This window comes from Thauera sp. GDN1 (assembly GCF_029223545.1).
GTDB lineage: Bacteria > Pseudomonadota > Gammaproteobacteria > Burkholderiales > Rhodocyclaceae > Thauera.
This window is the reverse complement of the sequence record NZ_CP097870.1, coordinates 2305702-2756334: the sequence shown is the minus strand read 5'-3', so window position 1 is coordinate 2756334 and position 450633 is coordinate 2305702. Positions and strand designations below refer to the sequence as shown.

Genomic DNA, 450633 nt, shown 5'->3' with positions numbered 1-450633 from the left:
CTGCCTGAATTCCTCAAGCAGTTTCAATTCGGTCTTGCTCAGCTGGCGCGCGGCCAGCAGGTCCGGGCGTCGCAGCCAGGTGCGCCCCAGCGACTGCTTGAGCCGCCAGCGGCGGATCGCCGCGTGGTTGCCCGACAGCAGCACCTCGGGCACGCGTTCGTTCTCGTACACTTCCGGCCGCGTGTAGTGCGGGCAGTCCAGCAGGCCGTCGGCGAAGGAATCCTCCTGCGCCGAGCCGGCGGTGTTCAGTGCGCCCGGCAACTGGCGCACGATCGCGTCGAGCAGCACCATCGCCGGCAGTTCCCCGCCCGACAGCACGAAGTCGCCGAGCGAGAGCTCCTCGTCGACCTCGCGGTCGATCAGGCGCTGATCCACGCCCTCGTAGCGGCCGCACAGCAGCACCAGGCCCGGTTCGGCCGCCAGTTCCATCACCACCGCCTGGTCCAGCCTGCGCCCCTGGGGCGACAGGTAGATCACGCGACCAGGGCGCCCGGTCGCAGCTTGTTGTGCTGCCCGCGCGGCTGCGATCGACTGCATCAGCGGCTCGGCCAGCATCACCATGCCGGGACCGCCGCCGTAGGGACGGTCATCGACCGTGCGATGCGGATCGCTGGTGAAGTCGCGCGGGCTGTGGAAACCGAGCGCATAGAGCCCGCGATCGATCGCCCGCCGAGTGATGCCACTGCCGGTCAGCGCCGAGAACATCTCCGGGAACAGGGTGATCACGTCGTAGCGACGCAGTCCTCCGCCGATCGCCGGGCTTGCCCCGTCCTGCATGATGCTGTCGCCTGCCGGCGGATTCACCGGCCGTCCACAGTCCTGCGTCACCAGTCTTTCTGCCAGCTCACCCGGATGCGGCGGGCGGGCAGATCCACATCGAGCACATAGGCGGCGACGAAGGGAATCAGTCGTTCGACCGCCTCCTTGCCTTCGCCGTCCTGCACCTGAAGCACGTCGTGGGCACCGGTCGCCAGCAGTCCGCTGACCGTGCCGAGCGCCTCGCCGGCTTCATTGACCACGTCCAGGCCGACCAGGTCGGCCCAGTAGTATTCGTCGCTCTCCGGCTGGGGCAGGGCCTCCCGTGGCGCAGCGATGAAGAAGCCGTCGATGGCTTCGGCTGCGTTGCGGTCGGGCACCTCGGCCAGCGCGGCGACCAGGCTCTTGCCGTGGGGACGGCAGGCCTTGAGCGCGTACTGCTTCCACTGCGCGTCCGGCGCGCTGTCGTCACTGCACAGCCACCAGTGCGACATCTTGCGCCACGACGCCGGATCGTCACCGAAAGGGTGAATCTTGACCCAGCCCTGAACGCCAAAAGGGGCGACGATGCGCCCCAGTACGATCATGCGTCGTTCCGCCGCAGATCGGTGTCGATCAGGCAGCAGCCTTGGCGGCCTGCTTGACCAGACGGGCAACGGTCGGCGACAGCTGGGCGCCGTTCTGCTCCCAGTAGGCCAGACGCTCGGTGTTGACCACCAGGCCCTTTTCGGCGCCGGAGGCGATCGGGTTGTAGTAGCCGACGCGCTCGATGAAGCGGCCGTCGCGGCGATTGCGCGAATCGGCAACGACCATGTTGAAGAACGGGCGCTTTTTGGCGCCACCACGGGCAAGGCGAATGACGACCATCTGATATTCCTGATCGGTGAATGCGGAAAACCGCGGATTATAAGGTAAGGACCGCCGGCGAGCAAGAACTGCCGGCGGTTTTTGCGCGAGGCGGAGGAGCTCCGTCCTCGCGCCCACTCATGCGTCGTCCGCTGTTCAGGACGCGGCGTGGATCGGGTCGGTGACCCCGAGTACGTACATCGCGATCAGGCCCAGGCTGCCGGCGAGGATCAGATAGTACAGCGTCGGCAGGATGGTCTTGCGCAGCGTCGTGCCTTCGCGGCCGAGCAGGCCGACCGTGGCCGAGGCGGCGACCACGTTGTGGATCGCGATCATGTTGCCGGCGGCGGCGCCCACCGACTGCAGCGCAACCATCATCACGCCCGACACCCCGAGCAGGCCGGCGGTGTTGAACTGGAACTGCGACAGCATGAGGTTGGACACGGTGTTCGAGCCGGCGATGTAGGCCCCGAGCGCGCCCACCCAGGGGGCGAAGAAGGGATACACGCCGCCCACGCTGTCGGCCACCAGCTGGGCCATCGCGATCGGCATCGAACTCAGGTCGGCGGCATTGACGCCGGAGTTGATCAGGATGCGGACCATCGGGATGGTGAAGATCAGCACGAAGCCGGCACCGAGCAGGGTCCTGCTCGATTCGCCCACCGCCTTGACCAACTCGCGGCCGTGCATGCGGTGCAGGAAGAAGGTGATGAGGACGACGACCACGAGGATGCCGCCGGGCAGGTAGAGCGGCTCGATGTTGCCGCTCACGCCCTTCTCGCCGAGGATGTCCACCCAGCCGAACTTGATGCCCAGCAGGAAGCTCTTCAGTTCCGGGATCACGCGGGTGGCGACCAGAATGGCGGCGAGCAGCAGGTAGGGCGCCCAGGCCATCGGCGTGGAGATCGGCGTCTTGCCCGCGACCTGGTCGAGCTTCATCTCGATCTTGCCCATCCACTCGGCCGGCCATTCACTGGCCGGCGCGAAGTCCCAGGTCTCCTTCGGCAGCAGGAAGCCCTTCTTGGCCGCGGGCACGACGATGGCGAGGCCGATCAGGGCGCCGATCATCGACGGGAACTCGGGGCCGAGGAAGACGCCGGCGAGCACGTAGGGAATGCCGAAGCTGAACGCGGTGAAGATCGCGAACGGCGCAACCGCCAGGCCGTCGGCCCAGGACTTGTTGCGGCCGAAGAAGCGGGTCATGACCATGACCATGATCAGCGGCATCAGGATGCCGACCAGCGCGTGCACGATGGCGACGCGGCCCGTGATCATCATGAACAAAGTGTCCCAGTCGCTGCCCAGCGTCGCCAACTGCGCGGTGATGCCGCTGCGGTCGAGGCCGGCGCCGACACCGACGATGATCGGCGTGCCGACCGCGCCGAAGGACACCGGCGTCGATTGCACCATCATGCCCAGCACGACCGCGGCCAGCGCCGGGAAGCCGAGCGCGACCAGCAGCGGCGCGGCCACCGCGGCCGGCGTGCCGAAGCCCGATGCGCCCTCGATGAAGCAGCCGAACAGCCAGGCCACGATCAGCGCCTGCACGCGGCGGTCGGGGCTGATGTTGGAGAAGCCGCGGCGGATGGCGGCGATGCCGCCCGAGTGCTTGAGGGTGTTGAGCAGCAGGATCGCGCCGAAGATGATCCACAGGATCGACACGGTCAGGATCAGGCCCTGCAACGTGGAGGCGAGCACGCGGTTGAAGGTCATGCCCCAGGCGTAGAGGCCGATGAGGGCGGTGATCACATAGACCACGGGCATGGCGAGCCGTGCCGGCCAGCGGAAGCCGATCAGCAGCACGCCGGCGAGCACCAGTGGCAGGAATGCCAGCAGTGAGAGCGCGGTTTGATTCATTGTGGAAAGTCTCCTGGTTTCGTTTTGGTCGAAGCGGGTGGGGAAGTGGGCGGCCTGCGTCGCAGGCCGGCTGGTCAAAAAAACGCCCGTACGGTTGGAGGAATGTCCTCGGCCCGCACGGGCGCAGGGAGGGAAGCGGTTTTCGGATCGATCAGCCGCCGACCTTCGCCTTGAACTGCTGGCGATAGCGGTGCAGCAGGGGCTCGGTGTAGCCGCTGGGCTGTGCGCAGCCCTCGAAGATCAGCGCGCGCGCGGCCTGGTACGCCACCGAGTCGTCGAAGTCGGGCGCCATCGGGCGGTACAGCGCATCGCCCGCGTTCTGCCCGTCGACCACCGCGGCCATGCGCTGCAGCGTCGCCTCGACCTGCTCGGCGGTGACCACGCCGTGGCGCAGCCAGTTGGCGATGTGCTGGCTCGAGATGCGCAGCGTCGCGCGGTCTTCCATCAGGCCGATGTCGTTGATGTCGGGCACCTTCGAGCAGCCCACGCCCTGCTCGACCCAGCGCACCACGTAGCCGAGGATGCCCTGGCAGTTGTTGTCGAGTTCCTGCTGGCGCTCGGTCGCGCTCCAGTCGGCCTTGGCCACCACCGGGATGGTCAGCAGATCGTCGAGCAGCGCCTCGGATGCGGCGTTGAGGTCGAGCTTCTCGATCTCCTGCTGCACCGCGGCCACATTGACCTGGTGGTAGTGCAGCGCGTGCAGCGTGGCCGCGGTCGGCGACGGCACCCAGGCGGTGTTGGCGCCGGCCTTCGGGTGCACGATCTTCTGCTCGAGCATCGCCGCCATCAGGTCGGGCATCGCCCACATGCCCTTGCCGATCTGGGCGCGGCCGCGCAGGCCGGCGGCCAGGCCGATCAGCACGTTGCGGCGCTCGTAGGCGGCAATCCACTTGCTGTTCTTGATGTCGCCCTTGCGCATCATCGGGCCGGCCTCCATCGCGGTGTGCATCTCGTCGCCGGTGCGGTCGAGGAAGCCGGTGTTGATGAAGGCCACGCGCGCCGGCGCGGCGGCGATGCAGGCGCGCAGGTTCACGCTGGTGCGGCGCTCCTCGTCCATGATGCCGAGCTTGACGGTGTGCGCGGGCAGGCCGAGCAGCGCTTCGACGCGGGTGAAGAGCTCGTCGGCGAAGGCCACCTCGGCCGGGCCGTGCATCTTGGGCTTGACGATGTAGATCGAGCCCTTGCGCGAGTTGCCGCGGCGCGCGAGGTCGCGCTTGGCGACCAGCGTGGTCACCACCGCGTCCATGATGCCCTCGGGGATCTCCCGGCCCTCGCCCCACAGGATGGCGGGGTTGGTCATCAGGTGGCCGACGTTGCGCACGAACAGCAGCGAACGCCCGTGCAGGGTCAGCGGCTGGCCGTCGGCGCCGGTGTAGGCGCGGTCGGGATTCAGGCGGCGGGTCATCATCCGGCCGCCCTTCTCGAAGCTGTCCTCCAGCGAGCCGTCCATCAGGCCCAGCCAGTTGCGGTACACCACGACCTTGTCGTCGGCATCGACCGCGGCGATCGAGTCCTCGCAGTCCATGATCGTGGACAGCGCCGCTTCCATCAGCAGGTCGTTCACGCCGGCGGCGTCGGTCTTGCCGATCGCACCGTTGCGGTCGATCTGCACCTCGATGTGCAGGCCGTTGTTCTTGAGCAGCACCGCCGAGGGCGCGGCGGCCTCGCCCTGGAAGCCGACGAACTTCTCGGCCTGCTGCAGGCCGGCGGTGGCACCGCTCTTGAGGGTGACCACCAGCTTGCCGGCGGCGACCGCGTAGGCGACCGCGTCCGCGTGCGAGGCGCCGGCCAGCGGCGCGGCCTGGTCGAGCACCTGGCGGCCGAAGGCGATGACGCGCGCGCCGCGCACCGGGTTGTAGCCCTTGGTGAGCTCGGCGCCGTCCTTCTGGGCGATGGCGTCGGTGCCGTAGAGCGCGTCGTAGAGCGAACCCCAGCGCGCGTTGGCGGCGTTGAGCGCATAGCGCGCGTTCATCACCGGCACCACCAGCTGCGGGCCGGCCTGCACCGCCAGTTCGTCGTCGACGTCGGTGGTGGTGGCCTTGGCGTCCGCGGGCACCGGCAGCAGGTAGCCGATCGCGGCGAGGAAGGCCTTGTAGGCGGCCATGTCGGCGACCGGACCGGGGTGGGCGCGGTGCCAGGCGTCGAGCTCGGCCTGGATGCGATCGCGCTCGGCCAGCAGCGCGGCGTTCTTCGGGGCGAGATCATGGACCAGGGCATCGAAGCCCGACCAGAACGCAGCAGCGTCCACGCCGCTGCCCGGCAGGGCTTCTTCTTCGATGAAACGCTTCAGGTTGGCCGCCACGTCGAGGCGGTGGCATTTTTCTCGTTGGCTCATGTGTTGCATCGCTCGTGATTCAGGGAGGGGAGGGGCGTGGGACGTGCCCGGGGTAAGGCCTGCAGCTCAGATCAGCGCATCGACGCCGGTCTGCGCGACCAGCGCATCCTCGTCGGGCTTGACGCCGGAGACGCCGACCGCGCCCACGACCTGGCCGTCGACGACCAGCGGGATGCCGCCGGTCAGCGTGCCGGCGAGCACCGGCGCGGACAGGAAGGCGGTGCGGCCGCCGTTGATCATGTCCTCGTACTGCTTCGATTCGCGCCGGCCGAGGGCGGCGGTGCGCGCCTTCTCGACCGCGATGTAGGCGCCGACCGGCGCGCAGTCGTCGAGGCGCTCGAGGGCGAGCGGGTGGCCGCCGTCATCGACGACGGCGATGGTGACCGCCCAGCCCTTGGCCTGTGCGACGGCGCGGGCGGCGGCGAGGATGCGGGTGACGTCTTGCTGGCAGAGTACGGACTTGGTCTTCATGTGGGTTCTCCTGGTCTTGCGTTGCCACGATCGCCACGAGGGCGCGCGCGGAAAGGGGTTTCAGCGAATGTCGATGACTGGCTTCAGCCCAGCGCCTCGTCCACGATCTCGATCCAGTGGCGGACCGGAGTGCGTCCGGCGCCGTCGAGGTGGGTCTGGCAGCCGATGTTGGCGGTGACGATGAGGTCGGGTTTGCCGCTCTCGAGCGCATCGAGCTTGTTGTCGCGCAGCCGGCGCGACAGTTCGGGCTGGGTCAGCGAATAGGTGCCGGCCGAGCCGCAGCACAGGTGGCTGTCGGGCACGGCGGTGAGCGCGAAGCCGAGCCGGCCGAGCACGCCCTCGACCGCGCCGCCGAGCTTCTGGGCGTGCTGCAGCGTGCACGGACAGTGGAAGGCGAGGCGCTTGTCGGCACGCACGCCCAGTTCCTCCAGCGGCTCCTTGCCCAGCACCTCGACCAGGTCCCTGGCCAGGGCGCTGACGCGGGCGGCCTTGGCGGCATAGGCCGGGTCGTCGCGCAGCATGAAGCCGTATTCCTTGACGAAGGCGCCGCAGCCACTGGCGGTCTGCACGATCGCCTCGGCGCCGGCCTCGATCGCCGGCCACCAGGCGTCGATGTTGCGGCGGGCGCGATCGAGGCCGGTGTCCTGCGCGTTGAGGTGGAAATCCACCGCGCCGCAGCAGCCGGCCTCCGCCGCCGGCACCACGCCGATGCCGAGGCGATCCAGCACGCGGGCGGTCGCGGCGTTGGTGTTGGGCGAAAGCCCGGGCTGCACGCAGCCTTCCAGCATCAGCACCGTGCGCGCATGACGCGGTGCGGGGCGCGGCGCGGCGTGCTTGACGCGGCGCGGCAGCTTGGCGGCGAGCCCTTCCGGCAGCAGCGGACGTACCGCTTCGCCGGCCTGGACCAGGGTCTTGAACAGTGTCGGGCGCGGCACGATGGTGCGCAGCACCGTGCGCTGCGCGACTTCGGCGAACGGGCGCGGCGCCCAGGCCTCGATCGCGGCGCGGCCGATGTCGAGCAGCTTGTGGTACTGCACGCCCGAGGGGCAGGTGGTCTCGCAGTTGCGGCAGGTCAGGCAGCGGTCGAGGTGCAGGCGGGTGCTGGCGCTGACCTCGCCGCCTTCGAGCATCTGCTTCATCAGGTAGATGCGCCCGCGCGGACCGTCGAGCTCGTCGCCGAGCAGCTGGTAGGTCGGGCAGGTGGCGTTGCAGAAGCCGCAGTGCACACAGGTGCGTAGCACGCTTTCGGCCACGTCGGCGCCGGGCAGGGCGCGGGCCTTTTCGCTCAGGTTGGTTTGCATGAGTCGGTCAGTCCGTTCGGGTGGAGGCGGCGAGCCTGCGGCTCAGAGTCCGGCGTACATGCGCCCGGGGTTGAAGATGCCCTGCGGATCGAGCTGGGCCTTGAGCTGGCGGTGATAGCGCATCAGCACCTCGGGCAGCGGCTGGAGCGGGCTGTCGACGGCACCGGGCGTGAAGCAGCTGGCGTGGCCGCCAGCGGCCTGGGCGGCCGCACGGATGGCATCCGCATCGGCATCGGTCTTGAGCCAGCGCTGGGCGCCGCCCCAGTCGATGAGCTGCTTGCCCGCCGGCAGGGCCGGGCGGCTGTCGTTGGCCACCGAGACCCGCCACAGCGGGCGGCGGTCGCGAAAGAAGGCGAGCTGGTGCTCGCGCAGCGCCTGCCAGAAGGCGGGCGGGATCTCCTCGCCGCCGAGGTGCTGGCGCGCCGCGGCGACCGAGCCTTCGCCGCCTTCGAGGCGCAGCATCAGCGCGTCGCCGTCGTGGCAGGCGGCGGTGATCGGCAGCGGTTGCTGCCCCCATTCGGCGAAGCGTTCGAGCGCCCGCTCGGCGTCCATCTCCAGGCGCAGGCTGAGGCTGTTGCGCGGCTTGGGCAGGACCTTGAACGAAACTTCGGTGATCAGGCCGAGGCAGCCGAGGCTGCCCGCCATCAGTCGCGAGACGTCGTAGCCGGCGACGTTCTTCATGACCTCGCCGCCGAAGTGCAGATGCTTGCCCGCACCGGTGATGACGCGGCAGCCGAGCACGAAGTCGCGCACCGAGCCCACCCAGGGCCGGCGCGGCCCGGACAGGCCGGCCGCGACCATGCCGCCGACGGTGGCGCCGGGGCCGAAGTGCGGCGGCTCGCAGGCCAGCATCTGGTCGGCGGCGTCGAGCGCGGCCTCGAGTTCGGCGAGCGGCGTGCCGGCGCGGGCGGTGATCACCAGCTCGGTGGGGTCGTAGCTGACGATGCCGCGGTGGCCGCGGGTGTCGAGCGGTGCGCCCTCGACCGGGCGGCCGTAGAAGGCCTTCGTGCCGCCGCCGTGGATGTGCAGCGGCGTGCGCTCGGCAAGCGCGTGTTGCACGCGGGCGAGCAGTTCGGCGCCGAGGTCGGTGCCGGGGCGGGTGTCGGCCGCGTTCGCGTGCATCAGAAACGCTCCAGTTCGGGGAAGGGCAGCTTGCCGTGGTGGACGTGCATGGCGCCGAACTCGGCGCAGCGGTGCAGGGTGGGGATGTTCTTGCCGGGGTTGAGCAGGCCGTGCGCGTCGAAGGCCGCCTTCACCGCGTGGAAGAAGGTGATCTCGTCGGCGTTGAACTGCACGCACATCTGGTTGATCTTCTCGCGGCCGACGCCGTGCTCGCCGGTGATCGTGCCGCCGACGGCGACGCACAGCTCGAGGATCTTGCCGCCGAGCTCCTCGGCGCGCTCGAGCTCGCCGGGCTGGTTGGCATCGAACAGGATCAGCGGGTGCATGTTGCCGTCGCCGGCGTGGAAGACGTTGGCCACGCGCAGGCCGTAGCGCGCGGAGAGCTCGGCCGTGCCCTTGAGCACCGTCGGCAGGTGGCGGCGCGGGATGGTGCCGTCCATGCAGTAGTAGTCGGGCGACATGCGGCCGACGGCGGGGAAGGCGTTCTTGCGTCCGGCCCAGAACCTGATGCGCTCGGCCTCGTCGCGCGCCAGGCTCACCGCGGTGGCGCCGGCGCGGTCGAGCACCGCGCGCACGCGCTCGATGTCCTCGGCGACGTCGGATTCCACGCCGTCGAGCTCGCACAGCAGGATGGCCTCGGCCTCGACCGGGTAGCCGGCATGGATGAAGTCCTCCGCGGCCAGGATGGCGAGCTTGTCCATCATCTCGAGCCCGCCCGGCACGATGCCGGCGGCGATGATGTCGCCCACCGCGCGCCCGGCCTCGTCCACCGAGTCGAAGCTCGCCATCAGCACGCGCGCGACGCGCGGCTTGGGCAGCAGCTTCACGGTGACCTCGGTGACGACGCCGAGCATGCCCTCGGAGCCGGTAAACAGCGCCAGCAGGTCGAAACCGGGCGCATCGAGCGCGTCGGCGCCGAGCGTCATGCGCTCGCCCTCGATGGTCAGGATCTCGACCTCGAGCAGGTTGTGCACGGTCAGCCCGTACTTCAGGCAATGCACGCCGCCGGCGTTCTCGGCGACGTTGCCGCCGATCGAGCACGCGATCTGCGAGGACGGATCGGGCGCGTAGTAGAGCTCGTGGGGCGCGGCGGCCTGCGAGATGGCGAGGTTGCGCACGCCCGGCTGCACGCGCGCGTAGCGGCCGCGGGGATTGATCTCGAGGATGCGGTTGAACCGCGCCATGACCAGCAGCACCCCCTGCTCCAGCGGCAGCGCGCCGCCCGACAGGCCGGTGCCCGCGCCGCGTGCGACCACCGGCACCTTGCGCTGGTGGCACAGGCGCAGCACCGCCTGCACCTGCTCGATGCGCTCGGGCAGCACGACCAGCAGCGGCGTCGTGCGGTAGGCCGACAGGCCGTCGCACTCGTAGGGCTTGAGGTCTTCCTCGCGGTACAGGATGGTGAGGTCGGGGATGGCCGCCCGCATCTCGGCATTGAAATCCGCGCGATCGACGCGGGTCAGGGCGCCGTCGATGCGTTCGTCGTAGAGGATGTTCATCGCGTTTCGCTGGCTTCGGGCTGGGATGTGGGTACTGCCATGAGCGGAATTGATGCGGCCATGTGCAGGCTCAGGACCGGAATGCTAGAAGCGACGAGGGCGGACGACTAGGGGGTTTGCTAGTGGTCGTACCAGTATTTTTGGATCAGGTCTAACCCTAATCAAGAAAGGTTGCCAGAATAATCAGTTAGATAGGGTGATGCTGTAATACAATCCGACTCATTCCATCCCTCTGGTCCTACCAGTATGAAAACGCCGGTTTCGACTACCGAACCCGTTGTCCAGCGTCGCCAGGTGGCCGACGTCGTCGCCGAGCGCATCGAGCGCCTGATCACGGATGGCGTGCTGAAGGTGGGCCAGGCGCTGCCGTCCGAGCGCAGGCTGTGCGAGAAGCTCGGCTGTTCGCGTTCGGCCCTGCGCGAGGGGCTGCGGGTCTTGCGCGGCCTGGGGGTCATCGAGACCCGTCACGGCCAGGGCTCCTTCGTCGCCCGCCTGTCGGCCGAACGCGACGTGAGTCCGCTGATGCATCTGTTCAGCTCGCAACCGCGCACGCTCTACGACCTGCTCGAGGTGCGCGCGCTGCTCGAGGGCGAGGCCGCGCGCCTGGCTGCCCTGCGCGGCACGACTGCGGATTTCGTCATGATCCGGCGCCGTTACGAGGATCTGGTCGCCCGCCAAGGCAGGGAAGAGCAGACCTCGGCCGAAGAACATGCGCACCTGGATCACGCCTTCCATCGCGCGATCAACGAGGCTTCGCACAACCCGGTGCTGGTGCATACGCTGCAGTCCCTCTCCGACCTGATGCTGAGCAGCGTCTTCGCCTCGGTGAACAACCTCTACCATCGCCCCGCGCACAAGGGCGTCATCGATCGCCAGCACGGCCGCCTGTACCAGGCGGTGATCGACCGTCAGCCCGAGCGCGCCGCGGTGATCGCCGCCGAGCATGTCAACAGCGTGCGCGAGAGCTTCGCCGAGATCGAGCAGGAGGAGCAGCGCCTGGTGCGCGCCACGATGCGGCTGGAAGGCTGGACCTGATCGAGGCGATCTCGCTTCGCGTGGTGCTGCGGTTGGGGCGAGGTCGCGGGAGATGGCGGGTATAATTCGCGCCCCTCGACCGGAATCTCCTCCCAATGCACGAAATCCTCGTCCTGTACTACAGCCACCGCGGGTCGGTGCGCGCGCTCGCCGAGCAGATCGCCGCGGGCATCCACCAGGTGCCGGGCGCGATCGCGCGCGTGCGCACGGTGCCGCGGGTGTCCACCGTGTGCGAGGCGGTGGAGGACGAGATCCCGGCCGACGGCCCGCCCTACGTGGAGCTGCAGGACCTCGAGCAGTGCATCGGCGTGGCCCTGGGCAGCCCGACGCGCTTCGGCAACATGGCGGCACCGGTGAAGTATTTCCTCGATGGCCTCGCCGGGGCCTGGGTCAATGGCGTGCTCGAGGGCAAGCCGGCGTGCGTGTTCACCTCCTCGGCCAGCCAGCATGGCGGGCAGGAGAGCACGCTGCTGAGCATGATGATTCCGCTCTTCCATCACGGCATGGTGGTGCTCGGCCTGCCATTCACCGAGGGTGCGCTCGGGCGCACGCGCTCCGGCGGCACGCCCTACGGCGCCAGCCATGTCGCCGGGCCGGATGGTGCCGCGCTGCTGAGCGAGGACGAGATCGAGCTTGCCCGCGCGCAGGGCAGGCGCCTGGCCGAGCTCGCACTGAAGCTGGTGGGGGCGCGATGAGCGTACAGATGTTGTCGCGGATTTCCAGCGTCGCGCTGCTGGCGCTGATCGCGCTGTGCGTGGTGTGGGAGGGCTGGCTCGCGCCGTTACGCCCGGGCGGCTCGTGGCTGATCCTCAAGGCCCTGCCGCTGCTGCCGGCCGTGTTCGGCGTGCTGCGCGGGCGGCGCTACACCTCGCAGTGGCTGTCGATGCTGTCGCTGCTGTACTTCACCGAGGGCGTGCTGCGCGCGAGCGATCCCGGGCTCACCGGCGTGTTCGCGCTGATCGAGGTCTTGCTCGCGGTGGTCCTTTTCACCAGCACGATGCTGCATGCCCGTGCGACGGCGCCGTCGCGCGCGCAGGACAAAGACTCCCTGTAGGCGCGGTGCACAATGGCTCGCGGGCCCGCGCGGGTTCGCGGCTGCCGCCGCTCCCACAGGAGGGAGCGGGGGCGGGGGCTGAGCGCCCCCCTCTCAGACCTGCGGGTTGAGCCGCTCCGCGCCGGCGTGGAGCTTGTTGAGGGCGTTGAGGTAGGCCTTGGCCGAGGCGACGATGATGTCGGTGTCGGCGCCCTGGCCATCCATCACGCGGCCGTCGCGCGACAGGCGCACGGTGACCTCGCCCTGGGCGTCGGTGCCGGTGGTGATGGCGTTCACCGAATACAGCAGCAGTTCGCTGCCGCTCGTCGCCACCGACTCGATGGCCTTGAAGGCGGCATCCACCGGGCCCGAGCCGTTGGCGCGCGCGTGCTTCTCGGCGCCGCCGATCGACAGCGTGACCTCGGCGACCGGCGTCTCGCCGGTCTCGGAGTGGAAGCGGGTCGACACCAGGCGGTACTGCTCGTGGGCCGGGGTCACGGCCTCGTCGCGCATCAGCGCGGTGAGGTCCTCGTCGAAGATCTCCGACTTGCGGTCGGCGAGTTCCTTGAAGCGGGCGAAGGCCTGGTTCAGGTGCTCCTCGCTCTCGATCTCGATACCCAGTTCCTGCAGGCGGGCGCGGAAGGCGTTGCGGCCGGAGAGCTTGCCCAGCACCAGCTTGTTGGCGCCCCAGCCCACGTCCTCGGCGCGCATGATCTCGTAGGTCTCGCGGTGCTTGAGTACGCCGTCCTGGTGGATGCCGGATTCGTGCGCGAAGGCGTTGGCGCCGACGATGGCCTTGTTGGGCTGCACCGGGTAGCCGGTGATCTGCGACACGAGCTTGGAGGCGGGCACGATCTGGGTGGTGTCGATGCCGGTCTCGACCGGGAAGATGTCGGCGCGGGTGCGCACCGCCATCACGATCTCCTCGAGCGAGGCGTTGCCGGCGCGTTCGCCGAGGCCGTTGATGGTGCATTCCACCTGGCGGGCGCCGGCGCGCACGGCGGCGAGCGAGTTGGCGACCGCGAGGCCGAGGTCGTTGTGGCAGTGCACCGACCACACCACCTTGTCGGAGTTGGGCACGCGCTCGATCAGCGTGCGCACGGTGGCGGCGAACTGCTCGGGCACGTTGTAGCCGACGGTGTCGGGCACGTTGATGGTCTTCGCGCCGGCCTTGATCACCGCCTCGAAGATGCGCACCAGAAAGTCGATCTCGGAGCGGCCGGCGTCCTCGGCGGAGAACTCGACGTCGTCGGTGTACTCGCGCGCCCAGCCGATCGCCTTGACCGCCTGCTCGACGACCTGGTCGGGCGTCATGCGCAGCTTCTTCTCCATGTGGATGGGGCTGGTGGCGATGAAGGTGTGGATGCGGCCGCGGGCGGCGGGGGCGATGGCGTCGCCCGAGCGGCGGATGTCCTTCTCGTTGGCGCGCGCCAGCGAGCACACGGTGGATTCCTTGATCGCCTCGGCGATCGCGCGCACCGCATCGTAGTCGCCGTTGGAGGCGGCGGCGAAGCCGGCCTCGATCACGTCCACCCGCATGCGCTCGAGCTGGCGGGCGATGCGCAGCTTCTCGTCGCGCGTCATCGACGCGCCCGGGCTCTGCTCGCCGTCGCGCAGCGTGGTGTCGAAGATGATCAGCTTGTCTTTCATGGCTTGCTCCCGGGGTCGGTGGAATCGCCCTCGACGGGCGCGGCAGGGCTTTCGCTGCCTTCATAGCAGGTGGGTGCGGCGGGCTGCTCCTGGCGGTGCAGCTTGCGCTTTCGCCAGCGCAGCGCGGCGACCACGTAGCCCGATGCCGCATAGGCGAGGAAGAGGCCGAACAGGATGCCCGGCGGGTAGCTGGAGATCAGCGCGAAAGCCAGCACCAGCGCGATCAGCACGATGAAGGGCACGCTCTTCCTGAGGTTGATGCTCTTGCCGCTCCAGAACAGCACGTTGCTGACCATCGACACGCCGGCGAAGATCGTCAGCACGGCCGCGTACCAGCGCAGCTCGTCGCCGGCGAAGCCGTTGTCGATGCCCACCCACACCATGCCGGCCACCAGCGCAGCGGCGGCCGGGCTGGGCAGGCCCTGGAAGTAGCGCTTGTCGACCACGTCGATGTTGGTGTTGAAGCGCGCCAGGCGCAGCGCCGCCCCGGCGCAGTAGATGAAGGCGGCGATCCAGCCGAACTTGCCGAGGTCCTGCAGCGCCCACTCGTACATGACCAGCGCCGGCGCGGCACCGAAGGACACCATGTCGGACAGCGAGTCGTACTCGGCACCGAACTCGCTCTGGGTGTGGGTCAGGCGGGCGATGCGGCCGTCGAGGCCGTCGAGCACCATGGCGACGAAGATCGCCACCGCAGCGTATTCGAAACGGTCGTTCATCGCCTGCACGATGGCGTAGAAGCCGGCGAACAGCGCCGCGGTCGTGAACAGGTTGGGCAGGATGTAGATGCCGCGGCGACGCTTGTCCATCAGCGGCGGCGGGGTGTATTCGTTGTGGGGCACGTCGGGGATCGCCTCCAAGTTTTCCGAGTGCCCATTCTAGCGCAGGCGGCGCGCGGCGGATTCCCGTCCGCATGCCGATCGGGCCCGCAGCGGACGCAAAAAAGCCGGCGCCGCGGGTGCGGGGCCGGCTTTCGGGCAGAAGTCGAAGTCGATCAGTTCTTCGACTTGTCGACCAGGGCCTTGGCCTTGATCCAGGGCATCATGTCGCGCAGCTGGGCGCCGACCTGCTCGATCGGGTGGGCGGCGTTCAGGCGGCGACGGGCGGTCATGCTCGGGTAGCCGGTGCGGCCCTCGAGGATGAACATCTTGGCGTACTCGCCGGTCTGGATGCGCTTGAGCGCGTTGCGCATGGCTTCGCGCGACTGCTCGTTGATGACCTCGGGGCCGGTCACGTACTCGCCGTACTCGGCGTTGTTCGAGATCGAGTAGTTCATCGTCGCGATGCCGCCTTCGTACATCAGGTCGACGATCAGCTTGAGCTCGTGCAGGCACTCGAAGTAGGCCATCTCGGGCGCGTAGCCGGCTTCGGTCAGGGTCTCGAAGCCCATCTTGACCAGCTCGACGGCGCCGCCGCACAGCACGGCCTGCTCGCCGAAGAGGTCGGTCTCGGTCTCTTCGCGGAAGTTGGTCTCGATCACGCCGCCCTTGGTGCCGCCGTTGGCCGCAGCGTAGGACAGGGCGATGTCGCGGGCCTTGCCCGACTTGTCCTGGTAGACCGCGATCAGCGAGGGCACGCCGCCGCCACGCAGGTATTCGGAACGCACGGTGTGGCCGGGGCCCTTGGGCGCGACCATGACCACGTCGAGGTCCTCGCGCGGCACGACCTGGTTGTAGTGCACGTTGAAGCCGTGGGCGAAGGCGAGCACGGCGCCCTTCTTGATGTTCGGCTCGACGTCGTTCTTGTAGACCTCGGGGATGTTCTCGTCCGGCAGCAGGATCATGACCACGTCGGCGGTCTTGACCGCCTCGGCGATTTCCTTGACGGTCAGGCCGGCGCCTTCGGCCTTGGCCCAGGAGGCGCCGCCCTTGCGCAGCGCGACGGTGACGTTCACGCCGGAGTCGCGCAGGTTCTGCGCATGGGCGTGGCCCTGGGAGCCGTAGCCGACGATGGTGACCTGCTTGCCCTTGATCAGCGAGAGGTCGGCGTCCTTGTCGTAGTAAACCTTCATGTCTTTCCTTTGGTTCGGGATGTGGGGCGGGTGGGGAGGGTTCAGACCTTGAGCACGCGATCGCCGCGGCCGACGCCGCAGACGCCGGAGCGCACGGTTTCGAGGATCAGGGCGGGGTCGATGGCGCCGATGAAGGCGTCCAGCTTGCCCTGGTTGCCGGTCAGCTCGACGACGTAGGAGGCGTCGGTGACGTCGATGATGCGGGCGCGGAAGATGTCGGCGGTGCGCTTGATCTCCTCGCGGTCCTTGCCGGTGGCACGAACCTTGACCAGCATCAGTTCGCGTTCGATGTGCGCGGCCTCGGAGATGTCGACGACCTTGACCACCTCGACCAGCTTGTTCAACTGCTTGGTGATCTGTTCGATGATGTCGTCCGAGCCGGTGGTGACGATGGTCATCCGCGACATCGAGAAATCTTCGGTCGGGGCAACGGTCAGCGATTCGATGTTGTAGCCGCGGGCCGAGAACAGTCCGGACACGCGCGACAGCGCGCCGGATTCGTTTTCGATCAGGAGGGAAATGACGTGACGCATGGTGTTGGGTTCCGCAATCGGTGGGTGGCGATCAGAGGTCTTCGGCCGACAGGATCATCTCGGTGAGACCCTTGCCGCCCTGCACCATCGGATAGACGTTCTCGGTCGCGTCGATCTGGAAGTCGAGGAACACGAGCTCGTTCTTGTAGGTGGTGAAGGCCTCGCGCAGCGCGCCCTCGACGTCGGCCGGGCGGTCGACGCGGATGCCGACGTGGCCGTAGGCTTCGGCCAGCTTGGCGAAGTCGGGCAGCGAATCCATGTAGGACTCGGAGTAGCGGCCGCCGTGGAACAGCTCCTGCCACTGGCGCACCATGCCCAGGTAGCGGTTGTTCAGGTTGCAGATCTTGATCGGCAGGCGGAACTGCTTGCAGGTCGACAGTTCCTGGATGTTCATCTGGATCGAGGCCTCGCCGGTCACGCAGGCCACCGGCATGTCCGGGTTGGCGAGCTTGGCGCCCATCGCGTAGGGCATGCCCACGCCCATGGTGCCCAGGCCGCCGGAGTTGAGCCAGCGCCGCGGCTTGTCGAAGCCGTAGTATTGCGCCGCCCACATCTGGTGCTGGCCGACGTCCGAGGTGATGATGGCGTCGCCGCCGGTCACTTCCCACAGCTTCTGCACCACGAACTGCGGCTTGATGATCTCGTCCGAGTTCTTGAACACCATGCAGCGGCGGCTGCGCCATTCCTCGACCTGCCTCCACCACGCCGCGAGCGCGTCGGGATTGGGACGGGCCTCGCCGGCTTCGAGCTGGCGGATCATTTCCTCGAGCACTTCCCTGACGTCGCCGACGATCGGCACATCGACCTTGACGCGCTTGGAAATCGACGAGGGGTCGATGTCCACGTGGATGATCTTGCGCGGCTCTTCGGCGAAGTGCGCCGGGTTGCCGATCACGCGGTCGTCGAAGCGGGCACCGACGGCGAGCAGCACGTCGGAGTAGTGCATCGCCATGTTGGCTTCGAAGGTGCCGTGCATGCCGGGCATGCCCAGGTACTGGCGGTCGCTCGACGGATAGCCGCCGAGGCCCATCAGGGTGTTGGTGATCGGATAGCCGAGCAGGCGGGTGAGCTTGGTGAGCTGCTCGGCCGCGTTCGCCAGCACCACGCCGCCGCCGGTGTAGATCATCGGGCGCTTGGCCTCGAGCAGCAGCTGCACCGCCTTCTTGATCTGGCCCGAATGGCCCTTGACCACCGGGTTGTACGAGCGCATCGAGATCTCCTTCGGATACTCGAACTCGCACTTGTGCATCGACACGTCCTTCGGGATGTCGACCAGCACCGGACCCGGACGGCCGGTGCGGGCGAGGTAGAAGGCCTTCTTCATCGTCAGCGCGATGTCGCGCACGTCCTTCACCAGGAAGTTGTGCTTGACGCAGGGTCGGGTGATGCCGACGGTGTCCACTTCCTGGAAGGCGTCCTGGCCGATCGCCGCGGTCGGCACCTGGCCGGAGATGATCACCATCGGGATCGAGTCGCAGTAGGCGGTGGCGATGCCGGTGACGGCGTTGGTCGCGCCGGGGCCGGAGGTCACCAGCGCCACGCCGACCTTCTCGGTGCTGCGCGCGAAGCCGTCGGCGGCGTGCACGGCGGCCTGCTCATGGCGCACCAGCACGTGGCGGACCTTGTCCTGCTGGAACAGTGCGTCGTACAGGAAGAGGACCGCGCCACCCGGATAACCGAAGACGTACTCGACCTTTTCTTCCTGCAGGCACCTGATTACAATTTCGGCTCCGGACAGCACCATCGCGAACTCGCTCGTCAATAGGGGTTTGAACAAACGCAGAACGTTACCGGCGGCCGCTGTTTTGGTCAAGGCTGCGCCGGGCGTGCGCGTCGCCGATCCGGCGTCCGCGCCCGGCCGGGCGCGCCCGCGGATTGCCTGCAACTGTCCGGCCTCGTACTCGCGCTCATTGCGCTCATTTTCGCGTGCAGGCGCGCGCGACGTTTCCGGAAGATTCCATGACCCGCAGGGAAAGCAGGGCCGGCGCGGCTCGGCAGGCGCAGGCCGGCAGCATTTCGTCGTCTTCACGGGATGTCGCCGGCACGCCCCGGCCGCTCGCCGAACTCGCGGGCTTGCGCCGCCGGCTGGCATCGATGCTGTACGAGTCGATGCTGCTGCTCGGCGTGCTGGCGCTGACCTTCCTCGTGCCCTACCTGATCCTCGGTCCGGTCGCCGGCTTCACACCTCCGGGCTGGGTGCTGTGGCTGCACGTGTTCGTGGTGTTGGGCGTCTATTTCGTCTGGTACTGGCGGCGCGGCGGGCAGACCCTGGCGATGCAGACCTGGCGGCTGAAGATCGTCGATGCCGCCGACGGGCGGATCGCAGGCCGCGGACGCTGCTGGCTGCGCTATGCGCTGGCCTGGCCCTCGGTGCTGCTGGGCGGCGTCGGCCTGCTGTGGGCCGTGGTCGACCGCGATCGCCAGTTTCTGCACGATCGCCTGGCGGGGACCTGCATCGTGCTGCTGCCGCTGCCGTCCAAGGGCTGACGCGGCTTCCCGACGGCGCGCGCAGGTCCCGGGCTCCGCGCGATGCATTAACATTGCATCGAATATTGCGTCGAATCCGCGCCTGCCGCAGCGGCTGAGCGCGGATCGCGCGGCGTTCCCGCGTTCCCTGACCAGGAGAAGTCGATGGCCGACATGCTGGCCCACGGACCGTATGCCGAGTTCGCGCTGCTGCTGATCATCTCGGCGGTGGCGGGCGCGATCGCGGTCCGCCTGCGCCAGCCGGTGCTGATCGCCTACATCGTGGTCGGCATCCTGGTCGGGCCGGCGGTGTTCGGCCTCGTCAAGGCGCACGACCAGGTCGCGTTGCTCGCCGAGATCGGCGTCACCGTGCTGCTCTTCGTCGTCGGCCTCAAGCTCGATCTCCACCACATCCGCCACATCGGTCCGGTGGCGCTGGCGACCGGGCTGGGGCAGCTCGGCTTCACGATCGTGTTCGGCTTCGTGCTCATCCTACTGATGGGCAAGGGTCTCATGGAGGCGCTCTACGTCGCGGTGGCGCTGACCTTCTCGAGCACGATCATCGTGGTCAAGCTGCTGTCGGACAAGCGCGAGCTCGACTCGCTGCACGGACGTATCGCGGTCGGCTTCCTGATCGTGCAGGACGTCGCCGTCGTGCTGGCGATGATGGCGATGAGCGCGCTGCGCGGCGCCGGCGAAGCGGCGATCGTCGAGGTCGCGGGTTCGCTGATGCTGCGCCTCATCGCGGCCGCGGCGCTGATGTACGTGCTGATGCGCTACGTGCTGCCGCGCCTGGTCGGAGCCATGGCCCGCTCGCAGGAACTGCTGCTGATCTTCGCCATCGCCTGGGGCACCGGCCTGGCCGCGCTCGGCGAATGGGCGGGCTTCAGCAAGGAGGCGGGGGCGTTCATGGCGGGCTTCTCGCTCGCCTCGACCAGCTACCGGGAGGCGATGAATGCGCGCCTCACCGGCATCCGCGACTTCATGCTCCTGTTCTTCTTCATCGATCTCGGCGCCAAGCTCGACTTTTCCACCCTCGGCGGCGAAGTCTGGCCGGCGGTGGTGCTGTCGCTGTTCGTGCTGATCGGCAACCCGCTGATCGTGATGGTGATCATGGGCTACATGGGCTACCGCAAGCGCACCGGCTTCCTCGCCGGCCTCACCGTGGCGCAGATCAGCGAGTTCTCGATCGTGTTCGTGGCCATGGGCATCACCCTGGGTCACGTCGGCGTCGAGGCGCTCGGCCTGACCACCCTGGTCGGCCTGGTGACGATCATGATGTCGACCTACATGATCCTGTTCTCGCAGCCGCTGTACGAGCGCCTCGCGCCGATGCTGAGCGTGTTCGAGCGCAAGCGGCCGTTCCGCGAACTTGCGATGGAGCGCCAGGTCCGTCCGGCAGGACAGCCCGACATCATCATCTTCGGTCTCGGCCGCTATGGGGCGCGCCTGATGCAGCAGTTGCGCGGCGCCGGCATCGAGGTGCTGGGCGTGGACTTCGACCCCGAGACCATTCGCGAGATGCACAAGCTGCGCCAGCCGGTGCGCTACGGCGACGGCGAGGATCCGAACTTCCTCGAGTCGCTGCCGCTCGGCCATGCACGCTGGGCGATCACCACCTTCCCGCAGTGGGAGTCCAACCGCGCCTTCCTCAGCGCACTGAAGGAGGCGGGCTTCGCGGGACGCGTCGCCGGCGTGGTGCGCGACGACCTGCATGCCGAGGCACTGGGTGCAGCCGGTGTCCAGCGTGTGCTCGACCCCTTCAACGACGCGGCGGATTACGCCGCACGCAGCTTCGCCGCCGAAATCGCCTTCGAGGACGTGCACCGTGGCGAAGCAGGTCCGGCCAACGTGCCCGCGACGCCTGCCAAGGAGAAGAAACAATGACGCCCGTCCGCACCATTCTTGCCGCCACCGATCTCTCGCCGCTCGCCCGCCATGCGGTGGTGCGCGCTGCGCTCGTCGCCGCCGAACTGGGCGCGCGGCTGTCGCTGCAGCATGTGGTGAATGTCGGTGCCCTCGACGCCCTGCGCCACCTGATCGACGCCGGTGCCGCCGACCTGCAGCAGAAGCTGCTCGACGAGATGCGCGCGGAGGTGACGATGCTCGCCGGCGAGCTCGAGGCGCGCCAGGGCGTGCAGGCCGAGCTGCACCTGGTGGTCGGCAACGTGCTGACCGAAATCGCGAACCACGCCGATGCGCTCGATGCCGACCTGCTGGTGATGGGCGCGCGCGGCGCCGGATTCATGCGCGAGCTGCTGATCGGCTCGACCACCGAGCGCGTGCTGCGCAAATCGACGCGTCCGCTGCTGGTGGTCAAGCAGATGGCGCACGAACCCTACCGGCGCGTGCTGGTGCCGGTGGATTTCTCGCCGCGATCGCTGGATGCGCTGCGCCTGGTGCAGCGCGTGGCCCCGCAGGCGGAGTACGTGCTGCTGCATGCCTTCGAGGTGCCCTTCGAAGGCAAGCTGCGCTACGCCGGGGTGGAGGAAAGCGCGCTCTCCAGCCTGCGCGTCAATGCGCGCCGTGAGGCCACGGCGAAGCTGAACGAACTCGTCGCCGAGGCCGCCCTGGACGAGAACCGGGTACGCCGCATCGTGGTCCATGGCGAAGCAAGCAGCCAGGTGCTCGATCACGAGCAGGCGCAGGACTGCGACCTGATCGTGATCGGCAAGCGCGGCCAGGGCCTGATCGGCGAGATGCTGCTCGGCAGTGTCACCAAGCACATCCTCGCCCAGTCCACGGGCGACGTGCTGGTAGCGGACCGCGCCGGCGCCTGAGCTTGGCGTACACTCGCGCCCTGGTCGCGCCGCTCCGGCGCAGATGGAGAAAAAATGAAGACTGAACACGCCCCGACGATCCGACGCGCCGACTATCGGCCACTGCCGTGGACGGTGGACACCGTCGACCTGCACTTCCGCCTCGATCCCGAGGCCACGCTGGTCACCAACCGCATGCGCTGCGTGCGCAAGACCGGCGCGGGGGAGGGGCCGATCCGGCTGTGGAGCGAGGCGCTGGAGCGCGTGTCGCTGACGGTCGACGGCGCGGCGCCGGTGGCGATGCGCGAGCAGGATGGAGTGCTCGAGATCGATGCCAGCGGCGATGCGGTGACGGTCGAGGTCGTCACCCGCATCGATCCGCGCGCCAACACCACGCTGTCGGGCCTTTACCTGTCGAACGGCGGCTTCTTCACCCAGTGCGAGGCCGAGGGCTTCCGCCGCATCACCTGCTTCCCCGATCGCCCCGACGTGATGGCGCGCTACACCGTCACCCTCGAGGCCGAGCGCGAGGCCTGCCCGGTGCTGCTGTCCAACGGCAACCTCGTCGACCAGGGCGTGCTGCCCGGGGGCCGCCACTACGCGAAGTGGGAGGACCCGTTCCCCAAGCCTTCGTATCTGTTTGCGCTGGTCGCGGCGAAGCTGGTGGCGCTCGAGCGCCGCGTCACCACCATGTCGGGCCGCGAGGTGCTGCTCCAGGTGTGGGTGGAGGCGGGCAACCTCGATCGCGTCGAGCACGCGATGGATTCGCTGGTGCACGCGATGCGCTGGGACGAGGAGACCTTCGGCCTCGAGCTCGATCTCGACCGTTTCATGATCGTCGCCGTGGCCGACTTCAACATGGGCGCGATGGAGAACAAGGGGCTGAACATCTTCAACACCAAGTTCATCCTCGCCAAGCCCGACACCGCCACCGACCTCGACTACGAGAACGTCGAGAGCGTGGTTGCGCACGAGTACTTCCACAACTGGACCGGCAACCGCGTCACCTGCCGCGACTGGTTCCAGCTCACGCTCAAGGAGGGCCTCACCGTCTTCCGCGACCAGCAGTTCTCCGCCGACATGCTGGCGCGCGCGGCCGGCCCCGAGGGCGCGGCCTCGGCGCGCGCGGTCAAGCGCATCGACGACGTGCGCGTGCTGCGCGCGGCCCAGTTCCCGGAAGATGCCGGGCCGATGGCGCACCCGATCCGTCCCGACAGCTACCAGGAGATCAACAACTTCTACACCGCCACGGTGTACGAGAAGGGCGCCGAGGTCATCCGCATGCTGCACACCCTGCTCGGCCACGAGGGTTTCCGCAACGGCATGGATCTCTACTTCAGCTACCACGACGGCCAGGCGGTGACCTGCGACGACTTCGTCGAGGTGATGTCGGAAGCCAACAACGGCTTCGACCTCGACCAGTTCATGCGCTGGTACGAGCAGGCCGGCACGCCGCGCGTGCGTGCGCAGGGCGAGTGGGATGCGGCCTCCGGAACCTACACGCTGACGCTGGCGCAGTCGACGCCGGCCACGCCCGGCCAGCACGCCAAGCTGCCGCTGGTGATCCCGGTCGCGGTCGGCCTGATCGGCGCGGACGGGCGCGACCGGCCGCTGCAGCTGGAGGGCGAGGCGCAGCCCGGCGCCACCACCCGCGTGCTGCGCGTGGACGAGGCCGAGCAGCGCTTCCGCTTCGTCGGCCTGGAGGCCGAGCCGGTGCCCTCGCTGCTGCGCGGTTTCTCCGCGCCGGTGATCCTCGAGCTCGACGAGGACGACGCGCGCCTGGCCTTCCGCATGGCGCACGACGCCGACCCCTTCAACCGCTGGGACGCCGCGCAGCGCTACGCCGAGCGCGTCGCGCTCGCGCTTGCCGCGGACGCCGACGCCGCGGTGCCCGAGGCCTTCCTCGTCGCCTTCCGCACGCTGCTCGACGATGCCGCGCTCGACCCCGCGTTCCGCGCCCAGGCCTTGGCGCTGCCGGGCGAGGCCTACCTGCTCGAGCGCATGTCGCCGGCCGACCCCGGCGTGCTGCGCGCTGCATTGATCCGCCTGATGCGCGTGCTCGGTGGCACGCTCGCCGCCGACTGGCTGAAGGTCGTCGATGCGATGCAGGTGCCCGGCGAGTACCGCTACCACCCCGGCGATGCCGGCCGTCGCGCGCTCGCCAACCTGGCGCTGCGTTATCTCGCCGCGGCGGGCGATGGCGAGGGCCTGCAGCGCGCCGAGGCGCGCTTCGCCGCTGCCACCAACATGACCGAACGCTTCGGCGCGCTCGCCGCGCTGGTGCAGAGCACGAGCCTGGGGCGCACCGCCGCGCTGCAGGCCTTCCACGACCGCCATCGCGACGACGCCCTCGTGCTCGACAAGTGGTTCGCGCTGCAGGCCGGCGCCTGGCGCTGGGACGACGCGGCTGCGCCGACGCTCGCGGGCGTGCGTGCGCTGCTCGGCGACCCGGCGTTCAGCCTGTCGAATCCGAACAAGGTCTATGCGCTGCTCGGTACCTTCTTCCGCGCCAACCCGGGCGAGTTTCACGCCGCCGACGGCAGCGGGCATGCATTCTGGGCCGAGCAGGTGATCGCGCTCGACGCGAAGAACCCGCAGGTGGCCGCGCGCATGGCACGTGCGCTCGAGAACTGGCGTCACTTCACGCCCGCGCTGCAGGCCAGCATCCGCCCACAGCTCGAACGCGTCCTCGCCGCCCCCGGGCTGTCGCCGGACGTCGCCGAGATCGTCGGCAAGGCCTTGGGCGACTGAGGCGGAGAAGCACCGGCGGCCGGAGCGGTGTGGGAGCGGCGGCAGCCGCGAACGGCTCGCGGCCGGAATCGCGACTTCCGTCGCTCCCACGGGGTGGTGGCCGGGTTCTTGTGGGAGCGGCGGCAGCCGCGAACGGCTCGCGGCCGGAATCGCGACTTCCGTCGCTCCCACGGGGTGGTGGCCGGGTTCTTGTGGGAGCGGCGGCAGCCGCGAAAGGGAGTGCCCCCTCGCGGCCGCCGTTCAGACGACAACGCCGGACGCGACTCCCGTCGGTCCGGCGTTTCCATGCGCACCGCGGCGGCGGCGTCGCCGCAGGCAGGGCCTATTCCGCGGCGAGGTCGCCGGCGATGTAGCTCTCGAGCTGCTTGATCGTCTTTTCCTGCTGGCTGACGATGGACTTGACCATGTCGCCGATGGTGACGATGCCGAGCAGCTTGCCGTCCTCGACCACCGGGATGTGGCGGAAGCGCTTCGCGGTCATGGTGGCCATCAGGTCGTCGGCGGTGCCCGACAGGCCGACGGTGTAGGGCTTGTGCGTCATCAGGTCGCCGACCCTGACGTCACGGGACACCAGGCCCTTGAGCACGACCTTGCGTGCGTAGTCGCGCTCGGTGAAGATCCCCACCAGCTTGTCGTTGTCGGTGACCAGCACGCAGCCGATGTCGAACTGCGCCATCAGCGAAAGCGCGTCGAAGACCGAGTCCGTAGGCCGCACTGCGTGGAAGATGCTGCCTTTCTGCTCGAGGATCTGCTTCACGGTCGTCATCATGGTCCTACTCCCCCTCTTTCGTTGTTGAGATGCGCGCCGCGGAGCGCGGGCGACTTTTATTGTCGAGTCTTCGTTTTGTAACCAGAAGTGCGCGCGGATGCAAGGCCGGGCGTACCCTGATCCGCGTCGGCCTCAGATCTCGAGGTTGTCGATCAGGCGGGTGCGGCCGAGCCGGGCGGCGGCCAGCACCACCAGTGGATCGTCCATGTGCACCGGCGGCTGCAGGTCGGCGCGGCGGCGCACCGCGATGTAGTCGGGCTCCCAGCCGGCGGCGGCGAGTTCGGCCAAGGCGTCGGTCTCGAGCTTGAGCAGGTCGTGGTCGCCGGCGCGCACCGCGTCGCGGATGCGGCTGAGCAGGCGGTAGAGGAGCGGCGCGCGGGCGCGCTCGTCGGCGCTCAGGTAGCCGTTGCGCGAGGACAGCGCCAGGCCGTCCGCGGCGCGCACCGTCTCGCCCGGCTTCACCTCGACCGGCATCGCCATCTCGCGCACCATGTTCGACAGCACCATCAGCTGCTGGTAGTCCTTCTTGCCGAACAGCGCGACGTCGGGCTGCACGATGTTGAGCAGCTTCATGACCACCGTGGCCACGCCGCGGAAATGGCCGGGACGGAACTCGCCCTCGAGGATCGACACCTGCGCCGGTGCGGGATCGACGTGATAGCGCTGCGGCTGCGGATACATGACCGTCTCGTCGGGGGCGAACACGTGCGCCACACCGGCCGCGGCCAGCTTCTCGCAGTCGGCGGCGAAGGTGCGCGGGTAGCGGTCGAAGTCCTCGCCGGCGCCGAACTGCAGGCGGTTGACGAAGATGCTGGCGATGACGCAGTCGGCGTGCTCGCCGGCCTCGCGCATCAGCGTGATGTGGCCCTCGTGGAGATTGCCCATGGTGGGCACGAAGGCGACCTTGCCGGCGCGCGCGCGCGCGGTGCGCAGGCTGTCGATGGTGTCGTGGATCTGCATGGTGGCGGATGTCGTCCGGGGGAATACGGTCCGGGGGGGCTCGCGCCCCTGCGCGCTCGAGCAGGGGCGGCGGAGATCAGTAGCAGTGCTCGGGTGCGGGGAAGCTGCCGTCCTTGACCGCGGCGACGTAGCGCGCCACCGCGTCCTCGATGTTGGCGGCACCGTCCATGAAGTTGCGCACGAAGCGCGCGGTCTTGCCGGGGAAGACGCCGAGCATGTCGTGCAGCACCAGGACCTGCCCGTCGCAGCCCGCGCCGGCGCCGATGCCGATCGTCGCCATGCTCTGCAGGCTGGCGGTGATCTCGGCGGCGAGCGCGGCGGGCACCATCTCCATGACCATCAGCGCGGCGCCGGCCTGCTCCAGCGCATGGGCATCGGCCTTCAGCCGTGCCGCGCCTTCCTCGCTGCGGCCCTGCACACGGTAGCCGCCGAGCTGATGCACCGCCTGCGGCGTGAGACCGATGTGGGCGCACACTGGCACCCCGCGCTCGACGAGGAAGCGCACGGTCCCGGCCATGAACTCACCGCCCTCGACCTTGACCATCTGCGCGCCGGCCGCCATCAGGCGGGCGGCGTTGCGCATCGCCTGCTCCGGGTTTTCGTGGTAGCTGCCGAACGGCATGTCGGTGATGACGAACGGGCGGGCGCCGGCGCGGGCCACGCATTCGGTGTGGTAGGCCATGTGCTCGAGTGTGACCGGCAGCGTCGATTTCTGCCCCTGCAGCACGTTGCCGAGCGAATCGCCGATGAGGATGGCATCGACGCCGGCGCGGCCGAGCAGCGCGGCGAAGCTGGCGTCGTAGGCCGTCAGCATGGCGATCCTGCGGCCCTCGGCGCGCATCTTGCCGAGCTCGAAGAGGGTGACGGGCTTCTGGTCCTGGAGATAGCTCATTCATCGCTCCTGAAGGGAGGGCGCAGTGTTCACCAAACTGGTGCATTGCACAAGTCCATTGCCGCGAATGCGCAACGGGTTTCGGCTAGGTCTTACCCTGCATAACCGAAGAATTCGCGATAGCTGCGCATCTCGCGCAGGCGCTCGAGCAGCAGCTCGAAATCCTCGTCGCGGTCGACCGGATTGAGCTGCCCGGCATCGACGATGAAGAGCGGCGCGGCGTCGTACTGGTAGAAGTAGCGCGTGTAGCGCTCGGCGACCTGGTGCAGGTAGGACTCGGTGATGTGGCGCTCGGCCTCGAGGCCGCGCTTGCGGATGCGCTCCATCAGCGTGTCGGGCCTGGCCTGCAGGTAGATCACCAGGTCGGGCCGCGGCAGGCCGGCCGGATGCACGTTGTCGTGGATGCGGCGGTAGAGCGCGAGCTCGTCCTCGGAGAGGTTCTGCTCGGCGAACAGGCGGTCCTTGTCGAGCAGGAAATCGGACACCACCCGGCGGCCCTCGCCGATCGTGCCCAGCCCCGCGAGCTGGTCGATGCGCTGGAACAGGAAGGAGATCTGGGTCGCCATCGCCCAGCGTTCGGGCTGGTGGTAGAAGCGGGTCAGGAAGGGATTGAATTCGGCCTGCTCGAACAGCGTGTCGGCCTGCAGGCGTTCGGCCAGGCGTCTGGCGAGCGAGGTCTTGCCTGCGCCGATCGGGCCCTCCACGACGATGTAGTGCGCCTTGTCCAGCATGCGTGGCTGCCCCCGGTTCGCTGCTCCGCGCTAGCTGCGGAAGATGAAATAGACCGCACCGAGCATACACAAGGCGGCCCACAGATAGTCAAGCTTGATCGGCTGCTTCATGTACAGCACGACGAAGGGCACGAACACCAGCAGGGTGATCACCTCCTGCATGATCTTGAGCTGGGCGAGGCTCAGTGCCGTCGCGCCGATCCGGTTCGCCGGCACCTGCAGCAGGTATTCGAACAGGGCGATGCCCCAGCTCACCAGCGCGGCCATGTACCAGGCCTTGCCCTGCATGTTCTTGAGGTGGCCGTACCACGCGAAGGTCATGAACACGTTCGACGCGGTGAGCAGCAGTGCGGTCTGCACCCAGACCGGGCTGGCGCCGAGCGTGCTGGTGGCGGACTGGAGCCAGGCGGGCATGGCGATTCAGTCGCGGCGACCGGCCGAGGTGGCGGGCGCGATGCGCTCGATGGCCTGGTCGGCGACCGTCGGCAGCAGCTCGGCGACCTTGCCGATCCCCGGGATCTGCGTGTCCGGCGCGATCTCGGCCAGCGGCAGCAGCGTGAAGGCGCGCAGGTGCATGCGCGGATGCGGTACCTGGAGGCCGGGTTCGTCGATGACGTGCTCGCCGTACAGCAGCAGGTCGAGATCCATGGTGCGTGGCGCCATGTGGAAGGCGCGCGTGCGCCCGCCCTCGTGCTCGATCGCGAGCAGCATGTCGAGCAGGGCGCGCGGGGCCATCGTGGTGTCGAGCGCGATCACGGCGTTGATGTAGTCGGGCTGTCCTTCGACGCCGATCGGCGCGCTGCGGTAGAGCGCGGACTGCGCCACGACACGGGTGCCGGGCAGGGCGTCGAGACGTTCCTGCGCCAGCACGAAGGCTTCGGCCGGGTCGCCGAGGTTGGCGCCGAAGGCGACGAAGGCGCGTATGGCACCGGGCTGGGGAGCGGTCATGGGGTGGGAGGCGGCGTGTCTCGGGCGTCGTCTGCGAAAGTGGCGGGCGCGTCCGTGGCCACCTCGCCCGCTGCGCCGGCGGGCTTGCGCTTGCGCCGGCGGCGCTTCTTGGCGGCCGGTGCGGCCTCGGCAGGCGCCTGGCGGATCAGGGCCTCGCGTTCATCGTGGCCGGCGTGCGCGAAGCGGTCCCACCAGTCGACGATCTCCATCGGGATCTCGCCGGCCTGCGCGCGCAGGCGCAGGAAGTCCCAGCCGGCGCGGTAGCGCGGTTGCTCGATGAGGCGGTAGGGGGTCTTGCCGGTGCGCTTGTCGAAGCGCGGCTGCAGGGCCCAGATGTCCTTGATGTCGCCGGCGATGCGGCGGGTGATCGCGAGCTTGCCGGCCTGCGCATCGAGCACCTCGTCCATGGCCTCGAACAGCGCGGGCTGGCTGTGCTCGCCGGCCGCCTTCTTCTGCTCCCAGGTCTTCAGCACCTCGTGCCACAGCAGGGTCGAGAACAGGAAGCCGGGCGACACCGACTTGTCCTGGCGCACGCGCTCGTCGGTGTTCTCCAGTGCCAGGGTGACGAAGCGCTCGCCCATCGGCTGCTCGAGGATGACGTCGAGCAGCGGCAGCAGGCCGTGGTGCAGGCCTTCGCCGCGCAGCTGCTGCAGGCACTTCAGCGAGTGCCCGGAGAACAGCAGCTTGAGCATCTCGTCGAACAGGCGCGCCGCCGGCACGTTCTCGAGCAGCGGGCCCATCTCGCGGATCGGCTGACGCGCCGCCGGGTCGATGGCCAACCCCAGCTTGGCGGCCAGGCGCACCGCGCGCAGCATGCGCACCGGGTCCTCGCGGTAGCGCGTGCGCGGATCGCCGATCATGCGCAGCGTCTTCTGCTGGATGTCGGCGACGCCGTGGTGGTAGTCGACGATGGTCTCGGTGCCGGGGTCGTAGTACAGCGCGTTGACGGTGAAGTCGCGCCGGGTGGCGTCTTCCTGCTGGTTGCCGAAGACGTTGTCGCGCAGCACGCGGCCGTGCTCGTCGGTGTCGGCGCTCTCGGCGTCCTGGCTGGCGCGGAAGGTGGAGACCTCGATCGTCTCCGGCCCGCTCATCACGTGCACGATCTTGAAGCGGCGGCCGATGATGCGCGAGCGCCGGAAGGCGGCGCGCACTTCCTCGGGCGTGGCGCTGGTGGCGACGTCGTAGTCCTTGGGCGGCTGGCCGATCAGCAGGTCGCGCACCGCGCCGCCGACGACGAAGGCCTTGAAGCCCTTCTCCTGCAGCACCGCGCACACCTTGCGCGCGGCCGGCGACAGCTGCTCGCGGCGGATGCCGTGGCGTTCGACGGGGATGAGGGCGGGTTCGTGGCGTGCGGGGGTGGCCGGGCGCTTGAAGACCTTGCGCAGCAGCTTGCGGATCATCGGGAAAGGAGTCGTGCGTGCATAGGGGCGCAATGATAACCGATCGCCTCGCGCGCCCGGTCATCTGCCTTTGCAGTCGGGTCCGGGCGCCGGCGTGGTTCAGCGCAGCGAGATCACCGGCCAGCCCTTGCCCTGGGCGTGGGCGCGCAGGGTGTCGTCCGGGTCGACCGCGACCGGGTCGGTGACGCGGCCCATCAGCGGCAGGTCGTTGTGCGAATCGCTGTAGAACCAGCTGCGCTCGAAGCCGCCCAGGTGCAGGCCGAGCGACTCCAGCCAGTTGTCGACGCGCTCGATCTTGCCCGCCTTGAACGCCGGCATGCCGCGCGGCTTGCCGGTGAAGGCGCCGCCTTCCTGCGCCGGGACGGTGGCGACCAGGTGGGGGATGCCGAACTCGCGCACGATCGGGCCGGTGACGAAGGCGTTGGTCGCCGTCACCACCGCGACCAGCGCGCCGCTGTCGAGGTGCTCCCGCACCAGCGTGCGCGACTTGGCGGTGATCATCGGCCGCACCGACAGCTCCATGAACTCGCGGTGCCAGGCGTCGAGCTCGGCGCGCGGGTGGCGGGCGAGCGGGGCGAGCTGGAAGTCGAGGAACTCGAAGATGTCGAGGGTGCCGGCCTTGTACTGCTCGTAGAACTGGACGTTCTTGGACTCCTGCACTTCGCGGTCGAGCACGCCCTTGCCGATCAGGAACTGCGCCCAGGCGAAGTCGGAGTCGCCGGCGAGGAGGGTGTTGTCGAGGTCGAAGAGGACGAGATTCACGGTCGGAACTCCATGTTTCGGATCAGATTTCCAGGCCCTGCTGCATCATCTCGCGCAGCAGGGGCAGGGTGATGGGGCGCTTGCGCTCCAGCGAGGCGGCGTCGAGCGCGTCGAGCACGCCGCGCAGGCTGGACAGCTCGCGACGGCCGTGGCGCAGCAGGAAGTCGACGACCTCGTCGGCCAGGCGCAGGCCGCGGCGTTCGGCGAGCGTGGTGAGGATGGCCGCGCGCGAGGCGTCGTCCAGCGGCTGCACCTCGTAGATCAGGCTCTGGCCGATGCGGGTGCGCAGGTCCTCGCGCAGGCGCAGCGCCAGCGGCGCGGCCGGGCCGGACAGCAGCAGCGACTGGCCGTTGCCGCGGGCGCGATTGAAGGCGTTGAAGAGCGCGATCTGCGCTTCGGGCGCGAGCTGGTCGACATCGTCGATCGCGAGCAGGGCGTCGGCGGTCTCGGGCAGGCTGTCGTCGATGTCGGCGGCGGCGAGCAGATGCACCGGCCGGCCGGCCTCGCGCGCCATCGCGGCGGTCGCGCGCAGCAGGTGGCTGCGGCCGCTGCCGGCGCCGCCCCACAGGTAGATGTGACGCGCCGGCAGTTGCGCCGCGGTCGCCGGGTCGGCCAGCAGCGACACCGTCGCCACCAGTTCGGCGTTGGTGCCGGCGACGAAGTTCTCCAGCGTGGGCGGGGCGTCGGGGCGGATGTCGAGGACGAGCTGCTTCATCGTGGCCCCGGGCCCTCGTCGACGGCCGGGCGATCCTTCCCCAGATAGACCGGGCTGGCGAGCCAGGCGCCCAGCACTTCGCGCAGGCCGACCAGCAGCGCCGCGCTCACCGGCAGGGCGACGAGCACGCCGACGAAACCGAACAGCTGGCCGAAGGCCATCAGCGCGAAGATCACCGCGAGCGGATGCAGGCCGATGCGTTCGCCCACCAGGTAGGGGGTGAGGAGGAAGCTCTCCACCAGCTGCCCGAGCCCATAGACGATCGCCACGCCCGCCAGTGGCGGCCAGCCCTGGCCTTGCAGCAGGGCCGCCAGGATGGCGAGGATCAGGCCGCCGCCGAAGCCGACGTAGGGGATGAAGACCAGCAGGCCGGTGAGCACGCCCACCGGCAGCCAGAAATTGAGCCCGGCGAACCACAGCCCGACGCTGTAGAAGACCGCGAGCAGCATCATCACCGACAGCTGTCCGCGCAGGAACTCGGACATCACCGAGTCGATGTCGTTGAGGATGCGCATCGTGCGCGCCAGCCAGGGGCGGGGCACGATGTGTTCGAGCGCGTCGAGGATGCGCGGCCATTCCTGCAGCAGGTAGAACATCACCAGCGGGATCAGGAACAGGTTGGCGACGAAGCCGAGCAGGGCCATGCCGCCGGCCTTCAAGTGGCCGAGCACGATCGGCACGATGTCCTGCGCGTTGGTCCAGTTGTCGGCGACGAACTGGCGGAACTGCGCGGCGTCGAGCTGCAGGTCGATGCCCAGCCGCGTCAGCAGCAGCGGCGAAACCTGCGCGTTGAACATTTCGACCAGGTCGGGCAGCCGCCGCACCAGCAGCACGCCCTCGCGATAGACCATCGGCACCAGGATCAGCGCCAGCGCCACCAGCACCAGGCCGAGCGCGACGATCACCAGCAGCACCGCGATCGCGCGCGGCACGCGCCGTGCCACCATCCAGTTGACCGCCGGATCGCAGATGTAGGCGAACACCGCGGCGATCACGAAGGGGGTGAGGATCGGGCCGAGCAGCCAGAACAGGCCGACGATCGCCAGGCCGGCCGCGGTCCAGGCGAAGGTTTGCAGGCGATCGGCGCGGGGAGCGTTCATTTAAAGTAAAATCGCGGACTTGGCGCGGGGCGAAGAGCCCGCGAAAACTCGTAAATGTAGCCACTTGGCGTTGCGTCCTCAAGACGAGACCGTCGCCACGCGGCGCCAGGCCGGTTTTCCGCACCGTCTTTTCGGCGGCCGGTCATTGCTTTTCCTTGCCTTGTCCTAGCTATTTCCTTGCCTTTCTCCGAGCCCAGAGGAACGATCTTGAGCGCACCCAACTCCTCCAACCAAGCCTCCCTCTCCTACCGCGACGCCGGTGTGGACATCGAAGCCGGCGACGCCCTGGTCGACCGCATCAAGCCCTTCGCCAAGCGCACCATGCGCCCCGAGGTGCTGGGCGGCATCGGCGGCTTCGGCGCACTGTTCGAGCTGTCGAAGAAGTACAAGGAGCCGGTGCTGGTGTCCGGCACCGATGGCGTCGGCACCAAGCTCAAGCTCGCCTTCCAGCTCGACAAGCACGACACCGTCGGCCAGGACCTGGTGGCGATGAGCGTCAACGACATCCTGGTGCAGGGGGCCGAGCCGCTGTTCTTCCTCGACTACTTCGCCTGCGGCAAGCTCGACGTCGACACCGCCGCCGACGTGGTCAAGGGCATCGCCCAGGGCTGCGAGCTGGCCGGTTGTGCGCTGATCGGCGGCGAGACCGCCGAGATGCCGGGCATGTACCCGGCGGGCGAGTACGACCTCGCCGGCTTTGCCGTCGGCGCGGTGGAGAAGGCCGACATCATCGACGGCAGCAAGATCGTGCCGGGCGACGTGGTGCTCGGCCTGGCCTCGAGCGGCGCGCACTCCAACGGCTACTCGCTGATCCGCAAGATCATCGAGGTCGCCAAGCCCGATCTCGACGCCGACTTCCACGGCCGCAAGCTGCGCGACGTGGTCATGGAGCCGACCCGCATCTACGTCAAGCCGCTGCTGGCGCTGATGCAGTCGCAGCCGGGCGTGGTCAAGGGCATGGCCCACATCACCGGCGGCGGGATCACCGAGAACGTGCCGCGCATCCTGCGCGACGAGCTGACCGCCCGCATCGACGCCGCGAGCTGGACCCTGCCGCCGCTGTTCCAGTGGCTGCAGAAGGAAGGCAATGTCGACATGCAGGAGATGTACCGCGTGTTCAACTGCGGCATCGGCATGGCGGTGGTGGTGGCTGAGGGCGACGCCGACGCGGCCGAAGCGGCGCTGAAGGCGGCGGGCGAGACCGTGCATCGGATCGGCCGCATCGACGCGCGCAAGGACGGCGAGGCGCAGACCATCGTCGGCTGAAGTCGGCGCACGGCTTCGTCCCGCCGGCCAGGGTATCCGCCGGCCGACCCGCAGACCCGGCCGCGCGCCGGGTTTGTCGTTGATGGGAGCGCGCACATGATCCATCGCCTCGCCGCCGATGCCGTGCTGCTGCTGCATCTGGGCTTCATCCTGTTCGTGCTGCTCGGCGGCCTGCTCGCCCTGCGCTGGCGCAGGGCACCGTTGCTGCACCTGCCGGCGGCGGGATGGGGCGTGTATGTCGAGCTCAGCGGCAGCCTGTGCCCCCTGACGCCACTGGAGAACCACCTGCGCATCGCCGCCGGGGAGGCGGGCTACGCCGGCGGCTTCATCGAGCATTACCTGCTGGCGCTGATCTATCCTGCCGGGCTCACGCCGGAGATCCAGTACATGCTCGCCGCCATCGCCCTCGGCGTGAATGCGCTCGTCTACGCCTGGGTGTGGTCGGCGCGCCGGCGGCGGTGAGCCGGGGCGTCTGCGACGGACCGGAGCCTGTCCGGCCCGCCCGGATCGGGAGTAGCATGCAGGACACATGCTCCCCACCGTGACCCGGGTCGCGTTTCGGCGCGGTCTGCAGCCGGGTGCGGGCTGAAGCTGAATAGTCCCGGAAGAGGTTTGCGATGGCCGTCAATGCAATCCCCGTCGACCAACGGGTCATCGACATCGACTCGCGGCGCTTCGCCTCGATCGAGAAGGCGCTGGTGGAGCTCGTCACCAACGCCGACGACAGCTACACGCACCTGGAGCAGGGCGGCGAACAGGTGTCCGGCGCCATCCTCGTGCGCTACGAGCGCCACCGGCGCGGCGCGCTGCTGACGGTGACCGACCAGGCCGAAGGCCTGAGCTTCGACAAGGCCTGCGCCATCCTCAGCTACGGCGGTGCCCACAGCCTGCTCGCGCAGGGCCGGGCCGGCGGGCGCGGCTACTTCGGTCGCGGCCTCAAGCAGGCGATCTTCGGCCTCGGCTACGGTTGGCTGGAGACGATCCGTGAAGGTCGGCTGGCGCGCGTCGAGCTTTTCCGCGGCGAGGACGGCGCCTACCTCTACGACGACGGCGGCCATGACCGCGAGGCCACTGCCGCCGACCGCGAGCGTCTCGGCATTGCGCGCGACGGCACCCGGGTGGCGATCGTCATCGACAGCCCGCAGGCCAGCATCTCCCAGTTCGGTGCGCTGGTGCATGCGCTCGCCAACAACATCTATCTGCGCGACGTGCTCGACCGCCGTGAGCTCGAGGTCATGCACCTGAAGGACGGCGTGGAGGTCGAGCGCAGCGGCCGGGTGCGCTTCGAGGAGCCGCCCGCGGTGGTGCTGCTCGGCCCCGAGGCGCCGGGCCAGTTCCAGTACGAGCACAGGAGCTGGCCGTTCACCTTGACGCTGAAGCGCGCGCTGGATGCGGAACTCGTGGCGCGCGGCGACGAGCGCAGCAGCGGCCTGCTGGTGCTGTCGGGCACCGCGGTGCTGGATTGCCAGTTCTTCGACTACGAGAACCAGGTCGGTACCGAGTACCTGTTCGGCACCGTGCGCTGCCCCGCACTGGTCGACAGGCTCGCCGCGGGCGAGGCGGTGATCAGCGACGAGCGCGCCGGACTCAACCCCAAGGCGCCGATCGTCGCCGCCTTCTACCGCGCCGTCAGCCGGATGATCGCGCCCCATGTGCAGGCCGAGCAGGACAAGCTGCGCCACCTCGAGCGCGCCACCACCTCGGGCCGCACCGCGCACATGATCGAGCACCTGCTCGAGCGCATGAACCTGGCCGCGATCCACGACTTCGGCATCGTCCATCCGCCCGTGCCCGCGGATGAAACCGTGAGCGAGGCCGCCTCGGCCGAGGCGCCGCTGCGGTTCACGACGCCGTTCTACTACCGCAGGCCGGATCATCCCTTCCATGTCCGCCTGCTGGTCGATCCGCGGCAGCTCGATGCGGATGCGGTGCTGAACGTCGAGGTCACCGCGAGCGCCGGCCTGCGCATCGAGCCGCCACCCGCGCCGGTCCCGGTCGCCAGTCTCGGCAGTGAGACTGCCGTGAGCTGGACGGTGACCGGCCTGGCAGCGGGCGAGCGCGGCGAAATCGTGGTGCGTGCGGGCGCCTACCTCGCGTGGTGCGAACTCGTCATCGCCGAGCACGCCTCCGGTCACGCCCACCATCCGACGCCACACCCCGGCCGCCCCGGCCGGCACCGTCCGCCCAGGGACCACGGCGAGGCGATGTTCGCCGGCTACGCCTTCCGCTGGCTGGGCAAGGAGGCGGACCGGGCGGTGTACAGCCCCGAGGAGCGCCTGATCCTGATCAACACCGCCGCCCCCACCGTGCAGCTCTACGTCGATGGCCGCGGCAACTTCCGCGACTCGGCGCGCCTGCTGCTGGCGGAGCTGTTCCTCGATGCGATCGCGGACGAGCTGGCGCGCTACCGTATCGCCCGCGCCGGACGGGCCGGGGACGTCGAGGCCTTCCTCGCCGCCAAGCGCGAGATCGTGTGCCGCTACGGCAGCGACATCCACCTGTCGTTCTTGGGGGGCTGAGCGCGGTGATCGAGGCGCGGGGAGCCGGCGTGGCGCGGATGCGCTTGGTGTGGGCCAGCGGCGTGGTCGCCGCGATCTTGTTCATCGGGCTGCTCGGGTATCTCGCGCCGCTGCGCCCCGGCCCGATCGCGTTGCAGTTCGCCTGGCAGCCGCAGACCTTCGGCGCCATCGTCCACCTGTGGCCGCCCGAGGATCTCGTCCGCTACCGCAACCACCTCGCGATCGATGGCGTGCTGCTGCTGGCCTACGCCGCCTTCGGCTGGCTGCTCGCGACCCGCAGCCGCGTCTTCCTCCCGCTCGCGCCCGGTGCGCGGCTGTTCGCGCGCCTGTGCCTGCCGCTGGCCGCGCTGTTCGACGCGGCGGAGAACGCCTTCCACTGGTGGCTGACCGAGGTGCCGCGCTTCGATACGCCCGGCACCTATCTGCTGTCCGCCGCCTGTTCCGCGCTCAAGTGGGCCCTGCTGATCGGCTTCGGCGTGCTCGTGCTGTACGCGCTGGCGCGGGCGGAGGACTGAAGGGGGCGGATCGGGCGGACGCAGGCGATGCGGTGCGCGGCCTCATTCGCCCGCCGCGCCGCAGGCCAGCAGACGGTCCACTGCGGCGTGCATCCGCTTCCAGTGCGAGCCTTCCCAGAACACCCGTCGGCAGCGGTCGCAGGTCGAGAAGCGCTCGTGCCGCGCCCGCACGTCGGGCGGCAGGCGGTGCGCGATCTCGGCCTTGGCGATCGGATGCAGGGGCGTATTGCATTGCAGGCACAGCGAGAACGGTCTCGCGCTGCGGGCGAGGTCGAGGCGCGCGAACAGCTCCGCCGCCTGGCGCTCGGGCTGCAGCGCATGGATATAGCAGCCGTGGGTGAGTTCGCGGCGCTTGAGCAGCTCGCGGTCGCGGGTGAGCACGATGCGGCCCTCGCGCCCGGCGATGGCGACGATCTCGGCGTCGTCGCAGTGGTTGTCGTAGAGGGTGTCGAAGCCGGTCAGGCGCAGCAGGCGCGCGAGTCCGCCGAGGTGGGCGTCGGCGATGAAGCGGGTGACGCGCAGCGGCGTGGCGCGCACGCGCAGCAGCGGGGTGACGTCGAAGGTCTCGAAGCGGGGATAGACAGACACCCGGTCGCCGCGGTGCAGCAGGCGCTCGAAGCCGACCGATTCGCCATTGACCAGCACCAGCTCGACCTCGGTATGCGGCACGCCGAGGGCCTCGATCATGTGCTTGACGGTGGCTGCGCGGGCGCACGGAGCAGCGAACGCGCGCCGCCGGTGATCCGGCGCGAGGAAGTCGTTGAGTTCCTCGTAGAAGCGGAACGTGGCGACGACCGGCTGGGCGTCGGCCCGGGTTCCACCGCCGTGTTCGGGCTCGGGAGTCGGGCGGGGAGTCGAATCGGGCGTCGGGTCGGGGATGGAAGCGGGGTCGGGAACGAGGGGCGGGGTGGGCATCGGCGTCACCTGTCGGGCAATCCGTGACGGATCAAGCATAGCGCGCGCAGCGGCGGGCGACGGCGGCGTGGCCTTGCTGATACGCTCGAGCCCCTCCTTTTCTGCGAGTGTGCGCATGAGCTGGATGCCTGAAGAACGCGCGCTGCTGCTCCGGCTGGCCGAGTCGGGCGTGCTGCGTCGCGAGCAGCTCGCCGGTGCGGGCGCCCGTGCGCCGCTGCGGCCGACGCCGGCCGAATGGCGGAGCGCGCTCGATCATGTGTTCGCGCTCGGTGGGGCGCTGCTGCTGGCTGCTGCCGTGGTGTTCTTCATCGCCTACAACTGGGAGGCGATGCACCGCTTCGCCCGCCTCGGACTGGCGATCGGGGTGCTGGTGGCGTTCTGCGGCGGTGCGCTCCTCGTCCGTCCGGCCGGCGTGGGCTGGCGCGCTGCGCTGTTCGGTGCCTGTGTGGCGAGCGGTGAGGTGCTCGGCTGGTGGGAGAGCGAGTTCCGTGTCGTGGCGGTGGCATTCTCGCTGGTGGCGGGCGTGTCGGCGGCGGTCTACCACCGCGTGCGGCGCGACCTGGCCATCCTCGCGCTCGCGGTCTACGGCGGCATTGCGGTGCTCACCGCCGGGCTGGTGAAGCTGCTGCGGGTGGAGAGCTTCCTGGGCATGAATCTGGTCGGTCTCTTCATCATCGCCGCATCGGCCGGCGCCGGCATGTGGCTGGCGGGCCTGCATCGCCAGGCGGCCGTTGGCGGAGCGGGACGATGAGCGGCCGCAGGCTCCCCGCGGCGGGCGCTATGCAGACCGCGGACGCGCTGCTTGCGGGCGGCTTCCTCGACGAGGCCCAACACGCGCGAGTGATGGTCGATGCCCGCGCGCCCTGGTGGCTGATGCTGCTGCAGACCTTGGCGGCATGGGTGGCGTCGCTGCTGATCCTGTCGTCCTTCATGGTGCCGCTGGCCGTGATCGGCGACAGCGCCCTGGCGCGGGCGCTGGCGGGGGCGGTGTTGTGTGCCGCGGCCATCCTGCTATTTCGCCGCGAACACCTGTTCACCGCGCAGATGGCGCTGGCGTTCTCGCTTGCCGGCCAGGCCCTGCTGGTCTCCGCGAGCGCGCCGGGCTGGGGCGCGTTCTCCGACGACGGGCGGCAATGGGCGGCGGTCGGCGCCGGGGTCGCGGCGGCGATGATGTGGCCGCCGTCGGGCTCCCTGCATCGCAGCCTGTGTGCGCTGCTGCTGGCCTTCCATCTCGGGGCGCTGATCGGCGAGGGCCCTGGCCTGGAGGCCTACGCGGCGTGCCTGGCGGCGGGCGTCGCCATGCTGTGGCTGTCGCGGCCGCGCTGGGCGGGGATGGAGCACGGTGGCCGGGTGGCGGCGCTCGCGCGTGGCGGCACGCTGGCGGCGCTGGCGCTGGCGCTGCCGGTGGTCGTCGGCCTGTCGGGCGAGGACGCCGCGCGCTGGCTGCTCGCGGGCGGAGTGTCCTTCGTGCGCTCGGTGGATGTGCTGTCGATCGGTGCAGGGGCGCGTCGTGCTCTTCGAGCTCGCGCCGATCGATCCGCGTTCGCTGATGCAGGGGGACTACATGGCCCTGCGCTTCGCGATCGATGGTGCGTTGCCGCGTCGGGACGGCGCGAGCGCCGGGCGGCTGCCGCGCTTCGCGTACCTGGATGTGGACGCCGAGGGCCGAGCCCGGCTCGTGGGGGTCGGCGACGAACTGCCGGAGTCCTCCGCGCGGGTGGCGGTGCGCATCCGCATGCGTGACGGCGCACCGAGCGTGGGGCCGAATGCCTTCTTCTTCCAGGAGGGGCAGGCGGACGTGTTCGCTGGCGCGCGCTGGGGCGAGTTGCGCGTGGCGGCCGACGGCACGGCGCTGCTCGCCGACCTGCGTGACGAAAATCTGCAGCGCCTGGGGGCGCCCCGGCGCTAGTGCGTGCTATGAAGGAGAGATGGGGGCGCGATCGGCGATGCACCTGCGCCCCCGATTGCGCGGCGTCACGGCACTGCGCCTGGCCCTTGTATTCCGCCTGCGCGGCGGGCCGATGGCGCCGAAGCCCTCCGAACCTGCCTGTGGAGCACGACCATGAAGATCCGCTCACTGCTGATGACACTGGCCGGCCTGGCGGCGACGGCCGCGGGTGCCCTTGCGCTGACCGCTGCGCCGGTCGCGGCCGATGCCGTCCCCCGACCGATGCTGGGGGTGCAACCCGATGCCTGCGTGTGCTCGCGCGGCGTGAATCTTGGTGGTGAGCGCAGCGTGGCATCGCTGCTGTACAACTGCCAGTGCGGCGCGATGCAATGCGTCGTCCATGCCCAGTCGGGCCAGTTGCAGTGCCGTTGAGTGCGGGCGGGCCCGGGGATACGTCCGGCCGACGGGGCCGTTGCGGAGCGGGGGCGAGCATGACTACCGCCGGCGTCGATCCTGCGACGAATGACCCCTTCGATCTCCGCCGCTTCGTCGAGGCGCAGCGTGGCGGCGTGCATGAGCAGGCCCTCGCCGAGCTGCGCGCGGGGCGCAAGCGTTCGCACTGGATGTGGTTCGTGTTCCCGCAGCTGGCCGGCCTGGGACTGAGTCCGACCGCGCTGCACTACGGCATCCGCGGCCTGGGCGAAGCGCAGGCCTACCTGCGCCATCCGGTGCTGGGGTCCCGGCTGCGCGAATGCGCGCGGGCGCTGCTCGTGCTCGAGGGGGTGTCGGCGGAGGCGATCTTCGGCTACCCGGACGTGCTCAAGCTGAAGTCCTCGATGACCCTGTTCGCCGCGGTGCCGGATGCCGGTCCGGAATTCGCTGCGGTGCTCGCGCGTTACTACGGTGGGGAGCGGGATGAGCGCACGCTGCGCCTGCTCGGCCCCGGTGCGTCCTGAGTACCGGCTACCATCCTCAACCGCCATGACCACCCCGAGGAACCCCAGCATGAAGCCCCGCATCAGCGTCATCACCCTAGGCGTCGACTCGCTCGAGCGTGCGCTCGCCTTCTATCGCGACGGGCTCGGCTGGCCGACCAAGGGCATCGTCGGTCGCGAGTTCGAGCATGGGGCGGTGGTGTTCTTCGACCTGCAGCCCCACCTCAAGCTCGCGCTGTTCGCGCGCACGAGCCTGGCCCACGACGCCGGGGTGGCGGCGGGTGCGGCGAGCGTCGGCGAGTGCGTGCTCAGCCACAACGTCGCGGCACGGCAGGAGGTGGACCAGGTGATGCTGCAGGCGCAGGCGGCCGGGGCGCGCATTCCGCAGCCGGCGCGCGACACCTTCTGGGGCGGCTACGCGGGCTACTTCCAGGACCCGGACGGGCATCTGTGGGAGGTGGCGTGGAACCCGAAATGGCCGCTGCCCGAAGACTGACCGGCAGGGCCGCGCGGCGCGCACGTGCGCTCTCCCGGGGCCGACGCATGCGAATGGCGGTGGCAAGGAACCGGACAGCGGGTGCTTTTGTCCCTAAACTGCTGGCTGCCCGCCGGGCGGCCTCGCGTCCCCGCCGCACGCCCGGTCCGCAGGCCTTCTTCCATCGTCCTTCCACTGATCACCCATGCCTTCGAGTCGTCGTCCCATCGTTGTCCTCAGCCTCATCGGCCTTGCTGCGCTGGCCGGCTACGCCTGGCATGTGAATCGTGCGCCGGATCCATCGCCGGGCGGAACGGCCACGGCGCCGATCAAGTCCGCAGGGGGCGGCGGAAGCGCTGCAGGCGGTGCGCAGGCGGGGCCGGTGGCGGTGGAGACCCATACCGTTGCGACCCGTGCGCTCGCCGACGATGTCAGCGCACTGGGCTCGCTGGTGTCCAACGAATCCGTGGTGCTGCGCCCGGAGGTCTCGGGCCGGATCGAGGCGATCCGTTTCCGCGACGGCGAGACGGTGCGCCGCGGAGCGGTGCTGGTCGAGCTCGACGCCGCGGTCGAGCGCGCCGAACTGCAGCAGGCGCGCGCCAACCTGACCCTGGCCGAATCGAACTTCCGGCGTACGCAGGATCTGTTCGGGCGCAAGTTCGTCAGCCAGAGCAGTCTCGATGACGCACGCGCCAAGCTCGAGGTGGCGCGCGCCGGCCTCGCGCTGGCGCAGGCGCGGCTCGCGCGCATGCAGATTCGCGCGCCCTTCGACGGCGTGGTCGGTATCCGCAGTGTCAGTCCCGGCGACTTCGTCCAGGACGGCGACGCGCTGATCAACCTCGAGGACATCGCCACCCTCAAGCTCGACTTCCGCCTGCCCGAGCTCTACCTCGACCGCGTGCGCCCGGGTCAGGCGCTGGAGCTGTCGAGCGACGTGCTGCCGGGCGAGACCTACACCGCGACGGTGGAGGCGATCGATCCGCTGGTCGATGCCCAGGGCCGCGCGGTGCGCTTGCGCGCCAGCCTGGCCAATCCCGAGATGCGCCTGCGTCCCGGCGTGTTCGCCCGCGTGCGCCTGATCCTGGCCGAGCGCGGCGAGATCCCGGTGGTGCCCGAGGCCGCGCTGGTGCCGGCGCCGGGCAACGTGCAGTTCGTGTATCGGGTGGAGGACGGCAAGGTGCGGCGGGTGGAGGTGAAGACCGGCCAGCGTCGCGATGCGATGGTGGAGGTCGTCGACGGCCTGGTGCCGGGCGCGGTGGTGGTCACCGCCGGCCAGCTCAAGCTGCGCGATGGCGCCGCCGTGAAGACGGCGGCCGAGCCCGCTGGCGTGGCGCGGGCGCACTGAGCCATGGTCCTGTCCGACATCTGCATCCGCCGCCCGGTGTTCGCCACCGTGCTCTCCCTGCTCGTGCTGCTGGTCGGCCTGATGTCCTGGTCGAGGCTCACCGTGCGCGAGTATCCGAACATCGACGAGGCGGTCGTCACCGTCGATACGACCTACCGCGGCGCCAGCGCCGAGATCGTCGAGTCGCAGGTCACCAAGCCGCTGGAGGACTCGCTCGCCGGCATCGAGGGCGTGGACGTGCTGTCCTCGATCAGCCGCCAGGAGCGCAGCCAGATCACCGTGCGCTTCCGAGTCGAACGCAGTGCGGACTCCGCGGCGGCCGACGTGCGCGACCGCGTGTCGCGGGTGCGCCAGCGCCTGCCGGACGACATCGACGAGCCGGTGATCGCCAAGGTCGAGGCCGACGCCAGCCCGATCATCTGGGTGGCGTTCTCGTCCGACCGCCACGCGCCGATGGAGATCAGCGACTTCGCCAACCGCGTCATCAAGCCGCGCATGCAGACCCTGCCCGGCGCGGCCGATGCGCGCCTGTACGGCGACCGCCGCTCGGCGATGCGGGTGTGGCTTGACCGCGATCGGCTGGCCGCCTTCGGTCTCACCGTGCAGGACGTGGAGGATGCGATCCGGCGCCAGAACGTGGAACTGCCCGCCGGCCGCATCGAGAGCCGCGAGCGCGAGTTCGCCGTCGTCGCGCAGACCGACCTCACCCAGCCCGAGCAGTTCGGCGCCATCGTGCTGCGCCAGGGTGACACCGCCGACGCCTATCCGGTGCGCATCCGCGACGTCGGCCGGGTGGAGGTGGCGCCCGAGAGCGAGCGCACCTCGGTGCGCTTCATGGGCCAGCCCTCGGTGTCGATCGGCCTCATCAAGCAGTCGGTCGCCAACCCGCTCGATCTCAAGCGCGGCCTCGACGAGATGTTGCCGCGGCTGCGGGCCGAGCTGCCCGAAGGCATGTCGATGACGATCGCCAACGACACCACGGTGTTCATCGAGCGCTCGATCGAGGCGGTGTTCTCGACGATCTGGGAGGCGGTGCTGCTGGTGGCCGCAGTGTGCCTGTTCTTCCTGCGCAACTGGCGGGCGATGCTGGTGCCGCTGGTGACCATCCCGGTGTCGCTGATCGGCGCGTTCACGCTGATGCTGGTGTTCGGCTTCTCGATCAACACCCTGACCCTGCTCGCGCTGGTGCTGGCGATCGGCCTCGTCGTGGACGACGCGATCGTGGTGCTGGAGAACATCTACCGCCACATCGAGGAGGGCATGGCGCCGCTCGCTGCCGCCTTCAAGGGCGCAAAGGAGATCGGCTTCGCGGTGGTGGCGATGACGATCACGCTGGCCGCGGTGTATGCGCCGGTGGCCTTCATGACCGGGCGCACCGGGAAGCTGTTCACCGAGTTCGCGCTCACGCTCGCCGGGGCGGTGATCGTCTCCGGCTTCGTCGCGCTGACGCTGTCGCCGATGATGTGCTCGAAGCTGCTGCGCCACGAACCGAAGCACGGCCCGATCTACAACGGCATCGAACGCTTCCTGTCGTGGCTCACCGCGGGTTACCGCAGCGTGCTGCAGGCGGCGCTGGGCGCGCGCTGGCTGGTGATGCTGGTGTTCGCGGTTGTGGCGGGGAGCTCGGTGTGGCTGATGGGGCAGTTGAAGACCGAGCTCGCGCCGATCGAGGATCGCGGCCGCGTGGTCGGCATGTTCACCGGGCCGGAGGGTGCGACGCTCGACTACATGTCGCGCTACGCCGCGGAGATCGAGCGCATCTACGCCGCGCTGCCCGAGGTCGATCGCTACCTGGTCATCGCCGGCAACCCGACGGTGTCGCAGGGCATCTCCTTCGTCGGCTTCAGCGACTGGGCGGAGCGGGAGCGCAAGGCCGGCCAGATCGCAGCCGAGCTGCAGCCCAAGCTGCGCGCGGTACCGGGCGTGAATGCCTTCCCGATCATGCCGGCCTCGCTCGGGCAGAGCGTGCGCTCGCGGCCGGTGAGCTTCGTGGTGTCGACCTCGGAGAGCTACGACGAGCTCGCGCGCGTGGCCGACAGCTTCCTCGACGCGATGCGCGACAACCCCGGCTTCCTGTCGCCGGACACCGATCTCAAGCTGACCATGCCGGAGCTGGCGGTGGAGGTGGACCGTGACCGCGCAGCCGACCTCGGTGTCGCGGTGGATGTGATCGGGCGCACGCTGGAGAGCATGCTCGGCGGCCGCCAGGTCACCCGCTACAAGCAGGACGCCGAGCAGTACGACGTGATCGTGCAGGTCGGTGCCGACGAGCGTCGCGATCCGCACGACATCCGCGACATCTACGTGCGCGCGCGCAACGGCGACATGGTGCCGCTGACCAGCGTGGTCAAGGTCAGCGAGCGGGTGGCGCCGCGCGAGCTCAACCACTTCGGCCAGCGCCGTTCGGTGACGATCACCGCCAACCTGGCGCCCGACTATGCGCTCGGCGAGGCCCTGCAGTGGATGGACGACACTGCGGCACGCATCCTGCCGCCGGGCTACAGCACCGACTACGACGGCCAGTCGCGCGAGTTCAAGACCAGCTCGGAGAGCCTGGCGCTGGTGTTCCTGCTCGCGCTCGCCTTCATCTACCTGGTGCTGGCGGCGCAGTTCGAGAGCTTCCGCGATCCCTTCATCATCATGCTGACGGTGCCGCTGTCGATGACCGGCGCGCTCGGCGCGCTGTGGCTGGCGGGCGGCACGCTCAACGTCTATAGCCAGATCGGCCTGGTCACGCTGGTGGGCCTGATCACCAAGCACGGCATCCTGATCGTGGAGTTCGCCAACCAGTTGCGCGAGCAGGGGCGCGATCTGCTCGAGGCGGTGGTGGAGGCGGCGGAACTGCGCCTGCGTCCGATCCTGATGACGACCGGGGCGATGGTGCTGGGTTCGGTCCCGCTCGCGCTGGCGACCGGGGCCGGCGCGGAGAGCCGCCAGCAGATCGGCTGGGTGATCGTGGGGGGCTTGCTGATCGGCACCTTCTTCACGCTGTTCGTGGTGCCTACCGTCTATACCCTGCTCGCGCGCAGGACGCGCACCGCGGAAATGCTGGAGGCGCAGCAGGCAGCGGCTTGATCACGTCCTTGCGGCACAAAAGACTCGCGGCTTCCGCCGCTCCCACGGGGCGCCGAGGCGATCGGCACCCGTGGGAGCGGCGGAAGCCGCGATCATCGGCGTGACGGCTTTCGCCGCCCGTCGTCGCTCAGCTTTCGGTCTCGAGCTTCTTCAGGTAGGCGTAGATCTGGTCCTTGACCGCCAGCTTCTCCTTCTTCATCACCTCGATCTCGAAACCGGTGCCCGGGACCACGTGGGTCTCGATGTTGTGGATCTTCTGGTCGAGTTCGTTGTGCTTGTCGAAGAGCTGGGTGAAGTGGCGGTCGTTGTGCTTGAGACGGGTGATCAGGTCGCGGTATTCGGGAAACATGGGGGAGCTCCTGGAGTCAGGGTTGTGGAAAGCCTGGAAGGATCGGATGCTCGGGTTCAAGGCCAGTCTACTCCCCCCTCTGGTGCGCGGCCAGCGCCGGGGGCAGCGCCGAAGCGGCTATCGCAGCCCATTGCGGGCGGTTCCGCAGGCTGCGAGAAATTGCCCGATTCCGCCCACAAGCAGCGCTGATCGCGACCGCCTCTCCGATCAGCCGAACAGGTAGGGGAAGAGCCGCGCGCGCTCCTCGGCGGTGAGCGCCTTCATGCGTGCGATGTTGCGCTCGGGGATGCCGTCGACGTCGGGATAGTGCTCGATCGCCTTCTCCAGGCTGTCCTCGCGGATGATGTGCAGCAGCGGCCAGGGCGAACGATTGGTGAGGTTGCCCGGATCGTCCGCCTCCGTGTCGGCGAACTGGTACTGCGGGTGGAAGCTCGCCACCTGCAGCTCGCCTTCCCAGCCGAACTGCTCCACCCACAGGTCGACGGCATCGAGGAAGTCGTTGTAGTCGGCGAAGTCCTCGAGCATGTCGGGGATGGCGAGCAGCGTGGTCTCCAGCTCGCCCGCCGGCGCGTCGGCCAGGCGCTCGAGTTCGGCCTGGAGGTCGTCGAGCAGGGCTTCGGGGGTGGTGGCGTGGCTGACCGCGATGCGCACGCGCTTCTCGCGACGCGGACGGGCGGCGAATGGGCAGAGGTCGAGGCCGATGACGACCTCGTCGAGCCACTGCTCGACGTCGGCGATGATCTGTTCATCCATGGGTGGGCTCCTGAGGAAGGGGAATGGCTGGGGGGGCTGCGCGCGAGGCGCGCGTGGCGGTGGGAAGGATCGCGGGCGAGCGGCGCACCGCTCAGCCCGGCGCGTGCAGCTGGCGCAGCGCGGCGCGCAGCACCGCATCGGGCAGGTCGGGGCGCAGGCAGTCGAGCTCGACGAAGCCCGGCCAGGTCTCGCGGAACTGGCGCTGCCAGGTGAGCTGGCGCTTGGCGAGCTGGCGGGTGGCGGCGATGCCCTTGAAGCGCAGCTCGTCGTAGCCGATCTCGCCGTCGAGGTATTCCCAGGCCTGGCGATAGCCGACGCAGCGCATCGAGGGCATCGCCCGATCGAGCCGGTAGCGCGCGCGCAGGCGGCGGACCTCGTCGACGAAGCCGGCGTGCAGCATGGCGTCGAAGCGTTCGGCGATGCGCGCATGCAGCACGCTGCGATCCGCAGGTGCGAGCGCGATCGGCAGCAGGCGGCAGGGCAGGGCGTCGTCCTCCTTCCGTGCGTAGCTCTCGGCGAGCGGACGGCCGGTGAGGCGCACGATCTCGAGCGCGCGCTGGATGCGCTGCGCGTCGCCCGGCTCCAGCCGCGCCGCGGCCTCGGGGTCGAGGCGGGCGAGTTCGGCGTGCAGCCCTGGCCAGCCGCGCACCGCGGCCTCCTCGTCGATGGTGCGGCGCAGTTCCGGATCGGCCGCCGGCAGGTCGGAGAGACCGTCGCGCAGGGCCTTGAAGTACAGCATCGTGCCGCCGGCGAGCAGCGGGATGTTGCCGCGTCCGACGATCTCGCCCATCAGCCGGATGGCGTCGGCGCGGAAACGTGCGGCGGAGTAGCTCTCCTCCGGCGAGACGATGTCGATCAGATGGTGCGGGCACGCCGCCCGCTCCGCGGCCGTCGGCTTGGCGGTACCGATATCCATGTCGCGATACACCAGCGCCGAGTCGACGCTGATGATCTCGATCGGCAAGGCCTGCGCCAGCGCCAGCGCACTCGCGGTCTTGCCGCTGGCGGTGGGGCCGAGCAGCAGCAGGGCGGGAGGGAGATCGGGGCGGGTAGTCAAGCTGCGGTGCGAAGGTGATGTCCCGGGGCGCCAGGAAGCGTCGGGCCGGTCGAGAGCGACGGGAAGGTTCCCGATTATCCCCTACGCGGCGCGTGATGGGGACAATCGCCGTGAGCCTGTTCGACGGGCGGGGCGGCGGCGCAGTGGGCGAGCGGGTATCATTGCGCCCGAAATCGACGGGCCTCCAGGCCCGTCCCCCTTGCACGAGGCTCGTCTTGAAGATCTTTTCCCCGCTTTACGCGCGCGCAATGGCCTGGTCGCGCCATCCGCGCGCGCCGTGGTTCCTCGGTGGACTCAGCTTTGCGGAATCGTCCTTCTTCCCGATTCCACCCGACGTGATGCTGGCGCCGATGAGCCTGGCCAATCCGCAACGTGCGTGGTGGTTCGCGCTGCTGACGACGATCACCTCGGTCGCGGGCGGGCTGTTCGGCTATCTGATCGGTTACTTCGCATTCGACCTGATCGAAGGCTGGCTGCGCGCGAGCAGCTACTGGGGGGCCTACGAGCAGGCGGTGGCCTGGTTCGAAGCCTGGGGATTCTGGGCGATCTTCGTCGCCGGCTTCTCGCCGATTCCCTACAAGGTGTTCACGATCGCGGCTGGCGTGGCGCACATGGCGCTGCTGCCCTTCACGCTGGCCTCGCTGATCGGCCGCGGCGCGCGCTTCTTCCTGGTCGCCGGGCTGATGGCCTGGGGCGGTCCGCGCATGGAGGCGGTGCTGCACAAGTACGTCGATCGCCTGGGCTGGGCGACCGTCGCTGCGGTGGTGATCGGGGTGCTGATCTACCGCGCCTGAGGACGGGCGCGGGGCGTGCCGGCACGCCCGGACTCCGCTTCCGTGGCGGCGTTCGCGCCCGCCGGCCTCACTGGCCGCGCATGAAGAAGCGGTCGAGATCGGCCATGCCGAGCTGGGTCCAGGTCGGGCGACCGTGGTTGCACTGGTCGGCGCGCTCGGTGGCCTCCATGTCGCGCAGCAGCGCGTTCATCTCGGGCAGGGTGAGCTGGCGGTTGGCGCGCACCGCGCCGTGGCAGGCCATGGTGGCGAGGAGCTCGTTGCGGCGGGCGGTGACGACCTCGGTGGCCGGGTATTCGCGCAGTTCCTGCAGCAGCTGCCGCATCAGTTCGGCCACCGGCGCGTTGGCCAGCAGCGCCGGCACGCTGCGCACCGCCAGTTCCTGCGGGCCGGCGGCGCCGACATCGAAACCCATGCCGCAGAGCACCTCGGCGCATTCCTCGGCCGCCGCCATGTCCTTGGCGCTCACCGAGAACACCGCCGGGATCAGCAGGCGCTGTACCGCGGGGCGGCCGTCGAGCACCGTCTTGAGCTTCTCGTAGATGATGCGCTCGTGCGCGGCGCGCATGTCGACGAGCACCAGGCCGGCGGCGTTCTGGGCCAGGATGTAGACCCCGTGCAGCTGGGCCAGTGCGTAGCCGAGCGGCGGGCCGTCGCCCGGATTGTGGCTGGTCGCGGACCAGGATGCGGGCGCCGCGGCGCTGGAAGCTTGCGCCGGGCGGGTCGCCGCGAGCGTCGCGTCGCCACCCTGGGCGGGGCGGGCGCTGGCGGCGAAGTCGAAGTAGGAGCGCGTTGCCGGCTCCATCGCCAGCCGCCCCTGCTGCGGGATGCCGGGCGCCCACGGGCGGGCGGCGGCGGGCGGGGACGCCGTGCCGGGCGTCGGCCAGGGCGCAGCCGCTGGCGCTCCGCCTTCGCTTGCGCCGACGGGCGTGGATGCGGCGCCCTGGGGCAGCCCCTGCTCCCCCCGTCCCGCGCCGCTCTCCGCGAGCACGCGCTTGAGCGCGTGATAGACGAACTGGTGCACCGCGCGCGCCTCGCGGAAGCGTACCTCGATCTTCGCCGGATGCACGTTGACGTCGACCCCGGCGGGGTCGAGTTCGAGGAACAGCACATAGGCCGGATGGCGGCTGCCGTGCAGGATGTCGGCGTAGGCCTCGCGCACCGCGTGGGTCAGCAGCTTGTCGCGCACGAAGCGGCCGTTCACGAAGAAATACTGTGCGTCGCGGCTGGAACGCGAGTACGCCGGCAGCGACGCGAAGCCGGCCAGCCGCAGCGGGCCGGCGTCGGCCTGGACCTCGCGCGCGTGCTGCAGGAAATCGTCGCCCATCAGCGCCGCGACCCGCGCCTCGGCCGGGCCGGCCGGCAGGCGATGGATCACGCGGCCGTTGTGCGCGAGCTGCAGGCCGATGTCGGGGCGCGCGAGCGCGACCCTGCGGAACATGTCGTCGCAGTGGGCGTACTCGGTGCTCTCGGTCTTGAGGAACTTGCGCCGCGCGGGGGTGTTGTAATAGAGGTCGGCGACGTCGACCACGGTGCCCTGGTTCAGCGCCGCCGGGGCCGGGTCGGTGCCGGCCTCGATGCGCCAGGCGTGGCTGGCGCCCTCGGCGCGGCTGGTGATGCTGGTGCGCGCCACCGCGGCGATCGCGGCCAGGGCCTCGCCGCGAAAGCCCATCGTGCCCACGTGCTCGAGATCGTCCAGGGTGGCGATCTTGCTGGTGGCGTGGCGTTCGAGGGCGAGCGCGAGCTCCTCGCGGGCGATGCCGCAGCCGTCGTCGGCCACCCGGATGCGGCGCACGCCGCCCTGCTCGAGCTGGACCTCGATCGCATGTGCGCCGGCATCGACCGCGTTCTCCAGCACCTCCTTGAGCACCGAGGCCGGACGCTCGACGACCTCGCCGGCGGCGATCTGGTTGACCAGCAGGTCGGGCAGGCGATGGATGTGGGGCATGTCGGAGGCGCTCGGCAAAGCGCGCATTATACAAAGGGGTGGCGCCGGGACCGGGCGCGATTCGGCCACGGTCGAGGGGGGCAGGGTGCGAGCGGCCGCCGCCCGCTGTGCCTAGAGCGCCAGCGAATGCCCCTTCGGATGGACCGCGCGATAGCCGCGGCGCCGCTGGTCGCCGCGCTCGCTCCAGGGAGCGGTGCAGCGCGTCAGGTAGTTGAAGTGCAGGGTCGGATTTCCGGGGCCGGCGTGCTGCTCGAGGATCAGGTCGAGTGCGCGCTTGTGCGGGTGGCGGAACAGCGCGCCACTGGTCGACACGAGGTAATGGCGGCAGCGCAGGCGGGCGAGCAGCTCGGTGCTGAGGTTGGCGACGCTGCCGTGGTGGGGCAGCTTGAAGGCGTCGATCGCCAGCCGCGCGCCCGGTTCGGGAACGAGGGTGGCGATCGAGGCGTCGAGCACGGCGGGCCACGCGTCGCCGGCGAGCAGCAGGCGGGCGGTGGGGGCCGCCGCAGGATACTCGAGCAGGAGCGCGATGCTGCTGCCGTTGGCGGCGCTGGTGTCGCCGCCGTAGGGGGCGTCGGCGCCCGGCTCGCCACTGCCGCGGCCCAGGGTGTCCTCCAGCGCTGCACCGAGGTCGCTGTCGTCGTCCTCGGGCAGTTCGTGGCGGTCGGCCATGGCCTCGGCTTCTTCCTGGTCGTCCTCGGCGCCGAGCACGTCGCCGAGGGGGCGCAGGCTGCGGCTGGCGGCGAGCCGGGCGCGCAGCGCGGCGACGTCGCCCGATGCGATGCGGGCGCGGTCGAGCTCCTTCTTCCAGCGGTCCTTCAGGAACAGCAGGCGTTCGTGGTCGGGCGAGAGCAGGGTGAGGCGGCAGTCGCCGGGCAGATCCACCACCGGCAACGCCGTCTGCCTGCGGTCGATGGCGGCCAGCGCGTGCGCGAAGCCGAGATTCCACACCCGGGTGCCGGTGCGGGCCTCGTAGTCGGCGATCAGTACGCCGAGGATCTCGCCCTGCACTGCGCCGAGTGGCTCCCCTGCGGGGTCGGGCACCGCGTTGAGCTGGTCGCGGCCGTTGAACCAGATGCGGTCGAAGCGGCAGTTCAGGGCTTCGGCGTCGAGCAGCAGGCGGATCACGCCTTCGATGTGGTCGGCGTCGACGTGGGTGATCACCAGCAGCTCGAAGTGCCGTTCGACCACCGGCAGGCGCAGGATGCGGTCGCGCAGGCTCGGGTAGGTGTGGGCGGGGCCGCCGTCGATGAGGATGCGATGCACGGCGGTGCTGCTGCCGTACTCGATCCACAGGCAGTCGCCGTGCGCGGCGGGCAGCATCTCGATGCGAAGCATGCGTGGCGTCTCCGTGTTCAGTGGCCCGGGGGCGCGGCCGTCTGGCGGTGCGCGGGCAGGTGCCAGTCGGCGTCGCCCATGGCGACGAGCGCGAGCACCATCAGGAAGCCGTGCGCCAGCATGCGCCGGCGCACGCGTCGCAGCACGCTGCCGAAGTCGGCGTCCGGCGTGTCGATGGCGGCGAGCTCGGCGAGCAGCTCGCGCGCGAGCGGACCGGCGTGGCGACCCAGCACCTTGGCCATCGTGCCGAGCACCAGGCTGGCGTGGAAGTTCTTGAAGTTCCCGGCGAGGCTGCCGTAGCCGGTCTCGGCGACATCGGTGGCGGTCATGCAGCCGAGCAGCAGCACGATCGGACCGGGCTCGATCGCGGCCGGGTTGATCAGGGCCTCGTTGAGCTGCGGGCGGAAGCGCCAGCGCCGGCTCTCGTCGAGCGCCTTGTCGCCGATCTCGAGATAGTCGAGGCCGGCATCGAGGTCGTGATGGGCGAGCAGGATCAGCAGCGGCGGGCTGTCGGTGGCCAGCGCACGCTCCCAGGCGTCCCAGTCCTCGGCGACTCTGGGCGCGGCGACCCAGTGCGCGAGCGCTTCGTTCAGTGCGGCACGCTCTTCCGCCGGCACACGGTCGGTGCTGGCGCACAGCGCGGCATCGAGCGGACGCAGCTCGCGTCGCCGCCAGGCAGGCAGCGACAGGTCGTTCATGTGCGCGCTGTCGAAACGCTCGATGACCTTGCGCACCGCCCAGAAGCCGAGCGGGCAGATCGTCTCGCTCCAGCTTCCGCCACCGGCCGGGCGGGCCGCCCCATCGGCGGCCGCCCCATCGCAGGCCGGGCATCGATTGTCCTCGCCGCTCAGGGCCGCGTGCCAGCCGCTGCACAGGCGCGCCCCCTTCTTCGGGAAACCGCGGTCGTAGACGAACTCGAGCGGGACGTGGCGGCTCTCGTCGCGGTTGATGAGCTGGATGCGGTCGCCCGGGTCGCTGAAGCCCTGTCCGCGCAGGACCTGATAGAGCGCCGCGCCGTGGCGGGCGAGGTTGCCGAAGAGCTCGATCACGTCCGGGTCGTCGACGTCGAGCAGCGCCTCGCCTTCCCGCACTCCCTGCTGGCTGCGGCGGCGCACCAGCGAGGTTTCCTTCAGGAACAGCTGTTCGTTCAGGTAGGTGATGAGGGGGCTGGTGTTGCCGAGGTCGAAGATCCTGCCGCCGCTGCCGTCGAACATCTGCAGGTAGCCGGGCCCGAAGGTGAGGGTGGCGCTGACCGGTGTGCGCTCCTGCAGGCGGATGATCTCGCGCTGGCCGAACTGCACCTCGATCACCGGCTCGGGCAGGCCTTCGTCGGTGCTCCCGGCGGGCAGCACCGGCGCGCTCAGGCGCACGGCCTCGAACACCTTGCCCATGAAGGTGAACACGATGTCGGCCTCGATGCGGTCGAGGTCGGCCGGCACCGCGAAGGCGAGATCGCAATCCTCGCTGCGCGCGCTGCGCCTGGCCGGCAGATGGAGGCGTCCGGCCGGACCGTTGCCGTGGCGGTCGGGCTGGCCTGCGCGCCTGCCGATCCAGCACAGCTCCACCACCAGCTCCAGGCCCTCGGCGGGCAGCGGGTGGTGCGGGATCGGGGCATTGGCGGTCGGGATGCCGGCCTGCGGCAGGCCGATCCAGCAGCGCACGGTGTTGAGCGCGCCGGCGACGAAATGGCCGCGGGGGACATCCTCGTGCAGCAGCAAGGCGCTGACCCGGCGCTGGTCGCGCTCGTCGGTGTCGGCTGCGGCGGGGCGTGGCGGTGTGACGGGCATGGCCGGCCCGCCCGCGGACAGTCCGCGGCCACCCATCCCGCGCGAGCGACCGAGCGCGGCGTCCAGGCCGCGGTCGAGGCCATCCGCTTCTTCCTCGATGTCCGGTCCGCCGTCAGCTGCGGTGCCTGAGTCCTCCGGGCCGGGGGGAGCGGCCCGCGGCAGATCGTCGATCAGTGCCGGGCGCTCGCCACCGCCTGCCGGGCCGGCGCCGCGATGGGGCGAGGCGGCGCGGCCGGCCTGGGCGTCGGCGGCGAGTCCGATCAGGTCCAGCAGGCGCACGCGCAAGCCCGCCGTCAGCCCGGGACGGTCGAGGGCGAGCAGGGCGGGGATGAAGTCGCGCGCCGGCTCGCGCGCGATCATCCAGCCCACCTGCGTATCGTCGAAGCGTGGAGCCGGGTCCTGCAGCTGGCGCGCGGCCAGTTCGGCGGCGCGTTCCGGCGGGTCGAACTCCGCCGGCAGGGACACCGGGCGTGGCGGATGCGCCGGCGCAGGCGGATCGCCCTCGGCGTCGGCGATGCCGGTCGCGGCCCATGCGGTCAGGCGCAGCGCGCGGGCGACCTGGGCGTCGATAGTGCCCGCGGCCTCGTCGCCGTCGACGCGGGCGAGGGCCGCAAGCAGATAGGCGCGCATCGCCTCCGGGATCGGGCGGATGGCGCCGATCTCGGCGTGCGCCTGCCAGGGCGAGCCCCAGAACAGGAAGGGCAGCCCCTCGTCGCTGGCGAAGATCTCGTCCAGCGCGGAGAAATCGCCCAGTCGCGCCAGGCACAGCGACCACCAGAAGCGGGCGTCGTCCGTGCTCGGGCCAGCAGGCCCGGGCAGGTCGGCGGGCACGAGGCCGGCGTCCTCCAGCGCCATCGCGGCGAGCAGGCGGTAGTTGGCGGTGTGGCCGGACGCCAGATCGGCCACCAGGGCGGGGACGCGGCTGGGCTCGGCCACGGCGTCGAGGGCGGCGGCGATCGCGGCCCGGTCGGGTTCGCCGGGATCGGTGGCCAGTTCGCACAGGCGTGCACGGGCCGAGCGCAGCGGCAGCTGGGCGGCGAAGGCGAAGGCCTCCCCGCGCGCGGGCGAGCCGGCCGGTTCCGACTCCACGATCCGCCACACCACGTCCGCGACCGCTCGCCAGGCGCCGTAGTCGAGCGCAAAGCGGCTCGCGGCCCGCAGCGCGGCGAGGCGCACGCGCGGCTCGGGATCGGCGTCGGCGATCCGCAGCAGCGGCTCGACGAGGGCGGGATCGAATTCGTCATCCATGGCGCTCCCTCCTGCAGCAGCGGTCGGGCAGGTGAGTCGTCCGGCGCGCGGCCTTACCGGGGCCGCCGCGACCGATCTGCCACGGCGACCGGTGGGTGAGCCTGCGCGCTCAGCCTTCCAGCAACTCGGGCATGTAGGTCTGCACGCGGTGGCTCAGCAGCGCGCCGGCATGGCGGGTCAGCACGTCGATCTCGGCGCGGGCGAGCTTCTTCAGGTTGGTGCCGATCCCGGACGCGAACACCGCGTCGCCCGCACGCGCCTCGCCTTCCTCGCTGTCGATCGAGAACCACGCCGGCCTGGCGCCGCCGGCCTTGGCGGCGTTGAGCTCCAGGCGCTTGAACTGCAGGCCGCGCACCTGTTCCATCATGATGTCGAGCGCGGCCACCAGCACCGCCGAGCCGGCCTCGGTCGGCCGCTCGTTGAGCTGGAAGGGCTTGCCGGCGTCGCTGACGATGACGTAGTCGAGCGCGTTGCGTGCGCGCAGCAGCGGATTGACGCCGAGGTTGTCATACACGCCGCCGTCGGACAGCGTGACGTAATCGACGCCCGCCGCGGGGTACTCGCTCTGGTCCACGCGCAGCGGCGGGAACACCGGTGGAAACGCCGACGATGCCGCCACCGCCCGGCTGAGCCGGAAGTCGTGCGCGGGCGCAGCGCCCAGCTGCCATTCGCCCATCTCTGCCGGCAGGTTGCCGCCGGTCACGAAGAAGAACATGTTGCCGGTGGCGAGGTTGGTCGCATTCACGTACAGCCGTGGCCCGCCCTTCAGCGAGCCCAGCGAGCGCTTGCCGTAGAGGTCGCGCTCGTAGCTCGCGGCGAGCTTGTCGAGGCGGCTGTGGAAGGGATCGATGACGCCGCCGATCACCGAGGACACCGCGATGGAGGTGTGCGCCAGGTAGCGTTCCAGCCGCTCGAGCGCGTCGTCCTCCTCCCAGTGGCTGGCCAGGAAGGCGCCGGCGATGCTGCCGCCGCTGACGCAGCTCAGCAGGTCGAGCTTCCACAGCAGCCCCATCTCGTGCAGCTTGCGGAACACGCCGAGATGGAAGGCGGCGGCGCGGAAGCCGCCACCCGACAGTGCCAGTCCGATCCGTTTGCTTCGACCGCCGATCTGAATCGCCATGGTCCCCGCTCCTCATGATGACTGCGGCCGAGCGCGCCGCCGTCGAATGCCCATGTCTCCCTCATTGCAATGTAGGAGACAAGGGCGACGGGGGCAAAGGTGGCGCGAAGCGGTCGGGGCACCGACCCGCGGCACGGTGCATCGTGGACTGGGTCGAATATATCAATCTGTGATTTAATGCGCGCCCCGATCATCGGTGACGGTGCATCGTCCCCCCGCTGGCGCTGCGCCGGCCCCTCGCCTTCGGAATCCGTACATGTCGTTCTGGCCTCGCTTCGCGCTCCCCGCCCAGCTCACGGCGGGCCCCCGGGAGATCCTTCTCGGTACCCTCGGGGCCGGGCTCGGCCTGCTGCTGACCGAATGGATCACGCGCCTGATCCTCGGCGACGGCCAGCCCTGGTTCGTGATTCCGATGGGTGCCACGGCGGTGCTGCTGTTCTGCGTGCCCGCGAGCCCGCTCGCCCAGCCCTGGCCCTGTCTCGCCGGCAACACCTTGTCGGCGCTGATCGGAGTGGGTTGCTACCAGCTTCTGGGCGAGACCGGCATGGCGCTCGCGCTGGCGGGGCTGCTGGCGATCGGGTCGATGTTCCTGCTGCGCTGCCTGCATCCGCCGGGCGGGGCGATGGCGCTGACCGCGGTGCTGGGCGGGCCGGCCGTCCATGAACTCGGCTTCGCCTTCGCGCTCGCGCCGGTGATGGTCAACACCGCGGCGATGCTGATGTTCGCCGCGGTATTCAACAACGCGGCCGGACGCCGGTATCCGCATCAGGCGCAGGCCCGGCCGCATCCGCACGCCACCCGCGATCCGCTGCCCAGCGCGCGCATCGGCTTCCGCGCCGACGACCTCGACGCCGCGCTCGCCTCCTTCGGCGAGGTGCTCGACATCGACCGCGAAGACCTGGAGGAGATCATGGTGCGCGCGCAGATGCACGCGCGGCGCCGGCACTGGGGCGCGGTGCGCTGCGGCGACATCATGTCGCGCGACGTGGTCAGTATCGGCCCGCGGGCGACGGTCGGCGAGGCCTGGGCCCTGCTGACGCGGCACCGGATCAAGGCGCTGCCGGTGGTGGAGGGCGGCAACCGGCTGATCGGCATCGTTGCGGTGCGCGACTTCTTCGTGGACCGCAAGGATCCTGGCCTGCCGCCGACGACACGCATGAACACCGCGCGGATGGTCGAGCAGATCATGACCCGGGAGGTGCGCAGCGTGCGTCCGGAACAGCCCCTGGCGGACCTCATCGACGACTTCGCGGACGAGGGCGTTCACCACATGCCGGTGACCGACCACGCGGGCCGCGTCGTCGGCATGATCACCCAGTCGGACGTCGTGGGCGCGCTGTTCGCGGCGGAACCGTCGCGCTGAGCCGCGCGCGTTGCCGCCTGCCGGCGCCGAGGGCGGCTCAGCGCCCGGCCGGTGCCACCTCGTAGGCGGGGATGAAGCCGGCGGGCGGTAGCATCCAGTCCGTCGGATAACGGTCGAGCGTCGCCGGCTCGACCAGCTCCACGCTCGGCCCGATGTAAGCCTCGATCGCCTGTCCCTCCAGTGCGCGCACCCCCTGGCGGATCGCCATGCGGCCCTGCAGCACGGGGAAATCCGTCACCGAGGCGAGGATGCGGCCGCGCTGCATGCCGCTATGGACGCCCGGCGTGACGTAGGAGGCGACGATGCCGAGCCCGTCCTCGCGCTGGCGGCGGCGCAGCTCGGCCACCGCGGCCTCGGCCATCGGCGCGTTGCCGACCAGGTAGTCGAGCTTCGGATGGGCGTCGAGGACCTCCTCGACGAGCTGGCGCTGGATCGAGCGCCCGGTGTCGCCGTGGCGCACGGTCGCGATGCGCACCGCGCTGCCGTCCAGCCCGTCGCGGAAGCCGCGGTCGATGAAACCCACCCAGTCGGCGTCCTGCGGACCGGGGAACCAGGCGATGTCCGCTGCGGCCGTGCCGCCGGGGTGGCGCGCCGCCAGCCAGCGGCCGATCTTCCAGCCGAGCTGGTACCAGGGCACGCCGACCCTGGCGCTGACGACGCCGGCATCGATGTCGTTGACCACGCCCAGCACCGGGTGTTGTGCGCGGTAGGGGGCGAGCAGGTCGTTGAGGCCGGCGAAGCTGACCGTGCCGACCAGCAGCGCGTCGATCGCCGGATCCGTGGTGCAGCTGGCGACGCGTTCGCGCTGGCGTTGCAGATGCTCGTAGCCCCCCGCCTCGAGCACGCGCAGGCCGATGCCGAGCGCGCGCGCCTCCTCGACCATGCCGTAGTTCACCGCCAGCCAGTAGCTGTCCTTCAGATGCGGATACACCGCGCACAGCCGCCACGGGCGCGAGGCCGGAAGCGCGGGCAGGGCGGGGGGCGGACGATCGGCTGCTTCGGTGGCGCGCACATCGCCTGCCCAGCGTTCGATCGGCCAGCGGGTACTGGCATCCGCCGCGTGCAGGGGCGTCACGGGCAGGAGCAGGCCGGCGAGGGCGAGCATGCGCAAGGCGAGCGCGCGCAGGACGACCGTGCGGACGATGCGGTGGAGGCGGGTGGTCTGGCGCGAGGTTTTCCGACCCGGCCGCCGGTAAGATGAAGCCATGTTCCCCCTGTCTGCGGCGTGACGCACCCATGCGCCTTGCCGTCCATACCCGATGAGCGCCCAATCTTACGTGAATCCCGTGCCCCGCCGCCGCTTCGGCCTGCGCGAGCGCCTGCTGCTGGCACTGCTGTTCGGCGCGCTGGCGACGGTGCTGGTGGCGGTGGTCGGCTGGCTCAGCTTCCAGCGCGTGGTCGGCAGCCAGCAGGCGATCATCCGCGACACCCTGCCCGCGGCCGACGCCCTGCATGAGGCCGTGCGCGGCAACGCTCGCCTGGCCGCGCTCGCGCCGCGGCTGGCGCGGGTGGAATCGGCCCCCGAACTCGAACAGCTACGCGCGGTGCTCGACGGCGAATCCGCGCGCATCCGCGAACGCCTGGCGGCGCTGCAGTCGCCACATGTGGAACCGGAACTGCGCAAGCGCCTGCAGGCGACCGGCGAGGCGCTGTCGGTGCGTCTGGATGCCATGGGCGACACCATTGCCGCCCGGCTCGCGCTGCGTGCGGCGCGCACGCGGGCCGCCGAGGCGCTGCGCGAGTCCATCGCAGCGCTCGACGACCTGGCGCGCATGCACACCGAGAACGCCACCGCCCTGCTGCTGACGACGCTGACCAGCCTGCTGCAGCCGCAGCCCGCGGGCGCGCCGCCCGCGCTGTCCGGCGGCGGCGCACGCGAAGCGCGCGACCGCCTGCTGGATCTGGACCTCGACACCCTCGAGCGCATGCACGAGCTCACCCTCACCGTGCATGCCATGGCCTTCCTGGATCGACCGCCTCGACGAACTCGACTCGAGCGCCCGCCTGCAGTCTGCGCGCGCCGATCTCGCCACCCACCTGGCGCTGCTCGACCGCCGCCTGCGCGACATTCCCGACCCGGCGGCGCGCGCGCAGGGACGACAGCTGCACGACGCCATCGCCGGGGCGTTCGCCAGCGACGGCGCGATCGAGCTGCGGCGCAACGAGATCGAGCTGCGCGCCCGCAGCGAGGCGCTGCAGATCGAGGTCGGCAGCCTCACCACCGAGCTCGACGCCCTCGCCGGCGAGCTGATCCATCGCGGCGGCCGCATCCTCGCCGCGGCCGGCTCCGCTGCCGAGCGCAGCGCCACCTCGGGGCTCATCGCCTTCGGCATCATCGCCGCCGCGCTGCTGCTGGTCACCGCGGTGGTGAGCTGGCACGTGCTGCGCCGGCACACGCTGGGCCGCCTGCTGGCGCTGGAGCAGGCCACGCTCGCGCTCGCCGCCGGGCAGCGCGACGTGGTGATCGACACCACCGGGGACGACGAGCTGGCCTCGCTGTCGCGCGCGCTCGAACGCTTCCGCAACGACGCCATCGAGCGCGACCGCCTGGCCGAGGCGCTGCGCGAGCAGCAGCAGGAGCTCGAGAACCAGGTGCTCGCGCGCACTGCCGAGCTGCGTGAGGCCAACATCGCGCTCGCCCACGAGATGGGCGAGCACGCCGCCGCGCGCGCCGCCGCGGAGAAGGCCGACCAGGCCAAGACCGCCTTCCTCGGCACGGTCAGCCACGAGCTGCGCACGCCGATGGCCGGCATCCTCGGCCTGCTCGAGCTGCTCGAGGCCGCGCCGCCGGCGACCGAGCGCGCGCACTACCTGGTGCAGATGCGCTCCGCCGCCACGCTGCTGCTCGAGCTGCTGGAGGACATGCTCGACTTCGCCCGCATCGAGGCCGGCGGCGTGCATCTGGACACGCTGGCGTTCAGCCTGCGCGAGACGGTGGGCGACGTGTTCGCGGTGCAGGGCACGCGTGCCGCAGCGCGCGGGCTGGCGCTGGTTGCGGACGTCGATCCGGGGCTGGCGGACGCGGTGCTCGGCGACCGCCGCAAGCTCAGCCAGATCCTGCTCAACCTCGTCGGCAACGCGATCAAGTTCAGCGACGAGGGCGCGGTGACCGTGCGTGTCGGCCGCAGCGAGCGCCCGGATGCGGTGCGCTTCGCGGTCGAGGATCACGGCATCGGCATCGATCCGGCGCGCCAGGCGGAGGTGTTCGAACCCTTCGTGCAGGTGCGCGACAGCGGCCGCCATCACGCGGGAACGGGGCTCGGGCTGGCCGTGTGCCGGCGCCTGGTCAGGGCCATGGGCGGGGACATCGGGCTCGTCAGCGCGCCCGGGCAGGGCACGACGGTCAGCTTCGAGCTGCTGCTTCCGCCGGCGCCGGCACAGCCCGCGGCGCAACCCGGCGCGGCGGGCGAGGACGCGGCCGCGGCGCTCGCGCCCGGGTACCGGGTGCTGGTGGTGGAGGACGACGAGGTCAATCGCATGGTGGTCGCGCGCTTTCTGGAGGCGCTCGGCCAGCATCCGCTGTGCGTCGTCAACATCCAGGGCGCGCTGCATGTGCTCGGCGCACAGGCGGTCGACATCGCCCTCGTCGACATGAACCTGCCCGATGGCGACGGACGCGAGATGCTGGCGCGCATGCGCGCCTTGCCGCGGCATGCCGACACGCCGGCGGTGCTGATGTCGGCACACGTGCCGGCGCACCGGGTCGATGGCCTGCTCGCCGCCGGCTTCGGTGCCTTCCTGTCGAAGCCGCTCACGCTCGCGCGGCTGCGTGCGGTGCTGGCAGGCCTGCTCGCCGGCGGTTCGTCCGCTGCGGTTGGCGGGGAGAGTGCCGAGGAGTTGGCGGCACGGGCAGCAGCAGGGGCGCTAGGGAAGGCGCTCGACGGCGAGCCGGCGGCGGAAGGCGGAGGGGTGGAGGGCGGAACGGCGGAGCCTGTGCCGTGGGTCGACCGCGACTTCCTGCGCGCAGAGGAAGCGGCGCTCGGCCGCGAGGTGCTCGAGGGCATCGCCGAGGTCTTCCGCACCCAGGGGGAGACCCTGGTCGCTGCGCTGGTGGCCGCGGCCGAGGCGGGCGATGGCGAGCAATGCGCGCGCCTGGCGCACAAGCTGCGCGGCGCCGCGTTCAACCTCGGGCTGCAGCGGCTGGGTGAATGCGCGGCAGGGGTGGAGCAGGAGATCGCGCAGATCGAGGTCGATGGAGTGCTGGTCGATCGCGTGCGTGCGCTGGCGCAGGTGCATGCGCGCACGCTGGATGCGCTCGACGCGGCGCTCGGCCGTGGCGGTTCGGGCGAGGCCTGAGGCCGGCTCGGGCAGACGGCTGCGGCACGCGATCGCGGAGGGCGGACGGTGCGCCGCAGGGCCTCAGCCGCGGGCGCGTTCGGCGTCGACCGCCAGCCGGTAGCCTTCTCCGCGCACCGTGGAGATCAGCGAGTCGGGCTTGTCCGCGCCGTCGAGCTTGGTCCGCAGGCGACGCACCAGCACGTCCACCGTGCGGTCCTGGGGCGACCAGTCGTGGCCGCTGATGGCGCGCGACAGGCGGTCGCGGTTGATCACCTCGCCGGCGTGGCGCACCAGCAGGGCGAGCGCCTCGAACTCGCCGCGCGTCAGCGCGATGTCGGCGCCCTGCGGGTCGCACAGCCGGCGGCGGGGGAGATTCAGCGTCCAGCCTGCGAAGCGGAAGATCTCTTCGTCCTCGTCATGCCGCCCGCCCGTGCGCCGCAGCAGGCTCTTGACCCGCGCCAGCAGTTCGCGCGGATTGAAGGGCTTGGTGACGTAATCGTCCGCGCCCACCTCGAGGCCGACGATCTTGTCGATGTCGTCGTTGCGGCTGGTGAGCAGGATGATGCCGATCGCCGGATCGCGCGCCCGCAGCTCGCGCGCCAGCGACAGGCCGTCCTGCCCGGGCAGGTTGATGTCGAGCAGGACCAGATCGACCGCGGCCTTCTCGAGCTGACGCCAGAACGCCTCGCCGTCCTCCGCCAGCAGCACGCGATAGCCTTCCTGCGAGAAATAGGCTTTCAGGCGCGCCTGGGTGACCAGGTCGTCATCGACGACAAGCAGGCTGGCGGTGTTCGTATCGGGGCTGGGCGACATGCTCGGTCAGATTGAAGGTCGGGGCGCCATTTTAAGGCCTTGCGCGCGAGTTGCAGGCGCTGCTTGCAGGGGCCTTGCCCGGATGAGCTCGCTTGCGCGGGCGAATTTGCCGGCGCCCGAGCGTGGAGTCTGGGCGGTGTTCTTGGCCCGGCAGGTGGCAAACGCGAGGCAGGGGGTAGCAAGTCACATACATCGTGGGGACTTTCGAACATAATCCGGCTCCCGGAAACCATGGGAGCCAGGGCCCATGCGCCGTGAGGCGATCAGACGGACGGGCTCGGGGCGCAGTCCGCTGAGCGACTCGCCGGGTTTCGAGCAAGCTGATGGTCCCATGACAGAAACCATGACAACGCAATCTCACCGGCGCGGCTGATGACCCGGAACTCACTCAATTTGCGGCTGTGGGTCACGATCCTGATTGCCGTGATCCCGCTCCTCGCTTATGTCCTGTTCGAGCATCAGGACCGTCGTGAGCAGGCGATTGCCGACATCGAGGCCACAGTCAGGAGTCGTCTGGCCGACGTGGGCCATCAGGCGCAATCCGCGCGCAAGGCCGTCGAGAGCATCCTGCGGATCATCGCCCAGTCCGATGACCTTCGGAATCTGGATGCCGGCGAGTGTTCGGGCATTGCCGGGCGCATGCTCGGATCTCTGGAGTACTTTGCCAACATCGGCGCGGCCCTTCCCGACGGTACGGTGTTCTGCAGTGCTCGGCCCATGCCGGGTCCGGTGAACGTGGCGGACCGAAATTGGTTCAGACGCGCCATTCAGGATGGAGGATTGTCGCCGGGCGAGTTCGGGCGAGGACTGATCTCGGGTGAGCCGAGGATCCTCTTCGGCTATCAGGTCACCGGGCCAGCAGGCGAAGTGCGTGCCGTGCTTTTCGCCTCGATCACGCTGGACTGGCTTCATCGTGTGATCGAGAGCTTCCGACTGCCTGCCGGTTGGGAAGTCGGTGTGATCAGTACCGACGGGCATGTGCAGGCCCACTACCCGAAGAGGATGCCCTGGGGGGAGCCGGAACCGCCGGCCGCGCTCCTTGCGAACCTGCCATTGGTGGCGGAAAAGGGCGCAGGGGTCCTGCAGGCTCCCGGATCCGATGGTGAGCAACGCCTCTATGGCGTTCTCGCCCCAGGGCAGGCGCTCAGCAGCAATTTCCTGGTCATCGGGGCTCCGCTCGAGCGCTCGATGAATGCGGTCGATCGCCGCCTGCAATTTTCGCTGATCGTGATCGTCGCGATTGCACTGCTCTCCGCCTTGCTGGCGCGGGGCTACGTCTTCCGCCTGATCGAAGTGTGGGCGGAGTCCGTGCGCGACGTCGTCGCCCGCATTGCCGCCGGCCGTCTCGATGCGCGTATCGGCCGGCAGGTCGGGATCGGCGAGCTCGACGAGCTTGCCCGCGGGATCGATCACATGGCTGCGGAGATCGAGCAGCGCAACACGAAGTTGCGGCAGCTGTCCATGGCGATCGAACAGAGCCCGGAATCGGTCGTGATCACCGACACCACGGCGCACATCCTCTACGTCAATGACGCGTTCCTGGCCACGACCGGCTACAGCCCCGAGGAAGTCATCGGTCAGAACCCGCGCGTGCTGAACAAGGGGCTGACGCCGACGGAGACCTACACCGAAATGTGGGCCTGTCTCAGCCGCGGCGAGGTCTGGCGTGGCGAGTTCCGCAACACGCGCAAGGACGGTTCGACCTACCTCGAGCTGGCGACGATCGCGCCGATCAAGGATGAGGCGGGTGTGGTCACCCACTTCGTGGCCGTCAAGGAAGACATCACCGAGCGCAAGGAGTCCGAGGCGCTGCTCCATCGACTCGCCTATTACGACGCGCTCACCGAACTTCCGAACAGGGCGCTGCTTCACGACCGCATCGCGCAGGCCATTCGGAGCACCGGCCGGAGCGAGACTTACGGCCTGCTGATGCTGCTCGACATCGACCGTTTCCAGTCCCTGAACGACACCCTGGGCCACGCGACAGGCGACCGTCTGCTGCGCGCCGTCGCAGAGCGCCTGCGGGCCAGTGTGCGCGAGGACGACACGGTCGCGCGCCATGGCGACGATGACTTCGCGATCCTGGTCGCGTTCGTGGGCAATTCCGAGGAGGAGGCGCTTGCCCGCGCCGAGCAGATCGTGCGCCAGGTGCGGGGCGCGTTGCAGCAGCCCTATCGGCTGGGTGACAGCGACGGCGACATGCATTACGTGACGCTCAGTTGCGGCATCAGTCTGTTCTACGACAAGGAGAGCACGCTCGAGAGCCTGCTCAAGCAGGCGGAGGTCGCGCTGTACCGCGCGAAGCAGGACGGTCGGGGCAATGTCCGCTTCTTCAGTCCGGACATGCAGGCGGTGGCCGACGCGCGCATGCGCATGGAGGCCGGCCTGCACGAAGCGATCGAGGCCGGGGCCTTGCGTGTGTTCTACCAGCCACAGGTCGACCGCGACGGCAGGCTGGTCGGTGCCGAAGCGCTCGTCCGCTGGCCGCTTGCCGATGGGAGCATGGTGTCGCCGGCGGAGTTCATTCCGCTCGCCGAGGACACCGGCTTGATCGTGCCGCTCGGCCTCTGGGTGCTGCGCACTGCGTGTGCGCAGCTCGCGTGCTGGCAGGCGGACGAACGGACTCGGCATCTGACGATCGCGGTCAACGTCAGCCCAAGGCAGTTCCATCAGGCCGATTTCGGCGCCAGCGTGAAGCAGATCGTCATGGCAGAGGGGATCGATCCATCGCGCCTGAAGCTCGAACTCACGGAAAGCGCGATTCTCAACAACCTGGACGATACCGTGGTGCGCATGAACGAGCTCCGCGCGGTCGGCATCCAGTTCGCCCTGGACGATTTCGGTACGGGCTATTCGTCGCTGTCCTATCTGAAGCGCCTGCCGTTCGCCCAGCTCAAGATCGATCAGTCCTTCGTGCGCGACATGACCGAAGACGAAGGCAGTGCCGCCATCGTGCTCGCGATCCTGTCGATGGGGCGTGCGCTCGGTCTCGGGATCGTCGCCGAAGGGGTGGAAACGCCCGCGCAGAGCGAGTTCCTGAGTCGCAACGGCTGTGCCTTCTATCAGGGCTACCGCTTCGGCAGGCCGATGCCGATCGAGGCTTGGGGAGACATGCTGGCCAAGGCCTGAACCAGACGAAGGTTTCCCGGTTCAAGGCGCTCTCCCTGTGGGGACTGCGCCCGTGTGGCGCGGCCGATGTGGAAGCGTATCGGGCGTGGCTTCAGAAGTCGAACGCCTCCCTGTCCCCGGGGCGGGCGAAGCCGCCGACGATCCAGGCGGTCGCGCTTGCGGTGTTGAGGCGGAAATCCGGTGCCACCCGCAGCTGCGCCACCTCGTCGCCGGCGTCGTCGAATGCGCTCAGGGTCGCATAGGGCTCGTAGTCGTCGGGCGTGATGTCGAGGCGGATCTCCCATTGCGCGTCGAGTGCGAACACGGTCAGCGACTTGTGCAGCATGGCGTGCGCCTGCTGGGCGTGGCGCTGCAGGACTTCGGACGCGGTCTTCACCAGCGTGTTGAAGGCCGCCTGGTCGAGCGGCTTGGGGTTCTTCTTGTCGCGGCCCATGGTCCACGGACCCACCAGCGCGGGTTCGGCTTCGCCGTCCTTGAGCATTTCCACCGCCCAGCCGTCGTCGTCCTCGTTCTTGATCACGCGCGCGGTCCAGCCGTCGAGCTGCCACAGGCGATCGGAGCGGAGGACGGCGGGGGCGTCGTCGAGGGCGGGATCAGGGGCGGGGGCAAGGGCGGTCGTGTCGTGCTGTCGGGGCATCGGTGGCGCGGCTTCGAAGAGGGGGATCGAGGATTCTACCGGCAGGGTGTCGGCGCGCGTGTCACCGAGACTGGCGCGGGCGGCGGAACTGGCCATCGTGTCGGGCAGTTCGCACACCGGGGTGTTCAGTGGCAAGGCGAGCGGCGTGGCCACCGGTTCCGCTCGGGGGCTCGTCCATGTGCGGTCGGGTTTGCGGGCTGGCTTGTGACGCGCGGGCGGCGACTCGGGTCGCGCGGCCGGGGCCGCGAACAGGGTCATCTGGTCGTGAGTCATCTTCAGTCTTCCTGAGAGGACTGATATTTTATACAGTTTCACGACGAATGGGTGGAGTGGGTGGAGCGGGTGCGCCCGCCCACTTCATTTACAAGGGCAGCGGCGGACCGGCGGGAGGATCGGGGAGATTCCTCCCGTCGATCCGTCCGGTTCAGGCTCGCGGGGCTTCCACGTTCTGCGTGATCCCGCCTTCTTCGCACGCAAGGTCGCCGAGAAACAGCAGGTCGGCGCGCGCGAAGCCCAGCAGCAGAGCGGCGAGCGCCGGGTAGACATCGAAGCGCGGGCGTGCCTGCTGGCAGCGCGCGACGAAGTGCGGCAGCCAGTCGAGTACGGCCGTGCGCAGGAAGCCGGCCTGGGCAGCGGCGGCTTGGGCGATGTCGTCGCGGGTCGCGTCCTTTTCCGCCAACTCGGCCAGCAAGGCCAGCGGCACGGCGAGGTGGTCGGCGGGTTCGCGGAAGTCGGCCTGGATCGCGAGGTTTCGTTCGGCCAGGAATCCGCGCATGCGCGCCTCGGCGGCGCCGTAGAGCGGCGAGCCGGCGTCCTTGCCTTCGTAGGCCGAGGCGTAGGGCAGGGCGCTGGTCTTGCCGTCGAGCAGGAAGAGCTGGGCGTAATCCGCGGCCAGCTCCAGGCGCGGCAGTTGCTCGGCGCGAAGGGCGGCGAGCGCCGCGTCGAGGCGCTGCACCTCGGCGTCGAGGCCGAGTTCGGCCAGCCCCGCGAAGGGGGCGAAGCCCCCGTCCGCGAAGTGGCTGCGATACAGGTTCTCGGACACTTCCTGCGCATACAGCCGGGAGAACCAGGCGTAGAGCCCGGCGCGCCGGGTGCTCGCGAACCGCCACTCCGCGGGGGAGAGCGCCGCGGCCCCCGCGGCTTGCGCATTCGTCTCCATCACGCCTTCACCTCCCGCCCTTCCGGATCGACCTCGACCGGTCCGCCGAAGGAGGTGACCTTCGGCGGCGTGCCGACGAACTTCTCGATCTGCACCAGGCAGGTGTTGGCGCTGGTGGCTTGCGCCAGGCTGGAGGTGCCGATGTCGAGCGTCAGCGTGTTGGGGTCGCCGTAGGTATCGAGCGCGCCGATCTCCGGTCCGGTCGGTCCGTACCAGGCGCCTTCCTGGATACGCACCACACCGCGCGGGAAGTTGTCCGACACGTGCGCGCCGGCCAGCAACTGGCCGCGGTCGTTGAACACCCGCACCAGGTCGCCATGCTTGATGCCGCGTGCGGCGGCGTCCTCGGGGCCGATGAACACCGGCTCGCGCCCGGCGATGGCGTAGGTCTCGCGCAGCGGCTCGGATTCGCACAGCTGCGAGTGCAGGCGCTTGTCCGGGTGCACCGATTGCAGCCACAGCGGGAAGCGGTCGGAGCCGGGGCCGCCGTGCGAGCGTTCGGTCTTCTCCATCCACACCGGGTGGCCCTTGCAGTCGGCGTAGCCGTAGCGGTCGATCTTGCGGCTGAAGATCTCGATGAAGCCCGACGGCGTGCCGAGCGCGTTGACCTCGGCGTCGTCGCGGAAATCGGCATGGCGCACCCAGGGCTTGCCTTCGGGGAAGAGCACGTAGCCCTTCTTCCAGAACTCGGCGAACGGGGGCATGGCGATGTCCTTGAGGCCGTTCTCCTTGCGGCAGTCCTCGTAGATCTTCTCCACCCACTGCATCTCGTCCATGCCGCGGGTGTATTCGGCGTCGCGGTCGAAGCGCCGGGTGAGGCCGCGGAAGATCTCGAAGTCGGGGCGCGAGTGGAACAGCGGGTCGATGAGCTTTTGCATCGCGATGATGCCGCGGTTGCTGTACGAGCCGTAGCCGTCGAGGTCGTTGCGCTCGAAGGGCGTGCACGCCGGCAGCACGATGTCGGCGAAGCGGCAGGTGGCGGTCCAGTTGTAGTCGATGGCGACCACGGTCTCGAGCTTCTGCCAGGCTTCCTTCATGCGGTTGCGCTGGGGCTGGCGGTGCCACTGGTTGCAGCCGCTGAAGATCGCCATCTTGTAGGGCGGCAGCTTGACCTTGCCGCCGTTGAAGTCGATCTCCTTGCCTGGCTCGAGCAGGGCGTCGATGACGCGCGCGACCGGCACCACGGCGCTGTAGCCCTTGTAGTCGGTGTTGTCGTGCTTGGGCTTGCGGCCGGGGTCGAGGTTGAGCGGGAAGGCGCCGGGCATGGCCGCGCCCGACGAGGACACCCCCACCGAGCTGTAGTGGTGCGCATAGCTGATGCCGCCACCGGGCAGGCCGATCTGGCCGAGCATGGCGGCCAGCACCGCGCCCATCCAGTAGGGCTGCTCGCCGTGCTGCTGGCGCTGCACCGCCCAGCCGAAGATGAGCTGGGTGCGATGCTTGGCCATCAGGCGGGCGAGCTCGCGGATGCGATCGGCGGGCACGCCGCAGATCTTCTCCGCCCATTCGGGCGTCTTCTCGACCTTGTCCTCGGTCTTGCCTTCGAGGTAGGGCAGGAACTGGTCGAAACCCAGCGTGTAGGTGTCGAGGAACTTCTGGTCGTGCAGGCCTTCCTTCACCAGCGTGTGCGCGATGGCGAGCATCAGCGGCACGTCGGTCATCGGGTTGATGTACTGGTGCTCGGCGCCGCCGAGGTAGTTGAGCGTCTTGCTCTTGACCGGGTCGATGCAGATCACCTGGATAGCCTTGTCGGCGACCTTCTGCTTGAGCTGCTCGAAGTAGGCGTAGGACTCGTGGGTTTCGGTGTTCCAGCCCACCTGCAGGTTCTTGACCGGGTCGTTGGCCCAGAACACGACCAGCTTGCTCTCCTGCAGGATCACGTCCCAGGACGTGCCCTGCGAGTAGACCTCGGTCGAGCCCAGCACGTAGGGCAGGATCATCTGTCCGGCGCCGGTCGAGTAGTCGCCGATGGTGCCGACGCTGCGACCGTGCATGCCGACGCCGCGCACCATGTGGTTGCCGCAGCTATGCATCTGGCCGACCGAGCGCCAGCCCACGTTGCCGGTGTGCAGCGCCCACGGGCCGTAGTCCTTCTGGATGCGCTCGAGTTCTTCGTAGAACAGGTCGAGCGCCTCGTCCCAGCTCACCCGCACGAAGCGGTTGTCGCCGCGCTGGCTGGTGTCGCTGAGGTGGCGCTTGCGGTACCAGTCCAGGCGAACCATCGGGTAGCGCACGCGGGACGGGCTGTAGATCATGCCGAGCAGGCCCTTGATCATCTCCGTCGGGTGCTTGTCGTGCTCGAAGGGACGGATGTCGACCACGCGGTCGCCGACCACCTTGGCGCGGATGGCGCCGAAGTGCGAGCCGGAAATCTTCCACGTGGTGATGTCGTCGCCGACCGCCGCCGTCTCGCCGGCCGCCAGCGCGGACCGGCTGGTGAGCAGGCCGGGCGCGACCAGCGCGCTGCCCGACATCGCCGCCATGGCCTTGAGGAAACCTCGCCGAGAGTAGTTCATGGTGTTCAACTCCTGATCAGGGACGCGCGGTCTGCAGGGCGGAATCCGGCGAACCGGCGCCATGCGACTTGCTGAAATCGGACGAATGGGTCTGGAGGTACTTGAGCACCACGCGGGCGGTGTCGTCATCCATGCTGGTGAAGCCGACCATGCCGCCGAACAGGCCCGGCCAGGTGTTGGCGTCGAAGTGCGCTTCCTCGGGCTGGCGGTGGCACACGCTGCAGCTGCCGCTGTAGCTGGCGCGGGCGATCGACCACACCGGTTCGACGCTGTCGAGCACGCTGCCCTTGCGCATCCACGCGGTGGCGGTGACCTGCTGCCATTCGAGACCGGTCATCGGGTCTTCCCTGGTGTCGAGCACCTTCACGAAGCTCGTGTCCTGGGCGACGTCCTTGTCGAAGGTGGCGCTGGTGATGTTGAGTCCGAAGTGGCTGTACCAGACGCGGCCGTAGCCCTTGTTCTTGCGCCACAGCGCCAGTTCCACGCGCTGCGCGTCGCCCTTGGTCTCGAGCACCTTGACCTGGGTGGCGACCTCGACCGAGCCGATGCGCTTGGTCAGGCCTTCGTCGGCGTACAGCTCCTGCGGCACCACCAGGAAGTAATCCTTGCCGGTATCCACGCTCTGCCCGGAGGCGGACGACACCAGGGTGTCGAAGGCCGGGTTGCGCGCGCCCTTCATCTCGGGCAGCTGGTGGGCAATGCCCTTGTGGCAATCGACGCAGCTCTGGTTGCGCTCGGCGGCCTTGCGCATCGCCACTTGCGAGGCCGGCCGCATCTTGTCGAAGTTCATGTCCTTGTAGTCATGACAGGCGCGGCATTCCTTCGAGCCGTTGGCCGAGAAACGGGCCCATTCGCGCTGCGCGAGCACGATGCGGTGCTCCTTGAACTTCTCGCGGGTGCCGATGGTGCCGACCAGATGGCCGAACACCTCACGACTGGCCTGCATCTTGCGGGCGATCTTGTCGGTGAAGTCGTGCGGCACGTGGCAGTCGGGGCAGCGGGCGCGCACGCCCGTGCGGTTGTTCCAGTGCACGGTCTTCTGCAGCTCGGGGAGAAGGTTGTCGTGCATCGTGTGGCAGCTGATGCAGAACTCTTCCTTGTTGGTGGCTTCCATGGCGGTGTTGAAGCCCTGCCAGGCGAGCACGCCGGCGATGAAGCCGCCGGTGACCAGCACGCCGAGGCCGATCCTGACCGATGGCTTGAGGAAGAGGTCCTTGAGGGACCGAAGTAACTTTTTCATGGTGTCGCTCCTGCGTTTTTTTTGATTCCCGGCCTGGCGGGGCTTCCGCGCAGCCTTGCTTCCTGGCTAAGAGGGTCAGGACGGGGGGCCGAAGAACAGGATCTGCAGGAACCACACGATGAAGCCGTAGGCCGCGATCGCCAGCGTCATCGTGACGGGCAGGCCGACGAAGGCGAGCAGCAGGAACCCGGGCCACTCGCTCTTGCGTCCGGGAGCCTCGGCTCCGGAGGGGGCGGAATGCCCGCTTGCTTGATTGTTCACGTCTCAATCTCCGTGTTGACAGACATGCCGAACAGGAAATGCGCATCGGGAGCTCCGCGCGCTACCGCCCAGGCGGCCGGACCAAGATCCGGCCCGGTATCAAAACCACGTCCCTATCATAGGTAAGGCTTGTTAACGCGCGCAGGACTTTTGTGAATGGGGGCGGTACGCGTGTTAATGGCATTAACACGGCGTGTGCCGAGCGCCGGCACGAACGGCTCGAGGTCGCCGTAGTCCTCGCGTCGAGGCTGAGATTTGTCCCCAACAGATGGGGACAGGGGTGTGAGCAGGCTTGTGGATAAGTGAGGCGAGCCCGCGTCGGGTCTGCTTTTGCGGCGCCTGCCTATAGATTAGGCAGGGCGCGGTTTCGCAAAATATCGCCGGTCGCCGGGGGGCGGTTCCGTCAGGCCGAGCTGCGTGTGTGCAGGCGGCGTGAAGTGCATCTCCGAGTTGCGTAATCGAAACTCACCGATCGGGAATGCAACTCGGTCCAGTGTCATTCGTTCTACGATGTGTCTTGCAGATTTCGTCTAAAACAGATACGGTAAATAGATCTTTCAGACTGCGTACAGGCGTACGGACTACTCCTCCCTGGTGCGGTAGGTGCGTCGCTGGCGGTCCTTGCTTGGGGCGTCGGGCAGATGATCTTCTGAGCCGATAGCAGGTTTCGAGCGTCCCGGGCCACATGCTTTACAGGCGAATCCTCCATGAACACCCTATCGATCCTGATGTCGGCTTTCGTGCTCTCGCTCGTCGGTCTAGGTTTCTTCATCTGGTCGCAGCGCAGCCGCCTGTTGAGCCGCAGGGCCGATGGCAGCGAGGTGATCTTCGCCCACGGCGAGATCGGTCATCCGGAAACATTGACGCCGAATCGTGCTTTGGAGGCTGGTGCCGGCACGGTCGACAGCCAGGAACTGCTCGATCGTGCCGCGGCGGATGCCTCGACCGCCCCGGTGGTGTTCTTCTTCTACTGTTGTGCCTTCGTCTGGCTGCTCGTGGCCTCGGCGGCGGGGCTCACCGCCTCGATCAAGCTCCATGCGCCCGACTGGCTGGTTTCGGAGGCCTGGCTCAGCTTCGGCCGCATCCGCACCCTGCACCTCAACGCCGTGGCCTATGGCTGGGCACCGATGGCCGGTCTCGGCACGGCGCTGTTCATCATTCCACGCCTCCTCAAGACCGAGCTCGTCGGCGGCCGCTACGCGGTGCTCGGCGGGGCGATGTGGAACGCGGCGCTGGTGGCCGGGCTGGGCAGCCTCGCCTATGGCGTCAGCGACGGCATGGAGTGGCTCGAGATCCCGTGGCAGATCGACATCCTGTTCGTCGCGGGCGGCGCCCTCGTGGGCCTGCCGCTGATCCTCACCCTGCTCAGGCGCAAGGTCGCCCATCTCTACGTATCGGTCTGGTACATGGGGTGCGCGCTGTTCTGGTTTCCGGTGCTGTTCTTCGTCGCCAATTTCCCCGGCCTCCACCGTGGCGTGGAGGCGGCGACGATGAACTGGTGGTTCGGCCACAACGTCCTCGGACTGTTCTACACGCCGCTCGCGCTGGCCTCGATCTACTACTTCCTGCCCAAGCTGATCGGCCGGCCGATTCAGTCCTACAACCTGTCGCTGGTGGGCTTCTGGGGGCTCGCCTTCTTCTACGGCCAGGTCGGCGGGCACCATCTCGTCGGCGGCCCGGTTCCTGCCTGGCTGGTCACCCTGTCGATCGTGCAGAGCATGATGATGATCCTGCCGGTCGTCGCCTTCACGGTGAACCAGCATCTGACGCTCAAGGGCCACGTCTCCGCGCTGCGCCATTCGCCAACCCTGCAGTTCATCTGCCTGGGCGGACTGATGTACGTGGCGAGCTCGGTGCAGGGCTCCTTCGAGGCGCTGCGAAGCGTCAACGTCATCACCCACTTCACCCACTACACGGTGGCCCACGCCCATCTCGGCCTCTACGGCTTCGTCACGATGGTCTTCTTCGGCGCCATCTATTTCGTCGTGCCACGCGTCACCGGCCGCGACTGGCCCTGGCCGCGGCTCATCAGCCTGCATTTCTGGCTGGCCGCGATCGGCATCGCGATCTATTTCGTGTCCCTGACCATCGGCGGCTGGCTTCAGGGCAGTGCGATGCTCGACGAGAGCCGCGGGTTCATGGAGTCGGTGCAGATCACGCTGCCCTACCTGCAGGGCCGCAGCGTGGGCGGTGCGCTGATGGCGCTCAGCCATGTGGTGTTCGCCGCGCACTTCGTCCGTCTGCTGATCGGCGGCGAGCGCCGCCCGGCGCAATCGTCCGCCTACCTTTCCGCACCGGGAGCGATCTGATGCACAGCGAAACGCGCTTGATCCTCGGCGGCCTGACCACGCTGGCGGTCGCCACGGCCGCCCTGGTCGTGCTGCCCTACGTGACGGTCCGCGACACGCCGCCGGTCGAAGGCCTCAAGCCCTACACCTCGGCCGAACGGCGTGGGCGCACGGAATACATTCAGCATGGATGCATGTATTGCCACTCTCAGCAGCCGCGCGCCCAGGCGTTCGCGCCCGATGCCAAACGCGCCTGGGGGCGGGCCACGGTGGCCGGCGACTATGCCTATGACGACCCGCCCTTGCTCGGCACGATGCGCACCGGCCCGGACCTGATGAACATCGGCGTTCGCCAGCCGAGCGAACAGTGGCATCTGGGTCATCTCTACCAGCCGCGCGCCTATGCGCCGGGCAGCATCATGCCCGCCTATCCCTTCCTGTTCGAGGTTCGCGACAAGGCCGAGGAGGGCGAGACCGTGGTGACCCTGCCGCCCGACTTCGCCCCGGCGGGCAAGGTCGTCGTCGCACGTCCGGAGGCGCTCGATCTGGTGAGCTACCTGAAGTCGCTCGACCGCAGTTATCCGGTCGTCGATCCGGCAAGCGTGAACTGAGCGGAAGAGGACGCAAATGAACAAGCCCGAAATCCTGTCGCAGCAGCGCCGCGAGAACCCCGACCCGGAAGAGGGCCGCACGCCCATCCCCTGGCTCGTCCTCGCGCTCGCGGTGGCGCTTGCCGCGTTCGGTGTCGATTACATCGCCCATTCGAACCTCAACACGCCGGCGACCTGGGGCGACGGCCGCAGCGCGGCCGAGCTCGCGGGCGACAAGCCGGCAGCCGGCGCCAAGGTGGATGGCGGCGCCATCTACAACTCGATGTGCGCCGCCTGCCACCAGGCCACCGGGCTGGGGCTGCCGGGCGTGTTCCCGCCCCTGGCCGGTTCGGAATGGGTGCTCGGCAAACCCGACACGCTCGCCGCCATCCTGCTGCACGGCGTCAGTGGCCCGATCGAGGTCAAGGGCACGGTCTACCAGGGCGCGATGCCCGGGTTCGGCAGCTCGCTGGGAGATGCCGAGATCGCCGCGGTGCTCACCCACATCCGTAGCACCTGGGGCAACGCTGCTGCGGCGATCGACGCCGAGGTCGTGGCCGCGGCGCGGGCCCGCCTCGCGGACCGCAAGCAACCCTTCTCCGGTGGCGAGGAACTCGCCACGCTTCCCTGAACTGACATGACCGCCAACAGCCCGCCCACCCCCTCCGTCACGCGCACATCGGCCGCCTTGACGCGTGACGATCTCCACCGCCTGGTGCATGCCTTCTACGCCGACGTGCGCCGCGACCCCTTGCTGGCCCCGGTGTTCGATGCGGCCATCGGCGAGCACTGGGACACCCATCTCGGACGCATGGTCGAGTTCTGGTCGACGATGATGCTCGACACGCGCACCTTCTCCGGCAGCGTGTACACGACCCACATGCAGCTCAAGGGCGTCGAACCGGAGCACTTCGCACGCTGGATGACGCTGTGGTACCGCCACACTGCGGCCGGGTTCGAGACCACCGCGCGCGCGCGGCTGCGCGAGATCGCCGGGATGATCGGGCGCAGCCTGTTCCTCGGCTTCTTCAGCCGCCCGGCGAAGTTCGTCGCCGATGAAGAGGGACGCGTCATCGTGGAGCGGGGATAGTGCCGGGCGTCCGCGGCAGCGCTGGCGGAGCGCGCGCCCGCGCGCTGGTGGCAACCCTGCTCGCCGCCCTGGGGCTGCTGGTGGGCTTCGTCGCCCTGGTTGGCCAGCTCACCCGCGGCTTCGAATACTGGACCTTCGAGGCGCTGCGTCGCGACGACGCGGCGGGCGCCCGTCTGCTTGCCCGCCCGGTCCGGCTTTCAGGTCCACATGGACCGGCGCCGACGCCCTGGCCGGGACAAGTGGGCGAGGTCTTCCTGGTCGACTTCATCTATACCCGCTGCCCGACCGTATGCAGCGCACTCGGCGCCGAATACACCCGCATGCAGCGCGCACTGCGCGAGCGTTTCGGCGCCGAAAGCCCGATCCGTCTCGTATCGATCGCCTTCGACCGTGCGCACGACTCGCCCGCCGCCTTGCGGGACTACGGCATCACCCACCGGCAGGAACCCGACCTGTGGCAGATCGGCACCCCGATCGATGCGGCGGCGCAGGAGGCGCTGCTGCGCTCCCTCGGCGTGGTCGCGGTGCCGGACGGGATGGGGGGCTTCGTGCATAACGGGGCGATCCACCTGATCGACGCGAGCGGCACCGTGAGGGGCATCTACGATCTCGAGCGGTGGCCGCAGGCGCTCGAGCGGGCGATGGCGCTCGCTGGCGCAGCACACCCATGAATACCAGGGGCCGACGGGCACTGACACGGCTGCTGGCGGCGCTGCCGCTCCTGCTGCTGCTGGCGCCCCTTCGCCAGCTGCTCGAAGGCAGCATGGCGCTGCACATGCTGGTGGAGCTGCCGCTGCTTCTGGCCAGCGGCTGGGCCGCCGGCGCCGTGCTCGCCCACCACCGCCTGCCCGCAGGGCTGCCACGCCTCATCGACGCCAGCGGCGTGCTGGGGCTCGCGTTCGCGAGCTGCGTGGGCGCGCTGTGGATGATCCCCGCGATGCTCGATCTCAGTCTTCTCGACACCGGTGTGCAGTGGGCAAAGTACGGCGCCTGGTGGCTCTCCGGTGTGCTGCTGCGCGCGAGCTGGCGACGAAGCGAACCCGAGATCGCCGCCTTCTTCATCGGCAACATGGCCTGGATGCTGGCCACCGCCGGGCTGTTGTACCAGGACGAAGGACAGCGCCTGTGCGTGAGCTACCTCGTCGATGAACAGGCCATCACCGGGAAGGGGCTGATCGTCCTGGCGCTCGTGCTTGCCGGCCTGGCGCTGCACCGGGTCGTCGCCACGCCGGCGAATCAGCCGGGTGAACGTTTGGCACCCGGTCTGGAAGCGCGCACGAGCGGAATGACCCGCCGCTGAGTGTCTTCGATCCCGAGCAGCGAGGCCGCCACGCTCGGCGCCGCGACCGCGTCGCGCAGCGTCATTCTGTCGAGTTCGAGCATGAAGGCATCAAGCGCGCGGCGCAGCCCGCGGGTGAGGTTGCAGGCCGGCGAGATCGCGCAGCAATCCTCCTTGCCGACCTCGAGGCACTCGACCAGCGAAAAATCGCCTTCGGCGATCCGCACCACCATGCCGATCGAGATCGCGGCGGGGTCGCGCGCCAGGCGCACGCCGCCACTGCGCCCGCGGACGGTCTCGAGCAGGCCGGCCGTGCCCATCTGATGCACGATCTTCATCAGGTGGCTGCGCGAGATGTCGTACGCGGTCGCGATCTCATCGATCGTGGTGAGCGCGCCGCTCTCATGGCGCAGGCTCAGGTACATCAGCACGCGCAGGGTGTAGTCGGTATAGACCGTGAGTTTCATCGATCTTGCGGGTCGGGGAGGCGTCGAGGCAGAGCATAAGCGCCTGCCCCGGGGCTGGCAATCGACTCGCCCAGGCCTGGCCGCGCGATGGCGGTGCGCCGATGGCTCGCGGCTCCGTCAGTTCTGACGATGCCGGTCCCCGGTCACCGATTGCTTGCCGGCAAGTCCGTCCTGATCGCCGCCGCCGGAGCCAGCATCGGCTCTGATTTGTGCCGATCCCGACCCAAAGGGCCGGGGTGTTGCTCTACGGACTTATAGAGCCTGATGTAGAGCGCAGAACGGGAAAAATAAAAAGTCTTTGAAAGTAAATGGTTTTTTCGTATTCATTGGCGGAGAGGGCGGGAGTGGAACCCACGTTGGGATATTATCCAGAACACGCTTTTCAAGCGTAGAAAGCGATAAGAATTTTAAAATAAAACAAGACTCTGTTAATTTGATATCGCTTGGTGGGACACTTAAAAACAGGATGTATCCATGGTAACGATCAGGGCGCGCCGAGCCGCACCGCCACTTCGGCGAGCGGATGTCCCTGGTCAGTCACCTGCTTGACCGCTTCGATCTTGAACTTTTCGGTGAAGCGTTGTTGCGCCTGTTTCGTTTCCATCAACACCTCCATGAAGCCTTATTGTGAGGAAACAGGGTGTCCAGGAAACCTGGGGCGATTCAGACGGTGGGCGACTGCGACGATCACGAATGTCGCCTTGAGGCGCGCATTACCCTGTCCGTGATGACACCACTACGAGGAGCGTTCACGGCTCAGGCGATTTCTGGCGAACGTGCAGAAGCAGACTGGCATCGTCTATTCAGATGACAATCCGTGCTTCCGCCTTAATCCCCGTGGACGATGTCCGCGCCCGAGAGGGGGCGCGATGATGAGCTCAGGTTCGGCGAGCTCCGCCGAAGGCTATGACGAATCGGAGAAAAAAATGGATTATGCGGACAAGGTGGTGTTCGTCACGGGCGCAGCCCAGGGAATGGGCAAGGCAATCTGCCAGCGCTTTGCGGCGTTGGGGGCGAAGGTCGTCGCAGCGGACATCAAGGCCGAAGCGGCAGCCGAAACCGTCGCCGACCTCGGCGATCGTGGGCATGCCGTTGCGTGCAACGTTGCCGATGCGGAGGCGGTCCGGAAGGCCTTTGCGGATGTCGAGACACGTTTCGGGCGCGTGGATGTTGTCATCAATGCCGCGGGGATCGGTGCCGTGGACAGTTTTCCGGACGTTCCCGATGACAACTGGAACAGGGTGATCGGCGTCAATCTGACCGGGACCTTCCTTTGCTGTCGAGAGGGTGTGCGTTTGATGCAGAAGCATGGCGTCAAGGGTGCGATCATCAACATTTCGAGCACGGGGGCCGTCACGGGCGAGGGGCCGGTCCATTACATCGCGACCAAAGCTGGCGTTATGGGGTTGACACGCAGCATCGCGCGCGAAGTGGCTGCGAGTGGGATCCGTGTCAACACTATCGTTCCTGGTGCGACCAACACGGCAATGCTTGCAGGCATCCCCGATGAATGGATGCAGGCGATGATCAAGACGATCCCGCTCGGGCGTGTTGGCGAGCCCGATGACATCGCGCGGGTCGCTACCTTCCTCGCAAGCGAGGATGCTGTCTACATAACCGGCCAGAACCTGGCGGTGAATGGCGGCATGGCCTTCATCTGAAAATGGGGTGCGCGCTGTAGCAGGAAATGGAGCTGCTTCAGGTGCGCATCGATCGGCTCGAACTCATCGCCCAGATCGGCCAGTTCGTTGTAAATCGAGTGCTTTCGCTGGAAATGCGCGATCTCGATGCACAGTCGCTCCGTTCGCGCCTGACATCCTTGCACTCAATTAGAAGCTTGGGCGCCCATCTCCGGTCTGGGCGACGACACGCTGTTACACCACTTCCCGGGACACCGCCCATTATTGCGGCAGGTCAAAGACGATCGCCGCGACTCGGGGGTACAGTCCAATCCTTTGCATCTTGCGGCTGAATGCTTGTTTGCCCAGCCGCAACTTGGTTCTGCCCGTTGCATGCGAAAAGGATGTGACCGAGAGGAAGCCCGTAAGCGTGGATATCTTTGGAAGCGACTTCGAAGACCTGTTCCTGAAATCCGGCCTGACGCTGGCTGAATACGACCGGCTTGTGCGAATGGTCTACGAGGGCACAGCTGACCCGACGCCATGGAGCGGGTTCCTCGAAGTGCTGCGTGAGAGGCTGGACGCCAACTACGTGACCATGATCCTGCGCCCGCCGTCGCCCGAACACCCCTGGCAGGTGGTTTTCGCCGGTGAGGCAAAGCCGGAGATCGCAGAGACCTACAACAGCTTCTTCTACGCGGTCGATCCCTTCGTCAATCTGCCGGTGGGACGGGTAATGACGGTCGAGGAAGTGGTGAATGAAGAGGAGTGGCTGCGCAGCGCAATCTATCAGGAGTTCCTGTCGCCGCTGGCGGTCCGTTACTACCTGGGCGCTGACCTGGGGGATGGGGGCGACCCCTGTTGCCGATTCCGCGTCAGCCGTGCACAGCGCAGCCAGAACTTCGGTGATGCCGAGCGTGCGACCTGTCAGATCCTGCTACCGCACATTCGCTGCGCTGTCAGGCTGCGTAATCAGATCGATGTGACCGAGGCGGAGCGCCAACTGTACGCCGGGACGCTCGAACGGCTCGCCGTGGGGGCGGTGATCCTGGACAAGTGCGGCAAGATCCTGCGCAGCAATGATGCGGCGACGGAGATCCTGCGTCAGCGAGATGGCCTGAGCGTCATCAACGGGCGCCTGCATGCCGCGTTCGGTGGCGAGAACAGAGAACTGCAGGGCATGATCGAGCATGCAGTCAGTGGCGAGACGTCTCCGCGGCCTCATCTTGTCTCGGGCATGTCTCTGACGCGACCGTCGGGGCGCCCCAACCTGGGGGTCGTGATCAAGGCTGCGCCAATGACCGAGTGGTCCGACTCTGCTGAAAGCCCGGCCGTGGTGGTGATCATCCGCGATGTGGAGCAGAAGTCGCAGGCATCCCAGAGCGTGCTGCAGCGGCTCTACGGACTGACTCCCGCCGAGTCCACCCTCGCCCTCAAGCTGCTCGGAGGGATGACCGTGGACGAGGCTTCCGAACAGCTGAGCATCAGCCGGAACACCGCGCGATGCCAGCTGCGCGCGATCTTTGCGAAGACGGGAGTGACGCGGCAGACCGAGCTGGTACGCCTGCTGCTCAGCGGGGTCGCGCCGCTGGCCTGAGAAAGGCTCTGGCAAGCGCCGGGCCGAGTTCAGCGGCGGCCGCTTGCCAGATTCTCGATGCTCATGCTGCGCGGATGCGTGCCATCAGTGCCTGCGCGATCTCGGCGGGCGAGCCCGTGATGAACTCGCAGTTGCCCTGGACCTGAGGCACGACTTGGCGCTGCAGTTCGATCTGCGGCGTCAACGCGGCGGCATCGATGCCGAGGCTGTCGATCGGGACGATTTCCGCATTCATCTTGCGCGCTGCCATCTTCGCCTTGGCCGTGGGAAAGCGCGGGGCACCGAGTTCGTTGCTGACCGTGACCACGGCCGGCAGATTAGCTCGCACGACCTCGTCGCCTTCTGGGGTCGCGCGCGTGACGGTCAGCAGGCCGTCGGCGAAGCTGACGTCCTTGGCGAGCGTCGTGACCGCATGCCGAAGGGTTTCGGCGAGGGCGAGCGGGACCACGCCCTGATCGTCATCGGAGGCCTGGCGACCGCAGAGCACGAGGTCGGCCCCGCCATTGCTGCGGATCCAGGCTGCCAGCACCCTCGCGACGCCAGTGGTGTCCAGGGCGGTGGCGCCCGGGTCTATGGCGACGATCTCGTCGGCACCCAGTGCTGCGCATTGCTTTAGCATCGCCGTCGCATCGCTGCCGATGGTGAGCGCCACGATGCGGCAATCCACGCCTGCGTCGCGCAGCCGCAAGGCTGCCTCGAGCGCCTGCTCGTCATAGCCGTTGATGAGCCGCGGGATGGCGGCGACGTCCGGGTGACGGCCGTCGGCGCTCATCTTGAGGCCGCCTGAAAGGGCGTAGTTGTTGACCGCGGCAGGGTCCAGCACTTCCTTCACGCAAACCACGATTCGCATCATTTACTCCGTTCTGCAAAGTTGTTCGATCGTCCGCCCCGGGTTGGAGACCGGATAAAGGCTTTCCGCGTCGCACCAGACCGCGTCATGGACGAAGCCGTCGGGCTTGCGCGTGAGCGAGCCGAGCAGGTACCAGCGCCATGGATACGGGCCGTAATCGCGGTAGTGTCCGGTCAGGCGGCCGGTGAAGGACTGCCGCCCGGCGAAGTGGGTGCCCTCGATCGGGCGGCCACCGTCGCATTCGGCCTCCAGGTCGTGTACAGCCGGCTCGTATCCGGCGCGGAAGGACGATTCAGGCAGAGAAGCGGTCGAAGACATCGAGTGCCTCCTCGACGATGTCGGAAAGAATCTGGCGTGCCGGCTTCATTTCCTTGACGTAGTGGATACCCTGGCCGGCCGCCTCGGTCATCAGGTCCTTGCGCTGATAGTCCAGCGAGCCCTGGATGTAGTTGGACGACAGGATCATCTGCAGCGGCGGCTTGAGCACGGCGGGTGCGGCGTCGCTCATCCATTCGTCGTGCCATGGGCAGCGCGTCGTGCGCATGGTGTAGCCCGAGATGCAGTTCGAGTACATGGTGTCCTCGGTTTCGGCTTCGAGCAGGCGCTCCTTGAGCGGCATGTTGACGTCCGATTCGCGCGAGGTCAGCCACAGCGAACCCGTCCACACGCCGTCGGCGCCGAGCGCGAGCGCCGCGGCCAGGTGGCGGCCGGTGGTGACGCCACCGGCCGCGATCACCGGGACACCGGTACCGCGCGCCGCGTCCACGACCTGCGGCACGATGGAGAAGGTGCCGATGTTGCCGGTGTGGCCTGCTGCGTCGTAGCCCTGGGCGATGATGACGTCGGTGCCCGCCTCGATCTGGCGCTTGGCCTGCCGGGGCTTGCCGACCAGGCCCCACACCTGCATGCCAAGCTCGTGAGCGCGCTTGAGCAGGAAGGCGGGTGAGCCCAGGCCGGAGGCGAACACCGGCACCCGCTCGTCGAAGATGACCTCGAGCTGGTCGAGCGCACGCTTCTGATCCAGGCCTCCCCAATGGTGAATGTCCGGCGCCACCTTGGGATCTGGGACGTTGTACTTGCGCTTGATCTGTTGCTCGAAATCACGTTGTTCCTGCGGAATCATCGCCAGAAGTTCGTCGACGGTCTTTTCCTCGGGCACCGAGGAGGGCAGGACGAGGTCGATGCCGAAAGGCTTGCCGCCGATGCGTTCGCGGATCCACTTGATGTCTGCCGCGATCTGGTCCGGGGTGTGCAGGGCCTCGCCCAGCACGGCGAAACCACCGGCGTTGATCACCGCGACGGCGACGTCCTTGCAATGGGTGAAGGCGACGACTGGGTATTCGATGCCGAGCTTGTCGCAGAGTTGAGTGTGAAGGGGACTGTCCATGGGTCATTGCCTCCGGGTGCGGTTTCGATACATGTGGCGCAGCGGATGTCGTGCGCCCGTCTTGTCGAGTCGATTCTAAGCAGCCGCTTCGTGCCCGCTCCGGGCTCGCGATATCGAATGTGGCCGCTCCTGTTTCATTGCATGACGCAGCGCGCGCATTCAGCCGAGGGCGCCCCGCTGGCGCAGTTCTGCGACCCGTGCGGCGTCGTAGCCGAGAACCTCGTTCAGCACGGCGGCGGTATGCTCGCCGACGGTCGGCGCCCGTTCGGGGTCGGCTTCCGGCTCGCCGATGAACTTGACCGGGAAGCCGAGCATGTCGGCGCCGTGCCGTTCGTGCGGCAGGACGCGGAAGCGGTCCTTGAACTGGGGGTCGTCCACGATGTTTGCCGGCGTATTGACGGGGGCGATCGGTGTGTTGAACGCCACGCCGAAATCAAGCCATTCCCGGGTCGTGCGCGAGCGGAAGATGTCACGCAGGATGGCCTGAAGCTCGCGATTGCCACGCGCGTGGTCGGCGTATTTCGAGCCCGGCCATTTCTCGAAAAGATCGATGCGGCCGACGCCGGCGCAGAAGTTCTTCCAGAATGCCTGCTCGGATGCCATGAACAGCACATGGCCGTCGGCGCTGTCATAGAGCTGATAGCGGACGCCTTCCTTCATGCCCGCAGTGGCGACCGGGCGGCGCACGTAGTTGTCGGCCTTGTTGCCGGTCACCACGTTCTCGGGGCGCGCATAGGCCATGTGGCTCTCGCTGCGATACCAGTCGAATGCGGCAGCCGCGTCGCTCTGCGCGAGTTCCATGAAGCAGCCTTGGCCGGTTTCGCGCGCGCGGATCACGCCCGCGAGTACGGCGAGCCCGCCGAACAGCGGCGCGGCGTTGATGCCGATGCCGACATGCTCGGGTATGTAGCAGAAGCCTTCCTCGTCGTAGGCCGGCTTCACGACCCCGCTCCAGGTGTCGTAGGCGATTCCGTGCGAGGGCATGTCCTTGTAGGGGCCGGTCATGCCGTAGCCCGACACGGTGCAGAACACGATCTTCGGGTTGATCTGGCGCAGATCCTCGTAGCCGAGTCCGTAGCGGGCCAGCGCGCCGGGCTTGGAAGCCTCGATGACGACGTCGGCGCCGCGCACCAGTTCGCGATAGACCTCGCGGGCGGCTTCGTGCTTGAGGTCGAGCGTGATGCTCTTCTTGCCGCGGTTGAGGTGGTAGTGCATCAGCGAAATCCCCTCGATGATCGGCCACGTCATTTCGCGGATGTAGTCGCCGGAGGGTGATTCGACCTTGATCACGTCGGCGCCCAGGTCGGCGAGGGCGGTGGTGATCGCGGCCGGGCCGAGGATGGAGCTCTCGATCACGCGAAGGCTGGAAAGGGGAGGAGGTGTCTTCATGCTCATCTCTCGTGCTCGTTTGCGGAATTGGGTGAGGCCGGCCGCGGCATTGCGGTCAATCGCGTGCGACATGGCTGGCCCGAGGCGGGGGGCGGAAGACCCTGCCACGCAGCCAAGATAAGAAAAAACCGCAGGGGCCGGGATGGCCGCAAAGTTCTGATTCGGCCTATTCGGGCGCAATTCAGGTCAGTGCCCATGGGAGGCGTTGCTGCGCACGCTTTGCATCGCACAGAATCGGCTCATCGACAGCGACGGCTGGATTTTTCGTTCCAGGCGGATGTCCGGCAGGTTCGCTGTCTTACCAACCCTGGATCGTTCGAGGAGCTGAAATGGCTACGTTGAAAGCGGGTTCGCGACTGAAGAGTGCGGTATGCGATACCGAGGTGATGGTGGTTCGGGCCGCTGCGGACGATGTCCGCCTCGAATGCGGTGGCGCCGGAATGCTTGCGATGGCTGCCGAGAAACCGGCAGGGGCGACGCTGGATGCGGCGCTCGCCCAGGGGACGCTGGTGGGCAAGCGCTATACCGATGCGGCAGAGCGCTTCGAGTTCCTGTGCACCAAGGGCGGCAAGGGCGGCCTGTCGATCGACGGTGAGGCGCTCGTGGTCAAGCAGGCGAAGGCCCTGCCGTCGTCGGACTGAACCGATGAACGTGCTGATGACGCTGGAGATGGCGGCGGAATGCCATCCGGAACGGGTCGCGGTGACCTGTGCTGAGCGCTCGATACGCTACGGCGAGATGCTCGACGCCGCGCGTCGTGCGGGGGCGAAGATTCGTGCGAGCGGTTGCCGTTACGTCGGTTTCCTGGACATCAACAGCATTGCCGCGCCGGTGGCCCTGTATGCGGCGGCCTGCGCAGGGCTGCCATACGTGCCGATGAATTACCGGCTGACGAAGCCGGAGATCCAGGCGCTGCTGGCGCGGATCGCCCCCGCCTGGCTGATTGCCGATCCGGCCCTGCTGGAAGACGTGGAGATCCCGGAGGGTTTCACCGTCGTCGACCGCGAGACCTTCCTTCGCGACGCGCTCGATGCGAACGTGCAGGCGGACGATCCAGTTCCTGCGGAGCCGGACGCGGTCGCGGTGCAGTTGTTCACCAGCGGGACGACGGGGGCGCCCAAGGCGGCTGTCCTGCGCCACGAGAACCTGATGAGCTACATCCTCGGCACCGTGGAGTTCGGCGCGGCGCAGGATGACGATGCCACGCTGGTCGCGGTGCCTCCCTATCACATCGCCGGTATCTCGGCGGTCTTGAGTTCCACGTACGCCTGCCGGCGCATGGTGCAGTTGCCGAATTTCGATGGCAAGGCCTGGCTCGACACCTGTCAGCGGGAGAAGGTGACGAACGCCTTCGTCGTCCCGACGATGCTTGCCCGCGTGATCGAGTACGTCGACACCGCTGGCGTGGATGCTGCGCTGCCGGTGCTTCGCGCGCTCGCCTATGGGGGAGGCAAGATGCCTGCACCGGTGATCGAGCGTGCCATGCAGCTCTGGCCCAAAGTCGATTTCACCAACGCCTATGGTCTCACCGAGACCAGTTCCACCATCGCGCTGCTCGACCCCGAAGGTCACCGCGACGGCTTCTTCAGCGTCGATCCGGAGGTGCGCAAGCGCCTGCACTCCGTGGGGCGCCCGATCGATACGGTCGAGATCGAGATCCGCGATGGCGATGGCAAATCCTTGCCGGCGGGTGAGGTGGGCGACGTATTCGTGCGTGGCGGGCAGGTGTCCGGCGAATACCTGGGCATCGGCAGTCTGCTCGATGCGGACGGCTGGTTCCCGACCCGGGACCGTGGCTATGTCGACAGATACGGCTTTCTCTATCTCGACGGCAGGGCCGACGACGTGATCGTACGCGGTGGCGAGAACATCTCTCCCGGAGAGATCGAGGACGTGCTGCGCCAGCATCCGGCGATCGCCGATGTCGCGGTGGTGGCGGTTCCCGATACGGAATGGGGCGAGACCGTCGGGGCGGCGGTGGTCATGAACGGCGATGCGAAGGTCAGCGAGACCGAACTGCGCGACTGGGTGCGAGCGCGCCTGCGCTCCTCGCGCGTGCCCGCCGTGATCAGCTTCCGTCAGCAGCTGCCCTACAACGAGATGGGCAAGATCCTGCGCAGGGTGCTGCGCGACGAGCTTTCCATCGCGACCTGATCGCTTGCGCGCACATGGATGCCGGACTTGCAGTGCCCTCCAGCTCGATCGCGGGGGCGCTGCTGTCCGGTCGCAGCTTCGCCCTCGCGGGGGAGGGGTATGAGACCCGTTACGCGGCGCATCTGCTCGCGGCGCTCGGTGCCGGCACATGCATCGAACCGGGGCCGGCGGACCTGCATCCGGCGCTGGCCTGGGCGCGCAGTGGGCTGATGTGGCTCACCGGCGCGCCGCGACAGCCTGGAAGGATGCTGCCTTCCCCAGTGGGCGCATGCGCGAACGGTGTGCTGAAGGCGCTTGCGGCGCTGGGGGCGCAACTGCCGCCGGCGTGGCGCCAGGCGGACATCATGCTCGCCCACCGTGCCGCGCTGCTTGGCCTGCGCCGCCAGGGGCGCCGCTCTCCCGGTGGAAGCTGCAGGCTGCTGCAGGCCGCGAATGGCATGCTCGCCGTCAATCTCGCGCGCGCGGAAGACTGGGAGCTTGTGCCTGCATGGATGGGGGGGCGCGAGATCGCCGACTGGGCGCAGCTTGCCTCGGCCGTCGCCGCGCAGACGGTGGAGACGGCGCTCGAGGGCGCGCGGCTGCTCGGCCTGCCGGTCGCCGCCGCGGATGTGCCGCTACGGGACGGCATCCCATGGTGTCGTGTGCAGCCTGTCGGGGTGCGCTCGGACCGTGCACGGCGCCGGCGCGCTCCCCGGGTGGTCGACCTGTCCTCGCTCTGGGCGGGGCCGCTCTGTGCGCAGATCCTGCGCCAGCTGGGTGCCAGCGTGATCAAGGTCGAGAGCACGCGTCGCCCCGATGGCGCCCGCGCCGGCAACGCGGACTTCTTCGACTTGCTCAACGCCGGCAAGACCTGTGTGGCGATCGATTTTTCGTCCGCCGGCGGCGTGGCCCGACTGCGCCGCCTGATCGAGACGGCCGACATCGTCATCGAGGCCTCCCGGCCACGCGCACTGCGCCAGCTCGGCATCGATGCCGAGGGGATGGTCGCCGACAATCCCGGCCTGAGCTGGATCAGCATCACTGGCCATGGTCGTGAGGAACCCGGCGCCGCCTGGGTCGCCTTCGGTGACGACGCTGGTGTGGGCGGCGGATTGTCGTCGGTGCTTGCGCGTGCCACCGGGGAGTGGGTCTTCTGCGGGGATGCGATCGCCGACCCGCTGACCGGCCTGCATGCGGCGCTGGCCGCCTGGTGCGCGCATGCCGTGGGGGGAGGGAGCCTGGTTTCGCTCGCCATGCGTGACGTCGTCGAATGCTGTGCGGCCTGGGAGCAGACGCCCGGCGACGACGCGCTCGATGCACGCATGCGGCACTGGCAGGGCTTGGCGGTCGCGGGCGGGCTGCTCGACTGCAGGCCGCAGCGTCCCATCCTGGCCGGCCCTGCGCGCGCGCACGGCGCTGACAACCCAGCCCTGGACGAGCTGCTCGCATGCTGATCGTCAACGCGAACACGCCGGAGCACGCACACGTCGCGCTCCGCACCGACGGCGAGCACATCGTGGCACTTGCCCCGGACCTTGCCCCCGAGCCGGGCGAGATCGTGTTCGATGCCGCAGGGGGCGCGGTGCTGCCCGGCGTGCATGACCACCACCTGCACCTGCTCGCCTACGCCGCAGCCATCGGCTCGGTGCCTTGCGGGCCACCGCAGGTCGATTGCGCGCAGGCGCTCGCCGGGGCGCTTGCCGAGCGGGCCGCAGGTTCGGAGGGCTGGATCCGTGGCATCGGCTATCACGAATCGGTGGCGGGTGACATCGATCGATACTGGCTGGACCGTGTCCTGCCCGGGCGACCGGTCCGTATCCAGCACCGCAGCGGCCAGCTATGGATCTTCAACTCGCTGGGCCTGCAGCGCCTCGGTGTGGATGAGGCGGGCGGCGGCGACCCGTTCGAGCGCGTCGACGGCGTGCCGACCGGGCGCCTGTACGGCGCCGATCCATGGGTTCGGGAGCGGCTCGGCGCGTCGATGCCGGCGCTGGGGGAAGCGAGCCGGCGACTTGCCCGCCTGGGCATCACGGGCGTAACCGATGCGAGCCCTGGAAATGGCCTGGCCGAGTTTCGCCATTTCGCGGCGGAGCGCGCGGCAGGGCGCTTGCAGCAGAGCGTGTTGATGATGGGCAGTGAAGCGCTCGCTCCGGCCTGGACAGTGCCCGGCCTGTCCGTCGGCGCGACGAAGATCCATCTGCGCGAAGCGGCATTGCCGCCCTTCGACGTCCTGTGCGACCGGATCGAGCGCAGCCACCATGCGGGCCGGTCGGTCGCCGTGCATTGCGTGACGCTCGTCGAGCTCATGCTTGCGGTGACCGCGCTGCAGGCGGCGGGCGTGCGGGCTGGAGACCGTCTGGAGCACGCGGCGCAGGCCAGCATGGAGGCGGTCGATCTGGTCAGGGAGGCGGGCCTGCGCGTGGTCACCCAGCCGAACTTCGTCTTCGAGCGTGGTGATGCCTATCTCGCCTCGCTGCCGGCAGATGAGATGGAAGGGCTCTACCGTGCCGGGAGCTTCGTTGCTGCCGGTGTCGCCGTGGGCGCAGGGTCCGACGCCCCGTATGGAGACCCGGACCCGTGGCGGGCGATTGCGGCGGCACTGGACAGGCGGACGCGTGCGGGGCGCGTGCTCGGCGCGGCCGAACGGCTCGCGCCGGCCACCGTGCTCGATCTCTACTGTTCTGATCCGCTGCGCCCCGGCGGCGCCCGCCGCAGGCTGGAGGCCGGAGGCGTCGCGGACCTGTGTGTGCTGGACCGTCCGCTTGTACAGCTATTTGCGGATGCCGCCGCGGTCGATGTCCGATTGACGGTCGCGCGCGGTCGCATCATCCATTCTGCGTAGCACGCGCCTAGCGGGCCGCAGCCGGCGTGATCTCGTCGATCAGCCCCCAGTCGAGTGCGGTGGCCGCATTGATGCGACGCGCCGAGAGCGCCAGGTACGCCGTGCGCTGCCGGCCGATCCGGCGCGGGATGCTGACGCAGCCGCCTGCGCCGGGAATGAGGCCGAAGCGAATCTCGGGGAGCTGGAAGAAGCTGCCCGGGCTGGCGCTCAGGTGGCGGGCGAAGGCGGGCAACTCGATGCCCGAGCCGATGCAGGCGCCGTGCACGTGAAACCGGGTCGCCGCTGTGCTGCGCAGCAGGGTGGCCGCCGGCAGGCGCAGGCTGCGAACTGCGTGGGCGGTGGCCGGGTCGGCGGCGGTGCCGAACTCCTCGAGCGCCCCACCGGTGCAGAAGCAGGCGCCAAGGCCGCTCACCTCGATCTGCCTGATGCCGTCGTCGATGACCGAAAGCTCGAATGCTTCGACCAGCGCATCGCGCATCTCGATGCTCATTGCGTTGCGGCTGGATGGACGGTTCAGCCGGATTTCCAGCGTGCCGTTGCGGCGTTCGATGAGGAGCGGTGGGCCGTCGTCGGCCGGGATCCGCTGCGGTTCGGGCGGGTTGGCCGCGGACCAGCGGCGAAAGTCCGCGCCGGACTGCAGGGTGGAGTAGGCGAGCGATTCGACCGTGAGTGCCTGTGTGGCGGGCATCTTCTCGGTCGCACGCAGGACCTGCACGAGCGTCATCGCCGCGACGGGCGCCTGGTGGATGTTGTCCAGCAGTGTGCTCAAGCCCTTGTCGTCATCGAGGACGAGATCGCACGCTGCGCCGAGGTCCTGGCGAGCGGCTGGCGAACCACCTACCCCGATGACCGGGCCAGCCTGCGCTGCAAGCCATTGCCTCAGGCGTGGCTGCAGTCCGGCCGTTTCAGCGCTGCAGGCGTCGCTCAGATCGACGAGCAGGCAGGAGGGGGAGTTCAGTGGTGAAATTGCGCTCGCGTAGGCGGACGCGAGGGCAAGCTCCGCGAGTCTTCCTGCGGTGAGAGAAGCACAGCCTGAGGTCGAAGGCATCGAACCCGCTCCGATGGTGGGTTGATCGTGTCAGGCCAGTCTGAATCAGGCGTGGCCGAACAGCCGCCGGAAGAAACCGATGATGCGATCCATCATGACCTTGAACACGACCGCGACCACGTTGATCGAGTCTTCCTTGGCCGGGCGGGGTGCCGGGGTGCTGGTCGACGCCTGTGCGGCGGCCGCGTCCGCGCCCTCGTCCAGCGCTCCGGCCGGCGCCTCGCCGGAGGGCGCTTCCAGGAGATCGCGCACGTTGCCCACGTATTTCTTGATGATTTGCGCAGAAACGCCTTCGATCATGCCGCGACCGACCTGGACGATCTTTCCTGTGAGGTCGACGCTCGATTCACAGTCGATGCGCGTCGAACTGCCCGAGGCGAGCGGCTCCAGCCGGGTAAGGATGGTTCCGCTCACGGTTCCGCCTCCGCGCTCGTTTCCGGCGGCGAGCATCTTGACCACATGCGCGGCTTCATCGCGATCGGCGTAGGTGATAGTGCCCTGGTACTGAGCGCTGACCGCGCCGATCTTGAGCTTGACCGTGCCGATGAACTGGTTCGCATCGACGATTTCCTTGAGGCTGGCACCGGGCATGCAGGCCACCACGTTCTCTGGATCGTTGATGAACGCCCAGACCTTGTCGATGGGTGCGGCGACCTCGAAGCTTTCCTTGATCTCTAGGGCCATGGTGAGCGCCTCTTCCTGTGTCCGATGTTGGGGCCACGTTAACAAGGGGGCGGCGGGCCCGCATCACCCACTTGGATGAAGGAGCGCCGGTCGGGCGCCGCTAGGATTCGCGGCATGACACACGTTTCCTCGACTTGCGAGCGTCTGGCCCTGGGGGCGATGAGCCTCAATGTCCGCCACTGGGGGGTGCCCGATGCGCCGGTGCTCTTCATGCTGCACGGCTGGATGGATTGCTCGATCACCTTCCAGTTCGTCGCCGACAGGCTCGCGAGCACCTTTCACATCATCGCGCCCGATCTTCGCGGCTATGGGCAGAGCACCTGGCTGGGGCGCCCCTATGCCTTCGTCGATCACTACGCCGACCTCGATGTCCTGCTGTCGCACTATGCGCCGCACCGCCCCGTGATGCTTGCCGGGCACAGCATGGGTGCGAACATCGCCTGCAATTACGCGGCGGCCCGCCCCGAGCGCGTCGAGCGTCTCGCGCTGATGGACTTCCTCGGGCGCACGCCTGCGTCCGATATCGGCGCGAGCGACCAGTTGCGCGCCTGGCTGATGGCCGGTGCAGAGGTCCCCGCGGCCCGGTCTTACCCGGATGTCGAGGCCTTCGCAGCCCGGTTGCGCAAGACGAATCCCCGGCTCGATCAGGCCCGAGCGCACTTTCTGGCGCGTCACCTTACCGTAGCGCTTGAAGATGGCAGGGTGGCGATGGCTTGCGACCCCTGGCATCGCCTCCCGGCGCCCTGCGTCTACCACCTGGAAGACTGGTATTCGGCCTGGCGCAAGCTGCGTTCGCCGGTGCTGTTGTTGGTGGCCGACGAAGGCGAGGTGCGCGCGCAGTTCGGAACGAGCGACCCGGAGTATCTCCGACGGCTCGCCTGCTTCGAGCGGGTAAGCGTGGTCGAGGTGTCAGGTAGCGGGCACAACGTCCAGCATGACCGGCCCGAACGGGTTGCAGCCGAGCTGAAGGCCTTTTTCAGCGCCAGCCTCATGCTTAATCCCTATTGATGATGCCCGCGGGCCGCGGACTGCGCAGAATCGTCCGGGCAACGGGGGGCGGCACCTCCGACACGACCTTTTCCGGCTTCTGCATGGAAATCGGATCGACGCTGAACGACGGGCGGCGCGTGCATTGAAGATGCCGCGCCGAAGCCGCACCGCCATCACCACTGGAGCATTCCGATGAAATTCGTCCTGCAGCTCGGCTTCGCCAGCTATCGCCACTACATGGATATTGCCCGCGCGGCCGAAAAGGCGGGATGGGACAGCCTGTCCATGCCCGACAGCCTGTTCTACCCCCAGGCAACCGAATCCGACTACCCGTATGCGGACACGGATGCGATCCGTGGCTACCTGGAGCAGTCGGAGTTCATCGAGCCATTCGTGGCGATGGCCTCCATGGCGGCGGTCACCACGCGCCTGCGCTTCTATCCCGGGGTGCTCAAGGTTCCGGTCCGTCAGCCTCTCATCCTGGCCAAGTCGCTCACCTCGCTTGCGGTGATGTCGGGTGGGCGGATCAGCCTGGGCGCGGGTCTCAGCCCGTGGAAGGAGGACTTCGTCTACAACGGGGTCAACTTCGACAAGCGTGGCGAGATCATGGACGAGTGCCTCGAGATCCTGCGTGCGGCCATGAGCGGCGAGTTCTTCGAGTATCACGGCAGGCACTTCGATTTCGGTCCGCTGCGCATGCGCCCGGTACCAGAGCACCCGGTGCCGATCCTGGTCGGCGGGCACAGCAAGCCGGCCCTGCGTCGCGCCGCGCGCCTCGGTGACGGCTGGGCCTCGGCGAATACCGACCTGGAGACCCTGAGATCGCTGGTTTCGCAGCTCAATGGCTTCCGTGCCGAGTATGGGACGCTCGACCGCGCCGACTACGAGATCCACGGTATCGATTTCAGTGCGAGGACGCTGGACGATTTCCGCCGCCTGCGCGACCTTGGCCTGACGCACGCCGGACTGGTCCCGTGGGACATGAGCTGCGGTCCCGACGACAAGCTCGCCCAGCTCGATGCCATTCGTCGCTTTGGCGACGAGGTGATCGCCCGGATGGATTGATCATGCGAGCCCGGGCCGGTCAGACCGGCTCGAGGCTGCAGAGGCGCAGGCCGGGCTGGCCTTCGAGCGCATTGGCGTCCGCCCCTGCGGTGAGGACGTCGGCGTGCAGCGGTCCATTGCGCAGGCGGGCATGCCCGCCATGACGGCCCTGCATCAAGGCCTGGATTTCGGCGCTGATGGCGAGTGCGACCTCGGCGGGGGTCTCGGCGCCGATGTCCAGCCCGACCGGGCCGAAGATGCTGTCCCGCAGCGCATCGTCGATGCGTGTTCCCCGTGCCGCTGCTTCCTCGATCAGGCGCTGTGCACGGTGGTGTGGCCCGAGCAGTCCGATGAGGCGCGGCCGAACCTGCGCCAGTGCGCAGAACGCCTCGACGTCGCGCGGGAAGTTGTGCGACATCAACAGGACGACGCTGTCGCCGTCGGGTTGCAGGGTGGCCACCGCGTCGCGTGCCGAGCCGATATGGACGGCATCCGCCGCCATGAAACGCTCGCGCACGCCGAACCCGCCGGTTGCAGCAACCACCTGCATGCGCCAGCCGAGTGCGTTGCCGAAGGAGACCAGCGGCACCACGTCGTGGCCAGCCCCGAATATCACGACCTGGAGCGGCGGAGTGAAGATCTCGATGAAGGCGGAGATGCTTCCGTGCGCGGTCTGCTCTGACCAGTCTCCGCCGCAGCCCCGCTCGAGTGCTTGAGCAGCGGCGCGAGCGAGCGCGGTGGCCAGCCATTCCGAGGCGATCCCCGAAGTTCTGGGCGTCTCGCCCTCGATCATCGACACGCGTGCGCCGAGTTGTGCGCTCGCCCCATCCTGGCACGCATACACGGTGGCGATCGCTCCCCGGCGGCGGTGGGTGAGGCAGGCTTGCTGGACACGCATCAGGTGCTCGACGTTTTCGCTGGCGGGCTCGATCAGGACGAGCACCGCACCGTTGCAGCCGAGCGCGAAACCTTCGGCAAGGTCCTCATCCAGCGAGTCGTAAAGCCTGAGGGCGGGGACGCCGTGCGTCATGACGGTGCTTGCCTGCCGGATCACGTCGCGTTCGAGGCAGCCGCCGCTCACCTGCCCCGTCCGCCGGCCGGTCTCGGTGACGAGCATGCGTGCGCCAGGGCGCCGGTAGGCCGAGCCGCGGACTGCGACCACGCTGGCGAGCGCCACAGCCTCGCCTTGGGCGCGTGCATCGTCAAAGGCGTTCGTGATCAGCTGGCGCTCGTTCATTTTCGTTCACCCCGCGTGTGGAGCACCACTCTCGCACACGCCGGCGATCGGCCGCATCACCTCTATGCATTAACAGCGGGTGCGCGGCGGGGCGGTCCGCGATCCCCAGCTCGGCGCTGGAACGGGTCCGTAAATGAATCCCGATTGGCCGCAGGGGAATTTAACTCGATCGGGTGATGCGGCGTCTGCCCGAGCTTGATCAAATGCGGCCATGTCGACGCGGATGGTTGGGCGATGGTCCTGCAATCGTCCGCAGGAGGGGAAACATGAGAGACCTGAAGCCCAAGAGCAAGATCGATTTCTATCTTGAGCGCATGCAGCACCGGGGGTTCACTGCCGAGCAGGTGCTCGAGGGCACGGGGCTGAGGATCGATCGCCTGGACGACCCCCACGGTCGCCCGAAGCCGCCCCAGTATCGCCAGATCATCCTCAACATGCTGTCGCTCACCGGTGATCCGAACCTGGGCATCAGTCTCGGGCAGGAGTTCAAGATCAGCGATCTGGGCATCCTCGGCTATGCCGCGCTCAGTGCGCCAACCCTGAAGGCGTCGCGCGAACTTTATGACCGCTATCGGGATTTGAATGAGCAGCATGTTTTCGCCTCGCGGAACTACATCGCCAACGGGCGGTGGTTCTCCGAGATACAGGACGTTCACCGCCTGACCGATGTACTCCGCTTCGGGATCGAGGAGTTCGTCAGCCAGACCATCGAGCTTGCCTCGTCGCTGACGAATCGCGCCTTTCCCGTGCTGGAGCTCCACCTGACCTATCCGCAGCCTGCGGACATCTCGCGCTACATCCGGCGCTTCAACTGCCCCATCTACTTCAATCAGCCGAGAAACGTGGTGGTTTTCGACATCAACCGGCTTCAGGACCCGATCAGCCTCGCCAACGAGGAGGTGTTCAAGCTGTGCGCACGCAATTGCGAACTGCTTGCGGCCAAGAATCGGGACAAGACGGTACTGGCGGAATCCATCCGCAATTACCTCATGAACAATCCCGGCAATTTCCCGACCCTCGACGAGATGGCCCGGCAGTTGAAGATGGGAGCACGCACGCTGCGCCGCCGCCTGGTCGAGGAAGACATGAGCTACCAGCAGATCCTCGACCAGACCCGGCAGGATCTTGCCGTCCAGTATCTGAAACATACGACGCTGACACCGAAGGAGATCGGCTTTCTGCTCGGCTATAGCAGCGTCAGCAATTTCAGAAGGGCTTTCAAGGGCTGGACGGGCAGGACGCTGTCGGACATGCGCGGTCTCGAAGGCTGATCCGCCGCCTGGTTTCGCATCTCGTGCCGCCTTGCAGGGTGTCCCGAATTGGCATCGCAAAGGCCGCATCCGAAATTCCGGCCCCGCGAGTGCAAGCGCTCGCTTCACTAGACTGGGCGCTGGGCTCATTTCTTCAAACTGGCTGGAGCGCGTCGAATCATGTCAACAAACGATCGGGAAAAGATGGTGAAGCCGGACTACATGTCCGATGCCGACTGGGAAGGGCTCAAGGCTGCGACGGCCTCGCTCGAACGCATCCGCGGCGATGCGAAGGCCGACGTCGAGCGCTATCTCGCCAATCCGGACGGCTGGTCGACCGGCAAGGGGTCACCGTCCGGCCTGCCCACGCTGCTGCTCACCGTGGTCGGTCGCAAATCCGGAGAGAAGCGGACCACGCCCCTGGTCTTTCTCCAGGATGGAGAGAACATGGTGGTGGTGGCCTCGCTTGCGGGTTACGACCAGCATCCGGCCTGGTTCCTCAACGTGACCGCCGATCCGCAGTGCTGGGTTCAGTGCGATCGCAAACGGATGAAGGCGGTCGCCCACCAGGCGAGCGAAGAGGAACGCAAGGCGCTTTGGCCGCGTCTCGTGGCGCTGTTCCCGACCTGGGGCTATTTCCAGTCGCAGACCGATCGTCCGTTCGGGATCGTGGTGCTCGTTCCGACCGGTGAGGCCTGAGGCCGCTCGTAAGGCGGGCATGGATGGCCTCGCCTTCCGTGCCGGGGAAACCGAAGGAGACATCCATGAGCAATGTGAAGTTCGAGCACCTGTTCTCGCCGCTGCAGATCGGTCCGATGCGGGTGCCCAATCGAATTTGTGAAACGACGAACACGATCAACTCGTCGCGCGCCCCAGGGCTGATCGACGAGCACTTCATCGCCCACCACGGCGCGAAGGCCAAGGGGGGCACGGGCTGGATCGGCAGCGAGACGTGGCTGCTGAATCTGCCCTTTCCCGAAGGCGCGCCGGACGAGGTGTCCTTGCGCGGCGGCTTCGGCTGCCGCTTTGCGGCCTATCAGAATCCCGAGTTCATCGAGGGCTGGACGCGCTTCGTGGACGAAATCCACGCCAGCGGTTCGGTCGTGGTGGTCCAGTTGACGCATCTGAACGCCCTGTGGGCACCGTCGCCGGTGCCGGTCGTCGGCGCGCAGGACTACACCCCCCACGTGCTCGGCGATAAGGAGATCGAGTTCCTGATCGAGGGCTACGCCGACGCTGCCGAGGCGGCGATGAAGAGCGGGGCGGACGGGGTGGAGATCCACTGCGCGCACGAGACGGTGGGCTACAGCTTCCTGTCTCCGGTGACGAACCGCCGCACCGACCGGTGGGGCGGGGGGCCGAGGGAGCGCGTCCGTTTCGTGATCGAGGCCTTGCGCCGCGTACGCGCCCGAGTGGGGGACAGGCTTGCCGTCGGTATCCGGATCAACGGGCAGGAGTCGCGTGATGGTGGTTACGACAACCTCGAACTGCGCGAGATGCTCTATTACATCGCGGAGACCGGCCTGCTCGATTTCGTCGACCTCGACGTGGGGCATTGCTGGGGGGCGCCGTCCTACGTGCCCTCGTCCTACCATCCCCATGCCGAATACCGCGAGTTCGGCAAGGCTGCGCGTTCCGACATGTCCGAGCTCGATCGCAAGATCGCCGTCCTGTTCACCGGTCGCATCAACGACCCGGTACTTGCCGAAGAGCTGCTGAAGGGCGGGTTCTGCGACCTGGTGGGGATGGTCAGGGCCGGCATCGCCGATCCCGAGTTCGCCAACAAGGCGCGTGAAGGACGCCTGAGCGAGATCCGCCGCTGCATCGCATGCACGCGCTGCATCGACGAGGCGTCGGAACCGCTGACGATTCCCTACGCACCGACCTGTTCGATCAACCCCGAGATCGGCAACGAGCTGCACTGGCGGGATCACTTCCGCCCCGCGGCGCAGCCGGGGCATGTGGTGGTGGTCGGCGGCGGGGCGGCGGGTTGCGAGGCCGCCAGGATCGCCGCCATGCGCGGCCACAAGGTGACCCTTCTCGAACAGGGCAAGCGCCTCGGCGGCCAGTTGCTGATCGCCGCGCGTGCCCCCGGGCGCGACTCGTTCGAGGACCAGGTCTATTTCGAGGAGAACGCCCTCGAGCGTCTTGGGGTCGAGGTGCGCCTGCAGACCCGCGCCGATGTGGCGATGATCGAGGCGCTCGGTCCCGATGCAGTGGTCGTGGCCACCGGCGCCTTGCCGCGGCGGCCCGACGAGGTGGACGGCATCGATCTGCCGCATGTCGTTCAGGGCTGGGATGTGCTGCTTGGCAAGGTCGAGACCGGAAAGCGCGTGGCGGTCGTGTCCCAGGAGGACTACTACCAGACCCCCTGCGTCGCCGAGTATCTCGCCGCGCAAGGCAGGCAGGTCGAGGTGTTCCACAAGTCGGTCCACCTCGCCACCGAGGTCGCGCGCTACTCCATCGGCATGGTGCTCAAGCGCATGGAGCAGTGCGGGGTGGTGGTCCATCCGAACCGGGTGCTGAAGGCGGTGCGGCCGGACGGGCTCGAGTTCGTGTCGTCCTGGGGCGACCGGACCTACCACGAGCAGGGCTTCGACACCGTGGTGCTGGTGTACGGCGCGATCCAGCAGCCGGCCCTGTACTACCAGTTGCAGGCGGAGGCCGGCATTCCGCGCGTCTTCCTGGCCGGCTCGGCCTGGGTGCCCCGGCGTCTGGCGGAAGCGACCCGCCACGGCGCGGGCGTCGGCATGCTGCTCTGACGCTCCCGCACGGACCAGAGGAAAAGGCCACCGCATCGCGGTGGCCTTTTCCTTTCTTGGGCCGGACTGCGTGTCCGGCCACCGTGCATGTCGGCGCCTGACAAAAAAATACCTGCGCACCCCTTGGGGGACACAGGTCAAAAGGGAGAGAAGGTGCCCCCGGACGATGGCCCGGGGGTGGAACCGCGCAGGCTTACTGTCCGATACGACGCGCCGCTTCGGGACCGAAATCGCGCTCGCTGATCTTGTTCTCGTTCAAGCGGTAGGCGTTCGGTTGTTCGTTGATCAGGTTGAAACCCAGATAGGTTCCCGCGTTCAGGTCGTGGTAGAAGCCCGCGCCAGCCTGCCAGGTGTTCATCTCGTAGGCGTAGAAGTGATTGAGCATCGAGGTCCGCCACATGGCGCCGCGGGCATCGTAGTTGTCGGCCATGACCGGGAACATGGTGTCGGCGTCGATGTACATGACCCGCTTGCCGTACAAGTGGCGGAAGCCCTCCTTCAGCTTGCCCTCGAGCACCCAAACCCGGCGCAGTTCGTAGCGCATGTAGTCGGGTTTGGCGTGTCCCTTCATCAGGAGATCCGAGTACTTGATGTCGGGCGAGTGCACGCGGTAGGCATGGAACGGGATGTAGATCTCCCGCTTGCCGAGGATGTTCCAGTCGTAGCGCTCGGGCGAGCCGTTCCAGATCCGCACCTCGTCGACCGTGATCGAGCCCCCGGTGCCGGGAAAGGACATGTCGAAACCGTAGCCCGGCGACTGGCGGACGCGGCGGGTGCCCGGATCGTAACGCCAGCTCTGGCGCGGCTGCTTCTTGTAGTCGTAGAACTCGACGCCGGTGTTGACCTCGCCGCGGTCGCGCTCGGGAAGCAGGGTTTCGTTCAGGTACCAGGAGGCCGCGCGCTCGCCGACCGGCTCGATCATCCCCGGTTTGTGGCTAGGTCCCATGTTGCGCGATTTGACCCGCCCCCAGTTGATGTTGCCGTTGGCGATGACGTAGGCGTTATCCGAGATCAGCTCCTCGGTGTAGGCGCGGTAGGGGACGGTGATGTTCCAGAGCAACTCGAGGCCATTCTTGGGGAACGGGAACATCACGCCGTTCGTGTATGCATGCACGCCCATGCCGTCGTCGATCAGCTCGGCTTCCGCGGCGTTGCGCTTGGTCGACTCGCACACGGCGTCCGGGTAGCGGAAGTCGCGATGAGTCGGGTACACCGGCATGCGGAAGGTGTCGGGATACTTGGCGAACAGGGCCTTCTGGCCGTCGGAGAGGCGATCGGCATATTGAGTCATGTTCGCGGCGGTGATCTCGAACAGCGGCTTCTCGCCGGCATAGGGGTCGATCGGGTGATTGCCCGTGCCCTTGAAGTCGACGTGCGGCGGCACGCCTAGCCACTTGCCGCTCCATTCCGGGATGCTTCCGTCGGCGTTGCCTGCCTTCTCGGCGCCGATGCAGTTGAGATCCTTGCCGAGGCGTGCGATCTCGTCCGCAGTGGCCTTGGCGTGCACGGTGCCGGCGGCAAGGGGCAGGGCGAGCGCCGCGGCGACCGCGAGGCCGATGAGTCTGGGTTTCATGTTCGATTCCTTGTGTCGGTTCATCGCGGTCAGAAGGTGTATTTCGCGCTCAGCGAGACGTAGTCGCGGTCCGCCATCGTGCGGCCGTTGGCGATGCTCGCCGAGCCGAGGTAGCCGACGTAGGTCAGGCCGACGGTGAAGTTGCCGAGGTATTTGAAGTCGGCACCCAGGGTCAGGCGCTTCTCGTCGCGCCCCATGCCGCTGTAGGCGCTGCCGGCGATATTCTGCGTCCAGATCGCCTTGGTCGACAGGTCCCAGCCGGGGAACACCGCGGGATAGTCGAAGATCGCGCCCAGGCCCATGAGGGTGGAGCCGCGGGTCTGCTCGCCGGTGGCAGTCTTGTACGTGTAGTCGTCGAAGCTGCCGTCGCTGCTGGGGCCGCTGCCGGTGATCGCGAGATCGTCGACGCTGTGGATGCGCTGATGCACGACTTCGCCCATCAGCGTGGTCTGGTGCGCGATCCGCGATGGTCCGAGCATGTAGAGCGCGTTCAGGTTGCCCTGGAAGTAGCTGCCGCGCGCCGGTGCGGCACCGAGCGGGGTCATCACATAAACGGGAGCGTCATCGCGATAGCTCAGCTCGGCGGCCCACTGCACCGCGTCGCCGACCTTCGAGCTCAGGCTCACGCCGGTGAGCTTGATGTCGTCGAAGTAGGCGAGCTTGTAGTACGGCTTGCTGTCCGGCGACGCCTCGCGGCCGAAGCGGGAGAAGGACGAGTAGGTGGTGGTGCCGGTGAAATCGAAGAACATCGCGCCCACGCGGTCGTGGTAGCGGTAGTGGTAGACGCCGAGCTCGGTGGCATCGCTGATCTGGAAGCGCGTGCCGACGCCCCACTGGCCGGAATCGCGCGGCTTGATCTCGCCGGCGAAGTTGACCGCCCTCGGTACGACGACACCGGGCGCCACTTCGACGAAGGTTTGGTCGGGCAAGGAACTGATCACACCAGGAAGCACGCGGTAGAACTCCGCGCCCGGACCGAAGAAGTCCGAGCCGAAGTAGTCGCCCACCGGGTTGAGCCGCGTTTCCTCCCATTTGTATTGGTAGAAGCCGGCCAGGGTCAGCTTGTCGTTGACCGTGAACGAGGCCGACAACTGACCCACCGGCAGATAGCCTTCCTTGGCCTCGGTGCCGGGCACGTTGAACACGGTGGCATCGACCGGCGCCTGACCCTGGCTGATGTTGGGCCAGAACAGGCTCTCGCCCCAGGCCAGCACGTGGCGACCCGCCTTCAGCGACAGGTACTGTTCCTCGCCCACTGCCCAGTTGCCATAGACGTAGGCGTCGAGGATGCGCGACGAGCGGCCGCTGTCGCGGCGCGTGATGGCGGTGAACTCGTCGTGCGGACCGGTCTTGTTGACCGTGCCCGGCGAGTCGTTGTCATTGCTGCCGCGATAGGCGCGGTCGTAGAAGGTGCTCGCGCGCAGCATCGCGCCCAGGTTGTCGTGGCGCAGGCGAAGTTCGCCGAGCACGTTGGTGCGATTGGTGATCAGGCTGCCACGATCGAAATTGCGCGTGCCGTCGTCGTAGTTCAGGTCGTTCAGGAAGGCCTCCGCGGGCTTGCTGAGGCGGCTGGAAAGCGTATGTGACAGCGTCAGCGAATAGGCCAGGGTGGTGTCTTCGCCGAGCTGTATCGTGGGGCCGGCGTGTGCCGGGGATGTCGTGCTCAGGCCAAGCGCCAGCGTGAGTGGCGAAAGGGCGAGCGCCGCCCGCCCTCGGTGTCTCCAGTCCATTCTTCCGGTGGTCATGTCGATCCTCTTTGGTGTTTTCGTCCGGCGTTTTCAGAGTGCAGAGTGCGGCCAGCGAACCGCGGGGAGAGCCTGTCAGCTTGTCACCCCCGATGCATCACCCATTTGGATGATCCTTTTTCACGGCCGTATTTGAGGTCCCAACGGCCGCAATTGAGCCAATCGCCGGGATTTACCGCGGTCGATGATCATTAAACTGGGCTCAACCAGTGTGGGGCGCGGAAAGGGATGCCGACCGTGGTCAGTCGATCGGCCATCGCTTGGTGAGCGTTGCCGCAAGTCCGTCGCCGAGACCCGCATGTTCCGAACCGAACGAGGAATCCGAGATGAATCGTCCCCTCGACGACGTGGTCGTGATCGACCTGACGAGATTGTTCTGTACCGCGTTGAGCGCAGCCTTCCTGGCCGACTTCGGCGCGCGCGTGGTACGCATCGACTCGCTTCCGCTGGCGCCGCATGCGGCGCGGAGCTGGAATCACGAGGCGGATCTGATCCATCGCAACAAGGAGAGCATCGCGCTCGATCTGGCCGGCGACGAGGGCAGGGCGGTGCTGCGCGAACTGGTCGCCAGGGCCGACGTGCTGCTGACCGACTGGAGCGTGCCCGAACTGCGGGCCCTGGGCATCGACCATGACGCTGCCACCGCACTGCGTCCCGACCTGATCTATGGCCGCCTGTCCGGGTTCGGTCCGCTCGGGCCCGACAGCGGGTTGCCGCCGATCGACGAGTTGGCCGCCGCACGTACCGGCATGATGCCGATCCTGCCGCAGCCGGGGCAGCCGCCGGTCCATACGGGGGCCGGGGCCATGCATTCCACCGCAATGCTGGCCTTCGGGATCGTCACGGCCTTGTTCCACCGTGTCGATTCGGGCGAAGGCCAGGCGGTCGATGTATCGCTGTTCGGCGCCAACATGTACGGCGCGGCACTCGACATCCAGGCCTTCCTCGCAATCGGCAAGGGTGACCGCCTGCTCAACCCGATCTCGCGCCTGGACGTCTCGAACCCGATGTCGGGTGCCCTGTACCCGAGCGCCGACGGGCGCTGGGTCACGCTCACCATGCCCGATACCGACCGCTGGTGGCCGATGTTCTCGGCTGCGGTTGGTCTCGCCGCGGACGATCCGCGCTTCGATACGCACGACAAGCGCACCGAGACGAACCGGATCGAGCTGATCCACGCGCTCGAGGCCGCCTTCGCGACACGGCCCGGTGCGCACTGGCGCCAGGTGTTCATGGAGAAGCAGATGTCGGCGGACGTCATCGAGCGCTTCGATTACCCGGCTTCCGATCCGCAGGCCCTGGTGAACCGCTACATCCTCGAGCTCGAGCACCCCAGCTTCGGCGCGGTGAAGAGCCTCGGATTCCCGATTTTCCTGAGCGAAGGCACCGCGCGCCTGGACGCGCTCGCACCCTGCATCGGCCAGCACTCGTCACAGATCCTGCGCGACCTGCTCGGCTATTCGGAAGACGCCGTCCATGCCTGCCGACGCGCCGGCGTGGTGGCATGACGGCAAGCAAAGGAGGCTGACGTGGCACGAGCATTGGAAGGCATGCGCGTCCTCGACCTGACGGTCTGGTTCCAAGGGCCGGTTTCGGCTCAGTATCTGGCCGACTTCGGTGCCGAGGTGATCAAGATCGAACGCCCCCAGGGCGGTGACCAGGCGCGTGGTGTGCGCTCGATCAAGTCGCTCGAGATCGGTGACTGGAACCAGTACTTCCTGGTCATCAATCGCAACAAGAAGAGCGTCGCGCTAGACCTCAAGACCGAGGGGGGCCGCGAGATCATGTACCGCCTGGTGGCCGAATCGGATGTGTTCCTGTCGAATCTCGCGCCCTCCCTGCTCGAGAGCTGGGGCCTGTCGTACGAGAAGCTGAAGTCGGTCAGACCGGACATCATCTACGCCACCAATACCGGCTACGGCCGTCAGGGTGATGTGTCGAAGCCCTCCTTCGACATGACCGTGCAGGCGCTCACCGGGATCATGGCCCGTCTGGGCGAGCCGGGCGAGCCGCCGATCTATCTGGGCATGGGCTCGGGCGACGCCTATGGCGGGATCATGTCCGCGCTGGGCATCGTGCTGGCGCTCTATCAGCGCAAGCGCACCGGACGCGGGCAATGCCTGGATGCTTCTCTGTACGGGGCGCAGCTCTTCCTCGCCGCGCCTTTCCTGCAGTCCTTCCTGGCGGGTAACGAATCCGCGGCGCTGCAGCAATCGCGCAAGCAGGTGGAGAACCCGCTGTGGAACCTGTACCCGACCTCGGGCAAGTGGGTCTATCTGTGCGAGCCGAACGAGGATGCACGCTGGGCCGCGCTGTGCCGTGCCTTCGGTGACGCGCAGCTGGCCGCCGATCCGCGTTTCGCGAGCGCGGCAGGCCGGCGCGAGCACAACGAAGCGCTGATCGAGGTCATCGAGGCGCATGCGCTGCGCCACGACCATGAGGCCCTGATGGACGCGTTCCGCAGGGAAGGGCTGGTGGCGAGTCCGGTCAACAACCTCGCCGACGTCATCCGCGACGAGCAGGCCTGGCGCAACAACTACTTCATGAAGACCTGGTGCGAGGAGGTGCAGCGCGAGGTCGATATCCGTGGATTGCCCATCACCCTGTCGAAGACGCCGGGCGAGGTGCACTGTCTCGGACCGCAGCTCGGCCAGGACACCGAGCTGGTGATGATGGAGCTGCTCGGCTACGAGTGGGACGAGATCGAGACCATGAAGGCGAAGGGTGCAATTCCCTGAGCGTGTCGAACGCAGCGGCGGGCATGAGAACAAGAGAATGGAAGGGCGAGCGATGAGCGTGACTGAGGCAAGCGGCGCAACCGAGTGGAGCGCCTGGGAGCAGGTGGGCGGCGAAGGCCTGGATGACTTCGCCGAGATCATCTACGAGAAGAAGCAGCATCTGCCGAGCGGAGGGCACATTGCCCGCGTATCGCTCAACAAGCCGGACAAGATGAACACGCTCACGCTGGCGACGGTCGATGAGATGTTCCGTGCCTTCTACGATGCCAACCACGACCCGATGGTGGGGGTGATCGTGGTGGCGGGCAAGGGCAAGCACTTCGGCGCCGGCGGGGACGTGGAGTGGGAGCGCTGGGGTCTGCGCGAAGCCTTCTACAACCGTTATCCGCACAACCGCCTGATCCGCCTGTCGCGCAAGCCGGTCATCGCGCAGGTGCAGGGCTACTGCATCGCCGGACACAACCACATGGCCTACTGCTGCGACTTCACCATCGCTGCCGACAACGCGGTGTTCGGCCAGGCCGGCCCGAAGGTGTCTTCGCCAGCGGACGGTTTCTTCGTGCCCTATCTCACCAAGGTGATCGGCGCCAAGAAGGCGCGCGAGATGTGGATGCTGTGCCGCAAGTACAAGGCCGAGCAGGCGCTCGAGATGGGGCTGGTGAACACGGTGGTGGCGCTCGAAGAGCTCGAGACCGAGGTGGATCGCTGGTGCGCCGAGCTGCTCGAGAAGAGTCCCGGCTGCCTGGAGGTGCTCAAGGCCTCGTTCGACCAGGAGATGGAAGGCTATCGGGAATCCTGCGTGACCTCGGCGGCGATGTACCCCGACTGGTTCGATATGCCCGAGGGCAAGGAGGGCGGTGCCGCCTTCCTCGCCAAGCGCAAGCCCGGATTCTGGAAGCTGCGCGAGCGCGAGGCCGGGTTGCGGCAGTCGCTGCTCGACGCCTATCAGAACGAGCATCCATCGGCGGCGGCAGGGGACTGAGCCATGCTGTGTGACAAGGCCTGCATCGTCGGGATTGGCGAAACCCCCTTTTGCCGCAAACCGGGCTCCGGACTGTCGGAGATGGGCATCCAGCTCAAGGCGGCGATGGCGGCGATCGAGGATGCCGGCCTGAAGCCGGCCGACATCGACGGCATCATGCCGTTTCCCAACGTCGGCAAGGCGGAGGCCTTCGCCGCCGAGCTCGGCTGCACCAACCTGCGCTTTGCCGCGACCCTGCACATGGGCGGTGCGGCGCCGGTCGCCTCCCTGCGTGCGGCGGCGATGGCGGTCGCCACCGGAGTGGCCGAGCACGTGCTGGTGCCGGGCGGCTGGAACGGCTATTCGGGTGCCCGGGTGCGCGAGACGGCCGCCAACGACGTCGACTCCATTCCGGGCGGTGCGATCGCGCGCGACTTCTACCTGCCCTTCGGGCTGACCGCGCCGCCGCAGTGGTACGCGCTGATGGCGCGGCGGCACATGTACGAGTTCGGCACCACCGAGGAGCAGCTCGGCGCCGTGGCGATCGCGATGCGCCGCCACGCCCAGCTCAACCCGGCCGCGGTGATGCACGGCAAGCCGCTGGACATGGCGCAGTACCTCGCCTCGCCGATGATCTCGTCGCCCTACCGCCTGTTCGACTGCAGCCTCGAGACCGACGGTGCCGCCGCCTTCATCGTGAGCAGCGCCGAGCGTGCGCGCGACCTTCGGCAGCGCCCGGTATTCATCATGGGCGCGGCGGCGAGCCAGCCCTATCCGGCCGACGAGATCTGCGGCCGCCCGGACTTCCATCGCATCGGGCTCACCACCGCGGCGCCCGAGGCCTTCCGCATGGCGGGTGTCACCCCGCAGGACGTCGATTTCGCGCAGATCTACGACTGCTTCACCTTCGAGGTCATCCAGCAACTCGAGGAAGCCGGGTTCTGCGCGCGCGGCGAGGGCGGCGCCTTCGTCGAGCACGGCGGCATCGAGCTTGGCGGGCGACTGCCCGTGAATACCCATGGCGGCCTGCTGTCGCAGGCCCATGTGCTCGGCATCAGCCACGTCGTCGAGGCGGTGCGCCAGCTGCGCGGCGAGGCCGATGCGCGCCAGGTGCCCGATGCCGAGATCGGCGTGGTGACGGGCTGGGGCGATTTCGGTGATGGCAGCATCGCCATCCTGCGCCGCTGACAATCGGATAGGAGTACGAGATGAGCGAAGTGCCAGCCGGATACGGCAAGCCCCTTCCCGCAGCCACCGGCCTCGCCGGCGAGTTCTACCGATGGTGTGCGCAGGGCGAACTGCGCATCCAGCGTTGCACCGGGTGCGGCCGACATCGGCATGTTCCGCGCGAGATGTGCGCGCATTGCGGATCATCCGAATGGGCGTGGTCGCGCGTGAGCGGACGTGGCAAGGTGTTCTCGTGGACCGAGGTCGTGCGCCCGCTGCACCTGGCCTTTGCGGACGACGCACCCTATGCCCCGGTGATCGTGGAACTCGACGAGGGCGTGCGCCTGCTCACGCGGGTGATCGACCGCGTCCCGGCGGCGCTCGAGATCGGCATGCCGGTGGAACTGGCCCTGACACAGGTGACGGACGGCGTCTGGCTGCCCTTCTTCAGGCGAGCCGGGGATTGAAGGCGGCGGGTTGCCGCACGCTCCGATCGCGGCCCCGCCACACGATGACGACAGGAGACGAGATGGAACTGAATCTGCCCGAAAGTGTGGTTTACGAGAAGCGCGGCCCGATCGCGATCATCACCATGAATCGCCCCGACGCGATGAACTCGCTGACCAAGGAGATGTTGATCGGACTGGAGGCGGCCTTCGACGACTTCGAATCCGACCCGGCGCTGCGCGTCGCGATCTTCACCGGGGCCGGGGACAGGTCGTTCTGCACCGGCCTGGACATGAAGGCCGCGCTGCCCGCCCTCAATGACGGCGATGCGCTCGGCTACGAGGACCCGGCGAAGCGACCCTTCCAGCGCAACTTCAAGCCCATCATCACCGCCGTCAACGGCATGTGCGTGGCGGGCGGGCTGGAGTTCATGCTCGGCACCGACATCCGCATCGCGGTCGACACGGCCAAGTTCGGCCTCGCCGAGGTCCGCTGGGCCGTCGTACCCGCAGGCGGGTCGCACATCCGCCTGCCGCAGCAGATCCCGTGGGCGATCGCGATGGAGCTGCTGCTCACCGGCAACACGATCGACGCGCAACGCGCCTACGAGGTCGGCCTGATCAACAAGGTCGTGCCGGCGGACAAGCTCATGGACGAGGCGCTGGACTATGCGAAGCGCATCTGCGAGAACGGCCCGCTGGCGGTACGCACCGCCAAGGAGATCGCGCTGCGTGCGCTCAACAACGAACCCGCCTTCGTGCTCGAAAAGACGATGTCGGCGCGCGTCTTCGCATCCGAAGATGCGCAGGAAGGTCCGCGCGCCTTCGCCGAGAAGCGCAAGCCCCACTACACCGGACACTGATCATCATCATCAAAGGAGAAGCGAGCATGGCAGAGAAGGACTATTTCGTCGCGATGACCGAGTTCCACTTCATGAACCTGCAGACCATGAGTGAGATCGGCTACTACCCCGGCATGCAGCACTTCCACGACAGCGTCAACGGCGTGCTGCGCGCCTGGGCCGGCCGCGACCTCGACAGCGAGTGGCCGTCGCCGGTTGCGAGCGAGCTGATCAAGCACATGGACCAGGCCAACATCGACGTGGCGTTCTGCCTGCGCGAGCCGATGATGGACATCACCGGCGGCACGGTATCGATGTCCACCAACGGCTTCATGCTGCAGCAGATCGAGCCCTATCCCGGCCGGATGTACCTCGAGGCCAACTGCGGCCCGGTGGTCAAGCGTGGTCTGAAGCATGCGATCTGGGAGCTGGAATACCTGGTCAAGGAGCGCGACGCTCGGCTGTGCAAGGTCTACGCACCCGAGGACGAGGCCGCGCTCAACGATCGCCGCATGTGGCCGTTCTACGAGAAGGCGCAGGAGCTCGGGGTGCCGCTCACCATCCACACCGGCATGAGCTACGTGTGCCCGCAGCCGAGCAGCCGTTGCGCGGTCGGCCAGCTCGACGACATCATGCTCGACTTCCCCGAGCTCAAGGTGATCGCCTACCACGCCGGCTGGCCCGACACCGAGGAGCTGATCGGTCTGTGCGGCAAGCACAAGAACCTGTACATGAGCATCTCCGGGATCATCGGCTGGTACCAGCGCGCGCCCTACCGCGGCTACCACGCGATCGGCACCGCGCTGCAGTGGATGAACTCCGAGAAGATCGTCCTCGGCTTCGACCTGCCGTTCGATGACCTGCAGCGCGTCACCGACTACATCCGCTACTTCGACATGCCGCAGGAGCTGCAGGAGAAGTGGGGCTACGCCCAGCTCACCGAGCAGGACAAGGCCAATATCCTGGGTCTTAACCTCGCCCGACTGACCGGGATCGAGCCGACCAAGCGCGTGCCGAAGGCGGCGTGACGCAGACCAGCCATTATGTCCTCAAGTCCGTCGGCGCATGACGCCGACCGGCTGACCGCGGTCCTGAGGTGGGTCCACATGACCCACCTGGTGGACTTCATGCTCTTCATGCCGCTGGGCCCGCAGCTGTTGCGTGCGCTCGGCATGCCGCTCGCCGCCCTTGGCGAGCTCGTCTTCGCCTACACCGCAAGCGCCGGCATCGCCGGGCTTGCGCTGGGCGCGACGATACATCGCTTCTCCCGGCGAAAGCTCCTGCTGATCGTCTACGCCGGGTTCGCGCTCTCGCTGCTGTTGACCGTGCTGGCGGGTAGTTTCGCCTGGCTGGTCGCCGCGCGCGTGCTGGCCGGTGCCTGCGGGGGCGTGCTCTCCTCGCTGGTGCAGGCCACCGTGGCGGATTTCGTGCCGCTCGAGCGCCGTGCGGCTGCGCTCGGAACCGTGATGACGGGCCATGCCCTGGCCTCGGTGATTGGCGTGCCGCTCGGACTCGCGGTCGCCTCGGCGCTCGACTGGCGGGCGGGATTCGCGCTCCTGCTGCTACTGGTGTGGCCCCTGATGCTGGGCATTCGCCGCCATGTCCCGTGCCTGGATTCGCACCGCCACCCTGCGGTGCCGGCAGGCGGTGCCAGAATGCCCGGCATGCGTGAGCTTGCCGATCTCGCGCCGGCATTCCTGCTCACCTTCGCGATCAGTGCTTCGGCCTACGCGCTGGGGGCCTATTTCGCCCCGTACTGGGTGGGGAACGTGGGTATCAGCGAAGGGCAGCTGCCGCTGGTGTTCCTCGCATCGGGGGCGCTGAGCCTCTACACCTCGCCACGCATCGGCCGGCTCGCCGACCGGCACGGCCGGTTTCGTGTGTTCCTTTGCGCCGTGCTTGCCTCGGTGCCGACGATCGCGCTGGCGAGCCGCAGCGGGCCACTGGCGCTGTGGCTGGCGGTGGTGCTCGGCGCGGCGTTCTTCGTGACCGTTTACGGACGCTGGATTCCCACTCTCGCCCTGCTTTCCGAGTGGCCGCCCCCCGGCCTGCGCGGCGGGTTCATGATGCTAAATGGGGTCGTCACCCAGCTGAGCATGGGCGCCGGCGCACTGTTCGCGGGCTGGTTGATCGTCTTCGACGAGAGCGGCCGCATCAGCGGCTTTGCGCGCCTCGGCGAGATATCGATCGTCGTCTCGCTGAGTGCGGTCGGGATTGCCTGGTGGCTGCACCGGCGCATCGCCGCACGGTGCTGAGGAAGCGCGCGGGGCAATGATGATGCGATGGGGCCCGGCCTGATCGATCGTGATATCTGATCGGCGCGGGCTTGCCGGCGCACGGCCAGTCCTGCCCCGAACGGGCGGGCAGGACCCCTCTCCCCGTAATCCGGCCTGCCAGCCTCAGCCGGCCGGTGCGCGCTCCGCGGCGCGGCGGGCGCGGCGTTCGGCGCGCTGGCGGCGCAGCGTCAGGTGGTCGGCGGCCAGGCCGGAGGTGATGAGGGTGTCGATCTCGCCTTGCACGTAGCCCAGCTCGGCGAGCAGCTCGCGCGTGTGCTCGCCCTGCATGGGCGGGTGCTTGCGAACCTCGACGGGGGTGCCGTAGAAGCGCATCGGGATGCCGGTGACGTCGATGCGGCCGAGCTCGGGGTGTTCGACCGGCACGATCATGCGGTTGTGCAGGATCTGAGGGTCCTTGATCACGTCCTCGACCTCGTTGATCGGGGCGGTGAGCACATCGGCCGCGATCAGCCTGGCGACCAGTTCCTCGCGGTCGAAGCGGCGCGTGTGCTCGGCCATCACTCGATCGAGCTCGTCCTGGTTTGCGAGCCGTGCCTCGATGTCGTGGAAACGCGGATCGGTGTCCCAGTCGGTGCCCAATGCCCGGCACACCTTGGCGAAGAACTTCTCGCCCGGCGTGGTGATCACGACATGCTTGCCGTCGCGCGTCGGATACACGCCGGAGGGCGCGAAGTAGAGGCTGCGGTTGCCGGTGCGCTTCGGGCGGTCGCCGGTCGCGAGGTAGGTGCCGATCGAGCTTGCCTGCGCGTGCATCAGGGCGTCGAGCAGCGAGACTTCGATGCGCTGGCCCTCGCCGGTGAGCGCGCGCGCGCGCAGCGCGGCGAGTGCGGCGTTGCTCACCAGCAAGGAGGTCATCACGTCGACCGCGGGGAAGCCGGTGCGCACCGGCTCGCCGTCGGGCGCGCCGTTCAGGGTCAGGACGCCGGTATAGCCCTGGGCGAGAAAGTCGATGCCCGGGCGGCCGGCATACGGTCCGTCGGCGCCGAACGCAGTGACGCGGATCCAGATGATGTCGGGCCGGTGCTTGCGCACCTGCTCGTAGTCGAGGCCGAGCTTGCTCAGCGCCGGCTCGCGAATGTTGGTGACGACGATGTCGGACGTTGCGGCCAGGCGGGCGAACACGGCCTGCGCTTCGGGCTGCTGAAGGTCCAGCACGATGTCGCGCTTGCTGCGGTTGAGGCTGAGGTAGGGGCCGCGCTCCTCGCCGCGCTTGGGGCCGAGGTGGCGGCTTTCGTCGCCATAGGGGGATTCGACCTTGATCACGTCCGCGCCAAGGTCGCCGAGCAGTGTGGCGCCATAGGGGCCTGCCAGCATGGTGGAGAGGTCGAGTACGCGCAGGCCGGCCAGGGGGCCTGCGGAAAGATCGGATGTGCTCACGTCGAAAATCCTCGTCTAGGGGGTGACCGCGGCATCCTGCGGCAGGGGCAGGCCGGGGGCGCCGTTGGAATGGATTCGGTGGACCATGTCGCGAACGAATGCCTCGTCCTCGCGCAAGGGGCCCAACAGCACCAGGGCCACCGTATCGAAGAGGCCTTCGCAACGTGCGCGCAGGCGCTCGGCGAAGGTGTCGCGGGTCGCGATCACCGCCCACTCGTCCAGCATTTCGTCGGAGATCAGCGCCGGCATCTCCTGCCAGCGCCCGGCGAGCGAAAGCGCATTCAGGCGCAGACCGATGTCTTCCCAGCCATGGTGGGCGAGCACCGGGTGGTAGCTGCGCGTGGCGGCGTAGAAGGCGATCTGCTGGCGTAGCGTGTTGCGCGCGGCCTCGAGTTCCGCCTCGTCGCGCCCGATCGCGAGGAAGGGCGAGCCGATCAGCTCGAAGTCCTCGCGCCTGCGGTCACCGCGCGTGGCACCGGTCTCGATCGCCGGCAGGATCACCTCGCGCGTGTAGCGGAATGTCGCGATCGGGTGCAGGCGTGCGCCCTCGCACAGCTCGCCGGCGAGTCGCGACATGTGGGCGTTGGCGACGGCGAGATGGATCGGGATGTGAGGATGGGCGATCGGTCCCGGGTTGAAGAAGGGCGGCAGCATCGTGAAGCGGTAGTGCGTGCCTTCGAACCAGATCGGTTGCCCGGGATCCTGGAAGCTGGCGAAGATGGCCCGCAGGCAGCGCAGGTACTCGCGCATGCGCGCCACCGGCGAGCCCACCCAGGGAACGCCGTAGCGCTGTTCGTTGTGACGCTTGATCTGCGTGCCCAGTCCGAGCGCGAAGCGCCCGCCCGAGAGTGCCTGCAGGTCCCATGCGGCCTGAGCGGTGGCCATGGGGCTGCGCGGGAAGGCGGTGGCGACGTTGGTGCCGATGCGGACGCGCCGCGTGTGCTCGGCGGCGAGTACCAGCGGCAGGTAGGGGTCGTGTCCCGACTCCGAGGCGTTCAGGCCGTCGAAGCCGAGCGCCTCGATCGCGCGCACACGCGCCGCGATGTGCGCGATGTGCGTGCGTGCCTGCGTGTGTCCGGCGTACTGCTCGCCATCGGGTGCGGCGATGCTGGTTTCAAGCCGCAGTGTCATGTTCGCGCAGCAGCTTCCACAGGCGGTGGGGCGACGCCGGTGTTTCGAGCAGCTCCTTGCCAAGCGGCGCGAGGGCGTCGTTGATGGCACACAGGATGGTCGCCGGCGTGGTGTGGATCGCGCCTTCGCCACAGCCCTTCGCGCCCAGCGGTGCGACCGGCGACGGCGTGACGACGTGATCCTTCCGCGTCATCGGCACTTCGTGGATGGTCGGGATCAGATAGTCGACGAAGGTGCTCACCAGCGGCTGGCAGTCGGCGTCGTAGACGTACTCTTCGTACAATGCCGCGCCGACGCCCTGGGCGACGCCGCCCTGCAGCTGGCCCTCCACGTTGGCCGGGTTGAGGCGCGTGCCGCAGTCGTCGACGATGGCGTAGTCGAGGATGTGGGTGCGGCCGGTTTCGCGATCGATTTCGATCAGTGCGATATGGGTGGCGTTGGCAGCGGTCAGGTAGCTGCGGCAGCGGCCCTGGTCGTCCGGCGCGTTGCGGTTGGGCGAGGCCCATACGTAGGTCGCTTCCGGGCAGGGCTCGACGCCTGCCGGCAGTAGGTCGGTGCGCGACAGCATCAGGCCCGCGATCTCGGCCAGCGACATGGAATGCCCGGGTGCGTCGATGCGGTGCAGGCGGCCGTTGCGCAGCGCCACAGCATCCTCGGGCGCCTGCATCACGTGCGCCGCGACCTTGCACAGGGTCGCCCGGAGCTTTTCGCATGCGCCAAGGGTGGCGCCGGTCACGGCAACGCCCAGGCGACTGCCGCCCTGGCCGAAGTGGGGCAGGGCCACGTCCGAGGGCGTATTCGCGATGCGGACCTGCGCCATGTCGATGCCGAAATAATCGGCTGCGACCTGCGCGGCGACGGTGAACTGCCCCTGTCCCTGGAGGTTGAAGCCCACGGCCACGGTCACGTTGCCGAACAGGTCGACCGCGACCTTCACGCCTTCCGGCACGCCGACGCCGGGGACGCCGACGGTGGCATAGGCGTTCCAGTCGAAGACGCCGGGCTCGACGGTATTGACCACGCCGATGCCGACCAGCCTGCCCTGGGCGCGGGCTTCGGCCTGGCGCGCACGCAGGGCCTTGTAGTCGGCCAGCTCGAGGACGCGATCCAGCACGGCCTCGTAGTTGCCGCTGTCGTATTCGTTGCCGCTGGGCACGGTGTAGGGAAACTGTTCCGGGCGGATGTAGTTGCGCCGGCGCAGCTCGGCCGGGTCGATGCCCAGTTCGCGCGCGGTGCAGTCCATCAGCGACTCGAGCACCAGGTTGTGCGGCGGAGGGCCGTAGCCGCGGTAAGGGTAGGTCGGCGCACGGTTCGTCGCGACCAGGGTCAGATCGTAGCCGGCCGCCTCGATGCGATAGTTGCCGGTGAACGCAGCCAGGGGTTTCGCGGCGGAGATCGTTCCATAGCCCTCGGCGCCCGCGCCCTGGTCGTCCACCAGACGAACACGGAAGCCGGTGACGCTGCCGTCCGCCTTGACCGCGAGCGCGGCGTCGTAATAGCGGTCCCAGGACTGCCCGCCGCCGGCGAGCAGGTATTCCATGCGGTCCTCGATGTACTTGACCGGTCGTCCCTGCGCCTTGCGCGAAAGCAGGGCGGCAATGTCGGTGCCGCGCGGCCCGCCCTTGCCGCCGAAGCCGCCACCCTGCGGGTGGGTGACGATGCGGATGCGGTTTGCCGGCAGGTTCAGCGATGCGGCCCGGCCGATGGCCATGAAGCGGGGTGTCTGGTAGGAGCCGTGGCAGGTGAGGCTGTTGTCGGCGAGGTCCCACTGGCAGATGCAGCCGAAGGTCTCGGTGGGGTTCGCGCCCACGCGGTTCCAGCGGAAGCGCCGGCTCACCACGCGGTCGGCTTCCGCGAACACACGGTCCAGTTCGCCCCAGGTGTAGGTGCGGCTCAACATGACGTTGGTGCCGCGCTCCTCGAAAATGACCGGCGCGCCGGGCGCCATCGCCTGCTCGGGGTTGGCGACGGGCGCCAGCGGCTCGTATTCGATTTCCACCAGTTCGAGCGCGTCCTCGGCCAGGTAGCGGCTGCTCGCCGCGATGGCCACGACCGGCTCGCCGACGAAACGCACCTTGTCTACCGCCATGCAGTAATTGCCCCAGCCTTCCGGGGCGGTGAAGCAGGGGTTGGTCCAGCGCCGCACGTCCTCGCCAGTGAGTACCGCGGCGACGCCTTCGGCGGCACGCGCGGCGTCCACATTGATCGACAGGATGCGGGCATGGGGATGCGGACTGCGCAGGATCGCGCAGTGCAGCATGCCGGGCAGGGAGAGGTTGTCGATGAACTGGACGGTGCCCGACACGAGGGCGGGGTCTTCGACCCGGTTGACCGCCTTCCCGAGGTAGCGGGGGGCGTCGTTCGGCATCTGTTCCGGCAGGGTGGGAATTTCGATGGCCATGGTCTTGTCGCTATGCTGGTTTGCGTTCGCCCCGAGCGTCCGGCTCAGGCAGGGGCGTTCGATTTCATGCGCTGCGCGGCGAGCTTCACCGACTCGAGGATCGACTGATAGCCGGTGCAGCGGCACAGGTTGCCGCCGAGCGCTTCCTTGATCTGTTCGTCGCTCGGATCCGGGATGTCGCGCAGCAGCTCGAGCGTGGTCATCATGAAACCGGGCGTGCAGAAGCCGCACTGCAATCCGTGCCCGTCCACGAAGGCCTGCTGGATGGGGTGAAGGGCGCCGGTGTCGCGGTCGCGAAGGCTTTCGACCGTGGTCACCTCGCTGCCGTCGGCCTGCACCGCCAGGGTGAGGCAGGCGCGTGCGCTGTGCCCGTCGATCAGGACCGTGCAGGCGCCGCAGATTCCGTGCTCGCAGCCCACGTGCGTGCCGCCGAGGTGGAGTTCGTGACGGAGGAAATCGGCGAGCGTCAGGCGGGGCTCCACCTCACGGACGTATGTGGTTTCATTAACCCGGACTTCGATGCGCTGTTTGCTCGCCATGAGTGCTTCCCAGGATCGGTTGGTCAGTGTGCGCGTGCGGCGGCTTCGCCGAGCGCGCGTGCGGTGAGGACGCCGATGAGATGGCGGCGGTAATCGGACGAGGCATGGATGCAGCTCATCGGATCGTCCAACGCCGCGGCGGCGAGCTTGCCCGCGTCCTCGAACGCGATCCGCTGCGCGGGGCGTCCTTCGAGCATCTGCTCGGCCGCAGTCAGGCGGACGGCGGTCGCCTCGACGCCGAAGGCCGCGATGCGCACGTCGCGGCACAGGCCGGCTTCGATGTCGAAGGCGAGGGCCACGCCGGCGAGTGCGAGGTCGCCGTTGCGGCGCGCGAACTCCTGGATCGCCCAGCGGCGTCCGGACGGGAAAGGCGCGAAGCGCACGGCGGTGAGGATATCGGTGGGTTCGAGCGCTGTCGTCATGTAGGTGACGAAGAAGTCCGCTGCCCGGATCCTGCGTGGGCCGTCGGGTCCGATGGCCTCGAACTCGGTGTCGAGCACCAGCGCCACGGCGGGATATTCCGATGCGGGATCGGCATGTGCGAAAGAGCCGCCCACCGATCCCCGGTTGCGGATCTGACGATGCCCGACGAGCTCGGTGGCGGCCTGGAACAGGGGGTGTGCGTCCCTGACCAGGGGCGAATCTGCCGCGGCCTGCTTGCTCGTCATGGCGCCGATCGCGAGCGTGCCGTCGTCTTCCTTGCGGATGTAGTCGAGATCCTCGAGCCGGCGAAGGTCGACCAGGGCTTCGGGTCGGGCCACCCGCAGGGCGAGCATCGGCATCAGGCTCTGGCCGCCGGCGATGATCTTCATGTCGCATCCGTCGGCGTCGAGCCGGGCGAGCAGGTCCACCGCGTCGGGTAGCGAGGAGGGGGCGTAGTACTCGAAGGGTGCCGGTTTCATGGCTTGATCCTTGACGGGGTGCCGGGGCTCGGGCTTGGCGTTGGATGTCCCGAACCATACGGCGCAGGTCGTCCGCGCGCATCACCCATACGTGTGAACGCCGGCGCGGGACGGCGGTGGCTGGCGTCGGCAACCAGGGGCCGCCGGTGGCAAGCAGGACTCAGGCTGGATTCACCGGGTGTCCTTGCACAGGGCATCGGCATGACAATCCTGGTCGACGACGCGTCCGTGCTTGCCCAGGTAGTGCACCGTGATGTTCGGCAAGGTTTCCATCGGAGTGACGATCTCGTAGTGCCGGGTGTAACGCGTGCTCGCGATCTGCCACTGCCCATTCACCTTGCGGTAGCGGTCGCGGTAGAAGGCCGTGCCGGTGGTGAACAGCTTCGCCCGCAGGTTGTAGAAGTTGTCGTGCAGGTACCAGATACCTTCGGCCTCGGTGTCGCTGACGATGGTGATCTCGGGATGGTGGCCGTTGTGCTGCGCGATGACTTGCGAGTTGAAGTTGCGGCTGATCGCCTCGACGTACTGGTCGCGCCCCTCGAGGCGCCACTCGTAATCGCCCCCCACGAAATGAACCTCGACATCCGGGGTCACGAGCGTCTTCATCAGCTCGAGGTCCGCGCTGTCGATCGCTCTGAAGTAGGCGTGCTTGAGGCGCTTGATCGCTTCGATGTCCTGCAGCGCCTGCACCTGTTTCTGCAGCGCTGCCAGCTCGACATGCTGATCCTCGGCCACCGCCGGGGTGCAGGCGAACAGGGCGCAGCATGCCGCGAGCATCCAGCGGGCCTTGGCTTGGGGGGAGATCATCGACGATTCCTTTTGCGGTGGGTTCAGATGCCCCGGTACGCCGGCTTACGGCTCTCGAGGAATGATTGCGTGCCTTCCCTGGCATCGAAAGTCGAGGCCACGATCACGCCCGCGATGCCCTCGTAGTCGAGGATCTGCTCGAGGGTGGCGGTCTGTCCCATCAGCACCATGCGCCGGGCCATGGAGACGGCGACCGTGGCCCGGCTGGCGAGCGTGCGCGCGTATTCGAACGCCGCCTCGAAGCTCTTGCCCTCGGGGACGAGTTCATCGATCAGTCCGAGCGCCTTGCAGTCCTCGGCCTTGAAGACCTTGCCGGACTCGACCATCATCAGCGCGGTCGGCAGCCCGACCACGCGCGGCAGGAACCAGGACAGGCCGCAGTCGGGGGCGACGCCCACGTTGGTGAAGATCGCCGACATCTTGGTGGTGGTATCACCGAAGCGGCGGTCACAGACGATCGCGTAGGCCAGGCCGGCGCCGACCGCGTGTCCTTGGATCGCCGCCACGATGGGCTTGTCGACCGCCACCATCTGTCGGGTCACGTCCATGAAGGGGCCGCCCGGCGTCATGCGCTGGGAGCGCGGAATCGGGCGCGAAGGATCGGAGGTGCCCGGCATCGGGCGGTCGCTTTCGCCGGAAATCCAGTCCACGTCGCCGCCGGCACAGAACGAGCGTCCGGCGCCATGGAGGAGGATGCAGCGCACCTCGTCGTCGTAGCGCAGGCGCCGCAGCAGGGCGGCAAGCTCCTCGACCAGTTCCCAGCTGAGTGCGTTGAGCTTTTCGGGGCGGTTCAGGGTGATGATCCCGACGTTGTCCTCGGTGCGGAATTTCAGGTAGCGCAGATCTTCGGTCATGCATGCGTCCTCGTCAGATTGGCCATCGCCGCCAGGCGTATCGCATTGGCCGTCGTTCGTTCAGCGGAAATTCGGGATGATTTCTTGGTCGTACCACTCGATCCAGTCGAGTGTCTGCTCGATGGAGTCGAAACGTGGCGGCATCACCTGCACCGAGGTCGCGCCGGCCTTCCTCAAGGCCTCGATCTCGCGCAGCACGCTGTCGCGGTCGCTCGAGATCTGGGTCTCGCCGGATTCTGCGTGCGAGTAGTCCTCGACCTTGTACGCGGTCGTGGTGACGAGGATCTCGAAACGGTCTGCCTTGGCCTCGTACGCGGGCAGGCTCTTCATGTAGGCGATGCAGTCGGGCAGATCCTCGCTGGTGACCAGCCACGGGATCCAGCCGTCTCCGTGTTCGGCGGCGCGTCGCATGGCGGGCTTGGAGTTGCCTCCGATGAAGATCGGCGGATGCGGCTTCTGCACCGGCTTGGGCTCGACGGTGATGTCCTTGAAGCGCACGAACTCGCCTTCGAATTCGGGCTTGTCGGAGGTCCAGGCCACCTTCATCGCCGCAAGGTATTCGTCGGTCATCGCGCCGCGCTTGTGGAACGGAATCCCCAGCGCTTCGAACTCCTTTTCCAGATGACCGACCGCGGTGCCGAGGGTGAACCGGCCGCCGGCCAGGAACTCCATCGTGGCGATCTGCTTGGCCAGCATCAGAGGGTGCCGGTAGGGAAGCGGGAGGATGTAGGTGAGCATGTGGATGCGTTCGGTCGCCCCCATCAGGGTTGCCGCGGCGACGATGCTTTCGGCCCAGCGCGGCCCCATGACCTCCTTCATCTCGCTGGGCATCACGATGTGCTCGGGCAGGGTCAGCCAGTTCCAGCTCAGGGAGTCGGCCATGCGCGCGTAGCGCAGGATCTCGGCCCCTCCCGCACGCGGCTCCCAGGGAGCCATCGCGGCCGGATAGGTGTTCAGTGCGGGCGTTGCCAATGCGAACTTCATGGTCGTGTCTCCGTATCGTTTGCGCCCGGACCGCCGGACGGCCGGCGCAGGCTGGGTGCGGCGAGGGTCAGTAGATGACTCGGCTGTCCTTCAGGCGCTGGTACTCGGCGGCCGGCAGCTTCAGGATCTCAAGGAAGGCGTGGTCGTTGTCCTGCCCCATGGCGGGGCCGGGTCGCACCATTGCGGGTGTGCGGCTCATCTTCACGTAGGGGCCGTAGATGGTTTCGCGGAACCCGAGCGGGTGGGTGACCTCGATGAAGGTGCCGCGCGCCCGGTAGTGAGGATCGTCGAGCAGATCCGAGACCCTCAGCACTGGCGTGGCGGCGACGCCCGCGTGCTGGAGACGCTCGGCCAGTGCGTGGGCCTCGAAGTCGCACGTCCAGGCCCCGATCGCGGCGTGGATCTGCCCGATCGCCTGCAGCCGACCGGCCGTCGTCGCCAGCGCAGGATCGCAGGCCCAGTCGGGCCGATCCATGATCTCGATCAGAGCCGTCCACTCGGCGTCGCTGGCGACCGCGATCGCGACCCAGCGATCGTCGCCGCGACAGGGAAAGACCCCGTGGGGCGCCATCGCCGCGCTCGGATGCTCGTTGCCCTTGGGCGCGCCCGACCGACCGTTGAACAGGTAATCCATGTAGGCCGGTCCGACCATCTGCATGACCGCTTCCTGCTGCGAGAAATCGATGTGCTGCCCCTGGCCCGTGCGCCGCCGGTTGTGCAGCGCGGTCAGGATCGCGAAGGCGCCGAAGATGCCCGCGAAGGGGTCGGAATAGGCGTTCTCCACCGGGATCGGTGGGCCGCCCTTGTAGCCCACGAGGCTGTCCAGGCCGGTGAGCGAGGTCAGGCTCAGGCCGTAGGTGCGCACATGCTCGAGCGGGCCGTAGAGGCCGGCGGCGGGCATGGAGAAGAGGACGATGTCCTCCCTGACCGCACGCAGGGTCTCGTAGCCGAAACCCAGCCGCTCCATGACACCAGGGCCGAAGTTCTCGATGACGACGTCCGACTCCGCGATCAGGCGCAGCGCCAGGTCACGGCCTTCGGCGTGCTTCAGGTCGATCGTCACCGAGCCGTTGCCGGCCCAGCAGGCATGGTTCGAGAGGCTGCGATCGGGGCCGGCGATGCCTTCGGCGAAGGGGGGGAGGTTGCGCGTCATGTCGACGCGCGCACGCGACTCGATCTTGAGCACCTCGGCGCCCAGGAAACCGAGCGTCTGGCCGACGACCGGCCCGGCCCATACCCAGCCGAAGTTGATGACGCGGATGCCTTTGAGCGGGAGCTTGTTCGACATGGCTTGATCCTGTGTGCGTACTCAGATGGCGCCGATCGCGCCGAGGTGCTCGACTTCGGCGGCCGTTTTCCCGAGCAGCCCCTCGAAGACCTCCCGGTTGTGCTCGCCGAGCAGCGGTGCCGGCGCATGCGGGCCGCCCGGGCTCGCGGGCAGCTTGAAGGGCGCGCCTAGGCAATGCAGGCGTCCGAGCTCGGGGTGCTCGATGTCGACGAAGTAGTCCCTGGCCTGGAGATGGCGGTGGCGCGCCGCCTCCTCGATGGTGAAGACCGCGGTGACCGGGCAGCCGGCCGCCTGGCACTTCTCCATGATCTCCATCTTGCCGTGCGCCATCAGCCAGTCGCTCATCAGGCCGTAGATGAGGTCGGCGTTCTGCGCGCGGGTGTACATGTCGTCGAACATCTCCAGGCTGGCCCATTCCGGGTCGCCCATGACCTTGCACAGCCCTTTCCACTGGCCCGGCTCGAGGGCGAGCATCCAGACGTGGCCGTCCTTGCATGGCAGGATCGTCGCCGGGGCGCCGAGCGGCATGCCGACGCCGGTGCGTGAGTCCCAGCGTCCGTCCTGCGCCAGCCCGCCGATGTTCTGCCCTCCGACGAATGCCGCCGCGATCGCCTCGGCGCACGACACATCGACCTGCTGGCCGCCGCCGACCAGATCGCGACCCATTACCGCCGCGAGCCCCCAGGCGGCCGCGGCGACCGAGCCGAAGTAGTCGGCGGAGAAGGTGCCGTGCTCGAGCGGCATCTCGCCCGGACGGCCGCAGTAGCGGGCGCTCGCGCCCGACAGGTGGTAGGCGTTGAGATCCTGCCCGTGCCACTCGCTGTAGGGACCGGTCTGGCCGAAGGGCGTGATCGAGATCATCACCAGGTTCGGGTTGATCGCCGCGAGGGTCGGGTAATCGATTCCCCATTCGCGCATCTGCGCCGGCAGGTTGTTCTCGATCAGCACGTCTGCCCGCCTGACCAGGTCCATGAACAACGAGCGCCCTGCGGGCTGGGAGACGTCGCAGGTGACGCCACGCTTGTTCGTGTTGTGAAAGAAGAACAGACCGCTGCGTTCGGTGTGGGGCTGATCGCCCGGGTAGGGGCCGCTGCTGCGTGCGGCATCGCCGTGGCGGGGCTCGATCTTGATGACGTCCGCACCGTAGTCCGCGAACAGGCGAGCGCAATGCGGCGCGGACACGCCCTGGCCGAAGTCAAGGACGAGCAGCCCGGCGAGGGCGCCCGTTCCTTGCGGTTGCTTGCTGTCGTTCATTCGGGATGTCCTCGTTCAGGGTTCGAAGCGGAGCAGCTTTTCGGGGGTGCGGGTGAAGTCACGGACCGTGCCGGCACTGCGCAGTGCGCGTTCGACGGCGCCGTGGTTGTAGGAGTAGCAGCAGCCCTGGGGCATGCCGTCGCCGATTCCGGGGTTGGCCTCGGGCGGGTCGAAGTCATGGCGTCTGCTTTGCGCGACGAAGTAGGCCCGTTGCAGGGCGGTTGCCGCCTCGAGTCCCGGGGCGTCGAACGCGCGTGAGGCCCAGGCGTGGAAGCCGCGCATCATGGGTTTTCCGGCCAGTGCGGGTGGGGAAACCACCTCATGATCCTTGACCGTCCATGCGTGAACGACCTGACCGTTGCAGTGGATCTCCACCCGTGCCGGTGCGTCGACCTGGTCCTCGACGGCCATCAGATAGTCCAGCGCGAGGTCTTCCTGCCTCGCATGCGCAATGGCCAGCGCGGCCATGTCGAACATGTGCGTGCAGTTTTCACCCGGCACCGCGCGGTCGCGCAGCGCCTGCGCGTCGCCGTCGAGCGGGAAGCCGACGATGCGGCGCAGGGGCGTGATCGCCTCGGGGCAGGTGTTGAAGGGGTAGCGGACGGTGTCCACGGTGAGGTCGGTCACCGTCTCGCCATCGTGCGCCAGGCGGACTCGAAAACCGTGATTCCCGTCTTCGAGCTCGACCTTCACGACGCCAGGTTCCCCGCGCACGAAGATCCGTCGGCGGAAAATGCCCTTTCCATAATCGGGATTCGGTTTTGCCATTCGTGCGCTCACTCAGGGATGGGGGCGTCCGTGCTCACACGGTGAAGGGGTCGTCGATGGTCCTGCCCGTACCGTCTAGGATCTCGCCTGCAATCAGCTGCTCGAGATGGCGCGCGTCCCACCAGTTCATCTGCAGCTGCTTGGCACGACGGTAGTAGAGCTGGATGTCGTAATCGAGCGTGAAGCCGATGCCGCCATGGACCTGTTCCGCCATCGCGGTCGTGTCGCGGAAGGCCTTGCACGCGAACAGCTTGGCCATCGGCGCGAGCCGCTCGATCGGCTTGCCGGCGCTGTGCGCCCAGGCCGCCTCCAGCACCAGCGTCTTGGCCCCGTCGACAACCGCACTGGCGTCGGCCATGTAGTGCGCGAGTGCCTGGAAGGCGCCGATCGGCTTGCCGAACTGCTCGCGATCCTTGGCGTACTGAACCGTGATCTCGAGCGCACGCTCGGCACCTCCTGCCGCCCAGGCGGCCAGCAGCACGATGCCCTCGTGCATCGCCGCATCCCAGGCTTTCCAGCCTTCGTTCTCCCGGCCGACGAGGCTGGATTGCGGCACTGCCACCTTGTCGAAGACGAGCTTGTACTGGGTGTCGGAGGCCATGCTCATCTGTTGCGTGTATTCCAGGCCGGGGCTGTCCGCGTCGACGATGAACAGGGAGACCGCATCCTCGGCATCGCCGGTACGGGCCAGGACCAGCAACTTGTGGGCGGCGCGGGCGTGGAATACATGGCGCTTGACGCCGTCGAGCACGTAGCCGTCGCCTTCCTGGCGGGCGCGCATCTGCACCCCGACTGCACCGAAGCCGTTGTCGGGCTCCATCCATGCGGGGACGACGATCGTCTCGCCTGCGGCGATCGCAGGCAGCAGCCTTGCCTGCCAGTCGGCGTCGGCCGAGTGGACCAGTGCGCCGGCGCTCATGACGGTGCTGGAGAAATACGGCCCCGGGGCGAGGAAGCGGCCGAGTTGCTCGTAGATCACCGCGCAGTCGAGCAGGCTCAATCCCATGCCGCCGTACGCCTCGGGGATGCGCATGCCGAGCAGTCCGGTCTCCTGCATCTGCGCCCACAGCGCGGCAGGCAGGCCGATCGGGTCGTTCTCCATCTTGCGCACCACGTCGACGCCGCTGTAGTCCGCGCACAGGTTGTTCGTCATGTCGCGGAGCATGTTCTGCTCGTTGGTAAATTTCAGATCCATGATGACCTCTTTCGATTCCGTGATTGTTCTGGTTGCGGTGAAGCCGCGCTCAGGGCTGCCAGCGCTCGCCCTTGCGGCGCCAGGGGTTGTCGTCGATCGTGGCGGGGAGGGCGACCCGCGCCTTGCCCACCGTCCGCGGCTCGCCGTTCACGCTGATGCTCAGCTCGAGATCCGCCCAGTGGCAGCCGGAGTCGTCTGCTGTCAGTGCCTTGACCTCGCCGCCGAAGCACATCTCGTCGCCGGGGAAGACCGGGGTCTTCATCTGGAAGCTTAGGCGCCCGAGGCGGCCGAAGGGGCCGGTCCAGTCGGTGATGTAGCGTTCGAACCAGGCGGCGTTGTTCGGCGTGTTGATGAAGATGTTGGGCGTGCCATTGCGCTCGACGGCGAAGTCCTTGTCGTGATGCATCGGTCGCCAGTCGCGGCTGGCGAGGGCGCCGAGCACCACGGTCGTTGCCGTCACCCTGTGCTCGAGTGCGGGCAGCTGGTCGCCGACCTTGATGTCGCCGGACAACAGCTTCGGGGCGAGGCTTGCGTTCATTGCGCGGGTCTCCGGTAGCCAAGCAGGGTGTAGGCTTCGGTGCCGACCCATTCACCGTGCTGGTTCGTGGTGCGTACATCGATCGTCCAGAAGCGCCCGGTCCCGAGCCGGGTCTGCTTGACCGGGCCGATCGCGCGCACGATCTGGCAGGTGGTGAGCACGTCGCCCATCCGCACCGGCTCGCCGAAGCTGGCTTCGTTGTTGGCGACCACCGCCTCCGGCAGGTCGAGCAATGCCTTGATGTCGAAATGCGCCTGAAGGGCCTTGCGCTCGCCGGTCGCGCCCGGCGCCCAGTAATGCGGGCGGAACCAGACCGACAGCATCGTCGGCGGCGCGATGCGCCCCCCGGCGATCTGTTGCGCCGCGTCCTCGTCCCAGTAGAGCGGGTTGCCGTTCTCGACGGCGGCGCAGGTGTTGTAGACGTAGCCGATCTCGATCGGAAATTCGGTGCGCTCCTCGTACAGCGGCACACCGATCATGTTCCGGACGGCTTCGGGCAGCGTGTCGTCTTCGTTCATCGGGCTACGCTCCTTGGTGCAGGGCGGGTGGTCGGGTATGGATTCGCGCGCTTCATTCGATGCATCCCTCCGCGCGCAGGGTGGCGATCTCGGTGGCGCTCAACGCCGCGGCTCGCAGGATGTCGTCCGTGTCGGTGTGTGCGCCCGTCCGTATCACATGCTGGGGCGGGGTCCGCTCGCATCCGGCCAGGGTCGGGGCGAGCTGCTCGAATTCGCCGTGTTCCGGATGGACCGCGGTGACGAAGTCGCCGCGTGCACGCAGGTGGGGGTCGGCACAGACTTCGGGCACCGACAGCACCGGGGCGACACAGGTGTCGGCGCCGGCGAGCAGGGCGACCCAATGGTCGCGATCGCCGGTGAGGAAGCGCGCCCGGAATGCCGCGCGCATCTCGGCCTGCACGGCGATGTCGTACTGGCGCTCGGCGAACTGCTCTAGCTCCAGCAGACGGCACAGGTTGCGGAAAAAGTGCCCTTCGATCGCACCGACCGAAATGAACCGCCCGTCCCGGGTGGGGTAAACGCCGTACCAGGCGTACTTCCCGGTCAGCACGCCGGAGCCCGGCTGCGTGTCCTCGCCGGTGGCCAGATACTGATCCAGGTACAGGGACATCAGGTTCAGCATGCCGTCGGTGACCGAGACGTCGAGATATTTCCCGCGGCCGGTGTGCGTACGTTCGAGCAGCGCGGCGACAATGGAAAGCGCCGCGTGCATGCCGCCGCCCGCGCCATCGGCGATGGTTGCGCCCGGCAGTGCCGGCACGCCCTCGGCGTCGGGCGCGGTGCATGCCAGATAGCCGCTGAGCGCCTGATAGTTGATGTCGTGTCCGACCCAGCCGGCATAAGGGCCGTCCTGGCCGTAACCACTGGTGGAGCAGTACACGAGCCGGGGGTTCAGCGCGCACAACTCCTCGTGGCCTACGCCCAGTCGCGCTGCAACCCCGGGGCGATAGCTCTCGATCAACACGTCGGCGAAAGAGGCCAGATGGCGGATCAGGCGGCGGCCCTTGTCCGCCTTGAGGTCGACGCGCATCCTGCGCATGCCCCTGCCTGCGCCATAGGCGTGAAACACGGGGTCCACCTGTTTGGCACCCTTCGCGCTCACCGGCGCCACCTTGATCACCTGCATGCCGAAGTCGGCGAGGATGCGCGAGGCGCGTGCGGCCGGGCCCACGCTTGCCAGGTCGAGCACGATCAGATCCTTCATTGCGGACATGTGCTTCCGCTCCTGGCTCAGAAGTTCTTCGGCAGGCCGAGCTTGCGCTTGGCGATGATGTTCTTCTGCACCTCGGACGAGCCCCCGCCGATGGTGTCGATCACGGTGTAGGTGTAGCAGCTCTCGCCGCGACCACGCAGCGGTGCGTCCTCGGTGCCGAGCGCGAGCTGCGCGCCCGGCCCGACGATGTCCATCGTGGCGTCGGCAATGCGGCGCGACAGCTCGGTGGCGTAGAGCTTGTACTGCGAGGCTTCGTTGGTGGGGGTCTTGTCGCTGTGCAGCGCAGCGTCGACGAACCGGATGCTCAGCACCCGCGCGACCTCGCACTCGGTGGCCAGCTGGGCGATGCGTTGGCGGATGACGGGATCCTCGCGCAGGGGCTTGCCGTCGCGGGTCGCGGTGCGCACGTAGTCGCAGAGGAGTTCCATGCGACCGCGGATCGGCGACAGGGTGAACATGGTGAAGCGTTCGATGTCGAGCGCTTCGGCGATGTACTGGAAACCCTTGTTCAACTCGCCCACGCGGTACTCGTCGGGCACGAACACGTTGTCGAAGAAGACCGCGTTGGTGCGCTCGTTGCCCATCGTGTACATCGGGTGGATGGTCAGCCCCGGATGGTTCATCGGCACCAGGAACAAGGAGATGCCGTGATGCTTGGGGGCATCGGGGTCGGTGCGGGCGCCGACCCAGTACCAGTCGGCGAAGTGTGCCGAGGTGGTGAAGACCTTCTGTCCATTGAGCATCCAGCCGTCGCCGCTGCGCTCCGCCTTCAGGCGCATCGCCGCCGAATCGGAGCCTGCGCTCGGTTCCGAGTAGCCCACCGCGAACTCGACGTCGGCGCTGAGGATCCTGGGCAGGAATTCCTTCTTCAGCTTTTCCGAACCGACCTTGATCAGGGTCTTGCCGATGATGCCGATCCCCTTGCCGATCTGCGGCGCGCCGACCGAGGACAGCTTCTCGTTGAGCAGGAACTCGTAGAACCCCGCGCCATCCTGCCCGCCGCATTCCTTCGGCCAGGTGATGCCCAGCCAGCCTTTCGCCGCGAGCTTCTTCATGAATGCGCGCCGCTCCGGCGTGTCGCACACCTGAGCCATGTTTTCGCGGGTCACGTCCATCACCTTCGGATCGTGATTCTCGGCGAGGAATTGGTCGACCTCGCGCAGGAACGCACGCTCCTGTTCCGAAAATTCAAAGTCCATGTTTGTCCTCTGCGTGATTCTTTCTGGAATAAATACGATGGGCGCGCTCTGCGTCCGATGCCCCTCATGCCGGAATCCATTCTAGCCAGCGTGAAAATCCGCCGTTTCGCGTCCGGGTTTCGGAAATGGCCGGAGTAATGGCAGATGCGGACAGCCCGAATCGCCCTCGCGCGAGCGCGTGTGAGGCCGTCGAATTGGCACTGGCACGGCCTTCCCGCGCGGGTAGCGGGGGAAAAACACCGCTGGCCGAAAATGAAATGGCAAAGGCCCCATCTGACTCGATGAGGCGCAGTGCGTCGTAATTCGCTCCTCTAGACTTCGCTGCAGGTAATGCGGGATCGCGCCGGGATTGCGGCGATCGGCCCCGAATCGAATGGACATGAAGCAAGGAGCGGATGTCATGACGGTCGTTCTGTTTTCCTGGGGTGACAGGATCGAGGGGGGTGCGGTGGAGGCCTTGACGCTTGCCGCGGAGGTCGCGGCTGCGCTTGGCGTCGAGGTGCGCTGGGTGGTGACGCCCGCGCTCGAGCAGGAGGCTGCATCCGCGGCCGCGCTGCATGGCGTGCAGCAGCTCGACGTGATCGCGGCTGCGCCCGGCAGCACGGACGAGCGTGTGTCGGTCATCGCCGGCTACTGCAAGGCGCAGCTGCCCAGGTTGATGCTTTTCAATCAGACCGTCGAGGGACGTGTCGTGGCGGCGCGCGTGGCCGGGCGCCTCGGTCTTCCGGTGCTCGCAAACGTGGTGTCGCTGGCGCCGGACAGCGATGCCCTCAGGGCCGAGGCGAGCGCCTATGGTGGCGACACCCGGGCCGAGTACCTGCTGAAGGCGCCGCGCAACGTCGTGTCCGTGGTGACGACAGCGGTCGTCGCCCGCAAGGTCGACCCGGCCGTCCAGGTGGAAACACGGCGCGTCGAGGTGGAGCCGGTCGGTGGCGGTGCGGCCTTCGAGGTGATCTCCGCGCCGCAGGTTCAGGGTCAGCGCCTCGAGGATGCCGAGATCATCGTCTCGGGTGGGCGCGGTCTGGGCAAGCGCGAGAACTTCGAGTTCGTCAAGGAGATGGCGGATGCGCTCGGCGGGATGTGGGGCGGATCGCGCGCGATCGTGGATGACGGCTGGATCGATTCCTCGCGCCAGGTCGGCCTCACCGGCAAGATCACTCGCCCGGGGCTTTACATCGCACTCGGCATTTCCGGTGCAAGCCAGCACATGGCCGGCTGCTCGGCGGCGAAGACCATCATCGCGATCAACACCGATCCGGACGCCTCGATCTTCCGCTACGCCCGGTATGGCGTCGTCGGGGATTGCGTCGAACTGCTGCCGGAGCTGATCCGCGCGGCGAAGGCCTGAGGAGACCGGCATGAGTGAAGTGCGTGAACCCTGCGTGCCAGGCCTGTTCAGCGAAGAAGGCGGCGCGCGTCTGCTGGGTGCCCGCTGCCGCGGCTGCGGCACCCCGTATTTTCCCGCTCCGGCGCAGTGCCGCAATCCTGACTGCGCTGGCTCCGATCTGGAGGCGCATGGCTTCGGTGGGGGCGGAACGCTGTGGAGCTACTCGGTCGCCAATTTCGCCCCCCCCGCGCCGCACAAGTTCGATGCGCCCTTCCGCCCCTACGTGATCGGCGTGGTCGATCTGGACGAGGGGCTGCGCGTCGTCGGGCAGATGGCCGGAGATGTGGTCGGCATGCGGGTCGGCGCGCGCGTCGAGCTCGTCGTCGATCCGGTTTATCACGAGGATGGGAAGGCATTCACATCCTGGAAGTTCAGGCTGGCCTGAGGGAGCGAACAACATGCAGGAAGTCGTGGTTCTGGGTGTGGGCATGCATCGCTTCGGCAAGACCGGCGATGCCATCGTGGGCAGCAAGTCGGTCACCGAGTTGTGCCGTGCGGCAGTCGATATGGCGCTCAAGGACGCCGGCGTGTCCTGGCGGCAGATTCAGGCCGTGTCGGCGGCGAGTTCGCGGTTTTCCGGCGGCAAGGGCTGGGGCCTGAACGGCAACGACATCGTCGAGGATCTCGGGTGCACCGGCGTTCCGGTGTACAACCTGTCGGCCGGGTGTGCCGCAGGTGGAAACGCCTTCAACGTGGGCTACTCGCTCGTCGCGGGCGGCATCTACGACATGGTGCTGGTCGTCGGCGGCGAGGTGATGCCCAAGGGCATGATCCAGACCTCGGGCGTGGAGGATGTCAATGATCCGGAATTCCTGCGGCAGCGCTGCGTCGGCATGCCGGGGCCATCCTTCTGGGCCACGCTGGCCCGGCGCCGCATGCACGATCACGGCACGACCGAAGAGCAGATGGCCAAGGTGACGGTCAAGGCGCGCAAGTGTGCCGTCGGCAACCCCTTCGCTCGCTTCCAGAAGGAAGTGAGCGTCGAGGAGGTGCTCGCGTCGCCCTACGTCAGCGACCCGTTGCGCCTGTTCGAGATCTGTCCGGTGTCCAACGGGGCGGCCGCGGCGGTGATCTGCTCCGCGGCGATGGCTCGCCGCTTCACCCGCAAGCCGGTCACGGTGGCCACCAGCGCGGTGGCGACGATCGCGTTCGACGATGCGTTGCCGCGCAGCCTCGCCGGGCCGGTGCCGTCCGGGCCGAGCTTTCACACCGAGGCGAAGGCCGCGGTGATGCGTGCGTTCGAGCAGGCCGGCATCGGCCCGCGCGAGATCAGCCTCACCGAGCTCCAGGACAACACCTGCTATTACGAGCTCGCCTTCCCGGAGGAGTGGGGGCTGTGCGAGCCGGGCGAGGCCGAGCGACTGGTGGAAGCGGGAGAAACGGCGCCCGGCGGCCGGATGCCGATCAATCCCTCGGGCGGTTTCGTGTCCTTCGGCGAGGCGACGACCGCGATGGGCGTATTCCAGATCGCCGAGCTGACCTGGCAACTGCGTGGCGAGGCCGGTGCGCGACAGGTGCCGGGCGCGCGCGTTGGCCTGGCTCAGACGAATGGTCTGGGCGGCAACGCCACCGCCGCCATCCTGAAGCGCTGAGTGCATTCACAGGCATTCGGCATTCGAACGCAACCTGAGCGGGGAAGCCCGAGATGAACGCTCCTTCGGTGATCCAATACCTTCTTCTCGCGGTCCTGCTGAGCGCTGCGCTGGTGGCGCTCGCGGTGGGCTTGCGGCGTTACCGCCAGCGCATCGCCCGCGGACGCGAGGCGGCTCCCGGGGGCGCGGGCAGCGCCTTCCTCGGGCGCGAGTTCAATGCGGAGAGTTTCCTCCATCGCGCCCTGCTCACCTCCCGGCTCTGGAAGCGGCCGGTGGCCGGGCTGGCGCATGCGCTGCTGCTCGGTGGTGCGCTGGTCGCGACTCTCGGTCATGCCAGCTTTGCGTTCAGCTTCGTCGGCGTCGACGTATACGCGGGCTGGTTCGGCACGGTGGTGATGCGCTGGGCGCGCGAACTGGCGGGGCTCGCGATGCTCACGGGGGTGGGCTTCTTCCTCCTGCGCCGGCTCGCCCGGCTGCCACGACTGGTCGAGGGTGGGGAGCGCAAGGGCTTCGTCGCCATGGAGCTGCTGTTGCTCGCGACGGTGTTGGCCGGTTTCGTGGCCGAGTCCTTCCGTCTGGCGGGGCTGCAGTCGCCATCCCCCGGCGAGTTCGTCGGCAAGCTCGTCGCTGCGGGCCTGAGCGGCCTGGATGCGGGCACGGTCGCGCGTGGCGATGCGGTGATGTGGTGGTTGCATGGGCTGCTGGGCGTGGGCTTCATCGGCCTGATCGCGTACACGCCGCTGTCGCACATGGCCCTGGGGCCGGCCAACTCGGCGTTTGCGCGCAAGCGCCCCGGCATCCAGCTTGCACCGATCGACTTCGACGCCGACGAGGACGACCTGCGCCTGGGGGCGACGCGGCTCGACGAACTGCCGCGCAAGAGCCTGCTCGACGTCTCCGCCTGCCTGGGCTGCGGCCGTTGCCAGGAGGCCTGTCCGGCGGCGCAGACGGGCAAGGCGCTGTCGCCCAAGAAGATCATGCTCACCTGCGCCGAGTATCTCGAGCAGGGCCGCTTCGACGACCCCGGGCTGATCGACGACATCGGCAGCGAGGCGATCTTCGACTGCACGACCTGCGCCGCCTGTGTCGAGGAGTGCCCGGTCAGCAACAATCCGGCTGAGATCATTCTGGAGTTCCGCCGCAACCTGGTGATGGACCGCTCCGAGATGCCGGACACGCTGGCGATGGCGAACCGCAACCTGGAGTCGCGCGGCCACCCCTTCGCGGGCACTGCTGCCAACCCGGACGACTGGTGCAAGGGGCTGGACGTACCCCTGTTCGAGGCCGGCAAGACCGAATACCTGCTCTGGCTCGGCTGCGCAGTGACCTACGAGGAACGCGCCCAGGAAGTCGCGCGTGCGATGGTGCGCATCCTCGATGCCGCGGGCGTGTCCTGGGGCGTGCTCGGCGAGGCGCGCTGCACCGGGGACCCGGCCAAGATGGCCGGCAACGAGATCCAGTTCGTCGAGATGGCCCAGGACAACATCGAGGCCTTCCACGAGCGCGGCATCCAGAAGGTCATCACCATGTGCGCGCACTGTTTCAACAGCTTCGATCGGTATTACCCGGAGCTGGGCGCGGAGTGGGTGACGGTGCCACATTCGGTGCTGATCGAGCAGTTGATCGCCGAGGGGCGCCTCACGGTGGCGCGCGACGAGGCGAGCAAGATCACCTTCCACGACCCCTGCTACCTTGCGCGTCACAACGACATCGTCGAACAGCCGCGCAAGGTCCTGTCCGCGCTCGGGCAACTGATCGAGATGCCCCGCAACCGGAAGGACAGCATGTGCTGCGGTGCCGGTGGCTGCAACTACTGGAGCGCCGGCAAGAGCGGCAGCGCGCGCATCAACGACGTACGGACCACGGAGGCGCTCGGTACCGGCGCCGACAAGATCGCGACCTCGTGCTCGTTCTGCCTGCTGATGCTGGGCTCGAGCGCGTCCCGCGAAGGACCCGAGCGCAAGGTGTTCGACATCGCCGAACTGGTTGCCGACGCGCTCCCCGGCGCAGGTGGCTGAGCGGAGCTCTGCCTGGCCATGGCCGTCTGGAGGAAAAGAATGGCGGGACGATTGGATGCAAAGGTGGCGTTTGCAGGCGGTGGCGGTGGCGGTTGCGCCCGCGTTGTGCCCACGGCGATTCGAGGAGCGGTGATCCATGCAGACCGATGAACCCTGTGTCGAGCTCGGGGAGAGCGCGATCTTCCAGCCCCTTGAGTTGGGGGCGCTGACGCTTGCCAACCGCATCGTGATGGCGCCGATGACGCGCAACCGGGCCCGGCCCGACGGCGTGCCGGACGCGCTGATGGTCGAATACTATGCCGCTCGTGCCGACGCCGGACTGATCGTGGCCGAGGGGGCGTGGCCCTGTGCCGAAGGTCAGGCTTACTGCCGTCAGCCCGGGATCGCGACCGACGCCCACGTGGCGGGTTGGCGCGGGGTTGTCGATGCGGTGCATGCCCGTGGTGCGCGGATCGTGCTGCAGATCATGCATTCGGGCCGGATCGGCAGCTCGCGCATCAAACCCGAAGGGGTGGAGACGGTCGCTCCTTCGGCCATCCGCGCCCACGGGCAGATCCATACCGACGCGGCCGGGATGCAGGACTTCGACATGCCTCGCGAGATGACGCAGGACGACATCGGGCACGCGATCGATGCCCATCGCATGGCCGCGGTGCGAGCCCGCGCGGCCGGGTTCGATGGCGTGGAACTGCACTGCACGAGCGGCTACCTGCCCATGCAGTTCATGTACTCGGAGACCAACCGTCGTGCGGACGAGTACGGCGGCGATGCGCCGGCACGGGTGCGCTTCGCGGTCGGATGCCTGAAGGCGATGGCGGACGCCGTCGGTGCGAATCGGGTGGGTTTCCGCGTGAATCCGGGCAACACCTTCAACGACGCGCGCGACGAGGATTCGGCCGCCACGCACGAGGCGCTCCTGCGTCAGGCCGCGCCGCTCGGCCTTGCGTATCTGCACGTGATGCGCGCGCCGGTATCGGACATCGACGCCTTCGCGCTCGCGCGCAAGTATTTCCCCGGGCGCCTGATCCTCAACGACGGCTTCGATCCGGAGTCGGCCGAGCGCGCGATCGCCGGTGGTGAAGGCGAAGCGGTCTCGTTCGCACGCCACTTCATCGGCAATCCGGATCTCGTGCGCCGGATGCGCATGGGTCTGCCGCTGGCGAAGTTCGATCGACGGACGCTCTATACGCCGGGCCCCGCGGGCTATACCGATTACCCCGCGGCGGCCTGAGCGACCCATAGGCGGAACATTCTGTAGAGGAGAAAGGACGTGAAGATACTGGTCCCGGTCAAGCGGGTGGTGGACTACAACGTGAAGGTCAGGGTGAAGTCGGACAACTCCGGCGTGGAGTTGTCCGGGGTGAAGATGTCCATCAACCCGTTCGACGAGATCGCGGTGGAGGAGGCGGTACGCCTGCGCGAAGCGGGCAAGGCCACCGAAGTGATCGCGGTCAGCTGCGGGGGGGCCGCATCGCAGGAGACGCTGCGCACGGCGCTCGCCATGGGGGCCGATCGGGCCATCCTGGTCGAGGCCGATGTGGAGCTGCAGCCGCTCGCGGTGGCCAAGTTGCTTAGGGCGGTTGCCGAGCGCGAGCAGCCCCGGATGGTGATCTGCGGCAAGCAGGCGATCGACGACGATGCGAACCAGACCGGTCAGATGCTCGCGGCGCTGCTCGGATGGTCGCAGGCGACCTTCGCTTCGCGTCTGCTGGTCGATGGCGATGCCGGCATCCAGGTCACGCGCGAGGTCGATGGCGGCCTCGAGATGGTTGCGGTGAAGCTTCCTGCAGTGGTGAGTGCGGATCTGCGGCTCAATGAGCCCCGTTACGCAAGCCTGCCGAACATCATGAAGGCCAAGAAGAAGCCGCTGGACATCGTCACCGCGGCGGAGCTCGGGGTCGATGTGACGCCTCGCCTGCGCCACACCCATTACGCCGAGCCGCCCGCACGCAAGGGTGGCGTCAAGGTCGCCGATGTGCCGGAACTGGTCCGGAAGCTGCGTGACGAAGCCAAGGCGATTTGAGGACAGGACATGAGAACACTGGTTATTGCAGAACACGACAAGGCCCGACTCGCTTCCGCGACGCTTGGCGCGATCACTGCGGCGAGCCGGTTTGGCGGGGAGATCGACGTGCTGGTGGCGGGGGACGCATGCGATGCGGTGGCCGCACACGCGTCGACGGTGCAGTCCGTGACGCGCGTGCTGAAGGCCGAAGCATCGCATTACGGGGACGGCACGGCCGAGAACATCGCGGCCCTCGTGCACCGGCTTGCGAGTGGTGGCGCCTATCGGGCGGTGCTTGCGGGCGCCTCGAGTTTCGGGAAGGACCTGACGCCCCGTGTCGCCGCCCTGCTCGACTTGGCACCGGTTTCGGAAGTCATCGCGATCGAGGCCCCAGGCCGCTACCGGCGGCCGATTCACGCGGGCAACGTCATCGTCACCGTCGAGTCCGACCAGGCGGTCGACGTGTTGACGGTGCGTGGTACGGCGTTCGATGCGGCGGCCGAGGGCGTCGGATCGGGCGCGGTCGAGCGGATCGAGGCGGCCGACGATCAGGGGCTTGCGCGCGTGACCGGACGCGAGATCAGCAAGTCGGAGCGCCCCGAGCTTGGTTCGGCCGCGATCGTGGTGTCCGGCGGTCGTGGCCTCGGTAGCGGCGAGAACTACCAGCGTTTGCTCGAGCCGCTCGCCGACACGCTCGGGGCTGCTCTGGGCGCCTCGCGTGCCGCGGTTGACGCGGGCTTCGTACCCAATGACTATCAGGTTGGCCAGACGGGCAAGATCGTTGCACCGGCCCTCTACATCGCGGTCGGCATTTCCGGGGCCATCCAGCACCTGGCCGGCATGAAGGATTCCAAGGTGATCGTGGCGATCAACAAGGATCCCGAGGCGCCAATTTTCCAGGTGGCTGATTACGGACTGGTCGGCGACCTCTTCGAGGCCGTTCCGGCGCTCGCCGGGCAACTGGCCGCGCGTTGAGCGCGTGCGGAGGACTCGCCCCTGCGAGGCCTTCCTGCCGCCAACGCACGGAACGGCGTGTGCGGCAGGACTCGTGAGATCAGCTCGATGATCCCCGGCAGAACATCGACCGGGTTGCAGCGCAGGGCGGAGAAGGGGCGATCCACCAGGGGCTGCGGGGGCAGGGCCCCGGCGGCGCCGACGCCGGGAGAACGCGCATGAAGCAGGGCATTCTGCTTGCCGCCGGCAACGGGCGGCGATTCGATCCTTCAGGCCTGACGGACAAGCTGCTGCAGCCGCTCCACGACGGGCGCCCGGTGCTTTGGCACAGTGCGTTCAATCTGTGCAGCGCGCTCGGCACCTGCATCGCAGTGATCAGGCCGGGGCAGGATGCGCGCAGGGCAATTCTGGAAAGCGCAGGCTGCAGCGTTCTCGTGGCAAGGGCGGCCGAGGCCGGCATGGGCGAGACGATCGCCGCGGCGGTGCGCGAGACCGCCCAGGCGCAGGGCTGGTTGATCGCCCTCGGTGACATGCCCTGGATCCCGCCGGCGCTGATCCGGCGCGTCGCTCGGGCTGTGGTGGCGCCTGCCGGCGTTGCCGCGCCTTGGCATGGCGGGAAAAGGGGGCATCCGGTTGCCTTCGGGGCGGACTGGTACGCTGCACTGACCGGGCTCAAAGGCGACGCAGGCGCGCGGGATGTGCTCCAGCAGGCGTCGATAGACCGCGTGGAGCCGGCTCCCGCGGGTGTGCTTCGTGATGTGGACGTGCCTGGGGACCTGCCCGGCGGGTGGGCGGAATAGGCCTGATCTCAGTGCGGATCTTTCCGGTCGCGTGCGCCACGCGCTGCCCTGTCGGTTAGACAGAGCGGCCTTCGGGCGTGGACGGCTCCGGATCAGCGAGGCGCTGTGGCGCTCCTTGCTGAGGCGGCTGCCCGCCTGCGAAGACGAAGCGCAAGCAGTAGCGCGAAGCCGATCATCGTGGTGAGCAGGTAGCCCACATTGGTGAGCGCCGTTTCCAGGCCGTCCCGACTGGCTTGATGAAGCAGCGATTGCGCTTCCACTCCATGCGCTGCGACACGTGCGCTCAGATCCGTGGGCAGGATCTGGCTGCGGGATCCGGCGAACCGGGTCAGCGCATCGATCGTTTGTGGATCCAGTCCGGCCGATGCGCCGTGCTGTTGCAGCGAGGCACGCGTCTGATGGGCGAGCGTCGCACCGAACACGGCGAGCGCGAGCGATGAGCCGGTGGGGCTGCCGAGGTCACGGAACATGCTGAACAGCCCGGTGCCCGCTCCCATCTTCTGGGGCGGAACCGCACTGAAGGCCATCTTCATGATCGATGGCGTGTTGGCACCCATGCTGAAGCCGAGCACACAGGTGATCGTGATCACCACCCAGAGCGGCGTATCCACCTTGATGCCGACGAACAGCAGTGCGCCCGCGAGGCTTCCGGTGAGGGCAAGAATCGAGATCGTCCGCGGTTCGAAGCGATCGATCAGGCGTCCGGCCAGTGGCGCACTGAGCAAGCCGCTGCCGTACAGGAACAGGGTGACGAAACCGAACTGCGCTGCCGAGCCGCCGGGGCGGTTGTTGATGAAGAAGGCAAGTGAATACAGGACGCCGCTGAAGAACAGCATGTGCAGCCAGTAGATTGCCGAGGGCAGCGCGAAGGCCGGGCGGGACAGGATGGCCGCGTCCACCACGGGTGTGACCGTGCGTCGGCTTTGCTTCCACAGCATGATCAGGCTGGTGCAGCCGATCACGACGATTCCCCAGGTGATCGGTGAGCGGGCACCGAAGTTGCTGGCCCAGGTCGGCAGGGACAGCAGCGAGGCGATCGTGGCGAACAACAGCATCGCGCCCGGATAGTCGAAGGTGCCCTCCTTGTGCTCGGAGCGGATCTCCGGGACCAGCATGCGGACAGGCAGCAGTCCGGCGAGCGCGAGAGCGCCGCTGATCCAGTAGACGCTCGGCCAGCCGAGGCGGTCGATCAGCAGGCCGCCGAGCAGTCCACCGGAGGCGGCACCGAAGGTCATCGTGAAGGTCAGCAAGCCCAGAGCGGTGCCGCGCCGCTGCTCCGGGAAGAGATGGGTCACATAGGCGAACACGCCCGGCAGGATGCAGGCCACGCCGAAGCCCTGCGCGAAACGTGCGGCGAGGAAGGTGGCAAAATTGGGCGCCCAGGCGGCGGCGAACTCGGACAGCGCGAAGATCAGCAATCCGCCCGTAAGCACCTTCCTACGGCCATGCTGGTCGCCGAATCGGCCCATGATGGGGGCGAAAACGGTGAGCGCGAGGAAATAGAGGACGAGGATCAGCGCCGCGAGGCTTACAGGGATGCCGAAGTGACGTGTGACGCTGGGCAGGGCCGGCGCCTGGAATGCGGCAGCCTCTATCGTGACGAAGGTGCCGAACAACAGGGCTATGAAGATGCCCCAGGGATTCCGAGCTTCCATCGATGATGCTCCGGGTCGGATGTTGGTCTGCGCTGCGGTGGTCGCAGCGCGATGAGGGCGGAGCGGCTCATCGGAGGGCGAGCGCGGGCTCGCTCGCGGGGCTTCAATGTGCGCCGCTAAAAAAGGGGGGCTTCCGCCGGCTGAGGTGACGTCTGCCCCGGCATCCCTCTCCGTGGCCGGAATCCCGGGGCACGGATCAGCGTAGCGACTGATTGATCGCCTGCAGTGCCTGCGTGCCCGGGCACAGCTCGGCTTCGCCGAGCTGGTTGAGCGGGCGCTCGATGGTGTTGAGATGGGCATGGAGTTCGTCCGCGCCCGGATCGACATAGAGCAGGCCGGTCACGATCTCGCCCAGCGCATGTCGCTCCTGCAGGTAGTTCATGGCGGCGATGCGATCGGTCGGGTCGTAGTCCACCCCGAGCTTGCGCAGCAGCAGGACCGAGCCGTCGTGCTGGACAACGCGTCGCAGGCCTCCGGGCGGGTAGGAGGTCTCGATAGGCGCATGGGGCAGCATGACCTCGATGCGGTTGACCGCCTCGTTGTGTTCGCGCACGAAATCGTAGCTTCGGGTCGAGCCCGTGTGGTTGTTGAAGGTCACGCAGGGGCTGATGATGTCGATGAAGGCTGCCCCACGGTGGCGCAGCGCGCCCTTGATGAGCGGCACCAGCTGCTCCTTGTCGCCGGAGAAGCTGCGCCCGACGTAGCTGGCGCCCAGTTGCAGCGCCAGCGCGACGAGATCGATCGGATTGTCCGCGTTCACGACCCCGCGCCTGTTGGCCGAGCCCTTGTCCGCCGTGGCCGAGAACTGGCCCTTGGTGAGGCCGTAGACGCCGTTGTTCTCGACCAGATAGGTCATGTTCACGCCGCGCCGCATCGCATGTGCGAACTGACCCAGGCCGATCGAGGCCGAATCGCCGTCGCCCGATACGCCGAGGTAGAGCAGGCTGCGGTTCGCGAGTGCCGCACCGGTGAGCACGGAAGGCATGCGACCGTGGACGCTGTTGAAACCATGCGAGTTGCCAAGGAAGTAGTCCGGGGTTTTCGACGAGCAGCCGATGCCCGACAGCTTGGCGACGCGGTGCGGTTCGATGTCGAGATCGAAGCAGGCTTGTACGATCGCTGCACTGATCGAGTCGTGACCGCAGCCGGCGCACAGCGTGGACACCGCACCTTCGTAGTCGCGCCGCGTATGGCCGATGGCGTTGCGTGGCTGCTTGGCGCGCAGGAGCGCGGGCTTGGGAAGATAGGTCATTGGATGGCCTCGAGTTGCGCAGCGTTCTTTGCAGAGGATGTCGAGTGCGAGGGCGTGCCGAGTTCGGCCGCAATCCGGCCCGCGATGAAGCGAGCGGTGATCGGCGTGCCGTCGTAGTGGAGCACGCGGCTCAGCTTCGCGGGGGCAATCTCGCCGTCCTCGATCAGCAGGCTGCGCAGCTGTCCGCTTTCGTTCTGCTCGATGACGAAAACCTTCTCGTGCGCGTGGACGAAGTCCATGACCTCGTCGCCGAAGGGAAAGGCCCGCACACGCAGGCTATCGACATGGAAGCCTTCGGCGGCGAGCAGGGCGATCGCCTCGTCCATCGCGGGCGAGGTGGATCCATAGCAGATCGCGCCGATGCGGGTTTCCTGCGCCGCAGGCTGGATGATGGCGGGCGGTACCAGCGTCCTGGCGGTGTCGAACTTCCGCCGTAACCGTTCCATGTTGTAGACGTAATCGCTGCCCGCCTCGCTGTACTTGGCGAACGGGTTGCGCGTGGTGCCGCGGGTGAAATAGGCGCCCCGTGTCGGATGGGCGCCGGGCAGGGTGCGGTAGGGGATGCCGTCGCCATCCACGTCGAGATAGCGCCCGAATTGCATGCCGGCTTCCAGCTCGTCGTGGCCCAGCACTTTGCCGCGGTCGTAGCGTCGCTCATCGTTCCAGGCGAAGGGCGCGCACAGGCGCTCGTTCATGCCGATGTCCAGATCCAGCAGCACGAACACCGGTGTCTGCAGGCGCTCTGCAAGATCGAAGGCCAGGGCCCCGAACTCGAAGCACTCGTTCGGGTCGGCCGGAAGCAAGAGCACATGACGGGTATCGCCATGGGATGCATGGGCGCAGGCGAGCAGGTCGGACTGCTGGGTGCGGGTCGGCATGCCGGTCGAGGGGCCGCCGCGCTGGACATCGAACAGCACGGCCGGGATCTCGGCGAAGTAGGCGAGCCCCAGAAACTCCTGCATCAGCGACACCCCCGGTCCGGAGGTCGCCGTGAATGCGCGCGAGCCATTCCAGCCGGCGCCGATCACCATCCCGATCGCGGACAGCTCGTCCTCCGCCTGCACGATCGCGTAGCGGGCCTGCCCGCTGTCGGGGTCGGTGCGGAACTTGCGGCAGTACGTGCCGAAAGCCTCGATCACCGAGGTCGAGGGGGTGATCGGATACCACGCTGCGACGGTCGCACCACCATACAGCGCGCCCAGGCCGCAGGCGCTGTTGCCGTCGATGAAGATCCGGTCGCCGACCGCATCGGCACGCACCACGCGCATCTCGAGCGGGCAGCCGAAGTGGGTGAAGGCGTATTCGCGACCGATACGGAGGGCCCTCTGGTTGCTCTCGATGAGCTTGCTCTTGCCGCGGTAGAGCTCGGCGAGCAGGCCTCCGGTCACTTCCGGGTCGATCCCGAGCAGGGCGGTGAGTGCGCCGACGTACATGATGTTGCGCATCAGCTGGCGCTGGCGCGTGTCCTCGAAGGCCTCGTTGCAGAGCGCGGTCAGGGGGATGCCGAACGGCCGGATATCGGCGCGGAACTGGTTCGCGTGGAGTCGACGGGTCGAGTCGTACAGCAGGCAGCCCCCGGGCTCGAGCTCCGCGAGGTCACGGTCCCAGGTCTGCGGGTTCATCGCCACCATCATGTCGCAGCCGCCACGGCGGCCGAGCCAGCCCTGCTCGGAGACCCGCAGCTCGTACCACGTGGGCATGCCCTGGATGTTCGATGGGAAGATGTTTCGCGGCGACACCGGCACGCCCATGCGGATGATGCTGCGCGCGAACAGCTCGTTTGCCGAAGCCGACCCGGAGCCGTTGATGTTCGCGAACTTTATGACGAAGTCGTTGATCTGGCGTTTGCTGTTCATGCTGTCATGGCCTCGGCATTGGCACGGTTGTCATTGAGGACGAACTTCTGCATGTCCCACGCACCGGTCGGACAGCGTTCGGCGCACATGCCGCAGTGCAGGCAGACATTCTCGTCCTTGACCATCACACGTCCGGTCTTGAGCCCGGTGGCGATGTAGAGCGCCTGGTCCGGGTTGGAAGCAGGCGACTTGAGACGGGCGCGCAGGCCGATGTCGTCGCCTTCGCCGTCCTGGGTGAACGTGATGCACTCAGCCGGACAGATGTCGACACAGGCGTCGCATTCGATGCATGCAGGGGGCGTGAAGACGGTTGCGACGTCACAGTTCAGGCAGCGCTCGGCCTCGCTGCACGCGAGCACCGGATCGAAGCCGAACTCGAATTCGAGCCTGAGGTTCTTCAAGGTCTCCGACAACTCGACCGTCGGCACCTTGTGGCGCGCATCCTCGGAGATGCGGTTGCTGTAGCTCCAGGCGTGAATGCCCATCTTCTGGCTGGTCAGGGTGGCCCTCGGAGCAGGCCGCTCGGCCACCGGCAGCCCGGAGCAGAAACGGTCGATCGAGATCGCCGCTTCATGGCCCTGCGCGACGGCCGTGATGATGTTCTTCGGGCCGAGTGCCGCATCGCCGCCAAAGAACACCTCCGGCCGGGTCGACTGCAGGGTGCCGCGGTCGAGCACGGGCATGCCCCAATCGTCGAAGTCGATGCCGATGTCGCGCTCGATCCACGGGAAGCTGTTCTCCTGGCCGATCGCCACCAGGACCTCGTCGCACGCCACATGCTCCGCAGCTTCCCCGGTCGGCACCAGCGAACGCCGGCCGCTCGCGTCGTATTCGGCGCGAACCTTCCCGAATAGCATTCCGGTGAGCCGGCCCTGTTCCTGGGTGAAGGCGAGCGGCACCATCATGTTGCGGATCGTGATGCCTTCGTGCATCGCCTCCTCGCGCTCCCAGGGCGATGCCTTCATCTCTTCGAAGGCGCTGCGCACGATCACGTGCACCTCTTCGGCGCCCAGGCGGCGGGCGGTCCGGCTGCAGTCCATCGCGGTATTGCCGCCACCGAGCACGATCACCCTGCGCGCCGCCCGTTCGACGTGACCGAAGGCGACATTCGACAGCCAGTCGATGCCCACGTGGATGTGTGCCGCCGCCTCGCTGCGGCCAGGCAGGTCGATGTCGCGGCCGCGTGGGGCACCGGTGCCGACGAACACCGCATCCCAGCCTTCGGTGAGCAGCGCCTCGAGGCTGCGGACCCAGCTGTTGGTGCGGAACGCCACGCCAAGCGCTTCGATATGGCCGCACTCCTCATCGATTACCGATGCGGGCAGCCGAAACGCCGGAATCTCGCTGCGCATCATGCCGCCCGCGCGCTGGCTGCCATCGAACACGGTCACGGCATAGCCGCGCAGGGCCAGGTCCCGGGCCACGGTCATGGAGGCCGGACCGGCGCCGACACAGGCGATGCGCCGGCCGTTGCGCAGCGCCGGCGGCTTGGGCAGATGCTCGCGGATATCGCCCTTCAGGTCTGCGGCAACGCGCTTGAGCCGGCAGATTGCCACCGGCTGGCCGTCCACTCGGCCACGCCGGCAGGCGGGCTCGCAGGGGCGGTCGCAGACGCGACCCAGGATCCCCGGGAAGACGTTCGAGCGCCAGTTGACGAGATAGGCCTCGGCGTGGGCTCCCGCCGCCACCAGACGGACGTATTCGGGCACCGGCGTATGGGCCGGGCAGGCCCATTGGCAATCGACCACCTTGCGCAGGTAGTCCGGAGTAAGCGTGCTTGGTTTCACTGGATCCTCTGGCTGTCAGATTGCGGCGACGGTGAGCGCGGCGGTGTCCGGCGCTCGATCCGCCTGTTCTTCATCGACGTGCCCATAGACCGTCGTGCGTCGCCGCAGGGGGCGGCCTGCCGCGGCGGCGATGGCGCGCAGATCCTCATCATTCATCAACTGGCCGTTGGCTCCGCCCGCGGCGCGGGTGATCGACTCGTACATCAGCGTGCCGCCGAGGTCGTTGGCACCGGCGCGCAGGCACAGGGTGGCCCCTTCGCTGCCCATCTTCACCCACGAGGTCTGGACGTTGGGCAGCAGCGAGCCGAACACGAGGCGCGGGACCGCATGCATCAGAATCGCCTCGCGCAGGCTCGGACCGGAACGCGCCTTGCCCTTGTGCCACAGCGGGGACTCCATATGCACGAAGGGCAGCGGGACGAACTCGGTGAAGCCACCGGTCTCGGCCTGGAGGGCCCGAAGTTGGAGCAGGTGGCGGGACCAGTGCAGCGGCGTGTCCACGTGCCCGAACATGATGGTTGCCGTCGTGCGTATGCCGCTGAGGTGTGCGGCGCGCATCACGTCCAGCCACTCGGCGGTGTCGAGCTTGTCCGGGCAGATGAGCGCACGCACTTCGTCGTCGAGGACCTCGGCGGCCGTCCCCGGCAGGGAGCCGAGCCCGGCCTCGCGCAGACGACCGAGGTACGCGTCTACCGGCAGGCCAAGGCTGCGCGCGCCGTGCAGGATCTCCAGTGGCGAGAACGCATGAATGTGCATCCCCGGGATCGCGGACTTCACCGCACGGGTCAGTTCGAGATAGGTGTGGCCGTCGTAGTGCGGGTGGATACCGCCCTGCATGCACACCTCGCGGGCGCCGCGCTCCCAGGCTTCGTGCGCGCGGTCGACCACCGCATCCGCGTCGAGCTTGTAGGCCGGACCGCGCAGGGTGCTTGCGGCGTGGCTCTTGGCGAAGGCGCAGAATCCGCAGCGATGCTTGCAGATGTTCGTGTAGTTGATGTTGCAGTTGCGCACATAAGTCACGCTTTCGCCCGCAAGCCGGGCGCGCATCGTGTCGGCCGCCTGCACGATGGCCGCGAAATCCTCGTCGCGGGCGACGAACAGACGCGCGATGGCGGCTTCGTCCAGTGTTTCGCCTTCCGTTGCCCGGCGCAGGGTCGCGGCGACCTCGGCGCTCGGCCGTGCCCGAGGGGAGCGGGTGGCCAGGCTTCGTATCGACGCGCTGGGCGGCATCCGGGTGCCGGCGATCCAGTCGTCCTCGCGCACCCAGCCTTGCGCATCCGTGCTGCGCAGCACGGATGCACGGATTTCGCCCTCGGTCCATCGTGCTGCCCGGCGTGCGAAGGACGGTGCCAGCGCCAGGCGTTCGACGAGCAGGCGATCACAGCGACGCGTCTCGGCGTCCAGGCGCTCGAGTTCGGGCCAGGCGGCCTCGGGATTGACATGGTCGATCGTGACCGGGGAGATGCCGCCCCAGTCGTTCACGCCCGCATCGATCAAGGTGCGCAGTTCTCCCGAGCGCAGGTTTGGCGGAGCCTGGATGGACATATTTGGGCCGAACACCATGCGCGCCATCGCGATCGTCCACGCGTGCTCCTCCAGCGTGGGCTCGGGCGCGGAGGCCATCGGCGTGCGCGGCTTGGCGCGGAAGTTCTGCACGATGATTTCCTGAAGGTGACCATGGCGCTCGTGGATGGCGCGCAGTGCGAGCAGGGCATCGACGCGCTCCATGGGCGTCTCGCCGATGCCGATGAGCAGGCCGCTCGTCATCGCCACGCCGGCCGCGCCCGCGGCTTCCAGCGTGGCGAGGCGCGCCTCGGGCTGCTTGTCCGGGCAGTTCCAGTGGGCCTGCCCGCGCAGGCCAAGACGTTCGGCGGTGGTCTCCAGCATGATGCCCATCGATGCGGCGCGAGGGCGGAGCATGCGGAACTCGGCCGCCTCGAGGTTGCCCGCATTGATGTGCGGCAGCAGGCCGGTTTCCCGAAACACGCGCTCGGCGAGGGCCGCCACGTATTCCACGGTGCTGGCATGCCCCATTGCCCCGAGGGCTTCACGTGCTGACCGGTAGCGCAACTCGGGCTTCTCGCCGAGTGTGAACAAGGCCTCCCGGCATCCGGCAGCGGCGCCCGCGCGTGCGATCCCGAGCACTTCGTCGGGGCTCAGGAAGGGGCTCGGAACCGCCTTGGGCGAGGTCGCGAAGGTGCAGTAGGCACAGACGTTCCGGCACAGGCGGGTGACCGGGATGAAGACCTTGCGGGAATGTCCCACCAGGCGTCCGTGGCCCTCCAGGGTCAGGGCGACGGCGCAATCGGACAGGGCTTGCGGCGAGGCATGCGCCGCAAGCTTGCGGATCTGTCCGTCGCTCAGCCGTGCTCCGCCGCGTGCAAGGGCGAGAAGTGTTTCGGGCTTGCTGTCCATCGCGTCGTACTCCAGGGCGAGAGGAGCGGCTCGAGAGGGCCGCCTCGGGTGTCGAGGTAGTGCTGCAGGTCTGCGGGCTCATCGATGTCGACGGCGAAGCCGCGCGGGGTGTTGACGATCGGCTCGAGCCCGCGCATGCGCGCCTCCGCAAGGTGCTGCCTGAAGCTGGAGGTGCCAAAATGAAAATTGAAGGTGCCCGGGGGGGACAGGAAGATCGCGTTGGTACCCGAACCGTGATGGTCCGGCGCGAGCGCGAGCCCCGTCTTGCGGCCATGGCACACGAAGCTGTCCACCTCTGGCGGGCTGAGCCAGGGGAGGTCGGCATGCAGCACGAGCACTTCGGTCGCACCGCAGGCGGTCAGCGTGTTGCGACCTTCGTCCAGGGCCTGATTGAGCCCGGTTCCACGGTCCCTGAGTGCGTGCACACCTTGCGGCAGTATTTCCGGAACCGGTGTGATCACTGCGATCTGATCGATCTCGCTCGCGGTGTCGAGCGTCTCCAGCACGTGCTCGAACATCGTGATGATCAGGTGCTCGCGCTGTCGGCGCGTCAGCGTGCCGCCAAGCCGGCTCTTTCCCAGATGCGGAGGCTTAAGCGCGAGAAGTGCCCAGCAGCTCATGATTTTCTTCCCCCTTCTCTGTTCGAGCGGGCGCGGGCTAAATGGAGGGGCTGGCCACGCCGCCCTCGGGGAGATCCTGAAGCGCAGCAAGGCTGACCTGCGATGCCATGGCGGGCCTCAGTCTGCGGCAGCGGAACGATCGAGCTGACCTGTGATGCGGATGCCTGCGCCATCCACCCTGTAGGTCTTGTTGAGGAAGATGAGGATCGAGGTCAGCGCCTCGGCTGCGGCGGAGTTGGCCAGCACGCCGGCGTGCAGGCCGCGCAGGCCCGCGCAGTCGGCCAGGGCCACGGCGACCGCGCGCGCTTCCTTGTCATCGCCGAAGACCAGGACGTCGCACTCCACCTCCTGGTCGGTGGCGAGCTTGTGGGCCGCGACGTTATGGAAGGCGGAAACGAGCCGCACCGTCTCGCCGACCAGTTGTTGGGCGCGCTGGGCGGCGCTGCCCTCGGCGGGCAACTGCACGCGCGCAACCTTGGGCGGCATGAGCGGGACGGTGGTGTCGATCAGGATCTTGCCGGCCAGGGCGGGGCGGATCTCCTCGAGAACGGCCGCCTGGGAGGAAAAAGGCACGGTCGCCACGACGATGTCGGCGGCGCGGGCTGCCTCCAGGTTCGAGGCCGAAAGGATTCTGGTGTCGAGTCCCGCGCTCAGTCGCGCGGCGGCTTCCCGTGCCTTCTCCGCGGTGCGTGAGCCGATGATCACCGTTTTGCCCGCTTTGGCCCAGCGCCTTGCAAGTGCAGCGCCGAGGTTACCCGTTCCGCCGACCACGGCGATTGTCTGCTCCATGTCCTGCTCCCTTCCTGGATTCAAGTGTGGTCAGGGCAAACGGCCGAAATGCGGCCTGAGGCACTGCATTCGCCCTGTGGTGCCGTGCATTCACTTTAAGGAGGGGGTGCGCATCAGGCATCGCCTGATTGGATTATGGATGCGAGTCAAATGTGGACAGATGCGCTGATCGGGAGCGCAGCGGTCAGCGCGGGGAGGGAAGTCCTGCGCTTCCCGAGCTTTCGATCCGCATGACTCGGGCGTCGGACCCGGGTGCAGGGCTCAGGTGCGGGGAAGATGCCGACCAGTGCGATAGAGGAGGATCATCGCGCCCAAGGAGGTTGCGCAGCCGAGGAGCAAGGCGTGGCGCAGCGCTTCGATGCCGAGGTGGGGGTACAGGAGGTCACTCAGGGTGCCGATCAGCACAGGGCCGAAGCCGACGCCGAACAGCGTGCTGAGCAGGGTCTGGAGGGCGATCGCGACGGCGCGGATGCGCGGATTGGTGAGCGTGGTCAGCAGGGCGAACGACGGGCCGAGCCACCACACGGAAAAGAAGCCATTCACGGCGCACCAGAGCATGGCCTCGGGCACCGGGATCCCGGCCATTTCCAGCCAGATGTCACTCGGCCAGAAGAGATAGATGGCCAGCGACAGCAGACCGATCGTATGGCCCAGGATCGGGACGCTCAACCGCCAGCGCGCACCGCGCGAGCCGAGACGATCGCTCAGCCAGCCGGCGAACATCACGCCTACGCCAGCACTTATTCCGCCCACGAGCCCGGTAAGCAGGCCGGCATGTTGCAGTGCTAGGCCATAGGAGCGCACCAGGAAGGTCGCGTTCCACATGCCGAAGGCGGTCCCGCCCAGCGTTGCCGTGGCGCTTGCCAGGACCAGGTAACGCACCGCCTTTTCGGACCACAGAGTCCTGAGCGTCGAGCGAATGTCCAGTGGATGAGGATGGTGGGAAACCGCATCCCAGCGACCGCGTCGGGGTTCGCGGCCCAGGGTCAGCACCAGGGCGCCGATCAGCAGCGCGGGAGCTCCGGCCGCGATGAAGCTCATGCGCCAGCCCCAGGCATCGACCATCCAGGCGCCGAGGCTGAGCGCGATGATGGCGGCGAAGGTCGGAGCTGCAGTGAAGAGGCTGATGGCAAAGGCGCGCCGTTGCGGCGGATAGAGATCAGCGATCAGCGACAGGGCGGCCGGCGCCGCAGGCGCCTCGGCGGCCGCGACCGCCATGCGCGCCAGCACCAGCAGCAGGAAGCTGCCGGTGAAGCCGCACAGGATGGTGGCGATGCCCCAGAGCGCACAGGACGCCGCGACCACGCCGATCCGCGGCAGGCGGTCGGCGAGACGCCCGGCCGGAAGGCCGAGCACGGCGAACACCGCGGCGAAGGCGAGGCCGGAGATCAGACCCATCGAGGTGTCGCTGGCGCCGAACTCGTGCTTGATCGGCTCGATCATCACGGCCACGATCTGGCGGCCGACGAAGTTGTCGGCGTACATCATGGCCAGCAGAAGCAGCAGGCCATGGTTGCGCCACGGCGACATGGTCGCGGGTGTGGCCATGGCCTCGGTCGTCATGTTCAGGCCTGCGCCGCCTGCCGTGCGCGGGCCAGATTGAGCGCCGTATCCTCGATCATGTCTTCCTGGCCGCCGACCATGCCGCGGCGGCCCATCTCGACCAGGATCTCGCGCGCGGGCACGCCGTACTTCTTCTCGGCGCGCTTGGCGAACAGCAGGAAGGAGCCATACACGCCGGCGTAGCCGAGCGTGAGCGCGTCGCGGTCGATGCGGATCGGGAAGTCCATGATCGGCACGACCAGGTCCTCGGCCACGTCCTGGATCTTGAACACATCCACGCCGGTCTCGATGCCCATCAGGTCGCACACCGCGATGAAGACTTCCAGCGGCGTGTTGCCGGCCCCTGCACCCAGACCGGCCGCGGCGGCGTCGATCCGGGTGGCGCCCACTTCGAGGGCGGCCAGGCTGTTGGCCACGCCCATCGCCAGGTTGTGGTGGCCGTGGAAGCCGAGCTCGGTCTCGGGCTTCAGGGCCTCGCGCACCGCCGCCAGGCGCGCCTTGACCGTGTCGGGCAGCAGGTGGCCGGCCGAGTCGGTGACGTATATGCAGTTGGCGCCGTAGCTCTCCATCAGCCTGGCCTGCTTGACCAGGCCTTCGGGGCTGTTCATGTGCGCCATCATCAGGAAGCCCACGGTGTCCATGCCGAGCTTGCGCGCCATGCCGATGTGCTGCTCGGAGACGTCCGCCTCGGTGCAGTGGGTGGCCACACGGATGGTGGACACGCCCAGCTCGTGCGCCATCTTCAGGTGATCGACGGTGCCGATGCCCGGCAGCAGCAGCGCCGAGACCTTGGCCTGCTTCATCAGCGGGATCACGGTGCCGAGGTATTCCTCGTCGCTGTGCGCCGGGAAGCCGTAGTTCACCGAGCTGCCGCCCAGCCCGTCGCCGTGGGTGACCTCGATCAGCGGCACGCCCGCCTCGTCCAGGCCGCAGGCGATGGTCTTCATCTGCTCGAGCGTCATCAGGTGGCGCTTGGGGTGCATGCCGTCCCGCAGGGTCATGTCGTGGACGGTGATCTTCTTGCCGCGAAGTTCCATGTTCATCTCCTTCGTCTGGTCGCCGCTCAGGCCACCATCGTGGCGCGGTTGGATTCGAGTTTCAGGCGCCCGGCGAGGATCTCCTCGGCGAACATCTCGGCGGTGCGCGCACCGGCCGCGGTCATGATGTCGAGGTTGCCGGCGTACTTGGGCAGGTAATCGCCCAGGCCTTCGACTTCCAGGAAGACCGAGACGCGGTTGCCGTCGAACACGGGACCGTTCACGAGCCGATAGCCGGGCACGTACTTCTGCACTTCCTTGATCATGGCGTGGATCGATTCGGTGATCGCCGCCTGGTCGGGCTCGGTCTCGGTGAGGCAGTGCACCGTGTCGCGCATGATCAGCGGGGGCTCGGCCGGGTTGAGGATGATGATGGCCTTGCCCTTCTTCGCACCGCCCACCTTCTCGACCGCGCCGGCGGTGGTGCGGGTGAATTCGTCGATGTTCTTGCGCGTGCCCGGGCCGGCACTCTTGGAGGACACGGTGGCGACGATCTCGCCGTAGGCCACCGGCTGCACGCGCGAGACCGCAGCGACCATCGGGATCGTGGCCTGGCCGCCGCAGGTGACCATGTTGACGTTCATCTCGCCCTTGCCGACGTGCTCCACCAGATTGACCGGCGGCACGCAGAACGGGCCGATCGCCGCGGGGGTGAGGTCGATCATCAGCACGCCCAGTTCATTGAGCTTGCGACTGTTCTCGGCATGGACGTAGGCCGAGGTGGCATCGAAGGCGATCTGCACGCCGTCGGCCAGCACGTGCGGCAGCAGGCCGTCGACGCCCTCGGCGGTGGTCTTGAGGCCCAGCTCACGCGCACGCGCCAGGCCTTCCGAGCTGGCGTCGATGCCGACCATCCACACCGGCTCGAGCACGGGGCTACGCTTCAACTTGTACAGCAGGTCGGTGCCGATGTTGCCGGGGCCGATCAGCGCGCATTTGATCTTGTTCATGGATTCGTCTCTAAGAGTAGGGGGCGTTGCGGTCCGTCTCGATCCGGGCGGGCGGACGGGTGCAGGCGACACGGGGACGAGAGAGGGATATGCCGCGGCGCACCTGCAAGCGGGGAAATCAGGCAAAGGCAACCGAACAGCGGCCGAGTCCCTCGATTTCCATGTCGAAGCGGTCTCCGGCACGGGCCGGGAGTAGCGGCGCCAGGGAGCCGGACAGGATCAGCTCACCGACGCGGAAGGGGATGCCGAAGCGACCGAGGGTGTTGGCGAGCCAGGCCACCGCTTCGGCCGGATGGCCCTGGACCGCCGAGCCCAGGCCTTCGCCGGCAGGTTCGCCGTTGCGGGTCATGCGCATGCGCACGGCTGCGAGGTCCAGTCCGGTCGGGTCGGTGTGCTGCTCGCCGATCACGAACACGCCGCACGAGGCGTTGTCGGCGACCGTGTCCTGGATCCGGATCTTCCAGTCGTCGATGCGGGAATCGACGATCTCGAAGCAGGGCGCAACCCAGGCGGTGGCGGCGAGCACGTCTTCCTTCGTAACGCCCGGACCCTGGAGATCGGCCTTCAGCATGAAGGCGATCTCGCCTTCTGCGCGCGGCTGAATCAGGCCGGCCTGGGCGATCGGGATCGTGGCGCCGTCCGGATGGTGCATGGCGTCGGTCAGGAAGCCGAAGTCGGGCTGATGCACGTTCAGCATGTCCTGCACCGGCTTGCTGGTGACGCCGATCTTCTTGCCGACGAGCTTTTCGCCATCGGCTTCGCGTCGCGCCAGCATGTGCAGCGAGATGTGATAAGCGTCGTCGATGCCGATGTCCGGATGGCGGTCGGTCAGCGGCGCCAGGGTGCGGCGCTGGCGCAGGGCGTCGTAGAGTTCGTCGCCGAGGCGGCGGATCTGGGAGTCGTCCATGGTCGGGTCCATGTGTTGAGACAGTGCGTGCAACTGCGACTCAGCCCGGCCACACGCTGGATTCGGCACCGCCGTCGACTTCGATGATCTTGCCGGTGACCCAGGCGGATGCCGGGGTAGCGAGGTAGAGCGCGGCGGCGGCGATGTCCTCGACTTCGCCCAGGCGTTTCAACGGCGTGTTCTTGATCATGCCCTCGCGCATGTTGGCGGGCAGGGCGCGGTCGAGCGCGGCGGTCATGATCGGCCCCGGCGCGATGGCATTGACGCGCACGTCGGGGGCGAAGTCCTGCGCCAGCAGGCGGGTGAGCTGGCTCAGCGCGGCCTTGGCCGTGCCGTAGGCGCTGAAGTAGGGCTGGGCGTAGCGCGCCGCGCCCGAGGTGATGTTCACCACGTTGCCGCCGCCGGCCGTGCGCATGTGCGGAACGCACAGGCGGGTCAGTTCGTAGGCGGAGCTGACGTTGAAGCGGAACACGCCCTCGAACTTGTCTGCCGACATCTTCAGCGGGTCGTTGGGGCCGGAGCCGCCGGCGTTATTGACCAGGTGGGTGATGCGGCCGAACGTGTTCATCGCGGCCTCGACCACGCCGGCCAGTTGCGGCAGCTCGGTGACGTCGCACTGCACCGCGAGCGCGCGGCGGCCGAGGGCGCGGATCTCTTCCGCGACCGCTTCCACGTCGGCGAGCGTGCGTGCCGCGCACACCACATCGGCGCCGGCCTCGGCGTAGCTCAGGGCGATGGCACGGCCAATGCCGCGGCCAGCGCCGGTGACGATGGCGACCTGGTTGTTCAGGCGGAAGCGTTCGATCAGGGGCATGGGATGTCCTTGCTTATTCGTCGAGGTGAGTTCGGAGGGAGATCAGCGTGCAGACCAAAGGTCGGGCATGCCCGGGTCACTGCTCGCGATCAGGCGCTTGAGCAGCAGCTTCAGCGCCATCGTGTCGCCGGCGCCGAGCTTGGCGGCGACGTCTTCCTCGACCGCCTTCGCCAGCGCGATCTGGCGCAGCGAGGCTTCGCGGCCATCGGCGGTCAGCACGTAGCGTGTGGTCCCGTCCTCGCTTTCGAAGGCGACCAGGCGTTGCGACTCGAGCGCTGCCATAGATTCGACGGTGGCCAGCATGCCGGTGTAGGCGATGAACGCGTTCAGTTCGTCGAGGGTCAGGCGGTCACGGATCGACAGCACCGACAGGATGAAGAACGAGCGCTCGTCCAGGGCCTGGGTGTCGAGCAATTGTCGCAAGGCGAACAGCATCTGGTAGTGCGCGCGGCCGAGCAGGTAGCCGAGCAGGTCCTCGGTGTAGCTGCATTCGGGCGGCGGCGTGGCGCCCAGGCGCACCTCCTCGCGCGGCTTGCGGGCGGCCAGGGCGTACTGGCCGCTCTGGAACACCAGCGGCGGCAGGTCGCTGTGGTCGTAGGCCAGCACCTCGCCGACGAAGATGACATGGTCGCCGCCGTCGTAGCTGAACGCGGTGCGACACTGGAAGCGTGCGGTGCAGTCCTTGAGCAGCGGCGCCTTGCTGATCCCGTCGTCCAGCTCCAGCCCGGCGAACTTGTCCTCGCCCTGGCGTGCGAATCGGCCCGACAGGGCTTCCTGGTCGGCGGACAGCACATGCACGTTCCAGTGCTTCGCGTTGGAGAATGCGGCCAGGCTGCGTGCGTTCTTCGCCAGGCTCCACAGCACCAGCGGCGGGTCCAGGGACACCGAGTTGAAGCTGTTGGCGGTGATGCCGACGGCATCGCCGTCCTGGGCACGGGCCGTGATGATGGTGACGCCGGTGGTGAAGGTGCCGAGCGCGGCGCGGAATGCCTGGGGGTCGAAACCCTTTTGCGTCGTCATGTCGTGTCTCGCAGGACGGGAGGGAAGATGGCGCCGAGTATGAAATTGGCCCCGGTCAGGGTCATCGTCCCAACGGACTAGCGTTTTTGCCGGCGCGGCTGGGGGCGATCGTCCGATCGGACTACGCAGCTTCGGGGTTCGCAGGTTAAGTTCGCACGGTGCGCAAATGCGTCTAACCCCGCCTCTCAACCCGGAGCGATTGCCGTGACGAACGAGATCATCACTACCGCCGCAGGCCTGGCCGGCCTGCTCGAACAACAGCGCCAGGCATTCAACGCCGCCGGTGCCGTCAGCGCCGTGGAGCGCAAGCGCCGCATTCAGACGGCGATCGACCTGCTGGTGAAGTATCACAAGCCCCTTGTCGAGGCGATGGATGCCGACTTCGGCGGCCGCCCCAAGGGCTACTCGCTGATGAACGACGTGCTCGGTTCGCTGACCTCGCTCAAGTACGCCCGCGACCACTTCGAGCCCTGGATGGCGAGCGAGCCGCGCGCGCCGTTCCCGCCCTACGACCAGCTCGGCGCCCAGGCCTGGGTGATGTACCAGCCCAAGGGCACGGTAGGCATCATCGGTACCTGGAATGCGCCGCTGTTCACCCTGTTCAGCCCGCTCGCCAGCGCGCTCGCCGCGGGCAATCGCGCCATTCTCAAGCCCTCCGAGGTGGTTTCCCGCACCGCCCAGGTGGTGGCCGAGGCGGTCGTCGACATGTTCGATCCGCTCGAGGTCGGCGTCGTCACCGGCGGCCCGGACATGGGCGAAACCTTCACCGCCCAGCCCTTCGACCACATCGTGTTCACCGGCAGCACCCAGGTCGGCAAGGCGGTGATGCGCAACGCGGCGCAGAATCTGGTGCCTGTGACGCTGGAGCTGGGTGGCAAGTCGCCCACCATCGTCGCCCGCAGCGCCGACCTCGCGACCGCGGCCTTCCGCATCGCCGCAGCGAAGGCGAGCAACGGCGGGCAGCTGTGCGTGAATCCGGACGTCGTCTATGTGGCCCGCGAGCAGCTCGAGGATTTCGTCGCCGCGCTCAAGCGCAGCTTCGGCGAGCTGTTCCCGAGCGTGGCGGGCAACCCGGACATGGTCGCGGTGGTGAACGATCGCCACCTGGCGCGTGTCGAGTCCTACGTAAGCGATGCCGTCCAGGCCGGCGCGCGCGTCGAGTGCGCGCCGGCGCCCCTGGCCGCCGATGCGGCAGGGCGCCACCGTCCGCTCGCCATCGTCATCGACCCGCCGCAGGGTGCGAAGATCATGCAGGAGGAGATCTTCGGTCCGGCGGTGGTGGTGAAGCCCTTTGAGACGATCGACGCGGTGATCGCCGACATCAATTCCCGTCCGCGTCCGCTGGCGCTGTACTACTTCGGCGAGGACGAAGCCGAGCAGCAAAACGTGCTCGAGCACACGCTGTCGGGTGGCGTCACGATCAACGAGGCGATGTTCCACGCCGCGATGGAAGACGCACCCTTCGGTGGCGTGGGCGATTCCGGCATGGGGCACTACCACGGCCGCGAGGGCTTCCTCGAGTTCAGCCACGCGCGCACGGTGTTCAAGGCGCCGGCCTACGACCCGCGCCGGGAGTGGGGCCTGCTGCCGCCGTACTCCGAGCACTTCCTGGCGATGATGGAGGCCCAGGTCACGCCCTGAGCCACGCCCGCCGGAGTTCGGAGTCAGTGAAGAAACGAAACGCCGCGCCGACCCCCTGGGTGGCGCGGCGTTTCTTGTTGCGTGCCGCGTTCAGCGCCGGGCGGCCGTCAGCCCGGCCTGGCGGCCGAAGAAGGTCGAGTCGCCGAGCGACATGCCCGAGCTGTAGCCCTCGCCCCAGCGCGGCAGGCCGCATGCGGTGCGCCCGGCGGCGTAGAGGCCGGCGATCGGCTGGCCGTCCGCATCGAGCACCTCGCCGCTGGGTCGGGTATGCAGGCCGCCCATGGTGAAGGCATGCGCCTTGAGGTCGCCGATGCAGTAGCTGAGCGCGGCGAAGGGGGCTTCGGTGAGCGGGCGGAGCCAGTTCGCGGCCTTGTGAAACAGCGGGTCCGCGCCCTCGGTGGCATGGCGGTTGAACTCGGTGACGGTATGCACCAGGCTGCCCGTGGGCAGGCCGAGCTCCTGCTCAAGCTCTTCCCAGCTCTCGCCCACCGCGGCCACCCCGATGTCGGGCTGGATCACCGGACGGCCGAAGATCTCGTTGTCGACCAGCAGCCAGGCCTTGCCCTCGGGCTGGCGCAGCACGTAGTGGGCGACGCGCCCGTGATAGGCGTCCTCGTTGATGAAGCGCTCGCCGCGCGCGTTGACGAAGATGCCCTTGACCAGCGACTCGGGCGGGAAGAACGGGATGGTGGCGAAGAACTGGTCCATATGGAGGGTGGCGCCGCCCACGCTCATGCCCATGCGGATGCCCGAGCCGTCGTCGTTGCCGCCGGAGACGACTTCCGAGCACGCGAGCGCGGCCGGTGCGAAGCGCGCGACCATGTCGCGATTGACGATGAAACCGCCCGCGCACAGGATCACGCCCTTGCGTGCGCGCACGAACTTTTCTTCGCCCTCGATGCGCACGATCACGCCGACCACGCCGTTCGTCCCGTCCACGATCAGGCTCAGCGCCCGGCTGTTGCAATGGACGGTGGCGCCGAGCGCTTCGGCGCGGGCGCACAGCTTCTCCATCAGGATCTTGCCGCCGCCCCAGCCCTTGAACTGGGCAGTATGGCCGCGCGGCGCCGGTTTCGCCTGCGCGCTGAAGGGCCACGCTGCCTCGTTGCCCGACCACACCAGGGTGTCGTCGGTGGTGGGCTCGATCCATTTGCCCGGGAGGTAGGTGCCCTTGAAGGGCACGCCCTGGGCCTCCAGCCATTCGAAGTGGGCCGCCGCCTTCTCGGCATAGACGCGCACGCGCTCCGCATCGGCGCCGGGGCCGCCGGCCATCATCAGGTAGGTGTACAGGTCCTCGGTGCTGTCCTCGAAGCCGTGTTCGCGCTGCACCCGCGTGCCGCCGCTGCCGCCGACATAGACCTCGCCGCCGGACCACGAGGCGCTGCCGCCCGGCGCGGCCGCCACCTCGAAGACATGAACCTCGGCGCCCGCCGCGCGCGCCTCGATCGCCGCGCAGCTGCCTGCGGCGCCGAAGCCGATCACGGCGACGTCGGTCTCGATGTCCCAGCGCGGCACGTCCTCGACGCGGCAGGCGCGCGCGGGGGCATGGGGCGGGGGGGCGTGCGGGGTGGGGGCTGGGGGTGTGCTCATGCCGTGTTCCTTGTCCGGTTCTTGGGTGCGACCGATCATCGAAGGACCGCTCGCCGGCTGCATCCCCCGATTGAACGATACCGGCCCGGAGACGGAGCCGATCGTGCGCTCATAGTCCGCATTGACGATGAAACCCCTCGGCTCCGCAGCCAACATCGCCCACATTCCAACCAGATCAGGGGTGAAGCGTGAGCGTGCAAGATCAGTCGCAGATGAGCTGGGACGTCATCGTCGTCGGCTCCGGTGCAGGCGCGATGACCTCGGCGGTGGTCGCCGCCGACCGCGGGCTGTCGGTGCTGGTGATCGAGAAGAGCGACAAGTTCGGCGGTACCTCGGCGATCTCGGGCGGCGGCATCTGGATCCCGAACAACCACTACTTCAAGGCCAAGGGCGGCAAGGACAGCTACGAGAAGGCGCTGCAGTACATCCTCGCAGCGGGCGGCGGCAAGGCCGACGAGACGAAGGTGCGCGCCTATCTCGACCATGCGCCGAAGATGATCAAGTACCTCGAGGACAAGTCCCGGGTGCGCTACGCGGTGGCCGAGAAGTACCCCGACTACTACCAGCACCTGCCGGGCGCGCTGCCCGGCGGCCGCTCGCTCGACCCCGAGCTTTTCGACACCAGCACTCTCGGCGACGAGCTCGCCAATCTGCGCCGGCCTTCAGCCTCGACGCTGCTGATGGGACGCATCTCGTGGACCGCGCGCGACGCCCACGTCGCCATGGCGCGCGAGCGCGGCTGGCGGTTCAAGATCCTCGGCATGATGCTGCGCTACAAGCTCGATTTCAAGTGGCGCAAGAAGAGCAAATACGACCGCCGTGCCGGGCTGGGCAGCTCGCTGGCGTGCGCGCTGCGCGTCTCGCTGCTGGACCGCAAGGTGCCGCTGTGGTTGAAGACGGACTTCCGCGACCTGGTGCTCGACGGCGACCGTGTGATCGGCGTCCGTGTAATGCGCGAAGGGCGTGAGCTGACGCTGACCGCCCGTCGCGGCGTGATCCTCGGCGCCGGCGGCTTCGAGCAGAACCAGGCCCTGCGCGAGAAGTACCTGCCGCAGCCGACGAAGGCCGCGTGGAGCGCAACCCCGCCGGGCAACAATACCGGCGCCGCGCTCGAAGCCGGCATGGCCGCAGGTGCCGCCACCGACCTGATGGAATGGGCGTGGTGGGCACCGACCATTCCGGTCGTGGGCGAGGACAAGCCGCGTGGCATCTTTGCCGAGCGCGCCTTCCCGGGCTCCATCGTGGTCAACAGCCTCGGCAAGCGTTTCTGCAACGAGGCCCAGGGCTACCTGGAGTTCGGCGACGCCATGTACAAGGATCGCGAGGCCACCGGCGGCAAGAACGTGCCGGCGTGGTGCATCTTCGACGCCCACTTCCGCTTCAACTACGCGATGGGCCCGCTGATGCCGGCGCAGATCATGCCCGACAGCCGCCTGCGCAAGGAGTGGCTGGGCAGCGTTTACTGGAAGGCCGACACCCTCGAGGACCTGGCGCGCCAGATCGGCGTCGATGCCGCCGGGCTCAAGGAGACCGTGGCGAAGATGAACGACTATGCCCGCAGCGGCAAGGACGCCGATTTCGGCCGTGGCGACAGCGTCTTCGACCGCTACTACGGCGATGTCAACGTCAAGCCCAATCCCTGCCTGGCGCCGATCCAGAAGGGGCCGTTCTACGCCATGCGCATGGACGCCGGTGACATCGGCACCAAGGGCGGGCTGCTCACCGACGCCCAGGCGCGCGTGGTCCGCCCGGACGGCTCGCCGATCGAGGGCCTGTACGCCATCGGCAATACCTCGGCCTCGGTGATGGGCACCGCCTATCCGGGCGCCGGCGCCACCATCGGACCGGCGATGACCTTCGGCTACATCGCCGCCAATCACATCGCGGCCAACGCGTGACGAATCGACAGGAGACCGAGCACATGGCAGGACGGATCGAAGGCAAGGTGGCGCTGGTCACCGGGGGCGCGAGCGGCGTCGGACGCGCGACGGTGGAACTCTTCGTCAGGGAAGGCGCCCAGGTCGTGTTTACCGACCTCAGCGTCGACGCCGGCGAGTCGCTCGCCGCCGGTCTTGGTGGCAAGGCGACGTTCATCCGCCAGGACGCCGCCTCGGCGGCCGATTGGGACGCGGTGATGGCCGTGCTGCGCGCGCGCTTCGGTCGTCTCGACATCCTGGTGAACAACGCCGGCATCCTGGTCAAGGGTTCGATCGAGGACGCCTCGCTGGACGACTGGCAGCGCCTGATGCGGGTCAATGCCGACAGCGTGTTCCTTGGCTGCAAGGCCGGCGTGGCGCTGATGAAGGAGGGCGGCGGGGGCTCGATCATCAACATTTCCTCGATCGCCGGCATCGCCGCCAAGGACGACTACGCCGCCTACGGCGCCTCCAAGGCCGCCATCTCCGGTCTCACTCGCGCGGTCGCCGCGCATTGCCGCAAGGCCAAGTACCGCATCCGCTGCAACTCCATCCACCCCGACGGCGTCATGACGCCGATGACGGCCGGTTCGTACCCGAAGGGCGTCGACCCGGCGCGCTTCACCATCGACGCCGACCCGATGAACCGCGCCTGCCTGCCCGAGGACGTCGCCGCCGCCATCCTCTTCCTTGCCGAGGACAGCGCGCGCGCGGTCAATGGCATCGAGCTGCGCGTCGACAGCGGCCAGTTCGTCATGAGCATCTGAGCCGCCGCAACAACACCGGAATCACCATGACCGCACATTTCGTACCGCCGCTCGCCCGCACCCTGCCGGCGCTCGTGCTCGAGGCCGCAAAGCGTCACGGCGAGCGCATCTTCATCGAGGACGGCGACACCCGCATCGACTATGCCAGCCTGCCGGCGCGCGTCTTCGCCGTCAGCCGCGCCCTGATCGCCCATGGCATCGAGCCCGGCGACCGGGTCGCGATCTGGGCGCCCAACCGCGCCGAATGGATCCTCGCCGCGCTCGGCATCCACTGCGCGGGCGCGGCGATGGTGCCGATCAACACCCGCATGAAGGGCGCCGAGGCGGCCGACATCATCGAACGCAGCCACGCCCGCATCCTCTTCGTCGTAGACCGCTTCCTCGACATCGACTACCCCGCGATGCTCGCCGGCTGCCGTCCGGCCACGCTGGAAAAGGTGGTGGCGATCGGCGAGGCCGGCGCGCATGCCGATACCGACTGGGCGCGTTTCCTGGCCGGCGGTGAGGGCGTCAGCGAGGAACGGGCACGCGCCACGGCGCAGGCGGTGCAGCCCGACGACATGTCGGACCTGATGTTCACCTCCGGCACCACCGGGCGCCCCAAGGGCGTCATCAGCGCCCACGGCCAGATCATCCAGGCCTTCAGCGAGTACGTGAAGATTGCCGGCATCCGCGCCGGCGACCGCTACCTGATCGTCAATCCCTTCTTCCACACATTCGGCTACAAGGCGGGCTGGGTCACCTGCCTGATCGCCGGTGCCACCGTGCTGCCGCATCCGGTGTTCGACGCCGAGGCGGTGTTCCGCCGCATCGAGGCCGACCGCATCAGCGTGCTGCCCGGGCCGCCCACGCTCTACCTGTCGATGCTGGCGCACCCGAAGCTCGCACAGACCGACCTGTCCAGCCTGCGGGTGGCCGTCACCGGCGCCTCGACCATTCCGCCGGTGCTGATCGAGCGCATGCGATGCGAGCTCGGCTTCGAGGTCGTGCTCACCGCCTACGGCCTCACCGAATGCGGCGGCCTGGCCACCATCTGCGCCGCAGACGATGACGCCGAAACCGTTGCGCTGACCAGCGGCCACGCCATCCCGGGCACTGAGATCCGCATCGTCGACGCCGACAACCGGCCGCTGCCCGTGGGTGAGGCCGGCGAGATCTGCCTGCGCGGCTTCCACGTCATGCAGGGCTACTTCGAGGACGCCAAGGCGACCGCCGAGACGATCGATGCGGACGGCTGGCTGCACACCGGCGACGTGGGCACGCTGGACGCACGCGGCTACCTGCGCATCACCGATCGCCTCAAGGACATGTTCATCGTCGGCGGCTTCAACTGCTACCCGGCCGAGATCGAGGCCGCGCTCACCGCGCATCCGGCGATCGCCCAGGTTGCGGTGATCGGCGTGCCCGACGAGCGCATGGGCGAGGTTGGCTGCGCCTGCGTGGTGCTGCGGCATGGCCAGGCGCTTGACGAAACCGGGCTCATCGCCTGGTCGCGCGAGCGCATGGCCAACTACAAGGTGCCGCGCTTCGTGCGCTTCTTCGCTTCGTTGCCGGTCAATGCGTCGAACAAGGTGGTCAAGAACGAACTGCGGGCGCTGGTGCGTGTTCCTGCGTGAGCCCGCTACTGTGTCCGCCTTCGCGGACCAAGCCACCGTCGAATCCAGAATCGAATCCCACATCGAATCGCACGAGGTCTGCATGAGCGAAGTCCCGGATCTGTTCACCCCCTTCAAGTTGGGGCCGATCACGCTGCGCAACCGCTTCATCCGTGCCGGCGCCAACGAGGGCATGGTGTTCAAGGGCGCGCCCACCAAGGCCCTGGTCAAGCACCACCGCGACATGGCCGCGGGCGGGGTCGGGCTCACCACGGTGGCCTATGGCGCAGTGGCCAAGGTCGGCCGCACCCTGCCCAACCAGGTGTGGATGCGCCCAGAGATCCTGCCCGACCTCAAGGCGCTGGCCGATGCCGTGCATGCGGAGGGCGGCGCGATCTCCTACCAGCTCACCCATGGGGGCTCCTTCGTCACATCGGTGAAGGTCGATGGGCCGACGATGAGCGCCTCGGGCGGTCTCAACAAGGCCGGCCTGATGCGCGGAAACTTCTTCCAGCGTGCGATGACCCGCGCCGACATGGATCTTGTCATCCAGCAGTTCGTCGACGCCGCCGAGCTGTGTCGCCAGGCCGGCTTCGACGCGGTCGAGATCCACATGGGCCATGGTTACCTGCTGAACCAGTTCATCTCGCCGCTTTCCAACAAGCGCAAGGACGAATACGGCGGCAGCGCGGAAAACCGTGCGCGCTTCCCGGCCGAGGTGCTGCGCCGTGTGAAGGAGAAGGTCGGAGGGCAGATGGCGGTGCTGGCCAAGATCAACGTCGCCGACGGCGTGCCGAATGGCGCGACGGTCGAGGACGCCATCGTCACCGCGCGCCTGCTGCAGCAGGCCGGCGCGGACCTGCTGGTGTTGTCGGGCGGGCGCAACATCGAGTCGGGCTGGTTCATGTTCGGCAGCAACTTCGACATGGACGAGATGAAGAAGGTGCTCAAGGGCAGCTGGCTGACCGGCCTGATGATGAAGCTGTCGCAGCTCGGTACGCCCAGGGTGCAGTTCCGCGAGATGTACTTCCTCGAGTACTCGCGCCGCATCCGCGCCGCGGTCGACATTCCGCTGGGCTACCTCGGCGGCGCGCGCTCGCTCGCCAACGCCGAGCAGGCCATGGCCGAGGGCTTCGATGCGGTGGTGATGGCGCGCCCGCTGATCCACGATCCGCAGCTGGTCAACAAATTCCAGTGCGGCGAGATCGCGGCCTCTGGCTGTACCAACTGCAACCGCTGCGTGCCTTACATCTACCACCCGGCCGGCACGATGTGCGTGCTGAATCCGCCGAACGACGTTGCCTTGAACCGGGTCCGCGCTGCGGGCTGAACCCCAGCCTTGGCAAAAGGACGCCCGCCAGCCTGCAAAGGCTGGCGGGCGTTGTCGTTCACGTCAGGCGGTGATGCCGCCGCCGTTGAGCGGCACGATCTGGCCAGTGACCCATTCGGCCTCGCGCGAGGCCAGCCAGGCCACGCCGGCGCCGACGTCGGCGGGCGAGCCGGCACGCGGGACGATGCAATTCTTGCGCGCGAGCTCCTCCGAGCCTTCCCAGTTGTTCATCGTGCCCAGCGACAGCGCATTCACATTCACCCCCTTGCGCCCGACCTCGGCGGCGAGCTGGCGCACGAAGCCGACCACGCCGGCCTTGGAGGCGGCGTAGGCGGCGATCCCCATCGGCACCGCGGCACGCCAGGATTCGGAGGTGATCGCCACGATGCGGCCCCACTTCTTCTCGATCATGCCCGGCAGTACGGCGTGGCAGCCGTTCATCAGCCCGTACATGTTGAGCTTCACGAAGCGCTCCCAGTCCTCGGGTTTCGATTCGAGGAACTTGCCGTAGCCCATGCCGGTGGTGGGCACGCCGGCGTTGGAGACGTAGATGTCCACGATGCCGGCCTGCTCGCGCACGGCGGCCACCATCCGCTGGACCGCCTCGTAGTCGGTCACGTCGGCAGGCGCGGCGAGGGCCTTGAGCCCGGCGGCGCGCAGCTCGGCGGCGGCGGCCTCGGCGCGCTCGGGGAAGAAGTCGTTGATCGCAACCGTGGCGCCCTGGCGGGCAAGGGTCTCGGCCACACCGCGGCCCATGCCGCGGCCGGCGCCGGTTACGATGGCGACGCAGCCGTCGAGGCGGAACAGGGCGGGGCTGGGGGCGGGAGAGGCTTGGGTAAGGGGCGAATCTGCCATTGCGCGGTGTTCCTGTCAGGTGTGGAAAACGGGGGAGGGCGGAGTGGGGCAGGAGCCGCCGGGGGCGGGCGGTGCCGACGAACTCCCTCAGGGCGTCAACGGCCCTCGAACGTCGGCGGCCTCTTTTCGATGAAGGCCTGCATGCCTTCCTTCTGGTCGCGCGAGGCGAACAGGAGGGCGTTTGCGCGGCGCTCCATCGCCAGCGCGGTCTCGAGCGGGGCGTCCATCCCCAGCAGGATGCATTCCTTGATCTGCTCGGCGGCCAGCGGCGGCATGGCGGCGATCACGCGTGCCAGTTCGATCGCGGTCGGAATCACCTCGGCGTCTGGCACCAGGTCGCTCACCAGGCCGGCGGTCCACGCCTCGTGCGCGGTGATCGGCTTGCCGGTGAGCGCCATGCGCATCGCCTTGGCCTTGCCGACCGCGCGCACCAGGCGCTGGGTGCCGCCGATGCCCGGCATGATGCCGATGCGGATCTCGGGCTGGCAGAAGCGGGCGCCCTCGCCGGCGACGATGATGTCGGCCAGCATCGCCAGTTCGCAGCCGCCGCCATAGGCGTAGCCGCATACCGCGGCGACCACCGGCTTGGGGCACTGCTGGATCGGCCCCCACACGCGTTCGGTGTGGCGCTGGGTGATCTCGATCGGGCCGACGCCGGCCATGCTGGTGATGTCGCCGCCGGCGGCGAAGACCTTTTCGCCGCCGGTGAGCACGATGCAGCGCACCGTGTCGTCCGCCGCCAGCTCGGAGAAGCGCTGCGAGAGCAGGGCCTGCAGCTCGAGCGACAGGGCGTTGGTGGCCTGCGGGCGGTTCAGGCGCAGCAGCGCGACGCCGCCGTCGAGGCGTTCGAGCAGCAGGGGCGAGGCCGGATCGGACGGCGGTGTCGGGTCTGTGGTCATGGCGTCTCCAGGAGCGCCCCGGGCGCGACGGCCGGGGAAGGGGATGGGACGCATGTTCCGTCCTCGACGCAAGCCGCTCATCGTCCGTTCAGACGACGATCGGGGCGAAGCGCGCCCCTAGACTCGCAGGCATCGAACGAATACTCGTGGAGACAGGTGCATGAATACTCAGGCTTCCCCATCGGCGGCGCTGGATTACCGTGGCAAGGTCGTGCTCGTGACCGGCGGCACCAAGGGCATAGGCGCCGGCATCGCGCGGGGCTTCATCGCCGCGGGCGCGACGGTGGTCGTCTGCGGCCGCAACGCGCCGGAGGTCATGCCCGAGGTCGATGGCGCGACCGCCGACTTCATACCCGCCGACGTCCGCGACGTCGAATCCCTGCAGGCCCTGTTCGCCGCCATCCGCGAGCGCTTCGGCCGCCTCGACGTGCTGGTCAACAACGCCGGCGGCGCGCCCTTCGCGCTTGCCGACAAGGCCTCGCCGCGCTTTCACGAGGGCATCATCCGCCTCAACCTGATCGCCCCGCTCAACGTCGCCCAGCAAGCCAATGCACTGATGCAGCAGCAGGCCGAAGGCGGCGTGATCATCTTCATCGGCAGCGTCGCCGCCTCGCGCCCCTCGCCGGGCACCGCCGCCTATGGCGCGGCCAAGGCCGGCGTGCTGTCGCTGGCGTCCTCGCTGGCGGTGGAGTGGGCGCCCAAGGTGCGCGTGCTCACGATCAGCCCGGGGCTGGTGCAGACCGAGCAGGCGCACCTGCACTATGGCGACGAGGCCGGCATCGCCGCGGTCGGCGCCACCATCCCTGCCGGCCGCATGGCCACGCCGGACGACATCGCCAACGCCTGCCTGTATGCCGGCTCGCCGATGGCGGCCTACTTCGCCGGCACCAACCTGCTGCTGCATGGCGGTGGCGAACGGCCCGCCTTCCTCGCCGCGGCCAATACCGGCGATCAGCCCTGACGAGGCCACGCCCGACTCAGAGGCGCGGCGCGGCCTCGGCCCTCATTGCGGGGCGTGCTGCTCCACGGCGGCCTGCTGGTCGCGCTCGGCGTATCGCCGCGCCATCACGGCGCACACCATCAACTGAATCTGGTGGAACACCATCAGCGGCAGAATGGCGAGGCCCGCCGCCCCGCCGCTGAAGATGATCTGCGCCATCGGCACGCCGGTCGCCATGCTCTTCTTCGAGCCGCAGAACACGATCGTGATCTCGTCCTCGACATCGAAGCCGAACGCGCGCGCGAGCCACGTCGTGGCGAGCAGCACGAGCGCGAGCAGCACCACGCAGCACACCACCAACTGCGCCAGCGCCGAGGCCGGCACCATGCGCCAGATTCCGTCGAGCACCGCCGCACCGAAGGCCGTATAGACCACGAGCAGGATCGACCCCTGGTCGACCACGCGCAGCCAGCGCTGCCGGCGCGCCACCCAGTCGGCGACCCACGGCCGCAGGGCATGGCCGGCCGTGAAGGGCAGCAGCAACTGCACGCCGATCCTCACGATCGCCTCGCCGAGCGACACGCCCGCCCCGGTGCTGCCCAGCACCAGATCCGCCAGCAGCGGCGTCAGCACGATGCCGACCAGACTCGAGGCCGACGCCGCGCAGACGGCCGCCGGAATGTTGCCGCGCGCGATCGAGGTGAAGGCGATGGCCGATTGCACCGTGCCCGGCAGCAGGCACAGGTAGAGCATGCCGAGCCAGAGCCCGTCGCCCAGCAGCGGGCGCAGCACCGGCCCGAGCGCAAGGCCGAGCAGGGGAAACATCGCGAAGGTGCACACGAACACCAGCAGGTGCAGGCGCCAGTGCATCGCCCCGTCGATGATGGCCCGGCGCGAAAGCCGCGCGCCATGCAGGAAGAACAGCAGCGCGATCCCAGCATGGGTCAGCCAGTCGAAGAACACGGCGAATGCGCCCTGCGCGGGCAGAACGGTGGCCAGCACCACGACGGCAGTGAGCAGGATCGTGAAGCGGTCGAATAGTAGCGTCAGGAGGTTCATGGCGATGGGGCAGGGAATGAGCGGGGAGTCAGCGGGAAAGGAGCGGGAAAGGGGGCGGCAGGCAGAATGGCCAGGCCGCGAAGCCCTTGGGCTTGTGAGGAAGCCTAACGGAGGCCGATACTTCCAGCTAACGCCAACCGGCCCTGTGATATCGCTGACAAGACATGCCGCAGTCTCTTCCGGAGGAGCTTGCCGGCCTCGCCGCCCTGCCGCGCCCGGTTTTCGGTCACACCGAGTCGGTAGCCAATCGCGCGCTCGGCTATCGTCATGCTCATCCCTGGGTCCAGTTCGCGTATGCGGTGGCGGGCGTACTCGACGTGCGCACCGACGCCGGACGCTACATCGCGCCGCCGCAGCGCGCGGTGTGGATTCCGGCAGGCGTCGCGCACCAGGTGCGGTGCTCCGCAGACACCGAGATCCGCAGCCTGTACATCGATCCCTCGGCCGTGCCCGGTGCGCAAGGCGGCTGCCGCGTGCTCGCCGTGAGTCCGCTGCTGCGCGAGCTGATCCGCGCCTTCGGCGACTTGCCCGCGGAGTGTGAGGAGCACGGCCCGGGCGGCCGGCTCGCCGCGGTGCTGCTGGACCAGGTGGCCGCAGCGCCCGCGCTCGGCCTCATGCTGCCGCTGCCGCAGGAACCGCGCCTGCGCCGGGTGTGCGAGGCGTTCGAGGCCGAGCCCGACTCGCGGGACGGGCTGGCGGCCTGGGGCGCACGCCTGGGGTGCTCGGAACGCACGCTGGCGCGGCTCTTCCGCCAGCACACCGGCCTGAACTTCCGGCTGTGGCGCCAGCGCCTGCGCCTGATCAGCGCCTTGCCCCTGCTCGAGGCCGGCGAGGGCGTCACCGACGTCGCCATCGCCTGCGGCTACGACTCGGTGTCCGCCTTCATCGCCAGCTTTCGCGAGCACTTCGGCGCGACGCCGGGGGAGTTTGCGGGGGGCGTGGGGAGGGCTGAGGCTGGCGCAACGTTTCAGCGTGAGTAGTAAGGCTACCGAAGCAACCGGCATCCGCGCCGCTGATCCTCATGTATCTCGCGACGCGCCATCCGTGGGTAATCCGCTCAGCCCGCAGGCGCCCGCGCGTCCCCCACCACTGCTCGAGTGCGCGTGCGCCCCAGCCGCAGGCTCAGCATCAGGGCCAGCACGATGAGACCGAGCAGCATGTAGCCCACGTTGGCGAGGGCTGCATTCAGGCCGGCGACGTTTGCTTCGGCGAGCACGGCCTCGGCGGACAGGCCGTGCTCCCCCAGGCGGGCGGCGACCTCGGCGGGGAGCTCGCGCGCGCGGCTGCCGGCGGCGCGGGCCAGCGCCTCCAGGTCTGCCGCATCGAGACCGAGCGCGGCGATCTGTCGGCTGATCGCCGTCTGGGTGGCGTAGGCCAGGCTGGCGCCGAACACGGCCAGCGACAGCGACGAGCCGGTGGGGCTGCCGAGGTCGCGGAACATGCTGAAGAGGCCGCTGCCCGCGCCCATGTCCTTGGCGGGTACCGCGCCCAGCGCCAGCTTCATGATCGCCGGGGTGTTGCAGCCGATCGACAGGCCCATGATGCAGGCCACCGCGATCACCATCCACAGCGGCGTGGTGACGTCGATGTTGAGGAAGAGCAGGGTCCCGCCCAGGCTGGCGAGCATGGCGATGATGACCAGCACGCGCGGTTCGATGCGGTCGACCAGCTTGCCTGCGATCGGCGAGCTGATGAGCCCGCTGCCGTAGAGGAAGAGGGTGACGAAGCCGAACTGCGCTGCCGTGCCGCCCGGGCGGCTGTTGATGAAGAAGGCCAGCGAATAGACGACGCCGCTGGAGAAGATCATGTGCAGCCAGTAGATCGCCGAGGGCGTGGCGAAGGTGCCGCGCGCCAGGATGCCGAGGTCGATCACCGGGTTGGCCATGCGCTTGCTGTGCCGCCACAGGACGATCAGCGCGCTGATGCCGACGACCACGATGGCCCAGGTGATGGGCGATTCCTTGCCGAAGTTGGTCGCCCAGGTGGGCAGCGACAGCAGCGAGGCGATGACGGCGAACAGCAGCATCGCGCCGGTGTAGTCGAAGGCGGCCTGGTGCTTGGCCGGGGCGATCTCGGGCACCAGCATGCGCACGGGCACCAGGCCGAACAGTGTGAGCGCGCCGCTGATCCAGTACACGCTGGGCCAGCCCAGGCGGTCGATCAGCAGGCCGCCGAGCAGGCCGCCCGAGGCGGCACCGAAGGTCATCGTGAAGGCGAGGATGCCCAGCGCCAGGCCGCGCTTGTTATCGGGAAAGAGGTGGGTTGCGTAGGCGAACACGCCCGGCAGGATGCATGCCGCGCCCAGGCCCTGGACGAAGCGAGCGCCGAGGAAGAACCAGAAGTTCGGTGCCCAGGCGGCGGCGAACTCCGACGCTGCGAACACCACCATGCCGATGGTGATGACCCGCTTGCGTCCGTGCTGGTCGCCTAGGCGGCCCATGATGGGGGCGAATACCGTCAGCGCGAGCGAATACAGGATCAGGATCAGCGCCGACATGTTCACCGGAATGCCGAAATGCCGGGTCACGCTCGGCAGCGCGGGCGCCTGGAAGGCGGCGGCCTCGATGGTGATGAAGGTGCCGAACAGCAGCGCGGCATACACCGCCCAGGCTGAGCGCGTGTCGGTACGTGAATCCATTGGCTGTCTCCGTATGCGGCGCATGCCGATGCGCGCCGCTTTCTTCTGTCGGGCGGATGGTCGTTGCCAGGGGGTGGGGGCACATCGTCCGATGGGACTAAGGCGGTCCCGGAAGTCCGCGCCGAATGTCGGGTTTCGCCTGCCTTGTCCATCGTCCGTTCAGACGAAGTGCCGTGCAGGTCCTGCTCTTAGACTCGCTGCAAGCGCTGCGAAAGGACGCGCCACCGCGGTGGCGAAAGCTCCACTCGCGGCAGGGTCCCGCAGGCGCGGCCGTCCATCGAAAGCGCCTCACACAAGAGCAGGAGACGAACTTGGCTGAACAGGAATGGATGTCCGAAGTGCGTGCCAAGGTGGGTCGCGAGTACGGTCGCGTCTACGCCTGGGACGAGGTCAACGCGCCGATGATCCGGCAGTGGTGCGAGGTGATGGGCGTCGATAATCCGCTCTACCTCGACGCGGACTATGCCGCGACCACCGAATTCGGCGGCATCGTGGCGCCGCCGGCGATGCTGCAGGCCTGGTGTCTCGAAGGCCTGCACATGAACAACTACGCGCCGGGCTCGACCGACGAGAACCCCTACGAGGTGCTGAAGACACTCGAGGCGCACGGCTTCCCCTCGGTGGTGGCGGTGAACTCGGATCTCAGCTTCGAGCGCTACGTGAAGCTGGGCGAGAAGCTCTACTACACCACCCGTCTCGATGCGGTCGGCGAGGAAAAGACCACCGCGCTCGGCACCGGCTACTTCGTCACCCTGATCATGAGCTTCTTCTCGCAGAAGCCCGAGGGTGACGAGAAGGTCGGCCAGCTGCTGTTCCGCGTCTTCAAGTTCCGCCCCGCCAACGTGCCCAAGCCCGTCGAGAAGGGCGCGGCCCCGGCAGTGCCCAAGTTCAAGCGCCCGAAGCCCGGCATCAGCGACGACACCCGCTTCTTCTGGGAAGGCGTCGAGGCCGGCAAGCTGCGGATCCAGCGCTGCACCTGCTGCAGCACGCTGCGCCACCTGCCGGCACCGGTGTGCATCAAGTGCCACTCCTTCGACTGGGACACGATCGAGGCGTCCGGCAAGGGCAGCCTGTATTCGTTCGTGGTGATGCACTACCCCGAGGTGCCGCCCTTCGAGCACCCCAACCCGATCGGCCTCATCGAGCTCGACGAGGGCGTGCGTCTGATCGCCGGCCTGGTCGGCGTCAAGCGCGACGAGATCCGGATCGGCCAGCGCGTGCAGGTCGAGTTCCAGTCCTTCGACGACGGCGAACTGACCCTGCCGATGTTCCGCCCGATCGCGGCCTGAGGAGAGGAGCATGGATTTTCAACTGACTGACGATCAGCGCGCCATCGCCGACATGGCGGGCAGCCTGTTCGGCGACCTGTGCACCGACGACCGCCTGCGCGCCTTCGACACTGCGGGCGAGCCCTTCATGGCCGACCTGTGGAAGCAATGCGTGGAAACCGGCCTGCACGCGCTGGCGATTCCCGAGGACGCGGGCGGCACCGGGCTCGGCATGACCGAGCTGATGCTGGTGCTCGAGGCCCAGGGGCGCGGCCTCGGCCATGTGCCGCTGTGGCGCCACCAGCTCGCTGCCGCCACGCTGGCGCGCTTCGGTGGTGCCGGCGGTGCCGAGATCGCTGCAGCCGCCGCCGAAAGCAAGCTGATGATCACGCTGGCGCTCGGTGCCGCGGCGCGTACCCACGGCATCGCGCTCGAGGCGCGCCGTGAGGGTGAGGGCTGGGTGCTCGACGGCACGGTCGCCGCCGTGGCGCTGGGTGCGGAAGTGTGCCGCGCGCTGCTGCTGGCCGAGACCGACGACGGCCCCCGGCTGGTGTCGGTGAATCTGCGCGACGCGGGCATCGAGAAAGTGCCCGGCGTGTTCACGCACCGCGAGGCGGTCGCCGATCTCGGCTTCCGCGCTCATCGCCTGGCCGCCGACGCCGTGCTGCCCGAGGCCGCGCTGCCCTGGCTGGAGCAGCGTGCGATTGCCGCGCTCGCCGCGCTGCAGCTGGGCGTGAGCAGCGAGCAGGTGCGCCGCACCGTCGAGTACATCAACGAGCGCCGCCAGTTCGACCGCGCCATCGCCACCTTCCAGGCCGTGCAGATGAGCATGGCCGACGCCCACATCGCGATCGAGGCGCTGCGCTCCGCACTGTGGCAGCTGGTGTATCGCCTGGACGCCGGCCTGCCGTCGCCGTCCGAGGCGCTGGCGGTCAAGTATCTGGCCAGCGAGTGCGGCCACCTCGTCGGCCACAAGGCGCAGCACGTGCATGGCGGCATCGGGGTCGATCTGACCTACCCGATCCACCGCTACCTGTACTGGAGCCGCGCGCTCGGCATCACGCTGGGCGGCAGCGCCGCCACGCTCGAACGACTCGGCGACTGGCTCGCCAACAACGACAAGCTGGGATGGAAATATGACCTCGAAGAACAGCAAGCGCTTTGACGACGTGCGCCCCGGCGAGGCGCTGCCGGAGCTGGCGATCCCGATCACCACGACGCTGATCGCCTCGACCGCGATCGCCACCCGCGACTACTTCCCGGGCCACCACGACATGGAAGCCGCGCAGCAGCTCGGCTCGCCGCACGTGTTCATGAACATCCTCACCACCAGCGGCCTCACCCAGCGCTTCATCGAGGGCTGGGCCGGTCCGGCGGCGCGCTTCAAGGCTCTCAAGATCAAGCTCGGCGCCCCCAACTACCCGGGCGACACCATGACCTTCAGCGGCGAGGTCGTCCGCGCCGACGCGGCCACCCGCGAGGTGGAAGTCGCGCTCAAGGGCAAGAACTCGATGGGCAGCCACGTGACCGGTTCGGCCACGCTGGTGATGCCCTGACACGCGGAGAACCGAACTCATGACGGATATGTCCCTTTCCGGCCGCGCCGCCATCGTTGGCCTGGGCGCGACCGAATTCTCCAAGAACTCCGGCCGCACCGAGCTGCGCCTGGCGATGGAATCGACGCTGGCCGCGCTCGCCGACGCCGGCATCGACCCCTCCGAGGTCGAGGGCTTCTCGTCCTATACCATGGACAAGGTGCCCGACTACGAGATCGCGCGCCTGCTCGGCTGCAAGAACGTCAAGTTCTTCTCCCAGATCCCGCATGGCGGCGGCGCCGCCTGCGCGCCGGTGGTGCACGCCGCGATGGCGGTGGCGACCGGCCTGGCGAAGGTGGTGGTGGTGTTCCGCGCGATGAACGAGCGCTCCTGGTACCGCTTCGGCACCGGCACCTACGGCTTCGGCTCGACGCCGATCTTCGAGAACGTGAACTACGGCTGGTACATGCCTTACGGCTTCCACACCCCGGCCGCCTGGGTGGGCATGTTCGCCCAGCGTTACATGCACGAATACGGCGCGACCAGCGAGGACTTCGGCCGCGTGTCGGTCGCCGTGCGTGACTTCGCCGCCACCAACCCGGCCGCCTTCTTCTACGGCAAGCCGATCACGCTCGAAGAGCACCAGGCCTCGAAGTGGATCGCCGAACCGCTGCGCCTGCTCGACTGCTGCCAGGAGTCCGACGGCGCGGTGGCGATGGTCATCACCTCGGCCGAGCGCGCCCGCGACCTCAAGCAGAAGCCGGTGATCATCAAGGCCGGTTCGCAGGGCATCACCGAAGGCCAGCAGAGCATGACCTCCTACTACCGCGACGACATCACCGGCCTGCCGGAGATGGGCGTGGTGGCAAAGGAGCTCTACGCCCAGTCCGGCCTCGGCCCCGACGCCTTCCAGACCGCGGTGATCTACGACCACTTCACCCCCTTCGTGCTGCCGCAGCTGGAAGAGTTCGGCTTCTGCAAGCGCGGCGAGGCGAAGGACTTCATCCGTGCCGGCGAGCATGCCCGCGGCGGCAAGCTGCCGATCAACACCCACGGCGGCCAGCTGGGCGAGGCCTACATCCACGGCATGAACGGCGTGGCCGAGGCGGTGCGCCAGGTGCGCGGCAGCGCGGCCAACCAGGTCGCCGATGTCGAGAACGTGCTGGTCACCGCCGGTACCGGCGTGCCCACCAGCGGCCTCATCCTCGGCGTCGCCTGACAGAATGATTGAGGAGAGCGGACGATGTTCGTCGATCTGACCCCGGAACAACACGTGCTGCGCCTGAAGGTGCGCGACTACTTCCAGACCCTGATGACCCCCGAGCTGCGCAGCGAGCTGCGTGGCAAGGAAGGCGGCGAGCTGTACCGCAACACCATCCGCAAGATGGGCGCGGACGGCTGGCTGGCGGTGGGCTGGCCCAAGGAGCACGGTGGCCAGGGCTATGCGGCCACCGAACAGCTGATCTTCTTCGAGGAGGCCAACATCGCCGGTGCGCCGCTGCCCTTCGTCACCATCAGCACGGTCGGTCCGGCGCTGATGGAGGCGGGCACCGAGCTGCAGAAGAAGAAGTTCCTGCCCGGCATCGCCGCCGGCGAGATCATGTTCGCCATCGGCTATTCCGAGCCGGAGGCGGGCTCCGACCTCGCCACGCTCAAGACCAGTGCGCGGCTGGAAGGCGACCACTTCGTGGTCAATGGCAACAAGCTGTGGACCTCGGGCGCCGAGGCTGCCGACTACGTCTGGCTCGCCGCGCGCACCGACCCCAACCTGCCGCGCCACAAGGGCGTGTCCATCCTGATCCTGGACACCACGGCCGAAGGCTTCTCGCACACCGTCATCCCGACCTGCAGCAACCCGACCGCCGCCACCTACTACGACAACGTCAAGGTGCCCAGGGACATGCTGGTGGGCGAGCTCAACGGCGGCTGGAAGCTGATCACCGCCCAGCTCAACCACGAACGCCTCGGCCTGGGTTCGTGGTCGGACAAGGTCGTCGCTCTGTTCCGTCGCGTGCTGCTGTGGGCCAAGGCCAGGGACGAGAACGGCCGCCGCGCGGTCGATGCGGCCTGGGTGCGCAGCCTGCTCGCCGAGTGCTACGCGAAGATCGAAGCCATGCGGCTGATCAACTTCCGCATCGCCGCCGACCTCGAGCGCGGCCACATGGACGTGGCGCTGGCTTCGGCGACCAAGGTGTACGGCTCGGAGTCGGTGGTCGATATCCTGCGCAAGCTGTCCGAGATCGTCGGCGCCAGCGGCCTGGTGCGCGAGGGCTCGGCCGCCGCGGCGCTGCTCGGCGAACTGGAGTACGAGGTGCGCGCCTCGGTCACGCTGACCTTCGGCGGCGGCACCAACGAGATCCAGCGCGAACTGGTGGCACAGTTCGGCCTCGGCATGCCGCGTTCGCGCTGAACCCCGCACAGGAAGAAGACATGAGCACCCTCGAAGATTTCCGCCGCGAGACCCGGGCCTGGCTCGAGGCCAACTGCCCCCCCTCGATGCGCACCGCGATGCCCGACGGCGAGCTGGTGTGGGGCGGGCGCACAGTCGAGTTCAAGAATGCGGACCAGCGCCTGTGGTTCGAGCGCATGCGCGACAAGGGCTGGTTCTGCCCAGACTGGCCGGCCGCGTATGGCGGCGGCGGGCTGAGCCCGGAGCAGAACGCGGTGCTCGAGTCCGAAATGCGCCGCCTGCGCTGCCGCCCGCCGCAGATCAACCTCGGCATCTGGATGCTGGGCCCGGTGGTGCTGGAGTTCGGCACCGAAGAGCAGAAGCGCGAGCTGCTGCCGCCGATGGCGCGCGGCGAGATCCGCTGGTGCCAGGGCTTCTCCGAACCCAACGCCGGCTCCGACCTCGCCAGCCTCAAGACCAGCGCCGTCGATGCCGGGGATCACTTCGTGGTCAATGGCACCAAGATCTGGACCTCCTACGGCGACAAGTCGGACTGGATGTACATGCTGGTGCGCACCAACCCCGACGTGCCCAAGCAGCAGGGCATCAGCCTGCTGGTGGTCGACATGGCGTCGCCGGGCATCGAGGCGCGGCCGATCGACCTCATCAGCGGCAAGTCGTCCTTCTGCCAGGTCTTCTTCGACAACGTGAAGGTGCCCAAGCGCCAGCTCATCGGCCCGCTCGACGGCGGCTGGACCCTGGCCAAGGCGCTGCTGCAGCACGAGCGCCGGGCGATGTCGAAGTTCGGCGAGTTCAGCCTGCCGACCCACTTCGACCTGCTGTCGATCGCCGGCAAGTACCTGCCGGCGCAGGATGCGTCCTCGCCGGCCGACGTCGCGCTGCGCCAGCGCGCCTACGCGATGGCGATGGACGAGATGGCCTACAGCCTCACCGCCCAGCGCATGGGCGAGGAGGCCCGCGCACGCAAGAACGTCTCCGGCCTGATGTCGATCATGAAGCTGGTGCATTCCGAGCAGGAGAAGGACAAGTTCGAGGTGCTGGTCGACGTGCTCGGCCACCGCGCGCTGGGCTGGGAAGGCGAGGCCTTCGAGCCGCAGGAGCTGGCATTGACCAAAGCCTGGCTGGGCAGCTTCGCGCAGACCATCGCCGGCGGCTCGTCCGAGGTGCAGTTGAACGTGATCGCCAAGCGGGTGCTGGAGCTGCCCGAGGGCAACACCGGCAAGCAGGGCAAGTGAGGAGCAGCGCGTCATGAGTCTGGTTTATTCCGAAGAGCAGCAACTGCTGGCCGACACCGCCGCCGAGTTCCTGATGGCGAAGAGTCCGGTGACCGCACAGCGCAAGCTGCGCGACGAGGGTGCGTCAGGGGGCACCGCCGACGGCTTCGACGCCGCGCTGTGGCGCGAGATGATCGACATGGGCTGGAGCGCGATTCCCTTTCCCGAGGAACTCGGCGGCCTGGCGTTCGGCTGCAAGGGCCTGGGCGCGGTGTTCGAGCAGATCGGCCGCAACCTGTCGGCCTCGCCGCTGCTGTCGAGCATCGTGCTCGGCGGCTCGGTGATCGAGCTCGCCGGTTCCGCAGCGCAGCAGGCGGAGTGGATGGCGGCGCTGATCGGCGGCGACAAGCGCATCGCGCTCGCGGTGGATGAAACGCCGCGCCACGACCCGGCCGCGGTGGCACTGCGCGCCACGCGTGATGGCGAAGCTTATGTGCTGACGGGTGCCAAGGCCTTCGTGGCCGATGGTGTCGGCGCAGACGCCTTCATCGTCGCCGCGCGCACGTCCGGCCCGGCCGGTGATCGCGACGGCATCGGCTTGTTCCTGGTGCCCGCCGAGACGCCGGGCCTGCAGGTGTCGGCAATGAAAACGCTCGATTCGCGCAACCACGCCAACCTGGTCCTGAAAGACGTGCGCGTCGGCGCCGCGGCGCTGCTGGGTGCGGACGGCGCAGGCTTCGCCGCGCTCGATGCCGCGCTCGACCGTGGCCGCGTGTGCCTGGCGGCTGAGATGCTGGGTGCCACGCAGAGCCTGTTCGACACCACCGTCGAGTACCTGAAGACGCGCGTGCAGTTCGACGTGCCGATCGGCAGCTTCCAGGCGCTGCAGCACCGCGCCGCCTGGTGCTATGCGCACCTGCAGCTCGCGCGCAGCACGGTGATGGCCGGCCTGGCGGCGATGGACGATCCGGCGCTCGACGCCGCGACGCGCGCGCGCATGGCCAGCCTCGCCAAGTGGAAGGCCGGCGACGCCGCCCACCGCATCAGCCGCGAGGCGGTGCAGATGCATGGCGGCATGGGCGTCACCGACGAGCTCGACGTCGGCCTCTACCTCAAGCGCATCCGCGTCGCCCAGGCCAGCCTCGGCGACGGCGATTTCCACGTGCAGCGCTACGGCGACCTGAGCCGGGTCGAGGCCTGAGCGATGGCGGCTACCGGCAGCGGCCTTCTGTGCGGCAAGGTCGCCATCGTCACCGGCGCGGGCCAGGGCATCGGCCGTGGCGTGGCCCTGCAGCTGGCGGAGCAGGGCGCTCGCGTGGTGGTGGCCGACATCAACGCCGAGACCGCGGCCGAGACGGTGGCCATCGCGCAGTCGCGCGGCGGTGACGCGGTGGCGATCGGCTGCGACATCGCCGACAGCGCGAGTGTCGAGGGCCTGGTCGACACCGTCGTCGAGCGCTTCGGCACGCTGCACGTCCTCATCAACAATGCCTACCTGGGCAACCTGCCGGGGCCGCTCGAGACCAAGGTGGCGTGCGACTTCGCGCGCGCGCTGCAGGGCAGCTTCTACGCCCCGCTGGCGGCGATGCAGCGCGCCTTCCCGCACATGAAGGCGCAGCGCTGGGGCCGCGTCATCAACATGTGCTCGCTCAACGGCGTCAATGCGCACATGTACACCGCCGACTACAACGTCAGCAAGGAAGCGCTGCGCTGCCTCACCCGCAGCGCCGCGCGCGAGTGGGCGGCGCACGGCATCACCGTGAATGCGATCTGCCCGGGCGCGCGCACGCCGGCCTACGATCGCTTCGCCGCCGCCTCGCCGGACAACGCCGCCCAGTTGCTGCGACAGAATCCGATGGGCCGCATGGGCGAGCCCGAGCAGGACATCGGCAGCGTCGTCGCCTTCATGTGCAGTGACGGCGGCAGCTACATGACTGGCAACACCGTCTTCCTCGACGGCGGCTCGCACATCAACGGCGTGTCCTGGCAGCCGGTTGCGCGTTGAGCAGCATGCCGCGACTGTTGTACGGATGCCCATGACCTGCACCGCCACCCGAGCCGCCGATGCGTGGCCTGCCTGAGGCGCCAACGCTCGACGCCCTTGTCGCTCGCCATGGCGCGGCGTTCAAGTGGCTCGCGCTCGCGGTGGTCGGGCTTGCCACCATCGGGGCGGTGCTTGCCACGAGCAGCTTCAACGTAGCGGTACCGGCGCTGGGGCGTGATTTTGGCCTGGAGCAGGATCAGGTTCAGTGGGCAGTCACGGGCTTTCTCGCCGCGCTCACGGTGGCGATGTTGCCGACGCCTTGGCTGCTGGAGCGCGTGGGTTTTCGGCGACTCTTCCTGAGCGCCAATCTGCTGCTCGCAACGTCAAGCATCGCCGGAGCGATGGCGGATGGGTTCGCCTTCCTCGTTGCGATGCGCATCCTGCAGGGGGTCGCTGCAGGTTTGTTGCAGCCGCTGCCGATGCTGGTGGTGATGCGATTGTTTCCGCCGGGCGGCCAGGGTAGGGCCCACGGCATGCTCGGCTTCGGCATCGTGCTCGCACCCGCGGTCGCACCCTCGATCGCCGGCGTGCTGCTCGACCGTTTCGGCTGGCCTTCGATCTTCATGATGAGCCTGCCGTTCTGCATCCTGGCCGGCCTGCTCGGCCTGTATCTGCTGCCGCGTGGCACTCCGGTCGAGCGCCGTCCCTTCGACTGGCTCGGGATCGGTCTGCTGTGCGCGGCCTCGCTGCTCGCCATCGACTTCATTGCCAGCCTGCGCCAGCACGGCCTGCTCGCCCCGTGGACGCTGGCTTTGCTCGGCTTGGCCGTGCTGTGCGGCTTCGGCTTCACGCGGCACGCGCGCCGTGCCGCTGCACCCATCGTCTCGATCGACCTGTTCGTCGACCGATGCTTCTCGATGGGAGCGGTGGTGGGTGTTACCTACGGTTTCGGGCTCTATGCATCGACCTACCTGATCCCGGTTTTCCTGCAGAGCGCGCTCGGTTACGACGCGACCTACGCCGGGTTGGCACTGCTGCCCTCGGGCCTGGTTCTCGCAGTCGCCATACCGCTCGGGGGTGTCCTTGCCGACCGTTACCCGCCCCGTTGGATCACGGTGATCGGTCTCGCGTTGTTCGGCATGTCGTTCCTGCCGTTCGCCCTGCTCGGTGGTGCGATCAGCTACGAGGAAGTGATCGCCTACAGCCTGCTTGGCCGCCTTGGGCTCGGCCTTACCATACCTGCGCTCACCGTCGCCTCGCTCAGCCGCGTGCCGCCGACGCACTACGGCCAGGCCTCCATGGTCAGCAATTACACTCGCCAACTCGGTGGTGTGATCGGCGTGGCCATCGTGGCCGTGTTCGTCGAATGGCGTGCTGCCGCGCAGGGTGGTGGTGAACTCGCCATCGAATCGGCGTATGCGCAGGCGTTCGCGTTACTCACGGTGTTCTTCGGACTGGCGCTGGTGGCGGCGGTGAGGATGAAGCCGCGGGAGTGAGAGGGCAGGGTCGCTCGGCCGGCCGCACCGGGAGATGGGCGTCCGCCGATCTCTATCCGGCGACGGCAGGGTCCGTGGCCCCTGCCCGACGTCGAGCCCTCAGCGCGCGTTTTCTCAGGCGTAGGCCCTGATGGCTTTGATCGCTTTCGCGGTGGCCGCATCGTTCGTCGGATCGCTCGGAACCGTCAGGGTGATGCGGTCGACCAGGCCGCCGAAGCGAGAAACCAGGCGTTCGGGCAGCTGGTCGTAGCGGCCGGACACCAGGAAGGTGTCGAGCACCTCGTCGGTGAATACGGCCGGCATGTCCTTCCAGCGCCCCTCGCGGGTGAGCCCGAGCAGTTGCTCGCCGACGTGCTGCCAGCCGAACAGCTCCAGGCTCGCCCAGTAGGCCGGGGTGGAGAACAGGAAGGCGAGCATGTCGCGGAAGCGTTCGCGCTCGGCGGCGACGGTGGCGTCGTCCGGTCCGGTGGCGACGAACTGGCTGGCGCTGATGAAGGGCTTGGCGCGGCCGGGTTCGCGCTGTGCGGTGCCGACCGCGATCTGCGGCAGGATCACTTCCTTCAGGTAACGCACCGAGGTGTTGGTCGGATGGGTGTGGATGCCGTCCGCGGTCTTGCCGACCAGCTCGAGCATCTTCGGGCCGACTGCGCCGAGCATCAGCGGCACGTCCGGCGCATCGATCGGCCCCGGGTTGAAGAAGGGCTGCAGGCGGGTGAACTTGTAGTGCTCGCCGACGTACTCGAGCCGTTCGCCGGTGCGGAAGGCGTGGAAGATGGCGCGCAGCGCGCCGACGTACTCGCGCATGCCGGCGGCCGGCGGCAGCCAGCGCGCCGAATAGCGATCCTCGATGTTCTGCTTGATCTGCGTGCCCATGCCGAGCTCGAAGCGGCCGCCCGACATCTTCTGCAGGTCCCAGGCGGCGAGTGCGACGTTCATCGGACTGCGCGGAAAGACGATCAGCACCGAGGTGCCGACCTTGAGCCGCGAGGTGGCCGACAGCGCCTGGCAGGCGAGCAGCAGGCCATCGTGGATCGCGTCGGAGACGAACAGGCCGTCGTAGCCCATGGCTTCGACGCGGCGGGCGAAGGCGCCCATCTCGGCGAGGTTCAGGTGTTCAGGGGTTGAAGCGAAGATCTCGAACATGGAAGGTCCAGTGCAATAGGGGTGAGGAGCGGGGCTCAGGGATGGAAGCCGGGCAGGGGCGCGCGACCGTCGAGACGCATCACGGGCAGGCCGAGCTCGCGCAGCAGCGGCAGGCTCAGCGCGACCCGGCCCGAGAGCGCGGCCTGCGGGCGCGAGCACAGGGCCAGGGCCGCCTCGGCCATGGCTTCCACCGGCTCCATGTGGGCGAGGTCGTCGATCGAGCCGCTGACCAGCGCGCCCTCGCTGGCGACGGCCTCCACCGGCGCCAGGGTGTTCACCGCGATGTGGTCGGCGGCGAGCTCCATCGCCATGCCGGTGCTCAGGCGCTCGAGCGCGGCCTTGGTCGAGCCGTAGAGCGTGGGCGAGTGGGTGGTGTGGAAGCGGTAGGCGCGGTCCTTCGCGTCATAGGGCGCCGGGCCGGGGCGGGTGCTGGTCGCGCTCGACAGGTTGAGGATCCAGCCCCCGCCGCGCGCCTTCATCGCCGGGATGACGAGCTGTGCGAGATGGTGGGGGGCGAACAGGTTGACCGCATAGGCGAGCTGGACGCGCTCCGGCGACTGCGCGTAACCCGCGCCGAAGCGCGCCCAGGCGGCGTTGTTGACCAGGATGTCGACGCCGCCGTAGTGACTTAGCGTCTCGCCGACGATGCGCTCGCGGTCGGCGGCGCTGGCCAGGTCGGCCTGCACGCACAGGCAGTCGCCGCCGGCCGCACGGATGCGCGCTGCGGTCTCGTCGAGCGAGCCGGGCAGCTTGCCGCCGGGTTCGCCGGTGCGCGCCACGAGCACGACCCGCGCGCCCTCGGCAGCGAAGCGTTGTGCGATCGCCGCGCCGATTCCGCGGCTGGCGCCGGTGACGATCGCGACCTTGTCCTTCAGTGTGTGGGTCATGCGGGGCTCCTCGTCAGTGCTGGCGGTAGCGGCGCTGCACGTGTTCCTGGCGGATCGCGATCTGCTGCCGGCGCGCCTCGGGCGAGATCAGGCGGGTGTCGGCCGGCAGGTGCTGGCGCACCTCGGCGAGCGGCACCTTCTTCGCCGTCGCCCACGGCAGCTTGTCCATGGGCTTGACGGGGTAGGCCCAGCGGATCGCCATGTAGCCCTCGGGCTGGCCGGTGGTGTCGAGCCAGTTGGCGATGCCCGGATCGCGATGGGAGACCACCAGGCGGAAGACGTTGTCGGCATCGCGGTGCGCCTGCAGGCCGCCGAGGCTGCTCTGGTAGTTGGCGAAGTCCAGCGATTCGCCCCACATGTTGCCCAGGCTGAAGCCGATGTAGACCGGCTCCACCGGCTGGTGCATCTCGACCACCAGCGCCTCGTCGGCTGCCAGCTCGAAGATGCCGCCGCAATACACGTTGGTAGCCATGCCGCCGGCGGTGGCGAGCGAGGCGGCATTGGGCTTGTTGAAGTCGTTGCGCGGCATGAAGCACTGGCCGTCGCCGTTCATGTCGCCGTAGCACTCGCACACGACCGCGTAGAACTCGTTCCAGAAGTGCACCTGGTTGCGGGTGAAGCGGCCGATGTCGGCGATCTGCCTGGCGGCGACCTCGGGCGTGTAGGCCGGCATCGGCTTGCCGAGCAGGTCGTTGCGGTAGATGAAGAGCTCGAGCAGGTCCTCGTTCTCCCAGTCGGAGAACAGCTCGCGCAGCATCACCAGCTGGCTCACGTACTCGCGCGTGACGCTGCTGCCGTCCTTCTGCTTGCGCGTCCGGCTGGCGCGGGTGAGCATGAAGTTGCCCTCGTAGCCGGGCGGCTTCTCGGGGGCGAGCAGGATCTCGAAGCTGCCGTCGGCCTCCACCTTCAGCTCGGTGCAGTCCAGTTCGGCGCAGTTGATGCGCGAGCCGGGCGTCATCTCCTTGAGGCTGCCGCTTTCGCCCGAGTAGCCGCTGGGCGTCTCGAAGATCACGTAGTGCGGTGCCTTGCGCACCCCGGCCGGCGCCTTGCCGCCGCGCCAGGCGCTGGTGTCGGCGGCGCGACCGCGGATGGTGTAGCTGTAGTTGCCGTCGATCGGCGCCATCAGGTAGAGAGCGTCGCAGTTGTCGATGGTCGAGCGGTTGAGCGGCTGGATGGCGCGCACGAAGTAGGGGAACTCGGGCGTCGGCCCGAGACAGCGCGAGATCGAGCCGTACAGGAAGCCGAGCACGTAGCGGTAGCCTTCGGCGAGGTTGCGCGGCGTGGCGGGCGGGGGCCACAGCTTCGGGTCGTCGATCGCGTCGCGGGCGTCCTGCAGCTGCGCGATCATGCCGTCCCAGGCCTGGCGCAACTGGACTGCGGCATCACGGGTCTCCGGGTCGCGCGCCTCGACGTGGGCCTTGACGATGTCGAACACGGCGTCGTGCCGGGGATTGGGCTCATGCATGGGCCAGCTCCTTCTTGTCTTGCGCGGGTGCGCTCTGCGGGTTGGGGGGGACGTCCTCGTCCCAGTTGAACTTCTCGAACAGCGGCGCCAGTCGTTCCCGGATCTCGGCGTCGTCAAGGCCGAACTCGGCCAGGCTGTAGCGGTGTTCGGTTTCGTGCTTGCGGGTACGGGCGGCCTCGGCCTCCAGGAAGCGGGCAAAGGCGGGGGTGATGTCGAGCCCGAGGTCGCGATAGACGTCCTCGATCGTGCCCTTCGGGTCGGTCGTCAGCCGCCGGTAGTCGATGACCGCATGCGGGGTCTCGGGGTGGCGCTCGAGGACCTCGAGCGGATGGAGGTAGGACTCGTAGGAGAGGCCGGTCATCACCTGGTTGGATTCACGGATGCGGTCCTGCGACAGGTTGCCCTGCAGCTTCCAGCCCACGTTGAGGAGCTTGAGCAGGCTGGGGATGGTCTCGTGCGGGTTGCGGTAGAGGATCACGAAACGCGCATCGGGAAAGGCCTCGATTAGGGACTCGACGCGGCCGCAGTAGGTGGGGTTCTTGCTCAGGTGGATGCGGTCGCTGCCGTTCAGGTAGAGCTGGCGGCGCACGCATTCCTTGTAGAACTTCATCATCCGGCGCCGGCTCGCGGCCGGGCGCTGGTCGATGTGGAAGAAGTCGAGCTCGCTCATGTACGGGAGCTTGGTCAGCCAGAAACCCGAGGCGCAGGAGTTGAAGTACAGCAGGTCGTCTTCCTCGGGGATCGTCAGGCCCATCTTGTGGATGTGCTGCATGGGGCCGAACTTGCGCTTCTCCCAGGCCTGCAGCCTGCGCTCGAGCGCGCGTCCGAGCAGGTGGGCGTCGATCCATGCGGCCAGGCGCACGAGCTTTTTCTGCAGCAGCGAGGGCAGCAGCAGCTCGTAGTACTTGAAGGTGGAGAAACGCGCGTCGGCGTCCATCAGCCGGTGGGCGAGCGTGGTGCCGCTGCGCGCGTGGCCGATGATGAAGACCGGGGTCTTCACCTTGGTGCGCCACAGGCCGGGAAACAGGATGCCGTCGAGGAAGAAGCACACCGCGGTCACCGTTGCGCGCAGCGGTACGTGAAGCAGCAGCAGTTTGTACAGTCCGCGGCGCTGGCGTGTGTTCTGCTCCTGGCCGACGAGGCGCAGCAGCTTGAACCAGACGGTGAAGTCGAAGTAGTAGAACAAGAGAGTCTCCTTAGTCGTTCTGGATGCCTTCGCCGGGCATCTTCCTGAGATAACGGACGAGCATGACGTGCAGCTCGTCGATGAATTCCTGCGTCAGGATCAGCTCGGGGTTGCGGTCGAGGGTGGCGTGGATCGTGCCTTCGAGCGCGTTGGCGACCATGCGCGCGGCGAGCGTGAAGTCCTGCACCCGCAGGGTGTCGCGGTGGCGCTCGAGGGCGGACGGCAGCCACTCGGCCGTGCTGGGCTTGTTCGGGTAACGCTTGCGCGAGTAGGCCTCGAAGTCGTACTTCCAGTGGATCTCGAGGTAGAAGTCGCGCAGCTGCAGGTACAGGCGCCGATGGCGCGCGACCTGTTCCGCGACGAAGAACTCGAGCGTGGCGTCGAGCGAGTTCTCGGCGAGCGCGATCGCCTGGCGGTCGAGGCGCCGGATGTCGTCGAGTTCCGAGGTCAGCAGCTCGTTGCAGATGTCCGCCGCGATCGAATGCTTGTCGGCGTAGTACTGGTACAGGCTGCCGATGCTGATCCCGGCCACCTCGGCGATGCGGTTGGTGGTGAGGCGCGCATGACCTTCCTCTTTCAGGATGCGCAGCGCAGCCTCGCGGATGGCCCGCAGCGTGGCTGTGGCGCGGGACTGGGTGGGGCTGCGACGAAGCGGTGAGTGTTGGGAGGCCATGAGCGTTCCTTCGCGTGACGCGGTCAATTGGAGCAAGCCGTCCCCGGCCTGGCTACTCGCATTCGATGCGATTTCGCGAGCCCGAGGGGAAAGAATAAAGCGCTTTGAAACAAGGGCTTGGCAATTGAACCCGATTTTGTGCCGCGGAAACCGAGCAAAGCTCGGTTTTTGTGGCGCTAGACCGCGGCGGTCGTGCCCCAGGCGGCGAAGTGAGGATTGGCAAAATCCGCCTTGCCGTATCCCAGAACACCGCCGTCGAGGGTGCGGACGATGCCGCCCGCGGCACGCAGCACGGCGTCACCGGCGGCGATATCCCATTCCATGGTGCGGCCGAGGCGCGGATACACATCGGCTTCGCCGGCAGCGACCAGGCACAGCTTGAGCGACGAGCCGGCGTTGGTCTGGCTGGCGACCTTGCGCCCGGCGAGGAAGGCGGCCAGCGCGTCGGCGTCGCCGTGCGAGCGGCTGGCCACCACGGTCAGGCCTTCGGCGGGGGGTGTGCGGCACGCGATCGTGCGGCGCACGCCCTTGTCCTCGACCATCGCGCCGAGCGTCGCGCCACCGGCGAACAAGCGGTCGAGCGCAGGCGCGAAGACGACGCCGAGTACCGGTACGCCGCGCTCGATGAGCGCGATGTTGACGGTGAACTCGCCATTGCGGCTGATGAACTCCTTGGTGCCGTCGAGCGGATCGACCAGCCAGAAGCGCTCGCCCACCGCGGGAATGCGCCCGGCCGCAGCCGCCTCCTCGGAGACCACTGGAATGTCCGGGGTGAGGCGGGCGAGGGCGGGCAGGATCAGCGCTTCGGCGCGCTCGTCGGCTTCGGTCACCGGCGAGGCGTCGGTCTTTCCGCGCACCTCGAAGTCGGTGGCATAGATCTTCATGATCTCGTCGCCGGCCGCGCGGGCGACCGGGAGCAGGGCGTCGAGCAGGGCGCTCGGTTCGTATGATTGGGCCATGGTGGCTCCTGTTCGTGTGTGGGGGAGAGCGGGCCCGCGCGGGCCCGCTACCTTTAGTCGGCGATGACGCCGCGCAGGCGCAGCGTGGCGATGACCGCGTCGGCGGCCGCGTCGAGCGAGAGCTGGGGCGTCGTCAGCTGCAGCTCGGGGCTCTCCGGCGCCTCGTAGGGCGAGTCGATGCCGGTGAAGTTCTTCAGCTCGCCGCGCCGCGCCTTCTTGTAGAGGCCCTTGACGTCGCGCTGTTCGGCGACCTCGAGCGGCGTGTCGACGAAGATCTCGATGAACTCGTCCTCGCCCATCAGGCTTCGCGCCATGCGCCGCTCGGACTTGAAGGGCGAGATGAAGGCGGTGAGCACGATCAGGCCGGCATCCACCATCAGCCTGGCCACCTCGGCCACGCGGCGGATGTTCTCCACGCGGTCGGCGTCGGTGAAGCCGAGGTCCTTGTTCAGCCCGTGGCGCACGTTGTCGCCGTCGAGCAGGTAGGTATGGTGGCCGAGCGCGTGCAGCTTCTTCTCGACCAGGTTGGCGATCGAGGACTTGCCCGCGCCCGACAGGCCGGTGAACCACAGCACGCAGCTCTTCTGGTGCTTCAGGGCCGAGCGCGCCGCGTTGTCGACATCGACGTGCTGGACGTGGATGTTGTGCGCGCGCCGCAGCGCGAAGTGCAGCAGGCCGGCGCCGACGGTGTTGTTCGACAGCCGGTCGACCAGGATGAAGCCGCCCGTGTCGCGGTTGTCGCGATAGGCATCGAAGGCGATCGGACGGTCGAGGCTGAGGTTGCACACGCCGATCGCGTTCAGTTCCAGCTTCTTGGCCGCGACGTGCTCGAGCGTGTTCACGTTCACCTGGTACTTGATGTCGGTGATCGTGGCCGTAACCGTCTTGGCGCCGATCTTGAGCAGGTAGGGGCGGCCGGGCAGCATCGGCTCGTCGTGCATCCACACCAGCGTGGTCTCGAACTGGTCGGCCACCTCGGCGGGGGCCTCCACCGTGGAGATGACGTCGCCACGCGAGATGTCGATCTCGTCGGCCAGCGTCAGCGTCACCGACTGGCCGGAGACGGCCTGCGCCAGGTCGCCGCCGTGGGTGACGATGCGCGCCACCGTGCTCTCGCGCCCCGAGGGCTGCACGCGGATGCGGTCGCCCGGGCGGATCACGCCGCTCGCCACCTGGCCGGCGAAACCGCGGAAATCCAGGTTGGGGCGGTTGACCCATTGCACCGGGAGGCGGAAGGGCGCGCGCTGCATGCGTGCGTCGTCGATCTCGACCGTCTCCAGGTAGGCCATCAGCGTGCTGCCGTGGTACCAGGGCATCGCATTGCTCGGCTCGATGATGTTGTCGCCCCTGAAGGCCGACAGCGGGATGAAGCTCACGTCCTCGAGCCCGATCTGCGCGGCAAAGGCGGCGTAGTCCTCGCGGATGTCGCGGAAGACCTTCTCCGAATAGTCGACCAGGTCCATCTTGTTGATCGCCACCACGATGTGGCGGATGCCGAGCAGCGACACCAGGTAGCTGTGGCGCCGGGTCTGGGTGAGGATGCCCCTGCGCGCATCGACCATCAGAATCGCCACATCGGCGGTGGAGGCGCCGGTGACCATGTTGCGGGTGTACTGCTCGTGGCCCGGGGTGTCGGCGACGATGAACTTGCGCTTGTCGGTGGAGAAGAAGCGGTAGGCCACGTCGATCGTGATGCCCTGCTCGCGCTCGGCGGCCAGGCCATCGACCAGCAGCGCGAAGTCGATCGCGTCGCCCTGGGTGCCGAACTTCTTCGAGTCGGCCTCGACCGCGGCGAGCTGGTCCTCGAACAGCATCTTCGATTCGTAGAGCAGGCGGCCGATCAGCGTGCTCTTGCCGTCATCGACGCTGCCGCAGGTGATGAAGCGCAGCAGGCTCTTGTGTTCGTGCGCCTTCAGGTACTGCTCGATGTCGGTGGCGATGAGCTCGGAAACGTGTGCCATTTAGAAGTACCCCTCTTGCTTTTTCTTTTCCATGGAAGCGGCGGAATCGTGGTCGATCACCCGGCCCTGACGCTCGGACGTCCGGGTGAGGAGCATCTCCTGGATGATCGCCGGCAGGGTGTCGGCTTCGGACTCGACCGCGCCGGTCAGCGGGTAGCAGCCCAGGGTGCGGAAGCGCACCTTCTTCATCATCGGCACCTCGCCGGGCTTCAAGGGCATGCGGTGGTCATCGACCATGATCAGCGTGCCGTCGCGCTCGACGACCGGCCGCTCGGCGGCGTAGTACAGCGGCACGATCGGGATGTTCTCGAGGTAGATGTACTGCCAGATGTCGAGCTCGGTCCAGTTCGACAGCGGGAACACGCGGATCGACTCGCCCTTGTGCTTTCTGGCGTTGTAGAGCTTCCACAGCTCGGGGCGCTGGTTCTTCGGGTCCCAGCGGTGCTGCGCGGTGCGGAACGAGAACACGCGCTCCTTGGCGCGCGACTTCTCCTCGTCGCGTCGCGCGCCGCCGAAGGCGACGTCGAAGCCGTACTGGTCGAGCGCCTGCTTGAGGCCCTCGGTCTTCATGATGTCGGTGTGGATCGCCGAGCCGTGGGTGAAGGGGTTGATGTCCTTCTCGACGCCCTCGGGGTTGATGTGCACCAGCAGGTCCATGCCCGTCTCCTGCGCCATGCGGGTGCGGAAGCGGTACATCTCCTGGAATTTCCAGCGCGTATCGACGTGCAGCAGCGGAAAGGGCGGCACCGCCGGATAGAAGGCCTTCATCGCCAGGTGCAGCATGACCGCGCTGTCCTTGCCGATCGAATACAGCATGACCGGGTTGTCGGCCTCGGCGACGACTTCGCGCAGGATGTGGATGCTTTCGGCTTCGAGCCGTTGCAGGTGGGTGAGTGTCATGGATTCTCCAGCTTGTTGCGGGATCTAGGGACGAGAGGGGCCGGCCGCGCCACCGGGGCGGCGCGGTTCGGTACTGCGTGGAGCGTGGGGGGTCAGGCGGTCGCGTGCAGCCTATGCACCTGCCGCGGGCGCTGGGGTGGTCCGACCGCGGCCCGGTCGGCCGCAGGCGGCACCGCCTCATAGAGCGTGGTGCGCTGGCGCAGCGGACGTTCGCAGCGCGCCGCGATCGCACGCAGGTCGGCGGTCTCCATCAGCTGGCCGTTGGCGCCGCCCGCTGCGCGCGTGATCGATTCGTACATCAGCGTGCCGCCGAGGTCGTTGGCGCCGGCCTGCAGGCAGAGCGCCGCGCCTTCGCCGCCCATCTTCACCCACGAGGTCTGGATGTTCGCGATCAGCGGATGCAGCACCAGGCGCGCGACCGCGTGCATCAGCACCGACTCGCGCAGCGTCGGGCCCGAGCGGGCGCGGCCCTTGTGCCACAGCGGCGATTCCATATGCACGAAGGGCAGGGGCACGAACTCGGTGAAGCCGCCGGTCTTCGCCTGCAGGCGGCGGATGGCGAGCAGGTGCCGCGCCCAGTGCCGTGGCGCATCCACATGGCCGAACATGATGGTCGCGGTGCTGCGGATGCCGACCGCGTGCGCGGCCTCCATTACCTCGAGCCATTGCGCGGTGTCGAGCTTGTCCGGGCAGATGATGGCGCGCACCTCGTCGTCGAGGATCTCCGCCGCCGTGCCCGGCAGCGTGCGCAGGCCGGCGTCGCGCAAGCGGCGCAGGTAGTCGCGCAGCGACAGGCCCAGGGTGGCGGCGCCGTGCCGGATCTCCAGCGGCGAGAAGGCATGGATGTGCATGTCGGGCGTCGCGCGCTTCACCGCCGCCAGCAGCTCGAGGTAGGTGTCGCCGGTGTAGTGCGGGTGGATGCCGCCCTGCATGCACACCTCGGTGGCGCCGCGCGCCCAGGCCTCGAGCGCACGGGCGGCAACCTGCTCGGCTTCGAGCCGGTAGGCCGGGCCACGCAGCGTGGAGGCGGCGTGGCTCTTGGCGAAGGCGCAGAAGCCGCAGCGGTGCTGGCAGATGTTGGTGTAGTTGATGTTGCAGTTACGCACGTGGGTGACCGCGTCGCCCACGGTGTCGCGCCGCAGGCGGTCGGCGGCCGCCATCACGGCGTGCAGGTCGGCGCCCTGCGCATCGAAGAGGCGCACGATCTCGTCCTCGGCCAGCTCGCGGCCCGCCAGGGCCTTGTCGAGCAGCGCGCGGATGGCCTGCGAGGGCGCCGTGGCGCCGGCTTGCGGTGCGAATACGCGCAGCGCCGCGGGCGATGGGGCCTGGCCGGTGCCGGCGATCCAGTCGTCGGCGCGGGCGAAGCCGCTCGCGTCGGCGCGGCGCAGCAGGGCGGTGCACATCGCGGTGTCGGTCCACCGCGCAGCCTCGCCCACGAAGGACGGGATCAGCGGCAGGCGCGGGCGCAGATGGCGGCCGTGTGTGGCCGTCTCGGCGGCGAGGGCGTCGATCTGCGGCCAGGCCGCTTCCGGGTTGACGTGGTCGAGCGTGACCGGCGAGATGCCGCCCCAGTCATTGACGCCGGCGCGCAGCAGCGGGCCGAGCTCGCCGGGCCTCAGGTTGGGCGGCGCCTGGATCGACATGCGGGCGCCGAAGATCAGGCGCGCGATCGCGATCGTCCAGGTGTGATCGTCCACGCCGGGCTCGTCCGCCCCTGCCATCACGGTCCCCGGTTTGGCGCGGAAGTTCTGCACGATGATCTCCTGCAGGTGCCCGTGCGCCGCGTGCAGATCGCGCAGCGCGAGCAGGGAGTCGACACGTTCGCGCCGCGTCTCGCCGATGCCGATCAGGATGCCGGTGGTCATCGGCACCGCCTGTTCGCCGGCGAGGCGCAAGGTCTCGAGGCGGACGTCGGGGTGCTTGTCCACGCACTTCCAGTGCGGGCCACCGCGTTCGCACAGGCGGATGGAGGAGGACTCGAGCATGATGCCCATCGAGGCCGACAGCGGGCGGAGCAGGGCTATCTCTTCGGCGCTCATGGTGCCGGGGTTCACATGCGGCAGCAGGCCGGTCTCGCGATGCACCAGCGCAGCCATTTCCGCCAGGTATTCGATGGTCGAGCCGTGGCCGAGCGCGGCGAGGGCGTCGCGCGCGGCCTGATAACGCGATTCCGGGCGTTCGCCGAGGGTGAACAAGGCCTCGTGGCAGCCTGCCGCCGCGCCGGCGCGGGCGATCGCCAGCACTTCGTCCGCGCTCAGGTAGGCGCTCGGCACCGACTTCGGCGTGGTGGCGAAGGTGCAGTAGCCGCAGGTGTTGCGGCACAGCCGGGTGAGCGGGATGAAGACCTTGCGCGAGTAACCCACGTTCGATCCGTGCCCGGCCAGCGTAAGGGCCTCGGCGGCCTGCAGCAACTGGGCGTGCGACGCGTGCTCGGCCAGCAGGTGGATGTCGTCGGCCGACAGCGCGTGTCCTGCCCGCGCGCGGTCGAGAAGGCTCACAGTGAGGTCGTGCATGGCGAGGTCGTGCATGGCATAGGGCTCCAGCGGGAAGGCGTGAAGGAGGCTGCGGCGGCCGGCCACAGGCAGGCGAGGTCGGCAGGGGTGTCGATGTCGATGGCGAGGCCGTTCAACGCGGGCAGGGCGGGCGTGATCCGGCGCAGGCGGGCTTCGGCCAGATGGCGCGACAGGCTGTTGGCGCCGAAGCGGAAAGGGAAGTCCAGGCCGTCCGCCACGAACAGCGCGTTGGTGCCGGTGCCGTGGCGGTCGGTGGCCAGCGCCATGCCCTGGCGGCGGCCGGCGCGCACGAAGCGGTCGATGTCGCTCGCCCGCACCAGCGGCAGGTCGGCGTGGATGATCAGCAGCGAACTCGCACCGTGGTCGAGCAGCCTGTCGGCGGCGGCGCTCAGTGCCGGGTTCAGGCCTTCGCCCGGGTCGGGCAAGGCGAGGACGCCGGCGGGGATCCGCTCGGGTTCGCTGCTGACCACGGCGATGCGATCGATTTCCTGCGCCGCGGACAGGGCCGACAGCACGGTCTCGAGCATCGACTGCACCAGCGCGGCGCGGGCGGCCTCGTCGAGCAGGCCGGACAGCCGCGTCTTGCCGAGGCGGCGCGCCTTGAGCGGAACCACGGCCCAGCAGCTCATGGCCGTGCTCCCGGCGATCCGGCCGCGCGTGTGGCACGCTGCGAGGCGGATTTGGCGTCGTGGGCTGCGAGAGGTTCGAGGTGTCGTTTCTGCATGGTCTTTGTGCTGTCCTTGGCAAAATTGAAACATCTCGGATACGACGACGGCTACTCGCTTTGAGCCCCTCGATGACTGCTGGGCGCGAAATAAAACTATCTATAAAACAGTTTGTTGAGCCTTTTCCGGAGACGCGTTGCGGCTAAATGTGAAAAAGCTCGGTTTTCGTGGTGCGCGAGCGCATCAGGGGTAAAGGGGAAACAGGTAGGGGACGACCGTCAGCGCCACGGTGCTGTAGGCCAGCGTGATGGGCAGACCCAGGCGCACGAAGTCCATCGCGCGGTAGTGCCCGGTGGAGAACACCATCAGGTGCGTCTGGTAGCCGAAAGGAACGAGGAAGCCGGCGCTCGCGCCGTAGCAGACGATCATGATGAAGGGCGTCGGATCGGCGTCGAAGGCTCGTGCCGCCGCCAGGGCGATCGGAAAGCCGAGCGCGGCGGCGGCGTTGTTGGTGAGCACCTCGGTCAGGAGCAGCGTGATCAGATAGGCACCGATGAAGGCGCCCCAGACACCATGGCCGGCGGACACCGCGCTCATCGCCTGCACGATCAGCCCGGCGGCGCCCGAATCTTCCATGACCCGCGCAATGCTCAGTGCCGATCCGATGATCAGCACCAGTTCGAAGGGAAAGCGCCGGCGCATCTCCGCCACCTCCAGCAGGCCGGAGGCGATGAACAGCCCGGTCAGCATCAGCAGCCCCGGCAGCAGCGGCAGGCGCTCGAGCGCTGCAAGCGCTATCACGCCGAAAAATCCGGCAAAGGCCAGGAGGCTCTGACGCGCGCTCAAACGGGGCCTGACGGGGGCACCGCTGACGATGACGAAGTTGCGGTCGAGGTTGCGGTGCTGGCCAAAGTCCGCCCCGGTGGCGAGCAGAAGGCAGTCGCCGGCGTGCAGGACGATGCGCCCCAGCTGACCCGAGAGTTGCTGGTTGCCACGGCGGATGCCGACCACCCCCGCGTCGAACATGGTGCGGAAGTCCAGATCGCGCAGGGTGCGCCCGTCGAGCTCCGATTCGCCGGTGATCACGACCTCGACCAGATTCGAGTGCAGCAGCGCGCCACTCTGATGGCCGAAGAGCTGCAGGCCGGGAAAGCGTTGCAGCGTCGATACCTTTGCGATCTCGCCGGTGAAGATCAGGCGGTCGTCGGCCTGCAGGATCTCGCTCGGACTCGCGGGTGATATGAGATGGCCGTTGCGAACGATCTCGACCAGGTACAGGCCATCGAGCTGGCGCAGCCGGTTCTGTTCGATCGTGCGTCCGACCAGCGGCGCGCCCGGCATCACCCGCGCTTCGAGGAAGTAGCGCTGGACCTGCTCCCCGGAGCCGCCCTGATGAAGGGGAAGATGGCGGCTGCCGATGGCGAGCACGATCAGGCACACGACCGCGATCGGCACACCTGCCCAGGCGAGGTCGAACATTCCGAGCGGGGGAAGCCCGGCCTCGACGGCAAAGGCGTTCACGACGAGGTTGGTGGACGTGCCGATCAAGGTGGTGATCCCACCCAGAATAGCGGCGTACGACAGCGGCAGCAGGACGCGGGAGGGCGGGAGATGTCGTTGCCGGGCCAGGGTGCCGAGCAGCGCGGCGACGATCGCGGTGTTGTTGATGAAGGCCGACGCGATCGCGGTGAAGCCGGTCAGGCGCAACACGGCGAGCGTCGGACGTCCGCGCAGGAGGCGCGCCGGCAAGGCGTCGAGCAAGGGCGCGCGCTCGAGCACCAGCGAGACCATCAGCAGCAACGCCAGCGTGACCACGCCCGGATTCACGTAGCTGGCGAGAAAGCTCCTTTCGTCCGTCCCGATCAGCAGGTGATAGCCGACCGCCCAGCTGACGAACAGGCTCGCGGGCTTGAAGCGGCCGCTCAACAGCAGTGCGAGCAGGACGGCGAGGGAAGCGAGGACGAGATAGGCCGTCATCGCTTGCCTGCGACCGGGGTCGAGCCCGCAGGGGCTGCAAGAGGGGTGAGGTGTCGTGTCTGCATGGTCCTGGCGCTGTCCTTGCCAGGATTGGAACACCTCGTATACGCGGACGGCTACTCGCTTCGGGATACTTCGAGCGCGCGCGCAAGGCTTGCTAAAGCGTTTAAAACCAGACGCTTGCGACTCTCCCCAAGATGCATTCCGGCTGAATGTGAAAAAGCTCGGTTTCTGGGCCGCGCGGCGGCATCGCTCTGCAGATGGACGACGCGCGCCTGGGTCAGGGCCTGGGCGGCAGGGTGGCGGCGAAGGCCAGGGTCTCCTGCGCGACGCGGATGCGGTCGGCCGGCGCCAGCATCAGCGTGTCGGTCACATGCACCGGCACGCCGATCCGCGCGCGCAGGTGCGCGTCGCGCGCATCGAGCACGAAGCCGTCGAGCAGATCGCCGTAGTGGCGGACGATCTCGTCCGCGCTCACCGGCACGCCCAACTCGCTCATGATCTTCGCGGTCGGCCCCTTCACCGCGGCGCCACCGACCAGCGGCGACACCGCGACGATCGGCACGCCGCGCGCGCGCAGCAGCGCACGCAGGCCGGGCACGGCGAGGATGGGGGCGATGCTCAGATAGGGGTTGGACGGGCAGATCAGGATAGCGCCCAGCGCCTCGTCGGCGAGCGCCGCCTCGAGCGCGGCGCAGGGCCGCGTGTCGGGCGCGAACACGAACTCGACTGCGCGCGTCACCGGCCGGCATTGCTGGCGGACGAAATAGTCCTGGAAGTCGAACGTGCCTTCGTCCGTCCGCACCCGGGTGCGCACCGGCTGGTCGGACATTGGCACGATGTCGGCCTCGATGCCGAAGCGGCGCGCGAAGTCGGCGACGATGGCCGACAGCGGCTCGCCCGCCGCGAGCCGGCGCGTGCGCTCGACATGGGTGGCGAGGTCGCCATCGCCGAGGCGGAACCAGGTCTCGCCGCCCAGGCGGGCGAGCGCATCCATGAAGGTCCAGGTCTCGTCGCGCCGGCCCCATCCGGTCTCGGGGTTGGCGAGACCGGCCAGCGTGTACAGCGCGGTGTCGATGTCGGGCGAGATGTGCAGGCCGAGGTGGGTGAAGTCGTCGCCGGTATTGACCACGACGGTGAGCCGGCCGCGGCCGGCCGCGTGCAGCAGTCCGTCGGCGAGCTTGGCGCCACCGACGCCGCCGCTCAGGGCAAGGATGCTGGGTGCGCTCATTGGAACAGGTCCGTGTCGATCGGGCGCACCAGCGCCCGGCAATCCGTCTCGGGCGCGGCGGGCATGAAGCCGCTGGCGATCACCACCGGCATGCCTTCGTCGCCTTCGCCCATCACCACCGCGGCGCCGGCGGCCACCGCATCGGCAAAGGCGGTCTGGGTGATCTGCAGCGTGCGGCCGTGGCGGTCGGTGTCGCCGCGGCGGTCGATCAGCGCGGGAATGCCGGCGGAGCCGAGCGCCACGTTCACCACGCCGTTGCGCCACGGGCGCCCGAAGCTGTCGCTCACGATCACGCCAACCGCCTGCCCGGTCGCTTCGCGCAAGGCCTCGCGCAGCCCGGCCGCCGAGGCCTCCGGGTCCAGCGGCAGCAGCAGGGCGCGTTCCCGGCCCGCCTCGCCCGGCACGTTGGACATGTCGATGCCGGCGTTGGCCATCACGTAGCCGAGGCGGTGACGCACGATCAGCACGCCCGGCACCGCGCGCAGCACGCGCGTCGATTCCGACAGCGTCAGCTCGACCAGGCGCGCGTCCTTGCCGGTGATGCGGGCGAGCTCCCGCGCCTTGTCGGAAGGGATGACCTCATCGAGCCAGGCGAAGCGGCCTTCCGACTTCGACACGATCTTCTGCGCCACCACGACGATGCTGTCGTGGCCCAGCGCGCTGTCGTTCTCCGCCAGCGCCGCCACGATCAGCGGCGAAAGTGCGTCGCCAGGCCGGACCTCGGGGATGCCGGAAAGCGCTTCGAAACAGAGCCGGCGTCCCATGGCCGGCTCCTCAGGCGTCGGCATTCATGTCGAGCGCGCCGGTGATGCACAGGCCGGCGCCGTCGACACGATAGGTCTTGTTGAGAAAGATCAGCACCGAGGTCATCGCCTCGGCCGCGGCGGAGTTGGCCAGGGCGCCGCCGTGCAGCCCGCGCAGGCCGGCGGCATCGGCGAGTGCGACCACCTGGGTGCGGTCGGCCTTGTCGTCGCCGAACACCAGCACGTCGCAGGCGATGTCCTCGTCGGTGGCGAGCTTGTGCGCGGCCACATTGTGGAAGGCGGAAACCACACGCACCGCTTCACCCAGCGTCTGCTGTGCGCGCAGCGCGGCGCAGCCCTCGGGCGGCAGCTGCACACGCATCACCTTGGGCGGCATCAGCGGCACCGTGGTATCCACCACCAGCTTGCCGGCCGCCGCCGCGCGGATCTCCTCGAGGGTCGCGGCCTGCGACGCGAAGGGCACGCTGACGACGATCAGGTCGGCGCGGGCGGCGACTTCTGCGTTGAGCCCCGAATCGACCGGGGTGCCGGTTTCCGCCGCCAGCGCGGCGGCCGCTTCGCGCGCCTTGTCGGCGTCGCGCGAGCCGATCGCCACGCGCAGCCCGGCCTTCGCCCAGCGGCGGGCGAGGGCGGCCCCGAGCTTGCCGGTGCCGCCGATGACGGCGATTGTTCTTGTCTTGTCGATGACCATCTGAATCTCTCCATGGGTGGGCGCGACGCCCGACGATGCGGGCACCGAGGGTGTGAGCCACGCTACTGGAGTTGATGGTCGGAGGGCATCGTCCGATCGGACGAAGTGATGTTGATGTGGCATCGCCTTCAGCTTGTGCGTCGCGGCACCGAGCGAAGCGGACACTGGCCTTGTGTGCGCCAGCAGACAGACGGCAACGCTGCCAACCCTCATCTTGATGACATACGAGCCGAGCTACACGCGGCACCGTCCAGTGATGTAAAGGACCCTTGCTGATCGCTCGCATGCTCGTGGCGGAGTGCGGTGCAGACCCAGCAGAGGGTGCCCGGCCGTCACGTCCCGCTTCTAGAGACTCAGGAGAATTGCCATGAGAACGTTCCAGAGATTGGCCGTCGGTACGGTCGCAGTCGCAATGGTGCTTGGCCTTGCGGGTTGTGCGGGTATGTCGGAGCGGGACAAGAGCACAGCGATCGGTGCCGGTGTCGGCGCGGTCGGTGGTGCTGTGCTCACCGGCGGCAGCGCGGTCGGTACTGTGGGTGGTGCAGCGGTCGGCGGCGTCATCGGTCACGAAGTCGGCAAATAGGGACAGATCATGACGAAACAAACAAACGTCGATCCCGTCTTGGAGGTCCGCGGTCAGGTGGTACAGGATCTGAAGGGCCTTGTTACAGACGTCGAGAGCTTGTTGAAAGAGGTCTTGAGCGCGAGCGGAGAAGAGATCAACGCTGCGGGAATGCGCATCGACGATCGCCTGGGCGAGGCCAAGGCGAGGTTGGTGAGGGCCCGCGTCGCGGCCAGCAAGGGCATGGGCGAGGCCGCCGACATCACGCAAGCGTATGTCGTCCGAAACCCCTGGAAGGTCCTCGGGGGCACCGCCTTGGCCGGATTGATCATCGGCGCGATGTTGCGAAGCCGGTGATCCACGAGTCCGGCGAGGATTGTATGCGGCCGGAATAGAGCAGCGCTATGAAGTTCATTCTCATATGGATCTGGAGATCACGATCATGAAGCAGTTCGGCAAGTATCTGTCTGCGCTTTTCCTCTCGTTCACCCTGATCACTGCAGTGGGCTGTGCCTCGACTTCGAAACAGGAAGGCATGGGCGAGTATGTCGACGACAGCGTCATTACCGCCAAGGTGAAGGCTGCAATCTTTGAGCATCCCAGCCTCAAGTCGGCCGAGATCAACGTCGAGACCTTCAAGGGCGTAGTCCAGCTCAGTGGCTTCGTCAATTCGCAGGCCGACATCAACACTGCAGTCGGACTGGCCCGTGGGGTCAAGGGCGTGCAGTCGGTCAAGAACGACATGCGTCTCAAGTAATCGATGCCTTTCCCGTGGCCACTGCTGAAGCGCATTATCGATGGTGGTCACGGTGCTTGGCTTGCGGTCTTTTCAGGGTTGCTTACCCGGAGGGGAGTGATCGCCGATGCTGAGGCGCCATTGCGCGCGGAGCTGTTCAGCAGCGAGCAGATGGCGCAGCATGGCAAGGCCCTTGCCGTCGCCCATGAACTTGCGCCGGGCCCGCGCCCAGATCAACTCCTGATCCGGCTGGCGGCCAATGAGCGCGCACTCGTCGATGCTTCGCGGCGTCTCACCACAGCCGTCACCGAGAATCGCCGCATCACGCCAGCGGGAGAATGGCTGCTCGACAACTTTTACCTCATCGAGGAGCAGATCCGCACTGCGCGGCGGCACCTGCCGCGCGGCTACAGTGTCGGCCTTCCGCGCCTGGCCAGTGGGCCATCGGCCGGACAACCGCGCGTATACGATCTCATGCTCGAAATCGTGTCGCACGGCGACGGCCGGGTCGATGCCGAGGAGTTGAGCCGCTTCATCGCCGCGTACCAGACCGTCAGTGCCCTCAAGCTGGGTGAGCTGTGGGCCATTCCGATCATGCTGCGTCTAGCGCTGGTCGAGAGCCTGCGCCGCACCAGCGTGCGGGTGGCCGATGCCTGCGCCGAGCGCGATCTGGCAGACGCCTGGGCGGGCCGCATGACCGAGGCGGCAGACACCGACCCCAAGAACCTCATCCTCGTGCTGGCGGACATGGCGCGCTCGAACCCGCCCATGAGCTGCACCTTCGTCGCCGGGCTCGTCCGTCGCTTCCAGCATCGCGGCCCCGCGCTCGCCTTGCCGCTGTCGTGGATCGAGCAGCAGCTTGCCGAACACGGCATGACGATCGAGCAGTCGATCCAGGCGGAGAATCAGCAGCAGGCCGCCGACCAGGTGTCGATCAGCAACAGCATCGGCAGCCTGCGCCTGTTGAGCGCGCTGGACTGGCGCGCCTTCGTCGAGACCATGAGCGTGGTCGAGCATGCGCTGCGCGAAGACCCAAGCGGGATGTATGCGGGTATGGATTTTGCGACCCGCGACCGCTACCGGCACGTGGTCGAGGCGATCGCGAAGAAGAGCGCCTGCACCGAGGGTGAGGTGGCGCACCAGGCCGTGGTGCTGGCGGGCGGCGGTATCCCGGCCAGCGAGCAAGCTGGGGATCGCGCGGCGCAGGGCGGCGACGGGTCAGCTCGCGCCGGCCACGTTGGCTTCTATCTCATCGACAAGGGCCGGCCGGTGCTCGAGCGTGCGGTCGGGTTTCGGCCCTCCTGGTGCGCGGCGCTGAGGGCACGGGCGCGGCGTTGCCCGCTGGCGCTTTATCTCGGCGCCATTGCGCTGCTCAGCGTAGCCATCGCCGGCGGTTTGCTCTGGCCCCTGGGCGCCAGCGTAGGGGAAGACGGTGCAGTGGGCGGAGTATGGGCCTGGTTGCTGACCCTGGCAGTCGCCCCTCTTGCGCTGCTGGCCGCGAGCCGGTTGGGCGCAGCCCTGGTGAATTGGCTGGCCACGCTGCTGGCGACGCCGCACCCGCTGCCGCGCATGGATTTTTCCGCAGGCATTCCGCCGCAGTGGCGCACGCTGGTGGTGGTGCCGACCATGCTCACCAGTGCGGACAACGTCGATGAGCTGGTCGAGGCGCTCGAAGTCCGCTTCCTGGCCAATCGCGACGACAGCCTGCATTTCGGTCTGCTCACCGACCTGCTCGATGCCCGCGAGGAGACGCTTCCCGAGGATGCCGCGCTGGTCGAGCGCGCGCGCCTCAGCATCGAGGCGCTCAATCGCAAGTATGGCGATGGCCGGCCCAGCACCGCAGGCGACATCTTCTTCCTCTTCCATCGCCCGCGGCGCTGGAACCCGAAGGAAGGCGTGTGGATGGGACATGAGCGCAAGCGCGGCAAGCTCGCCGAGCTCAACGCGCTGCTGCGCGGCGTCCCCGCCGCTCCCGGCGCGGGCTTCGCGTGCGTGGTCGGCGATACCGCTGCGCTGTCCGCGGTGAAGTTCGTCATCACCCTCGACACCGACACCCAGTTGCCGCGCGATGTGGGGCGGGCGCTGGTGGCGGCGATGGCGCACCCGCTCAATCGCCCGCAGCACGATCGGGTCACGCGCCGTGTCATTGCCGGCTACGGCATCCTGCAGCCCGCGGTGGCGATCAGCCTGCCGGGCGCCAGCAGATCCCGCTATGCACGCCTCAATGGTGGCGAGCCCGGCATCGATCCGTATACGCGGGCGGTGTCGGACGTATACCAGGACCTGTTCGGCGAAGGCTCCTTCGTCGGCAAGGGCATCTACGACGTCGAAGCGTTCGAGCATTGCCTCGGCGGCCGTCTTCCGCCTGATCGCATCCTCAGTCACGACTTGCTCGAGGGTTGCCATGCGCGTTCCGGGCTGCTCAGCGACGTGTCGCTCTACGAGGACTATCCGGCGCGCTATGGCACCGATGTGAGCCGCCGTCAGCGCTGGATTCGCGGCGACTGGCAGCTCGTCGCATGGCTGCGCTCACGGGTGCCGGTGCAGTGCGCCGATCCCGCGCCAGGCGAGGGTGGCCAAACACAGGCCCCCTGTAGCGAGCCCAACCCACTGTCTGCCTTGTCGCGCTGGAAGCTGTTCGACAACCTGCGCCGCAGTCTCGTCCCCGCGGCACTGGTGCTGCTGCTGGTGCTGGGCTGGATCGTTCCCGGCGTGGCATGGACGTGGACGCTGTCGGTGATTGCCATCGTGTTGCTGCCGTCGGTGCTGGCGACGCTGCACGAGTTCGTGCGCAAGCCGCAGGAGGTGACCTGGCGGCAGCACGTCACCGCGGTAAGAATCGCCGCGGCGCGCCGTGGTGGCCAGGTGGCGTTCGAGCTGGCCTGCCTGCCGCACGAGGCCTGGTTCAGCCTGGATGCGATCGTGCGCAGCGTGTGGCGCATGGCGGTGTCGCACCGCAGGTTGCTGGAGTGGAACCCCTCAAGCGAGGCCGAGCGTGCCTCCGCCCAGCGCGGCGCCCATGGTTTCGCCAGCGTGCTGCGCGCGATGTGGATGGGCCCGGCGCTCGCCGCTGCCGCGGCGACGCTGCTGGCGCTGACCAATCCGGCCGCACTCGGGGCGGCGCTGCCCGTGCTGCTGCTGTGGTTCGCGTCGCCCGCGATCGCGTGGTGGATCAGTCAGCCGCTTGTGCGCCCGGTGATGGAACTCTCGCTCGAGCAGCTTCGGTTCCTGCGCCAGTTGTCGCGGCGGACCTGGGCCTTCTTCGATACCTTCGTCGGCCCGCTGGACCACTGGCTGCCGCCGGACAATTTCCAGGAATATCGCGTGGGCTTGATCGCCCACCGCACCTCGCCCACCAACATCGGCATGGCACTGCTGGCCAACCTGTCCGCCTACGACTTCGGCTACCTCACCGCCGGCGGCGTCGTGCAGCGCACGGCAGACACCCTGCACACCCTGGCCGGGCTGGAGCGCCACCGCGGCCATTTCTACAACTGGTACGACACGCGCACGCTGCAGCCGCTGCCGCCGCTCTACGTGTCCACGGTGGACAGCGGCAACCTCGCCGGCCACCTCATCACCTTGCAGGCAGGCCTGCGCGCGCTCGGCACCGACCCGATCGTGCCCGCGCGACTGCTCGAGGGCGTGCGCGACACCTTCGCCATCGTCGAGGCGGAGCCTGGCGTTGCGCCGGATCGCCTGGCGGCGTTCGCGCGGGCGCTGGCGGCTGCGGCCGGTTCGTCGACCGCGGCATCCTCCGCGTCCCTCGCGGCGCTGCGCGCCAGTCTGGCGACCCTGGCGGGGCTCGCGGATGCGCTCGTCCCCGCACAGGGCGAGGGCGCAGGGGGCGAGAGCGCAGGGGCCGAGAACATGCAGGGCGAGCGCGTTCAGAGCGAGCGCGTTCGGGGCGACAGCGCGCTGCTGCGGGAGGCGCGCACGCCGGAGGGCGCCGGGGGCGAATGGCCCCAGGCGCTGGCGCGCCAGTGCCGCGCGGCCCTGGATGAAGTCGATTTCCTCGCCCCCTGGTTGAGCCTGGCGCCACTTCCGGCAGGGCTGGAGGCGGAGCTTGCCGGCGAGCCTGGCGACGAGTTTGCCCACGAATTTGCCGACCCTCTCGCCCGTATCGACCCGGATGCGCCGATTCCGACCCTGCTGGAACTCGCGAGCGTGGACCTGCGCTGCGCACTGCTCATTACCGATCGCCTGGCGGCGGCAAGGTCCGCAGCCACTGCTGCAACAGCCGCACAGCACGCCTGGCTGAGCGAGCTGCAGCGCCACCTTGCCACCGCTGGCGCGCGTGCCCGCGAGCGCCTGGCGATGATCGACCGGCTGGCCGTGCAGGCCGGTGAGCTGGGGCACATGGAGTTCGGCTTCCTGTATGACCAGTCCCGCCACCTGTTCACCATTGGCTACAACGTCACGGAACAGCGGGTCGACGCGAGCTATTACGACCTGCTGGCGTCCGAGGCACGCCTGAGCACCTTCGTCGCCATTGCCCAGGGGCAGATCCCGCAGGAGAGCTGGTTCGCCCTCGGCCGCCTGCTCACCCGCACGGCGGGCGAGCCGGTGCTGCTGTCGTGGAGCGGGTCGATGTTCGAATACCTGATGCCGCTGCTGGTGATGCCGACCTACGACGGCACCTTGCTCGACCAGACCTGCCGGGCCGCGGTGGCGCGCCAGATCGAGTATGGCCGCCACCGCGGCGTGCCCTGGGGCATCTCGGAGTCGGGGTACAACACGGTGGATGTGCATCTCAACTACCAGTACCGCGCCTTCGGCGTGCCCGGGCTGGGACTCAAGCGCGGACTGTCCGACGATCTGGTGGTTGCGCCGTATGCCTCGGCGCTGGCGCTGATGGTGGCGCCCGAAGAGGCGTGCGCCAACCTGCAGCGCCTGGCTGGCGCGGGCTACATGGGCCGCTTCGGCATGTTCGAAGCCATCGACTACACGCCGGCGCGCCAGCGCCGCGGGCAGGAATGCGTGGTGGTGCGCTCGTTCATGGCGCACCATCAGGGCATGACGCTGCTCGCACTTGCCGAGCTCGTCCTGGGACGCCCCATGCAGCGCCGCTTCGAGGCCGATCGCGAGTTCCAGTCGGTGCTGCTGCTGTTGCAGGAGCGCATTCCGCGCGCGACCGAACTGTTTCCCCACACCGCCCAGCTCGCCGAGATGCACTCAGCGGCGACCGGCGACGAGACACCGATCCGGGTCTTCAATACGCCGCATACACCGATGCCCGAGCTCCAGCTGCTGTCCAATGGGCGCTATCACGTGATGCTCAGCAACGCCGGTGGTGGCTACAGCCGGTGGAAGGAGCTTGCCGTCACGCGCTGGCGCGAAGACGGTACCTGCGACAACCGCGGCGCGTTCTGCTACCTGCGCGAGCTGAGCACCGGCCAGGTGTGGTCGACCACCTACCAGCCCACGCTCAAGTCGCCGGCCGTCTACGAGGCGATCTTCTGCGAAGGCCGTGCCGAGTTTCGCCGCCACGACGTGCTCGGTGGCGGCAGGGTGGATGGTGGCAGAGCGGACGGCGGCAGGCCGAACGAGATCGAGACCTACACCGAGATCGTCGTCTCGCCGGAGGACGACATCGAGCTGCGCCGGGTGCGCCTGACCAATCGCTCGGGCGAGCGCCGGCAGATCGAGCTCACCAGCTACGCCGAGGTGGTGATCGCGCCACCGGCCACGGATGCCCTGCATCCGGCGTTCAGCAACCTGTTCGTGCAGACCGAGATCGTGCGCGCCCGCCAGGCCATCCTGTGCACCCGCCGGCCGCGCTCGCGCGACGAGCAGGCGCCGTGGATGTTCCACCTGATGGTGGTGCGCCCGCAGGCGTCCGGCGTGGCGTCCGAGCCTGGCTCCGAAGTCGGGCCGGGTACGGTGTCGTACGAGACCGATCGTGCGCGTTTCCTTGGCCGCAACGCCAGCACCGCGGATCCGCTGGCGATGCGCGCCGCGGGGCCGCTGTCCGACAGCGAGGGCTCGGTGCTCGACCCTATCGTGGCCATCCGCTGCACCGTCACGCTCGAGCCCGACCAGACGGCCGTGATCGACATCGTCACCGGCATCGCCGAGCGCCGCGAGGTGGCGGAGTGCCTGATCGACAAGTACCAGGACCGCCACCTCGCCGACCGCGTCTTCGAGCTGTCGTGGACGCACAGCCAGGTCGTGCTGCGCCAGCTCGACCTGAGCGACGCCGACGCCCAGCTGCACGCCCGCCTGGCGAGCGCGGTGCTCTACGCCAACGCGGCGCGGCGGGCCGATGCGAGCGTGCTGGTGCGCAACCATCGCGGCCAGTCCGGGCTGTGGGGCTACGCGATCTCGGGCGATCTGCCGATCGTGCTGCTGCAGATCGCCGACGCCGCCAACATCGATCTCGTCCGCCAACTGGTGCAGGCCCATGCCTATTGGCGGCTGAAGGGGCTGGCGGTGGATCTGGTGATCTGGAACGAGGAGCACGCCGGCTACCGCCAGCGCCTGCAGGACGAGATCATGGGTTTGATCGCCTCGGGCGTGGGCGCGAGCGTGATCGACCGCCCCGGCGGCATCTTCGTGCGCATGGCCGAGCAGATCGCCACCGAAGACCGCGTTTTGCTGCAGTCGGTGGCGCGGGTGGTGCTCTCGGATGCACGCGGCACGCTTGCCGAACAGCTCGACCGACCTGCGTCGGCCCGAGTGCGCGAGATGGCCTTCCAGCCCAGGCAGAGCGGCGCGTTCGACGTCGCCGCCAGCAAGAGCGGTGGTGCTTCGCCGCGCACCGATCTGATCCTGGGTAATGGGCTTGGCGGTTTCAGCGCCGATGGGCGCGAGTACGTGATCACGCTCGCGCCCGGGCAGGTCACGCCCGCGCCGTGGGTGAATGTGCTGGCCAATGCCGCCTTCGGCAGCGTGGTGTCGGAGAGCGGGGCGGCCTACACCTGGGGCGAGAATGCGCACGAGTTTCGCCTCACGCCTTGGGACAACGACCCGGTCAGCGATGCGGGGGGCGAGGCGCTCTATCTGCGCGATGACGACAGTGGCGTTGCATGGTCGCCGACGCCGCAGCCGCTGCGGGCCGAAGCCAGTTACGTTGTCCGCCACGGCTTCGGCTACAGCGTGTTCGAAACCTGCGCGTTTGGCATCGTCTCCGAGCTGTGGGTGTATGTCGCCCCCGATGCCGCAATCAAATTCTCGGTCCTGAAGCTGCACAATACGTCGGCACGGACGCGAAGATTGTGTGCGACGGCCTATGTGGAGTGGGTGCTGGGAGATCTGCGGCAGAAGTCGGCCATGCATGTCAGTACCGCGCTCGACGCCGACAGCGGGGCCTTGCTCGCGCGTAACCCCTTCAACGCCGAATTTGCCGAGCGGGTGGCCTTCCTCGACGTCGATGATCCGGCACGCAGCGTAAGCGGCGACCGCGACGAGTTGATCGGTCGCAACCGCAGCCTGCGCTATCCTGCAGCGCTGGGACGGACGCACCTGTCGGGCACGGTGGGGGCGGGGCTGGACCCTTGCGGGGCCATGCAGGTTGCGGTCGAGCTCCCTGCCGGGCAGACGCGCGAAATCGTGTTCCGCCTGGGTGTCGGCCGCAACAGCCAAGAGGCCAGGGCGCTCGTGCGTCGCTTCCGCGGCGCCGACGCCGCGCGAGTGGCGCTCGAGGCGGTGCGGGAGCAATGGAACCACACCCTCGGCGCGGTGCAGGTCGAGACCCCCGACCCCGCGTTCGACGTGCTCGCCAATGGCTGGTTGATCTACCAGACCCTGGCGTGCCGGATGTGGGCACGGAGCGGCTATTACCAGTCGGGCGGTGCCTTTGGTTTCCGCGACCAGTTGCAGGACGCGATGGCGCTGGTCCACGCGGAACCGGCGCGAGTGCGCGCGCACTTGCTGTTATGCGCGAGCCGCCAGTTCCCGGAGGGCGACGTGCAGCACTGGTGGCATCCGCCCGCTGGCCGCGGCGTGCGCACAAGGTGTTCGGACGACTACCTTTGGCTACCGCTGGCAGTGTGCCGCTACGTCAGCGTCAGCGGTGATACCGGCGTGCTCGACGTACAGCAGCCCTTCCTGGAGGGGCGGCTGGTCCGGCCCGAGGAGGATTCGTACTATGACCTGCCCGGCCGTTCAAGCGAGGACGCCAGCCTTTACGAGCACTGCGTGCGCGCCATCCGCCGCGCATTGCGCTTCGGCGAGCACGGTCTGCCCTTGATGGGTTCGGGCGACTGGAATGACGGGATGAATCTCGTCGGCATCCAGGGGCGGGGGGAGAGTGTGTGGTTGGGATTTTTCCTCTGCGAGGTTCTGCTTCGCTTCACCAAGCTTGCCGATCTTCGGGACGACCGCGTTTTTGCCGACTTGTGCCGCAGCGAGGCGGCCGCGCTTCGCCAGCGCATCGAACACCACGCCTGGGACGGCGATTGGTACCGTCGCGCCTGGTTTGACGACGGCACGGTGCTGGGCTCGGCGCAGGGTGCGGAGTGCCGCATCGATTCCATCTCGCAGAGCTGGTCGGTGCTGTCCGGCGTGGCCGACGAGGCACGTTCGCGGCGGGCCATGCAGTCCCTCGATGAACACCTCGTGCGGCGGGAGGACAACCTCATCCAACTGCTCGAACCTCCGTTCGACACCTCGAGCCTTGATCCGGGGTACATCCGTGGCTACGTGCCGGGGGTGCGGGAAAACGGTGGTCAATACACCCACGGTGCAATCTGGGCCGCAATGGCGTTTGCCACCCTCGGCGAGGGCGAGCGGGCATGGGAGCTGCTACGAATGATCAACCCGTTGAGCCATGCGCACTCGACGCAGGCAATCGACCGATACAAGGCCGAGCCCTATGTCGTGGCTGCCGACGTCTATGCGCGCGCTCCGCATACCGGGCGTGGCGGCTGGACTTGGTACACCGGTTCTGCCGGCTGGATGTACCGGCTGATGGTGGAGTCGCTACTGGGGCTGCGTGTGGAAGGCGATCGCCTATGGCTCGTACCGAACCTGCCGGGCGAGTGGCCGAAGGTCGGGCTCCACTACCGTTATCGGCACACCGTGTATCACATCCTCATCGTGCAGCACCCCGCCTGCGGCGATCTGGCGGGCGGTCGTCAGCGCTTGAAACTCGATGGGGTGGAACTGCCTGAGAGCATGATCACGCTGGCCGACGACCAGCGCGAGCATCGGGTCGAGATGGATTTGTGGCGCAAGGCGGCACCAGCGGTGTCAGATGGCCGGGTCGTGCTCCAGTCTTGCCCTGTCGTGGCCCCCTGCATCGGCCCGCATCGGAGCGCCGATGCGGGAGGGGCGCAGCCTGGGCGCATGGCATGACTTGCGGCTGCTTCTACACGATCCATTGTTTCGCCCACCATGCCTACGGTGTGAGAGCGGGTCTATCCATCGCAGCAGGGTAATGACGATGGTCTCATGACGATGGGCGTCTGCACGCACAATGAAGCATTTCCCGAAGGACTGACCAAGCCCACTTTGCGAATACTTCACCCATGAAATCAACTGCCCGACACCTTGAACGACATCGCACCGATCGCATCGGCTGGCTGCGGGCGAGCGTGCTTGGGGCCAATGATGGCATCGTTTCCACTGCCAGCCTGCTGGTCGGCGTTGCTGCGGCCGGGCCGAGCCGGGAGAGTGTCCTTGTGGCGGGGGTTGCCGGGCTCGTGGCGGGCGCAATGTCGATGGCCGCGGGTGAGTACGTGTCCGTGCATTCGCAAGCAGACACCGAGAAGGCCGATTTGGCGCGAGAACGTGCCGAACTTGAGGCCGATCCGGCAGCAGAGCGTCAGGAGTTGGCGTCGATTTATGTTTCGCGGGGACTTCATCCAGACCTGGCGCAACAGGTTGCCGCGCAACTGATGGCCCATGATGCGCTCGGCGCGCATGCGCGCGACGAACTCGGCGTTACCGACACGCTCGGGGCGCGCCCGGTCCTGGCCGCTCTGGCCTCTGCTGCCAGCTTTGCGCTCGGGGCGGGGCTTCCGCTGGGCGTGAGCCTGATGGCCCCTGCGCAGGGTCTGATCCCCTGGGTTGCGGGGACATCGCTCGTCTTTCTCGCCGCCTTGGGCGGAGCTGCGGCACGCGTCGGCGGCGCCGGGGTGATGGCGGGAGCGTGGCGGGTGAGCTTCTGGGGGGCTCTGGCGATGGGTATGACTGCGGGGGTCGGTGCCCTGTTCGGCACTGTCGTCTGACCCGTTTGCAATCGCCTCGTGGACTGAGCGTTGAGCCGGTGTTGTCGTGAAAAAACCCCGACCAGCGGGGCTTTGTGTTGTGGTTCGGGAAACAGCGGGGGTTAGGCTGCCTTCTTCGGGGACGGTGTTACGGCGGTAGCGATCTTGTTTCCTGCGTCACGCGTTGCCTCGACATTCGCAGCCACCATTTCCCTTGTCTGTCCGGCGAGTTTCGACAGGAAGTCGAACCCGGCTTGGATGTTTGCATCTGCGGTTGAACTCATGCCCAGCGTTCCGAAATAGGCGTTCAGCACATTGCCTATCCGTTTTTGCGACTCGGTCGCAATGTTCTGAACGCCGTATATGTAGTCCGCAAACTGCGCCAAGGCCGGATTCGTCGCGGAGTGCTGCATTTTCGGCAGCGCATTCATGTTGCGGACCGCCAGCAGATCGTTGGAGGCTGCTAAGCACTCGTGAAGGGCGGCACGGGCTAACTCTTGGTTCAACGCGGTCAGGCGCTCAAGGTTGGAAAAGGCAATTTCCGACAGCGCTCCGACCGTATTGGTGTAGGCCTCGACCTTGCGCGCTTGTTCAGTGGTGATCGATTGCATTGAGTCTTCCTTTTGGGAATATCTGCGTGAATTGGCCTGGTGCGGAGCAGCGTATGGGTTTTCGCTCCTCGTCTTCCGGCTTGTATTGTGCGCCGCAGTACGCAACCCCAGTGTGGCCCCATCCTGTTGAGAGTCAAGACATATTTGCATTTCTTTCAAGCGATCGCTGACGGGTGCGAATGCAGGCCTATAGTGAGTGTTGAAGCTATATCCGAGTGTCGGTGACATTCGGAGGTTGAAGGAGTCTTCGGGCGAGGTCATCAATGTCTACGAATGCTGCGCCGCTTTCCGCTTTGGAACTATTAACCCGGCAATCAAATAGCTAAATTACTGAGCGTAGCGAACGTACTCATGGCTGAAATACGACCGCACACGATCCGGCATCGCAGCGATGCGTTCCATGCACGTACGCGCCTTCTCGAGAAGTGCGGCGGCGGTCCTGGCAATCGGCCCGGAGCGTATCGACGTTTTCAGATCCCGGTTCAGATACTCGTCGGGGTTGAGTTCCGGCGCATACGGCGGCAGGTAAAACAGCTCGATCTTCTCGGTGTTTTCGGCAGCCCACTCGCGGACACGGTTGGCGCGGTGCACGCGCAAATTGTCGACGATCAGGAACACCTTACGCTGCGCATCCTGAATCAGGTCCTTCAAGAACACGATGAAGCGCTCGGCATCGATGGCGCCCTCGAAGAACGAGAAGCGCACCAAGCCTTGGTTGGTGATCGCCGAGATCATCGATGTCGATCCGTGGCGACCGGCCGGCAGTCGAAGCTCAGGCGTCAGCCCCGCCATCGAGTAGCCGCGCACCCAGTGCGAGTCCTGGCGAATGGCGGTCTCGTCACCCCAGTAGATCTCGGCATCCTCAGTCTTGGCGCGCGCAACGATCTTCGGATACTCGTCCTCAAGCCACGCCTTGAGCCGGGCCGGATCCTGCTCAAGCGCACGCTTGACCGGCCGCTGCGGCGTGAAACCCCACCGCCGAAGGTACTCACCGACGGTGCGAATGGGCATGTCGATGCCAAAGAGCTGCTTGATGGCGAGCATCACTGCGCGACGATTCCACAGCGCAAACTCAAGCTGAAGCTGGGCGGGATTCGAGCCGATGATCTTCAAGCGCAGCTGCTCCTCTTGAACCAGCGTCAGAGTTCGTCCCGAGCCATGGCGCCGACCACGTTGCCCGCCCTTGATGACGGCGTCGAGGTCGTCAGCTTGGGCGCGCCGCGCCCATTTCAGAACGGTCCCAACATGAACCCCACACACTTCAGCAATGTGCGTCCATGTGTAGCCTTGCTTGCGCAGTACAAATGCTTGGCGACGAATGTGTTCCAGGGCTTCGGGCGGAAGCTTGCGGGCATCGATCTTTTCCATGCCCGAATTATATCAAAACCTATTTGATTGCCGGGTTAATAGGGTCGCAACGCGGGCGTTCGAACGACCTTTTCGCTGCTGCGTCGAGGACCGGGAACACGCGCTGCAGTTTGACCTGCGTAGGCATGCCCCTATTGCGCACGAAGACGCGGTGCAGTCTGTGGGGGCCAAGCCGGTCCCAAAGCGCGATGTCCTGGAAGCTACCGGCGTCCTCAGTCGGGATCCACTTCGTGAAGCCGCCGCCCGCTGCCCACCCACGTCAACAAGGTGAGCCCCCCCGCTGCGGACAGAACCGATGCCAGCAAAATTCCAATTTTTGCTTGGTCAATGAGGGTCTTATCGAAAGCCAAATTGGCAATGAACAGCGCCATCGTGAAGCCAATTCCGGCGAGCAAGCTACCCCCCGCCAGCAACGCCCAACTCAGTCCTGGAGGGCGTATTGCGACACCTAGCCGCACAGCGAGCCAGCTGAACGAAAGCACGCCGATGGGTTTGCCGAGGGTGAAGGCGATGACTATCGCGAAAGTGACGGAACTGCCGAGGTCACCCATCGACAGGGGCACACCCGCGTTAGCGAGCGCAAACAGCGGCATCACAATGAAGCCGACCCAAGGGTGCAGAGCCTTTTGAACCCGTTCGGCCGGGGAGAGGGACTCACGGGCGGCCAACTCCGCCGCGTGCAAGGTATGGCGGTCCTTTGTGTCCCCGCTTCCTTCTGCTCCCGATGGATGGGCGATGACTCGGCCCAGTATGGCGTATAGGCGCCGATCGCTGACCCATCGGCGAGCAGGCGTCATTAACCCCAGTATTACCCCGGTGATCGTCGTATGAATGCCGGAGGCATCGATGGCCAGCCAAACGAAACAGCCCACCAGGAGAAAGGCCAGAATGCTTCGAATTCCGACCTGCGCCATGACCCCCACGCCCCCGATGCCGAGCGCCCCGAAAGCGAGGGCGTCCCAGGCGATGTGACTGCTGTAACCGATCGCTACCACCATGATGGCGCCGATGTCGTCCACGATCGCCGTAGATAGCATGAAGATGCGCAGGCTGTGCGGAAGGCGCGTTCCCATTAGGGCGAGGCACCCTATTACAAAGGCGGTATCGGTCGCCATGACGGTGCCCCATCCCCCCTCACCTGGCAAACCCCACTGCAGCACGAGATACAGGCCAGCAGGAACCACCATGCCGCCCAGAGCGGCGGAAATGGCCAACGCGGCCATGCGAGGGGAACGCAGCTCGCCCAGGACCAACTCACGTTTGAGCTCTGCGGCGACCACAAAGAAGAAGAGCGTCATCAATCCGTCGTTGATCCACTCCTTGAGCGCGCGCGCGAATTCCAGCGAGCCGACCCGGAGGCCCACCGGGGTCTCCCAGACTGCCAGGAAATCATGGGCCCACGGTGAGTTGGACAGGACAAGCGCGGCGACGGTGCACGCCAGAAGTATGGCGCCGCCAGCTGACTCGATGCGCAGGAAGCGTGCGAACGGCTCGGTCAGCCGATGGATAGACTCCCTCGGCAGCCGATCGAGATCCGCATTAGGCTGCAGCTCATCATGCATAGGGTGAGCTCCAATGACCGTCCAACGGAGGAGAGCGGATGTTTGGAGCATCGTCCGGCTCGGGAATCTCCTTATCGCTCGTCGAAGGTGAGCCTGTCAATTGCAGCCGTCTGTCTGATCCATATGGCCGAGCTGTCGTCTATTGGCGATTCCCGAGGAAACGGCAACGGATCGGTCGGTTCAGTGCCCGCCCGCCGTCTGCTGCGGCGATCGTCGAGCCGCGGAGGCGATTGACAGTCCGCCGCCGCTTCGCCGTTCAGGGGCGCGACCGAGGCTTGATCGCGATGTTCAGGTGCCGGCTCAGATCCCCGATGAAGTCGAGCTTACGGTAGTCGCGCGCGACGAAGCACCATTCGCCGTCGATGCGCGCGAAGCGGTCCTGGTAGCGGCCGCTGGCGATGATCTGCAGTGGCAGGTCGTCGGTGGCCTGCATCACCGTGAAGCATGAGCGGCTCGTGGCCGTGCCGGCGGCCTCGTCGATGTCGAGGATGGGGTTGGTGACCAGGTGACGTGTGCGCGGCGTGCCGCAGGGGTGGATCACCAGGATCTTGCGCCACAGGGCGAGCAGGCCGTCGGCGTCGAGCGGGCCGGCGGCACCGGTCTCGATGCGGGCATGGCGGAAGAGGGCGGCTGCGTCTTCCAGGCGGCCTTCGTCGATCGCTTCCGCGTAGCGGTAGAGGAGGTTGCAGATCGCGGTGGCGGAATTGTCCATCGTGCGCTCCGTTTGCCCCGCCCGGCGCGCGTGCGGGGGCGGAAGATGAAAAAAAAACCGGGTGGCGGCAATGAGCGCCGCACACCCGGAGGAGGGAGGATCCGAAGCTGCGCGCAGGCGATCAGGCGCTGAGGCCGGCGAGCATGCCCGACTTGACGGCGCCTTCGATGTAGCCGATCTGCGCGCCGTCGCCCACCGAACTGACCGGCACGCCGGCCGCTTCCAGCGAGCGCGCCAGGCTGTCGTCCGGGCGGGCGCCGACGGCGAGCACCACCGAATCGGCCGCCAGCGTGTGCTGGACGCCCTCGGCGTCGGCATAGCGCACCGCCTTCTTGTCGATCGAGGCGATCTTCACCTTGGTGTGCAGCGCCACGCCGTGCTCGCGCAGGGTGTCGAGGACGCGCCAGCGGCGCACGATCGAGAGCTCGCGGCCCAGGCGGGGGCCTTCTTCCAGCACGACGACTTCGCGGCCGCGGTCGACCAGGAACTCGGCGAGCTCGACGCCGACCAGCCCGCCGCCGATGATCGCGACCTTCTTGCCCAGCGGCATCCACACCCGCGACAGGTTCTGGATGGCGTCGGTGCTGTCGGTGACGCCGACCAGGCTGCCGGCTTTCATCAGAGCGCGCTGGGTGAGCGACAGCTTGCGCCTGGCGATCTCGTCCGCCCGGTCGTCGGTCATCAGGCGGCGCAGCTCGTCGCCCGACCACACGTGGTCCATCTCGGCGCCGGGAATGGGCGGTGCGTTGCGCTCGGCGCCAGTGGCGACGATCACCGAAGTGGCACCGAGCTGGCGGATGAGTTCCGGCGTGGCGACGGTGTTCAGGCGGACATCGACGTGCAGCTTCTTCATCTGCGTGGTCAGGTAGTCGAGCAGGGCGCCGTTCTCGGCGTAGGCCAGCGCGGCGAAGAACAGCGTGCCGCCCAGCCGGCTGCTGCGTTCGACCAGGGTGACCTTGTGACCGCGCAGCGCGGCGGCGCGCGCGGCCTCCATGCCCGCCGGGCCGCCGCCGACGACCAGCACGTGGCCGGGCTTTTCCGCCGGCACGAGGCGGATCTCGGCCTCGTGGCCGGTCATCGGATTCACTGCGCACTTGACGCGCTGGTTGATGAAGATCTGGCTGACACAGGCGTAGCAGTAGATGCAGGGCCGGATGTCTTCGGGGCGGTTCTCGATGAGCTTGTTCGGGAGTTCAGGGTCGGCCAGCATCTTGCGCGCCATGCCGACAAAATCGCACTGGCCGGCGGCGATGGCGTTGTCGGCGACCTCGGGCTCGAGGCGGCCGACGGCGATCACCGGGATCTTCACCGCCTCCTTGATCTCGGCCGCCCATTGCAGGAAACCGGCTTTCTGCTGCACCAGCGGCGCTTCGGTGAAGGCCACGCCGGTGCTGGTGTTGGCATAGGCCGAGACGCTCACCGCGTCGCAGCCGGCGTCGGCGGCCATGCGCGCGAAGACCTTCGCCTCTTCCAGCGTGATGCCGCCCTCGGTGCGCAGCTCATAGGCGTCCAGGCGCAGCCACACCGGGTAGTCGGCGCCGACGCGCGCGCGCACGGCGGCGATCACCTCGCGCATGAAGCGGCCACGGTTCTCGATCGAGCCGCCGTATTCGTCATCGCGCCTGTTGTAGTAGCCCGACAGGAAGCCGGCAATGATGTAGTTGTGTGCGGCGTGCAGTTCGACGCCATCGAAGCCGGCGCGCTGGGCGCGCTCGGCCGCGGCGGCGAACCATTCGATCATCTGCGCGATGTCGGCCTTCTCCATCACGCGGATCTTCACGCCGGCCTTCTCGCGGCCCTTCGACGAGCTGATGAAGGCGCCGAGCTCCTCCTGCGTCAGCGCGGCGAACATGTCGGTCTTCACCGCCGGCGGCATGGACGGCACCCACAGCTCGCGGCCCTCGGCGAGGTCGCGCACCGAGTTCTTGCCGGCGTGCTGCAGCTGCGCGGCGATCTTCGCGCCGTGCTTATGCACGCGGTCGACGATGCCCTTCAGGCCGGGGATGAACCTGTCGTCCGAGAGGCCCACCTGGTAGGGCTCGGCGGTGCCGTGCGGATAGGCGATGGCGACCACGCCCATAGTCAGCAGGCCGGCGCCGCCCGCGGCGCGCGCTTCGTAATAGGCCTGGATGCGCTCGCCGCAGGTGCCGTCGGCTTCGGCGAAGTTCGACCCCATCGGCGCCATCACGATGCGGTTGCGCACTTCCATCTTGCCGATGCGGCCGGGCTGCAGCAGGTTTTCGAAGGATCCCATGGCGTGGCTCACCCCTTGGTCAGAAAGTCGATGCAGCTGCGGTTGAAGAGGTCGCTGTGCTCGACCTGTACCCAATGGCCGCAGCGGTTGAGCAGGATCATGCGTGCGTTGGGCGCGTTCTCGATCACCTTCAGCGCGCCGGTATGGGGGTTGAACTTGTCGTCGGTGCCCCAGAAGCCGAAGATCGGCGCCTTGATCTCGTGCAGGCGGGTGGTCATGTTCGGGACCATCATGGTCGAGAACAGGTTGGCCGGCTGCGAGGGGGCGATCGCGGAGCGCTCGTTGATGATGGTGTCGTCGAGCATCGAGGGATCGAACACCTGCAGGCTCATCACGTGGCGCATCTCGACCGGTCCCATCGGGCCCTTGGCGAAGGTCTCGACCATGCGCACGATGCCTTCCATCCTGAAGTAGGTCTCGCGCTCCTCGACGCCGCCCGGTGCCATCAGGATCAGCCGCTCGACCGTGTCCGGGTGGGCGAGCGCCTGGCCGAGCGCGATCGCGCCGCCGAGCGAGTTGCCGAGCAGGGTGCACTTGGTGACGCCGATCTTCTGCAGCAGGCCGTTCAGGCAGGCGACGAAGAAGTCGAGGTTGTATTGCACGTCGGCGGGCTTGTCCGAGCGCCCGAAGCCGGGCAGGTCGAGCACGATGTTGCGGAAACCGGCCGCGGCGAAGGCCGGGTAGTTGCCCTTGAAGTTGCTGTAGCCGCTCGCGCCCGGCCCGCTGCCGTGCAGCCACACCACCACCGGCCCCTCGCCGACGTCGAGGTAGTGCAGGCGAAGGCCACTGTCGAGCTCGACGAAGCGGTCGAGGGGAATCGGCAGGTCGGGTGAGTTCATCGGGTCATCTCCAGGCATGGGTTTCGGGTCGTTTGTTCAGGCGCTTGCGGCTGCGGCGGCCGCCGGCGGCACTGCGTTGGCGCGCAGCTTGCGGCGATAGCTTCCGACGGCCGCCAGCAGGCAGCCGGCGGTCACCAGGTACAGCAGGACCGAAGCCGCCAGCGCGTAGCGCAGCGCTTCCTGGCCCAGTTCCGGGTTGAAGACGTCGGAGAGCGTGCCGACGATGATCGGCCCCAGGCCGACGCCGAGAAGCGTCATCGACATCACGAAGATCGCCGTCGCCTGAGCCAGGCGGTTGGGCGGGAAGAGGTGGCTGATGGCGCCGAAGCAGGGGACCGACCACCAGATCGCGGTGAAGCTGAACGCCAGGTAGAACAGGAAGGCTTCCGGAACCGGCAGCGAGCCGATGTGGAAGGCGACGTCGGCCGGCCACAGGTAGAAGGCGAGCCCGAGCGGGACGCTCACCGCGCAGCCGATGACCGGGATCAGCAGCTGCCAGCCCGGGTCGCGCGCGACCAGGCGGTCGGCGACGCTGCCGCAGACGAGTGTGCCGATCGTCGAGCAGATTCCGCCGCCGAGTCCGACCAGCAGGCCGGCCTGCTGCATGGTCAGCCCGTGCGAGTGGATCAGGAAGCTCGGGTTCCAGGTGCCGATCGCGTAGCCCATGACCGCGGCCAGGGTCCCGGCCGCCACGACGAGGCCGAAGGCCGGCGTGGCGAGCATCTCGCGCAGCGTCGTCCGCCAGTCCTCCTTCGGCGCGCCGGCCTTCGGCTGGGGGCGCACCGGGACGGCGGGGCTGCGCACGGTGAGCCACAGCAGCAGGCCGAGCAGCACCCCGGGGGCGCCGATCACGATGAAGGCGGTGCGCCAGCCGTACTCCTGGGCGATCCAGCCACCCAGGCCCAGGCCGAGGACGGCGCCGAGGCTCGGCCCCATCAGGAACACCGACAGCGCACGCGAGCGCTTCTCGGGCGGGTAGAGGTCGGACACCATCGCGACCGACGGCGCCGTGCCGCCGGCTTCGCCCACCGCCACCCCGATGCGGAACAGCAGCAGCATCGCGAAGCTGGTCGCCACGCCGCACAGCATGGTCATCGCGCTCCATGCGATGCAGGCAAGGGCGATCACCGGCTTGCGCCCGATGCGGTCGGCGAGGCGGCCGAAGGGCAGGCCGAACAAGGTGTAGAAGATCGCGAACGCGACGCCGGAGAGCAGGCCGATCTGGGTGTCGGAGATGCCGAACTCGAGCTTGATCGGCTCGATCAGGATCGAGATCACCAGGCGATCGATGTAATTGAAGACGTAGATGATCGCCAGCATCGCGAGGGCATAGTGCGTATGCCAGGTGATTCGGCGCTGCGGGCCTTGGCTTGTGTTCACAACCTGTCTCCTGGGCGATATTCCTGGATGCAGGCAGTGCTTCGCCACCTGCGAGTGTTGCGTATCGTCGGTTTGGCTGGCGAGCAGGGCATCGTCCATTCAGACGACGGGCGTCATCGGTCGCAGCGCAAGGTACCCGCCATTAGTCTTAGTGGACGATGTCCAGTCGTCGCAAGCCTAGAAGACTGTGCGCCATATGGTCGGGTGTCCGCACTGGATGCGGTGCCCGAACGGACAAGCACAAGGAGGCGACAGATGGGTTTTGCGGACAAGGTTGTTTTCGTGACCGGCGCCGGTCAGGGCATGGGTCGGGCGATCGTCCGGCATTTCGGTGCCGGTGGCGCGAAGGTGGTCGCTGCGGACATCAACGCGGATGCGGCTGCGGCGGCGGTGGCCGACTTTGGCGCGAACGGCTTCGCGCTGGCCTGCAACGTGGCTGATCCGGCCTCGGTGAGGTCCGCCTTCGCCGCCGTCGCCGAGCGTTTCGGTCGTCTCGATGTCGTCGTCAACAGCGCCGGTATCGGTTCGGTCGACGCCTTCCTGGATACCCCCGACGAAAACTGGATGCGCGTGGTCGCCGTCAATCTCACCGGCACCTTCCTGTGCTGCCGCGAGGGCGCGCGCCTGATGCAGCAGTGCGGCGCCAAGGGCGCGATCATCAACGTTTCGAGCACCGCCGCGATGTCGGGCGAGGGCCCCAGCCACTATTGCGCCTCCAAGGCCGGCGTCATGGGTCTGACGCGCAGCATCGCGCGCGAGCTGGCCACCAGCGGCATCCGCGTCAACACCATCGTCCCCGGACCGACCAACACCCCGATGATGGCCGGCATCCCCGACGAGTGGATGCAGTCGATGATCAAGGCCATCCCGCTCGGCCGCATGTGCGAGCCGGAGGAGATCGCGCGCGTCGCCGCCTTCCTGGCCAGCGACGATGCGGGTTTCATCACCGGGCAGAACCTCGCCGTCAACGGCGGCATGGCGTTCATCTGAGGGGGGCCGGCATGACGATCCCCGCACCGCAGGCCGACCTGCTCGCCCGCATCGACCGCCTCGAGTCGATCGACGCCATCCGCCAGCTGGCCGCCAAGTATTCGCTGTCGCTCGACATGCGCGACCTCGATGCCCATGTAAACCTCTTTGCGCCCGACATCCGCGTCGGTCGCGAGAAGATCGGCCGTGCGCACCTGAAGGCCTGGGTCGACGACACCCTGCGCAACCAGTTCTCGGGAACATCCCACCACCTCGGTCAGCACATCATCGAGTTTTCCGACCCGGACCATGCCTTCGGCGTGGTGTATTCGAAGAACGAGCACGAGACCGGTCCGGAGTGGGTCATCATGCAGATGTTGTACTGGGACGATTACGAGCGCATCGACGGGCGCTGGTATTTCCGCCGTCGCCTGCCGTGCTACTGGTATGCGACCGACCTGAACAAGCCGCCGATCGGCGACCGCAAGATGCGCTGGCCGGGACGCGAGCCCTACCAGGGGACCTTCCACGACCTTTTCCCGTCGTGGAAGGAGTTCTGGTCCGAGCGTCCGGAAAAGAACGAACTGCCGGAGGTCGCCGCGCCGGCCGCGATCGACCGTTTCCTCGTCACGCTGCGGCGTGGCGCTCCCGACCCCCGGATCCGCGTGCGCTGACGCGTCCGCGGTCGATCTTCGAACAGCAAAGCTCGAACACACATGGAGAAGGGCGCATGTCCGATTCTGCCGTCGTTCTGAATCCGCTCGCGACCCGCGGCAAGGTGGTCCCGCGCGAAGAAACCCAGTCCAAGCTCGACGCGCGCTCGCGCGCCGCGAACCTCATCAAGCCGGCCGACCATTACACCGTCGCCGATCGCCTCGAAGAGCAGGCCGCGCGTTTCGGCGATCGCGTCTTCCTGATCTACGGCGGACAGCGCTTCACCTACGCCGAGGTCGATGCACGCGCCAACCAGGTGGCCCATGCGCTCCACGCCCGCGGCCTGCGCTGCGGCGACGTCTGTGCGCTGGCGCTCGAGAACCGGCCCGAGTTCTTCTTCTACTGGTTCGGTCTGGCCAAGCTGGGCGTGGTCATTGCGGTCATCAACACGCAGGTGACCGGGCGCCCGCTCGCCCATGCGCTCGAATCGACCCGGGCCCGTGCGGTGGTCGTCGGCGAGGAGTGCATCGAGAACTTCGCGCTCACCCCCGAGCGTCCGGCGCAACCGCTCTATCTGGTTGCCGACTCCGAAAAGCCCGCCGGCGCCGCGCATCGGTCGATCGTCAGTGCCGACATCACGGCCGAGGTCGCGGCTGCGCCGCTTGGCGCATTCCCGCGCGAAGGCCGCGCGGCGGTGCGCGCCGAGGAGACGATGCTGCTGATCTTCACCTCGGGCACCACCGGCCTGCCCAAGGCGGCACGCTACAGCCACATGCGCTGGATGTCGTCCGGCGACGTCATGCAGGTGACCCTGAACGTGACGCCCGACGATGTCTTCTATTGCTGCCTGCCCCTTTACCACGGCGCGGCGGCCACCTCGGTGACGTCCACCGCCCTCCGCTCCGGGAGCAGCATCGTGGTGCGGCGCAAGTTCAGCACCCGCGAGTTCTGGACCGACGTCCGCAGCAACGGCATCACCGTCTTCCAGTACATCGGCGAGATCTGCCGCTACCTGCTTAATGCGCCTCCGCAGCCCAACGACCGTGAACACAGCCTGCGCAGCATGCTCGGCGCCGGACTCACCGCTGAGAGCTGGACGCGCTGGCTCGAGCGCTTCGGTCCGATCGAGGTGTATGAGGGCTGGGGTTCAACCGAGGCGAACACCGCCCTGATCAACGTCGACAACTACATCGGCTCCTGCGGCCGCGTGCCCGACTGGAACAAGACGAACTTCCGTCTGGTGCGCTACGACGTCGAGACCGAATCGCATCCGCGCGACGAGAACGGCCGCTACATCCTGTGCCAGCCGGGCGAGGTGGGCGAGGGCATCGCCTTCATCGTTAATCACCCCGAGATCGGCGGCGGGCGTTTCGAGGGCTATACGTCCCAGGAAGCCACAGAGAAGAAGATCCTGCGCAACGTCTTCACCGACGGCGATGCGTTCTGGAGTTCGGGCGACCTGCTGCGCTACGACGAGAACGGGTATTTCTACTTCGTCGACCGCATCGGCGACACCTTCCGCTGGAAGAGCGAGAACGTGTCGACCGCTGAAGTCGCGGAGGCCCTGTCGGACTATCCGGGCCTCGAGCTCATCAACATCTACGGGGTGAAGGTTCCCGAGCACGAGGGGCGCGCGGGCATGGCAGCGGTGGTGATGCAGCCGGGCCACAGCTTCGATCCGAAGACCTTCTACGACCTGACCGAGGCCCGCGTGCCGCGTTACGCGGCGCCGCAGTTCGTGCGCGTGTCCAGCGCCGCCGACCTCACGACCACGTACAAGCTGCGCAAGGTCGATCTCCAGCGCCACGGCTATGACCCGCGCGCCTTCGACGATCCGCTCTACGTGCGCGACGAGCGCACCGGGACCTATCGCCCCTACTCGGACGAGGCGCTGAAGAACGCGGGCCTGCCGCCCTTCGCTTGACGCCCGCCGGCAGACGGCCGATCGGCGCCCTTCGGGGCGCTTTTTTTTCGCCTTAGTCCGTTTGGACGATGTCGCCCTTGCCTTCCTTCGTCAATGTCGACACCGTGCAGGAGGAGACACCTGGATGGCAGTCGCAAAGAAGCGGCGTCGTACCCGGTTCCTGCAGGCGGCGTGCAGTGCGCACGCGAGACTGTAGATCACGGAGGAGAAGTACATGATTACCAAGGCCCTGTTGTGCGGATGCGTGTTCGGATGCCTCGCAGCCTTTGCCGCCATGCTCGACCGCGGCCATTCCCGGGTGCTCGACTCCCTGGTCCAGATCCCGGCCTGCGGCGCCAGCGAGACTCAGTGTCACAACACGGGTTCGCCCGCAAACGCCTCGACCGGCCGCTTCTTCGCGATGCTGGCGACGCACTGAACGATACTCCGCGACCGCCTCGGTGGTCGCAACGAACGACATGGCCCTGCCTCCGGACTCCGAGGGCTGGGCCATGTTGCCTTGTGGCGCTCAGTCCTTCGCCGGCAGCCGGGCGAAGATGTGCGCCATGCGAATGATGTAGTGACGGATCGCGTCGGCGTCCGCCGTCGTCAGGGTCTCCGCGAAGCCGGGCATGCCGCGCGCGGCGAGCAGGCCGTCGAGCAGCGGGCGGCGGAACAGCGCGGCCTCGCCCAGGTACGGTGACTGGCGCAGGTCGGGCATCCCTCCGCCGGCCACTGCCCCGGCCCCATGGCACTGCATGCAGTAGCGCGCGTAACGCGCCGCGCCGTGCGCGATCTCGGCTTCGGTGCCGGTGTCGGGCGGAGGCGCCGCGCGCGGCCGCTGCGTCGGCTGCGGCATGGCGGCCTTGCCGTCCAGCTTCCACACGAACAGGCCGCCCGGCACCGGAGCGCCCGTGCGCGGCAGCAGGGCGCTGGAGGTGATGTGCATGGAGCTGCCGAAGCCGGCCGCTGCGGCGATGTACTGTTCGCCATCGAGCGTGTAGCTGATCGGGCCGCCGAGAATGTCGAGCCAGGTGTCGGACTGCCACAGGCGGCGGCCGTCACGCGCGTCGAATGCGGTCAGCCCCTCGCCGCCTATGCCCTGGAACACCAGCCCGCCGGCGGTGGCGAGCACGCCGCCGTTCCAGGAGCCTGGATGGGCGACACGCCAGGCCGCCGTTCGGCGCACCGGGTTCCAGGCCAGCAGATGGCCGTGCATCGAGGCTTTGGCCTGTTCGAGTACGGCGGGGTCGGGCGGCATCGGCGGATTGAGCACGCCGGTGTTCCAGCGCCCGGGCTCATGGCGGAAGCCGGGCTCCTTCATCATGAAGCCGGTGTTTTCCTGGGCCGGGATATAGACCAGACCGGTGGCCGGGCTCCACGCCATCGGCTGCCAGTTGTGTCCGCCGAGCTGCGAGGGCTGGACCAGAAAGGGCTGGCCGGCGGGGTAGCGCGCGCCTTCGGTCTCCACCGGACGGCCGCTGGCGGGGTCGACGTGGCTCGCCCAATTCACCGTGACGTACTTGTCGGCGGACAGCAGTTCGCCGGTGCTGCGGTCGAGGACGTAGAAGAAGCCGTTCTTGGGCGCCTGCATCAGCACCTTGCGCGGGCGGCCCCCGATCTCCAGCTCGGTCAGGATCATGTGCTGGGTGGCGGTGTAGTCCCAGCTGTCGCCGGGCGTCGTCTGGTAGTGCCAGACGTATTCGCCGGTGCTGGCGCGGACCGCGACGATCGAGGACAGGAACAGGTTGTCGCCGCCGCCGGGGCTGCGGACGTCGCGGTCGTGGGGCGAGCCGTTGCCGACGCCGAAGTAGAGCAGGTCGAGCTCCGGGTCCCAGGCCATCGAATCCCACACCGTGCCCCCACCGCCGTGGCGCCACCATTCCCCCGTCCAGGTCGGCAGGGCGAGCTCCTCGAGGGGGTGGTCGGAGATTGCCCCGTCCTGGCCGTCTGCCGGGTTGGCCGGCACGGTGTAGAAACGCCAGCGCAGCGCGCCGGTCTGCGCGTCATAGGCCGAGACGAAGCCGCGCACGCCGTACTCGGCGCCGCCGTTGCCGATCACCACCAGGCCGCGCGCGACCCGCGGTGCGCCGGTGATGGTGTAGGGCGTCTCGATGTCGAAGGTCCGCGTCGACCACAGCAGGCGGCCGTCCTGGGCGTCCAGGGCCTGCAGGCGACCGTCGGTGGTGGCGACGAAGACGCGCCCGTCCTCCACCGCCACGCCGCGATTGACCACGTCGCAGCAGGCGTGCATGCCCTTGCCGGCCGGCACCTCGGGGTCGTGCTGCCACTTGAGCCGGCCGCTGCGCGCGTCGAGCGCATACACCACGCCCCACGGCCCGGTGACGAAGAGCGTGCCGTCGACCATGATCGGCGTCGCCTCGACCCCGCGCGGGCGGTCGAAGCGGAAGTGCCAGGCCAGGCCCAGGCGCCCGACGTTGTCGGTGTCGATCGCCGACAGCGGGCTGAAGCGGGTCTCGGCGGCGTCGAGGCCATGCCGTGGCCATTCGCTGGCGACGGCGGTGGACGGGGAGGGTGGCGCGGCAGCGATCGCCACGGCCTGCGCGGCGAGGGTGCCGGCGGCAGCGAGCGCGATGAGCATCGTTCTTTGCCGGAAGCGGCGCATGGGGGACTCCTTCGGGCGCGACCGCCCGCGTGGTGGGGATGACCTGCGCATCATCGGGCGCGCGGGCGCGCGCCGAATCGTCCGTCCGGAGGGGCTCCTCCGCTTCGCCTAGTCGATTTGAACGATTGCCCGCCCGCTCGCCTGTGGCATCGTTGCTCCCAACACAAGGCGGGTAATGCCCGCATCAGCGAGGTGAGGGAGCATGGGTCTCAAAGGAAACGCAGCAATCGTCGGCGCCGCGCAGTACAAGCCGGAGAAATACGCGACCGCGCCGCGGATGTTCCATCTGGAGCAGGTGGCCGATCTGGCGGGCCAGGCGCTGGCCGATGCGGGGCTGAAGGCCGCCGACATCGACGGCCTGGTGATCCATGGTCCGCAGTTCCACGAGGCGCAGGTCTTCGTGCCGGCGATGGCGGCCGAATACCTCGGCCTGTCGCTCAACTTCGCCGAGGTCGTCGACCTGGGTGGATGCTCGTCGGTGGCGGCGGTGTGGCGCGCGGCGATGGCGGTCGAGATGGGTCTTTGCCAGGCCGTGCTGTGCGTGATTCCCGCGCGCATGGCGCCCTTCGGGCCGGACGAGGATCCGAGCTGGATGGCTCGTGCGATGCGTTTCGGTGGCCACAGCACCGCCTTCGGCGCCCCCGAGGCGGAATTCGACCTGCCTTACGGCCACATGGGGCAGAACACCGGCTACGCGATGATCGCCCAGCGCTACGCGGCGAAGTACGGCTATGACCCGGTGGCGATGGCCAAGATCGCGGTCGATCAGCGCACCAATGCGCTCGCCAACCCGGACGCCAGCTTCTTCGGCAAGCCGCTTTCCATCGAGGACGTGCTCGCCAGCAAGATGGTGGCCGAGCCGCTGCGCGTGCTCGAGATCGTGATGCCGGTCGCCGGCGGCGCCGCCGTGATCGTCGCCTCGAAGGAAGTGGCAGCGCGGGCGAAGAACCGCGGCGCCTGCATCACCGGCTTCGGCGAGCACCTGTACTTCAAGTCGCCGACCTACGCGGCCGAAATGACCGACACGCCCATCGGCCCCGCGGCCGAGCGTGCCTTCGCGATGGCGGGCGTCAAGCGCAGCGACATCCACGCCGCGCAGATTTACGACTGCTACACCATCACCGTGCTGCTGACGCTCGAGGACGCCGGCTTCGCGCCCAAGGGCGAGGGCATGCGCTGGGTGCGCGAGCACGACCTGACCTACAAGGGCAACTTCCCGATGAACACCCACGGGGGCCAGCTCAGCTTCGGCCAGAGCGGCACCGCGGGCGGCATGTCGCAGGTCATCGAGGCCTTCCACCAGATTTCCGGCCGCGCCGGCGAGCGCCAGCTCAAGCGCTGCGACACCGTGTTCGTCTCGGGCACCGGTGGCGTGATGAGCGAGCAGGGCGCACTGATTCTCCAGGGAGCATGACGAGCATGTCGACCAACAAACCGCTGCCGACACCGACCGCGATCTCGGCACCGTACTGGAACGGCCTCAAGGAAGGCCGCCTCACGATCCCGCAATGCAATTCCTGCGGCCACTGGATCTTCTTTCCGCGCCGCCACTGCGACAAGTGCTGGTCGCAGGACCTGGAGTGGAAGCAGGTCGAGGGCGCCGGCACGCTCTACACCTACACCCTGACCCGCATCCCCACGCTGCCCGACTTCGCCGACGAGATGCCGCAGAAGATGGCGGTGGTCGAGCTCGACGAGGGCGTGCGCATCAACACCACGCTGATCGGCCTCGACGAGTCCGAGATCGAGGTCGGCATGCGGGTCAAGCCGGTGTTCGACAAGGTGAAGTCCGACGGCACCGCGCTGCTGCGCTTCACCGCGGCGGACAAGGATTTCCCGGCCCGCATCGACAGCACGCCCGCCGCGCTCGCCGCGGCGGCCGGAGCCCAGGCCAGCGCCGAGCCGGCGGCCGCGAAGCGCCAGGTGCGCTGCGACGACGAGGCGGCGATGAAGGCGCTGGTGAGCGACACCTTCTCGGCCTGGAGCAACCAGATCGTGGTCGATCAGGCGCTGATCGACGAATTCGCGAAGCTGTCGGGTGACGACTACTGGATCCACACCGACCCCGAGCGCGCGCGCAAGCAGAGCCCCTTCGGCGGCACCATCGCCCATGGCGCGCTGGTGCAGGTGCTGCAATCGCGGCTGCGTATCCCGCTCGATTTCGAGGTCGTCGGCTTCAACAACATGGTCAATTACGGTTCCGACCGCCTGCGCTTCCCGGCGCCGGTGCCGGCGGGTTCGCGCATCCACGCCCGGTCGCGGGTGAAGTCGGTCGAAAAACTGCCCAAGGGCATGCAGCTGACGATGGAGATCGTCACCCATGTCGTCGGCAGCGAGCGGCCGTCGGTCATCAACGATCTGGTCATCCTGTACATGTGACCGCCGGCGTCGCCGCGTCCGAATCGAGTTTGTGTTCGTGTAGTGCGTTGTCGTAGTACCTGCAGTTTCGTTGCATGGTTTACCCTCCTCTCTTCGAGGCCGCCTCCCCGCAAGGGTTGGCGGCCCTTTTTTTGGCTTGCCGCGGGGTTCGGTCGCACGATTTGCGTAGTCTCAACGGACGATGATGGCGCGGCCGCCTGTTCGCACAATGCCCCCACGTATCCGAGCAATCTTTTGGGGGCAGCAATGATCGACATCCGCGGTTTGGCCTACTTCGTGGCCCAGATCGACGACCTCGCCGAGTGGAAGCATTACGCCGAGGACGTGCTCGGCATGATGACCTCGGCTGCGCCTGGCGGCGGTCTCTACATCAAGATGGACGAGCGTCCCTTCCGCATCCTGGTGGTGCGGGGCGCCGAGCGCCGCTACGTGGCTTCGGGCTGGGAGCTTCCGGGCGAGGGCGCCTTCAAGGCGGCGCTGGCCGAGCTCGACGCCAAGGGTGTGGGCTACGAACTGGCCGATGCCGCCACCGTCGCCCAGCGCGGCATGCAGGCCGTCGCGGTGGTGAGCGACCCCTCGGGCAATCGCCACGAGCTGTGCTGGGGTCATCTGTCCGACTGCCAGCCCTTCGTCTCGCCGCAGGGCGTGCCGAGCTTCCTCACCGGTGACATGGGCCTGGGCCACACCGTGATGCCGGCGCCCAACTTCGACGCCACTGCGGCCTTCTTCCGCGACGTGCTCGGTTTCGGTCTGTCGGACATCTTCAACTTCCGCCCCGACCCGTCGGCGCCGCCGGTGCGCATCCATTTCCTGCACTGCAACAACGCCCGCCATCACAGCCTGGCAATCGCCGAGTACCCGGTGCCGAGCGGTTGCGTGCACGTGATGGTCGAGGTCGATTCGATGACCGAGGTCGGCCGCGCCCACGACCGCCGCATCGCGCACAAGGTGCCGCTGTCGGCCACCCTGGGCCAGCACCTCAACGACCGCATGATCTCCTTCTACATGAAGACGCCCTCGGGCTTCGATCTCGAGTACGGCTACGGCGGGCTGCAGTGCGACTGGGAGCGCCACAATGCCTTCGAGTTCACCCGCGTCAGCATCTGGGGCCACGACTTCGGCGTGGGTCAGAAGGAACAGGCCGCCTGAGCGCGGCCGGTAACGGGAAAGTATCCATGAACAAGCTGATGACGACGGCCGATGTCGTCGCCCAATTGCGCGATGGCATGACCATCGGTTTCGGTGGCTGGGGGCCGCGGCGCAAGCCGATGGCGATCGTGCGCGAGATCCTGCGCTCGGACGTCAAGGACCTCACCGTGGTGTCGTACGGCGGTCCGGACGTGGGCATGCTGTGCGCCGCCGGCAAGGTGAAGAAGCTGATCTTCGGCTTCGCCACGCTCGATGCCATCCCGCTCGAGCCCTGGTATCGCAAGGTGCGTGAATCCGGCGCGCTCGAGCTGATGGAGCTCGATGAAGGCATGTGGCAGTGGGGCCTGCGCGCCGCCGGCATGCGCGTGCCCTTCCTGCCCACGCGTTGCGGCCTGGCCACCGATGTCACCAAGCTCAACCCCGAGCTCAAGACCATCCAGTCGCCCTATGCCGACGGCGAGGTGTTGCTGGCGATGCCGGCGCTCAAGCTCGACGTCGCGCTGGTGCACGTCAACGTTGCCGACCGGCTCGGCAACACCCTGATCCAGGGCGGCGACCCGTATTTCGACCATCTGGTCGCGCGTGCGGCGGACGCCTGCTACGTGTCGGCCGAGCGTGTCGAGGAGCGCCTGGCGCTCACCCCCGAGCAGGCCCGCTTCAACACCTTCGAGCGCTATCTGGTGAAGGGCGTGGTGCACGCGCCCTGCGGTGCGCACCCGACCACCTGCGCGCCCGAGTACGGCTGGGACATGGGCCACTTCAAGCGCTACGTCGCCAGCGCGGCGGAAGAGGGGGGCTGGCAGGCCTACATGGACGAGTTCGTCACCCCGGGCGAGGCTGCCTACCAGGACAAGAACGGCGGCATCGAGCGCATGGGCAAGCTGCCCCTGCCGGTGTTTTGAGGAGCGCGAGCGGCATGAGCAACAACACTGATTTCACCCTGGCCGAGCTGATGATCGTCGCGGCTTCGGAAGCCTGGCGCGGCGACGGCGAGGTGCTGGCCTCGGGCATCGGCGTGATCCCGCGCCTGGGCGCCAGCCTGGCCAAGCTCACTTACGCCCCCGAGCTGCTGATGACCGACAGCGAGTGCTTTCTGGTCGAGGAGCCGATCCCGCTCGGCCCGCGCGGGGACTTCGTGCCGAAGTATTCGGGCTACATGTCCTTCGAGCGCGTGTTCGAGTGCGTGTGGGGCGGTCGCCGCCACGCCATGATCGGCCCGACCCAGATCGATCGCTTCGGTCAGACCAACCTGTCCGTGGTGGGCGACTACAAGAAGCCCAAGGCCGCCATCCTCGGCGTGCGTGGCCTGCCCGGCAACAGCATCAACCACATCAACTCCTTCTTCGTGCCCAACCACAGCAAGCGCGTGTTCGTCGAAGGCGAGGTGGACATGGTGTCGGGCGTCGGCTTCAACCCGGCGCGCTGGGAACCCGGCATGAAGCAGGACTTCATGGACATCCGCCGCATCGTCACCGACCTCTGCGTGCTCGACTTCGAAGGTCCGGAGCACGCCATCCGCGTGCGCTCGCTGCACCCGGGCGTCAGCTTCGACGAGGTGCAGGAGAAGACCGGCTTCCCGCTGCTGCAGGCGCCGGAGCTGGGCGAAACCCCGCATCCGACGGCGGCGCAGCTGGAGATCATCCGCCGCCTCGATCCGCACGACCTGCGTGGCGCGCAGATCAAGGGCAACCCGCCGGGCATCCGCGCCACCGCCTGATCCGGGCAAGGAAGAAGCAGACATGAGCGCCCCAGACCAGAACTTCGTGAGCCGCGCGGACAACGCGGTGTACGAGACCGACACGCCGGTGAAGTACGCCGTGGCCGACGGCATCGCCACGGTGACGATGAGCCGTACCGAGTTCAACAACGCGCAGAACTCGCAGATGACCTATGCGCTGGACGCCGCCTTCCGCCGTGCGGTGGATGACGACGCGGTCAAGGTCATCGTGCTGCGCGGCGACGGCAAGCATTTTTCCGCCGGCCATGACATCGGTACGCCGGGGCGAGACATCAACAAGCCCTTCGATCGTGTGAACCTGTGGTGGGACCACACCAACAAGCCCGGCGGTGAGTACCTCTACGTGCGCGAGCAGGAGGTGTACCTCAACATGTGCCGGCGCTGGCGGGAGCTGCCCAAGCCCACCATCGCCATGGTGCAGGGCGCCTGCGTGGCGGGCGGGCTGATGCTGGCCTGGGTGTGCGACCTCATCGTCGCCAGCGACGACGCCTTCTTCCAGGACCCGGTCGTGCGCATGGGCATCCCGGGGGTGGAGTATTTCGCCCATCCCTACGAGCTCAACCCGCGCATCGCCAAGGAATTCCTGATGACCGGCGATCGCATGGGCGCCGAGCGCGCGTACCAGATGGGCATGGTCAACCGCGTCGTGGCCCGCGACCAGCTCGAGGCCGAGACCTACGCACTCGCTGCCCGCATCGCCAAGCAGCCGCGCATGGGCCTGGCGCTGACCAAGCAGGCGGTCAATCACGTCGAGGATCTGCAGGGCAAGCGCACCGCGATGGACGCGGTGTTCGCCTGGCACCACTTCGCCCACACCCACAACGAACTGCTGTCGGGCGACAAGCTCGGCGGCTACGACGCCAAGGCCATGGCGAGCGCCAACAAGCAGGCCGCCGGCGAGCACAAGGCATGAGTCACTCCGCCATGAACCCCGATTTCTCCGCGCTGCTGCGCACGCCGCTCACCGAACGCCTCGGCTGCCGCTTTCCGGTCATCCAGACCGCGATGGGCTGGGTGGCGGACGCCAACCTGGTGATCGCCACCACCAAGGCCGGCGGCTTCGGCTTCCTGGCCGGTGCCACCATCGATGCCGACAAGATCGAAGGCGAGATCCAGAAGGTCATCGCCGCCACCGGCGGCAGCAACTTCGGCCTCAACTTCCACATGTTCCAGGAGAACGCCGGGCAGTGCGTGGATCTGGCGATCCAGTACAAGCTGCGCGCCGTGAGCTACGGGCGCGGCCCGGACAAGAAGACCATCGCGCGCTTCAAGGAAGCCGGCGTGCTGTGCATCCCCACCGTGGGCGCCTTGAAGCACGCGATCAAGGCGGTCGAGCTGGGTGCCGACATGATCACCATCCAGGGCGGCGAGGGCGGCGGCCACACCGGCGGCGTGCCCACCACCATCCTGCTGCCGCAGGTGCTGGCGGCGGTGAAGGTGCCGGTGATCGCCGCCGGCGGCTACTCCACCGGGCGCGGCCTGGCCGCGGCGCTGGCTGCCGGTGCCGCCGGCATCGCCATGGGCACGCGCTTCCTGATGACCACCGATTCGCCCACGCCGCCGGCCACGCTCGAGCGCTACGTCAAGGTCGACGACCCACAGAAGGTGCGGGTGACGCTCGCGGTCGATGGCATGCGCCACCGCATGATCGAGAACCCCTTCATCAACAAGCTCGAGGCCGCCAGTCCGATGGGCCGGCTGATGATCGCGCTGAAGAGCGCCTGGCAGTGGAAGCAGCAGACCGGCATGAGCCTGGGCCACATGCTCGGCGTGTTCCGCCAGGCGCTGAAGGAAGACCCGGGCGCGGTGTCGCAGACCGTGATGTCGGCCAACCAGCCGGTGCTGCTGCAGCGTTCTATGGTCGAGGGTCATCCTGACGAGGGCATCCTGCCCAGCGGCCAGGTGGCGGCGGCGATCGGCAAGCTCGAGAGCTGCGAGGACGTCATCCACGGCATCGCCGCCGAAGCCGAGTCCTGCCTCGCCGCCTTGTACGCCCGCCTGGACAGCGCGCCCTGCACCGACCCCTGCAAAGAGACCGCGGCTGCTGCCTGAGCGCGCAGCCCGCCACCCGACACGAAACCCCACGGAGCCCGATAACGTGAGCCAGGCCTTCCAGACAACGATCGACAACGGCATCGCCGAACTCGTCATCAACAAACCCCCGGTCAACGCCCTCGACAGCAGCGAGTGGTTCGCGCTGGCGCACCGCATCGACGAACTCGGCCACGACCCCGAGGTGCGCGTGATCGTGATCCGCGCCGAGGGCCGCGGCTTCTGCGCCGGCGTCGACATCAAGGAGCTCGACGCCCACCCCGAGCGCATCGTCGCGGTCAACGGCGGCAACTACGCCACCTTCAAGGCGGTGCACCGCAACCCGGTGCCGGTCGTCGTCGCGGTGCACGGCTTCGTGCTCGGCGGCGGCATCGGCATCACCGGCGCAGCCGACATCGTGGTCGCGTCGGAGTGCGCCACCTTCGCGCTGCCCGAGGTCGACCGCGGCGCGATGGGCGGCGGCGCCCACCTGCAGCGCCTGTTCCCGGTGCAGAAGGTGCGCTACCTGTTCTTCACCGGCGAGAAGATCGGCGCGCGCGAGGCCGAGCGCTACGGCTTCATCGAGCGCGTCGTGCCCAAGGCCGAACTGCGCGAGGCCGCGCTCGAGATCGCCCGCAAGATCGCCGCCAAGAGCCCGGCCATGATCCGCATCGCCAAGGAGGCGTTGAACGGCATCGAGGACGGCAACCTGGAAGACAAGTACCGCTGGGAGCAGGGCTTCACGCTGCAGGCCTACACCAGCCCCGACTCGGCGGAGACCCGCCGCGCCTTTGTCGAGAAACGCGAAGCCAAGTTCTGAGGACACCATGGATCTCGCCTACACCCCCCGGCAGAAAGCCTTCCGCGAGGAAGTGCGCGCCTGGCTCGCGGCCAACCTGCCGCGCGAGTCGCTGGCCAGCTACGACACCCGCGAGGGCTTCGAGCAGCACCGCGAATGGGAGCGCAAGCTGTTCGACGCGCGCCTGTCGATGGTGATCTGGCCCGAGGCCCTCGGCGGCCGCGGTTGCGACCTCATCGAATGGCTGATCTTCGAGGAGGAGTATTACGGCGCCGGCGCACCGATGCGGGTGAACCAGAACGGCCAGTTGCTGCTCGGCCCGACGCTGATCGAGTTCGGCACCGAGGCGCAGAAGGCGCGCTTCCTGCCGCGCATGGCCTCGAGCGAGGACATGTGGGCGCAGGGCTGGTCCGAGCCCAACGCCGGATCGGACATGGCGGCGATCACCAGCAAGGCCATCCTGTCCGCCGACGGCAGCCATTACGTCGTCAATGGCCAGAAGACCTGGTCGACGCGGGCGAGCTTTGCCGACTGGCTGTTCGGCCTGTTCCGCAGCGATCCGGGCTCGAGCCGCCACCACGGCCTGTCCTACCTGGCGGTGCCGCTGGACGCGCCGGGCGTGACCATCCGCCCGATCCAGGCCCTCAACGGCAAGCAGGCCTTCGCCGAGATCTTCTTCGACGACGTCAAGGTGCCGGTGGAGAACCGCATCGGTGACGAAGGCCAGGGCTGGCACGTGGCGATGGCCACCGCCGGCTTCGAGCGCGGCCTCCTGCTGCGCTCGCCGGCACGGTTCCAGTACACCGCGCGCAAGCTGGTCGAGCTGTACAAGGCGCACCGCGAAGTCGCCGACCGCGACCCGAGCATCCGCGACGCGGTCATCGAGGCCTGGACGGGCACCGAGGCCTATGCACTGTCCGCCTACCACACCGTCGGCCGCCTGGCGAAGGGCGCGCGCATCGGTGCCGAGGCGAGCACCAACAAGATCTACTGGTCCGAGCTCGACCTGAAGATGCACGAGACCGCGATGCGCATCCTCGGCCCCTTCGCCGAGCTCACCGGCGACGCGCCGGAGGCGGTCGAGGCCGCGCGCTGGCTGGACGGCTTCCTGTTCGCCCAGGCCGGGCCGATCTATGCCGGCACCAACGAGATCCAGCGCAACATCATCGCCGAGCGCATGCTCGGCCTGCCGAAATAAGGAAGGGGCCGCCATGGACTTCACTTTCACCGACGACCAGCTAGCCTTCCGCGAGGCGGTGAGCCGCTTCCTGATGACCGAAGCCGCGCCCGAGATGCTGCGCGAGATCTGGGACACCGACATCGGGCGCTCGCCCGAGTTGCGCAAGAGCCTCGCCGAGCAGGGCCTGACCGCGCTGTCGGTGCCCGAGAACTGCTGCGGCCTGGGCATGGACGACGTCGCCTGGGCGCTGATGACGCAGGAGCTGGGCTACTACGCCATTCCCGATTCGCTGGCCGACGTCGCCTATGTGGCAGCCGGGCTGATCACGGCGCTCCCGGCCGGCACCGCCGAGCGCGAGGCCTGGCTGGTCCGCATCGCCGAGGGTAGCATCCGCATCGCCGTCGGACACCCGGTGAATCCGCTGGTGGCAGATGCCAACCCGGCCGATCTGCTCCTGCTCGCCCACGGCGACGAGGTGCATGCCGTACCGCGCGCCCAGGTCGAGATCGAGGCCAATGCCAGCATCGACCTGTCGCGCCGCCTGGCACGCGTGCGCTGGACGCCCGCCACCGCGAGCCTGATCGCCGACGGCGAGGCCGGCCGCGCGCTGTGGGCGCAGACGCTGAACCGCGGCGCGCTGTCCACCGCCGGCCAGCTGCTGGGCCTCGCCCAGCGCATGCTCGACCTGTCGGTCGACTACGTCGCCCAGCGCAAGCAGTTCGGCAAGCCGATCGGCAGCTTCCAGGCGGTCAAGCACCATCTGGCCGACGTCGCCACCAAGATCGAGTTCGCCAAGCCGGTGCTGTACCGCGCCGCCTACGCGCTCGCCCACGGCGAGGCCGGGGCCGACGCGCGGGTGTCCCACGCCAAGCTCGCCTGCGGCGAAGCCGCCTGGCTGGCCGCGCGCCATGGCATCCAGGTGCACGGCGCGATGGGCTACACCTGGGAAGTCGATCTGCAGATGTTCATGAAGCGCGCCTGGGCACTGGATGCGTCCTGGGGCGACCGCGGTTTTCACAAGTCCCGCGTCGCCGACGCGATCCTGGTCGAGGGCGCCGCGCTCGGCCCCGGCCACACTTTCGAGGAATGAAGATGGCGCAAGCCTCCAATCAAGCCTACATCGTCGATGCCCTGCGCAGCCCCACCGGCAAGCGCAAGGGCGGTCTGTCCCACGTGCATGCGATCGACCTCGGCGCGCATGTCCTCAAGGCGCTGGTCGAGCGCAACGCCATTCCTGCCGACGAATACGACGATGTGATCTTCGGTTGCGTCGACACCATCGGCTCGCAGGCCGGCGACATCGCGCGCACCGCGTGGCTTGCGGCCGGACTGCCGCTGAACGTGCCCGGCACCACGGTGGACCGCCAGTGCGGCTCCTCGCAGCAGGCGCTGCATTTCGCCGCGCAGGCGGTGATGAGCGGCACCCAGGACGTGGTCGCGGTCGGCGGCGTTCAGACCATGACCCAGATCCCGATCTCGTCCGCCATGCTCGCCGGCCAGCCGCTCGGCTTTCCGGACCCGTTCTCGGGCAGCAAGGGCTGGAAGGCGCGCTTCGGCGACCAGCCGGTCAACCAGTTCTACTCCGCTCAGCGCATCGCCGACCACTGGCAGTGCAGCCGCCGCGACATGGAGGTGTATGCGCTCGAGAGTCACCGCCGCGCGCTCGCCGCCATCGCCGAAGGTCGCTTCGAACGCGAGATCGTCGGCCTCGAGGGCGTCACCAAGGACGAGACGCCGCGCGTGTCCACGCTGGAGAAGATGGCCGAGCTGGAGCCGGTCGGCCCCGAATACCCGTCGATCACCGCCGCGGTGTCGAGCCAGACCTGCGACGCCTCCGCCGCGCTGCTGGTGGTGTCGGAAGCCGCGCTCAAGCGCTACAACCTGACCCCGCGCGCCCGCGTCCACCACCTGTCGGTGATGGGCGACGACCCGATCTGGCACCTCACCGCGCCGATTCCCGCCACCCGTGCCGCGCTCAGGAAGACCGGCATGCGCATGAGCGACATCGACGTGGTCGAGATCAACGAGGCCTTCGCCTCGGTGGTCATGGCCTGGCAGAAGGAGCTGGACTACGACCCCGCGCGCATGAACCCCAACGGCGGCGCGATCGCGCTCGGCCATCCGCTCGGCGCGACCGGCGCACGCCTGATGACCACGCTGCTGCACGAGCTGGAACGCAGCGGCGGCCGCTACGGCCTGCAGACCATGTGCGAAGGCGGCGGCCAGGCCAACGTCACCATCATCGAACGGTTGTAAGGAAAGGGATCGACATGGGAATTTGTGAAAGACGCACCGTCATCATCACCGGCGCCGGCGGCGGCCTGGGTCGCGCCTATGCGCTGGCCTTCGCGGCCGAGGGCGCCAACGTGGTCGTCAACGACATCCGCAAGGAAGCCGCCGACGCCGTCGTCGCCGAGATCACCGCGGCAGGCGGCAAGGCGATCGCCAACGCCGACGACATCACGCGCATCGACACCGCGCAGCAGATCGTCGATGCCGCCGTGGCGGCGTTCGGCGAGGTGCATGTGCTGGTCAACAACGCCGGCATCCTGCGCGACCGCATGTTCATCAGCCTGTCCGAGGACGACTGGGACCAGGTCATGCGGGTGCACCTCAAGGGCCACTTCTGCCTCGCCAACATCCTCGGCAAGCGCTGGCGCGACCAGGCCAAGGCCGGCAACAGGATCGCCGCGCGCATCATCAACACCAGCTCCGGCGCCGGCCTGCAGGGCTCGGTCGGGCAGTCGAACTATTCCGCCGCCAAGGGCGGAATCGCCGCGCTCACGCTGGTGCAGGCCTCCGAGCTGGCACGCTACGGCGTCACCGCCAACGCGCTGGCGCCGGCCGCGCGCACCTCGATGACCGAGAGCGCGATGCCCGACGTGGTGAAGGCGCCTGAGAGCGGTTTCGATGCCTGGGCGGCGGAGAACGTCGCGCCGCTGGTCGTCTGGCTGGGCAGCGAACTGTCCTCCCACGTCACCGGCCAGGTGTTCGAGAGCCAGGGCGGGCGTATCTCGGTGTGCGACGGCTGGCGCACCGGGCCGCAGAAGGACAAGGGCGCGCGCCTCACCGCCCTCGAAGCGGGTGCCACCGTGGATGAACTGATGAAGCAGGCCGTGCCTGCGCAGAAGGTGTGGGGGTCTTGAGATGAGCGAACGGGCGGTGGAGCAGGGGCGTCGTGATTTCCTGAAGGCCGGCGCGGCCCTGGGCGGCGCCGCGACAGTAGGCCTGGGCGCCGCGGCGCCCGCCTGGGCCGCGGCGTCGGCACTGCCGCTGCCCGAGTACGAGCGCTGGGATGCGACCGAGATCGCGCTGCGCATCGGCCGCGGCGACGTCAAGCCGAGCGAGGTGCTCGAGGCGGCGATCGCGCGGGCCGAGGCCTACGCGGCGATCAACGCCGTCACCGTGCCGCACTTCGATCTCGCACGCGAGGCCGCACGCACGCTCGACGCTGCCGGCCAGGCCGAACGCGCGGCACGTCCGGCGCTTGCGGGCGTACCGTTCGCGCTCAAGGATCTCGGCGTCGCGCTCAAGGGCACGGTGACCACCAACGGCTGCGCCTTCTTCAAGGACGCCGTCGCCGACCACGATTCCACCCTGGTGCAGCGCTACCAGGCGGCGGGCCTCAACATCTTCGCCAAGCTCGCGTCGCCCGAATTCGGGCAGACCGGCACCACCGAGTCGCGCCTGTTCGGCGCCACCCGCAATCCCTGGGATCTGGAGCGCAGCTCCGGCGGCTCCTCGGGCGGCGCCTCGGCGGCGGTGGCCGCCGGCGTGCTGCCGGTGGCGCATGCGAGCGACGGCGGCGGCTCGATCCGCATTCCCGCTTCGCACTGCGGCCTGTTCGGCCTCAAGCCCAGCCGCGGGCTGATTCCGATGGGGCCGAAGTCGCTCGAAGGCTGGCTCGGTCTGTCGGTGCACAACGTGATCAGCCGCAGCGTGCGCGACACCGCGCTGCTGATGCAGCTCAGCCAGGGGCCGGAGGCGGGCTCGCGTACCGCACCGCCGACCGCAGACCTGATTGCGGCGCTCGAGCAGGCTCCGCGCGGACTGAAGATCGGCCTGTTCCAGACCAACCTGTTCGGCGCCGGCGTGCATCCGGAATGCCTGGAAGCGTCAAACAAGGCGGCCACGCTGTGTGCCGGCCTGGGCCACCACGTCGAGCCGATCGACCTGTCGGCGCTGCCCTTCCTCGAGATGGCGGGCAGCATGGGCGTGGTCACCGCCAGCGGCATGCTGTACACCGTGCGCGAGCGCGAGAAGGCCATCGGCCGCGAGGCACGCGAGGACGAGTTCGAGCCGATCGACTGGCAGAGCCTGCAGAAGGCCAAGTCCTACACCGCCGAGCAGATCCTCAAGGCGCGCAACGTCTTCGACCGCGGCGGCCGCGTGCTGGACGAACTGTTCGCGCGCTACGACCTGATCCTGTCGCCGACCACCGCCGCGCTGCCGCCCAAGCTGGGCGAGCTCTCGCTCGACCAGCCTTTCGAGAGCTATGCGCGCAACGCGGTGCAGGCCTCGGCCTTCACCTCGATGTTCAACATGACCGGCCTGCCGGCGATGTCGGTACCGCTGCACTGGAGCGCCGAAGGGCTGCCGATCGGCGTGCAGTTCGCGGCGCCCTATGGCGGCGAGGCGCGGCTGATCGCGCTCGCCGCGCAGCTCGAGCAGGCCGCGCCGTGGGTGGATCGCCGCCCGCCGCGGCTGGGCTGAACGACGGGGAGAGCACCCTTGGCTTACACACTGACAGGCCTGGAAGGCAAGCTCGCCGTCGTCACCGGCGCCGGACGGATGCGCAGCATCGGCCGTTCGATTGCAGTCGAGCTCGCCCGCGCGGGCTGCGACGTCGTCGTCACCGGCAGCGGCCGCCCGGCGGACGCCTTCCCGGATGACGAGAAGCGGGCTGGCTGGCGCGACATCGACTCGGTCGCCGAGGAGATCCGCGCGCTGGGCAGACGCGCGCTGCCGGTGGTCAGCAACGTCGCCGACCCGGATGCCGTCGCGGCCCTGGCCGACACGGTGATGCGCGAGTTCGGCCGGGTGGATTTCGTCATCAACAACGCCGGCGCCGCGCGCGCGGGCGACCGGGTCCCGGTGGTCGATGTCGATCCTGCCGCCTGGCGCAAGGTCATCGACGTGAACCTGAACGGCAGCTTCTACATGAGCCAGGTGTTCGGTCGCAGGCTGATCGAGCAGGGCGAGGGCGGCGCCATCATCAACATCTCGTCCGTGGGCGGCAAGCTGATGGCGCCCAACACCGCCGCCTACGCCGCCAGCAAGGCCGGGGTGCATGCCCTGACCGCAGCGATGGCGGGCGAGGTGGGGCGCTACGGCATTCGCGTCAATGCGATCTGCCCGGGCATCGTCACCACGTCCCGCCTGGACGACCTGTCGCCCGCGCAATGGGACGCCATCATCGACACCTACGTGCCCCTGAAGCGCGCCGGCGCGCCGGCGGAGATCGCCAGCATGGTGGTGTATCTGTGCAGCACCCAGGGCGCGTGGATCAGCGGCCAGCTCTACAGCGTCGATGGCGGGCAAGTGGCCGGGCGATAGGCGATCCGCACCCGCCTCGCGCATGTCCGGACCTCATTCCCAAGGAAAACCGATGAATACATCCGCCTCACAGGGCGTCGCGGTCGTCACCGGCGCCAGCCGTGGCGTTGGCCGCGGCGTGGCCGAAGCGCTCGGCGCGGCCGGCATGACGGTCTACGTCACCGGGCGCAGCACCACCGACGGCGCATCGCGCATCGGCGACACGCCGCTGCACGGCACCATCCACGACGCCGCCGCCGCGGTCACCGCCGCGGGCGGGCAGGGCATCGCGGTGCATTGCGACCATGGCGACGACGCGCAGGTGAAGGCGCTGTTCGAGCGCATCGAGCGCGAGCAGGGCCGCCTCGACATCCTGGTGAACAACGCCCTCTGCATCGACGACAGCCTGATCGAGCCCGGCCCGTTCTGGACCAAGCCGCTCGCCCAGGCCGGCATGTTCGGCGTCGGCCTGCGCTCGAACTATGTCGCCGCCTGGTACGCCGCGCCGCTGCTGCTCAAGGCCGGGCGAGGGCTGGTCGCGTTCACCTCCTCGTACGGCGCCGGATGCTACATGCACGGCCCCGCCTACGGCGCGCAGAAGGCCGGCTGCGACAAGATGGCCGCCGACATGGCGGTGGATTTCGAGGGCACCGGCGTGGCGGCGGTCTCGCTCTGGCTGGGCGTGCAGCGCACCGAACGCACCGAGATCGCCGCCCGCCTGCGCGGCGACGCCTACGGCGACTTCATGGCGCGCAGCGAGAGCCCGCAGTTCGTCGGCCGCGTCATCCACGCGCTGTGGCGCGATCCGGAACGGGCCGCGCTGTCCGGGCGTACCCAGATCGTCGCCGAACTCGCGCAGCGCTACGGCGTGCGCGACGAGGACGGCCGCGAGCCGCCGACCTGGCGCAACATCCTCGGCGCTCCGTGCGCCTTCCATCCGGCGCGGGTGAGCTGAGGGAGCGGGGCGATGACGCTCGAACAACGCATCGCGCGGCTCGAGGCGCTGGAGGCGATCCGCCAGCTCAAGCACCGCTACCTGAACGCCTGCGACCTCAAGGAGGTCGAGACCATCCGCGACTGCTTCGCCAGCGGCCCGATCGTGGTCGATTTTGAAGCCGTCGGCCGCTTCGAGGACCGCGACAGCTTCGTCGCCCTCTACCAGTCGCTCGCCTGCCACCCCAACGTGCGCGACAGCCACCACGGCGCCAACCCCGAGATCGAACTGCTCGGCGACGACCACGCGCGCGGGCGCTGGGCCTTGTCCTACTTCAACCTCGACGCCGAAACCGGTACCACCCGTCGACTGGGCGTGATGTACGACGACGAGTACCGCCGCATCGACGGGGCGTGGAAGATCGTGGCGACGCGGTCGCGGATACTGGTGGCGGTCGCAGGCTGATTTCGTGGCCGGCTTCCTGCTGATTTCTGCTCGGCAGTCTGTTCATCGAAGCGGATCATCCGGGCTTGGCTGGGCATCTCCGCGGATGATCAACCGAAGCAGGAGCGTTGAGGCGGAGCAATCATTGCACTACACTCCGATGCATGCCGATCCTGCAACGCTTCAACGACGCGCGTGTTCTGATGTACCTGAGCGACCATCCACCGCCCCATGTGCACGTGAAGCTGCGTGACGGCAGGGAGTGCACCGTTGATATCGGATATCGACGACGGCGTAATCAAGGGCCGGGTGTCCGAACGCGAAATACGTGAAGCGCTGGCCTGGATCGAAACGAACCGGGATTTCCTGTTCGACCAATGGCGGAGGAACAACCCGTGAGTGATTACTTTTTCCCGAAGCTGACAGCCGTTGTGGCGCTGGCACCCTACCGCCTGCGCACCACCTGGAGCACGGGTGAAGTGCTGGAGGTCGATGTGGGCGAAATCCTGCGCAAGGTCCCAGCGCTCGCACCCATCCTCGAACCCGAGGTGTTTGCGCGTGCGCATATCGCCGACTGGGGAGGCGGCATCGAGTGGTTCGATACCGAGTTTGGCGAGGACAACGTCTATGCGTGGGCCAAGGAGCAGGCCGGTGAAGTCAGTCATGAAATGTTCGGCGACTGGATGCACCGTAACGATCTGTCGCTGACCACGGCGGCCGAGGCGCTCGGCATCAGCCGCCGCATGGTGAGCTACTACCGCACCGCGCACAAAGCCATTCCGCGTTCCATCTGGCTGGCCTGCCTCGGTTGGGAAGTCACTCGACCGACGACGAAGACACTGCCGCGGACCTTGCCGACGGTGCGCGAGTACGCTGCCGCGCGTGCTTGAGGCTGATATCGCTTCACGACGCGCTGAACTGCGCGGCTGTGCAGAAGATTATTCGGCAGTCCGCGCCGCAGGAATCACCAGCAAAAGCTCGGACTCGTCGATCAGACGGTAGAAGGGGCGCTTGCCGCCGAGCCGCTCGCTGCCGTCGAGAATGATCTGCACGCCTTCGCCGCGCTTGTCCATCATCGCGCTGCGGCTGGTAAACGCCTGGTCGTCGTCGGGAATCGGGCACTTTGCCAGCAGGCTGGTGATGGCCTCGTTGCGCGCAGACTGGCGGTAGGGGAGGCTTTCCACCGTCATCGTGTTGGGAATCGCGCCCGGCGAATACAGCTCGAGCCGGTCGGCAAACATGCGCAGGCGGATCTTGGCGCCGTGGATGGAGTAGTCGCGGTGCGCGACCGCATTGACCAGCGCCTCGAACACGGCAGTCAGCTCGTACTGCGGGATATCGCGCCGGCCCCGATCCTTGATGGCGAACACGCGCATGTTCTTCTGCACGAAGTGGCACGCGGCCAGCACCTGTGCGTCGAGCGGGCCGGTGATGTCGCGGGCGTCGATCTGATACAGCGAGCCGGCCTGCGGCAGGATCTCGGTGCCGCGATACGCCACCGCCTGGATGAACGCGTTGGGCAGCCAGCGGCGCGGGTCGGTCGTCGCCATCAGGATGCCGGCGACGGTCGGCCGCAGTTGTCCGTCGCTGTCGGTGCGCGCCATCGCCAGCTTGTCGAGCAGCACCTCCCGCGTGTCCTGGATGCGGGGGCTGGCAAAACGCTGCCACAGTGGTGGTGACAAGTCGTCGAGGCTGGCGCCGGGGACGGTTTGCTCGTCGAAGCGGATGATGCGGGCCTGGCTGCGTTGCTGAAAAAGGCGCGCGAGATAGTCCGGAGCCATTTCCCGTTTTGCGCTGCCTATGCGATGCAGGTAGCCGCCCGGGCTTCTGTGCACGAACAGGCTGCGGGATACCTCCACCTTCAGGACCGGCTGTGGCACCTGGTCGGCGCCCGGCAGCGTCATGCGTTGAAGGATTGGGGCAAGCGGAGGGGTGACGCTGTCCAGACAGAGCTGGCGCACGAAATCCTCCACCCGGTCCAGATTTTCCACGGGAATGCCCAGTACCTCGCGCGCGTCATTGACGCCGAGCACGCAGACGCCGCCCTGGCTGTTGGCAAAGGCGGCCAACTCGTCTGCCAGGGCGTCGCGATGCGGCGCGGCCAGCTTGCTGCCCGCAAAGCGCACTTCCTTCAGCTCGAGAAAGGAGTCCTCACCCAGGCGAATCTTCTCGATCAGATCTGCAACCTTGTCGAACATGGTTGAACCTCTCATCCAGCGGTGCTGCTGGTTCGCGATGGTATCAGGGCGGAGCGGTTGTTCATCAGACGACCTCGTCGATCAGCGCTTCGGCCAGGTGCGCCTGCTTGGTCTGGGCGGCGGTGAGGCGGGTCTTGAGGCTGGCGGTCAGGGCGAGCAGCTTTTCGACCTGGGCGACGATGCGGGATTGTTCGGCGAGCGGAGGGAGCGGAATCAGTGTCGATTTGATTTTCCCGACGTTCAGGTTCGGCTGTGCCCCGCCGGCCGCCTCTTCGCGAATTTCGTCGTAAATCCTCCTGAAGTACTGCTTGATGTATTCCTTGTGGTCGGCGTTCGAGAGAATCGGAACGATTGCAGCACAAGCCTGATTCGTTGCTGCTTCGATAAGCAGTTCCGAAATTTGTCCTCGCGTCTTTCCCTGCCCATAGAGAGCGATGACCAGCGTGTTAACTGGATAGAGCCGAAGGCTTGTCTGCTGAACCGCAAGCGATGAGACTGACTCAGCCGTCTTGGAGATGAGCGAATTTCCCGTTTCGCCACTTGCGACCCAGGGTATCTCGGCCGGGTTCCAGTATTCAGGAGTGGAACGAGATGGCGTTGTACCCGTGCCAATATCTGCAATTACCTCAAGCCGGACCCACTCCCACCCCTTCGGCAGCTCATATGGCTTTTCGCCGTCGGTGATCGGCGCAAGCGGCTTATCCCGCTTGATCTTGCCTTCCTTGATCAGCCGGTTCTTCTCGGCGCGTATGTGCTTGAGCAGTTCGCTGGCGGGCTCGTCGTTCGGGTCTTGCGGGACGAGTTTGCCGCGCACGGCGAGCTGGAGCAGGGTGGCGTCGAGGCGGTCGATGGATTCGGGCGTGGTGAAGAGGGTGTCGAAATGCGCGGCGAGGTGCTGCCAGTGGCGGCGGAATTGGTCGGCGTCGGCGGATTCGGCGAACTGGTCGAGTGCGGCGTCGACCCAATGCCCCTGCACCCGCGCGGCGTGGCCTTGCTCGGCTTCGAGCCGGTCGCACAGCGCCATGAGTTCCTCGACCTTGGCGACGATGCGGGATTGTTCGGCGAGCGGGGGCAGTGCGACGACGATGCTGTTTAGCTTCGCTTGGTTCATCTTTGGCTGTGCCGTTCCAGTGATATACGGCTCAAGCGATATGGCGTTGATGAACAGACAGAGGTACGACATCAGTTCAGCGTGTGTGACGTCGATAACGTGTGCGTGGTTATTAACCCAGTACTTTCCGTGCGCTAGGAATGCGATCGGCGTCGATCGATTCAGGAGATTTGCTCCATCCTCGCCAATTAAGAGCAGCGACTGGTCGAAAATATATCCATCAATCTTGTCGATAACGCCCGATGCCCCGTAATAGTCGTAAATCTTGGCTCGCTTCTCCCTATCCGCCGCCGACACCGGAATGCGCTCACCATCTCGGTTAATGGACGCTTGACCGAACCGAGCCCAAGTCCAACTTTTCGGGATCTCGAATGGCGTCTCGTCTGTCGTTATCTCATCGAACGGCTTGTCCCGCTTGATCTTCCCTTCCTTGATCAGCCGGTCCTTCTCAGCACGAATCCGCTTCAGCAACTCGCTCGCCGGCTCATCGTTCGCGTCTTGCGGCACCAGTCTGCCGCGCACGGCGAGGCTCAGGATCAGTTCGCGCAGCCTCGCGATGCCGCCGACGCTGGCGGCGAGGAGGTCGAAGTTCTCGAGCAGCGCTGCCGTCATGCCTGCTCCTCGAGCGCCGCGGCGAGGATGGCCTTGAGTTCGTCGCGCGTGGCCTGAATCTGCGCTTGCAGCGCGGTGTATTGCGCGAGCAGTTCCTGCGGGTCGTGGCTGTCTTCCTCGGGGTGGTGCGGGTTCTTGATGTCGAGGTTGAAGTTGCGCGCGCGGAGCTCGTCGATGCTGACCTTCCAGGCGAACTCGGTCTCGACGCGGGCGGCGAAGCCGTCTTCCTCCGTGCCCCACCAGGCCTTCTCGGCGGCGAATTCCTCGATGCGGATCGGCTTGGTCTTGGAGTAGCTCTTGTAGCCGGCGGGGTAGGGGTGCTCGTAGTACCAGACGTGCTCGGTGGGCCGGCCCTTGGTGAAGAACAGCAGGTTGGTCTTGATGCCGGTGTAGGGCGCGAACACGCCGTTGGGCAGGCGCACGATGGTGTGCAGCTTGCACTCGGTGAGCAGGCGCTCCTTGATGCGGGTCTTCACGCCTTCGCCGAATAGGGTGCCGTCGGGCAGCACCACCGCGGCGCGGCCGCCGTCCTTGAGCAGATGCATGATCAGCACCAGGAACAGGTCGGCGGTTTCCTTGGTGCGGATGTCGGCGGGGAAGTTGGCCTCGATGCCGGGTTCCTCGGTGCCGCCGAAGGGCGGGTTGGTGAGGATGACGTCGACGCGGTCGGCCGGGCGGTAGTCGCGCAGCGGGCGCGACAGGGTGTTGTCGTGGCGGATCTGGCTGGGCACCTCGATGCCGTGCAGCAGCATGTTGGTGACGCACAGCAGATGCGGGAGCTGCTTCTTCTCGACGCCCGACACCGCGCGTTGCCAGGTGTGGCGATCCTCAACCGTTTTGATCTGGCCGCGCAGGTGCTCCAGCGTGCAGGCGAGGAAGCCGCCGGTGCCGCAGGCGGGGTCGAGCATGCGTTCGCCGAGTCGGGGATTGACCCGGTCGACCATGAACTGGGTGACCGCGCGCGGGGTGTAGAACTCGCCCGCGTTGCCGGCGCTTTGCAGGTCCTTGAGGATCTTTTCGTAGAGGTCGTTGAAGAGGTGGCGCTCGGCCTGGTCGTTGAAGTCGATCTCGTTGATCTTGTTGATGACCTGGCGCAGCAGCTGGCCGGACTTCATGTAGTTGTAGGCGTCCTCGAACACGGACTGCACGACGTAGCCGCGCGGGTTGCGCCCGGGGTCGGCGGCGAGGCCTTTCATGCCGGGGAATAGCTCGGTGTTGATGAAGTCCTGCAGCTCGTCGCCGGTGATGCCTTCGGCGTCCGCCGCCCAGTTGCGCCAGCGCAGCGGCTCGGGGATGGGCGAGCGGTAGCGGTCCTGCATCAGCTCGAGCTCGGATTCCTGGTCGTCGAAGATCTTGAGGAAGAGCAGCCAGCTGAGCTGCGACAGGCGCTGCGCGTCGCCATCGACGCCAGCGTCCTGGCGCATGATGTCCTGGATGGATTTGATGAGGGTGGTGCTGATTGCCATGGTGCCTTTCGTAACTTGAGGTGCTGCGGCGGGTCGTCCGATTTACTTGCCGGCGATTTTGCCGGTTTTCTTGCCGGCTACGTCACTTCTGGAAGCCTTGCCCCTATTGGGATACCGGCACGATCTGACGTCTGAGCCTCACGACTTTTTGCCGGTTGTTCTGCCGGTTAGTTTGCCGTCTGCTGGTACAGCCCGCGTTCGAGTTCGCGGATGGCGCCGAGGTAAGCGGGCTTGCCGCCGAAGGCCTTGATGATCTGGGAGACCGAGCCGATCGCATCGAAGGGCTGGAGCTGGAGCACTTCCATGCTCTCGACCTCGGTGATGCCGGCGTCGGCGTACTTGTCGAGCAGCAGCTCCAGCACCTTGCGCGCGGTGCCTTCGTAGCGGGTGAAGTAGTCGCGCTTGCGGACGTTCTCGGCGCGCTCGCGGCGGGTGAGCGGCTTGCGGCCAAAGGCGATGTGGCAGACGAGGTCGAAGGGGTCGAGCGCCTTGCCGGTCTCCTTGGCGAGCTCCTCGAAGAGGATGCCCTGGTTCTCGAGTTCGGCGATGACCGTGGCCTTGCGGTCGGCGTCGTTCCAGGTCTTGAGGAAATCGTCGAGCGAGGCGAAGCGCTTGCCGATCTGGATGCGGGTGTAGTCGCGCAGCGATTCGGTGATGAGCCGGCCGTCCGGGCCGTAGTACTGCACGCGTTCGTTCACCACGTAGACCGGCACGTCCTCGATGACGTACTTGATGCGTTCGCCGCCAGTTGCGGGCGGTTCGGGAAGCTCGCCGGGCTGACCGCGTGACTCCTGGCCTGGTGGCGGTGGTTCCTCGGGCGGTACGACGGGCTCATCGCCACCCGGGTTGTAGATGACGACCGGCTCGCCGTCGAAGGCCGGGTCGGCAAAGAGTTCGGTGGCGCGTTTGAAGTCGAGGATGGAGAACCAGAGCTTGCCGTACTCCTCGTCGATGCGGGTGCCGCGGCCGATGATCTGCTTGAACTCGGTCATCGAGTTGATGGTGCGATCGAGCACGACGAGCTTGCAGGTCTTGGCGTCGACGCCGGTGGTCATGAGCCGGCTGGTGGTGGCGATGACCGGATATGCCTTCTCGGGGTCGATGAAGTTGTCGAGCTCGAGCTTGCCTTCGAGGTTGTCGCCGGTGATCTGCATCACGTACTTGGGGTTGCGGCTGGCGAGGTCGGCGTTGGCGTTGATCAGCGCCTGGCGCATGCGCGCGGCGTGGTCGATGTCTTCGCAGAACACGATGGTCTTGGCCATGCGGTCGGTGCCGCGCAGGAATTCGCTGATGCGGCGGGCGACGGCCTCGTCGCGCTGGGTGAGCACCAGCGTGCGGTTCATGTCGCGCTGGTTGTAGATGCGGTCCTCGACGAGCTGGCCTTTTGAATCGAGCTTGCCGGCCTGCGGGCGCCAGCCGAGGTCCTTGTCGAGATCGACGCGGATGACCTTGTACGGGGCGAGAAAGCCGTCCTCGATGCCCTGCTTGAGCGAATAGGTGTAGACCGGATCGCCGAAGTAGCTGATGTTCGAGACCGCTTCGGTTTCCTTCGGCGTGGCGGTGAGCCCGAGATGCACGGCACCGCTGAAGTAGTCGAGCACCGCCCGCCAGGCGGAATCCTCGGCCGCGCTGCCGCGGTGGCATTCGTCGATGACGACGAGGTCGAAGAAATCAGGGCTGAACTGGCGGTAGATGTTCTTCTCTTCCTCGGTGCCGGTGACGGCCTGGTAGAGCGAGAGGTAGATCTCGTAGGACTTGTCGATCGAGCGGTTCTCGATCTTGGTCATCGCGCCGCCGAAGGGCTTGAAGTCGTTGCTCTTGGTCTGGTCGACGAGGATGTTGCGATCGGCGAGGAAGAGGATGCGGCTGTTGGGGTGCGACTTCCAGAAGCGCCAGATGATCTGGAAGGCGGTGTAGGTCTTGCCGGTACCGGTCGCCATGACCAGCAGGACGCGGTCCTGCCCCTTGGCGATGGCCTCGATGGCGCGATTGACCGCGGTGGCCTGGTAGTAGCGCGGCTGTTTGCCGGTGTTGTGGTAGTCCTGCGCGTAGACCGGCGCGATGTCGGCGCCGATGCCTTTCCAGGCCAGATAGCGCTGCCAGAGTTCTTCGGGAGACGGGAATGCGCTCAGCGCGATCTCGGTTTCGAGCGCGCCGTCCGTGCGCGTCCTGTCGTGGAAGACGAAGCCGTCGCCGTTGCTGGAGAAGGCGAAGGGCACGTCGAGCATCGCGGCGTAGTCGAGCGCCTGCTGGATGCCGTCGCGCATCGAGTGGTTGTTGTCCTTGGCCTCGACGACGGCGAGCGGCAGGCCGGGCTTGTAGTAGAGGACGTAGTCCGCGCGGCGGATGCTGCTCTTGTCGCGCCGGCCGGTCTGCCCGCGCACCACGACGCGGCCGTCGGTGAGGCGGACTTCCTCGCGCATCTGCAGCTCGGTGTTCCACTGCGCCGCGGCGATCGCCGGGGTGATGTACTGGGTGCAGATGTCGCGTTCGGACAGCGTCTTCTTGTTCATGAGCCCGTTTGGATCTGGCGTTCGGCCTTGCGCGGATGATGACAGCAACAAGCGCGCGGATGCAAAGACGATGGAGGCTTGGCAGGCATTGCGGTTCGAATGCGCCCTGGTTCATTCGCCTACTGCGGCGAGGCGAAGCCTTCTTCATCGCGGGAGGCGGGAGCGCTCAGCCTGCGAAGCGTCAGCGCGCAGCGTTGTTCGATCAAGGCGACGATGCTTTCAACGACGCCGTTCCCGGCAAAACCACGCGCGCGGTCGGACTGGAGCGCGCGTGCGGCGCGGGGCAGTGAGTTCGCCAGTTCCAGGATGCGCCGCCGCGCCGGCGCCTTGGCAAGACCCGCGCCCTCGGCCAATTGCTCCCAGTGCCGGGCCTCGACTTCGCTGAACTTGTACTTGCTGCCGATCTTCATCGCCATCTTCGGCGTCAGGGTCGGATAGACGGCGGTCGAGAGCGTGTCGTAGAGCGGGGCGAGAATCGGCGTCCTGCCGGCGTAGAGCAGGGAAAAGTTCTTGGCGTGCGCATCGTGATTGCCGATGAGCGCGTTGAAAATTACGTAATCGAACAGACGCAGCACCTGGGGCGCGCTCGGGCGCGTCGCACGGCGCACCAGATCGAAGCATTGCGCAAGATCCGGCCCGCCCTCGTTCTGATACTTCATCTCGGGCACCACACCGAGTGCCTGGCAGAAGTCTTCCTGGTGGAGGCGCTGGCGGCACCCCTTTGCATCCAGCACACGGTCGTAGCGGTCGACCAGCAGGAAGGGGCGATTCAATACGGCATAGATGCTCGCCTTCGCCGGCTCGAGCTGCAGCGCCTCTGCCAATGCCATGCAGAATCCTTCGTTGATCACGCTGTCCTCGACGCCGTGGACCGGCGGCTTGAGGATGTGGGAGCTCGGCGTGCCGTTGAGTGGCAAGCCGAGGCGTGTGCCATCGAACACGACCGGCAGCTTGTCTTGGGCACCCGCGAGAGAGAGCCGCAAACCGTCCTTGCCTGCCAGCATGGGGCGACGAGGCAGTTCGTCCAGTACGGCAACGACTTCGTCGTCACTCAGCCATCTAACCGCGCCGGTCTGCGCAGGCGTCGGCAGACTCTGCCCGGGCGCGAGGAATGTAACCGCTCCGGCGCATTCGCCGCCGATGTGGTCGAGCAGGGCGAAGTCGTTCTGGCCCGAGACCTGGAATTGCCGCGCAATCAGGCGACGCATCTGTCCTTCCGGCAGCAGGCCGGCAAAGAAGGGGCGCGTCGCGCGATCGTCGAACGGCTGGGCCCGCAAGGGCAGCGAGTGCGACAGGGCCACTGCGTTCGGCCGCGACAGCCAGCCGGGGGCGTAGCAAAAGCCGAGGCGCCCATCGACCAGCGCCAGGGTGCCGACGTGCTCGGAGAAGAGCCAGACCTCCAGCTCATGCGTCATGGCCGCTGCCCTCGGTGGCGTGATCGGCTTCCGCTGTGGGCAGACCGCTCAGCTGGAGCTCTCCCCCCAATGCATCGATCACCCGCAGGACGTTCTCAAGCCGCACGGTCGGCTTGCCCGCTTCGAGGTCGACGATGAAACGCACGCCCACGCCCGCGGCCAGCGCCAGTTGAGGCTGGGTCAGGCCGAGCTGCTTGCGGGCAGCACGCAGGGCGTCGCCGAGTTGTTGGGCGGAGCTAATGGATGTCATGGTTTTCCTCATTTCCCGTTCGGGAAATTATGGACCAGGGTTCTGCGTGGCGCCAGTGATGTTTCCCGATCGGGAAATGTGTATGGGGAGGCGATGCCCAGAGGGCAGGAATTTCCCGACCGGGAATGCACCAGGGTCAGGGGTGGTTCGCTTTGCCGGCAGGCCTTGCAGACACGAGCTAAAATCTTTACCGTTGATATATCTTTGAGATGGTGTCCGGGTTGTACGGGCAACCCTTCTCTGGTTCGGTAGCTGCCTCGCTGGCAGGCATGGGGTAGGGCGTGCGGAGGATGGTCCTCTGAACCGATGCCAGGCCTCGAGCGCCCCGGGGCCACGCTTTACAGGTAAAACCTCCATGAACATCCTATCGATCCTGATGTCGGCCTTCGTGCTCTCGCTCGTCGGCCTCGGTTTCTTCATCTGGTCGCAGCGCAGCCGCCTGCTCAGCCGAAGCGCCGATGGCAGCGAGGTGATCTTCGCCCGCGGCGAGATTGGCCATCCGGAAACATTGATGCCGGATCGTGCTTTGGATACCGGCGCCAGCGCGGTGGACAGCCAGGAATTGCTCGATCGCGCCGCGGCGGATGCCTCGACCGCACCGGTGGTGTTCTTCTTCTACTGTTGTGCCTTCGTCTGGCTGCTCGTGGCCTCGGCGGCGGGACTCACCGCCTCGATCAAGCTCCATGCGCCCGACTGGCTGGTGTCGGAGGCCTGGCTCAGCTTCGGCCGCATCCGCACCGTGCATCTCAACGCGGTGGCCTATGGCTGGGCGCCGATGGCCGGCCTCGGCACGGCGCTGTTCATCATTCCGCGCCTGCTCAAGACCGAGCTCGTCGGCGGCCGCTACGCGGTGCTCGGCGGGGCGCTGTGGAACGCGGCGCTGGTCGCCGGGCTGGGGAGCCTCGCCTATGGCGTGAGCGACGGCATGGAATGGCTCGAGATCCCGTGGCAGATCGACATCCTGTTCGTTGCCGGCGGCGCCCTCGTGGGCCTGCCGCTGATCCTCACCCTGCTCAGGCGCAAGGTTGCCCATCTCTACGTATCGGTCTGGTACATGGGGTGCGCGCTGTTCTGGTTTCCGGTGCTGTTCTTCGTCGCCAACTTCCCCGGTCTCCACCGCGGCGTGGAAGCGGCAACGATGAACTGGTGGTTCGGCCACAACGTGCTCGGCCTGTTCTACACGCCGCTCGCGCTGGCCTCGATCTACTACTTCCTGCCCAAGCTGATCGGCCGGCCGATCCAGTCCTACAACCTGTCGCTGGTGGGCTTCTGGGGGCTCGCCTTCTTCTACGGCCAGGTCGGCGGGCACCATCTCGTCGGCGGCCCGGTTCCCGCCTGGCTGGTCACCCTGTCGATCGTGCAGAGCATGATGATGATCCTGCCGGTCGTCGCCTTCACGGTGAACCAGCATCTGACGCTCAAGGGCCACGTCTCCGCGCTGCGCCATTCGCCAACCCTGCAGTTCATCTGCCTGGGCGGACTGATGTACGTGGCGAGCTCGGTGCAGGGCTCCTTCGAGGCGCTGCGAAGCGTCAACGTCATCACCCACTTCACCCACTACACGGTGGCCCACGCCCATCTCGGCCTCTACGGCTTCGTCACGATGGTCTTCTTCGGCGCCATCTATTTCGTCGTGCCACGCGTCACCGGCCGCGACTGGCCCTGGCCGCGGCTCATCAGCCTGCATTTCTGGCTGGCCGCGATCGGCATCGCGATCTATTTCGTGTCCCTGACCATCGGCGGCTGGCTTCAGGGCAGTGCGATGCTCGACGAGAGCCGCGGGTTCATGGAGTCGGTGCAGATCACGCTGCCCTACCTGCAGGGCCGCAGCGTGGGCGGCGCCCTGATGGCGCTCAGCCATGTGGTGTTCGCCGCGCACTTCGTCCGCCTGCTGATCGGCGGCGAGCGCCGCACGGAGCAATCGTCCGCCTACCTTTCGGCACCGGGAGCGATCTGATGCACAGCGAAACGCGCTTGATCCTCGGCGGCCTGACCACGCTGGCGGTCGCCACCGCCGCCCTGGTCGTGCTGCCCTACGTGACGGTCCGCGACACGCCGCCGGTCGAAGGCCTCAAGCCCTACACCTCGGCCGAACGGCGTGGGCGTACGCAATACATTCAACATGGATGCATGTATTGCCACTCGCAGCAGCCGCGCGCGAGGGCGTTCGCGCCCGATGCCAAGCGCGCCTGGGGGCGGGCCACGGTGGCTGGCGACTACGCCTATGACGACCCGCCCTTGCTCGGCACCATGCGCACCGGCCCGGACCTGATGAACATCGGCGTTCGCCAGCCGAGCGACCAGTGGCACCTGGGGCATCTCTACCAGCCGCGCGCCTACGCGCCGGGCAGCACCATGCCGGCCTATCCCTTCCTGTTCGAGCTTCGCGACCAGGCCGAGGCGGGCGAGACCGTGGTCACCCTGCCGCCCGACTTCGCCCCGGTGGGCAAGGTCGTCGTCGCGCGCCCGGAGGCGCTCGATCTGGTGAGCTACCTGAAGTCGCTCGACCGCAGTTATCCGGTCGCCGATGCGGCAAGCGTGAACTGAGCGGCCGAGGACGCCAATGAACAAGCCCGAAATCCTGTCGCAGCAGCGCCGCGAGAACCCCGACCCGGAAGAGGGCCGCACGCCCATCCCCTGGCTCGTCCTCGCGCTCGCGGTGGCGCTTGCCGCGTTCGGTGTCGATTACATCGCCCATTCGAACCTCAACACGCCGGCGACCTGGGGCGACGGCCGCAGCGCGGCCGAGCTCGCGGGCGACAAGCCGGCAGCCGGCGCCAAGGTGGATGGCGGCGCCATCTACAACTCGATGTGCGCCGCCTGCCACCAGGCCACCGGGCTGGGGCTGCCGGGCGTGTTCCCGCCCCTGGCCGGTTCGGAATGGGTGCTCGGCAAACCCGACACGCTCGCCGCCATCCTGCTGCACGGCGTCAGTGGCCCGATCGAGGTCAAGGGCACGGTCTACCAGGGCGCGATGCCCGGGTTCGGCAGCTCGCTGGGAGATGCCGAGATCGCCGCGGTGCTCACCCACATCCGTAGCACCTGGGGCAACGCTGCTGCGGCGATCGACGCCGAGGTCGTGGCCGCGGCGCGGGCCCGCCTCGCGGACCGCAAGCAACCCTTCTCCGGTGGCGAGGAACTCGCCACGCTTCCCTGAACTGACATGACCGCCAACAGCCCGCCCACCCCCTCCGTCACGCGCACATCGGCCGCCTTGACGCGTGACGATCTCCACCGCCTGGTGCATGCCTTCTACGCCGACGTGCGCCGCGACCCCTTGCTGGCCCCGGTGTTCGATGCGGCCATCGGCGAGCACTGGGACACCCATCTCGGACGCATGGTCGAGTTCTGGTCGACGATGATGCTCGACACGCGCACCTTCTCCGGCAGCGTGTACACGACCCACATGCAGCTCAAGGGCGTCGAACCGGAGCACTTCGCACGCTGGATGACGCTGTGGTACCGCCACACTGCGGCCGGGTTCGAGACCACCGCGCGCGCGCGGCTGCGCGAGATCGCCGGGATGATCGGGCGCAGCCTGTTCCTCGGCTTCTTCAGCCGCCCGGCGAAGTTCGTCGCCGATGAAGAGGGACGCGTCATCGTGGAGCGGGGATAGTGCCGGGCGTCCGCGGCAGCGCTGGCGGAGCGCGCGCCCGCGCGCTGGTGGCAACCCTGCTCGCCGCCCTGGGGCTGCTGGTGGGCTTCGTCGCCCTGGTTGGCCAGCTCACCCGCGGCTTCGAATACTGGACCTTCGAGGCGCTGCGTCGCGACGACGCGGCGGGCGCCCGTCTGCTTGCCCGCCCGGTCCGGCTTTCAGGTCCACATGGACCGGCGCCGACGCCCTGGCCGGGACAAGTGGGCGAGGTCTTCCTGGTCGACTTCATCTATACCCGCTGCCCGACCGTATGCAGCGCACTCGGCGCCGAATACACCCGCATGCAGCGCGCACTGCGCGAGCGTTTCGGCGCCGAAAGCCCGATCCGTCTCGTATCGATCGCCTTCGACCGTGCGCACGACTCGCCCGCCGCCTTGCGGGACTACGGCATCACCCACCGGCAGGAACCCGACCTGTGGCAGATCGGCACCCCGATCGATGCGGCGGCGCAGGAGGCGCTGCTGCGCTCCCTCGGCGTGGTCGCGGTGCCGGACGGGATGGGGGGCTTCGTGCATAACGGGGCGATCCACCTGATCGACGCGAGCGGCACCGTGAGGGGCATCTACGATCTCGAGCGGTGGCCGCAGGCGCTCGAGCGGGCGATGGCGCTCGCTGGCGCAGCACACCCATGAATACCAGGGGCCGACGGGCACTGACACGGCTGCTGGCGGCGCTGCCGCTCCTGCTGCTGCTGGCGCCCCTTCGCCAGCTGCTCGAAGGCAGCATGGCGCTGCACATGCTGGTGGAGCTGCCGCTGCTTCTGGCCAGCGGCTGGGCCGCCGGCGCCGTGCTCGCCCACCACCGCCTGCCCGCAGGGCTGCCACGCCTCATCGACGCCAGCGGCGTGCTGGGGCTCGCGTTCGCGAGCTGCGTGGGCGCGCTGTGGATGATCCCCGCGATGCTCGATCTCAGTCTTCTCGACACCGGTGTGCAGTGGGCAAAGTACGGCGCCTGGTGGCTCTCCGGTGTGCTGCTGCGCGCGAGCTGGCGACGAAGCGAACCCGAGATCGCCGCCTTCTTCATCGGCAACATGGCCTGGATGCTGGCCACCGCCGGGCTGTTGTACCAGGACGAAGGACAGCGCCTGTGCGTGAGCTACCTCGTCGATGAACAGGCCATCACCGGGAAGGGGCTGATCGTGCTGGCGCTCCTGCTCGCCGGCCTCGCGCTGCACCGCGTCGCCGCCGCGCCGCGCCCGGCGGCGGCGGCGGCGATTCAGCCTGGTGAGCGCTTGACGCCCGACGCGGGCGAACGCACGAGCGGGATGATCCGGCGCTGATCGCCGTCGATCCCGAGCAGCGACGCCGCCACGCTCGGCGCCGCGACCGCGTCGCGCAGCGTCATCTTGTCGAGTTCGAGCATGAAGGCGTCGAGCGCACGGCGCAGCCCGCGGGTGAGGTTGCAGGCCGGCGCGATTGCGCAGCAATCCTCCTTGCCGGCCTCGAAGCACTCGACCAGCGCGAAATCGCCTTCGGCGATCCGCACCACCATGCCGATCGAGATCGCCGCGGGGTCGCGCGCCAGGCGCACGCCGCCACTGCGCCCGCGCACCGTCTCGAGCAGGCCGGCCGCGCCCATCTGATGCACGATCTTCATCAGGTGGCTGCGCGAGATGTCGTACGCGGCCGCGATCTCGTCGATCGTGGTGAGCGCGCCGCTCTCATGGCGCAGGCTCAGGTACATCAGCACGCGCAGGGTGTAATCGGTATAAACCGTGAGTTTCATCGATCTTGCAGGTCGGGGGAGGCGTCGAGGCCGAGCATAAGCGCCTGCCTCATGGCTGGCAATCGACTCGCCCAGGCCGGCCCGGGGTGGCGATGCCGGCGCCGGCCTTGCCTGCGGCAGCGCCCGCTACGGGGGTGCTCGCTTTCTAGCGCAGGAAGGAGACGCTGCGCAGCACCAGGCGGATCAGGTCGGCCTGGCTGGCAATCTCCATCTTGGCGTAGATCTTCTTCGAATAATTGCGTGCTGCCGTTTCGGCAATGTCCATCTGCTGGGCCGCTTCGGTGATGGTGTTGCCGTAGGCAAGGAACAAGGCCAGCGTGGCCTCCTGCCGTGTCAGGCCGAACAGTTGACCAATGCGCGTGAGGGACTGGGTGTGGGTTGGGCGCAATGCCTCGAGATTGGCCGTCAGATCTGAAAGGTAGATGACCGCGCAGGGCGCCTGTCCACTCCGATAATAGGGCTGCAGGGGTGTTGGATAGACGAGCATGCCGATCAGCCTGCTATGGAATCCGCCCAGACGCACCAATTCTCCACCGAGGCTGGTGTCGGCTCGCGATCGAGCTGCAATTACGCTCGCAATCGCATCGTTCAGCTGCAACTGGGCCGACCGGTCGGCGAGTGCCAGGCGTTTCTGGGTGATCGTCATGTCCGGGCAGTGCTCGATGACCGAGGATGCCACGCGGTTGACGTGAATCACTTCTCCCTTGTCATTGAGCAGGATGCAGCCCAGCGCGAAATGATCGACGATACTTTCGTAGATGGCCTTCTCCGCTTCCTGTCGCTTCAACTGGGCATAAAGGCCAAGTGCGCGCGTCAGATGGGGCTGCAATGCCCGGATCAATGCGAGATCGGCTGGGGTGAATGAGGGATCGGGGCGAGTGAAGTCCCGGATCACGTCGATCCAGCACCGGAGGCCACCCTGTTCGGCAATGCAGACTCTCAATGTCCGGGCAATCTTGAGATGTGCGAAGAACGCAAGCTTCTTTGCATCGCCCTTGGCGGGCTCCATGAGAATCAGCTGGCCGGGTTCCATGCTGGCGGGCCGGAAGGGGTCGTCCTTCATGAACTCGGCGCGGTAGGTTACTTCGACCGCAACCCAGTCGATATCGTCCTCCGGCTCGCTCGCGCTGACGAAGACATCCTGCCCGCCATCGTGATCATGATGCAGGGTGATGAAGACGTTGCGGGCCTCCAGTGCGGCGCGCAAGCCCTCGGCAAAGCGCTGCCAGGGCACGGCGGCTGAGATTCCCTCGTAAATCTGGTCGAGCAGACTGGAAAAATCATATTGCATGCTGGCTCCATCGAGGACATGCGCGATCTGCCCGATTCGCGTGGCCCTCTGTCTTCACATTGCCCGTTCGCTTTCAGATAACCCCAGGCAGTTTCTCAGCGGCGATTGCCAGCGGTACCAGGTGGTACTTGTTCGGCCGGAATCGTATTGGATAGCATGGACTCATCGGAATGAGCGGTAATCATACATTCCGAAATGCGAGAGCGCGACGTCGCGCTTGGCTGCGAATCAAGTTTCCGGATAGGAATCCTCGGGCCCGCCCATACGCATCGATTTCGCTGCAGATATCGATGAATGAGTCATCGGTTTATTACCTGGGTTTCAATCAATACCGTTAAATGATCACGCGCATCGTCAATTCGGATTCGAGAGCAGCCTGGATGCTTGTTGGGGGTCTTGGCATTGTCATGAGCGTGATCTTCGGATTCACGATCAATGCATTCAGTATTCTCACCTTGCCCATCATCGACGCATTCGGATGCAGCCATGAACAGGCGGCGCGCATTGCCACCGTGTTCATGATTTCCATGACCCTGGCCATGCCGGCCGCGGGATGGCTGCTCGATCATGTCGCGCCCAGGCTGGTGATGGTAACAGGTGGCCTGCTCACCGGCCTTGCGTATCTGGCCGCCGCGCATGTCAGTGATCTCGACGCATTCACCCTCGCCATCGCGCTTTGCGGACTCGGCGCAGGCGCGTCGACCTACGTGCCCGCCTTTGTTCTCCTGTCGAACTGGTTTCCGCCGAGACGGCAGGGGCTCGCATTCGGCATCCTCCTTGCGATCGTTGCCGCGGGCGGCACCTTCCTGCCCATGTGGCTCAACCGCATGGTCGAAGTCCTGGGGCTGTTCGCCACCATGGAGGTGGGGGCCTTCCTCATCCTCGTGATCTGTGTCCCCTTGTTGCTCTGGCTCGTGCGCATGCCCGCGCAGGCCTCGACGGCGAGCCCGTGGCCGATGGATGCAGCCGTGGAGCGCGGTCTGGGCGAGGTCTTGCGCATGCCGCACTACTGGCTGTGGATCGCCATGTTCCTGCTGGTGACGTTGAGCGGACTCAGCATTCTGATGGGCCTGGTGCCGTATCTGGTTTCCGTCGGCTATTCGGCCAGCGAAGGGGCTGCCGCCTATGGTGCGATCGCGGCGGCGACCATTGTCGGCAGCCTGTCGTTCGGTGCGCTCAGTACGCGCCAGGGCGCGGGGCGCACGCTCGCGCTCGGCATTCTCGTTGGCGGTATCGGACTGGTCTGCCTCTTGCAGGCCTCGCATCAGACGTTTGGATTCGCCGCGGTCGTGCTGTTCGTCCTGGCCTGGGGGACGACATTCAACTTGGTCAACCAGTTGTCGCCGACGTTGCTGGCTGAGTTCGCCGGCCGGCGAGGTTTCGGCAGCTTGCTTGGCATCGGCAATCTGGTGTCCGGGCTGGGCGCTGCGCTCGGTCCAATGCTCTTCGGCCATCTGGTCGATCGTACCGGCAACTATGTCTTGCCCGTGACGCTTTGCGCCGTGCTGATGGTGTTCGCCTTGCTTCCCCTGGCCATGTTGCTTGGGGCGCAGCGGCAGACACGCGACGCGATTGCTCGGCAAGACCTGGAGCGTTGAGGCCCGGTTGCCTTTTCTCCCGCTCTCAATGCTCGTCCTCAGTGCTCGGATCGAGGCGCCTTTCCATTCAAGGGTATCGGCTGCTGTTCGGCGCGCATCGAAAAATCAGGAGGAGAAATGTCGGAGGGATAGTCGTTTCATTAAAGGTTGGGCAACCAGGAGAAGGAAACAAAATGAAAAACCAAAGGAGAAAGACGTGGTAAGGAATAAGAACATACTGTTGCTGTCGGTCACGCTCGGACTGGTTTGTACGAGTACCGGCGCGCTCTCCAAGGTGAGCGCGGAAGAGGCTTCAAAGCTCGGCAAGGAACTGACCTGCATGGGCGCTGAAGTGGCCGCGAATGCCGATAACACGATTCCTGCTTTCTCCGGAAAATGGCTGGGTGCTCCTCCCCATCTCAAATACGAAAACAACGTCGGGCAGCATCCGGTCGATCCTTATCCTGAAGACAAGCCAATCTTCGAGATCACCTCGAAGAACTTCGAGAAGTACGCCGACAAGCTGACCGAAGGTCAGCAGGAGATGTTCCGCCGCTATGCCACATTCCGGATCCAGGTCTTCCCGGGACGGCGTGACTTCAGATTCGACGACAAGGTCTGTGAAGTGGCGCGCAAGAACGCGCTTGAAGCGGAGTTGATCGACGGCGGCCCGGAGTTCAGTGGCTATCAGGGCACGCCGCCCTTTCCTGTTCCTTCGCAGGCGATGGAGCTGCTCCTGAATACGACCTTCCCGGCCATCGCCTTTACCGAGGACATCCTGCGCGACATTGCGAATGTGCGTCCGACAGGGGAAATCTTCTGGGGCCAGCAGCGCAACCTCAACCTGAACGTCGTCACCGAGCCGAGCGAGGTCGGCAAGCCGATGGGGAAGATCATGGCGTACTCGATGACGCACACGACGCTTCCAATTCGTGACCGCGGATCGGTGTCCTCCGCCGTGGAGCCGGTCAACCTTGCGAAGGACAAACGCCTGGCCTGGAACTATGACCCGGGCACGCGTCGCGTGAGGCAGTTGCCTATGTATGGCTATGACACGCCGATGTCTGGCACCTCTGGCCTGATGACGATCGACCAGGACCGGCTCATGAATGGAGATCCTGGGCGCTACGACTGGAAGATGCTCGGCAAGCGCGAGATATACCTGCCCGCCAACACGTATCGACTCCATGCCAAGGACGTCAAGTACGCCGATCTGTTGCAGCGCAATCACGCGAATCCGAACTACATACGTTATGAGCTGCGTCGCGTCTGGGTGCTCGAGGGAACGCTGAAGGAAGGCTTTCGTCACGTCTTCGGGAGACGCGTTCTGTTCATCGACGAGGATAACTGGCAGGCATCGGTATCCGATTACTACGACAGCCGAGGCGCGCTGTGGCAGCACGCGTTCATTGCCCACTACTACGCGTTCGACCTCAAGGGCTGGCAAGCCGGAAACAGCTTCTACCACGACTTCAATACAGGGGGGTACGTCGCCTACAACCTTTTCCAGGAGCGCCCGGTCGGCCCGATCCTGAATGCCGGAAAGATGAGCCCGACGATGTTCGGTCCGGAAGCCTTGCGACAGATCGGTAACTGAAAAGGATATGGAAATGACCTCGCTGACGTTCAAACTGTCTCCGGTCGCGACCGCAGTCCTCGGCGCTCTTCTTGCATCGCCTGCTTTGGGCGGAGAAAGCATCGTCTTTGACAACGGCACAAAGCTCGACTGGAAGGGAACCGCAACCTATACGCTTGCGACCCGGCTCCGATCCCCCGATCCGGTGCTGCTGGACGTGGATGGAAACAACAACTTCGACAAAGGCTCGCTCACCGCGAATCGTCTGGGTCTGCTGTTCGAGGGCAAGCTGTCCAAGGACAGGAGCGGCTTCGTGCTCTCCGCCAGCACCTTCTACGACGACGTCTATCATCGCGGTACCGACAGCGACCGCCCGTATCTGAATACGTCGGATACGCCGGGCTCCTTCAGTTCGGACGCGCGCCGCTACCACGGCGGCTACAGCCGCATTCTGGACGCGTATGCCTACACCAGCTTCGGCGTGGGCGATGGCGACGCGACGCTTCGCGTGGGCCGGCACGTCGTGTCCTGGGGCGAGTCCCTGTTCTTCCCGGCGATCTCCCTCGCGCAGGGACCGGTGGACGGTTCGAAGAGCGATATTCCCGGCACCGAGACCAAGGACCTGCTGCTGCCTGAGGACCAGGTTTCGCTGATCTACAGGCCGACACCGGAATGGACCCTGATGGCCCACGCGCAATACGGCTGGCATCCGACGGTGAGCGCGGCGCCCGGGTCCTTCCTCAATACCAGTGACTCGTCCGGTCCCGGCAACGAATGCCTTGGCCCCTTCATCCCCAACGGGCGGGGAGGGTACACGTGCTCATTCGGCGCCCGGCAAGGCGATGACAGGCCGGGCGACACCGGGCAGTGGGGCATCGGCACCCGTTACCGTGTCACCGAAGAGACCGAACTGGGCCTGTACTACCTGAACTACCACGACCGTATCGCACTGCCCGAGATCGACGTCTTTGCGGCGAGTGATGCGCTGGAGGGTGGCGCGTATCGGAACCGCTACTTCGACAACGTGAAGCTGATCGGCGCATCGTTCAGCACGACCCTGGGCGTGGCGACGCTCGCCGGCGAGGTGGCCTACAAGCGGGGCGCACCGGAACTGGTCGATACCGTCGTCGATCCGGGATCGGGCACCGCCTTGCCGACCCCGAGCCGGGCGAACGTGCTGCAGACCAGCCTCAACTCCTTCATCAACCTGGGGCGTTCGGATTTCGCCGACGGGGCGCTGCTGCTCGCCGAGGTTTCCTACATCGATGTCCGCAGCGTGAAGAAGCTCAAGGCGAGAGGCGTCGAGGCCTTGGGGCCGATGGCGGAGTATTTCCCTGCGTCGAACCGTCTGAGCATGTCCGGTCACGGACTGGGCATCTCCACGTCGCTCATCCTGACTTATGACGGGGTCTTCAGCGGCTGGGATCTCGAAGTTCCGATCAGCTACTCCCACCAGTTGAGCGGGCGCACGCTGATGGGGCCGGTGGGCGGCGAGGGTGATCGCCGCCTGAGTGTCGGGGCAGCGCTGACCTACAACCAGAACCTCAGCTTCGAGCTCACTTATCTCGACTTTCTGGGCAAGGCCAGCACCGACATGAAGACCGAGAGAGCGCTCACCGACCGCGATCAGTTGTCCCTGGTCGTGAAGTACAACTTCTGACAGGCGTCGGAAGGCGCCTTTCGGCGCCTTCCCCGCACATCGTTCGCGACGGATCGCGCCCTACAGGCCTGACTGCTGGAGGCCGTGCGCGAGCCGTGACGCCAGACCCTGTCCCGAATAGGCCCCTTGAACCGGAGCGGCGATGACGCACGGGCACGCTGAAGCCATGGAAAAACAACATTTGCATCCCGACTTGTATGAAACAGGCTCGGTTCCCGTCGAGCGCAGTGTCTGGACGCTCGATCACACGCCGCCCGCCCATCCGCCACTATCCGGCGACCTGGTGACCGACATCGTCGTGGTCGGCGCCGGCGTCGTGGGGGCCTCGCTGTGCCTGCACCTGGCCGAGCGCGGGATCGACACCGTGCTCATCGACGCCGCCCAGCCGGCTGACGCGGCCTCCGGGCGCAACGCCGGCCATGTGCAACCCTATCTGCTGTCGCTGGAGCCGCTCGGCGCCTTGCCCGGCCAGGGGCGTCCATTCCTCGACTGTCTCATCGAGCACCGCAACATCGTGTTCGAGCTTTGTGCGCGTCATGGGATCGATGCCGACCACGTGCAATCCGGGCTGCTGGAGGTCGCACGCCAGAAGAGCGCAGCGCTCGAGAACAAGGCGAAGGAGTGGGCCGGGCTGGGGCTCGACGTCGAGATGCTCGGCGCTGACCGGCTGCGTCCGCTGGTCGGAACGGATCGCTATTCGTTCGGCACGATCTGGCGTAACGGCGGGAGCGTCAACCCCTTCCTGTTTACCAACGGCATGGTCCGTGCCGCGGCCGGGTTCGGCGCCAGGGTGTATGGCAACTCGCCGGCACGCGCCTGTGAGCGTCAGGGGGGGCGCTGGAGGCTGCGCACCCCATCGGGCAGCGTGCTGGCAGACCGTGTCGTGCTGTGCACCAATGGCCATGTCGGCGCGGACTTCCATGCGGATCTCGAGCGCACCCAGTTTCCCTTGCTCGCCTGCGGCCTCGCGACACGTCCGCTGCCGAAAAGCTTGCTCGATGTGGTCAATCCCACGCGGACGGCAATTAGCCAGCATCCCGCGGGGCTGTATCCCATGGTCGTCGATCGCAAGGGGCGTCTCATCACCGCCACCATCCCCGGCCTTGGGCGGGCGCACCGCAGCGACCTGCATTTCCAGTATTTCCTTCGCCACCTGCGTCGCGTCTATCCCGAGGCCAGGGACGTTCGCATCGAGCTCGAGACCTACTGGACCGGCATGACGCACAACTCATCGGCGATCTACGAGAAGGCCTATCCCAGGTTTTACCGTGTGGAAGACGGCGTGTTCGCGCTGATGAACTTCGGCTCCTGGGGCAACCACCTCGGGCCGATGATGGGCATGGATGTCGCCCGCGCCCTTGCCGCCGATCGGCCCGACGCCGCGGTGCTGGGTTGCGAGCGACCGCAGCAGGTGCGCTTCCCGGGGCTGTTCAGCACCAAGCTCAGGCGTTTCCTGATTCCGTCGGCAAGACTCGCCGATCGGTTCGGACTCGTTTGACGCCCAGGGCTCCATCGCGTGGCGTCCAGCATGGGGCTGACGGCGCGCTTTCACTCATTTGAACAAGGCAGGCATATCCAACCATGTCCATTCGTGACGAGTACGACTTCATCGTTATCGGAGCGGGTTCCGCGGGCTGCGTGCTCGCCAATCGGCTTTCTGCGAACCCGGAGAACAAGGTCCTTCTGCTGGAGGCCGGTGGTCCCGACAAGAGCCCGCTGATTCACATGCCCGCAGGCTTCTTTCCGATGCTGAAGGGCGGAATGTTCAGCTGGCACTATGAAACGGCGCCGCAGAAGCATCTGAATGATCGCGTGCTGGCCGATGCGCGCGGCAAGGTGCTGGGCGGCAGCAGCTCGATCAATGGGATGTGTTACAGCCGCGGGGCTCCGGAGATCTTCGATCTGTGGGCGAGCCAGGGCAATGCGGGCTGGTCTTACGCCGAGGTGCTGCCCTATTTCAAGCGCGCGGAGGGCAACGAGCACGGTGAAACTCCTTTTCATGGTGGTGACGGTCCGCTGCCGGTGACGCAGGCGCGTATCAAGAACCCGGCTCAGCGAGCCTGGATAGCTGCGGCGCTGCAGGCAGGGCATCCCTACAGCGACGACCACAATGGCGCCAAGCCAGAGGGCTTCGGGCCGTCCGACCGAACCATCAAGGGGGGGCGCCGCATCAGCACAGCCGTGGCTTATCTGAAGCCCATCCGGCGACGGCCCAATCTGCGCATCGAGACGCATGCGCACGTCACCAGGCTGTTGTTTGACGGCTCGCGGGTTGTCGGCGCCGAGTATCGCCAGTCGTCCGGCGTCAGGAAGGCATATGCAGCCAGGGAGGTGATTTCCAGTGCGGGCACTTTCCAGTCCGCGCAGTTGCTGATGCTGTCGGGCATCGGCGATGCGGACCATCTGCGCTCGTTGGGAATAGCGCCTGTCGCTGATCTGAAGGGGGTCGGACAGAATCTTCATGATCACGTCGGCAGTTCGGTGCAGGTGACCTGTCCCTTGCCGGTGACCGATTACAAGCTCGTCACCAGCAACGTCGCAAAAGCCAGGGCAGGCTTGCAGTATCTCTTCACCCGCCGAGGTCCGCTGGCGGGTAACAGCACCGATGCCGTGGCCTATCTGCGTTCGGGGGCTGCGGGCCATGACGAGCTCGATCTCAAGTTCTATCTGTTGCCGCTCCTCACCGGCATCGATGGAAGGTTGCCCAGGGAGCACGGCGTGACCAACCTGGTCATCCTGACCCGGCCGGAGAGTCGCGGGCAGCTGCGTTTGAGGTCAGCGGATCCGATGGACAAGCCCATCATCGACGCCAATTACCTTGCTGATCCGCGCGATCGCGAGGTGCTCAGGCGTGGCGTCAGGATTGCCCGCGACATCTTCGCGCAGTCTGCCTATGCGCAATATCGCGGGCGCGAGTATCTCCCCGGAGCGCACTGCAAGAGCGATGCGGATCTCGACGAATTCTTCCGCAACACCTGCAATGTCAATTACGAAGCGGTTGGTACCTGCAGGATGGGCAACGACGCACTTGCGGTCGTCGATGACACGCTGCGCGTTCGCGGTGTCGATGGGCTCCGGGTCGTCGACGGGTCGGTCATGCCCAGGATCACGACGGGTGACCCGAGTGCGACGATCATCATGATCGCCGAGAAGGCGGCAGACCTGATCCTCGGCAGCGCCCAAGGTGGACCTGCGGTCTGATGCCATCGCCCACCCGTTCGTGACGTTCCGGTAACAGGCAGGCGACGGGGCAAGCGTGCTTGCCCGCGCCGAGCATTCCCTCGCGGGCGAATCCTGCCGCGCATTCCACCCTGCATTTCAATCCAGAAAGAGGAAAGAAGATGTCCATTCGACATATCAATCCAGAAGGGCTGCTCAAGTTCGATCAACTGACGCAAGTGGTCGTGACCGAAGCTTCGCGCATGGCGTTCATCGCTGGCCAGTCAGCGATGAACGAGCGGTTCGAGCTCGTCGGTGGCGACGACTGCTTTGCCCAATCTGTCCAGGCGCTCCGCAACCTCCGCACCGCGGTCGAGGCGGCGGGTTCATCGGTCGATCGGGTGGTCAGCAGCACCGTCTATCTGAAGAACCTGACCCCGGCCGTGGGGGAGCAATTCATGCGGGCGCTGGGCGTCGCGCTCGATGGCGTGCCGTTTCCGCCCCATGCCTTCTCGATGGTCGGTGTGCAATCCCTCGCCAGTCCGGACATTCTGGTGGAGATCTCGGCGGTCGCAGTGGTCGATGCCTGATGTGTCCTCGGCGCGCTTGCCATCAGGCGCGCCGCGAAATCCCGTCGGGCACCGTCCGTTTTGACGATGCTGCCCGCCGGCGCCCCCCCTATAAATGACGGCATCTCCACCCTTCGAGGTTCACGCCGTGAAAGAAGCGCCTTCCTACGTTCCCGGTCACCAGTTGCTCGCTGGCAAGTCCGTCCTGATCACCGCCGCGGCCGGCGCCGGCATCGGCTTTGCCGCCGCGCGCAAGTGCGCGGAGGAGGGCTGCCGCGCGCTGATGATCTCCGACATCCATCCGCGCCGCCTGGAAGAGGCGGTCGCCAAGCTCAAGGCCGACACCGGGCTGCAGAACGTCTGGGGTCAGCTGTGCAACGTCACCAATGAAGAGGAAGTGCAGGCCCTGGTCGCCGCGGCCGAGGACAAGCTTGGCGGCGTCGACGTGCTGATCAACAACGCCGGTCTGGGCGGCGAGAAGCGCGTCACCGAGATGACTGACGACGAGTGGAGCCGGGTGCTCGACATCACGCTGACCGGCACCTTCCGCATGACGCGCGCGATGCTGCCGCACATGGAGAAGCGTGGTCGCGGCGCGATTGTGAACAACGCCTCGGTGCTGGGCTGGCGTGCACAGAAGGGCCAGGCCCACTACGCCGCGGCCAAGGCCGGCGTGATGGCGCTGACGCGCTGCTCTGCGGTGGAGGCGGCCGAGCACGGCGTGCGCATCAACGCGGTGTCGCCGTCGATCGCGCTGCACGAGTTCCTGAAGAAGGCGTCGAGCGAGGAGCTGCTCGCCCAGCTCGCCAGCCGCGAGGCCTTCGGCCGTGCCGCTGAGGTGTGGGAGGTGGCTAACGTGATGGTCTTCCTCGCCAGCGACTATGCGTCGTACATGACCGGCGAAGTGCTGTCGGTCAGTTCGCAGCACGCTTGAGGGGCGTGGCCATGACCATGGTTTTCTCCAGCGCCGAGCAGCTGGTTGCAGCCGAAGGCCAGGACCTGGGCGCGACCGACTGGATCGAGATTCGCCAGGACCGCATCAACCAGTTTGCCGATGCCACCGACGACCACCAGTGGATCCACGTCGACCCTGTGCGCGCCAAGGACGGCCCCTTCGGCGCCTGCATCGCGCACGGCTACCTGACGCTGGCGCTCGCCAACCTGTTCCTGCCGCAGCTGATCTGCGCCGACAACCTGAAGATGGGCGTGAACGTCGGCTGCGACCGCGTGCGCTTTCCGGCGCCGGTCAAGGTCGGCTCGCGCATTCGCGGCCGCGGCGAGATCCTCAAGGTCGAGCGCATCAAGGACGCGGTGCAATCCACCGTCCGCGTGACCATCGAGATCGAGGGCAGCGAGCGCCCGGGCTGCGTGGTTGACACCATCAGCCGCTACACCTTCAACGATTGAATTCCCGAGAGAGAACATCGCCATGACCGAAGCCGTCATCGTTTCCACTGCGCGCACCGCGCTCACGAAGTCCTTCCGCGGTTCCTTCAACGACACCGAGGCGCCGGTGCTGGGCGGCCACGTGGTGCGCGCCGTCGTCGAGCGTGCCGGCATCGAGCCGGCGGCGGTCGAGGACGTGATCATGGGCGCCGCCGTGCAGCAGGGCACCCAGGCCTACAACATCGGCCGGCTCTGCGCCTACACCGGCGGCCTGCCGGACACCGTGCCGGGCATGGCGCTCGACCGCATGTGTGCCTCGGGCCTGATGACGATCGGCGTCGCCGCCAAGAACATCCTGGCCGGGGAGATGAAGATCGCGGTGGCCGGCGGCGTCGAGTCGCTGTCGCTGACCCAGACCAAGCACAAGAACACCTACCGCGCGCAGTCCGAGGCGGTGAAGGCGATCGTGCCCGCGGCCTATATCCCGATGCTGGAGACGGCCGAGATCGTGTCGGCGCGCTACGGCATCTCGCGCGCCGCGCAGGACGAGTTCTCGCTGCAGAGCCAGCAGCGCACCGCCGCCGCGCAGGCCGCCGGCCTGTTCGACGCCGAGATCGTGCCGCTGGCGGCGCGCAAACTGGTGTTCGACAAGGAAGGCAAGCCGGTGGGCCACGAGGACGTGATCGCCACCCGCGACGAGTGCAACCGCGCCTCGACCACGCTGGCCGATCTCGCCAAGCTGCAGCCGGTTTTCAAGGACGGCCAGTGGGTGAAGCAGGGCGAGTTCATCACCGCCGGCAACGCCTCGCAGTTCTCGGACGGCGCCTCGGCCGCGCTGGTGATGAGCCGCGACGAGGCCGAGCGCCGCGGCATCGCACCGCTGGGCGCCTATCGGGGGATCGCCGTCGCCGGCTGCGCGCCGGACGAGATGGGCATCGGCCCGGTGTTCGCCATCCCCAAGCTGCTCGAGCGCTTCAACCTCAAGGTGAGCGACATCGGCCTGTGGGAGATCAACGAGGCCTTCGCCTGCCAGGTGCTCTACAGTCGCGACAAGCTCGGCATCCCCAACGACCGCCTGAACGTGAACGGCGGCGCCATCTCCATCGGCCACCCCTTCGGCATGTCGGGCGCGCGCATGGTCGGTCACGCGCTGCTCGAGGGCCGTCGCCGTGGCGTGCGTTACGTGGTGGTGTCGATGTGCATCGGCGGTGGCATGGGCGCGGCAGGCCTTTTCGAGGTGCTGTGATGAACCTGACGCTGTCCGACGAGCAACGCGCGCTGCAGGAGACGGCGGCCGACTTCCTTGCCGCCCATACCAACGCACGCAAGGAAGTCGACGTCGATGCCGAACTGTGGTCGCGTATCGTCGAACTCGGCTGGGCCGCGGTGCAGGTGCCGGAAGAGCTCGACGGTCTCGGCCTGGGGCCGGTCGAGCTCGTGCTGCTGATGGAGGAGATGGGCCGGCGCCTGGCGCGCACGCCCTTCCTGGCCAACGTGGTGCTGGCGCAGACCGCGCTGCTGCAGGCGGGCAGCGCCGAGGCGCAGCAGGGCGCGCTTGCGGCGCTGGCCTACGGCGAGCGCACCGCCACCTTGATCCTCGGCCCGGGCCTGGACGCGGCGCCGGCATCGCTGACCGTGAAGGCGCGTCGCGACGGCGAGGGCTGGGTGCTGGCCGGCGAGGCGGCGCAAGTGCTCGACGACGGCCTGCTGACCCATGCCTATGTGGCGGCACGCATCGAGGAGGCGCCGGGCGTGGCGCTGTTCGAGCTGGCGGTGGACGCCGCCGGCCTGTCGCGCACGCCGCTCGAGGTCTGGGACCTGACCCGTCCGCAGGCGTGCTGGCGCTTCGATGAAGTCCGGCTGACGGCCGATGCGCGCGTCGATGACCCGACGCGGGTGCTGGCCGGCCTTGCGCGCACCCGCGTGCTGGCGGCGCTGCAGGTGGCGGCCGAGCAGGTCGGCGGTGCGGCGCAGTGCCTGCAGTTGGCCGTCGATTACACCAAGGAGCGGGTGCAGTTCGGCAAGCCGGTGGCCACCTTTCAGGCGGTCAAGCACCGCGTGGCCGAGATGATGGTGCGCATGGAAACCGCGCGTTCCACCGTGCGCGGCGTGGCGGCGCGGGTGGCGCAGGGCGCGCAGGGGAACGGACTCGACGACGCGGCGCTCGCGGCAGAGGTCGCCGCAGCGCGCGTGCAGGCGACCGAGGCCTACCGCTACTGCGCGCAGGAAGCCATCCAGCTCCACGGCGGGGTGGGTTTCACCTGGGAATACGATCCGCAGATGCATTTCAAGCGCGCGCAGTGGGCCAGCCAATGGTGCGGCGCCACCAGCGGCTGGCGCGAGGCGCTCGCCGCCCATCTGCTCGACGCCGCCTGACAGGATCGACAAGGACCGATGAGCATGAACGAACAGGAATTTCGCCAGGAAGTCGCCGACTGGATGGCGACCCATCTGGCCGGCCGCTTCGCCTGCCTGAAGCACCGGGGCGGCCCCGGCGACGAGGAAGCCTTCCCGGCGCTGCGCAAGGAATGGGAGCAGGAGCTGGCCGCGGGCGGCTGGGTCGGCCTGGGCTGGCCCAGGGAACACGGCGGGCGCGACCTGCCGCTGGCGCTGCAGCTCGCCTTCCACGAGGAATACGTGCGCGCCGGCGGTCCTGGCCGCATCGGCCACATCGGCGAGACGCTGATGGCGCCGACGCTGATCGCGCTCGGCACGCCCGAGCAGCAGCGGCGCTTCCTGCCGGGCATCCGCGAAGGGCGCGAATACTGGGCGCAGGGCTACTCCGAGCCGGGTGCCGGTTCCGACCTCGCCGCCATCACCACGCGCTGCTGGCAGGACGAGGACGGCCGCTGGCGGCTGCAGGGGCAGAAGGTGTGGACCTCGCTCGCGCACGAGTCGGAGTGGATCTTCGTCGTCGCGCGCAGCACGCCGGGCTCGGTGGGGCGCGAGGGCCTTTCCTTCCTGCTGGTGCCGCTCGACCAGCCGGGCATCGAGATCCACCCGATCCGCCAGATGACCGGCGAGGCCGAGTTCAACTCGGTGTTCTTCGACGGCGCGGCGACCGAGGCCGACTGCATCGTCGGCAAGCCGGGCGAGGGCTGGAAGGTGGCGATGGCGCTGCTCGGCTTCGAACGCGGCGTGTCCACGCTCGGGCAGCAGATGCACTTCATCCACGAACTGCAGCTGGTGATCGACGTGGCACGCGCCAACGGCGCGGCGCGCGACCCGGCGATCCGCCAGCGCATCGCCGATGCCTGGGTGGGCCTGCAGGGCCTGCGCTACAACGGCCTGCGCATGCTGGAAGAAGACACCAGCTCGACCAAGGTGCGGCCCGAGGCGCTGATCTACAAGTACGCCTGGTCGAACTGGCATCGCGAGCTCGGCCAGCTGGCGATGGACGTGATCGGCGTGGCGGGCGACGTGCGCTCGGACGACGACGCGGTGCGCCGCCTGCAGCAGGTGTTCTTCTTCTCGCGCGCCGACACGATCTACGCCGGCACCAACGAGATCCAGCTCAACATCATCGCCGAACGCGGGCTGGGCATGCCGCGCGGCTGAGCGGCGGCGCCCGGCAGCCATTCGCCAGCGAGCGGGTACTACATGGAGGTGACGGGATGCCCATTCCCGAGATGTTTCGTGGCCGGCTGGCGTTGCCGCTGATCGGTTCGCCGATGTTTCTTGCCAGCGGGCAGGAGCTGGTGCTGGCGCAGTGCAAGGCGGGTGTCGCCGGGAGCTTTCCGACGCTGAACGCGCGCACGCCCGAGCTGCTCGACCAATGGCTGGCGCGCATCGCGACCGAGCTTTCTCAATGGGACATCGAACACCCGGATCGTCGGTCGGCGCCGTTCGGCGCCAACCTGATCCTGCACAAGTCCAACCCGCGGCGCGAGGCGGACCTCGAGTGCGTGGTCAGGCACCGCGTGCCCTTCGTCGTCACCTCGGTGGGTCGGCCGGATGGGGTGGTCGAGCGTGTGCACGACTATGGCGGGCTGGTGTTCCATGACGTGATCAACGTCGATCACGCACGCAAGGCGGCGGCCTGTGGCGTCGATGGGCTGATCCTGGTGTGTGCAGGGGCGGGTGGCCACGGCGGTACGCTGTCGCCCTTCGCCCTGGTCGCCGAGGTGCGCGCGTTCTGGGACGGCCCGCTGGTGCTCGCCGGCGCCTTGTCCAGCGGGCGCGCGCTGCGCGCGGCCGAGGTCATGGGGGCCGACCTGGGCTACATGGGCACGCGCTTCATCGCCACCCGCGAGGCAGCGGCCGATGTCGGCCACAAGGACATGATCGTGCGCGACGGCGCGGCAGACATCGTCTACACCCCGATGTTCAGCGGCATCTGGGCCAACTACCTGAAGAACAGCGTGCGCGCGGCGGGCATCGACCCGGATGCGCTCGAGGGCCGCCAGGACGGCGGCAAGGAAGAGCTTTTTGCCGGCCTCGACAGCAGGCCCAAGGCGTGGAAGGACGTGTGGTCGGCCGGGCAGGGGATCGGCAGCATCCACGACGTGCCCTCCGTGGCCGAACTGGTGGCGCGCATGAAGCGTGAATACACCGATGCGGCCGTGCAACCTGCCGCCTTTGCCACAGCCGCCCGGATATCGGCAGGAGCGTTGGCATGAACGCGCAATGGAAGATGATCTACCTTGCCCGGCGCAACCCTGCGCTGGCGCCCGAGGATTTCCCCCAGGCCTGGCGCGAGCATTCCGCACTCGGTCGCGAATGCCGAAACGTTCAGGACAAGGTCAAGGCGGTGCGCCAATGCTCGCGCGTGCTCGACCGGCCGGATCTGCCGCGCGGCGCATGCACTGGCTACGACGGTGTCAACCTGCTGTCGCTGCGCGACCGCCAGGCGGCCGACGACATCTGGAGCGACGAGGAGACGCTGCGCATCATGCGCCCCGACGAGCCGCGGGTGTTCTCCACCTATGTGCGCGACTTCACGTTGGTCGCGCAGGAGCAGGTGCTGCGCGATGGTGGGGAAACCGGTGTGTGCGTCGTGCTGTTCCTGCGCGCGGGCCCGGGTCAGTCATGCGGGGCGGGCGATTTCGGCGCCGTGTCCGGCACGCCCTGGGCTGCCGCGGCGCGTCTCGTATGGAACGGGGTGGCGGGCGAGCGGCCGCCCGGCTATGAGTACGACGCAATCGTCGAGGCCTGGTTTGCCTCGGTCGAGGCCGTGGCGGCCGCCTTCGGCGACGATTCGGTGTGGGCATGCCTGCCCGCGGGTCTGGCGGTGCGGGTCGACGTCGCGCGCTCGGTGTGTCTGTTGACCCATGTGACCCACCGCCGCCCCTGAGGGCTGGCGGTGACGTGCCTTGCGGCGGGGGGATCGTCTTACTGGGTGCGAATGCACGGCGTGCCGCCTTTCTGGCATGGCGGACACGCCTGCATCGAACGCATGTGGACACCGATCAGGTCGTAGACCTGCCCGCCCCAGGTCACGCCCATGCGCATCGCAGTCAGTTCCCTCTCGTTGTAGTAGACCACCGCATTGCGCGCGGCCGAGTTCGCACGCGCCGCGCGGCGCCGAGAATCTTTCAGGTCATTGCGCCGAGTGCGAAGGGCAAGCCGGCCAGCCCGGCCCAGCCCAGGCGCCCCCAGATCGCGAGCTTCGGGGACTGGTGGTTCCATAGGCCAAGCGCACCAAAGGCGCCCATGGCGCCGGCGCCGTCGATCCAGAAACCGGCCAGTCCCGCCAGACCCAGCAGCCCCAGCAGGCGGATGGCTGCGCCAGGCTGCGTTGACGTAACCGGGCAGCGAATGCCCGCGAGCCCGGCCAGACCGATGAGTCCGATGAGTCCCGCCCAGGGTGCGATGTGTGCAAGGGCCATGTCAGCCTTCCTTGTCGTCAGAAAAAGAAAAAACGGCCCGTCTGGATGACGAGCCGTGTCTGCGCTGCAAACGTCCGCTGGCCTCAGGCGGCGACAGGCTCGTCGGTGTAAGGCGCAATCCCCTTCGGCACGTAGTAGCCCTCGCACTGCTCGAGGTATTCGTTCTTCTTCGCACGCGGGTTGTAGAACTGCTTGTACCAGATGCGCGCCTTCATGAACGGGCCGTCGCTCGGGATGAAGAGCCCGTTCAGGCAGGCCGCCTTGTGCGACCACACCTCGAAGTCCTGGGCGAAGGCGGTGAGTGCCATCTCCTGATAGTGGCGCGCTGCCACCATGTCGGTGTGGGTCGCCACCTTGCTGCCACTCGGCGACTTCACCAGCAGGGCGTGCCAGACCTTGATCGAACCATCCTCGACCGGGGTGTTGCAGATCATCATCACGGCGTCGTACAGGCCGGTGAGGTGCGAGATCAGCACGCCAGGGCCGTGGTACATGGTGATGGTGTGCAGGATCGGGCTGACGCCGTCCTCACCGACCAGGGTGCGGTGCGGGCCGCACTGGCGCTGGATCGCTTTGTGGCCCTGGAACTCGTTCTCGTACTTGAGCACGGTCGAGCCGTGGATCGGGCTCAGGTGGCCGTAGTCGCAGATGTTGTCGATGACTTCCTGCGGGTGCTGGTTGAGCATGCCGAGGTGGTCGAACTTCCAGTGCACCCAGGCCGGGTCGTTCCATTCAGCGAGCATGGGGTGATCCCATTCCGGTTCGCCGCCTTCCGGGTCGTGCCACACCCAGATCGCCCCCAGGCTCTCGACCACCGGCCACGACTTCACCTTGGCTGCGGCCGGGATCTGGCCTTCGTGGTAGGGGATGTGGTCGCACTTGCCGTCGGCACCGAAGCGCCAGCCGTGGTAGGGGCAGCGGATGCCGTCACCTTCGACGTTGGTGCCGCCGCCGTCGAGCACCACGTACGAGGTCTTGTTGGGCGCGGCGAGGTGGGTCTTCATGTGCGGGCAGTAGGCGTCGAGCAGCACCACCTTGCCGCTCTCGCGGCCGCGGTAGAGCGCGAAGTCCTGGCCGAAGAAGCGCACCGCGTGCGGCTTGTGGGTATCCAGTTCCGACGCTTCGGCGATCATGAACCAGCCGCGCGGGAAGGTGTATTCGCCTAGGCGATAGTCTTTCGTTGTGGCCATGCGGGCCTCCTCTTCGTAGTGATCCAATGTCAATCCATCGGGTTGGCGCCAAGTGCCGGCCTGAAAGCCCGAACGTGATCGATTCTGGTGGCCGGGGATGGCGCTCACATCCCCTGTTTGGACGATGGCTAAATCATGGTCGGTTCGCCGCCGGGGTGGGGCATCGTCCTTTTGGACGTGTCCGTGACCGATGGCCCCGCCTAATGTGAGGCTCGGACAACAACGACAAGGACGGAGACACCATGGTCGAAACCGCGCATCCCCCTGCAGAGGTGGCGTCCGGCACCCTGGACCGGATCGCATTCCCGTTCGCCCCGCCCCAGCCCGACGGCGAACTGGTCACGCTCGCGCCGGGCGTATTCTGGGCGCGCATGCCGATGCCGATGCAGCTCGACCACATCAACGTCTACCTGCTGCGCGACAGCGATGGCTGGTTCATCGTCGATACCGGCCTGAACCTGCCGACCTCGCGTGCGCTGTGGGAGACGATCGTCGAGCGCCATTTCGACGGCCTGCCGCTCAAGGGCGTGATCTGCACGCACTTCCATTACGACCACGCCGGCCTGTCGGCGTGGCTGACCGAGCGCTTCGAGGCGCCGCTGTACATGACGCATGGCGAGTACTTCACCATGCGCACGCTGGCCGGGCCGCCGCCCGAGCCGCTTCCCGATTCGCTGCTCCGGTTCTATCTGCGCGCCGGCATGCCGCGCGAGCGCGTGGAGGAGATGTTCGCCAAGCTGCGCCGCGACCCCTTCATGCCGCCCCATCCGCGCGCGTTCAACCGCCTGCGCGAAGGCCAGGTGCTGACGATCGGCGGGCGCGACTGGCGGGTGGTGATCGGCGAGGGGCATTCGCCCGAACATGCCTGCCTGTACTGCGCGGGCGACCACCTGCTGATCGCGGGCGACCAGCTGTTGCCGCGCATCACCTCCAACGTGCTGGTCTCCGACATCGAACCCGAGGCCAATCCGCTCAAGCTCTGGCTCGACTCGCTCGACCGCCTCGCCTTGCTGGCGCCGGAAACGCTGGTGCTGCCCTCGCACGAGCGCGTGTTCAGCGGGCTGTTGCCGCGGGTCGCGGAACTGCACGCCCATCACCGGCTGCAGTTCGATATCGTGCGCACCCATCTGCGTGAATCCGGTGCGTCCACCGCTTTCGAGACCAAGGCGAGGCTGTTCCCGCGTACCCTCAGCGCGGTCGAGGACATGATGGCGCTGGGGGAAACCATCGCCCACCTGTCCTGGCTGCGCTATGCGGGCGAGGTCCGGCGCGTGCTTGACGACGACGGCCTTTATCGCTTCAGCCTTGCAAACTGATCTTCAGGAGTCACCGATGTCCCCGCTTTCCGAACTGGCCCACAAGGTTCGAGCCCAACTGACCGCGCCCGGCGCCCCCTTCGAGATGGTGGAGGTGAATGTCGATGGCCGCAGCGTGCGCGCCTACCGCAACGCCTTCCCCACGCTGCCCGCCCTGATTGCGAGCGGGCGGGCGCATGGCGCCAAGCCCTTCATCCGTTACCAGGGCGAGGCCTGGACCTTCGACCGCTTCTTCGCCGAGGCCGACGCGGTCGCCGCGCAACTGCGGGCCTGGGGCGTGCAGCCGGGCGAGCGCGTCGCCATCGCCATGCGCAACCGGCCGGAGTGGGCCGTGGTGTTCGCCGCTGCGGCGCTGATCGGTGCCGTGCCGGCGCCGCTGAACAGCTTCGGCCTCGGCGAGGAGTTGCATGCCGCGCTGGACGACGTCGAGCCGCGCGTCTTCGCCTGCGACGCCGAGCGCCTGGCGCGCATCGGCGGCGACACCCGGGTCGCGGACTGCCGCATCCTGTGCGTGGGCGAGGCCGAGATGCCCGCGGGCATCACCGACTACCGAATCGCCGCCACCCGGGCGGCGGAGCCGGTGAGCTCGCCGGCGCTCGGTCCCGATGACCCGGCGCTGATCCTGTTCACCTCGGGGGCGACCAGCCGGGCGAAGGGCGTGCTGTCGTCCCAGCGCGCGGTGTGCCAGGCCTTGTTCAACATCGACTATATCGGCGCGCTGTCGGGCATGACCTCGCCCGAGGCGGTCGCGGCGCTGATGGCGAAGGGCCTGCCGCCCACCACCCTGACGGCCGTGCCGCTGTTCCACGTCAGCGGCCTGCATGCGCAACTGCTCAGCGCGCTGCGCAACGGCCGCCAACTGGTGTTCGTGAGCCGATGGGATCCGGCGCAGGCGCTCGAGGTCATCCGCGAGGAGCGGATCACCCAGTTCAACGGCGCGCCATCGATGGTGATGCAGTTGCTGGCGCAGCCGGGCTTCGACGATCCGACGCAGACCGGGACGCTGGCGGGCCTGGGCTTCGGCGGCGCGGGCCTGCCGCAGCGGCTGATCGACGAGGTGATGCAGCGGCGGCCGAATTCGCTGTCGGGCATCGGCTTCGGCCTGACCGAGACCAACGGCGTCGGCGCCGCCGCATCGGGCGCGCTGTTCGCCTACCAGCCGCGCAGTTCGGGCCTCACCTCGCCGATCGTCGATGTCCGCATCGCCGACGCCGACGGGCAGCCCCTGCCGCCCTGCGAGCAGGGCGAGATCTGGCTGCGCGGCGTGACCGTGATGCAGGGCTACTGGCGCAATCCGGAGGCCACCGCGGCCGCGATGAGCGACGGCTGGTTCCGCACGGGCGACGTCGGCTATCTGGACGAGGAGGGCTTCCTGTTCGTCGTCGACCGGATCAAGGACGTCATCAACCGCTGCGGCGAGAAGATCGCGGCGGCCGAGGTCGAGTCCTGCCTGCTGCACCAGCCGGACGTCCTGGAGGCGGCGGTGTTCGCCGTGCCCGACGAGGAAACGGGCGAGGCGGTGGTGGCGGTGGTATCGGTGCGCGAGGGCAGTGGCCTGGACGCGCACGCCCTGCGCGCCCACGTCGGGGCGCATCTGGCGGCGTACAAGGTGCCAGCCGTCGTGCAGGTGCTGACCGATGCCTTGCCGCGCAATCCGGCCGGCAAGCTGCTCAAGGGACAACTGCGCAAGGCATTCGTCGATGCGGCTCAGGGCTGAGTATTTCGGCCGCTGCCTGCGACTTAGTCTCATCGGACGATGTAGGCAGTGAGCTGATGGCAAAACAATGCCATCACGGATGCAGGAACGGCCCGAGGAAGAGACCAAGCCCCCCGCATCCGGTTCGCTGGATCAATCGGGATACTTGATACGCCCACCAGGAAGGAGACTTAAATGATTAAAACCCGTGTTTGGGTGCCGGTCATGACCACGATCGCGTTGTCGATGGCTGCCGGTAATGCGATGGCCAAGGTGACCGAAGCCGAAGCCGCGAAGCTTGGCAAGGAACTTACTTGTGTCGGTGCCGAGGCCGGCCCGAACGCGGACGGCAGCATCCCGGCCTTCTCCGGAAAGTGGCTGGGGAAGCCGCCGCACGTCGAATACACGCTCCATGCCGGCCAGCATCCGGTCGACGTGTATCCGGAAGACAAGCCGCTGTTCGAGATCACCGCGGCGAACGTGGACAAGTACGCGGACAAGCTGAGCGAAGGTCAGAGGGCCATGTTCAAGCGCTTCCCCGAGACCTTCCGCATGCCGGTCTATCAGAGCCGGCGCGATTTCCGTTACCCGGACATCATCTGCGAGGTCGCGAAGAAGAACGCGCTCGAGGCGGAGCTGACCGATGGCGGGCTGGGTTACACCGGCTACAAGGGGCCGATCGGCTTTCCGATCCCCAAGGAGCCGATGGAAGTGCTCGCCAACATGAACTTCCCTTACCGCGCCTTCAGCGAAAGCATCGTGCGTGATATCGCCGACGTCGGCTCGGACGGCTCCATCACCTGGGGACGGCAGATCAACAAGAACCTCAACGTCGTCACCTCGCCGTCCGAGATCGGCAAGCCGATGGAAGGCCTGATGGCCTATTCCCTGTCCGGCACGCTGCTGCCCGAGCGCGACCGTGGCAGCTTCACCGCGTCGCAGGAGCCGGTCAACTTCGCCAAGGCCAAGCGCCTGGCCTGGCAGTACGACCCGGGGACCCGTCGTGTGCGTCAGCTGCCGACCTATGGCTTCGATTCGCCGATGGGTGGGACGAGCGGCAAGCTGACGATCGACCAGGATCGCCTGATGAACGGCGACCCCAGCCGTTACGAGTGGAAGCTGCACGGCAAGAAGGAACTGTACATCCCGGCCAACTCGTACCGGATCCATTCGAAGGACGTCAAGTACGCCGACCTGCTGCAAAAGGGCCACGCCAACCCGAACTACATCCGCTACGAGCTGCGCCGCGTCTGGGTGCTGGAGGGCTCGCTTAAGGAAGGCTATCGCCACGCCTTCGGCAAGCGCGTGATGTACATCGACGAGGACAACTGGCAAGCCTCGGTGGGTGATTACTACGACACGCGCGGGCAGCTGTGGCAGCACGCCTTCATCAACCACTACTACGCCTTCGACCTCAACGCGTGGCAGGCGGGCACCTCTTTCTTCCATGACCTGAACTCGGGCTCCTACGTCGGCTTCAACCTGATCCAGGAACGCGACAAGGCCTTCGTCCTCAACAAGGGCGACCTGACTTCGGACATGTATACCCCGGCCGCACTGCGCGCCATGGGCCAGTGATCGACTCGTCATTCAGGGAGTAACGCAGCATGAAACTGCACAAGAAAATGAAGGCGATCGCACTGGCCGTGATCGGGATGGGGATCGCCGCGCCGGCAATGGCCTTCGATGCGGTCGAGTTCGACAACGGGGCGGTGCTGGAGTCGCGCATCACCACGACCTATACGCTCTCGACCCGGCTCGAGGAGCGGGATCCGGTGCTTTCATCGAACCTAACGAACTCGTCGGGCAACGACGGCGACAACAACTTCGACAAGGGGGCACTGACGTCGAACCGCGTGAGCCTGCTGCTCGACACCCATTTCAAGAAGGGGAGCTCGGGCTTCATCCTGTCGGCCAGCACCTTCTACGACGACGTCTATCACAGCTCGAACGACAACGACGGCACGTCGTTCCCGAACAAGATCGGCGGGCCGGCTAATCGTTTCACCAGCGGCGCCAAGCGTTACCACGGCGGCTACAGCCGTCTGCTCGACGCTTACGGCTACACCTCGTTCGATGTCGGTCAGGAGGGGCGCGCGACGGTCCGTCTCGGCAAGCATGTCGTCTCCTGGGGTGAGACCCTGTTCATCCCCGGCATCTCGGGTGCGCAGGGCCCTGCGGACGGCACCAAGGCGGGCATTCCGGGCACCGAGGTGAAGGACCAACTGCTGCCGGAAGACCAGATCTCGGCCTTGTACGAGGTCAATGACAAGTTATCGCTAATGGCGCATGTGCAGTACGGTTGGCATAAGACGCTTGTAAATGCCCCCGGTTCGTTCATGAGTACGTCCGACGTTGTTGGGCCGGGTTCCATCTGCCTCACCCCTGGGCCGACCTGCAGCGCTCTGCGAAGGGCTGACGAGAAACCGGGGAACACGGGGCAGTGGGGTGTCGGCGCAAAGTACCGCGTAACGGACGAGACCGAGGTGGGCCTGATCTACCTCAACTACCACGATCGAGCTCCGATGGTGGATGTCGACTCGGTGGTCTCGGATGGCAGCGGCTTTGGCTTCAACCATCGCTACTTCGAAGACATCAAGATGCTGGGCGCCACATTCAGCACCAGTTTTGGCATTGCGACGCTCGGTGGCGAGATCTCCTACCGTAAGGACGCGCCGGCTCTGGTAAACACGAGGCTTGGCCCGGCGAGCGCCAAGCCTATCCCGACGGCGACCACGGCTGACGTGTTGCAGACGAACATCAACACATTCATCAACCTGGGCCGCACCTTCCTGGCTCCGCAGGCCAACTTCCTGGCCGAGCTGGCATATGTGGATGTCCGCAACCCAGAGGCGCGACGCGTTCCCGGTGCCACGGGGAATACCTCCGCAACGTATAGCCCGCTGGCGCCGCCGCCCGGTTTTGTCTCGGTGCCCTCACTTGAGTCCGACTCGCTGAACTTCGGCAGCTACGGCCTGGCCTTCGCGTCGACGCTCAGCCTGACCTACCCGGGCATCATCGAGAACTGGGAACTGGGCGTGCCGATCAGCTATTCGCGCCAGCTCAAGGGGCGCACGCTGCAGGGCAACCTCGGCATGGGCGAGGGTGACCATCGCCTGAGCGTGGGCGCGACGATGACCTATCGCCGCAACCTGCAGGTCGGCCTGACCTACCTGGGCTACTTCGGCGATGCCAGCCTGGATCCGGTCAAGAACCGCCAGCTGACCGACCGCGACCAGCTCTCCCTGGTGGTGAAGTACACCTTCTGAGCCCGTCCTGAAGCAGTCCCCGAAGCCCGCCGGTCATTACGCCCGGCGGGCTTTTTCACGTCCGTGCCGTCGCGGGTGTCGCTTGCTCGGATGCGGGTGGTGCTGCGTTCGCCGACCCCCTGGGGGCATAGGCGGCGGTCGGCGAGCGATGGTCGCCCGACCGGGGATGCGGGCGATCGAGGCCGCCGCAACGCATCGCCACCCGAGCGTTCCCGGCGTACACGAAGAACGCCACTGGCGCAGCGGCGCAGTGGCGTTTCTCGTGGCCGTGAGGCTTCAGCCGGTCGGCAACCTGCCGGGCCTTCGGCTCATGCGCTCGGCGCGGCGGCGGACGAGGCCTTCTGTGCGACTTCCTTCGCCCACACGTAGTTCGCCTTGCCCGCGGCCGAGCGGAAGACCTCGGGCACCGTCACGATTTCCTTCGGCACCTTGTAGCCGGCCAGGTGGGCGTGGCACAGGGCCTTGAGCGCATCGACGTCGAGCGCCATCCCGGGGCGTACCGAGACCACTGCCGTGACCCGCTGCCCCCAGCGCGGGTCGGGGAGGCCGACGACGACGGCGTCGAGGATCTGCGGGCTCATGCGCAGGGCCTCTTCCACCTCTTCCGGGAAGACCTTCTCGCCGCCGGTATTGATGCAGTTGTTGCCGCGGCCGAAGACGATGATCGAGCCGTCGTCGGCGAGCTTGGCGGCATCGCCGGTGATCGCATAGCGCGTGCCCTCGATGGTGACGAAGGTCTCGGCGGTCTTCACCGGGTCGCGGTAGTAGCCGAGCGGCAGATAGCCGCTGCGGGCGAGGATGCCGGATTCGCCCGAGGCGGCGATGCGCTGGCCGTCGACGACGACCTTGAGGTCGGGCCGGGCGGCGATCTTGATCATGCCGCCCTCGACGGGCTTGGCGCCCATGCCGAGCTGGCCGCCCTCGGACGAGCCGATGCCGTCGCTGAAATACACGTTCGGCGGCAGGAAGGGCTTGAGCGCCTCCTTGATGTGCGCCGACATCACCGCGCCGCCGTTGCCGAACAGGAGCAGCGAGGACAGGTCCCAGCGGCCCGGGTCGGCCTTGAGCGCATCGAGGATCGGCAGGGCCATGGCATCGCCCACGAGAGTGATGCCGTTGAGCTTCTGTTGCGCGGCGATGTCGAGCACATGCTCGGCGTTGAAGTGATGCTGGTCGTTGAGCACCACCGTGTGGCCGGCGAACAGCGACACCATCGTCGCCCAGTGGGCGGCGCCGTGCATCAGCGGCGCGACCGGCATGAAGCGCATCGGGTGGCCCTTGCGGATGCGGTCGGCGAGTTGCTCCGGGGTCGCCACCGGGCCGTCGGCGGGGGCGTAGAAGCTGCCGCCGCCCAGGCAGCCGAAGAAAAGGTCCTTGTGCGGCCACATCACGCCCTTGGGCTTGCCGGTGGTGCCACCGGTGTAGAGCAGGGAGATGTCGTTGTCGTCGCAGCGGATCGCGCGCAGGGCGCTCGTATCGTCCGCCAGGGCGTTTTCGTAGGCCGTGGCCCCGGCGAGCGCGGGCGCGCCGCCGCCGGTGCGCACCTTCACCTTCAGCCCCGGCGCGGCATCGAGCACCTCGGCGACCTCAGGCTCGAGCTCGGCGCTGTAGAACAGGGCCTTGATGCCGGCGTTGTCGTAGATGTAGCGCAGCTCGTCGGCGACGTAGCGGTAGTTGATGTTGGCCGGCACCGCGCGCACGCGGCAGGCGGCGAGAAAGGCTTCGAGATATTCCGGCGAGTTGTACATCTGCAGGCCGACGACGTCCCCCTGGCCGATGCCCTGCGCGTGCAGCCAGGCGGCGAGGCGGTCGATGCGCTCGGCCATCTGGCGGTAGGTCCGGCGGACGTCGCCGATGATGAGCGCGTCGCGCTCGGGAACGGTCTCGGCCGTGATCGCGAACAGGTCCGCGAGGCTGTAGCTGCGTGGGTTCATGATTGTCTCCGTATTGTGATCGTTGTGATTGGAAGCGGGAGCGGACGGGCTGGCCGTCCGCGGCGGCGTCAGATCGCGCCGGCGGCCTTCAGCGTGGCCATCGCCTCTTCGCCGTAGCCGAGCGCGCGCAGCACCGCCTCGTTGTGCTCGCCGGCAGCAGGCGGCGGACGGTCGAGGCTGAAGGCGTAGTCGCTCATCTTCACCGGGAAGGCGAAGTAGGGCGCGCTGCCGCCATCGGGCAGCGGCGTCTCCACCGTCATGCCGCGCGCGCGGGTCAGCGGGTGGGCGAGGACCTCGTCGATGCGCAGCACCGGGCTCACGCAGGCATCGACCCCGGCCAGGGCTTCGGTCCATTCGGCCAGCGTGCGCGCCTTGATGATCTCCGCCACCTGCGCTTCGACCGCCGCGCCGGCCTTGCCCGCCGCCCAGCCGCTCTTGCTCAGTTCGGGACAACCGGCAGCGGTGCAGAAGGCCTGCCAGAACTTGGGCTCCAGTGCCCCGACCGCCAGATGGCGACCATCGGCGGTCTCGTAGGTGCCATAGCAGGGCAGCCCGCCCGACAAGGTGTCGTGACCGGCGGGCACCGGCTGCTTCCAGCTGTGCAGGCTGGCGAGCGGCTGGACGTTGAGCGCCATGGCGCAGTCGGTCATCGACACGTCGATGAAGCGCCCCTGGCCGCTGCGTTGCGCATCGAACAGCGCGGCCAGGATCGCCATTGCCGCCGACAGCGCGCCGCCGGCCAGATCGGCGATCGGGAAGTTGCCCGGATGCGGCTTGCCGCCGGGCGCCGCGCTCTGCTCGAGGATGCCGGCGTAGCTCTGGTAGTTGATGTCGTGGCCGCCGAGCTCGGCAAGCGGTCCGTCCTGGCCGTAGCCGCTGATCGCGCAGTACACCAGCTTCGGGTTGATCGCCTTGAGGTCGTCAAAACCGATGCCGAGCCGGCTCATCACGCCGGGGCGGAAGCCCTCGACCACGATGTCGGCGTCCTTGGCCAGGGCGTAGATGAGCTCGCGTGCGCCGGGCGCGCGCAGGTTGATCGCCAGCGAGCGCTTGTTGCGGTTCACCGCGAGAAAGAAGTGCGAGATCGGCGTGCCGGCCGGGCCGCGTCCGGCTTCGCCGCCGGGCGGCTCGATCTTGATCACGTCCGCGCCCATGTCGGCCAGATGCAGGGTGCACATCGGCCCGGGCAGGAGCTGGGTGAAGTCGAGCACCTTCACGCCACTCAGGGGTTTGCTTGCCATCGTCTTGTCTCCTCCTCGAGGGGCTTCAGCCGTGTTCCAGTTCGCGGAACGGGATCTTGCGGTCGCTGCGGACCTCGCCGGGCAGGCCGAGCACGCGCTCGGCGATCACGTTCTTCAGGATCTCGTCGGTGCCGCCGCCCATGCGCGCGCCGGGCGAACCCAGCCACAGCCGCTGCATGTAGCGCCAGTCGCCGCCCAAGGCCTCGTGGCCGATCATGCCCTCGGGGCCGGCGAGCTCGAGCGCGAAGGCGGCGATGTCCTGCATCGCCTTGCCGGCGACCAGCTTGGTGATCGACATCTCGGGGCCGGGCGCCTTGCCCTTCGAGATCGCCGTGAGGCCGCGGGCGATGACGAGTTCGACGCCTTTCTGCTGCAGGTAGGCGTCGGCGATGCGGGCGCGCACGCGATCGTCCTCGATCGCCGGACGCTCATCCCATGCGCACTTCCGCGCCAGCGCGACGAGATGTTCGTGCAGGTCGGTGGGCAGGTTGCCGCCGACCGACAGGCGCTCCTGCATCAGCGTGCTCAGCATCACCTTCCAGCCGCCGCATTCGGGGCCGAGGCGGTAGGTGTCGGGGATGCGCACGTCGGTGAAGAAGACCTCGTTGAACTCCGAGTCGCCCGACATCTGGTGGATCGGACGGACCTCGACGCCGGGGGCCTTCATGTCGACGATGAACATCGTCAGGCCTTCCTGCTTGGGCTTGTCCCAGTCGCTGCGGGTGAGCAGGATGCCGTAGTCGCAGAAGTGGGCGCCCGAGGTCCATACCTTCTGGCCGTTGACGACCCAGTCGTCGCCGTCGCGCACCGCGCGCGTGCGCACGCCGCCGGTGTCCGACCCGGCGCCGGGCTCGGAGAAGAGCTGGCACCAGATCTGCTCGCCGGCGAGGCCGGGGCGCAGGAAGCGGGCCTTGAGCTCGGGCGCGGCCCAGGTCATCACCGTGGGCAGGCCCATGCCGATGCTGATCTCGAAGATCATGCCCGGCACCACGAAGGCGGCTTCCTCCTGCTGGTAGATCACATGCTGCATCGCGGTGCCGCCGCGGCCGCCGGCCGCCTTCGGCCAGGTGATCGCGGCATAGCCGGCTGCGGCCTTCTTCGCCTGCCAGGCCTTGGCGGCGGCGAGCCGCGCGGCGTCGTCCAGGCCTTCGCCGAAGACTTCGTCGGGGCGGCTGCGTTTCTGGCCGTTGGCTTCCAGCCAGGCGCGCACTTCGGCGCGGAAGGCGGCTTCTTCGGGGGTGTCTCTGAAGTCCATGTGGGCGTGTTCCGCTTACGCGGCCTCCTTGATGAGTTCGTCCGCCAGGCGCGCGCGCCAGGCGTGTTCGCTGCCGATGAGCTGGCCGAGATGGCGGGCGCGGCGGTAGTGGAGGTGGCAGTCCATCTCCCAGGTGAAGCCGATGCCGCCGTGCAGCTCGATGCCTTCCTCGGCGGCGACCACGTAGGCGCGGGTGGCGGACACGCGCGCGGCGGCGGCGGCCCTGGGCAGCTCGGGGGCGTCGGAGGACAGCGCCCAGGCGCCGTAGTAGGCGTGCACCCGGGCGAGTTCGATCGCGGTGTAGATCTCGGCCATCTTGTGCTTGAGGGCCTGGAAACTGCCGATCTGGCGGCCGAAGGCCTTGCGCTCGAGCGAGTAGTCGCGCGTCGCCTCCAGGATGCGGGCGGCACCGCCAACCTGCTCGAAGGCGAGCAGCACGGCGGCACCGTCGAGCACGCGGGCGGCGACGGTGGCAGCATTGGTGGCAGCCTCGGCGGCCGGCAGGCGGTCGGCAGGCGTGCGATCGAAGTGGAGCACGGCGAGCGGGCGGGTCGGGTCGAGGGTAGGCACGGGCGTGCGGCTCACGCCGGCGCCGGCGAGGTCCACCAGCACCAGCTCGTCGGCCACCCGCAGCACCGCCAGCCCGGCGATGCCGCCGTCGACCAGCGCGGGGCTGGTGCCGGTGAGCGTCGCGCCGTCGAAGGCGAGCGGGGCGGGGGTGCGATAGCGCTCGCGGCTGCCAAGCGCGGCGGTGGCGACGAGCTCGCCACCGGCGATCTGCGGCAGCCAGCGCTGCTTCTGCGCATCGCTGCCGGCGCGCAGGATGGCCTCGGCCGCGAGGTAGAAGCTCGACGAGAGGGGCACGGCGGCGAGGTGGCGGCCGGCTTCCTCGGCGACCAGGCACAGTTCCAGGTAGCCCAGTCCGGCGCCGCCGTATTGCTCGGGGATGGCGGCGGCGGCGGCGCCCATCTCGATCAGGTTGCGCCAGACGGCTTCGGAATGGCTCGCCCGGCCCTCGAGCACCTCGCGCACCGCCTGCGAGGTGCTGGTGTCGGCGAGCATGGTGCGCACTGCGTCCTGCAGCAGGCGCTGATCGTCGGAAAAATCGAAGTTCACGCTTTACTCCTTGGCAAGCCGCCGCCGGCTCCCTGGAGAGGCGGCGGCGGATGCGGGGTTCGTTGTGGTGGGCAGCTCAGCGCAGGGCGGCCGGCGGGGTGACGCGGTTCGCGCCGTAGAAGCGCTGTCCGCGGGCCGCCATGTCGCGCAGCAGCTGCGGTGCGGCGTACTGCTCGCCGTAGCGCGCGGCCAGGCGGTCGCACTCGGCCACCACCTTGTCGAGCCCGATCGTGTCCATCATCGAGAACGGGCCGCCGAGGTAGGCCGGGAAGCCGACGCCGAGGATGGAGCCCACGTCGCCGTCGGCGGGATCGATGACCACGCCCTCGGCCATCGCCTTCGCGGCATCGACGAGCTGGGCGTAGAGCATGCGCGCCTTCACTTCGTCCACGCCGGGCTGCTCGGCGAGCGGTGGGAACCGTTCGGCCAGGCTGGGCCACAACTTCTTGGTGCCGTCCGCGGCGTACTCGAAGAAGCCCTTGCCGTTCTTGCGGCCGTGGCGGCCGAGCTCGCCGACGAGCTTTTCCACCAGCTTGAAGGTGGGCGTCGGCTTGAAGGCCTCGCCCTCGTCCTTCTTGCGCTGCTGGCTGGCGTGGTAGGCAGTGTCGAGGCCGATCTCGTCGGACACGGTGAGCGGGCCGACCGGGATGCCGGCCATCTTCGCCGCGTTCTCGATCAGCGCCGGATTCACGCCCTCGGTGACCATCGCCAGGCTCTCGTTGATGTAGGCGCCGATGAAGCGGCTGGTGAAGAAGCCGGGACCGTCGTTGACCACGATCGGCGTCTTCTTCATCGCCTGCACCAGGTCGAGCGCGCGCGCCAGCGTCGCGGGCGAAGTCTTGCGGCCGCGGATGACCTCGACCAGCGGCATGCGCTCCACCGGCGAGAAGAAGTGCATGCCGATGAAGTTCTCGGGGTGGGCGCCGGCTTCGGCGAGTTCGCTGATCGGCAGCCCGGAGGTGTTGGAGGCGATCACCGCGTGCGGCGGCAGCACCGCGTCGAGCTTGCGCGTGATCTCGGCCTTGAGGCCGCGGTCCTCGAACACCGCCTCCACCACCAGCTCGACGTCGGCCAGGCCGGCGTACTCGGTGGTGGGGTGGATGCGGGCGAGGATGGCGTCGGCCTTGTCCTGCGTCATGCGGCCCTTGGCGATGTCCTTCTCCAGGCGCTTGCTGGAATAGGCCTTGCCCTTGTCGGCGGCGGCCTGGTCGCGGTCGATCAGCACCGTCTCGATGCCGAGCTTGGCGCAGTGGTAGGCGATGCCCGCGCCCATCAGGCCGGCGCCGACCACGCCGATCTTGCGGAAAGTCGTCTTCGGCACGCCTTCGGGGCGGTGCATCAGCTTGTCCGCCTTGCCCTTGTTGATGAAGAGCGTGCGGATCATGTTGCGCGACACCGGGTCGAGCTGCAGCAGGGTGAAGTACTTGGCCTCGACCTCGAGCGCCTTGTCCATCGGCAGTTGCGGGCCCTCGTACAGGCAGGACAGGATGGCCTTGGGTGCCGGCAGGTTGTGGAAGGTCCTGGCCTGCAGCATGGCGTTGCTGACCACCAGCATCTGCGCGACCGCGGGGGCCGAGGGGCCGGCGCCGCCGGGCACCTTGAAACCCTTCTTGTCCCAGGGCTGCACCGGGTCGCCTTGCTCGACGAGCCAGCGCTTCGCCTCGGCGAGCAGCTCGGCGGCAGGGACGATCTTGTGGATCAGGCCCATCTTCAGCGCCTTCTCGGCGGACAGGGCCTGGCCTTCCATCACCACCGGCATCGCCGCCTGGATGCCGATCAGGCGCGATACGCGCTGGGTGCCGCCGCCGCCGGGCAGCAGGCCGACCTGCACTTCGGGCAGGCCGAGCTGGATGCCGCGGGCGTCGGACACCACGCGGTAGTGGCAGGCGAGCGCGATCTCGGTGCCGCCGCCCAGCGCCGTGCCGTTGATTGCGCAGGCCACCGGCTTGCCGCAGGTCTCCATGCGGCGCAGCAGCTTCGACAGCGAGGCGTTCATCTTCAGGCGCTCGGCCACCGGGATTTCTTCCGCCTTGTCGAGGTTGGCTTCCATCTCCTTGAGGTCGGCGCCGGCGGCGAACACCGGCTTGCCCGAGGTGAAGATGGCGCCCTTGATGGCGTCGTCGGTGGCGAGGCGCTCGATCGCGGCCTCGATCTCGGCCATGAACTTCATGTCCATGGTGTTCATGTTGCTGTCGGTGCGATCGAAGAGCAGGGTGGCGATGCCGTCGGCGTCCACCGAGATGTGGATGACTTCAGTCATGACTGTCGATTCCTTGATGTGGTCCGGTGGCGCTCAGACGAGCTCGATGATGGTGGCGGTGCCCATGCCGGCGGCCTCGCACAGCGTGACCAGGCCGGTGCCGACCTGGCGGCGCTCCATCTCGTCGAGCAGGGTGCCGAGGATCATGGCGCCGGTGGCGCCCAGCGGATGGCCCATGGCGATGGCGCCGCCATTGACGTTGATGCGGTCGTGGGGGACGTTGAGGCGCTCCATCAGGCACAGCACCACCGAGGAGAAGGCTTCGTTGAGTTCCCACAGTCCGATGTCGGAGGCGGTCATGCCGGCCTTCTTCAGTGCCTTCTGCGCGGCATAGCTGGGGGCGTCGAGCATCAGCGTCGGCTCGGAGCCGACGGTGGCGACCGAGCGGATGCGCGCGCGCGGCTTGAGGCCGGCGCGCTTGCCGGCTTCGGCATTGCCCACCAGCACGGCGGCGGCGCCGTCGACGATGCCCGAGCTGTTGCCGGCGTGGTGCATGTGGGCGATGGCTTCGAGCTGCGGGTACTTGAGCAGCGCGACGCCGTCGAAGCCGTACTGCGTCCCCATCTCGAGGAAGGAGGGCTTGAGCGCGGCGAGCGACGCCAGCGTGGTCTCGGGGCGGATTGCCTCGTCCTTCGCCAGCACCGGCAGGCCGAGCACGTCCTTGACCGGCACCACCGAGCGGTCGAACCAGCCATTGGCCCAGGCCTGGGCGGCACGACGCTGGCTCTCCACCGCATAGGCGTCGCACTGTTCGCGGGTGAAGCCATGCAGCGAGGCGAGCAGGTCGGCACTGACGCCCTGCATGGTGAAATACATCTTGAACGCGACCTGCGGGTCGAGCGCCATGGCGCCGCCGTCGCTGCCCATCGGCACGCGCGACATGCTCTCGACACCACCGCCGATCGCCATGTCGACCTGGCCCGAGCCCACCTTGGAAGCGGCGAAGTTCACCGCTTCCAGGCCGGAGCCGCAATAGCGGTTGATCTGCATGCCGGGCACGCTGTCGTCGAAACCGGCTACCAGTGCGGCGACGCGGGCGATGTTGCCGCCCTGTTCGCCCACCGGCACCACGCAGCCGAGGAGCACATCCTCGATCAGCGTGCTGTCGAGGTTGTTGCGGTCGCGGACCGCCTCCAGCATCTGTGCAGCCAGTTGCACCGGGGTGATCTCGGCGAGCGCGCCGTCGGCTCTGCCCTTGCCGCGGGGGGTGCGCACATGGTCGAAAATGAAGACGTCGGTCATGACTGTCCTTTGCTGTGTTCGATGATCGGAATGGGCTGCCGCACCGGGGCATGGGCGTCCGCAGCGGGCGGTTTCCATGGACCTGCAGGCAGGGAGCAGGAACAATCCTAGGGCAAGGGCCGGCGCCTCGAGGAAATATGAGCGCGAAACTGAACGCAAGCGGATTAGGATGCGTAATATGAGGAAAGTTAAGTGGTTTTCTGCAATGCAAAAAACCGAACAAAACCCTGGCTCCAGTCCGTGGACGAGCGCTGCATGATGGGTGTCGAGGAGGGGCGATGAGCAGTCGGGGTTCGAAGGTCGTAACTGCGGCCGGGAAGGGCAAGACGGATGCGTCGGCACGGAGCGTGCCGGGCGCCGGGCGCATCGATTCGATGCTGCGCACCCGGCCCACGCAGGCGCGGGCACGCTTCACCGTCGAGGCGATCCTCGGCGCGGCCGACGAGATCCTGCGCACGCAGGGCGTGGATGCGGTCACCACCCGCAACATTGCGCAGCGGGCGGGGGTTTCGGTTGGCGCGATCTACCAGTACTTCCCCGACAAGGAAGCGATCCTGGTCGAGATTAGCAAGCGGATCATGGACGAGGCGTCGGTTGCGGCGTCGCCCGAGCTTTTCCGCCTGCATCGCCAGTCGCTGGACGAACTGCTGCAGGCCCTCTTCCGCAGCACGGTCGAGACCGAGAAGCGCCTGCTGTCCCTGGGCAAGGACTTCTATCGCAAGTACGCGCGGCAGATGCAGTTCGGCCGGGCGCAGGGCCTCGGGCGCGGTGACTGCACTTCGGAGCAGCTGGTGGCGAACATGGCACGCCTGCTGCAGCAGCATGCGGACGAGGTGGGGGAGCCGGACACCGAGATTGCCGCCTTCATGCTGGTGCGCGGCATCCGCATTCTGTTGGCGACGCTCGTGGAGGAGCGTCCGGAGCTGCTCGATTCGCCCTCGCTGGAGCCGATGCTGGTGCGCATCGCGCGCGCGATGTGCGGCCTGCGGGTGGGGGACGGGCCGACGGCTTGAAGTCGCGCGGTCAAGGCACAAAAGGCGAGGGCGCCGCCCGGATGGTCGGCGCCCTCGCTGGACGGATGGGGCTCAGGAGCGCAGCGGCTCGGCGACGGCGCCGGCTTCGCTAGTCCTCATCAGGGCGGAATCCTTCGACGGGGCAGGATGAGCCTCCTGCGGCCGGTGCTGGCCCACCGGGGCCTTGCGTCCTATGCCCAGCCAGCAGGCCAGCGCAGGCAGCAGGAAGATCGCGCCGAGCACGTTCACCAGGAACATGAAGGCCAGCAGGATGCCCATGTCGGCCTGGAACTTGAGCGCCGAGAACGCCCAGGTGCCGACGCCGATCGACATCGTCACCGCGGTGAACACCGCCGCCGTGCCGCGCTGGCGCATCGCCTCGTAGAAGGCTTCGCGCAGGCCGTAGCCGTGCTCGGCCATCTCGTGCTGCATGCGCTCATAGATGTAGATGCCATAGTCGACCCCCACGCCCACGCCGAGCGCGATCACAGGCAGGGTGGCGACCTTGAGACCGATCCCGAGGATCGCCATCAGCGCGTTGCACATGATCGTCACCAGCATCAGCGGCACGATCACGCACAGCACGGCGCGCCAGGAGCGGAAGGTCAGCCAGCACAGCAGCGAGATCGACGCGAAGATCGAGGCCAGCATCTGCACTTCGGCCTTTTCCACCGCCTCGTTGGTGGCGATGGCGACGCCCCCGTTGCCCCCGGCGAGGCGGAAGGTGGCGTTGGCGGTCTTGTCTGCGGCGATGAACTTCTGCACTTCATCGACCACGTGCTTGAGCGTCGGGCCCTGGTGGTCGGTGAGGTAGACGGCGATGTGGATCGTCTTGCAGCCGTGGGAGTTGAGGCCGTTCTCCGGGTTGGCGGCGCGGCCGCCGGTGCGCAGGGCGGCCTCGCTGCGCTGCAGCGCAGCCCAGCGCGGATTGGCCTCGTTGTTGCCCGCGGCGTACAGCTTGGCCATGCCCGCGACCGTGCTCACCGATTGCACGCCATCGACTCCGCGCATGTGGAGGTCGAAGCGCTCCACCGCGTTCATCACCTCCCAGTTCAGGCAGGCCTCGTCCAGGTTGCGGGTCTCGACGTACACCGACAGCACGTCCATGCCGATGGAGTAGTTGCTGATGATCCTGTCGTTGTCCTTGTTGTAGCGGGAGTCCGCGCGCAGCTCGGGGACGCCGCTGCCGATGTCGCCGGTCTGAAGCTGGCGCGAGTAGTAGGTGGCCGCGGTGAGCAGCACGAGCATGACGGCGAAGGTGACGAGCGCCGGACGCGGCTCGGACAGCGCGGACACCTTCCACCAGGTGGGGTGCTTCTCCTTGTTGTCGACCGGCTGGTCCAGCGCCATGCGCTCGAGATGCAGGTGCGACAGGATGATGGGCATGAACATCTTGTTGGTCATGATCATCAGCGCGACGCCGAGGCAGGCGGTGAGGCCGAGCTCGTGCACGATCGGGATGTCGATCACCATGATCACCAGGAAGCCCAGGGCGTTGGCGAGCAGGGCCATGATGCCGGGGATGGCGAGCTTGCGGAACGCGCCCTCGGCGGCCTCCATCGCGGTCTCGCCGGCGAGCACGTCCTGCTTCCAGGCGTTGGTCATCTGCACCGCGTGCGACACACCGATGGAGAAGATCAGGAAGGGCACCAGCACCGACATCGGGTCGATGCCGTAGCCGATCAGGGGCAGGATGCCGAGCAGCCAGATCACCGGCAGCAGGGCCACCGCGATCGCGAGCACGGTGAGCTTGAGCGAGCGCGAATACAGCCACAGCAGCAGCGAGGTGATGACGAAGGCGATGGCGAAGAACGTCACCACGGTGAACAGGCCTTCCATCACGTCGCCCATGACCTTGGCGAAGCCGACGATCTGGATGTCGACCTTGTCCTTGGCGAACTCGGCGCGGATGGCCTCGAGGCGCTTGGCCACCTCGGCGTAGTCGAGCTTCTCGCCGGTCTCCGGGCTGACCTCGAGCAGGTCGGCCTGCACCAGCGCCGATTTCAGGTCGTTCGCCACCAGGCGGCCGACGACGCCCGACTTGGCGACGTTGGCGCGCACCTGGTTGAGGCCGGCTTCGGTGGTCTCGAAGCGAGCGGGAATCACGACGTCGCCGTTGAAGCCCTCTTCGGTCACCTCGATGTAGCGCACGTTGGGGGTGAAGATCGAGCGCACGCTGGCGCGGTTGACGCCCGGCGTGAAGAACACCTCGTCATTGACCTTGCGCAGCACCGGCAGGAATTCGGCGTTGTAGATGTCCCCTTCGCCCTTCCACTCGACGCTGACCAGGATCCGGTTGGCGCCCGAGAAGGTGCTCGAGTGCTCGAGGAAGGCCGCCATGTAGGGGTGCTTGAGCGGGATCAGCTTGTTGAATCCGGGGTCGAGGCGGGTGTTCAGCGCCGAATAGCCCAGGCCGAGCGTGAGCAGGAGGAAGAACAGGCCAAGCGGCTTGCGCCACTTGATCAGCATGCGGGCCAGGACCGCGACGAGGGCGTCGGTTCGGGTGATGGTGTGGGCTGCGTTCATCAGGCGGCTCCGTCGTTCTGGGTCTGGTTGGCGGATGCGGGGGTGCGGACCTGCAGGCCGCCGTCGCTGGACAGCATCCAGCGGCCATCGCCGGTGACGACGATGTCGGTCAGGCTGGCGCGGCCCTCGCGGCGCACGATGTTCAGGTTCGTGCCGCCGTCCCGGCTCGACAGCACGATGCCGCCCTGGCCGACCAGCAGCAGCTCGCCGTCCGGCAGCACGGCGTGGCCGTAGATGGAGATCGGCGCGGGGACTTTGGCCTGCTGCCAGGATGCGCCACGGTCGGCGCTGAAGAAGACGTTGCCGCGCATGCCGTAGGCCACCCAGCGGTCGCCGCCGAGGTGGGCCGCGCCATAGAGCGAGCCGTTGTAGAACGGCTCGATGGCCTGCCAGCTCTGGCCGCCGTCCGACGACGACAGCGCGGTGCCGGCTTCGCCGACGATCATCCATTGCTGCCCGTCGGCGGAGGAGGCGATGTCGTTGAGGTGCCAGTCGGTCAGGCCGGGCAGGCTGTCGGCCTGCCAGCTCCGGCCGTCGTCGGTCGAGCGCAGGACGCGCCCGAAGGCGCCGACGGCCAGCCAGTCGCCGGAGGGCAGCTGGCGTGCGGACATCAGCGGCTCGCCGTTGGACTCGTCGAAGTTCACCTCCTTCCAGGTCAGCCCGCCATCCTCGGTACGCAGGATCCAGCCCTCGTGGCCCAATGCCAGCCCGCGCGCCGGGTCGGCGAACACGATGCGGGTGATCAGCGCCTGGCGGTCGTGGGAGATGGTGGCCGGCTTCCAGCTCTGGCCTTCGTCTGCGGAAACCAGGATCGAGCCGAGCTCACCGGCGATGACGAGTCCCGCCTTGCTGCGCTCGATGGTGGTGAGCTGCATGCGGTCAACGGGGATGCGCGTTTCCTGCAGCGGCGGCACGTGCCTGGGTGAGAACGAATAGATGCTGGCCGCTGTGACAATCAATGCCATGGCCATGCCTACGGGGGCGAGCATGGGGCGTCTCCTTTGTTGTTCCGGGTGCCGTCCGCCAGGGTGGGCGGCAGGGTGCGTCCATTATTGGCGCGTGGCGTTCGGGGGCATCGTCCAAAAGGGTTACGGCCCGGATGCGCCCCGGCTGGCGAGACGGTTCCGGGTGCGCATTGCCCGGGATGCCCTCAGGCCCTTGTGCCTGAAGGGAAAGAGTCTTTATGGGTCAGCCATTTACGGTAGTCCGTTCAGACGATGATGGTCGGGTTGTCGTATGGAACATTTCGCTCATCGCAGTAGGGATATCACCCGAAAAACGCCTAGGTTGGCGATCACGGAGGACATGGAGATGGGCGCGATGGACAAGGATCAGGTTCTCGGCATTCTGGCCGAAGATTACATGACGCCGGAGGCGGTAGATCTGGTGGCGCGGGCCAGGGCGATGGCGCCGCGACTCGCCGAGCGTGCTCGCGCTGCCGAGGCCGCGGGCATGGTGCCGGTCGAGACGGTGCAGGAAATGAAGGAGGCGGGCCTGTTCCGCGTGCTGCAACCCAAGCGCTTCGGCGGCTACGAGCTCGACCCGCGGGTGTTCTACCGGGTGCAGATGGCGCTTGCCGAGGGCTGCATGTCGACCGCCTGGATCTATGGCGTGATCGGCGTCCATAACTGGCAGCTCCCGCTGTTCCCCGAGCAGGCGCAACAGGACGTTTGGGCCAAGGACACCGGCGTGCTGATCGCCTCGACCTACATGCCCACCGGCAAGGCCGAGCCGGTCGAGGGCGGCTACCGATTCTCCGGGCGCTGGGGTTTCTCGAGCGGTGTCGAGCACTGCGACTGGATCTTCCTCGGCGGCCTGCTTCCGAAGAAGGACGGTTCGGGTCAGATGGAGCACACCACCTTCCTGCTGCCGAAGTCGGACTTCCGCGTCGAGAAGAACTGGGACGTGCTCGGCCTGCGCGCCACCGGCAGCCACGACATCGTGGTCGATGGCTGTTTCGTCCCCGAGCACCGCACGCACCGCACCAACGACCATAGCGACGCCGGCTGCCCCGGACGTCAGACCAATCCGGGCTGGGTCTACAAGATTCCCTTCACCCAGGTCTTCCAGCGCGCGGTGTCGTCGGCCTGCATCGGCGCGCTCGACGGCGCGATCGCCCACTTCCGCGAACGCGCGGCGGCGCACGTCGGCAAGCACGGCGCGAAGACGGCCGAGGACGTCAACGCCCAGCAGACGGTGTCCGAGGCGATGATGACCACCGACCAGCTCAAGCTGGTGCTGTTCCGCAACTACGCCCGCATCGTCGAGTGCGCCAAGACCGGCGAGCGCATGCCGGTGGAGGAGCGCCTGATGCAGCGCGCCCAGGCCTCGCAGGTGCCCAAGCAGTGCGCGACCGCGGCGAGCGAGCTGATGCGGGCCTGCGCTGCGTCCGGCACGTACAAGAGCAACCCGATCGAACGCGTGTTCCGCGACATCCACCAGGCGCGCGGTCACATCGCCAACAACACCGACACGTATGCGCGCGCGCACGGTGCGGTGATGCTGGGCCTGCCCAACGCCGATCCGTACATCTGATCGACCGGCTGCCACTGGAGAACGACGCGAGATGACAGCCCAGCGCTACCACGCCCTCAAGGTGAGGGCGGTGACCGAGGAAACGCACGACGCTAAGTCGGTCGTGTTCGAGGTGCCGCCCGAGCTGGCCGAGACCTTCAAGTATCGATCCGGCCAGTTCCTGACCCTGCGCTTGCCGGTGCTGGGGCGTCATCTGCCCCGATGCTATTCGATGTCGAGCGCGCCGACGCTCGACGCGCACCTTAGGGTGACGGTCAAGCGCGTGAAGGACGGCCGTGGCTCGAACTGGGTGTGCGACCGTGTGCGCCCGGGCGACACGCTCGAGGTCATGGCGCCGGCGGGGGTGTTCACGCCGGCCTCGCTGCAGGGTGAGTTCCTGCTGTGCGCCGGTGGCAGCGGCATCACCCCCGTGTTCTCGATCCTGCGTTCGGCGCTGGCGCACGGCCAGGGTCGCATCTGCCTGCTGTACGCCAACCGCGACGAGCGTTCGGTCATCTTCCGCGACGAGCTGAACGCGCTCGCCGCCGCGCATCCGGCCCGGCTGCAGATCATCCACTGGCTGGATTCGGTGCAAGGCGTGCCCTCGGTGGCGCAGCTCGCGGAACTTGCCCGCCCTTGGGCGCAGGCGCAGGCCTTCATCTGCGGCCCGGGCCTGTTCATGGACGCCATGGTGTCGGCGCTTGACAAGGCCGGCATGGCGGGCGAGCACGTTCACGTCGAGCGTTTCGTGTCGCTGCCGGACGAGGAGGACGTCGCCGCCATCAACGCTGCCGCTCCTGCGCCAGCGGCGACGGTCGAGCGCGCCAGGGTGGAGATCGAGCTCGACGGCGAGGTGCACACGCTTGAGGTGGCCGGCACCGAGACCCTGCTCGATGCTGCGCTCAAGGCCGGCATCAACGCGCCGCATTCATGCCAGGCCGGCATGTGCGCGTCGTGCATGTGCCAGGTGGTCGAAGGTGAGGTGCATCTTCGTCACAACGAGGTGCTCGACGCCAAGGATCTCGCCAAGCGCTGGACGCTGAGCTGCCAGGCGCTGCCCACCACCGAACGCGTCAGGGTGCGCTTCCCGGGGTGAGCGGGGCCCGGCGTGCCCGGGCAGGCAGGTGGCCAGGATCATTTTTCGAGGGGGGGCGAATTCGCCCGTTGCCCCTCGCTGTCGTTTGCGCTGCCCGCCCCTGTGCCCGCGGGGCGCGTCCATTGCCACTCTTTAGTCCCATCGGACGATGGCGCCCCGGGGCTGTTTTTCTACCCTAGCTTCACAAGCTCGCCGTATCGGGCGGGCTGGCACGCCGATCGGGCGGGTCGTGCAATCACAACACATGGGCCGCGCACGGCGCGGCGCTAGCCACGAGGAGACGGGACATGGCAGGTCGTATGCAGGGCAAGGTGGCGTTCGTGACGGGCGGGGGCAGCGGGATTGGCGCAGCGACTGCGCAGCGTCTGGCGCAGGAAGGCGCGACCGTGGTGGTGTGCGGTCGGCGGCGCGAACCGCTGGACGAGGTTGTCGCTGGCATCGTCGCCGCTGGCGGCAAGGCCGAGGCGGCAGTGGCCGACGTCAGCGACGAGGCGGGCTTCACCGCCGCGCTCGAGGCGGCGTCCCAGCGCCACGGCCGGCTGGACGTGCTGGTGAACAACGCCATGGCCTATACCTGGGGCAGCATCGAGGAGATGAGCACCGCCGACTGGCATGCCAACTTCGCGACCTCGGTGGATGGCACCTTCTGGGGCACGCGTGCCGCGATGCGGCTGATGAAGGGCAAGGGCGGCGCGATCGTCAATGTGTCCTCGATCTGCGGCCAGCTCGGCACGCCGTGGATGGCGGGCTATTCGGCGGCCAAGGCGGCCATCGACAACTTCTCGCGCGCCGCGGCGGCCGAAGGCGCGCCGCACGGCATCCGCGTCAATGTGGTGATCCCGGCCGTGGTGGAAACCCCGGCGACCGCCGGCATGCTGGCCGACGAGGCTTCGCGCAAGAACACCGAGAAGCTGATCCCGATGGGCCGCGTGGGCCAGCCGGAAGAGCTCGCCAACGCGATCCTGTTCCTCGCCAGCGACGAGGCGTCCTACATCACCGGGGCCAGCCTGCCGGTCGACGGTGGCCGCTCTTCGGTGCTGGTCACCGCGCTGTGAGCGCAGTCATGGCAGCACTTCCGAATCTCTTCAGTCCGGTGCGGATGGGCGAGCTCGAACTCGCCAACCGTATCGTGATGGCACCGATGACGCGCAACCGCGCGGACGCGCAGGGCGTGCCCGGTGAGCTGATGGTCGAATACTACGCTCAGCGCGGCGAGGCCGGCCTGATCGTTGCCGAGGGCGCATGGCCGAGCGCCACCGGCCAGGCCTATTGCCGCCAGCCGGGCATCGCCACCGCGGCGCAGGTCGCCGGATGGCGCAAGGTGACGGACGCCGTGCATGCGCGCGGCGGGCTCATCGTGTTGCAGATCATGCACGCCGGCCGCATCGGCAGTCACCACATCAAGGGCGAGGGGGTCGCCACCGTCGCGCCGTCGGCGATCCGTGCCGCGGGGGAGGTCTTCACCGACAGCGCCGGCATGCAGCCCTATGACCTGCCGCACGCGCTCTCCACCGAAGAGGTGCGCGCCGTGGTGGCGGAACATGCGCAGGCGGCGATCAAGGCCCGCGAGGCCGGCTTCGACGGTGTCGAGCTGCACTGCACCAGCGGCTACCTGCCGATGCAGTTCATGTGCTCGGGGACCAACCAGCGCACCGACGAGTATGGCGGCAGCGTCGCAAATCGCGTGCGCTTCGCGGCGGAGTGCCTGCAGGCGATGGCCGCTGCGATCGGCGCCGGGCGTGTCGGCCTGCGTTTCCGCGTCGGCAACAGCTACAACGACATCAAGGACGCGGACACGGTCGCCACCCACGCCGAGTTGCTGCGCCAGGTGAAGGACATGGGCCTGGCCTACGCGCACGTGATGCGTGCCGAGGCGCCGGAGATCGATGCGTTTGCGCTCGCCCGTGATGGCTTCGACGGCAAACTGATCCTGAACGACAGCTTTGACGGGGTTTCTGCGGATGCCGCGATTGCGTCTGGTCTGGGCGCGGCGGTGTCCTTTGCCCGCGACTTCATCGGCAACCCCGATCTGGTGCGCCGTTTGCGGGACGGCTTGCCGCTCGCCCGCTTCGACCGCAAAACCTTGTACACGCCGGGCGTCGAGGGCTACACCGATTACCCCACCGCCGAGGGGGTGAGCGCATGATCTACTGGGAAGACGTCATTCTCGACGAACCGCGCGAATCGTCCGAGCGCTACCTGCTCACCGCCGAGAACATCAAGGGCTTTGCTGCCGAGTGGGACCCGTTCCCGCCGCACGTGGACGAAGCCGCAGCGGCGAAATCGCCGATCGGCCAGCTGTTCGCGGCCGGTGTGCATTTGCTCTCGGTAACGATCCGCCTGAGCCACAGCATTCCCACCGATGAGACCGCCTCTATCGCCGGTCGCGGCTGGGAAAAGCTGCGCTTTCACCGGCCGGGCGTCGCGGGCGACGAGCTGCGCGCCCGCGTCACCCATGTCGAGCGCAGTCCGGGCAGCCGCCCCGAGCGCGGCGTGCTGGTTTCGCGCTTCGAACTGCTCAACCAGCGCGATGAGCTGCTGATCAGCTTCGATGCGCATGTCGTGATGCTGCGCCGCGAGCCGCTCGCGGTCTGAGCCAGCGTCCAGATTCCGAAAATTTGCAAGGAGAACGCCTTGAAGATTCTTGTCCCGGTGAAGCGGGTCGTCGATTACAACGTGAAGGTGCGGGTCAAGTCCGACCAGAGCGGGGTCGAGCTGGCCGGCGTGAAGATGTCGATCAACCCCTTCGACGAGATCGCCGTCGAGGAAGCGGTGCGCCTCAAGGAAGCTGGCGTGGCCACCGAGGTGGTCGCGGTGAGTTGCGGCAGCACCGCCTGCCAGGAGACCCTGCGCAGCGCGTTGGCGATGGGCGCAGACCGCGCCATCCTGGTCGAGACGGATGCCGAGCTGCAGCCGCTGGCGGTGGCCAAGCTGCTGAAGGCGGTCGCCGATCGCGAGCAGCCGCAGATCGTGATCTGCGGCAAGCAGGCGATCGACGACGACGCCAACCAGACCGGCCAGATGCTCGCTGCCCTGATGGGCTGGCCGCAGGCGACCTTCGCCTCCAAGGTGGCGGTGGGCGAGGGCGTGGCTGCCGTGACACGCGAGGTCGACGGCGGCCTGGAGACGGTCGAGCTGAAGCTGCCGGCGGTGGTCACCGCAGACCTTCGTTTGAACGAGCCGCGCTACGCCACCCTGCCGAACATCATGAAGGCGAAGAAGAAGCCGCTGGATGTGCTTCCGGCCGCGGAGACGGGCGTCGACATCGCGCTGCGGCTGCGCCATGTGCGTCATGCCGAGCCGGCCGCGCGCAAGGGAGGGGTGAAGGTGGCCGACGTGGCCGAGCTGGTGAACAAGCTTCGCAACGAAGCGAAGGTGATCTGAGGCGTACGATGAAGACACTGGTCATTGCAGAACACGACAACGAGCGCCTGGCGACGGCAACGCTCAATGCGGTCACCGCCGCGGCGCGTTTCGGCGGCGAGATCGACGTGCTGGTCGCCGGCCATGGCTGCGAAGCCGTCGTGGCGCAGGCGCAGGCCGTCGGCGGGGTGACTCGCGTGCTGAAGGTGGATGCCGTGCATTACGCCGAGCCGCTGGCCGAGAATCTCGCGATTCTGGTGCAGCGGCTGGCAGGCGAGGGCGGCTATCGGGCCGTGCTTGCCGGCGCTTCCAGTTTCGGCAAGAATCTCGGCCCCCGCGTGGCTGCGCTGCTCGACGTGGCGGCCGTTTCGGACGTGGTCGCGATCGAGGCGCCCGGGCGCTATCTGCGCCCGATCTACGCGGGCAACGTGATGGTTGCGGTGGAGTCGGACCAGACACTCGACGTGCTCACCGTGCGTACGACGGCCTTCGATGCTGCGGGCGCCGGTGGCGGCGCGGCGGTGGAGACCATCGCCGCCGGCCCGGATCTGGGCCTGTCGCGGGTCGTCGGTCGCGAACTCAGCAAGTCCGAGCGCCCGGAACTCGGCGCTGCGGCGATCGTCGTATCTGGTGGCCGCGGATTGGGCAGCGGCGACAATTACCGCCGGGTGCTCGAGCCGCTGGCCGACAGCCTTGGCGCCGCCCTGGGCGCATCGCGTGCGGCGGTCGATGCCGGGTACGTGCCCAACGACTATCAGGTGGGCCAGACCGGAAAGATCGTCGCCCCGGGACTCTATGTCGCGGTCGGGATTTCCGGCGCCATCCAGCACCTGGCGGGCATGAAGGATTCCAGGGTGATCGTGGCGATCAACAAGGATCCCGATGCGCCGATCTTTCAGGTGGCCGATTACGGTCTGGTGGCTGACCTTTTCGAGGCGGTACCGGCGCTGACGGCGAGTCTTGCCGCAACCTGAGGGTGCGAGACGTCTGGGCTGCCGGTGTGAAATTCAAGGGGAAGGGATTTGAACAAGATCGAACTGGAACTCGACGAATACGATCGCATCGTGTCGGCGCTTTACGATGCATCGCTCGACAGCCGGCGCTGGGGCGAGGCGCTGGAGATGTTCCGCGTCCTGTTCCAGGCGAACTACGTCACCCTGATCCTGCGCAGTCCGGACGAAAGCAACCTTGGCATGATGATCGCCGTCGGCGTGGAAGGCGGCGACAAGGTCACCTACCTGCCTTACGGGCATTCGATGACGCCCTTCGTCAATCAGCCGGTCGACAAGGTGTTTACCGTCGAGGACCTGATGACCGAGTCCGAGTGGCGGCGCATGCCCTATTACGAGCACTGGTGCGCGCCGGTCGACGTGTTCCACGTCATGGGCGTCGATATCGCGACCCCCGATTCGGGCAAGCTGCGCTTCCGCATCACGCGCAGCGAAGCGGCGCCGAAGTTCGACGCGCTGGATCGGGGGCGCTGCGAGGCGCTGCTGCCACATCTTCGCCGCGCACTGCACATCCACAATCTGCTCGATCGCAGCGAATCGCTCGGAACCCTTTATTCGCAGGCGATCGGCAGGCTGTCGGTCGGCACGCTCGTGCTCGACGAGAACGGCAAGGTGCTCGAGCAGAACCTCATCGCGCGCGAGCTGCTCGCGGTCAACGACGGTTTGAAACTGGTGGGCGGGCGGCTGGAAGCGTCCTACCCGAGCGATAACCGCGAGCTCCAGCAGCTTATTCGCAGCGCCTTCGCGCGCCACTCTGGCGATCCGCTGGCGGTGGCGTCGGCGATGTCGGTGTCGCGGCCATCCGGCCAGGTGAGCCTCGGCGTGGTGGTCGAGCCCGTTCCCTCGCAAGAGTGGGCGGAGGGCAAGGGGCAGCCGTCGGTGGTGGTCTACATCCGCGATGCAACCGGCAAATCGCTGGCGAGCACGGCTGCGGCGAAGCAGCTTTTCAACCTCACGCCCGCCGAGACGGCGCTGGCGATGGAGCTGGCCAACGGCCTGTCTCTGGAAGAAGCTGCGGAAGCGCTGAACATCCGGCGCAACACCGCGCGTGCCCATTTGCGCTCCATCTTCTCCAAGACCGGGGTCCGCCGCCAGACGGAACTGGTCCGCATCATGCTCAACAGCGTCGCGGCGCTGAGCCGGAACGACTGACCAGAGAGGGAAGGGGCCGCCGCAGCCCGCACCCTCTCCGGCCGCGTATCCTGCACGCTTCAGCGTGCAGCGTTTTCGTAGCTGCCGGCACCGACGAGGTAATCGCCCACGCGCACGATGTAGCTGCGCTTGTTCTCGTTCTTGAGCGTGAGCGGATTGCGGAATACGTAGCGAACCTCGCCTTCGCCCTTCTGCCGGGCCAGTTCGATCATTTCCAACAGGAAGCGCTTGCCATTCACATCCACGATGTCGGCCGCCTTGCGCCCGACCTGGCGGGGCTGGCCGCCGTGCACGTGCACGACCCCATCGTTTACGCCGATCACGAACACGTAGAGATCGTCTTGAACAAAGCCGCCATTCAGGCTGCCCAGGCGGGCAAACGCTGCCTCGCCGCCGACCTTCAGCTCGTGCGCCGCGCGCCACACAAGCGATTTCGCCAGCTCAAAGCTGGCGTTGGGGGCGTAGTTGCCGACGACCAGGATGCGCTCGCCCACTTTACGGTAGGTGGCGATCTTGGGTTCGTTGCCACCCCTGATCGGGTTGTTCCAGCGATACTCGACACGCCCGTTCGGCTTCACCTTGGCGCCGTCGAGGATCTCGCGGATGAAGTGGCGTCCCTCCGAGTCGGTGAGGTCGAGGACATTGCGCCCGATCAGCGTGGTCGAGCTGCCGCCGCTGGCGAGAAAATTCCCCTTCGTGTCGATCACATAGACGTAAAGTTCGCCATCGACGAACTCGCCGGCCTGGCTGAAGCTGGCCATCGCCTGATCGCCCTTTTCCTGCAGGTGGGCTTCGGCGCGGTCGAGCAGCGCTTGCGCGCGCGCGAACTCGCTGCTCGCCTTGGTGACTGCGGAGGTCGCCGTCGCAGGGGTATCCGCGGCCTGGAGGGGGCTCGTCAATACGGTGCCGCCGAGCATCATGGCGACGATGAGGGTCTTCAGCTGAGTCATGACGCGTGGTCCTCGAAAAACGTGGTGAGCGTGGCGGTGCGGGCATTTTAGGACGAATGGCCGGGGCTGCGTTTAGTCCGCCCGGACGATGCGGGCGGCGCCAGGGGGCCGGGATACTGGCGCATCATCGTTCTGGCCCGTCTAGGGCATCGAGGAGTGTTTCATGACCGTCACCGTCGTCACCGGCTCCGCTTCGGGCATCGGCGCAGCCGTATGCGAGCAACTGAAACGCGCGGGTCATCGCGTCATCGGCATCGACCGGCAGGACGCCGACATCGTCGCCGACCTGTCCACCGCGGCCGGTCGCAAGGCGGCGGTCGAGCGCGCACTCGCGGCGTGCGAGGGCGTGCTCGATGGACTGGTTTGCTGTGCCGGACTGGGGCCGACCGCGCCTTCGAGCAGCGTGATCGTCGGTGTCAATTATTTTGGCATGACCGAACTGGTGGACGGCCTGGCGGGCGCGCTGGCGCGAGGGAACAAGCCGTCCGTGGTGCTGATCGGGTCGGTCGCCTCGGTGCACCCCGGTATGGACAAGCTGCCGATGGTGGCCGCGATGCTGGCCGGCGACGAGGCGGGGGCGCTGGCGCAGGCCGACGCGATGGCCGTCCCGCAGGCCGCTTACGCCGGCTCCAAGTACGCGGTCGCCGTGTACGCGCGCAAGAAGGCGGTCGAACTCGGGCCGAAGGGGATCCGCATCAACGTGATCGCGCCGGGTGCGGTCGAGACGCCGCTGCTGGACGCCTCGCGGGCCGATGCCCGCTATGGCGAGGCGATCCGCAAGTTCGTCGCGCCGATCGGGCGCAACAGCGCCCCTGACGAGATTGCGAACGTGGTGTCCTTCCTGCAGTCGGAGCAGGCCAGCTTCGTGCACGGCACGGTGGTCTTCGTCGATGGCGGCATGGACGCGATGAGCCGCAGCGACCGCTTCTGAGCGTCCGCTGAACCGTGCGCATGGCGCCCGCGTTTCGCAGACCGGCCCCCGTGGCCGGTTTTTAATGGTCCGAACCGACGATGGAGCGCAAGGAGCCGGTCACTAGACTGTGCGCAGGGAATATTTCTGAAGAGAGGGACGTGATGAACAAGGTGGCCTTCATAACCGGTGCCAGCCGGGGGATCGGGCGTGAAGCGGCGATCGCCTTCGCGCGGGCGGGCTTCGACGTGGCGATCAGCGCGCGGACGCTGGAAGAGGGCGAATCACATGCGCATGCCCTGACCCATGCCGACGGGCGGCCCCTGGCCGGGAGCCTAGCCAGTACCGCGGGCGCCATAAGGGAAATGGGCCGCGAGGCCTTCGCCGTACGCATGGACCTGCTCGATGAACAATCGGTGCGGGCGGCGGCGGCGGCGGTGCTGGCGCGCTTCGGCCGGGTCGATGTGCTTGTCAATAACGCCATCTACCAGGGCAGCGACCTCAACCTGCCGTTCATGTCGCTAGGCATCGATACCCTCCAGCGCGTCTTCCAGGGCTATGTGATGGCGCCGGTGGTGCTGACGCAGTGCCTGCTGCCCGCGATGCTGGCGCAGGGCGGCGGCACGGTCATCAACGTCAGCTCGGGCGCGGGCGAGAGCGATCCGCCGGTCGCGGCGGGCAAGGGCGGCTGGGGCTACGCCTACGGCGCCGGCAAGGCGGCGGTGTCGCGCCTGTCGGGCGTGCTGGCGGCGGAGTTCGGCGATCAGGGCATCCTTGCCTACACCATCAATCCGGGCGTCGTCACCACCGAGGCCTTGCGCGCCACCATTGGCGAGAAGGGCGTGCTCGCCATGCGCAAGGGCGTGGCCCCGCCGGAGGTACCGGCGGCCGTGCTGTGCTGGCTGGCAACCTCGCCCGAGGCGCCGGCCTTTCAGCGCCGGACCATCCAGGCTCAGCCTTTCGCCCTCGAGCAAGGCATCGTGCCGGACTGGCGTGCGACGATCCCGGCCAGTGTCTGAGCCGGCTTTTTTCGATACGGGAGTTTCGTTTTCATGAGCATCGAACGCGAGTCGATGGAATTCGACGTGCTGATCGTCGGCGGCGGCCCCGCGGGGCTGTCGGCCGCGATCCGCCTGAAGCAGCTGGCCGCCGGGAAGGGCCAGGAGATCTCGGTGTGCCTGATCGAGAAGGCGGCCGAGATCGGCGCCCACATCCTGTCGGGCGCGGTGATGGACCCCAAGGCGCTCACCGAGCTGATCCCGAACTGGAAGGAACAGGGCGCGCCGCTCAACACCGAAGTCACCGAGGACAAGGTGCTGTTCCTGTCCGAGACCGGCGCCCGCCAGGCCCCCAACGGCCTGCTGCCCGACTGCCTCGTGAACCACGGCAACTACATCGTCCGCCTGGGCAACGTCGTGAAGTGGCTTGGCGAGCAGGCCGAAGTCGCCGGCGTCGAGGTCTATCCGGGCTTCGCCGGCGCCGAGATCCTCTATGACGAGGCCGGCGCGGTGAAGGGCGTGGCCACCGGCGACATGGGTCTGAACCGAGACGGCACCCCCGGTCCGCATCACCAGCTCGGCATGGAGCTGCACGCCAAGTACACGCTGTTCGCCGAGGGCTGCCGCGGCCACCTCGGCAAGCAGCTCGAGGCGAGGTTCAACCTACGCGACGGCGTCGACCCCCAGACCTACGGCATCGGCATCAAGGAGCTGTGGGAGGTCAAGCCCGAGATGCATCGCCCCGGCCTGGTCGTGCACACCGCCGGCTGGCCGATGGACAACCGCACCTATGGCGGCGGCTTCCTCTACCACCTCGAGGACAACCTGGTCGCGCTCGGCTTCGTGGTCGGGCTCAACTACGAGAACCCGCACCTGTCGCCGTTCGAGGAGATGCAGCGCTGGAAGACCCACCCCGAGATCCGCAAGTACCTGGAAGGCGGCAAGCGCCTGCAGTACGGCGCGCGCGCGATTGCCGCCGGCGGCCTGCAGAGCCTGCCCAAGCTGGTGTTCCCGGGCGGCGGGCTGATCGGCGACGACGCCGGTTTCCTGAACGCAGCGCGCATCAAGGGCAGCCACGCCGCGATCAAGTCCGGCATGCTCGCCGCCGAGGCCGCCTTCGAGGCCTTGGCCCAGGACCGCCAGCGCGACGCGCTCGAGGCCTATCCCGCTGCCTTCCAGTGCTCCTGGCTGCACGCCGAGCTGCACAAGACGCGCAACTTCAAGCCCTACATGAAGAAAGGCCTGGTCCTGGGTTCGCTGCTGTTCGGCATCGACCAGGTGCTGTTCAAGGGCAAGGTGCCGTGGACCCTGCACAACACGGCCGACCACGACAAGCTCAAGCCGGCGGCCGCGTGCGCGAAGATCGCCTACCCCAAGCCCGACGGCGTGCTCACCTTCGATCGGCTGTCGTCGGTGTTCCTGTCGAACACCAACCACGAGGAAGAACAGCCCTGCCACCTGCAGTTGAAAGACGCCTCGGTGCCGATCGCGATCAACCTGGCGAAATACGACGCCCCCGAGCAGCGCTACTGCCCGGCCGGGGTGTACGAGATCGTTCAGGCCGAGGCCGGCCCGCGCCTGCAGATCAACGCGCAGAACTGCGTGCACTGCAAGACCTGCGACATCAAGGACCCGACCCAGAACATCAACTGGGTCGTGCCGCAGGGCGGCGAAGGACCGATCTACCAGGGGATGTAGGGCTTCGCGCCCGGTCGCCAGGAGGACTACATTCCGATGGAACAGCTCATTGACTGCAAGCGTGGCGATGCGCGTCGCCTGCAGATCCTGGCGGCCGCAGCGCGTTGCTTCTGCGAACACGGATTTCACGGTGCCAGCATCTCGCAGATCTCGAAAGCCGCCGGCATGAGTCCGGGGCACATCTACCATTACTTCGAGAACAAGGATGCAATCATCGGGGCCATCGTTGCGCAGGATCTCGAGCATCGGCTTGCACTGACCGAGATTCTTCGTGAGGTTGCCAATACCCGATGTGGACTGCGAGCGCACGTTGCCGAAGCCATCACGAAACAACTTGACCCCTATGCGGCGGCGTTGAAGGTCGAGATCGTTGCGGAGGCCGGGCGGAATCCGAAAGTCGCGCAGATCGTGAGAGAGGCGGATGCTGTCGGGCGGAAGGGGCTTGCCGCAGCCATACGTGAGATCCGGTCGCGATCAGGCTACATCGACGATGAGTCCATCATCGAAGGGATCGTGGAGCTCTTCTCGGCGTTGTTCGGAGGCGTCCTTCTTCGCAGCATCACCAATCCGGGGCTCGATTCGGAGGCTTTGACCAGCCGGATCGTCCGCATCATCGAGGCAACGCTTTACGCAAACAGGATCTGAGTCCCGGCCCCCATCGTGAGCGCTCCGTTGCTCGCTTTGAGGTTTCTGTGCGTAGAGCGCGCTCACCGAAGTAGGTCGGGGGCGTGGTGGATCTTGCTGAGGGGGGCGGGAGGGGGCCGGACGACGGGTCACTCCCGGAAGGGCGCGCGATGACGCTCCACGGGACAATTTGGGGACACCAATAGAGGAGCGAAGGGGGACAAACGCGGGACGACTCGGGGACACTGAATGTGTCCCGTCCCTCTTTTTTGAGCGCGTGACTGCCTGCCGACGATGACGTTCGGGAAAAAGAAAAAACCCCGCAAGTTTATGATTTGCAGGGCTTTTTAAGGTGTTCTGGCGGACAGGGCGGGATTCGAACCCGCGTTGGGATATTATCCCAAACACGCTTTCCAGGCGTGCGACTTAAACCACTCATCCACCTGTCCGACGAAGCCGCACATTATAGCGGCAAGGTTCGGGCGTTGAAAGTGTTTTATGCCGGATCGTGTGGTCCCGCCTGCGCCGCGGAGCGGGCGGCGGTGAGGAATTGCGCGACCTCGGCGGCAAGCGCGTCGAGTTCCAGGTCGAGGGCCAGCAGGTCCGGATGATCGGCGGGCAGCAGGATTCCCGGCTCGGTCTTGCACAGCGCCTCGAGTGCGTGCACGCGTTCGACCGCCGCTTGCGACCGCAGCTGGGCGAGGCTGCCGCGCAGGGCGTGGGCGAGTGCGGAGACCTGGGGCATGTCACGCGCGCCGACCGCGGTGTTCAGCCGGGCGCGCATGTCCTCGAGCCAGGGTTCGAAGGTCTCCAGCACCTTGACCACGGCGGACATGCTGCCGCACAGGTCGGCGCACAGGGCGGCCGGGTCGAAATGGGCCTTCGGCTGCTCGGGCACGGACACGCTCGTCGGACTTCCGCTTCAGGGCTGCGATGGCGATCTGGCGCTGGCCTCGCCGACGGCGGCGGTCAGCGATCCGACGGTCACCGGCTTGGTGATGATTTCGTCGAAGCCCGCGGAAAGGTAGCGCTGGCGTTCGTCATCGTGGGCGTGGGCGGTGTAGGCGATGACGCGGATGTCCTTCCACGCCGGGTTGCTGCGGATGCGCCGACAGGCTTCCATGCCACTCATGTCGGGCATGGAGATGTCGAGCAGCATGAAGGCCGGGGTGACCTCGCCGAGGCGCTCGAGCATCGCCGCCGCGCTCGAGAACTCCTCCACTTTCCACCCGAGACGCTGCAGCAGCAGGCGGCCGACGGCGATGTTGACCGCGCTGTCGTCGATGATGAACGCAAGCTTGTTCATGTCGTTCCCGGCCCGCTCAGCCCGCGTTGCGCTGCCGCCGGCGCAGCGCGATCAGGGACTGGACGTAGCCGCGGAGTTCCTGGAACGGGATCGGCTTGCGATATACCGTGACGTCAGGCGGCAAGCCTCCTGCCGCTGCGATCTCCTTGGCGGTCAGGGCGGACACCACGACGATGGCGACGTCGGCGCACAGCGGGTTCTCGCGCAGGCGGCGGATCATCTCGAAGCCGTCGATGCCGGGAATGCGCAGGTCGACGATCAGCAGGTCGGGCGGCTCGCGACCGATCTCGACCATCGCATCGAGGCCGTGGCCGATGACGTGCACGTCCAGCGGCGCTTCCCAGTTGGCGAACGTCTCGCGATAGATGCCCTGCAGCAGGCGATCGTCCTCGACGACCAGCACCCGCAGCTTGCTGCCCGCGCTGGTGCTGCGCGCCTGCAGCCCCGGTGCGCGGGCCTTGGCGAGCAGCGCATCCACCGAGTCCTGGCGGATCCGGCGGTGTCCGCCGGCCGTCTTCCAGCCTGCCAGGGTCCCGCACTCGACCATCTGCTGTACGGCGCCGAGAGACAGACCGAGCTGTCTGGCGGCCTGTGCCGTGCTGATGAACTCACGGGTTGAGTCGGACTTGTCGGCCATGGGTGTTGCGATTCGACTAAAAGAAAGAAAAATAGCAGAAACAACGGCCCTTCGGTGCACTGCAAGAAGCTCCCGCGGTGCAGAAGGCGGCGGCGGCCGGCAATGGAGCCTGGCGCTACAATGTGCGCTCGGTATCAGCACGAGGCGCGCGCGTGCGCCGATGTGCGGGCGGCCATCAACTACATCGAAGTGGGAAGCGTGGGCATGAACGGATCGAAGAACGTGCTGGGCGGCGCACTGCTCGCCTGCAGCTACTCGCCATTGACCGGTTTCTACCGCACCGGATGCTGCGAGACCGGACCCGACGACCTCGGCCGGCACATCGTCTGCGTGCGGGTGACGGCGGACTTCCTGGCGTTCTCGCGCACCGTGGGCAACGATCTGTCCACGCCGCGCCCCGAATTCCGTTTCGCCGGACTGCAGCCGGGCGATCGCTGGTGCCTGTGTGCGCTGCGCTGGAAGGAGGCGCTGGAGGCGGGCGTGGCGCCGCCGGTGGTGCTGGAGGCCACCCACGAAGCCGCCTTGCGTATCGTCGATCTCGACACGCTGAAGGCCCACGCCTACGGCGCCACGCACGGTCCGCGCGCCTGAGCGGAGAGCGGGGATGGATCGCGCCCGCCTGGCCCGCCTGCTGGAGTCCCTCGAAGCCGGCCTGGTGGAGCGCCGTCAGGTGCTGCGCCTGAGCCTGCTGGCCGCGCTCGCCGGCGAACACACGCTGCTGATCGGACCGCCCGGCACCGCCAAGAGCGCGCTGGCGCGCCGCATCCACCTGGCGTTTCGCGAGGCGCGCTACTTCGAGCGCCTGCTCACCCGCTTCACCGTCCCGGAAGAGCTGTTCGGCCCGCTGTCGATCCGCGCGCTGGAGGAGGACCGCTACGAGCGCCATGTGGCCGGTTTTCTGCCCGACGCCGAGGTCGCCTTCATCGACGAGGTGTTCAAGGCCAACAGCGCGATCCTCAACGCCCTCCTGACCCTGCTCAACGAGCGCGAGTTCGACAACGGCGCGGGCCGGGTGCACTGTCCGCTGATCAGCGTGATCGGGGCCACCAACCAGGTGCCCGAGGACGAGGTGGCGGAGGCCTTCTTCGACCGCTTCCTGCTGCGTCTGACGGTGGGACCGGTGAGCGCGGACGGCTTCCGTGCCCTGCTGGCGCAGGCGGGGCGGGATGGCGCGCAAGGGGCCGGGCGCCTCGACGCGGGAGCGATGAATCTCGGCGCCTCGGGTGAGTTCGATGTCCGGCCTGCTCCGGGCGATGGCGGCAGTCCGAGCGGCCACGCACGGCTCGGCGGGCTACAGCTCGGCGCTGCCGAGCGTGCCGCGCTGACCGCCGCCGCACAGCAGATCGCGCTGCCGGACGAGGTGCGCGCGCGACTTGCCGAGCTGCGCACCTGGCTGGCGGCGGAACGGCACTACGTATCGGACCGGCGCTGGGTCAAGATCGGCCACCTGCTGCGGGTGGCGGCGGCGAGCGAGGGCAGGGCGGCGGTGGAAGAGTGGGATCTGGGCCTGGTGCCGCCCTGCATCGCTGCCGATCCGGCGCTGCAGCAGGCGGTCGCCGACTGGCTGACGATCCGGCTGGGCATCCGCGAGGCCTTTTCGCCGCCGCGGCTGACACGGGTGGTGGAGGCTTTCGAGGCGCAGTTGAAGGCCGAGCGCGAGGCCAACGATCTCGATTACGACGAGGCCGGACGCCTGCGCTTTTCCGCGCTCGATGCGGCGGCCCAGGCGGCAGAAGCCCTGGGCGAGCCGGGGACAGCCGGACAGGCCGGTGCGCTGGCGGGGGCGATCGGCGACGCCAAGGGCGGCTCCGCCGCGCTGCGCATGACCTACTCCCGCAGGCGCCGCTACGGCAGTTTGCACATCGCCGCGCGCGTGGAGCAGATCGACGCCTTGCTGCAGCGCCTGGCGGCCTGCAGCGACGAACTGGCGGCGCGGTGCGAGTCGCTGGCTGAATGGTCGGCGCAGGCGCTGTGGGCCGATCCGGGCTTCGTGACCGCCGCGCAGGCGAATCTGGCCGGCGTCGCAGCCGCACTGGCCGCGCTGGACCGGCGCGCCGGTGACGCCCGGGCCGGCTTCGAGGCGCTGCCGCGGCTGGATGCGGACGGCGCCCGGCCGCCGGCGGTCGAGCACGAACCCTTTCCGGATTGAGCGCCGGCCGTGAGCGCGCCCGCCGTCCGTGCCGTCACGCCCCGCCTGTTCGAGGCGCAGGAGGCGCCGCTGGCGGCGCTCGACCGCCTGCCCCGCAGCCTGTGGCTGGGCGGCATGACCCACGCCGGCGGCGAGCTGGCGTCGCGGCTCGCGGCGCTGGCGGCGTGGCGGGACGCGCTGCTACGGGGAGCGCTGCCGGAGCCGGCACCCGCCTGGCCGGCGTCCGCGCTGCAGGTGGGGGTGCGTGAAGTCCTCGCCCGCCTGAAGCTGGCCGACTATTGCGCGCATCGCGACGAACTGGCCGACACCGTGCTGCAGGGCCTGCTCTTCCACCTCGACCTGATCGTCGACTACCGCGACCGTGGGGCTGGCGAGGCCGAGGCCGACGCCATGGCGGTCGAGGCCTTCGCCGCCGACTGGGCCGAGCGCTGCGGCGAGCTGGACGAGCTGATCGGCGCCTTCGGCGATCTCGGCGACCTGCTCAAGAATACGCGCTGGGACGCCCTGCGCGGCCTGCTGCGCAGCAGCGAATGGCGCGAGCTGGTGCGCATCCGCCGCCTGATCGAGCGCCTGCCCGAACTCGCCCGCATCATCCGTGGCCTCGGCCGCGCGCGCCAGACCGACGTCGACGACGCATCCAGCCAGCCCCTGAACACGGTGATCGAGGCGGCCGAATTGCAATCCCCGTGCGCCCGCCGCCTGCGCGTCCCCGACATGCCGGGCGAGACGCGTGGCGTGCATCGATCGGGGCGGATCGCGCGCATGCTGCCCGCCGAGGCCATGCTGCTCGGCCATCCGCAACTGCGCCTGGTGTGGCATGCCCGTCATGCCGAGCGCACGCTGCTCGCCTACGAAGACGACGACCACCTGCAGGAGACCCGCCAGGCGCGCGCGCCGGTGCTCCGACCGAGTCCGCGCCCGGCATCGGCAAAGCGCCTGGAGATGGGGCCGATGCTGATCTGCGTCGATACTTCCGGCTCGATGCGCGGCGGCGCGGAGGCGGTGGCGAAGGCGGTCGTGCTCGAGGCGGCGCGCAGTGCGCATGCGCAGGGACGGGCGTGCCACGTGTTCACGTTCGGTGGGCCGGACGAGGTGCTGGAGATGGCGGTGAGCGTGGACGTCGAGGGCGTCGGCCGGCTGGCGCGCTTCCTCGGCCAGGGCTTCGGCGGCGGCACCGACATCGGCGCGCCGCTGGAGAGCGCGATCGCCCGCCTGGAGGTGGCCGAGTGGCAGCTCGCGGACCTGCTGATCGCCTCCGATGGCGAGTTCGGTGCCACCCCGGTGCTCGCCGAGCGCCTGCTGACGGCGCGCCGCGAGCAGGGCCTGCGCGTGCAGGGCATCCTGATCGGCGACCGCGAGACCATCGGCCTGCTGGAGCTGGCCGACGATATCCACTGGGTGCGAGACTGGCGGCGCTACGCCGGAGTAGCATCGCCTGAGGGAACGCCTGCCGCCGCCGGCGGGCATGTGCGCGGCGAAGGCCTGGAGGCCGGCGGCTCGCCGGTGCATTCGCAGAGCCTGACCGCCAGTTATTTCCCTGGCGCGCTGCGCAACCCCGAGAACCGCGCCCGCACCGTCAGTCCCGAGACCGCCGCGGCCGCGGTGCGCGCCGGGCTGCACCGAGGAGACCCCGCATGAGTTTCGCCACCGATCTCGTCGCCGAGCTCGAACGCGCCACCGCCGGCCACCCGGTCCCCCGCGTCCGCGCCCTGCATCTGCCGCCCGCCGCGGCCGCGGCCTCCAAGAACGGCGAGTTCTGCGCGCTGGAGCTCGACGACGGCGCGCTCGGGATCTCCTACGTGCTGCTCGACGACACGCTGCAGCGACTGATCGATGCGCCCGATCGCGGCGGCATCGTCGGCATGGATGCGCTCGCGCTGGCGAGGGAGTTCGCCGCCGCGCCCCCGGGCAGCGGCGTGAGGCGGGTGGAGACCGAGGTGCGCGACCTGCGCCGCACGCTCGGCTTCGCCGCCGCGAATGCGTTGTCGCGCACGGTCATGGAGCGCATGGGCTTCGCCCCGCCGCGCGCCACCGACTCCATCGGCGGCATCGACCCGCGGGCGGGCGACCACGTCGGCATGGTCGGGCTGTTCTCGCCCCTGCTGAAGCAGGTCACCGCCGCCGGCGCGCGCCTGACGGTGATCGAACTCAATCCGGACTACGCCGGCCATTACGACGGCTATCGCGTCACGCTCGATGCCGGCGAACTCGAAGGCTGCAACAAGGTGCTCTCCACCAGCTCCATCCTGCTCAATCACTCGGTGGACCGCATGCTCGCCCACTGCCGCGGCGCCGAGCGTATCGTGCTGATCGGCCCCAGCGCCGGCTGCCTGCCCGACCCGTTGTTCGCGCGCGGCGTCACCGTGGTTGGCGGAAGCTGGGTCACCGACCGCGCCGGCTTCATCGACGCCCTGTGCCGCGGCGAGTCGTGGAGTGCCTTCGCCTACAAGTTCGCACTCAGCGCCGCCGACTGGCCCGGCCTGTCGGCCGGACGCTGAGCGACACGCTGGCCGTGGCCTCGATCTTCGACATCCTCGCCGAGCAGCGCATCCTCGATGCCGAGCGCAGGGGCGAATTCGTCGGCCTGCCCGGCGCCGGCCGGCCGCTGGTGTTCGAGGACGAACTCTTCGTGTCGCCCGAGCAGCGCATGGTCAACAAGATCCTGCGCAACGCCGGATTCATCCCGCCGGAGATCGGGCTGCGCAAGGAGATCGCCGCGCTGCGGGCGGAGATCGCGGCGCAGGAGGCGGGCAGCGAACGCCATCGCCAGCTGCGCCGGCGGCTGGCGATGCTGATCGTCCAGCTGCAGGAGATGGGGCAGGCGCGGGGCTGATCGGTCTCCATGCGCTTGCGTGCTTGTCGGGGTGCAGGAGGGGATACGGGGGCATCGACAATCCCGAAGAGGGACGTGGGCCGCCTCGCGCCGCAGGTGACACGCGAGCGGGGTTTCAATAGTCGGTTTCGATTGTCTGTCCCGTGCGCCTGTCGATGTACCAGCCCTTGCGCACGACCTTGCCGTTGGAGATCTCGGCCTCCCGAAAGTCCCCGCCGGCAAAGGAATGGACGGGGCTGACATGGAGGGGCCGTCCCTTACGGTCGCGTTCGCGCGGATCGTATCCTGGGCGCCTCTGGATGTCCCAGCCGAACAGCGTGCCCTGATTGCTCATGCGGAACTTCAGGCGCAGGTTTCCGCGCGGGTCGCGCTTGAGGTCGTCGATGAGCGCCTGCGGGATGCGGGAGCCGACTTCGATGGTTTCGTCGCCGATGATTCGACCAATGTAGCGACTGCCAACGCCCTCGATGAAACGCCGATCGGAAGAATCCCGCCACAGGATGCGGACGCGCTCGGGGACGGGCTGGGAGAGCATCATCTTCGTCTGATTTCTAAGGGTCTGAACGCTAGAGGCATAAAACTCATACTTGGCGTTTTCGGGGAAGAACTCGACACCCAGGAATTCCTGCCCCCGCATCGCATCGACCACCAGTTCGAAGCCGGCCCGCCCGAATCGCTCCAGCATGCGTTGGCGGCTCTCCAGGTATCTGGCCTGTTCCGGCGTCACCGGCTTCTCGGGCGGCGGCGGTGCGGTTCGGCAGCCGGCGAGGACAAGGGCGCCCAGTGCCAGCAGGGCACGGCGGGACGGCGATGGAAGTCTCGGATTCATGCAGTGGAGCCTCACGAAGCACATTGAGGAGCGTTCTTGTCGAAATAGGCGTTCGCGCACAACCATTTCACATATTGCCGCATGTCGACCGTGCCGGTGACGTTGTCGAGTTCGCGAGGGTCGAGGGTTGAGCCAGTGCCGAGCTGGTCGATATCGCGCGCTCGCCAGGTGATGAACTGGTGGGTGTCGGCGTGCGTCAAGCTGCCGTTGTCGAAGCCCATGTTGCGCTGACGATCCCCGGCGATGGCGCCATTGACGCTGCGGTCCTCGGGAAAGACATAGTCGATCCAGGGCAGGTCGCCCTGGGTCATCTGGCGGGGGACCACATTCTGCGGATTGCCCGCCTGAATCACGTTGCTCTGGTCGTGCAGCACCACTTCGTGGGCGGGGATCGGATCGATACTTTTCATACTTACACCCGCCAGGCGTGCCTGCTCGACCATCCAGTTCAGCGCGACGAGAGAAAGTCCCTGCTCATCGTCCGGATAGCCCCCGCCGATGTCCGCGTGCGCCCCGATGAAGCCCTTCTCGACGCGGATCTGCCCCGGTTCGTCGCTGCTGGCGCCGATGGACTCCAGCGGGAATCCGCCCCAGTGCATGCTGTGCGGTTTCGGGTTGCGATACCCGAACTCCTGCAAAGAGTCGGATCGATGCTCATTGAGTGCGATGGCCTGGGCGACATACGTGAAGTTGTCCGGAATGCCGAGCCTGTAGCCCGTTCCGCTCATGTTGGTCGATAGCACCGTGTCGAACAGACCCATGAAGCGGAAGTTGACCGGCTGGCAACCGGGCGTGCCGTCCTTCTTCGTGTAGCTGTAGTAGGTCGCGCCCTCGTAGTCCGCCGCATCCGCGACGATGCGGTTGGCGAAATCGCGCGCCTGCGCGCCGCCGCGGCTGAAGCCGATGATGTCGATGTCCAGGACCTCGTCGTCTTCGAGCTGGTCCGCTTCGTCGCGCAGGTACAGCATCATGCGGGCGATGCGTGCCGGCCCGGAATAGTTGCCACCCATGTCGTTGATGTAGGTCGGGTCGCCGGGCGTGAGCCACCACAGCAGGGTGCGGCTCGCGTAGTCTTCGGGGCGGATGTCGCCGTACTCGATGTCGCGATGCACCGTGCCGACCCCGCTCACGTAACGTCGATTTCCATCCTCGTAGGCGCGCAGGAAGTTAACCACGTTGCTGAAGCCACTGCCCGCCATCGCGGGATCGTTGCGGTCATCGCTGTTCCCCGTGCCATCGAACGCGAACAGCACCAGCCCATCCGGATCGACGTAGCGCAGGGGGTTGAATGCGACGTATGCGTAAGGATTCGGCCCGTCGGGCGTGCCGAGGGGGTCGGGAGTGAGGTACTGGCCCAGTTCGGGGTCGTAGTAGCGCGCGCGGTTGTAGTGCAGCCCGGTCTCCGGGTCGAAGTGCTGGCCGGGCAGGCGCAGGTTGAGCGTGAATCCCTGGCTCTCGATCTTGGCGGCGCCGAAGGGGGCGTAGGTCGCCCGCCACAGGACCCGGCCGTCCGCGCCGGTGGCGAGCTCCGGGGCGCCGAGGTGGTTGGCGTGCAGCCAGGCAATGGCTTCGTCTTCGGTGAAACTCGCGCGCAGCAGTTTTCCGATCTCGTTCATGAAGTCCGACATGGGGGTGGAATCGGCCTTGGCCGGGGCGATGCCCTGCGGGGTGTCGATGACGGCCAGCGGCAGGTCGGCCAGCCAGATGTACTGGCGCAGGATGCGTCCGTTCGTGTCGAGTTCGGCCAGAGGCTGGCGGTGCTCGTCGTAGATGGTGTGGATCGTTCCGCCAGCTGTTTGCCGGGTGTTGCGCAGGCCGCGGTGGTCGTAGCCGTAGCGGGCCAGCGTCGCGCCGCGCACGCGCACCTCGACGAGGCGGCCGCGTGCGTCCCAGGTGTATTCCCGCTCGCCGATCCGCTCGGGCTGGCCGCCGGCGTCGTGACGAACGAGGCGGTCGGCCGTGGGCGACTGACGGTGGGAGCCGGGCTCGAACGCGGCTCGCCGGGTTCCGGCGTGCAGTTCATCCTGCGAAGCGACATCCTGCTGCGCCAGAACACGGCGCTGGGCAGGATCGTAGGCGAAGCGCCACACCGACTGCTCGGCCACGGTGTCGCTCCGCGTCCGCCACCGGACGGAGGCGAGCAGGCGGTTACCACGGTCGTAGGCGTGGCTGGTGAGGCCGGGTTGGGCGCCACCGCCAGTTGCGTGCTGGCGGCTGTGCAGGAGGTTGCCGCGTCCGTCCCAGACGTAGCGGTGTTCGAGCAGTGACCTACTTGCGGATCGGCTGGTTTCGGGGCGGTGGTGGCGATGCACGATGCGCGCGAGCACGCCTTCGGGACTGCGCTGCAACAGGGTCTGGATGCCGTTGCCGCTCACGTAGCCGCGCAGGCCGGCGAGGTCGCGCTCGAACTCGCCGGCGATGAGCCGATCGGAGCTCATCCAGGGCAGCCAGGGCGTGCCCGCCGTTTCGCGTTTCAACGCGACGACCTGGCCCTGGCCGTTGCGCTCGTAGCGCAGGCGGCTGCCGTCGGGCAGCGTGGTTGCGATCAGCCGGCCCGAGTCGTCGTGTTCGTAGCGGGTGACCGTCGTCAGCTCGCCCTGTGCAGTGGGCAGGGTGACGATGCGTGCGCTGCGAAATCCGTTCGCATCGTATTCGTAGCGTTCGCGCTGGGTGGGATGAAGGATCTCGCTCAGACGGTCGCCGGTGTAGTGCCAGCGGGTTTCCTCGACGGTACCGCTGCGGGCGTCGGTGATCGACTGGCGGTGGATGCGCCCGCGGACGTCGTACTCGTATCGGGCGCGGTTGCCGCGCGCATCCTGCATCGCGATGAGCCGGTCGCCGGCATTGTATTCGCGCACTTCGGCACCGCGGTCGGCGTCCTGCTTCCACACGGCACGTCCGAAGTCGTCGTGAAGCGTCCGGGGCGCGGGGGGCAGCGGCTGACTCCTGGTCCGCGGCGCAAGGGCTGCAGGGCCGGGATGGACGAGTCCGTCGGCATCGACAGCGTACTGCAGCCGTCCGTGGGTGTCGCGATGCCATTGCCGGCCGCGCCCGGCGTTGTCCAGCACGGCTTCGACCCGGCCCTCATGATCGTAACGGCGCCAGTGCGTCCGGTCGAAGCTGGCGCTGCGCCGGCCGTGCTCGATCAGGCGCCCCTCGTTGTCGTAGGAGAAGCGGTCGAGGACGCCCAGCGCGCTCGCGTGCCAGAGCAGGCGACCGCGCTCGTCCCATGCACGCAGCCAGTTCGACGCCGGACGCGCCGGGTCCAGTGACTCGACCGGACGTCCCAGGGCGTCGTAGCGGATCTGCCGTTCCTGCTGCCTTGTCCCACCCGGGCCGTGGCTGCGCACGGTGACGACGCGTTGGTGCAGGTCGTACGAAAAGCGGGTCGCGTACCCCTCGTGGTTCGTTACCGCCTGCAGCAGTCCGGTTGCCGTCGCGTGCTCGAGCGTGCTCCGCCGCCCGCCGGGCTGCGTGACCGCCACCGGGTGGTTTCCTTGCCCGTCCCATTCCAGGGTCGTGATGTCGGAGTCGAGCGGCGATGCCTGCGGCCCGTTCGGTAGCGGGCCATCGATCGCGGCCAGCAGCGAGCGCCCATTGATCCGGGTGTAGGTGAAGGTGGTCGAGCGTTCGATCGGGGTGGCATCGCTGGCGCTCCCGATCGGCTCGCCCGAGGCGTCGAGCGGGCTGAAGCCGGTCTCGGTGATGCGGGCGAGCTGCCCGGCCTCGTTGTAGGTGTAACGGCGCTGAACTTCGCGCCCGGGCACGACGCTTGGGCGTGCGACGAGCGCAGGTCGCGGGCTATCGCCGGCGTACTCGTAGCGAACGATCTGGCGCACCGGCGAGGGCTTGCCGTCGGCATGGCGGCGGAGGGACTCGCGCTGCACGCGGCCGGCTGCGTCGCGTTCGATCGTGGTGGTGGCGAGCGCCTTGGCGGCGAGGTCGAGACGGGTGATCGCGATCGTGCGGCCGAGCGTGTCGTAGGCGTAGCGCAGCCTGGTTTCACCGCAGCTGGCACAGCCGGGACCGATGATCTCCAGCAGGCGCGGTTGGCCGCCGACGAGGGCATGGCGGTAGGTGGTGCGCTGGCCCAGGGCGTTGGTGAGCACGGTGCGGCCCGGGGTCGGGAAGTCCAGATCCACCTGCTCGATGCCGGTGCCGGGTAGCGTCTTGCCGGATCCGTCCACGCGCCGCGGCGCCCCGCGCACACTCATGACGGCGCGTCCCTGGTGGTCGTAGGCGTAGGTCGACAGGCGCTCTTGCTGCGGCGCGTGTTCTGGCCGACCGTCCGGCGCTGCGTCGACCAGGCTGACACCGGTGAGGTGGTGGGGCCAGGCCGGCGCCCCTTCGCCGTCGTCGGCGCCATAGTGGTAGCGCCGCAGGCCTCCGTCCGGATGCGTGACGCCGACGAGGTTGCTCAATCCGGGTCGGCCGTGGTCGTTCTGGTGCGCATAGCTGAAACGCCCGAGCGGACTGGTGATCGCGACGACACCGCGGAAACCTGCGCGGTCGCGGGGCGCGTACTCGAAGCTGAGGCTGCGCCCCTGCGGGTCGGTGACCTTCATCAGCTCGCCACGCGGGCCGCGCGTGAGGCTGAGGAATTCGCCGCTGGGTACCCGGATCTGCACGAGTTTTCCGCGCGCATCGAAGTCGAGCGTGCGTCCGTCAGGCCAGGTCCACCGGTAGCGCATCCGTCCTTCAAGGGATGCGGAGGCCGTGCTCGTGACCCAGCCGCGCGCCGGGTCGGCACTCGTGTAGCGGTCCTGCGCCTTGGGGTCCCGGGTGAAGACGTGGCGTCGGCCATCCGCCTGCACGATGTGCAGCTCGTGCTCGAGTGCGTACAGATCCGTCTCGTAGGACAGCCGCCAGCCGCGCCCGAGCAGGCCGAGCGGCGCGTCGGTACCCGCCTGTGCGCTGTTGTAGTGGCGCACGATCTCGATGCCCAGCACGCCGGGCAGGGCGGGAAGGTCGGTCTCGCGCTGGTACTTGTTGCCGGTGAGGACGTCGATCGGATTGCCCGCGCCGTGCTCGACACCGCTGTCGTCCTCCTGGCTCGCCGGTCCGGCGCCTGCGCACGGGTTTGCGCCCGGATCGCCGCCATCGCCGGCAAGGCAATCGCTTTGCGATAGCGTGGATTGAGGCGGGGATTGCCCTCCGCCAGCCGAGAACTGCGCGATCGCGGCTGCGGGGGTCATGAGCAGCAGGCCAAGGAGGACGCGGATCAGCATGCTGCGGATGGGTTGCCGGGACGAGGTCATGGGTAGAGGGCCCTTGTGCTCAGCGGCGCGGAGCAGCGTCGGGGATGCCGCTGAGCCAGTCGGCCGGGGCCTGGCAGGAGGGATAGGACGAGCAGGCGGGATCGGTGAGCGGATTGCAGCCATCGGGGAGGGGCTCCGGTTCGGGCACGGGGGCGGGAGGCTCGGTGCAGGCCGGATCGGTCAGCGGGCAGGCGGGCAGGCCCGGACCCTCGGGCGGCGGCCCAGGATCGCTGGGCGTGCCGGCATTGCCGGGGCCCGGAAGCGACGCGTTGCCCGCCTCGATTGCAGGCGACTGCATGCGCATGACCGTGTGCGTCACCACCGGGATGCGTCCGGCGGCGACCAGGCCGGCGCGGAAGGCGTCGCCGTCGTTCGGGTCGAGCACGGCGAGCGCGCGGGCCATGAAGGGGCCGGCGAGCGGGATTTGCCTGGCCACCGGGATGCCGTAGGTGATGCGCAACTTGAGCAGGTTGGCGTCCTGCAGTGTCTGTCCGCTGGCGTTGCCGGCGGGGTCGCGTGCGCAGCCGGAGCGGTCGACGGGGCAGTCGAGGTGGGCGAGATTGGTGTTGGGAATCACGCGCGCGCTCAGTCCCATGCGCGCCGCCAGTGCCGGGCTGTGATAATCGTCGAAGCTCTCCCGGGTGGGCGAGAGGATCTCGATGCGGGCGAAGGGGGCCTCGGCGAGGGCGCGGCTGCGCGCGGCGGCGAGTTCGGCCGTGGTCGTGCCGCCGCCGTGATAGCCGGTCATGGCGCGGTCGAAGGCGGCGCGGATCGCCGGCAGTCGCGCGTTGGCGACCGTGCCCGCGCGGGCGGCCTCGAAGGCGGCGTAGTTGAGCTGGCTCCTGGCGTGGAAGAGCAGCGCGTACTGCATCAGCACGAGCAGGATGAACAGCGCCAGCGGCCCGGCGACGACGAACTCGACCAGGGTGGCGCCGCGTTGTGCGCGAGGCGCCGGATCACGGCGGGCTGCCGTCTCGGTTTCTGAAGGCGCCTGCGCGGATGCACAGGCAGCGGCAGACGATGCCGGCGTAGCGTTTGTGGGGGCGGGCTTGACCGCTCCCACGGTGCTCGCGCCGTGTGCGATCGAGTCCGGGATGACGACAGACGTGCCAGGTGCCAGCCCGAGCCGTCGCGCCTCGCCCGCGGCCAGCTCCAGGGTCTGGCGAGCCCGCCAGCACGCCGCCATTCGCCATGGCGGCAGGGCCTCGATCACCTCGAGGATTCGGCCCCGGCGGTCGAGAAAGACGACGTCGATCGGATAGCGCATGAAGGCGGTGTGGACGGATGCGCAAGGGGCGATCAGCAGCGCGTGGCCGGGCGCAGGCGGAGGCGACCCGAGCAGGCCGCGCAGGCGGTCGAACCAGCGTTCGGCGCGTTGTATGGCCAGCGGCGGAGGCGCGTCAGGCTGCTGCGAGACCGGCGCCACGGGGGCAGGGCGCACCGGACCACGGGCAGATGCAGGGCATGCGCTCATACGCCCGCCGCCATGAACTTCATCACGATCGGGAACATCAGGATCGCGAACACGCACGGAAAGATGAAGAACAGCAAGGGGAACAGCAGCTTGACCGGGGCCTGCATGGCGAGCTTCTCGGCGCCGGCGAAGCGCTCGGTGCGGCGCTGCTCGGCTTGGGCGCGCAGGATGGGGCCGAGGCTCATGCCGGTGGCCTCGGCCTGGATCAGGGTGGAGACGAAGTTGCTCACCGGGGCCATGTCGAGCCGGTCGGCGAGATCGCGCAGGGCTTCGCTGCGCGGACGCCCCGCGCGCACGTCGCGCATCAGGCGGGCGAGCTCGTCCCTGAGCGGGCTGGCCGGCCCCTTGGCCACCGCCTGCGCGAGCGCGCTGTTGAGGTTCAGCCCAGATTCCACGCACAGGGTGATCAGGTCGAGCATGAAGGGCAGGGCCTTGAAGGTGTGGCGGCGACGCACCTCGATGCGGTCGCGCAGCCACACCGGCGGCAGCAGGAACCCGCTGGCGAAACCGGCCAGCAGCGGCCAGTGAACCGGTTGCGCGAAGGCGCTTGCCAGCCACGCGCCGAAGGCGCCGCACAGCAGTGCCCAGACCAGTTGTCCGGCGAGGAACTGGGCCGGATCCAGCGCGTAGTCGAGTCCCCCCAGACGCAGGCGCACGAGGCTGGCCTGCAGCTGGCGTTCCGGCAACACGGCACGCAGGTAGTGCGCCAGCCAGTGCACCGGCCACCACACGATGCGGTAGGCGAGCGGCGGGGGATCGAGCCACACGCGGTCCTGGCGCGGGACGCTGGCCGCCGCGCGCGAGATCAGCCAGCCGAGCAGTGCGACCGACAGGCCGGCGGCGAGCGCGATGGCGGCGATGATCACGCCCGGATCGAGCGCGAGGAGCGGGGGCGAGGTGTCGGCGTTCATATGTCGATGGCGACGATGCGGCGGATCAGCAGCACGCCGATGAATTCCATGACCAGCACGGCGGCGAGCACGCCCCAGCCCAGCCGCGTGGTCCACAGCATCGCCATCGCGTCCGGCTCCATCCGGCTGAGCACCCACAGCAGGAAGATCGGCAGCAGCCCGACGACCCAGGCCTGGAGCTTGCCTTGCGCGGTGAGTGCGCGGATCTTGAGTTCCATCGCCTGCTGGCTGCGCAGCGTGGTGGCGGTGCGCTCGAGCGTTTCGGCCAGGCCGCCGCCGGTCTCGTTGGCGATGCGCATGGCCGACACCATCAGCTTGACCGGCTGCGCCGGCACGCGCAGGGCGAGGTTCTCGAGCGCGTCGTCCAGGCTCACCCCCAGGCGCTGCTCGTGCTGCACCAGCAGCAGCTCCTGTGCCAGCGGTGGGGCGAGCTCGGTGGTGACCTGGCGCAGCGCCGCCGGCAGGGACAGTCCTGCACGCGCAGTGCCGGCGAGCATCTGCAGGGCGTCGGGCAGTTGCTGCTCGATGCGTTCGCAGCGGCGCGCGCGCAGGCGGCGGAGGACCGCGCCCGGGGCGAGGGCCAGCCCGGTGGCGACAACCAGCGCGACGACGAAGTTGGCGGTGAGCAGCCAGGCCGCACCGGCGATCAGCAGCGTCAGCGCGAGGTTCAGCGTGTACAGGCGCGCCGGATCGAGGGACAGGAACAGCTCGTGCAGGTGGAAGCCGGTCTCGCGCGTGAAGCGGTCGCGCCAGGCGTGCAGCAGGCGGATGGCGATGTCGGCCAGCGCCCACACCAGCAGCGCGATGGTGACGGCGACGACGACGAGGACGAGGGTGAGGTTCATGGCTCGCTCGCCTGGCCGTGGGCGGCGAACAGCGACAGGTCGAGGCGGACGCCGGATTCGGCGAGCGCCTCGTAGAAGGCGGGGACGGCATCGCAGCCGGTGAAGCGGGACCGAACGCGGCCGTCGGCGTCGCGACCGAGCTGTTCGTGGCGGAACAGTTCCTGCATCTGGATGCGACCGGATTCGGTGCCGGCGACTTCGACGATCGCGGTGACGACGCGCCGGCCGTCCGGAAGCCGGGCCTGCTGGATGACGATGTCGACGGCCGAGGCGATCTGGTCGCGGATCGCCGTCAACGGCAGGTCCATGCCCGCCATCAGCACCAGGGTTTCGAGGCGGGCCAGGGCGTCGCGCGGGGTGTTGGCGTGCAGCGTGGTGAGCGAGCCGTCGTGGCCGGTGTTCATCGCCTGCAGCATGTCGAGCGCCTCGCCGCCGCGGCATTCGCCGACGACGATGCGGTCGGGGCGCATGCGCAGGGCGTTCCGGACCAGGTCGCGAATGGCGATCTGGCCCCGGCCCTCGGCGTTGGCGGGGCGCGTCTCCAGGCTGATCAGGTGCGAGTGCGCCAGCCGCAGCTCGGCCGCGTCCTCGATGGTGATGATGCGTTCGCCATCGGGGATGAAGTTCGACAGCACGTTGAGCAGCGTGGTCTTGCCCGAGCCGGTGCCGCCGGAGATCAGGATGTTCTTGCGATGCAGCACGCAGATGCGCATGAACTCGGCCATCTGCGGGCTCATCGCGCCGAGGGCGACGAGGTCGGCGGCGGAAAACAGCTTGCGGCCGAACTTGCGGATGCTCAGCGCCGGCCCCTTGATGGCGAGCGGGGGGATGATGGCGTTGACCCGCGAGCCGTCCTTCAGGCGCGCGTCGACCATCGGCGACGCTTCGTCGATGCGGCGTCCGATCGGGGTGACGATGCGCTCGATGACGCCGAGCACCGCGCGCTCGCTGGTGAAGCTGCCGGGGTGCCGTTCGAGGCGGCCGTTGCGCTCGACGTAGATCTCGTCATGGCGGTTGACCATGATCTCGCTGATCGTGTCGTCTTCGAGCAGGGCTTCGAGCGGCCCGAGGCCGACCGCCTCGTTCAGCACCTCGCGGCGCAGCGTGTCGCGATCGATGCTCTCCGGAAGCGCGGCTTCCTTGTCGATGAGTTCGATCAGCAGCGCTTCGGTCTCGGCGCGCAACTCCTCGTCGCTCATGCGCACCAGATCGCGCCGGCGCAGGTCGATGGCGTCGAGCAGGGCTTCGTGGATGCGCTTGCGCCAGAACTGCTGGGGTGTGGGCGATGCCGGGATGGGTGAGGCGCCGGGTGAGAGGAGGGGGCCGCGTGAAGAGGCGGTGCCGGCGGCGGGCGGGGCCGTGGGCGTGGCCTCACCCGGCGGCACGGCGCGGGCCTCGAGCGCTTCGCCCTCGGCCTGCGCCTGCAGGCGATCCTCGATGACCAGGGTGAACGGGCCCACCGTGATCTGGTCGGTCGGGGCGATCGGGCCGTACTGCTGCAGGCGGTTGCCGTTGACGCTGGTGCCGAAGAGCTGGCCCAGGTCCTGGATGTGAAGCCCTGTCCTGGTGCGGTAGATGCGGGCGTGCTCGCGCCCGATCTTCCAGCCCGGCAGGCGCAGGCGGCAGTCGGGTCCCTTGCCGATGAGCACCGAGGTGTCGGTGATCGCCTCTATGCGGGTGGGGCTCTCGGGATGGCTGATGGTGACCTGGAACATGGCTGTGGTACTCCGCGATCAGTCGTTCATTCACATGGTTTCGCTGCCGGCCCCGGTGGGCTGGCCGGGAACGACGCGGTCCTCGACCGGTGCCGGCAGGCCCGGCACGGCGGCCAGATCGGGCTCGGTGGCACGCGGAACACCGTCCAGGCGCTGGCGGGCGCGGAGCATGCTTTCGTCCTGGTCGACGCTGTGCCTGTCGACCGCTCGCGGGGTGACGAAGACGACGAGTTCGGTCTCGTTGTTCTGGAAGCGGCGCGAGCGGAACAGCGCGCCCAGCACCGGGATGTCGCCGAGGAAGGGCACCTTGTCGATCGCGGCATTGACGTCGCGGGTCAGCAGGCCGCTCAGCACGATGGTGCCGCCGTCCATGACGTTGAATTCGGTCTCGGTCTTGCGGGTGCGCAGTGCCGGGCCGGAGTCGCCCATCACCGAGAGGTCGAGGTCGCTGACCTCGCTCATGATGCGGGCGCGGATCACGCCGTTGTGGTCGACCGTGGGGGTGATCTGCAGGCGGATGCCGTAGGGCTTGAACTGGATCGTGGTGCCGTTGATGTTGCTGACGCTGTAGGGAAATTCGCCGCCGGCGAGGAAGCTCGCCTCGGCGCCGTTGCGCGCCGACAGCACCGGCTGGGCGAGGATGGATGCCGAGCCGTTCTGCTCCATCAGCCGCAACTGGGCGTTGAGGCCGGCGTTGATCGCGGACAGCAGGTTGAGGCTGGAGCTCAGTGGCACCTGGCCGCCGTTTCCGTCCGGATTGACGATGGGCGGGGCGTTGTCGCTGCCGGTGCGGATGTCGATCTGCAGCGGGGCGTTGCCGCGGCGACCGGGCATCCACACGCCGCCGATCGCGGCGCCGCCGGTGGCGTTCCAGGCCAGACCGACCTCGCGCAGCATGTTGATCGGGAACTCGACGATGTGGACGTCCATCACGATCATCTTTTCCCAGCCGATGGGGTTGGTGAAGTCGATGATCTGTGGATAGCGCTTGGCGAGTTCGGCGATGCGGGCCTGGTCGCGGTTGCTCAGCCGGTCGCCCTCGACCACCACCTTGTCGCCGATCACCGAGCTGCGAGCGTTGGGGATGGCGGCGAGGAAGGCGGCGATCTCGCGGTTGACGCGCGCGGTGTCGGCCGGGACCACGGTGACCTTGAGCCGGCGGTTGCGGCCGGTGGCGTTCCAGATGTGCAGCGACGAGACGCCGACCTCGTTGGCGATGAGGAGGATCTCGCGGTCGTCGAGCACCGCGGCGGACAGGACCTTGCCGTTGCCGACCGCGAGGCGGCCGGCGTTGGGCTCGCCGATGACGCGGGTCTCGCCCAGGAACATCGTCAGTTCCGGCATCTCGGCGGCGAGGGCGGCCAGCGGGTAGCACAGCGCGAAGAGGTGGAGGAGGGCAGTGGCGAGTAGGCGCATCGGCGTGGTCGGGGGGCTTGGGGGCGTGAAATGGACGGGCGAAGACGGTCGGTAGCCAGGGACAGCAAGGGCGGAAGCGGGTCGTGCCGGATCAGTCCGGGGCGTCCTCCGGGCGCGGCCGCAAGTGCAGCCCGCTGGTGATCGGGCCGCCGCCATAGATCACCGGGACGGTGCTGATGCCCCGGCCGTCGTCCGCGGGAAGGCCGAGCAGCTTGCGGGCGTCGGTGATGGCGGCCGAGACCGGCGCGAGGTCGCCGGGCGCCCTGAGCAGGGCGGTGACGCGGCCGATCTCGCGCGCGGCGATGACGCGCTTGGCGTCCTCGGGCGAGGTGTCGAGCGTGATGGTGGTGTAGCCGCGGGGCCGGCCTTCCGGGTCGCGTTCGCCGAGCTCGACCCGGCTGCCGGTCGCGAGCACCGGCACGGCCTGGAGCAGAGTGAAGGTGAAGCTGCGGGTTTCATTGCGTACCGACACGACGACGTCGATGCGGTCTCCCGGCTCGACCATGCCGGAGAGCGAGCTGATCTCGTCCACCGGCACCGTGACCGCGCGCTGGCCGGCGTCGAGGCGTGCGGAGAAGGTCGGTGCGCGCCGCCCCTCGAGCTGCGTCCACAGCAGCGGCTCGCCGGCGGTGGCGGGATAGGCCAGGGCCATGCTCTCGGCGCGACTGTACTGGTCGGGCGTGATCGCGCTCGAGTGCGCCCAGGCGCGGGGAATCGCGCGCACCGCCACCGTGTCGGGCGTGATCCGCGTCCCGCTGGCGAGATCGGATTTGGCGACGACGACCTGCACGGTGTCGACGTCGGTCGCGCGCGCCTCGATCTCAGCCATCCGTTCGGACAGGTAGTTGCTCGCCGTAAAGGCGGCGAGTGCGCCCAGCGCGAGCGCGACGCCGAGCACGATCCAGTTCTTGCGGGTTCTTGGCGGTGTCTGCGGTGTGGTCATAGCGGCAGCGAGATGAAGGCACTCTGGCGATCGAAGGCGGAGCGGATTGCGGCGAGCAGGGTGTCGACCACGGAGTCGTCGCCGGCGGCGGCGATGCCGAGGAGCATCGTCAGCACGAGCAGCGCGACGAGGTATTCGGCGAGCGCCTGTCCGCGTTCAAGGATTCGGGCGGGCGGCGTCATGGGTTTCGTGAGAGCAGGGTGAGGACGGCGCTGGTCGTGCCGTCGCGGCGCACGAGGACGAGCCTGGCCTCGCCGCTCGGGCCTTCGAAGCCCTGTACCAGCGCGTCGTCGGACACCGCCTGCGGCCGGCCGACCGGGCGCAGGCCGCGGCCGGCGAGACTCGCCGAGAACGATCCGAGGTTGGCGTGCAGCTCATGCGCATTCACGAGAACCAGCTGGCGGGCGCTCACCGGGCCGTCGATGGATTCCATGTCGGAGAGCAGTTCGGAGCCGCCGGGCAGCACGAATCCGGTCGGCCTCGCTGCGGCCTCGCGGGCGCCCCGCAGGTCGGTGATGGAGAGCAGCGCTTCGCTCGCGCCGCCGGCCAGCGGTGCGATCGTGACCGTGATGAAGTGCTCGCCACGCCACTGGGCGAGCACCTCGGTGGCGCCCACGCGCGAATGTGCGACCGGCGCGCCCAGGGCGCTGCGGTAATGGGCGACGATCTCGTCCGCGGGGGCCGCGGACAGCGCCCGCGTCATGCGCATCGGGATGCCGTTGAGACGCACGTGCTGGCCGAGGCGTTCGACGCGCGCGCCGCCGGGGTGCTCGACCGTTGGCCAGGGATCGGCCATGACGCTCGCCGGGATCAGCATCAGCAGGAAGGGGAGACGACGCCTCATCGGATTCGGTCTTCCGGGACGATGTCGGGATCGACCCGCCCGATCTCGGGCGGACTGGCGCCTTCGAGCACGGCAACGAAGGGCTTCAGGGGCGCGACCAGCAGCTGCAGCGGGCGGTAGGGGAAATGGCCCAGCGGGTTCGATCCGTCAGCGCGTATGGCGTGACGAACGGCGTCCGGACCCGAGGCGGCCCAGGTGTCGAGGAGTACGGTCGTGCGACGCTCGATGGACAGGTCGAGCGTGTCGAAGGGCGGCAGGTCCTCGATCCTGGCGAGATCGACGCGGACCGTGCCGGTATGCAGGTTGCGCTCATCCAGGTCCATCCTCGACGCGAAGATCGCGCCGAACGGCTGGGCGATCGTTTCCCTGCGGCTGGTGGCGCCGACATGGGTGGCGAAGACGGGCAGCAGGGCTCGTCCGCGGTGGTCATGCCAGAGCGGGTTGCGGTGAGCGGCGAAGTCGCCGGCGACGTCGCCGGTCTTGATCGGCGCATCGCTGTTGCCGAAGAAGCGGCGCCGGACCTCGGCGGCGAGAAGCGCGTCGGACTTCCAGCCCAGCGGGCTGGCGCCGTGATGCACCATGCCCTCGAAAGCCAGGTAGCGACTGGCGGCGGTCGCCGTCTGCGCGATGTCGAGCTGCTTGCCCAGCAGGGGCACGATCAGGAAAAGCGGGCTGAGCACCAGCGCCAGGACCAGGAACTCCACCGTGGACTGGCCGCGGACCTCGTGCACGCATCTGCGCTGTTCAGTCATCGACAGGCTCATCGGCAAGCTCCGTGCATGGGTCGATGCCGGCAGGGGCTGTCGTGCGCGCGCAGCGAACGCCGGTGGCATCGGGCGGGTGTCCGGGCCTGGCGACGATGTCGTCCGGCTCGAAGGCGCGGGCAGGAAGCTCCACCGGCCCGCGGAAGCGCACCACCTGCTCGCGGAGCAGGACCACGGGGCCTTCCTCCCCGGGGCCGCTGATCTCCGCGCCGAGGCTCTCGTTGATCGGCATGCCGATCCCCTGGCGGAGCAGGCAGACCCGGCCCCGCATCGGGGGCGGGGTGCCCATCCAGCGGCAGTCCCGGCCCGCGATGCGGGCATCGTCCGGGCCCGGCGTGCCGGCGACCGATGTGCCGCCGGCCTGTGATCCAAGCGGCGCAAGGGAGTCGAGGGCTAGCGCCTGGCGAACCAGTGCGATCGATCCTGCGTCCAGCTTCGGCAAGGTCTGGCTGAACCAGGGCTGTGCGCCGCGCCGGGGGTCGATGACGCGGGTGAGCAGCGTGCGCCGCTGCGGGCCGTAATGGATGAGGGTCGTGGTCTCGCGCTGCAGGATCTCCAGCCGGCAGGCCGAGACCGGGACCAGCTCGGCAATACGCTTGGTGATCGAGGATTTGTGCAGGCCGGGGTGGTGATACTCGGTCACTTCGTAGTCGCCCACGGTGTCGAGCCTGCCGACGAGTTCGAACGGCCCGGGGCGCATGCGGGCGAGACATTCTGCACCCCTGGCCTCGCCCTGGGTCGAGCCGATCATCGCGCACAGTTCGCCGGCCCGCCTGCACTGGGCCTCGGCGGCGTCGCGCTGCATCGCCGCGATCTGCCGCGCGTGAGGTGACGATCCCTGGCGACGGATCTCGTAGCCGCCGTCGATGGTCTCGGATGCGGCGCAGTGGGATGCGAGAACAAGCCCGGCGGACATGAGCGCGCCGCCGATGGACCGCCATCGGCGGGCGGACGAGGACGCAGTGCAGGCGAGGCCGAGGCCGCAAGGTTTCGGCGGGCGTCCGGTGTGCGCGGCCGCGCTTCGAAGGCAGTCGCGGCCGCGGAACATGGCGTTTGAATGGTCTATGCGTGACATCACGAAGTCCGCTGTCCAGTCAGGGAAGTTGTGCGCTGCCCTGGCGAAGCTGTGCCTGGGCCCGCTCCGTGGCGCTGACGGGAGCCAGGCGTGCCTGCCAGTAGGGGTTGAACAGGCTGCCCAGTTCGGCTTTGCCCGGATGCAGGCCGTTGCCGCCGTCCGGGCGCTCGAAGAACACCTCGACGCGCGAGATCGCGGCCGCCTGCCGGCCCGGCAGCGCACCCTCGAAGAGCTGCAGCCGTCCCGTGGGCCGGACCACGCTCGCGCCGCCCGAGAAGCGCAGGTCCGTGGCGTCCTTGGTGACCCGGATGCTCAGGCCGGCGACGGGGTCGGGTGCGGCAAGCGCATCCGTCGAGAGCTCCCTGAAGCTCGGAATGGCGCCGCCGCCCAGGCTGTGGGGGGCGGGCTCGAAACCGCTGGCGGTCCCGGCGGACGAGTCGGCGCGCCGGCTGGCGCGTGGATTGCTGGTGCGCGAGCCCGAGTAGCTGTAGGCGCCGTCGGCCAGGCCGTCGTCCGAGAAGGCGCTGCCGTAGCCGAGCGGGTTCTCGCTGCGCCGGCAACGCAAGCGGCGGATGCGGTGGTGATGCGCCGACAGGGTGTCCATCGATTTCCAGCCGTCGACGAGGTCGATCAGCTCGGTGCCGCCCCGTTTGCGCAGTTCGATGCCGGTGCACAGCACGACCAGGCCGAAGTCCCAGTTGCGGCTCTGGAGGAAGGCGTCGCGGCTCGCGTTGACGATGCGGCCCATGCGGCGGCGCTCCTCGCGTGAGGCATGGTCGCGGGTGAAGCCCACGAAGTCGTCGCTGAGCGGGATGGGATCGACCACGGCGTGCGGATCGTTCTCCTGCGCGATGCGCTGCATCAGCGCGAGACGGTTGGCCAGTGCCACCGCGTCGCCGGGGCCGTGCATGGCCTGCTGCGACAGCGCGAGCGCCTGGATCGCCGCGTCATGAAGCGGGATGGTCGCCGCCAGCGCCGGTGTGAGGACGTCCATGACCGATTCGACGTGACTCATCGCGGTCTGCAGGGCGGGACCGACGCCGGGGATCAGGTAGAGATAGGGTCCGATGTTGCCGGCCGCGGTGCCCATGTATTTCGCCCACGACGCAAGCCCCACGGCCTGCCCGATTGCGATCTGGTTGGCGACGATCGCGCGGTTGGTGTAGGCGTCGTAGTTCAGCATCCGCGCCTCGAACACGCCGGCGCTGTAGGCGACCGCGTCGGCGGTGTTGGTCAGGCGCAGCTTCTCCTGCACCAGCTGCCCGCTGTTGAACATGTAGAGCAGGGTCGCGGCCACCGCGACGAGCAGGACCGCAGCCAGCGGCAGGACCTGCCCGCCCTGTCGGATCAAGTCGTTCGTGCTCATCGCCGTGATCGCAACCCGGTCTGCTTAGCCGTGCGCTCGGGTCTGGCTACTTGCCGACCTGATTCACGTAGGTGTCGAGCGTGTGCTTCTGGTCACCGACCGTCTTGGCCTTGTCGGACGCGGTCTGGGCGGCATTCTTCGCCGCGGTGCCGTCCTTGCCGGACAGCTCCTGGGCGATCGCAGCCGTCTGGTTGCGGACGGTCTGCCCGAAGTACTGGTACACCGCGATGGCCGCGATCGCGATCATCGCGACGATGATGATGTACTCGGTCATGCCCTGACCGCGCTGGCTGCCGTTGTGGAGTCGTGCCGACATGATCAATCCGTCCAGTGATGAAGATGGCATGATCATGGCAAACGCCAAATGCATAGTCAATATGCAAATGTGGTTATCGCGGGTGAGCGTGTTGCACGGCCTCCAGCGAGAGAAAAGTGCGGAGGAGGGCTCGGCGTGGTCAGTGGAGAGCCAAAAGCAAAGGCCCGCTGCATCGCTGCAGCGGGCCTTGCCGGGTGAGACGGACGAACGGTCGGTCGATCAGCGCGCGATCGGCTTGTAGCGGATGCGCTTCGGTTTCGCCCCTTCCTCGCCCAGGCGCTTCTTCTTGTCCTCTTCGTATTCCTGGTAGTTGCCCTCGAAGAAGAACCACTGCGAGTCGCCCTCGGCCGCGAGGATGTGGGTGCAGATGCGGTCGAGGAACCAGCGGTCGTGCGAGATCACCAGCGCGCAGCCGGCGAATTCCAGCAGCGCGTCCTCGAGCGCGCGCAGGGTCTCGACGTCGAGGTCGTTGGAGGGTTCGTCGAGCAGCAGCACGTTGCCGCCCTGGATCAGGGTCTTGGCCAGGTGCAGGCGCCCGCGCTCGCCGCCGGAGAGGTTGCCGACGATCTTCTGCTGGTCGCCGCCCTTGAAGTTGAAGCGGCCGATGTAGGCGCGGCTGGGCATCTCGAAGCGGCCCACGGTGAGCACGTCGGCGCCGTCGGCGATGGCATCGAACACCGTCTTGTCGTTGGCCAGGCCCTCGCGGGTCTGGTCGACCGCGGCGATCTTCACCGTGGCGCCGATCTCCACCGTGCCCGAGTCCGGCTTGTCACGGCCCTCGATCATCTTGAACAGGGTCGACTTACCGGCGCCGTTGGGGCCGATGATGCCGACGATGGCGCCCGGCGGGATGGCGAAGCTGACGTTGTCCATCAGCAGCTTGTCGCCGAAGGCCTTGCTGACGCCGTGGAACTCGATGACCTTGTCGCCCAGGCGCTCGCCGGGCGGGATGAAGATCTCCTGCGTCTCGTTGCGGCGCTGGTATTCGACGCTCGCCATCTCCTCGTAGCGGGCCAGGCGGGCCTTGGACTTGGCCTGGCGCGCCTTGGGGTTGGAGCGCGCCCACTCCAGCTCGGTCTTCATCGCCTTCTGGTGCGCGGCTTCCTGCTTGGCTTCCTGCGCCAGGCGGTCGCCCTTCTGCTCCAGCCAGGACGAGTAGTTGCCCTTCCAGGGGATGCCGTGGCCGCGGTCGAGTTCGAGGATCCACTCGGCGGCATTGTCGAGGAAGTAGCGGTCGTGGGTGACGGCTACCACGGTGCCGGGGAAGCGGGTCAGGAACTGCTCCAGCCACTCGACCGATTCGGCGTCGAGGTGGTTGGTCGGCTCGTCCAGCAGCAGCATGTCGGGCTTGGACAGCAGCAGCTTGCACAGCGCGACGCGGCGCTTCTCGCCACCGGACAGATTGCCGATCACCGCGTCCCAGGGCGGCAGGCGCAGCGCGTCGGCGGCGATCTCCATCTGGGTCTCGACGTCGCTGCCGGCCGTAGACAGGATGTTCTCGTACTTCGCCTGCTCCTCGGCCAGCTTGTCGAAGTCGGCGTCGGGTTCGGCGTAGGCGGCGTAGATCTCGTCGAGCTTCTGGCGCGCCTCCATGATCTCGCCGAGCGCAGCCTCGACCTCTTCCTTCACGGTCTTGGTGGGGTCGAGCTCCGGTTCCTGCGGCAGGTAGCCGATGCGCTGGCCGGCGAGCCACTGCACCTCGCCGTCGTACTCCTTGTCCACGCCGGCCATGATGCGCAGCACGGTGGACTTGCCCGAGCCGTTGAGGCCGAGCAGGCCGATCTTGGCACCGGGGAAGAAGGAGAGGGAGATGTCCTTGATGATCTGACGCTTGGGCGGAACGATCTTGCTCACCCTGAGCATCGACATGACGTATTGGGCCACTACGGGTACCTCGTTGGGGTGTTCGGTGGGGCGGAAAAGGCGGGAGTCTACCCGAGCGTGCGGCCGCAGGCACGCTTGGCGCTTGCGGCTAGCTGATCAGGGTATTACGCTGCACGTGCGTGTAAGAAATGAAGATGAGAGGGAGGTTCGACATGCACACCACACTGACGAGCAAGGGGCAGGTGACGATCCCCAAGCACATCCGCGATGCGCTGCATCTCGAGCCCGGCTGCGCGATCGAGTTTCGAATCAACCGCGAGGGCGAGGTGGTACTGACACGCCCCGGGACACTGCACGACGAGAATGATCGCTTCGAACGCATGCGCGGCAAGGCCGACGTAAGGTGGCGCACGGACGACCTGATGGCCTTGCTGCGTGGCGACGACTGATGCTGCTTGTCGACACCGACGTCCTGGTCGACGTGCTGGAAGACGATCCGCAGTGGGCGGATTGGTCGATCGACATGCTGCGCCGGCAGTCGCAGGTGCATCGTCTTGCGATCAACCCCATCATCTATGCCGAATTGTCGCTGACATTCTCGACGGTCGAGGCGCTGGATGAGGCGGTCAGCGGCCTCGGTGTCGATCTCCGCGAGCTTCCCAGACCGGCGCTCTTTCTCGCGGGGAAGGCGTTCGTCGCGTATCGCCGCAAGGGCGGCCAGCGCAACAGCGTCCTGGCCGACTTCTTCATTGGCGCCCACGCCGCGGTGGAAGGCTGGCCGATCCTGACGCGAGATCCACGCAAGTACCGGCAGTACTTCCCATCGGTCGAGCTCCTGACGCCGTGAAGTGCGCCGAGCCGTATGCGCTGCGTGGGTCGGCACTCGCGCTCTTCGCCCCCGTTCGCGGTCTCATTGGCTACAGCATCCCCTCGATATCCTTCACCAGTTCCTCGGGCGTGGTCGTCGGCGCGTAGCGCTCGATGCGCGTGCCGTCGCGGCTCACCAGGAACTTGGTGAAGTTCCACTTGATCGCCTCGGTGCCGAGGATGCCCTTGGCGTGCTGCTTGAGGTACTTGTAGAGCGGATGGGCGCCGTCGCCGTTGACCTCGATCTTGGCGAACATCGGGAAGCTGACGCCGTAGTTCTTCGTGCAGAAGGCGCCGATCTCCTCGGCGTTGCCGGGTTCCTGGGCACCGAACTGGTTGCACGGAAAACCGAGCACGACCAGGCCGCGGTCCTTGTAGGTCTGGTAGAGCTTCTCGAGGCCGGCGTAGTGCGGGGTGAGACCGCACTGGCTGGCGGTGTTGACGATCAGCAGCAGCTTGCCGGCGTATTCGCCCAGCCTGGTGCTGCCGCCGGCGAGGCGCTCGACCTGGATGTCGTGGAGGGAAGAAGGCATGCGGGGCTCCATCTGAAGGAGGGGGGAGTCGTTCGAGCCCCGCATGCGCAAAAGGTTGCCGCCGGTTCAGGCCGGCATGGTCATTTCTCGACGAAGGCGCGTTCGATCACGTAATCGCCGGCGACGCCGATGCGCGGCGACATCTGGAAACCGTGCGCGTCGAGCAGGTCGCAGCAGTCCTTGTTCATCGCCTGGCTGCCGCAGATCATCACGCGGTCGTGCGCCGGGTCGAGCGCGGGCAGGCCGATGTCGGCGAACAGCCGGCCCGATTCGATGACGTGGGTGATGCGGCCGGTGTTGCGGAAGGGCTCGCGGGTCACGGTCGGGTAGTAGATCAGCTGCTCGCGCACCTGCTCGCCGAAGAACTCGTTCTGCGGCAGCTCGCGGGTGATGAAGTCGGTGTAGGCCAGCTCGGACACGAAACGCACGCCATGCACCAGCACCACCTTCTCGAAGCGCTCGTAGGTTTCCGGGTCCTGGATCACGCTCAGGAAGGGCGCCAGCCCGGTGCCGGTGGCGAGCAGGTAGAGATGCTTGCCGGGGTTGAGGTCGTGCAGCACCAGCGTGCCGGTGGGCTTCTTGCTGACCACGATCGGGTCGCCCGGGCGCAGGTGCTGCAGGCGCGAGGTCAGCGGGCCGTCGGGCACCTTGATGCTGAAGAACTCCAGGTGCTCCTCGTAGTTCGGGCTGGCGATGCTGTAGGCGCGGGTCAGGGGCTTGCCGTTCACGTCCAGCCCGATCATCACGAACTGGCCGTTCTCGAAGCGCAGGCCCGGGTCGCGGGTGGTGCGGAAGCTGAAGAGGGAGTCGTTCCAGTGATGGACGCTGAGGACGCGTTCGGTGATGAGGCTGCTCATGAGATATCTCGTTCGTGCCGGAATTGCGGATGAGCGGATTCTAGGCGTCCTTGGTTAGCGCAAAAGTGGATAATATTTCTATCTCTTACCGATTGGATCGATATGCGATTCACCCTCCGCCAGATGCAGGTCTTCGTCGAGATCGCCCGCAGCGAGAACGTGTCACGCGCGGCCGAGGCCTTGTCGCTGTCGCAGTCGGCCGCCAGCGCCGCACTCGCCGAGCTGGAGAACCAGTTCGACCAGCAGCTCTTCGACCGCAACGGCAAGCGCCTGCGCCTCAACGATCAGGGAAGCCTGGTGCTGCCGCATGCGGTCGAGCTGCTCGACCGCGCCGCCGAGATCGAGGCGCTGCTGCGCGGCGAGCGCGGCCTGGGCAGCCTGCGCGTGGGGGCGACGCTGACCATCGGCAATTACCTGCTGCCGCTGATCGTGTCGAACTTCCTGCAGCGCCATCCCGAGAGCCGGGTGCGCCTGCAGGTGCACAACACCGCGACCATCGCCGGCATGCTGCTGCACCACGAGATCGACCTCGGGCTGGTGGAGGGGCAGATCGTGGATGCCGAGCTCGAGGGGGAGACCTGGGTCGAGGACGAGCTCGTCGTGTTCTGCGCGCCGGAGCATCCGCTCGCCGGGCGTGGCAGCGTGGATGTTGCCGAGATCGCCGAGCAGCCGTGGATCCTGCGCGAGCGCGGCTCGGGCACGCGCGGCACCTTCGACGCCGCGCTGCGCCACTGGCCGGGCGGCATCGTGCCGCGGCTCGAGCTCGAGCACACCGAAGCGGTGAAGCGCGCGGTCGAAAGCGGGCTCGGGCTGGGCTGCCTGTCGCGGCTGGCGCTGCGCGACGCCTTTCGCCGCGGCAGCCTGGTCGCGCTGGAAACGCCCGGGCTCGATCTGCGCCGGCGTTTCAGCTTCGTCTGGCACCGCGGCAAGTATCACAGCGCGGTGATTCGCCAGTTCCTCGCCGACTGCCGCGCCTTCACCGCAGGCGCGCAGCGCAGCGACCAGATCCCGCTGCCGCCGGTGCCCTGAGCCGCCGTACTGGGGCGGCCCCTGTGGGAGCGGCCCCTGTGGGAGCGGCCCCCGTGGGAGCGGCGGCAGTCGCGATCAACTCGGCACGATCTTCGCGGCTGCCGCCGCTCCCACAGGGGGGCGAAACGGGATCTACGCGGCGCCGCGGCGGCGGAAGTCGCGCAGGCGGAAGCCGAGTGCGAACAGCGTCGCGAAATACGCCACCGCCCCCGCACCGACCACCAGCGCCAGGCGGCCGGCGCGTTCCAGGCCGCCGATCTCGGTCCACAACGCCGCCGGCCCGCTCGCGAACCACAGCACGCCGCCCATCACCGCCAGAGCCGCCAGCAGCTTGAGGGCGAACGTGCCCCAGCCCTGTTGCGGCACATACACCTTGCGCTTGCGCAGCCCGCGGTAGAGCAGGGCCGCGTTGAGGCACGACGCCAGCCCGATCGCCAGCGCGAGGCCCGCGTGGCGCAGCGGCATGACGAAGGCGAGGTTCATCAGCTGGGTGGCGATCAGCGTGATGATCGCGATCTTCACCGGCGTGCGGATGTCCTGGCGGGCGTAGAAGCCGGGCGCCAGCACCTTCACCAGGATCAGCCCGGTCAGGCCCACGCTGTAGGCGACCAGCGCGCTGCGGGTCTGCATCACGTCCGCGGCCGAGAAGGCACCATAGTTGAACAGCGTCGCCACCAGCGGCACCGCCAGCAGCGCCAGGCCGAGCGCCGCGGGCAGGGTCAGCAGCAGGGTCAGGCGCAGGCCCCAGTCGAGGAGCGAGGAGAACTCGTCCGCCTTGTCGTCGGCGTGCAGTTTGGAGAGGCTGGGCAGCAGGATCGTCCCCAGCGCCACGCCGAGCAGGCCGGCGGGGAATTCCATCAGGCGATCCGCGTAATACAGCCACGACACGCTGCCGCTTTCCAGGAAGGAGGCGAAGATGGTGTTGATCAGCAGCGAGATCTGGCTCACCGACACACCCAGGACTGCAGGTGCCATCAGCTTCATGATGCGGCGCACGCCGGGGTCCGAGAGGTTCAGGTCGAAGCGCGGCATCATGCCGATCTTCAGCAGCGGGCGGACCTGCAGCACGAGCTGCAGCGCGCCGCCCAGGAACACCGCCCACGCCAGCGCCAGCACCGGCGGGTCGAAATACGGCACCGCGAACAGCGCCATGCCGATGAAGGCCAGGTTGAGCAGCACCGGCGTGAACGCCGGGATCGCAAACCGGCTCCAGGTGTTGAGCACGCCACCCGCCAGCGCCACCAGCGACATGAAGAAGATGTAGGGGAAGGTGATGCGGGTGAGCTCCACGGTGAGCTCGAACTTGCCCGGATCGCCGGAGAAGCCCGGCGCCGACACGTAGATGATCAGCGGCGCCGCCAGCGCGCCCAGCGCCGCGACCACCGCGACCACCAGGCCGAGCAGGGTGGCCACGCGGTTGACCAGCGTGTGTGTGGCCTCATCGCCCTGGCGGTTCTTGTATTCGGCGAGGATGGGCACGAAGGCCTGCGAGAACGCGCCCTCGGCGAACATCCGCCGCAGCAGGTTGGGTAGGCGGAAGGCGACGAAGAAGGCGTCGGTCGCCATCCCGGCACCGAAGGCGCGCGCGATCACGAAGTCGCGCACGAAACCGAGGATGCGGGACAGCAGCGTCATGCCGCTGACGGTGGCGAGGGCGCGCAGGAGGTTCATGCCGGTGGGGAAGGGCGCCGCACGGGCGCTCCGAATGATGCGAAGCGCGCATCATAGCCTCGCGCCGGCAGGACGATAAGCACGTGCTTGAAGAATACGCTTGCATTCGCCGGGATCGGCAAATATAATCGCGGACTTTTCCAGAACCACCAATACGGAATTCAAATCTATGGCCAACTCGGCACAAGCTCGCAAGCGCGCCCGTCAGGCGACCAAGGCCCGCGCCCATAACGCCAGCCTTCGTTCCCGCCTGCGTACCGCGATCAAGGCCGTGCGCAAGGCCATCGTGGGTGGCGACAAGGCGGCGGCTCAGTCGGTCTTTCGCACCTCGATGAGCACCATCGACAGCATCGCTGACAAGAACATCATCCACAAGAACAAGGCCGCTCGTCACAAGAGCCGTCTGTCGGCCGCCGTCAAGTCGATGGCTGTCTGATTCTTGCTGCGCGATGCTGGCGCCTCGTGCGCCGGAGCAAAAAAAGCGACCTTAGGGTCGCTTTTTTGTTGTCTGACCCTCTGCTTGTGCCATGCGTCGCGGTGCAGCTCTGCTGTGGGAGCGGCGGAAGCCGCGATTCAAGATGTGCGGTCGATGATTTCGCGGCTGCCGCCGCTCCCACAGGAGGCGCGGTGCGGCGTGGATGCGCTCAGAGCGGCGCGTCGCCCATCCACTCGATCTGCAGGTCGTTGTCGTTGGCGAAGTTCACCATGAACTTGTAGGCCAGCGGCTCGACGTCGTAGAGGCGGGCGTCGACCAGGACGGTCTTGTCGCCCTTGAGCGTGCAGCCCGGGCGCACATACGGCGAATACGTCATCCGGTGGTCGGCGCCGAAGGCGGACATGACGCCGCACAGGCGGTCGGCCCAGTCGCTAGGACGGAATTTCCTCCCCTCCCTCGTGACCCCGACAATGATGAAGTTCTCGATCTTCTGGTTCATGTGTGATGCCTTGGCGGCTTCGGGGATGTCCTTGTTCCGGTTCTTGGATGCCGGACTCAAAACGGGCCGCATTCTAGCAGAAAACCCCCTGCATGCCCTTGCGGTGGGAGCGGCGGCAGCCGCGAAAGCAGGTGTCGATAGCGGCCGCCGCCGCTCCCGCGGGGTGGGCGGGCTTATGTACAGGGCGCCGGGTTTTGGCTTAACATTCAGCACTCTTCCTGCACGGCGGCACCTGCCGCCGTGCGCGTTTACTGGCTCAGTTCAGATCGAGGTACCCCATGTCCCATGTCATGAACACCTACGCGCGCCTGCCGGTGGCCTTCACGCACGGCGAGGGCGTGTGGCTGTACGACGAGACTGGCAAGCGTTATCTCGATGCCCTCTCCGGCATCGCCGTCAATACCCTCGGACACAAGCATCCGCGCCTGGTCAAGGCCATCGCCGACCAGGCCGCGCGCGTGCTGCACACCTCCAACCTGTACGGCATCCCGCTGCAGGAGCAACTCGCCGATCGCATCGCCGCGACCTCCGGCATGGACGAGGTGTTCTTCTGCAACTCCGGCTGCGAGGCCAACGAGGCCGCGATCAAGCTCGCGCGCATGTTCGGCCACAACAAGGGCATCGACGTGCCGCACATCATCGTCATGGAGAGCGCCTTCCACGGCCGCACCATGGCGACGCTGTCGGCCACCGGCAACCGCAAGGCGCAGGCCGGTTTCGAGCCGCTGGTGCAGGGCTTCATCCGCGTGCCGTACAAGGACATCGAGGCCATCCGCAAGGTCGGTGAGCACAACCACACGGTCGTCGCCGTGATGCTCGAGATGATTCAGGGCGAGGGCGGCGTCAACGTCGCCGACGAGGCCTTCCAGCGCGAGCTGCGCGCCTTGTGCGACGAAATGGGCTGGCTGATGATCTGCGACGAGGTCCAGTGCGGCATGGGTCGTACCGGCAAGTGGTTCGGCTGGCAGCACGCCGGCACCCAGCCCGACATCATGACGCTGGCCAAGGGCCTCGCCTCCGGCGTGCCGATCGGCGCCTGCGTCACCGCGGGCAAGGCCAAGGGCCTGTTCGGGCCGGGCAACCACGGCTCCACCTTCGGCGGCAACCCGCTCGCCTGCGCGGCCGGCCTGGCCACCTTCGACACCATCGTCGACGAAGGGCTGATGGACAACGCCGTCGCCGTCGGCGAAGCGATCCGCAAGGGCATGGCCGAAGCGCTCCAGGGCGTGCACGGCATCGTCGACATCCGCGGCCGCGGCCTGATGATCGGCATCGAGCTCGATCGCCCCTGCGGCGTGCTGATGAACCGCGCGGCCGAGCAGGGCCTGCTGCTCAGCGTCACCTCCGAGCGCGTGGTGCGCCTGCTGCCGGCGCTGACCTTCACCGCCGCCGACGCGCAGACCCTGGTGTCGATGCTGGCGCCGATGATCCGCGACTTCCTCGCGAACGGCTGAGGACCGCCCATGACTTCACTCAAGCACTACCTGCAGTTCAAGGATTTCTCGCGCGAGGAATACGACTACCTGTTCGCGCGCGCGAAGTGGATCAAGGACAAGTTCAAGCGCTACGAGCCCTACCATCCGCTGTTCGACCGCACCCTGGTGATGATCTTCGAGAAGGCCAGCACCCGTACCCGCCTGTCCTTCGAGGCCGGCATGCAGCAGCTCGGCGGCTCGGCGATCTACCTCAACACCCGCGACTCGCAGCTCGGCCGCGGCGAACCGGTCGAGGACGCCGGGCAGGTGATCTCGCGCATGAGCGACATCGTGATGATCCGCACCTTCGAGCAAGACATCGTCGAGCGCTTCGCCGCCAACTCGCGCGTGCCGGTCATCAACGGCCTGACCAACGAATACCACCCCTGCCAGATCCTGGCCGACATCTTCACCTTCATCGAGCATCGCGGCTCGATCCAGGGCAAGACGGTGGCGTGGATCGGCGACAGCAACAACATGTGCAACACCTGGCTGCAGGCCGCCGAGGTGCTGGACTTCAACGTCCACGTGTCGACCCCGCCGGGCTACGAGGTCGAGCCCGAGCGCGCCGGCCTCTACGGCACCGACAACTTCGAACAGTTCGCCGACCCGATGGACGCCTGCCGCGGCGCCGACCTGGTGACCACCGACGTGTGGACCTCGATGGGCTTCGAAGCCGAGAACGAGGAGCGCATGAAGGCCTTCGCCGACTGGTGCGTGGATGCCGACATGATGTCGGTGGCCAACAAGGACGCCGTCTTCATGCACTGCCTGCCGGCGCACCGTGGCGAGGAAGTCACCGCCGAGGTCATCGACGGCCCGCAGTCGGTGGTGTGGGACGAGGCCGAGAACCGCCTGCACGCGCAGAAGGCGCTGATGGAATACCTGGTGCTCGGCCGCATCGAGAACTGATCCGCCAGGACTTGCACCCGACAATCACGGCACGCACGGGCGTGCGCGCCGGCAACACAGCAGGAAACAGGAAAACAGCATGAGCGACGTCAACAAAGTAGTGCTCGCCTACTCCGGCGGGCTGGACACTTCGGTCATCCTGAAGTGGCTGCAGGACACCTACCAGTGCGAAGTGGTCACCTTCACCGCCGACCTCGGCCAGGGCGAGGAGCTCGAGCCCGCGCGCACCAAGGCGCTCAAGTTCGGCATCAAGCCCGAGAACATCTTCATCGACGACCTGCGCGAAGAGTTCGTGCGCGACTTCGTCTTCCCGATGTTCCGCGCCAACACCATCTACGAAGGCGAGTACCTGCTCGGCACCTCGATCGCCCGTCCGCTGATCGCCAAGCGCCAGATCGAGATCGCGCGCGCCACCGGCGCCGACGCCGTCTCGCACGGCGCCACCGGCAAGGGCAACGACCAGGTCCGCTTCGAGCTCGGCTATTACGCGCTGATGCCGGGCGTGAAGGTCATCGCCCCGTGGCGCGAGTGGGACCTGCTGTCGCGCGAGAAGCTGCTCGCCTACGCCGAGAAGCACGGCATTCCCATCGAGATGAAGCACAAGCAGGGCGGCTCGCCCTATTCGATGGACGCCAACCTGCTGCACATCTCCTTCGAGGGCCGCCACCTCGAGAACCCCGCCGCCGAGGCCGAGGAGTCGATGTGGCGCTGGACCGTGTCGCCGGAAGCCGCGCCGGACGCTGCCGAATACGTCGACCTCGAGTTCGAGAAGGGCGACCTGGTCGCGATCAACGGCACCCGCATGAAGCCGCACGAACTGCTCGCCAAGCTCAACGAGCTCGGCGGCAAGCACGGCATCGGCCGCCTCGACCTGGTCGAGAACCGCTACGTCGGCATGAAGAGCCGCGGCTGCTACGAAACCCCGGGCGGCACCATCCTGCTGCGCGCCCACCGCGCCATCGAATCGATCACGCTCGACCGCGAAGTCGCCCACCTCAAGGACGACCTCATGCCGCGCTACGCCAGCATGATCTACAACGGCTACTGGTGGAGCCCCGAGCGCCAGGCCATCCAGGCGCTGATCGACAACACCCAGCAGAGCGTCAACGGCTGGGTGCGCCTCAAGCTCTACAAGGGCAACGTCATCGTCACCGGCCGCGACTCGAAGACCGACTCGCTGTTCGACCCGACGATCGCCACCTTCGAGGACGACCAGGGCGCCTACAACCAGAAGGACGCGCACGGCTTCATCCGCCTCAACGCGCTGCGCATGCGCATCGCCGCCAACGCCAAGGCCAAGCGCGGCTGATCTTCGTGGGGGCGGGCAAGCCCGCTCCCACAGCGACACGAAGCCCACCCAGCCAATTCAACGCGATGAACGACGACGACTACATCTTCGGACTCAGCTTCACCGAGTTCGAAGACCTTGCCCTTCAGATCGGCCTCACCGGCCTGATCCTCTTCATGCTGTTCATCATCTGGAACCTGGGCAAGGAATCCAAGGCCGGCCGCTACGGCATGATGTGGATGTTCCTCGGCCTGGGCATCGGTTTCGTCGGCTTTGTCGCCAAGGGCATCATCCAGAAGTTGCTCGGCATCGAATAAGGAATCCCTACCTCATGGCCATCACCGCCAAGCTCGACGGCGTCGCCGTCACCACCCAGGCCAGCGTCTATTTCGACGGCAAGTGCGTCAGCCACGGCGTCCAGTTCGCCGACGGCACGAAGAAGTCGGTCGGCGTCATCCTGCCCGCCACGCTCACCTTCAACACCGGTGCGCCCGAGATCATGGAAGGCGTGGCCGGCAGCTGCCGCGTCCGCCTCAAGGGCGAAGCCGAGTGGAAGACCTACGGCGCCGGCGAATCCTTCAACGTCCCGGGCAACGCCAGCTTCGACATCGAAGTCGCCTGCGAGCCGTACCACTACATCTGCCACTACGCCTGAGCGGGGGAGGGGAGCGATGCCGTCTTTCGACATCATGTCCGAGGTCGATCAGCCCTCGCTGCGCAACGCCGTCGAGCAGGCCAACCGCAAGGTCGAAGGCCGTCACGACTTCAAGGGCACCAGCGCCAAGATCGAGCATGCCGAAAAGCTGCTGACCCTCTACGGCGACAGCGACTTCCAGCTCGACCAGATCAAGACCATCCTGCTGCCCGAGATGACCAAGAAGAACGTCGACGTCCGCTGCCTGGACTACGGCGACGTGCAGAAGATCTCCGGCAACAAGGTCAAGCAGGAAGTGAAGGTCCGCGTCGGCGTCGATCAGGACCTGGCCAAGAAGATCGTCAAGCTGTTGAAGGACAGCAAGATGAAGGTCCAGGCCGCCATCCAGGGCGACGCCGTACGCGTCTCCGGCGCCAAGCGCGACGTGCTGCAGGAGGCGATCGCGCTGGTCAAGAAGCAGATCACGGATTTCCCGCTGCAGTACGGGAATTTCCGCGACTGAGCGATCGCGGAGCCGTAGCGCACCGTTAGCGCCACTAGGATCCGGACGTAACACGGAAGGCCGAAGGGCTCACCACCCTTCGGCCTTCGTGCGTCTGCGGGGCGCAAATCGCGGACTGCTGCGGCAGCGATGTGCGGCGATGCAACGTGGCCGAGTGTTAAGTATTGCGACGACGGGCCGCCGACGTTCCGGTACTGTGAAGGCCCCTCACCTTCGCAGGAACACGAGGTGCAGACAGAACGAAGGCATTTCCACCGCATGGGCCAGGCGGTCGCTACGGTCGATTCCCGGGCTGCCTTTACCGGCGTCGCGTGCGGCGAAACGCGCTCCTGGCTCCTTGCGCTGATCCGACGGCTTGCGCTTGTCGCCCTGGTCGCATCGACGCCCACGCTGCACGCCGAGGTGCCGGCCTGGACCGACGAACCGGCCGGACTCGTCAGCCTCATCGAACGCGCCAACCGTGCGCACCGCGCCGGCAACGACCTCGTCGCCGCGCGGCTGTATTGCACGGCCGCCGCGCATGGCAGCCTCGAAGCCCAGTTCCAGCTCGCCCGCCTCTATCTCGGCCCGCTGCGCGCACGCCGCGGCGGCGACACCGGGCATGTGCTGCTCGCGCTGGCCGCGCAGCGCGGGCACGCGCGCGCGGAGAAACTGCTGACCTCCATCCGCAAGCCGCTGCCCGCGACCTTCGACAACCACCTGCCGCCCTGCCTGTACGCCTCCGCGCCGCTTCCGCCCGCCGACGCCGATGCCGTCGTCCCGCACGCCGTCGTCGAGCACTACATCGCCGGCCTGCCGCGCGCCGATCGCGCCCACGCCCGCCTGGTGCAGCGCCTGGCGCCGCGCTTCAAGGTCGATGCCCGCCTCGCGCTCGCCATCGTGCGCGCCGAATCCAACTTCGATCCCTCCGCGCGCTCGCCGCGCAACGCCATGGGCCTGATGCAGCTCATCCCCGACACCGCCGAACGCTTCGGCGTGCGCGACCCCTTCGACCCCGAACAGAACGTCCGCGGCGGCCTGGCCTACCTGCGTTGGCTCATCGCCCGCTACGACGGCGACATCGCGCGCGTGGCCGGTGCATACAATGCGGGGGAGGGCGCGGTGGACCGCTACGGCGGCGTGCCGCCGTTCGCGGAGACGGAGGAGTACGTGCAGCGGATCCTGGGGTTCTATCGGGCGAGGCGGCATGCGAGCATGCGCTAGATTCATCACCCGTGTGTCCTGCGATCCAGCAAAATGGGCCCCTGTGCGCGTACGTGACATATTCACGCGGCAAGCCGGTTGGCCTCTGCTATACGGGAGATGGATGAGTGCAGATGCGGACGCCCTCGGGCTTTGCCCGGGTGTTGCCCACGAGCTCAGGCAGCCGAAGCGGCTGGCGACATAATAAGAACTCTTCACAGAACGAAGCGAGGTTGGCCATGAGTAGCCAGACACCCACACCACAAACCGCTGTTTCGGACCTTTTCGAGGCGTTCCCTCACCTGAGCTTCATCCTCAGCGACTGGGGGACTCAAGCGGGACGGGACAAGATTGCCAGCCTCATTCTGGATACGCGTAACGGCACGCGCAAAGGGTTCCCTCCGGATCACGCCAAGACAGTGTTCAGCCTGTTGATGGAACACGACACGAAGTTTCCGGAGTTCGAGCCGAAGCTCAACTACGATTGGAGCGGTGGAGTGTTGGAACGTGGGAGAGAGCGCCTTGAGCGAGATCGGTGACTGATTACGACGGTTTTTAATGGAAGATCGAGGTTTGAGATGATTTTTCTCCTCGCACGACAGAGAAGAACGGGCCATCGGCCCACGGGTTTTACTTTAATTGAGCTGATGGTCGTTGTGGCAGTTATTGCAATTCTTGCGTCTATAGCATTGCCCGCGTATGACGATTATATCCGGCGCTCTCGAGCACGAACGGCAGCAAGTGATTTGGCTTCATTGAGCTTAGTGGTCGAAAATCTTTACCAAAGAAATCTGTCGTACCCCACGGCTACAGAGGGCACCAAAGCTGCGGATTATATTTCAGACAACGCCGGGCCTAGTTGGAGTGGTTCTCAAAGTCAGCACTTTACTTATACGGTAAAGGTTGATGCTACGTCTTATGATCTAAAAGCGACCGGCGTTTCAACGGGAATGAATGCAGGTTGTGTGATCAATCTGTCGAGTGTCAATAGTACCCCCAACTTTAATGGAGATAAGGGATGTGGCGGCCTTTAGAGCTAGGTCTCAGATTTCAAAATGGAGTGACCCTTGTTGAACTAATGGTCACCATCGCAATATTGATGATGTTAGCGCTCGCTACGGTACCTTTGGGGCGCTCCTGGATAGCCAACTCACATATTGCAGAGGTCAATGACAAACTAAATCAAGCCTTCAGTCGTGCTCGCACCGAGGCTTTCCTTAACAAGGCTAAACAGGCGGGTGGAGGGGTCGCCTCCGTTCGATATGTCAACAATCGAATCGAGGTCTTTGATGGTATAAACCCCAATCCCGTGTGGGCGGCAGACATATATCCTGATACAACGATCACCTTTGATGAAAGTTGCGGCGGGGTAATCTCAATAAATACTGATGGATTAATTGATCAGCCGATTTGTCGTAGCTATACAATCTCAGCTAATGGCGGCACTTCTATAACGTCGAATCTTGCCGGTGGGTAAAATTAGCGAGGCTGCAATGAAAAAACAATCTGGAATGAGTTTGATTGAGGGGCTAGTGGCTTTGCTGTTGGGTAGCGTCCTGGGTCTGGGCACGGCCGTGATTGCTGCCAAGGCTATGCAGGCTAATCGCGACAGTAATGTCCAAAGTCTAGTCACTTTCGATTTGCGATCTTGGTTGCAGGAACAAGATGTTGCTCAATGCACTTCGAATTCAACTAGGCAAATTGCTGACGCTGTATCGCTACCGATGTCTTGTGCTCAAGTGGATGAAACTTACACTGTTACAGCATTAAAAGCCGATGGTGCAGAGGTTTTTGCTGCGGAAAATTTTGCCGTGACTCACAAGTCCGCGTCTACATTGACAAATGACGTCCTAAAAGGTGCGGCAATCCAGGTGACGCCATGAATAAAAAAAAGAATGCTTCTGGACAATATGGGAAGGGCTTCACTCTTGTAGAGTTGATGGTTGGAATGGTTGTTTCGATGGTCGTCGTTCTCGGGATGGTCGGCGTTTACCAAACCGTATCAAGAAACGCATCGGAGGTGTCGCTTGGGACAAAAATTGACAGTCAAATTTTTTCAGGAATGCTGACTGTAGATAGAATTCTGCAGGGCGCCGGTTTTGGTGTGCTAAACGGACCGCCGGATTTTCCGAATGCGTACGGAGCGGTTTTTGTTGCGTACACGGAGGATCTGTCTGAGTACGTACTGGGTTCAACTGCTGCTGCAAGGTCAATTGTGTGGTCAGCAGTCGGTGGTGGCTGCAATGCATTAGTAAGCGATGCGTCGGGCCTGCGGTATTTTGGACCTGATGGATATTCGTGCTCAAACTTGTCGATGCCTGGGGTTGGGGTTCCGTCGACCTCACTCGTTCAGAGATTGTCTGCCGTTGGATTCGAGAATGTTGGTGTATTCGAATTTAGAGTCCGAAATGAGCCCTGCAGTCCATTCGCGATTGATGCACCAACTGTAGTGGAAGGTTCGTACATCATAGAGATTTTAGCGACTGTTTTTGGTGGTGATCGCGCTGCAGGAAACGTGGTAAGAAACCAAGTTTGCTTGATTAACTATAAGTAGGGTAGCGATGCCATGAAGAGCAAAGGCTATGGTGGCAAAAAGAATATCCGAGAAAAGCAAAAGGGTTTTTCGGCTCTTTTGCTCACCTTGCTTACTGGTATTTCGGTTGCTGGAATGACGATGGGTTTAGTTTACTCGATAAATAGCTCCCAAAGTTCTGTCGTCGCCGTTCATGCACAGACAGAGGCTCAAGTGAGGGCCGCAGCAGCCTATCAGGCTCTGGCTGCGTTCATGAGTACTAAGGACTTTGATTCAGTTAGCGATATCAATTTGATTGAGAGGGGTGAAATTACAGCTGGCTCTAACAGCGCTGTCTATACTAATAGCGGCTCGCCTCTTAGTCCTAGCTTGCCTGATACTTGTCCGACAAGTACTGATCCGGTCACTCCGAATATTTGCTTTGATATCGTTGCTGAGAGTGGCGAGGCGGCGGCGATCGCTAGGGCTATTTTTAAGTCAACTCGAAGTATAAAGACGGGTACGCAAAGTGGATCCGTTTTTGCGGGCGGCCTGGTGGTTGGTGGAAGTGCGTCTTTTACAGGAGATAATAATTCAACCATTTACGTAAAGGATGATATTGTCACCAACACAGCGGGTACGGAAGTTGTATTGAATGGGATTAATGTCGAGCTTTATGTGCCGACCGATTTTGTTTCTGCTAACGATTTGATGTCTTTTTCTAATTATATTTTTAAAGCGGATCCCGCCGTCGTTGGGATTGGTTATTCGATTGAAAAGCGGAATTTGGGCGGCGACGCTTCGATTTCTACTGCTGGGATCACTTACAGTGCGATAAATAATCTGTGGACGATCGATCTCTCAGTTGCCGTTCTGCCACCGGGTGTCTTGTGGTTCGATGGGAATGTGATAATTAGGCCGCCGGCGCGAACAAGAGATATTCCAGTGGGGCAGGATTTGCGATACGTAAACTCCTTTATTGCAAAGGGAAATCTTGAACTTGCGGTGGCCACCTCTAGTAGCCTAAGTTACGATTTCTATGCTCCCGCCGAGTTTTATAATCAACCTCGTCCTGGCGAGGTTCCGGTAGGCGAGTTTTCAGTGTCAGAGTTGATCGCCTATTCAGAGGCGTGCGGGACGGTCGCGTCGCAATTGCCTACGCAATATTGCCACAATAGTGGTTTGTATGATCCGAATTTAAAAAAAGAAGCGACAGTCGCAAACATTGTGTTTTTCTCTGGTGGAGAACTGTCAGTAGGTTCCGGAAATAATGCGACTGTTTCAGTTCACGGCAACCTAATCGCTTCAACTGGCGCAGGGGGAACAGGGATGGCGTCTGGTAAATTTACGGGAACTGGAACCATTAAGGTAGAGGGGAATATCGTTATTTCAGGAGAGACGGATGTGACGGAGATGCTTGGGAATATTGATATCAGCCTTTCAAAAACAACAGGCAGTGGGAACGTTATTCCGATGCCTACATACAAAATTGGCTCTAAGCCGTTTCCAGTGGAAATTGACTTCTCAACATACATGACCTGCGGCGGTACAACCGCCCGACACTGACGCCGACCTCGCACCTGATGAACAACCAGATCGAAGCCCTCTTCACCACCGCGCTTGGCCTGCAGCCGCCTTGGCACGTCGCCAAGGTCGAGCTCAACACAGCCAAGCGGCGGATCGACTTCGAGGTTGAGCACACCGGCCGTCGTGCGGCCTGTCCGGCATGCGGGTTCGAGCATCAGTTGATCCATGACCGCGTGCGCCGCAGTTGGCGACACCTGGATTTCTTCCAGTTCGAAGCGTGGTTGCATGCCGAGGTGCCGCGCGTGCAGTGCTCGGGCTGCGGCAAGACCACGCAGTTGCCGGTGCCGTGGGCACGAGAGGGCAGTGGCTTCACCTTGCTGTTCGAGGCACTGGGCCTGTCGCTGTGCCGGGAATTGCCGGTGCGCCAGGCCGCCAATCAGATGCGGGTTGCGCCAAAGCGGCTGTGGCGGCGGGTGCGCCACTATGTCGAGGTGGCCCGTGCCAAGGACGACATGTCGGGCGTGCGCCACGTGGGCATTGACGAGACCAGCGTCAAGCGCGGGCACCAGTACATCACCGTGGTGCATGACCTGGCGGCCAAGCGTTTGCTGTTCGCCTGCCCCGGTCGTGACCATCAAACCCTGGGGGCCTTCGCCGAGGATATGCGCGTGCATGGCGGCGATCCGGCCACCATCGAACACGCCTGCATCGACATGAGCGCGGCGTACGCCAAGGGGATCGAGCAGTCGCTGCCGAACGCCCAGATCAGCTATGACCGCTTTCACGTCGTGGCGCTTGCCAACGCGGCGATGGATGAGGTGCGACGCGAAGAGATGCGCAACTCGGCAGAAGCGGCCCGCGAGGCGGTGGGCGTGCACGGCAAGAAGACCCTTCGCCAACTGCTGTGGGGCATGCGCAAGGACTCGGCGAGCTGGACTCGCGCGCAGTTCGAGGCGATGCACTGGCTGCAGCGCTCGAATCTGAAGAGCGCGCGGGCCTGGCGACTCAAGCAGGCCCTGCGGCTGGTCTACCGCGAGGCGCGGGACAGTAACAGCGAAGCAATCGCCCTCGGCGCATTGACGAAGTGGATGAGTTGGGCGCGACGCTCGCGGCTCGAGCCGTTCAAGCGCCTGGCGGTCACCTTGAAAGAACATCTCGGCGGTGTCGTGCGCGGCATGCTCGACGGGCGCAGCAACGCCTACGTCGAGGCGATGAACAGCCTGTTGCAGAAGGCGAAAGCCGCCGCCCGAGGTTTCCGTGACCCGGAAAACTTCATCGCGATCGCCTACCTGCGAATGTCCAAGCTCGAGCATCTACCGCAAAGCCCCTTGGTGCCGGCAATCGCCCGCGACTACGGGCACTACCATCATGTATGTTGAGAAGTCAATTTCCACTGGAAACGGCTTAGAGCCACAAAATTGCGCCGGTTGGATATCGATATTTATAGTCTGTAGAGATTGCTCTAGAAAGAGCGCTGGGATAGCGGACGAAGATTTTGGATTGGTTGGTGGCTACAAATAGTCATTTGAAAGATTCTGGCTGGTTCAGAACGACTTTCGCCAGGGGGTATCGCGGGATCACTACTCCCGAAACGACGATGGATGTGGTCGGAGCCCAACCGGCTGCTGTTTTGGTGCCGGTGGTCGAGCGCGCGTCCGTTCTGTCCCTCCTGTTCACCAAGCGCACCGAGCACCTCCACCACCACCCCGGCCAGATCAGCTTCCCCGGCGGTCGGGTCGAGGAAGTCGACACGTCTCCCGTCGACACCGCCCTGCGCGAGACCGAAGAGGAGATCGGCCTCCAGCGCAGCAACGTCGAACTGCTCGGCGCGCTGCCGGACTACTTCACCGGCACGGGCTTCCGCGTGACCCCGGTGGTCGGCTTGGTCCATCCGCCGTTCAAGCTCACCCTCGACGCCTTCGAGGTGGCCGAGGCTTTCGAGGTGCCGCTGGCGCACTTCCTCGATCCGGCCAACCACGAGGAGCACAGCATCATGCACGAGGGGCGGCTGCGACGCTTCCACGCGATGCCTTACCAGGGCTACTTCATCTGGGGAGCGACGGCGGGGATCATCATGTCGCTGTATCGGATGTTGAACGGGGCGTCGGAGGGGCGGGAGGGGTGAGCGGGTGGGTGGACGGGTTTTTCGCGGCTGCCGCCGCTCCCACGGGGCGAGGAGAGGGCGGGGCTTGTGTTATCGTCGGGGCTGATCGCGCGGCCTTGAACGGGCCGTGTTTCCAACGCACATCGATTCGTCCGGCATGACCCTTTTCGCGTTGATTTTTGCCCTGTTGCTCGAGCAGCTTCGTCCGTTGGGGAGGGGGCTGCGTCGCCTGGCTCCGGTGGCTGGGGTCGCGGACGGCGTGGCCCAACGCCTGAACGACGGCACCGTCGGCCACGGGCGGATCGCCTGGCTGCTGCTGGTGGTGCTGGCGACGCTGGGTACGGCGGTGGCGTACTGGTTGCTATGGGAACTGCAGCCGGCGCTCGCCTTCATTTTCAACGTCGTGGTGCTGTACCTGTGCATGGGCTTTCGCCACGACCTCCATTCCTTCAACGAGATCCACGTCGCCTTGCGTCTGGGCGAGCTGGCGCGTGCGCAGAGTCTGCTGGCGGACTGGCGGGGCGGGCGCTACCACGAGGCGAGCGCGAGCGAGGTCGCGCGCCTGTCGATCGAGATGGCGCTGGTGGCGGCGCATCGCAAGCTGTTCGGAGTGGTGTTCTGGTTCGTGATCCTGCCAGGGCCGAGCGGGGCGGTGATGTATCGCGTGGCGCGCCTGCTGTTCGAGGCCTGGGGCGAGCGCCGCGATGCGGAGTTCGGCGGCTTCGGCGTGCCGGCGCGGCGCGCCTTCGAGGCGATCGACTGGCTGCCGGGGCGCATCACCGCGACGGTGTTCTCGGTGGTGGGCAATTTCGAGGATGCGGTTTATTGCTGGCGGTCGCAGGCAGTGCTGTGGCCCGACAGGTCGTCGGCTATACTGGTTGCAAGTGGTGGGGGCGCGCTGGGTGTCCGGCTCGGAATGCCGGTTCATGAATCCGGCGGCATCGTCGATCGGCCCGAGATGGGGCTGGGAAGCGAGGCGGGCGTCGATCACATGCAAGGCACGGTGAGTCTGCTCTGGCGGGCTCTGCTGGTGTGTCTGTTTCTGCTCGTCCTGCTCGCGGCTGCGGGCTGGGTGGGCAGGTAACACGTTTCGATATCAATAAGGGAGTGGGTTATGGCAAATCGTGAAGTCGTTGTTCTGAGTGCTGTTCGTTCCGCCGTCGGCGGCTTCGGTGGCTCGCTGAAGGACATGGAGCCGTCCGAGCTGGGCGCCGTGGTTGCGAAGGAAGCCTTCGCGCGCGCCGGCGTCGATCCCAAGGCGGTGCAGTTCGCGGCCGTCGGCAACTGCATTCCGACCGACTCCCGCTATGCATACGTGGCGCGCGTGGCGACGGTCAATGCCGGCATGTCGACCGACTCGGTTGCGTTCGCGGTCAACCGCCTGTGCGGTTCGGCGCAGCAGGCCATCGTCAACGCCGCCCAGGCCATCATGCTGGGTGACGCCGACTACGCCATCGGTGGCGGCGTCGAGGTGATGTCGCGTGGCGCCTACCTGCTGCCCGCGCTGCGCAATGGCGCCCGCATGGGCGACACCAAGGCGATCGACGCCATGGTGGCCGTGCTGACCGACCCGTTCGGCGTCGGCCACATGGGCATCACCGCCGAGAACCTGTGCACCAAGTGGGGCATCTCGCGTGAGGAGCAGGACGCCTTCGCGCTGGAGTCGCAGAAGCGTGCCGCCGCGGCGATCGCCGATGGCCGTTTCAAGAGCCAGATCGTCCCGATCACCTTCGAGACCCGCAAGGGCACCGTGGTGTTCGACGCCGACGAGCATCCGCGCATGACCACCATGGAAGCGCTGGGCAAGATGAAGCCGGCCTTCAAGAAGGACGGTTCGGTGACCGCCGGTAACGCCTCGGGCATCAACGACGCCGCCGCCTTCCTGGTGCTGGCCGACGCCGCCAAGGCTGCCGCTGCCGGCCAGAAGCCGATCGCCCGCCTGGTGTCGTACGCGATCGCCGGTGTGCCGAACGAGATCATGGGCGAAGGCCCGATCCCGGCGACCAAGCTCGCGCTGCAGCGCGCCGGCCTGAAGCTGGACCAGATCGACGTGATCGAGTCCAACGAAGCCTTCGCGGCGCAGTCGATCGCGGTGAACCGCGGTCTGGAGCTGGACACCAACAAGGTCAACCCGAACGGCGGCGCCATCTCCCTGGGCCACCCGGTGGGCGCGACCGGCGGCGTGATCATCACCAAGCTGCTGCACGAGCTGATCCGCGTGAATGGCCGCTACGGCGTCGCCACCATGTGCATCGGCGGTGGCCAGGGCATCACCACGGTGTGGGAACGCGTGTAAGCGCAGACCTCGCCTGACAAGAACCCGCGCGGCCGCGAGGCTGGCGCGGGTTTTTTTCGTCTACTTAGATCGCGGCTGCCGCCGCTCCCATGGAGAGGAATGGCGTTCGGGTATTGCTGTGGGAGCGGCGGCAGCCGCGATCCTCACATCCGCATCTTTACTCCTGGTCCTTCTCCAGCTTGATCGACGCCGAGTTGATGCAGTAGCGCAGGCCGGTGGGCTGGGGGCCGTCCTCGAAGACGTGGCCGAGGTGGGCGCCGCACTGGTGGCAGAGGACCTCGGTGCGGATCATGTAGTGGCTGTGATCGGCCGCGGTGTCGACGTTGTCCGGCTCGGCGGCGGTCCAGAAGCTGGGCCAGCCGCAGCCGGCGTCGAACTTGTGCTCGGAGCGGAACAGTGGCGCGCCGCAGCACACGCAGTTGTAGGCGCCCTTGTCCCAGACGTCCCAGTACTCGCCGGTGAAGGCGCGCTCGGTGCCTTTCTGGCGGGTGACGTGGTACTGCATGTCGGTGAGCTGGCGGCGCCATTCGGCGTCGGGCTTGTCGATCTTGCGGCTCATGCCGTTCTCCTGGATCAGTGCAGATGGCGCGGGATCTGTTCGGCGTGGTCCTCGGGCATCTCGGCGTGCGCGATCTCGCCCTCGGGCGAGGGGTAGAGCGGGGCGCCGCAGTCGTCGCAGTACTCCATCGGGAACTGGTGGTCGAGGACGACGATGTCGTTGACGCCCGATTCGCGCAGCACGGCTTCGATCTGTGCCGGGCAGTCGGTGGTCTCGTCCTCGGCGCCGAGCAGCGGCCACACCACGCCGTGGACGACGGCGTCCTGGCCGCGGGTGGTGAAGCCGATGCGGTATTCCTCGAGGTTGCGCTCCCAGAACGGGGCGATGACCGCGCGCAGGTTGGCGGCCGGGGTTTCGAGCGTGGTGCCGAGGTAGGCCACCGAGGCGCGCACCGAGTACGGCCGGCTGTCCTTGTCCGCGGCGCGGCTGGCGGCGAAATAGGATTCCGGCAGCACCAGGTCGACCGCACAGCCCGGCAGCAGCGGCGTCAGGCAGGCGCCGCCCTGGGCGCGCCACTGCTCGAGCGCGGTGTCGCGGCTGCCGTCGGCTTCCTGCCAGCGGAACAGCGGGGTGCCGCGCGGCACCGCCACCGCGGCCAGCAGGTAGCGGGTGTCGGATAGGAACTGCGCGGTCTCGGGCATGCCCTCGGTCTCGATGTGGAGGTCGAGGTTGTCCTGCGCGGCGCCGCAGATCACCTTGGCGAATTCGGCGGTCGAGCAGTAGCCCTGCGGCAGCTGGTCGGGGCTGAACAGGAAGTCGGCGACCGACAGGTGCGCGCCCTTGGCGAGCACGTGGGCCTGCAGGTGCACGCGCAGGTTGGCGAGTACCGCCGGGCTGATGCCGGTGGCGGCGATGCGGTAGCGCGACCAGGCCAGCACCGGGGCGGCGATCAGCACCACGTCGTGCTCGGGGAAGGCGCCGGCGGCGCATTCGGCGCGCGACTCGATGCTGTCGGCGAGCTCGTCGTAGGCGCGCGAGTCGGCGCTGTAGAGGTGGTCGAGCGCGGCGTTGAGCACTTCCTCGTCGTTGTCGGCGAGGGTGTGGTCGATCAGGGTGGCGAGCTGCTGCTCCCAGTAGCGGTCTTCGACCCGGCTGCCCGATTCGGCCAGGCCGGTGGCCAGGCGGACGAGTTGTTCGGCGGTGCGGCCGAGGCCGCCGCGGCGCTTGAGACGCGTTCTTTTCATCGGGGATTCCTGTTCTTGTCGGGGTGGAGCTCAGAAGCCGGGGCGCTCGACGCGCACGGTCTGCAGGATGGTGGCGGAGATCTCTTCGATGGACTTGGTGGTCGATTCCAGCCAGCGGATGTTCTCGCGGCGCATCAGCTTGTGCGCGGCGTCGATCTCGTAGCGGCAGTTCTCCAGCGAGGCGTAGCGGCTGTTGGGCCGGCGCTCCTGGCGGATCTGCGACAGGCGCTCGGGCGCGATGGTGAGGCCGAAGAGCTTGCTGCGGTACTTGTGCAGTTCGCCGGGCAGCTTGTTGCGCTCGAAATCCTCCGGGATGAGCGGGTAGTTGGCGGCTTTCACGCCGAACTGCATCGCCAGGTAGAGGCTGGTCGGCGTCTTGCCCGAGCGCGACACGCCGACCAGGATCACGTCGGCCTCGGCCAGTTCGCCGTCGCTGGAGACGCCGTCGTCGTGCGCCATGGCGAAGTTGATGGCCTCGATGCGGTGCTTGTAGTTGAGGCTGTCGGCGATGCCGTGGAAGCGCCCGACCGCGTGCGTGGAGCGCTGGCCGATCTCGGCCTCGAGCGGTCCGATGAAGCGGTCGAAGAGGTCGAGGAACAGCGCGTCGGCTTTGTGCAGTGCATCAACCGTGGCCTGATTGACCAGCGTGCTGAACACGATCGGACGCACGCCGTCCTCGATCGCGGCCTCGCGGATCTGCGCCGCGCAGTCGATCGCCTTGTCGATGTCGTCGACGAAAGGCGCGCGGACCTGGCGAAACCTGGCGTCCGGAAACTGCGCGAGCAGGCTGTGTCCCAGCGTTTCTGCGGTGATGCCGGTACCGTCGGAGACGAAGAAGACGGTGCGGCGGCGAGTGTCGTTCATGATGTGGAACCTTGTTGCGCCCCTGGCAGGGGGAGGTGGCGCGTATTGGGGCAAACCCTGTGATGCGGCACAGCACAAAAAATCGTAAACTGCGGCCTTCGATATTTTGCTTTCTCTCCAACATTTGCGGAAGCCACCCATGACACGATACGTGATTCCCTTCAACGAACTGCGCATGACTGATGTCGAGAAGGTCGGCGGCAAGAACGCCTCGCTCGGCGAGATGATCAGCCAGCTTCCTTCCAGTGTCCGCGTTCCGGGTGGTTTCGCGACTACGGCCGAAGCCTACCGCGAATTCCTCGCCCACGACGGCCTCGCCGACCGTATCAACGCCGCGCTCGACGCGCTCGACGTCGATGACGTCGATGCGCTGGCTCGGACCGGCGCGCAGATCCGCCAGTGGATCATCGACATCCCGTTCCCGGCCAAGCTCGAAGCCGAGATCAAGACCGCCTACGAGGCGATCACCGCCGAAGGCGAGGGCAGCTTCGCGGTGCGCTCGTCGGCCACCGCCGAAGACCTGCCGGACGCCTCCTTCGCCGGCCAGCAGGAAACCTTCCTCAACATCCACGGCTACGAGAACATCCTGCACGCGATGAAGGAAGTGTTCGCGTCGCTGTACAACGACCGCGCCATCGCCTACCGCGTGCACAAGAACTTCGCCCACGCCGATGTCGCGCTGTCGGCCGGCGTGCAGCGCATGGTGCGCTCGGACTCGGGCGCCTCGGGCGTGATGTTCTCGATCGACACCGAATCCGGCTTCGACCAGGTGGTGTTCATCACCGCCTCCTACGGCCTGGGCGAGACGGTGGTGCAGGGCGCGGTTAACCCCGACGAGTTCTACGTGCACAAGCCCACCCTGGCGCTGGGCAAGCCGGCGGTGATCCGCCGCAACCTGGGCTCCAAGCTGATCAAGATGGTGTTCACCGACAAGGCCGTGGCCGGCAAGTCGGTGCGCACGGTGGACGTGCCCGAGGCCGACCGCAACCGCTTCTCGCTGACCGACGAGGACGTGCTCGAGCTCGCCCGCTACGCGGTGATCATCGAGAAGCACTACGGCCGCCCGATGGACATCGAATGGGGCAAGGACGGCGTCGACGGCAAGCTCTACATCCTGCAGGCGCGTCCCGAGACCGTTAAGAGCCAGGACTCCGGTCTGGTGATGGAGAAGTACCGCCTCAAGCAGTACGGCAAGGCCCTGACCCACGGCCGCGCGATCGGCCAGAAGATCGGCGCCGGCACGGTGCGCATCGTCGGCGACGCCTCCGAGATGAACCGCGTGCAGGCCGGCGACATCCTCGTCACCGACATGACCGACCCCAACTGGGAGCCGGTGATGAAGCGCGCCAGCGCCATCGTCACCAACCGCGGCGGCCGCACCTGCCACGCGGCGATCATCGCCCGCGAGCTGGGCATCCCCGCCATCGTCGGTTGCGGCAACGCCACCGAGGTGCTGCAGGAAGGCGAATCGGTCACCGTGTCCTGCGCCGAAGGCGACACCGGTTACGTGTATCGCGGCAAGCTGGACTTCGAGGTCATCACCACCGACATGGGCAACCTGCCCGAGATCCCGGTGAAGATCATGATGAACGTGGGCAATCCGGAACTCGCCTTCGAGTTCGCGCAGATCCCCAACGGCGGCGTCGGCCTGGCGCGCCTGGAGTTCGTCATCAACAACATGATCGGCATCCACCCCAAGGCGATCCTCGACATCGGTCAGGTGCCGGCCAGCCTGCGCGACGAGATCAACCGTCGCTCGCGCGGCTACGCCACGCCCAAGCAGTTCTTCATCGAGAAGCTGGTCGAGGGCGTCGCCACCATCGCCGCGGCCTTCTATCCGAAGCCGGTGATCGTGCGCATGTCCGACTTCAAGTCGAACGAGTACCGCAAGCTGCTCGGCGGCGAGATCTACGAGCCGGAAGAAGAAAACCCGATGCTCGGCTTCCGTGGCGCCTCGCGCTACATCGCCCACAGCTTCCGCGACTGCTTCGAGATGGAAGTGGCGGCGATGAAGAAGGTGCGCAACGAGCTCGGCCTGACCAACGTGCAGATCATGATCCCCTTCGTGCGCAACGTCGAAGAGGCCAAGGGCGTGGTCGACCTGCTCGCCGAGCACGGCCTCAAGCGCGGCGTGAACGACCTCAAGCTGATCATGATGTGCGAGATCCCGTCCAACGCGATCCTCGCCGAGCAGTTCCTCGAGCACTTCGACGGTTACTCGATCGGCTCGAACGACCTGACCCAGCTCACCCTAGGCCTGGACCGCGACTCCGGCCTGGTGGCGCACGCCTTCGACGAGCGCGATCCGGCGGTGAAGCAGCTGCTGTCGATGTCGATCCGTGCGGCCAACAAGCTCGGCAAGTACGTGGGGATCTGCGGCCAGGGGCCGTCCGATCACCCGGATCTCGCCGAGTGGCTGATGGACGAAGGCATCCAGACCATCTCGCTGAACCCGGATACGGTGGTCGACACCTGGCTGAAGCTGGCCGCGCATCGCGCGCAGTGATCGGGCAAGGTAGCGCCCGCGGGCGCTAAGTGCCGGATTCGCAAAGAAACGGGGCTGGGGCCGTAAGGGTCTTCGCCCCGTTTTTTTGTGCGCCGTCATGCCGAACGGGTGATCGCGACGGGGACAAACGGTAGTATCGTGCGCTTGACGCATTTCCCGCACAGGGAGGCCAATCATGTCGAGCTTTCCATCCGCTTCACCGGAGGAGCCGGGCGCTGCTGCGCCCGCGCCCGCTGACAACAGCGTCGAGTACCGGCTGCGGCGGCAGACGCAGATGCTGTCGGTGCTCACCGCACTGCAGCGCGGATTTCTGGTGGGCAATCCGTCGAGCGAGACCTTCGGCCAGATGCTCGACCAGCTCATCGCCCTGACCGGCAGCGAGTACGGCTTCATCAGCGAGGTGTTGCAGGACGACGCGGGCGAGTCCTTCCTGCGCATGCACGGCCTGAGCGACATCTCGTGGAGCGAGGAGTCGCGCACGGTGTTCGAGCGCATGCGTAGCGGCGGCTTCGAGTTCCACAATCTGGACTCGCTGTTCGGGGCGGTGGTGCGCACCCAGGCGCCGGTGATCGCGAACTGTCCGGACACGGACCCGCGCCGCGGCGGCGTGCCCTGCGGCCATCCGGCGCTGAAGGCATTCCTCGGGCTGCCGCTGTTCCATGGCGGGGAGCTGATCGGCATGGTCGGACTCGCCAACGCGGTGGGCGGCTACGACGAAGCGCTGCTGACCGAGCTCGAGCCGATGACCGCGACCTGCGCGAGCATGATCGTCGCGCTGAGGGTCGAGCAGGAACGCAAGCGCGTCGAGGCCATGCTGAACCGCAGGATCGGCTTCGAGCGCCTGGTCGCGCGCATCTCGTCCGAGCTGATCCTGGCCCGTCCGCAGGAACTGGACCTCCATCTCTCCCGCGCGCTGCAGGAGATCGGGAGCTTCGCCGAGGCGGATCGCGCCTACGTCTTCCTGGTGAGTGCCGACGGGCTCTTCGTCAGCAATGCCTACGAATGGTGCGCCGAGGGGATCGAGCCCCAGCTCGACCGGCTGCAGAACGAGCCCTTCGACGACGGCATGCTGTTCTCCCGCACTATCAAGCGTTTCGGCATCGTCGATTATCCGAGCGTGCAGTCACTACCGGAGGAGGCCGCGATCGACCGCGCGCTGCTCGAGGCGCAGTCCATCCAGTCCCTGCTCGCGGTGCCGATGGTGGCGAACGGGCACCTGCTGGGCTTCATCGGGCTCGACTCGGTGCGCAAGCCGCGCATCTGGCTCGACGAGGAAAAGACGCTGATGCAGCTGGTGGGCAACGCCTTCACCGGCGTGCTCGAGCGCAAGCACGCCTACGACAGCGTGCGCGCGAGCGAGGCGCGCTACCGCTCGGTGGTCGAGAGCGTCAAGGAGGTGATCTTCCAGGTCGATGTGGCGGGCCGCTGGGTGTTCCTGAACCGGGCGTGGGCCGATCTCACCGGCTATCCGCTCGAGCGCTCGCTGGGGACGCACTTCATCGACTATGTGCACACCGAGGACCGCGAGCTTCATCTCGAGCTAATGGAGGAGGTGCTGAGCGGTGCGCGCGACGCGCGCGCGGAGGCGGTGCGTTACCGGTGCACCGGTGGCGGTTTCCGCTGGCTGGAGATGAACGCGCGGCCGGTGGTCGATGACGCGGGCTGCGTAGTGGGCGTGTCGGGCACGCTGAACGACATCACCAACCAGAAGGAGCACGAGGCGCGGCTCGAGTTCATCGCCCACTACGATCCGCTCACCGGCCTGCCCAACCGCGTGCTGCTCAACGACCGCCTGCAGCGCGGCATGGCCCAGGTGGTGCGGCGCGGGCAGCAGCTCGCGCTGGCCTATATCGATCTCGACGGCTTCAAGGCGGTCAATGACACCCACGGCCACCAGGTCGGCGATCAGCTGCTGAAGACGCTCGCCGCGCGCATGAAGACCACGCTGCGCGAGGGCGACACGGTGTCGCGGCTGGGCGGGGACGAATTCGTCGCGGTGCTGATCGACCTGCCCGATACCGAGTCCTGCCTGCTGCTCACCCAGCGCCTGCTCGCCGCGCTGGCGCTGCCGGTGCCGCTGGCGGGGCACGAGGTGAAGGTGTCGGCGAGCATCGGCCTGACCCTGTTCCCGCAGCCGGACGACGTCGACGCGGATCAGCTGCTGCGCCAGGCCGACCTCGCCATGTACCAGGCCAAGCTCGCGGGCAAGAACCGCTATCACGTCTTCGACAGCGCCCACGACCGCTGCCTGCGCGGCCGCCACGAGGACCTCGCGCGCATCCGAGAGGGCCTGAGCGCGGGCGAGTTCCGCATGGTCTACCAGCCCAAGGTGAACATGCGCACCGGCAGGGTGATCGGGGTCGAGGCCCTGATCCGCTGGGCGCATCCCGAGCACGGCGAGGTCGAGCCGGCGCGCTTCCTGCCGACGGTGGAGGGGCATCCGCTGGCGGTCGAGCTCGGCGACTGGGTGGTGGAGCAGGCGCTGGCGCAGATCACGGCGTGGAAACGGGCCGGGCTGGAACTGCCGGTCAGCGTCAACATCAGCGCCCGCCATCTGCAGGTGCCGGACTTCATGATGCGGCTGCAGTCGGCGCTGGCACGCCATCCGGAGGTGTGGCCGGGCAGCCTGGAGCTGGAGGTGCTGGAGACGAGCGCGCTGGAGAGCATCACCCAGACCTCGCGCGTGGTGGAGGCCTGTGCTGCGATCGGGGTGTCGTTCGCGCTCGACGACTTCGGGACGGGGTATTCCTCGCTCGCCTACCTGAAGCGCCTGCCCGCGGCGCGGCTCAAGATCGACCAGGTGTTCGTGCGCGGCATGCTGCAGGACGCCGAGGACATGGCGATCCTGAAGGCGATCCTCGGGCTGGCCAATGCCTTCCGTTGCGAGGTGATCGCCGAGGGCGTGGAGTCGGTCGAGCACGGCGAGCGGCTGCTGCGGCTCGGCTGCGACGTGGGACAGGGGTACGGCATCGCCCGGCCGATGCCGGCCGAGCGGATTGCCGAGTGGGCGGCGAGCTGGTCGCCGCCCGCGTCATGGACGCTGGCGCCGGCTTGAGCGCGCTCAGGCGACGGTGACCGGGATCTTGCCGATCTTCGCCTGCCACTCCTTGGGACCGGTGTTGTGCACGCTGGTGCCGTTGGCGTCGACCGCGACCGTCACCGGCATGTCCTGCACGGTGAACTCGTAGATCGCTTCCATGCCGAGGTCCTCGAAGCCGACGACTTTCGCTTCCTTGATCGCCTTCGACACCAGGTAGGCCGCACCGCCGACCGCCATCAGGTAGGCCGACTTGTTGTCCTTGATCGCCTCAATGGCGACCGGGCCGCGCTCGGACTTGCCGATCATCGAGATGAGGCCGGTCTTCTCCAGCATCATGCGGGTGAACTTGTCCATGCGGGTGGCGGTGGTGGGGCCGGCGGGGCCGACGACCTCGTCGCGCACCGGGTCGACCGGGCCGACGTAGTAGATGACGCGGTTGGTGAAGTCGACCGGCAGCTTCTCGCCCTTTTCGAGCATGTCGGCGATGCGCTTGTGCGCGGCGTCGCGGCCAGTCAGCATCTTGCCGTTGAGCAGCAGGATCTGGCCCGGCTTCCAGGAGGCGACTTCCTCCTTGGTCAGGGTGTCCAGATTGACGCGGGTGGCGACGTTGGTGTCGGCCTTCCAGGTGACCTGCGGCCAGTCTTCGAGCTTCGGGGTCGGCAGCTGGGCCGGGCCCGAGCCGTCGAGGTGGAAGTGAACGTGGCGGGTGGCGGCGCAGTTCGGGATCATCGCCACCGGCAGCGAGGCGGCGTGGGTCGGGTAGTCCATGATCTTGACGTCGAGCACGGTGGTCAGGCCGCCCAGGCCCTGGGCGCCGATGCCGAGCGCGTTGACCTTGTCCATGAGTTCCAGGCGCAGCGCTTCCACGCGGCTGAGCTCGGCGCCCGAGGCCGCCTTCTCGCGCAGCTCGTGGATGTTGACCGGCTCCATCAGCGATTCCTTGGCCAGCAGCATCGCCTTCTCGGGCGTGCCGCCGATGCCGATGCCGAGGATGCCCGGCGGACACCAGCCGGCGCCCATGGTCGGCACGGTCTTGATGACCCAGTCGACGATCGAGTCGGAGGGGTTCAGCATGACCATCTTGGTCTTGTTCTCGGAGCCGCCGCCCTTGGCCGCGCAGATCACCTCGACGTCGTCGCCCTCGACGATCTCGTAGTGCACCACGGCCGGGGTGTTGTCCTTGCTGTTCTTGCGGGCGCCGGCGGGGTCGAGCAGCACCGAGGCGCGCAGCTTGTTGTCCGGGCTGTTGTAGGCGCGGCGCACGCCTTCGTTGATCATTTCCTGGACGCTCATCTTCGCGTCCCACTGCACGTTCATGCCCACCTTCAGGAAGACCACCGCGATCCCGGTATCCTGGCAGATCGGGCGGTGGCCTTCGGCGGCCATGCGCGAGTTGGTCAGGATCTGCGCGATCGCGTCCTTCGCGGCCGGGCTTTCCTCGCGCTCGTAGGCTTCGCCGAGCGCCTTGATGTAGTCGAGCGGGTGGTAGTAGCTGATGTACTGGAAGGCATCCGCGATCGACTGGATGAGGTCTTCTTGGCGAATGATCGTCATGGCGCTTGGTCTCCGGAATGACGTGGGGGCAGAATGACGCAATCGGACCTGATGGTCCGGGAAAGCCCTAAATTCTAGCACCCGGGCAGGGCAGCCGTGTCTGGGTGGCTTGTGTAAGTCCTGTGTAAGATAGATATTCTTAAATGCCGGCGTTTCAGAGGCATTCGAGCGTCAGGCGTGGCGAAGGTCTTGCGGCCCCGTTGCAGGCTTGGCGGTTTATAGGCTGGGTTCAACCAGCCCACCCGCAAGGGTCAGCTTCAACCATTTGAACAGTTGAGGAGAGGTGAGCATGTCCAACGAGCAAGTCCGCATTTACAACCCCTCGGAAGAGATGGTCAAGAACGCCGCGGTGTCCGGCATGGACGGGTATCGCGCGCTGTGCAAGGAAGCCGAGGACGACTACGAGGGTTTCTGGGGCCGCCGCGCCAAGGAACTGCTGGACTGGAAGGTGCCCTTCACCCAGGTGCTCGACGAGTCGAACGCCCCCTTCTTCAAGTGGTTCGCCGACGGCAAGCTGAACGTCTCCTACAACTGCCTCGACCGCAACGTCAATAACGGCCTGGGCGACAAGGTCGCGCTGATCTTCGAAGCCGACAACGGCGAAGTCACCAGGGTCACCTACAAGGACCTGCTCGGCCGCGTCAGCAAGTTCGCCAACGCCCTGCGCGGCATGGGCGTCAAGAAGGGCGACCGCGTCGTCATCTACCTGCCGATGTCGATCGAAGGCGTCGTCGCCATGCAGGCCTGCGCCCGCATCGGCGCCACCCACTCGATCGTGTTCGGCGGCTTCTCGGCCCAGGCCCTGCGCGACCGCATCGAGGACGCGGGCGCCGTCGCCCTGATCACCTCCGACGGCCAGCACCGCGGCGGAAAGGCCCTGCCGCTCAAGCCGATCGCCGACGAAGCCCTGGCGCTGGGCGGCTGCGACACGATCAAGAACGTCATCGTGGTCAAGCGCACCGGTGGCGACTGCAACATCGTGGCCGGCCGCGATACCTGGTTCCATGACGCCTGCGCCAACCAGTCCGAGGTCTGCGAGCCGGAGTGGGTCGAGGCCGAGCATCCGCTGTTCATCCTCTACACCTCGGGTTCCACCGGCAAGCCGAAGGGCGTGCAGCACTCCTCGGGCGGCTACCTGCTGCAGGCCGTGATGTCGATGAAGTACACCTTCGACATCAAGCCCAACGACATCTTCTGGTGCACCGCCGACATCGGCTGGGTCACCGGCCACACCTACATCACCTACGGCCCGCTCGCCTGCGGCGCGACCGAGATCGTGTTCGAAGGCGTGCCCACCTACCCGGACGCCGGCCGCTTCTGGAAGATGATCCAGGACCACAAGGTCAGCATCTTCTACACCGCGCCGACCGCGATCCGCTCGCTGATCAAGGCCGCCGACAACAACCCGACCGTGCATCCGAAGCAGTACAACCTGTCGAGCCTGCGCCTGCTGGGTTCGGTGGGCGAGCCGATCAACCCGGCGGCCTGGGAGTGGTACTACGAGAACGTCGGCGGCGGCCGCTGCCCGATCGTCGACACCTTCTGGCAGACCGAGACCGGCGCGCACATGATCACCCCGATGCCGGGCGCCACGCCGATGGTTCCGGGCTCCTGCACGCTGCCCTTCCCGGGCATCCAGGCCGCGGTGGTCGACGAGACCGGTACCGAAGTGCCGTGGGGCCAGGGCGGCATCCTGGTGGTCAAGAAGCCGTGGCCGTCGATGATCCGCACGATCTGGGGCGATCCCGAGCGCTTCGTGAAGTCCTACTACCCGGCCGACTTCCAGGGCAAGCTGTACCTGGCGGGCGACGGTGCGATCCGCGATGTGGATACCGGCTACTTCACCATCACCGGCCGTATCGACGACGTGCTCAACGTCTCCGGTCACCGCATGGGCACGATGGAGATCGAGTCGGCGCTGGTCGCGCACGAGAAGGTGGCCGAGGCGGCCGTCGTGGGCCGTCCGGACGACCTCACCGGCGAGGCGATCGTGGCCTTCGTGGTGCTGAAGGGCGCACGCCCGACCGGCGAGGAAGCCGCCAAGGTGGTCAAGGAGCTGCAGAACTGGGTGGGCCACGAGATCGGACCGATCGCCAAGCCCAAGGACATCCGCTTCGGCGAGAACCTGCCCAAGACCCGTTCCGGCAAGATCATGCGCCGCCTGCTGCGCCAGCTCGCCAAGGGCGAGGACGTCACCCAGGACACCTCGACGCTCGAGAACCCGCACATCCTCGAGCAGCTCAAGGGCTGATCCGGGCTTCGGGCCGGATCGCTCGCGGTCCGGCCCGGCCAAGAACGACAGGAGGAGAGCCGGCACAAAGCCGGACACGGGGGGAGACCGGTCACGCGCAATGCGTGATCCTGTTCGTACGAAGCGCCGAACCTGCCCCGAAGAGCAGGGCGGCGCCTCGTCATTTTGTTTTGCCGTGGCGGACATCATGGGAGTGGCATGATGCGCAAGGGACTGGCCGGACAGCGTCTGGTGGCAGTGTTTCTCGCCGGCATGCTGTTGCTGAACTATCCGATTCTTTCCCTGTTCGACGGGCCCGAGCGCCTGTTCGGACTGCCGTTGCTGCACGTCTATCTGTTTTCCGTCTGGCTCGGACTGATCGTGGTGGTGGCCTGGATCGCCGAGCGGGGCGCGCGATGATGCGGAGGCGCCGATGCTGCCGGGCTGGCTGATCATCGGGGCGTCCTTCGCCTATCTGCTGCTGCTGTTCGCGGTGGCCTACTTCGGCGACCGCCGCGCCGACGAGGGGCGCTCGATCATCGCCAACCCCTGGGTGTTCAGCCTGTCGCTGGCGGTGTATTGCACCGCGTGGACCTATTTCGGCAGCGTCGGCCGCGCCGCATCGGGCGGCACCTGGTTCCTGCCCACCTATCTCGGCCCCACCCTCGGCCTGGCGCTGGCCTGGCTGGTGGTGCTGAAGATGATCCGCATCGCGCGCAGCCACCGCATCACCTCGATCGCCGACTTCGTGGCCTCGCGCTACGGCAAGAGCCATCTGCTCGGCGGCCTGGTCACCGTGATCGCGGTGGTCGGCATCGTGCCCTACATCGCGCTGCAGCTGAAGGCCATCTCAAGCGGCTACGCGCTGCTGATCGGCGAGCACGACAGCCTGTTCCGGATCGAGAGCCGGGCCGGCTGGTGGCAGGACGGCACGCTCTACATCGCGCTCACGCTGGCCGCGTTCACCGTGCTGTTCGGCACCCGCCACCTCGACACCACCGAACGCCACGAAGGCATGGTGGCGGCGATCGCCTTCGAGTCGGTGGTCAAGCTCGCCGCCTTCCTCGCCGTCGGCGTGTACGTCACCTACTGGCTGTACGACGGTTTCGGCGACCTCTACGCACGCGCGCTGGCGGCACCCGAGCTCGCCAACGTGCTCGCCTTCGACGGCGTCGGCCGCCTCGGCTATGGCGGCTGGTTCGCCCATGTGCTGCTGGCGATGCTGTCGATCATCTTCCTGCCGCGCCAGTTCCAGATCGCGGTGGTCGAGAACGTCAACGAGCAGCACCTGCGCCGCGCCACCTGGGCGTTTCCGGCCTACCTGCTGCTGATCAACATCTTCGTGATCCCGATCGCGATCGGCGGCCTGCTGCACTTCGGCCGCGGCACGGTCGATCCGGACACCTTCGTGCTGACGCTGCCGATGGCGCACGACAACGCCGCGCTGGCGCTGTTCGTGTTCATCGGCGGCCTGTCGGCGGCGACCGGCATGGTCATCGTCGAGGCGATCGCGCTGTCGACGATGGTGTGCAACGACCTGGTGATGCCGATGCTGCTGCACAGCCGGCGCCTGAACCTGGCCGGCGAGCGCGACCTCACCGGTTTGCTGCTCGGCATCCGTCGCGGCGCCATCGTCGGCCTGCTGCTGCTCGGCTATCTGTATTTCCGCCTGGCGGGCGAGGCCTATGCGCTGGTCAGCATCGGCCTCATCAGCTTCGCCGCGGTGGCGCAGTTCGCGCCGGTGGTGATCGGCGGCATGTACTGGCGCGGCGGCACGCGCGAGGGTGCGCTCGCCGGGCTGCTGTCGGGCTTCGTGGTGTGGGGCTACACCCTGATGCTGCCCTCGTTCGCCAAATCGGGCTGGCTCGATCCCGGCTTCCTGGAACAGGGGCTGTTCGGCCTGGCGTGGTTGAAGCCCGAGCAGCTCTTCGGTCTCGCCGGCTGGGACAACATCACCCATGCGCTGTTCTGGAGCCTGCTCGCCAATATCGGCGCCTACGTGCTGGTGTCGCTGGCGCGCGTGCCGACCGGGGCGGAGGCCACCCAGGGCGCGCTCTTCGTCGATGTATTCCGCCGCGGCGAGTCGCCCCCGGCGAGCTTCTGGCGCAGCGGCGCCGAGGTGCGCGACCTGGTGCCGGTGGTCGCGCGCTTCCTCGGCCAGCGCCGCACCGAGGACGCCTTCGGCGCCTACGCGCGCACGCACGGCCTGCGGGACGTCTCCGAACTCAAGTCCGATCCCGAACTGGTGCATTTCGCCGAATCCCTGCTCGCCGGCGCGATCGGCAGCGCGTCGGCGCGCGTCATGGTGTCGACCGTGGTGCAGGAGGAACCGCTGGGCCTGGGCGAGGTGATGGACATCCTCGACGAGGCCTCGCAGGTGCGCGCCTACTCGCACAAGCTCGAGGAGAAGTCGCGCGCGCTCGAGGCTGCGACCGCCGAGCTGCGCGCGGCCAACGAGCAGCTCAAGGAGCTCGATCGCCTCAAGGACGACTTCATGTCCTCGGTGACCCACGAGCTGCGCACCCCGCTGACCTCGATCCGGGCCTTCTCCGAGATGATGGCCGAGGACCCCGACATCGACGTCGAGGACCGCCAGCGCTTCCTCGGCATCATCGTCTCCGAGACCGTGCGCCTGACCCGGCTGGTGAACCAGGTGCTGGACATGGCGAAGATCGAGTCCGGCCATGCCGAATGGCACAACACCGACATCGACATGCGCGAGCTCGTCCAGCACTCGGTGGACGCGACCATGCAGCTGTTCCGCGATCGCGGCGCCGAGGTCGCCGTGCACATGCCGGTGTCGGTGCCGATGCTGCGCGCGGACCACGACCGCCTGCTGCAGGTCATGCTCAACCTGCTGTCGAACGCAGCCAAGTTCGTCCCCATCGGGGCGGGGCGGGTGGAGGTCACCTTGAGCTGCGACGATGCGCGCGTGCGGGTGGACGTGAGGGACAACGGACCGGGCATCCCGCCCGAGCAGCAGCCGGTGGTGTTCCAGAAATTCCGCCAGGGCGGCGACGAGCGCTCGCGCCCGCAGGGTACCGGCCTGGGGCTGCCGATCAGCCGCCAGATCGTCGAACACTTCGGTGGCCGCCTGTGGCTGGAGTCGGTGCCGGGCCAGGGCGCGACCTTTTCCTTCGAATTGCCCCTGGCGTCGGCGGCTGCCGTGCAATGACTTAGAATATGCGCCGGGGAGGAGTCATAGATGAACAAGAAAGTGTTGATCGCGGACGATGAGCAGAACATCGTCATCTCGCTGGAGTTCCTCATGAAGCGCGAGGGCTACGAGGTGCTGCTCGCCAATGACGGCGACGAGGCGATCCAGCGCATCCGTGCCGACCAGCCAGACCTGGTGCTGCTCGACGTGATGATGCCGAAGAAGAGCGGCTTCGAGGTCTGCCAGGAGGTCAAGGCCGACCCGGCGCTCGCCGCGGTGCGGATCCTGATGCTGACCGCCAAGGGGCGCGACACCGAAGTGGCCAAGGGGCTGGCGCTCGGCGCCGATGCCTACATGACCAAGCCTTTCTCCACCCGCGAGCTGGTGGACAAGGTCCGCAGCCTGCTGGAGCAGTGAGCCATGTCGGCACGCGCGCGCTTCATTCTCGCGGTCATCGTGCTGTTCCTCTTGATGACCGGCCCCTTCCTGCTGACGGCGCTGATCGTGTGGGTCGAGACCGAGGGCGAGGGCAGGGCGCTGCTGGTGAGCGTGCTGGCGCCGCATCTCGGACTGGGCACGATGCTCACCGCGCTCGGCTTCGTGGCCGGGGTCGGCGTGGTGCGCACGCTGTTCCGGCAGTACGTGCAGGGCCTGCTGCGCATGTCCGAACACCTGCGCCTGATGCTGGGCGCCAACCGCGGCTTCCGCGTCCAGCTTGAAGGGCCGCCCGAGGTGCAGGCGCTTGCGACGGCTGCGAACCAGCTCGCCTGCCAGCGCGACGAGCTCATGTGCGACGTCGAGGCGCAGATCGCGCGTGCCAAGGAATCGGTCGAACTCGAGAAGAATCGCCTCGCCACGCTGATGTCGGAGCTGACGCAGAGCGTGGTCGTGTGCAATCTCGACGGTCGCGTGCTGCTCTACAACAACCGTGCGCGCATGCAGTTCCGCGCGCTGTCGGAGGCGCCCGGGGTGGCGGGCGGGGGCGAGCTGATCGGCCTCGGCCGTTCGATCTACGGCGTCTTCGAGCGCAACCTGATCGCCCACGCGCTCGACACCATCCAGCAGCGCCTGCGCCGCGGGGTGGCGCAGCCCCAGGCCAACTTCGTCACCACGACCCGCGCCGGACAGCTGCTGCGCGTGCAGATGGCGCCGGTGCTGATGGTCGCGGCGAAGGACGAAGGAGGCGCCGGGGGCGAGGACACGGCCGGTGCCGCCGAGGCGGTGCCGGCGGCGCCGCCCGAGCGCACGGTGACCGGCTTCATCCTGATGCTGGACAACATCACGCGCAACTTCGAGACCGAATCGCGCCGCGACCAGATGCTGCACAACCTCACCGAGGGCAACCGCGCCTCGCTCGCCAACGTGCGCGCGGCGGCCGACATGCTCGAGTTCGAGGACCTCACCGACGACATGCGCACGCGCTTCCGCAAGGTGGTGCGCGACGAGGTTCAGGCGATGAGCCAGCGCCTGAACCAGACCGCCAACGAGTTCGCCGATTCGCTGAAGGCGCGCTGGCCGCTGGAGGAGATGCTCGGCGCCGACCTCATCGCCGCGGTGCAGCGCCGCATCGAGGCGCGCATCGGCCTGCCGACCAAGCTCGAGGAGGTCGACGAGTCGCTGTGGGTGAAGGTGGACAGCTTCTCGCTGATGCAGGCCATCACCTATCTGGCGAGCCGGCTGTCGGACGAGTTCGAGGTGCGCGAGGTGCGCTTCCGCCTCACCGCGGCCGGGCGCCTGGTGCACCTCGACCTGATCTGGTCCGGACAGGCGATGAGCACCGAGACGGTGATGAGCTGGGAACTCGAGGCGATGAAGATCGAGGACGAGAGCAGCCCGCTCACCGTGCGCGACGTCATCGACCGCCACGATGGCGAGATGTGGCTGGAGCGCGAGAAGGTCCGCCACCGCGCCTTCTTCCGCATCCTGCTGCCGGCGGCCACGCCCCAGGAGCAGGCCGAGCCCGACACCTACCTGCGCGGCGAGAGCCGCCCGGAATACTACGACTTCGACCTCTTCGCCTGGTCCGAGAAGTCGCACGGGCTGGAGGACAGGCTGCTGTCCGAGCTCACCTACACCGTGTTCGACACCGAGACCACCGGGCTCAACCCCTCGCAGGGCGACGAGATCATCCAGATCGGCGCCACCCGCATCCTCAACGGCAAGCTGCTGCGCAGCGAATCCTTCGAGCAGCTGGTCGATCCGCAGCGTCCGCTGGCGCCGGAGTCGGCGAAGATCCACGGCATCAGCTGCGAGATGCTGCGCGGCCAGCCCACGATCGACAAGGTGCTGCCGGCCTTCCACGCCTTCGCCGCCGACACCGTGCTGATCGCGCACAACGCCGCCTTCGACATGCGCTTCCTGCAGCTCAAGGAGGAGGAGACCGGGCTGCGCTTCGACCAGCCGGTGATCGACACCCTGCTGCTGTCGGCGGTCATCCACCCCAACCAGGAGTCGCACCGCCTGGAGGCGATCGCCGAGCGCCTGGGGCTGACCATCGTCGGTCGCCACACCGCGCTCGGTGATGCCATCGTGACCGCCGAGGTGTTCCTGAAGCTGGTGCCGCTGCTGGCCGAGAAGGGCATCCGCACGCTGCGCGATGCGCGCGAGGCGGCCGAGAAGTCCTACTACGCGCGGATCAAGTACTGATGACGCATCCACGCAGCGACGCCGGGCGGGGCCGCCCTTGAAACGCAACGTCGGCTTCGCGCGCCAGCTGCGGCGTTACTACGGCGTCTATACGCTGACCTTCGCGCTGTTCGTGGTACTGCTCGCGGTCGGCGAGTCGATGGGCCTGTCGCAGCAGCTGATCGGCCACACCTTCCTGTTCGTGACCATCGCGATCTACGCCACGATCGGGGTCATGAGCCGCACCTCCGACGTGTCGGAGTACTACGTCGCGGGCCGGCGGGTGCCGGCGCTGTTCAACGGCATGGCTACCGCCGCCGACTGGATGAGCGCCGCGTCCTTCATCGGCCTCGCCGGCACGCTGTACTTCAGCGGTTTCGAGGGACTGGCCTTCGTGACCGGGTGGACCGGGGGCTTCGTGCTGGTGGCGCTGCTGCTCGCACCCTACCTGCGCAAGTTCGGCCAGTACACGATTCCCGACTTCCTCGGCGCGCGCTACCAGGGCAACGTCGCGCGCCTGGTCGGCCTTGCCGCCGCGGTGCTGGCGAGCTTCGTCTATCTGGTGGCACAGATCTACGGCGTCGGCCTGGTGACCAGCCGCTTCGTCAGCGTCGAGTTCGAGATCGGGTTGTTCATCGGCCTGGCCGGCATCCTGGTGTGCTCCTTCCTCGGCGGCATGCGCGCGGTCACCTGGACCCAGGTCGCGCAGTACGTGATCCTGATCATCGCCTACCTGGTGCCGGTGGTGATCCTCTCCTACAAGCTCACCGGGATCCCGATTCCGCAGGCGGTGTACGGCAAGGTGCTGCAGGAAATCACCGCCCGCGAGGACGTGCTGCTCGAGGCGCCCACCGAGATCGAGGTGCGCGGCCTCTACGCCGCGCGGGCGCAGGATTTCGCCGCCAAGATCGCGGCGCTGCCCGACTCGCTGGAAGCGGAGCGCCGGAGGATGATCGAGGCGCTCAACCGGATGCGCCTGGACAGCGCCCCGGCGCGCGACATCGCGCTGACCGAGCGCGCGCTGCGCGACCTGCCGCGCACCCCGGCCGAGGCGCAGCAGATCTGGGAACGCGCACGGCTCGAGGCCCTGGAGCGTTCGAAGCCGCCTCCACGGCACGCCGAGGCCCATCCGGGGGCGACCGATCAGCAGTCGGCGGTGGCGCGCAACAACTTCCTCGCGCTGATGTTCGTGCTGATGGTCGGCACCGCGGCGCTGCCTCACATCCTGATGCGCTACTACACGACGCCGGGGGTCATGGAGGCGCGGCGCTCGGTCATGTGGTCGCTGTTCTTCATCTTCCTGCTCTACGTGACCGCGCCGGCCTATGCGGTGTTCGCCAAGTGGGAGGTCTATCACAACGTGGTCGGCTCGAGCCTGGGCATCCTGCCCGACTGGGTGGCCTCCTGGGGCAGGGTGGGGCTCGTCCGCATCGAGGATCTGAACGGCGACGGCATCCTCCAGCTCGCCGAGCTCAGCCTGAACACCGACGTGATCGTGCTCGCCACCCCGGAGATCGCCGGGCTGCCCTACGTGGTCTCGGGCCTGGTCGCGGCCGGCGGTCTGGCGGCAGCGCTGTCGACCGCCGACGGCCTGCTGCTGACGATCTCGAACGCGCTCTCCCACGACCTGTACTACAAGGTGATCAATCCCCAGGCCACGACCCACCGCAGGCTGGTGATCTCGAAGTCGCAGCTGCTGGTGGTGGCGGTGGTGGCGGCGTGGGTGGCCTCGATGCGGCCGGACAACATCCTGTTCATGGTCGGCCTGGCGTTTTCGATCGGCGGCTCGGCCTTCTTCCCGGCGCTGGTGCTGGGCATCTTCTGGAAGCGCGCCAACCGCCCCGGTGCGGTCACCGGCATGATCGCCGGGCTCGCGGTCACCATCTTCTACGTGGTGCACACTCATCCGTTCTTCGGCGGTTCGATGGCGAACGCCTGGTTCGACATCAATCCGATCTCGGCCGGCGTGTTCGGCGTGCCGCTCGGCTTTCTCACCATCGTCGTGGTCAGCCTGGTGACTAAACCGCCGCCGCGGGAGATCCAGGATCTGGTCGATTACGTACGCTATCCGGATCTGCCGGGCCAGGCGCGCCCCGATCTCTGAGCGGGTACTTGAAGCCCGGCCGTTGCGCCCCACATAGGGTTCAGTTCAACGAATCCCGAGGATGCCCACGATGCGCTTCGACAAGCTCACCACCAAGTTCCAGCAGGCCCTGGCCGATGCGCAGAGCATCGCCGTGGGCAACGACCAGCAGTTCATCGAGCCGCTGCACGTGCTGCAGGCCCTGCTCGAGCAGGACGATGGCGGCAGCGTGTCGCTGCTGCAGCGCGCCGGCGTCAATGTGCCGCCGCTGAAGACCGCGGTCGGCAAGGCCATCGGCCGCCTGCCCAAGGTCGAGGGCCATGGCGGCGAGGTCAGCATCGGCCGCGACCTCAACAACCTGCTCAACGTCACCGACCGCGAGGCGCAGAAGCGCGGCGACCAGTTCATCGCCAGCGAGATGTTCCTGCTCGCGCTCGCCGACGACAAGGGCGAGGCCGGCCGCCTGCTGAAGGAGAACGGCCTCGCGCGCAAGGCGCTGGAGGCCGCGATCGAGGCCGTGCGCGGCGGCGCCAGCGTCGGCAGCCAGGACGCCGAAGGCCAGCGCGAGTCGCTGAACAAATACTGCCTCGACCTCACCGAGCGCGCGCGCAGCGGCAAGCTCGACCCGGTGATCGGCCGCGACGACGAGATCCGCCGCGCGATCCAGATCCTGCAGCGCCGCACCAAGAACAACCCGGTGCTGATCGGCGAGCCCGGCGTGGGCAAGACCGCGATCGTCGAGGGCCTGGCCCAGCGCATCGTCAATGACGAGGTGCCCGAGACGCTGAAGGGCAAGCGCGTGCTGTCGCTCGACATGGCGGCGCTGCTCGCCGGCGCCAAATACCGCGGCGAGTTCGAGGAGCGCCTGAAGGCGGTGCTGAAGGAGATCGCCCAGGAAGAGGGCCGCATCATCGTCTTCATCGACGAGCTCCACACCATGGTGGGCGCCGGCAAGGCCGAGGGCGCGATCGACGCCGGCAACATGCTCAAGCCCGCGCTCGCGCGCGGCGAACTGCACTGCATCGGCGCCACCACGCTGGACGAATACCGCAAGTACATCGAGAAGGACGCCGCGCTCGAGCGCCGATTCCAGAAGGTGCTGGTGGACGAGCCCAGCGTCGAGGCGACCATCGCCATCCTGCGCGGCCTGCAGGAAAAGTACGAGATCCACCACGGCGTGGACATCACCGACCCGGCCATCGTCGCCGCGGCCGAGCTGTCGCACCGCTACATCACCGACCGCTTCCTGCCCGACAAGGCGATCGACCTGATCGACGAGGCGGCCGCGCGCATCAAGATGGAGATCGACTCCAAGCCCGAGGTCATGGACAAGCTCGACCGCCGCATGATCCAGCTCAAGATCGAGCGCGAGGCGGTGAAGAAGGAGAAGGACGAGGCTTCGCAGAAGCGCCTGCAGCTGATCGAGGACGAGCTCGCCAAGCTGCAGCGCGAGTACAACGACCTGGAGGAGATCTGGAAGGCGGAGAAGGCCAAGGTCGCCGGCTCGGCCCACATCAAGGAAGAGATCGACGCGCTGCGCGCGCAGATGGCCGAGTACCAGAGGAAGGGCCAGCTCGACAAGGTCGCCGAGCTGCAGTACGGCAAGCTGCCGCAGCTCGAGGGCCAGCTGAAGATGGCCGAGCAGGCCGGCGAGAACGCCGCGCCCAACAAGCTGCTGCGCACCCAGGTCGGCGCCGAGGAGATCGCCGAGGTCGTGTCGCGCGCCACCGGCATCCCGGTCAGCAAGATGATGCAGGGCGAGCGCGACAAGCTCCTGAAGATGGAAGACAAGCTGCACGAGCGCGTGGTCGGCCAGGACGAGGCCGTGCGCCTGGTGGCCGACGCCATCCGCCGTTCGCGCGCCGGCCTCTCGGACGAGAACCGCCCTTACGGTTCCTTCCTCTTCCTCGGGCCCACCGGCGTGGGCAAGACCGAGCTGTGCAAGACGCTGGCGAACTTCCTGTTCGACTCCGAGGAGCACCTGATCCGCATCGACATGAGCGAGTTCATGGAGAAGCACTCGGTCGCGCGGCTCATCGGCGCGCCGCCGGGCTACGTCGGCTACGAGGAGGGCGGCTACCTGACCGAGCAGGTGCGGCGCAAGCCCTACTCGGTGATCCTGTTCGACGAGGTCGAGAAGGCGCACCCGGATGTGTTCAACGTGCTGCTGCAGGTGCTCGACGACGGCCGCATGACCGACGGCCAGGGGCGCACGGTGGACTTCAAGAACACCGTGATCGTGATGACCTCCAACCTCGGCAGCCAGATGATCCAGGCGATGGCGGGCGACGACTACGGCGTGATCAAGCTCGCGGTGATGGCGGAAGTGAAGACCTATTTCCGGCCCGAGTTCATCAACCGCATCGACGAGGTGGTGGTGTTCCACGCCCTCGACGAGAAGCACATCGCCGGGATCGCGAAGATCCAGCTGCAGTACCTCGAGAAGCGCCTGGCGCGGCTGGAGATGGGCATGGAGATCAGCGACGCGGCGCTCGCCGAGCTGGCGACCGCCGGCTTCGACCCGGTATTCGGCGCGCGGCCGCTCAAGCGCGCGATCCAGGAGCGCATCGAGAATCCGCTGGCGAAGGCGATCCTCGAAGGCCGCTTCGCTGCCAAGGATCGCATCCGGGTGGACGCCCAGAGCGGGCAGCTCGTGTTCGAGCGCGCGCACTGAGGCTGAGGCTGCGCGGGCGCCGTCCGCAGGTCTCGGGCAGGGCAGCCGAAAGGCTGCCCTGCGGCGTTTACAGCGCCACCGCGGTCTGGAGCCAGTCGGCGAACGCCTCCGCCCTCAGTGGCCGCGAGAACAGGTAACCCTGCATCGCCTGGCAGCCGCGAGCGGCGAGATAGCTGCGCTGTTCGGCAGTCTCCACCCCTTCGGCGACCACCGCCATGCCCAGGTCGCGCCCGAGCGACAGCGCCGCCGCGGTGATCGCCGCGTCCTCGGCATTGCCGGGCAGCTCATCGACGAAGGAACGGTCGATCTTCAAACGGGCGATCGGCAGGCGTTTCAGGTAGGACAGGCCCGAGAAGCCGGTGCCGAAGTCGTCGAGGGCGAGCGTCAGGCCGAGGTCGACCAGCTCCTGCAGGCGCGCGGAGAGGTCGTCGGAGCTCGTCATCAGCGCGCTTTCGGTGATCTCCAGCTCGATGCGTCGTGGATCCGCGCCGGTTTCGGCGAGTATCCGCGCCAGCATCGGCACGAAGTCGCGCTTGCGGAACTGCAGCGCCGAGATGTTGATCGCCATCACCAGTTCGGGGAGTCCCGCGGCCGTCCACCGCACCTGCTGGCGGCAGGCTTCGCGCAGCACCCATTCGCCCAGCGGGACGATCAGCCCCGTCTCCTCGGCGAGGCCGACGAACTGGTCGGGCGCGAGCAGGCCGCGCTGCGGGTGGTTCCAGCGCACGAGCGCCTCGCAGCCGTAGGGCTTGCCGCTGGCGGCCTCGATCTGCGGCTGGTAGTGCAGCAGCAGTTCGTCGCGCTCGATTGCGCGCCGCAGCTCCGTTTCCATCACCAGGCGCTCGGTGGCGCGTGCATTCATCTCCGGGACGAAGAAGCGGAAGGTGTTGCGCCCGGCCTCCTTGGCGGAATACATCGCGGTGTCGGCATGCTTGAGCAGGGTCTCGACTTCGGCGCCGTCGTTCGGGTAGAGCGCGATGCCGATGCTGGCCGACAGATGGAGTTCGTGGCCCTCGATGTCCATCGGTTCGTTCAGCGCGCTCATGATGCGGTCGGCGACGCGCGCCGCCTCCTCGACATTCGACAGGCGCGACAGCAGCGCCACGAACTCGTCGCCGCCGAGACGGGAGAGCAGGTCCTCGTCCCGCAAGCAGCGCGCCAGCCGGCTCGCCACCGTCGCGAGCAGGCGGTCGCCGGCGGCGTGGCCGAGGGAGTCGTTCACGGTCTTGAAGTTGTCGAGGTCGAGGAAGAGGATGGCCAACTTGTCCTGGTGGCGGGTGGCCGAGGACAGGGCGATGCGGGCCTGCTCCTGCCAGGCGCTGCGGTTGTACAGCCCGGTCAGCGTGTCGTAGCGCGCGAGATAGCGGATCTTCGCCTCGGCGTCGCGGGCGCTGCTGACGTCCTGCGCGGTGCCGCGGATCCGGGTCAGCACCGCGCCCTCCCATTCGCTCTCGATGCGGAACTGGAGCGTGCGCACGGGCAGGGTGTCGGTCCTGCAGTCGAGCATGATGCGGCCGGGGCCCTGGGCGGCGCCGGCGAAGGCGTTGGCCAGCGCGGGGCGGCAGCTCGGCGACACGGTGTCGACCAGGTCGGTCAGGCTGCGCAGCTGGCTGCCATCGACGCCCAGCAGCAGATGCAGTTCGGCCGAGGCATGCAGGCCCGAGGCGCCTGCCACCGTTTCCCAACTGCCCATGCGGGCGATGCGCTGGGCCTCGATCAGCGCCGCCTGCTTCTCGTTGAGATCGGCGGTCGCGGCTTCGAGCTCGGCGGTGCGTTGCTCCACCAGGGCGTTGATGCGGCGGTTGGCGCCGGTGGTGATCAGCAGCAGCGCCCCGAGCATCGCGGTGGCGAGCAGGCCGACGGCGACGGTGGCCCATGCCGCCCAGCTCTGCAGCTGGCGCATGTATTCCGGCGTGGCGCGCAGACGCAATTCCCAATCCCGGCCGGCGAAGGAGATCGGCGCCGCATGCGCGAGCGTGTCCTCGTCCCAGCCCGGATGCGCGCTGTCGTGCTCGCCGGCGAGGCAGGTCCCGGGATCGGCGGCATCGAGGTCGACGAGGCAGCGTTCGATGTTCGCCGACCGCGAGCCCTCGAGGGCGGCGGCGACGACATCGCCGAGGCGGAAGGCGGCGGTGACGACGCCGAGCAAGGGTTCGGTGCCGGCCGCGGAGCCGGTCGCGGCAACGGGGCGGAAGACGGGGAGGTACACCGCCACGCCGTGCTGCTTACCGGTTTCCTGGATCAGGCGCATGCGGGCGGAGGCGACGGGCTGTCCGTTTGCGCGTGCGCGTGCGATCGCCTCGGCGGAGATGGCGAACGAAAGCGGATCGAGGCCGAGCGCGCTGTCGTTGATGCCCGCCGGTGCGATGTACAGGATCGGCAAGTACTCGGTGCGGCGCATGGCCGGCGCGGTCCGGCCCGCGGTGTCGCGGTCGAGGATGGCGAAGCCTGCGAGTCCGCCCGCGCGCGCGGCGCCCTCGAAGGCATCGCGGTCGGCGTCGCGGACCAGCGGATTCCAGGTGAAGCTCTGGGTGCCTGCGTTGCGTTCCATCCAGGGCGTGACGAAGGCCGAGAAATCGGTCGCGGTGACGTTCTCGCTGACCGCGAACAGGCGCTCGATCGAGCGCATCATCTCGATGTGACGGTCCAGCCGCATCTGCAGCAGGTGGGCGAGATGGGTGGCGTCGCGCTCGAACTGCCCCCGCATCCGCGTCTCCTCCCACTGCTCGACCTGGCGGTAGGCCAGGCTCAGCAGCACGAGGGCCACCGCCAGCGGCAGCGCGACGGCGAGGCGGCGTGGGCGCCATTCGTTCGCCGGGCGGCCGAAGAACACGAACATCAGCGGTACGGCCACCAGCGCGCCGAGGGTGTCACCGGCCCACCACGACCACCAGTTGAACAGTGCGACGGCGGGGGGAATCACCCCTGCCCACATCAGCGCCGATACCGCGATCGTGCAGCTCACCAGCGCGCTCGCCGGGACCACGATCGCGAGCAGTCGCACCACCGCCGCCGGGGTGTCGAGGGTGCTCGGAAAGCCGATCAGTCTTCGCGCCAGCACGGCGCCGGCGACCGCCTGCAGGGTGGCGCCAAGCGGCACGACCATCGGCCCGAGCGGGTTCCAGCCCGGCGTGCCGATCAGCGGCCAGGTGGCGGCCAGTTGCACGAGCGCGGAGCCGGCGAGCACCGCCGGCCAGTAACGCAGGCCGCAGATGATCAGGGCCGACAGTGCGATGCCGGCGGAGGGAAAGAAGGGCGCGGTATAGCCCGGCGGGATGGCGAGCCCGAGTGCGAACTGGCCCGCCAGCCAGTAGGCAAGGGTGATCGTGATCCACGGTGAACTCGGTACGCGCATTAGAAAATTATAAATTCGAGCTCATCCGGCATTTTGTGACGTATCGCATGGAGGGGGCAGAACTGCGGTGCAATGCGCTAAACTGCCGGGCTGCCGCGCGGGCCGTAGCGAAGCCGCCGGCGCTCCCCTGAGGCTTTCACGGAATTCACGATGTTCGAGGCTGTCCGCAACAACAAGCGCATTGCGCAGATCATTCTGGCGATCCTGATCGTTCCCTTCGCGTTCTTCGGCATGGACGCGTATTTCAGCGACTCCGCCACCGGCAACGAGGTGGCCAAGGTCGGGGGCAGCGCGATCAGCGCCTACGACTTCGACCAGGCCCTGCGCGAGCAGCAGGACCGTCTGCGCACCAACGCCGGCGGTCAGGTCGACCGCGCGCTGCTCGAATCCGCCGAGCTGCGCCGCGTGGTGCTCGACAACCTCATCAACCAGCGCGTGCTCGCGCTCTACGCCGCCGAGAACCGCCTGGTGGTCACGCCGCAGCAGCTGCAGGAGACGATCGCCGCGGTGCCGGCCTTCCAGGAGGAAGGCCGCTTCTCGCTGCAGCGCTACGAGAACCTAGTGCGCGCCCAGGGCATGACCCCGGCCACCTTCGAGGCCCGCCTGGCGCAGGACGTGCGGGTGCAGCAGATCGTGGCTGCGGTGGGCGACGGCGGTTTCGTGCCCCAGGCGTCGGCCCGGCGCTTCCTCGACGCCCAGCTTGAGGAGCGTCGCGTCCGCGAACTGCGTTTCGCCGCCGAGCGCCTGGGTGCCGACGCGACGGTCGGCGAGGAGCAGATCGTCGCCTACTACGAGGCCAATCCTGCGCGCTTCGAGCGTCCTGCGCGGCTGCAGGCGGAATACGTCGTGTTCGACCGCGCCGCGATCGAGCAGAAGGTGGAGATCGCCGACGAGGCGGTGCGTGCCTTCTACGACGGCAATCCGCAGCGCTTCGGCGTTCCCGAGGAACGTCAGGCGCGCCACATCCTGCTGTCGCTGCCCGCGGACGCGGCGCAGGCCGAGGTGGACAAGGTCATGAACGAGGCGAAGGCGATCGTCGACGCGCTGCGCCAGGATCCGGGCAAGTTCGCCGACCTGGCGCGCGAGAAGTCGCAGGATCCGGGCTCGGCGGGCAATGGCGGCGATCTCGGCTTCTTCGGCCGCGGCATGATGGTGGGCGCCTTCGAGGATGCGGTGTTCGCGCTCGACAAGGGCAAGATCGGCGATCCGGTGCGCAGCGAGTTCGGCGTGCACATCATCCAGGTCACCGACATCAAGCCGTCCTCGACCAGGGCGCTCGACGAGGTGCGCAGCGAGATCGTCGCCGAACTGCGCGCCCAGGAGGCGGGCCGCCGCTTCGCCGAGCTGGCCGAGCAGTTCGCCAACACGGTCTATGAGCAGCCCGACAGCCTTGCGCCGGCCGCGGAAGCGATCGGGCTCGAAGTGCGTACCAGCGACTGGATCAGCCGCGAATCGGCTCCGGAGCCGTTCAACAACGAACGCCTGCTCAACGCCCTGTTCGGCGAGGAAGCGACGCAGAAGGGGCGCAACACCGAGGCGATCGAGATCGGCAACGGCACCCTGGTGTCGGCGCGCGTGAAGACCTTCGAAGCAGCCCAGCGCCTGCCGCTGGAACAGGTGCGCAGCCGCATCGTGGACGAACTGCGCCGCGAGGCGGGTCGCAAGCAGGCACGCGAGCAGGGCGAAGCGACGCTGGCCGCGCTGGGCAAGGGCGACTCGGCCAAGGCCCAGTGGGGCGAGGAGCGCACGCTGCAGCGCGGCGCACCCGGCCTGCCCGCGGCCGCGATGCAGGCGGTGTTCTCGGCGTCTGCCGAGCCGCTGCCCGCGCACGTGGGCGTGGCGCTGGCGGAAGGCGACTACGTGATCTATCGGATCGAGGCGGTGCAGCGTCCGGAGATCGCCGCCGAGGATCCGCGCATCGCCGCGGTCGCCGCGCAATATGGGCAACTGCTCGCCGGGCGCGACTTCGGCGCCTTCCTCACCGAGCTGCGTCAGCGCTACGAGGTGCAGATCAACGCTTCGGCGCTGCAGGTGCAGCAGCAGTGAGCGCCGCGCGCTCGCGGTCCCGCACGCCGGGGCCGCGAGCGCGCGCAGGGCAGCAAGAAAAAAGCGGAACGCCCGAATCATTCGGGCGTTCCGCTTTTCATTGGTGCGCCCGGAACGCGGGCGCCGGGCTTCGGGGGGACTCTCCCCCGGAGCCCGGTGCGCTTACTGCGGCAGCGGTGCGGCGTTACCGAGCGCGGTGGTGTTGAAGCCACCATCCACGTACATGATCTCGCCGGTGATGCCACTGGCCAGATCCGAACACATGAAGGCGGCGGCGTTGCCGACCTCCTCGATCGTCACGTTGCGGCGCAGCGGCGCGTTGTGTTCGTTGAAGGCGAGCAGCTTGCCGAAGCTGCCGATGCCCGAGGCCGCGAGCGTCTTGATCGGGCCGGCGGAGATCGCGTTGGCGCGGGTGCCTTCCGGGCCGAGGGTGACGGCGAGGTAGCGCACCGAAGCCTCGAGGCTGGCCTTGGCCAGGCCCATGATGTTGTAGTTGGGCATGGTGCGCACCGCGCCCAGGTAGGACAGGGTCAGCACGCAGCCGTTGCGGCCCTTCATCATCGGACGCGCGGCCTTGGCCAGGGCCGGGAAGCTGTAGGCGCTGACTTCCTGCGAGATGCGGAAAGCCTCGCGCGACAGGCCGTCGAGGAAGTCGCCCTCGAGGGCGTCGCCGGGGGCGAAGGCGATGGAGTGCACCAGACCGTCGAGACCGTCCCAGTGCTGGCCGAGCTGTTCGAACAGGCCGGTGATCTGCTCGTCGTCCTGGACGTCGAGCGGGAACATCAGCGTGCTGTCGAAGTCGGCCGCCATCTTGGCGACACGGTCCTTGAAGCGGTCGTTCTGATAGGTGAAGGCGAGCTGCGCGCCCTCGCGGTGCATGGCCTTGGCAATGCCGTAAGCGATCGAGCGGTTGCTGAGCAGACCGGTGATCAGGATTCGTTTGCCGGCTAGAAAGCCCATGGATCGAGACTCCGAATGACAAGACGCGGATTATAGCGAAAACCCTGGCCGCGACATGCTCTTCCGATCGCATCGCGCGGTAAAACCTGCCAGAATCCGGGCTTCCCAAGATCTCCCCGCCCGCACGTGCGCTGGTCCCAACGTCTCCTTCGCGCCCTCCGCTGTGCATCGCAGTGTCCGCCCGGCCTTCTGTCGAGGCGATTCGCACGCGGCCGTGCCGCGCTCGCGTGCATGCTCGCGGCCGCGCTGGTGGCGGGCTGCGGCGCGGCGCTGAACGATCCGTATCCGGCCGGCGAGCGTGGTGCCAACGTCCTGTACACGGCCTTCACCGAGCGCCCCAAGCATCTCGACCCGGTGCAGTCCTACAGCGAGGACGAGGCGACCTTCCTGTACCAGATCGTCGAGCCGCCGCTGCAGTACCACTATCTCAAGCGTCCCTACGCGCTGGAGCCGGCGACCGCCGACGGCATGCCGAAGCTGCGCCGGCTGGATGCGAGCGGGCGCGAACTGCCGGCCACGGCCGATCCGGCGAAGGTGGCGCAGACTGTGGTCGAGGTCCGCATCCGCCCCGGCATCCTGTACCAGCCGCATCCCGCGTTCGCCACCACCTCGACCGGCGAGCCGCGCTACCAGGGCCTGAGCGCTGCCGAGCTGCACGCGGTGCGCGGGCTCGCCGACTTTGCCGAGACGGGCACACGCGAGCTGATCGCGGCCGACTACGTTTACCAGATCAAGCGCCTGGCCCATCCGCGCCTGCATTCGCCGATCTTCGAGCTGATGGCCGAGTACCTGCCCGGGCTGAAGCAGCTGCAGGCGGCGCTGGACGCGGCGGCGCGCGCGCAGCCCGAGCGTGCGAAGGAGGGGGGGGGCGACGAGACCGGAGCCGCGGGCGATCCGCCCGGGTGGCTGGACCTGGACCGTTTCGCGCTGCCGGGCGTCGAGGTGGTCGATCGCCACACCTGGCGCATCACGCTGAAGGGCGCCTATCCGCAGTTCCTGTACTGGCTGTCGATGCCCTTCTTCAGCCCGGTGCCGCGCGAGGTGGACCGCTTCTTCGCCCAGCCCGGCATGGCCGAGCGCAACCTGACGCTGGACTGGTGGCCGGTGGGCACCGGGCCCTACATGCTGGTCGAGAACAACCCGAACGCGCGCATGGTGCTGGCGCGCAACCCGAACTACCGCGCCGACCCCTACCCCTGCGAGGGCGAGGTGAGCGACGCCGAGGCCGGCCTGCTCGCCGACTGCGGCAAGACCATGCCCTTCATCGACAAGGTGGTGTTCTCCCGCGAGCGCGAGGGCATCCCGTACTGGAACAAGTTCCTGCAGGGCTACTACGACGCCTCGGGGGTGTCCTCGGACAACTTCGACCAGGCGGTGACCCTGACCAGCCAGGGCGAGGTGTCGCTGTCCGAGGACATGGAGGCCAAGGGCATCCGCCTGCTGACCTCGGTGTCGCCTTCGATCTTCTACCTCGGCTTCAACATGCTCGACCCGCTGCTCGGGGGCGGGCCGTCGAAGGCCGAGAAGGAGCGCGCGCGCAAGCTGCGCCAGGCGATCTCGGTCGCGCTCGACATGGAGGAGTTCGTGTCGATCTTCCTCAATGGCCGCGGCCTGCCGGGCATGAGCCCGCTGCCGCCGGGCATCTTCGGCGCGCGCGAGGGCAAGGCGGGGATGAATCCGGTGGTCTATGAATGGCAGGGCGGTGACGAGGACGGCCGCCCCGTGCGCCGCGGCGTCGACGAGGCGCGCAGGCTGCTCGCCGAGGCCGGCTGGCCCAACGGGCGCAACGCGCAGACCGGCGAGCCGCTGGTGATCAACCTCGACACCACCCCGGGCGGGCTGGGCGACAAGGCGCGTTCGGACTGGCTGGCGAAGAAGTTCCGCGACCTGGGGGTGCAGTTCGTGGTGCGGCCGACCGACTTCAACCGCTTCCAGGACAAGGTCCGCCAGGGCAATGCGCAGCTCTTCTTCTTCGGCTGGAACGCCGACTACCCCGACCCCGAGAACCTGCTCTTCCTGCTCCACGGCCCGCAGGGGAAGGTGAGGTTCAACGGCCAGAACGCCGCCAACTACGAGAATCCGGAATACGACGCGCTCTTCGAGCGCATGAAGGCGATGCCCGACGGTCCCGCGCGCCAGCAGATCATCGACCGCATGGTGGCCATCCTGCAGCAGGATGCGCCGTGGGTCTTCGCCTTTCATCCCATGTCGTATTCGCTGCAGCACGGCTGGGTGCTCAACCGCAAGACCGGGGCGATGGTGCGCAACACGATGAAGTACCAGCGCATCGACCTCGCGCGCCGTGAGGCCGCGCGTGCCGAGTGGAACAGGCCGGTGCTGTGGCCGCTCGCGGTGGTGGCGCTGCTGCTCGCGGGGCTGGTGGCGCCGGCGGTGATCCACTGGCGGCGGCGCGAGACGGCGACGGCAGCGGGAGGCGGGCGCTGATGCTGGCCTATCTCGTCCGCCGCGTCCTGTACGCGATCCCGATCCTGATCGGCGTGAACCTGCTCACCTTCGTGCTGTTCTTCGTCGTGAATTCGCCCGACGACATGGCGCGCATGCACATCGGCGTCAAGCGCGCCACCCCCGAGGCGATCGAGCGCTGGAAGGTCGAGCGCGGCTACGACAAGCCGATGTTCGTCAATGCCGAGGCCCGGGGCAGTGCGCGCTTCACCGACACCATCTTCTTCGACAAGTCGCTGCGCATGTTCGCGCTCGAGTTCGGCCGCGCGGACGACGGCCGCGACATTGGCCAGGAGATCCGCGATCGCATGGGGCCGTCGCTGGCGATCGCGCTGCCGACCTTCGTGCTCAGCCTGTTCGCATCGATCAGCTTCGCGCTGCTGCTGGTGTTCTTCCGCGCCTCCTACCTCGACTTCTGGGGCGTGGTGCTGTGCGTGGCGATGATGTCGATCTCCAGCCTGTTCTACATCATCGGCGGGCAGTGGCTGGTGTCCAAGCTGTGGGCGCTGGTGCCGATCTCGGGCTACGCGCCGGGGCTGGACGCCGCGCGCTTCCTGGTGCTGCCGGTGCTGATCAGCGTGCTCGCCGGCATCGGCTCCTCCGCGCGCTGGTACCGCACGATCTTCCTGGAGGAGATCTCCAAGGACTACGTGCGCACCGCACGCGCGAAGGGCCTGTCCGAGCTCGCGGTGCTGTTCCGCCACGTGCTGCGCAACGCGCTGATCCCGATCCTGACCGGGGTGGTGGTGGTGATTCCGCTGCTGTTCATGGGCAGCCTGCTGGTGGAGTCCTTCTTCGCGATTCCCGGCCTGGGTAGCTACACCATCGACGCGATCAACGCGCAGGACTTCGCGGTGGTGCGGGCGATGGTGTTCATCGGTTCGGTGCTGTACATCATCGGCCTGATCCTCACCGACATCTCGTACACGCTGGTAGACCCGAGGGTGAGGCTGGAATGAGCGCGCCGATGAGTTTCCAGCCCGTGCTGCTGTGGACCGATGCGCTGCTGTTCCTGCTCGTCGGCCTCGGCCTGCTGGCTGCACTGCATGTGCGCGGCCAGGCGCCGCTGCGCGAGGCCTGGCGCAAGGTCGGCAAGCGCCCGACCGGCATGGCGGCGGCAACCGTGCTGGGCGCGTTCCTGATGATCGGAATGCTCGACAGCCTGCATTACCGTCCGCTGCTGCCGCCGGTGGACGCAGTGGAGCCCACAGGCGGGGGCATGCCGGCGGCGTCCGGGGCGGCCGAGGGGGGGCAGGCGGGGAGCAGGGCGTCCGCGGCCGAGAACGCCGCGCCGGGCGCGGTGTATTCCACCGAAGTGCTGTCCGTGCTCGATGCGCTGCTCTCGCCGCTGCGCGCGCAGACCGAGAAGACCTATTCGGCGCCATTCGCCTGGACCCTCTACCAGCGCGAGACCATGGAACTGCCCGACGGCCGCCAGGTGCGCGACTACCCGCGGCTGACGCACGGCGCCGCACACCTGCAGACGCCTGCCGAGGCACGCTCGGGCGACGTCGGCGCACGCCTGCTGCGCGCGGCGGGGCAGGCCGCGCTGTGGTGGGCGGGTGCCTTCCTGCTGCTGGCGACCCTGGTCTGGCGCGGCAGCGGCCTGGGCTGGGGCGAGGTCGCGTGGGCGATGCTGAGCGGCCACACCGTGCTGGCCTGGCGCGCCGCGCTGGTGACGCTGGGCGTGCTGGTGCTGATCGTGTCCGCCTGCATCGAGCTGGTGCCCTACTACCACGTGCTCGGCACCGACAAGGTGGGGCAGGACGTGCTCTACCTGGCGCTCAAGAGCGTGCGCACCGCGCTGGTGATCGGCACCATCACCACGCTGGTGATGATGCCCTTCGCGGTCGCGCTCGGCATCGCCGCGGGCTACCTGGGCGGCTGGGTGGATGACGCTGTGCAGTATGTCTACACCGTGCTCAACGCCATACCGGGCGTGCTGCTGATCGCCGCCGCGGTACTGATGATGCAGGTGGTCATCGACACCAACCCGCAGTGGTTCGACACCGCCGCCGAGCGCTCCGACGCGCGCCTGCTGGCCTTGTGCTTCATCCTCGGCATCACCAGCTGGACCGGACTCGCACGCCTGCTGCGCGGCGAGACCCTGAAGCTGCGCGAGCTCGAATACGTGCAGGCGGCGCGCGCCTTCGGGGTGAAGACGCCGGCCATCCTGCGCCGGCACATCCTGCCCAACGTGATGCACATCGTGATGATCGCGCTGGTGATGGACTTCTCCGGCCTGGTGCTGGCCGAGGCGGTGCTGTCCTACGTCGGCATCGGCGTCGATCCGACCACGATCAGCTTCGGCACCATGATCAACATGGCGCGCGCCGAACTCGCGCGCGAACCCATGGTCTGGTGGTCATTGGCAGCGGCCTTCGTGTTCATGTTCGTGCTGGTGCTGGCCGCGAACCTGTTCGCCGACATTGTGCGCGATGCCTTCGACCCCCGCCGCGGATGAATCCGCCGAGTGCCCATGAAAGACCTTCGATTCGACAACCGCTTCGTACGCGAGCTGCCCGGCGACCCCGAGCAAGGGCGGCATGTGCGCCAGGTGCATGGGGCGTGCTACTCGCGGGTCGAGCCCACCCCGGTGCGCGCGCCCAGACTGCTGGCGTGGTCGCGCGAGGTCGCCGATCTGCTCGGCTTCGATGCGGCCGACGTGCATGGCCAGCAGTTCGCGGATGTCTTCGGCGGCAATGCGCTGCTCCCGGGCATGGAGCCCTACGCCGCGTGCTACGGCGGCCATCAGTTCGGCAACTGGGCGGGACAGCTCGGCGACGGGCGGGCGATCACGCTCGGCGAGACGATCGATCCGCAGGGCCAGCGCTGGGAGCTGCAGCTGAAGGGCGCCGGCCCGACGCCCTATTCGCGCCGCGCCGACGGGCGGGCGGTGCTGCGCTCCTCGCTGCGCGAATTCCTCTGCAGCGAGGCGATGCATCACCTCGGCGTGCCGACGACGCGTGCGCTGAGCCTGGTCGCGACCGGGGAAGAGGTGGTCCGCGACATGTTCTACGACGGTCGTGCGCGCCCCGAGCCGGGGGCGGTGGTGTGCCGGGTGGCGCCGTCCTTCATCCGCTTCGGCAACTTCGAGATCTTCGCCGCGCGCGGCGAGGAGCCGCTGCTCGAGCGCCTGATCGACTTCACCATCGAGCGCGATTTTCCCGAGCTGGTCGAGACCGAGCCCGATCGGGCGCGGCGGCGCGTGCGCTGGTTCGAGGAGGTGTGCCGGCGCACCGCGGTGCTGATGGCGCACTGGATGCGGGTGGGCTTCGTGCATGGGGTCATGAACACCGACAACATGTCCATCCTCGGGCTCACCATCGACTACGGCCCCTATGGCTGGATCGATAACTTCGACCCCGAATGGACGCCGAATACCACCGACGCCGGCGGGCGGCGCTACCGTTTCGGCCACCAGCCGCGCATCGCGCACTGGAACCTGTGGCAGCTGGCCAATGCCGTGTACCCGGTGATCCGCGAGGTCGAGCCGCTCGAGCGCGCGCTCGTCGCCTATGCCGAGCTCCACGAGACCGAGTACCGGCGCATGATGCAGGGCAAGCTGGGCCTGGCGACCTGGCAGGCGGGCGAGGCGGGGGACGACGGCCTGCTCGACACCTTGCACCGCCTGCTCGAGCGCGGCGAGGTGGACATGACGATCTTCTTCCGCCGCCTGGCCGACCTGGATCTCGATGCGCCGGCGCTGGGGCTGTTCGAGGAGGCCTTCTACGACCCGACGCGCCGTGCCGCGGTCGAGCCCGAGCTGCTCGGCTGGCTGCACGACTACGCTGCGCGTGCGCGCAGCGAGGGGATGCCGGCGGCGTTGCGGCGGGCGGGCATGGACGGCGTCAATCCGCTCTACGTGCCGCGCAATTACCTTGCCCAGCAGGCCATCGACGCTGCCGAGGCGGGCGAGCTCGGGGAGCTGGAGACTCTGTTCGAGGTGCTGCGCCAGCCCTACGTGGAGCAGCCGGGCCGCGAGCGCTTCGCCGCCCGGCGCCCGGACTGGGCGCGCAACCGGGCCGGATGCTCGATGCTGTCCTGCAGTTCCTGAGCTGCATGTTCGCGAGCGGTTCTTTGGGTGTATCTTCTCCGTCGTACGGCGAATGTTCATGACACATTGCCCGGCCTGAGTTCGAACCAGAGGATCCGCCGGCGGCGAGATCCCGCTCCGGGTGACAAGAGCCTGTCCTGAATCGCCTTGCGCCAGTCTGAGGGGGCTGCCTTGCGCGTGCGTGCGATCGTCCAAACTGCGTCCGTCCGGGAAGCGCTTGCCGCCATGCCCATGTTGCGTGGCTGCGCCGACCCGGTGCTGGACGTGCTCGAAAAGGGTGCGCAGTTCGTGCGCCTGAGTTCCGGCGCCTCGGTGTTCGAGCGTGGCTCGATGCCGAGCGGGCTGTTTTTCGTGCGCAGCGGCGCGGTCAGGCTGATGTCGCTGTGCCCGGAAGGGCGCCCCAAAGTCGTGGAGATCTTCGAGCCGGGCGGCATGTTCGGCGAGATCGGCGTATTCACCGGGCAGCCCTACCGGACCTGGACGCAGGCCATCGGCGCGGCGGTGCTGATCCAGGTGTCGCGCGAGCGCATCCTGGAGGCGGTCGCGATGGATGCCGCGCTCTCCAATCGCATGCTCGCCGCGGTGTGCGCGCGCATCCAGCGCCTGATCGACGCGATCAGCAGTACCGCTGCGGGGACGGCTTCGGTGCGGGTGGCGAACTATCTGCTCGACCAGCTCGCGCGCACGCCGCGTGGCGATGCCTGCATCGTGCTGCCGGCGCCGAAGAAGGCGATCGCCTCCCTGCTCAATCTCACGCCGGAGACCTTCTCGCGCGTGCTGCGCGGCCTGATGGAGGAGGGCACCCTCGTGGTCGGCGGCCGGCGCATCCACGTGCGTGACCGGGCACGACTCGCCGGCATGGTCAGCGCCGAGGCCGGGCCTGCCGTGTCCGTCGTCACCGCCGCCGCGTCGTCCGCCGCCCGGTCGATCGCCGCGTCCGCAGGCTGAGTCGCCGGACTGCTGCGGCGTGCGTGCCTAGTTCAGCCGTCCCGCCACCTGCGGGAAGACGTGCTCCAGGCCCTTGAGCTCCTGCCGGTGACGTTCGGCGATGCGGCTGACCAGGCGTTCGCCGGAGTCGGTGAGATGGACCTCGACAGCGCGCCGGTCCTCGCGCCCCGGGCGGCGTTCGACGAGGCCGAGCTTTTCGCAGCGTGATACCAGGGAAACGACGCCATGCGGGTGGGCCTGCAGGCGCTCGGCCAGTTCGCCGATGTTCGCCCATTCACGTCCGGGGAAGCCCTTGACCTGCAGCAGCAACAGGTACTGCAGGTTGGTGATGCCATGGCGGCGGGTCAGCAGTTCGGAAAAGCGCAAGAAGCGACGCAACTGGTAGCGGAAGTCGGCCAGCGCCTCGAACTCGGATTTCTCGAGGGCTGATCCTTCGGTAGCGGTCGGGGCGGTGGTTTTGCTCATGGGGGCCGATTCTAATCCGATGGCAGGCTCTGCGGTTCCGGCGGGTCTGGCCGGGGCGCTCACGCCTTGACCCGCATCAGGCGCTGCTTCTCGCGCTCCCAGTCCTTCTTCTTCTCGTCCTCGCGCTTGTCGTGCAGCTTCTTGCCCTTGGCCAGCCCGATCTCGAGCTTGATCAGGCCCTTCTTGTAGTGCATGTCGAGCGGCACCAGGGTGTAGCCGGCGCGCTCGACCTTGCCGATCAGGCGGGCGATTTCCTTCTTGTGCAGCAGCAGCTTGCGGGTGCGGGTGGGATCGTGGCGGACATGGCTGGAGGCCGTGGTCAGCGGCGTGATGTGCATGCCGAACAGGAAGATCTCCTCGCCGCGGATCACCACGTAGGATTCCTTGATGTTGGCGCGCCCGGCGCGGATGGCCTTCACTTCCCAGCCCTCGAGGACCATGCCGGCCTCGTGCCGCTCTTCGATGAAGTAGTCGTGGACAGCCTTGCGGTTCTCGATGATGCTCATGGTGCGATGGTTCCTGAGGGCGCGCTTCGGGCCACGAAGGCAGGGCCCGCATGCGGTAGAATCGCGCATTTTAACAGTTCGGCTGCGAGCCCGTTCCGGCCGCTGCGCAGTTCCGACCCCCTTGCCCGCCCATGGCCGAAGTCAAGAAGCTCGTCCTGATCGAATTCACCCCCGCGCAGATGTTCGAGCTCGTCGACCGCTGCGAGGACTATCCGCAGTTCCTGCCCTGGTGCGGCGGCGCCGACGTGCTCAAGCGCACCGACACCGTCACCGCGGCGACGCTGCACATCAACTACCACGGCATCAAGGCGCAGTTCAGCACGGAAAACGACAAGCGCCATCCGTACGAGATGAACCTGCGCCTGACCGACGGGCCGTTCACCCACCTGGACGGGCACTGGCAGTTCACCCCGCTCGGCGATACCGCCTGCAAGGTCGAATTCCAGCTGCGCTACCAGTTTGCGAGCAAGCTGCTCGAGAAGGTGCTGGGGCCGGTGTTCAACCACATCGCCAACACCTTCGTCGATTCCTTCGTGAAACGCGCCGGACAGATCTACCAGCCGCCGGGGCGGGGAGCCTGAACATGAGTGCGATGATTCGCGTCGAAGTCGTCTATGCCTTGCCGCAGCGTCAGGAGCTGGTCGAGGTCAGGGTGGCCGAGGGGGCGACCGTCCGCCAGGCCGTCGAGGCCTCGGGCCTGCTCGAGAAGTATCCGGACATCGAGCTCGACCGCCGCAACAAGCTCGGCATCTATGCCAAGCTGGTCAAGGCCGATACCGAGCTGCGCGACCGCGACCGGGTCGAGATCTATCGTCCGCTGATCGCAGACCCGAAGGCGGTGCGCAAGAAGCGCGCGGACGAGGGCAAGGTCATGAAGAAGGGCGGCGGATCGGCAGACGAGGAGGCGTGACGGAGATGGCTGGCTCGGATGCTGCCAGCCTTTCCGGAAACCGCCTGTCCGAGTCGTCCTCGGCGTCGGCAGCGGGGGTGTCGGCCGGCCCCGAGCTGCCCGCTTACTGCTTGCAGTGCGCGCCCATCTGCTGCTGCAGGCGTTCGATTTCCGCGTCGCGCGTCGCGTCGTCGAGGAATTCGCGTTCGCCGGCGGCGTTGAAGCGGCTGACCCGCTGCCCCGACTGCAGCGCCGTGAGCTGGTTGCGTGCCTGTTCGCAGAAGCGCTGTCGTTCCGCCTCGCGCGCCGCTTCCTCGCCGGCCTTCGCTTCGGCCTCGGCGGCAGCGGCGCGGCGCTCGCGGAAGGCCTGCTCGCGCTCGGCCAGCGTGGCCGGCCCCTTGGGCACGGCCGCGTCGTTTGCGGGCGTTCCACCGTTGTCGGTCGCTGGCGCAGGCGTCGGCGCCGGTCTGGGTGCGGTCGCGCCCTTGATCACGCTTACCTCGCCGGTGGCGGGCGGCGTGTCGCTGAAATGGACGCGGCCACCCCCGTCCTTCCAGGTGTAGATCTGGGCGAACGCGGGAAGCGCCGCGAACAGGGCGACGATGAGCACGGTACGGCGAATCATGCGGAAATCTCCCTGGTGCGGCGCTTACATGGCGCTTTTGGGCTCTGTATAATACGGATTTGGTCGAAAGGAAAAAAGCCATGCGAGTGATTCAGAAGGCGCTGACCTTCGATGACGTCCTTCTCGTTCCCGCCCACTCCACGGTTCTCCCGCGCGATGTGAGCCTGCAGAGCCAGGTCACGCGGCGCATCCGCCTGAACATTCCCCTCGTGTCTGCCGCCATGGATACGGTGACCGAAAGCCGTCTCGCGATCGCGCTGGCGCAGGAAGGCGGAATCGGCGTGGTGCACAAGAACCTGACGCCGGCCCAGCAGGCGGCCGAGGTGCACAAGGTCAAGCGCCACGAGTCCGGCATCCTCAAGGACCCGATCACCATCCCGCCGACGATGACCGTGGGCGAGGTCATCGCGCTGCAGCGCCAGCACCGCTTCTCCGGCGTGCCGGTCGTGGAGGGCGGCAAGGTGGTGGGCATCGTCACCAACCGCGACACCCGCTTCGAGACCAATCTGGACCAGCTGGTCTCCGAGATCATGACGCCGCAGGCCCGCCTGGTCACCGTGCGCGAAGGCGCCAGCCTCGACGAGGCGCGCGAGCTGCTGCGCGTGCACCGCCTCGAGCGCGTGCTGGTGATGAACGATGCCGGCGAGCTGTGCGGCCTCATCACCGTCAAGGACATGATGAAGTCCACCGAGCACCCGTTCGCCGCCAAGGACGACCAGGGCCGCCTGCGCGTGGCTGCCGCGATCGGTGTCGGTGCCGGCACCGAGGAGCGTGCCGAGCTGCTGGCCGAGGCCGGCGTGGATATGATCGTGGTCGATACCGCCCATGGTCACTCGCAGGGCGTGCTCGACCGCGTGAACTGGGTCAAGAAGAACTTCCCGCAGATCGAGGTCGTCGGCGGCAACATCGCCACTGCCGACGCAGCGCGTGCGCTGGTCGACTCGGGGGCCGATGGCGTCAAGGTCGGCATCGGCCCGGGCTCGATCTGCACCACCCGCATCGTCGCCGGTGTCGGCGTGCCCCAGATCAGCGCGATCGACAACGTCGCCAACGCGCTGGCCGGCACGGGCGTGCCGATGATCGCCGACGGCGGCATCCGCTTCTCGGGCGACATCGCCAAGGCGATTGCCGCGGGCGCCAACGTCGTGATGCTGGGCGGCCTGTTCGCCGGCACCGAAGAGGCGCCGGGCGAGACGGTGCTGTTCCAGGGTCGTTCCTACAAGTCCTACCGTGGCATGGGTTCGCTGGGCGCGATGGAGAAGGGCGCGGCCGACCGTTACTTCCAGGACGAGAACACCGGCAACATCGACAAGCTGGTGCCCGAGGGCATCGAAGGTCGGGTGCCCTACAAGGGCTCGGTCGGTGTCGTCATCCACCAGCTCGTCGGCGGCCTGCGCGCCTCGATGGGCTACCTCGGCTGCCCGGACATCCCGGCCATGCACGAGCGCGCCCAGTTCGTGCAGATCAGCTCGGCCGGCATGCGTGAATCGCACGTCCACGACGTGCAGATCACCAAGGAAGCGCCGAACTACCAGATCAGCTGATCGGACGGGGCTCACCTTCCCAGGCGGCTGCGAAGCCGCCTTTCCTTTTTTGACGCACGAGACATTCGCGCCATGGCTCACCAGAAAATCCTCATCCTCGACTTCGGTTCCCAGGTCTCCCAGCTGATCGCGCGCCGCGTGCGCGAACAGCAGGTCTACTGCGAGCTGCATCCCTTCGACGTGTCGGAAGAATTCGTGCGCGGCTTCGGCGCCCAGGGCGTGATCCTGTCGGGTGGCCCGAACTCGGTCTATGAAGCCGAAGACTGGCGCGCGCCGCAGGCGGTGTTCGAGCTCGGCGTGCCGGTGCTGGGCATCTGCTACGGCATGCAGACCATGGCCAGTCAGCTCGGCGGCAAGGTCGAGAGCGCCGCCAAGCGCGAGTTCGGCTATGCCGAGATGCGCGCGCGCGGGCACTCGAAGCTGTTCGAGGGCATCGAGGACCGTACCAACGCCGAGGGCCACGGCCTGCTCGACGTGTGGATGAGCCACGGCGACAAGGTCACCGCGCTGCCGCCGGGCTTCAAGGTCATCGGCAGCAACGAATCCACCCCGATCGCGGCGATGGCCGACGAGGTGCGCGGCTTCTACGGCGTGCAGTTCCACCCCGAGGTCACGCACACGATCAAGGGCAAGGAGATGATCGCGCGCTTCGTGCACGACATCTGCGGCTGCGGCCACGACTGGAACATGCCCGACTACATCGAGGAGGCGGTGCAGAGGATCCGCGACCAGGTGGGCGACGAGGAGGTCATCCTCGGCCTGTCGGGCGGCGTGGACTCCTCGGTGGCGGCCGCGCTGATCCATCGCGCGATCGGCGACCAGCTCACCTGCGTGTTCGTCGACCACGGCCTGCTGCGCCTGAACGAAGGCAAGCTGGTGATGGAGATGTTCGCCGGCCGCCTGCATGCCAAGGTCGTGCATGTGGATGCGACCGAGCAGTTCATGGGCCACCTCAAGGGTGTCACCGACCCCGAGCAGAAGCGCAAGATCATCGGCCGCGAGTTCGTCGAGGTGTTCCAGGCCGAGGCGAAGAAGCTGCCGAACGCGAAGTGGCTGGCCCAGGGCACGATCTACCCCGACGTGATCGAGTCCGGCGGCGCCAAGAGCAAGAAGGCGCACACGATCAAGAGCCACCACAACGTCGGCGGCCTGCCCGAGACCCTGGGCCTGAAGCTGCTCGAGCCGCTGCGCGACCTGTTCAAGGACGAAGTGCGCGAGCTCGGTGTGGCCCTCGGCCTGCCGCACGACATGGTGTATCGCCACCCCTTCCCGGGCCCTGGCCTGGGCGTGCGCATCCTCGGCGAGGTCCGCCAGGACTTCGCCGAGCTGCTGCGCCGCGCCGATGCGATCTTCATCGACGAGCTGCGCGCCGCCGATTGGTACGACAAGACCAGCCAGGCCTTCGCGGTCTTCCTGCCGGTCAAGAGCGTGGGCGTGATGGGCGATGGCCGCACCTACGAATACGTGGTGGCGCTGCGCGCGGTGCAGACCCAGGACTTCATGACCGCGCACTGGGCGGAGCTGCCGCACAGCCTGCTCGGCAAGGTCAGCAACCGGATCATCAACGAAGTGCGCGGCATCAACCGCGTCGTCTACGACATCTCGGGCAAGCCGCCGGCGACGATCGAGTGGGAATGATCACCCGTTCCATATGAACCGCGCGGCAGCATCGTCGCCTCGGGAAGCCCGCCCTCGTGCGGGCTTTTTTGCGCCCGTGCCACGCGCGCGTCGGATCCCTGCCGATGGCGGTAACATCGCGGCATGTCCGCTCGAAACCTTCCCGTCCTGACGTTCTGGTATTCGGTGTTCAAGACCACGGTCAAGCTGTGGCTCGACGCGCAGGTCTTCGTGCATGCGGCGGCGCTGGCCTTCTTCACCGTGTTCTCGGTGGCGCCGGTGATGATCGTGGCGGTCACGCTGGTCGGCTTCGTGCTCGGCGAGAGCGCGGCGCAGGGCCAGATCGTCGAGCAGCTGCGCGCGGCGATCGGCGACGAGGCGGCGGCGGCGGTGCAGACGGCGGTGGAGAACAGTCGCATCCAGCACAGCGGCCTGCTGCCGACGCTGGCGGGCGTCGCCGCCATGCTGTTCGGTGCCACCACCGTGTTCACCCAGATGCAGACTTCGTTGAACGCGATCTGGGGGGTCGCGCCGCGGCCCACCCGTAGCAGCGTGTTCATCTACATGAAGACGCGCCTGCTGTCGCTGGCCGTGGTGCTGGGAATCGGCTTCGTGCTGCTGGTGTCCTTGATGCTGAGCGTGTTCGTGCGCGGCGTGGTCGCGTTCGCGCAGGACTGGCTGCCGGTGCCGGTGCCGGTGGTGCTCGGGGTGGACTGGGTGGTGTCGCTGGTGGTGATCACGCTGCTGTTCGGGACGATCTTCCGTGTCCTGCCCGACGTGGTGCTGCGCTGGCGCGACGTGGTGCTGGGCGCCTTCGTGACCGCGCTGCTGTTCGCCTTCGGGCGGGCGCTGATCGCGATCTACCTGTCCACCACGGCGACCGCGTCCACCTACGGTGCGGCCGGCTCGCTCGTGCTGCTGCTGCTATGGGTGAATTATTCCTCGCTGATCCTGCTGTTCGGTGCGGCCTTCACCCGTGCGCACCTGCAGGCGCGAGGGCGTGCGGTGCGGCCGCGCGCGACGGCGATCTGCGTGCACCGGCAGCTGATCGAGGACTGAGACGCGCACGGATTCAGTTGCGCAGCAGCTGCAGCTTGAAGTGGTGCTCGATGAAGGACTGGAACTTGGCCACGCCCTCGAGTGCGAGGCGCAGTTCGCCCTGTTCCATGGCGTTGAGGTGTTCGAGCGCGATGTAGTTGCTCGGCGTCGTGTCGGTGCGCAGGGCGGCGACCTGGCCCTGCAGGCGCATCAGCACGAGGAAGTCGAAGGCGGCGCGCAGGTCGGCGACCTGTTCGGCCTTCATGACGCCGGCTTCCACCAGCGCCTCCATGCGGTCGTGCGTGCTGCCGTGCAGCCTTCCGGCTTCGATCGCGAGGGCCTTGATGCCGTCGGTGATCGCGAAGATGCCGGCCTTCTTGAGATCGAGCTGACCGCGGTGAGGGCCGGATTTGTCCACCTTGATGCGTCCGAACCAGCCCAGCGGCGGCGCGAACTGCGTCATGTTCTGGGCCATGCGCACCAGGAAGCCCTGTTCGTTGGCCATGTAATGGAAGGCATGGGTGCGCAGCGTGTCCACCAGGTCGGCGCGGCCGTAGAGCGGACGCAGGTCCATGAACATGCTGCCGGTCATCACGTTGTCCGGCGTCGGCGTGGACAGCCAGCGCGTCAGCTCCTGGCGCCACTCGGACAGGCTGCGCCGCCACTGCGGATTCTTGGCCATGATGCCGCCGGGGCAGGGCGGCACGCCGATCGATATCAGCGCATCGATCAGGTCGCCTGAGAACGCCTCCAGGCGGGCGAGGGCCTCGCCGCTCACGCTGTCGTCGTAGATGATCGCGTTGTCCTGGTCGGTGGACAGGGTCTGCTCGCCGCGTCCTTCGCTGCCCATCACCACGAAGGCGAAATCCCCGGTCAGGTCGGGGTACTTCTCCGCCCGCAGCAGATGGATCAGCCGGATCAGCACCTGGTCGTTGAGGTTGGCGATCAGCTTCACCATCTCGCGGATCGCGATCCCGGTGCCGGCGAGGTGGATGATCAGTTTCTGGATGCGCTGGTGGAGTTCGCGCAGCGCGTCGATCGAGTCCGCCTTCTCGATGTCCAGCACGAGCTGATGCGGCGAGTGGGCCTGCAGGCGGAGGATGTCGGTGACGGTGATGATGCCGGCGAGCACGCCCGCCTGATCCACCACCACGAGGCGATGGATGTTGTGGCGCGACATGCGGTAGAGCGCCTCGTAGAGGACGTCGTCCTCGGCGATCGTCACCAGCGGGCTGCTCATGACGTCCGCCACGCACAGGCTTGCCGGATCCTTGCCGGTGGCGACGACCTTGTTGCGCAGGTCGCGGTCGGTGACGATCGCGAACGGCTTGCCGTCGGCGAGCACGACGACACACGAGATGCTGCGCGCGCGCATCTGCGCGACGATGTCGACCAGGGCGTCGTCGGCCGTGCAGCTGACGACGCCACGCTGGTAGAAATCGCGGATTGGACGAAAGAACTGATTCTCGTCGGCCATGCCTCTCGGTGCCTCGGATGCTGCGGACATGCCTCATTCTACCCGTGGCGGGTCGGTCAGGCTTGCGCAGGCTGGGCGCTGCCGGCTCAGGCGGCGGACTGCAGCGCGTGTTCGAGCAGCAGGCCGGGGTCCAGGGCCACGACTTCGCCGATCATGATCAGCGCCGGGGTGCGGATCCCGGCTTCGCGAACCGCCGCGGGCAGGTGCGCGATGTTGCTGTGCACGCCGCACTGGCCCGGGGTGGTCGCCGCATGGATGACGGCGGCCGGGGTGTGCGCGGGCAGGCCGTGGGCGATCAGCTGCGTGCAGATGATGTCGAGCGCGCCCAGGCCCATGTAGATCACCACGGTCTGGCGGGGGCGGGCGAGGGCGGTCCAGTCTAGGTCGACGGTATCGTCCTTCAGGTGTCCGGTGGCGAAGACCAGGGTCTGGGCATGCTCGCGGTGGGTCAGCGGAATGCCGGTACAGGATGCTGCGCCCGCGGCCGCGGTGATGCCGGGGACGATCTCGCATTCGAGGCCGGCGTCGAGCACCGCCTGCATCTCCTCGCCGCCGCGGCCGAAGATGAAGGGGTCGCCGCCCTTGAGGCGGACCACGTCCAGGCCCTCGCTCGCCAGCTCCACGAGCAGACGGTTGATCGCGTGCTGGGGCAGGGCGTGATTGCCGGCTTCCTTGCCGGCATACACCCGCCGTGCGGCGGCGGGGATCAGGTCGACGATCGCTTCCCCGACCAGATGGTCGAAGACCACCACCTGGGCCTGGGTGATCAGGCGCTGGGCCTTCACCGTCAGCAGGTCCGGATCGCCCGGGCCCGCACCGACCAGGAACACCTTGCCTGCGCCGCGGCTCGCGCCCTGGCGAGCGCCCGCGCTGCGGCTCCCCGATGCGCCCAGGCGAGCGGGGGAGCGGGAGGGCGCACGGAAAGCGCGCGTCGCGCCGCTGCCGAAGGGCGAAGCGTCTGATACCTGATGTCCTGCGTACATTTAGAAGCTCCCACCCTGGCGCGCAAGGCTTGAAATTATGGGGCGATCCATGGCGACGGGTTCGCTGCGAGGTTTCCGGCTAACACATCCGGAACCCCGGTCGAAGCTGTATTCGCCCGTCCCGGACTGCATTTCGGTGCCACTGAACTTTATCCTCAGGCTTCGTGGGGAAAATTAATTCACATCAAGGATGGGGGCTCCTGAGAAAAACCATACTGCCGTCACAACGTCGTTTCATATCCCGTGTCGTGTAAGGAGAGGGCAATGCAAAAAACTCGTTTGATCGGTTCGGCGCTCGCGATGGCGATCCTGCCGATGGCCATGAGCAGTGCATGGGCGCAGGAAGCGCCGAAGCTGACTGCCGAGGAGATGGAAAAGGGCAAGCTCATCTACTTCGAGCGCTGCGCCGGTTGCCACGGTGTGCTGCGCAAGGGCGCCACCGGCAAGAACCTCGAGCCGCACTGGACCAAGACCGCGCCTGATGGCACCAAGCTCGAGGGCGGCACGCTCAAGCTCGGTACCGATCGCCTGGAGAAGATCATCTCCTACGGCACCGAAGGCGGCATGGTCAACTACGACGACATCCTGACCAAGGAAGAGATCAACCTGATGGCGCGCTACATCCAGAATGAGCCGCCGATCCCGCCCGAGTTCTCGCTGAAGGACATGAAGGACAGCTGGAAGCTGATCGTTCCGGTCAAGGACCGTCCGACCAAGCAGATGAACAAGGTCAACCTGAAGAACGTGTTCGCGATCACGCTGCGCGACGCGGGCAAGCTGGCCCTGGTCGATGGCGACACCCACAAGATCTGGAAGATCCTCGACACCGGCTACGCGGTGCACATCTCGCGCCTGTCGGCTTCAGGCCGCTATGTCTACACCGTCGGTCGTGACGGCCTGACCACCATCATCGACATGTTCTACGAAGAGCCCACCACGGTCGCCACCGTGCGCCTGGGTTCGGACGCGCGTTCGGTCGACACCTCGAAGTTCAAGGGCTACGAGGACAAGTACCTGATCGGCGGCACCTACTGGCCGCCCCAGTACTCGATCATGGACGGCGAGACCCTCGAGCCGATGAAGATCGTGTCGACCCGCGGCAATACCGTCGATGGCGACTATCACCCCGAGCCGCGCGTGGCCTCCATCGTGGCCTCGCTGACCAAGCCGGAGTGGGTGGTCAACGTCAAGGAAACCGGCATGATCCAGCTGGTGGACTACAGCGACATCAAGAACCTGAAGACCACCACGATCGAATCCGCCAAGTTCCTGCACGACGGCGGCTGGGACGCGTCGGGCCGCTACTTCATGGTCGCTGCCAACGCCTCGAACAAGGTCGCCGCGGTCGACACCAAGACGGGCAAGCTCGCCGCGCTGGTCGACACCGCGAAGATCCCGCACCCGGGTCGTGGCGCCAACTTCGTCCATCCGGAGTTCGGCCCGGTCTGGTCGACCGGCCACCTCGGTGACGCCGTCGTCTCGCTGATCTCCACCGCTTCCGACGATCCGAAGTTCGCGAAGTACAAGGAGCACAACTGGAAGGTGGTGCAGCAGCTGAAGATGCCGGGCGCTGGCAACCTGTTCGTCAAGACGCACCCGAAGTCGAAGAACTTCTGGGCCGACGCGCCGATGAACCCCGAGCGTGAGATCGCTGAAGCCGTGTTCGTGTTCGACAAGGCCGATCTGAAGAAGGAGCCGGTCCGCCTCGACGTCGCCAAGGACTCGGGCCTGCCCGAAAGCAAGGCGATCCGTCGTGCGGTGCAGCCCGAGTACAACGAGGCCGGCGACGAAGTCTGGATCTCGCTGTGGGGTGGCAAGACCGACCAGTCCGCGATCGTGATCTACGACGACAAGACCCTGAAGGTGAAGAAGGTGATCACCGACCCGGCCATCGTCACGCCGACCGGCAAGTTCAACGTGTATAACACGATGCACGACGTCTATTGATCGGCCTGTACGACCGTAGCTGAACACCCCCCGCGCTCCGGCGCGGGGGGACACGAGGGAAGAATTCCATGTCAGATCGAAACAGCGACAACCTCAAACAAGAAGATTCGGGCGGCTTCTGGGCACGCCTGCGCCGCCCGTCGAAGAGATCGCTGGGCGGTCTGTTGGCTGTTGGAGTCGTGCTGGGTGTGCTGCTCTGGGGCGGTTTCAACACCGCGATGGAAGCCACGAACACCGAGAAATTCTGCATTTCCTGCCACGAGATGTATGACAACGTGTATCAGGAATACAAGGAAACGATTCACTACCGCAACCGCACGGGCGTGCGTGCGGTGTGCTCGGATTGTCACGTTCCGAAGGACTGGACGTACAAGATGATGCGCAAGATCCAGGCGTCCCGCGAGGTCTGGGGCAAGATTACCGGTACCATCGACACCCGCGAGAAGTTCGAGGCCAAGCGCCTGACCCTCGCCCGGCGTGAATGGGCGCGCATGAAGTCGGTCGACTCGCGCGAATGCCGTAACTGCCATAGCCTGGAGAGCATGAACCCCGAGGTTCAAAAGCAGCGCGCACGCAAGCAGCACGAGATGGCCATCGCTGACAAGATGACCTGCATCGACTGCCACAAGGGTATCTCCCACAACAAGCCGGCAGGCATGACCGAGGAAGACGAGATGTAAGGTTCGCCCTGCATCGAGGCCCAACCCAAGCACAGTGAGGAAATGACGATGAAGAAAACCATGATTGCTGGCGCCGTGGGCGCATTCCTGGCGTTCGGTGCCGGTAGCGCGATGGCCGCTGCGCCCGACTGGGGCAAGGTCGAGGCCAAGGACTTCACCCTGTTCTATCCGGGCGTGTCGCCGCTGGAGTGGATCCAGAAGGGCACCGAGCACGGTGGCGCGCGCGCGCTGAAGAAGGGCGAGACCTGCGCCGACTGCCACAGCGAAGAAACCGCCGACATGGGCAAGAAGATGGCCAGCGGGCAGAAGATCGAGCCGACGCCGATCGCCGGCAAGGCGGCGTCGATCCCGGTCAAGGTGCAGGCCGCGCATGACGGCGAGAACCTCTACCTGCGCTTCTCCTGGAAGCAGCCGGCTGCCTCCGGCGCGGCGAAGATGGACGACAAGAACCCGGTCAAGATCGCGTTCATGCTCGAGTCCGGCGGCAAGGTCGAGCTTGCCGACCAGGCCGGCTGCTGGGCCACCTGTCACACCGATTCGCGCACCATGCCCGGCGCCGACGAAGCCAAGACCAAGTACGTGAAGGGCGCCTCGCTGGCCGAGGGCAAGTTCTACGACCTCTACCAGTGGCGTAGCGGCGAGAACAAGGGCTTCGACGGCTACGTCGCCGACAAGCGCGTGATGGAAGGCGGCAAGGCCCTGGTCAGCGCCGAAGGCAAGAAGGACGGCGACAACTGGACGGTCGTGTTCACCCGCAAGCTGGCGGGCGGCGAAGGTGACGTGGCGCTCGAATCGGGCAAGGCCTACAACTTCGGCTTCGCAATCCACGACGACAGCGCCGCGGGCCGCTTCCACCACGTCTCGCTCGGCTACAAGCTGGGTATCGACGCCGACGGCCACGTGAAGGCTGCCAAGCAGTAAGCGCACGGGCCATCCGTTCGCACTTGCGAGCGGCCTGCCCCCGAGCGGAAGTCCGGGCCCTGCGGCCGGGGCTTCCGCTTTTTCGTTTGCTATCCTGAAGGCGTCACAGCAAGGAGGTCAGCATGAAATCCGTAGCGATGGTGGTGGGTCTGGCGGGCGCAATGCTCGCGCTGGGTTTCCCGGCTGCGGTCGCCGCGGCCGAGCACGTCGTGGTGATCGAGAAATACAGCTTCAGTCCGGCCGAGCTGCGCATCGGCAAGGGCGACACCGTGACCTGGAGCAACAACGAGAAGCGGGTGAGCCACTCGGTGCTGTTCATCGAACGCAGCGAGGAATCGGAGCGCTTCTTTCCGGGCGAGAAGTGGTCGCGCACCTTCCCCGAGGCCGGGCGCTTCGAGTATCGATGCGGCCCCCATCCAGAGATGCTCGGCGTGGTGATCGTCGAGTGAGGTGCGGCGCGTGGCCGGCGGGCAGGGCGCCGGCACAACCCCACGCCGGGCATGGTTGATTCGAGTCAAGGTTTCATGCCGGCCGAAAGGCCATTCTGTCCGCGACTGCATCGCCGTTGGATTCCAGCATGAAACTCCCGCCCCTCGTCGCTCACGTGGTCGTCCTGATCGGTGCGGCCGTCGTCTCGGCGCTCGCATCCGCTGCCGACACCCTTCCTGCATCGCCCGATGCGCAGCGCGCGCGCGAGCTGGTGCATATCGTCCGCCAGGACTGCGGGTCCTGTCACGGGCTCACCTTCAAGGGCGGGCTCGGTCCTGCGCTTACCGCAGAGGCACTTGAGGGCAAGCCGGCGGAGAGCCTGGTCGCTACCATCATCGGCGGCCGTCCGGGGACGCCGATGCCGCCCTTCGGCTCCATCGTCACCGAGTCCGAGGCCGAATGGATCGTCGATCAGTTGATGCGCGGCTTTCCCCCCGACGCGGGGCTGCCCCAAGCGCGCAGCATGAACTGATCTCTCCGCCGCTGCCGCGCGCGGAGCTCCAATACCCCGGGGCGCATGCCCCGCCCTGAAGCCGGAGCCCTCATGTCTTCCCTGAAAGTCCGTCTTGCGCCGCCCGCCTTGTGGGGGGTGGTCCTGTCCGCCATGGTCGCCCTGCTGTCCGCCTGTTCGACCACGCCGCCCGCGGCGCTGCGCGGCACCGGCGATCTCGGCGTGGTGATCGAGCGCGCCGATGGCAACGTCAAGGTCGTCGAGACCAGCGGTCGCAGCGTGCTCGCCACCGTCGGCGGGCTGGGCGACCTGTCGCACGCCTCGGTGGTGTTCTCGCGCGACGGCCGCTACGCCTTCGTGTTCGGGCGCGACGGCGGCCTGACCAAGGTCGACCTGCTCGAGCGCCGGATCGCCGGCCGCGTGGTGCAGGCGGGCAATGCGATCGGCGGCTCGATCTCGCACGACGGCAGCCTGGTGGTGGTGCAGAACTACGAGCCGGGCGGCATCAAGGCCTTCGACGCCAATACGCTGGAGCTGGTCGCCGACGTGCCGGCCACCACCGAGGACGGCACCCGCTCCAAGGTCGTCGGCCTCGCCGACCTCTCCGGCAGGCGCTTCATCTATTCGCTGTTCGAGGCGGGCGAGATCCGCATCACCGACTTCTCCGATCCGAAGAACCCGGTCACCCAGCGCTTCCCCGGCGGCAAGCAGCCCTATGACGCGCTGGTCAGCCCCAATGGCCGCTACTACATCGCCGGCCTGTTCGGCGAGGACGGCCTCGCGCTCATCGACCTGTGGAACCTCGACAAGGGCAGCCGCAAGATCCTCTCCGGCTACGGCCGCGGCGAGCAGCCGCTGCCGGTGTTCAAGATGCCGCACCTGCGCGGCTGGTCGATCGCCGGCAACCGTGCCTACCTGCCGGCGATCGGCCGCCATGAGGTGCTGGTGGTCGACACCGACACCTGGCAGGAGGTCGGCCGCATCAAGGTCAAGAGCCAGCCGGTGTTCGCGATGGCGCGCCCCGACGGGCGCGAGATCTGGGTGAACTTCGCCTTCCCCGACAACGGCTGGGTGCAGGTCATCGACACCGTGACCGGCCAGGTCACCGACACGCTGCAGCCCGGGCGCGGCATCCTGCACATGGAGTTCCTGTCCAAGGGCCACGAGATCTGGCTTTCGGCGCGCGACGACAACAAGGTCGTGATCTACGACACCGCGACCAAGAAGCAGATCGGCGGCTTCGACTCGCTGAGCCCGAGCGGCATCTTCTTCACCACGCGCGCCGCGCGCACGGGCTTCTGATGCCGCGCCAGCTCGTCCTGCCCGAGGCGGTCGACGCCACCGCCTTCCGCCTGCTCAACGAGTGGCAGCGCGACTTCCCGATCGTGGCGCGGCCTTTTGCACGCATCGCGGAGGCGGTCGGCAGCAGCGAGGACGAGGTCCTCGTCGCCTACCGGCAGATGATGGCGCAGGGCCTGGTGAGCCGTGTCGGCGCGGTGTTCGCGCCGCGCCGGCTGGGGGCGAGCGCGCTGGCCGCGCTGGCCGCGCCGCCCGAGCGTCTGGAGGAGGTCGCCGCACGGGTGACCCGCGAACCCTCGATCAACCACAACTACCAGCGCGAGCATCGCTACAACCTGTGGTTCGTGGTCACCGCGGCCTCGCGCGCGCAGCTCGACGAGGTGGTCGCCGGCATCGAGCGCGACACCGGCTGCGCGGTCATCGTGCTCCCTCTGGAAGAAGAGTTCCACATCGACCTCGGCTTCGACCTCAAGCAAGGGGGACAGGAGCGCAGGGCGCGTCGGGCGAGCGCTGCCGGCGAGCCGATCGCGCTGGCAAACGGCGACGAGGGCTGCAGGCTGCCGGAGGGCGACCGCCAGCTGATCGCCGCGCTGCAGGGTGGCCTCGCGCTCGAGCAGCGGCCGTTCGCACGCCTTGCGGCGAACGTGGGGCTGGATGAGAGCGCAGTGATCGGGCACATCGAAGCCTGGCTTGTCGAGGGCCTGATCCGGCGCTTCGGCGTCGTGGTGCGCCACCATGAGCTCGGCCTCGAGGCCAACGCCATGTGCGTGTGGGACGTGCCCGATGCGGAGGTGTCCGAACTCGGTCGCCAGCTCGCGCGCGAGGCCGCGGTCACGCTGTGCTACCGGCGCAGCCGGGTGCTGCCCGACTGGCCCTACAACCTGTTCTGCATGATCCATGGCAGCGCGCGCGAGGAGGTGCTGGCCGCACGCGAGGACATCGCCGCGCGCCTCGGCCTCGACCGCCATCCGCATGCGGTGCTGTTCAGCTGCAGGCGCTTCAAGCAGACCGGGGCACGCTACCTCGGCACCCGGGATGTCGCCAATGTCTGAGTCCACGAACACCACGGCGGCGCCCGCCGGACGGCGCGGCGTGGCCGCAAGGCGTGCGCCCGACGACATCGACCGCCGCCTGATCAATGCGCTGCAGGGCGAGTTCCCGCTCACCGAGACCCCCTTCGCCGACATCGGCGCCGCCCTCGGCCTGGCCGAGGCGGACGTCATCGCCCGCCTGCAGTCCCTGCTCGACGATCGCGTGCTGACGCGCTTCGGTCCGATGTTCCAGATCGAGCGCATGGGCGGCGCGTTCTGCCTGGCAGCGATCGCGGTGCCCGAAGCGCGCTGGGCGGAAACGGTGGAGGCGGTCAACGCCTTCCCTGAAGTGGCGCACAACTACCGTCGCGAGCATGCGCTCAACATGTGGTTCGTGCTCGCCACCGAGACCCGGGAAGGCATCACCGACTGCGCGCGCCGCATCGAGGCTGCCACCGGCCTGGTGGTGCACCTGTTCCCGAAGGAACGCGAGTATTTCGTCGAGATGAGGCTGGAGGCCTGATGGTGCAAGCGATGCCCGACAACCGAGCGGTGGCCCAGGCGGACGAGGGGGGCGGGACGCATGCGCCCGAGGTTGATGGCGCCGGCCTCGCCGAACTCGACCGCCGCCTGGTGCTCGCCACCCAGGGTGGATTGCCGCTGGTGCCGCGGCCCTACGCCGCGGTGGCGGCGCAACTCGGCGTCGACGAGGCGCTGGTGCGCACGCGCCTGGCGGCGATGCTCGCCGACGGCCGCATCCGCCGCATCGGCGCGGTGCCCAACCACTACGCGATCGGCTACACCGCGAACGGCATGAGCGTGTGGGACATCGACGATGCGGTGATCGACGCGGTTGGCGAGCGCGTCGGCGCGCTCGACTTCGTCACCCACTGCTATCGCCGTCCGCGCCACCTCCCCGACTGGCCTTACAGCCTGTTCGCCATGGTGCATGCCGGCAGCCGCGAGGCGGCGCTCGAGCGCGTGGAGGAGATCGCCGCGCTGATCGATGCCGAGTTCCCCGGCGCCTGCCGTGGTCGCGACGTGCTGTTCTCGGCGGGCATCCTGAAGAAGACCGGGCTGCGGATCGGCGGCTGAAAGCGCTGGCGGACTGTCGGCGCGCCGCCCCTCCCGCTGATCGGGAGGCCCTTGACCCGCGTCATTTTCTGCACGCGGCGGGTCGGGTCAAATGAGCCCCATTCAGGAGGCTCCCATGTTCCGCATCTCCCAATTCATCCGCGAGCTCGACCACCCGACCCCCGCAGGCCCGCGCCGCAATCCGCCCGGCCCGGTGGTGATCTGGAACCTGATCCGGCGCTGCAACCTGACCTGCGAGCATTGCTATTCGATTTCGGCGGACAAGGATTTCCCGGGCGAGCTGAACACTCAGGAAGTGTTCAAGGTCATGGACGACCTGAAAGCCGCGCGCGTGCCGGTGCTGATCCTGTCCGGGGGCGAGCCGCTGCTGCGCCCCGACATCTTCGACATCGCCCGTCGCGCCAAGGGCATGGGCTTCTACGTCGGGCTGTCGTCCAACGGCACGCTGATCGACGAATCCAACATCGACGCCATCGACGACATCGGTTTCGACTACGTCGGGGTCAGCCTGGACGGCATCGGTGCGACGCACGACCACTTCCGCCGCAAGCAGGGCGCGTTCGAGGCTTCGATGCACGGCATCCGCCTGTGCCGCGACCGCGGCATCAAGGTCGGCGTGCGCTACACGATGACCGAGGGCAACGCCCACGACCTGCCCGCGCTGCTGAAGCTGGTCGAGGACGAGCGCATCGACAAGTTCTACTTCTCGCACCTCAACTACGCCGGCCGTGGCAACAAGAACCGCGCTGGCGATGCCCGCCACCGCACAACCCGCGAGGCCATGGAGCTGCTGTTCGAGACCTGTCTCGACCTGCACCGGCGCGGCATCGACAAGGACTTCGTCACCGGCAACAACGACGCCGACGGCCCCTTCCTGCTGCACTGGGTGCAGCGCCGCTTCCCCGAGCAGGCCGCCCACATCGAGGCCAAGCTGCGCCAGTGGGGCGGCAATGCCAGCGGGGTGAATGTGTCCAACATCGACAACCTGGGCATCGTGCATCCGGACACCATGTGGTGGCACGTGCCGCTGGGCAACGTGCGCCAGCGCGCCTTCGGCGAGATCTGGAACGACCTCTCCAATCCGCTGCTGGCCGGGCTCAAGCAGCATCCACGCACGCTCGAAGGGCGCTGCGGCGCGTGCAGCTACCTCGACATCTGCAACGGCAGTTCGCGCGTGCGCGCCGAACAGGTCACCGGCAATCCGTGGGCGGAGGATCCGGCCTGCTACCTGTCGGACGAGGAAATCGGCGTCAGCGCCGAGGACTACGGCGCCGAACGCGTGGTCACCACCCCCTGGACGCGCATCAACAAGGTGTCGGCATGAAATTCCGCGCCTCGACCCTGGCCTGCCTGTTCGTGCTCGCGGGTGGCGTGGCGGCCTTGCCTGCCGTTGCGTCGCCGGGCAAGGCCGCGCCCCAGGCTGCAGCGGCCGAGGCTGCCGTAGCGGCCGGGATCGACGTGGCCGCGCTCTATGCGCAGCACTGTGCGGCCTGCCATGCCCCCAACCGTCTCGGTGCGATGGGGCCGGCGCTGCTGCCCGACAACCTCGGCCGCCTGCGCAAGACCGAGGCCGTCAAGGTGATCGCGCAAGGCCGGCCCGCCACGCAGATGGCCGGCTTCGCCGCACAGCTGAGCAAGGACGAGATCGCCGCGCTCACCGACTGGATCTACACCCCGGTGGTGCCCGAGCCGCGGTGGACCGACGACGACATCCGCGCCTCGCGCATCGTCCATGTCGACCCGGCCACCCTGTCCGACAAGCCGGTGTTCGACGCCGACCCGCTCAACCTGTTCCTGGTGGTGGAGGCGGGCGATCATCACGTCAGCGTGCTCGACGGCGACAAGCTCGAGCCGATCCATCGCTTCCAGTCGCGCTTCGCGCTGCATGGCGGACCCAAGTTCGCGGCCAACGGGCGCTACGTGTTCTTCGCCTCGCGCGACGGCTGGATCACCAAGTTCGACATGTGGAACCTGAAGGTGGTCGCCGAGGTGCGCGCCGGGATCAACACCCGCAACGTCGCCGCCTCGCCGGACGGCACCCACGTCGCGGTGGCCAACTACCTGCCCAACACCCTGGTGCTGCTCGACGGCGACCTCAACCTGGTCAAGACCATCCCGGCCTCCGATCGCGACGGCAAGCGGAGCTCGCGCGTCTCCGCGGTGTACGATGCCACCCCGCGCCAGTCCTTCATCGCCGCACTCAAGGACGTCGGCGAGGTGTGGGAGATCAGCTACACCAAGGCGGTCGAGGACATCCCGATCAGCTACATCCACGACTACACCCAGCGCGAGGGGAGCTTCATCCCCGGCTACCTGAACCCGCGCCGCACCATCCTCGCCGAGGTGCTCGACGACTTCTTCTTCACCCAGGACTACTCGGAGCTGATGGGCGCCTCGCGCGACGGCGTCGGCCAGGTGGTCAACCTGGACGTGCGCAAGAAGATCGCCAACCTGCCGCTCGACGGCATGCCGCACCTGGGTTCCGGCATCACCTGGGAGTGGAAGGACCCCGCCGCCGGGCCGGATGCCGCGCCGCGCACGGTGATGGCGAGCACCAACCTGAAGGCGGGCGAGGTCACGGTCATCGACATGAAGACCTGGGAAGTCGTCAGGCGCATCCCCACCCGCGGCCCCGGCTTCTTCCTGCGCAGCCACAGCAACAGCCGTTTCGCCTTCGTCGATTCGATGATGAGCCCGGAGGCGAAGCACATCCTGCAGGTCATCGACAAGCACACGCTCGAGGTGGTCAAGGAGATCATCGGCGAGCCGGGCAAGACGCTCGCCCACATCGAGTTCACCCGCGACGGCCGCTATGCGCTCGCCAGCCTGTGGGAGGACGAGGGCGCGGTGATCGTCTATGACGCGCAGACCCTCGAGGAAGTGAAGCGCCTGCCGATGCGCAAGCCGGTGGGCAAGTACAACGTCTGGAACAAGATCACGCGCGAGGAAGGCACCAGCCACTGAACCCCGGCGGCCGGAACCGCTTCGGCCGCGAGCGTGACCCCTTCATCAACCCCTTCAGAACGAAAGAGATAGGAACATGGCGCTGATCCGCCTCGACGAACCGACCACCAAACGCATCCCGCCCGAGACCTTCTCGCTGTGGGCGCTCGCCTTCCGGCCCTTCTACCTGCTCGCCGCGCTGTTCGCGGCGATCGCTGTGCCGGTGTGGGCGGTCGCCTACTCCGGCGCGATCGAACTGCCCATGCCGGGCATCTGGTGGCATGCGCACGAGATGATCTTCGGCTTCGCGGTCGCGGTGATCATCGGCTTCCTGTTCACCGCCGGGCGCAACTGGACCGGGCTCGACACGCCCACGGGCAAGCCGCTGATGGTGCTCGCCGCGGTGTGGCTTGCCGGCCGGCTGGCGATGGCCTTCGGCAGCGGCGCCTGGGTGGCGATCGTGGACCTGGCCTTCCTGCCGGTGGCGGCGGGGATGCTGCTCACGGTGCTGATCAAGGCCAAGAGCAAGCGCAACTACTTCGTCGGCGCGCTGCCCGCCATGCTCGCGCTCGCCAACCTGTTCTTCCACCTCGCTGCGCTCGGCGTGATCGAGGCCGATCCGCTGACCGCGATGCATCTGGCCCTCGGCCTGGTCGTGCTGCTGGAGACCATCGTCGGCGGCCGGGTGATCCCGATGTTCACCTTCAACGCGGTGCGCGGCGTCAAGCAGTGGCGCAACGTGAAGGTGGACTGGGCGGCGGCGATCGCCACCGGCATCGCGCTGCTGCTGTGGGCGCTCGGTGCCGGGGCGTGGGCGGGCGCAGTGTCGCTGCTCGCCGCCGCGCTGCAGGCCGCGCGCGTGGGCGGCTGGAACCCGTGGGCGACGCGCGGCCAGCCCATCCTGTGGGTGCTGCATCTGGCCTATCTGTGGATTCCGCTCGGGCTGGCGCTGATCGCGCTGACCCAGTTCGGCGTGCTGCCGCGTTCGGCGGGCATCCACGCGCTGGCGATCGGCGCCACCGGCGGCCTGATCATCGGCATGATCACCCGCACCGCGCTCGGTCACACCGGCCGCATGCTGGTCGCCGGCGGCATCGAGACCGCAGCCTACGCGCTGGTGCTGATCGCCGCCCTGCTGCGGGTGCTGACGGTGGGCTTCCTCCCCGTGGCGCAGCTCGGCGGCGTGCATGCCGCGGCCACGCTGTGGTCCGTCGCCTTCCTGCTCTATCTGTGGCGCTACGCGCCCTTCCTGTGGCGGGCACGGGTCGACGGCAAGGAGGGCTGAAACCGCGGCGCGCAATGCGCGCCGGGCAGAAAACGCGAAAGGGGCCTTCCGGCCCCTTTTTCAATGGCGGGGCGCGGCCGGTCGCTCGCGCCAGCCGGACCCGCTGCGCACATGGCCTGAGGACCCGGGGCGGGCGGCCGGCCCGGCACAGGGAGCCTCGGCATCGGCGGGTTGTCCCCAGCCGGTGGGGACAGGCCTGTGTGCCGGCTTGTGGATAAGTGCCGCCAGCCCATGTTGGCCATGGGCTGGCGGAGACTGCTCAATGTTGAGGCAGGGGGTCAGCCCAGGCTCTTGCGCAGGCGGCCGATGTCGGGGATGTGGATGGTCCTGCCCTCGACCTGGATCAGGCGGGCATTGGTGAGCTCGTGCAGGATGCGCGAGAAGTGTTCCTGGGTGAGGTTGAGCCGCGAGGCGATCGTGCCTTTGCTGGTGGGCAGGCGGATCGAGACCTGGCCTTCGGCCACGCCTTCGCCTTCGCGCTCCTCCTCGCGCAGCAGGTAGCCGATCACGCGTTCCCGCCCGGAGCGCAGCGAGTAGCTCTCGACGTCCGCCATCAGGTGGTGCAGGCGCTGTGCCAGTCCGGCGATGATCTTGCGACAGAAGGTCGGATCGCCCGCCATCTCCTCGAAGAACACCTGCTTGCCGATGTACAGCAGGGTGGCGTCGCTCAGCGCCTGCGCCATCACCACGTAGGGCTTGTCCATGAACATCACCGCCTCGCCGAAGCTCTTGCCCGGATGCAGGATGTCCACCACCTTCTCGTTGCCGTCGGCGGAGGTGAAGGCGAGCTTGATCTGGCCGCTGAGGATCAGGTGGAAACCGGTGCAGGGGTCGCCGCGGTGGAACAGGATGTCGCCCTTGGCGACCTTCACCTCGCGCACCCCACGCGCGAAACGCGCGATGTCGGCACAGGCGAGCCCGTTGAACAGCGAGGCCTGGCCGAGCAGGCGGCACAGGCGCTCGACTTCCGTCATGGGCAGGTCGGCGGGCGTGGCGCCCTGCAGCGCCTCGCGGCACACAGTGTCGCAGTGGTTCATGGCGTCAACGCGTGAGCTGGGCATAGAACATCGGTAGTCGGGCCGGCAGTTCGTCGGGCTGGCGGATCACCGCGAAGCCCGCCGGGCCGAACAGGTGGGGCAGGTAACTGGCACCTTCGCGGTCGATGGTGACGCAGAACGGCACCACACCGCGATTGCGCGCCTCGACCACTGCCACCCGGGTGTCCTCGATGCCGTAGCGGCCGTCATAGAGGTCGAGGTCGTTGGGCTTGCCGTCGGACAGGATCAGCAGGATGCGGCGCGCCGCCGATTCCTTCTCCAGGGCGTGGGTGGCGTGGCGGATGGCCGCGCCGAGCCGGGTGTAGTAGCCGGGCTTGATCGCCATGATGCGTCCGCGCGCGCGGTCGTCGAAACGCTGGTCGAAGTCCTTCAGGCGGTGAAAGCGCACGTTGCTGCGCTTGACCGAGGAGAAGCCGCACAGCGCGAAGCGGTCGCCGGTGGCGAGCAGGGCCTCGCCGAACAGCAGCAGCGAGTCGCGGATGACGTCGATGACGCGGGCCTCGGAGGAGATCCAGGTGTCGGTGGACAGCGACAGGTCGGCGAGCGCCAGGCAGGCGAGGTCGCGTTCGCGCTTCTCCAGCGACAGGTAGAGCTGGTCGGAGGGGTGGTGGCCGATGGCGCGGTCGGTCGCAGCACGCACCACCGCATCGATGTCGAGCTCGCTGCCGTCGGTCTGGGCCTTGAGCCAGCGCCGCCCCGGGGTGAGCGCGGCGAACTGGCGGTGCAGCCGGCGGGCCGTGCGGCGCAGGTGCTCGGGCAGCGGGCAGGGCGCGGCGCGCGGATCGTGCGCGGCAGGCGTGAGCTCGAGCAGGCGCACGTGGTCCTCGCGCAGCAGGCCCTTGCGGTAGTCCCATTCCGGCAGCGGGATGCCCTCGCCGAGCACGACGTCGTCCTCGGCCGCCGAGGGCAGGTCGAGGTCGAAGCGCACCTTGGAGGCTACCCGCTCGCCGTCGCGGGTGATGGCGAGCTGTTCGAGGTTGGCCGCGGCATCGGCGGCGTTGTCGTCGGGATCGTCGTCGGTGCTGCGCTTGACCTTGATGAACTCCGCGACCGACAGCAGGCTCTCGGCGCGGAAGGGGATGATCATGCCGTGCTTTTCGGGCGCGTCGTCGTGGCGCTCGACGCGGTGGGCCTGCTCGCTGCTGTCGCGACCGGGCTTGCTGTTGCCGGCCTCGCCGGCCGCGCCGGCGTTGGCCGCGCCGGTGAGCCCGCCCTGGCGGGCGCCGCGGAAGTCGCTGAGCCACAGCAATACCGGCTGGGTCGCCCTGGCCTTGGGCGGCAGGACGGGGAGGGCGGCGACGCTGCCCGGGGCATGCAGGGCCTGGCGCAGCAGGCGTTCGCGTTCAGCTTCGGCGGGCGGCAGCTTGTCGAGCTTGGGGCGTTGCGCGATCACCGCGTCAACCAGGCGGCGGTAGCGTGTCTCGATGCCGGGCCAGCGCTGCAGGGCGCGCAGCGTGGCACGCTGGTTCGCCCGCAGTTCCGCGGTGGCGGCATCGTCGACGCCGCTGCCGGGCAGGGGCGCGAGCGCGGCATCGGCAGCCGCGTCGGCCTCGGCGTCGCCGGGGGCGTGGCCGGCGGCGAGTGCGGCGAGCCACAGGTAGAGGTCGCGGTTGAGGCCGCGCTCGGGCAGGGCGTCGATCGCGGGCGGCAGGCGCAGCGTGGCGATGTCCATGCGGCCGCGGGCGATGCGCTCGTCGGCGCCGGCGATGCGCTGCAGCAGGCTGCGGCGGGCACCGTGGGCGTCGGCCGTGGCGGCCGCGACGCGCAGGCCGGGATCGCCGCCCAGCGCCCGGAAGAACACGCCGGCGACCTTCTCGATCTCCTTCAACTTGACCGCCGCCTTGGGAAAATGCCCGCCGGCGGCGCGGGTGATCAGGCGGTGCCAGAGCAGGCCTACGGTTTCTTCCATGGTCCTAGTGATCCTTCAGCGCGCGGAAGCCCGCTTCGTTCTGGCGTGCGGCCTCGTCGGCGACCCAGCTCAGCAGCGGGCCGTCGGGGTTGTCGGCCTGCGTTTGCGCGCAGGCATCGACGCATTGGCGGCACTGGGTGCAGGTGAACATGTGGCGCTTGATGTTGCGCGGACGCAGCCGCATCGGGCACACCGCATCGCAGGCCGACTGGCGGTCGGGCAGGCAGCTGGCGCAGTCGGTGGCGCGCTCGCGCTTGAAGCCCACCACCATCGCATCCTTGTTGCCCATCCACGCCAGGCTCTGGAACAGGCCGACCGCGCACACGAAGCGGCAGAACAGATGGCGGGCGAACAGGAATTCGAGGCTCAGCACCACCGTCGCGGCGGTGATGAAGATGAACTGGTTGCGGGTGAGTTCCCCGCGGAAGAGGTTCCCGTAGACCTCGGCCGGTGGCAGCAGATAGGTCAGCAGGACCACCGCCCACAGGAAGGCGAAGGCGACCGCGGCCGGTACCACGACGCCCCACCAGCGCGCGTCCACCCTGGCCGGGGTGCCGTCGGGCTTCCACGCCGGCAGGCGATGGTGTTCCCACACCGAGGGCTTGCCCGAGGCACGCGCCATCAGGCGGTTGATGGTTTCCACCACCGAGAAGTGCGGGCACAGCCAGCCGCAATACAGCCGGCCCCAGCGCCAGGCCACGCCGATGACCAGCGCGGCGACGGCGAGCAGCGGAACGAACAGGTTGACGATGATGTTGCCTGCCGCCTCCAGCGCGCTGGCCTCGCCGGCGAGGAAGGGATCGAGGCCGAGCCGCCATTCCATGCCGAGCAGCCAGGCATGGTCGGCATTCAGGTCGTAGCGGAAGAGGTCGAAGACCGGCGCCAGGATGAAGAGCACGAAGAAGCCGACCTGCATCGCGGTGCGCAGGCGCTGGGTACGCTGTGGCCGTGCGGAGGAGACGCCGGCACCGACCGGCGCGATCGGAATCACGCGGCGGGTGGCGGGGAGGGAGGGGGCGGCGGGCGAGCGGGCCATGATGCGGTCGCCGCCTAGTCGCGCTCGCGCGGGCCGAAGACGGGGAAGCGCCAGTTGCGGCCGTTGATGGCCCGCGACAGGCCCATCACGCCGAGCAGGATCAGACTCGAATGCACGAAGGTGAAGTACAGCACGCCGATCACCCAGGTCCACGGGTTGTCGAAGCCGCCGAGCAGGAAGATGGCGACGCTGATGACCACCAGCAGCAGGCCGCCCCAGATGCAGGTCCAGCCGGTCTGGCGCAGGTGGTTGCGCACCAGCGGGTCGGGGTGGTCGCGGTTCATCGCCCACACCACCATCAAGGCGAGAAAGGCCAGGCCCGGCAGCAGCATCAGGTTGATCAGGAACAGCGCCTCGGCAACGACCGCCAGGCGCGGGCCGGGCATGACGTGCTTGAGGGGGTCGGGACGATCGATGCTCATGCGGGCGCTCCGGCGAGGGCGTCAGCGGCCGAAGGTGGCGGCGACGACTTCCATCAGGCCTTCGGCCACCTCGGCGTCGTCGGTCAGGCTCTCGACGATGCCGACGCGGCAGGCCGCGACCGGGTCCATGCCGTCCTTGATCAGCAGCGCCGCGTAGACGAGCAGGCGGGTGCTCGCCGATTCTTCCAGATCGCGGTCCTTCAGCGAGCGCAGCGCACCGGCGATCGCCACCAGGCGCCTGGCCAGGTCGGGCTGGCAGGCGGTCTCGCCGATCAGCACCGCTTCCTCCTGCTCGGCGCGCGGGAAGTCGAAGCGCACGCTGACGAAGCGCTGTCGCGTCGACGGCTTCATGCCCTTGAGCAGGTTCTGGTAGCCGGGGTTGTAGGACACGACCAGCATGAAGCTGGGCGGCGCCGCGAGCAGTTCGCCGGTGCGATCGATCGGCAGGATGCGGCGGTCGTCGGCGAGCGGGTGCAGCACCACGGTGGTGTCCTTGCGCGCCTCGACCACCTCGTCGAGGTAGCAGATGCCGCCTTCGCGCACCGCGCGGGTCAGCGGGCCGTCGCACCATACCGTCTTGCCGTCGCCGATCAGGTGGCGGCCGACGAGGTCGGCGGCGGTGAGATCGTCGTGGCAGGCCACGGTGTACAGCGGCAGGCCGAGGCGGGCCGCCATGTGGGCGACGAAGCGGGTCTTGCCGCAACCGGTCGGACCCTTGATCAGCAGCGGCAGGCGGTTCTTCCAGGCGTGCTCGAAGACCGCGACCTCGTCGCCGGCGGGCTGGTAGAAGGGGATGTCGAGGTTGGGCGTGTCCGGCTTCATTGTGCGAGTCCCTTGATGTAGGCGATGGCGATGACGGCCCAGACGACGATCATCCAGCCCATCGTGATGGCGCGCCACAGCAGCGGCGCATTGCGCAGCGCCATGAAATCGAGAATGATCACCGCGCCCTTCCAGAAGGAAATGACGGCGAGTGCGGCCACGCCCCAGCGCCCGGTCTCGCCCAGGGCGCCCATGCTCCAGGTCAGCAGGGTGGCCAGGAGCAGCGTCACCCACAGGATGGTCGAGCTTCTGGGCGTGCCGTGCATGCTTTTCGTCATGGCCGACTCCTCAGTGAATGACATAGACCAGCGGGAACAGGATCAGCCACACCAGATCGACCATGTGCCAGTAGGCGGCACCGGTCTCGAGGCCGTTCATGTCGCCGGGTCGGTAGCGGCCCTGGCGCGCGCCGTTCCACATCGCGATCAGGATCACCAGGCCCAGGATCACGTGCATGAAGTGGAAGAAGGTCAGCGACAGGTAGAACATGTGAAACGGGCTGCTCGACAGGCTGATGTTGTGCGCGAAGGCCGCCGCGTACTCGCCGATCTTGACCACGATGAAGCCGAAGCCGGTGAGGATGGCGCCCAGCAGCCAGTTGGCGCACTGGCGCGCGGCCTCGCGCTCGGCGGCCTGTACCGCGCGCACGACGAAGTAGCTCGCGGTGAGCAGCAGCACGGTGTTGAGCGCGCCGGCGTTGCGATTCAGCGCCGCCTGCTCGGCGTTGAACAGCTCGATGTTGTTCGCGCGGGTGAAGGCGTAGGCGGCGAAGAACACCCCGAAGGCGAGCAGCTCGGCGAGGATGAAGAACCAGATCGCGAGGTCGCCGGCGAGGCGGGGACCCTCGTGGACATGCGCCTGGGTGGGCGGCGCGGACAGCGTTGTAGTACTCGTTTCCATGCGCCGCAGTCTAGGCAAGCGCGCCCGGTTTGAACTTGATCGTGGTTAATTGGAATCCGCTACGGCCGGCCCGGCGATGTCCAGCCAGTGGCGGGTGACGTCGACCATGCGGCTGGCGAAGCCCCATTCGTTGTCGAACCACACCATCAGGTTGACCATGCGCGGCCCGATGCTGTGCGTCTGGCCGCCGTCGACGATGGCCGAATGCGGGTCGTGGTTGAAGTCGATGGAGGCGTGGGCCTCGTCCGAGTAGGCGATCAGGCCGCGATAGCAACCGCCGGCGGCCTCGCGCAGCAGGCGGTTCACCTCGCCCGGTTCGATGTCGCGGGCGAGCGTGAGCACCATGTCGATCGCCGACACGTTGTGGGTGGGCACGCGGATCGCCTTGGCCTTCACGCGCCCGGCCAGCTGGGGCAGCAGGCGTTCGACGCCGCGGGCGAGTCCGGTCGACACCGGGATGATGGACTGCATCGCCGAGCGCGTGCGGCGCAGGTCGGTGTGGTGGTAGCCGTCGATCAGCGGCTGGTCGTTCATCGCCGAGTGCAGCGTGGTGAGCAGGGCCTGCTCGATGCCGATCGCCCGGTGCAGCAGGTCGAGCACCGGCACCACGGCGTTGGTGGTGCACGAGGCGTTGGACACCAGGCCTTCGCGACCGTCGAGCTCGCCATGGTTGATGCCGAAGACCACGGTCGCGTCCACGTCTTCGGCGCCGTTGCCGGGATGCGAAAGCAGCAGGCGGGGACAGCCGGCGTCGAGGAAGCGCTTGAGCTCGCTGCGGCCGCCGTACTGACCGGAGCACTCGACGAGGAGGTCGATCTCCAGCGCCGCCCAGTCCACCTCCTCGGGGGTATGGGCGTGGCTGACGACGATCGATTGCCCGGCAACGATCAGCGTGTCCTCGGTGCAGTCGACCGCGTCGGGGAAGCGGCCGTGAGTGGAATCGAAGCGGGTCAGGTAGGCGATGCTGGCGAGGTCGGCCGGCTCGTTGATCGCGACGACGCGGAACTGGCCACCGAGTCCGGCCTCGTGCAGTGCGCGCAGATAGCAGCGCCCGATGCGGCCGTAGCCGTTGATGGCGATGCGGAAGGCGGGGCGGGTGGCCGAGCGGGAGGCTGTTGCGGCGGGCAGGGTGTCGAACGGAGGCACGGCGTACTCGGGGCGATCGTAAGGATGCGGCGCGCTTGCGCCGCGGTGGCCCCACATTCTAGCGGCCCGTCGGCGACTCGCCGCGCCGATCGGCCACAAAACCCGTGTGCGGGGGGGGTGCCGGCGCACGGGCAAAAAAAAGGGGCGGCTATCGCCGCCCCAACCCCTTCCCCTGGATCGCCCAGGAGTTGCTACTTGAACACCTGCTAGATATCAGGCCTTGACGTCCTTCGCTTCGCCCTTGATGAAGAAGCTGGCGAGGTAGGTCAGCAGGCCGATGAAGAACACCACGCCCGCCCATTCACGCATCCAGTAGAACAGCGTGAGCTGGTCCTGGGTCGCCATGAAGGACATCGGGGTGTCGGACACGCGCTGCAGCCAGACCTGGAGGATGCCGGCGGCGGTGAGGAACAGGGTGATGAAGACCATCGCGATCGTCATCAGCCAGAACGCCCACATTTCGACGACCTGGGCCTTGGTGCCGTTGGCGGCACGACCGCGCAGGATCGGCATCGCGTAGCTGATCACCGTCAGCACCACCATCACGTAGGCACCGTAGAAGGCCATGTGGCCGTGCGCCGCGGTGATCTGCGAACCGTGGGTGTAGTAGTTCACCGGAGCCAGGGTGTGCAGGAAGCCCCACACGCCGGCGCCCAGGAAGGCCATCACACCGGTACCCAGCGCCCACAGCACGGCAGCGCGGTTCGGATGTTCGCGGCGGCGACGGTTCACCATGTTGAAGGCGAACACGGTCATGGCGAAGAAGGGGATCGGCTCCAGTGCGGAGAAGATCGAACCCCACCACTGCCAGTACTCCGGCGTACCGATCCAGAAGTAGTGGTGGCCGGTACCGATGATGCCGGTGACCAGGGCCAGGGTGATGATCACGTACAGCCACTTCTCGATCACTTCACGGTCGACGCCGGTGACCTTGATCAGCACGAAGGCGAGCAGCGCGGCCATGATCAGTTCCCACACGCCTTCCACCCAAAGGTGCACCACCCACCACCAGTAGAACTTGTCGCGGACGAGGTTGACCGGGTTGTAGAAGGAGAACAGGAAGAAGATCGCCAGGCCCCACAGACCCATCAGCAGCACGATGCTGATGACGGTCTTGCGACCCTTCAGCACGGTCATCGTGATGTTGAACAGGAAGGCGAGCGCCACGATCACGATGCCGATCTTGGTCAGCAGCGGCTGCTCGAGGAACTCCCGGCCCATGGTCGCGAGGATGTCGTTGCCGGTCATCGACGCCAGCGTGCTGTACGGCACGAGCAGGTAGCCGAGGATGGTGGCAGCGCCGGCGACGAGGAAGATCCAGAACATGGCCAGGCCCAGCTTCGGGCTGAACAGCTCGGTCTCGGTCTCTTCAGGCACGAGGTAGTACGCCGCTCCCATGAAGCCGAACAGCAGCCACACGATGAGCAGGTTGGTGTGGACCATGCGCGCCACGTTGAAGGGGATTTCCGGGAACAGGAAATCGCCGACCACGTACTGCAGGCCCATGATCAGACCGAAGATGATTTGCCCCACGAAAAGCCCGATCGCCGCGATGAAGTAGGGCATGGCGACCGCTTGTGATTTGTATTGCATGAAAGATCCCCTTGTGGTCTCCAGGTTTCCGATCAACCTTCGATGTTCGGCGGCCAGTTGGCGGTGTTGATTTCCGCCGTGTACTTGAAGAACGCCACGAGCTGGTCGAGCTCTTCATCGGTCAGGTGGAACTGGGGCATCTGACGACGACCCGGGGCTCCGGTGGGTTGCGCCTGCATCCAGGCCTTGATGAAGTCAGGGCCGCGGCGGGTGTAGACGTTGCCGAGTTCGGGCGCGAAGTAGGCGCCTTCGCCGAGCAGGGTGTGGCAGCCGAGGCAGTTGCGCGTTTCCCAGATGTGCTTGCCGGCCGCGACTTGGGGGGTGATTGCGGCGCGGTTGTCGCGATTCGGGAGTTCGCGTTCGGTGTCGAAGGTGAGCGCCAGGAACAGGAGGAAGAAGAACACCGTTCCCCCGTAGAAGATGTTCCGCGCCATTGATTTTGTGAAGATACCGCTCATGGAGTACTCCTCATCGCTTGTCTCGTTTTGTCCGAAAAGGTGTCAGGTTGCCCGGGTGGTTCAGGGGTTACTGCTTCCACGGCTGTGCCGATGGTGCTCGCATTCTCCCGGCGCCCCCCTGCCGTCTCCATGATTTGAATCAAGAGGAAAACGGTCCATTGCTGGCAGGGATGCCGTGAACCCGGCCCGGTGCGCGGGTGTCGGTTAGCATCCGGGCCATGGCAAGACGATTTTTCGGCCGACAGCCGCATCCCTTCCTGCGCCGGTTCGCATGCGCGCTCGTGCGCGGCGGATGTCGTCTCACCATACCGATGATCGGACTGGTCGCCACTGCCGCCGGGGCCGATGGCGGTCCGGCGGCGGGAGCGCCGGGCTGGGTTGCCGTCGATGTCGGACACACGCTCGCGGCGCCGGGGGCGACCAGTGCGCGGGGGCGCTCCGAATTCGAGTTCAATCGCGAGTTTGCCGGGCGCATGGTGGCGGCGCTGCGCGCGCGTGGATTCCGGGTCGAGCTGATCAACGCTGACGGGCGCATCGAAAGCCTGCACGCACGGCCGCAGGCGGCGACGGGGGCGAGCTTCCTGCTGTCCATCCACCACGATTCGGTCAATGCCCAAGAACTGCGCCCCTGGGATTGGAACGGCCAGGCGCTCGACTACAACGACGACTTCGCCGGGCATTCGCTGTTCGTGTCGCGCGACAACCCGGACACCGCGCGCAGCATCCTGTGCGGTCGGGTGATCGGCGCCCGGCTGCAGCGTCTCGGTTTCGAGCCGACGCACAAGAACGGGCGCCGGCGCGCCTATGCCGACCGCGAGCACGCGGTCCATTACTACGACGGCCTCGCCGTGCTGCGCCATGCGCGCATGCCGGCGCTGCTGTTCGAGGCCGGCATCATCAAGAACCGCGACGAGGAAGTGCTGCTGCGCGATGCGGCACGCCAGGCGCGCATGGCCGATGGCATCGCCACCGCGCTCGCCGCCTGCCTGCGCAATGGGCAGCCGGCGGACGACGAGGCGGGCGCCGACCGCCGATGAAGCAACGGCCCCTGTGCGGGGCCGTTCCGGGGGGCGGGTGGAGGTCCCTGCCTACCTGGCGTTGGGCAGGCGCGAGGACACGCCTTGCACGAAGTAGTCCATCTTGCCCAGGGCAGCGTCGTCCATCACCGCGCCGGCGGCGAGGCGCTCCTTGCCGCCCTGGTCCACGACCGGGCCGGTGAAAGGGTGGAAGCTGCCGGCGGTGATCTTCGCCTCGATGTCGCGCACCAGGGCCTGCACGTCCGCCGGGATCGCCGGGTTGAGCGGGGCGAGCTTGATCATGCCGTCCTTCATCCCGCCCCAGACGCCTTCCGGCTTCCAGCTGCCGTCGAGCACCGCCTGGACGGTGCGGGTGTAGAACTCGCCCCAGTGGTGGGTGGTCGCCGTGAGCTGCGCCTTGGGGCCGTACTTGGCCATGTCGGAGTGGTAGGCGAAGGCATGCACGCCCTTTTCCTCGGCGGCCTGCACGGTGGCCGTGGAGTCGGTGTGGTGGGTGAGCATGTCCGCCCCCTGCGAGATCAGCGTCATCGCCGCCTCGCGCTCCTTGCCCGGGTCGTACCAGCTGTTGGCCCAGATCACCCGCACCTCGACGTTCGGGTTGACGCTGCGCGCCCCCATCGTGAATGCGTTGATGCCCTGCAGCACCTCGGGGATCGGGAAGGCGCCGACGTAGCCGAGTACGTTGGACTTGGTCATCTTGCCCGCGATCACGCCGTTGAGGTAACGGCCCTCGTAGAAGCGCGCGTTGTAGGGCGCGAAGTTCTTCGCCGACTTGTAGCCGGTGGCGTGCAGGAAGGTGACCTTGGGGAACTGGCGGGCCACGCGCTCGACGTAGTTCATGTAGCCGAAGCTGGTGGCGAACACGATCGTGCTGCCGCTGGCGGCGAACTCGCGGATCACGCGCTCGGCGTCGGCGCCCTCGGCCACGCTCTCGACGTAGCGCGTCTCGATCTTGCTGCCGAGCGCCTTCTCCAGCACCTTGCGGCCTTCGTCGTGCTGGTAGGTCCAGCCGGCGTCGCCGATCGGGCTGACGTAGACGAAGCCGATCTTCGCCGGCGCTTCGGCGGCGGCAGTGAGCGGCAGGGTGGCGGCGACCGCGAGCGCGGCGGCAGACAGCATGAACTGACGGCGTTGAATCATCGGGGTGTCTCCTGGTGCGGTCGGGGGGAGCTTGCGGACAGGCAATTGTACCGACGCGGAAGGATGGCGGCATGCACCGCCGGGCAGGGTCGGGCGCCGCGGGTCACGGCCGCAGGTGCGAAGGCGCGGCGCTCAAGCCGTCGCGCGCACGCATTCACGCACCAGCCCCGGACCGCGGTAGATGAGGCCGCTGTAGAGCTGCACCAGCGCTGCACCGGCATCGAGCTTGGCGCGTGCCTGCGTGCCATCGAGCACGCCGCCGGCGGCGATGATCGGCAACTCGCCGGCGAGCGCACTGGCGAGGCGGCGCACGACGGCGGTGGAGGCCTCGAACACCGGTGCGCCCGACAGCCCGCCCTGCTCGTTGCCGTGGCGGATGCCCTGGACCTTGTCGCGGGCGATCGTGGTGTTGGTGGCGATCACGCCGTCGATGCGGTGGCGGCGCAGCGCATCGGCGATGTTCACCACCTGCGCGTCGTCGAGGTCGGGGGCGATCTTCAGCGTCAGCGGCACGTAGCGGCCGTGGCTGTCGGCCAGGCGGGTCTGTGCCGCCTTGAGGCGGCCGAGCAGGTCGTCGAGCTCGGATTCGCCCTGCAGCTGGCGCAGGTTCTTGGTGTTCGGGGAGGAGATGTTCACCGTGACGTAGCTCGCCAGCGCATACACCTTGTCGAGGCAGGCGAGGTAGTCGTCGGCGGCGTTCTCGATCGGGGTGTCGAAGTTCTTGCCGATGTTGATGCCGAGGATGCCGCGATACTTCGCTTCGCGCACATGGGCGATCAGCGCGTCCACGCCGTGGTTGTTGAAGCCCATGCGGTTGATGATGCCCTGCACCTCGGGCAGCCGGAACATGCGCGGACGCGGGTTGCCGGGCTGTGGGCGCGGGGTGATGGTGCCGATCTCGAGGAAGCCGAAGCCGAGGCGGGCGAGGCCGTCGATCGCCTCGCCGTTCTTGTCCAGGCCGGCGGCGAGGCCGATGCGGTTGGGAAAGCGCAGGCCCATGACTTCGACCGGGTCGGCGGGTTCGGGCTGCCCCGGAGGCAGCAGCTTGCCGGCGAAGTGGAGTCCGTGCAGGGTGAGATCGTGGGCGTTTTCGGGGTCGAGCGAAAACAGCAGCGGGCGGATGAGTTCGTAGAGCATCGGCGGATTGTAGCGATTCCCCCGTCCCGGCGGGAGGCGGGTCAGCCGCTTCGGCTCGCGGCGGGCAAGGGCGCCCAGTCGCCGTCGATGAGCGCCTCGAGCGGGTGGAAGCGCGATTTGTAGGCCATCTTCGGGCTCTCGCCGATCCAGTAGCCGAGATAGACGTGGGCCAGGTCCAGCCGCCTGCAGGTCTCGATCTGCCACAGGATGCCGTAGGTGCCGAGGGCGCCGCGCGGCAGACCCGGCTCGTAGAACGTATAGACGCTCGACAGGCCGTCCGCGAGCAGGTCGATGACGCTGACCATCCGCAACACCCCGTCCTCGCGGAATTCGATGAGCCGGGTATCGACATGGCTCTGCAGCAGGAAGTGGCTGTACTGCTCGCGGTTGTCGAGATCCATGCCGCCGCCGGAATGACGCGCGGCCTGGTAGCGCTGGTAGAGCTGGTAGTGTTCTTCGCAGAAGTCGAGCGTGCGCTCGGCGGCGACCATGTCGCCGTGCCTCGCCCACGCCCGGCGCTGGCTGCGGCTGGGCGTGAACCGTGCCACCGGAATGCGCACCGGCACGCAGGCGCGGCAGTGATCGCAATGCGGCCGGTAGGTGAACACGCCGCTGCGGCGGAAGCCGCGGCGCACCAGTTCGCCATACACCTGCGGATCGATCAGATGTCCCGGCGTGGCGACCTGCGAGCGCGCACTGCGGTCGGGCAGGTACGAGCACGCGTACGGGGCCGTCGCGTAGAACTGGATCAGGGCGTACGGGTAGTCCTTCTGCATCGTGTCACGCTGCTTGGCGTTCGTTCGCGGTCAGGGCCAGGTGAAGTGCCGCGCCGCATCCGCCGCCCACTTCTGGGCGGGTGGTCCGTCGGGCACCCATCGTCCCAGGGTGGTGACGAATTGCGCGCGCGGCATCTCGCGGGCGCCCATGAACTGCAGGTGGGCGGTCGTCATCTGGCAGTCGATGATGGCATAAGTGCGCTCGGCAAGCAGCCGGGCGAGATGGGCGAGGGCGACCTTGGAGGCGTCGGTCTCCAGCGCGAACATCGATTCGCCGAAGAACACCCGGCCCAGCGCCATGCCGTACAGCCCCCCCACCAGCCTGCCTTCACGCCAGCATTCGACACTGTGCGCATGGCCCAGTTCGTGCATGCGCAGGTAGGCGGCCTGCATCGCCGGCGTGATCCAGGTGCCCAGACCGGGGGCCCGCGGCGCGGCGCAGGCCCGCAGCACCGCCGCGAACGCGGTGTCGACGCGGACCTCGAAGCGCCCGCGGCGCAGCGTCCTGCGCAGCGAGCGGCTGATATGGATCTGATCGGGTACCAGGACGAGGCGCGGGTCCGGCGTCCACCACAGGATCGGTTCGCCTTCGCTGAACCACGGGAAGATGCCGCGGCGGTAGGCGGCGAGCAGCCAGTCGGGTGACAGCGACCCGCCGGCGGCGAGCAGGCCGTTCGGCTCGTCCAGCGCCTGGTCGTCCGGCGGAAACACCGGTGCCTTGCCCAGCCACGGAATCATGCGGCGATGGGTTCGCCGTGCAGGGCCGGCAGCGGCGCACCGCCGTCGACCGGGAAGGTGACGACGTGGTCCACGTCGAGGCGGATGCCGATACGCTCGCCGAGGGCGTGGTTGTGGTGGCTGGGCACCAGCGACAGCACCTTCGCGCCGCCCCCCAGGCGCAGCGTGTACAGGATGTCCGCGCCGCGGAAGGCCTTGTGCACCACCTCGGCCCTCAGCGGACTGGCGTCGTCATGCACGATGTCGTCGGGACGCAGCAGCACGTCGAGCGGGCTGCCCTGGACGCAGCCGGCGCAGTCGGCGCAGCACACCAGCGGCACGGAACTGTCGAGCAGACCGAGCTCGATCTGCACCTGGTGGTCGTTGACCACCTTGCCGCGCAGGAATACGCCCTGGCCGATGAAGTCGGCGACGAAGCGGTTTGCCGGGCGGTGATAGAGGTTGTATGGGCTGTCCCACTGCTGGATGCGGCCCTCGTGCATGATGCCGATCTCGTCGGCGACGGCGAAGGCCTCGTGCTGGTCGTGGGTGACCAGGATCGCGGTGGTGTTGGTGGCCTTGATGATGTCGCGCACCTCGTAGGACAGGCGCTCGCGCAGCTCGACGTCGAGATTGGAGAAGGGCTCGTCGAGCAGCAGCAGGCTGGGCCGCGGCGCCAGCGCGCGGGCCAGCGCCACGCGCTGCTGCTGGCCGCCCGACATCTCGTGCGGGTACTTGTGGCCCTGGTCGGCGAGCCCGACCAGGGCGAGCAGTTCCTCGACCCGTGTCCTGCGCGCGGCCGGATCGACGCCGCGCAAGCCGAAACCCACGTTGTCGGCAACCGAAAGGTGCGGGAACAGCGCATAGTCCTGGAACACCATGCCGATGCGCCGGCGCTCGGGGGGCAGGGTGTGGGCGGGGGTGCTGACCAGCACGCCGTCGAGGCGGATCTCGCCGGCGGCGAGGCGCTCGAAACCGGCGATGCAGCGCAGTACGGTGGTCTTGCCGCAGCCGGAGGGGCCGAGCAGGCAGCCGATCCGCCCCTTTTCCAGGCTCAGCGAGAGCTGGCGCACGACAAGGTGGTCGCCGAATGCGAGGTCGATGTGCTCGAGGTTCAGGTGTGACATCTTGGGCGCTGATCCGGGAATGCGTGTTGCGCGATTATTGCATCGCGGTGTTCCAAATGCGATCAATTATAATTTGCCGATCGAAGCGGGTGGCCGAGCTCCGGCGCGCCCCGGCAATGTGGGAATGGAATGAACTCTCTGGCTGTTCAGGGCGCCCGGCGCCTGCAGTGGTCGACCCTGACGGTCGTGTCGGTGCTGATCGCGGTGCTGATCGCCGCCCCGGTGCTTTCGGTGTTCTCCAACGTGTTCATCGGCGAGACCGGCGCCACCTGGTCGCACCTGGCCGATACGGTGCTGGGCGAGTTCATGCTCAACACCGTGATCCTGTGCGTCGGTGTAGGCCTGGGCGTGTCGTCGATCGGCGTGACCTCGGCGTGGCTGACGACGATGCTCGACTTCCCCGGCCGGCGCTTCTTCGAGTGGGCCCTGGTGCTGCCGCTGGCGATGCCGGCCTACGTGATGGCCTACGTCTACACCGACTTCCTGCAGTTCGTCGGCCCGCTGCAGACCTGGTTGCGCGAGACCTTCGAGTGGCGGCGGGGCGACTACTGGTTTCCGGACGTGCGCACCGTCGGCGGTGCGGTGGCGATGTTCATGTTCGTCCTCTATCCATATGTGTACATGATCGCGCGCACCGCCTTCCTGGAACGGGCAGGCGGCATGCTCGAGGCCGGGCGTTCGCTCGGCCTGGGGCCGTGGGGAAGCTTCTTCCGCGTCTCCCTGCCGCTCGCGCGTCCGGCGGTGGTGGCGGGCACCGCGCTGGCGCTGATGGAGACGCTGGCCGATTTCGGCACCGTGTCCTACTTCGGCGTGCAGACCTTCACAACCGGGATCTATCGCGCCTGGTTCTCGCTGGGCGACCGCATCGCCGCCGCGCAGCTCTCGGCCGCACTGCTCGCCTTCGTGATCCTGGTGCTGACCCTCGAGCGCATGTCGCGGGGCAGGGCGCGCTTCAACAACACCTCGCGCCAGGCCAGCATGCCGGTGCGCCTGCGCCTGCCGCTGCCGCTGGGCCTGCTCGCGGCCTTCGCCTGCTTCATGCCGCTGTTGCTCGGTTTCCTGCTGCCCGGGGCGCTGCTGCTGCAGATGGCCTTCGCCGAAGGCGACGCGCAGTTCGGTCCGCGCTTCGTGCATCTCGCCCGCAACAGCTTCGTGCTCGCCATGGTCACGGCGATCGCCGCGGTCGTGCTCGCGGTCGTGCTCGGCTACGCCGCCCGGCTCGCGCGCACCGGGCTGCCGCATGCGCTCAACCGCGTGGTCGGTCTGGGCTATGCGGTGCCTGGCTCGGTGATCGCGGTCGGCGTGCTGATCCCGCTGACGCGGCTGGACAACTGGCTGGCGCAGTCCTGGGAGGCGGTGTTCGGCACCAATCCGGGCCTGCTGCTCACCGGCGGGATTGCCGCGCTGATCTACGCCTACCTCGCGCGCTTCCTCGCCGTCGCGCTGCAGACGGTCGAGTCCAGCCTGGGCAAGATCACCTCGAGCATGGACGACGCCTCGCGCTGCCTCGGTTACGGCAAATGGGCCACGCTGCGCCGGGTCCACGTCCCGATGCTGCGTGGCAGCCTGCTGACCGCCGGCCTGCTGGTGTTCGTCGACGTCATGAAGGAGCTGCCGGCCACGCTGGTCATCCGGCCGTTCAACTTCGACACCCTCGCCACCCAGGCGCACACGCTGGCTGCGGACGAGCGCCTCGCCGAGGCCTCGACCGCGGCGCTGATCATCGTCGCAGTGGGCCTGCTGCCGATGTTCGTGATCTCGCGCCAGATCCTGAAGGTGAAGCGACGCGCCGGTTGATCCGGCTCGGCAGGCGCAAGGCTGGCCGGGTGGCTGCGGGTGGGTCTGCGATCGGAGGCGCGGAAACGATTCAACCCCGGCGGCCGGGGCCGCGGGGGCTGAATCGTGAGTTGCAGCGGTCGCGACCGACGGCGTCCTGCCGTCCGCCGCATGTCGATCAGCGATAGCCCGCGCGATCGAAGATGCGCTGGGCTTCGGCGACCGTGGCCGCCAGCTCGCCGATCGGCAGGGTGTCGGCCTTGAATTCGCCGAGCTTGGCCAGTGCCGCATTGTCGACCTTCACCGAGGGCACGACCGGCCATTCGTTGTTGCCGTTGGCGAAGTAGGCCTGGGCCTCGTCCGAGGCCAGGTACTCCAGGAACTTGATCGCGGCTTCCTTGTTCGGCGCGTGCTTGAGCATGCCGGCGCCCGAGACGTTGATGTGGGTGCCCCAGCTCGACTGGTTGGGCCACACCGCCTTGATCTTCGCCACCGCGGCCTGGTCCTCGCGCTTGTCCGAATTCATCAGGCGAGCCAGGTAGTAGCTGTTGGCGATCGCCACGCCGCACTCGCCGGCCGCAACCGCGCGGATCTGGTCGGTGTCGCCGCCCTTGGGCGCACGCGCGAAGTTGGCGACGATGCCCTTGGCCCAGTTCTCGGTCGCTTCCGCCCCGTTGTGCTTGATCATGGCGGCGCCCAGCGACAGGTTGTAGGGGTGGCTGCCCGAGCGGGTGCAAACCTGGCCCTTGAGGGCGGGATCGGCCAGTTGCTCGTAGGTCTGGACCTGTTCGGCCTTGACGAGCTCGGGGTTGTACACGATCACGCGGGCGCGGGTCGAATACGAGAACCAGTTGTTCGTGCGCAGGTGGGCCGGAATGCGGGCTTCCAGTTCAGCCGACTTCACCGGGGCGAAGATGCCCATCTCGTCGGCCTTGGCCAGGCGCGAGGCGTCCACGGTCACGAAGACATCCGCCGGGCTGTTGGCGCCTTCGGTGCGGACGCGCTCCAGCAGTTCGTCTTCCTTGGCTTCGATGCGGTTGATCTTGATCCCGGTCTGCTTGGTGAAGTTGCCGTACAGCTGCTCGTCGGTCTGGTAGTGACGGGCGGAGTAGACGTTGAGTTCGGCCGCGCTGGCGGCGGCAGACAGGCCGAAGGCGGAAACCAGGGCGGTCAGCAGGACTTTTTTCATCATGTTGGCGAGAGCTCAGGGTGTTGTGACGGTGTTCGAATAATAACGATAAGAGTTCGCAGTTGCAAACAGTTCGCATTGGTAGCATCATGGATGAGAATTGTTCTTAACAGGAAGGAAAGCATGAATGCCCTGCTCGTCGGCGCAGATCGCCTCGGCAACATTCCGGACGTCCTCGACAGCTTCGGCATCCGCATCGCGGGACACGTCAGCGGACGCGACACGACGCATCAGCGCCGCTCCGCGCCGCTGCCGAGCGGGATCGGCATGGTGATCCTGTTCACCGACTTCCTCGGCCACAACGTGATGCAGCGCTTCCGCGATGCGGCCAGCCGCGAAGGGGTGATGTTCGTGTGTTGTCGGCGTTCGACCTGCGCACTGCAGCAGGCGCTGGGCCGGCGGATGGGCGATCCGTGCGCCGCATGTCCGGAGCGCTGCAAGGCGGCGGGAGGCGGCCGAAAATGAAAAAAGCCCGGCGTGGAGCCGGGCTTTGTCGTCGACGTTCGGGCGAAGCGGGGATCAGCGGATCGCCACCATGCGCGCGGCGTCGTGAAGGGTGTCGCCCTCGTCGAGCAGGCGGCGCGCGCCGTTGAAGCGCTGCGCCCAGTAGCGGTTGGAGATGTTCTCGACGCGGACCTTGCCGCCGCTGGAGGGGGCGTGCACGAACTTGCCGTCCCCGAGGTAGATTCCCACATGGGAGAAGGCGCGGCGCATGGTGTTGAAGAACACGAGGTCGCCGGGCTTGAGCTCCTGGCGACCGATCCGGTCGCCGAGCTTTGCCATCTCGCCCGCTGTACGCGGCAGATTGAGGCCGACCGCGTTGCGGAACACGTTCAGCACCAGGCCGCTGCAGTCCAGGCCGGTTGCCGGCGAGGTGCCGCCGAAGCGGTAGCGGATGCCGAGGTAGGACAGGGCTTCGTCGACCAGTTGCTCGGCGACGACGGTGTATTCGCCGATCACGGAACTCTGCTCGACCTGCGCCACCGCCTGCTCAGGCTGTTCGGCGGCGTGGGCGAACGGGGCCGACGCGAGCAGCAATGCCAGGGAGAGGAGGGCGGGGCGCAAAAACATTCGGCGGAATATACGCAGGCAAGTCGGGGTTGTAAACAGGAAATGTCGTTCCCGCGTGCTCGCGTGCGGGCATCGGTCACGCTGCCGGAGAATCAGACCTTCAGCTTCTGGCGGTAGGCATGCTGATGCTCGGCGAGGCCTTCCGGGCTGTTGACGCCGAAGGACAGCGCCCGCGCCTGGACGGCGAGCAGGAGCTGGGCGATTGCCCAGGCGTCGCCGAGCGCATGATGGCGCTGAAAGGTTTCGATACCGAATGCCGCCATCCAGTCGCCAAGCCGGCCGGGGCGATCGAGCTTCTCCGGGAACAAGGACGGCAGCAGGAAGTAGAGGTCGACCCAGAGGAAATCCGGCACGAGGCCGAGGTGTTCCTGAAACGCGCGCTCGAGCATGTTGCGGTTGAACGATGCGTTGAACACCACCAGCGGGTTCTTGCCGGCCAGCCCGAGCAGACCCGCGAGCGCGTCGGCGGGTGCGGGTTCCAGCGTTGCATAGTAGGCGTCCGCGGCGTGGAGCAGGCCTCCGTCGACGCCGACCGCCCCGACCGCGAGCAGGCGGTCGCGGTCGAGGTCGAGTCCGGTCGCCTCGGTATTCACGACCACGTAACGGCTCTCGAAGTGCGGACGGTCGCGCACCGCATCGGGCAGGGCGTGCCAGGCGTGCAGGGTCTGCTCGGCCTGCTTGCCGAGGGCGGGCGCCCCGCCGCGCGCCGCCTTGAGACGGGCGAGCCAGCTCATAGCTGATAGTCCAGCTTGAGGCGCAACTGGAGCTTGCGCGCCTGACGGAAGGCTTCCTTCAGGATGCGGCGGTCGAGCTCGTTCAGCGACTCGGGATCGACGCGGTTGTCGTCGGCGGTGTCGTGCTTGGTCTCCAGGTGCTGCGAGCGCAGGCGCAGGAGCTGGATGAAATTGAAGCCGTCGATGATCGCGGCGATCTCCTCCGCGGTGAAGCCGATCTTGGTGCTCGCCTGGCGCAGGCGCTGGACGGTGCTGCTCGAGTCCACGCCGGTACGCAGGGCCAGGATGCGGGCCACGTCCACGAACAGGCGGGCGCCGGATTTCTTGAGGTCGATGCTGCCGTCGTCCTCGAGCACGAAGTCGCGGATGCGCCCGAGCGGGGGCAGGACCTTCAGCGCGTTGGCCGCCATCATGCGCAGGAAGGTGGTGTTGCCCTTCGCCGCCTTGTTGAGCCAGGTGCGCAGCTGGTCGCCGAAGCGCTCGTTGCCGTAAAGCACGCGGAAGTCGAAGAAGATCGAGGCGTTGAGCAGGGCCTGCGGGTCGGGCTCGCGGATCCAGTCGCCGAAGCGCGATTTCCACTCCTCGAGTGTCAGGCACAGGTCCGGATTGCTCGCCATGATGTTGCCCTTGCACAGCGGGAAGCCGCAGGCGGCGAGGTCGTCGTTGACAGTCTTCGCGAACGCGAGCAGGCGCCGGCGCGCCTCGTCGACCTGGCTGCTCGCGACCACGCGGAACACGATCCCGTTGTCCTGGTCGGTGGACAGCGTCTGCTCGTGGCGCCCCTCCGAGCCGAACGCGATCCAGGCGAAGTCGATGCCGAGCAGGTCGTGGCGCTCGCGGGCGAGCACGATGATGCGGCGGGTCAGCGCGTCGTTGAGGGCGGAGATGAACTGCGTCAGCTGCTCGGCACCGATGCCCTGCGCGATCAGGTTGAGGGCGAGCTGGCGGATGTCCGCGCTCGCGCGCTGCAGGGCATGGATGTCGGCCGCGTTCTCGATGCCGGCGCGGATCTGGCGCAGGCTGATGCGCTGCAGCGTGAACAGGTCGCGCTCGGACACCACGCCCTTGAGGATGCCGTCCGAGTCCACCACCAGCAGGTGGCGCACGCCGTGGGTCGCCATCTCCAGGGCGGCGTCGTAGGCGGAGGCGGTGGTCGGCAGCTGGTGCGGATTGGCGGTCATCAGCTCGCCGATCGGGCGGGCGAGGTCGAAGGCGGCCAGGATCACCCGCGGCAGCAGGTCGCTCTGGGTGACGACGCCCACCGGCCGGCGTTCGTCGTCGACCACCACCATGCAGCCCAGGCGCAGCTCGTTCATGCGCTCGAGCGCGCTGCGCGTGGGCGTGTCAGCACTCACGAAAACCGGGTCCTGCTTGACCAGCTTGCCCAGGCTGGTGGTCATGGTCTGCTGCTCGGCCGCGCGCTGCGCGAAGGTGGTCTGCAGTTGCTGGCGGGACTGGTTGAGCAGGCTGGCGATGTACTGCGTGCAGAACAGGTGGAAGACCGGACTCATCTGCATCAGGTGCAGGAAATCGTCCGCGCCGAGCTGGAAGCAGAAGCTGTCCTCGACCGCGACGTAGGCATTGGTCGACGGGCGGCGGGCGGAGATCGCGCCGATCGGGAAGCATTCGCCGGGCCCCAGCGTCATGCTGGCGTACTCGGTGACCGTGGTCGAACCGGTCTGGCTCGCCTGCACCTTGCCGCGCTGGACGATGTAGAAATGGCGGGGGACGCCCATCTCCGGGGTCAGGATGTCCGAGCCGCGCGGGTGGAAGGCGAGCACCGCACGCTCGGCGAGGAAGGCGAGCGCCTCGGCCTCCATGCGGTTGAAGGGCGAGAAGTTGCGCAGGAAATCGGTGCTGGCGCCCACCAGCAGGTTCGCGGCTTCGGTGGTCATGACGGCTCTGTCGTCGGATGAATCCGCGGATTATAGGTGAGCCGCCGCGCGGCAAGGGGCCGCAAGCACACGGGGCCGACGGCGGCCGCGTGCGCTTGCGGCGGCTCAGAGGACGTCGGCGGCGTAGTCGGCCAGGCGCGAGCGCTCGCCGCGCTGCAGCGTGATGTGGCCGGAGTGCGCCCAGCCCTTGAAACGGTCGACGACGAAGGTCAGGCCCGAGGAGCCCTCGGTGAGGTAGGGCGTGTCGATCTGCGCGATGTTGCCCATGCAGATGACCTTGGTGCCGGGGCCGGCGCGGGTGATCAGGGTCTTCATCTGCTTGGGCGTCAGGTTCTGCGCCTCGTCGATGATCAGGAACTTGTTCAGGAAGGTGCGCCCGCGCATGAAGTTCAGGCTCTTGATCTTGATGCGGCTGCGGATCAGGTCGCGCGTCGCCGCGCGGCCCCAGTCGCCGCCTTCGCCCGCGGTGCCGTTGAGGACCTCGAGGTTGTCCTCGAGCGCGCCCATCCACGGCGCCATCTTTTCTTCCTCGGTTCCAGGGAGGAAGCCGATGTCCTCGCCAACCGGCACCGTCACCCGGGTCATGATGATCTCGCCGTAGCGCTTGGTCTCCAGCACCTGGGTGAGCCCGGCGGCGAGCGTCAGCAGGGTCTTGCCGGTGCCGGCCTGGCCGAGCAGGGTGACGAAGTCGATCTCCGGGTTCATCAGCAGGTTCAGGGCGAAGTTCTGCTCGCGGTTGCGCGCGGTGATGCCCCAGACGTTGTTCTTGTGGTGGCTGAAGTCGGTCAGCGTCTCCAGCACCACGCTGCGCCCTTCCTTCTCCTTCACCCAGGCCTGCAGCGGGGCGTCGCCATCCTGGAAGACGAATTCGTTGACGAGCATCTCGGGGGCGAGCGGGCCGTTCAGCCGGTAGTAGGTGCGGCCTTCCTCCTTCCACGACTGCATGCCGCGGCCATGGGTGTCCCAGAAGTCGGCCGGCAGTTCGCGGGTACCGGTGTACAGCAGGTCGCTGTCCTCGAGCACCTTGTCGTTGAAGTAGTCCTGTGCCGCCAGCCCGAGCGCGCGCGCCTTGATGCGCATGTTGATGTCTTTCGACACCAGGATGACCTCGCGTCCCGGGTGCTTTTCGACCAGGAACATCACCACCGCGAGGATCTGGTTGTCGCCGCGCGCCGTGGGTAGCGCGGGCGGCAGCTTGATCTCGATCGCCTCGGTCTGCACGTACAGCCGGCCGGTGGCCAGGCTGCGCGAGGGGCCCTCGAGCGGAATGCCCTCGACGATGCCGTCGGCCGCGCCGGACACGATCTCGTCGAGCATCCGGCTGGCCTGACGCGCGTTGCGTGCGACCTCGCTGGTGCCCTTCTTGTTGTTGTCGAGTTCCTCCAGCGTCATGATCGGCACGTAGAGGTCGTGCTCCTCGAAGCGGTAGAGGCTGGTGGGGTCGTGCATCAGCACGTTGGTGTCGAGCACGAAGAGCTTGCACGCGGCCGGCTTGGCGGCGCGGCGGGTTGTGCTGCGGCGCGGGCGTGCGGTGGTGGCGGTGGTTTCGTTCGGGGCGGCGGGCGTGGTGGCTTTGCTGATGGCGGGCATGAGGTCGGATCCGGGCTGCGGGGCGGCATCGGGGCCGCGGACGCGCGTTGCGACCGCGGCCGTCGGGAGGGTCAGAGCGCGCGCGCGGCGGCGAGCACTTCCTCGGCATGGCCGGGCACCTTCACGCCACGCCACTCGCGGGCGATGTTGCCTGCGGCGTCGATCAGGAAGGTGCTGCGTTCGATGCCGCGCACCTGCTTGCCGTACATGTTCTTGAGCTTCATGACGCCGAAGGCCTCGCAGGCCTGCTCCTCCGGGTCGGAGATCAGCTCGAAGGGCAGTTCGAGCTTGGCCTTGAAGTTCTCGTGGCTCTTCAGGCCGTCGCGGCTCACGCCGAAGACGTCGCAGCCGGCGGCCGCGAACTCGGCATGCAGTGTGCCGAAATCGCGCGTCTCGTTGGTGCAGCCGGGGGTGTTGTCCTTCGGGTAGAAGTAGATCACCAGCTTGCGGCCGCGCAGCGCGGACAGGGTGACGGTGTTGCCGCCGGTGGCGGGCAGGCTGAAGTCGGGGGCGGGGATGGCGCTCAATCGGGTCTCCTGCTCGTGGATGGGCGCTGGCCCGCCGTGCGGCGGGCGCGCGTGTGGACGCAGGGTAGCCGAAAGCCGGCGTCCTCGTGAATATCCTCTTGCAGGGGTGTTACAGCCTCGTTGCGGCGGCTGTTGCCCGGCTCAGCGTTCGTACAGCAGACCCAGCGCCACCGCGCGGCCTTCGCCGACCAGGATGTTATAGGTGCGGCAGGCGGCGGCGAAATCCATGAACTCGAAACCGATGCGCGCCTCGACCAGCGGGCGCAGCAGTTGCGGCTGCGGGAAACGCTGGCGGCGGCCGGTGCCGACGATGAGGATCTCCGCACCGAACTCCGCGGCCTGCGCGAGATCCTCGGCACGCAGGCCGGCGAGGTCGCCGCCGGCCTGTGGCGCCCAGCCGGCGAGGATGCGGCCGGCGCTGACGAGCAGGTTTCCGTCGTGGCGCACCTTGCCGATCATCACGTGATCGTCGCCGTAGCCGGTCACGACGTTGGTGTTGGCGTTCTTGTCCTGGTAGAGCTTCATGTTCCGGTACCCGGCGCGGTGCGCGAAGGGATGCAGGTTCGTGGTCGATGGCAAAATTGCCGCAGTGCGGGAGCAGGGCTAAGATAACAACCTTTTGCGGCGCCGGAAAAGGGTGCTGCGGTTTTCCATCTCTCAGGAAGGACTGGCATGAAAGCGGTGAAGACCCTCGAGCTCGCATCGGCAAACCCGGAACCGGTCGCCAAGGCCGAGGCGGGCGCAGCCGCCGCACGTCCGATCCGCAAGTCCGCCAAGCTCGCCGAGGTGTGCTACGACATCCGCGGCCCGGTGCTGGTGCGCGCCAAGCAGATGGAGGACGAGGGCCACAAGATCATCAAGCTCAACATCGGCAACCTCGCCGCGTTCGGCTTCGATTCGCCCGAAGAGATCCAGATGGACATGATCCGCAACCTGCCCAATGCGGCGGGTTACTCGGATTCGAAGGGCATCTTCTCCGCGCGCAAGGCGGTGATGCACTACACCCAGCAGAAGGGCATCAAGGGCGTCACCATCGAGGACATCTACATCGGCAACGGCGTCTCCGAGCTGATCGTGATGGCGATGAACGCGCTGCTCGACGCCGGCGACGAGGTGCTGGTGCCGGCGCCCGACTACCCGCTGTGGACCGCGGCGGTGAGCCTGTCGGGCGGCAAGCCGGTGCATTACCTGTGCGACGAGTCCAAAGGCTGGATGCCGGACATCGAGGACATGCGCGCGAGGATCACGCCCAATACCCGCGCCATCGTCATCATCAACCCGAACAACCCGACCGGCGCGGTGTATCCGGACGAAACGCTCAAGCAGATCGTCGAACTGGCGCGCGAGCATGATCTGATCCTGTACGCCGACGAGGTCTACGACAAGGTGCTGTACGACGGGGTCAAGCACACCTCGATGGCGGCGCTGTCCGAGGACGTGCTGACGATCATCTTCAACGGCCTGTCGAAGAACTACCGCTCCTGCGGCTACCGCGCGGGCTGGATGGTGGTGTGCGGCGACAAGCGCCGTGCGGGCGACTACATCGAGGGCCTCAACATGCTGGCCTCGATGCGCCTGTGCGCCAACGTGCCTGGTCAGTACGCGATCCAGACTGCGCTCGGCGGTTACCAGAGCATCGACGACCTGGTCGCCGAAGGCGGGCGCATGCGCCGCCAGCGCGACCTGGCGTGGGAGCTCATCACCCAGATTCCGGGCGTCAGCTGCGTCAAGCCGCAGGCCACGCTGTACATGTTCCCCAGGCTGGACCCCAAGATCTACCCGATCGAGGACGACCAGGCCTTCATCGCCGAGCTGCTCGAGGAAGAGCGCGTGCTGCTGGTGCAGGGCTCGGGCTTCAACTGGCCGCAGCCCGACCACTTCCGTCTGGTCTTCCTGCCGCACGAGGACGACCTGCGCGACGCGATCGGCCGCGTGGCGCGCTTCCTCGAGAACTACCGCAAGCGCCACGGCACCTGACAACCAATCCGGCGGCGGCGCGGCGTCACTGCGCCTTGTTCCGCCGCAATCCCGACTCCTAACACCTCACTCCTGACGCCTTATGAAACCCATCAATGTTGGCCTCCTTGGCATCGGTACCGTCGGTGGCGGCACCTTCACCGTCCTCAAGCGCAACGCCGAGGAGATCACCCGTCGTGCCGGTCGTCCGATCGTCATCACCACCGTGGCCGACAAGAACCTGGAGCTCGCGCGCAAGGTCACCGGCGGTGAAGTCAAGCTGACCGACGACGCCTTCGCGGTGGTCGCCGATCCCGAGATCGACATCGTCGTCGAACTGATCGGCGGCTACGGTGTGGCCAAGGAGCTGGTGCTGAAGGCGATCGAGAACGGCAAGCACGTGGTCACCGCCAACAAGGCGCTGCTCGCGGTGCATGGCAACGAGATCTTCGCCGCGGCGCAGAAGAAGGGCGTCATGGTGGCCTTCGAGGCCGCGGTCGCCGGCGGCATCCCGATCATCAAGGCGCTGCGAGAGGGCCTCACCGCCAACCGCATCGAGTGGCTGGCCGGCATCATCAACGGCACGACCAACTTCATCCTCTCCGAGATGCGCGACAAGGGTCTGCCCTTCGCCGAGGTGCTGAAGGAGGCGCAGGCGCTGGGGTATGCCGAAGCCGACCCGACCTTCGACATCGAAGGTGTGGATGCCGCACACAAGGCGACGATCATGAGCGCGATCGCCTTCGGCATCCCGATGCAGTTCGACAAGGCCTACATCGAGGGCATCAGCAAGCTCGACTCGGTGGACATCACCTATGCCGAAGAGCTCGGCTACCGCATCAAGCTGCTGGGCATCGCGCGTCGCCGCGAAAACGGCGTCGAGTTGCGCGTGCATCCGACCCTGATCCCGTCCAAGCGACTGATCGCAAACGTCGAAGGCGCGATGAACGCGGTGCTGGTGCAGGGCGACGCCGTCGGCGCCACGCTGTACTACGGCAAGGGCGCCGGTGCCGAGCCGACCGCGTCGGCGGTGATCGCCGACCTAGTCGACGTCACCCGGCTGCACACCTCGGACCCCGAGCATCGCGTACCGCACCTGGCCTTCCAGCCCGATCAGGTGCGCGACGTGCCGGTGCTGCCGATCGACGAGGTCGTCACCTCCTACTACCTGCGCATGCGCGTCGAGGACAAGCCGGGCGTGCTCGCCGACATCACCCGCATCCTGGCCGACAGCGGCATCTCGATCGAGGCGCTGAACCAGAAGGAAGCCGCCGAGGGCGAGTCGCACACCGACATCATCATGCTGACCCACCAGACGGTGGAGAAGAACGCCAATGCCGCGATCGCCAAGATCGAGGCGCTGGCGGTGGTGCAGGGCAAGGTGACCAAGCTGCGGATGGAAAGCCTGTGACCATGGGCAACGCCGACTGAAGCAGGGTCGAGGAAGGAGGCCGTCACCGATGAGGGACGGCCTCCTTCTGGTTTACGGCAGGCGGCGCAGCGCGCGCCGATGACGAACGAGAAGGTGGGGGAGGGCGCAATGGAAGACAGGCTCGAGAACAGGGTGGATCAGGTCTTTGTCGGCAGGGTGCGCCTGATGCTGCCCGACGGCGAGGCGACCGGCATGTTCAAGTCTGCGGTGGAGGGGCCGGTACAGCTCTCGGCCACCGGGCTGGCGGGCGACGAGCAGGCCGACCTGCGCCATCACGGCGGTGCCGACAAGGCGCTGCACCACTATCCCGCCGACCATTACGCGGTGATCGCCGAGGAGTGGCCGCAGTGCGCCGCGATGGTGGCACCGGGCGTGCTGGGCGAGAACATCAGCACCAGGGGCATGACCGAGCACGAGGTCTGCATCGGCGACGTGTTCCGCATCGGCAGCGCGCAAGTGCAGGTGAGCCAGCCGCGCTCACCGTGCTGGAAGATCGATCGCCGGCTTAAGGTGGATGATGCCTCGCGTTTCGTCGAGGCGGCCGGGATCACCGGCTGGTACTACCGGGTCCTGTCGCCGGGCGCGATCGCCGCGGGCGACGGGATCGAGCTGCTGGAGCGGCCGAACCCCTGGCTCAGCCTCGCGCACTACTGGGACGAGGTCATGGCGCATCGCCCCGACATCGCTTCCTTGCGGCGCATCGCGGCCGCGCCGGGGCTGGCGGCCGACAAGGCTCAGCGCTGGCGCGAACGCGCCGACTGGCTCGAGACCCACGCCGGGTGAGAGGCGCCGCCGGCAGCGCGGGCGGCGGGGCGGATTCGAAGCTACACTGAAAACACGTGCGCAGCGGCCCTGCGCCCGCCGGTCGGGGCAGCAACGCCGCAGGGCATACATCAAGGAGCGCACCCGCATGGCCTTCAAGCTCATCGTGTTCATTGCCATTCTCGTGGCCGTGGCCGTGCTCGGCACGCGTGGCTATCGCGCGTCGGTGCGGCGCTTCGAGCACGAACGGAGGGGACTGCCCGAGGGGCAGGACGGCGGGGCGGGTTGAGCATGCGCGGAGCCGCCCCGGTCAATAGCGAAGAGCGCGTCGAGGAGAGCGAAATGTCCGATCACACCTACAAGCTCGTGGAAATCGTCGGTTCGTCACGCGACGGCACGGATGCTGCCATCCGCAATGCGATCGAGACGGCGTCGCGAACGATCCGCCATATCGACTGGTTCGAGGTGGTGGAAACGCGCGGCCACATTGTGGACGGCAAGGTCGCCCACTTCCAGGTCACGCTGAAGGTCGGCTTCCGTCTCGAAGCCGAGTGAATGCGCCTGCTGCCGGGGAGGTCCGGCCGCAGGCATCACATGAGCCGCATTGTTTTGCCGCCGTGGCGCGAGCGCAGGGGGCAGGCTTGGTCGCGCTCAGACCGGCGTGGCGCCGGTGATCTGGTGCAAGCGGGCGACGGTGGCACCGTCCAGGCGCAGGCCCTGCGCGAGTTGGCGCAGGTAGTCGATCTCGGCCTGGGTGTCGAGGTCGATCGCGAGCAGCGAGGCCGCATAGACCTCGGCGGCCACCATCTCGTTGGGCACCTGGGCCACCAGCGCGTCGAGGTCGAGCGGTGCGCGCAACTCGCTCATCAGGAACTGCTTTTCGTCCTCGCTCAGGCCGTCGGCGCCCACCTTGCCTACGATGCGCTGGATCTCGTCCTCCTCGATGCGGCCGTCGGCCTTGGCGGCCGACACCATCGCGCGCAGGGCCAGCGCCTCGATGTCGGGCGCGGTCATCGCCTCGAGCTCCTGCGGCGCGAAGCCGGCCGCGGCGCCGGGCATCGCCGCCTGTTCGCGGCGGCTGTCGGTCCAGTTCTTGAGGGCAGCCATGGCGATGGTGGCCAGGATCGCCATGCCGGCACCGCTCCCGCGACTGCTGCCGGCGCTGCTGCGGCCGCCGCCGAGTACGCTGCCGAGCAGATCGCCCAGTCCGCCACCAGCCGCAGGGCGGCTCCCGCCGAGCCCGCCACCGACGCCTCCGCCGAGCAGATCACCCAGCCCGCCTGCGCCGGCGTTGCTGCGTCCGCCACCGAGCGCTGCGCCGAGCAGGTCGCCGAGTCCGCCGCCTGCCGCAGCTCCGCCGCCCTGGCCGCCGAGCAGTCCGCCAAGCAGATCACCGATGCCACCCGCGCCGACCGCGTGGTCCAGTCGCGACCGGCCCTGGCCGGACATGCCCTGCTGAAGGATCTGGCCGAGAATGTTTCCTAGGCTCATCGCGGACTCCGCTTCGTTGTGTGGAAATGGGATTGTAGCGGGCCCGTGCGGCGGCCGTGTGCATGATCTGCGCATGGCCGCGCGCGATCGGGGCCGCATCGAATGGGCCCGTCCCGAGCCACCCGCGCCTCGGTCAGGGCTGCGCCCCGCGGAAACGACTCGATGCGGGGGCCGAATTCGTTAGAATTCCGCCTTTGCGCCCTTTCCTCGCTCCAGTTCGGGCGCGCCGATCAAGTCATCCTGAAGGACTGCCCAGTGAAGTACATCTCCACCCGCGGCCATGCCGGCCAGCCCGCCAACCCCGAGTTCTGCGACATCCTGCTGGGCGGCCTGGCGCCTGACGGCGGCCTCTACCTGCCCGAATCCTATCCGCAGGTGACGCGTGCCGAGCTCGACGCCTGGCGCGGCCTGTCTTACGCGGAACTGGCGTTCGCGATCCTGTCGAAGTTCATCACCGACATCCCGGCTGCCGACCTGAAGGCGATCTGCGACAAGACCTACACCGCCGAGGTGTACCGCCATGTGCGAAGGGGTGACGACGCGCGCGAGATCACCCCGGTGCACTGGCTGGAGGAGGGGCGCTTCGGCCTGCTGGAGCTGTCGAACGGCCCGACGCTCGCCTTCAAGGACATGGCGATGCAGCTGCTCGGCAACCTGTTCGAGTACGTGCTCGCGAAGCGCGGGGAGACGATCAACATCCTCGGCGCGACCTCCGGCGACACCGGCTCGGCGGCGGAATACGCGATGCGCGGCAAACGCGGGGTGCGCGTGTTCATGCTGTCGCCGCACGGCAAGATGAGCGCCTTCCAGCGCGCGCAGATGTACTCGCTGCAGGACGACAACATCTTCAACATCGCCGTCACCGGCATGTTCGACGACGCCCAGGACATCGTGAAGGCGGTGTCCAACGACCACGCCTTCAAGGCGAAGCACAAGATCGGCGCGGTCAATTCGATCAACTGGGCGCGGGTGGCGGCGCAGATCGTCTATTACTTCAAGGGCTATTTTGCTGCGACCAGGAGCAATGAGGAGCAGGTCGCCTTCTGCGTGCCCTCGGGCAACTTCGGCAACATCTGCGCCGGTCACATCGCCCGCCAGATGGGCCTGCCGGTCGCCAGGCTGATTCTCGCCACCAACGAGAACGACGTGCTCGACGAGTTCTTCCGCAGCGGCGTCTATCGTCCGCGCAAGGCGGCCGAGACCCACGTGACCTCGAGCCCGTCGATGGACATCTCCAAGGCTTCGAACTTCGAGCGCTTCGTGTTCGACCTGGTCGGGCGCGACCCGAAGAAGGTCGCCGCGCTGTGGGCCGAAGTGGACGCCGGCCGCGCCTTCGATCTGTCGGGCTCGCCGGAATTCGCCCGTATCGGCGAGTTCGGCTTCGTGTCGGGGGCGAGCAGCCATGTCGACCGCCTGGCCACGATCCGCAAGGTGTTCGAGCAGTACGGGGTGATGATCGACACCCACACTGCCGACGGCGTGAAGGTGGCCTGGGAGCATGCGGCCGAGGTGCCCGCCGGCGTGCCGGTGCTGGTGCTGGAGACCGCGCTGCCGGTCAAGTTCGCCGAGACCATCGTCGAGGCGCTCGGCCGCGAGCCGGAGCGTCCGGCCGATCTCGAGGGCATCGAGAAGCTGCCGCAGCGTGTCGAGGTGATGGCGCCCGAGGTCGATGCGATCAAGCGCTTCATCGCCGAGCGCACCTGAACCTTGCGCGACCGCTCCGCCGCGCGTGCGGCGGGGTGCGATCCTCGGCCGCGTGAACGGAAAAAGCCCGCGGCTGTATCGCGGGCTTTTTCGTGGGGCGCTGTCAGCGAGGACGGCGTCCGGATTCTGGTGCCTTGGGCGAGACTCGAACTCGCACGGCTTTCGCCACTACCCCCTCAAGATAGCGTGTCTACCAATTTCACCACCAAGGCTTGTTTCCTGTCGCCGGCGCCGAACCGGACCGGTTCAACTCGACGAGGGCGCGGACTATAACGTCGGTGCGGTGGGGGCGTCAAGCGTTTCGGTCGGCTGCGACCGGCGCCGGAAAGCGAGGCGGATGGGGATCTCGTCGGTAGCTGCGAAGGCCACCGCCAGACCGCGCCAGCACAGGCGGGTGGGAGCGCCTGCGAGCAGCGCGAGCAGGGCCGCCTCGTCGGCAGCCACGCCGTGCTCGTCCTCGAGTTCGGCCGCGAAGGCGGCGAGATCGCGATCGTCGATCGCCGCCGCGCCGAGATCGGTCTGCAGGTAAACGCCGCCATCCGCATCCATCAGCACCGGCGCCGCCGGGCGCGCCAGGCGACCGGTGTGGGTGTGGAGCGTGCCGTCGGGGTGCAGGCGCAGAATCCACGGCGCCGCCTCGAGCGCGACATGCACGCGCTGGGGGCCGTTGTGAACCAGCCAGCTCCCCTCGTCGTTGCATGCGTAGTTGGCGTTCAGGAAGGCGATCAGGCCGCGATGCTCGACGCGCTCGTCCTTCAGCCGCCAGTTTCCACGCGCGTCGAGGGACAGCCAGCCGTGGCAGTCGGGCACTGTCGGCCAGGGCGGGAGATCGCCTGGGGTCGTCATCGCGAACGGGGCATGAGTGGCGTGCGGATCACTGCTCGACGTGGCGCAGCGACAGGTCGAGCGCGCGCACGTCCTTGGTCAGGGTGCCGATCGAGATGCGGTCCACGCCGGTTTCGGCGATCGCGCGCACGCGCTCGAGGTTCACCCCGCCGGAGGCTTCGAGTTCCGCACGGCCGGCGGTGATTGCGACCGCTTCGCGCATCTCCTCGAGACTCATGTTGTCGAGCAGCACCATCTTGACGCCGGCGTCGAGCGCCTCGCGCAGCTGCTCCAGGTTCTCGACCTCGACCTCGATGAAGACATTGGACGGGGCGATCGCGCGTGCCTGCTCGACCACCTCGCGGATGCCGCCGGCGGCGATGATGTGGTTTTCCTTGATCAGGATGCCGTCGTAGAGGCCGACGCGGTGATTGGTGCCGCCGCCGATCGCAACCGCGTACTTCTGCGCCAGGCGCAGGCCGGGCAGGGTCTTGCGGGTGTCGACGATCTTCGCCCGCGTGCCGGCGACGGCGTCGACGAAGCGGCGGGTCACGGTGGCGGTGCCGGACAGCAGCTGCAGGAAGTTCAGCGCGGTACGTTCGGCGGTCAGCAGCACGCGCGCGCGCGCGATGATCTCGCACAGCAGCTGGCCGGCCTTGACCGTGTCGCCGTCCTTGACGTGCCAGTGCACCACCGCGGCGGGGCTCAGCGCGGCGAAGGCGGCGTCGAACCAGGCGGTGCCGCAGATCACCGCGTCCTCGCGGGTGATGACGCGCCCGCGCGCTTCGGTGTCGGGTGCGATCAGGCGGGCGGTGAGGTCGCCGGTGCCGATGTCCTCGGCGAGCGAGGCTGCGATGTTGCGCTGGATTTCGACGCGGAGCTGTTCGGAGAGCATGGCGAGGCCTGTTGGACGTGGTCAGCGGATGCCCGGATTCTACCACCCCGGGAATCAGCGCCCGGGGCGGAACGGGGCGGCACCCGCCTGGCGCGGATCGCGTTGCGCCTCGATCAGCCAGCCGTTGAACACCCCGCGCGCGGCGTCGATGGTCTCGCTCGCGGTCAGGCCGATCGGGCCGATGCCTTCGCGGGCGAGGCGGTCGGCGGCGGCGCCGTGCAGGTGAACGCCGGCGATCAGCGCGGACTCGGCCGGCCAGCCCTGGGCGAGCAGGCCGACGATCAGCCCGGTGAGCACGTCGCCCATGCCAGCGCTGGCCATGCCGGGGTGGCCGGTGCCGTTGATGAACCAGCGCCCGTCCGGCGTGGCGACGATGCTGCCGCAGCCCTTGAGCACGACCAGGGCCTTGAACTGCGCGGCGATCTCGAGTGCGGCATGCAGGCGGTCGGCCTGCACGCTGGCGGTGTCCACGCCCAGCATGCGGCCGGCCTCGGCCGGGTGCGGGGTGAGCACGGTGGGTGCGGTGCGTGCGGCCAGCATCTCCCTGAGGGTGGCGTCGGCGCCGCTCAGGTTGAGCGCGTCGGCGTCGAGCAGCACCGGGATGGTGCGTTGCAGCGCGGCGGCAAGCAGGCTCGCCGACGTGCTCTGCGTGCCGAGCCCGGGGCCGACGGCGAGCGCGCTGAGGCGTTCGGGCAGGGCGCGGGCGCGGCGCAGCATCAACTCCGGATGGGCGAAGTCGACCGCCGGGCCGTTGTCGTCGAGCAGGCCCACATACACCCTCCCGGTGCCGAGCCAGAGCGCGGCGCGGCCGGCGAGCAGCGCGGCGCCGACCATGCCGGCGTTGCCGCCGAGGATGCCGGCGTCGCCGTAGATGCCCTTGTGGGTGTTGCGCGGGCGGGGCTGGAGGTGGGCGCGGAACAGCGAGGGCGCGACCGCGTGGCCGCGCGGCGGCAGCCAGGCGGGCGCGTCGATGTCGATGCGCTGCACGCTGATCTCGCCGCAGTAGTCCGGGCCGTCGTTGGTGAGCAGGCCCGGCTTGAGGGCGATGAAGGTGGTGGTGTGGGTGGCGCGGAAGGTGGCGCCGAGCGGCTGGCCGGTATCGGCGTCGAGCCCGCTCGGCACGTCGAGCGCCATGCGCGGGCCGGGCTGGGCGTTCAGGGTCTGGATCCAGGTCGCGTAGCGGCCCTCGATCGGGCGTCCGAGGCCGATGCCGAACAGGGCGTCGACCACCAGCGCCCAGCCATTCGCAGGCGCGGCGGGGAGGTCGGAGACGATCGTGCCGCCGATCGCGAGGTAGTCGGCGTGGGCCTTGGCCGCTTCGGCCGGCAGGCGATCCGCTGCGCCGGCGAATGCAACCACGATCTCGCGCCCGGCCTGGGTGAGCTGGCGGGCCATCACGAAGCCGTCGCCACCGTTGTTGCCGGGGCCGCAGGCGATCAGGATCGGGCCCGGGCGGTCCATGATCAGGCGCACCGCATCCTCGGCGGCTGCGCGGCCGGCGCGTTCCATCAGCGGCGGGCGGGCGCTCGGGATCAGCGTGTTTTCGATCTCGCGGATGCCGGCGACGGGGTAGATGGGACGCAGGGGGCTGAACATGCTCGGGCTCCAGGAGTGGAGCCCGGATTCTACTGCCTCATGACGGCATGCGCGGCGCGTATCGACCCTTCACGGCGGCAATGCTCATGCATGGACGCTGCTCGGACGGGGTTCGCCGCGGATCTCGTTGCGCAACTCCACCGTGCCGTCTTCGCCCACCGTCTCCAGGCGTACGGTGAAGCCCCACAGCCGCGCGAGGTGGCGCAGGACCTCGTCGGTGCTGTCGGCCAGCGGCCGGCGGCGGAACGGGGTGTGGCGCAGGGTCAGCGAGCGGTCGCCGCGCAGGTCGACGTTCCACACCTGCACGTTGGGTTCGCGCGCGCCGAGGTTGTACTGGTCGGAGAGGATCGCGCGCAGCTTGCGGAACCCGGCGTCGTCGTGGATCGCCGAGACCTCGAGCTTGTCGTCGTGGTCGTCGTCCACCACCGCGAACAGGCGGAAGTCGCGCATGAGTTTCGGCGACAGATATTGCGCGACGAAGCTCTCGTCCTTGAAATTGCGCATGGCGAAGTCGAAGGTCTCCAGCCAGTCGCTGCCGGCGATCTCGGGAAACCAGCGGCGGTCCTCCTCGTCGGGGTCCTCGCAGATGCGGCGGATGTCGCGCCAGATCGCGAAGCCGAGCGCGTAGGGGTTGATGCCGCTGAACCAGCGGCTGTTGTAGGGCGGCTGGGCGACGACGTTGGTGTGCGACTGCAGGAACTCGAGCATGAAACTGTCGGCGAGCAGGCCTTCGTCGTACAGGTGGTTGAGCAGGGTGTAGTGCCAGAAGGTGGCCCAGCCCTCGTTCATGACCTGGGTCTGGCGCTGGGGGAAGAAATACTGCGCGATCTTGCGCACGATGCGCACCACCTCGCGCTGCCAGGGTTCGAGCAGCGGGGCGTTCTTCTCGATGAAGTACAGCAGGTTCTCTTCCGGCTCGGCCGGGAAGCGGTGCTCCGCACGTGCGCCGGCGCGTACGTCGTGCGCGGGCAGGGTGCGCCACAGGTCGTTCACCTGGCTCTGCAGGTACTCCTCGCGTTCCTGCTGGCGCAGCTTCTCCTTGGCGAGCGAGAGCTTGGGCGGGCGCTTGTAGCGGTCGACGCCGAGGTTCATCAGCGCGTGGCAGGAGTCGAGCAGCAGCTCGACTTCCTCCTCGCCGTGGCGCTCCTCGCATTCGGTGATGTAGTTCCGCGCGAAGATCAGGTAGTCGATGATGGCGTCGGCGTTGGTCCAGGTGCGGAACAGGTAGTTGCCCTTGAAGAAGCTGTTGTGCCCGTAGGCGGCGTGGGCGATCACCAGGCCCTGCATCGTCAGCGTGTTCTCCTCCATCAGGTAGGCGATGCAGGGATTGGAGTTGATGACGATCTCGTAGGCCAGGCCCATCTGGCCGCGCTTGTAGCCCTTCTCGGTGGCCAGGAAGTGCTTGCCGAAGGACCAGTGGTGGTAGTTCACCGGCATGCCCACCGAGGCATAGGCGTCCATCATCTGTTCGGCGGTGATGATCTCGATCTGCACCGGGTAGGTGTCGAGCCCGTAGTGCGCGGCGACGCGGGCGATCTCCTCGTGGTAGCGCTCGATCGCCTCGGCGGTCCATTCGGACCCGGCGGGAAGCGGCGCCTTGCCGGCGCGGCGGCGGCTGCGGGTGGGCGTGGTCTTCATGCGATCGTCTTCTTGAACAGTTCGCGGAACACCGGATAGATGTCGGCCGGCGACTCGATGCGCTGCATGGCGAAGTTGTCGTGCGCCGCCTCGAGCTTGGCGTATTCGCGCCACAGGTTCTGCGGCTCGCCGGCGGTGATCTCGACGTAGGCGAAGTACTGGCACCAGGGCAGGATCTCGTTGCCGAGGAGCTTGCCGCAGATCGGCGAGTCGTTGTCCCAGTTGTCGCCGTCGGAGGCCTGTGCCCCGTAGACGTTCCACTGTCCGTTGGCGTAGCGCTCGTGCAGGATGTCGCGCATCAGCGCGAGCGCGCTCGACACCACGGTGCCGCCCGATTCGCGCGAGTGGAAGAACTCGTCCTCGTCGACCTCCTTGGCCACCGTGTGGTGGCGGATGAAGACGACCTCGATGTGCTCGTAGCTGCGGGTCAGGAACAGGTGCAGCAGCATGAAGAAGCGCTTGGCCATGGACTTGCGCTCCTCGTCCATCGAGCCGGAGACGTCCATCACGCAGAACATCACCGCCTGTGTGGTCGGGCGTGGCACCTTGATGCGGTTGTTGTAGCGCAGGTCGAAGCTGTCGATGAAGGGGATGCGCTCGACCTTGGCGCGCAGCATCCCGAGCTCTTCCTGGAGGGCTCGCACCTCGTCGCTGTCCTCGCCCGAGCGCGCGAGCGCCTCTTCCAGCGCCTGCTGCAGCTCGCGGATGCGCGCGCTGTAGGGCGAGCCGAGCGCGAGCCGGCGCCCGAGCGCGCCGCGCATCGAGCGGATGATGTTGATGTTGGCCGGCGTGCCGTCGGACTTGAAGCCGGCGCGCTGGGTCTTGTAGTCGGTGACCTTGGCGAGCTGGGTGCGGATCAGGCGCGGCAGCTCGAGGTCCTCGAAGAACAGGTCGAGGAATTCCTCGCGCGAGAGCTGGAACACGAAGTCATCCTCATGCTCGCCCTCGTTGCTGGCCTGGCCCTTGCCGCTGCCCTGTCCGCCGCCGCCGAGCGGACGCTTGATGCGGTCGCCGGTGCTGAACTGGTCGTTGCCGGGGAAGACCTGTTCCCACACGCCGCCCTTGCCGTGCTGCAGGGACGGTTCGGAGAGGTCGCGCGCGGGAATGGAAATCTCCTCGCCGTTGTCGAGGTCGCGGATCGAACGGCCGTGGATGGCCTCCGACACCGCCTTGCGGATCTGCTGCTTGAAGCGGCGCATGAAGCGCTGGCGATTCACCGCGCTCTTGTTCTTGCTGTCGAAGCGCCGATCGATGATGCGGACCATGTCTCCTCCCTGTGCCGGGGCGGCGGGCGGGGCGCAAGGCCCCGCCGCGTCATCCCGGCAGCCTCAAGACGACTTGCGCACGCGCAGGTACCACTCGCACAGCAGGCGCACCTGCTTCTCGGTGTAGCCCTTGTCGATCATGCGATTGACGAAGTCCTGATGCTTCTTCTGCTCGTCGGCGCTGGCCTTGGCGTTGAAGCTGATCACCGGCAGCAGGTCCTCGGTGTTGGAGAACATCTTCTTCTCGATCACCGCGCGCAGCTTCTCGTACGAGGTCCAGCTCGGGTTGCGGCCGTCGTGCTTGGCGCGGGCGCGCAGCACGAAGTTGACCACCTCGTTGCGGAAGTCCTTCGGGTTGCTGATCCCGGCCGGCTTCTCGATCTTCTCCAGTTCCTCGTTGAGCGCCGAACGGTCGAGGATCTCGCCGGTGTTGGGGTCGCGGAATTCCTGGTCCTGGATCCAGAAGTCGGCGTAGATCACGTAGCGGTCGAAGATGTTCTGCCCGTACTCGGAGTAGCTCTCGAGGTAGGCGGTCTGGATCTCCTTGCCGATGAACTCGGCGTAACGTGGCGCCAGGTATTCCTTGATGTAGCCCATGTAGCGCGCCTCGGTCTCGGCCGGGTACTGCTCGGCCTCGATCTGCTGCTCGAGCACGTACATCAGGTGCACCGGGTTGGCGGCGACCTCGCGGTGGTCGAAGTTGAAGACCTTGGACAGGACCTTGAAGGCGAAACGGGTGGAGAGCCCGGTCATGCCCTCGTCGACCCCGGCGTAGTCGCGGTACTCCTGGTAGCTCTTGGCCTTCGGGTCGGTGTCCTTGAGGTTCTCGCCGTCATACACGCGCATCTTGGAGAAGATGCTCGAGTTCTCGGGCTCCTTCAGGCGCGACAGCACCGCGAACTGCGCCATCATCTTCAGCGTGTCCGGGGCGCATGGCGCCTCCGACAGCGAACTGTGGACCAGAAGCTTCTCGTAGATGCGGATCTCGTCCGACACGCGCAGGCAGTACGGCACCTTGACCGTGTAGATGCGGTCGAGGAAGGCTTCGTTGTTCTTGTTGTTCTTGAAGGCGACCCACTCGGACTCGTTCGAGTGCGCCATCACGATGCCGTCGAACGGAATCGCGCCGAAACCCTCGGTACCCTTGTAGTTGCCCTCCTGGGTGGCGGTCAGCAGCGGGTGCAGGACCTTGATCGGGGCCTTGAACATCTCCACGAACTCGAGCAGGCCGCGGTTGGCCAGGCACAGGCCGCCGGAATAGCTGTAGGCGTCGGGGTCGTCCTGCGAGTACTGCTCGAGCTTGCGGATGTCGATCTTGCCGACCAGCGAGGAGATGTCCTGGTTGTTCTCGTCGCCGGGCTCGGTCTTGGCGACCGCGGTCTGGCGCAGCACCGAGGGGCTGAGCTTGACCACGCGGAACCTGGTGATGTCGCCGCCGAACTCGTGCAGGCGCTTGACCGCCCACGGGCTCATGATGGTGTTGAGGTAGCGGCGCGGAATGCCGAAGTCGTCCTCGAGGATGCGGGCATCCTCGGCGGCATCGAACAGGCCGAGCGGCGACTCGTGCACCGGCGAGCCCTTGATCGCGTAGAAGGGCACCTTCTCGATCAGGCTCTTGAGCATCTCGGCGAGCGAGGACTTGCCGCCGCCCACCGGGCCGAGCAGGTAGAGGATCTGCTTCTTCTCCTCCAGGCCCTGGGCGGCGTGGCGGAAGTAGGACACGATGTTCTCGATGACCTCTTCCATGCCGTAGAAGTCGCGGAATGCCGGGTAGAGCTTGAGGATCTTGTTGGAGAAGATGCGCGACAGCCGCGGGTCGAGCCGGGTGTCGACCAGTTCCGGCTCGCCGATCGCCGCCAGCATGCGTTCGGCGGCGGTGGCGTAGGCCATGCGGTCGGCGCGGCAGAGTTCGAGGTAGTCCTGGAGGGACATCTCCTCTTCGCGGGCAGCCTCGAAGCGCGCCTGGTAGGCATTGAAGATGGACATGGACGTCTCCTGATCGAGCGATGCGCGGCGCCGCGTCCTGCGGTCACCAACCCTGGTTGCGCTGTCGTTCGTCATGCCTGCAGCGCGGTCCGTTCGCGCCAGCTCCGCGGTGGGCGTGCCGGCGCCGGATCTGTTGCTGAGAACGGCATGCCGGGCGCGAGTTCCTCGTCTGCGGGGCTTTTTCGTGAATGTTCGTGTCCCCGTTCACGCGCAGTTTCATGCTTCGGGCGCTCGCCGGGGGCTGTGCTAGAATCTTCGACTTCGTACATCGTGCTCACGCTGGCGAAATGCGTCTCCGGTTCCGGTCGGGGCCGCATCGATGCAGGGCGGGAGCGGTTTTTCAAGACTTCTCAGGATCGAGTTAATGGAGCAGAACCAGGTCACCCCGAGCGCGCTCGAGCGCACCATCGACATCACCGTCTCGCTGGCGGACATCGAGAAGGAGGTGGATGCCCGCCTCAAGCGCATGGCGCGCACGGTGAAGATGCCGGGGTTCCGCCCGGGCAAGGTGCCGATGAAGATCGTCGCCCAGACGCACGGCGGTCAGGCGCGCGGTGAAGCCGTCGGCGCGGCGGTCGAGAAGGCCTTCGGCGAGAAGGTCCGTGCCGACAACCTGCGCGTGGCCGGCTATCCGCAGATCCAGCCCAAGGACGGCGCCGGCGAAGGCACGCTGGCTTTCACCGCCACCTTCGAGGTGTACCCGGAAATCGTGGTCGGCGATTTCGCCGGCCAGAAGCTCGAGCGCCCGGCGCTGACCGTCGGTGAGGCCGAGGTCGACAAGACCATCGACGTGCTGCGCAAGCAGCGCACCAACTTCAGCAAGGTCGAGCGTGCCGCTGCGGAAGGCGACCGCGTCCAGATCGACTTCACCGGTCGCAAGGACGGCGAGGTTTTCGACGGCGGCCAGGCGCAGGACTTCCCCTTCGTGGTCGGCTCGGGCTCCATGCTCAAGGACTTCGAGGATGCCGTCGTCGGCCTCAAGGCCGGTGAGAGCAAGACCTTCGACATGACCTTCCCGGCGGACTACCACGCCCAGCACCTGGCTGGCCAGACCGTGCAGTTCGAGATCACCGTCAAGGCGGTCGAGGAAGCCGTGCTGCCCGAAGTGGATGCCGATTTCGCCAAGTCGCTCGGCGTGGCCGACGGCGACGTCGCCAAGCTGCGCGAAGAGGTCAAGGGTAACCTCGAGCGCGAGGTCAAGCGCCGCATCCAGGCCAAGGTCAAGGAGCAGGTCATGGACGCGCTGATCGCCGTGACCCCGATCGAGGTGCCGAAGGCGCTGGTCCAGGCGGAGTCGCAGCAACTCGCCGACAACGCCCGCCGCGACCTCGAGATGCGCGGCCTCAAGACCAAGGACATCCCGGTCGATCCGTCGTGGTTCACCGATCAGGCCGCGCGCCGCGTCAAGCTGGGCCTGATCATGGCCGAGCTGGTCAAGGGCAACGAACTGCACGCCAAGCCGGAACAGGTGCGCGCGCTGGTCGAGGAAATGGCGCAGAGCTACGAGGATCCTTCGGAACTCGTGCGCTGGTATTACGCTCAACCGGAGCGCCTGGCGCAGGCTGAAGCCGTGGTCATCGAGGACAACGTCGTCGCCTGGGTCTGCGACAAGGCCGAGACCACCGACAAGCCGGTGGCCTTCGACGAACTGATGGGCAACAACGCGGCCTGATGCCGCAAAGGGTCTGACGAATGATGCAAGGAACACCCCAGCACAGCAGCGACTGGAACCCGGTCGGCCTCGGCCTGGTTCCGATGGTGGTCGAACAGAGCGGTCGCGGCGAGCGCGCCTACGACATCTATTCGCGCCTTCTGAAGGAGCGGGTGGTATTCCTCGTCGGCCCCGTCAATGACGTGACCGCCAACCTGATCGTGGCGCAGTTGCTGTTCCTCGAGTCCGAGAACCCGGACAAGGACATCTACTTCTACATCAACTCGCCCGGCGGTTCGGTCACCGCCGGCATGGCGATCTACGACACCATGCAGTTCATCAAGCCGAACGTCAGCACGCTGTGCATCGGCCAGGCGGCGAGCATGGGCGCCTTCCTGCTGGCGGCGGGCGAGAAGGGCAAGCGCTTCATCCTGCCCAACTCGCGCGTCATGATCCACCAGCCGCTGGGCGGTTTCCAGGGACAGGCCTCGGACATCGAGATCCACGCCCGCGAGATCCTCTACCTGCGCTCGCGCCTCAACGAGATGCTGTCCAGCCACACCGGCCAGCCGCTCGAGCGCATCGAGAAGGACACCGACCGCGACAACTTCATGTCTGCCGCGGCCGCGGTGGAGTACGGCCTGGTCGACAAGATCCTGACCAGCCGCGACGACACCTGATTCAGGAGAACCCCACATGACGGACAAGAAGGCTGGCGGCGAAAAGCTGCTGTACTGCTCCTTCTGCGGCAAGAGCCAGCACGAGGTGCGCAAGCTGATCGCCGGTCCTTCGGTCTTCATCTGCGACGAATGCATCGAGCTGTGCAACGACATCATCCGTGACGAGATCGTCGGCGCCGCAGATCCGGAGAGCATCAAGGGCGCGCTGCCCACCCCGCGCGAGATCTGCGACATCCTCGACCAGTACGTGATCGGCCAGTCGCAGGCCAAGCGCAACCTGGCGGTGGCGGTGTACAACCACTACAAACGCCTGCGCCACATCGAGGCCAAGCAGGACGACGTCGAGCTCGCCAAGAGCAACATCCTGCTGATCGGTCCCACCGGTTCGGGCAAGACGCTGCTCGCGCAGACCCTGGCGCGCCTGCTCAACGTCCCCTTCGTGATGGCCGATGCCACCACGCTGACCGAAGCCGGCTACGTCGGCGAGGACGTCGAGAACATCATCCAGAAGCTGCTGCAGAAGTGCGACTACGATGTGGAGAAGGCCCAGCAGGGCATCATCTACATCGACGAGATCGACAAGATCTCGCGCAAGGCCGACAACCCCTCGATCACCCGCGACGTGTCGGGCGAGGGCGTGCAGCAGGCGCTGCTGAAGCTGATCGAGGGCACGGTGGCCTCGATCCCGCCGCAGGGCGGGCGCAAGCATCCGAACCAGGACTTCATCCAGGTCGACACCACCAACGTGCTGTTCATCTGCGGTGGTGCCTTCGACGGCCTGGAAAAGGTCATCCGCAACCGCACCGAGAAGGTCGGCATCGGCTTCGGCGCCGAGGTCAAGAGCAAGGACGCCAAGAACCTCACCGACACCTTCCGCCAGGTCGAACCGGAAGACCTGATCAAGTTCGGCCTCATCCCCGAACTGATCGGCCGCCTGCCGGTGGTCGCCACGCTGCAGGAACTCGACGAGGAAGCGCTGATCCAGATCCTGGTCGAGCCCAAGAACGCGCTGGTCAAGCAGTACCAGAAGCTGTTCTCGATGGAAGGTGTCGAGCTCGAGATCCGTCCCAACGCGCTGCACGCGGTGGCGCGCAAGG

391 protein-coding genes, 2 tRNA genes and 2 pseudogenes (2 of these 395 cut by a window edge) are annotated in these 450633 nt (G+C 67.6%); 205 read left to right on the top strand and 190 right to left on the bottom strand.

Annotation, left to right across the window (positions count from 1 at the left end):
• The 9 genes from trmD to glcD all read right to left on the bottom strand — a co-directional run.
• On the bottom strand, nucleotides 1-777 hold the 5' portion of the coding sequence (trmD, locus tag CKCBHOJB_RS12615) for a tRNA (guanosine(37)-N1)-methyltransferase TrmD (protein ID WP_281051685.1). The gene continues 45 nt to the left of window position 1, outside the view; the window shows 777 of its 822 coding nt (coding positions 1-777); its start codon is at nucleotides 775-777; its stop codon lies off the left edge, out of view.
• Between the two features lie 47 nt (nucleotides 778-824).
• Entirely contained in the window at nucleotides 825-1343 is a 519-nt protein-coding gene (gene rimM / locus CKCBHOJB_RS12610) for a ribosome maturation factor RimM (protein ID WP_281049019.1), read from the bottom strand.
• Nucleotides 1344-1371: 28 nt separating this feature from the next.
• On the bottom strand, nucleotides 1372-1623 hold the full coding sequence (gene rpsP / locus CKCBHOJB_RS12605) for a 30S ribosomal protein S16 (protein ID WP_002923624.1): 252 nt from the start codon (nucleotides 1621-1623) through the stop codon (nucleotides 1372-1374).
• A 135-nt stretch (nucleotides 1624-1758) separates the two neighbouring features.
• Nucleotides 1759-3459 (bottom strand): L-lactate permease, encoded by a 1701-nt coding sequence (locus tag CKCBHOJB_RS12600; RefSeq protein ID WP_281049018.1) that lies wholly within the window; start codon nucleotides 3457-3459, stop codon nucleotides 1759-1761.
• A 151-nt stretch (nucleotides 3460-3610) separates the two neighbouring features.
• Entirely contained in the window at nucleotides 3611-5794 is a 2184-nt protein-coding gene (locus CKCBHOJB_RS12595; protein ID WP_281049017.1) for a malate synthase G, read from the bottom strand.
• A gap of 66 nt (nucleotides 5795-5860) precedes the next feature.
• The gene (locus CKCBHOJB_RS12590) at nucleotides 5861-6265 is read right to left on the bottom strand and encodes a heme-binding protein (RefSeq protein WP_281049016.1); all 405 of its coding nucleotides are present in this window, start codon (nucleotides 6263-6265) and stop codon (nucleotides 5861-5863) included.
• Nucleotides 6266-6348: 83 nt separating this feature from the next.
• Nucleotides 6349-7566: a glycolate oxidase subunit GlcF gene (gene glcF / locus CKCBHOJB_RS12585; RefSeq protein WP_281049015.1), complete on the bottom strand. Its 1218-nt coding sequence runs from the start codon at nucleotides 7564-7566 to the stop codon at nucleotides 6349-6351.
• Nucleotides 7567-7608: 42 nt separating this feature from the next.
• Nucleotides 7609-8688 (bottom strand): glycolate oxidase subunit GlcE, encoded by a 1080-nt coding sequence (gene glcE / locus CKCBHOJB_RS12580; protein ID WP_281049014.1) that lies wholly within the window; start codon nucleotides 8686-8688, stop codon nucleotides 7609-7611.
• A complete protein-coding gene (gene glcD, locus CKCBHOJB_RS12575; protein WP_281049013.1) occupies nucleotides 8688-10187 on the bottom strand; it encodes a glycolate oxidase subunit GlcD in 1500 nt (499 codons plus the stop codon). The genes glcE and glcD overlap by 1 nt, the downstream gene beginning before the upstream one ends.
• A gap of 246 nt (nucleotides 10188-10433) precedes the next feature.
• On the opposite strand from glcD, the gene glcC reads away from it, so the two are divergent.
• The 3 genes from glcC to CKCBHOJB_RS12560 all read left to right on the top strand — a co-directional run bounded on the left by glcC (nucleotide 10434) and on the right by CKCBHOJB_RS12560 (nucleotide 12276).
• Complete coding sequence (glcC, locus tag CKCBHOJB_RS12570) at nucleotides 10434-11222, top strand: transcriptional regulator GlcC (RefSeq protein ID WP_281049012.1); 789 nt, start codon at nucleotides 10434-10436, stop codon at nucleotides 11220-11222.
• A 95-nt stretch (nucleotides 11223-11317) separates the two neighbouring features.
• Nucleotides 11318-11917: an NAD(P)H:quinone oxidoreductase gene (wrbA, locus tag CKCBHOJB_RS12565; RefSeq protein ID WP_281049011.1), complete on the top strand. Its 600-nt coding sequence runs from the start codon at nucleotides 11318-11320 to the stop codon at nucleotides 11915-11917.
• On the top strand, nucleotides 11914-12276 hold the full coding sequence (locus CKCBHOJB_RS12560; RefSeq protein WP_281049010.1) for a DUF2069 domain-containing protein: 363 nt from the start codon (nucleotides 11914-11916) through the stop codon (nucleotides 12274-12276). The genes wrbA and CKCBHOJB_RS12560 overlap by 4 nt, the downstream gene beginning before the upstream one ends.
• A 93-nt stretch (nucleotides 12277-12369) precedes the next feature.
• Here the strand turns inward: CKCBHOJB_RS12560 and CKCBHOJB_RS12555 are convergent, their stop codons facing one another.
• The 5 genes from CKCBHOJB_RS12555 to CKCBHOJB_RS12535 form a co-directional block, all read right to left on the bottom strand.
• Complete coding sequence (locus CKCBHOJB_RS12555) at nucleotides 12370-13905, bottom strand: 2-isopropylmalate synthase (protein WP_281049009.1); 1536 nt, start codon at nucleotides 13903-13905, stop codon at nucleotides 12370-12372.
• Nucleotides 13902-14714 carry a CDP-diacylglycerol--serine O-phosphatidyltransferase gene (gene pssA, locus CKCBHOJB_RS12550; protein ID WP_281051684.1) on the bottom strand — a complete coding sequence of 271 codons (813 nt, stop codon included), beginning with the start codon at nucleotides 14712-14714 and terminating at the stop codon, nucleotides 13902-13904. The genes CKCBHOJB_RS12555 and pssA overlap by 4 nt, the downstream gene beginning before the upstream one ends.
• Nucleotides 14715-14899: 185 nt before the next feature.
• Complete coding sequence (gene ilvC / locus CKCBHOJB_RS12545; RefSeq protein ID WP_281049008.1) at nucleotides 14900-15916, bottom strand: ketol-acid reductoisomerase; 1017 nt, start codon at nucleotides 15914-15916, stop codon at nucleotides 14900-14902.
• A 41-nt stretch (nucleotides 15917-15957) separates the two neighbouring features.
• Nucleotides 15958-16449: an acetolactate synthase small subunit gene (ilvN, locus tag CKCBHOJB_RS12540; RefSeq protein ID WP_281049007.1), complete on the bottom strand. Its 492-nt coding sequence runs from the start codon at nucleotides 16447-16449 to the stop codon at nucleotides 15958-15960.
• A 31-nt stretch (nucleotides 16450-16480) separates the two neighbouring features.
• Nucleotides 16481-18193: an acetolactate synthase 3 catalytic subunit gene (locus CKCBHOJB_RS12535; protein WP_281049006.1), complete on the bottom strand. Its 1713-nt coding sequence runs from the start codon at nucleotides 18191-18193 to the stop codon at nucleotides 16481-16483.
• Between the two features lie 215 nt (nucleotides 18194-18408).
• Between CKCBHOJB_RS12535 and CKCBHOJB_RS12530 the strand changes: the two genes are divergently transcribed.
• The 4 genes from CKCBHOJB_RS12530 to pepN all read left to right on the top strand — a co-directional run bounded on the left by CKCBHOJB_RS12530 (nucleotide 18409) and on the right by pepN (nucleotide 24425).
• Nucleotides 18409-18936 (top strand): RDD family protein, encoded by a 528-nt coding sequence (locus tag CKCBHOJB_RS12530; protein ID WP_281049005.1) that lies wholly within the window; start codon nucleotides 18409-18411, stop codon nucleotides 18934-18936.
• Between the two features lie 144 nt (nucleotides 18937-19080).
• Nucleotides 19081-20802, top strand: a complete 1722-nt coding sequence (locus CKCBHOJB_RS12525; protein WP_281049004.1) for a cation:proton antiporter family protein — start codon at nucleotides 19081-19083, stop codon at nucleotides 20800-20802.
• Nucleotides 20799-21695: a universal stress protein gene (locus CKCBHOJB_RS12520; RefSeq protein WP_281049003.1), complete on the top strand. Its 897-nt coding sequence runs from the start codon at nucleotides 20799-20801 to the stop codon at nucleotides 21693-21695. Before CKCBHOJB_RS12525 ends, CKCBHOJB_RS12520 begins: the two co-directional genes overlap by 4 nt.
• A 54-nt stretch (nucleotides 21696-21749) precedes the next feature.
• Nucleotides 21750-24425, top strand: coding sequence for an aminopeptidase N (gene pepN, locus CKCBHOJB_RS12515; protein ID WP_281049002.1), 2676 nt, complete (start codon nucleotides 21750-21752; stop codon nucleotides 24423-24425).
• A 322-nt stretch (nucleotides 24426-24747) separates the two neighbouring features.
• On the opposite strand, the gene CKCBHOJB_RS12510 is transcribed toward pepN, so the two are convergent.
• The 10 genes from CKCBHOJB_RS12510 to CKCBHOJB_RS12465 form a co-directional block, all read right to left on the bottom strand.
• Nucleotides 24748-25194: a CBS domain-containing protein gene (locus CKCBHOJB_RS12510; protein ID WP_281049001.1), complete on the bottom strand. Its 447-nt coding sequence runs from the start codon at nucleotides 25192-25194 to the stop codon at nucleotides 24748-24750.
• Nucleotides 25195-25326: 132 nt separating this feature from the next.
• Entirely contained in the window at nucleotides 25327-26154 is an 828-nt protein-coding gene (panC, locus tag CKCBHOJB_RS12505; protein WP_281049000.1) for a pantoate--beta-alanine ligase, read from the bottom strand.
• A 76-nt stretch (nucleotides 26155-26230) separates the two neighbouring features.
• Nucleotides 26231-27046 carry a 3-methyl-2-oxobutanoate hydroxymethyltransferase gene (panB, locus tag CKCBHOJB_RS12500; protein ID WP_281048999.1) on the bottom strand — a complete coding sequence of 272 codons (816 nt, stop codon included), beginning with the start codon at nucleotides 27044-27046 and terminating at the stop codon, nucleotides 26231-26233.
• A gap of 92 nt (nucleotides 27047-27138) precedes the next feature.
• The gene (locus CKCBHOJB_RS12495; protein ID WP_281048998.1) at nucleotides 27139-27777 is read right to left on the bottom strand and encodes a deoxynucleoside kinase; all 639 of its coding nucleotides are present in this window, start codon (nucleotides 27775-27777) and stop codon (nucleotides 27139-27141) included.
• A gap of 30 nt (nucleotides 27778-27807) precedes the next feature.
• Nucleotides 27808-28191, bottom strand: coding sequence for a DMT family protein (locus tag CKCBHOJB_RS12490; protein WP_281048997.1), 384 nt, complete (start codon nucleotides 28189-28191; stop codon nucleotides 27808-27810).
• Between the two features lie 6 nt (nucleotides 28192-28197).
• The gene (folK, locus tag CKCBHOJB_RS12485; RefSeq protein WP_281048996.1) at nucleotides 28198-28725 is read right to left on the bottom strand and encodes a 2-amino-4-hydroxy-6-hydroxymethyldihydropteridine diphosphokinase; all 528 of its coding nucleotides are present in this window, start codon (nucleotides 28723-28725) and stop codon (nucleotides 28198-28200) included.
• A complete protein-coding gene (gene pcnB, locus CKCBHOJB_RS12480) occupies nucleotides 28722-30125 on the bottom strand; it encodes a polynucleotide adenylyltransferase PcnB (RefSeq protein WP_281048995.1) in 1404 nt (467 codons plus the stop codon). The genes folK and pcnB overlap by 4 nt, the downstream gene beginning before the upstream one ends.
• 99 nt (nucleotides 30126-30224) lie before the next feature.
• Entirely contained in the window at nucleotides 30225-30887 is a 663-nt protein-coding gene (locus CKCBHOJB_RS12475) for an HAD-IB family hydrolase (protein ID WP_281048994.1), read from the bottom strand.
• A gap of 22 nt (nucleotides 30888-30909) precedes the next feature.
• The gene (gene hda / locus CKCBHOJB_RS12470) at nucleotides 30910-31602 is read right to left on the bottom strand and encodes a DnaA regulatory inactivator Hda (protein ID WP_281048993.1); all 693 of its coding nucleotides are present in this window, start codon (nucleotides 31600-31602) and stop codon (nucleotides 30910-30912) included.
• Nucleotides 31599-32702, bottom strand: coding sequence for an AI-2E family transporter (locus tag CKCBHOJB_RS12465; protein WP_281048992.1), 1104 nt, complete (start codon nucleotides 32700-32702; stop codon nucleotides 31599-31601). The genes hda and CKCBHOJB_RS12465 overlap by 4 nt, the downstream gene beginning before the upstream one ends.
• A 207-nt stretch (nucleotides 32703-32909) precedes the next feature.
• Between CKCBHOJB_RS12465 and purM the strand changes: the two genes are divergently transcribed.
• The 4 genes from purM to CKCBHOJB_RS12445 all read left to right on the top strand — a co-directional run bounded on the left by purM (nucleotide 32910) and on the right by CKCBHOJB_RS12445 (nucleotide 37002).
• Entirely contained in the window at nucleotides 32910-33968 is a 1059-nt protein-coding gene (gene purM, locus CKCBHOJB_RS12460; RefSeq protein WP_281048991.1) for a phosphoribosylformylglycinamidine cyclo-ligase, read from the top strand.
• A gap of 96 nt (nucleotides 33969-34064) precedes the next feature.
• A complete protein-coding gene (locus CKCBHOJB_RS12455; protein ID WP_281048990.1) occupies nucleotides 34065-34430 on the top strand; it encodes a DUF2784 domain-containing protein in 366 nt (121 codons plus the stop codon).
• A 155-nt stretch (nucleotides 34431-34585) separates the two neighbouring features.
• A complete protein-coding gene (locus CKCBHOJB_RS12450; RefSeq protein WP_281048989.1) occupies nucleotides 34586-36487 on the top strand; it encodes an ATP-binding protein in 1902 nt (633 codons plus the stop codon).
• 38 nt (nucleotides 36488-36525) lie between these two features.
• The gene (locus tag CKCBHOJB_RS12445; protein ID WP_281048988.1) at nucleotides 36526-37002 is read left to right on the top strand and encodes a hypothetical protein; all 477 of its coding nucleotides are present in this window, start codon (nucleotides 36526-36528) and stop codon (nucleotides 37000-37002) included.
• Between the two features lie 42 nt (nucleotides 37003-37044).
• Here the strand turns inward: CKCBHOJB_RS12445 and CKCBHOJB_RS12440 are convergent, their stop codons facing one another.
• Nucleotides 37045-37917 carry a Mut7-C RNAse domain-containing protein gene (locus tag CKCBHOJB_RS12440; RefSeq protein ID WP_281048987.1) on the bottom strand — a complete coding sequence of 291 codons (873 nt, stop codon included), beginning with the start codon at nucleotides 37915-37917 and terminating at the stop codon, nucleotides 37045-37047.
• 115 nt (nucleotides 37918-38032) lie between these two features.
• On the opposite strand from CKCBHOJB_RS12440, the gene CKCBHOJB_RS12435 reads away from it, so the two are divergent.
• The 8 genes and pseudogenes from CKCBHOJB_RS12435 to CKCBHOJB_RS12400 all read left to right on the top strand — a co-directional run bounded on the left by CKCBHOJB_RS12435 (nucleotide 38033) and on the right by CKCBHOJB_RS12400 (nucleotide 45635).
• Complete coding sequence (locus tag CKCBHOJB_RS12435; RefSeq protein ID WP_281048986.1) at nucleotides 38033-38668, top strand: DUF2157 domain-containing protein; 636 nt, start codon at nucleotides 38033-38035, stop codon at nucleotides 38666-38668.
• Nucleotides 38665-39282: pseudogene (locus CKCBHOJB_RS12430) on the top strand (DUF4401 domain-containing protein); the annotation flags it as partial. The gene CKCBHOJB_RS12435 and the pseudogene CKCBHOJB_RS12430, both read left to right, overlap by 4 nt.
• A gap of 115 nt (nucleotides 39283-39397) precedes the next feature.
• Nucleotides 39398-39826, top strand: coding sequence for a GDYXXLXY domain-containing protein (locus tag CKCBHOJB_RS12425; protein WP_348634845.1), 429 nt, complete (start codon nucleotides 39398-39400; stop codon nucleotides 39824-39826).
• Nucleotides 39827-39979: 153 nt separating this feature from the next.
• Nucleotides 39980-40237 (top strand): hypothetical protein, encoded by a 258-nt coding sequence (locus CKCBHOJB_RS12420; protein WP_281048984.1) that lies wholly within the window; start codon nucleotides 39980-39982, stop codon nucleotides 40235-40237.
• A gap of 59 nt (nucleotides 40238-40296) precedes the next feature.
• A complete protein-coding gene (locus CKCBHOJB_RS12415; protein ID WP_281048983.1) occupies nucleotides 40297-40761 on the top strand; it encodes a DUF1810 domain-containing protein in 465 nt (154 codons plus the stop codon).
• Between the two features lie 49 nt (nucleotides 40762-40810).
• Complete coding sequence (locus tag CKCBHOJB_RS12410; RefSeq protein ID WP_281048982.1) at nucleotides 40811-41236, top strand: VOC family protein; 426 nt, start codon at nucleotides 40811-40813, stop codon at nucleotides 41234-41236.
• A 184-nt stretch (nucleotides 41237-41420) separates the two neighbouring features.
• The gene (locus CKCBHOJB_RS12405; RefSeq protein ID WP_281048981.1) at nucleotides 41421-42560 is read left to right on the top strand and encodes an efflux RND transporter periplasmic adaptor subunit; all 1140 of its coding nucleotides are present in this window, start codon (nucleotides 41421-41423) and stop codon (nucleotides 42558-42560) included.
• Between the two features lie 3 nt (nucleotides 42561-42563).
• Nucleotides 42564-45635: an efflux RND transporter permease subunit gene (locus CKCBHOJB_RS12400; protein ID WP_281048980.1), complete on the top strand. Its 3072-nt coding sequence runs from the start codon at nucleotides 42564-42566 to the stop codon at nucleotides 45633-45635.
• A gap of 127 nt (nucleotides 45636-45762) precedes the next feature.
• Here CKCBHOJB_RS12400 and CKCBHOJB_RS12395 read toward each other — a convergent pair whose 3' ends face one another.
• From CKCBHOJB_RS12395 to miaA, 3 genes are all read right to left on the bottom strand, one after another.
• Nucleotides 45763-45984: a YdcH family protein gene (locus CKCBHOJB_RS12395; RefSeq protein ID WP_281048979.1), complete on the bottom strand. Its 222-nt coding sequence runs from the start codon at nucleotides 45982-45984 to the stop codon at nucleotides 45763-45765.
• A 207-nt stretch (nucleotides 45985-46191) separates the two neighbouring features.
• Nucleotides 46192-46737 (bottom strand): DUF1415 domain-containing protein, encoded by a 546-nt coding sequence (locus CKCBHOJB_RS12390; RefSeq protein WP_281048978.1) that lies wholly within the window; start codon nucleotides 46735-46737, stop codon nucleotides 46192-46194.
• Nucleotides 46738-46828: 91 nt separating this feature from the next.
• Complete coding sequence (miaA, locus tag CKCBHOJB_RS12385) at nucleotides 46829-47794, bottom strand: tRNA (adenosine(37)-N6)-dimethylallyltransferase MiaA (protein ID WP_281048977.1); 966 nt, start codon at nucleotides 47792-47794, stop codon at nucleotides 46829-46831.
• A gap of 215 nt (nucleotides 47795-48009) precedes the next feature.
• Here miaA and CKCBHOJB_RS12380 point away from each other — a divergent pair, with 215 nt between their 5' ends.
• On the top strand, nucleotides 48010-48588 hold the full coding sequence (locus tag CKCBHOJB_RS12380) for a YqaA family protein (protein ID WP_281048976.1): 579 nt from the start codon (nucleotides 48010-48012) through the stop codon (nucleotides 48586-48588).
• A gap of 67 nt (nucleotides 48589-48655) precedes the next feature.
• On the opposite strand, the gene mutL is transcribed toward CKCBHOJB_RS12380, so the two are convergent.
• The 4 genes from mutL to CKCBHOJB_RS12360 all read right to left on the bottom strand — a co-directional run bounded on the left by mutL (nucleotide 48656) and on the right by CKCBHOJB_RS12360 (nucleotide 56023).
• Complete coding sequence (mutL, locus tag CKCBHOJB_RS12375; RefSeq protein ID WP_281048975.1) at nucleotides 48656-50533, bottom strand: DNA mismatch repair endonuclease MutL; 1878 nt, start codon at nucleotides 50531-50533, stop codon at nucleotides 48656-48658.
• Between the two features lie 111 nt (nucleotides 50534-50644).
• Complete coding sequence (locus CKCBHOJB_RS12370) at nucleotides 50645-51868, bottom strand: hypothetical protein (RefSeq protein ID WP_281048974.1); 1224 nt, start codon at nucleotides 51866-51868, stop codon at nucleotides 50645-50647.
• Between the two features lie 17 nt (nucleotides 51869-51885).
• On the bottom strand, nucleotides 51886-54903 hold the full coding sequence (locus CKCBHOJB_RS12365; RefSeq protein ID WP_281048973.1) for a hypothetical protein: 3018 nt from the start codon (nucleotides 54901-54903) through the stop codon (nucleotides 51886-51888).
• Nucleotides 54904-55012: 109 nt separating this feature from the next.
• Nucleotides 55013-56023 carry a patatin-like phospholipase family protein gene (locus CKCBHOJB_RS12360; RefSeq protein WP_281048972.1) on the bottom strand — a complete coding sequence of 337 codons (1011 nt, stop codon included), beginning with the start codon at nucleotides 56021-56023 and terminating at the stop codon, nucleotides 55013-55015.
• Between the two features lie 256 nt (nucleotides 56024-56279).
• Here CKCBHOJB_RS12360 and CKCBHOJB_RS12355 point away from each other — a divergent pair, with 256 nt between their 5' ends.
• Nucleotides 56280-57386 (top strand): HPP family protein, encoded by a 1107-nt coding sequence (locus CKCBHOJB_RS12355; protein WP_281048971.1) that lies wholly within the window; start codon nucleotides 56280-56282, stop codon nucleotides 57384-57386.
• Nucleotides 57387-57423: 37 nt separating this feature from the next.
• Here the strand turns inward: CKCBHOJB_RS12355 and torT are convergent, their stop codons facing one another.
• The gene (gene torT / locus CKCBHOJB_RS12350) at nucleotides 57424-58593 is read right to left on the bottom strand and encodes a TMAO reductase system periplasmic protein TorT (RefSeq protein WP_281048970.1); all 1170 of its coding nucleotides are present in this window, start codon (nucleotides 58591-58593) and stop codon (nucleotides 57424-57426) included.
• Between the two features lie 328 nt (nucleotides 58594-58921).
• Entirely contained in the window at nucleotides 58922-59338 is a 417-nt protein-coding gene (locus tag CKCBHOJB_RS12345; RefSeq protein WP_281048969.1) for a hypothetical protein, read from the bottom strand.
• Between CKCBHOJB_RS12345 and CKCBHOJB_RS12340 the strand changes: the two genes are divergently transcribed.
• Nucleotides 59337-61682, top strand: a complete 2346-nt coding sequence (locus tag CKCBHOJB_RS12340; RefSeq protein WP_281048968.1) for an ATP-binding protein — start codon at nucleotides 59337-59339, stop codon at nucleotides 61680-61682. The two genes, CKCBHOJB_RS12345 and CKCBHOJB_RS12340, sit on opposite strands and share 2 nt — an antisense overlap.
• Before the next feature lie 63 nt (nucleotides 61683-61745).
• Here the strand turns inward: CKCBHOJB_RS12340 and CKCBHOJB_RS12335 are convergent, their stop codons facing one another.
• Nucleotides 61746-62477: a response regulator gene (locus tag CKCBHOJB_RS12335; protein ID WP_281048967.1), complete on the bottom strand. Its 732-nt coding sequence runs from the start codon at nucleotides 62475-62477 to the stop codon at nucleotides 61746-61748.
• A 372-nt stretch (nucleotides 62478-62849) separates the two neighbouring features.
• Between CKCBHOJB_RS12335 and CKCBHOJB_RS12330 the strand changes: the two genes are divergently transcribed.
• Nucleotides 62850-65606: an EAL domain-containing protein gene (locus CKCBHOJB_RS12330; RefSeq protein WP_281048966.1), complete on the top strand. Its 2757-nt coding sequence runs from the start codon at nucleotides 62850-62852 to the stop codon at nucleotides 65604-65606.
• 91 nt (nucleotides 65607-65697) lie between these two features.
• Here CKCBHOJB_RS12330 and CKCBHOJB_RS12325 read toward each other — a convergent pair whose 3' ends face one another.
• The 5 genes from CKCBHOJB_RS12325 to CKCBHOJB_RS12305 all read right to left on the bottom strand — a co-directional run bounded on the left by CKCBHOJB_RS12325 (nucleotide 65698) and on the right by CKCBHOJB_RS12305 (nucleotide 71419).
• Nucleotides 65698-66243, bottom strand: a complete 546-nt coding sequence (locus CKCBHOJB_RS12325; protein ID WP_281051683.1) for a hypothetical protein — start codon at nucleotides 66241-66243, stop codon at nucleotides 65698-65700.
• Nucleotides 66244-66667: 424 nt separating this feature from the next.
• Nucleotides 66668-67402, bottom strand: a complete 735-nt coding sequence (gene torD, locus CKCBHOJB_RS12320; protein WP_281051682.1) for a molecular chaperone TorD — start codon at nucleotides 67400-67402, stop codon at nucleotides 66668-66670.
• Complete coding sequence (torA, locus tag CKCBHOJB_RS12315; protein WP_281048965.1) at nucleotides 67402-69918, bottom strand: trimethylamine-N-oxide reductase TorA; 2517 nt, start codon at nucleotides 69916-69918, stop codon at nucleotides 67402-67404. The genes torD and torA overlap by 1 nt, the downstream gene beginning before the upstream one ends.
• Nucleotides 69919-69934: 16 nt before the next feature.
• The gene (torC, locus tag CKCBHOJB_RS12310; RefSeq protein ID WP_281048964.1) at nucleotides 69935-71158 is read right to left on the bottom strand and encodes a pentaheme c-type cytochrome TorC; all 1224 of its coding nucleotides are present in this window, start codon (nucleotides 71156-71158) and stop codon (nucleotides 69935-69937) included.
• A 75-nt stretch (nucleotides 71159-71233) separates the two neighbouring features.
• Entirely contained in the window at nucleotides 71234-71419 is a 186-nt protein-coding gene (locus tag CKCBHOJB_RS12305; protein ID WP_281048963.1) for a hypothetical protein, read from the bottom strand.
• A 707-nt stretch (nucleotides 71420-72126) separates the two neighbouring features.
• Here CKCBHOJB_RS12305 and CKCBHOJB_RS12300 point away from each other — a divergent pair.
• The 6 genes from CKCBHOJB_RS12300 to CKCBHOJB_RS12275 are packed head-to-tail and all read left to right on the top strand — an operon-like array spanning nucleotide 72127 to nucleotide 76687.
• The gene (locus CKCBHOJB_RS12300; protein ID WP_281048962.1) at nucleotides 72127-73728 is read left to right on the top strand and encodes a cbb3-type cytochrome c oxidase subunit I; all 1602 of its coding nucleotides are present in this window, start codon (nucleotides 72127-72129) and stop codon (nucleotides 73726-73728) included.
• On the top strand, nucleotides 73728-74318 hold the full coding sequence (locus CKCBHOJB_RS12295; protein ID WP_281048961.1) for a cbb3-type cytochrome c oxidase subunit II: 591 nt from the start codon (nucleotides 73728-73730) through the stop codon (nucleotides 74316-74318). Before CKCBHOJB_RS12300 ends, CKCBHOJB_RS12295 begins: the two co-directional genes overlap by 1 nt.
• A 16-nt stretch (nucleotides 74319-74334) precedes the next feature.
• The gene (locus tag CKCBHOJB_RS12290; RefSeq protein ID WP_281048817.1) at nucleotides 74335-74928 is read left to right on the top strand and encodes a cytochrome c; all 594 of its coding nucleotides are present in this window, start codon (nucleotides 74335-74337) and stop codon (nucleotides 74926-74928) included.
• A gap of 6 nt (nucleotides 74929-74934) precedes the next feature.
• Nucleotides 74935-75387 carry a group III truncated hemoglobin gene (locus tag CKCBHOJB_RS12285; protein ID WP_281048816.1) on the top strand — a complete coding sequence of 151 codons (453 nt, stop codon included), beginning with the start codon at nucleotides 74935-74937 and terminating at the stop codon, nucleotides 75385-75387.
• The gene (locus CKCBHOJB_RS12280) at nucleotides 75387-76058 is read left to right on the top strand and encodes an SCO family protein (RefSeq protein ID WP_281048815.1); all 672 of its coding nucleotides are present in this window, start codon (nucleotides 75387-75389) and stop codon (nucleotides 76056-76058) included. Before CKCBHOJB_RS12285 ends, CKCBHOJB_RS12280 begins: the two co-directional genes overlap by 1 nt.
• Nucleotides 76055-76687 carry a hypothetical protein gene (locus tag CKCBHOJB_RS12275; RefSeq protein ID WP_281048960.1) on the top strand — a complete coding sequence of 211 codons (633 nt, stop codon included), beginning with the start codon at nucleotides 76055-76057 and terminating at the stop codon, nucleotides 76685-76687. The genes CKCBHOJB_RS12280 and CKCBHOJB_RS12275 overlap by 4 nt, the downstream gene beginning before the upstream one ends.
• On the opposite strand, the gene CKCBHOJB_RS12270 is transcribed toward CKCBHOJB_RS12275, so the two are convergent.
• Nucleotides 76624-77133, bottom strand: a complete 510-nt coding sequence (locus tag CKCBHOJB_RS12270) for an Rrf2 family transcriptional regulator (RefSeq protein WP_281048959.1) — start codon at nucleotides 77131-77133, stop codon at nucleotides 76624-76626. The genes CKCBHOJB_RS12275 and CKCBHOJB_RS12270 overlap by 64 nt on opposite strands.
• Nucleotides 77134-77626: 493 nt before the next feature.
• Nucleotides 77627-77737: pseudogene (locus CKCBHOJB_RS12265) on the bottom strand (transposase); the annotation flags it as partial.
• A 265-nt stretch (nucleotides 77738-78002) separates the two neighbouring features.
• Here CKCBHOJB_RS12265 and CKCBHOJB_RS12260 point away from each other — a divergent pair.
• Both CKCBHOJB_RS12260 and CKCBHOJB_RS12255 read left to right on the top strand, forming a co-directional pair.
• Complete coding sequence (locus CKCBHOJB_RS12260; RefSeq protein ID WP_281048958.1) at nucleotides 78003-78794, top strand: glucose 1-dehydrogenase; 792 nt, start codon at nucleotides 78003-78005, stop codon at nucleotides 78792-78794.
• A gap of 388 nt (nucleotides 78795-79182) precedes the next feature.
• The gene (locus CKCBHOJB_RS12255; protein ID WP_281048957.1) at nucleotides 79183-80349 is read left to right on the top strand and encodes a helix-turn-helix transcriptional regulator; all 1167 of its coding nucleotides are present in this window, start codon (nucleotides 79183-79185) and stop codon (nucleotides 80347-80349) included.
• A 61-nt stretch (nucleotides 80350-80410) separates the two neighbouring features.
• Here the strand turns inward: CKCBHOJB_RS12255 and CKCBHOJB_RS12250 are convergent, their stop codons facing one another.
• The 4 genes from CKCBHOJB_RS12250 to CKCBHOJB_RS12235 form a co-directional block, all read right to left on the bottom strand.
• Nucleotides 80411-81202, bottom strand: coding sequence for an electron transfer flavoprotein subunit beta/FixA family protein (locus CKCBHOJB_RS12250; protein ID WP_281048956.1), 792 nt, complete (start codon nucleotides 81200-81202; stop codon nucleotides 80411-80413).
• A complete protein-coding gene (locus CKCBHOJB_RS12245; protein ID WP_281048955.1) occupies nucleotides 81203-81517 on the bottom strand; it encodes a hypothetical protein in 315 nt (104 codons plus the stop codon).
• Complete coding sequence (locus tag CKCBHOJB_RS12240) at nucleotides 81492-82586, bottom strand: nitronate monooxygenase (protein ID WP_281048953.1); 1095 nt, start codon at nucleotides 82584-82586, stop codon at nucleotides 81492-81494. Before CKCBHOJB_RS12240 ends, CKCBHOJB_RS12245 begins: the two co-directional genes overlap by 26 nt.
• Before the next feature lie 159 nt (nucleotides 82587-82745).
• Nucleotides 82746-83975, bottom strand: coding sequence for a CoA transferase (locus CKCBHOJB_RS12235; protein ID WP_281048952.1), 1230 nt, complete (start codon nucleotides 83973-83975; stop codon nucleotides 82746-82748).
• A gap of 329 nt (nucleotides 83976-84304) precedes the next feature.
• Between CKCBHOJB_RS12235 and CKCBHOJB_RS12230 the strand changes: the two genes are divergently transcribed.
• From CKCBHOJB_RS12230 to CKCBHOJB_RS12215, 4 genes are read left to right on the top strand one after another with little or no spacing between them, the layout of a single operon-like run.
• Nucleotides 84305-84616, top strand: coding sequence for a hypothetical protein (locus CKCBHOJB_RS12230; protein ID WP_281048951.1), 312 nt, complete (start codon nucleotides 84305-84307; stop codon nucleotides 84614-84616).
• A gap of 4 nt (nucleotides 84617-84620) precedes the next feature.
• The gene (locus CKCBHOJB_RS12225) at nucleotides 84621-86129 is read left to right on the top strand and encodes a class I adenylate-forming enzyme family protein (RefSeq protein ID WP_281048950.1); all 1509 of its coding nucleotides are present in this window, start codon (nucleotides 84621-84623) and stop codon (nucleotides 86127-86129) included.
• A gap of 14 nt (nucleotides 86130-86143) precedes the next feature.
• Nucleotides 86144-87562 carry a CoA transferase gene (locus tag CKCBHOJB_RS12220; RefSeq protein ID WP_281048949.1) on the top strand — a complete coding sequence of 473 codons (1419 nt, stop codon included), beginning with the start codon at nucleotides 86144-86146 and terminating at the stop codon, nucleotides 87560-87562.
• Nucleotides 87556-88950 carry an amidohydrolase family protein gene (locus CKCBHOJB_RS12215; RefSeq protein ID WP_281048948.1) on the top strand — a complete coding sequence of 465 codons (1395 nt, stop codon included), beginning with the start codon at nucleotides 87556-87558 and terminating at the stop codon, nucleotides 88948-88950. Before CKCBHOJB_RS12220 ends, CKCBHOJB_RS12215 begins: the two co-directional genes overlap by 7 nt.
• A gap of 7 nt (nucleotides 88951-88957) precedes the next feature.
• Here the strand turns inward: CKCBHOJB_RS12215 and CKCBHOJB_RS12210 are convergent, their stop codons facing one another.
• Together CKCBHOJB_RS12210 and CKCBHOJB_RS12205 are read right to left on the bottom strand one after the other, a co-directional pair.
• Nucleotides 88958-89998 carry an enoyl-CoA hydratase/isomerase family protein gene (locus CKCBHOJB_RS12210; protein ID WP_281048947.1) on the bottom strand — a complete coding sequence of 347 codons (1041 nt, stop codon included), beginning with the start codon at nucleotides 89996-89998 and terminating at the stop codon, nucleotides 88958-88960.
• Nucleotides 89999-90043: 45 nt separating this feature from the next.
• Nucleotides 90044-90682 (bottom strand): SRPBCC family protein, encoded by a 639-nt coding sequence (locus CKCBHOJB_RS12205; protein ID WP_281048946.1) that lies wholly within the window; start codon nucleotides 90680-90682, stop codon nucleotides 90044-90046.
• A 114-nt stretch (nucleotides 90683-90796) separates the two neighbouring features.
• Between CKCBHOJB_RS12205 and CKCBHOJB_RS12200 the strand changes: the two genes are divergently transcribed.
• Both CKCBHOJB_RS12200 and CKCBHOJB_RS12195 read left to right on the top strand, forming a co-directional pair.
• A complete protein-coding gene (locus CKCBHOJB_RS12200) occupies nucleotides 90797-91690 on the top strand; it encodes an alpha/beta hydrolase (protein ID WP_281048945.1) in 894 nt (297 codons plus the stop codon).
• 174 nt (nucleotides 91691-91864) lie between these two features.
• Nucleotides 91865-92737: a TIGR03619 family F420-dependent LLM class oxidoreductase gene (locus tag CKCBHOJB_RS12195; RefSeq protein WP_281048944.1), complete on the top strand. Its 873-nt coding sequence runs from the start codon at nucleotides 91865-91867 to the stop codon at nucleotides 92735-92737.
• A 19-nt stretch (nucleotides 92738-92756) separates the two neighbouring features.
• Here the strand turns inward: CKCBHOJB_RS12195 and CKCBHOJB_RS12190 are convergent, their stop codons facing one another.
• Nucleotides 92757-93953: an XdhC/CoxI family protein gene (locus CKCBHOJB_RS12190; protein ID WP_281048943.1), complete on the bottom strand. Its 1197-nt coding sequence runs from the start codon at nucleotides 93951-93953 to the stop codon at nucleotides 92757-92759.
• A 266-nt stretch (nucleotides 93954-94219) separates the two neighbouring features.
• Here CKCBHOJB_RS12190 and CKCBHOJB_RS12185 point away from each other — a divergent pair, with 266 nt between their 5' ends.
• From CKCBHOJB_RS12185 to CKCBHOJB_RS12175, 3 genes are all read left to right on the top strand, one after another.
• The gene (locus CKCBHOJB_RS12185; RefSeq protein ID WP_281048942.1) at nucleotides 94220-95224 is read left to right on the top strand and encodes an AraC family transcriptional regulator; all 1005 of its coding nucleotides are present in this window, start codon (nucleotides 94220-94222) and stop codon (nucleotides 95222-95224) included.
• A gap of 183 nt (nucleotides 95225-95407) precedes the next feature.
• A complete protein-coding gene (locus CKCBHOJB_RS12180) occupies nucleotides 95408-95902 on the top strand; it encodes a nitroreductase/quinone reductase family protein (protein ID WP_281048941.1) in 495 nt (164 codons plus the stop codon).
• Between the two features lie 65 nt (nucleotides 95903-95967).
• Nucleotides 95968-97965: an FAD-dependent oxidoreductase gene (locus CKCBHOJB_RS12175; RefSeq protein ID WP_281048940.1), complete on the top strand. Its 1998-nt coding sequence runs from the start codon at nucleotides 95968-95970 to the stop codon at nucleotides 97963-97965.
• 193 nt (nucleotides 97966-98158) lie between these two features.
• Here CKCBHOJB_RS12175 and CKCBHOJB_RS12170 read toward each other — a convergent pair whose 3' ends face one another.
• Both CKCBHOJB_RS12170 and CKCBHOJB_RS12165 read right to left on the bottom strand, forming a co-directional pair.
• On the bottom strand, nucleotides 98159-99538 hold the full coding sequence (locus CKCBHOJB_RS12170; protein ID WP_281048939.1) for a DUF1329 domain-containing protein: 1380 nt from the start codon (nucleotides 99536-99538) through the stop codon (nucleotides 98159-98161).
• A gap of 29 nt (nucleotides 99539-99567) precedes the next feature.
• Nucleotides 99568-101283, bottom strand: coding sequence for a DUF1302 family protein (locus tag CKCBHOJB_RS12165; protein WP_281048938.1), 1716 nt, complete (start codon nucleotides 101281-101283; stop codon nucleotides 99568-99570).
• Between the two features lie 326 nt (nucleotides 101284-101609).
• On the opposite strand from CKCBHOJB_RS12165, the gene CKCBHOJB_RS12160 reads away from it, so the two are divergent.
• From CKCBHOJB_RS12160 to CKCBHOJB_RS12125, 8 genes are all read left to right on the top strand, one after another.
• A complete protein-coding gene (locus CKCBHOJB_RS12160) occupies nucleotides 101610-102791 on the top strand; it encodes a CoA transferase (protein WP_281048937.1) in 1182 nt (393 codons plus the stop codon).
• Between the two features lie 21 nt (nucleotides 102792-102812).
• Nucleotides 102813-104021, top strand: coding sequence for a CoA transferase (locus tag CKCBHOJB_RS12155; RefSeq protein ID WP_281048936.1), 1209 nt, complete (start codon nucleotides 102813-102815; stop codon nucleotides 104019-104021).
• 52 nt (nucleotides 104022-104073) lie between these two features.
• A complete protein-coding gene (locus CKCBHOJB_RS12150) occupies nucleotides 104074-105003 on the top strand; it encodes an enoyl-CoA hydratase-related protein (RefSeq protein ID WP_281048935.1) in 930 nt (309 codons plus the stop codon).
• A gap of 81 nt (nucleotides 105004-105084) precedes the next feature.
• Nucleotides 105085-106170, top strand: coding sequence for a transporter (locus tag CKCBHOJB_RS12145; RefSeq protein WP_281048934.1), 1086 nt, complete (start codon nucleotides 105085-105087; stop codon nucleotides 106168-106170).
• A gap of 20 nt (nucleotides 106171-106190) precedes the next feature.
• Nucleotides 106191-106616, top strand: coding sequence for an OB-fold domain-containing protein (locus tag CKCBHOJB_RS12140; RefSeq protein ID WP_281048933.1), 426 nt, complete (start codon nucleotides 106191-106193; stop codon nucleotides 106614-106616).
• Between the two features lie 62 nt (nucleotides 106617-106678).
• Nucleotides 106679-107458, top strand: coding sequence for an enoyl-CoA hydratase-related protein (locus CKCBHOJB_RS12135; RefSeq protein ID WP_281048932.1), 780 nt, complete (start codon nucleotides 106679-106681; stop codon nucleotides 107456-107458).
• 26 nt (nucleotides 107459-107484) lie between these two features.
• Nucleotides 107485-108465 carry an amidohydrolase family protein gene (locus tag CKCBHOJB_RS12130; RefSeq protein ID WP_281048931.1) on the top strand — a complete coding sequence of 327 codons (981 nt, stop codon included), beginning with the start codon at nucleotides 107485-107487 and terminating at the stop codon, nucleotides 108463-108465.
• A gap of 78 nt (nucleotides 108466-108543) precedes the next feature.
• Nucleotides 108544-109692 (top strand): MFS transporter, encoded by a 1149-nt coding sequence (locus tag CKCBHOJB_RS12125; protein ID WP_281048930.1) that lies wholly within the window; start codon nucleotides 108544-108546, stop codon nucleotides 109690-109692.
• A gap of 144 nt (nucleotides 109693-109836) precedes the next feature.
• On the opposite strand, the gene CKCBHOJB_RS12120 is transcribed toward CKCBHOJB_RS12125, so the two are convergent.
• The 16 genes from CKCBHOJB_RS12120 to CKCBHOJB_RS12045 all read right to left on the bottom strand — a co-directional run bounded on the left by CKCBHOJB_RS12120 (nucleotide 109837) and on the right by CKCBHOJB_RS12045 (nucleotide 126702).
• Entirely contained in the window at nucleotides 109837-111111 is a 1275-nt protein-coding gene (locus tag CKCBHOJB_RS12120; protein WP_281048929.1) for a CoA transferase, read from the bottom strand.
• Nucleotides 111112-111126: 15 nt separating this feature from the next.
• On the bottom strand, nucleotides 111127-112242 hold the full coding sequence (locus CKCBHOJB_RS12115; RefSeq protein WP_281048928.1) for a TIGR03617 family F420-dependent LLM class oxidoreductase: 1116 nt from the start codon (nucleotides 112240-112242) through the stop codon (nucleotides 111127-111129).
• Nucleotides 112226-114643, bottom strand: a complete 2418-nt coding sequence (locus tag CKCBHOJB_RS12110) for a xanthine dehydrogenase family protein molybdopterin-binding subunit (protein ID WP_281048927.1) — start codon at nucleotides 114641-114643, stop codon at nucleotides 112226-112228. The genes CKCBHOJB_RS12115 and CKCBHOJB_RS12110 overlap by 17 nt, the downstream gene beginning before the upstream one ends.
• A 44-nt stretch (nucleotides 114644-114687) precedes the next feature.
• A complete protein-coding gene (locus CKCBHOJB_RS12105) occupies nucleotides 114688-115182 on the bottom strand; it encodes a (2Fe-2S)-binding protein (RefSeq protein WP_281048926.1) in 495 nt (164 codons plus the stop codon).
• Nucleotides 115183-115205: 23 nt separating this feature from the next.
• Nucleotides 115206-116084 carry a xanthine dehydrogenase family protein subunit M gene (locus tag CKCBHOJB_RS12100; protein ID WP_281048925.1) on the bottom strand — a complete coding sequence of 293 codons (879 nt, stop codon included), beginning with the start codon at nucleotides 116082-116084 and terminating at the stop codon, nucleotides 115206-115208.
• A gap of 171 nt (nucleotides 116085-116255) precedes the next feature.
• Entirely contained in the window at nucleotides 116256-116891 is a 636-nt protein-coding gene (locus CKCBHOJB_RS12095; protein ID WP_281048924.1) for a nuclear transport factor 2 family protein, read from the bottom strand.
• Nucleotides 116892-116914: 23 nt separating this feature from the next.
• Complete coding sequence (locus CKCBHOJB_RS12090; RefSeq protein WP_281048923.1) at nucleotides 116915-117745, bottom strand: enoyl-CoA hydratase/isomerase family protein; 831 nt, start codon at nucleotides 117743-117745, stop codon at nucleotides 116915-116917.
• A 60-nt stretch (nucleotides 117746-117805) separates the two neighbouring features.
• Nucleotides 117806-118729 (bottom strand): TIGR03619 family F420-dependent LLM class oxidoreductase, encoded by a 924-nt coding sequence (locus tag CKCBHOJB_RS12085; protein WP_281048922.1) that lies wholly within the window; start codon nucleotides 118727-118729, stop codon nucleotides 117806-117808.
• A gap of 67 nt (nucleotides 118730-118796) precedes the next feature.
• On the bottom strand, nucleotides 118797-120017 hold the full coding sequence (locus CKCBHOJB_RS12080) for a CoA transferase (protein WP_281048921.1): 1221 nt from the start codon (nucleotides 120015-120017) through the stop codon (nucleotides 118797-118799).
• 21 nt (nucleotides 120018-120038) lie between these two features.
• Entirely contained in the window at nucleotides 120039-121271 is a 1233-nt protein-coding gene (locus tag CKCBHOJB_RS12075) for a CoA transferase (protein ID WP_281048920.1), read from the bottom strand.
• A 15-nt stretch (nucleotides 121272-121286) separates the two neighbouring features.
• A complete protein-coding gene (locus tag CKCBHOJB_RS12070; protein ID WP_281048919.1) occupies nucleotides 121287-122051 on the bottom strand; it encodes a DUF2889 domain-containing protein in 765 nt (254 codons plus the stop codon).
• Nucleotides 122052-122073: 22 nt separating this feature from the next.
• A complete protein-coding gene (locus tag CKCBHOJB_RS12065; RefSeq protein WP_281048918.1) occupies nucleotides 122074-123234 on the bottom strand; it encodes an acyl-CoA dehydrogenase family protein in 1161 nt (386 codons plus the stop codon).
• A 49-nt stretch (nucleotides 123235-123283) separates the two neighbouring features.
• Entirely contained in the window at nucleotides 123284-123772 is a 489-nt protein-coding gene (locus CKCBHOJB_RS12060; RefSeq protein ID WP_281048917.1) for a MaoC/PaaZ C-terminal domain-containing protein, read from the bottom strand.
• The gene (locus CKCBHOJB_RS12055) at nucleotides 123769-124290 is read right to left on the bottom strand and encodes a MaoC family dehydratase N-terminal domain-containing protein (RefSeq protein ID WP_281048916.1); all 522 of its coding nucleotides are present in this window, start codon (nucleotides 124288-124290) and stop codon (nucleotides 123769-123771) included. Before CKCBHOJB_RS12055 ends, CKCBHOJB_RS12060 begins: the two co-directional genes overlap by 4 nt.
• 52 nt (nucleotides 124291-124342) lie before the next feature.
• Nucleotides 124343-125503: a CaiB/BaiF CoA-transferase family protein gene (locus CKCBHOJB_RS12050; RefSeq protein WP_281048915.1), complete on the bottom strand. Its 1161-nt coding sequence runs from the start codon at nucleotides 125501-125503 to the stop codon at nucleotides 124343-124345.
• Between the two features lie 17 nt (nucleotides 125504-125520).
• A complete protein-coding gene (locus tag CKCBHOJB_RS12045; protein WP_281048914.1) occupies nucleotides 125521-126702 on the bottom strand; it encodes an acyl-CoA dehydrogenase family protein in 1182 nt (393 codons plus the stop codon).
• 373 nt (nucleotides 126703-127075) lie between these two features.
• Between CKCBHOJB_RS12045 and CKCBHOJB_RS12040 the strand changes: the two genes are divergently transcribed.
• The 8 genes from CKCBHOJB_RS12040 to CKCBHOJB_RS12005 all read left to right on the top strand — a co-directional run bounded on the left by CKCBHOJB_RS12040 (nucleotide 127076) and on the right by CKCBHOJB_RS12005 (nucleotide 135458).
• On the top strand, nucleotides 127076-128050 hold the full coding sequence (locus CKCBHOJB_RS12040; RefSeq protein WP_281048913.1) for an electron transfer flavoprotein subunit alpha/FixB family protein: 975 nt from the start codon (nucleotides 127076-127078) through the stop codon (nucleotides 128048-128050).
• 10 nt (nucleotides 128051-128060) lie between these two features.
• Nucleotides 128061-128474, top strand: a complete 414-nt coding sequence (locus tag CKCBHOJB_RS12035) for an OB-fold domain-containing protein (RefSeq protein WP_281048912.1) — start codon at nucleotides 128061-128063, stop codon at nucleotides 128472-128474.
• Nucleotides 128475-128487: 13 nt separating this feature from the next.
• A complete protein-coding gene (locus CKCBHOJB_RS12030; protein WP_281048911.1) occupies nucleotides 128488-129681 on the top strand; it encodes a hypothetical protein in 1194 nt (397 codons plus the stop codon).
• A 53-nt stretch (nucleotides 129682-129734) separates the two neighbouring features.
• Entirely contained in the window at nucleotides 129735-131699 is a 1965-nt protein-coding gene (locus CKCBHOJB_RS12025; RefSeq protein WP_281048910.1) for a (Fe-S)-binding protein, read from the top strand.
• A gap of 196 nt (nucleotides 131700-131895) precedes the next feature.
• A complete protein-coding gene (locus tag CKCBHOJB_RS12020; RefSeq protein ID WP_281048909.1) occupies nucleotides 131896-132930 on the top strand; it encodes an alkene reductase in 1035 nt (344 codons plus the stop codon).
• Between the two features lie 39 nt (nucleotides 132931-132969).
• The gene (locus CKCBHOJB_RS12015; protein WP_281048908.1) at nucleotides 132970-133722 is read left to right on the top strand and encodes an electron transfer flavoprotein subunit beta/FixA family protein; all 753 of its coding nucleotides are present in this window, start codon (nucleotides 132970-132972) and stop codon (nucleotides 133720-133722) included.
• Between the two features lie 9 nt (nucleotides 133723-133731).
• Nucleotides 133732-134679 (top strand): FAD-binding protein, encoded by a 948-nt coding sequence (locus tag CKCBHOJB_RS12010; protein ID WP_281048907.1) that lies wholly within the window; start codon nucleotides 133732-133734, stop codon nucleotides 134677-134679.
• A gap of 197 nt (nucleotides 134680-134876) precedes the next feature.
• Nucleotides 134877-135458, top strand: a complete 582-nt coding sequence (locus CKCBHOJB_RS12005; RefSeq protein ID WP_281048906.1) for a nucleotidyltransferase family protein — start codon at nucleotides 134877-134879, stop codon at nucleotides 135456-135458.
• A gap of 92 nt (nucleotides 135459-135550) precedes the next feature.
• Here the strand turns inward: CKCBHOJB_RS12005 and CKCBHOJB_RS12000 are convergent, their stop codons facing one another.
• The 13 genes from CKCBHOJB_RS12000 to CKCBHOJB_RS11940 form a co-directional block, all read right to left on the bottom strand.
• On the bottom strand, nucleotides 135551-137113 hold the full coding sequence (locus CKCBHOJB_RS12000) for an MFS transporter (protein ID WP_281048905.1): 1563 nt from the start codon (nucleotides 137111-137113) through the stop codon (nucleotides 135551-135553).
• 196 nt (nucleotides 137114-137309) lie between these two features.
• Nucleotides 137310-138365, bottom strand: coding sequence for a 2-oxoacid:ferredoxin oxidoreductase subunit beta (locus tag CKCBHOJB_RS11995; protein ID WP_281048904.1), 1056 nt, complete (start codon nucleotides 138363-138365; stop codon nucleotides 137310-137312).
• Nucleotides 138362-140221, bottom strand: a complete 1860-nt coding sequence (locus CKCBHOJB_RS11990; RefSeq protein ID WP_281048903.1) for a 2-oxoacid:acceptor oxidoreductase subunit alpha — start codon at nucleotides 140219-140221, stop codon at nucleotides 138362-138364. The genes CKCBHOJB_RS11995 and CKCBHOJB_RS11990 overlap by 4 nt, the downstream gene beginning before the upstream one ends.
• A complete protein-coding gene (locus tag CKCBHOJB_RS11985) occupies nucleotides 140218-141969 on the bottom strand; it encodes an FAD-dependent oxidoreductase (RefSeq protein ID WP_281051681.1) in 1752 nt (583 codons plus the stop codon). The genes CKCBHOJB_RS11990 and CKCBHOJB_RS11985 overlap by 4 nt, the downstream gene beginning before the upstream one ends.
• 54 nt (nucleotides 141970-142023) lie before the next feature.
• Complete coding sequence (gene cofH / locus CKCBHOJB_RS11980) at nucleotides 142024-144423, bottom strand: 5-amino-6-(D-ribitylamino)uracil--L-tyrosine 4-hydroxyphenyl transferase CofH (protein ID WP_281048902.1); 2400 nt, start codon at nucleotides 144421-144423, stop codon at nucleotides 142024-142026.
• Nucleotides 144369-145043, bottom strand: coding sequence for a 2-phospho-L-lactate guanylyltransferase (gene cofC / locus CKCBHOJB_RS11975; protein WP_281048901.1), 675 nt, complete (start codon nucleotides 145041-145043; stop codon nucleotides 144369-144371). Before cofC (CKCBHOJB_RS11975) ends, cofH (CKCBHOJB_RS11980) begins: the two co-directional genes overlap by 55 nt.
• A 117-nt stretch (nucleotides 145044-145160) precedes the next feature.
• The gene (gene npdG, locus CKCBHOJB_RS11970; protein WP_281048900.1) at nucleotides 145161-145832 is read right to left on the bottom strand and encodes an NADPH-dependent F420 reductase; all 672 of its coding nucleotides are present in this window, start codon (nucleotides 145830-145832) and stop codon (nucleotides 145161-145163) included.
• Nucleotides 145833-146093: 261 nt separating this feature from the next.
• Nucleotides 146094-147395, bottom strand: coding sequence for an MFS transporter (locus tag CKCBHOJB_RS11965; protein ID WP_281048899.1), 1302 nt, complete (start codon nucleotides 147393-147395; stop codon nucleotides 146094-146096).
• Between the two features lie 2 nt (nucleotides 147396-147397).
• A complete protein-coding gene (dmpG, locus tag CKCBHOJB_RS11960; RefSeq protein WP_281048898.1) occupies nucleotides 147398-148432 on the bottom strand; it encodes a 4-hydroxy-2-oxovalerate aldolase in 1035 nt (344 codons plus the stop codon).
• A gap of 26 nt (nucleotides 148433-148458) precedes the next feature.
• Nucleotides 148459-149382 (bottom strand): acetaldehyde dehydrogenase (acetylating), encoded by a 924-nt coding sequence (locus tag CKCBHOJB_RS11955; RefSeq protein ID WP_281048897.1) that lies wholly within the window; start codon nucleotides 149380-149382, stop codon nucleotides 148459-148461.
• A gap of 118 nt (nucleotides 149383-149500) precedes the next feature.
• Nucleotides 149501-150289, bottom strand: coding sequence for a fumarylacetoacetate hydrolase family protein (locus CKCBHOJB_RS11950; protein WP_281048896.1), 789 nt, complete (start codon nucleotides 150287-150289; stop codon nucleotides 149501-149503).
• Between the two features lie 40 nt (nucleotides 150290-150329).
• The gene (locus CKCBHOJB_RS11945) at nucleotides 150330-151103 is read right to left on the bottom strand and encodes a glucose 1-dehydrogenase (protein ID WP_281048895.1); all 774 of its coding nucleotides are present in this window, start codon (nucleotides 151101-151103) and stop codon (nucleotides 150330-150332) included.
• A 42-nt stretch (nucleotides 151104-151145) separates the two neighbouring features.
• Entirely contained in the window at nucleotides 151146-152123 is a 978-nt protein-coding gene (locus tag CKCBHOJB_RS11940; RefSeq protein ID WP_281048894.1) for a flavin reductase family protein, read from the bottom strand.
• A gap of 204 nt (nucleotides 152124-152327) precedes the next feature.
• On the opposite strand from CKCBHOJB_RS11940, the gene CKCBHOJB_RS11935 reads away from it, so the two are divergent.
• A complete protein-coding gene (locus tag CKCBHOJB_RS11935) occupies nucleotides 152328-153764 on the top strand; it encodes an aldehyde dehydrogenase family protein (protein ID WP_281048893.1) in 1437 nt (478 codons plus the stop codon).
• Nucleotides 153765-153854: 90 nt separating this feature from the next.
• Here the strand turns inward: CKCBHOJB_RS11935 and CKCBHOJB_RS11930 are convergent, their stop codons facing one another.
• The gene (locus tag CKCBHOJB_RS11930; protein WP_281048892.1) at nucleotides 153855-155354 is read right to left on the bottom strand and encodes an FAD-dependent oxidoreductase; all 1500 of its coding nucleotides are present in this window, start codon (nucleotides 155352-155354) and stop codon (nucleotides 153855-153857) included.
• A 188-nt stretch (nucleotides 155355-155542) separates the two neighbouring features.
• Between CKCBHOJB_RS11930 and CKCBHOJB_RS11925 the strand changes: the two genes are divergently transcribed.
• The 4 genes from CKCBHOJB_RS11925 (at nucleotide 155543) to CKCBHOJB_RS11910 (ending at nucleotide 160962) form a co-directional block, all read left to right on the top strand.
• Nucleotides 155543-157252 (top strand): FAD-dependent oxidoreductase, encoded by a 1710-nt coding sequence (locus tag CKCBHOJB_RS11925; RefSeq protein ID WP_281048891.1) that lies wholly within the window; start codon nucleotides 155543-155545, stop codon nucleotides 157250-157252.
• Between the two features lie 23 nt (nucleotides 157253-157275).
• Entirely contained in the window at nucleotides 157276-158037 is a 762-nt protein-coding gene (locus CKCBHOJB_RS11920; RefSeq protein ID WP_281048890.1) for an SDR family oxidoreductase, read from the top strand.
• A gap of 26 nt (nucleotides 158038-158063) precedes the next feature.
• Nucleotides 158064-159653, top strand: coding sequence for a FadD3 family acyl-CoA ligase (locus tag CKCBHOJB_RS11915; RefSeq protein WP_281048889.1), 1590 nt, complete (start codon nucleotides 158064-158066; stop codon nucleotides 159651-159653).
• An 82-nt stretch (nucleotides 159654-159735) separates the two neighbouring features.
• A complete protein-coding gene (locus CKCBHOJB_RS11910) occupies nucleotides 159736-160962 on the top strand; it encodes an NADH:flavin oxidoreductase (RefSeq protein WP_281048888.1) in 1227 nt (408 codons plus the stop codon).
• A gap of 63 nt (nucleotides 160963-161025) precedes the next feature.
• Here CKCBHOJB_RS11910 and CKCBHOJB_RS11905 read toward each other — a convergent pair whose 3' ends face one another.
• Entirely contained in the window at nucleotides 161026-161817 is a 792-nt protein-coding gene (locus CKCBHOJB_RS11905; protein ID WP_281048887.1) for an SDR family NAD(P)-dependent oxidoreductase, read from the bottom strand.
• Nucleotides 161818-161912: 95 nt separating this feature from the next.
• Entirely contained in the window at nucleotides 161913-162716 is an 804-nt protein-coding gene (locus tag CKCBHOJB_RS11900) for an enoyl-CoA hydratase (protein ID WP_281048886.1), read from the bottom strand.
• 160 nt (nucleotides 162717-162876) lie between these two features.
• Between CKCBHOJB_RS11900 and CKCBHOJB_RS11895 the strand changes: the two genes are divergently transcribed.
• A complete protein-coding gene (locus CKCBHOJB_RS11895) occupies nucleotides 162877-163677 on the top strand; it encodes an SDR family oxidoreductase (RefSeq protein ID WP_281048885.1) in 801 nt (266 codons plus the stop codon).
• A gap of 42 nt (nucleotides 163678-163719) precedes the next feature.
• Here CKCBHOJB_RS11895 and CKCBHOJB_RS11890 read toward each other — a convergent pair whose 3' ends face one another.
• Nucleotides 163720-164715: a bile acid:sodium symporter family protein gene (locus tag CKCBHOJB_RS11890; protein ID WP_281048884.1), complete on the bottom strand. Its 996-nt coding sequence runs from the start codon at nucleotides 164713-164715 to the stop codon at nucleotides 163720-163722.
• Between the two features lie 164 nt (nucleotides 164716-164879).
• Here CKCBHOJB_RS11890 and CKCBHOJB_RS11885 point away from each other — a divergent pair, with 164 nt between their 5' ends.
• Nucleotides 164880-165695 (top strand): helix-turn-helix transcriptional regulator, encoded by an 816-nt coding sequence (locus CKCBHOJB_RS11885; protein ID WP_281048882.1) that lies wholly within the window; start codon nucleotides 164880-164882, stop codon nucleotides 165693-165695.
• Nucleotides 165696-165772: 77 nt separating this feature from the next.
• Here CKCBHOJB_RS11885 and CKCBHOJB_RS11880 read toward each other — a convergent pair whose 3' ends face one another.
• The gene (locus CKCBHOJB_RS11880) at nucleotides 165773-167353 is read right to left on the bottom strand and encodes an MFS transporter (RefSeq protein ID WP_281048881.1); all 1581 of its coding nucleotides are present in this window, start codon (nucleotides 167351-167353) and stop codon (nucleotides 165773-165775) included.
• A 311-nt stretch (nucleotides 167354-167664) separates the two neighbouring features.
• On the opposite strand from CKCBHOJB_RS11880, the gene CKCBHOJB_RS11875 reads away from it, so the two are divergent.
• Genes CKCBHOJB_RS11875 through CKCBHOJB_RS11835 form a run of 9 tightly spaced genes read left to right on the top strand, consistent with a single transcriptional unit; the run spans nucleotide 167665 to nucleotide 177260 of the window.
• Nucleotides 167665-168642 carry an OB-fold domain-containing protein gene (locus CKCBHOJB_RS11875; protein WP_281048880.1) on the top strand — a complete coding sequence of 326 codons (978 nt, stop codon included), beginning with the start codon at nucleotides 167665-167667 and terminating at the stop codon, nucleotides 168640-168642.
• Nucleotides 168643-168652: 10 nt separating this feature from the next.
• Nucleotides 168653-169786 carry an acyl-CoA dehydrogenase family protein gene (locus tag CKCBHOJB_RS11870; RefSeq protein ID WP_281048879.1) on the top strand — a complete coding sequence of 378 codons (1134 nt, stop codon included), beginning with the start codon at nucleotides 168653-168655 and terminating at the stop codon, nucleotides 169784-169786.
• On the top strand, nucleotides 169758-170177 hold the full coding sequence (locus CKCBHOJB_RS11865; protein ID WP_281048878.1) for a MaoC family dehydratase: 420 nt from the start codon (nucleotides 169758-169760) through the stop codon (nucleotides 170175-170177). The genes CKCBHOJB_RS11870 and CKCBHOJB_RS11865 overlap by 29 nt, the downstream gene beginning before the upstream one ends.
• 19 nt (nucleotides 170178-170196) lie before the next feature.
• Nucleotides 170197-171375, top strand: coding sequence for a lipid-transfer protein (locus tag CKCBHOJB_RS11860; RefSeq protein WP_281048877.1), 1179 nt, complete (start codon nucleotides 170197-170199; stop codon nucleotides 171373-171375).
• Between the two features lie 24 nt (nucleotides 171376-171399).
• A complete protein-coding gene (locus CKCBHOJB_RS11855; protein ID WP_281048876.1) occupies nucleotides 171400-172566 on the top strand; it encodes an acyl-CoA dehydrogenase family protein in 1167 nt (388 codons plus the stop codon).
• Nucleotides 172567-172586: 20 nt separating this feature from the next.
• Nucleotides 172587-173801 carry an acyl-CoA dehydrogenase family protein gene (locus CKCBHOJB_RS11850; protein WP_281048875.1) on the top strand — a complete coding sequence of 405 codons (1215 nt, stop codon included), beginning with the start codon at nucleotides 172587-172589 and terminating at the stop codon, nucleotides 173799-173801.
• Nucleotides 173802-173814: 13 nt separating this feature from the next.
• Complete coding sequence (locus CKCBHOJB_RS11845) at nucleotides 173815-174981, top strand: acyl-CoA dehydrogenase family protein (RefSeq protein ID WP_281048874.1); 1167 nt, start codon at nucleotides 173815-173817, stop codon at nucleotides 174979-174981.
• A 3-nt stretch (nucleotides 174982-174984) separates the two neighbouring features.
• Nucleotides 174985-175785, top strand: a complete 801-nt coding sequence (locus tag CKCBHOJB_RS11840) for an SDR family oxidoreductase (protein ID WP_281048873.1) — start codon at nucleotides 174985-174987, stop codon at nucleotides 175783-175785.
• Between the two features lie 59 nt (nucleotides 175786-175844).
• On the top strand, nucleotides 175845-177260 hold the full coding sequence (locus CKCBHOJB_RS11835; RefSeq protein ID WP_281048872.1) for a DHA2 family efflux MFS transporter permease subunit: 1416 nt from the start codon (nucleotides 175845-175847) through the stop codon (nucleotides 177258-177260).
• A 114-nt stretch (nucleotides 177261-177374) separates the two neighbouring features.
• On the opposite strand, the gene CKCBHOJB_RS11830 is transcribed toward CKCBHOJB_RS11835, so the two are convergent.
• The 14 genes from CKCBHOJB_RS11830 to npdG (CKCBHOJB_RS11765) form a co-directional block, all read right to left on the bottom strand.
• Entirely contained in the window at nucleotides 177375-178403 is a 1029-nt protein-coding gene (locus CKCBHOJB_RS11830; protein WP_281048871.1) for a TIGR03617 family F420-dependent LLM class oxidoreductase, read from the bottom strand.
• A 35-nt stretch (nucleotides 178404-178438) separates the two neighbouring features.
• Nucleotides 178439-179290, bottom strand: coding sequence for an SDR family NAD(P)-dependent oxidoreductase (locus tag CKCBHOJB_RS11825; RefSeq protein ID WP_281048870.1), 852 nt, complete (start codon nucleotides 179288-179290; stop codon nucleotides 178439-178441).
• 13 nt (nucleotides 179291-179303) lie between these two features.
• Nucleotides 179304-180755, bottom strand: a complete 1452-nt coding sequence (locus CKCBHOJB_RS11820; protein ID WP_281048869.1) for a hypothetical protein — start codon at nucleotides 180753-180755, stop codon at nucleotides 179304-179306.
• Nucleotides 180748-181941, bottom strand: coding sequence for a sulfotransferase (locus CKCBHOJB_RS11815; protein ID WP_281048868.1), 1194 nt, complete (start codon nucleotides 181939-181941; stop codon nucleotides 180748-180750). The genes CKCBHOJB_RS11820 and CKCBHOJB_RS11815 overlap by 8 nt, the downstream gene beginning before the upstream one ends.
• A gap of 10 nt (nucleotides 181942-181951) precedes the next feature.
• Nucleotides 181952-182614, bottom strand: a complete 663-nt coding sequence (locus tag CKCBHOJB_RS11810) for a TetR/AcrR family transcriptional regulator (protein WP_281048867.1) — start codon at nucleotides 182612-182614, stop codon at nucleotides 181952-181954.
• Between the two features lie 176 nt (nucleotides 182615-182790).
• Nucleotides 182791-183573, bottom strand: a complete 783-nt coding sequence (cysQ, locus tag CKCBHOJB_RS11805) for a 3'(2'),5'-bisphosphate nucleotidase CysQ (RefSeq protein WP_281048866.1) — start codon at nucleotides 183571-183573, stop codon at nucleotides 182791-182793.
• A 53-nt stretch (nucleotides 183574-183626) separates the two neighbouring features.
• Entirely contained in the window at nucleotides 183627-185534 is a 1908-nt protein-coding gene (cysN, locus tag CKCBHOJB_RS11800) for a sulfate adenylyltransferase subunit CysN (protein WP_281048865.1), read from the bottom strand.
• Nucleotides 185535-186434, bottom strand: coding sequence for a sulfate adenylyltransferase subunit CysD (gene cysD / locus CKCBHOJB_RS11795; RefSeq protein ID WP_281048864.1), 900 nt, complete (start codon nucleotides 186432-186434; stop codon nucleotides 185535-185537).
• Nucleotides 186435-186526: 92 nt separating this feature from the next.
• Complete coding sequence (cofH, locus tag CKCBHOJB_RS11790) at nucleotides 186527-188962, bottom strand: 5-amino-6-(D-ribitylamino)uracil--L-tyrosine 4-hydroxyphenyl transferase CofH (protein WP_281048863.1); 2436 nt, start codon at nucleotides 188960-188962, stop codon at nucleotides 186527-186529.
• Nucleotides 188929-189576, bottom strand: coding sequence for a 2-phospho-L-lactate guanylyltransferase (gene cofC, locus CKCBHOJB_RS11785; protein ID WP_281048862.1), 648 nt, complete (start codon nucleotides 189574-189576; stop codon nucleotides 188929-188931). The genes cofH (CKCBHOJB_RS11790) and cofC (CKCBHOJB_RS11785) overlap by 34 nt, the downstream gene beginning before the upstream one ends.
• A gap of 279 nt (nucleotides 189577-189855) precedes the next feature.
• Complete coding sequence (locus tag CKCBHOJB_RS11780; protein ID WP_281048861.1) at nucleotides 189856-191589, bottom strand: SLC13 family permease; 1734 nt, start codon at nucleotides 191587-191589, stop codon at nucleotides 189856-189858.
• 280 nt (nucleotides 191590-191869) lie between these two features.
• Entirely contained in the window at nucleotides 191870-192820 is a 951-nt protein-coding gene (cofD, locus tag CKCBHOJB_RS11775; protein ID WP_281048860.1) for a 2-phospho-L-lactate transferase, read from the bottom strand.
• Nucleotides 192817-193584 (bottom strand): coenzyme F420-0:L-glutamate ligase, encoded by a 768-nt coding sequence (cofE, locus tag CKCBHOJB_RS11770; RefSeq protein ID WP_281048859.1) that lies wholly within the window; start codon nucleotides 193582-193584, stop codon nucleotides 192817-192819. The genes cofD and cofE overlap by 4 nt, the downstream gene beginning before the upstream one ends.
• A gap of 10 nt (nucleotides 193585-193594) precedes the next feature.
• Nucleotides 193595-194275 (bottom strand): NADPH-dependent F420 reductase, encoded by a 681-nt coding sequence (gene npdG, locus CKCBHOJB_RS11765; protein ID WP_281048858.1) that lies wholly within the window; start codon nucleotides 194273-194275, stop codon nucleotides 193595-193597.
• 367 nt (nucleotides 194276-194642) lie between these two features.
• Here npdG (CKCBHOJB_RS11765) and CKCBHOJB_RS11760 point away from each other — a divergent pair, with 367 nt between their 5' ends.
• From CKCBHOJB_RS11760 to CKCBHOJB_RS11740, 5 genes are all read left to right on the top strand, one after another.
• A complete protein-coding gene (locus CKCBHOJB_RS11760) occupies nucleotides 194643-194858 on the top strand; it encodes a glycine zipper 2TM domain-containing protein (RefSeq protein WP_281048857.1) in 216 nt (71 codons plus the stop codon).
• Nucleotides 194859-194867: 9 nt separating this feature from the next.
• On the top strand, nucleotides 194868-195194 hold the full coding sequence (locus tag CKCBHOJB_RS11755) for a DUF883 domain-containing protein (RefSeq protein WP_281048856.1): 327 nt from the start codon (nucleotides 194868-194870) through the stop codon (nucleotides 195192-195194).
• Nucleotides 195195-195279: 85 nt separating this feature from the next.
• Entirely contained in the window at nucleotides 195280-195594 is a 315-nt protein-coding gene (locus CKCBHOJB_RS11750; protein WP_281051680.1) for a BON domain-containing protein, read from the top strand.
• Nucleotides 195595-195690: 96 nt separating this feature from the next.
• A complete protein-coding gene (locus CKCBHOJB_RS11745; RefSeq protein ID WP_281048855.1) occupies nucleotides 195691-204870 on the top strand; it encodes a glucoamylase family protein in 9180 nt (3059 codons plus the stop codon).
• A 173-nt stretch (nucleotides 204871-205043) separates the two neighbouring features.
• Nucleotides 205044-205745 carry a VIT family protein gene (locus CKCBHOJB_RS11740; protein ID WP_281048854.1) on the top strand — a complete coding sequence of 234 codons (702 nt, stop codon included), beginning with the start codon at nucleotides 205044-205046 and terminating at the stop codon, nucleotides 205743-205745.
• 101 nt (nucleotides 205746-205846) lie between these two features.
• On the opposite strand, the gene CKCBHOJB_RS11735 is transcribed toward CKCBHOJB_RS11740, so the two are convergent.
• The 7 genes from CKCBHOJB_RS11735 to CKCBHOJB_RS11705 form a co-directional block, all read right to left on the bottom strand.
• Nucleotides 205847-206335, bottom strand: a complete 489-nt coding sequence (locus CKCBHOJB_RS11735) for a phasin family protein (RefSeq protein ID WP_281048853.1) — start codon at nucleotides 206333-206335, stop codon at nucleotides 205847-205849.
• A gap of 327 nt (nucleotides 206336-206662) precedes the next feature.
• Nucleotides 206663-207703, bottom strand: a complete 1041-nt coding sequence (locus tag CKCBHOJB_RS11730; RefSeq protein ID WP_002924806.1) for an IS630 family transposase — start codon at nucleotides 207701-207703, stop codon at nucleotides 206663-206665.
• A gap of 212 nt (nucleotides 207704-207915) precedes the next feature.
• Nucleotides 207916-209265 carry a Na+/H+ antiporter NhaA gene (nhaA, locus tag CKCBHOJB_RS11725; RefSeq protein ID WP_281048852.1) on the bottom strand — a complete coding sequence of 450 codons (1350 nt, stop codon included), beginning with the start codon at nucleotides 209263-209265 and terminating at the stop codon, nucleotides 207916-207918.
• A 256-nt stretch (nucleotides 209266-209521) separates the two neighbouring features.
• The gene (locus CKCBHOJB_RS11720) at nucleotides 209522-209977 is read right to left on the bottom strand and encodes a nuclear transport factor 2 family protein (protein WP_281048851.1); all 456 of its coding nucleotides are present in this window, start codon (nucleotides 209975-209977) and stop codon (nucleotides 209522-209524) included.
• 121 nt (nucleotides 209978-210098) lie between these two features.
• Nucleotides 210099-212231 carry an FAD-dependent oxidoreductase gene (locus tag CKCBHOJB_RS11715; protein WP_281048850.1) on the bottom strand — a complete coding sequence of 711 codons (2133 nt, stop codon included), beginning with the start codon at nucleotides 212229-212231 and terminating at the stop codon, nucleotides 210099-210101.
• 8 nt (nucleotides 212232-212239) lie between these two features.
• Nucleotides 212240-213070: an alpha/beta hydrolase gene (locus CKCBHOJB_RS11710; RefSeq protein WP_281048849.1), complete on the bottom strand. Its 831-nt coding sequence runs from the start codon at nucleotides 213068-213070 to the stop codon at nucleotides 212240-212242.
• 36 nt (nucleotides 213071-213106) lie between these two features.
• Nucleotides 213107-214450, bottom strand: a complete 1344-nt coding sequence (locus CKCBHOJB_RS11705) for an MFS transporter (RefSeq protein ID WP_281048848.1) — start codon at nucleotides 214448-214450, stop codon at nucleotides 213107-213109.
• A 255-nt stretch (nucleotides 214451-214705) separates the two neighbouring features.
• Here CKCBHOJB_RS11705 and CKCBHOJB_RS11700 point away from each other — a divergent pair, with 255 nt between their 5' ends.
• The 4 genes from CKCBHOJB_RS11700 (at nucleotide 214706) to CKCBHOJB_RS11685 (ending at nucleotide 218415) form a co-directional block, all read left to right on the top strand.
• Complete coding sequence (locus CKCBHOJB_RS11700) at nucleotides 214706-215440, top strand: SDR family NAD(P)-dependent oxidoreductase (RefSeq protein WP_281048847.1); 735 nt, start codon at nucleotides 214706-214708, stop codon at nucleotides 215438-215440.
• An 11-nt stretch (nucleotides 215441-215451) separates the two neighbouring features.
• Nucleotides 215452-216093, top strand: coding sequence for a nuclear transport factor 2 family protein (locus CKCBHOJB_RS11695; RefSeq protein WP_281048846.1), 642 nt, complete (start codon nucleotides 215452-215454; stop codon nucleotides 216091-216093).
• Between the two features lie 56 nt (nucleotides 216094-216149).
• A complete protein-coding gene (locus CKCBHOJB_RS11690; protein ID WP_281048845.1) occupies nucleotides 216150-217997 on the top strand; it encodes a long-chain-acyl-CoA synthetase in 1848 nt (615 codons plus the stop codon).
• 214 nt (nucleotides 217998-218211) lie between these two features.
• Entirely contained in the window at nucleotides 218212-218415 is a 204-nt protein-coding gene (locus tag CKCBHOJB_RS11685) for a hypothetical protein (protein WP_281048844.1), read from the top strand.
• A 90-nt stretch (nucleotides 218416-218505) separates the two neighbouring features.
• Here CKCBHOJB_RS11685 and CKCBHOJB_RS11680 read toward each other — a convergent pair whose 3' ends face one another.
• Nucleotides 218506-220578, bottom strand: a complete 2073-nt coding sequence (locus tag CKCBHOJB_RS11680) for a PQQ-dependent dehydrogenase, methanol/ethanol family (RefSeq protein ID WP_281048843.1) — start codon at nucleotides 220576-220578, stop codon at nucleotides 218506-218508.
• 226 nt (nucleotides 220579-220804) lie between these two features.
• Between CKCBHOJB_RS11680 and CKCBHOJB_RS11675 the strand changes: the two genes are divergently transcribed.
• From CKCBHOJB_RS11675 to CKCBHOJB_RS11595, 17 genes are all read left to right on the top strand, one after another.
• The gene (locus CKCBHOJB_RS11675) at nucleotides 220805-222016 is read left to right on the top strand and encodes a thiolase family protein (protein ID WP_281048842.1); all 1212 of its coding nucleotides are present in this window, start codon (nucleotides 220805-220807) and stop codon (nucleotides 222014-222016) included.
• A 5-nt stretch (nucleotides 222017-222021) separates the two neighbouring features.
• On the top strand, nucleotides 222022-222981 hold the full coding sequence (locus CKCBHOJB_RS11670) for an OB-fold domain-containing protein (protein ID WP_281048841.1): 960 nt from the start codon (nucleotides 222022-222024) through the stop codon (nucleotides 222979-222981).
• Nucleotides 222982-223227: 246 nt separating this feature from the next.
• Nucleotides 223228-224130 carry a VOC family protein gene (locus tag CKCBHOJB_RS11665; RefSeq protein WP_281048840.1) on the top strand — a complete coding sequence of 301 codons (903 nt, stop codon included), beginning with the start codon at nucleotides 223228-223230 and terminating at the stop codon, nucleotides 224128-224130.
• Between the two features lie 26 nt (nucleotides 224131-224156).
• Nucleotides 224157-225032 (top strand): CoA-transferase, encoded by an 876-nt coding sequence (locus CKCBHOJB_RS11660; protein WP_281048839.1) that lies wholly within the window; start codon nucleotides 224157-224159, stop codon nucleotides 225030-225032.
• A 14-nt stretch (nucleotides 225033-225046) separates the two neighbouring features.
• Nucleotides 225047-225847, top strand: a complete 801-nt coding sequence (locus tag CKCBHOJB_RS11655; RefSeq protein WP_281048838.1) for a ketoacid CoA transferase — start codon at nucleotides 225047-225049, stop codon at nucleotides 225845-225847.
• A gap of 22 nt (nucleotides 225848-225869) precedes the next feature.
• On the top strand, nucleotides 225870-226781 hold the full coding sequence (locus CKCBHOJB_RS11650) for an enoyl-CoA hydratase (RefSeq protein WP_281048837.1): 912 nt from the start codon (nucleotides 225870-225872) through the stop codon (nucleotides 226779-226781).
• Nucleotides 226778-227920, top strand: a complete 1143-nt coding sequence (locus tag CKCBHOJB_RS11645) for a nitronate monooxygenase (RefSeq protein ID WP_281048836.1) — start codon at nucleotides 226778-226780, stop codon at nucleotides 227918-227920. Before CKCBHOJB_RS11650 ends, CKCBHOJB_RS11645 begins: the two co-directional genes overlap by 4 nt.
• A 46-nt stretch (nucleotides 227921-227966) precedes the next feature.
• Entirely contained in the window at nucleotides 227967-228719 is a 753-nt protein-coding gene (locus CKCBHOJB_RS11640) for an enoyl-CoA hydratase family protein (RefSeq protein WP_281048835.1), read from the top strand.
• Nucleotides 228720-228726: 7 nt separating this feature from the next.
• Entirely contained in the window at nucleotides 228727-229896 is a 1170-nt protein-coding gene (locus tag CKCBHOJB_RS11635; RefSeq protein WP_281048834.1) for an acyl-CoA dehydrogenase family protein, read from the top strand.
• Nucleotides 229897-229909: 13 nt separating this feature from the next.
• Nucleotides 229910-230968 (top strand): acyl-CoA dehydrogenase family protein, encoded by a 1059-nt coding sequence (locus CKCBHOJB_RS11630; RefSeq protein ID WP_281048833.1) that lies wholly within the window; start codon nucleotides 229910-229912, stop codon nucleotides 230966-230968.
• 2 nt (nucleotides 230969-230970) lie between these two features.
• Nucleotides 230971-232134, top strand: coding sequence for an acetyl-CoA C-acetyltransferase (locus tag CKCBHOJB_RS11625; RefSeq protein WP_281048832.1), 1164 nt, complete (start codon nucleotides 230971-230973; stop codon nucleotides 232132-232134).
• A 14-nt stretch (nucleotides 232135-232148) separates the two neighbouring features.
• Nucleotides 232149-233024, top strand: a complete 876-nt coding sequence (locus CKCBHOJB_RS11620) for an SDR family oxidoreductase (protein ID WP_281048831.1) — start codon at nucleotides 232149-232151, stop codon at nucleotides 233022-233024.
• Nucleotide 233025: 1 nt separating this feature from the next.
• Nucleotides 233026-234591 (top strand): amidase, encoded by a 1566-nt coding sequence (locus CKCBHOJB_RS11615; protein ID WP_281048830.1) that lies wholly within the window; start codon nucleotides 233026-233028, stop codon nucleotides 234589-234591.
• An 18-nt stretch (nucleotides 234592-234609) separates the two neighbouring features.
• The gene (locus tag CKCBHOJB_RS11610; RefSeq protein ID WP_281048829.1) at nucleotides 234610-235434 is read left to right on the top strand and encodes an SDR family oxidoreductase; all 825 of its coding nucleotides are present in this window, start codon (nucleotides 234610-234612) and stop codon (nucleotides 235432-235434) included.
• Nucleotides 235435-235486: 52 nt separating this feature from the next.
• Entirely contained in the window at nucleotides 235487-236368 is an 882-nt protein-coding gene (locus CKCBHOJB_RS11605) for an SDR family NAD(P)-dependent oxidoreductase (protein WP_281048828.1), read from the top strand.
• Between the two features lie 12 nt (nucleotides 236369-236380).
• Nucleotides 236381-236812, top strand: coding sequence for a nuclear transport factor 2 family protein (locus CKCBHOJB_RS11600; RefSeq protein WP_281048827.1), 432 nt, complete (start codon nucleotides 236381-236383; stop codon nucleotides 236810-236812).
• 374 nt (nucleotides 236813-237186) lie between these two features.
• On the top strand, nucleotides 237187-237681 hold the full coding sequence (locus CKCBHOJB_RS11595) for a DUF2442 domain-containing protein (RefSeq protein ID WP_281048826.1): 495 nt from the start codon (nucleotides 237187-237189) through the stop codon (nucleotides 237679-237681).
• 48 nt (nucleotides 237682-237729) lie between these two features.
• Here the strand turns inward: CKCBHOJB_RS11595 and CKCBHOJB_RS11590 are convergent, their stop codons facing one another.
• The 6 genes from CKCBHOJB_RS11590 to CKCBHOJB_RS11565 form a co-directional block, all read right to left on the bottom strand.
• On the bottom strand, nucleotides 237730-238989 hold the full coding sequence (locus tag CKCBHOJB_RS11590; protein ID WP_281048825.1) for an ATP-binding protein: 1260 nt from the start codon (nucleotides 238987-238989) through the stop codon (nucleotides 237730-237732).
• A gap of 64 nt (nucleotides 238990-239053) precedes the next feature.
• Nucleotides 239054-240712, bottom strand: coding sequence for a restriction endonuclease subunit S (locus CKCBHOJB_RS11585; protein WP_281048824.1), 1659 nt, complete (start codon nucleotides 240710-240712; stop codon nucleotides 239054-239056).
• Nucleotides 240709-242178: a class I SAM-dependent DNA methyltransferase gene (locus CKCBHOJB_RS11580; RefSeq protein WP_281048823.1), complete on the bottom strand. Its 1470-nt coding sequence runs from the start codon at nucleotides 242176-242178 to the stop codon at nucleotides 240709-240711. Before CKCBHOJB_RS11580 ends, CKCBHOJB_RS11585 begins: the two co-directional genes overlap by 4 nt.
• 167 nt (nucleotides 242179-242345) lie before the next feature.
• On the bottom strand, nucleotides 242346-244691 hold the full coding sequence (locus CKCBHOJB_RS11575; RefSeq protein ID WP_281048822.1) for a DEAD/DEAH box helicase family protein: 2346 nt from the start codon (nucleotides 244689-244691) through the stop codon (nucleotides 242346-242348).
• A 119-nt stretch (nucleotides 244692-244810) separates the two neighbouring features.
• Complete coding sequence (locus CKCBHOJB_RS11570; protein ID WP_281048821.1) at nucleotides 244811-246106, bottom strand: type II toxin-antitoxin system HipA family toxin; 1296 nt, start codon at nucleotides 246104-246106, stop codon at nucleotides 244811-244813.
• On the bottom strand, nucleotides 246096-246356 hold the full coding sequence (locus tag CKCBHOJB_RS11565) for a helix-turn-helix transcriptional regulator (RefSeq protein WP_281048820.1): 261 nt from the start codon (nucleotides 246354-246356) through the stop codon (nucleotides 246096-246098). The genes CKCBHOJB_RS11570 and CKCBHOJB_RS11565 overlap by 11 nt, the downstream gene beginning before the upstream one ends.
• 355 nt (nucleotides 246357-246711) lie before the next feature.
• On the opposite strand from CKCBHOJB_RS11565, the gene CKCBHOJB_RS11560 reads away from it, so the two are divergent.
• The 6 genes from CKCBHOJB_RS11560 to CKCBHOJB_RS11535 are packed head-to-tail and all read left to right on the top strand — an operon-like array spanning nucleotide 246712 to nucleotide 251290.
• Nucleotides 246712-248313 carry a cbb3-type cytochrome c oxidase subunit I gene (locus tag CKCBHOJB_RS11560; protein WP_281048819.1) on the top strand — a complete coding sequence of 534 codons (1602 nt, stop codon included), beginning with the start codon at nucleotides 246712-246714 and terminating at the stop codon, nucleotides 248311-248313.
• Nucleotides 248313-248903, top strand: coding sequence for a cbb3-type cytochrome c oxidase subunit II (locus tag CKCBHOJB_RS11555; protein ID WP_281048818.1), 591 nt, complete (start codon nucleotides 248313-248315; stop codon nucleotides 248901-248903). Before CKCBHOJB_RS11560 ends, CKCBHOJB_RS11555 begins: the two co-directional genes overlap by 1 nt.
• Nucleotides 248904-248919: 16 nt before the next feature.
• A complete protein-coding gene (locus CKCBHOJB_RS11550) occupies nucleotides 248920-249513 on the top strand; it encodes a cytochrome c (protein WP_281048817.1) in 594 nt (197 codons plus the stop codon).
• Between the two features lie 6 nt (nucleotides 249514-249519).
• Entirely contained in the window at nucleotides 249520-249972 is a 453-nt protein-coding gene (locus tag CKCBHOJB_RS11545; protein WP_281048816.1) for a group III truncated hemoglobin, read from the top strand.
• Nucleotides 249972-250643: an SCO family protein gene (locus CKCBHOJB_RS11540; protein ID WP_281048815.1), complete on the top strand. Its 672-nt coding sequence runs from the start codon at nucleotides 249972-249974 to the stop codon at nucleotides 250641-250643. The genes CKCBHOJB_RS11545 and CKCBHOJB_RS11540 overlap by 1 nt, the downstream gene beginning before the upstream one ends.
• Nucleotides 250640-251290, top strand: coding sequence for a hypothetical protein (locus CKCBHOJB_RS11535; RefSeq protein WP_281048814.1), 651 nt, complete (start codon nucleotides 250640-250642; stop codon nucleotides 251288-251290). The genes CKCBHOJB_RS11540 and CKCBHOJB_RS11535 overlap by 4 nt, the downstream gene beginning before the upstream one ends.
• Here the strand turns inward: CKCBHOJB_RS11535 and CKCBHOJB_RS11530 are convergent.
• Together CKCBHOJB_RS11530 and CKCBHOJB_RS11525 are read right to left on the bottom strand one after the other, a co-directional pair.
• A complete protein-coding gene (locus CKCBHOJB_RS11530) occupies nucleotides 251227-251736 on the bottom strand; it encodes an Rrf2 family transcriptional regulator (protein WP_281048813.1) in 510 nt (169 codons plus the stop codon). The genes CKCBHOJB_RS11535 and CKCBHOJB_RS11530 overlap by 64 nt on opposite strands.
• Nucleotides 251737-251881: 145 nt before the next feature.
• Nucleotides 251882-253027 carry a LuxR C-terminal-related transcriptional regulator gene (locus CKCBHOJB_RS11525; protein ID WP_281048812.1) on the bottom strand — a complete coding sequence of 382 codons (1146 nt, stop codon included), beginning with the start codon at nucleotides 253025-253027 and terminating at the stop codon, nucleotides 251882-251884.
• 338 nt (nucleotides 253028-253365) lie between these two features.
• Between CKCBHOJB_RS11525 and CKCBHOJB_RS11520 the strand changes: the two genes are divergently transcribed.
• From CKCBHOJB_RS11520 to CKCBHOJB_RS11460, 13 genes are all read left to right on the top strand, one after another.
• Nucleotides 253366-254625 (top strand): MFS transporter, encoded by a 1260-nt coding sequence (locus CKCBHOJB_RS11520; protein WP_281048811.1) that lies wholly within the window; start codon nucleotides 253366-253368, stop codon nucleotides 254623-254625.
• A complete protein-coding gene (locus CKCBHOJB_RS11515; RefSeq protein WP_281048810.1) occupies nucleotides 254600-256201 on the top strand; it encodes a DUF1329 domain-containing protein in 1602 nt (533 codons plus the stop codon). The genes CKCBHOJB_RS11520 and CKCBHOJB_RS11515 overlap by 26 nt, the downstream gene beginning before the upstream one ends.
• 13 nt (nucleotides 256202-256214) lie before the next feature.
• Nucleotides 256215-257840 (top strand): DUF1302 family protein, encoded by a 1626-nt coding sequence (locus CKCBHOJB_RS11510; RefSeq protein ID WP_281048809.1) that lies wholly within the window; start codon nucleotides 256215-256217, stop codon nucleotides 257838-257840.
• A gap of 166 nt (nucleotides 257841-258006) precedes the next feature.
• Entirely contained in the window at nucleotides 258007-259338 is a 1332-nt protein-coding gene (locus CKCBHOJB_RS11505) for an FAD-dependent oxidoreductase (protein ID WP_281048808.1), read from the top strand.
• Nucleotides 259339-259421: 83 nt separating this feature from the next.
• Nucleotides 259422-261041 (top strand): choline dehydrogenase, encoded by a 1620-nt coding sequence (locus tag CKCBHOJB_RS11500; RefSeq protein ID WP_281048807.1) that lies wholly within the window; start codon nucleotides 259422-259424, stop codon nucleotides 261039-261041.
• A 140-nt stretch (nucleotides 261042-261181) separates the two neighbouring features.
• On the top strand, nucleotides 261182-261589 hold the full coding sequence (locus CKCBHOJB_RS11495) for a RidA family protein (protein WP_004256980.1): 408 nt from the start codon (nucleotides 261182-261184) through the stop codon (nucleotides 261587-261589).
• A 127-nt stretch (nucleotides 261590-261716) separates the two neighbouring features.
• A complete protein-coding gene (locus CKCBHOJB_RS11490; protein ID WP_232435080.1) occupies nucleotides 261717-262502 on the top strand; it encodes an SDR family oxidoreductase in 786 nt (261 codons plus the stop codon).
• An 11-nt stretch (nucleotides 262503-262513) separates the two neighbouring features.
• Complete coding sequence (locus CKCBHOJB_RS11485) at nucleotides 262514-262975, top strand: MaoC family dehydratase (protein WP_281048806.1); 462 nt, start codon at nucleotides 262514-262516, stop codon at nucleotides 262973-262975.
• Nucleotides 262976-262997: 22 nt separating this feature from the next.
• Nucleotides 262998-264200, top strand: a complete 1203-nt coding sequence (locus tag CKCBHOJB_RS11480; protein WP_281048805.1) for an acetyl-CoA C-acyltransferase — start codon at nucleotides 262998-263000, stop codon at nucleotides 264198-264200.
• Nucleotides 264200-265330, top strand: a complete 1131-nt coding sequence (locus CKCBHOJB_RS11475; protein ID WP_281048804.1) for an acyl-CoA dehydrogenase family protein — start codon at nucleotides 264200-264202, stop codon at nucleotides 265328-265330. Before CKCBHOJB_RS11480 ends, CKCBHOJB_RS11475 begins: the two co-directional genes overlap by 1 nt.
• A 24-nt stretch (nucleotides 265331-265354) precedes the next feature.
• Nucleotides 265355-266512, top strand: coding sequence for an acyl-CoA dehydrogenase family protein (locus tag CKCBHOJB_RS11470; RefSeq protein ID WP_281048803.1), 1158 nt, complete (start codon nucleotides 265355-265357; stop codon nucleotides 266510-266512).
• Between the two features lie 56 nt (nucleotides 266513-266568).
• On the top strand, nucleotides 266569-267573 hold the full coding sequence (locus CKCBHOJB_RS11465; RefSeq protein WP_281048802.1) for a nitronate monooxygenase: 1005 nt from the start codon (nucleotides 266569-266571) through the stop codon (nucleotides 267571-267573).
• On the top strand, nucleotides 267570-268247 hold the full coding sequence (locus CKCBHOJB_RS11460; RefSeq protein ID WP_281048801.1) for an EthD domain-containing protein: 678 nt from the start codon (nucleotides 267570-267572) through the stop codon (nucleotides 268245-268247). Before CKCBHOJB_RS11465 ends, CKCBHOJB_RS11460 begins: the two co-directional genes overlap by 4 nt.
• Nucleotides 268248-268488: 241 nt before the next feature.
• Here CKCBHOJB_RS11460 and CKCBHOJB_RS11455 read toward each other — a convergent pair whose 3' ends face one another.
• Both CKCBHOJB_RS11455 and CKCBHOJB_RS11450 read right to left on the bottom strand, forming a co-directional pair.
• Complete coding sequence (locus CKCBHOJB_RS11455) at nucleotides 268489-268782, bottom strand: hypothetical protein (protein ID WP_281048800.1); 294 nt, start codon at nucleotides 268780-268782, stop codon at nucleotides 268489-268491.
• An 83-nt stretch (nucleotides 268783-268865) separates the two neighbouring features.
• Nucleotides 268866-269972: a Rieske 2Fe-2S domain-containing protein gene (locus tag CKCBHOJB_RS11450; protein ID WP_281048799.1), complete on the bottom strand. Its 1107-nt coding sequence runs from the start codon at nucleotides 269970-269972 to the stop codon at nucleotides 268866-268868.
• Between the two features lie 242 nt (nucleotides 269973-270214).
• On the opposite strand from CKCBHOJB_RS11450, the gene CKCBHOJB_RS11445 reads away from it, so the two are divergent.
• From CKCBHOJB_RS11445 to CKCBHOJB_RS11430, 4 genes are all read left to right on the top strand, one after another.
• Nucleotides 270215-271288 (top strand): MBL fold metallo-hydrolase, encoded by a 1074-nt coding sequence (locus CKCBHOJB_RS11445; RefSeq protein WP_281048798.1) that lies wholly within the window; start codon nucleotides 270215-270217, stop codon nucleotides 271286-271288.
• 16 nt (nucleotides 271289-271304) lie between these two features.
• Entirely contained in the window at nucleotides 271305-273005 is a 1701-nt protein-coding gene (locus CKCBHOJB_RS11440) for a class I adenylate-forming enzyme family protein (RefSeq protein ID WP_281048797.1), read from the top strand.
• 174 nt (nucleotides 273006-273179) lie between these two features.
• Nucleotides 273180-274562 carry a DUF1329 domain-containing protein gene (locus tag CKCBHOJB_RS11435; RefSeq protein WP_281048796.1) on the top strand — a complete coding sequence of 461 codons (1383 nt, stop codon included), beginning with the start codon at nucleotides 273180-273182 and terminating at the stop codon, nucleotides 274560-274562.
• A 29-nt stretch (nucleotides 274563-274591) separates the two neighbouring features.
• The gene (locus CKCBHOJB_RS11430; protein ID WP_281048795.1) at nucleotides 274592-276253 is read left to right on the top strand and encodes a DUF1302 family protein; all 1662 of its coding nucleotides are present in this window, start codon (nucleotides 274592-274594) and stop codon (nucleotides 276251-276253) included.
• A gap of 308 nt (nucleotides 276254-276561) precedes the next feature.
• On the opposite strand, the gene CKCBHOJB_RS11425 is transcribed toward CKCBHOJB_RS11430, so the two are convergent.
• From CKCBHOJB_RS11425 to CKCBHOJB_RS11400, 6 genes are all read right to left on the bottom strand, one after another.
• Nucleotides 276562-278187 (bottom strand): AMP-binding protein, encoded by a 1626-nt coding sequence (locus tag CKCBHOJB_RS11425; protein ID WP_281048794.1) that lies wholly within the window; start codon nucleotides 278185-278187, stop codon nucleotides 276562-276564.
• Between the two features lie 68 nt (nucleotides 278188-278255).
• The gene (locus tag CKCBHOJB_RS11420; RefSeq protein WP_281048793.1) at nucleotides 278256-279428 is read right to left on the bottom strand and encodes a CaiB/BaiF CoA-transferase family protein; all 1173 of its coding nucleotides are present in this window, start codon (nucleotides 279426-279428) and stop codon (nucleotides 278256-278258) included.
• 25 nt (nucleotides 279429-279453) lie between these two features.
• The gene (locus CKCBHOJB_RS11415) at nucleotides 279454-280683 is read right to left on the bottom strand and encodes an acyl-CoA dehydrogenase family protein (RefSeq protein WP_281048792.1); all 1230 of its coding nucleotides are present in this window, start codon (nucleotides 280681-280683) and stop codon (nucleotides 279454-279456) included.
• A 15-nt stretch (nucleotides 280684-280698) separates the two neighbouring features.
• Nucleotides 280699-281799 carry an acyl-CoA dehydrogenase family protein gene (locus tag CKCBHOJB_RS11410; RefSeq protein WP_281048791.1) on the bottom strand — a complete coding sequence of 367 codons (1101 nt, stop codon included), beginning with the start codon at nucleotides 281797-281799 and terminating at the stop codon, nucleotides 280699-280701.
• Nucleotides 281800-281875: 76 nt separating this feature from the next.
• A complete protein-coding gene (locus CKCBHOJB_RS11405) occupies nucleotides 281876-284059 on the bottom strand; it encodes a 3-hydroxyacyl-CoA dehydrogenase NAD-binding domain-containing protein (protein ID WP_281048790.1) in 2184 nt (727 codons plus the stop codon).
• A 33-nt stretch (nucleotides 284060-284092) separates the two neighbouring features.
• Nucleotides 284093-285301, bottom strand: coding sequence for an acetyl-CoA C-acetyltransferase (locus tag CKCBHOJB_RS11400; RefSeq protein ID WP_281048789.1), 1209 nt, complete (start codon nucleotides 285299-285301; stop codon nucleotides 284093-284095).
• Nucleotides 285302-285579: 278 nt separating this feature from the next.
• On the opposite strand from CKCBHOJB_RS11400, the gene CKCBHOJB_RS11395 reads away from it, so the two are divergent.
• The gene (locus tag CKCBHOJB_RS11395) at nucleotides 285580-286314 is read left to right on the top strand and encodes a TetR/AcrR family transcriptional regulator (RefSeq protein WP_281048788.1); all 735 of its coding nucleotides are present in this window, start codon (nucleotides 285580-285582) and stop codon (nucleotides 286312-286314) included.
• 72 nt (nucleotides 286315-286386) lie between these two features.
• Here the strand turns inward: CKCBHOJB_RS11395 and CKCBHOJB_RS11390 are convergent, their stop codons facing one another.
• Nucleotides 286387-288840 (bottom strand): efflux RND transporter permease subunit, encoded by a 2454-nt coding sequence (locus CKCBHOJB_RS11390; RefSeq protein ID WP_281048787.1) that lies wholly within the window; start codon nucleotides 288838-288840, stop codon nucleotides 286387-286389.
• The gene (locus CKCBHOJB_RS11385) at nucleotides 288840-289829 is read right to left on the bottom strand and encodes a YCF48-related protein (protein WP_281048786.1); all 990 of its coding nucleotides are present in this window, start codon (nucleotides 289827-289829) and stop codon (nucleotides 288840-288842) included. The genes CKCBHOJB_RS11390 and CKCBHOJB_RS11385 overlap by 1 nt, the downstream gene beginning before the upstream one ends.
• Before the next feature lie 331 nt (nucleotides 289830-290160).
• Between CKCBHOJB_RS11385 and CKCBHOJB_RS11380 the strand changes: the two genes are divergently transcribed.
• From CKCBHOJB_RS11380 to CKCBHOJB_RS11345, 8 genes are all read left to right on the top strand, one after another.
• Complete coding sequence (locus CKCBHOJB_RS11380; protein WP_281048785.1) at nucleotides 290161-291375, top strand: acyl-CoA dehydrogenase family protein; 1215 nt, start codon at nucleotides 290161-290163, stop codon at nucleotides 291373-291375.
• A gap of 31 nt (nucleotides 291376-291406) precedes the next feature.
• Nucleotides 291407-292450, top strand: a complete 1044-nt coding sequence (locus CKCBHOJB_RS11375; protein WP_281048784.1) for a ferredoxin--NADP reductase — start codon at nucleotides 291407-291409, stop codon at nucleotides 292448-292450.
• A 287-nt stretch (nucleotides 292451-292737) separates the two neighbouring features.
• Nucleotides 292738-293505 carry an SDR family NAD(P)-dependent oxidoreductase gene (locus CKCBHOJB_RS11370; protein ID WP_281048783.1) on the top strand — a complete coding sequence of 256 codons (768 nt, stop codon included), beginning with the start codon at nucleotides 292738-292740 and terminating at the stop codon, nucleotides 293503-293505.
• Nucleotides 293506-293513: 8 nt separating this feature from the next.
• Nucleotides 293514-294596: an alkene reductase gene (locus CKCBHOJB_RS11365; protein WP_281048782.1), complete on the top strand. Its 1083-nt coding sequence runs from the start codon at nucleotides 293514-293516 to the stop codon at nucleotides 294594-294596.
• Nucleotides 294593-295045, top strand: a complete 453-nt coding sequence (locus CKCBHOJB_RS11360; RefSeq protein WP_281048781.1) for a MaoC/PaaZ C-terminal domain-containing protein — start codon at nucleotides 294593-294595, stop codon at nucleotides 295043-295045. Before CKCBHOJB_RS11365 ends, CKCBHOJB_RS11360 begins: the two co-directional genes overlap by 4 nt.
• Nucleotides 295046-295084: 39 nt before the next feature.
• Nucleotides 295085-295834: an electron transfer flavoprotein subunit beta/FixA family protein gene (locus tag CKCBHOJB_RS11355; protein ID WP_281048780.1), complete on the top strand. Its 750-nt coding sequence runs from the start codon at nucleotides 295085-295087 to the stop codon at nucleotides 295832-295834.
• A gap of 8 nt (nucleotides 295835-295842) precedes the next feature.
• Nucleotides 295843-296787 carry an FAD-binding protein gene (locus CKCBHOJB_RS11350; protein ID WP_281048779.1) on the top strand — a complete coding sequence of 315 codons (945 nt, stop codon included), beginning with the start codon at nucleotides 295843-295845 and terminating at the stop codon, nucleotides 296785-296787.
• A 48-nt stretch (nucleotides 296788-296835) separates the two neighbouring features.
• Nucleotides 296836-297975 carry a helix-turn-helix transcriptional regulator gene (locus tag CKCBHOJB_RS11345; RefSeq protein ID WP_281048778.1) on the top strand — a complete coding sequence of 380 codons (1140 nt, stop codon included), beginning with the start codon at nucleotides 296836-296838 and terminating at the stop codon, nucleotides 297973-297975.
• 59 nt (nucleotides 297976-298034) lie between these two features.
• On the opposite strand, the gene CKCBHOJB_RS11340 is transcribed toward CKCBHOJB_RS11345, so the two are convergent.
• The gene (locus CKCBHOJB_RS11340) at nucleotides 298035-298925 is read right to left on the bottom strand and encodes a cache domain-containing protein (protein ID WP_281048777.1); all 891 of its coding nucleotides are present in this window, start codon (nucleotides 298923-298925) and stop codon (nucleotides 298035-298037) included.
• Between the two features lie 163 nt (nucleotides 298926-299088).
• On the opposite strand from CKCBHOJB_RS11340, the gene CKCBHOJB_RS11335 reads away from it, so the two are divergent.
• The 4 genes from CKCBHOJB_RS11335 to CKCBHOJB_RS11320 all read left to right on the top strand — a co-directional run bounded on the left by CKCBHOJB_RS11335 (nucleotide 299089) and on the right by CKCBHOJB_RS11320 (nucleotide 303176).
• Nucleotides 299089-299856 (top strand): SDR family oxidoreductase, encoded by a 768-nt coding sequence (locus CKCBHOJB_RS11335; protein ID WP_281048776.1) that lies wholly within the window; start codon nucleotides 299089-299091, stop codon nucleotides 299854-299856.
• An 80-nt stretch (nucleotides 299857-299936) separates the two neighbouring features.
• The gene (locus CKCBHOJB_RS11330) at nucleotides 299937-300854 is read left to right on the top strand and encodes an SDR family oxidoreductase (RefSeq protein WP_281048775.1); all 918 of its coding nucleotides are present in this window, start codon (nucleotides 299937-299939) and stop codon (nucleotides 300852-300854) included.
• 39 nt (nucleotides 300855-300893) lie between these two features.
• Entirely contained in the window at nucleotides 300894-302531 is a 1638-nt protein-coding gene (locus CKCBHOJB_RS11325) for an electron transfer flavoprotein-ubiquinone oxidoreductase (protein WP_281051679.1), read from the top strand.
• A gap of 36 nt (nucleotides 302532-302567) precedes the next feature.
• Nucleotides 302568-303176: a TetR/AcrR family transcriptional regulator gene (locus CKCBHOJB_RS11320; RefSeq protein WP_281048774.1), complete on the top strand. Its 609-nt coding sequence runs from the start codon at nucleotides 302568-302570 to the stop codon at nucleotides 303174-303176.
• Nucleotides 303177-303513: 337 nt separating this feature from the next.
• Here CKCBHOJB_RS11320 and CKCBHOJB_RS11315 read toward each other — a convergent pair.
• From CKCBHOJB_RS11315 to CKCBHOJB_RS11300, 4 genes are all read right to left on the bottom strand, one after another.
• Nucleotides 303514-303604 (bottom strand) — tRNA-Ser (locus CKCBHOJB_RS11315).
• Nucleotides 303605-303651: 47 nt separating this feature from the next.
• Complete coding sequence (locus CKCBHOJB_RS11310) at nucleotides 303652-304053, bottom strand: Hpt domain-containing protein (protein WP_281048773.1); 402 nt, start codon at nucleotides 304051-304053, stop codon at nucleotides 303652-303654.
• A 24-nt stretch (nucleotides 304054-304077) separates the two neighbouring features.
• The gene (locus CKCBHOJB_RS11305; RefSeq protein ID WP_281048772.1) at nucleotides 304078-304461 is read right to left on the bottom strand and encodes a response regulator; all 384 of its coding nucleotides are present in this window, start codon (nucleotides 304459-304461) and stop codon (nucleotides 304078-304080) included.
• A gap of 16 nt (nucleotides 304462-304477) precedes the next feature.
• Complete coding sequence (locus tag CKCBHOJB_RS11300; RefSeq protein ID WP_281048771.1) at nucleotides 304478-305098, bottom strand: response regulator; 621 nt, start codon at nucleotides 305096-305098, stop codon at nucleotides 304478-304480.
• Between the two features lie 204 nt (nucleotides 305099-305302).
• Between CKCBHOJB_RS11300 and CKCBHOJB_RS11295 the strand changes: the two genes are divergently transcribed.
• The 5 genes from CKCBHOJB_RS11295 to CKCBHOJB_RS11275 are packed head-to-tail and all read left to right on the top strand — an operon-like array spanning nucleotide 305303 to nucleotide 310080.
• On the top strand, nucleotides 305303-305689 hold the full coding sequence (locus tag CKCBHOJB_RS11295; protein ID WP_281048770.1) for a DUF2237 domain-containing protein: 387 nt from the start codon (nucleotides 305303-305305) through the stop codon (nucleotides 305687-305689).
• A 13-nt stretch (nucleotides 305690-305702) separates the two neighbouring features.
• A complete protein-coding gene (locus tag CKCBHOJB_RS11290) occupies nucleotides 305703-307247 on the top strand; it encodes an AAA family ATPase (RefSeq protein WP_281048769.1) in 1545 nt (514 codons plus the stop codon).
• A gap of 9 nt (nucleotides 307248-307256) precedes the next feature.
• Nucleotides 307257-308885, top strand: coding sequence for a VWA domain-containing protein (locus CKCBHOJB_RS11285; RefSeq protein WP_281048768.1), 1629 nt, complete (start codon nucleotides 307257-307259; stop codon nucleotides 308883-308885).
• Entirely contained in the window at nucleotides 308882-309745 is an 864-nt protein-coding gene (locus CKCBHOJB_RS11280) for a DUF364 domain-containing protein (RefSeq protein WP_281048767.1), read from the top strand. Before CKCBHOJB_RS11285 ends, CKCBHOJB_RS11280 begins: the two co-directional genes overlap by 4 nt.
• Before the next feature lie 14 nt (nucleotides 309746-309759).
• Complete coding sequence (locus CKCBHOJB_RS11275) at nucleotides 309760-310080, top strand: DnaJ family domain-containing protein (RefSeq protein ID WP_281048766.1); 321 nt, start codon at nucleotides 309760-309762, stop codon at nucleotides 310078-310080.
• Between the two features lie 115 nt (nucleotides 310081-310195).
• Here CKCBHOJB_RS11275 and CKCBHOJB_RS11270 read toward each other — a convergent pair whose 3' ends face one another.
• From CKCBHOJB_RS11270 to CKCBHOJB_RS11205, 14 genes are all read right to left on the bottom strand, one after another.
• The gene (locus CKCBHOJB_RS11270) at nucleotides 310196-310909 is read right to left on the bottom strand and encodes a hypothetical protein (protein WP_281048765.1); all 714 of its coding nucleotides are present in this window, start codon (nucleotides 310907-310909) and stop codon (nucleotides 310196-310198) included.
• Nucleotides 310910-310920: 11 nt separating this feature from the next.
• Nucleotides 310921-316137, bottom strand: a complete 5217-nt coding sequence (locus tag CKCBHOJB_RS11265) for an RHS repeat-associated core domain-containing protein (protein WP_281048764.1) — start codon at nucleotides 316135-316137, stop codon at nucleotides 310921-310923.
• A gap of 49 nt (nucleotides 316138-316186) precedes the next feature.
• Nucleotides 316187-317608 (bottom strand): DUF192 domain-containing protein, encoded by a 1422-nt coding sequence (locus CKCBHOJB_RS11260; RefSeq protein WP_281048763.1) that lies wholly within the window; start codon nucleotides 317606-317608, stop codon nucleotides 316187-316189.
• A 29-nt stretch (nucleotides 317609-317637) separates the two neighbouring features.
• Nucleotides 317638-318552, bottom strand: coding sequence for a type II secretion system F family protein (locus CKCBHOJB_RS11255; protein WP_281048762.1), 915 nt, complete (start codon nucleotides 318550-318552; stop codon nucleotides 317638-317640).
• A complete protein-coding gene (locus tag CKCBHOJB_RS11250) occupies nucleotides 318549-319397 on the bottom strand; it encodes a type II secretion system F family protein (protein ID WP_281048761.1) in 849 nt (282 codons plus the stop codon). The genes CKCBHOJB_RS11255 and CKCBHOJB_RS11250 overlap by 4 nt, the downstream gene beginning before the upstream one ends.
• Nucleotides 319394-321112: an ATPase, T2SS/T4P/T4SS family gene (locus CKCBHOJB_RS11245; protein ID WP_281048760.1), complete on the bottom strand. Its 1719-nt coding sequence runs from the start codon at nucleotides 321110-321112 to the stop codon at nucleotides 319394-319396. The genes CKCBHOJB_RS11250 and CKCBHOJB_RS11245 overlap by 4 nt, the downstream gene beginning before the upstream one ends.
• 30 nt (nucleotides 321113-321142) lie before the next feature.
• Nucleotides 321143-322528: a pilus assembly protein N-terminal domain-containing protein gene (locus tag CKCBHOJB_RS11240; RefSeq protein WP_281048759.1), complete on the bottom strand. Its 1386-nt coding sequence runs from the start codon at nucleotides 322526-322528 to the stop codon at nucleotides 321143-321145.
• A 91-nt stretch (nucleotides 322529-322619) separates the two neighbouring features.
• The gene (cpaB, locus tag CKCBHOJB_RS11235; protein WP_281048758.1) at nucleotides 322620-323471 is read right to left on the bottom strand and encodes a Flp pilus assembly protein CpaB; all 852 of its coding nucleotides are present in this window, start codon (nucleotides 323469-323471) and stop codon (nucleotides 322620-322622) included.
• A complete protein-coding gene (locus CKCBHOJB_RS11230) occupies nucleotides 323468-323653 on the bottom strand; it encodes a hypothetical protein (RefSeq protein WP_281048757.1) in 186 nt (61 codons plus the stop codon). Before CKCBHOJB_RS11230 ends, cpaB begins: the two co-directional genes overlap by 4 nt.
• On the bottom strand, nucleotides 323650-324315 hold the full coding sequence (locus CKCBHOJB_RS11225) for a hypothetical protein (protein WP_281048756.1): 666 nt from the start codon (nucleotides 324313-324315) through the stop codon (nucleotides 323650-323652). Before CKCBHOJB_RS11225 ends, CKCBHOJB_RS11230 begins: the two co-directional genes overlap by 4 nt.
• The gene (locus CKCBHOJB_RS11220) at nucleotides 324312-325079 is read right to left on the bottom strand and encodes a hypothetical protein (RefSeq protein ID WP_281048755.1); all 768 of its coding nucleotides are present in this window, start codon (nucleotides 325077-325079) and stop codon (nucleotides 324312-324314) included. The genes CKCBHOJB_RS11225 and CKCBHOJB_RS11220 overlap by 4 nt, the downstream gene beginning before the upstream one ends.
• On the bottom strand, nucleotides 325060-325995 hold the full coding sequence (locus CKCBHOJB_RS11215) for a hypothetical protein (protein WP_281048754.1): 936 nt from the start codon (nucleotides 325993-325995) through the stop codon (nucleotides 325060-325062). The genes CKCBHOJB_RS11220 and CKCBHOJB_RS11215 overlap by 20 nt, the downstream gene beginning before the upstream one ends.
• A gap of 178 nt (nucleotides 325996-326173) precedes the next feature.
• Complete coding sequence (locus tag CKCBHOJB_RS11210) at nucleotides 326174-327520, bottom strand: pilus assembly protein TadG-related protein (protein WP_281048753.1); 1347 nt, start codon at nucleotides 327518-327520, stop codon at nucleotides 326174-326176.
• A gap of 46 nt (nucleotides 327521-327566) precedes the next feature.
• Nucleotides 327567-327836 carry a hypothetical protein gene (locus tag CKCBHOJB_RS11205; protein ID WP_281048752.1) on the bottom strand — a complete coding sequence of 90 codons (270 nt, stop codon included), beginning with the start codon at nucleotides 327834-327836 and terminating at the stop codon, nucleotides 327567-327569.
• Between CKCBHOJB_RS11205 and CKCBHOJB_RS11200 the strand changes: the two genes are divergently transcribed.
• Nucleotides 327835-328077, top strand: a complete 243-nt coding sequence (locus CKCBHOJB_RS11200) for a hypothetical protein (protein ID WP_281048751.1) — start codon at nucleotides 327835-327837, stop codon at nucleotides 328075-328077. The genes CKCBHOJB_RS11205 and CKCBHOJB_RS11200 overlap by 2 nt on opposite strands.
• On the opposite strand, the gene ettA is transcribed toward CKCBHOJB_RS11200, so the two are convergent.
• Nucleotides 328056-329720, bottom strand: a complete 1665-nt coding sequence (ettA, locus tag CKCBHOJB_RS11195; protein ID WP_281048750.1) for an energy-dependent translational throttle protein EttA — start codon at nucleotides 329718-329720, stop codon at nucleotides 328056-328058. The genes CKCBHOJB_RS11200 and ettA overlap by 22 nt on opposite strands.
• A gap of 152 nt (nucleotides 329721-329872) precedes the next feature.
• On the opposite strand from ettA, the gene CKCBHOJB_RS11190 reads away from it, so the two are divergent.
• Both CKCBHOJB_RS11190 and CKCBHOJB_RS11185 read left to right on the top strand, forming a co-directional pair.
• A complete protein-coding gene (locus CKCBHOJB_RS11190; protein WP_281048749.1) occupies nucleotides 329873-330109 on the top strand; it encodes a type II toxin-antitoxin system PrlF family antitoxin in 237 nt (78 codons plus the stop codon).
• The gene (locus tag CKCBHOJB_RS11185; protein ID WP_281048748.1) at nucleotides 330109-330507 is read left to right on the top strand and encodes a type II toxin-antitoxin system VapC family toxin; all 399 of its coding nucleotides are present in this window, start codon (nucleotides 330109-330111) and stop codon (nucleotides 330505-330507) included. Before CKCBHOJB_RS11190 ends, CKCBHOJB_RS11185 begins: the two co-directional genes overlap by 1 nt.
• A gap of 70 nt (nucleotides 330508-330577) precedes the next feature.
• Here CKCBHOJB_RS11185 and CKCBHOJB_RS11180 read toward each other — a convergent pair whose 3' ends face one another.
• Together CKCBHOJB_RS11180 and CKCBHOJB_RS11175 are read right to left on the bottom strand one after the other, a co-directional pair.
• Entirely contained in the window at nucleotides 330578-331060 is a 483-nt protein-coding gene (locus CKCBHOJB_RS11180) for a glutathione peroxidase (protein WP_281048747.1), read from the bottom strand.
• A gap of 80 nt (nucleotides 331061-331140) precedes the next feature.
• On the bottom strand, nucleotides 331141-331917 hold the full coding sequence (locus tag CKCBHOJB_RS11175; RefSeq protein WP_281048746.1) for a ferredoxin--NADP reductase: 777 nt from the start codon (nucleotides 331915-331917) through the stop codon (nucleotides 331141-331143).
• Between the two features lie 102 nt (nucleotides 331918-332019).
• On the opposite strand from CKCBHOJB_RS11175, the gene CKCBHOJB_RS11170 reads away from it, so the two are divergent.
• A complete protein-coding gene (locus tag CKCBHOJB_RS11170; RefSeq protein WP_281048745.1) occupies nucleotides 332020-332946 on the top strand; it encodes a LysR family transcriptional regulator in 927 nt (308 codons plus the stop codon).
• A gap of 132 nt (nucleotides 332947-333078) precedes the next feature.
• Here the strand turns inward: CKCBHOJB_RS11170 and murJ are convergent, their stop codons facing one another.
• Entirely contained in the window at nucleotides 333079-334617 is a 1539-nt protein-coding gene (murJ, locus tag CKCBHOJB_RS11165) for a murein biosynthesis integral membrane protein MurJ (protein WP_281048744.1), read from the bottom strand.
• Nucleotides 334618-334786: 169 nt separating this feature from the next.
• On the opposite strand from murJ, the gene rpsT reads away from it, so the two are divergent.
• The gene (rpsT, locus tag CKCBHOJB_RS11160; protein WP_281048743.1) at nucleotides 334787-335053 is read left to right on the top strand and encodes a 30S ribosomal protein S20; all 267 of its coding nucleotides are present in this window, start codon (nucleotides 334787-334789) and stop codon (nucleotides 335051-335053) included.
• A 208-nt stretch (nucleotides 335054-335261) separates the two neighbouring features.
• On the opposite strand, the gene CKCBHOJB_RS11155 is transcribed toward rpsT, so the two are convergent.
• The gene (locus tag CKCBHOJB_RS11155) at nucleotides 335262-335552 is read right to left on the bottom strand and encodes a DUF3579 domain-containing protein (RefSeq protein ID WP_281048742.1); all 291 of its coding nucleotides are present in this window, start codon (nucleotides 335550-335552) and stop codon (nucleotides 335262-335264) included.
• Nucleotides 335553-335830: 278 nt separating this feature from the next.
• Between CKCBHOJB_RS11155 and CKCBHOJB_RS11150 the strand changes: the two genes are divergently transcribed.
• From CKCBHOJB_RS11150 to CKCBHOJB_RS11070, 17 genes are all read left to right on the top strand, one after another.
• Nucleotides 335831-337006: an aspartate aminotransferase family protein gene (locus CKCBHOJB_RS11150; RefSeq protein ID WP_281048741.1), complete on the top strand. Its 1176-nt coding sequence runs from the start codon at nucleotides 335831-335833 to the stop codon at nucleotides 337004-337006.
• 9 nt (nucleotides 337007-337015) lie between these two features.
• A complete protein-coding gene (gene argF, locus CKCBHOJB_RS11145; RefSeq protein ID WP_281048740.1) occupies nucleotides 337016-337939 on the top strand; it encodes an ornithine carbamoyltransferase in 924 nt (307 codons plus the stop codon).
• A 79-nt stretch (nucleotides 337940-338018) separates the two neighbouring features.
• Nucleotides 338019-339248, top strand: coding sequence for an argininosuccinate synthase (locus CKCBHOJB_RS11140; protein ID WP_281048739.1), 1230 nt, complete (start codon nucleotides 338019-338021; stop codon nucleotides 339246-339248).
• 65 nt (nucleotides 339249-339313) lie between these two features.
• Nucleotides 339314-339544, top strand: coding sequence for a DUF2788 domain-containing protein (locus tag CKCBHOJB_RS11135; protein ID WP_281048738.1), 231 nt, complete (start codon nucleotides 339314-339316; stop codon nucleotides 339542-339544).
• A gap of 14 nt (nucleotides 339545-339558) precedes the next feature.
• On the top strand, nucleotides 339559-339882 hold the full coding sequence (locus CKCBHOJB_RS11130; RefSeq protein ID WP_281048737.1) for a pyrimidine/purine nucleoside phosphorylase: 324 nt from the start codon (nucleotides 339559-339561) through the stop codon (nucleotides 339880-339882).
• 16 nt (nucleotides 339883-339898) lie between these two features.
• Nucleotides 339899-340384, top strand: a complete 486-nt coding sequence (locus CKCBHOJB_RS11125) for a YajQ family cyclic di-GMP-binding protein (protein WP_281048736.1) — start codon at nucleotides 339899-339901, stop codon at nucleotides 340382-340384.
• A gap of 228 nt (nucleotides 340385-340612) precedes the next feature.
• Nucleotides 340613-341587 carry a lytic transglycosylase domain-containing protein gene (locus CKCBHOJB_RS11120; protein WP_281048735.1) on the top strand — a complete coding sequence of 325 codons (975 nt, stop codon included), beginning with the start codon at nucleotides 340613-340615 and terminating at the stop codon, nucleotides 341585-341587.
• A gap of 218 nt (nucleotides 341588-341805) precedes the next feature.
• Complete coding sequence (locus tag CKCBHOJB_RS11115; RefSeq protein ID WP_281048734.1) at nucleotides 341806-342105, top strand: hypothetical protein; 300 nt, start codon at nucleotides 341806-341808, stop codon at nucleotides 342103-342105.
• 39 nt (nucleotides 342106-342144) lie between these two features.
• Complete coding sequence (locus CKCBHOJB_RS11110) at nucleotides 342145-342600, top strand: type IV pilin protein (protein ID WP_281048733.1); 456 nt, start codon at nucleotides 342145-342147, stop codon at nucleotides 342598-342600.
• A gap of 44 nt (nucleotides 342601-342644) precedes the next feature.
• Entirely contained in the window at nucleotides 342645-343043 is a 399-nt protein-coding gene (locus CKCBHOJB_RS11105) for a hypothetical protein (RefSeq protein WP_281048732.1), read from the top strand.
• Between the two features lie 16 nt (nucleotides 343044-343059).
• Nucleotides 343060-343449 carry a prepilin-type N-terminal cleavage/methylation domain-containing protein gene (locus CKCBHOJB_RS11100; RefSeq protein WP_281048731.1) on the top strand — a complete coding sequence of 130 codons (390 nt, stop codon included), beginning with the start codon at nucleotides 343060-343062 and terminating at the stop codon, nucleotides 343447-343449.
• Complete coding sequence (locus CKCBHOJB_RS11095; RefSeq protein WP_281048730.1) at nucleotides 343446-344120, top strand: prepilin-type N-terminal cleavage/methylation domain-containing protein; 675 nt, start codon at nucleotides 343446-343448, stop codon at nucleotides 344118-344120. Before CKCBHOJB_RS11100 ends, CKCBHOJB_RS11095 begins: the two co-directional genes overlap by 4 nt.
• Before the next feature lie 12 nt (nucleotides 344121-344132).
• Entirely contained in the window at nucleotides 344133-345644 is a 1512-nt protein-coding gene (locus CKCBHOJB_RS11090; protein WP_281048729.1) for a hypothetical protein, read from the top strand.
• 17 nt (nucleotides 345645-345661) lie between these two features.
• Nucleotides 345662-346984 (top strand): ISL3 family transposase, encoded by a 1323-nt coding sequence (locus tag CKCBHOJB_RS11085; protein ID WP_281048728.1) that lies wholly within the window; start codon nucleotides 345662-345664, stop codon nucleotides 346982-346984.
• A 218-nt stretch (nucleotides 346985-347202) separates the two neighbouring features.
• Nucleotides 347203-347730 (top strand): CoA pyrophosphatase, encoded by a 528-nt coding sequence (locus CKCBHOJB_RS11080; RefSeq protein WP_281048727.1) that lies wholly within the window; start codon nucleotides 347203-347205, stop codon nucleotides 347728-347730.
• A 136-nt stretch (nucleotides 347731-347866) separates the two neighbouring features.
• Nucleotides 347867-348793, top strand: a complete 927-nt coding sequence (locus CKCBHOJB_RS11075) for a CobD/CbiB family protein (protein ID WP_281048726.1) — start codon at nucleotides 347867-347869, stop codon at nucleotides 348791-348793.
• Between the two features lie 30 nt (nucleotides 348794-348823).
• The gene (locus CKCBHOJB_RS11070) at nucleotides 348824-350005 is read left to right on the top strand and encodes an acetyl-CoA C-acyltransferase family protein (RefSeq protein ID WP_281048725.1); all 1182 of its coding nucleotides are present in this window, start codon (nucleotides 348824-348826) and stop codon (nucleotides 350003-350005) included.
• A 157-nt stretch (nucleotides 350006-350162) separates the two neighbouring features.
• On the opposite strand, the gene msrB is transcribed toward CKCBHOJB_RS11070, so the two are convergent.
• The 3 genes from msrB to CKCBHOJB_RS11055 are packed head-to-tail and all read right to left on the bottom strand — an operon-like array spanning nucleotide 350163 to nucleotide 352612.
• Nucleotides 350163-350564, bottom strand: coding sequence for a peptide-methionine (R)-S-oxide reductase MsrB (gene msrB / locus CKCBHOJB_RS11065; RefSeq protein WP_281048724.1), 402 nt, complete (start codon nucleotides 350562-350564; stop codon nucleotides 350163-350165).
• 14 nt (nucleotides 350565-350578) lie between these two features.
• On the bottom strand, nucleotides 350579-351748 hold the full coding sequence (locus tag CKCBHOJB_RS11060; RefSeq protein ID WP_281048723.1) for a DUF2863 family protein: 1170 nt from the start codon (nucleotides 351746-351748) through the stop codon (nucleotides 350579-350581).
• 30 nt (nucleotides 351749-351778) lie between these two features.
• Nucleotides 351779-352612: a pyruvate, water dikinase regulatory protein gene (locus CKCBHOJB_RS11055; protein WP_281048722.1), complete on the bottom strand. Its 834-nt coding sequence runs from the start codon at nucleotides 352610-352612 to the stop codon at nucleotides 351779-351781.
• A 139-nt stretch (nucleotides 352613-352751) separates the two neighbouring features.
• Between CKCBHOJB_RS11055 and ppsA the strand changes: the two genes are divergently transcribed.
• Nucleotides 352752-355118 (top strand): phosphoenolpyruvate synthase, encoded by a 2367-nt coding sequence (gene ppsA / locus CKCBHOJB_RS11050; protein WP_281048721.1) that lies wholly within the window; start codon nucleotides 352752-352754, stop codon nucleotides 355116-355118.
• 175 nt (nucleotides 355119-355293) lie between these two features.
• Nucleotides 355294-358173, top strand: coding sequence for an EAL domain-containing protein (locus CKCBHOJB_RS11045; RefSeq protein ID WP_281048720.1), 2880 nt, complete (start codon nucleotides 355294-355296; stop codon nucleotides 358171-358173).
• Between the two features lie 6 nt (nucleotides 358174-358179).
• On the opposite strand, the gene CKCBHOJB_RS11040 is transcribed toward CKCBHOJB_RS11045, so the two are convergent.
• Nucleotides 358180-359712, bottom strand: coding sequence for a fumarate hydratase (locus CKCBHOJB_RS11040; protein ID WP_281048719.1), 1533 nt, complete (start codon nucleotides 359710-359712; stop codon nucleotides 358180-358182).
• A 289-nt stretch (nucleotides 359713-360001) separates the two neighbouring features.
• Here CKCBHOJB_RS11040 and acs point away from each other — a divergent pair, with 289 nt between their 5' ends.
• The 7 genes from acs to clpB all read left to right on the top strand — a co-directional run bounded on the left by acs (nucleotide 360002) and on the right by clpB (nucleotide 372481).
• Nucleotides 360002-361963 (top strand): acetate--CoA ligase, encoded by a 1962-nt coding sequence (acs, locus tag CKCBHOJB_RS11035; protein WP_281048718.1) that lies wholly within the window; start codon nucleotides 360002-360004, stop codon nucleotides 361961-361963.
• A 201-nt stretch (nucleotides 361964-362164) separates the two neighbouring features.
• On the top strand, nucleotides 362165-362362 hold the full coding sequence (locus tag CKCBHOJB_RS11030; RefSeq protein WP_281051678.1) for a hypothetical protein: 198 nt from the start codon (nucleotides 362165-362167) through the stop codon (nucleotides 362360-362362).
• Nucleotides 362363-362375: 13 nt separating this feature from the next.
• Nucleotides 362376-365117: a sensor histidine kinase gene (locus tag CKCBHOJB_RS11025; protein WP_281048717.1), complete on the top strand. Its 2742-nt coding sequence runs from the start codon at nucleotides 362376-362378 to the stop codon at nucleotides 365115-365117.
• A 30-nt stretch (nucleotides 365118-365147) separates the two neighbouring features.
• Nucleotides 365148-365516: a response regulator gene (locus CKCBHOJB_RS11020; RefSeq protein WP_281048716.1), complete on the top strand. Its 369-nt coding sequence runs from the start codon at nucleotides 365148-365150 to the stop codon at nucleotides 365514-365516.
• Nucleotides 365517-365519: 3 nt separating this feature from the next.
• Nucleotides 365520-367745 (top strand): exonuclease domain-containing protein, encoded by a 2226-nt coding sequence (locus CKCBHOJB_RS11015; protein ID WP_281048715.1) that lies wholly within the window; start codon nucleotides 365520-365522, stop codon nucleotides 367743-367745.
• A 37-nt stretch (nucleotides 367746-367782) separates the two neighbouring features.
• Nucleotides 367783-369828, top strand: coding sequence for a VC_2705 family sodium/solute symporter (locus CKCBHOJB_RS11010; protein ID WP_281048714.1), 2046 nt, complete (start codon nucleotides 367783-367785; stop codon nucleotides 369826-369828).
• Nucleotides 369829-369898: 70 nt separating this feature from the next.
• Nucleotides 369899-372481 carry an ATP-dependent chaperone ClpB gene (clpB, locus tag CKCBHOJB_RS11005; RefSeq protein ID WP_281051677.1) on the top strand — a complete coding sequence of 861 codons (2583 nt, stop codon included), beginning with the start codon at nucleotides 369899-369901 and terminating at the stop codon, nucleotides 372479-372481.
• Nucleotides 372482-372548: 67 nt separating this feature from the next.
• Here the strand turns inward: clpB and CKCBHOJB_RS11000 are convergent, their stop codons facing one another.
• Complete coding sequence (locus tag CKCBHOJB_RS11000) at nucleotides 372549-375836, bottom strand: EAL domain-containing protein (protein ID WP_281048713.1); 3288 nt, start codon at nucleotides 375834-375836, stop codon at nucleotides 372549-372551.
• 150 nt (nucleotides 375837-375986) lie between these two features.
• Between CKCBHOJB_RS11000 and CKCBHOJB_RS10995 the strand changes: the two genes are divergently transcribed.
• Nucleotides 375987-377882 carry a SurA N-terminal domain-containing protein gene (locus tag CKCBHOJB_RS10995; RefSeq protein WP_281048712.1) on the top strand — a complete coding sequence of 632 codons (1896 nt, stop codon included), beginning with the start codon at nucleotides 375987-375989 and terminating at the stop codon, nucleotides 377880-377882.
• A 162-nt stretch (nucleotides 377883-378044) separates the two neighbouring features.
• Here the strand turns inward: CKCBHOJB_RS10995 and fabI are convergent, their stop codons facing one another.
• A complete protein-coding gene (gene fabI / locus CKCBHOJB_RS10990; RefSeq protein WP_281048711.1) occupies nucleotides 378045-378842 on the bottom strand; it encodes an enoyl-ACP reductase FabI in 798 nt (265 codons plus the stop codon).
• Nucleotides 378843-379073: 231 nt separating this feature from the next.
• Between fabI and CKCBHOJB_RS10985 the strand changes: the two genes are divergently transcribed.
• The 5 genes from CKCBHOJB_RS10985 (at nucleotide 379074) to CKCBHOJB_RS10965 (ending at nucleotide 386310) form a co-directional block, all read left to right on the top strand.
• Nucleotides 379074-381287 (top strand): ABC transporter substrate-binding protein, encoded by a 2214-nt coding sequence (locus CKCBHOJB_RS10985; protein ID WP_281048710.1) that lies wholly within the window; start codon nucleotides 379074-379076, stop codon nucleotides 381285-381287.
• The gene (locus CKCBHOJB_RS10980; protein WP_281048709.1) at nucleotides 381287-382264 is read left to right on the top strand and encodes an ABC transporter permease; all 978 of its coding nucleotides are present in this window, start codon (nucleotides 381287-381289) and stop codon (nucleotides 382262-382264) included. Before CKCBHOJB_RS10985 ends, CKCBHOJB_RS10980 begins: the two co-directional genes overlap by 1 nt.
• Before the next feature lie 8 nt (nucleotides 382265-382272).
• Nucleotides 382273-383769 carry an ABC transporter permease gene (locus CKCBHOJB_RS10975; protein WP_281048708.1) on the top strand — a complete coding sequence of 499 codons (1497 nt, stop codon included), beginning with the start codon at nucleotides 382273-382275 and terminating at the stop codon, nucleotides 383767-383769.
• A gap of 15 nt (nucleotides 383770-383784) precedes the next feature.
• Nucleotides 383785-385362 (top strand): protein adenylyltransferase SelO, encoded by a 1578-nt coding sequence (locus tag CKCBHOJB_RS10970; protein ID WP_281048707.1) that lies wholly within the window; start codon nucleotides 383785-383787, stop codon nucleotides 385360-385362.
• A gap of 225 nt (nucleotides 385363-385587) precedes the next feature.
• Entirely contained in the window at nucleotides 385588-386310 is a 723-nt protein-coding gene (locus tag CKCBHOJB_RS10965) for a Crp/Fnr family transcriptional regulator (RefSeq protein ID WP_281048706.1), read from the top strand.
• Nucleotides 386311-386337: 27 nt separating this feature from the next.
• Here the strand turns inward: CKCBHOJB_RS10965 and CKCBHOJB_RS10960 are convergent, their stop codons facing one another.
• Complete coding sequence (locus CKCBHOJB_RS10960; protein WP_281048705.1) at nucleotides 386338-386775, bottom strand: MarR family transcriptional regulator; 438 nt, start codon at nucleotides 386773-386775, stop codon at nucleotides 386338-386340.
• A gap of 59 nt (nucleotides 386776-386834) precedes the next feature.
• Nucleotides 386835-387281, bottom strand: coding sequence for an SsrA-binding protein SmpB (smpB, locus tag CKCBHOJB_RS10955; protein WP_281048704.1), 447 nt, complete (start codon nucleotides 387279-387281; stop codon nucleotides 386835-386837).
• 131 nt (nucleotides 387282-387412) lie between these two features.
• On the opposite strand from smpB, the gene CKCBHOJB_RS10950 reads away from it, so the two are divergent.
• Together CKCBHOJB_RS10950 and CKCBHOJB_RS10945 are read left to right on the top strand one after the other, a co-directional pair.
• Nucleotides 387413-387862, top strand: a complete 450-nt coding sequence (locus CKCBHOJB_RS10950; RefSeq protein ID WP_281048703.1) for a type II toxin-antitoxin system RatA family toxin — start codon at nucleotides 387413-387415, stop codon at nucleotides 387860-387862.
• Between the two features lie 2 nt (nucleotides 387863-387864).
• Nucleotides 387865-388191, top strand: a complete 327-nt coding sequence (locus tag CKCBHOJB_RS10945; RefSeq protein ID WP_281048702.1) for an RnfH family protein — start codon at nucleotides 387865-387867, stop codon at nucleotides 388189-388191.
• 103 nt (nucleotides 388192-388294) lie between these two features.
• Here CKCBHOJB_RS10945 and CKCBHOJB_RS10940 read toward each other — a convergent pair whose 3' ends face one another.
• Entirely contained in the window at nucleotides 388295-388795 is a 501-nt protein-coding gene (locus tag CKCBHOJB_RS10940; RefSeq protein ID WP_281048701.1) for a DUF4124 domain-containing protein, read from the bottom strand.
• An 80-nt stretch (nucleotides 388796-388875) separates the two neighbouring features.
• On the opposite strand from CKCBHOJB_RS10940, the gene guaB reads away from it, so the two are divergent.
• The 3 genes from guaB (at nucleotide 388876) to CKCBHOJB_RS10925 (ending at nucleotide 393015) form a co-directional block, all read left to right on the top strand.
• Complete coding sequence (gene guaB / locus CKCBHOJB_RS10935) at nucleotides 388876-390339, top strand: IMP dehydrogenase (protein ID WP_281048700.1); 1464 nt, start codon at nucleotides 388876-388878, stop codon at nucleotides 390337-390339.
• A 72-nt stretch (nucleotides 390340-390411) separates the two neighbouring features.
• Nucleotides 390412-391977, top strand: a complete 1566-nt coding sequence (gene guaA, locus CKCBHOJB_RS10930; RefSeq protein WP_281048699.1) for a glutamine-hydrolyzing GMP synthase — start codon at nucleotides 390412-390414, stop codon at nucleotides 391975-391977.
• A 123-nt stretch (nucleotides 391978-392100) separates the two neighbouring features.
• Nucleotides 392101-393015: a YihY/virulence factor BrkB family protein gene (locus CKCBHOJB_RS10925; RefSeq protein ID WP_281048698.1), complete on the top strand. Its 915-nt coding sequence runs from the start codon at nucleotides 392101-392103 to the stop codon at nucleotides 393013-393015.
• 13 nt (nucleotides 393016-393028) lie between these two features.
• Here the strand turns inward: CKCBHOJB_RS10925 and CKCBHOJB_RS10920 are convergent, their stop codons facing one another.
• Both CKCBHOJB_RS10920 and cobA read right to left on the bottom strand, forming a co-directional pair.
• Nucleotides 393029-394471: a putative nucleotidyltransferase substrate binding domain-containing protein gene (locus tag CKCBHOJB_RS10920; protein ID WP_281048697.1), complete on the bottom strand. Its 1443-nt coding sequence runs from the start codon at nucleotides 394469-394471 to the stop codon at nucleotides 393029-393031.
• An 86-nt stretch (nucleotides 394472-394557) separates the two neighbouring features.
• Nucleotides 394558-395454: a uroporphyrinogen-III C-methyltransferase gene (cobA, locus tag CKCBHOJB_RS10915; protein WP_281048696.1), complete on the bottom strand. Its 897-nt coding sequence runs from the start codon at nucleotides 395452-395454 to the stop codon at nucleotides 394558-394560.
• Nucleotides 395455-395718: 264 nt separating this feature from the next.
• Between cobA and CKCBHOJB_RS10910 the strand changes: the two genes are divergently transcribed.
• The 12 genes from CKCBHOJB_RS10910 (at nucleotide 395719) to CKCBHOJB_RS10855 (ending at nucleotide 407595) form a co-directional block, all read left to right on the top strand.
• Nucleotides 395719-397401, top strand: coding sequence for a cytochrome D1 domain-containing protein (locus CKCBHOJB_RS10910; protein WP_281048695.1), 1683 nt, complete (start codon nucleotides 395719-395721; stop codon nucleotides 397399-397401).
• Between the two features lie 68 nt (nucleotides 397402-397469).
• On the top strand, nucleotides 397470-398081 hold the full coding sequence (locus CKCBHOJB_RS10905; protein ID WP_281048694.1) for a NapC/NirT family cytochrome c: 612 nt from the start codon (nucleotides 397470-397472) through the stop codon (nucleotides 398079-398081).
• A 42-nt stretch (nucleotides 398082-398123) separates the two neighbouring features.
• Nucleotides 398124-399002: an ethylbenzene dehydrogenase-related protein gene (locus CKCBHOJB_RS10900; protein ID WP_281048693.1), complete on the top strand. Its 879-nt coding sequence runs from the start codon at nucleotides 398124-398126 to the stop codon at nucleotides 399000-399002.
• A 137-nt stretch (nucleotides 399003-399139) separates the two neighbouring features.
• Entirely contained in the window at nucleotides 399140-399451 is a 312-nt protein-coding gene (locus CKCBHOJB_RS10895) for a plastocyanin/azurin family copper-binding protein (protein WP_348634869.1), read from the top strand.
• 128 nt (nucleotides 399452-399579) lie between these two features.
• Complete coding sequence (locus CKCBHOJB_RS10890; protein ID WP_281048691.1) at nucleotides 399580-399963, top strand: cytochrome c; 384 nt, start codon at nucleotides 399580-399582, stop codon at nucleotides 399961-399963.
• A gap of 72 nt (nucleotides 399964-400035) precedes the next feature.
• Complete coding sequence (locus CKCBHOJB_RS10885; RefSeq protein WP_281048690.1) at nucleotides 400036-401244, top strand: cytochrome D1 domain-containing protein; 1209 nt, start codon at nucleotides 400036-400038, stop codon at nucleotides 401242-401244.
• On the top strand, nucleotides 401244-402293 hold the full coding sequence (locus CKCBHOJB_RS10880; RefSeq protein WP_281048689.1) for an Lrp/AsnC family transcriptional regulator: 1050 nt from the start codon (nucleotides 401244-401246) through the stop codon (nucleotides 402291-402293). The genes CKCBHOJB_RS10885 and CKCBHOJB_RS10880 overlap by 1 nt, the downstream gene beginning before the upstream one ends.
• Entirely contained in the window at nucleotides 402286-402795 is a 510-nt protein-coding gene (locus CKCBHOJB_RS10875) for an AsnC family transcriptional regulator (RefSeq protein WP_281048688.1), read from the top strand. The genes CKCBHOJB_RS10880 and CKCBHOJB_RS10875 overlap by 8 nt, the downstream gene beginning before the upstream one ends.
• Before the next feature lie 11 nt (nucleotides 402796-402806).
• On the top strand, nucleotides 402807-403367 hold the full coding sequence (locus CKCBHOJB_RS10870; protein ID WP_281048687.1) for an Lrp/AsnC family transcriptional regulator: 561 nt from the start codon (nucleotides 402807-402809) through the stop codon (nucleotides 403365-403367).
• Nucleotides 403368-403482: 115 nt separating this feature from the next.
• On the top strand, nucleotides 403483-404691 hold the full coding sequence (gene nirJ / locus CKCBHOJB_RS10865) for a heme d1 biosynthesis radical SAM protein NirJ (protein WP_281048686.1): 1209 nt from the start codon (nucleotides 403483-403485) through the stop codon (nucleotides 404689-404691).
• Nucleotides 404688-406331 carry a cytochrome D1 domain-containing protein gene (locus CKCBHOJB_RS10860; protein ID WP_281048685.1) on the top strand — a complete coding sequence of 548 codons (1644 nt, stop codon included), beginning with the start codon at nucleotides 404688-404690 and terminating at the stop codon, nucleotides 406329-406331. Before nirJ ends, CKCBHOJB_RS10860 begins: the two co-directional genes overlap by 4 nt.
• 76 nt (nucleotides 406332-406407) lie before the next feature.
• Nucleotides 406408-407595 (top strand): NnrS family protein, encoded by a 1188-nt coding sequence (locus CKCBHOJB_RS10855; RefSeq protein WP_281048684.1) that lies wholly within the window; start codon nucleotides 406408-406410, stop codon nucleotides 407593-407595.
• Between the two features lie 278 nt (nucleotides 407596-407873).
• Here the strand turns inward: CKCBHOJB_RS10855 and CKCBHOJB_RS10850 are convergent, their stop codons facing one another.
• The 10 genes from CKCBHOJB_RS10850 to CKCBHOJB_RS10805 all read right to left on the bottom strand — a co-directional run bounded on the left by CKCBHOJB_RS10850 (nucleotide 407874) and on the right by CKCBHOJB_RS10805 (nucleotide 416939).
• Nucleotides 407874-408632, bottom strand: coding sequence for a Crp/Fnr family transcriptional regulator (locus CKCBHOJB_RS10850; RefSeq protein WP_281048683.1), 759 nt, complete (start codon nucleotides 408630-408632; stop codon nucleotides 407874-407876).
• A 4-nt stretch (nucleotides 408633-408636) separates the two neighbouring features.
• On the bottom strand, nucleotides 408637-410562 hold the full coding sequence (locus CKCBHOJB_RS10845; protein ID WP_281048682.1) for a VWA domain-containing protein: 1926 nt from the start codon (nucleotides 410560-410562) through the stop codon (nucleotides 408637-408639).
• 4 nt (nucleotides 410563-410566) lie between these two features.
• Complete coding sequence (locus CKCBHOJB_RS10840) at nucleotides 410567-411598, bottom strand: 4Fe-4S binding protein (protein ID WP_281048681.1); 1032 nt, start codon at nucleotides 411596-411598, stop codon at nucleotides 410567-410569.
• A gap of 14 nt (nucleotides 411599-411612) precedes the next feature.
• Nucleotides 411613-412020, bottom strand: coding sequence for a hypothetical protein (locus CKCBHOJB_RS10835; protein ID WP_281048680.1), 408 nt, complete (start codon nucleotides 412018-412020; stop codon nucleotides 411613-411615).
• Between the two features lie 21 nt (nucleotides 412021-412041).
• Complete coding sequence (locus CKCBHOJB_RS10830; RefSeq protein WP_281048679.1) at nucleotides 412042-412842, bottom strand: CbbQ/NirQ/NorQ/GpvN family protein; 801 nt, start codon at nucleotides 412840-412842, stop codon at nucleotides 412042-412044.
• Nucleotides 412839-413120, bottom strand: a complete 282-nt coding sequence (locus tag CKCBHOJB_RS10825; RefSeq protein ID WP_281048678.1) for a cytochrome C oxidase subunit IV family protein — start codon at nucleotides 413118-413120, stop codon at nucleotides 412839-412841. The genes CKCBHOJB_RS10830 and CKCBHOJB_RS10825 overlap by 4 nt, the downstream gene beginning before the upstream one ends.
• A gap of 10 nt (nucleotides 413121-413130) precedes the next feature.
• On the bottom strand, nucleotides 413131-413742 hold the full coding sequence (locus CKCBHOJB_RS10820) for a cytochrome c oxidase subunit 3 family protein (protein WP_281048677.1): 612 nt from the start codon (nucleotides 413740-413742) through the stop codon (nucleotides 413131-413133).
• Nucleotides 413743-413787: 45 nt separating this feature from the next.
• Nucleotides 413788-414870 (bottom strand): glyceraldehyde 3-phosphate dehydrogenase NAD-binding domain-containing protein, encoded by a 1083-nt coding sequence (locus tag CKCBHOJB_RS10815; RefSeq protein WP_281051676.1) that lies wholly within the window; start codon nucleotides 414868-414870, stop codon nucleotides 413788-413790.
• A gap of 231 nt (nucleotides 414871-415101) precedes the next feature.
• On the bottom strand, nucleotides 415102-416481 hold the full coding sequence (locus CKCBHOJB_RS10810) for a cbb3-type cytochrome c oxidase subunit I (RefSeq protein ID WP_281048676.1): 1380 nt from the start codon (nucleotides 416479-416481) through the stop codon (nucleotides 415102-415104).
• A gap of 32 nt (nucleotides 416482-416513) precedes the next feature.
• Nucleotides 416514-416939, bottom strand: a complete 426-nt coding sequence (locus CKCBHOJB_RS10805) for a cytochrome c (RefSeq protein WP_281048675.1) — start codon at nucleotides 416937-416939, stop codon at nucleotides 416514-416516.
• A 311-nt stretch (nucleotides 416940-417250) separates the two neighbouring features.
• On the opposite strand from CKCBHOJB_RS10805, the gene CKCBHOJB_RS10800 reads away from it, so the two are divergent.
• Nucleotides 417251-417976, top strand: a complete 726-nt coding sequence (locus CKCBHOJB_RS10800; RefSeq protein ID WP_281048674.1) for an N-acetylmuramoyl-L-alanine amidase — start codon at nucleotides 417251-417253, stop codon at nucleotides 417974-417976.
• A 51-nt stretch (nucleotides 417977-418027) separates the two neighbouring features.
• On the opposite strand, the gene CKCBHOJB_RS10795 is transcribed toward CKCBHOJB_RS10800, so the two are convergent.
• From CKCBHOJB_RS10795 to CKCBHOJB_RS10775, 5 genes are all read right to left on the bottom strand, one after another.
• Nucleotides 418028-419116 (bottom strand): BMP family ABC transporter substrate-binding protein, encoded by a 1089-nt coding sequence (locus tag CKCBHOJB_RS10795; protein WP_281048673.1) that lies wholly within the window; start codon nucleotides 419114-419116, stop codon nucleotides 418028-418030.
• 132 nt (nucleotides 419117-419248) lie between these two features.
• Complete coding sequence (locus CKCBHOJB_RS10790) at nucleotides 419249-420253, bottom strand: quinone-dependent dihydroorotate dehydrogenase (protein ID WP_281048672.1); 1005 nt, start codon at nucleotides 420251-420253, stop codon at nucleotides 419249-419251.
• Nucleotides 420254-420294: 41 nt separating this feature from the next.
• Nucleotides 420295-421029: an arginyltransferase gene (locus CKCBHOJB_RS10785; RefSeq protein WP_281048671.1), complete on the bottom strand. Its 735-nt coding sequence runs from the start codon at nucleotides 421027-421029 to the stop codon at nucleotides 420295-420297.
• A gap of 30 nt (nucleotides 421030-421059) precedes the next feature.
• Nucleotides 421060-421767 carry a leucyl/phenylalanyl-tRNA--protein transferase gene (gene aat / locus CKCBHOJB_RS10780; protein WP_281048670.1) on the bottom strand — a complete coding sequence of 236 codons (708 nt, stop codon included), beginning with the start codon at nucleotides 421765-421767 and terminating at the stop codon, nucleotides 421060-421062.
• On the bottom strand, nucleotides 421764-422873 hold the full coding sequence (locus tag CKCBHOJB_RS10775; RefSeq protein WP_281048669.1) for an ABC transporter ATP-binding protein: 1110 nt from the start codon (nucleotides 422871-422873) through the stop codon (nucleotides 421764-421766). Before CKCBHOJB_RS10775 ends, aat begins: the two co-directional genes overlap by 4 nt.
• 129 nt (nucleotides 422874-423002) lie before the next feature.
• Between CKCBHOJB_RS10775 and CKCBHOJB_RS10770 the strand changes: the two genes are divergently transcribed.
• Nucleotides 423003-424670, top strand: coding sequence for an iron ABC transporter permease (locus CKCBHOJB_RS10770; RefSeq protein ID WP_281048668.1), 1668 nt, complete (start codon nucleotides 423003-423005; stop codon nucleotides 424668-424670).
• Nucleotides 424671-424827: 157 nt separating this feature from the next.
• Here the strand turns inward: CKCBHOJB_RS10770 and CKCBHOJB_RS10765 are convergent, their stop codons facing one another.
• Nucleotides 424828-425841 carry a Fe(3+) ABC transporter substrate-binding protein gene (locus CKCBHOJB_RS10765; RefSeq protein WP_281048667.1) on the bottom strand — a complete coding sequence of 338 codons (1014 nt, stop codon included), beginning with the start codon at nucleotides 425839-425841 and terminating at the stop codon, nucleotides 424828-424830.
• Between the two features lie 120 nt (nucleotides 425842-425961).
• On the opposite strand from CKCBHOJB_RS10765, the gene CKCBHOJB_RS10760 reads away from it, so the two are divergent.
• Nucleotides 425962-426303 (top strand): DUF2325 domain-containing protein, encoded by a 342-nt coding sequence (locus tag CKCBHOJB_RS10760; RefSeq protein ID WP_281048666.1) that lies wholly within the window; start codon nucleotides 425962-425964, stop codon nucleotides 426301-426303.
• 54 nt (nucleotides 426304-426357) lie between these two features.
• Here CKCBHOJB_RS10760 and CKCBHOJB_RS10755 read toward each other — a convergent pair whose 3' ends face one another.
• The 6 genes from CKCBHOJB_RS10755 to CKCBHOJB_RS10730 all read right to left on the bottom strand — a co-directional run bounded on the left by CKCBHOJB_RS10755 (nucleotide 426358) and on the right by CKCBHOJB_RS10730 (nucleotide 432180).
• Nucleotides 426358-426909, bottom strand: a complete 552-nt coding sequence (locus CKCBHOJB_RS10755; RefSeq protein ID WP_281048665.1) for a C40 family peptidase — start codon at nucleotides 426907-426909, stop codon at nucleotides 426358-426360.
• 92 nt (nucleotides 426910-427001) lie between these two features.
• The gene (locus CKCBHOJB_RS10750) at nucleotides 427002-427643 is read right to left on the bottom strand and encodes a 3'-5' exonuclease (RefSeq protein ID WP_281048664.1); all 642 of its coding nucleotides are present in this window, start codon (nucleotides 427641-427643) and stop codon (nucleotides 427002-427004) included.
• Nucleotides 427640-429538, bottom strand: coding sequence for a DUF294 nucleotidyltransferase-like domain-containing protein (locus CKCBHOJB_RS10745; protein WP_281048663.1), 1899 nt, complete (start codon nucleotides 429536-429538; stop codon nucleotides 427640-427642). Before CKCBHOJB_RS10745 ends, CKCBHOJB_RS10750 begins: the two co-directional genes overlap by 4 nt.
• A gap of 105 nt (nucleotides 429539-429643) precedes the next feature.
• Nucleotides 429644-431128, bottom strand: coding sequence for a PhoH family protein (locus CKCBHOJB_RS10740; RefSeq protein ID WP_281048662.1), 1485 nt, complete (start codon nucleotides 431126-431128; stop codon nucleotides 429644-429646).
• A gap of 71 nt (nucleotides 431129-431199) precedes the next feature.
• On the bottom strand, nucleotides 431200-431655 hold the full coding sequence (locus tag CKCBHOJB_RS10735) for a peroxiredoxin (protein ID WP_281048661.1): 456 nt from the start codon (nucleotides 431653-431655) through the stop codon (nucleotides 431200-431202).
• 141 nt (nucleotides 431656-431796) lie between these two features.
• Nucleotides 431797-432180 (bottom strand): Mth938-like domain-containing protein, encoded by a 384-nt coding sequence (locus CKCBHOJB_RS10730; RefSeq protein WP_281048660.1) that lies wholly within the window; start codon nucleotides 432178-432180, stop codon nucleotides 431797-431799.
• 147 nt (nucleotides 432181-432327) lie between these two features.
• On the opposite strand from CKCBHOJB_RS10730, the gene CKCBHOJB_RS10725 reads away from it, so the two are divergent.
• The 5 genes from CKCBHOJB_RS10725 (at nucleotide 432328) to CKCBHOJB_RS10705 (ending at nucleotide 436360) form a co-directional block, all read left to right on the top strand.
• Nucleotides 432328-433632: a pyridoxal phosphate-dependent aminotransferase gene (locus tag CKCBHOJB_RS10725; RefSeq protein WP_281048659.1), complete on the top strand. Its 1305-nt coding sequence runs from the start codon at nucleotides 432328-432330 to the stop codon at nucleotides 433630-433632.
• A gap of 82 nt (nucleotides 433633-433714) precedes the next feature.
• Nucleotides 433715-435022: a homoserine dehydrogenase gene (locus CKCBHOJB_RS10720; RefSeq protein WP_281048658.1), complete on the top strand. Its 1308-nt coding sequence runs from the start codon at nucleotides 433715-433717 to the stop codon at nucleotides 435020-435022.
• Nucleotides 435023-435151: 129 nt separating this feature from the next.
• Nucleotides 435152-435826: an MOSC domain-containing protein gene (locus CKCBHOJB_RS10715; protein ID WP_281048657.1), complete on the top strand. Its 675-nt coding sequence runs from the start codon at nucleotides 435152-435154 to the stop codon at nucleotides 435824-435826.
• A gap of 127 nt (nucleotides 435827-435953) precedes the next feature.
• Nucleotides 435954-436094, top strand: coding sequence for a hypothetical protein (locus tag CKCBHOJB_RS10710; protein ID WP_281048656.1), 141 nt, complete (start codon nucleotides 435954-435956; stop codon nucleotides 436092-436094).
• Nucleotides 436095-436147: 53 nt separating this feature from the next.
• Nucleotides 436148-436360, top strand: coding sequence for a dodecin (locus CKCBHOJB_RS10705; protein WP_281048655.1), 213 nt, complete (start codon nucleotides 436148-436150; stop codon nucleotides 436358-436360).
• 96 nt (nucleotides 436361-436456) lie between these two features.
• Here the strand turns inward: CKCBHOJB_RS10705 and CKCBHOJB_RS10700 are convergent, their stop codons facing one another.
• A complete protein-coding gene (locus CKCBHOJB_RS10700) occupies nucleotides 436457-437296 on the bottom strand; it encodes a tellurite resistance TerB family protein (protein ID WP_281048654.1) in 840 nt (279 codons plus the stop codon).
• Nucleotides 437297-437551: 255 nt separating this feature from the next.
• On the opposite strand from CKCBHOJB_RS10700, the gene thrC reads away from it, so the two are divergent.
• A complete protein-coding gene (thrC, locus tag CKCBHOJB_RS10695) occupies nucleotides 437552-439000 on the top strand; it encodes a threonine synthase (protein WP_281048653.1) in 1449 nt (482 codons plus the stop codon).
• 127 nt (nucleotides 439001-439127) lie between these two features.
• Here the strand turns inward: thrC and CKCBHOJB_RS10690 are convergent.
• The 7 genes from CKCBHOJB_RS10690 to CKCBHOJB_RS10660 form a co-directional block, all read right to left on the bottom strand.
• A tRNA-Leu gene (locus tag CKCBHOJB_RS10690) sits at nucleotides 439128-439212 on the bottom strand.
• Nucleotides 439213-439267: 55 nt separating this feature from the next.
• Entirely contained in the window at nucleotides 439268-439846 is a 579-nt protein-coding gene (locus tag CKCBHOJB_RS10685; protein ID WP_281048652.1) for a DUF2946 family protein, read from the bottom strand.
• Between the two features lie 28 nt (nucleotides 439847-439874).
• Nucleotides 439875-440720, bottom strand: coding sequence for a carboxylating nicotinate-nucleotide diphosphorylase (gene nadC, locus CKCBHOJB_RS10680; protein ID WP_281048651.1), 846 nt, complete (start codon nucleotides 440718-440720; stop codon nucleotides 439875-439877).
• A 54-nt stretch (nucleotides 440721-440774) separates the two neighbouring features.
• The gene (locus CKCBHOJB_RS10675; protein WP_281048650.1) at nucleotides 440775-442316 is read right to left on the bottom strand and encodes an NAD(P)H-hydrate dehydratase; all 1542 of its coding nucleotides are present in this window, start codon (nucleotides 442314-442316) and stop codon (nucleotides 440775-440777) included.
• A gap of 84 nt (nucleotides 442317-442400) precedes the next feature.
• The gene (locus tag CKCBHOJB_RS10670) at nucleotides 442401-443954 is read right to left on the bottom strand and encodes a SpoVR family protein (RefSeq protein ID WP_281048649.1); all 1554 of its coding nucleotides are present in this window, start codon (nucleotides 443952-443954) and stop codon (nucleotides 442401-442403) included.
• A complete protein-coding gene (locus tag CKCBHOJB_RS10665; RefSeq protein ID WP_281048648.1) occupies nucleotides 443951-445219 on the bottom strand; it encodes a YeaH/YhbH family protein in 1269 nt (422 codons plus the stop codon). Before CKCBHOJB_RS10665 ends, CKCBHOJB_RS10670 begins: the two co-directional genes overlap by 4 nt.
• A gap of 63 nt (nucleotides 445220-445282) precedes the next feature.
• Nucleotides 445283-447205 (bottom strand): PrkA family serine protein kinase, encoded by a 1923-nt coding sequence (locus CKCBHOJB_RS10660; RefSeq protein ID WP_281048647.1) that lies wholly within the window; start codon nucleotides 447203-447205, stop codon nucleotides 445283-445285.
• A gap of 364 nt (nucleotides 447206-447569) precedes the next feature.
• On the opposite strand from CKCBHOJB_RS10660, the gene tig reads away from it, so the two are divergent.
• The 3 genes in view from tig to clpX are tightly spaced (at most 20 nt apart) and all read left to right on the top strand, a layout consistent with a single transcriptional unit that may run on beyond the window.
• Complete coding sequence (tig, locus tag CKCBHOJB_RS10655; protein WP_281048646.1) at nucleotides 447570-448877, top strand: trigger factor; 1308 nt, start codon at nucleotides 447570-447572, stop codon at nucleotides 448875-448877.
• 20 nt (nucleotides 448878-448897) lie between these two features.
• A complete protein-coding gene (gene clpP, locus CKCBHOJB_RS10650; RefSeq protein ID WP_281048645.1) occupies nucleotides 448898-449536 on the top strand; it encodes an ATP-dependent Clp endopeptidase proteolytic subunit ClpP in 639 nt (212 codons plus the stop codon).
• Between the two features lie 16 nt (nucleotides 449537-449552).
• Nucleotides 449553-450633: the 5' portion of an ATP-dependent Clp protease ATP-binding subunit ClpX gene (gene clpX, locus CKCBHOJB_RS10645; protein ID WP_281048644.1), read on the top strand. The gene runs 188 nt beyond the window's last position; only the first 1081 of its 1269 coding nucleotides appear in the window; the start codon lies at nucleotides 449553-449555; its stop codon lies off the right edge, out of view.

Excerpts from the sequence above, each read along its gene's own strand:
- rimM (WP_281049019.1), bottom strand. The coding sequence starts at position 1,343 with ATGATCGTACTGGGGCGCATCGTCGCCCCTTTTGGCGTTCAGGGCTGG.
- rpsP (WP_002923624.1), bottom strand. The coding sequence starts at position 1,623 with ATGGTCGTCATTCGCCTTGCCCGTGGTGGCGCCAAAAAGCGCCCGTTC.
- CKCBHOJB_RS12600 (WP_281049018.1), bottom strand. The coding sequence starts at position 3,459 with ATGAATCAAACCGCGCTCTCACTGCTGGCATTCCTGCCACTGGTGCTC.
- CKCBHOJB_RS12595 (WP_281049017.1), bottom strand. The coding sequence starts at position 5,794 with ATGAGCCAACGAGAAAAATGCCACCGCCTCGACGTGGCGGCCAACCTG.
- CKCBHOJB_RS12590 (WP_281049016.1), bottom strand. The coding sequence starts at position 6,265 with ATGAAGACCAAGTCCGTACTCTGCCAGCAAGACGTCACCCGCATCCTC.
- glcF (WP_281049015.1), bottom strand. The coding sequence starts at position 7,566 with ATGCAAACCAACCTGAGCGAAAAGGCCCGCGCCCTGCCCGGCGCCGAC.
- glcE (WP_281049014.1), bottom strand. The coding sequence starts at position 8,688 with ATGCACGCGAACGCGGCCGACACCCGCCCCGGCACCGACCTCGGCGCC.
- glcD (WP_281049013.1), bottom strand. The coding sequence starts at position 10,187 with ATGAACATCCTCTACGACGAACGCATCGACGGCGCCCTGACCCGCGTC.
- glcC (WP_281049012.1), top strand. The coding sequence starts at position 10,434 with ATGAAAACGCCGGTTTCGACTACCGAACCCGTTGTCCAGCGTCGCCAG.
- wrbA (WP_281049011.1), top strand. The coding sequence starts at position 11,318 with ATGCACGAAATCCTCGTCCTGTACTACAGCCACCGCGGGTCGGTGCGC.
- CKCBHOJB_RS12560 (WP_281049010.1), top strand. The coding sequence starts at position 11,914 with ATGAGCGTACAGATGTTGTCGCGGATTTCCAGCGTCGCGCTGCTGGCG.
- CKCBHOJB_RS12555 (WP_281049009.1), bottom strand. The coding sequence starts at position 13,905 with ATGAAAGACAAGCTGATCATCTTCGACACCACGCTGCGCGACGGCGAG.
- pssA (WP_281051684.1), bottom strand. The coding sequence starts at position 14,714 with ATGGACAAGCGTCGCCGCGGCATCTACATCCTGCCCAACCTGTTCACG.
- ilvC (WP_281049008.1), bottom strand. The coding sequence starts at position 15,916 with ATGAAGGTTTACTACGACAAGGACGCCGACCTCTCGCTGATCAAGGGC.
- ilvN (WP_281049007.1), bottom strand. The coding sequence starts at position 16,449 with ATGCGTCACGTCATTTCCCTCCTGATCGAAAACGAATCCGGCGCGCTG.
- CKCBHOJB_RS12535 (WP_281049006.1), bottom strand. The coding sequence starts at position 18,193 with ATGGTGCTGTCCGGAGCCGAAATTGTAATCAGGTGCCTGCAGGAAGAA.
- CKCBHOJB_RS12530 (WP_281049005.1), top strand. The coding sequence starts at position 18,409 with ATGACCCGCAGGGAAAGCAGGGCCGGCGCGGCTCGGCAGGCGCAGGCC.
- CKCBHOJB_RS12525 (WP_281049004.1), top strand. The coding sequence starts at position 19,081 with ATGGCCGACATGCTGGCCCACGGACCGTATGCCGAGTTCGCGCTGCTG.
- CKCBHOJB_RS12520 (WP_281049003.1), top strand. The coding sequence starts at position 20,799 with ATGACGCCCGTCCGCACCATTCTTGCCGCCACCGATCTCTCGCCGCTC.
- pepN (WP_281049002.1), top strand. The coding sequence starts at position 21,750 with ATGAAGACTGAACACGCCCCGACGATCCGACGCGCCGACTATCGGCCA.
- CKCBHOJB_RS12510 (WP_281049001.1), bottom strand. The coding sequence starts at position 25,194 with ATGATGACGACCGTGAAGCAGATCCTCGAGCAGAAAGGCAGCATCTTC.
- panC (WP_281049000.1), bottom strand. The coding sequence starts at position 26,154 with ATGCAGATCCACGACACCATCGACAGCCTGCGCACCGCGCGCGCGCGC.
- panB (WP_281048999.1), bottom strand. The coding sequence starts at position 27,046 with ATGAGCTATCTCCAGGACCAGAAGCCCGTCACCCTCTTCGAGCTCGGC.
- CKCBHOJB_RS12495 (WP_281048998.1), bottom strand. The coding sequence starts at position 27,777 with ATGCTGGACAAGGCGCACTACATCGTCGTGGAGGGCCCGATCGGCGCA.
- CKCBHOJB_RS12490 (WP_281048997.1), bottom strand. The coding sequence starts at position 28,191 with ATGCCCGCCTGGCTCCAGTCCGCCACCAGCACGCTCGGCGCCAGCCCG.
- folK (WP_281048996.1), bottom strand. The coding sequence starts at position 28,725 with ATGACCGCTCCCCAGCCCGGTGCCATACGCGCCTTCGTCGCCTTCGGC.
- pcnB (WP_281048995.1), bottom strand. The coding sequence starts at position 30,125 with ATGATCCGCAAGCTGCTGCGCAAGGTCTTCAAGCGCCCGGCCACCCCC.
- hda (WP_281048993.1), bottom strand. The coding sequence starts at position 31,602 with ATGAAGCAGCTCGTCCTCGACATCCGCCCCGACGCCCCGCCCACGCTG.
- CKCBHOJB_RS12465 (WP_281048992.1), bottom strand. The coding sequence starts at position 32,702 with ATGAACGCTCCCCGCGCCGATCGCCTGCAAACCTTCGCCTGGACCGCG.
- CKCBHOJB_RS12455 (WP_281048990.1), top strand. The coding sequence starts at position 34,065 with ATGATCCATCGCCTCGCCGCCGATGCCGTGCTGCTGCTGCATCTGGGC.
- CKCBHOJB_RS12450 (WP_281048989.1), top strand. The coding sequence starts at position 34,586 with ATGGCCGTCAATGCAATCCCCGTCGACCAACGGGTCATCGACATCGAC.
- CKCBHOJB_RS12445 (WP_281048988.1), top strand. The coding sequence starts at position 36,526 with ATGCGCTTGGTGTGGGCCAGCGGCGTGGTCGCCGCGATCTTGTTCATC.
- CKCBHOJB_RS12440 (WP_281048987.1), bottom strand. The coding sequence starts at position 37,917 with ATGCCCACCCCGCCCCTCGTTCCCGACCCCGCTTCCATCCCCGACCCG.
- CKCBHOJB_RS12435 (WP_281048986.1), top strand. The coding sequence starts at position 38,033 with ATGAGCTGGATGCCTGAAGAACGCGCGCTGCTGCTCCGGCTGGCCGAG.
- CKCBHOJB_RS12425 (WP_348634845.1), top strand. The coding sequence starts at position 39,398 with ATGTGCTGTCGATCGGTGCAGGGGCGCGTCGTGCTCTTCGAGCTCGCG.
- CKCBHOJB_RS12420 (WP_281048984.1), top strand. The coding sequence starts at position 39,980 with ATGAAGATCCGCTCACTGCTGATGACACTGGCCGGCCTGGCGGCGACG.
- CKCBHOJB_RS12415 (WP_281048983.1), top strand. The coding sequence starts at position 40,297 with ATGACTACCGCCGGCGTCGATCCTGCGACGAATGACCCCTTCGATCTC.
- CKCBHOJB_RS12410 (WP_281048982.1), top strand. The coding sequence starts at position 40,811 with ATGAAGCCCCGCATCAGCGTCATCACCCTAGGCGTCGACTCGCTCGAG.
- CKCBHOJB_RS12405 (WP_281048981.1), top strand. The coding sequence starts at position 41,421 with ATGCCTTCGAGTCGTCGTCCCATCGTTGTCCTCAGCCTCATCGGCCTT.
- CKCBHOJB_RS12400 (WP_281048980.1), top strand. The coding sequence starts at position 42,564 with ATGGTCCTGTCCGACATCTGCATCCGCCGCCCGGTGTTCGCCACCGTG.
- CKCBHOJB_RS12395 (WP_281048979.1), bottom strand. The coding sequence starts at position 45,984 with ATGTTTCCCGAATACCGCGACCTGATCACCCGTCTCAAGCACAACGAC.
- CKCBHOJB_RS12390 (WP_281048978.1), bottom strand. The coding sequence starts at position 46,737 with ATGGATGAACAGATCATCGCCGACGTCGAGCAGTGGCTCGACGAGGTC.
- mutL (WP_281048975.1), bottom strand. The coding sequence starts at position 50,533 with ATGCCCCACATCCATCGCCTGCCCGACCTGCTGGTCAACCAGATCGCC.
- CKCBHOJB_RS12370 (WP_281048974.1), bottom strand. The coding sequence starts at position 51,868 with ATGCTTCGCATCGAGATGCTGCCCGCCGCGCACGGCGACTGCCTGTGG.
- CKCBHOJB_RS12365 (WP_281048973.1), bottom strand. The coding sequence starts at position 54,903 with ATGGATGACGAATTCGATCCCGCCCTCGTCGAGCCGCTGCTGCGGATC.
- CKCBHOJB_RS12360 (WP_281048972.1), bottom strand. The coding sequence starts at position 56,023 with ATGGCGATTCAGATCGGCGGTCGAAGCAAACGGATCGGACTGGCACTG.
- CKCBHOJB_RS12355 (WP_281048971.1), top strand. The coding sequence starts at position 56,280 with ATGTCGTTCTGGCCTCGCTTCGCGCTCCCCGCCCAGCTCACGGCGGGC.
- torT (WP_281048970.1), bottom strand. The coding sequence starts at position 58,593 with ATGGCTTCATCTTACCGGCGGCCGGGTCGGAAAACCTCGCGCCAGACC.
- CKCBHOJB_RS12340 (WP_281048968.1), top strand. The coding sequence starts at position 59,337 with ATGCCATGGCCTTCCTGGATCGACCGCCTCGACGAACTCGACTCGAGC.
- CKCBHOJB_RS12345 (WP_281048969.1), bottom strand. The coding sequence starts at position 59,338 with ATGCACGGTGAGGGTGAGCTCGTGCATGCGCTCGAGGGTGTCGAGGTC.
- CKCBHOJB_RS12335 (WP_281048967.1), bottom strand. The coding sequence starts at position 62,477 with ATGTCGCCCAGCCCCGATACGAACACCGCCAGCCTGCTTGTCGTCGAT.
- CKCBHOJB_RS12330 (WP_281048966.1), top strand. The coding sequence starts at position 62,850 with ATGACCCGGAACTCACTCAATTTGCGGCTGTGGGTCACGATCCTGATT.
- CKCBHOJB_RS12325 (WP_281051683.1), bottom strand. The coding sequence starts at position 66,243 with ATGCCCCGACAGCACGACACGACCGCCCTTGCCCCCGCCCCTGATCCC.
- torD (WP_281051682.1), bottom strand. The coding sequence starts at position 67,402 with ATGGAGACGAATGCGCAAGCCGCGGGGGCCGCGGCGCTCTCCCCCGCG.
- torA (WP_281048965.1), bottom strand. The coding sequence starts at position 69,918 with ATGAACTACTCTCGGCGAGGTTTCCTCAAGGCCATGGCGGCGATGTCG.
- torC (WP_281048964.1), bottom strand. The coding sequence starts at position 71,158 with ATGAAAAAGTTACTTCGGTCCCTCAAGGACCTCTTCCTCAAGCCATCG.
- CKCBHOJB_RS12300 (WP_281048962.1), top strand. The coding sequence starts at position 72,127 with ATGAACACCCTATCGATCCTGATGTCGGCTTTCGTGCTCTCGCTCGTC.
- CKCBHOJB_RS12295 (WP_281048961.1), top strand. The coding sequence starts at position 73,728 with ATGCACAGCGAAACGCGCTTGATCCTCGGCGGCCTGACCACGCTGGCG.
- CKCBHOJB_RS12290 (WP_281048817.1), top strand. The coding sequence starts at position 74,335 with ATGAACAAGCCCGAAATCCTGTCGCAGCAGCGCCGCGAGAACCCCGAC.
- CKCBHOJB_RS12285 (WP_281048816.1), top strand. The coding sequence starts at position 74,935 with ATGACCGCCAACAGCCCGCCCACCCCCTCCGTCACGCGCACATCGGCC.
- CKCBHOJB_RS12275 (WP_281048960.1), top strand. The coding sequence starts at position 76,055 with ATGAATACCAGGGGCCGACGGGCACTGACACGGCTGCTGGCGGCGCTG.
- CKCBHOJB_RS12270 (WP_281048959.1), bottom strand. The coding sequence starts at position 77,133 with ATGAAACTCACGGTCTATACCGACTACACCCTGCGCGTGCTGATGTAC.
- CKCBHOJB_RS12260 (WP_281048958.1), top strand. The coding sequence starts at position 78,003 with ATGATGAGCTCAGGTTCGGCGAGCTCCGCCGAAGGCTATGACGAATCG.
- CKCBHOJB_RS12250 (WP_281048956.1), bottom strand. The coding sequence starts at position 81,202 with ATGATGCGAATCGTGGTTTGCGTGAAGGAAGTGCTGGACCCTGCCGCG.
- CKCBHOJB_RS12245 (WP_281048955.1), bottom strand. The coding sequence starts at position 81,517 with ATGTCTTCGACCGCTTCTCTGCCTGAATCGTCCTTCCGCGCCGGATAC.
- CKCBHOJB_RS12240 (WP_281048953.1), bottom strand. The coding sequence starts at position 82,586 with ATGGACAGTCCCCTTCACACTCAACTCTGCGACAAGCTCGGCATCGAA.
- CKCBHOJB_RS12235 (WP_281048952.1), bottom strand. The coding sequence starts at position 83,975 with ATGAAGACACCTCCTCCCCTTTCCAGCCTTCGCGTGATCGAGAGCTCC.
- CKCBHOJB_RS12230 (WP_281048951.1), top strand. The coding sequence starts at position 84,305 with ATGGCTACGTTGAAAGCGGGTTCGCGACTGAAGAGTGCGGTATGCGAT.
- CKCBHOJB_RS12225 (WP_281048950.1), top strand. The coding sequence starts at position 84,621 with ATGAACGTGCTGATGACGCTGGAGATGGCGGCGGAATGCCATCCGGAA.
- CKCBHOJB_RS12220 (WP_281048949.1), top strand. The coding sequence starts at position 86,144 with ATGGATGCCGGACTTGCAGTGCCCTCCAGCTCGATCGCGGGGGCGCTG.
- CKCBHOJB_RS12215 (WP_281048948.1), top strand. The coding sequence starts at position 87,556 with ATGCTGATCGTCAACGCGAACACGCCGGAGCACGCACACGTCGCGCTC.
- CKCBHOJB_RS12210 (WP_281048947.1), bottom strand. The coding sequence starts at position 89,998 with ATGCCTTCGACCTCAGGCTGTGCTTCTCTCACCGCAGGAAGACTCGCG.
- CKCBHOJB_RS12205 (WP_281048946.1), bottom strand. The coding sequence starts at position 90,682 with ATGGCCCTAGAGATCAAGGAAAGCTTCGAGGTCGCCGCACCCATCGAC.
- CKCBHOJB_RS12200 (WP_281048945.1), top strand. The coding sequence starts at position 90,797 with ATGACACACGTTTCCTCGACTTGCGAGCGTCTGGCCCTGGGGGCGATG.
- CKCBHOJB_RS12195 (WP_281048944.1), top strand. The coding sequence starts at position 91,865 with ATGAAATTCGTCCTGCAGCTCGGCTTCGCCAGCTATCGCCACTACATG.
- CKCBHOJB_RS12190 (WP_281048943.1), bottom strand. The coding sequence starts at position 93,953 with ATGAACGAGCGCCAGCTGATCACGAACGCCTTTGACGATGCACGCGCC.
- CKCBHOJB_RS12185 (WP_281048942.1), top strand. The coding sequence starts at position 94,220 with ATGAGAGACCTGAAGCCCAAGAGCAAGATCGATTTCTATCTTGAGCGC.
- CKCBHOJB_RS12180 (WP_281048941.1), top strand. The coding sequence starts at position 95,408 with ATGGTGAAGCCGGACTACATGTCCGATGCCGACTGGGAAGGGCTCAAG.
- CKCBHOJB_RS12175 (WP_281048940.1), top strand. The coding sequence starts at position 95,968 with ATGAGCAATGTGAAGTTCGAGCACCTGTTCTCGCCGCTGCAGATCGGT.
- CKCBHOJB_RS12170 (WP_281048939.1), bottom strand. The coding sequence starts at position 99,538 with ATGAAACCCAGACTCATCGGCCTCGCGGTCGCCGCGGCGCTCGCCCTG.
- CKCBHOJB_RS12165 (WP_281048938.1), bottom strand. The coding sequence starts at position 101,283 with ATGACCACCGGAAGAATGGACTGGAGACACCGAGGGCGGGCGGCGCTC.
- CKCBHOJB_RS12160 (WP_281048937.1), top strand. The coding sequence starts at position 101,610 with ATGAATCGTCCCCTCGACGACGTGGTCGTGATCGACCTGACGAGATTG.
- CKCBHOJB_RS12150 (WP_281048935.1), top strand. The coding sequence starts at position 104,074 with ATGAGCGTGACTGAGGCAAGCGGCGCAACCGAGTGGAGCGCCTGGGAG.
- CKCBHOJB_RS12145 (WP_281048934.1), top strand. The coding sequence starts at position 105,085 with ATGGGCATCCAGCTCAAGGCGGCGATGGCGGCGATCGAGGATGCCGGC.
- CKCBHOJB_RS12140 (WP_281048933.1), top strand. The coding sequence starts at position 106,191 with ATGAGCGAAGTGCCAGCCGGATACGGCAAGCCCCTTCCCGCAGCCACC.
- CKCBHOJB_RS12135 (WP_281048932.1), top strand. The coding sequence starts at position 106,679 with ATGGAACTGAATCTGCCCGAAAGTGTGGTTTACGAGAAGCGCGGCCCG.
- CKCBHOJB_RS12130 (WP_281048931.1), top strand. The coding sequence starts at position 107,485 with ATGGCAGAGAAGGACTATTTCGTCGCGATGACCGAGTTCCACTTCATG.
- CKCBHOJB_RS12125 (WP_281048930.1), top strand. The coding sequence starts at position 108,544 with ATGACCCACCTGGTGGACTTCATGCTCTTCATGCCGCTGGGCCCGCAG.
- CKCBHOJB_RS12115 (WP_281048928.1), bottom strand. The coding sequence starts at position 112,242 with ATGACACTGCGGCTTGAAACCAGCATCGCCGCACCCGATGGCGAGCAG.
- CKCBHOJB_RS12110 (WP_281048927.1), bottom strand. The coding sequence starts at position 114,643 with ATGGCCATCGAAATTCCCACCCTGCCGGAACAGATGCCGAACGACGCC.
- CKCBHOJB_RS12105 (WP_281048926.1), bottom strand. The coding sequence starts at position 115,182 with ATGGCGAGCAAACAGCGCATCGAAGTCCGGGTTAATGAAACCACATAC.
- CKCBHOJB_RS12100 (WP_281048925.1), bottom strand. The coding sequence starts at position 116,084 with ATGAAACCGGCACCCTTCGAGTACTACGCCCCCTCCTCGCTACCCGAC.
- CKCBHOJB_RS12095 (WP_281048924.1), bottom strand. The coding sequence starts at position 116,891 with ATGATCTCCCCCCAAGCCAAGGCCCGCTGGATGCTCGCGGCATGCTGC.
- CKCBHOJB_RS12090 (WP_281048923.1), bottom strand. The coding sequence starts at position 117,745 with ATGACCGAAGATCTGCGCTACCTGAAATTCCGCACCGAGGACAACGTC.
- CKCBHOJB_RS12085 (WP_281048922.1), bottom strand. The coding sequence starts at position 118,729 with ATGAAGTTCGCATTGGCAACGCCCGCACTGAACACCTATCCGGCCGCG.
- CKCBHOJB_RS12080 (WP_281048921.1), bottom strand. The coding sequence starts at position 120,017 with ATGTCGAACAAGCTCCCGCTCAAAGGCATCCGCGTCATCAACTTCGGC.
- CKCBHOJB_RS12075 (WP_281048920.1), bottom strand. The coding sequence starts at position 121,271 with ATGAACGACAGCAAGCAACCGCAAGGAACGGGCGCCCTCGCCGGGCTG.
- CKCBHOJB_RS12065 (WP_281048918.1), bottom strand. The coding sequence starts at position 123,234 with ATGGATCTGAAATTTACCAACGAGCAGAACATGCTCCGCGACATGACG.
- CKCBHOJB_RS12060 (WP_281048917.1), bottom strand. The coding sequence starts at position 123,772 with ATGAACGCAAGCCTCGCCCCGAAGCTGTTGTCCGGCGACATCAAGGTC.
- CKCBHOJB_RS12055 (WP_281048916.1), bottom strand. The coding sequence starts at position 124,290 with ATGAACGAAGACGACACGCTGCCCGAAGCCGTCCGGAACATGATCGGT.
- CKCBHOJB_RS12050 (WP_281048915.1), bottom strand. The coding sequence starts at position 125,503 with ATGTCCGCAATGAAGGATCTGATCGTGCTCGACCTGGCAAGCGTGGGC.
- CKCBHOJB_RS12045 (WP_281048914.1), bottom strand. The coding sequence starts at position 126,702 with ATGGACTTTGAATTTTCGGAACAGGAGCGTGCGTTCCTGCGCGAGGTC.
- CKCBHOJB_RS12040 (WP_281048913.1), top strand. The coding sequence starts at position 127,076 with ATGGACATGAAGCAAGGAGCGGATGTCATGACGGTCGTTCTGTTTTCC.
- CKCBHOJB_RS12035 (WP_281048912.1), top strand. The coding sequence starts at position 128,061 with ATGAGTGAAGTGCGTGAACCCTGCGTGCCAGGCCTGTTCAGCGAAGAA.
- CKCBHOJB_RS12030 (WP_281048911.1), top strand. The coding sequence starts at position 128,488 with ATGCAGGAAGTCGTGGTTCTGGGTGTGGGCATGCATCGCTTCGGCAAG.
- CKCBHOJB_RS12025 (WP_281048910.1), top strand. The coding sequence starts at position 129,735 with ATGAACGCTCCTTCGGTGATCCAATACCTTCTTCTCGCGGTCCTGCTG.
- CKCBHOJB_RS12010 (WP_281048907.1), top strand. The coding sequence starts at position 133,732 with ATGAGAACACTGGTTATTGCAGAACACGACAAGGCCCGACTCGCTTCC.
- CKCBHOJB_RS12005 (WP_281048906.1), top strand. The coding sequence starts at position 134,877 with ATGAAGCAGGGCATTCTGCTTGCCGCCGGCAACGGGCGGCGATTCGAT.
- CKCBHOJB_RS12000 (WP_281048905.1), bottom strand. The coding sequence starts at position 137,113 with ATGGAAGCTCGGAATCCCTGGGGCATCTTCATAGCCCTGTTGTTCGGC.
- CKCBHOJB_RS11995 (WP_281048904.1), bottom strand. The coding sequence starts at position 138,365 with ATGACCTATCTTCCCAAGCCCGCGCTCCTGCGCGCCAAGCAGCCACGC.
- CKCBHOJB_RS11990 (WP_281048903.1), bottom strand. The coding sequence starts at position 140,221 with ATGAACAGCAAACGCCAGATCAACGACTTCGTCATAAAGTTCGCGAAC.
- cofH (WP_281048902.1), bottom strand. The coding sequence starts at position 144,423 with ATGGACAGCAAGCCCGAAACACTTCTCGCCCTTGCACGCGGCGGAGCA.
- cofC (WP_281048901.1), bottom strand. The coding sequence starts at position 145,043 with ATGAGCTGCTGGGCACTTCTCGCGCTTAAGCCTCCGCATCTGGGAAAG.
- npdG (WP_281048900.1), bottom strand. The coding sequence starts at position 145,832 with ATGGAGCAGACAATCGCCGTGGTCGGCGGAACGGGTAACCTCGGCGCT.
- CKCBHOJB_RS11965 (WP_281048899.1), bottom strand. The coding sequence starts at position 147,395 with ATGACGACCGAGGCCATGGCCACACCCGCGACCATGTCGCCGTGGCGC.
- dmpG (WP_281048898.1), bottom strand. The coding sequence starts at position 148,432 with ATGGAACTTCGCGGCAAGAAGATCACCGTCCACGACATGACCCTGCGG.
- CKCBHOJB_RS11955 (WP_281048897.1), bottom strand. The coding sequence starts at position 149,382 with ATGAACAAGATCAAATGCGCGCTGATCGGCCCCGGCAACATCGGCACC.
- CKCBHOJB_RS11950 (WP_281048896.1), bottom strand. The coding sequence starts at position 150,289 with ATGGACGACTCCCAGATCCGCCGCCTCGGCGACGAACTCTACGACGCC.
- CKCBHOJB_RS11945 (WP_281048895.1), bottom strand. The coding sequence starts at position 151,103 with ATGCCCCTGATCGAACGCTTCCGCCTGAACAACCAGGTCGCCATCGTC.
- CKCBHOJB_RS11940 (WP_281048894.1), bottom strand. The coding sequence starts at position 152,123 with ATGACGACGCAAAAGGGTTTCGACCCCCAGGCATTCCGCGCCGCGCTC.
- CKCBHOJB_RS11930 (WP_281048892.1), bottom strand. The coding sequence starts at position 155,354 with ATGAGCACACCCCCAGCCCCCACCCCGCACGCCCCCCCGCCCCATGCC.
- CKCBHOJB_RS11920 (WP_281048890.1), top strand. The coding sequence starts at position 157,276 with ATGGCAGGACGGATCGAAGGCAAGGTGGCGCTGGTCACCGGGGGCGCG.
- CKCBHOJB_RS11915 (WP_281048889.1), top strand. The coding sequence starts at position 158,064 with ATGACCGCACATTTCGTACCGCCGCTCGCCCGCACCCTGCCGGCGCTC.
- CKCBHOJB_RS11910 (WP_281048888.1), top strand. The coding sequence starts at position 159,736 with ATGAGCGAAGTCCCGGATCTGTTCACCCCCTTCAAGTTGGGGCCGATC.
- CKCBHOJB_RS11905 (WP_281048887.1), bottom strand. The coding sequence starts at position 161,817 with ATGGCAGATTCGCCCCTTACCCAAGCCTCTCCCGCCCCCAGCCCCGCC.
- CKCBHOJB_RS11900 (WP_281048886.1), bottom strand. The coding sequence starts at position 162,716 with ATGACCACAGACCCGACACCGCCGTCCGATCCGGCCTCGCCCCTGCTG.
- CKCBHOJB_RS11895 (WP_281048885.1), top strand. The coding sequence starts at position 162,877 with ATGAATACTCAGGCTTCCCCATCGGCGGCGCTGGATTACCGTGGCAAG.
- CKCBHOJB_RS11890 (WP_281048884.1), bottom strand. The coding sequence starts at position 164,715 with ATGAACCTCCTGACGCTACTATTCGACCGCTTCACGATCCTGCTCACT.
- CKCBHOJB_RS11885 (WP_281048882.1), top strand. The coding sequence starts at position 164,880 with ATGCCGCAGTCTCTTCCGGAGGAGCTTGCCGGCCTCGCCGCCCTGCCG.
- CKCBHOJB_RS11880 (WP_281048881.1), bottom strand. The coding sequence starts at position 167,353 with ATGGATTCACGTACCGACACGCGCTCAGCCTGGGCGGTGTATGCCGCG.
- CKCBHOJB_RS11870 (WP_281048879.1), top strand. The coding sequence starts at position 168,653 with ATGGATTTTCAACTGACTGACGATCAGCGCGCCATCGCCGACATGGCG.
- CKCBHOJB_RS11865 (WP_281048878.1), top strand. The coding sequence starts at position 169,758 with ATGACCTCGAAGAACAGCAAGCGCTTTGACGACGTGCGCCCCGGCGAG.
- CKCBHOJB_RS11860 (WP_281048877.1), top strand. The coding sequence starts at position 170,197 with ATGACGGATATGTCCCTTTCCGGCCGCGCCGCCATCGTTGGCCTGGGC.
- CKCBHOJB_RS11855 (WP_281048876.1), top strand. The coding sequence starts at position 171,400 with ATGTTCGTCGATCTGACCCCGGAACAACACGTGCTGCGCCTGAAGGTG.
- CKCBHOJB_RS11850 (WP_281048875.1), top strand. The coding sequence starts at position 172,587 with ATGAGCACCCTCGAAGATTTCCGCCGCGAGACCCGGGCCTGGCTCGAG.
- CKCBHOJB_RS11845 (WP_281048874.1), top strand. The coding sequence starts at position 173,815 with ATGAGTCTGGTTTATTCCGAAGAGCAGCAACTGCTGGCCGACACCGCC.
- CKCBHOJB_RS11840 (WP_281048873.1), top strand. The coding sequence starts at position 174,985 with ATGGCGGCTACCGGCAGCGGCCTTCTGTGCGGCAAGGTCGCCATCGTC.
- CKCBHOJB_RS11835 (WP_281048872.1), top strand. The coding sequence starts at position 175,845 with ATGCGTGGCCTGCCTGAGGCGCCAACGCTCGACGCCCTTGTCGCTCGC.
- CKCBHOJB_RS11830 (WP_281048871.1), bottom strand. The coding sequence starts at position 178,403 with ATGTTCGAGATCTTCGCTTCAACCCCTGAACACCTGAACCTCGCCGAG.
- CKCBHOJB_RS11825 (WP_281048870.1), bottom strand. The coding sequence starts at position 179,290 with ATGACCCACACACTGAAGGACAAGGTCGCGATCGTCACCGGCGCCAGC.
- CKCBHOJB_RS11820 (WP_281048869.1), bottom strand. The coding sequence starts at position 180,755 with ATGCATGAGCCCAATCCCCGGCACGACGCCGTGTTCGACATCGTCAAG.
- CKCBHOJB_RS11810 (WP_281048867.1), bottom strand. The coding sequence starts at position 182,614 with ATGGCCTCCCAACACTCACCGCTTCGTCGCAGCCCCACCCAGTCCCGC.
- cysQ (WP_281048866.1), bottom strand. The coding sequence starts at position 183,573 with ATGGCCCAATCATACGAACCGAGCGCCCTGCTCGACGCCCTGCTCCCG.
- cysN (WP_281048865.1), bottom strand. The coding sequence starts at position 185,534 with ATGGCACACGTTTCCGAGCTCATCGCCACCGACATCGAGCAGTACCTG.
- cysD (WP_281048864.1), bottom strand. The coding sequence starts at position 186,434 with ATGACACTCACCCACCTGCAACGGCTCGAAGCCGAAAGCATCCACATC.
- cofH (WP_281048863.1), bottom strand. The coding sequence starts at position 188,962 with ATGCACGACCTCGCCATGCACGACCTCACTGTGAGCCTTCTCGACCGC.
- cofC (WP_281048862.1), bottom strand. The coding sequence starts at position 189,576 with ATGAGCTGCTGGGCCGTGGTTCCGCTCAAGGCGCGCCGCCTCGGCAAG.
- CKCBHOJB_RS11780 (WP_281048861.1), bottom strand. The coding sequence starts at position 191,589 with ATGACGGCCTATCTCGTCCTCGCTTCCCTCGCCGTCCTGCTCGCACTG.
- cofD (WP_281048860.1), bottom strand. The coding sequence starts at position 192,820 with ATGAGCGCACCCAGCATCCTTGCCCTGAGCGGCGGCGTCGGTGGCGCC.
- cofE (WP_281048859.1), bottom strand. The coding sequence starts at position 193,584 with ATGGGACGCCGGCTCTGTTTCGAAGCGCTTTCCGGCATCCCCGAGGTC.
- npdG (WP_281048858.1), bottom strand. The coding sequence starts at position 194,275 with ATGGTCATCGACAAGACAAGAACAATCGCCGTCATCGGCGGCACCGGC.
- CKCBHOJB_RS11760 (WP_281048857.1), top strand. The coding sequence starts at position 194,643 with ATGAGAACGTTCCAGAGATTGGCCGTCGGTACGGTCGCAGTCGCAATG.
- CKCBHOJB_RS11755 (WP_281048856.1), top strand. The coding sequence starts at position 194,868 with ATGACGAAACAAACAAACGTCGATCCCGTCTTGGAGGTCCGCGGTCAG.
- CKCBHOJB_RS11750 (WP_281051680.1), top strand. The coding sequence starts at position 195,280 with ATGAAGCAGTTCGGCAAGTATCTGTCTGCGCTTTTCCTCTCGTTCACC.
- CKCBHOJB_RS11740 (WP_281048854.1), top strand. The coding sequence starts at position 205,044 with ATGAAATCAACTGCCCGACACCTTGAACGACATCGCACCGATCGCATC.
- CKCBHOJB_RS11735 (WP_281048853.1), bottom strand. The coding sequence starts at position 206,335 with ATGCAATCGATCACCACTGAACAAGCGCGCAAGGTCGAGGCCTACACC.
- CKCBHOJB_RS11730 (WP_002924806.1), bottom strand. The coding sequence starts at position 207,703 with ATGGAAAAGATCGATGCCCGCAAGCTTCCGCCCGAAGCCCTGGAACAC.
- nhaA (WP_281048852.1), bottom strand. The coding sequence starts at position 209,265 with ATGCATGATGAGCTGCAGCCTAATGCGGATCTCGATCGGCTGCCGAGG.
- CKCBHOJB_RS11720 (WP_281048851.1), bottom strand. The coding sequence starts at position 209,977 with ATGGACAATTCCGCCACCGCGATCTGCAACCTCCTCTACCGCTACGCG.
- CKCBHOJB_RS11715 (WP_281048850.1), bottom strand. The coding sequence starts at position 212,231 with ATGGGATCCTTCGAAAACCTGCTGCAGCCCGGCCGCATCGGCAAGATG.
- CKCBHOJB_RS11710 (WP_281048849.1), bottom strand. The coding sequence starts at position 213,070 with ATGAACTCACCCGACCTGCCGATTCCCCTCGACCGCTTCGTCGAGCTC.
- CKCBHOJB_RS11700 (WP_281048847.1), top strand. The coding sequence starts at position 214,706 with ATGGGTTTTGCGGACAAGGTTGTTTTCGTGACCGGCGCCGGTCAGGGC.
- CKCBHOJB_RS11695 (WP_281048846.1), top strand. The coding sequence starts at position 215,452 with ATGACGATCCCCGCACCGCAGGCCGACCTGCTCGCCCGCATCGACCGC.
- CKCBHOJB_RS11690 (WP_281048845.1), top strand. The coding sequence starts at position 216,150 with ATGTCCGATTCTGCCGTCGTTCTGAATCCGCTCGCGACCCGCGGCAAG.
- CKCBHOJB_RS11685 (WP_281048844.1), top strand. The coding sequence starts at position 218,212 with ATGATTACCAAGGCCCTGTTGTGCGGATGCGTGTTCGGATGCCTCGCA.
- CKCBHOJB_RS11680 (WP_281048843.1), bottom strand. The coding sequence starts at position 220,578 with ATGCTCATCGCGCTCGCTGCCGCCGGCACCCTCGCCGCGCAGGCCGTG.
- CKCBHOJB_RS11675 (WP_281048842.1), top strand. The coding sequence starts at position 220,805 with ATGGGTCTCAAAGGAAACGCAGCAATCGTCGGCGCCGCGCAGTACAAG.
- CKCBHOJB_RS11670 (WP_281048841.1), top strand. The coding sequence starts at position 222,022 with ATGTCGACCAACAAACCGCTGCCGACACCGACCGCGATCTCGGCACCG.
- CKCBHOJB_RS11665 (WP_281048840.1), top strand. The coding sequence starts at position 223,228 with ATGATCGACATCCGCGGTTTGGCCTACTTCGTGGCCCAGATCGACGAC.
- CKCBHOJB_RS11660 (WP_281048839.1), top strand. The coding sequence starts at position 224,157 with ATGAACAAGCTGATGACGACGGCCGATGTCGTCGCCCAATTGCGCGAT.
- CKCBHOJB_RS11655 (WP_281048838.1), top strand. The coding sequence starts at position 225,047 with ATGAGCAACAACACTGATTTCACCCTGGCCGAGCTGATGATCGTCGCG.
- CKCBHOJB_RS11650 (WP_281048837.1), top strand. The coding sequence starts at position 225,870 with ATGAGCGCCCCAGACCAGAACTTCGTGAGCCGCGCGGACAACGCGGTG.
- CKCBHOJB_RS11645 (WP_281048836.1), top strand. The coding sequence starts at position 226,778 with ATGAGTCACTCCGCCATGAACCCCGATTTCTCCGCGCTGCTGCGCACG.
- CKCBHOJB_RS11635 (WP_281048834.1), top strand. The coding sequence starts at position 228,727 with ATGGATCTCGCCTACACCCCCCGGCAGAAAGCCTTCCGCGAGGAAGTG.
- CKCBHOJB_RS11630 (WP_281048833.1), top strand. The coding sequence starts at position 229,910 with ATGGACTTCACTTTCACCGACGACCAGCTAGCCTTCCGCGAGGCGGTG.
- CKCBHOJB_RS11625 (WP_281048832.1), top strand. The coding sequence starts at position 230,971 with ATGGCGCAAGCCTCCAATCAAGCCTACATCGTCGATGCCCTGCGCAGC.
- CKCBHOJB_RS11620 (WP_281048831.1), top strand. The coding sequence starts at position 232,149 with ATGGGAATTTGTGAAAGACGCACCGTCATCATCACCGGCGCCGGCGGC.
- CKCBHOJB_RS11615 (WP_281048830.1), top strand. The coding sequence starts at position 233,026 with ATGAGCGAACGGGCGGTGGAGCAGGGGCGTCGTGATTTCCTGAAGGCC.
- CKCBHOJB_RS11605 (WP_281048828.1), top strand. The coding sequence starts at position 235,487 with ATGAATACATCCGCCTCACAGGGCGTCGCGGTCGTCACCGGCGCCAGC.
- CKCBHOJB_RS11600 (WP_281048827.1), top strand. The coding sequence starts at position 236,381 with ATGACGCTCGAACAACGCATCGCGCGGCTCGAGGCGCTGGAGGCGATC.
- CKCBHOJB_RS11590 (WP_281048825.1), bottom strand. The coding sequence starts at position 238,989 with ATGTTCGACAAGGTTGCAGATCTGATCGAGAAGATTCGCCTGGGTGAG.
- CKCBHOJB_RS11585 (WP_281048824.1), bottom strand. The coding sequence starts at position 240,712 with ATGACGGCAGCGCTGCTCGAGAACTTCGACCTCCTCGCCGCCAGCGTC.
- CKCBHOJB_RS11580 (WP_281048823.1), bottom strand. The coding sequence starts at position 242,178 with ATGGCAATCAGCACCACCCTCATCAAATCCATCCAGGACATCATGCGC.
- CKCBHOJB_RS11575 (WP_281048822.1), bottom strand. The coding sequence starts at position 244,691 with ATGAACAAGAAGACGCTGTCCGAACGCGACATCTGCACCCAGTACATC.
- CKCBHOJB_RS11570 (WP_281048821.1), bottom strand. The coding sequence starts at position 246,106 with ATGACGCATGAGCTGGAGGTCTGGCTCTTCTCCGAGCACGTCGGCACC.
- CKCBHOJB_RS11565 (WP_281048820.1), bottom strand. The coding sequence starts at position 246,356 with ATGACATCCATTAGCTCCGCCCAACAACTCGGCGACGCCCTGCGTGCT.
- CKCBHOJB_RS11560 (WP_281048819.1), top strand. The coding sequence starts at position 246,712 with ATGAACATCCTATCGATCCTGATGTCGGCCTTCGTGCTCTCGCTCGTC.
- CKCBHOJB_RS11555 (WP_281048818.1), top strand. The coding sequence starts at position 248,313 with ATGCACAGCGAAACGCGCTTGATCCTCGGCGGCCTGACCACGCTGGCG.
- CKCBHOJB_RS11550 (WP_281048817.1), top strand. The coding sequence starts at position 248,920 with ATGAACAAGCCCGAAATCCTGTCGCAGCAGCGCCGCGAGAACCCCGAC.
- CKCBHOJB_RS11545 (WP_281048816.1), top strand. The coding sequence starts at position 249,520 with ATGACCGCCAACAGCCCGCCCACCCCCTCCGTCACGCGCACATCGGCC.
- CKCBHOJB_RS11535 (WP_281048814.1), top strand. The coding sequence starts at position 250,640 with ATGAATACCAGGGGCCGACGGGCACTGACACGGCTGCTGGCGGCGCTG.
- CKCBHOJB_RS11530 (WP_281048813.1), bottom strand. The coding sequence starts at position 251,736 with ATGAAACTCACGGTTTATACCGATTACACCCTGCGCGTGCTGATGTAC.
- CKCBHOJB_RS11525 (WP_281048812.1), bottom strand. The coding sequence starts at position 253,027 with ATGCAATATGATTTTTCCAGTCTGCTCGACCAGATTTACGAGGGAATC.
- CKCBHOJB_RS11520 (WP_281048811.1), top strand. The coding sequence starts at position 253,366 with ATGATCACGCGCATCGTCAATTCGGATTCGAGAGCAGCCTGGATGCTT.
- CKCBHOJB_RS11510 (WP_281048809.1), top strand. The coding sequence starts at position 256,215 with ATGACCTCGCTGACGTTCAAACTGTCTCCGGTCGCGACCGCAGTCCTC.
- CKCBHOJB_RS11505 (WP_281048808.1), top strand. The coding sequence starts at position 258,007 with ATGGAAAAACAACATTTGCATCCCGACTTGTATGAAACAGGCTCGGTT.
- CKCBHOJB_RS11500 (WP_281048807.1), top strand. The coding sequence starts at position 259,422 with ATGTCCATTCGTGACGAGTACGACTTCATCGTTATCGGAGCGGGTTCC.
- CKCBHOJB_RS11495 (WP_004256980.1), top strand. The coding sequence starts at position 261,182 with ATGTCCATTCGACATATCAATCCAGAAGGGCTGCTCAAGTTCGATCAA.
- CKCBHOJB_RS11485 (WP_281048806.1), top strand. The coding sequence starts at position 262,514 with ATGACCATGGTTTTCTCCAGCGCCGAGCAGCTGGTTGCAGCCGAAGGC.
- CKCBHOJB_RS11480 (WP_281048805.1), top strand. The coding sequence starts at position 262,998 with ATGACCGAAGCCGTCATCGTTTCCACTGCGCGCACCGCGCTCACGAAG.
- CKCBHOJB_RS11475 (WP_281048804.1), top strand. The coding sequence starts at position 264,200 with ATGAACCTGACGCTGTCCGACGAGCAACGCGCGCTGCAGGAGACGGCG.
- CKCBHOJB_RS11470 (WP_281048803.1), top strand. The coding sequence starts at position 265,355 with ATGAACGAACAGGAATTTCGCCAGGAAGTCGCCGACTGGATGGCGACC.
- CKCBHOJB_RS11465 (WP_281048802.1), top strand. The coding sequence starts at position 266,569 with ATGCCCATTCCCGAGATGTTTCGTGGCCGGCTGGCGTTGCCGCTGATC.
- CKCBHOJB_RS11460 (WP_281048801.1), top strand. The coding sequence starts at position 267,570 with ATGAACGCGCAATGGAAGATGATCTACCTTGCCCGGCGCAACCCTGCG.
- CKCBHOJB_RS11455 (WP_281048800.1), bottom strand. The coding sequence starts at position 268,782 with ATGGCCCTTGCACACATCGCACCCTGGGCGGGACTCATCGGACTCATC.
- CKCBHOJB_RS11450 (WP_281048799.1), bottom strand. The coding sequence starts at position 269,972 with ATGGCCACAACGAAAGACTATCGCCTAGGCGAATACACCTTCCCGCGC.
- CKCBHOJB_RS11445 (WP_281048798.1), top strand. The coding sequence starts at position 270,215 with ATGGTCGAAACCGCGCATCCCCCTGCAGAGGTGGCGTCCGGCACCCTG.
- CKCBHOJB_RS11440 (WP_281048797.1), top strand. The coding sequence starts at position 271,305 with ATGTCCCCGCTTTCCGAACTGGCCCACAAGGTTCGAGCCCAACTGACC.
- CKCBHOJB_RS11435 (WP_281048796.1), top strand. The coding sequence starts at position 273,180 with ATGATTAAAACCCGTGTTTGGGTGCCGGTCATGACCACGATCGCGTTG.
- CKCBHOJB_RS11430 (WP_281048795.1), top strand. The coding sequence starts at position 274,592 with ATGAAACTGCACAAGAAAATGAAGGCGATCGCACTGGCCGTGATCGGG.
- CKCBHOJB_RS11425 (WP_281048794.1), bottom strand. The coding sequence starts at position 278,187 with ATGAACCCACGCAGCTACAGCCTCGCGGACCTGTTCGCGATCACGGCC.
- CKCBHOJB_RS11420 (WP_281048793.1), bottom strand. The coding sequence starts at position 279,428 with ATGGCAAGCAAACCCCTGAGTGGCGTGAAGGTGCTCGACTTCACCCAG.
- CKCBHOJB_RS11415 (WP_281048792.1), bottom strand. The coding sequence starts at position 280,683 with ATGGACTTCAGAGACACCCCCGAAGAAGCCGCCTTCCGCGCCGAAGTG.
- CKCBHOJB_RS11405 (WP_281048790.1), bottom strand. The coding sequence starts at position 284,059 with ATGACTGAAGTCATCCACATCTCGGTGGACGCCGACGGCATCGCCACC.
- CKCBHOJB_RS11400 (WP_281048789.1), bottom strand. The coding sequence starts at position 285,301 with ATGACCGACGTCTTCATTTTCGACCATGTGCGCACCCCCCGCGGCAAG.
- CKCBHOJB_RS11395 (WP_281048788.1), top strand. The coding sequence starts at position 285,580 with ATGAGCAGTCGGGGTTCGAAGGTCGTAACTGCGGCCGGGAAGGGCAAG.
- CKCBHOJB_RS11390 (WP_281048787.1), bottom strand. The coding sequence starts at position 288,840 with ATGAACGCAGCCCACACCATCACCCGAACCGACGCCCTCGTCGCGGTC.
- CKCBHOJB_RS11385 (WP_281048786.1), bottom strand. The coding sequence starts at position 289,829 with ATGCTCGCCCCCGTAGGCATGGCCATGGCATTGATTGTCACAGCGGCC.
- CKCBHOJB_RS11380 (WP_281048785.1), top strand. The coding sequence starts at position 290,161 with ATGGACAAGGATCAGGTTCTCGGCATTCTGGCCGAAGATTACATGACG.
- CKCBHOJB_RS11375 (WP_281048784.1), top strand. The coding sequence starts at position 291,407 with ATGACAGCCCAGCGCTACCACGCCCTCAAGGTGAGGGCGGTGACCGAG.
- CKCBHOJB_RS11370 (WP_281048783.1), top strand. The coding sequence starts at position 292,738 with ATGGCAGGTCGTATGCAGGGCAAGGTGGCGTTCGTGACGGGCGGGGGC.
- CKCBHOJB_RS11365 (WP_281048782.1), top strand. The coding sequence starts at position 293,514 with ATGGCAGCACTTCCGAATCTCTTCAGTCCGGTGCGGATGGGCGAGCTC.
- CKCBHOJB_RS11360 (WP_281048781.1), top strand. The coding sequence starts at position 294,593 with ATGATCTACTGGGAAGACGTCATTCTCGACGAACCGCGCGAATCGTCC.
- CKCBHOJB_RS11350 (WP_281048779.1), top strand. The coding sequence starts at position 295,843 with ATGAAGACACTGGTCATTGCAGAACACGACAACGAGCGCCTGGCGACG.
- CKCBHOJB_RS11340 (WP_281048777.1), bottom strand. The coding sequence starts at position 298,925 with ATGACTCAGCTGAAGACCCTCATCGTCGCCATGATGCTCGGCGGCACC.
- CKCBHOJB_RS11335 (WP_281048776.1), top strand. The coding sequence starts at position 299,089 with ATGACCGTCACCGTCGTCACCGGCTCCGCTTCGGGCATCGGCGCAGCC.
- CKCBHOJB_RS11330 (WP_281048775.1), top strand. The coding sequence starts at position 299,937 with ATGGAGCGCAAGGAGCCGGTCACTAGACTGTGCGCAGGGAATATTTCT.
- CKCBHOJB_RS11320 (WP_281048774.1), top strand. The coding sequence starts at position 302,568 with ATGGAACAGCTCATTGACTGCAAGCGTGGCGATGCGCGTCGCCTGCAG.
- CKCBHOJB_RS11305 (WP_281048772.1), bottom strand. The coding sequence starts at position 304,461 with ATGAACAAGCTTGCGTTCATCATCGACGACAGCGCGGTCAACATCGCC.
- CKCBHOJB_RS11300 (WP_281048771.1), bottom strand. The coding sequence starts at position 305,098 with ATGGCCGACAAGTCCGACTCAACCCGTGAGTTCATCAGCACGGCACAG.
- CKCBHOJB_RS11295 (WP_281048770.1), top strand. The coding sequence starts at position 305,303 with ATGAACGGATCGAAGAACGTGCTGGGCGGCGCACTGCTCGCCTGCAGC.
- CKCBHOJB_RS11290 (WP_281048769.1), top strand. The coding sequence starts at position 305,703 with ATGGATCGCGCCCGCCTGGCCCGCCTGCTGGAGTCCCTCGAAGCCGGC.
- CKCBHOJB_RS11280 (WP_281048767.1), top strand. The coding sequence starts at position 308,882 with ATGAGTTTCGCCACCGATCTCGTCGCCGAGCTCGAACGCGCCACCGCC.
- CKCBHOJB_RS11270 (WP_281048765.1), bottom strand. The coding sequence starts at position 310,909 with ATGAATCCGAGACTTCCATCGCCGTCCCGCCGTGCCCTGCTGGCACTG.
- CKCBHOJB_RS11265 (WP_281048764.1), bottom strand. The coding sequence starts at position 316,137 with ATGCTGATCCGCGTCCTCCTTGGCCTGCTGCTCATGACCCCCGCAGCC.
- CKCBHOJB_RS11255 (WP_281048762.1), bottom strand. The coding sequence starts at position 318,552 with ATGAACGCCGACACCTCGCCCCCGCTCCTCGCGCTCGATCCGGGCGTG.
- CKCBHOJB_RS11250 (WP_281048761.1), bottom strand. The coding sequence starts at position 319,397 with ATGAACCTCACCCTCGTCCTCGTCGTCGTCGCCGTCACCATCGCGCTG.
- CKCBHOJB_RS11245 (WP_281048760.1), bottom strand. The coding sequence starts at position 321,112 with ATGTTCCAGGTCACCATCAGCCATCCCGAGAGCCCCACCCGCATAGAG.
- CKCBHOJB_RS11240 (WP_281048759.1), bottom strand. The coding sequence starts at position 322,528 with ATGCGCCTACTCGCCACTGCCCTCCTCCACCTCTTCGCGCTGTGCTAC.
- cpaB (WP_281048758.1), bottom strand. The coding sequence starts at position 323,471 with ATGACCACACCGCAGACACCGCCAAGAACCCGCAAGAACTGGATCGTG.
- CKCBHOJB_RS11230 (WP_281048757.1), bottom strand. The coding sequence starts at position 323,653 with ATGACGCCGCCCGCCCGAATCCTTGAACGCGGACAGGCGCTCGCCGAA.
- CKCBHOJB_RS11225 (WP_281048756.1), bottom strand. The coding sequence starts at position 324,315 with ATGAGGCGTCGTCTCCCCTTCCTGCTGATGCTGATCCCGGCGAGCGTC.
- CKCBHOJB_RS11220 (WP_281048755.1), bottom strand. The coding sequence starts at position 325,079 with ATGAGCCTGTCGATGACTGAACAGCGCAGATGCGTGCACGAGGTCCGC.
- CKCBHOJB_RS11215 (WP_281048754.1), bottom strand. The coding sequence starts at position 325,995 with ATGTCCGCCGGGCTTGTTCTCGCATCCCACTGCGCCGCATCCGAGACC.
- CKCBHOJB_RS11210 (WP_281048753.1), bottom strand. The coding sequence starts at position 327,520 with ATGAGCACGAACGACTTGATCCGACAGGGCGGGCAGGTCCTGCCGCTG.
- CKCBHOJB_RS11200 (WP_281048751.1), top strand. The coding sequence starts at position 327,835 with ATGATCAATCCGTCCAGTGATGAAGATGGCATGATCATGGCAAACGCC.
- CKCBHOJB_RS11205 (WP_281048752.1), bottom strand. The coding sequence starts at position 327,836 with ATGTCGGCACGACTCCACAACGGCAGCCAGCGCGGTCAGGGCATGACC.
- CKCBHOJB_RS11190 (WP_281048749.1), top strand. The coding sequence starts at position 329,873 with ATGCACACCACACTGACGAGCAAGGGGCAGGTGACGATCCCCAAGCAC.
- CKCBHOJB_RS11185 (WP_281048748.1), top strand. The coding sequence starts at position 330,109 with ATGCTGCTTGTCGACACCGACGTCCTGGTCGACGTGCTGGAAGACGAT.
- CKCBHOJB_RS11180 (WP_281048747.1), bottom strand. The coding sequence starts at position 331,060 with ATGCCTTCTTCCCTCCACGACATCCAGGTCGAGCGCCTCGCCGGCGGC.
- CKCBHOJB_RS11175 (WP_281048746.1), bottom strand. The coding sequence starts at position 331,917 with ATGAGCAGCCTCATCACCGAACGCGTCCTCAGCGTCCATCACTGGAAC.
- CKCBHOJB_RS11170 (WP_281048745.1), top strand. The coding sequence starts at position 332,020 with ATGCGATTCACCCTCCGCCAGATGCAGGTCTTCGTCGAGATCGCCCGC.
- murJ (WP_281048744.1), bottom strand. The coding sequence starts at position 334,617 with ATGAACCTCCTGCGCGCCCTCGCCACCGTCAGCGGCATGACGCTGCTG.
- rpsT (WP_281048743.1), top strand. The coding sequence starts at position 334,787 with ATGGCCAACTCGGCACAAGCTCGCAAGCGCGCCCGTCAGGCGACCAAG.
- CKCBHOJB_RS11155 (WP_281048742.1), bottom strand. The coding sequence starts at position 335,552 with ATGAACCAGAAGATCGAGAACTTCATCATTGTCGGGGTCACGAGGGAG.
- CKCBHOJB_RS11150 (WP_281048741.1), top strand. The coding sequence starts at position 335,831 with ATGTCCCATGTCATGAACACCTACGCGCGCCTGCCGGTGGCCTTCACG.
- argF (WP_281048740.1), top strand. The coding sequence starts at position 337,016 with ATGACTTCACTCAAGCACTACCTGCAGTTCAAGGATTTCTCGCGCGAG.
- CKCBHOJB_RS11140 (WP_281048739.1), top strand. The coding sequence starts at position 338,019 with ATGAGCGACGTCAACAAAGTAGTGCTCGCCTACTCCGGCGGGCTGGAC.
- CKCBHOJB_RS11135 (WP_281048738.1), top strand. The coding sequence starts at position 339,314 with ATGAACGACGACGACTACATCTTCGGACTCAGCTTCACCGAGTTCGAA.
- CKCBHOJB_RS11130 (WP_281048737.1), top strand. The coding sequence starts at position 339,559 with ATGGCCATCACCGCCAAGCTCGACGGCGTCGCCGTCACCACCCAGGCC.
- CKCBHOJB_RS11125 (WP_281048736.1), top strand. The coding sequence starts at position 339,899 with ATGCCGTCTTTCGACATCATGTCCGAGGTCGATCAGCCCTCGCTGCGC.
- CKCBHOJB_RS11115 (WP_281048734.1), top strand. The coding sequence starts at position 341,806 with ATGAGTAGCCAGACACCCACACCACAAACCGCTGTTTCGGACCTTTTC.
- CKCBHOJB_RS11110 (WP_281048733.1), top strand. The coding sequence starts at position 342,145 with ATGATTTTTCTCCTCGCACGACAGAGAAGAACGGGCCATCGGCCCACG.
- CKCBHOJB_RS11105 (WP_281048732.1), top strand. The coding sequence starts at position 342,645 with ATGGTCACCATCGCAATATTGATGATGTTAGCGCTCGCTACGGTACCT.
- CKCBHOJB_RS11100 (WP_281048731.1), top strand. The coding sequence starts at position 343,060 with ATGAAAAAACAATCTGGAATGAGTTTGATTGAGGGGCTAGTGGCTTTG.
- CKCBHOJB_RS11095 (WP_281048730.1), top strand. The coding sequence starts at position 343,446 with ATGAATAAAAAAAAGAATGCTTCTGGACAATATGGGAAGGGCTTCACT.
- CKCBHOJB_RS11090 (WP_281048729.1), top strand. The coding sequence starts at position 344,133 with ATGAAGAGCAAAGGCTATGGTGGCAAAAAGAATATCCGAGAAAAGCAA.
- CKCBHOJB_RS11085 (WP_281048728.1), top strand. The coding sequence starts at position 345,662 with ATGAACAACCAGATCGAAGCCCTCTTCACCACCGCGCTTGGCCTGCAG.
- CKCBHOJB_RS11080 (WP_281048727.1), top strand. The coding sequence starts at position 347,203 with ATGGATGTGGTCGGAGCCCAACCGGCTGCTGTTTTGGTGCCGGTGGTC.
- CKCBHOJB_RS11075 (WP_281048726.1), top strand. The coding sequence starts at position 347,867 with ATGACCCTTTTCGCGTTGATTTTTGCCCTGTTGCTCGAGCAGCTTCGT.
- CKCBHOJB_RS11070 (WP_281048725.1), top strand. The coding sequence starts at position 348,824 with ATGGCAAATCGTGAAGTCGTTGTTCTGAGTGCTGTTCGTTCCGCCGTC.
- msrB (WP_281048724.1), bottom strand. The coding sequence starts at position 350,564 with ATGAGCCGCAAGATCGACAAGCCCGACGCCGAATGGCGCCGCCAGCTC.
- CKCBHOJB_RS11060 (WP_281048723.1), bottom strand. The coding sequence starts at position 351,748 with ATGAAAAGAACGCGTCTCAAGCGCCGCGGCGGCCTCGGCCGCACCGCC.
- CKCBHOJB_RS11055 (WP_281048722.1), bottom strand. The coding sequence starts at position 352,612 with ATGAACGACACTCGCCGCCGCACCGTCTTCTTCGTCTCCGACGGTACC.
- ppsA (WP_281048721.1), top strand. The coding sequence starts at position 352,752 with ATGACACGATACGTGATTCCCTTCAACGAACTGCGCATGACTGATGTC.
- CKCBHOJB_RS11045 (WP_281048720.1), top strand. The coding sequence starts at position 355,294 with ATGTCGAGCTTTCCATCCGCTTCACCGGAGGAGCCGGGCGCTGCTGCG.
- CKCBHOJB_RS11040 (WP_281048719.1), bottom strand. The coding sequence starts at position 359,712 with ATGACGATCATTCGCCAAGAAGACCTCATCCAGTCGATCGCGGATGCC.
- acs (WP_281048718.1), top strand. The coding sequence starts at position 360,002 with ATGTCCAACGAGCAAGTCCGCATTTACAACCCCTCGGAAGAGATGGTC.
- CKCBHOJB_RS11030 (WP_281051678.1), top strand. The coding sequence starts at position 362,165 with ATGCGCAAGGGACTGGCCGGACAGCGTCTGGTGGCAGTGTTTCTCGCC.
- CKCBHOJB_RS11025 (WP_281048717.1), top strand. The coding sequence starts at position 362,376 with ATGCTGCCGGGCTGGCTGATCATCGGGGCGTCCTTCGCCTATCTGCTG.
- CKCBHOJB_RS11020 (WP_281048716.1), top strand. The coding sequence starts at position 365,148 with ATGAACAAGAAAGTGTTGATCGCGGACGATGAGCAGAACATCGTCATC.
- CKCBHOJB_RS11015 (WP_281048715.1), top strand. The coding sequence starts at position 365,520 with ATGTCGGCACGCGCGCGCTTCATTCTCGCGGTCATCGTGCTGTTCCTC.
- clpB (WP_281051677.1), top strand. The coding sequence starts at position 369,899 with ATGCGCTTCGACAAGCTCACCACCAAGTTCCAGCAGGCCCTGGCCGAT.
- CKCBHOJB_RS11000 (WP_281048713.1), bottom strand. The coding sequence starts at position 375,836 with ATGCGCGTACCGAGTTCACCGTGGATCACGATCACCCTTGCCTACTGG.
- CKCBHOJB_RS10995 (WP_281048712.1), top strand. The coding sequence starts at position 375,987 with ATGTTCGAGGCTGTCCGCAACAACAAGCGCATTGCGCAGATCATTCTG.
- fabI (WP_281048711.1), bottom strand. The coding sequence starts at position 378,842 with ATGGGCTTTCTAGCCGGCAAACGAATCCTGATCACCGGTCTGCTCAGC.
- CKCBHOJB_RS10985 (WP_281048710.1), top strand. The coding sequence starts at position 379,074 with ATGCTCGCGGCCGCGCTGGTGGCGGGCTGCGGCGCGGCGCTGAACGAT.
- CKCBHOJB_RS10980 (WP_281048709.1), top strand. The coding sequence starts at position 381,287 with ATGCTGGCCTATCTCGTCCGCCGCGTCCTGTACGCGATCCCGATCCTG.
- CKCBHOJB_RS10975 (WP_281048708.1), top strand. The coding sequence starts at position 382,273 with ATGAGTTTCCAGCCCGTGCTGCTGTGGACCGATGCGCTGCTGTTCCTG.
- CKCBHOJB_RS10970 (WP_281048707.1), top strand. The coding sequence starts at position 383,785 with ATGAAAGACCTTCGATTCGACAACCGCTTCGTACGCGAGCTGCCCGGC.
- CKCBHOJB_RS10965 (WP_281048706.1), top strand. The coding sequence starts at position 385,588 with ATGCCCATGTTGCGTGGCTGCGCCGACCCGGTGCTGGACGTGCTCGAA.
- CKCBHOJB_RS10960 (WP_281048705.1), bottom strand. The coding sequence starts at position 386,775 with ATGAGCAAAACCACCGCCCCGACCGCTACCGAAGGATCAGCCCTCGAG.
- smpB (WP_281048704.1), bottom strand. The coding sequence starts at position 387,281 with ATGAGCATCATCGAGAACCGCAAGGCTGTCCACGACTACTTCATCGAA.
- CKCBHOJB_RS10950 (WP_281048703.1), top strand. The coding sequence starts at position 387,413 with ATGGCCGAAGTCAAGAAGCTCGTCCTGATCGAATTCACCCCCGCGCAG.
- CKCBHOJB_RS10945 (WP_281048702.1), top strand. The coding sequence starts at position 387,865 with ATGAGTGCGATGATTCGCGTCGAAGTCGTCTATGCCTTGCCGCAGCGT.
- CKCBHOJB_RS10940 (WP_281048701.1), bottom strand. The coding sequence starts at position 388,795 with ATGATTCGCCGTACCGTGCTCATCGTCGCCCTGTTCGCGGCGCTTCCC.
- guaB (WP_281048700.1), top strand. The coding sequence starts at position 388,876 with ATGCGAGTGATTCAGAAGGCGCTGACCTTCGATGACGTCCTTCTCGTT.
- guaA (WP_281048699.1), top strand. The coding sequence starts at position 390,412 with ATGGCTCACCAGAAAATCCTCATCCTCGACTTCGGTTCCCAGGTCTCC.
- CKCBHOJB_RS10925 (WP_281048698.1), top strand. The coding sequence starts at position 392,101 with ATGTCCGCTCGAAACCTTCCCGTCCTGACGTTCTGGTATTCGGTGTTC.
- CKCBHOJB_RS10920 (WP_281048697.1), bottom strand. The coding sequence starts at position 394,471 with ATGGCCGACGAGAATCAGTTCTTTCGTCCAATCCGCGATTTCTACCAG.
- cobA (WP_281048696.1), bottom strand. The coding sequence starts at position 395,454 with ATGTACGCAGGACATCAGGTATCAGACGCTTCGCCCTTCGGCAGCGGC.
- CKCBHOJB_RS10910 (WP_281048695.1), top strand. The coding sequence starts at position 395,719 with ATGCAAAAAACTCGTTTGATCGGTTCGGCGCTCGCGATGGCGATCCTG.
- CKCBHOJB_RS10905 (WP_281048694.1), top strand. The coding sequence starts at position 397,470 with ATGTCAGATCGAAACAGCGACAACCTCAAACAAGAAGATTCGGGCGGC.
- CKCBHOJB_RS10900 (WP_281048693.1), top strand. The coding sequence starts at position 398,124 with ATGACGATGAAGAAAACCATGATTGCTGGCGCCGTGGGCGCATTCCTG.
- CKCBHOJB_RS10895 (WP_348634869.1), top strand. The coding sequence starts at position 399,140 with ATGGTGGTGGGTCTGGCGGGCGCAATGCTCGCGCTGGGTTTCCCGGCT.
- CKCBHOJB_RS10890 (WP_281048691.1), top strand. The coding sequence starts at position 399,580 with ATGAAACTCCCGCCCCTCGTCGCTCACGTGGTCGTCCTGATCGGTGCG.
- CKCBHOJB_RS10885 (WP_281048690.1), top strand. The coding sequence starts at position 400,036 with ATGTCTTCCCTGAAAGTCCGTCTTGCGCCGCCCGCCTTGTGGGGGGTG.
- CKCBHOJB_RS10880 (WP_281048689.1), top strand. The coding sequence starts at position 401,244 with ATGCCGCGCCAGCTCGTCCTGCCCGAGGCGGTCGACGCCACCGCCTTC.
- CKCBHOJB_RS10875 (WP_281048688.1), top strand. The coding sequence starts at position 402,286 with ATGTCTGAGTCCACGAACACCACGGCGGCGCCCGCCGGACGGCGCGGC.
- CKCBHOJB_RS10870 (WP_281048687.1), top strand. The coding sequence starts at position 402,807 with ATGCCCGACAACCGAGCGGTGGCCCAGGCGGACGAGGGGGGCGGGACG.
- nirJ (WP_281048686.1), top strand. The coding sequence starts at position 403,483 with ATGTTCCGCATCTCCCAATTCATCCGCGAGCTCGACCACCCGACCCCC.
- CKCBHOJB_RS10860 (WP_281048685.1), top strand. The coding sequence starts at position 404,688 with ATGAAATTCCGCGCCTCGACCCTGGCCTGCCTGTTCGTGCTCGCGGGT.
- CKCBHOJB_RS10855 (WP_281048684.1), top strand. The coding sequence starts at position 406,408 with ATGGCGCTGATCCGCCTCGACGAACCGACCACCAAACGCATCCCGCCC.
- CKCBHOJB_RS10850 (WP_281048683.1), bottom strand. The coding sequence starts at position 408,632 with ATGAACCACTGCGACACTGTGTGCCGCGAGGCGCTGCAGGGCGCCACG.
- CKCBHOJB_RS10845 (WP_281048682.1), bottom strand. The coding sequence starts at position 410,562 with ATGGAAGAAACCGTAGGCCTGCTCTGGCACCGCCTGATCACCCGCGCC.
- CKCBHOJB_RS10840 (WP_281048681.1), bottom strand. The coding sequence starts at position 411,598 with ATGGCCCGCTCGCCCGCCGCCCCCTCCCTCCCCGCCACCCGCCGCGTG.
- CKCBHOJB_RS10835 (WP_281048680.1), bottom strand. The coding sequence starts at position 412,020 with ATGAGCATCGATCGTCCCGACCCCCTCAAGCACGTCATGCCCGGCCCG.
- CKCBHOJB_RS10830 (WP_281048679.1), bottom strand. The coding sequence starts at position 412,842 with ATGAAGCCGGACACGCCCAACCTCGACATCCCCTTCTACCAGCCCGCC.
- CKCBHOJB_RS10825 (WP_281048678.1), bottom strand. The coding sequence starts at position 413,120 with ATGACGAAAAGCATGCACGGCACGCCCAGAAGCTCGACCATCCTGTGG.
- CKCBHOJB_RS10820 (WP_281048677.1), bottom strand. The coding sequence starts at position 413,742 with ATGGAAACGAGTACTACAACGCTGTCCGCGCCGCCCACCCAGGCGCAT.
- CKCBHOJB_RS10810 (WP_281048676.1), bottom strand. The coding sequence starts at position 416,481 with ATGCAATACAAATCACAAGCGGTCGCCATGCCCTACTTCATCGCGGCG.
- CKCBHOJB_RS10805 (WP_281048675.1), bottom strand. The coding sequence starts at position 416,939 with ATGAGCGGTATCTTCACAAAATCAATGGCGCGGAACATCTTCTACGGG.
- CKCBHOJB_RS10800 (WP_281048674.1), top strand. The coding sequence starts at position 417,251 with ATGATCGGACTGGTCGCCACTGCCGCCGGGGCCGATGGCGGTCCGGCG.
- CKCBHOJB_RS10795 (WP_281048673.1), bottom strand. The coding sequence starts at position 419,116 with ATGATTCAACGCCGTCAGTTCATGCTGTCTGCCGCCGCGCTCGCGGTC.
- CKCBHOJB_RS10790 (WP_281048672.1), bottom strand. The coding sequence starts at position 420,253 with ATGCTCTACGAACTCATCCGCCCGCTGCTGTTTTCGCTCGACCCCGAA.
- CKCBHOJB_RS10785 (WP_281048671.1), bottom strand. The coding sequence starts at position 421,029 with ATGCAGAAGGACTACCCGTACGCCCTGATCCAGTTCTACGCGACGGCC.
- aat (WP_281048670.1), bottom strand. The coding sequence starts at position 421,767 with ATGATTCCGTGGCTGGGCAAGGCACCGGTGTTTCCGCCGGACGACCAG.
- CKCBHOJB_RS10775 (WP_281048669.1), bottom strand. The coding sequence starts at position 422,873 with ATGTCACACCTGAACCTCGAGCACATCGACCTCGCATTCGGCGACCAC.
- CKCBHOJB_RS10770 (WP_281048668.1), top strand. The coding sequence starts at position 423,003 with ATGAACTCTCTGGCTGTTCAGGGCGCCCGGCGCCTGCAGTGGTCGACC.
- CKCBHOJB_RS10765 (WP_281048667.1), bottom strand. The coding sequence starts at position 425,841 with ATGATGAAAAAAGTCCTGCTGACCGCCCTGGTTTCCGCCTTCGGCCTG.
- CKCBHOJB_RS10760 (WP_281048666.1), top strand. The coding sequence starts at position 425,962 with ATGAATGCCCTGCTCGTCGGCGCAGATCGCCTCGGCAACATTCCGGAC.
- CKCBHOJB_RS10755 (WP_281048665.1), bottom strand. The coding sequence starts at position 426,909 with ATGTTTTTGCGCCCCGCCCTCCTCTCCCTGGCATTGCTGCTCGCGTCG.
- CKCBHOJB_RS10750 (WP_281048664.1), bottom strand. The coding sequence starts at position 427,643 with ATGAGCTGGCTCGCCCGTCTCAAGGCGGCGCGCGGCGGGGCGCCCGCC.
- CKCBHOJB_RS10745 (WP_281048663.1), bottom strand. The coding sequence starts at position 429,538 with ATGACCACCGAAGCCGCGAACCTGCTGGTGGGCGCCAGCACCGATTTC.
- CKCBHOJB_RS10740 (WP_281048662.1), bottom strand. The coding sequence starts at position 431,128 with ATGCCCGCCATCAGCAAAGCCACCACGCCCGCCGCCCCGAACGAAACC.
- CKCBHOJB_RS10730 (WP_281048660.1), bottom strand. The coding sequence starts at position 432,180 with ATGAAGCTCTACCAGGACAAGAACGCCAACACCAACGTCGTGACCGGC.
- CKCBHOJB_RS10725 (WP_281048659.1), top strand. The coding sequence starts at position 432,328 with ATGAAAGCGGTGAAGACCCTCGAGCTCGCATCGGCAAACCCGGAACCG.
- CKCBHOJB_RS10720 (WP_281048658.1), top strand. The coding sequence starts at position 433,715 with ATGAAACCCATCAATGTTGGCCTCCTTGGCATCGGTACCGTCGGTGGC.
- CKCBHOJB_RS10715 (WP_281048657.1), top strand. The coding sequence starts at position 435,152 with ATGGAAGACAGGCTCGAGAACAGGGTGGATCAGGTCTTTGTCGGCAGG.
- CKCBHOJB_RS10710 (WP_281048656.1), top strand. The coding sequence starts at position 435,954 with ATGGCCTTCAAGCTCATCGTGTTCATTGCCATTCTCGTGGCCGTGGCC.
- CKCBHOJB_RS10705 (WP_281048655.1), top strand. The coding sequence starts at position 436,148 with ATGTCCGATCACACCTACAAGCTCGTGGAAATCGTCGGTTCGTCACGC.
- CKCBHOJB_RS10700 (WP_281048654.1), bottom strand. The coding sequence starts at position 437,296 with ATGAGCCTAGGAAACATTCTCGGCCAGATCCTTCAGCAGGGCATGTCC.
- CKCBHOJB_RS10685 (WP_281048652.1), bottom strand. The coding sequence starts at position 439,846 with ATGACGACCCCAGGCGATCTCCCGCCCTGGCCGACAGTGCCCGACTGC.
- nadC (WP_281048651.1), bottom strand. The coding sequence starts at position 440,720 with ATGCTCTCCGAACAGCTCCGCGTCGAAATCCAGCGCAACATCGCAGCC.
- CKCBHOJB_RS10675 (WP_281048650.1), bottom strand. The coding sequence starts at position 442,316 with ATGTTCAGCCCCCTGCGTCCCATCTACCCCGTCGCCGGCATCCGCGAG.
- CKCBHOJB_RS10670 (WP_281048649.1), bottom strand. The coding sequence starts at position 443,954 with ATGAAGACCACGCCCACCCGCAGCCGCCGCCGCGCCGGCAAGGCGCCG.
- CKCBHOJB_RS10665 (WP_281048648.1), bottom strand. The coding sequence starts at position 445,219 with ATGGTCCGCATCATCGATCGGCGCTTCGACAGCAAGAACAAGAGCGCG.
- CKCBHOJB_RS10660 (WP_281048647.1), bottom strand. The coding sequence starts at position 447,205 with ATGTCCATCTTCAATGCCTACCAGGCGCGCTTCGAGGCTGCCCGCGAA.
- tig (WP_281048646.1), top strand. The coding sequence starts at position 447,570 with ATGGAGCAGAACCAGGTCACCCCGAGCGCGCTCGAGCGCACCATCGAC.
- clpP (WP_281048645.1), top strand. The coding sequence starts at position 448,898 with ATGATGCAAGGAACACCCCAGCACAGCAGCGACTGGAACCCGGTCGGC.